Consider the following 461373-nt stretch of genomic DNA (forward strand, 5'->3'; position numbering starts at 1 on the left):
AGATGGAGTAACCTATAAATTAGACAAAGCAGAAGGAATGGAATACAAACTTGGAGATACAGTAGAAGGTTTTGCTTATATCTCAATGGATAAAGACTTTATGTTGACTCAAGATATACCTAAAGCTCAAGTTGGGTATTACGCATGGGGAACGGTTATAGACACACGTAAAGATCTAGGTGTATTTGTATATGTAGGCTTACCTGATAAAGAATTGGTTGTTTCACTTGACGAGTTGCCAACCATTAAACAACTGTGGCCTAAAAAAGGTGACCGTTTACTGATAACAATAAGAGTAGATGACAAAGACCGTATGTGGGGAGAACTAGCAAGTGATGAAGTCTATCAATCGCTAGCAAAAAAAGGAACAGAAGAATTGATTAATCAAAACATAAAAGGAACAGCTTACCGCCTGAAAATGATTGGAACTTTTATTTTGACTGAAGATAATCAAATTGGATTCATTCATCCTTCAGAACGTAAAGACGAACCTCGTTTAGGAGAAGTTGTATCTGGACGTGTCATTGGGGTTAGACCAGATGGTGTTATAAATGTATCCTTAATGCCGCGTGCTTATGAAGCTATCGGAGACGATGCTGCCATGTTGATGGCCATATTAGAAAGAACCAAAACTGGAAGCTTTCCTTATACTGACAAAAGTTCGCCAGAAGATATTTCTGATCGATTTGGAATCAGTAAAGGTCAATTTAAGCGTGCCATTGGCAATTTAATGAAACAACGTTTGATTGTACAAGAAGATGGCGAAACAAAACTCGTTGCCCCCTTAACTAAAGTAGAAAACGAAGAAGATCATATAGAACTAGATAATGAATAAACTAAAGAAGGCAGTTCACAACGTGTTCTTGCCTTCTTTTTGTGTTTCACTCGAGGTAGCATTTTTAATGAGATAGAGGTGAAGAAAATGAATGAAGATATAGAAGAATATATACGTTTTCTTACAATTGAGCGAGGTCTTTCAAAAAACACAATTGAAAGCTATAAAAGAGATATCAGACAATACTTGGTTTTTATTGAGCAAATCAAAGTAACCGAATGGAATCAAATTGATCGCTATACTGTATTGTCATTTTTACAGGATTTAAAAGAGAAAGAAAAATCAGCAGGTACGATTATTCGAATGATTTCTTGTTTAAGACAATTTCATCAGTTTTTAAAACAGGAAAAACTAGCCCAAAGTGACCCGATGTTACATATTGACACACCAAAGAAAGCACAAAAATTGCCAAAAGTATTGTCGATCAAAGAAGTAGAACGTTTAATAGAAAATCCAAATACAGGAGAGACGCTAGGATTAAGAGATCGGGCAATGCTTGAAGTAATGTATGCAACAGGATTGCGCGTTTCTGAGTTAACAGAATTAAAATTAGATGATTTGCATTTATCGCTTGGATTAATTCAAACAATCGGTAAAGGTGATAAAGAAAGAATCATTCCCTTAGGAGATCTAGCAATCACATGGATTGAAAAGTATTTGCGTTACAGTCGGACAAAGTTAGAAAAAGAAGGTCAGCGTTCACCGTATTTATTTCTAAACCACCATGGACGTAAATTAACCAGACAAGGCGTATGGAAAAATTTGAAAATAATCGTAAAAAAAGCTGGAATCGTAAAAGAAGTAACACCTCATACGTTGCGTCATTCTTTTGCGACACATTTATTAGAAAATGGGGCTGATTTAAGAGTGGTGCAAGAGTTATTAGGTCATTCAGATATCTCCACAACCCAAATATATACTCATATTACCAAACAAAGGATGTCGAGCGTTTACAAAACCTATCATCCCAGAGCTTGAAAAATATGTCCTCAGAGTTTTACTCGCTTTCTTATGTACTTTTTACTATAATGAAACTGTAGAAACCTATTATTAGGAGGATGAAGAAGGAATGTCATATAAAAGAGTGCATTTAATCGTCATGGATTCAGTTGGTATTGGTGAAGCGCCTGATGCTGATAAGTTTAATGATTTAGGAAGCGATACTTTAGGCCATATTGCGCAAGAAGCTGGCCTGACAATACCTCATCTAGAACAATTAGGGCTTGGAAATATTAAACCGCTAAAAGATGTTCGCAGTGTGGCAGATAGCCTAGGGTATTATACTAAATTAGAAGAAGTATCAGTAGGTAAAGATACAATGACTGGCCATTGGGAAATTATGGGACTGAATATTCAAACACCATTTCGTGTTTTTCCAGAAGGTTTTCCAGATGATTTATTAAAAAAAATTGAAGACTTTTCTGGCCGCAAAATTGTTGGAAACAAACCAGCAAGTGGGACAGCTATTCTTGATGAATATGGACAACACCAATTAGAAACAGGAGATTTAATTATCTATACTTCAGCAGATCCTGTGTTGCAAATTGCAGCTCATGAAAAGGTTATTCCTTTAGAAGAGCTATATCGTATTTGTCAATTTGTCAGAGATATTACGAAAGAAGATCCTTACATGATTGGTAGAATTATTGCTCGCCCATACATTGGGGAACCGGGTAATTTTTCAAGAACAAGTGGACGTCATGACTATGCATTAGATCCTTTTGGAAAAACCGTCTTAAATCATTTGAGCGAAGCCGGGAAAGAAGTCATCGCAATTGGTAAAATCAATGACATTTATAATGGAAAAGGTATTACTGATTCTGTACGTACGGAACACAATATGGATGGTGTAGACAAATTATTGACCGTTATGGGTAAAGATTTTGAAGGGCTTAGCTTCTTGAATCTTGTTGATTTTGATGCTAAGTTTGGGCATCGTCGTGATGTTGCAGGCTATGGTCAAGCAATAGATGAATTTGATGATCGAATAGATGAAATCGTTGGAAAATTAAAAGAAGACGATTTATTGCTGATTACAGCTGATCATGGAAATGATCCGACAGCTCCTGGAACAGATCATACAAGAGAATATGTTCCTTTACTAGCCTATTCCCCATCTATGAAAGGGCATGGCGAAATTCCTAAAGGACACTTCGCTGATATTGGAGCAACCATTGCAGAAAACTTCAATGTTCAAGATACAGGTTTTGGGAAAAGTTTCTTAAAAGAATTAAACTAAAAAAGAATTAATGGAGGACGGTTATGACTACCGCAATTTTAAATAAAATAAACGAAGCAAAAAATTATATTCTAGAAAAAGGCGTTCAAGATAGCGAAATCGGCTTGATTTTAGGATCAGGATTAGGTGAATTAGGCGACGAAGTTGAACATGCAATTGCAATTTCTTACAGTGAGATTCCGCATTTTCCTGTTTCAACTGTAGAAGGTCATGCTGGACAATTAGTCTATGGAACACTTGGCGGTAAAAAAGTACTCGCTATGCAAGGGCGTTTTCATTTTTATGAAGGCTATTCTTTAGAAGAAGTAACTTTCCCAATACGTGTAATGAAAGCCTTAGGTATTCATTCGGTAATCGTTACAAATGCAGCCGGTGGAATCAACGCTAACTTTACACCTGGGGAATTGATGATGATTATAGATCACATCAACTATACAGGCGTAAATCCTTTAATTGGACCAAATGATGCTTCTATGGGACCACGCTTTACGGATATGAGCCATGCTTACGATTTAGCTTATCAAGAAACTGTTCGTTCTGTAGCAAAAGATATGAATATCGACCTAAAAGAAGGCGTTTATGTTGGTTTTTCTGGACCTACTTATGAAACACCTGCAGAGATAAAAATGGTTCGTCTTTTCGGAGCAGATGCGGTAGGAATGTCAACCGTTCCGGAAGTGATAGTAGCAAAACATGCTGATATGAGAGTGATCGGTATTTCATGTATCACTAATTTAGCAGCCGGCATGCAAGCTCAATTAAATCATGAAGAAGTTGTTGAGACTACTCAACGGGTTAAACATACATTTAAAGCACTTGTAAAAAATATTCTTTCAGAAATGTAATCAAACAAATACAAAGAGAAACTGTAAAAAATTTATGGTTTATTAACCATAATTTTAATCAGTTTCTCTTTTCTTCATCTCTTGATTAAGTTGAAGAAGGAAGCAATATAAGATTATTCAAGGTATAGGCCTGCATTGAGAAATGCTTTTTTTTGTGTTAAAGTAAGTAAAGAAAAAAACAAGAGAAACTGAAATGAGGATAGTTGATTAATGGATGAAAGATTACTAACGGGCACAATGAGAATGAATAAGGCTAACCATTTAGAAATTGGTGGCGTAGACACAGTTTCATTGGTTGAAAAATATGGAACACCAGTCTACGTATACGATATTTCTCAAATAAAATACAAAGCACGTACATTTAAAATGACTTTTCAAAAACGTAATATCAAAGCTCAAGTTGCCTATGCCAGTAAAGCATTTTCTTGTTTAGCGATCTATCAATTAATGGCAAAGGAAGAGATGTCATTAGATGTTGTTTCTGGTGGAGAGTTATTCACAGCTATCCAAGCAGAATACCCAAATAAAAAAATCCATTTTCATGGAAACAATAAATCAGATTCAGAAATTATTGCAGCTTTGGATTATGACATTGGTTGTTTTGTTGTCGATAATTTTTATGAATTAAGTAAATTGAATGAATATACTAAACAGCGTCAACAAAAAGTGTCTATTCTATTACGGGTAACTCCTGGAGTCGAAGCTCACACTCATGAATACATTACTACTGGACAAACCGATTCTAAATTTGGATTTGATCTGGAAAACGGCCAAGCGCAGCAAGCTTTAGAAATGTCTTTGGAAATGCCGTATATCGATGTTATGGGTTTGCATTGTCATATCGGTTCACAGATTTTTGAAACAGACGGTTTTAGTCTAGCGATTGATAAACTAATGATACAATCAAAAGAATGGCAACTACTATTTGACTTTCAATTGCGTGTTTTAAACGTTGGTGGAGGTTTTGGTATCAGGTATATATCTGAAGATGAGCCGTTGCCAATTGAAGATTATGTAAATAACTTAATTGATGAAGTTCAGTCTGTTTCAGAAAAAATTCAATTGCCAATGCCTGAAATTTGGATTGAACCAGGTCGTAGTCTAGTAGGAGATGCAGGGATTACTTTATATCAAGTCGGTTCGCAAAAAAAGATACCAGATGTTCGAAACTATCTAGCCATTGATGGTGGTATGACGGATAACATCAGACCTGCCTTATACGATGCGAAATATACGGGAGTTTTGGCGAATCGTGTAGCAGATACAGTAGAAGAAACTTACTCTATAGCTGGGAAATGTTGTGAGTCTGGCGATATGCTAATTTGGGATTTGCCACTGCCAAAAGCAGATGCCACTGATATTTTAGCTGTTTTTAGTACTGGTGCTTATGGTTATGCAATGGCAAGCAATTATAACCGTATTCCAAGACCACCCGTAGTATTTGTTGAAAATGGAAAAGATTTTTTGGCTATTAAGCGAGAAAGTTATGCAGACTTAATGAGATTAGATTGCTCTCTTTATTAATAGATATGCGCTAATAGTTAGTATTGCATGCTTAAAGCGCTAGGAGGAAATTATGTTACTCGATTACAAAAATGATTATGAAAAAATTTCAATGGGATTGCTCTCATTCGTTCCAGATTTAAAAGACGTTTCTCGTTTGCAAGATGAAATGGATTGGTATCAAAGTAAAGAAAATCGTAAACTTTATTTATGGAAAAGTGAGGATACTCAGGATATCATAGGTGTAATAGGCGTAGAAATTGGGAATGACATGATACTGCTAAGGCATATTTCAATCAACCCTTCATTTAGAAACGAAGGCATTAGTTATAACATGTTAGAAGCTTTAGAACGTCGTTTCCTACAAAAAAAAATACTAGGAACATTAGAAACGTCCGCTTTGGTTGCTAAGTGGGAACAAGAAAAAAGCAAACAAAACCAACAGCAGATCTTAGTAACTGATGAAAAAGGCGAGGGTTAAATGTCATCTGATATAAATATAAAAACTGATGCATTTGAAGGGCCGCTAGACTTATTGTTGCACTTGATCAAACACTTAGAGATTGATATTTACGATATTCCAATTGCTGATGTAACATCACAATATTTGAATTACATTCGAGCAATGAAAGTATTGCAGCTAGATGTCGCGGGTGATTATTTAGTTATGGCTGCTACATTAATGGCTATTAAAAGCAAACTTCTGTTACCAAAACAGGAAATCGATGCAGCTCAAGATGATGAAGGGTTTTATGATTCTGGTGAAGACCCCCGAGATGCATTAGTAGGACAATTACTCGAATATCGAAAATTTAAATCAGCAGCCGCTTTATTGAAAGTAAAAGAAGAAGAGCGAAGTCACTACTTTTCTAAGGAGCCTGCTAATTTAGAGCTGTTACAAGAAAAGGTTCCTCTCGAACCTCTTCAAATCAGTACATTTGATTTAGTAGCTGCTTTTCAAGAAATGGTTAATAAGAAAATGAAAAAAGTTCCTTTGCAAACAAAAATTAAAGCTGAAGAGACCACGATTAATGAAAAAATGAATTTTATCATGGGAAAACTAAGAAATGTAAAAGCCAGTCAAGGGATTTTGTTTGCAGGTTTTTTTGAAGAGCCAACAAAAAATGAGATGGTAACGACCTTTATGGCTTTACTTGAACTCATCAAGGAAAAAGATATTTACATTTTACAAGAAATAACTTATGGAGATATTATTGTCTATCCATCAGAAACAGAAGAAATAGGTGACGAGTAGTATGGATGAATTAGCAGTAATTGAAGCACTTCTTTTTGTAGCTGGAGATGAGGGCATGACATTAGAAGAAATCTCAACTCTTTTAGAGTGTTCAACTCAACAAGTCTATCAATTTTTAATGCGACTTCAAAAAGAGTATGAAACGATGACTGCCAGAGGGTTGATGTTGCTGGAGGTAGGAAATCACTATCAACTTGCGACTAAAAAAGAGTATGCAGAGGTCATAAAAAAGTATGCTATTTCGCCTTTGACTACTAATCTTTCACAAGCAGCACTAGAAACACTTGCCATTATAGCCTATAAGCAGCCTTTGACTCGGATGGAGATTGATGAGATACGAGGAGTACAAACAAGCGGAGCACTGCAAAAACTCACGCTTAGAGGATTGATTGAACCAAAGGGTCGAGCAGAAGGTCCTGGAAGAGCTATTTTATATGGAACTTCGGGCTACTTTATGGATTATTTTGGTCTTAAAGATTTAAATGATCTACCAAAGATAACCGAATTAGAAACTGAGACTAGCGAAAAAGAGTCAGATTTATTTTTTGAACGTTTTAATCAGCAGTTTGAATAAGAATAAAAATAGAGTTGTATGAAGGAGAAATTATGGAAAGATTGCAAAAAGTTTTAGCTCATGCTGGAGTAGCCTCGCGTCGTAAATCAGAGGAACTTATTTCTAAAGGACATGTTAAAGTAAATGGAAAAGTTGTTAAGGAAATGGGCATTCAAATCGGGAATTCTGATGTAGTAGAAGTAGATGGCGTTCCGATTTATAGAGAAGAACCAGTCTATTTTTTATTGAATAAACCTAGAAATATGATCACAGCCGTTTCAGATGATAAGGGACGACCTGTAGTAACAGATTTGTTTGCTAATATCGAACAACGAATTTATCCAGTTGGACGATTAGACTACGACACAACAGGGGCATTGATGTTAACAAATGACGGAGAACTTTCTCAATTATTGATGCATCCTAAGTATCAAATAGATAAAACGTATGTGGCTAAAGTAAAAGGTCTAGTTGATAGAAAAGCACTGAATAAACTTGAAAAAGGTATCATAGTTGAAGGTAAAAAAACGGCACCAGCTAAAGCTAAAATCCTGTCATCTGATCGAGCAAAAGACATCACTATGGTCGAATTAACCATACATGAAGGTCGCAATAGACAAGTAAAAAATATGTTTCAAGCTATTGGTCATCCGGTAGAAAAATTAAAAAGAGAATCTTATGGTACATTGACATTAGATGGATTACAACCAGGGGAGTGGCGTGAATTAAAAACGTTTGAAATCTATCAATTGCGCAATTCAGCAACCCAAGAAGAAAATAATTAAACGAGTAAAGAGCTTGAATAAAAAATCAAGTTCTTTTTTTTATAAACAATAACGATTTAGCTGGTCATTTTTTAAAATAAGCCCTTTTTTTGAGAACGTTTTAATATTTTAACAAGGAATCATGTCAATTAGTTGAATCTTGTAACAAATGTTGTGTATACTAATATCAGACTAAATTTCTGTAAGTAAGTGCTAAAGGAAAATGATGAGGTGGAAATATAATGGAAAATGATGACATGCACCTATTAGTAGTAGATGACGAAGATCGTATTCGCCGACTATTAAAAATGTATTTAGAAAGAGAGAATTATGTCATTTTTGAAGCAGATAATGGTGAAGATGCCGTTAAGATGGCTTTAGAAAATGATTATGATTTAATTTTGCTAGATTTGATGCTTCCTAAAATGGATGGTATTGAAGTTGCTGAAAAAATACGAGAAACTAAAAATACTCCAATTATGATGTTGACCGCTAAAGGGGAGGAAGTTAGCCGTATAGAAGGATTTGAAGTAGGTGCAGACGATTATATAGTGAAACCATTCAGTCCCAGAGAAGTCGTTTTAAGAGTATCGGCTGTTCTAAAAAGAACCCAAAGCGGAAAACCAAAAGCAAAAGCAAATCCTGATTTAATCAAAATGCCTCATTTTGAAATAGATGATCAATCTCATCGTGTTTTGGCAGATGGCAGTGCTGTCAATCTGACTCCAAAAGAATATGATTTATTATTGTATCTAGCACAATCTCCAGATCAAATTTTTGGAAGAGAACAATTATTACGTGAAGTATGGAAGTATGAGTTCTTTGGCGATTTAAGAACGGTAGATACTCATATTAAACGCTTAAGAGAAAAATTAACGAAGCATTCTGAACCGGCCGCGAAAATGATTGTGACCGTATGGGGTCTAGGGTATAAATTTAATTCTTTTCCAGAAGAATCTGAAAAGTAGGTCGGAATATGTTTAAATTAAATAGCCTTGTAACCCGTACTTGGGTAGTAACAATGTTAGCTATAGGTTTTTGTTTTTTTACCTCAACTCAAGTATATGGAATGATTTATAAAAAAAATATTGAAGAAAACTATATAAAAGATTTTGAAAGTTCAATGGATGCTATTGCAACCATGTCTGAAGAAGATCCAAATTTTTTAATAGAAAATTTAGATAAAATAAGAGTTTTTAATTCATATCTTTTTTTGATCATCCAACAACAAGATGAACCTATTGTTTATTCGTCCATTATTGATTTGGATAAACAATTAAAATCTATTGAGAAAGTCAAAGCGACTAGTCAAGTGAGTGCTGCTTTAAGTAGTGGAGAAGACGCTTTGATTAAAGACGAAGTATCTTTTGATGGAGAATCAAAAATACCTTTTATCATGAAAATTCATCATTTTGATCTTAACAACCAAGCTAGTCAACTATACATCTATGGAGATTTATCTTTTTTAAATAAAACCCATAGTAGGATGGCGATGTGGTCAGTTGCGAGTTTGATTCTTTATATTGTGATAGGAATTTTATTGTTTTATTATTTCCAACGTAGGCTGGGTCATCCCTTAACTCAATTGAGAGATATTGCTTACGATTATGCTAAAAATGATTTTTCAAAACAAACTCAATCGAATTATAAAGATGAGTTAGCTCAATTAGCGCTTGCTATGAATAAAATGGGGAAATCATTGGAAGTAACAGGAGCAGCAACTAGACAAGAAAAAGAACTATTAGAAAACATTGTGACGTCGATATCAACAGGAGTGTTGTATTACAATCAAGATAAAACATTATTGATGTCTAACCCACTTGGAGATGAATATTTACAACACCTGTATCGATCAGATCAAGTAATGAAAACAGTTATACCTGAAGTGCTAGAATACAAAATCGATTCTGTTATCAAATTTCCCGAAAAAGTAAGTTATGAAAATAATATTGATGATTATTATTACAATATAACATTGATACCACTTTTTGATGAAAATTTAGAAAGTGTCCGTGGTGTTTTGGTTTCTATTCAAAATATTACTAAAGAAAAAAGGCTTGACATTATGAGGAATGATTTTATTAATAACATCTCTCATGAATTAAGAACACCTTTAGTGATGATTCAAGGCTACAGTGAAGCTATTTTGGATGATGTAGCCGAGACGCAAGAAGAGAAAAAAGAAATGGCTAAGATTATCGGTGAGGAATCTATTCGAATGAATCGTATGGTTAATGAAATGCTGGATAGTTCTAGAATGGAAGCTGGCTTTATCAATTTGATCAAGCTGGATGTTCAGTTAGACGACTTTTTCAATAAATTATTTACGCGATTTGCTACGATGTCTGAAAAAAATAATATTGAAATGAAATTGACGATTGATGCTAATTTAGATTCTTATTATATGGATGAAGATAAGATGAACCAAGTATTTGTAAATTTGATTAATAATGCGATTAGACATACTAGTTTGTCTGATAAAGAACATAAAAAAGTTGAAATTTGGGTTCATTTGGATAGAATCATGGATGAGGTTCTAATCGAAGTAAAGGATAACGGAACAGGAATTTCTGAAGAAGATGTCCCTTATGTTTTTGATCGTTTTTATAAAGCTGATAAATCACGTACTGTAATGAAAGGCAATAAAACAGGAACGGGTATCGGCTTGTCCATTGTTAAAAATATTATAGAAGCACATGGTGGCTTTGTCGAAGTGAAAAGTGTTGTGCATGAACACACTGCTTTTATTGTTCATTTACCCTATATTGATTAATTCGCGAATAAAAAGTAAGTAACCATTGATTTTTCTTTTATTATGGTATACAATCAAGATGTTAAAAAAATATAAAGATTCGTCTTCAGGGGCAGGGTGAAATTCCCGACCGGTGGTATAGTCCACGAGCTAAATAGCATTATTTAGTTGAACTGGTTTAATTCCAGTACCGACAGTAAAGTCTGAATAAAGAAGATGGAGTTTATTTGAATAGGTCTCATTGTTCAAGTGCTCTGTTTAGTTATCTGAAGATAATTAGGACGAGCATTTTTATATTGTTTTTATTTAAATAGACTCAGTAATGCCTATGCTGATGAATCCTTTTAGGAGGATTTTTATGCAAACTAGTAATACGAAAAAAATGGTGGGAATCTCCATGTTGGCTGCTTTTGCGACCATTTTGATTTCATTTGGTTTTCCAATAATTCCAGGAGTCACTTTTCTTAAAGTAGACTTTAGTGATATACCTGTTTTGATTGGAATGTTTTTATACGGTCCGGTTGGAGGCGTAATGGTGGCGTTTATACGCTCTTTACTTCATTATATCCAAACGGGCGGTGACGCAGGATATCCTATTGGGGATACTGCAAGCTTCATAGCTTCTGTCGCTTACACATTGCCAATTTATTTAATCATGAAGGCTAAAATTCATGATACGAAAAATATTGTGTTTGCAAATGTGATTGGAACTGCATCTTTAACGGTTGTTCTATCCGTTGTAAATTATTTATTTTTACTTCCTTTATACTTAAAAGTATTAAACTTTAGTGTAGGGCCTATTAGAGAGTATCTTTTAATGGGTGTTATACCATTTAATATAATAAAAGGAGCTATAGTAAGCACGGTATTTATCTTACTCTTTGCAAAATTAAAAACTTGGTTATTTCGTAACCAAATGACAAAAATCAGTGTTAAATAAAAAAAGAAACCGCAATTTTTGCGGTTTCTTTTTTTATTGCCTCTATACTTTTTAGTGTTGATAGCTTAGTTAAATTAATGTCACGAAAATTCTGGAGGAATAGGGTTTGCTTGTAGCTTGCATTGGATTCAATGCGAATTACAAAGCGTTAGCGCTTCAGCGATTACGTTTTATTTGAGGCTTGAAAGCTCTGAAGACTACAGGCTTCAGACGTTCCCTTGGCTCTCCATAAGCAAACCCGTCTATTCCAGAAGAAATTTTATTTTCTTCTATATCAACACCATTTTGACAAAGAGCTTTTTTATTTAACTTATAGAACATGCTCCTTATTTGTTATTTATTAAAATTTACAAAAGAATAGCCTAAAATTAGTTATTTTTGGTATATTAGATTTAACAATGTATCAGCGTTGCTGTTATGATTGTTAAAGTATCTGAAATGAGGGTGAATGTCTTGGAGCAATCGTTATACAGCCAGTTTTTCTGTCTCTCATTATATTCTAAAGATTACCCGATTAAACCTTCAACGTTGTACCATATTTTAATAGGAAAAAGAACCGCTTCGATTTTATTCAAAGCGCACACGTATCAAGTGATAAAGTTTTTTTCGATTTTTACTAATCTAAAACGAGAAGAGTACAATCAGATGATTCAACGTTTCATTGCTAAAGGTTGGATTAAAGCAAATAATACAAGTGAAGAGTTTTATCTTTCTGAACAAGGAAAGACAGAAGTAGAGTTCTATTTTTCTGAACATTTTTACCCTACAAATTTAAATCAATTGCTAAATGGAAAAGCTGTTAAGGAATTTTGGGGGAAAATGGTATTTTTGACCCAAGTTCTTTCAGAATTAAGGTACCAAAATAAGCATTATTTGCCTCTTAATAAAGAATGGAAAAACCAACTTTGGGTAAAAAATTGGTTGAAAAATAATCCACTAGATAAACAAGATCTCGCTCAATCTTTCGGAAAGGAATGGATTCAAGCGTTAACTAATTTGGATTCATTTTCTGCAGAAGTAGTAGTATCGCAATTGACTGGTCATGAAAAATTTGGAAAAACAATTACTCAATTAGCTTCGATGCATAAAATTGAAGCATTAGAAATAGCTTTTTTACTTCAAAATGCTATTATTCAAGTAATGGATCAAGTCGTTCGAAAAAAAGAAAACTATCCTTTGTTTTATTTGATTTATCAAGAATGTATCGGAGATCCTTACAGCAGTCTAAGCCAAAGTACAAGATTGACCGCATATTATTTAGATCAAGGACTTTCTATTGAAAATATTGCATCAAAGAGGAAATTAAAAGCCAATACTATTTCAGAACACGTTATTGAATTGGCTATTATTTTTCCGGATTTCGATGTTTCTAACGTGATACCGGATAGCAAATATCAACGTTTAATTACAGCATTTCAATCTAATGAAAATATTACCTATGAAGAACTAGAAAAAGATATGCCGCAAGTCCCTTTTTCATGGTATAGATTAATTCAAATTGAAAGGAGTCGTACTGATGACTAATAAAGAACTCATCAAACAAAATTTAGAGAACTATTTTGGGTACACTTCTTTTAGAAATGGTCAGGAAGAAGCCGTTTTAGCAGCTTTAGAGGGAAGACATACCTTAGTTATGCTGCCAACTGGCACAGGGAAATCAATTTGTTACCAATTAACAGGCTATTGCTTGAATGGACTTGTAGTAATCGTTTCACCTCTACTGTCATTAATGCAAGACCAAGTAGAACAGTTAAAGCTTAACGGTGAAAAAAGAGTTGCAGCTATCAATAGTTTGATGGATGTACAGGAAAAAGAATGGGTTTTAAAGCATTTATCGCAGTATAAATTTATTTTTCTTTCACCTGAGATGCTTCACCAAGAATATGTGATGGCGTACTTAACAAAAGTTCCGATTGGTCTTTTTGTCATTGACGAAGCTCATTGTATCTCTCAGTGGGGATTGGATTTCAGACCTGATTACTTAGATCTAGGATTGGTTCGTACACAATTAAACTTCCCATTAACCATGGCGTTAACCGCTACTGCTACAAAACGTGTACGAGAAGAAATTTTAGCGTCATTGTATATTGATGATAAAAATACAAAGGAAATTGTCTATTCAGTTGATCGTTCAAATATTGCTTTTTCTACTATTATCTGTGACCGAGATAAGAATCAACACCTGATGAATCAAATTGAGAAATTGAAAAAACCAGGAATTATCTATTTTTCTAGTAAGAAAACAGCCGATGAAATTGCTGAATTGATTCGATCTAAAACAACCATTGTTGCAGAAAGTTACCACTCTGATATAGAATCAGAAGATAAGATTAAAATACAACAGCAGTTTGTTCATGATGAAATTGATATTATTTGTGCGACAAGCGCATTTGGAATGGGTATCAATAAAAGCAATATTCGATTTGTTATTCATTATCATCTTCCTGGCAGTCCCGAAGCGTATTTGCAAGAAGTCGGAAGATGTGGCAGAGATGGAAAACCCAGTCTAGCTCTATTGCTATACGAAAAAGGAGACAGTATGATTCAATTTCGTTTGCAAGAAGATACATTACCGACAGTTGAGATGTTGGAATACGGGTATAAAAAAGGCGTGACTCCAGAAGGTAGTTGTAGTCCTTCCCAAAAGCAACTATTAGAAAACTATTTAAAATCTAATTTATCTATTGAAATAGCTAAGCAGCAAATAAAAAGTAGAATTGTATACAAACAGCAGCAATTGTATTACATGATCGATTATGCGGAAACTTCTAGTTGCAAACGACGTTTTCTCTTGCATTATTTTGAGGAAAAATTAGAGAGCAAACCAGATAGTTGTTGTTCTAATTGCAATCTTGAGATTGCTGATTATTATGGTGAATCTGATTTGAAACAAAAAATAAGTTCTCAAAATGAAAAAAACTGGGAAGAAACCTTGAATGCATTATTTTTAATTGGAAAATAATAGGACAATTCTATATAAAAATGATACAATAATAGCGAGTTTAGTTTAGGAGGAGTACTAAAAGATGAGTAAAAGAAATTCTAAAAATAACCCTAAAAAAGAAAATGCATGGAATCGTAAATTTGATGATGACGATAGTTTAGTGGATGATAAATATTCTAGAACAGCAAGGAAAAAATCGAAGAAAAGTGTACACCCTGTTATAACATCGTTGGTTATTTTCTTACTATTGATTATTATTTTACCGAGTGTTGCTTATCTTTGGTGGTCTAATGTAGACTCCGATAGTAGTAAAAAACAGAACGAAACGGAAGAAAGAATGACCATAACACAAAATAGCAGTAGTGAATCAAGTAGCTCAGAAGAATCGGTTTCTGAGTCGGAATCTGAATCAGAAATTACATCTGAAAGTATAGAAGAAGAGTCATCTGAAAGTGAAGTTGTACCACCAGAAGAGCCTGAATCGCAAGTGGCAGAACAGCCTGTAATTGAGGAGCCTGAAAGTGTAGAAGAACCAGAGTCTGAAGTGGTAGAAGAAACAACCAATACTTATACTGTACAACCTGGGGATAACCTTTACCGTATTGCTTTGAATCACAACATGACAACAGATGAACTGAAAGCATTAAATGGTATAGCTGGCGATTCAGTTAGTGTCGGAACGGTCTTGAAAGTTAAGTAAACGTTCTTTAGAGTTGGATTTTTTATAATTGACAGAAGGCTAGGGTTAACCTAGCCTTTTTAATATGAAAAGAAAGTAGGAAAAAAAATTGAAAAAAACAATACAAGTTGCCATTGACGGGCCGGCTTCCGCTGGAAAAAGCACAGTCGCTAAGATATTAGCGAAAGAATTAGGGTACATTTATTGCGATACTGGAGCAATGTATCGTGCTCTAACGTATCAAGCAATCAAAAATAACATCGAAGTAACAGATGAAAAACAATTAGTTCATTTGTTGAAAGAAATGATTATTTCTTTTGAACCAAACAAAGGTAATCAAAAAGTGTTTATTAATGGTGAGGAAGTAACCGATGCTATTCGTTTAACAGATGTAACAAATGCCGTTTCAGCTGTCTCAGCTCATGGTGAAGTTAGAAAAGAGCTAGTAAAAAGACAACAAGAAATAGCAGCACATGGTGGAGTAGTTATGGACGGACGTGATATAGGCACAGCCGTTTTACCAACAGCGGAAGTGAAAATTTTTCTTATTGCTAGTGTTGAAGAACGTGCAGAAAGACGCTACAAAGAAAATTTAAGTAAAGGTATACTTACTTCACTAGAAGTGTTAAAGCAAGAAATTGCAGATCGAGATTACAAAGATTCACATCGTGAGGTTTCTCCACTTACACAAGCCCAAGACGCTGTTCGTTTGGATACAACTAGCTTAACTATTGAACAAGTTGTGGAAAAAATCAGAGAATTAATCCAAATAAAACTTAATAATTAAGGATTCTTTTACTTTTTCAGTCGTTTTGGTGGCAATAATTTAAAGAATTGGTTAAAATATAGAGAGAAAGTATTTTATTGGCTAGTTATAGGAGGGCAAACATATGACGGAAAATGAAAAAAACCAAGAGGTCAACGAACAAGAGTCAATGATTGATGCAATGAATAGTGTTCAAGAAATTAATATTGGAGATAGTGTTAAAGGTGAAATTTTAGCGATTCAAGATAATAAGCAGGCTATAGTTGGTATTATTGGCGGTGGAGTTGAAGGTGTCATTCCGAACAATGAATTATCAGCTGCTCCATTTGAAAATGTTACAGATGTTGTAAATGTAGGAGATATCGTAGATCTAGTTGTTATTAAAGAAATTAAAGAAAAAGAAAACGGCAGTTATTTATTATCAAAACGCCGTATTGACGCTAAAAAAGTATGGGAAAAAGTTCAAAAAGAATTTGATGAAGGTGCCATTATTGAAGCACCTGTTAAAGAAGTAGTAAAAGGCGGTTTAGTTGTAGATGTAGGCGTCAGAGGATTTGTACCTGCTTCTATGGTAGATGTTCATTTTGTAGAAGATTTTTCTAGATACAAAGGACAGACATTGAAATTTAAAATCATTGAAATCGAACCTAGTGAAAATCGTTTAATTCTTTCTCATAAAGCTGTTGTTGAAGCAGAAAACGAAGAAAAGAAAAAAGGGTTGCTTAGTCATTTGGTTGAAGGCGATATTGTAAAAGGGAAAATCGCTCGTTTAACAAATTTTGGAGCGTTTATTGATCTTGGCGGTGTAGATGGACTTGTCCACATCTCGCAAATTGCTTATGAGCATGTAAAAGATCCTGCCGATGTCTTGACAGTCGGAGAAGAAGTTAACGTGAAGATTCTTTCTGTGAATGAAGAAGAGGGTCGTATTTCTCTTTCTATTAAAGAAACATTGCCTGGACCATGGGACGATATTGAAGAGCGTGCAGCTGTAGGTTCTGTTCTAGATGGCCTGGTTAAACGTTTAACAAGTTTTGGAGCATTTGTTGAAATCTTCCCAGGAGTTGAAGGACTTGTTCACATTTCGCAAATTTCGCACAACCACATAGCTACTCCGCATGAAGTTTTAAGTGAAGGTGCCGAAATTAAAGTGAAGGTATTAGAAGTTAATCCAACGGATCAGAGACTTTCTTTAAGTATCAAGGCATTAGAAGAGAAACCTAATCAACCGAAAGCAAGTCAAGCAGAAACCAATTACGATTTGCCTGAAGAAGATACTGGTTTTACTTTAGGTGATATTTTAGGCGATCAATTGTCTGACATTACAACAGATGAGGAGAACTAAAGACATCGTTAAAAAGGATATGTGAACATTTTTTTGTTCTCATGTTCTTTTTTTTTGCATTTATTGAGTAAAATGGAAGAAAAATCAAAGTATTTATGAGAGTTTGCCTTATTCCTTAAGCAAAAGCTTGCATGTTTTGTGGTATTTCTATAAACTTATAAGAGAATATAAAAAAGGAGGCAAAAACAATGGCAAAACCAGTTGTAGCCATCGTTGGTCGCCCTAACGTAGGAAAATCAACTATTTTTAATCGTATTGTTGGAGAACGTATCTCAATTGTAGAAGACGTATCAGGAGTAACCCGTGATCGTATTTATGCACCAGCAGAATGGCTAGGAAAAGAATTTAATGTGATTGATACAGGCGGGATCGATTTAGGTGATGAACCATTTTTAGAACAAATTAAACATCAAGCTGAAATAGCTATGGATGAAGCAGATGTGATTATTTTTATTACAAGTGTAAAAGAACACATAACAGATGCGGATGAAAATGTAGCAAAAATTCTTTATCGTACAAATAAACCAGTATTATTAGCTGTTAACAAAGTAGACAATCCTGAAATGCGTAACGATATTTTTGACTTTTATTCATTAGGATTAGGTGAACCTTTCCCAATTTCAGGAAGTCATGGTTTAGGAATCGGTGATTTGTTGGATGCAGCAATCAATCATTTCCCAGAAGAGCAAGAAGAAGATTACGATGATTCTGTTATAAAATTCAGCTTGATTGGTAGACCAAATGTAGGGAAATCATCACTTGTAAATGCTATATTAGGCGAAGATCGTGTGATTGTTTCGAGTATTGCAGGAACGACTCGTGATGCTATCGATACTGCTTTTATTGGCGAAGATGGAACTGAATTTGTTATGATTGATACTGCTGGAATGCGTAAAAAAGGGAAAGTTTATGAAAACACTGAAAGATATAGTGTTTTAAGAGCCTTAAGAGCAATCGAACGTTCTGATGTTGTTCTATGTGTATTGAATGCAGAAGAAGGTATTAGAGAGCAAGATAAAAAAGTTGCTGGATATGCCCATGAAGCCGGAAAAGGAATCATCATTGTTGTAAACAAATGGGATACTCTTGAAAAAGATAACCACACAATGAAAGCATTTGAAGAACAAATTAGAAGCGAATTTTTGTATCTAAGCTATGCGCCAATCATATTTGTTTCAGCTTTAACAAAACAACGATTAAATAAACTTCCTGAAATTATTGAGCGAGTAAGTATGAACCAAAACTTACGTATTCAATCTGCTACTTTGAATGAAGTCATATTAGATGCAGTAGCTATGAACCCAACTCCAACGGATAAGGGAAAAAGATTGCGCATTTATTATGCTACTCAAGTAGCTGTTAAACCGCCAACGTTTGTAGTATTTGTGAATGAACCCGAAATGATGCATTTCTCTTATGCTCGTTTCTTAGAAAATCGTATTCGTGATGCCTTTACTTTTGAAGGAACACCGATTCACCTTATAGTGAGAAGAAGAAAATAAGCATTTTAACACAACTCTTAAGGGGTTTCAAATAATTTGTTGAATATTTGAAAAATGCTTAAGAATATCTTCTAAAACAGTAAAATTCATTGCAGTATCAGTATTTATATGATATCTTTTTAAATGAAATGTCATTTAGAACTACTAATTTTACATTTCGCAATGATTCATTTTTGGGCCACTCAAAAATGTCTAAATGATGTTTATTTACTTAAAAATAAAGCATCAATTCTTCTTTCCGAGGGAGGTGAAATACACATGGCTAACAAAGCAGAATTAATTGAAAACGTTGCTACTTCAACAGGACTTACTAAAAAAGATGCAACTTCAGCAGTAGATGCTGTTTTTGAATCAATTCAAACTTCATTAAGTGAAGGTGAAAAAGTTCAAATTATTGGTTTTGGTAACTTTGAAGTTCGCGATCGTGCTGCACGTAAAGGTCGTAACCCTCAAACAGGGGAAGAAATCCAAATTGCTGCAAGCAAAGTACCTGCATTTAAACCAGGTAAAGCTCTTAAAGACGCAGTTAAATAATACAGTACTGAAAACCCCTGAGAAATCAGGGGTTTTTGCTGTTTATAGGGTGTTTTTACTTAGAAAAACAGCAATTGTTTATAAACCGCTAGCTTCAAGTTGGGCTATTATGTTTGTTTTCATCGAATTAGTGACATGAGTATAGATGTGATTTGTGATATCTGCATCCTCATGGCCAACTCTATCCATGATGGTTTTTAAAGGTACATTATTTTCAGCCAATAAGGAGATGTAAGAGTGTCTGAAGATGTGAGAGGATAAATACCTTGTCTTTCATTCCAACACGCTGTCCTGCTCCTTTTAGAGCTATATTAAAAGAGTTGTTTTGAATTGGCGTGCCAAATTTTGTTTCAAAAATATAAATTCTTTTTAAAAACTTATCACTATATATTTTGCTTCGAATCGTTTAGCATGTAAAAAACCTCATTTCGTAACCAATTTACGAAATGAGGTTTTATTTACATGATTATTTGGTTTCCTCCATTTTTAACGGCGGTTACTAATTTTTTAGATACATGATTAACTAACTCACTGATTGTTTCTTCTTTATTAAATTCGGATATACCAACACTTACACTTACATGTTTAGGAACATCGAAAAGGGTTTCTAAAACAGTTTGTCTTATTGTGTCAGCAAGAATATAAGCTTCTTCTTTTTGAGTATCATTTAATAAAATCAAAAAGACGGATTCTCTGTATCTACCAGCAATGTGATTGTTTTTTTGAATGGCTACTTGTATGATCTGACCAGTGACTTTTAGTATTTCTTCACTTAAGACCACTCCAAACAGCTCCTCATATTCGGAATATTTATCAATTTTCAAAAATATTACGGATAAAGGAAGGTCATATTTTTTTGACTGGTTTGCATGTTTTGCTAGCTCTACTGTAACAGCTGTTCTGTTATATAAAGAAGTGAGAGTATCCTTTTTCATTTGATTGGATAAATTTTGATTTCTGGCCATCAGTTGATTTCGTTCTTGTTCTTCCTGCGTAATGTCGAATACAATTCCCTTAAGAAATAGTGGAGCTCCTTGTTCGTCTCTCTCTGTTACTTTTCCGAAATCACGATACATTTTCCACGAACCATCTTTGGCTTGAATACGGTATTTTGTATTCCAAGCAGGTATGTCTCCCTTAAGATGGTCTGTCATTAGTTGCATCACTTCATCTTTGTCATCAGGGTGAATTTTATCTGTAAAAAAATGATAAGGAACTTTTTCCGGTAAGTCTTCTTTTAAGTATCCGATTGCTTCTGCTTTTAGTGGATTAAAGGTGACTTCATTCAATGTAAAATCCCAGAACCATTGCCCTAAATTTTGTGTCCATTCAAATTCTAGACGTTCTGTTTCTTGAAGAGCTACCAATAGTTCTTTATTCAATCTTTTTAAAGAAGTCATTTGTAAGATGAGCTCTTCATTAGTATATTCTTGCAAAGTACTATCCCCTTTGTTAAAAATGTAGTTGACTGAAAATATTAACCTTTTAAGCTTACTTTATATTAGAGTTGAGTTCAATAAGTTTTGTACACTTTAATAAATAGAAAAAGGGTAGGACCCTACTTGTTCTAATTTATGTTAAAATAGAAGATATAGAAGATTGTAAAATGAAAGAGGTTTTTGACATGTCATATGGACAAATGATGATCGACACGCTTCAAAATAATCAATTAGAAGAAGCGATGAATTATTTTGAACAAGCTTTAAAACAAGATACAGATGAAGAACTGTATAATCTTGCAGATTCTCTTTATCACCTTGGTTTTTTAAATGAAGTAAAAAAAATAAATCTGCACTTGCTAGAAAGTCATCCTGAAGACGATGAATTAAGAATAAGTTTAGCTGAAATAGCTATTGAAGCAAATGAATTAGATTCAGCAATGGATTGGCTTCTAGAAGTTACAGAAGACAGTGACGTTTATCCTCAAACGTTGCTTGTTTTAGCCGACTTATACCAAGTTCAAGGTCTTTATGAAGTCAGCGAGCAAAAACTCCTCACAGCTAAAAAAATCCTAACTGATGAACCTGTGATAGATTTCGCCTTAGCAGAACTGCATTTTTCTATGGGAAAATATGCTCAAGCGATTCATGGCTATGAAGAATTGATGAACCAAGGTCTATCCGATTTTTCAGGTATCAACCTGGCTGCTCGATGTGGCAGCTCATACAGTGCATTAGGTGATTTGGAGCAAGCTATACTATACCTAGAGCAAAGCTTGGAAGAAAAAGAAAACGTTGATACGTTATTTCAATTGGGCTTCTCATATTTACAAGACAAACAATACCGCCGTTCAATTGAAACCTTAAATAAATTAAAAGATTTAGATCCGAACTACACAACCTTATATCCTTATTTAGCTAAAGGACTTGAAGAAGAAAATGAACTGGATAAAGCTCTTGAAAATATTAAAGAAGGTTTAAGAGTGGATGAATACAATTATGAACTTTTCTATTATGGTGCTGATATAGCCATCAAGCTAGAAGACGAATCTTTAGCGGAAGATTATTATTTAAAGGCCGTTCAACTTGTTCCAGAAAATTCATCTGTGCAGTTAGCGTATACAAATTTATTGTTGAAACAAGAACGTTTCGATGAAACAGTCGAATGGATTCAAAAAATACTCGTACAAAATGAAGTTGATCCTCAGTTTTATTGGAATCTAGCTTTAGCCAATGAAGGTTTGGAAGAATATTCAGCAGCAAGTATTGCTTACCAAAAAGCTTACCTATCACTTGGTCAGAATAAAGATTTCTTGAAATCTTATATCTATTTTCTACGTGAAGAAGGAGAACGCACTATTATCAAGGATGTGATTAACGACTATTTGCTTCTTGTGCCAAGTGATGCAGAAATAATAGAAATACTAGAAGAAATAAATAGCAACTATTAATTGATTAAGTTATAATGAGAAAAAGGGTAAGATAGGGAGGTTTTTTACATGAACATCCAAATTTCTTTAGAAGCTAAAAAAAATTTTCTTGGATGGTTTTTAGACCGATACCAATTGAAGAGAAGAGAATCTATGTGGATCCTAAACTACTTACTAAATCATGATATAGTATTAAACAAAGTCCATTTTGTAGAAGCTGTAGATAAAACTCCACGGGGCATGATGATGTCTACAACGGAAACGAACAATGAAGCTTTTCTATTTTATAAAAATGGAACAGTGTTTAGCGATCCGGAACAAGCTTTCCATGAAGTTCGATTAAATTGGCAAGAAGAGATGTATATTGAGCTAGTTTTTTTAAATCCATGGAAGTCTGCCGAATACCTGACTATATTGGAAGATAATCCCTATTACAAGTGGAATGAAACTATTAGTATACAACTTGTTGAAGAAGTTGAACTTGCACTTGAGACGTTATCATTAACGGAACGAAAACAAAATACACTCCATCAGATTGACCTGTCTTTAGAAAAAGAAGATCGAGAAAGATTTATTCAATTGTCAAAACAATTAAAAGAAATTGAAGAAGATTTAAGGAATGAACAAAAAAAGCCAAACCATTAAGGTTTGGCTTTTTTTATGAAAATTGGTTGCTTTGGTTTAGGGTCGAATGAGAAACCTTCTCCTAGAACTTCATGTACCGTTAAAAGAGAATAAAAAGCTTTTGAATCAATTTCATGAATGATTCGTTTAGCCATGACAATTTCATGACTGCCTAAAACGCAATACAATACTTTTTTCTCTTCTTTTGAATAAGCACCCTCAGCTTTGAAGAACGTTACGCCTCGTTCCATTTCTGACATAATCGTTTCAGCGATACGTTCATGTTTCTCAGAAATAATAAGTAATCCTCTTGCTGCATAAGATCCATCTTGCATAAAGTCAACGATTTTAGAAAATACATAAGAAGCAAGCAACGTATACATCATATGAGGCAAGTCTATGTAAGTTAACGATAACGTTAAAATAAAAACATCAAAGACCAATAATGTTTTTCCCATTGAAATACCTTTTTTCTTTTCTAAAATGCGAGCAAGAATATCGCTGCCGCCAGTTGTTCCACCTGAACGATAGATCATACCGCTACCCACTCCACCACATAAGCCAGCTAAGATGCCAGCTATAAAAAGGTCGTTTTCTAAATCAATAGCAATTGAAGTTCGTTGCCATATATATAAGAAGAAGGACAACATAGCTGTTCCATATATGGTGTAAATTAATGAACGGTTGCCTAACATTTTCCATCCGATTAATATCGTTGGAATGTTTAGGAGTAATGTAGACAGAGCTGGATCAATGTGAAACCAGTAACGTAACAATAAAGAAACACCGGTCATTCCACCTTCAGCTAATTCGTTTGCAATATTGATGTACACTAGTCCAAATGCATAAAGTGCACAGCCGATTGTAATAATCAGTATATCTTTTACAGCTATTTTTTCGTTTAACATACATTCACTCCTGACTTGATTTATCTTATAAAGAATACATTTTTTTTGAAAAATAAGCAACAAGTCTTGCAACCTTCTCACTTTTTGGTAGACTTAAAGAATAATAGGCTATGAAATGAAGAGTGTTTTAGTCAGTTGTCATAGATAAAATAGATAACGTGAAAAAAGAAGTTACGGTGGAAAAGCCGATTGAAAGGGAAGAATAAAAATGATTAAAATTGTAGTTGCAGGTTTTAAAGGTAAAATGGGGTTAACAGCCACGAAAATGGTACTAGAAAATGAAAAGTTCTCTTTAGTAGGCGTACTTGATCCACATTCTTCTGAAAAAAGATTAAATGAGTTGAGCGAATTTTCAACTGTAGATGTACCTGTGTTTCAAGATAAAGAACTAATGGTGAAAGAAGTCCAAGCAGATGTGTGGATCGATTTTACAATTCCCACTGTTGCTTTCAAAAATACTTGTTTTGCTTTAGGAAAAGGAATCCGTCCAGTGGTTGGGACAACTGGTTTTACAGAAAGTGAAGTTAAAGAAGTTCAGCAACTAGCGAAAGATAAAAATCTTGGTGGATTAATTGCGCCTAATTTTGCTATTGGAGCGGTTTTAATGATGGAGTTTGCTGCTAAAGCTTCCAAGTATTTCCCAGATGTAGAAATAACTGAGATGCATCACGATAATAAATTAGATGCACCAAGCGGTACAGCAATTAAAACAGCTGAAATGATCTTTGCTGAGCGCGGACATCATGAACAAGGAAACCCTGAGGAAAAAGAACTGATCAAAGGAGCACGTGGAGCTGACTATAAAGGCATGAAAATTCACAGTGTGCGTTTACCCGGTCTGGTGGCTCATCAACAAGTGCAATTTGGAAGCGTTGGTGAAGGGTTAGTAATCCGCCATGATTCATTTGATCGTTCTTCGTTTATGACAGGTGTGGCTTTAGGCTGTGAAAAGGTAATGTCATTACATGAATTAGCCTATGGATTGGAAAATATTTTATGATTTTGTTCGATCATCAGTTTAAACAGGCGTTGCCAATTATTGATAAAATAGAAGAAGCTGGTTTTGAAGCTTATTTTGTGGGTGGAAGTGTCAGAGATACTCTTTTAAATAAGCCAATCAATGACGTGGATATCGCCACAAGTGCAAAACCAAATGAGATCAAAGAAATTTTCCCAAAAACGATTGACGTGGGCATTGAACATGGCACTGTAATGGTGTTATGGAAAGATGCTAGCTATGAAATCACTACATTCAGAACAGAGTCAACGTATCAAGATTTTAGACGTCCTGACACTGTTGAATTTGTTCGCTCTTTAAAGGAAGACTTAAAGCGTCGTGATTTCACAATCAATGCTTTAGCGATGGACCGAGATGGGAAAATTATTGACTATTTCAATGGTCAGAAAGATTTAGAAAATAACTTAATCAAGGCAGTTGGTATTCCTGAAGAACGTTTTTTTGAGGATGCTTTACGCATGATGCGTGGTGTAAGATTTGTTAGCCAACTAAATTTTAGCATGGATAGTGAAACAGAAGCAGCGATTCACAAAAATCATCCGTTACTTGAAAAAATAGCAGTTGAACGCATTCAAGTTGAATTTGTAAAGCTTCTTTTAGGAAGTGGAAGAAAACAAGGGCTTGAGTTATTTATCCGAACGAATCTCTTTTATTATTGTCCAGGACTGAAAGACTCTAAAAAAGAATTAGAAGAATTCGCTAAATTAGATTGTGTGATTGAGAACCGGATTGTTGCTTGGGTATTGTTGATTCATTATCTGAACAAAACGAGTGATGATGTTGAATTGTTTTTAAGAGCTTGGAAATGTTCAAAAAAAGAAATTAATCAGGTGAAATTAGCTATGATTGCTTTAGAGCATCGTTTGAAAAATAATTTTAACCGTCAAATCCTTTATCAAACTGGACTTCAAGTTTCTTTAGATGTTGAAACAGTTATGGAATGTTTAGGCTATCCAATTGATTTTGAGACTGTTCATAAGTTATACCAAGAGTTGCCAATTTATAGTAAAAATGACATGAAAATAGATGGCAATGATCTACAAGTAGTGTTAAATCGAAAACCTGGCAAATGGTTAGGAGATTTGATGACAGAAATAGAAGCCACTATTTTATCTGGCGAATTGCCAAATGAAAAACCAATCATAGTTGAATGGGTTTCAACTCATTATACTAAAGATGCTTGAAAAAGCTGATATACCGTTATTTAAATAAAAAGATAGTCATCAATTTATAAAGATGACTATCTTTTTACTTATTTTTTGTAACTAATTTAACAAATAGTAAGAAAAAGGTTTACGCACTAAAAATAAGTTGTTATACTAATAAAGTAAGTTAATTAAAGGAGGAATTTTAAATTATGGAAAACCAATTCACAAAATTATTAGAAGAACGTCGTTCAATTTATTCTCTAGGGAAAAATGTTTCATTATCTGAAACAGAAATCGTTGGATTAGTTCAAAAAGCGATTAAAGAAAGTCCATCTTCATTCAACTCACAAACTTCACGTGCAGTTGTATTATTTGGAAATGCTCACAACAAAGTTTGGGATATTACTGAAGAAGCTGTACTTAAAGCTATTCCAGACGGACAAGACGTTACTCCAACTAAAGAAAAATTAAATAGCTTCCGTGTAGCATTCGGAACAATTTTATTCTTTGAAGATACAAGTATCGTTAAAGCTTTACAAGAACAATTCGCATTATATGCAGATAACTTCCCTATCTGGTCTGAACAATCTACTGGGATTGCTCAACACTCTGTATGGACAGCATTAGCTGTTGAAAATATTGGCGGAAGTTTACAACATTACAACCCGTTAATTGATGATGCTGTTCAAAAAGAATGGAATCTTTCTGCAGACTGGAAATTAACTGGTCAAATGCCAATTGGTTCAATTGAAGCTCCAGCTGGTGAAAAAGAATACATGGATGATTCTGAAAGAGTTCTTGTATTTAACTAATCATTAATGAACTAAACGAATGGTCTATTAAGAAGTAAATGAAGGAATAGGAGTTTGGTGAACTTCCTATTTCTTTTTTTTGTTTCACCTTGTTAAAAAAATCACAATTTACAATCTTTTTTATTTACATATGTTAATTTTATGGTAGAATGAAACTAGTAAAAGAATCACAAACTTTTTAAATAGTAAAAAAAGGGAGCGAAAATAATGAAAAAAGAAGTTAAGGCATTAAAAATGACGTTTAAAAATGGAGAAACTTGGACAATCGATAAAGAATTTATTGGAGATCTATGGATTAAACACATTTCAAAAAGTTTTGGGCGCATTGGCAATAGCGAACTTCAAGAAATTTTCCCGTGTGAATCTTTAAAAATTGAAATTTTCCCAGAAGCTGATGAAGTGAATTCAAGCGACATTAATCTTGGCGGTTTAGAAATGGGTATGTTTGATCGTGCAGTGAAATATCCAGATATTGAAAAAATGGATATCCTGTATAGAGATAGTGAAAATTCAGATTCTGTAGAAATTATGGCTCAAGAGACCGTTTATTTCCCTTATGAAGCAATTGACTCTGATCGAATTGATAATGCATATCAAAGTTCATTTGTTTCTCAAGATAATGTGTTGTACATTGTCATTGATAAAGAAAAGACAGTAAAAGATATCTATAAAGATAAATTCTAAAAATAAATAGTTGGTACTTAAATGACTCAAGAGAAAATGGCTGGATGTCCATTTTTTCTTGAGCTTTTTTTGTTTTTTTTTTAGCTTCATAGTATGATGGTAAAGAAAATACTATGTCTAAAGAATTAGGTGAATAAATTGAACCATAAAGATACATATGCTGTAGTGGATATTGAAACAACAGGCGGTAATGTAGCCAGTGGGGACCGTATGATTCAATTTGGTTGTGTCTTAATAGAAGACGATAAAATTGTTCATCGTTTCGCAACAACAATCAACCCTCTAACCAGTATCCCAAAACAAATAGAGCATTTGACGGGCCTTTCAAATAAATCAGTTGCCTTAGCACCATATTTTGAAGATGTTGCAGCAACCATTTATAATTTATTGGAAGATTGCATTATCGTCGCACACAATATCCAATTTGATTATATTTTTCTTTCAGGAGAATTGCAGCGTTGTGGAATGCCAGCATTGAAGAATAAAGGAATAGACACCGTTGAATTAGCACAAATTCTATTACCTACTGAATCAAGTTACCGGCTAAATGATTTAGTCAGCAAATTTAATATTGAACACACTAATCCGCATCAAGCAGATAGCGATGCAGCAGTTACTGCAGAACTTTTTCTTGAATTGAAGAATAGATTAAAAGAGCTTCCTTTAGTTACTGTAGAAAAAATGGTTGAAATTTCTGAGCACCTTACTATGGAAACATCTTATTTCTTTGGAAAATTCTTAGCTGAAATGAAACAGGAGCGATTACCGCTCTCTGAATCTATTATGATTAAAAATGGTTTAGCAATAAAGATCAAGGAACCTATTTTTGAACAGAAAGCTTACCGCGAAGAGGTAAGTTACCCAACAACTGTAGCGAAGAAGGAACAGTTGTTTCAGACGAAGCTGACAACCAGAAACCAACAAATCAAAATGATGGATGCAGTGTTTGATTATTTTACGACTAATGAAAAGGGTCATTTTGCAATTGAAGCTGCTACAGGGGTTGGTAAGACACTGGGTTATTTAGTGCCGTTAGCTTATATTGCAACAGTTGAAGAACCAGTAGTCATCAGCACATATACTACCTTATTACAAAAGCAACTATTAGAAAAAGACATGGTTCAACTAAATACGATTTTGCCTTTTACTGTGCAAGCAGCCATATTAAAAAGTAAAAATCATTATATTCACTTAACGAAATTTCAAGAAGTATTAAGAGACCCGATAGAGCAAAAAGTAGAAGCCATTTATAAAATGAAGTTACTGACTTGGTTGACGGAGACGGAGACTGGAGACTTGGATGAGTTGAATTTAACCAATTACAACCATGTATTTTGGAGCAAAATTCGGCATCGTGGTTGGTTGACGAAACCGGAAGAAGATTTATGGCATAATGAAGATTTTTATTTGCATGCTCAACAAAAAGTCAACCATGCAAGTGTAATTATTACGAATCATTCTTTTTTATGTCATGATTTAAATCGTAAAGAAAAAGAGTTGCCAACGATGAGTAAATTGATAATTGATGAAGCCCAGCATTTACCTGACGTAGCAACAGAAGCTTCCAGCGAAACTTTTGGGTATTACAGTATGCAGCAACTAATAAAAACCATCGGCCGTACCTCAGACGAGAAAAGCTTTTTAGGTAGACTGAGTCAACTCACTCAACAGCTTCCTGAAATGGACCGTTCTCATATAGAAAATATGGAGTTGAACATACTTTCATTAGAGGATGAACTATCCGATTTTGTTCATCAATTACTGATGTATTGTAAAAATACTACAGCCAATAAGCTTTACGAACAAGAACAAATAGATATTCAATTTAACAGAGAAACCAGCTGGAATCTGGCATTAAAAAAGGCGTCAAAAAATGTTTTGACATTGATGAATGAAATCAATTATTTAGGGCTTGAATTAGTCAACCATGGATTAAATGAAAAACACCAATTAACCCAAAGAGAACGCTATTTACTTGAAGATTTTTTTGATGTATTGACGAAATTTGAAACTCAAAAAGATATTTTTTATGCTGTTTTTCAAAAAAATGAAGATAATGAAGTGACTTGGTTTTCTTATAAAGAGAAAAGTCCTAAAAATACCTTCACTATTAAGCGTTCAAAAGTAGACAGTAGTAAGTTTTTAAAAGAAAAATTGTTAGATCATACACCCTTTATTTTGTATACAGGGGCTACATTAGAAATTAGCGGTTCGTTCAGTTATTTTGAAGCACAGCTAGGAGAATCACAGTTAAGGGAATTAGTTATTGATTCGCCATATGATTATAAAAAACAAGCTAGACTGTGGATTCCTAAAGAGCTTAAACCCATTAAGGCATTATCAAAGAAAGATTATGTCCAAATGATCGTAGAACAAGTAGAAAATATTATTGAACATTCAAATGAAAATACAATGGTGTTATTTAATTCTTATGAGATGCTACAAGAAGTGTATTTTTCACTTCAACAAAAATCTTCCGTTTCTGGACGTGAGTTATTAGCACAAGGGTTTTCAGGTAGTCGGGAACGTATGTTGAAACGCTTCTTTAGATCTACAGGAGGTATTTTACTAGGAGCAGATAGTTTTTGGGAAGGCGTTGATTTGCCTGGAAAATCGTTAAGTGTGATCGTCATCACCCGATTGCCATTTGAATCTCCAGACAGACCCTTTGTTAAAGCAAAACATCGCTATTTGGAACAAAAACAGTTGAATCCATTTACAGTTGATTCGTTGCCGAAAGCAACCTTGCGTTTAAAGCAAGGTTTAGGAAGGCTCATTCGTTCTGAGAATGATAAAGGGATCATGATTGTATTGGATAATCGTTTGATCCAAACAAGTTATGGCAAACAGATTTTAGCTGCACTACCGAAAGAATTGCCAATAGAAGAAATACCAACTAAAAAAATCGGTGAAAAGTTGTCTCATTTTTTAACTATTGAAGAGAAGGAAATGAACTAAACGATTTAATTTTATAACGGAATGTTCAGTAAAAAGAAGGATTTTCTGTTATAATAGACTATTAAAAGCAACAGATGAAAGAAGAACAAAAGAATAAACTAAAAGTAGGGATACTTATGAAAAAAGGAATACTGATCACTTCAGCAATTGTCATGAGTGTGATACTTGTCTGCTCAATTACCCTTTTGTTGATTAGTCAAGACCCAATTAAAAAAGCAGAAAAAGAGACGATTGCCATTGCAAAAGAATCTGCTGGTCTAGTGAAAGCAACTGATTTTTATTGGTACAATCGCGATAAGACTTATTTTTCCGTTTCGGGAGTAAACGAATCTGATGAGGAAATTATGGTGATAGTAGCTAAAGATGGTGGAGCCACAACGGTTTTGAATCAAGATGAATTCATTACCGAACAACAGGCTAAAGCATTGACACGCGAAGATAAAGGAGCAGTTGATATTCTTGAAGCTCGTATCGGCCTTGATGGTGAAACACCTATTTGGGAGATTTCTTACAAACAAGAGAATGGAAGACTAGGTTATTATGTTTTGACCGCTAAATCCGGCAAATGGGTAAGTGATATTGAAAATATTTAAAGATTCTTAAAAAAGACCGTTATAGAGTCTGTTTTTCTTGTATAATAATCAAGGCAGTAAAAATAAGTGACCATCAAAATTTATTTAAAGGAGTTTTAACTGTGGAACATATTACAATTATAGAATCCAAAAATCATGTTGGAGAAGAAGTAGAGATCAGAGCTTGGGTAGCAAATAAACGCTCAAGTGGTAAAATTGCATTTTTACAATTACGTGATGGTTCTGGATTTTTTCAAGGAATCGTAGTAAAAAGTGAAGTTGAGGAAGAAGTTTTCCAATTAGCGAAATCGTTGAATCAAGAAACTTCTATTCTATTAACTGGTGTTATTCAAGAAGATGCACGTTCAAAATTCGGTTATGAAATTGCTGTGAAATCGATCAAAGTAATCGGTGAAAGTCATGATTATCCTATTACTCCAAAAGAACATGGGACAGAATTTTTAATGGATCACCGTCATTTATGGTTACGTTCTTCAAAACAACATGCAATTATGCGTATTCGTAATGAAATTATTCGTGCTACTTATAATTTCTTCAATGAAGAAGGATTCATCAAGGTTGATCCACCAATCTTAACAGCAAATGCTGCAGAAGATTCAACAGAATTATTCCACACAGAATACTTTGACCAAGAAGCTTTTCTTTCACAAAGTGGTCAATTATATATGGAAGCAGCTGCAATGGCATTTGGGAAAGTCTTTTCCTTTGGTCCGACTTTTAGAGCAGAAAAATCGAAAACTCGTCGTCATTTAATTGAATTTTGGATGATTGAACCTGAGATGGCGTTTATGGATCATGAGCAAAGTTTAGAAGTACAAGAAAAATATGTTGCTTATCTGATCCAAAGTGTTCTTGATAATTGTGATGATGCGTTAAACACATTAGAACGTGACAAAGAAACGTTGAAAAAATACACAGAATTGCCTTATCCAAGAATTTCATATGATGATGCAGTAACTTTATTGAATGAAAATGGGTTTGACGATATTACTTGGGGAGATGATTTTGGATCACCTCATGAAACCTTTATTGCAACTCAATACGACAAACCTGTATTTATTTTGAATTATCCTAAAGCTATAAAAGCTTTCTATATGAAGCCACATCCTGAAAGAGAAGACGTTGTGTTGTGTGCTGATTTAATTGCTCCTGAAGGGTATGGAGAAATAGTTGGTGGAAGTGAACGTGAAGTTGATTTTGATGCATTGTCTCAACGGATTAAAGACTTTGGCCTAAAAGAAGAAGACTATGCATGGTATATGGATTTACGTAAATACGGCAGTGTACCTCATTCAGGATTTGGATTAGGACTAGAACGTACAGTAACATGGATTAGTGGAACAGAGCATATTCGTGAATCTATTCCATTCCCGCGCTTGTTAAATCGTATTTACCCATAAAAAACGAGTACAGCAACTTGAGTCTTTCTAAGTTGCTGTTTTTTAATCGTATAAGACAACAAAAGACCCCTTTAATTGAGAACAATAAGGAGGATAGAACTCAATGAATAATCATTTATTACAAAAATGGCTGAAAGCAGGAAATACGACGATATCAAATGTCTTGTTAACCCATTATAAAAGTCTTGGTTTAAGTAATGAACAATTGATTTTAGTTTTGCAGTTAAAATCATTTATTGATGCTGGAAATGATTTTCCAGACACAGAAGTTATTTCAAAACGAATGCAAATTTCTTCTTCAGATGCCTTTCAAATGATTCATGAATTAATCAATAAAAAATTGATCATCATTGAAACAGAAAAAAATAATGAAGGAAAAACGCGTGACAGTTATCGGTTGGATTTATTATGGGATAAACTGGCAATGGTTATTTCCCAGCAAGAAAACCAACAGCGTTTTGAAAAACAGCATTTATCTGAACAAGACTTATTTCAATTATTTGAAGCTGAATTTGGTAGGCCTTTGTCGCCAATAGAAATACAGACGATAGGGATGTGGCTGGATGAAGATCATTATGCCATTGAATTAATTGAGTTAGCGTTAAGAGAAGCAGTTTTGAATCAAGTATACAGTTTGAAATATGTAGATCGTATCTTACTAAATTGGGAAAGAAAGAATATTCGAACCAAAGATCAAGTTGAAAAAGAAGCAAGTCGTCGCAGAAAAGCAGGCACTAAAACGCAAACTTATTCAGTATCTAAAGAACCGACTACTAAAGTACCTTTGCACAATTGGTTAAATAATAACGAAAATTCTTAACAAGAGGTGAAGAGATGCTACCTAAAGAGCAAACAATTCAAATGATTGAGGCAATGGGAAATTTGTTTCCTCATGCAACTTGCGAACTTGTTCATAAAAATGCTTTTGAATTATTGATCGCTGTTATGTTAAGTGCACAGACCACAGATGTTTCTGTAAATAAAATCACACCAGAATTATTTCGTAGGTATCCTACACCAGAAGCCTTTTTAGATGCACCTGTAGAAGATATTATGGAACAATTAAAGACGATTGGCTTATACCGTAATAAAGCAAAATTTATTAAAGGCTGTTGCCGCAAACTAATGGATGAGTTTAATGGAATGGTCCCAAATAAAAGAAGCGAATTAGAATCTTTACCCGGTGTCGGTAGGAAAACAGCAAACGTTGTTCTGAGTGTGGCATTTAATCTTCCAGCAATTGCTGTTGATACACATGTTGAACGGGTGACGAAGAGATTGGGGATTTGCCCTCCAGAAGCTACTGTTCGTGAAGTAGAAGAGATCTTGATGCAACAATTGCCAAAAGAACTTTGGAGTATTGCACATCATCGATTAATCTTTTTTGGACGTTATCAATGCACGGCTAGGAATCACGATCATGACATCTGTATTCAATTATTGAAAGAAAACAAGCCTATAAAAGTACAATAAAAAAGCAAGAAGAGACGTATCTAAAGCGATACATTTCTTCTTGCTTTTTTTGTAAAATTTAAGAATAGAAGGAACTTATTCTTCCGAAGCACTACTGCTAGGTTGAGAGCTACTGCTCGATGAAGAACTCTCATCTGGCACACTACTGCTTTCTTCAGAACTGCTACTCGATGAAGGAATTTCAGCTGGAGCACTACTGCTTTCTTCAGAACTGCTACTCGATGAAGGAATTTCAGCTGGAGCACTGCTGCTTTCTTCGGAGCTGCTGCTCGATGAAGAACTTTCGCTGCTTTCTTCCTCAGGTTCTTCCTCTTCAGGCTCTTCTTCCTCTTTTTTAGGAGGAATGAGAACACTTGTTGAGGCAGCAGGACCTGTTTGATCGCCAGACTGAACAGCAAGTGTAATAGAAGTTTCGCCTTCAGGAGGATTTTGTAAAATATAAGAAAGGTCATTGGTTGAATAAGAATCAGAATTTACCGTTAACAGATAAGATATATCTTTTTCAGAATAGGCATTCCATTTAATCGATAAGGCATCTGCTTCTTCATCATAGGTAGCTGTTAAGCCTTCCGGTGCATTTAATTCGATTTTTTCTTCTTCTTTGCTTTCTTCTTTAGAGCTGTCAACAGCTACTGCAGTTGGCTCAGTTCCTTTAACAAACAATTCTGTAACGACTTTGTTTGAAGGAGTTTTAGGTCCAGCCAGTTTTGCAGGCATTGAACCTTTTTCAACAGCTACTTCAACAACTGAACTTGGTTTTTCCCAATCACTTGATTCCACAGATTCTGAAACGTAGGACATCAAAGCTTGATAAATTTGTTGAGGCAGCAAGCGTTCGCTACCTACATTATCAATAGAGTCAAAGTAATCGTCTTTTCCGACCCAAACCGATAAGGCATAATTTGTTGTATAACCGGTATACCATTTATCAGGTACACCATTTTCTGGAATATTGTATTCAATTTTCTTTTCATCAGTATAGTTTGTTGTTCCGGTTTTTCCAGCTTGCGGAATGCCGTTCAATCCGACTCTAGAAGAATTATTTGAAGCGACATCTTTTAACATATCTGTGATCATATAAGCTGTTGATTCTTCCATAGCTTTATTTGATTCAGGTTTCAAGCTGATTTCTTCGCCATCAGCTAAAACAATTTTTGAAACCGTGTAAGGTTCGGTGTACGTTCCGCCATTTGCAAACGCAGCATATGCAGCTGATAAGTCAACTGGAGTAATATCTCCATTGAAAGCATTTGACTCAACTAAACCATCTTCACCGGTATTTAGAGTAGAGGTATCAATCCCAATATTTGTTAAAAATTCATCTACTTGACTTTTTGGTACGTCATTGTAAATCTTAGTAGTAGGCACATTACGTGAATCGACCAACCCTCTACGTAAACTAATTTGACCTTCATAATTTCCATCATAATTATTAACAGGAGAGCCATCTTTAAAATTGTAAGGTTCATCTACCACTTGTTCATAAGTAGAGTAATTTAAATATTCTATGGCGGGACCATAAGCTGACAAAGGTTTGATATTCGATCCCACGCTTCGTTTTAACTCCGTAGCATAATTGGTTCCTAATTGAACTTCTTGATCACGTGCGCCACCTAGAGCTTTTAACTGTCCTGTATTGACATCCACTAAAGAAATACCCGTTTGGATGTCTTCATCTTCAATAAGAACGTATTCATCGGAATTTACAATATCGTAAAGGCGTTGTTGTGCATCCATATCCAAATTCGTATAAATAGTCAATCCTGATGTATAAGGATCTAAATTAGTCTTTCTCTCAACTTCAGCAAGAACTTCTTTGACATATGGGTCGAACACAAGGTTATTTGTTTCTTCTCCAGAATGGTCGATTAAACCTTCTGAAACATCAACTGATTTAGCTTCTTGAGCCTCTGAAGAGGTAATAGCTTCATTTTCCACCATCATATCTAATACTAAGTTGCGTCGTTTTGTGGCATCTTCTGGATTGGTAAGCGGGTTATATGCATTTGGAGCTTGTGGCATTCCAGCAAGTAATGCTGCTTCTGGCAAAGTTAATTCGGCTAAAGGTTTACCAAAATAATAGTCACTAGCTATTCCCATTCCATATTGATTGTCTGACATATAGACTTTGTTGATATAAAAAGTTAAAATCTGTTCTTTTGAATATTTTTGTTCTAACTGAAGGGACAACCAAGCTTCTTGTGCTTTTCGTTTTAACGTTTGGTCTTCGGTGCCTGTTGAGAAAACAGAAAGCTTGATTAATTGTTGTGTAATTGTGCTTCCACCTTCTGAAGCAAAACCATCTGTGATATTCGCTACTACTGCTCCTGCAATACGGATAGGGTCAATACCAATATGGGTATAAAAACGTTGATCCTCAATAGCAATGATTGCATCTTTTAAAACTTGTGGAACGTCATTTTCTGATACAAGTTCGCGACTTTCTCCTTCAAGAGCCCAAAATTCGTTTCCATCTGAATCTAGTAATGTTGAAGAAACCGTATCGGTTAAATTATTTTCTGTGACATCAGGTGCAGAAGAAACGTAATAAGCAAATAATCCCATACCGCCAATCAACACTGCTGCTATTAAGGCTAGAATTCCAATAAGGATTTTTTTCCAAAGGGGAGAAGAGGATTTTTTGCTCTTGTTACCTTTTTTTGTATGTTTTGATTTTTGTGCTTGTTTTTTTGACACTCGTGACATTTCTTTTTTTTCTGACATGTTAGATCTACTCCTTAATTCTCTAATTTAATAAGAGAATAAACTATTTCTTTCTTGTATGAACGAATAGTTATTCTATTGCTAATGTGTCCACATGTTCTAGCTTAGCAATTAGCTGATCCACGACTTTTAGATAGGGAATGCGCGGCGAGAGTTCATAATACATTTCATATCCGCTCTTTTCAAGTTCTTTTAATTGAATCGATTTTCTCCCATCCTGTTGTTGATTGTTCCAATACTCAATCAAATGGACTGCTTCCAGTAAAAAAAGACGTTCACTTGTAGTAAAACGCATGATAACAAAACAAATAGCCTGTTGTTCGATACATTGCTGCATATGAACGATTTGATGGTCATGAAAATTTTTCAAAGGAAAAGAAAGTTTGTTTTTTGTTTCTTTAGCTTCAAAATCCAAATAATAACCTTCGTAAACCCCATTGTAGTCGGTCGTAGATGCCTGTCTAAAGTAAGCTTCTTTAATGACAGCAGCACTTCTTTTTGGGTAATCTACTTTAACGATTTGAATAGGGGTAGGCTTTTTATGAATAACAGCTTTTCCTTTTACTAAATAATACTGATTACTCGCGTTGATATCATCTTCTAAGGACATGCCTCGTTTACTGAACGAAGTCAACTGTTTGTTTAGTTGCTTTTTTGGTGGAACTTTGTCACTATGGATATAGGTTTTACCATTAGGATATCTTATAGCCAAATGAAATCACACTCCTAAAGTTCATTATATCAAAGAACGGCCTTTAAAGAAAAGGAGAATCAAATGAGTTTATGAGAAACTTATATATTAGCGGATATCGGACATTCGAACTTGGTGTATTTAAGGATGATGATCCGAAAATAGCAGTAATAAAAAAATGTTTAAAACAAGAAATTAGTCAGTTTATTGAAGAAGGAATTGAATGGGTTCTAACAAGTGCACAGTTTGGCACAGAACAATGGGCTATTGAAGTTGTGGATGAATTAAAAAAGGAGTATCCAACCATAAAAGTTGGCATTATTTTTCCGTTTTTAGAGTTTGGTTCAAATTGGAATGAAAAGAACCAAAGTAAATTGATGGAGTTGAAAAAAATAGCAGACTATGTTGAAGCAACTTCTCATAAAACATATCAAGATCCATCCCAACTAAAGAACCATCAAGCATTTCTATTAGATCATTGTCAAGCAGCGCTATTGGTATATGATCCTGAATTTGAAGGGAAAACTAAGTTTGTCTATCAAGCAATAAAAAAGAAACAAGAAACAACGGAATTTGAAATGCGATTAATAGATGTTGACCAATTACAAAATAGCAGTATTGAAGAAGAGTATTAATGGAGTGATTTATTTTTATGAAACGAAGTCTTTTTAGTAGTTTATTTTTGCAAGAGCAATATAAATGTAAAAATAAGTTTTTATTTCTCATAATCTTTGTTATAATGAGAAATAAGAACAATGTTTTGTTAGAAGATGAAACAAACAAAGAGGTGTAAACATGGCAAATAGATCATTAACAACAAAAGATATTCTTCAAAAAGAATTTAAAACAAATATGCGCGGTTACAGCCCAACTGAGGTAGATGAATACTTAGATGAAGTGATTCGTGATTATGAATCCTACAATAAAGAGATTACTCAATTAAAAGCTGAAAATGATCGTTTATTAAGTAAAATTGATGAGTTGACAAAGCAAGCTTCAATTGGTAAACCTAGCTATTCTTCTCAACCGAATAATACGGTGACTAATTTTGATATTCTAAAACGTCTATCTAATTTAGAACGTCATGTCTTTGGATCAAAATTAGATGAAACAGAAGATGAACTTTAATCAGTAAAGTGTTTAAATGAATCACAATGATGTAAAAGTAAAAAATATTTGTAAATTTCGGGTAATTGCGGTTTAGCTTGACTAAACTGAGGAAAGTCCATGCTCGCACAAGCTGCGATGCTTGTAGTGTTCGTGCCTGGCGAAATCATAAGCCAGGGCCTCTATTTAACGATAGAGAGACGGCAGAAAAAAGAGCTAAGGTTGTGAAACTATGCTTGAGTATTCTTGAAAGTGCCACAGTGACGAAGCAATACGGGAAACGGTATTGGTGGAACGCGGTAAACCCCTCGAGCGAGCAACCCAAACTTTGGTAGGGGCACTTTTCCTAGGGAATTGAACCGATGGAAGAGGCAGTAATTGCAGACAGATAATTACCTCCGGATAAAACAGACCTGACTTTTTATCTGAGACAGAACATGGCTTACAGAAATTTACAGATTCAGGTATAGAACCCTCCTTTTTGGAGGGTTTTATCTTTATGTAAAGAAATTGAGAAGAATTGGAGAAATTAATGATATGAAAAAATTTCAACTTGTTGCAACGGCAGCCAGCGGAATAGAAGCTTTGGTAGGAAAAGAAATTAAAGCATTAGGTTATGAGTGCCAAGTAGAGAACGGTAAAGTTTTTTTTGAAGGAACGCAAAAAGATATAGCTAAAACAAATCTTTGGTTAAGAACGGCTGATCGTGTTAAAATTATCGTTGGCGAATTTGATGCTTATGAATTTGATGAATTGTTTGAAAAAACAAAAGCATTGCCTTGGGAAGATTTATTGCCAATGGACGCCCATTTTCCTGTAGCTGGAAAATCTATAAAATCAAAGTTGTACAGTGTGTCGGATTGTCAAGCGATTGTAAAAAAAGCAATTGTTAACCGCTTGAGCGAAGTTTATCACCGTAATACTCGATTACCTGAAACGGGTGCTTTGTATCAACTTGAAGTAGCGTTATTGAAAGATAAAGTTACTCTAACACTAGATACAACAGGGCCAAGTTTATTCAAACGCGGATACCGTTCTGCTAAAGGTGGAGCACCATTAAAAGAAAATATGGCTGCTGCGCTGGTTCAATTGACTAATTGGCGTAAAGACCGTCCTTTCTATGATCCAGTATGTGGTTCAGGAACGATCGTGATTGAGGCAGCATTGATTGGACATAACATTGCACCTGGTTCTAATCGCTCATTTAGTTGTGAAGAGTGGGAATGGTTTGATCAAAGTGTTTTTGAAGAAGTTCGTACGGAAGCAGAAGCTGCAGTAGATCATGATATCGAATTAGATATTATGGGTTCAGATATCGACGGCACTATGATTGAAATTGCAAAAGAAAATGCGAATGAAGCTGGAGTAGGCAGCAGTATTACATTCAAACAAATGCAGGTAGCTGATTTTACGACAGAAAAAGAATACGGTGTGATTTTGGCTAATCCTCCATATGGAGAACGTTTAGGTGAAGAAAATGAAGTTCACTACTTGTACAAACAAATGGGTCAAGTCTATCGTCCATTAAAAACATGGAGCAAATACATTATTACAAGTGATTTAGCTTTTGAAACCTTCTATGGTGAAAGAGCTACTAAGAAGCGTAAATTGTATAATGGAGCTTTAAGAACGGACTTATTCCAATTTTGGGGCGAACGTCCTCCTAGAGCGCCACGTGCATAAGTAAAAATAAGAATAAAAAAGCTAACTCTTATAAGAAAAGTTTCTTTCTTATAAAGGGTTAGTTTTTTAAAAGTATTTTTTGTAAGGCTTGTCTTGCTAATTGATCTGCCCCTTTGTTTTGAGATTGTGGAATCCATTGAACAAAAAATAAAGGGAAGTGATGGAGTTTTTCTGTAATAGCGACAAGATAGGTTTTAAAGATATCTTTTTTTACGTAGTTTTTTTTAATTGCAGAAGCGACTAATTTACTATCTGTATACACCATTAACGTTTCAACGGTTAGTTGATGGTCAATTAAGTAATCAAGTCCTTTTATAAGTGCTTCAAATTCAGCTTCATGATTGCTCATTACTTTATCAAGTGGAATAGCTAATTGTTCATATCTGTTTTCAGCACTGATGACAATTCCAACACCGCTGGGACCAGGGTTATTTTTTGTAGAGGCGTCTGTATACAGTTTTATCATATTTCATTCATTTCCTTTCTTTTAAATGGGTTTTTAAGATGGGGTATGTTAGAATAACAGTACTTTCGTATAAGGAGCGCAACGTATTGGATGAGAATTCTCGAGTAAAATTTTCCCTTTCATTAGAACCAGCTTTTCAAGTTATTTATTGGTCAATTTGCTGGTTACTATTTTTTTCGCTACTTATTGTAGCTTTGGAAACACAAACGTTTAATTTAATACTGATTTTCTTGACGATTCTTGTTGGAATACTTGTATTTTATGGGCTAGGTTCTACTCTGCGAATAAAAAATAATAGCTTAAACCTTAGTTATTATAGAGGAATCCGCAACAAGTACATTCCATTAAATGAAGTAAAAAAAATAACGTTTTCTGCTAAAAGAGAAGTTAGTTTATGTTTAAATCAAGATAAAGTGGTTCATATTTACTTAAACATAAAAAACAAAAAGAAATTTTATGAGTATCTAAAAAAGAATGCACCTTTGATTTTTTTAGAGGAGAAAAATAAATGGGACGAGTTGTCTAAAATTGAATAAGAAAAAACGATACGCCTAAGGTGTATCGTTTTTTTTTGCTGCTTAAAAATTAATCTAGTTAAGAGGGTGTGGTTGGTCCAAAACAATAACTTTAGTTGCTTGAGGGCCTCTTGTACCTTCTAAAATTTCAAAAGAAACGTGTTGTCCGCTGCTTAACGATTTAAACTCTTCTCCATTAGCAATTCCTGTAAAGTGAATAAAAATGTCTTCGGTTTCGTTGTATTCAATGAATCCGTAACCTTTTTCATTACTGAACCATTTGACTGTTCCTTTTTCCATCTACGACACCCTCCCTAATAAGCTGTTCAAGTAGAATCGAGTCACTTTTCTTAATAGAATATAGGAAAGGACCTAATGTTATTATAGGAATAAACGCTACATTCGTCAATGATGTGTGGTTTAAAAATAGAATGCGCAAAATGATTCACTTGTTTAAATAAAATACGTTAAACTAACTGTAGGAGGTTGATAGATTTGGATACGGTGTTAACAAGCCATTTAGTTGAAATGGCTAAGAAACGGTCACAGGAGTTTAACGTTGAGGGTTTTGTTTACGGGCAAGGACCAAGTCATCCTAAATTTTTGTTAATAGGAGAAGCTCCAGGAGAGACGGAAGCAGTTAATGGTGTCCCTTTTTCTGGAAGGGCTGGTAAGGAATTGATGCTTTTTTTTGAATTATTGGAAGTTGACCGTACTGAAGTTTATATTTCAAGTGCTTTTAGAAGTCGGCCTTACCGCTATAAAGAAAAAATGGATCGAAAAACCAATCAACTTGTTTCTCGAAAATACAATCGCCCGCCTACTAAACAAGAATTGATTGCTCATGCGCCCTTATTAGATTATGAAGTAGAAACAGTCCAGACACCTTATATTTTGACGATGGGAAATGTTGGATTACAAAGGTTGCTTGGTCCAAAAATGAAAGTTTCTGAGCAACATGGAAAACTTTATCATGGGCCAGTATTGCGTTTAGCTTCTTCAAAAGATAATACGTATACTTGGACTGAAAAACACTATGCTGTATTTCCAACGTTTCATCCGGCGTCTATTTTTTACAATCGAAAATTGGTCGAAACCATTCATGAGGATTTAGCACAATTTAAAAAACTGATTAATAAAACTTAATTACTTCAACTTAAAGATATTATGAATAAAAAATGGTAGAATGTTAAAGATGAATGAAAATGTTTGATAGAGGAAAGTGGAGATAAAAAATGAAAGAATTAAAAGTACAGAATTTAACAAAAACCTACGGGGAAAAAGTATTATTCGATGACATCAGTTTTTCAATAATGGAAGGTGAAAGAATCGGCCTAATCGGTGTAAATGGTTCTGGTAAGACAAACTTACTGAATGTAATTACTGGAAATGACAGTGCTGAAAAAGGAAGTATTCAAAAACCAAAAGATTACACAATCAGTTATTTGATGCAAGAACCAGATTTGAACCCAGATAAATCTGTTTTTGATGCTGTTTTTGAGGGAGACACTCCTATTTTAGCTGCTGTTAGAAACTACGAAAGAGCTTTAGATTTATTAACAGCAGATCCAATGGATGAAAAAAGTCAAAACAGATATTCAAGAGCTGAACAAGCTATGAATGATGAAAATGCTTGGATAGCGGATACAAATGCAAAAATGATTTTGAACAAACTTGGAGTCATTGATTTAGAGCAATTGGTAGGAACGTTATCTGGTGGACAAAGGAAACGTGTGGGCTTAGCGCAAGTGTTGATTCAAGAACCAGATTTACTTGTTTTAGATGAACCTACAAACCATCTGGACTTTGAAACAATTACTTGGTTAGAAGGTTATTTAAGTTCGTATCGAGGAGCTTTACTGCTCGTAACCCATGACCGTTACTTCTTGGACCGTATCGTTAATCGAATGGTTGAATTGTTCCATGGAAATGCTACTTTTTATACAGGGAATTATGAACAATATGTAGTTGAAAGAGCTCAAAGACAAGAAGCAGCTGTAGTAGCAGATCATAAAAGAAAACAAATGTATACGAAAGAATTAGCGTGGATGCGTACTGGAGCAAAAGCACGTTCAACAAAACAACAAGCTAGGATTGGTCGATTTAAAGACTTAGAAGACAATTTAAATCAATCTAATGTAGACGAATCAGTTGAAATGAATTTAGAAGGTTCTCGTTTAGGGAAAAGAGTATTCGAGTTGAAAGATGCATCGCTTAATTTAGGCGGAAAAGTAATTTTAGATCACTTCAACATGTTGATTCAAACGAAAGACCGAATTGGGATCAGTGGTGAGAATGGGGCAGGAAAATCAACTTTTTTAAATACTTTAGCTGGTAGATTCCCATTAGATTCAGGAGACATAGTTGTCGGTGAAACAGTAAAAATCGCGTACTTTACGCAAGTAATTGAAGAAATGAATCCTAATAAACGTGTAATTTCTTATTTACAAGAAGTTGGGGAAGAAGTGGAAACAACCAATGGTGAACGAATCAGTGTGACCAATCTATTGGAACAATTTTTATTTGAACGTCATACACACGGAACATTGATTGGTAAATTATCAGGTGGAGAAAAAAGACGGTTGTATCTATTGAAGTTATTGATGCAGAAACCAAATGTCTTATTGCTTGACGAACCGACAAATGATCTAGATATTGCAACGTTAACGGTCTTAGAAGACTACATCGAAACCTTCCCAGGAGCCGTTATTTCCGTTTCCCATGATCGTTATTTCTTAGATAAAACAGTAGAGAAATTGCTAATATTTGATGGTAATGGAAAAATCAGACCCTTTTATGGCAGCATTACAGATTATATAGAAGAAGAACAAGAGAAAAAACAAGGCCGATCTGTTCAAAATAGCGCTTCAGTTGCAAAAGTTGTTTCAGAACCTGAACCGATTAAGGTTGATGAAAAAGAGAAATTAACATTTACAGAACAAAAAGAGTGGAGCACGATTGAAGAAGAGATGCTTGACCTTGAAAAGAGAATAGAAACGCTTAAAGAAGAGATGTTAAAAGCAGGCAGTAATTACGGTCTATTACAAGAACAACAAGAACAAGTAGCTGCTTTAGAAAAAGAGTTGGAAGAAAAAATGAATCGTTGGGAATATTTAAGCCAATATGCGAATGATTGATTTATAGGAGGTAAAATGGTGGAATCAGAATATTTAAATTTAGGAAAAAAAGTCTTGGAAGATGGTCATGTAAAGACGGATCGGACAGGAACAGGAACTAAAAGTCTTTTTGGTTATCAAATGAGATATGATTTACAAAAAGGTTTCCCATTATTAACAACGAAAAGAGTCCCCTTTGGTCTAATTAAAAGTGAATTGCTTTGGTTTATTAAAGGCAATACGAATATTCGTTATTTATTACAACACAATAACCATATTTGGGATGAATGGGCTTTTGAACGTTTTGTCAAAAGTGAAGAGTATGCGGGACCTGATATGACTGATTTCGGCAGAAGAGCCCTAGTTGACGAAGGATTTAAGGCTGTTTATGCTGTTGAAAAAGAAACCTTTTGTACACGTATTTTAGAAGATGACACATTTGCGGCTAAATACGGTGAGCTGGGAAATGTATATGGAGCTCAATGGAGAAAATGGAAAACGACCCAAGGAGAGACTATAGATCAGCTGAAAGATGTCATTCAACAAATCAAAACAACACCAGATTCAAGGCGTATGCTTGTTTCAGCATGGAATCCAGAAGACGTTCCTAATATGGCCTTGCCTCCTTGTCATACATTATTTCAATTTTATGTTGCTGATGGAAAATTAAGCTGCCAATTGTATCAACGAAGTGCAGACATCTTTTTAGGTGTGCCGTTTAATATTGCGAGCTATGCACTATTAACACATTTAATCGCTCATGAGGTTGGTTTAGAGGTTGGAGAATTTGTTCATACATTAGGTGACGCACATCTGTATTCAAATCATTTTGAACAAATGAAAAAACAATTAGCAAGAGAGCCTAGGGATTTTCCGACAATCACATTGAATAGATCAAAGACTAGTATCTTTGATTTTGAGATGGAGGACATACAAATTGAAGGATATGATCCTCATCCAGGAATAAAAGCTCCAATAGCTGTTTAATCTGAAGAGAAAGTAGGAAACGAAATGATTGCTTTTTTATGGGCTCAAGATAAAAATGGTGTAATAGGGTACAAAGGTACTTTGCCTTGGTATTTACCAAACGATTTAAAATTTTTCAAACAAATGACTATAAATAACGCTGTGGTGATGGGCAGAAAAACATTTGAAGGGATGAACAAACGTCCTTTACCAGATCGTATCAATATTATTTTAACTACTGATCCTAATTACCAGGCAGATGGGGTCAAAATCATGCACAGCCGAGAAGAAGTGCTGGATTTTGCAAAAGACTACTCTGGAGATACCTTGATTACTGGAGGAGCGAATGTATTTAGTTTCTTTATGGATGACGTTGATGTGTTGCACCGCACAATAATTGAAGGCGAGTTTGAAGGAGATACTTTTATTCCAGAAATAGATTGGACAAAATGGAAACTTGAAAAAACAGAAGAGGGTATCTTGGATGACCGCAATAAATATCCTCATATTTTTGAAACATTTGCACGAAAGAAGTAAACACATTCTTCCTTTACAGAAGGTATACGAAGAATAAAGAATCTGGTATACTATTTCCATATATTTACAGGTAAAGGAGTTTTTATCATGAAAAAAGGAAAATCAATTCTAAAAAGCTTCCTTTTTTTAATTATTGGAATTATTTTAGTGGTGGGTATTCTGACAGTCTTATTCCGAACTCGTTCGAATGATGATCAAGAGACAACAGAAATAAAGAAAGTACCGCTTCATATTGTAGCAATTGGTGATTCATTAACTGAAGGTGTTGGAGATTCTACTAACAGTGGAGGATATGTTTCGATTGTCGATGAATTACTAGAAGAAACTCAAATTTATCAAGAAGTGACCACTAGTAATTATGGAAAAAGTGGAGATCGAAGTGACCAAATATTAAAACGATTTTACGAAGATGAAACGATGCAAAAAGACATTCAAACTGCTGATATGGTGGTTTTAACTATTGGTGGAAATGATATTATTCAAACATTTAAAAAGGATTTTTTGACTATCGATGAGCAAAAATTTATTGCTCCAGAAAAAACGTACGAACAAAACTTGAAGAGTCTTTTAACGGAAATGAAAAAATTAAATCCTCAGATTGAAGTTTATGTTTTTGGTATCTATAATCCTTATTATGTTTATTTTCCTGAAATCACTGAAATGCAAATGATAGTAGATAAATGGAATGAAAAAACGCAATCAATTGTAAATGAAACAGATAATGCTGTTTTTCTTTCAATATCTAACTTATTTAATCAATCCTCAGAATCAGAAGGAAAAGAAAATCAGTTGTTGAATGACCAAAATAGTGATGCGACAAAAGTTGCTAATCCGTATTTGTACGAAGAAGACTTATTTCATCCTAATAGAGCCGGTTATAGATTGATGGGTGAGAAATTGTTTCAGGCTATCATAAATAATTAAAAAGAATTTTTTTTGAAAGTAAAAGGTGTGTTATGGAGAAAAAAAGAGATCAGCAAAAGAATAAAGTAAATGGTTGGAAATGGGCTTTTCTGGGATTGCTTTCAGTTGTAGTAGGCATAATCATCTGGGCCTTTACTCAAATGACTCCTATTATAATAGGAGAACCAAATCTTGAGACCATAGACGCCAAAGATGAAGTCATGTTTCAAGTGTCAACAAAAAAAGATGACGTTAATCAATTGGTAGCTTCTTATCTTAAAGATGAAAAAATTGTAAAAGGTCCCGTTAATTATCAATTCAGGTTGGAAGAGCAAGCACAATTAGTGGGTACTTTCCAATTGTTTGGTCATGATATCCAATTTCAGTTATTTTTAGAACCATTTGTTATGGAAAATGGAAATTTACAATTTAAGGCAACTGGTCTTTCAATTGGGAAATTTAACGTCCCGATTACCTTTGCAATGAATCAAATTGAAAATCAATTGAATATTCCGGATTGGGTAGCGATTGATAGTGAACAAGAAACGATTGTTTTTAATTTAAATGAATTCACTTTAGATAGCGGTATCCATTTTTCAGTGGATAAAATTAATTTAGCTGAAAATGATATTCGAGTGAACGTTTACGTTCCAGCTGATTAAAGTGAAAAGAAGTGGGAAAGGATGAGATAAGTGAAAGAGACGGCTATTTTTGCAGGAGGATGTTTTTGGTGTATGGTTTCGCCTTTTGATGAGCAACCTGGAATTGAAAAAGTTGTATCAGGCTACACTGGAGGTCATACCATTGATCCTACTTACGAAGAAGTATTGACCCAAAAAACTGGGCACACTGAAGCAGTTGAAATAACATTTGATCCTTCAGTTATTTCATATGAGGAATTGGTAGACATCTATTGGAATCAAACGGATCCCACAGATGCAATGGGTCAATTTCAAGATAGGGGAGACAACTACCGTCCCGTCATTTTTGTTCTGAATGAGAAACAAAAGACTATTGCGGAGAAATCCAGACAATTGTTAAGCGAGAGTGGGAAGTATAAAAATCCTATTGTAACAGTGATTGAAGAGGTTAAACCTTTTTATCCAGCTGAGGAACAACATCAAGAATTTTATCAAAAAAATCCAGAAAAATATGCTCAAGAAAAAGAAGAGCGTCTGCATTATCAGCAAAGTAAAGAAAGGAATTAGTTTAATGCAACGTCCGTTTTATCATTATTTAATGACTGAAAGAGATCCACATAAAAAAGATGCTGTCACCTTATTCGCAAACGCTGTATATTTAGATGACAGTTTTCCCAAACAATCAGAAGATTATCATGAAGTTAGTCTTTATCTAGAATTAAATGGCACATACTTAGAAGAAATGACAACTTTTGACACAGCTTGGGAAATTTATTTAGACAAAGATAACTAAACCAGACTACCATACAACTAGGAGGAAATAATCATGAGTGTACACATTGAAGCTAAAGAAGGTCAAATCGCAGAAACGGTATTGCTACCAGGAGATCCGTTAAGAGCAAAATACATCGCAGAAACCTTTTTAACAGATGTAGAACAATACAATCGAGTGAGAAACATGTTTGGTTATACAGGAACGTACAAAGGTCACCGCGTATCTGTTCAAGGAACTGGAATGGGAATTCCTTCTATGATGATTTATGCAGAAGAATTGATTACAGGATATAACGTAAAAAACTTAATACGTGTAGGAACTGCTGGTGGAATGCAAAAAGACGTTAAAGTGCGTGATGTGATTTTAGCTCAAGGTGCAACAACAGATTCTGCTGTTGTTAAAAATACATTTAATGATCAAGTTCAATTTGCTCCTATCGCTGATTTTGATTTACTAAGAACAGCTTATAGCATTGCTGTCGAACAAGGAATGGATGTAAAAGTAGGAAATATCTTGTCTGCTGACCGTTTTTACAATGAAGAACTAGACAAAAAGAAACTTGCTGATTATGGTGTATTGGCGACTGAAATGGAAGCAGCCGGTCTGTATACTCTTGCAGCTAAATACAATCGTCGCGCCTTGGCTATTTTAACCATAAGTGATCATCTAATTACTGGAGAAGAAACATCTTCAGATGAGCGTGAAACAACGTTTAATGATATGATGATCGTAGCCTTAGAAACAGCTTTAAAATTTAACTAAATAAGCAATAAATAAAAAAACTTCAGCAGTAAAATCAACTAACTGCATCCAATAATTAATTGAAACCAGAGAGGAAGCTTACACATGGAGAATGAACCAAACAAAGAAAAGAATAAAAAAGGCATTCAGCCTTGGGCGTATGGCGCTTCTCTCATAGTAGTTGCTGCACTTTCAATTGGTGGAACAATGGCTATTATAAATGCAAATGATGATGAGTCACCTGCTGAAAGTCAGTTAAATTCATCAGAAGTAAGCGTAGAAATGAGTGCAGATGAATTTGGGAAAATCCAAGAGGTATACGATGCGTTGATGTCGGATTACTATCAAGGTGTTGAAGGTGAAACGCTTATTGAAGGTGCTATCACCGGTATGACAGAATCTGTTGAAGACCCTTATACACAATACCTTGATGTAGAAGAATCTACTTCTTTAAATGAAAGTATCTCGGCGTCTTTTGAAGGAATTGGTGCTGAAGTAATGAAACAAGGAGATAACGTCATGATCGTGTCTCCAATTGCAGGTTCTCCAGCTGAAAAAGCAGGATTGCTGCCGAATGATATTATTTTAAAAGCAGACGACCAAGAACTAACAGGTTTAAACTTAAATGAAGCTGTTTCGCATATTCGAGGTGAAAAAGGGTCAGAAGTGGTGCTAACCATTAAACGTGGCGATGCTACTTTCGAAGTGACCGTTGTGCGGGATACTATTCCTGTTGAAACAGTCGTTTACCAAATGGATGAAGAAGATCCAACAATTGGTTCAATTGCGATCACAAGCTTTTCTTCACCAACTTATGATGACTTAGTGGCTGCGATTAAAGATTTAAGAGAACAAGGGGCTGAATCCTTTGTCTTTGATGTTCGTCAAAATCCTGGTGGGTTATTAAATGCCGGGTTGAGTATTTCTAACTTATTTTTAGAAAATGGCGATACCATTTTACAAACACAGGAAAAAGATCAAGAACCGATTCCAATCGTTTCTGATGATGCGACAATGGGTGACTTTAAAGTGACGGAACCTTCTGTTTTATTAGTAGATGAAGGAAGTGCCAGCGCCTCTGAAATATTAGCGGGTGCGGTTAGCGAATCTGGTAATGTCAAATTGATCGGTACTCAGACATTCGGAAAAGGAACGGTTCAAAATGTAGCTACATTTGATGATAATAGTGAATTGAAAATGACCGTTGCGAAATGGTTAACGCCAAGCGGCAAGTGGATTAATGAAGAAGGAATTAAACCTACTATTGAAGTACCTTTACCGGATTACGCCAATTTATTGATTATTGATAGTTCAAAAACATATCAATTAAAAGATGTTTCCACTGAGGTTGAAAACTTAGAAAAAGTATTAGAAGCGTTAAATTATCCTGTAGAATCAGTAGATGGATACTTTGATGAAGCCACTCAAGAAGCCGTCAAACAATTCCAAACAGAAAAAAAATTACCTGTTGATGGTATTGTAACAGGCGAAACGGCTATTCAACTCATTGAATCATTAAGAACTTTAATAGATGAAAATGATACTCAATATGAAGCAGCCATTAAAGAATTGCAATCTAATGCAACTGCTGAATAAACAGTGAGAGCTAGGAAAAATGAGTGTTAACAATTTGACGCCAAAAGAGAGATAGGAATTCGCTATCTCTCTTTTGGTTAAATCAATGTTTTAAATAAATAGTTATTTTTTTTGTTTTCTTGTATGATAGAATAAATAGATTGATTTGGAGCGAATGTAATGAAACAAAAGTCTTGGAAGGAATTTTCATGGGAATGGTTTAAGGCTTTCTTATTAGCTGGATCAATCACTGTTTTACTGCGAAATTTTATCTTTATTCCTATGACTATTGAAGGTTCTTCTATGATACCAACTTTTCAACAAGATGATCAGATCATAGTTAGAACCATCTATAATAATATAGAGAGATTTGATCTAGTTGTATTTCATGATTCGTCAAATCGAACACTTGTAAAAAGAGTCATTGGGTTACCGGGAGAGGAAATTCGCTACGAAAATGATCAATTGTATATAGATGATAAAAAAATAGCGGAAACATTTCTTGATAACAATTTAGTGAATCATGCTGGTGGGATATGGACTTCTGATTTCACTTTAGAAGAATTAACTGGAACTCAAGTAGTTCCAGAAAATGAGTATTTTGTATTGGGAGATAATCGCAGATCAAGTAACGATAGTCGCTATTTCGGTAGCATTCCACTAGATTCGATTATTGGCGAAACGTCTTTTACTTACTATCCATTTAATCGTATAAAGTTTATTCCATAAATAGTATAAGAAGGTAGGGAGATGCAATTGAGCAAAATTAACTTTTCTGATAATCAACACAAGAGTGAAAATACTTTCGAACCGAGAAACACGCGTCATCTTTCTCCAAGTCAAAAACGCAAAGAAAATAAAGGTCGTGGCAGTGAATTTCTAAGTACTGTACTGTATGGTGTTGTAGCACTAATTATTTTTTTACTCATTCGACATTTTCTTTTTGCTCCGGTAAGTGTAGACGGTGAATCAATGGAACCTACTTTAGAAGATCACGATCGTTTGATTTTAAATAAAATTGACAAAATAGATCGTTTTGATGTGGTTGTTTTCCCAGCTCCAAGTGAGCCGGATAAACAATATATCAAACGAATTATCGGTCTACCAGGAGATACGATTCGATATCAAGATGATGTATTGTATATCAATGAAAAACCGGTTGAAGAAGAGTATTTGGAAAAATCCATCGAAAGTATGACACCAGGAGATAATTTAACAGAAGACTTCTTATTAGCTGCTAAAACAGGTGAAGAAACTGTTCCCGAGGATACTTATTTTGTAATGGGGGATAATCGCCAAAATTCAAAAGACAGCCGATTTAGTGAAGTAGGGTTTATAGATGCGGACACTGTTAGTGGAACAACCAATCTTCGTATTTGGCCAATTGAAAAATTTGGTTCAATTGACGAGGATTAACAAATGAAATAAAAAAAAAGAATGCAACAATAAGTGGTTCTTTTTTTTGTGTAAATAGAAAGGTGAAAATTAAATGACCATTCAATGGTTTCCAGGGCATATGGCAAAAGCAAGACGTCAAGTAACAGAAAAAATAAAGCTAGTCGATATTGTTTTTGAACTAGTAGATGCAAGACTGCCTTTATCAAGTCGCAATCCAATATTAGATGAAATCATTGGAGAAAAACCAAGAATCATCATTTTAAATAAAAGTGATTTAGCGGATCCATTAGAAACAAAAAAATGGGTAGCGTACTTTAATGATCAAGGAATTGCTGCTGTTCCAATTGTTGCTCAAGAAGGAACAGGCATGAAACAATTGATGGGAAAAGCAAAAGAACTGTTGCAACCTAAATTTGATCGAAGAGCGGCTAAGGGCATAAAACCTCGTGCAATTCGAGCAATGAGTATTGGAATTCCTAACGTTGGAAAATCAACATTGATCAATCGTTTTGTCAAGAAAAATATTGCTCAAACAGGAAATAAACCGGGTGTAACAAAAGCACAACAGTGGTTGAAGTTAGGTAAAGAATTGGAATTACTGGATACGCCTGGGATTCTTTGGCCGAAGTTTGAAGATCCTGAAATTGGAAAAAAACTGGCTTTAACTGGAGCCATTAAAGATACAATTTTACAGTTAGATGAAATTGCTATGTATGGATTAGAAGAAATGAAAATTCGAAATCCGGAAATGCTTGCTAAACGATACAGATTAACAGAAGAAGAATTAAATCTTGAATCGCCAGACCTGCTGATGTTAATCAGTGAGCGAAAAGGGTATAAAGATGATTATACTCGCGCAGCTGAATTGATTGTTTTTGAAATTAGAAGCGGTAAAATCGGGAAGTATACATTAGATATAGCGCCGGTTTCTTTACCAAAAAGGCAGGATATAAAATGGGAAAACCGCTGACCATTAAAGATATAAAAGAACTATTAGCGACTGTCACTCACCCTGATGATGAACGGTTGGTTTTAATCAAGAGTGATTCTCGTAAAGGTGTATTAAATGCGTATAAATCTTGGGAAAACCAAATAAGAAAACAACAATTGATTCTCGAAAAACAACAAGAAATGCTGCAAATTGAGCAATTCTTTTGGGAAAAAGGGACACAATTTATTGCTGGAATCGATGAGGTAGGAAGAGGTCCATTGGCTGGCCCTGTTGTTGCAGCTGCGGTCATCTTGCCGCAAGACTTTAATGTCTTGGAAATCAATGACTCTAAACAATTATCAAGTGTAAAAAGAGAAATGTTATTTGACCAAATTCAAGAATCTGCATTAGCTATTGGAATTGGCATAAAAGACCATCAAGTAATTGATAAAGTTAATATTTATGAAGCAACTAAATTGGCTATGATTGAAGCGATTGAGCAACTGCCTCAATCGCCAGAACAATTGTTGATCGATGCAATGCATCTACCGGTCACTATTCCCCAAGAAAGCTTCATCAAGGGAGATTCAAAAAGTTTGTCTATAGCTGCTGCTAGTATTATTGCAAAAGTAACAAGAGATAGAATGATGGCCGAATACGATACAGTGTATCCGGGATACGGTTTTTCTAAAAACGTAGGTTATGGAACAAAAGTCCATTTAGAAGGTTTAGAAAAGCACGGAGTATGTCCTATTCACCGAAAAACTTTTGCGCCTGTTAAAAATTTATTAGGCTGAAGAAATTTTTAGCGCAATAATAAACTAAATTGTTGTACATTTAAAATGATAAAATAAAAAAACGAAGAACCGGGATAACCCCGTTCCTTCGTTTTTTTATTGAATATGACTACGATACAATCCAATTACTTTGCCTAAAATGGTTACTTCATTAAGTAGAATAGGACCCATAGTGTCATTTTCTGGTTCTAAGCGATAATGATCTTCTTCTTTATAAAATCTTTTACATGTTGCTTCATCTTCTACAGTCATAGCAATAACAATATCGCCATTATTTGCAGAGCTTTGTTTACGAATAATCACTTCATCACCATCAAAAATACCTGCATTGATCATACTTTCTCCACGTATGGTCAACATAAATAAAGAATCATTTTCAAATTGCAAGTTTGGCGGCAATGGGAAATAATCCGTCGCTTCTTCTACAGCTAAGATGGGTTCACCTGCTGTTACTGTTCCCAGTAAAGGGATTTTATCAAGAGCAATGCCTAATTTTGATAATCCTAGTTGAGTTAGTTCTATTGCTCTCGGTTTGCTAGGATCTCTTTGGAGGTAACCATTCTTTTCTAATCGAGAAAGGTGACCATGAACGGTTGAAGTAGAAGATAAAGAAACAGCCGTTCCGATTTCTCTTACAGTTGGAGGATAACCTTTCAATTTAACTTGATTATATATATATTGTAGAACTTCAACTTGTCTTGATTCGGGATTTTTACTCATAATATATATAAACACCTCGTTTCTATTATTTTATCACTTTAAGATTACCATATATGATAGAACAAATCAAACAAACGTTCGTAGATTCAGAGGATTAAAGAGTGTTTTTTTCAGAGAAATTTGTTATAGTTGACTAATAAATAAAAAAGTGGAGTGATTCGATGTTGCCAAAAGAGCAATTAGACAGAATAAATGAATTAGCAAAAAAATCAAAAAACAAAGGATTGACTATCCAAGAACAAGTTGAACAAAAGGAACTAAGAGATGCTTATATAACCGCTTTTCGTGGCGGAATGAGAAATACTATTGAAGGTGTAAAAATAGTAGATGAAGAAGGCACTGATGTTACACCCGATAAGTTGAAAGACATACAAAAAGATAAAGGTCTTCACGGAAGATAAAAGTGTTTGTTCAATGATGGGATAACCATGAAGTTCTCCCAGATAATAACATTCTAACCATGAAAGCGTTGCACTTGAATAGAAAGAATAGTAAACTAATAGAGTACTATAAGAGAGTCAAAATCGAAAGGATGATTTTTTTGTTTGATAACACAGACCAATTAGCAGTAAATACAATAAGAACACTAAGTATGGATGGTATACAAAAAGCCAACTCTGGGCACCCAGGATTACCTATGGGGGCTGCTCCAATGGCTTACACATTGTGGACTAAACAATTAAAAGTAAATCCAAAAAACTCGAAATGGTTCGACCGTGACCGTTTTGTATTATCAGCTGGACATGGATCGATGCTATTATACAGCTTGTTGCATTTAGCTGGATATGACGTTAAAATTGATGATTTAAAACAGTTCCGTCAATGGAACAGTAAAACTCCTGGACATCCAGAAGTGAACCATACTGATGGTGTAGAAGCAACAACTGGCCCACTAGGTCAAGGAATTGCAAATGCCGTTGGGATGGCAATGACAGAAGCTCATTTAGCTGCTGTTTATAATAAAGAAGGTCATACTATTGTAGATCACTTTACTTATTCTTTATGTGGAGACGGCGACTTAATGGAAGGTATCTCAGCTGAAGCAGCTAGTTTGGCAGCTCATTTGGAACTTGGAAAATTAGTTGTTCTTTATGATTCAAATGATATCTCTCTAGATGGACCGACATCTAAAGCTTTTACTGAAAATGTTGGACAGCGTTTTGAAGCTTATGGATGGCAACATATTCTTGTAAAAGATGGAAATGATTTAGAAGAAATTAATGCAGCAATTGAGACTGCAAAAGCTGAGACAAAAAAACCTACTTTAATTGAAGTGAAAACGATTATTGGATTTGGTGCTCCGAATGCTGGAACACATAAAGTCCATGGTGCACCACTTGGCGCAGAAGGAATTGAAGCAGCTAAGAAAGCATATGGCTGGGAAGGCGAAGACTTCTTTGTTCCTTCTGAAGTAGCAGAACGCTTTAAAGAAACAATGGTTGACCAAGGAGCTACAGTGGAAGAAGAATGGAAGGCATCATTTGAAGCTTACCGTACGGCATATCCAGAATTAGCAGAACAATTCGAGTTATCTTTAAAAAATGAATTGCCACAAAACTGGGATGCTGAATTACCAATATATGAAGTAGGAGACAATGCATTGGCTTCTCGTGTTACAAGTAGCCAAGTATTAAATGCTATTGCAAAAAAAGTTCCTTATTTATGGGGTGGTTCTGCGGATCTGTCTTCTTCTAATAACACGATGATAGCAGATGTAAAAGATTTCCAAGCTGGTCAATATGATGGAAGAAACATTTGGTATGGTGTTCGTGAATTTGCGATGACAGCTGCAATGAACGGAATCGTCTTGCACGGTGGAACCAGAACTTACGGCGGAACATTTTTTGTCTTCACAGATTACTTACGCGCGGCTGTTCGTTTAGCGGCTATATCTAAGTTACCGGTAACTTACGTGTTCACACATGATTCAGTAGCTGTTGGAGAAGATGGTCCAACACATGAACCTGTTGAACAATTATCTAGCTTACGTAGTATGCCTAACCTATCTATTCTTCGTCCAGCAGATGGAAATGAAGTTGTAGCTGCTTGGGAATTAGCGATCACTTCAGTTGATCACCCAACAATGTTGGTTTTATCTCGTCAAAACTTACCCGTATTGCCAGGAACTAAAGAAGGTGCGCGTACAAATGTTGCTAAAGGAGCTTATGTTATTTCTCCTCAAGCTGGTGAAAAACCAGAAGGAATTCTATTGGCATCAGGTTCTGAAGTAGCATTGGCTATTGAAGCTCAAAAAGCTTTGAAAGAAAGTGGACAAGATGTTTCCGTTGTTTCTGTTCCTAGTTTTGATTTATTTGAAAAACAAGATGCAGCATACAAAGAAACGGTCTTACCAAAAGAAGTACGCAAACGTGTATCTATTGAGATGGGTGCGACATTTGGTTGGGAACGTTATGTTGGTCTAGATGGTGCTTCAGTAGGTATAGATAAATACGGTGCAAGTGCCCCAGGAGCAACAGTTATTGAAAATTATGGCTTTACAGTTGAAAATGTTGTAAAAACATACAACAACTTATAAAAAATGGCCATGTAAGTTGAAAGTTTAACTTACATGGCTTTATTTTGTGAGTAATTAGGATGATTTGCGACTTTTTAGCGTAAGAAGTAGAAATTTTGTTTATTTTTCTACTAATATTTAGTACAATTAAGACTTAGAGGTTCGAAAGGAGTGAATCAAAAATGAATTTAGGTCTTGCTATCTTTTTAATTATTTTAGCCTTAGTTGGTGGAGCAGTCGCTGGTTTCTTTCTTGCTAGAAAATACATGATGGATTATTTCAAAAAAAATCCGCCAGTTGACGAAAATATGTTGCGTATGTTAATGATGCAAATGGGACAAAAACCATCAGAAAAGAAAATTAAACAAATGATGTCGTCAATGAAAACACAAACAACAAAAACGACTAAAAAGAAATAAGGACACATGCTGTCTTATTAATACTAACGTGCGAACAGATAGTTATCTGTTCGCGTTTTTTGGTTAACAGGATCATTAGTAAAGGGGTGAGGAAAGAAAATGGGAATTTATAAAAAATTAGGTTGGTTTTTTAAACAAGAAAAAAAAGCGTATATTACTGGTGTGTTATTTTTGTTTCTTGTAGCAATTATTCAATTAGTTCCTCCTAGGATAGTGGGAGTTATTGTAGATGAAGTTGGTCAAGGAACGTTAACGCTTAAAAGGTTGATCCAATGGTTAAGTATTTTAGTAATTGCAGCGATTGCAAGTTACCTATTTCGTTACATCTGGCGTGTAAATATTTGGGGAACATCTGCCAAATTGGAACGAATACTGAGAACACGATTATTTAACCACTTTACTGAAATGGACAATAGTTTTTTTCAAAAGTACCGTACAGGAGATTTAATGGCGCATGCAACGAATGATTTAACAGCAGTTCGAAATGTTGCTGGTGGCGGGATATTGACCTTAGCGGATTCAGTTATTACAGGAGGTACAACGATTATTGCCATGGCACTAGTGGTTGATTGGAGGTTAACGTTAATTGCATTGATACCACTCCCATTGCTTGCTATAGCCTCACGTGTTTTGGGTTCAAAACTCCATGAGCGTTTTAGAGGAGCGCAAGCGGCTTTTTCTAATATGAATGATAAAGCGCAAGAGAGTATATCAGGTATGAAAGTCTTAAAAACATTCGGGCAGGAAGATGAAGATGTTGAAGAATTCAGACAAAAAACTAAACAAGTAGTTGCTGAAAATCGAAAAGTGTATAAAATTGATTCGCTGTTCGACCCTACGATTACGTTTATCATGGGCATTTCTTATGTATTGACCATTATAATGGGTGGGAGATATATAAACTCAGGCACCATCACTATTGGTGAACTAATTTCCTTTATCAATTATATAGCTATGCTGGTTTGGCCGATGTTTGCTATTGGCCGATTATTTAATATTTTGGAACGTGGAAGTGCAAGTTACAATCGAGTTGAGAAATTACTTTTAGAACGCTCAAAAATCATTGAAAAACCTTCAGCATTAACGAAAAAAATAAGAGGAGATATTCAGTATTCCATTGAAAAATTTTCTTACCCTAAATCTGATGTTCCAACGTTAAAAGAGGTTCATTTTGAACTAAAACGTGGGCAAACGCTCGGCGTAGTAGGGAAAACAGGAGCTGGAAAAACCAGCATTTTCAAATTACTTTTAAGAGAATACGATCGTTATCGTGGACGTATTCTCTATGGGAATGAAGACATTAGAGACTACACGTTAGACGCCTTGCTGCAGCAAATCGGTTACGTACCACAAGATCAATTCTTATTTTCGACAAGTATCAAAGAAAATATTCGTTTTGCTAATCCAGAACTATCGCAAGAAGAGGTTGAAAAAGCAGCAGAGTTAACGGCCATTCATACCGATATCTTAGAAATGCCTAATGGGTATGACACAGTAGTCGGAGAACGAGGCGTTTCGTTATCGGGAGGCCAAAAACAACGGATCTCAATTGCTCGAGCGTTGATTATTAAACCTGAGCTGTTGATTCTAGATGATGCTCTATCTGCAGTAGATGCTAAAACTGAAGAGAGAATATTATCCGCTTTGAAAAAAGAGCGATCTGAACAAACAACGATTATAGCTGCTCATCGAATCAGCAGTGTTATGCATGCAGATGAAATTATCGTTATCGATAATGGTGAGGTTAGTGAACGAGGAACACATGCTGATTTACTCATTCAAAATGGATGGTATAAAGAGATGTTCGATAGTCAACAACTTGAACAGAAAATTGAAGGAGGTGCAGACTAATGGAACAAGAATCAACGTGGTCAAAATCATTTACTACTAAAGAACAAGTGACTATTTTAAGAAGAATCATTACGTTTGCTTCGCCTTTCAAAATTCAATTCGCAGCGGGTATCTTATTTGGTGTTTTGTTAGCTGTCACAAATATTATTTTGCCAAGAATCCTTCAAGTATTTATTGATAATTATTTATCAAAGGGAACGGCAACCAATCAGATCATCGGAATGTTTGCTTTGATTTATTTTGGCATGACGCTGGTAAAAATTATTTTTTGGTACCTTAACCTTTATTTATACAATATGGCTTCAGAACAAACAGTGGAAAATATTCGTAATGCAATTTTTAAAAAGTTGCACACTTTGGGTATGCGTTTCTTTGACCAAACTCCTGCGGGCTCAATCGTTACGAGAGTAACAAATGACACAGAAACCATTAAAGAGTTTTGGTCGGTATTTCTGACTATTATACAAGGGATGCTTGGTGTTATCACATCTCTTATTGCTATGATGCTGTTGAATGTCCAAATCTCTCTATGGATTGTTGCGTTGATTCCAGTATTAGGAGTGGTCATTTGGTATTATCAAAAGTTTAGTTCAAGATTGTACCGAAATATGAGAGAAAAATTAAGTTTGTTAAATTCAAAATTAGCTGAATCAGTTAATGGAATGAGTATCATCCAACAATTTCGTCAAGAAAAAAGATTGCAAAAAGAGTTTGATGAAACGAACATGGAGTATTACAAACTGCGTTATGCAATGGTAAAGACAAATTCAATTTTATTAAGTCCAGTCATTGATTTCCTATATACCCTTTCACTAATTCTTATTTTAGGTTTTTTTGGATATGATTCGTTAAACGGACCAATAAGTGTAGGGGTTATTTATGCATTCACATCCTATGCGCGCAATTTCTTTAATCCTATGACAAGCATGATGGACAGCTTGAGTATCTTTCAAGATGGTATTGTTTCAAGTAGTCGAGTGTTGAATGTACTAGATAATGATGAATATACACCGCAACAACACAAAACAGCAGACGCTGAAATTCAAGCTGCTAAAATTGAGTTTAAACATGTGAGTTTTTCTTATGATGGGAAACACAATGTATTAAATGATATCTCTTTTGTTGCTTTACCCGGACAAACGGTTGCCTTGGTAGGCCACACAGGGAGTGGTAAAAGTTCTATCATTAATGTTATGATGCGCTTTTATGAATTCTTTGAAGGCGAGATTTTGATTGATGATGTTCCTATTAAGAATTATCCGATAAAGGAATTAAGAAAAAAAATGGGGTTAGTTTTACAAGATTCCTTTTTATTTTACGGAACGATCAAAGACAATATCCGCTTGAAAAATCCAGCTATAACAGATTTTCAAATAGAAGAAGCTGCCCAATTTGTTCAAGCAGATACCTTCATTGAGAAATTAGCGAACCAATATGATTCTAAAGTCATCGAGCGGGGAGCTAGTTATTCAACAGGGCAAAAGCAATTGATTTCTTTTGCAAGTACAATAGTTACTGATCCTAAAATATTGATTTTGGATGAAGCAACGGCAAATATTGATACTGAAACCGAAACGCTTATTCAAGAAGGTCTCAGGAAAATGCGAAAAGGGCGTACAACGTTGGCTATTGCTCATCGTCTATCTACCATTCGTGATGCTGATTTAATTCTTGTCTTGGACCATGGAAGAATTGTCGAGCGTGGCAACCATGATGAGTTGATTCAACAAAATGGCATCTATTATGATATGTATCGCCTGCAAAATAGTGGTCTTCAAAATGAGGATAGTATGTCCGAAAACATTTAGGCTTTCATTAAATGCAAAAATTAGTGGAAGATGAACGCGATATTCTAATCTATAACGAAAAGAGGAGCTGGGACAAATTGTCCTAGCTCCTCTTTTTGCTATTTCTTATAGTCGTATTTAAATGAAGGGTCAATTTCATAATCCAATTGGTCAAAAGCTTGTTGGATTTGTTCGTCGATTGCCTTTAAATTTTCTTTTGAAAGCTTCACTGTACGGTCTATAGTGATTGGGTCTCCAAAACGCACGGTCACTTTTTTTCTTTTTAACAGGCCACTTAAAGTCATGGGTCCTTGATAAACTGCTGGAATAATTGGCACACCGCTCAGTTTAGCAATTGTAGCGGCGCCACCTTTTATTTCATTTGAGTGTCTTGTTCCTGTTGGAAAGATCATTAAACTTAAATTTCCTTTCTTAAGGATTTTTACAGGTGTTTTAATAGCACTTGGACCAGGATTAGCCCGATCGACCGGAAATGCATTTGCGTGTCTGATGACCCAACTAAGAATAGGATTTTTGAACAATTCTTTTTTTGCCATAAATGTAAATGGTTTAGGGCTAGCAGCTAGTGCTAAATAGACTGGATCAATCCAGGTTCTATGGGGTGCCACTAATATATAGGATGTATCTGTTGGAAGTTTGTCACGATTTTCATAATGGGCATTGCCATTTAAAATCGCTAACAAAAAGCGTAAAGTGCCGCGTAAAATTCTATAAAACAAAATGATTCAACCTCTCATTAATTCAATTTTCTAGTACATTTTTATACTAATAGTATGATTCATAACCCGTATTATAGCAAGTTATTTTTAATTTAACCATGGATAGTTAGAATCTATAAAATAGTTGCAGAATGAAAACGGCAGAACTCTACAAATTTAAAAGAAAAAATTTTCTTTTTTACCCATAATGACGTACAATAGAGAGATAGAAAAAAACGTGCTTGAAAAATAATTATTTTATAAAAAGCAAGAAAGTAGGGGAATGTTGAATGAAATGGAGTATACCAGAACGCGTGATTGAGCAAGGAAGACAATACGTTGCCGAAAAACGCGTCCTTTCAGTCAACTCAATATTAGATAAAAAAATATGGTCTGCTGAAGTCATGGGAAGCGATATATTTCATGTTGAATTAGATGGTTCAACAAAGGAAGATGATTTTTGTGAATGTCTTTATTGGAAAAATCACGGCTATTGCAAACATACAGTTGCTGTTGAACTGGAATTGAGAGATAGAAAAATAAGCCGAATAATGACAGCTGAAAATGCAAAAAAAGTCGCTATTGACTCACCCAATCCAGGACAAGAGTTAACGGAGTCTTTTACACGTATATTTTTAAATGAGAATAGAAAAATAACTGCTTCTACTAAACAAAAACAATCATTGAAATTGGAATATAAAGTTGAAGTAAAACCAATGACTACTGCACTTATAAGAACCTCATTTGATGTACTAGCCTTAAGTCTTAAAGCTGGAATAGATAAAATGTATATTATAAAAGATTTGCCATTATTTTTAGAATGCTTTATCAAAAAGGAAACAGTGGAGTTAAAAGCTGGTCAAGAAATAAATTTTAAGGATATTTCGATTAAAAAAGAAGACAATGAGATTTTAACGAATCTATACAAGCAACAGAAATCCATTCAACTGGTTTCTGGAGAAAATAAAGATGCAAAATCACTATTATCAAACAGTCGTTATTTGATATTGATGACTGCTTTAGCAGAAGAAACGCTTTTAGATATACAAGATAGTGGGAATTTACAGTTTGTTGCAGCAAACAACACTTATAAAACGATGATGTTTGTAGAAGATAAAATGCCCTTTTCTTTTGATATCTCCCAAAAGAATAATACGGTACTGTTATCCATTACAAGTCTAGCAGACAGCCATCTTAAAGAATACGATTGGTTTGTTGCGGACAATATTGTGTTCCAGCCAACATTAGAACAGATGCGTGCATATCGTCCATTACAACAGTTTTTACAACGGTACGATAGCGACAATATTACAATAGAACCAGCGGATATGCCAGATTTCACTGCCTATGTTATGCCATTACTTGTGAAAATAGGAAATGTTTCGATTGATGATCAATTGAAAGATTCTTTTGTTCAAGAACCTTTAGCAACATCCGTTTATTTTGAATACCAGAATGAGGCAGTACATGCGACAGTAGAGTTTAATTATAAACACATGATTTTATCTACTGATCCTTCTAAGAATCAATTACCAGAAGAAGGCGTACAAATTATTCGAGACAGTGAAAAAGAAATGAAAATTATCAATCAACTTATTGGATTTGATTACCACCGTACAGAAACAAATTATACGAAACGTATGGTTCGTGATGATGATTTTTATACCTTATTTACAAAGGAAATCCCAACACTTGAATTAGATGCTACTGTTTATGTAGATGATTTATTGGATAGTATGTTTTTGAACCAAATTGATCCTGAAACGATTATCGACTTGCAAAATGAAGGCTCCTTTCTTGACGTTCGTTTTGACATTAAAGGGATTACACCTGAAGAAGTTGATGATGTATTAAAAAGTTTAGTAGAAAAAAAAGCTTTTCACAAATTTGATAATGGAACCATCCTTTCACTAGAATCAGAAAGCTTTAAGCAAGTCAGTGATGTATTGAACGAATTACGCGTCACAAAGAAATTTCAAAATGGTGGGGTCCAACTACCAAGTTATCGTGGCTTAGAATTAAATGAAAAATTCTCGTTGGATGAAAAAACTAAAGGAACCGTATCAAAGAAATTCAAAAATTTGATACGCGATTTAAATTTCCCAGAGGAATTTGAGGTTGACGTTCCCAAGTCTTTAAAAGCAGAATTAAGACCTTATCAAAAAACAGGATTTCAGTGGCTGAAGATGTTGTCTCAATATGGGTTTGGTGGTATCTTAGCGGATGATATGGGACTTGGAAAAACGATTCAAGTCATCACTTATATTTTATCTGAAATTGAGGAAAAGGGACAAAATGATCCTTTCCTTATCGTTGCTCCAGCGTCGTTAATCTATAATTGGCATTTTGAAATCGAAAAATTCGCTCCTTCAGTTGAAAGTATTGTAATCTCTGGTACAGCTGAAGAAAGAATGCAGTTGATTGAAAATGTTAAGCCTAATCAAGTTTTGATCACATCCTATCCTAGTTTTAGGCAAGATGTTGTTCATTACAAGAAAATGGCATTCAGCACACTGATTTTAGACGAATCACAAATGGTGAAAAACCATAACACGAAAACGTCTCAAGCATTAAGAGACCTAACCATTAAAAAACGTTTTGCATTAAGTGGAACACCTATTGAAAATAAAATTGAAGAATTATGGGCTATTTTCCAATTAATTATGCCAGGATTTTTCCCTTCAATCAAAAAGTTCAAAACTCTTCCAAATGAGCAGATTGCTAAAATGATCCGTCCTTTTGTATTAAGACGAATCAAAAAAGATGTGCTGAAAGAGTTACCGGATAAAATTGAAACCAATTTGTACAGTCAAATGACAAAAGAACAAAAAACTGTCTACCTTGCGTATTTACAACGAATCCAAGAAAGTGTAAATAGCATGAATGGAGCAGAGTTTAAAAAGAATCGCATTGAGATTTTGGCAGGATTGACACGTCTAAGACAAATTTGTTGTGATCCTAAATTATTCATTGATGATTACGAAGGCAGTTCTGGAAAATTGGAGCAACTTAAAGAAACGATTCAAACTGCAAGAGAAAATGGAAGACGTATTTTAATCTTTTCTCAATTTACTTCTATGCTGGCCATTATTGAAAAGGAATTAGATGAGCAAGAAATTGAAACATTTTATTTAAGTGGTCAAACAAAACCTAAAGAACGAATTGAAATGGTGAATCAATTTAATGCTGGAGAAAAAGATGTATTCCTTATTTCTCTTAAAGCAGGTGGAACAGGATTGAATCTTACCGGTGCCGATATGGTTATTCTGTATGATCTATGGTGGAACCCAGCAGTTGAAGAACAGGCAGCCGGTCGTGCACATAGAATTGGACAGAAAAAAGTTGTCCAAGTGCTACGTCTAATTGCTGAAGGAACTATTGAGGAGAAAATTGACCAATTACAACAAGAGAAGAAAGCCTTGTTTGATCAAATAATTACAGAAGACGGAACAATTCAAAAAGAAGGAAGTCAGTTAAGTGAAGATGACATTCGTGAAATTTTGAGTATCGGGATGTAGCAAGAAATAAAAAACGACAGTTAGGCTTGATTTTTTTATCTTTATCCTATACAATTATTAACGGTGCTAAAAGCACTGAAAATTATTTCACACTTCAAAGGATGTAAAGGACGGTGCTTGATTAGTCAAGTCTCCTTACAGTTGAATTTGAAGGAGGAAAATAAAAAACCAATGGAGGAAATATATTATGGCAGTAATTTCAATGAAACAATTGCTTGAAGCAGGAGTTCATTTTGGTCACCAAACACGTCGTTGGAACCCTAAAATGAAACGTTATATCTTTACAGAAAGAAGTGGTATCTACATCATCGACTTACAAAAAACTGTTAAGTTAGCTGATGCAGCATACAACTACATGAAAGAAGTATCTGAAAATGGCGGAATCGCTTTATTCGTTGGTACTAAAAAACAAGCACAAGAAGCTATTAAAGACGAAGCAATTCGTTCTGGACAATACTTTGTAAACCACCGTTGGTTAGGTGGAACATTAACAAACTGGGATACTATACAAAAACGTATCAAACGTTTGAAAGCTATCAACAAAATGGAAGAAGACGGAACTTTTGATGTCCTTCCTAAAAAAGAAGTTGGGATCTTAATCAAACAACGTGACCGTCTTGAAAAATTCCTAGGTGGGATCCAAGATATGCCTAGAATTCCAGATGTAATGTTCGTTGTTGACCCTCGTAAAGAACGTATTGCGATTCAAGAAGCACACAAATTAAACATTCCAGTAGTAGCAATGGTTGATACTAACTGTGATCCAGATGAAATCGATGTTATCATCCCATCAAACGATGACGCTATCCGCGCTGTTAAATTGATTACTTCAAAAATGGCTGATGCTATGATTGAAGGAAACCAAGGTGAAGATGAAGTCGTTGAAGAAACTTTCACAGCTGAAGCACCAGAAGCTTCTGAAACTGCTTCAATTGAAGAAATCGTTGAAGTTGTTGAAGGAAATAACGCTGAATAATAACTAATTAAATTGATATAGGCTGTCTCGAGTAGGGAGAAGTGAGAAGCGACTTTTTACGAAGCGGCGTCATTTCTTTCATGACGAGACAGTCTTTTTTTATGAAAATTAATAAAAAACTAATACAACTCACTAGGAGGAAATATAGAATGGCAAAAGTAACAGCTCAACTAGTTAAAAAATTACGTGACATGACAGGCGTTGGAATGATGGACGCTAAAAAAGCATTGGTTGCTGTTGATGGAGACATCGACGCTGCAGTTGATCACTTAAGAGAAACAGGTATGGCAAAAGCAGCTAAAAAAGCTGACCGTATCGCTGCTGAAGGATTAGCTGGCGTATACGTTAACGGAAATGTTGGTTCTATTACAGAAATCAACTCTGAAACTGACTTTGTTTCTAAAAATCAACAATTTCAAAAATTAGTTAAAGATGTAACTGAAGCAATTGCTGAAGGAAATCCTGAAACTGTTGAAGCGGCTCAATCTCTTAAAGCAGGAGATGGAACTGTAGAAACTGAAATATTAGCAGCAGTAACTAAAATCGGTGAAAAAATCGAATTACGTCGTTTTGCGCGTGTTGAAAAAACTGATGCAGACGCTTTTGGAGCTTACTCTCACATGGGAGGACGTATTGCTGTATTAGTTGTTCTTGAAGGAACAACTGACGAAGATGTTGCTCGCGATATTGCTATGCATATTGCTGCTATCAATCCTAAATACGTTTCTCGCGACCAAGTTTCTCAAGAAGAAATCGATCACGAAACAAAAATATTGACTGAGCAAGCTTTAAACGAAGGCAAACCAGCTAATATTGTTGAAAAAATGATCCAAGGCCGTTTAAATAAATATTTAGCTGAAATTTCTTTAGTTGACCAACCTTTTGTTAAAGATCCTGATTTAACAGTTGGTAAATATATTGCATCTAAAGGTGCTGTAGTTAAATCATTTGTTCGCTTTGAAGTTGGCGAAGGAATTGAAAAACGTGAAGATAACTTTGCTGAAGAAGTTATGAATCAAGTGAATAAATAAATCGATTTTAGTTAAAAAAGGAGCGCAACAGTTGCGTTCCTTTTTTACTACAGTTTTTTGTTGACTCATTTGCTTTTGACCGAGCTAGTTAAGAGTGGCCATCTTGTTCGTTCTGTAAATATTTGATACATAGTGATCTCACTAAAGGAACCGGTACAAGGTCCATCTTTTAAATGAAGTTTCTGTCAGAGTATGGTAAAATAGTAAAAGTGAACGAGCCAATGGAGGGAAATATAAATGAATGAACCAAAGTACAAACGTGTTGTTTTAAAACTAAGCGGTGAAGCCTTAGCTGGTGATACAGGATTTGGAATAAAACCACCAACAATAAAAGAAATTTGTAAAGAAATTAAAGAAGTAAAAGAATTAGGCGTAGAAATTGCCATTGTTGTTGGAGGCGGAAATATTTGGCGCGGTCAAGTTGGTTCTGAAATGGGCATGGAGCGAGCACAAGCAGACTATATGGGAATGCTCGCTACAGTTATGAATGCATTAGCATTGCAAGATTGCCTTGAAAATGAAGGAGTTCCAACTCGTGTTCAAACATCTATCGAAATGCGCCAAATTGCTGAACCGTATATTCGTAGAAAAGCAGTGCGTCATTTAGAAAAGGGACGAGTTGTCATCTTTGCTGGTGGAACTGGAAATCCTTATTTCTCAACAGACACAACATCTGCTTTAAGAGCAGCAGAAATTGATGCTGACGTTATCTTGATGGCTAAAAATAACGTTGACGGTATTTATTCAGCGGATCCAAAATTAGATAAAACAGCTACAAAATTTGAAGAATTAACACATTTGGAAATCATTAATAAAGGTTTACAAGTAATGGATACAACTGCAAGTTCTTTGAGTATGGATAACAACATTCCATTGGTCGTATTTAATTTAAATGAAACTGGAAACATAAAACGTGTTGCATTAGGTGAAACTATTGGAACAACGGTTAGGGGGAAATAATTATGACAAACGCAATTTTAGAAACAATGAAAGAAAAAATGGTTAAAACAGAAGGTGCTTTACAACGTGAACTAGGAACAATTCGTGCAGGCCGTGCAAATGCAGGACTATTAGACAGAATTAATGTTGTCTATTATGGAGCACCAACACCTTTAAAACAATTGGCTCAAATTTCAGTACCAGAACCTCGTGTGTTAATGGTTACTCCATTTGATAAAACATCTATTTCTGATATTGAAAAAGCAATTATGCAAAGTGATCTTGGAATCAGTCCGGCAAATGACGGAAATGTTATTCGTTTGGTCATTCCGCAATTAACAGAAGAGCGCCGTAAAGAATTAGCAAAAAAAGTGGGTAAAGAAGCTGAAAATGCTAAAGTTTCCGTTCGTAACATTCGTCGTGAAGCAATTGATGAATTGAAAAAAGCAGAAAAAAATAACGAAATTACTCAAGATGATTTACGGACTTTTGAAGAAGACATCCAAAAAATTACAAATGATAGTGTTAAAAATATTGATGGTATCGCTGCAGATAAAGAAAAAGAATTATTAGACGTATAATTTTGGAACAAGTAAAAAGCACTACAGACCTTTACGTAAGGTTCTGTAGTGCTTTTATTTATGAAAAGCAGTTTAAATTAAGCTTTTCTTTTATCGTCACCCATTAACAAACTCGTTAACTTGGTTACTATAGCGGAAATAATTAAACCGACTATGAATTTTTTAATTCTTCTGTTCATTTTAGTGTCCTCCTTAAGTAACTAACTGAGTATAATTTATTATAGCATTATTCATTTTTTGAGCCCACTAAAAGGCTCTCATTGCTATCATTTAGTGAATAAATAAGAGGGTGTACGAATTTTATAAAAGAATCCAATGACATAACTATTGCTATTTCTTAAGGATTTACTAAAAAAATTGTTTATTATTAAATTTAATAGGATTTTACCCCCTTTTTTGCTACAATGAGTAATGGTGAATTACGAAGTGGAGGGAAACTCTTGAACTGGTTATTTAAGAAAAGAAATCAAAAAGAAAAAGAAATCACAGCTGTTTCTTTTAATGCTGATGAAAAAATTCCACAACATATTGCTATTATTATGGATGGAAACGGACGCTGGGCTCAAAATAAATTCATGCCTCGAATCGCTGGTCATAAAGAAGGAATGAATACTGTAAAAAAAGTAACCAAAAGAGCAAGTCAAATGGGTGTAAAGGTATTATCGCTTTACGCATTTTCAACTGAAAATTGGAAACGTCCTGATGATGAAGTAAGCTTTTTAATGCAATTACCGGTTGATTTTTTTGACACGTTTGTACCTGAATTAATGGAGCAAAACGTTCAAGTACAAGTTATGGGTTTTATAGAACAACTCCCTAAACATACTCGCAACGCTGTCGAAAAGGCCATAGCAGATACTAAAGAAAATACAGGTATGGTATTAAATTTTGCGCTCAACTATGGAGGACGCAGTGAATTGATTGAAGCTTCTAAAGCTATCGCTGAAAAAGTGAAAGCTGGAGAAATTGAGGTTGAAGATATTACAGAATCTTTATTTGAAGAATCTTTAATGACACATGCGTTAAAGGATTATCAAAATGTTGATTTCATGATTCGCACAAGTGGTGAAGAGCGAATCAGTAATTTTATGCTATGGCAAAATGCATATAGTGAATTTTACTTTTCTCAAGAGCTTTGGCCGGACTTTAATGAACAAGCATTAGAACAAGCTATCGGAGTTTATCAAAAACGACACCGACGTTTTGGGGGATTATAATTAAGTTAGGAGGAAACACAAGTGAAACAACGCATTATAACGGCAATTGTTGCTCTTATTCTTTTTGTTCCAGTCGTTTATATGGGTTCTTGGATTCTAGAATTTGTAGTTGCTGGTCTAGGGATAATTGGATTATTTGAACTATTTAGAATGAAGGGCAATAAGCTCTTTACAATTGAAGGCATTATTTCTATTTTGGCATTATTAGTATTATTATTTCCACATTATGTATCCATGTTTTTGCCAGAGTATATGAACTCACAAGTGATTTTGTATCTCTTTATCTTATTGTTATTAGTTTGTACCGTATTTTCAAAAAACAATTTTACATTTGATGACGTTGCGGTTTCAGTTCTAGGAATAATGTACATAGGGTATGGATTTAGATTCTTGTTGTTAACAAGGCATTCAGGGTTAGATTTATTGTTATTTGTTTTATTTGTAGTTTGGGCAACGGATATTGGAGCGTACTTGATTGGTAGAAAATTGGGTAAACACAAACTTGCTCCATCAATCAGCCCTAATAAAACAATTGAAGGTGCTTTAGGCGGAGTAGTTATGGCTTTAATCGTAGGGTTCATTTATTTGACTTTCTATCCACAAAACTACACTACTGGTTTGATGTTAGCTCTAACCGTTGTTCTTTCAGTAGCTGGACAACTTGGAGACTTAGTTGAATCTGCATTTAAGCGGTATTACAACGTAAAAGACTCTGGTAATTTGCTTCCTGGTCATGGCGGTATTTTAGATCGTTTTGACAGCTTGCTTTTTGTGTTGCCAATCCTTTATTTTTCAGGATTGATTTAATCTTCATATTGAAACGAGAAAGTAGTTGTCCTTTATTGTGATGGCTACTTTTCTCATATAGACAATAAATTGATAAGTCGATTGGTTATTACACTCAACTTATGATAGAATTAAACTTGTTTTGTATGCAGGTTTAATTAGAGAATCAGGAACAAATTTTTAATGAAGTGCTAAAGGAGAGAGTATATGATCACTACCATTATTACCTTTATTATAGTGTTTAGTATTTTAGTTATTTTTCACGAATTTGGACATTATTATTTTGCAAAAAAAGCAGGTATCTTAGTTAGAGAATTTGCTATTGGGTTTGGGCCTAAGATATTTTCTTATCGTAAAGGTGAAACAACGTTTACAATTCGCATCTTACCAGTAGGCGGATATGTTCGCATGGCTGGATACGAAGAAGAAACTGAAATAAAACCAGGTACACCGATTGGCTTAATAGTAAACGATAATAATGAAGTGACATTAATCAATAATTATAAGAAGAAGCAATTATTAGATGCTGTCCCAATGGAAGTAAGTGCTATTGATTTAGAAAAAGACTTATATGTAGAGGGTTACTTAGCCGGAGATGAAACGAACTTGGTCCGTTACCCAGTACTAAGGGATGCTATGATCATAGAAGAAGATGGTACAGAAGTTCAGATTGCACCACTTGACGTTCAGTTTCAAGCTGCTAGTTTGCCAAAAAGAATGATGACAAACTTTGCAGGTCCAATGAACAATTTTATTTTAGCTGCGGTTGCATTTATGGTGCTTGCTTTCATGCAAGGTGGAGTAGTCAGCCAAGAAAATATTTTAGGTACGGTGGTTCCAGATAGCCCGGCAGCAGAAGCTGGCTTAAAAGATGGCGACCGTATTGTTCAGATTGATGATGAAAAGATCACCAGCTGGACTGAAATGGTAGAAATTATACGAGTGAATCCTGATAAGGAATTGCTATTTCATATCGAATCAGCTGATGGAACTGAGAAAACAGTGCCACTAACACCAGCTGCTAATGAAACGGCTGATGGAACCGAAGTTGGTCAAATTGGTGTAGAAAATAGTTTAGATACATCATTTTGGGCGAAAATCAGTTTTGGTTTTACTGAAACGTGGTTTTGGATGACTCAATTGTTTACTGTGCTAGGTTCGATGTTTACAAAAGGGTTCTCAATTGACATGTTTGGTGGCCCGGTTGCTATTTATGCAACGACTGAAACAGTTGTTAGAACAGGATTAATTGGAATAGTCAATTGGCTAGCTGTTTTAAGTGTAAATTTAGGAATCGTGAATTTGTTGCCTATTCCAGGTCTTGATGGTGGGAAACTGCTATTAAACATTGTAGAAGGTGTACGAGGCAAACCATTAAGTGAAGAGAAGGAAGGCATGATCACATTGGTTGGTGTCGCCTTACTGCTGTTACTGATGGTGTTAGTTACATGGAACGATATCCAAACGTATTTTTTTAATTAAAGCCTAACAAAAATTTGATAAAGATGAATTTAACGTGTCAAAAAGGAGACAGCAAACGATGAAACAATCAAAATTATTTATTCCAACTTTAAGAGATGTACCCAATGAGGCAGAAGTTCTTAGCCATAAAATGTTGTTAAGGGCTGGATACATCAGACAACTATCAAGTGGTGTTTATAGCTACCTGCCATTGGCAACACGTGTATTAGAGAAATTGAAAAATATTATGCGTGAAGAATTTGAAAAAATCAATGCAGTTGAAATGTTGATGCCTTCATTATTGCCACGTGAATTATGGGAAGAATCTGGGCGTTATGAAACATATGGCGAAGACTTGATGAAATTAAAGGACCGTCATGGACGTGACTACCTTTTAGGACCTACTCATGAAGAAGCTTTTACAACTTTGATACGTGATGAAATTTCTTCATATAAACGGTTACCACTTTCTTTGTATCAAATTCAAACAAAGTTCCGTGATGAGAAACGTCCTCGTTCTGGTTTACTAAGAGGAAGAGAATTTATTATGAAAGATGCTTACTCTTTTCATGACAGTTTCGAGAGCTTAGATGCAACCTATCAAGACTTTGAAAAAGCTTATACAAGAATCTTTGAACGTTGCGGTCTGGATTTTAGAAGTATTATTGGTGACGCTGGTGCAATGGGAGGCAGCAATTCGAAAGAATTTATGGCTTTATCGGATATCGGCGAAGACACAATCGTTTATTCAGATTCAAGTGACTATTCTGCAAACTTAGAAATGGCTACAAGTTTCCATATGCATAAAAAATCGCTTGAGAATGAAAAAGCTTTAGAAAAAGTTGAAACACCAACTAGCAAAACGATTGCTGAGGTTTCTGAATTCTTGCAAGTAGCACCAGAAAAAATTATGAAGAGTCTATTATTCATTGCAGATGAAAAGCCTGTTTTAGTCATCATCCGTGGCGATCATGAAGTAAATGATGTTAAATTAAAAAACTATCTTGATGTTGCCTTTTTACAGTTAGCAACCGATGAAGAAACAGTTAACTATCTTGGTGTAAACGCTGGTTCGATTGGCCCAGTTGGCATTAGTGAAGATGTAAGAGTCCTTGCAGATGTGTATGTCCAAGACATGGTCAATGCTGTTGCTGGAGCGAATGAAAATGGCTATCATTATTTGAATGTTAATTTAAATCGTGATTCATCGATTGAAGACTACGTTGATTTACGCTTTGTTCAAGAAGGAGAATTATCGCCTGATGGACAAGGAGTATTGAAATTCACTAAAGGAATCGAAATAGGTCATATCTTTAAATTGGGTACTCGTTATTCAGAATCAATGAATGCTACGGTTTTAGATAATAATGGACGTTCTATACCAGTAGTGATGGGTTGTTACGGAATTGGTGTTAGTCGCTTACTTTCTGCTATTACCGAGCAACAATCGAGTGAGGAAGGTTTGAACTGGCCTAGACACTTAGCACCATATGAATTACATTTGATTCCTGTTAATATGAAAGCTGATGATCAAGTTAGCTTATCAAATGAGCTATACACGTCATTACAAAGTGCTGGTTTTTCAGTTTTATTAGACGACCGTAATGAACGTGTCGGTGTAAAATTCAAAGATTCAGATTTAATCGGAATGCCTATCCGAATTACAGTAGGTAAAAAAGCTCAAGAAAACATTGTTGAATTGAAACTTAGAAAAACTGGAGAAGCTTTAGAAGTACGTACCGAAGAACTAATCGATACATTAAACATTCTCCTAAGTTCTATTTAATCGCACGAAGACATTACTATTAAAGGAGTTCAAACAAGTACGCACATCCACTTGTCTGTACTCCTTTTACAATTGTACTTTGATTGTTCGTTTTGCTTCTTAGTACTACCCTTAGTAAGTGAAAGGAGTTTCTCATGAGTTTAAATCAAGAAGAATTATTTCAAAAATTACTAGAACAAATCGGTTTACATCATGAAGACCGTTACAAGATTCATTTTTCTCAAGCAAAAGTTTTAAAGGTAACGGTTCATAAATTATCCAAATGTTGGAACTTCCATTTGCAATTTCAAGATATTTTGCCGTTTGAAATTTATCAAAATCTGTCTGAAAAAATGCAGTTGGCTTTTAATCCAATAGCCAGTGTACAACTGACGATTGAAACGCTTCAACCAAAATTGACCATTGAAAAACTTGAACATTACTGGTCATCTGCAGTGAAATTAAGTGCAGTTTCTTCACCAATCTGTGATAAACCTTTTAGAGAACAATTTCCACTTTTGAATGGAAAAAAGATTCAATTTTATGTTGAAAATGAAGTTGTTAAAGGGCATTTAATGAATCAGTATTTGCCGCCAGTTGAAGAAGCATATGTTTCTTTAGGTTTTCCAAGATTTAAAATCGAACCGGTTATTGACGAGGAATCTCATCTGAAGAAAATAGCTGAATTCCAGGCGAAAAAAGAAGAATCGGAAACGTTGTTGGCTATTCGAGCCAATGAGAATATACAAAAAGCCGAACAAGAAAAGAAACACAATAAAAATCAAGTTCAAGCTCAAAAAGGTCCAATCGTTTTAGGCCGGAAAATTACGGCTAAAGAAGAAGTTAAACAGATGGATCAAATTGTTGAAGAAGAGCGTCGTGTTACAATTGAAGGATATGTTTTTGATGTTGAAGTACGGATATTACGATCTGAAAGACAATTACTTATACTAAAAATGACGGATTATACGTCTTCTTTTTCAGTAAAAAAATTCTCTAACTCTCCTGAAGATGAAGCAGCTTTTGCGGCTGTGAAAAAAGGAATGTGGATCCGAGTAAGAGGTAGTGTCCAAGAAGACAACTTTATGCGGGATCTTGTGTTGAATGCTCAAGATATTACGGAATGGGATCATGAGACGCGTAAAGATACTGCTCCTGAGGACAATAAACGTGTTGAATTGCATTTGCACAGCAATATGAGTCAAATGGATGCAACGAATACAGTTAGCGATCTAGTGGATCAAGCAGCTAAATGGGGACATAAAGCTGTTGCGCTAACAGATCATTTTGGCGCACAATCTTTTCCAGATGCTTTTCATGCGGGTCAAAAAAATGGCATTAAAATTCTTTATGGGATTGAAGCGAATATTGTGGATGATGGTGTACCGATTGCTTATAATCCTGAACATATTGAGTTATCTGAAGCGATTTATGTCGTCTTTGACGTGGAGACAACCGGGCTTTCGGCCGTGTACAATAGTATTATCGAGTTATCAGCCGTCAAAATGCACAAAGGCAATATTATTGAGTCTTTTGAACAATTTATTGATCCCGGTCATCCTTTGTCACAGACAACGATTAATTTAACAGGTATTACGGATGAAATGGTTCATGGCTCAAAGTCTGAGGAAGAAGTCTTAACGTTATTTAAAGAATTTGCGGGCGATCATATACTCGTTGCTCATAATGCTAGTTTTGATATGGGCTTTTTAAACACAAGTAACGCTAAACACAATATCCCAGATGCTACAAATCCTGTAATTGATACACTTGAATTGTCTCGTTTTTTACATCCACAATATAAGAGTCATCGGTTAAACACGTTAGCTAAAAAGTACGGAATTAATTTAGAACAACATCACCGTGCTATTTTTGACTCTGAAACGACTGGACAATTGTGTTGGCTTTTTCTAAAAGAGGCTAGAGAAGAACATGAGATGTTTTATCATGATCAATTAAACGAACACATTGGTGAAGGCGATGCTTATAAACGGGCTCGACCATTTCATGCAACCATTATCGCAACTTCTCAAGTCGGGTTAAAAAATCTCTTTAAATTGATTTCTTCATCTATGGTCAATTATTTTTTCCGGACGGCACGTTTGCCACGTTCTGAACTGAATAAGCTTAGAGAAGGATTGATTATTGGTACGGCTTGCAGTCAAGGAGAAGTTTTTGAAGCTATGATGCAAAAAGGATACGATGAAGCAAAAAATAAAGCAAAATTTTATGATTACATTGAAGTTATGCCTAAAGAAGTTTATGCTCCTTTAATCGAACAAGAGTTGGTTACAAATGAATCAGATTTAGAAGAAATTATTCGCAATCTTGTTAAAATAGGTGGAGAGCTAGATATTCCAGTAGTTGCAACTGGAAATGTACATTATTTAAACCCGGAAGACAGTATTTATCGTAAAATTTTAATCAATTCTCAAGGTGGAGCGAATGCATTGAATCGGGCAGAATTGCCAGAAGTTCATTTTAGAACAACAACGGAAATGTTAGAAACTTTTTCGTTTTTAGGAAAAGAAACCGCGCAACAAATTGTTGTTGAAAATACGAATAAGATTGCTGATATGGTGGATGATGATATTACACCGATCAAAACGGATTTATACACGCCAAAAATTGAAGGTTCAGAAGATGAAATACGTCAATTGAGTTATGATGAAGCGCATCGATTATATGGCAATCCTTTACCAGAAATCATTGAAAAGAGGATTGAAAAAGAACTGAATAGTATTATAGGAAATGGGTTCTCGGTTATCTATTTGATTTCACAAAAATTGGTTCACAAGAGTATGTCAGATGGTTATCTAGTTGGTTCAAGAGGTTCAGTTGGTTCTAGTTTTGTTGCAACAATGACCGGGATTACAGAAGTTAACCCAATGCCGCCACATTATACTTGCCCTAGTTGTCAGTTTTCTGAATTCTTTACAGATGGCTCTGTTGGTTCGGGATATGATCTACCAGATAAAAATTGTCCGAAATGTGAAGCACGTCTGCACAAAGATGGACACGATATTCCATTCGAAACATTCCTTGGTTTTTATGGAGACAAAGTACCAGATATTGACTTGAACTTCTCGGGCGATTATCAAGCAAAAGCGCATAATTACACAAAAGAACTCTTTGGTGAAGACTATGTGTTTCGTGCTGGAACGATTGGTACTGTTGCAGACAGAACAGCGTTTGGTTATGTAAAAGGATACGAACGGGACAACAATTTAACCTTACGTGCCGCAGAAATTGATCGATTGGCAAAAGGGTCAACTGGAGTCAAACGGACAACCGGACAACATCCAGGCGGAATTATTGTTATACCTGACTATATGGATGTCTATGATTTTACTCCTATTCAATTTCCAGCAGATGCTCAAGATTCAGAATGGAAAACAACACATTTTGATTTCCATTCTATCCATGACAATGTGTTAAAACTAGATATCTTAGGTCATGATGATCCAACCGTTATTAGAATGTTGCAAGATTTATCTGGGATTGATCCTAAAACCATTCCGACTGATGATCCAGAAGTTATGAAGATTTTTGGTGGGACTGAAGTTCTTGGCGTAACACCAGAACAAATTCAATCAAAAACAGGTACATTAGGGATACCAGAATTTGGTACACGTTTTGTAAGAGGGATGCTAGAAGAAACCATGCCAACAACTTTTGCTGAGTTGCTGCAAATATCTGGATTATCTCATGGGACAGATGTATGGTTAGGAAATGCAGAAGAATTGATTCGTATGAATAATATTCCTTTGTCAGAAGTAATTGGTTGTCGTGATGATATCATGGTTTATCTTATTCATAATGGTTTAGAAGATGGGATAGCTTTTAAAATCATGGAATCTGTTCGTAAAGGAAAAGGAATTCCTGATGATTGGCAAAAAGCGATGCGAGATCAAAAAATTCCTGAGTGGTATATTGAATCTTGTTTGAAAATCAAGTATATGTTTCCTAAAGCCCATGCTGCGGCATATGTATTAATGGCCTTACGAGTAGCTTACTATAAAGTACACTTTCCAATCCTTTATTATGCGGCCTATTTCTCTGTACGTGCCGATGATTTTGATTTAGTCGCTATGGCTAAAGGAAAAGAGAGCTTGAAATTAAAAATGAAAGAAATCACGGATAAAGGATTAGATGCTTCCACAAAAGAAAAAAATACACTGACTGTTTTAGAATTGTGTAATGAAATGGTTGAACGTGGATTTGAATTTAAAATGGTGGATCTAGAAAAATCCGATCCGACTAATTTTGTTATTGAAGGCAATTCGCTTATCGCACCATTTAGAGCTGTACCAAGTTTAGGAGCCAATGTGGCTAAACAAATTAAAGAAGCTAGAAATGACAAACCGTTCCTTTCTAAAGAAGATTTAGCTAAAAGAGGAAAAGTTTCTAAAACTGTTATTGAGTTTTTAAATGAAAATGGTGTTTTAAAAGGATTACCAGATGAAAACCAATTATCCTTATTTGATCTCTTTTAAAAATTCAACCGATTTAGATCAGTTGAATTCTTAAAGTGAAAGACAACTGAAAAGACTTATTTGATGGTGTTTTGTTGCTTATTACCTGAATTTATGGTACTATTTATTTGGATTTAGATATTCTGTTGAGAGTGAGCGGTGACGCTCACTCTTTTTCGGCAGTAAGTTAGAAAACTAACTATAAGGAGGCGAAAAAGTTGAGTAATGTGGTAGAAACAATAACTGAAATCGTGCAACCTATTGTTGAAAGAAATCAGTTTGAATTAGAAGACATTGAATTTATAAAAGAAGGCAAAAACTGGTTCTTGAGAGTTTACATTGATAAGCCAGAAGGTATTGATTTAGAGGATTGTGCATTGGTTAGCGAACAAATTAGCGAACACATGGATAAAATCAATCCAGATCCAATACCACAAGCATACTTCTTAGAGGTTTCATCTCCTGGAGCTGAAAGACCACTAAAAAAAGAAGAAGACTATGTTAATGCAGTAGGGGAATACATCCATATTTCTTTATACGAACCTGTAGATGGTGAAAAAATTTATGAAGGTACATTAAAAGAAGTAAACAATGAAACGTTGACATTGACTATTCGCATTAAAACTAGAGTGAAAGATATCGAATTCAGTCGAAAAACAATTGCGAAAGCTAGAAGAGCAATTCAATTTTAAATTAAATCATTGTTAGGGATAGGAGAGAAGTGAAAAATGAGCAAAGAAATGTTAAATGCTCTTGAGGCTTTGGAACAAGAAAAAGGAATTTCAAAAGAATTCGTTATCGAAGCTTTAGAAGTTGCTTTAGTTTCAGCGTACAAAAGAAACTATGGTCAAGCACAAAATGTTGAAGTTGAATTTGATTTAAAAAAAGGGAATATCCATGTTTACTCTGTTAAAGAAGTGGTAGATGTTGTTTATGATTCTCGTCTTGAAGTAGGCATAGAAGAAGCTTTAGAATTAAACAAAGCGTATGAATTAGGCGACAAAATTCGTTTTGAAGTAACCCCTAAAGATTTTGGAAGAATTGCTGCTCAAACAGCTAAACAAGTTATCATGCAACGTGTAAGAGAAGCGGAAAGAAACATAATCTACAATGAATTCATTGCATATGAAAATGATATTATGCAAGGAATTGTTGAAAGACAAGATCACCGCTACATCTACGTTAATTTAGGTAAAATTGAAGCTGTTTTATCTAAACAAGAACAAATTCCTAATGAAGTATACAAACCTCATGATCGTATCAAAGTTTACGTAACAAAAGTTGAAAACACATCAAAAGGACCACAAATTTTTGTTAGTCGTAGCCATCCTGATTTATTGAAACGTTTATTCGAACAAGAAGTTCCTGAGATCTATGATGGAGTGGTCGAAATCGTTTCAATCGCTAGAGAAGCGGGTGACCGTGCTAAGGTAGCCGTTCGTTCGAGAGAAGAACACATTGATCCAGTTGGAACATGTGTAGGACCTAAAGGACAACGTGTTCAAGCAATCGTAAATGAGTTAAAAGGCGAAAACATGGATATCGTTGAATGGGATGCAGATCCTGCAACTTATATCGGAAATGCTTTAAATCCTGCTCAAGTTGTCAGTGTGACATTCAATGAGTCTAACGGCAGCTGTTTAGTAGTCGTTCCTGATTACCAACTTTCTCTTGCAATTGGGAAACGCGGACAAAACGCTCGATTAGCGGCTAAATTAACAGGTTATAAAATCGATATCAAATCTGAAACAGACATGGAGGCTATCAATTTGGCTAAAGAAGAAACTGGTTTAGAAAAAGATATTAAATATGCTGAAGTAATTGAAACGATTGAAAGTCAAGAACAAGAAATGAATGAAGAAGAAATTATTGAATCGATTGAAGACCTAGATTCTGAATTTGATGAAATCACAATAGCTGATGACATTGGTGAAGGTAATTTAGATGCTGAGTCTGCAGAAGAATTGATTGAATTAGCTGAAGAACGGGATAACGTGGAAGACTAACAAGAGGTGAAAATGATGCCAAAACGTAAAATTCCTATGAGGAAATGTGTTATTTCCAACGAAATGAAACCTAAAAAAGAGATGCTTCGAATTGTGATCAATAAAGAAAATCAAGTATCTATCGATCCAAGCGGAAAATTGCCCGGACGAGGAGCTTATGTCTCAATTGAACCTGAAATCGTACAATCTGCATGGAAAAAACATGTGCTGGATAAAGTATTGGGTACAACATTGGACGATGCTTTTTACCAAGAACTTTTGGACTATGTTACGCATCAAAAAGCTAGGATGAGTTTATGATAGAAGAACAAAAAGTTTTAAATCTTTTAGGCATGGCAACACGAGCAGGGAAACTGACTACTGGTGAAGACTTAAGTTTAAAAGAAATCAGAAATCAGTCCGCTAAAATTGTGATTGTAGCGACAGATGCAAGTGAAAACACGAAGAAAAAAGTCTCGGATAAGTGTAGGTATTATGAAATTCCTTTTATAATTCACTTTACGAGAAGTGAATTAAGCCAAGCAATAGGAAGAGAGCGAACCATTTGCACCATCACGGATAATGGCTTTGGAAAAAAATTCCGAGAATTATTATCAATTTAATTGGAGGGTGATAACATGGCTAAAAAACGTGTATATGAATACGCTAAAGAATTAGATGTACCAACTAAAAGTGTTATTGATAAAGCAAAAGAACTTGGGATTGATTACAATAGCCATATGTCTTCAATGGAAGACAAGCAAGTTGAACAACTAAATCAAGTATTTGCTTCAAATAAAAAAGGCAATACAGCTCCTAACAAGAGTGTTCAAACAGAAACAACGAGTACTTCAAGTACAAAAAATCAAAAAGGTGGTAATACTATAACGAATCAGAAGAACCAATCCAATCAACCAAACCGTCCAGCAAAAGAAAATCAAGCTGGTACAAACAAGCCGAAAAATACAACAACTGTAAAACCGGCATCAACAAACAAACCAGCTGCTAGACCAGCTGCATCAACAAAACCCAAAACTCAAACAAGCGGTCAATCTGCTCAAACTGGAACTGGAAATCAAGCACCACAACGTGCAGCTGCTACTCCAGCAGGTAATAAAAGTAAACGTACGGGTAACAGACCGTTTAACCGCGGCAGTGTGGGAACACATGGCGGATTCAACAAACGTAAGAGAAAAGGTAAAAAAGGTGAAACTAAACCAGTAGCACCACCAGTAGCACGTAAATTCAAAGAGTTGCCAGAAGTGCTTGTGTATACAGACGGTATGACGGTAGCAGATATTTCTAAAAAGATTTACCGCGAACCAGCTGAAATTATCAAAAAATTATTCCTGCTTGGTATCGTAGCTACATTAAATCAAAGCTTAGGTAAAGAAACTATTGAATTATTGGCTGAGGAATATGGTATTGCAACGGAAGAAAAAGTTCAAGTAGATGTATCTGATTTAGATGTATACTTTGAGCAAGAATCTGCTGAAGAAAACCTTACTTCTCGTCCACCAGTAGTAACCATTATGGGACACGTTGACCATGGTAAAACAACTTTGTTAGACTCTCTTAGAAATACAAAAGTTAGTTTAGGCGAAGCCGGTGGAATTACACAACATATTGGAGCTTACCAAGTAGATGTTGATGGAAAAATCATTACCTTCCTTGATACTCCAGGACATGCTGCGTTTACAACGATGCGTGCTCGAGGTGCGGATGTAACGGACATTACGATTATTGTGGTAGCTGCAGACGACGGTGTTATGCCTCAAACAGTTGAAGCAATCAACCATGCTAAAGCTGCTGAAGTTCCAATTATTGTAGCAGTGAACAAAGTTGATAAACCAGATGCAAATCCTGAACGTGTTATGCAAGAATTAACTGAATATGGTTTAGTTCCTGAATCATGGGGTGGAGACACTATCTTTGTTGAAATTTCAGCTAAATTCGGACAAAACTTAGATGAATTATTAGAAATGGTCTTACTTGTAGCTGAAGTAGAAGATTTAAAAGCAGATCCTACTCGTTTAGCACTTGGTTCAGTTATTGAAGCTCGTTTAGATAAATCAAAAGGTCCAATTGCTACTTTACTTGTTCAACAAGGAACCTTAAATGTAGGAGATCCTATTGTAGTTGGGAATACTTACGGACGTGTTCGTGTAATGGTTAATGAAAATGGTCGACGTGTTAAACATGCTGGCCCTTCTGCTCCAGTGGAAATTACTGGTTTAAACAATGCGCCTCAAGCAGGAGATCAATTCGTTGTCTTTGAAGACGAAAAAACAGCTCGTACAGCTGGAGAAACCCGTGAGAAGAAAGCGATGGCTGAACAACGTTCGGTAACGAATCGTGTAACCATCGACAACTTATTCTCTAGTTTACAAGAAGGCGAATTAAAAGATGTGAATGTTATTATTAAAGCAGACGTACAAGGTTCTGCAGAAGCTTTATCATCAAGTTTACAAAAAATTGATGTAGAAGGCGTTCGTGTGAAAATGATTCATACAGCAGTAGGGGCAATCAACGAAAGTGATGTCACTTTGGCGGCCGCAAGTAATGCAATCATTATTGGATTTAACGTTCGTCCAACTCCACAAGCTAAGGTTCAAGCTGATCAAGAACAAGTTGATATTCGTTTACACCGTATCATCTATAACGCTATTGATGAAATTGAAACAGCTATGAAAGGTCTATTAGATCCTGAATACGAAGAAAAAGTAACTGGACAAGCAGTCGTTCGTGAAACATTCAAAGTATCTAAAGTTGGAACAATTGCTGGAGGATTTGTTACAGATGGTTACATCACTCGTAGCAGCAGTATCCGCTTGATTCGTGACAACATTGTTATCTTTGAAGGCGAATTAGCAAGTTTGAAACGTTTTAAAGACGATGCTAAAGAAGTTAAAAAAGGATTCGAATGTGGATTTATGATTAAAGATTACAACGAAGTTCAAGTGGATGATGTTATCGAAGCTTATGAAATGGTTGAAATTAAACGTAAGTAATACCTAAGAAAGAAGGGTTAAACATGGCAAATCATAGAATTGGTCGCGTTTCTCAAGAAATTCAAAGAGAAGTAAATGATATCTTGAAAAAACGTGTGAAAGATCCCCGTGTTGCTGATGTAAATATAACCGATGTACGTGTAACTGGTGATTTACAACAAGCAACGGTTTTCTACAGTATTTTATCTGATAAAGCTAGCGATCGTGAAAAAACACAACTAGGGCTAGATAAAGCTTCTGGTTTAGTTAGAAGTGAGTTAGGCCAACGTTTATCACTTTACAAGACACCAGAAATTAAATTTGAGCGTGATGAATCTGTTGAATATGGGAATCATATTGATGAATTATTGCGTAACTTAAATAAAGATTAAAAAGGTTCTTCATTTTCTGGCGTTGATAAGGAAATTTCCTCCGGATTACGGGATAGCTTGCGGAAAGCCATGGGACCATTTTGAACCGAAGAACGCGTCTCAAAACTTGCAAGCGTCAAACTTAACGTAGCGGCTAAAGCCGAACGTTAAGTAATTCTCAATGCATCCTCTTTCATGGCTGCAAGCTCCTCCTATTCCTCCGAAAATTTCTGGAATGTGTTAAAAGAAACTCAATTAATTACTGACCAACGTCAAATGTTGCAGAACCATTAAAAATAGTCTTGTTTCTAACCTTCAAAGGGTCAGCCTTTTGAAGGTTTTTTTGACTGAAAATTCAAAAATAGAATAGAAAAAAAACAAATAGTCGCCCTATAAAGCAGGCGATACTTTAATAAAAATTGCTAAAGCTCATAAGGTAACAGTCCAACAGCTAGTAGCTGCTAATCAATTATCAAATCCCAATATCCTAAAAATCGGACAAGTGCTAAAAATTCCTGCTAAATCAAGTACACCAACTATCCCAAGTCCAGTACCGAAGACAACTAACTATACCGTTAAATCAGGAGATACACTGTATAGTATTGCAAGAAAGCATGGCATTACAGTCCAGCAAATCGTGACAACTAACAAATTAACCAATGCTAATCTTATAAAGGTTGGCCAAGTACTAAAAATACCAACTAAATGATTTTTAAGTTCTAATGAATAACGGTTAACCCAAAAAATGGGTGGCGTGATGATTAAAATAAACTCCCCAAAGTAGAGGCCAGATGAAAACTCTAGCATATTATGTGTGGGGAGTTTTTTTCATCTGTCAAAAAGGGTTCAATAATTTTTAGTCACTTTTAATGGATGACGACATTTTAATAATTATGGTATACTAGGAGAGTTAAAAAAAGGAAGGTTGGGATTTAGCTATGGAAGGTATTCTCCCTTTATGGAAAGAACGTGGCATGACCAGCCATGATTGTGTATTTAAACTCAGAAAAATCTTAAAAACTAAAAAAATTGGGCACACAGGTACATTAGATCCAGATGTTGATGGTGTATTGCCTATTTGTGTGGGCAAAGCCACAAAAGTTGTTGAGTATATGATGGAAACGGGTAAAGGATACATAGGAGAAATCACACTTGGGTATTCCACTACAACAGAAGACCGCAGCGGAGAAATTGTTGAACAAGTTAGTGTCAAAATTGTTCCATCACTGGAAAGTATTGATGAAGCTATGTCTAACATGGTAGGGAAAATTACTCAGATTCCGCCAATGTATTCTGCTGTAAAAGTAAATGGAAAAAAATTGTATGAGTATGCTCGTGCTGGTGAAACGGTTGAGCGACCGGTTAGAATTGCTGACATAAAATCATTTAAGCGTACTTCAGATCTTTTGGTAGATGAAGAGCAAGGGACTGTTTCGTGGAAATTTGAAGTAGCTTGTGGAAAAGGGACTTATGTCCGTACTCTAGCAGTGGATCTAGGCGCAAATTTGGGTTACCCTGCGCATATGTCAGATTTAACACGTATCTTAAGCGGAACGTTTAAAGCCAGCGATTGTTTGACCTTAGCGCAAGTCGCTAAAAAAATGGAACAACAAGAAATAGAAGAAGCTTTATTTCCTTTGGAATTTGGCTTGAAAGAGTTGGGTTCTTTTGAAATCGATCAAGAACTTTGGGATAAAGTGAAAAATGGAACCGTACTTCCAATCACTACTGTTCCTAAAGAGTTATTGTCTAAACCGATCGTCTTTATGTATCTTCAAAAAGCTGTCAGTATTTATGCAATTCATCCGCAAAAAAAAGAATATTTAAAACCGATTAAAGTGTTACGAAATAATTTATAGAGGAGTTTTCACATTATGGAAATCATTAAATTACATCATCCATATGAGGAAGATGAAATCCCTAAAGATAATGTAGTATTAGCTTTAGGTTTTTTTGATGGCGTCCACAGAGGTCATCAAGAAGTAATCGGCAGAGCAAAAAAAATTGCCGAAAAAAATCAGTTGAAATTAGCAGTTATGACATTTAATCAACATCCATCAATTGTATTTAAAAAATTAAACCCGGATTATCATAAATACCTTTCCACTGTTTCTCGTAAAGAAGAATTAATGGAAAAAATTGGGGTTGATTTTCTTTATGAAGTAGACTTTACGTCTGCTTTTGCAGGATTGGCTCCTCAAGAGTTTGTAGAACAGTATATTATTGGTTTGCATGCTCAAACGGTTGTAGCCGGTTTTGATTATTCATTTGGAAAAAAAGAAGTGGCCTCTATGGAGCACTTGCCGCTATATGCTAAAGATCGTTTTGAAATTGTAGTGGTGGAAAAACAACTTTTAAAAGAAGATAAAATAAGTTCTACGCGTATTCGCTTAGCTCTAGAGATTGGAGATATGGATGCTGCAAATAATCTACTAGGTTATGTTTATGCTACGCCTGGAAGAGTCGTACATGGGGATGCAAGAGGAAGATTATTAGGATTTCCAACAGCGAATATCGAAGTTGAAAACTTCGTTAAATTGCCCCGCATAGGCGTATATGCTGTTGAAATTTTAGTAGGGGGTCAAGTTTATAAAGGAATGGCCTCTATCGGTCATAATGTAACCTTTGAGCCGAATCGTCCGCTGACGGTTGAAGTGTACATCCTTGATTTTAATGAAGATATTTATGGTGAAGAAGTGACGGTGTTCTGGTACGATTATTTACGCAATGAAGAGAAATTTGATTCGATTGATGCTTTAATCGCTCAGCTGAAACAAGATGAATTAGATACCGCACGTTTTTTTGAACACTATAAAGGATTGACTCATAAGAACTTTTTAAGTGAACACTAAACTAAGACAAAAAAAGGTTGTATGACAAATAGTGTGGTGCATCAAACTAAAATTTCTTCCGGAATGAACGGGTTTGCTTGTATAGAGCCATGAGACCGCCTGAAGCTTATCATCTTCAGGCTTTCAAGCCGTAATCGCTGAAGCGTCAACGCTCTGTAATTCGCATTGAATCCAATGCATGGCTACAAGCAACCCCTATTCCTCCAAAAATTTTGTATAATCAATTTTAGACATCTACCAACACTAAAAATTATAGACCCCAAAAAAGACGAGATATAGCTATCTTGTCTTTTTTTGCGTATGAAAATGAAAAATCTATGAGTTGATATTTTTTATTGCTTATTCGTTTATACATATTTTTTGAATAAATAGGAATTATATACATAATTTATTCTTCAATACGTTAAATAATACAAAAAAAGGTATAAAAAAACACTTTTAGCTTGTTTTAATCTTTTTGCCATGTTAGGATACTTTCATACAATAAAATTAATTGGATGAGGTGTTTTTTATGAATAAAGGAAAAGTTGTTTTAGCTTACTCAGGAGGATTGGATACGTCAGTCTCTATTAAATGGTTAATGGATGAAGGATATGATGTAATAGCTTGTTGTTTAGATGTTGGAGAAGGAAAGAACTTAGACTTTATTAAAGATAAAGCAATCGAAATTGGTGCGGTAGCTTCTTATACGATTGATGCTAAAGATGAATTCGCTAATGAATTTGCATTGATTGCATTACAAGCGCATACGTATTATGAAGGTAAGTACCCATTAATATCAGCGTTATCTCGTCCTTTAATTGCTAAAAAATTAGTTGAAGTAGCTATAAAAGAAGAAGCTGTAGCAGTAGCACATGGTTGTACAGGAAAAGGGAACGATCAAGTTCGTTTTGAAGTTGCTATTCATTCTTTAGCACCAGATTTAAATGTACTTGCACCAGTTCGTGACTGGACATGGTCAAGAGAAGAAGAAATCAACTATGCTATTGAACACTCTATCCCGGTTCCAATTGATTTAGACAATCCCTTCTCTATTGATCAAAACCTATGGGGAAGAAGCAACGAGTGTGGTGTGTTAGAAAATCCATGGATTGCTCCACCAGAAGTTGCCTATGATTTAACGGTTAGTTTAGAAAATACACCGGATATTCCTGAAAGGATTGAAATTGAATTTTTAGCAGGTGTACCCATAGCGATTGACGGTTCAAAATATGAATTGGCTGAGTTAATTCAACAGTTAAACAGCATTGCTGGGAAACATGGAGTCGGACGGATTGATCATATTGAAAACAGATTGATTGGAATTAAATCTCGTGAGGTTTATGAAGCGCCTGGAGCTGTAACCTTAATGACAGCACATAAAGAGCTAGAAGATCTTACCTTTGTTAAAGATATTGCACACTTTAAACCAATGATCGAACAAAAAATAACGGAGATGATCTATAATGGATTATGGTTCAATCCATTAACTGAAAGTTTGGTTGCTTTTTTGAAATCTACTCAAAAGTACGTTAACGGAACCGTTCGGGTAAAATTATTTAAAGGCCATGCCATTGTAGAAGGCAGAAAATCACCAAACTCATTGTATGATGAAAACTTGGCAACTTATACATCTGCAGATACATTTAACCAAGAATCATCTGTTGGCTTTATCAAATTGTGGGGATTGCCTACAAAAGTCCATGCGGAAGTAAATAAAGCAAAAGATACAATTAAAACGAAGTAAAAACGAAAAAAGTACATTTAATAAAAGATAGGATGACAAATATGAAAAAATTATGGGGCGGTCGTTTTGAAGGAGAAAACCAAAAATGGATTGATGAGTTTGGGGCTTCAATTGAAGTAGACCAAGTTTTAGCTGAAGAAGACATTTTGGGAAGTTTGGCACATGTTAAAATGTTGGCTAAAACAGCGATTATTCTTCAAGAAGAAGCAGATGACATCATCAAAGGGTTAGAAAGTCTTTTAGTAAAAGCCCGAAATAATGAGTTGGTATTTTCTATTGAAAATGAAGATATTCATTTGAATATTGAAACGCTTCTCCATAAAGAAATCGGTCCTGTTGCAGGTAAGTTGCACACAGCAAGAAGTCGGAACGATCAAGTGGCTACTGATATGCACCTGTATTTAAAGCGTCAAGTAGGTGAAATTTCCGTATCGCTTGAGGATCTGGAAAAAGTTATTTTAGTGAAAGCAGAAAAGCATATTGAAACAATCGTTCCAGGATATACACATTTGCAACATGCGCAACCCATTTCTTTTGCTCATCATTTATTGGCGTATTACAATATGTTTAAACGTGATTTAGAGCGGTATCAAGATAGTTTAAAACGAATCGATTGCTCTCCACTAGGAGCAGCTGCCTTGGCAGGAACAACATTTCCCATCGATCGTTTGTACACCGCTGAACAGTTAGGTTTCAGTTCTATCTATTCCAACAGTATGGACGCCGTGAGCGATCGAGATTTCATCTTAGAATTTCTATCTACAAGCAGTATACTGATGATGCATCTTTCGCGTTTTTGTGAAGAAATGATTCTTTGGACCAGTCATGAATATCAATTCGCTAGTTTAACGGATACTTTTTCGACGGGTAGTTCCATTATGCCGCAAAAGAAAAATCCAGATATGGCGGAATTGATTCGTGGAAAAACAGGCAGAGTGTACGGCAATTTATTTTCGTTGTTAACGACAATGAAAAGTTTGCCATTAGCCTATAACAAAGATTTGCAAGAAGACAAAGAAGGCATGTTTGATACAGTAAAAACGGTTAAAGATTGTTTGGAAATATTTGCTGGTATGTTGGAAGATATGATCGTGCATGAAGACAATATGAGTGAAGCAACAACGAAAGATTTTTCAAACGCGACTGAATTAGCGGATTATCTGGCTTCAAAAGGTATCCCATTTAGAGAAGCGCACGAAATTGTTGGGAAACTTGTGTTGAAGTGCTTGAAAAATGGCCATTACTTACAAGATATTCCTTTAACCGAATTTCAACATGCTGCTCCTATTATCGAAGAAGATGTTTATAGGTTATTGGAATCTCGTGTAGCTGTTGAACGTAGAAATTCATTAGGTGGCACTGGATTCGACCAGATTAGAAATGAAATTGAAAAAGCCAAACTAGAACTTAATCTGATATAAGAAGAATTAAAAGACAGTGTTGAAGATGGAACTTTCCATTTTTGACACTGTCTTTTTAGTAAAAGTAAGATAAATCAAGTGTTAAACCGGCTTTTTAGATAAACGTCAAAATTAGTCAAAAAATAAACAAAAATTATTGACAGATACAGTTATATTTGGTAAATTAATAAATGTATTAGCACTCAATAGTTTCAAGTGCTAAAAAAGAGGTGATGCAATATGTTAACTGAAAGGCAGATTTTAATTTTAAAATCTATCATTCGCTTATACACTTCATATGAGACACCCATAGGATCCAAAACCTTAATGAATGAAGCTGAAATCAGTTTTAGTTCAGCAACTATTCGTAATGAAATGGGGCGTCTTGAAGAATTAGGCTTCATTGAAAAAACGCATTCGTCATCCGGTCGTGTCCCATCTTTAAAAGGGTACCGTTTTTACGTAGACCATCTGGTGCATCCAGCAAAAATTCAAAAAAAAGATCTTGCGGTCATAAAAAATGCTTTAGGAAATCAGTTCAGGCAATTGGATGAGATTGTTTTTCAATCGGCTGAATTGCTTTCTCGGTTGACCAGTTACACAGCGATAACGTTAGGTCCTGAGATCAAAGAAAGTATTCTAACTGGTTTTCGATTGGTGCCATTAAATGATTATCAAGTTATGGCTATCTTAGTAACCGATAAGGGCCATGTAGAAAACCAAATAGTAACCATTCCGAGGTCAATGGATGTTAACGAGCTAGAAAAAATTGTTCGTATTTTTAATGAACAATTAGTTGGTCTTCCGCTAATGGAAGTATTTAAAAGACTGAAGACAGAAATTCCGATATTGTTGAATAAGTATGTTCGAACAAATGAAGGAATGCTGAATATCTTCGAAGATGTCTTCTTGAAAGCTGGACAAGATAGGATGCACGTAGGTGGAAGAATGAATATACTCGATTTCTCGAATGAATTAAATGTCGAAAAATTCAAGTCTATTTATTCCTTAATGGATGGTACTCATGACTTATCTTCTTTATTGGTTCCAAGTACTACCGGAATCAATGTGAAAATTGGGACGGAGTTAAACAATGAGCTTTTTAATGAGTTCAGTTTAATTACAGCAAGTTATGACATTGAAGGATATAGTTCAGGTGTTATTGCATTGTTAGGTCCAACAAATATGCCCTATTCTAAAATGATCGGTTTGGTGGATGTATTTCGAAATGAGCTTTCAAAAAAAATAATCGACTACTATCAATCTGTAGACGATTAATCAAAAGGAGCTGTTGTTGTGTCTAGAAATAAAGATAAAAAGCAAGAACAAGAAATGGTTGAAGAAACACCAACAGAATTGGTAGAAGAAACAACTGAATCTGTAGAAGTGGAACAACCAGAAATTGATGAACTTGCTAAAGTAAAAGCTGATTTAGAAGAAATGGAAAATAAATATTTGCGTGTACAAGCTGAAATGGCAAATATCCAAAAACGCAATGCAAAAGAACGTGAAGATGCTGCTAAATTCCGTGCTCAATCTTTAGCAACAGAATTACTTCCCGTTATTGATAATTTAGAACGAGCTCTAGCTATTGAAGTAACAGATGAGCAAGGGAAAAGTTTGAAAAAAGGCATTGAAATGGTTATGGAAACGTTCAAGACTGCATTGAAAAATGAAGGCATTGAAGTTATCGATCCTTTAAATGAACCATTTGACCCTAACTTCCATCAGGCGATTCAAACCGTTCCTGTTGAAGAAGGTCAAGCAAGCGAAACAGTTGTACAAGTTTTCCAAAAAGGTTATAATTTAAAGGGACGCGTATTACGTCCCGCAATGGTAATTGTTGCTCAATAAAATTTAGATAACTGTAAAAAAAAATAATAAAAAAATGAGGGATTTATTATGGGTAAAATGATTGGTATTGACTTAGGAACAACAAATTCAGCAGTTGCTGTATTAGAAGGCGGAGAAGCAAAAATTATTCCGAATCCAGAAGGTAACCGTACGACACCATCTGTTGTGGCATTTAAAAATGGAGAAATGCAAGTAGGGGAAGTAGCTAAACGCCAAGCTGTAACAAATCCTAACACAATTAGCTCAATCAAACGTCATATCGGAGAAGCTGGCTTTTCAGTTGAAGTTGATGGCAAAAAATATACTCCACAAGAAGTTTCTGCAACAATTCTTCAATACTTGAAAGGTTATGCTGAAAGCTATTTAGGCGAAACAGTTGATAAAGCTGTTATTACTGTTCCTGCTTACTTCAACGATGCACAACGACAAGCAACAAAAGATGCTGGTAAAATTGCCGGTCTTGAAGTGGAACGTATCGTTAATGAACCAACTGCTGCAGCATTAGCTTATGGTTTAGACAAAGTAGATAAAGATGAAAAAGTTTTAGTATTTGACCTTGGTGGTGGTACTTTTGACGTTTCAATCCTTGAATTAGGAGACGGCGTATTTGATGTATTAGCTACTGCAGGTGACAACAAATTAGGTGGAGATGATTTTGATAATAAAATCATGGAATACTTGGTAGCTGAATTCAAAAAAGAAAACGGCGTTGACTTATCTAAAGACAAAATGGCTGTACAACGTTTGAAAGACGCTGCTGAAAAAGCTAAAAAAGACTTATCAGGCGTAACTTCAACTCAAATCAGCTTGCCATTTATCACTGCTGGAGAAGCTGGACCATTACACTTGGAAATCAACTTAACTCGTGCTAAATTTGACGAATTAACTTATGACTTAGTAGAACGTACTAAAGGACCTGTTCGCCAAGCATTGAAAGATGCTGGATTATCAACATCTGAAATTGATGAAGTCATCTTAGTTGGTGGATCAACACGTATCCCTTCTGTTGTAGAAGCAGTACGCAAAGAAGCTGGAAAAGAACCAAACAAATCAGTTAACCCTGATGAAGTTGTAGCAATGGGTGCTGCAATCCAAGGTGGAGTTATCACTGGTGACGTTAAAGACATCGTATTGTTAGATGTTACTCCGTTATCATTAGGTATTGAAACAATGGGTGGCGTATTTACTAAACTGATCGAACGTAACACAACGATCCCAACAAGTAAATCACAAGTATTCTCTACTGCTGCTGACAACCAACCAGCTGTTGATGTACATGTAATGCAAGGGGAACGTCCAATGGCAGCCGACAACAAAACATTAGGTCGCTTCCAATTGACAGATATTCCTGCTGCACCACGTGGAATTCCTCAAATCGAAGTAACATTTGATATTGATAAAAACGGAATTGTTAACGTAAGTGCTAAAGACTTAGGAACTCAAAAAGAACAAACCATTACAATCAAATCTTCTTCAGGTTTAACAGACGAAGAAATCGAACGTATGGTTAAAGATGCAGAAGCTAACGCTGAAGCTGATAAAGCTCGTAAAGAAGAAGTAGAATTACGTAACGAAGTGGATCAATTATTATTCCAAGTAGATAAAACTATTGGTGAATTAGAAGGCAAAGTTGACGAAGCTGAAGTTAAAAAAGCTGAAGAAGCTCGTGATGAATTGAAAGCTGCTGTTGAAGCAAATGATCTTGAAGCAATGAAAACAAAACGCGATGAGTTAAATGAAATCGTACAAGCATTAACCGTTAAATTATATGAACAAGCTGCTCAAGCACAAGGTGAAGCAAATCCTGAAGGTGCAGAACAAGCACAAGATGGATCTGAAGATGTTGTAGATGCTGATTTTGAAGAAATTGACGATGACGCTAAATAATCTTTATCATTAGAGGATGGAAGGGAAAAGCCAGGGCAAATTGCTTTTGGCTTTTTCTTCTAGATATGCTATGCTCATTAAGGCGAATTTGAGGATACATTAATAAATTGTCAAGTGAGACGATGGAGGGAAATTATGGCTAAAAGAGATTTATATGAAGTGTTAGGAGTATCAAAAGGTGCTTCCGATGATGAAATAAAAAAGGCATACAGAAAATTATCAAAAAAGTTCCATCCGGATATTAATAAAGAAGCTGGATCTGAAGATAAGTTTAAAGAAGTTGCAGAAGCTTATGAAGTATTAAGCGATGCCAACAAACGCGCAGCTTATGATCAATATGGTCATGCAAGTACGGATCCAAACTTTGGAGCAGGTGGCGGCGGATACGGCGGCGGAGGCTTTGGTGGTTTCGGCGGCGGTGGTTTCGAAGATATCTTTGAATCATTCTTTGGAGGCGGCGGTCGATCTCAAAATCCAAATGCGCCTCGTCAAGGAGACGATTTACAATACACAATCAATCTTGAATTTGAAGAAGCTATTTTTGGAAAAGAAACCACAATTAGTTATAACCGTGAAGAAGAATGTAAAACGTGTCATGGTGATGGGGCAAAACCAGGTACTCACCCTGTGACGTGTTCTAAATGTCATGGTACAGGTTCATTGAACGTTGAGAGAAATACGCCACTTGGTCGAGTAATGACACGTCAAACATGTGATGTTTGTCATGGTACTGGTCAAGAAATTAAAGAAGCTTGTCCAACTTGTCATGGTTCTGGACATACGAAAGACAAACATACTGTTAAAGTTACTGTTCCTGCAGGTGTTGAAGATGGAAATCAAATGCGCTTAAATGGACAAGGGGAAGCCGGTAAAAATGGCGGACCTTATGGTGATCTTTATGTTGTTTTCCGTGTTAAAGCTAGCAACCAATTTGATCGAGATGGATCAGAAATTTATTACGAATTGCCAATTAATATCGTCCAAGCATCTTTAGGGGATGAAGTGGAAGTTCCAACCGTTCATGGTAAGGTTAAATTAAAAATACCTGCTGGAACACAAACTGGAACAAATTTCCGCTTGAGAGGCAAAGGAGCACCAAAATTGCGTGGTACTGGTACAGGAGACCAACACGTGAAAGTTAAATTAATGACTCCGAAAAACTTAACAAAAGAACAAACAGACTTGTTGAGACAGTTCGCTAAATCTAGCGGTATGGAAGTTGAAGAACAAGATGGTTCGATTTTTGATAAAGTAAAAGATGCATTTAAAGCAGATAAGAAAAAGAAATGAACCGATTTTTTTAAATAAGTAGATTGATTAAAAATGGTGTTGGTATTTCAAAAGAAATTTCTTTTGGAATGAACGGATTTGCTTGTAGAAAGCCATGGTACCGCCTGAAGCTTATAATCTTCAGGCTTTCAAGCCTCAAAAAAAGCTTAATCGCTGAAGCGCTAATGCTTTTTAATTCGCACTGAATACTTTACATGGCTACAAGCAAACCCTATTCCTCCAGAATTTTTGGTTGAGTGGTTGAATAAATCTACCAGCACCAAAAATTTATCTACCCAATTAATATGAACTTTGTTTATCATGTGAAATAAAACCTGAGCTAATGCTTAGGTTTTATTTTTGTCTTGGGAGCTAGTTTGCGCCAACGCATTGTAATTCAAGCTTTTCACTGGTATAATTTACAGTGACACTTTTTCGGAATAAATAAAGAAGGTAGGCACGACTAGATGAATAAACAGGAATTAAATGAAAGACAAAAACGCATTCGGAATTTTTCCATTATTGCCCATATTGACCATGGAAAATCAACATTAGCCGATCGTATCTTACAAATGACACATACGGTTGCTGACCGTGATATGCAAGCACAATTATTAGACTCGATGGATCTTGAACGTGAACGAGGTATCACAATCAAGTTAAACGCAATTGAATTGAATTATATTGCCAAAGATGGCGAAACATATACACTACACTTGATCGACACACCAGGACACGTTGATTTCACGTACGAAGTTTCAAGAAGTTTAGCAGCGTGTGAAGGGGCTATCCTAGTTGTTGATGCAGCACAAGGAATCGAAGCTCAAACACTGGCTAACGTTTATCTTGCTTTAGATAATGACCTTGAGATCATCCCGGTTATCAACAAAATCGATTTACCAGCTGCAGATCCAGAACGTGTTCGTGCTGAGATCGAAGATGTAATTGGAATCGATGCAAGCGATGCAGTTTTAGCGAGCGCTAAAGCCGGTATTGGAATCGAAGATATCTTAGAACAAATCGTTGAAAGAGTGCCAGCTCCAGTTGGTGATATAGATGATCCTTTAAGAGCGTTGATCTTTGATTCGGCTTACGATGCTTATCGAGGAGTTGTCTTAAACATCCGTGTGATGGAAGGTATGATCAAACCTGGCGATACGATGAAAATGATGAGTAATGGGAAAACGTTTGAAGTAGCTGAAGTTGGGATCTTTTCGCCTAAACCGATCAAACGCGAATTCCTAATGGTTGGAGACGTTGGGTATGTTACTGCAAATATCAAAACGGTCCAAGATACTCGAGTTGGAGATACCATTACATTAGCTGACAATCCAGCTGCAGAATCATTAGAAGGTTACCGCAAAATGACGCCAATGGTTTATTGTGGAATGTACCCAATTGATTCTTCTCGTTATGGCGATTTAAGAGATGCTCTAGACAAGTTACAATTAAACGATGCAGCACTTCAATTCGAAGCTGAAACTTCACAAGCGCTTGGATTTGGGTACCGTTGTGGGTTCTTAGGACTCTTACACATGGACGTTATCCAAGAACGCCTTGAACGTGAATTCAATTTAGATTTGATTACAACAGCTCCGTCTGTTATCTATCATGCAAACTTGACAGATGGCACGCAAAAAATCGTAGCGAATCCAGCTGAGATGCCTGAACCAGGTGTAATTGAATCGATTGAAGAGCCTTACGTTAAAGCAACGATCATGGTACCAAATGATTACGTCGGTGCAGTTATGGAAATTGCACAACGCAAACGTGGCGACTTCTTAACGATGGATTACATGGATGATAACCGTGTAAACGTGGTTTATGAAATTCCATTATCTGAAATCGTGTATGATTTCTTTGATAAATTAAAATCAAGTACTAAAGGCTATGCTTCTTTAGACTACGAAATGATCGGCTATAAGAAAAGTGCTTTATCTAAGATGGATATTCTATTAAACGGCGAAAAAGTAGATGCTTTAGGATTTATCGTTCATAAAGATTTTGCTTTCAACCGTGGAAAAGCGATCGTTGATCAATTGAAGACGATCATTCCAAGACACCAATTCGAAATCCCAGTTCAAGCAGCAATCGGACAAAAAATTGTTGCGCGTTCAAACATCAAAGCCCTACGTAAAGATGTTACAGCTAAACTCTATGGTGGTGACGTGACTCGTCGTCAAAAACTATTGAAGAAACAAAAAGCTGGTAAAAAACGGATGAAACAAGTCGGATCAGTTGAAGTTCCTCAGGAAGCGTTCATGTCCGTTCTTAAGATGGATGACGAGTAAAAGGTTGATATATTAGCGTTTTATCTGAATTCATACAACTGAAAAAAACATTTTGCCAACATTGACTTGAATTTTAAGTTGAATGTTGGCAATTTTTTGTTTTATAAGTAGGCAAACTGTAAATCTCTATTCAAATAGTTTTCAAATATAATTACTGTTTCTTTTTTTGTTTGCAATTAAATAACATTGAGTTACTAAGTGAATATTATCTCCTTTTAAAATAGTATCTAAATTAACAGATGGACTAAATAAAGAACAGGTGAAGCATAATTAAACGGTCCAGGAAGACCCACCGAATTTAAATCTCTTCTCATACTCGGAGAGCTACCCAATGCGGTGAGGCGTTCAAGGTAGGTGTATCATTATCCCATTTTACATATCAAGGCAGTTTCATGTTCCAAAGATGAAAGTAGTAAATCAAATCTAATCGCTCATTTAAATAGATTTATGCTGTATCAATCGAGCGAAAGCCAGCATCCAATGATTTTGAAACACATATTTCTCATTCTTGCTCTTCAATCTGATAAACACCGAATCCTAAATAGGCATTTTTACTTCACTGTTCAATGTAATATAATTAACCCTCCTAAAGTTTAACTTGATTTACAAATCAAGTGTAATCCTTTAGAGTAAATCTAAACCAAGAGAAAAAAATAAATTTTGAAGTGATTTGATGTTTTATACTGTTCAAGAAATGTCTACGATGTTAAGTATGAACGCTCATACAAATCGCTATTATACCAATCAAGAGTTGATTACTCATTTAAAAAGGGACGAAAATAGTTATCGCAAATTCGACGAAGAGTCGATTAATTGGTTGATTATTATCTATTACTTATGTCAGTACGGGATGACAATTGGACAAATTTGCGAATATATCTTGCACTATGTTTATAAGGTAATCCAACGATCGAAAAACGTTACCATATTGTTCAAAATTTAAGAGAGAACGAAACAATAAATTGCTGAGACCGAACTTAGCTTAAATTTCCTGAATGAAAAGTTGGAACAATACGATCAAATTTTAAGTGGGGAAATAATGGATGAATTAAATCCATTAAATTGGACCAATAAAAAAGACGAGTTTATTTCTGAGCAAAGGAAATGATTATTTATGAATGATATTAAAATAGTTCCACAAACCTTTTTCTCTGGTACTTCTGAGGAATTGAAAAGAAAATTTGATGATATGATATATTGCAATTATGATGAAACTACTTTTGCTAATACTGAAGCAGCAGTAACTTGGATTATTCGTGGATGTATTGACTACTTCTTTACATTAGACGAAGATTTTTTAGGCAGTGGGAACGAAAGTGGAATTCCAGATCCAAAAGCAGATCATTTTGCAAATAATATTTATAGGCTAACCAATGCAATCAGCTATTTAGCAGGATTATGGAAAATTAAAATAAATAAACCTGAAGGAATAAAGTTATTACTAGATATTCGTACACTGATAGTTCACTCTGGAGGGCCAGTTAACGATATAGCTTCGTTAAAATTAAAAGAATATAAAGATAACCAATTAGGACGTATCTTTAGTCGATACAAACGTAGTGAATTTTATTTTCATAATGAATTTTCTGAAATGGATTATTGTATTCAAATTTGGAACGATAAACATGATAAGAAAAAACAATATCATCAATCTGAAGTAGATTATCATGTAAGAAATGAGAGTTACCTAGATGTCTCAATATATTTGGAACACAACGACATAAGACACATCGTTTTATCTTACATTAATGAGTTTTTAAATCGAAAGTCAGAATCTCAAAAAACTAAAAATCCTAAAAAACTCCCTCCTAAAATCAAAAACAAAATTATTAACAAAGAAACCCATGAGATAGATTTTAACAAAATAGCTGATTTAATCGGGTATGGTACCAGAGGAGGGTATTTAATTGAAAATAAAATTGAACACTGGAACGGATTTGGATTAGAAAGATTATATATTTATGCAAAATCGAAAATTGACATACCTAGTAAGGCTCGTGAATCTATCATAGATACCATTGAAAATGCAATGGTATCTTTTTGGGACGATTATCAAAACAAAGAAATTCTAAATGAAGAAATTATTGATTTAGATATTAGAAAAGTTTTTGGAGAGTATACACCATCGTTTGAATTAAAAGGTTATCTAGAAGGACAAAAATTATTTATTAATATTGCTCCGTTCTTTAATACAAGAAATAGACATGATCAGACCGATATTGATTACCTAGTAAAATTCATTAATGAAGTAAATAATGTTTTAGAAAAAACTATAAATCTTGAGCAATCAGTAGATGGCCTAATATGTGACTACTTCGTTCAATCTATTTTGAAAAAAAATAGATAGTTGAGGAAAAGAAGTAAATAAAAAAGCCAACAAATCTGATTTATTATGTGTATATACTCAATCAGATTTATTGGCTTTATTTAACGTTATCATTATATTTAATTTATAAATATTTAGTAATCTTTTGATACAATGTTTTTAATCTGGGTTGACACCTATGGCCCAAAGCATCTAACCCTTTGTTTTCATGAACTATTCTTTCAGTATCCTCAAATAAAGCATGAAAATTATCGGTTTCACCGATATATACTGATTTATCATAATTAAAATAATTAGAATCAGCACTAAACTGATCTCCGGTAATGTCAATTATTATTTGATTTTCAGTTAATAGCCATGCATGAGTCTGAATATTCTCAAACAAATCCGGTCTAAATGTCCCAAAAACATAGTAAGTTTTTATTCCATACTCTAGTAAAAATTGAGCCAACAAGTCACTGGTATCTCCACAGCATCCTCTCGGAAATCTATAAAAAGAAAAATCATCATTAAACTCTCCATTATTTTTTGCCATTTCAATAGCATCTCTAAATCGGATAACTAAACTTGTGGTATGTTTCATCTTATTCTCCATAAAATTTATATTTAGTAGTAATATATCATTCTTTTTAAAAATTTTCTATAATGAATAAGAGTTTTAATTCATTATAACTGCCTTTTTTTGATTCTACAGAAGAGAAAAACGATAATGATTTTAAATCAGAACTTTTTCGGAACTAAATAGTAGGAGCGAGTGAAGGGAATTAACTAAATTAAAAGATAAACTATTTTAAAAATAAAATTGTCTTATACTTATTCTTGCATTGATTTTGAAGAAGTAATCCAGATTCATTATTTACAATTTATTGTGAGGATGTAAATTATAAATTTTAATATAACAACATGAAAGGAATGATCTTAAATCTGGAATATGTTTGGGTTGAAAAGGATAAAGATATTAAAAATATAGAAAATGAGAATCGGGCAATAACATGACAATGAATAAACTACAAATGAACCAAGCCATTTGACTAAAGGTAATAGGGAATGGGGGCTTAAAAACATTGATGGCATAAATGACTTTTTCAACTGCCCAAACACTAGTATAGTTTTTTAAATTTTTCAAAATATCACTTCCTTTGAAAATAAAAAAAGAATAATCAACCAAGATCGCTCGTAGATTTTGTATTATTTTTATTTCGTGTCCAGTTACTTATTATTAATTCGTCGGTATAATTCATATCTGGATCTTCTGAATAACAAAAACTTAAATTAGTATCTGATTTTAATTTTTCGTATAAATACTCTCTAAGAATTCTTGTTTTATTATCGTTGTAGGTTGAACGCTGACCTAAACTTCCATCTTTTCTTAAAGGGTTTCTTTTAACTTTATAACAATAGACACTATTTTCATTTTCAGACATAGATTTATTAATTGAATTTACCATCACAATCTTTTGAGCTGATGATTTCTTGGGAGTAACACAAGTAGGAATACGTTCAGCTAACTTTTGATAGAAAGTGGTAAATATTTCTTGTATATTTCCTTTTCCATTTGTTTCAATACCAAAGAAATCTATAAATTCAGTGACACTATCGAACATTACACGAGCAGAGTTGGCAGGGGCTTCTAGTTTTTTTGAAAAGTCGTTTTCGTAGAAAAATTCTAACTTTAACAATGCATATTCAGGTCTTTTTTCCGTTGTATTGTATAATTTTACTAATACAATGTAATTCTGCTTTTTGGATTCGAAGCAGAATGAGTCAATAACCCAATCGTCTATTTCCATGTTTCTTTTTAATTCTTTAAAATTTCCAAGAATAGGTGGCATATAATTCCTCTTTTCATGAATTTACTAAAAGTATATCATGATTTAAAGAACTATCAATTCAGGTTTTCAAATACACCATTACTTGTCACTAGAAAATTACTTTCCATATCATGGCCGAGGGCTTTATAATCAATGTAACTTTGAAGGTTGGAAGGTACTTCTCCCAATTATCCCATTTCTTCCACATAGTAGGTGGCCACATCTTCCATAGATTCATAATCGCTATGATAAATAATGTCGTCTCGATGCCTTAATAATTCTTCAAGATTATTGAACCATATGCTTTGGATTTCAGCTAGTTCGTCATAGTGAGGTGTCCCTTCAAGCTCTTCGACCATCGCACATAATCGATTGATTTCATGGATAGATGTATATTCATGAATGGTAAAAGGAACTTCATAATCATGAATGGCAGATTCTTCGTGTTCATCGTTTAGTCCAATCTTTTCTTTTACATCTTCCACACTGATTGGTGTGTGAAACCAAGCACCAACAAGTTCGTCTTCATTATATTTTCCTAAATTAGAAATATAGACTTGCATTTCCATAATCATACTTCCATGTCTTTATAAATAAAAAAATACAACAAAGATGTTGTGTTCACAGTTCCTTCGATTTAGCTAATATTAATTTTAGAGGCGCAAATATAGCTAATCCATAGGTAATAAGAAAGTCAATATTTGGTAATAATTCTTTTCTTTGTTCTAACCCTTCTTCTGAACTATGTCTAAAATATTGAATTCTTTTTTGATAGGAATTAATATCATTACTAGTTATATAGTTAAAGTAAAGAGTTTCAGTATCTAAAGACAAGAACCTATGCTTTTACTTCAAGATAAACTCAAGCATATTAGCTATTTCTTTTAATTTTTCTTCATCAGTCATTGTATGAAAATTGACGCCTCGTGTTGAAATAATTTTAAATGTTTCATTTAGTTGATCTTGTAAATAAAAACTATCAGATACTTTAAAACTTAATTGATTAATAAGATTTTTTCTTGATTGCCAAGGTACACCACTAGAACTTTCTCCCTTATTTTCAATTAGATAAGTTCTAACTTAGCCACACGCAAATTCTTCCAACGTTAAAGGAGTATTTAGTAATTCAGGAAATTCTTCAATAAAGTAATTATTTTGATATAAATAGAAACAAATGGAAATAAATTAAAATAAACTGACCGTTCAACTCAGTACCATATGAATTTGTTGGTTGACATAAATCTTTAAATTTTCGTATGGCTTCTTTAGGATGAACCACATGTAGTTTATTATAAGGAACATAAATGTTTTCAAGAATATCAAACCAACCTCATTCAATTTCACTTGCCCAAATGGGTGTTATACCATTTAATTCAGCAGCTAGGGGAAGACACCAATGCCATCAAAAAGACTTCTTAAGGTTAAAATACTTGAATTTTTGTTTTTAATTTGTATCATCTCCTTTAAAATAAAAAAGCATCTCTAATTGAGATGCCCTGTGTAATCATATTTTATCAACTTGTAACCGCTAAATTTTTTAATAATAATTGTTAATTACGTTAATAAGTCTGATATACTGAATTGGATAGTTAATAAATTTATGTTATTAATGTAATTTTTACATATTGGTTAGGTTACTAAAATTAAATTTTGAAAAAGGAGTATAAATAATAATGAATGAAATTTCTATTGATTTATCGACACAACCTTGTCCAACTTTTAATCTTCAACATAATTCAGAATTAATTATTCAGAATAAAAACTTTATATTTGGAAAAAATGGGTCAGGTAAATCAACACTGAGTTCAATAATTCTAAATCAGTTTCAACATGAATATGAAGTGCGCATTTTTACAGGTTTTGATAATATTTTAGTAGACAATAAGTTGAATGCAGTAGTTCTAGGTGAAGAAAATATAGAAATAAAAAAAGAAATAAAGAATTTAGACAAAGAGATTTCCTCACTTACAGAACAAGAAACTACATTATTGAGTGAATTTAGAAGTTTGAATTGGAAACCAGAATATGAAGAAAATGGTATCCTCAAAAATAATTTATACGTTAAAGCAATTGATGTAGAACAAAAATATAAAATTAAAAGTCGTGAAATAGATAAATTTTATCAAGATATTGCTAGAAAATTGAAGCAACGAACCAATCCACAAATCACAAAGACTACATACTACAAAAATGATTTTATTAAGGACGTTCCTAGAGCTAAAGAATTGAGTCCTGATGAATTGAAACGTTGTATTACTGTCCTTAGAGAACAGGCAAAACCGGAAGTTTCAGTACCAATTATTAATACCTTTGATCTAAAAAAAATTTTAGATAGAACAAATGAATTAATTCAATATCATTTAGAAGAAGCGGTCATCATTGATGAACTTAAGGATAATCCTGAAAGAAAAGCGTTTGCTGACCAAGGACGAAAAATTCATCATTCTGGTGAGAACTGTGCATTTTGTGGAAATACTTACACAGCAGAACGTTCTCAAAAATTAGAAGGTTATTTTTCTGGATCAGTAATCAGAGATTATCAAGAAACAATTAATAGCTTTGTATTGGAATTAAATGGAAAAATATCACATATTAATGATATGGAATTTCTTGATACCATTGATTTTTATAGTTCTTTTATCAATGAGGTTGAACAGTATAACAGTATATTGAAAGAAAAACAGCAAGAAATCAAAATTTTCTTGGAGACTTTACTTTCTTTGGTACAAGACAGACAAGTACATATTTTTGATACTAAGGATACTATATCAATCAGTATTCCTGATAATTTAGATACTCAAATGGAACTAATTAATCAACTAGTATTAAAAAATAACAAATTTACTGGAAATCTTGAAACAGAGCATCACAAAAACATGGAACAAGTTCGTTTGCATTATGTTTTTGTTAACCTAAATCTTAAAGAGGAATACAAAGTTAAATGGAAAGGATATGAAATTGAAATATTTGAGTTGGATAAACTAAAACAAGATTGTGTGACAGTACAAGATGAACTTGAAATTAAAAAACATTCTATTTTGGGCAATGAAATAAAACCTGAACTGGGAACTTTATATTATATAAAAGAACAACTTAGTACTAAGGAAAATGCAAAAGTTAAGTTACTTCAACAAACTAGAAATACAAGTAAGCTCGCTGAAAACATCAATACAAAATTGAGAGGGGTAGGTAAACATAATTTACAATTAGAACTACAAAAAGAATCAGATGAAATTGAGTACTACTTAGTAAAAGATTTAGAAAATGGAGTAAGGCCAATTGACCAAGTGTCTACTGGTGAAAAAAATATTATTGCCTTTTTATATTTTATTGAGAGTCTAAGTGTATCTAAACATCCTAGTAAAAAGATAATAATATTTGATGATCCAATGAATTCTAATGATGATACTATGCAATATCTTATAATTACTGAGCTACAAAAACTCTATCAAGGAAAAAATAGAGAAAAATTTAATCCTGTCAGCGATTACTTTATTTGTTTAACTCATAATGCACATTTTTATTTAAATGTTCAGCCTCAAGGATACTTTAAGGAAAAGAAAAAAGATCCTAATGATGAAACTAAGCTAATCGAAGTTTCTAAATATGATAAAAATAATTTTTTTTGGATAACAAATGGTAAGTTTCATAGAATCATGTCTGAGAAGGAAGATTTAACTACTCACTATGAAATTTTATGGATGGAACTCAAAAGCTTGTATGAGAGTGATTTGCTTAATTCAATGCTTAATTCAATGCGACGTATTATAGAAACCTATACAAAATTTAATAAGATTAATCCTCAAAAATTTTATAAAGATAAGGAAGAGCAGCAAAAACTTTTCAATGTTAACTCACACTCTATTGACGATTTGTCTGCTGAATTAGTTGGGAAGACAAAGGAAGAGACTTTGAATCTATTTTTGCAATTATTTATTGATAATGATGCAGAAGCTCATTTCAATAGCTATTGGAAGAAATAAGTAAAAAAGATAGTAGCAAAATACTTTAATAAATACAAAAAGGTGTAAATTTTGTTTTAGTATCTATGAAAGTTATTCTATTGTGGTTTTAAAGAAGGCAACTAATCAATGTCAGTTTTAAACAATGGTTGTCGCCAAACCACTAGTTAGGATTTTAAACAAATAATGGAGAGGTTAGCAATGTCGCCTCTTTTTTTTACAATGGTAAAGAAAGTCCTAGGGTACAAATTTTTTTTGATAATCTTTCTAATTCGATAAAATATCGGGATTAGTTTACTTAAATAAAGATTTCATCTGACAAAGAGATTACCTAAGATAAAAAAAATATCCCAAAATGAGATGTCTAGGATTTTCTCTTAAGTTAATCTCATTAGAAGTAAAACAAAAAAGAGACATACTTTAAATATGCCTCTCATAAAACTTAATATGAGTTAGGTAAAAAAACAAACGAAATATACTACCAATTTTAGAACCCAAAAATAGAACAAATTGGGTTCAAATCTAATCAAATCCATTCAATATAGAATAGATTTCTATAAAACGCTGTCATATCAAGTTTTTTCCTGCTTATTCAAAACGTCAAATATAAAACCAGGTCTTAAGAAAGTACGTAAAGATTCACCGTTCTCTAAGTGGTAATGTTCGCTTTATATCATCGTTTTAGGAACTTCTTTTTGATAATAGTCTGGATAATATTTCATTTTTTCAACGATTTTTGTTGATAAGAATTTAATTTACCGCTTTAGACAATGAGAGGTAAACGAGAAGAATGAAAAAATTATCGATTTCATGATAGATAATTGCGGAGTAAATTTCAGAGGCAATTTCAATTCGTTACTGTTCTTTATGAAAGTGAGTCATTTTTTATCGATTTTTTCGTTGGACTCATCTGTATCTGTATCTCGATCATAAAAAATAGTAAATAATGGCAGTAAAAAATGGAGGGGTTTGAATGAGCTATTTTTCAAGTAACTATATTTCAATGAAGTATCCTTTAAGTGATTACAGTTGTGATGGTCAGGGATTAAGAAATGCTCAAGTAGGAGCTATTCATGCTTTGGGAGCATACTTCACTACAAAAAAAGAGCCTGTTCTATTATCGATGCCAACTGGTACAGGTAAGACAGCAGTTATAATGATGGCGCCATATCTTTTAGGAGTTAGTAAAGTATTAGTGGTGACTCCCACGGTGTTAGTTCGTTCTCAAATTGCACAAAATTTTTCGAGTCTAAAAATTTTAAAGCAAATTGGAGTTTTTGAAAAAGAAGTAGGGCCACCCATAATTTGCGAACTAAAACATAAGTATACAGATGACTATAAAAAGAATATTGAAAGTGCTGATGTAGTTGTCGCGACTCCCGGTTGTGCTTTGTCTTTATCAGAAAATCAAGATACGAAAAAAATATTTGATTTAGTTATTATTGATGAAGCTCACCACGAACCCGCTAAAACATGGAGAGAAGTGTTATTAAATAACCCTGAAGCAAAACAAGTGCTATTTACTGCAACCCCTTTCAGAAGAGATAAAAAGGAAATAAAAGCAAATCATATTTACAATTATCCTTTATCTCGAGCATACAAAGATGGAGTTTTTGGCGCAATCAATTTTATTCCAGTTGAATTAAAAGAAGATGAAGATAAAGATATTATATTAGCGAAGAAAGGCGAAGAAATTTTTTTTAGAGACAAAGCTAATGGCTTAGAGCACGCGATGATGGTTAGATGCAAATCAAAAAAAGAGGCTACCCATTTATCTAATTTATATAAGAACCATACTTTATTAAAGTTAGAAATTGTTAATAGCTCGAAAAGCCGTCAAGAAGTTTTAAAAATTATTGATCAACTTTCGAATCAGGAAATCAATGGAGTTATTTGTGTAGACATGATGGCTGAAGGGTTCGATTTTCCTAATTTAAAAATTGCAGTTATACATGACCCTCATAAATCTTTGGCTACTACTTTACAATTCATAGGTCGATTTGCTCGTACCAATCAAGAAAGATTAATTGGCGAAGCAAGTTTTATAGCTGTAAATGATGAACAATTTGCTTTAGAGAATAAAAAGCTATTTTCAACGGATTCTATTTGGCAAGAAATAATAATTGACTTAAGTGAGGAAAGAATTAATCAAGATATAGAAAGTCAAGAATACTTTAAAAGCTATGACAATCAACTATTATCGACGAACAATCAAGAGTTCTCGCTACACAGTTTGTATACTAACTTTCATGCTAGAATTTATTATGCAAAATCTTTCAATCTTAATGCCAAATTCCCAGACTTACGGATGAAAATAGAAAATATTAATGTTAGTGAAGATGATCAAACAATTGTTGTGGTTACTTCAAGTAAGCAATTGCCAAGGTGGAGTACAGTGGATGGAATCTATTATAATTTAGAATATAATACTGTTCTTATCCATTATCAGAAAAAAAATAATTTACTATTTATAAATTCCCATTTAAAATCAGAAAGTATATATGATGCTATTGCAATTGCTTATTGTGGCGAAGATAATTATGAAAAAATTACATTGAGTAATATACATAAAGTGCTAAGTGGTGTAAAAAATCATGAAATCTTTAACTCAGGTTTAGCTAATCGATTGTCTGAGGGCGAAACATATAAAATTAGTGCGGGTTCTGATGTTAGTAAAGCTATTGATGTTGACAGTGGAAAAATGTATTCCCCAGGTCATGTATTTTGTAAAGCTGAGGAAGCAGATACTCAAATAACCATAGGGTATAGTAGTGGATCAAAAATTTGGAGTAGTAAATATGGAAGTATTCAAGAGATGGTTAAATGGTTTGATTTGAATGGTGACAAAATTTCAAATCAACAGGTTAAGGTGAAGACAAATACTAATTACGATAACCTTCCAATGCCAACTGAAATGAAAAAGTTCCCAAAAGATATTTTTATGTGGGATTTTAATGTCCAAAGCTATAGAAAGCCGCATAATTTACTGATTTCTGAAGGAGATATATCGACTTCTACAATTTTGGATGTTGATATTTCTATTGAATCAGTAAAAACATTAGAAATTTTGCTGAGGGTTAGCTTAGGTGGAAAAAGCTACAATATAGTAAGGAATATTAATGGCAAATATAAATGCTTTATAGAAGGGGAGTTTTTTATAATGGTTGGAAGAGAAGCAATGCCATTATCTGTTTATCTGAATCAATTCCCATTGTCATTTTATACAAGTTCGTTAGCTCTCATTTCAGGAAATGAAATTAGCAGATATGATTATAATTTGCCTGCGTTTGATATGAATAAGATTATTTCCATCGACTGGAAAAGTTACAATACAGATATTACTATGGAAATTAAGACTAATAAATATAAAGGAGATAAAAATTCTTTACAAGATACGATAGGTGAGAAGCTTATTGAGAATAATACCTATGATTATATAGTTTTTGATCATGGTTCTGGTGAAATTGCTGACTATATCTCGATAGAAATTTTGAAAACACAAATTATTGTTTCTTTCTATCATGCAAAAGCTAAAAGTTCAGTAAATTTTAATTCATCTGTTGGAGATGTGTACGAAGTTTTAGGTCAATCAATAAAGTCCTTGATTTGGTTAAAAAGTAAGTCTATATTTTTGGCTAAGCTCAGAGATAGGCAGAGAAGTGGACATAGTGTATTTATTAAAGGAGAAATTAAATATTTAGAACAAGCTTTGAAAGATAATATACCTATGCGTGGAAAAATTATTGCTTGTCAACCAGGTTTAACAAGCAATGAAAATTTACCAGACAAAATCGGGGAAGTATTAAGTGCTACAAATATGAAAATAAAAAATTCTGCCACAACTAAAGATTTCTATGTTTGGGGGAGTTAGCAGTATAATTTATATTGTTCTTTGAAAAAGTTAGATAAACTGGCGAGTATTATTAGCCTTCTCGAAAAAAATCTATCAACAATTTATGGGTTGTGTTAAAAACTAATTAAAGCGATTTCTGATTCATCAGAAATTACTAGAATTTCAATACTCACAATACAGTCTAAAAGCTGCTAGATATTGATGTTTGGTTTGAAAATATGCACTCAACTATGAAATGTTTCTTGATGTTCATATATATATTTTGGGTGATTTATATGAATGGGCAGGGCAGGTCAAATCAGAACGATAGATATCTATAAAGAAGAAGTTGTTATGGGTGATGTGTTTTTAAAATATGTAAAGGTTCCATTAATACAGATTCAAATTGAAACAATCATGGATGAATTGAATCAAGTAGAGTGGTCTGAAATTAGTGAGGAAGATATGATTCCGACATATGAGGAATAATCCCCTTACATTGCATTCTTGAAATTAAATATAATATATAGATTAGAGAATGTTATAAAATAGCATTCTTTTTTCGTATCACAACCGTTTAGAAACTCAGTACTATGCTGATTCTAAAGAAAAGGTAAGAATGATTGAAGAGGGTCAAGTGAATGGTGAAGATGTATACTGTATTAATACTAGTAAGGACTTCGTTATTGGGTGTGAAAACTCTATTGACGCAAGCAATATGAACCTGATTGCAGATGTTGCCCTAACTCTGGAATTCGTCAAATAGTATGTGTCAACTCATAAGAAACTAATATAGATTTCTAGCAGACTCTGTGTTATTGCTTGCGGGTGTTATATGACGTAAGAATATCTGTATTATTTTTAAGTTCTATCGAGAATCTTATAAATAACTATATGCAGTCTGATGAATATGAAGCCTACTATTTTAAAAGAGGAGATATTACTTTAGAAATCATTCAGGAAGAAATAAAGCAAGCAAAAAAGAAAAATTGCCATTTCTTATTGAGAATGACTCAGGAAATTTGATTGAAGAGTATTATCAACAGTATCTCCAAAGAATTATTTTGTTTAACAACTCAAAATTAATATTTGATCACGAAGAATATGTTGAAAAACAAATAAATAGCCTAAACATAGGAAAGAAAAATTTTATATTTGTAGAATCAAGTATTTTAAAAGCAAAAGAGAAAGCGGAATTCCTCGATGAAGAAACTCATAAACTTATTCAACTATCAGATATGGTTGTTGGAATAATGGGAATGTTTTTAAACTATATAAATAGTAATGATACAAGTTTTCTGAATGATATTTATGAAGCAACTAATTGGAATGAAAAACAATGCGAGGCATATGACAAATGGGTTGGCATTATAAATAATTCAATTCAAGAGAATAGTTTCTTCAAAACTGCAGTTACAGATGAATTTATAGAATATAAGTTTAACTTTTATACAGGAGAAAAGTTTAATAGAAGTATAAAAGGTAAAAAGAACAGATAATATAACTTATGTACTAGAAATTTCAATGTTTTCCCCGTAATCATTTATGATAGGAAGTAAGGAACTGCAGCAAAAAGTATAAACTAATTATAGATTTCTAATAGCCTCTCAATATGTATTGCCGGTCTATTTGCAAATGCTAAAGGTTTTCTGTTGAATTCCAAACTTTTACGTAATAATGCTAACTATTCAAGAAAGACATTGGTTTTATATTGTGTTGAAGAAGCACCTGAGAAAGAATACTTATTACAAATTATGACAGATGCAATCAATGATTTTTAACTCGTAATTTTCGTTATATTATACAAGCAGTCATGTTCTCGTATGCAGTTGATACTTTGATACGTTTTCAGGTACGATTGTGTAAAATCAGTTAAAATTCATTGATATAGCAATTTTTAAAAAGATTTAGTAAACCTTAGTATTACAACACATTTAAATATTTTGTGTTTTTTTATGCGAGGAACTAGGCCTTAAGAAAGCTCATGTAGCGTCTCAATACTAAAAACGATAATATAACGTTATATATTAAAAAAATTGTCTATATGGCAGTTCTTTTTTGTGAACGAAAACTAGCATACTCAATTTGATGCTGACATAAGAATATATTGATATTTTTGAAGATTAAAACATTCTAGAAGAATCTCTCTACCTATGGTGGTATACTTTAAAAAAGTAAAAGAGTCGATTTTATTTATAAAGGAGCGTTTATCATGGAAAACAATCCGAATAGTGGAAGGATTGACACTGTCTCAAAAGTAATTGATGCTTCGCCACAAACACTTTATCAAGCATTTATGGATTCGAATTCTTTAGTTAAATGGTTGCCTCCGGAAGGTATGAGAGGAGAAATAAGCCTGTTTGAACCAGTAGTAGGTGGGAGAGTTCAATTAACACTCACTTATGAGGATGAACATGCCACTCAAGGGAAAACAACTGAAAACTCAGATACTTTAGAAGGTACCTTTGTTGAATTGATACCCAATCAGAAAATCGTTGAGGCTGGTGTATTTGAGTCAGATGATTCTGCCTTTGCAGGGAATATGGTGATGACTTGGTACTTTGAAGAATTAGAACAAGGGGCGAAGGTAACGATTGTCGCTGAAAATGTCCCTAAAGGCATCAAAAAGGACGATCACATTGATGGGTTGAATTCCACACTAGAAAACCTGGAACGTTTTGCAAAGAAAAGTTAGATAACACTGTACTTGATGAAGGCTTACTGGTTTCATTGATGTGTATCCTATATGATGCATTGAATGTATTATAGGAACTTGGGTTATCGATAGAAGGAATAGTAGTCAAGAATTTGAGCATAGGCAGTGCTTTTTTTGCTTTTCGATCAGAAGTATAAAATAGATATAACGATAGCGTTTTTCTTTAACTAGTGTATTTGACCGTGATTCAAATTGGTTCGAAGTTCCTAGTGACCAACCTTTTTAATAAAGTAAATTACGTTACTCATTTTATTCGGATTTAGAGAAAGCTTATATAAATAAGTATACTAGTAATTTAAATTAGTAGGAATAATTTCCGATTACTTTACAGGCAGAGTCAACTCTAAAGCGGATAGCTTTAGGATTGATTCTGCCTGCTTTTCGTTCTAAATTGTAAAATAATAGTTGAACTGGAACGGTTAATTTGTTTAGTCGGATAAGTTTAGTTTTCCTTCATATAGATAGTAAATTTCTAAGGTATCATTATTTCCTGGTTCCCAATAATATTTTTTCTCAGCTACGCGGGATAGACCCTTGTGTTCATAGTATTGATAATCAGAAGAATTGTCGGTAAACAAATAGAAGTTTTCTGCTTGGTGTTGTTTAAGGTAATCATAAAAATGATTATACAACAGTCCACCAATACCCAATCCTTTAAATTCTTCTTTCACGATAAGCAAATTTAAACCGGCGTCATAATTTTTCTGGCTTTTTTCTAAAAGGAATTCATTGATTTCCAGCGTTTGAATGTATTTCAAAAAGATCGAATCAGGTTCAGTAATGCGTAATATTTTTTCCAATGAAGAAATATTCTTCCTAGTACTGATTTTCTGAATATTGGTTTGGTCTACTAATCCGGTTGCTACAATTCCTACTATGTCGTCACCTATTTGAGCAACAAAAACATCGTCTGATTCTAGTAATAGATCACTTAGAAAAAAATCGGCCATTGGGGCTACCAAATTGTTTGGGACCCATGACCGATAATCCCAAGTGTTAATCACTAAAACCAAAATAGAATCATAATCCTCAGGTATCATCTTTCTTAAGATAGTTTCTTGTTTCATTTCTATGCTCTCCTTGTTTGAAAGTATTTCTCTATGTGCAACTAACTACTGGAATCATTGATGTAAAACGACTTTTTCTATCTACTAAATGATTCTATCAGAACAGCCAAGTAATTAATACAACAGCCAATACGATTTGAAAGAAGCTGATCAGTAAACCGTACAACATAGTTCGAGGTCCTTCTTTTAAGATATCTGAGAACTTGACCTGTAAGCCAATTGCAGCTAAAGCAGTAATCTCAAATTGGTTGCTGATGACTTCCGAGCTGTGGATCATTAGGGAAGGCAAAGGCAGAAAGCTTCTAAGCATGAACAAAATGAAGAAGCCGATAATAAACCAAGGAACAGTCATTAGACTAGAATTCTTTTTCACTTCAGAAGTTGAGCTGGTAGTCGTTTTAGAAAATAGCGATTCTTCCTCTTTGGTATTCAATTTGCTGAAGCATAAGGCTACACCAACGATGAGGAGAACTCTCATGAGTTTAAAGACAATGGATAAATTAGTTACGTCCGTACTGACCAGCTTAGCTGAAGCAACGACTTGTCCGATAGATTGGACTGTTCCTCCGATCAGAGCAGATGTTTGAACGACTTCATTTTGATACAGAACAGAAGAGAGGATAGGCAATAAGACCATCAATAGCGTCCCCATAACATTGACTATAGTAATAGACATGGCTTTATCTTTCTTATCAGCTTCAATCACCGGAGAAACGGTTCCGATAGCAGAAGAGCCACATACTGCATTACCCGCACCCATCAATAAAGACATCTTTTTATTAAACTTCATAGTTCGACCAATCCAATAAGCAAATAATATCGTCAAGACCATTTGGAGAATCACAAAAATAAATCCGGCAGAACCAACTTGCTTGATGATTTGAAAATCTAAAATCATGCCGTTTAATACGATCGACCACTCTAAGAGTGTTTTTTCGGAAAATTTAGTTCCTCTTTTCAAATAAGGTTTGTTCAAAAAAGTATTTCCTAAAAGGATACCTAGAAAAATAGCAATCAGTGCTGCACCTAGATTCGGTATAAAGTTGGTCAAATACTGACTGATGAGTGAAATTAGGATGCTGATCATTAAACCAGGTAAGACGGAACGGTTATTTTTCATTTGAGTATACATATTAAATCTCCTTCAATCCTTTGTTTATATGTTTATCATATAAGGTAATTTGTATAAAATAAAATAATCATTTATTATATCTTTATAAGATAATATTATAAAGGAGTTGTATGAGATGTTAGATTACCGATACCAAACATTTCTTGCACTAACAGAAGAAATGAATTACACCGCAACAGCCAAAAGGCTGCACATTACTCAACCCGCTGTCACTCAACACATCCAGTATTTGCAGCAGGAATTAGGAGTCGAACTGATTCGCTATGAAAACAGACAACTGACCTTAACAGCTAAAGGCATACAACTGCAAAAAGATCTTTATTTGCTGCAAAGAGAAATCACTAAGGTGCAAAAACAATTAGCTTCTACTATAGAACACACTACTCTTACATTTGGAGCTTCATTGACGATTGGGGAATATATGATGCCGGACTTCATTGAGTCGTATTTAAATCAATACCCAACACATGATATTTCGATGGTAACAGACAATACTCGACATTTAATCGAACTATTGGAACATGGGAAAATCGATTTTGCACTTGTGGAAGGGGAATTCAATCAATCAATATTTGAGTTTCAAAAGATTGCTGAAGAACCGTTTATCGCTGTCTGTTCCGAGAAATGCTCTTTATGGAAACAGGATCAAAGCATTAATGACTTATTTTCTACGACGATTTTGGTGCGTGAAGAGGGATCTGGATCACGGCTTATTTTTGAAACAGCCATAAAAAATAAAGGAATCCATTTAGATAGCTTTTCAAAAGTTATGACGATTGGAAGTATTGGTGCAATAAAAAGACTGGTTGGAAAAAATGTAGGCATTACTTTTGTGTATCAGAAAGCTGTTGAAGAAGAACTGAAAAACGGCATCTTAAAAAAGATTCCGTTAAGTGATTTTAGTGTCATTCATCCGTTTTATTTGATTTATTTGAAAAGGATTCAGTTAAAAGAAATGGAAACAATAGAAAAATTTTTAAGGTTGATAGAATGAGCAGATTAAAATTGGGGAATTAATTTTCCAATCGGCGATATGCCAAAAAAACTTTAAACGAATCTAGGACGTGTTTTAAAACTCATTTATCACGAGAAAAACAGCTGCGATAGGCCGAATCAAAGTCGTTTTCCGTTTGAGCAGACGCAATAAGTCTTAGTAGTTTTCAAACACTGATTCCTAGAGCGTTATTTTCATTTTTAAGGATGCTTGATTTAAATCAAGTAGATAGTCAAAAAAATATATTACAATTAACTTATTGAACTTCTGCTTATCTATGTTTGTGTATTTTTGAACAAGGAAAGTAGATTAATATAAGGAGGTAAAATATGCTAAGTAAAACATTTTTTGAAGTAATCCAAAATGAGGGAGTTGTCTCCATAACTTCATGGGGAAGTGGGGATCAACCAAATGTCCGGTGTACTTGGAATTCATATCTACGTATTACAAAGGACGAACGAATTTTAGCTCCTATTGCAGGATTTACAAGTGTTCAAGGCGATGTTTCTAAAAATGATAGAGTGATGTTAACATTGGGAAGTCGTGAAGTAGAAGGGTTTAATAACTATCAAGGAACTGGTTTCTTAATAGAAGGCCGGGCGCGTTTCACGGATTGCGGTGCTGAATTTGAACAAATGCAAAAAGAATATCCTTTCATGAATAAATTACTTGAAATAACAGTTGAATCCGCTAAACAACTCCTTTAAATGATTTAACTGATAGTAACTTTATAAACAGTGTGAAATAACTTATATAATACTAATGAGACATATACGGAGCTTCATATTTAATTGTACGAGCATTAGTTTATGTGAGTATCTTTTATGAGCTAACTTTATATGTATGGAACCGTTTTCTGTTATAATAGGGTAATTAGAAGGGAGGGATAACAAATGGTGAACTATCGAGTTTTAACTGTTACGAGTAATCCCTTGGGAGAATTCGAAGGTCGTGAAACTGTACAAAATGATTTAGAAGTATTGTTAGGAGAAGTAAGTGAAAATGAAGGGGAAATTGTTTCTGTCAATCAAGTTTTGACTGAACCACATATTTTACTTACAACAGTTATTTACAAGGTGAAATAAATTTTAAGACTCCTTTTGGGGTCTTTTTTTGTATGGAATTATTATTAAAAAGGATAGGTACCATAAAAATAAGAAACTGTCCTACACATCATCTGCAGGACAGTCAATAAATCTATAAGTTAACTTAGCTAGGCTACTATTTCATAAGTACCATCTTTATAAACTTTATATATACCAGCAGCTCCAGAACCGCCTTGTTCTTGCAAAGATTTACTTACTAATTTTAGGGTGTAAGAGTCTTCATCGGATTCCAGAAGTTCATAAGCAATGTCAGTATTGTCAGTTTCTATTCCAGTTTCTTCTTTAATGAAATTAAAAGCTTCTTCCTCAGAATTGATAACATTTTCTGATGTGCTCGAAGTACTTTCTGCGGACTCTTCCATGCTGCTTGAATTCGATGTATCGCTTTGTTCTTCAGAATCGGTTGCACTTGACGTGCTTTCAGCAGACCCTTGAGAACTACTTGAACTTGATGCATCACTTTGTGAAGTGGAAGATTGAGTAGGAGCTTCTGCGGTTTCATTGTTGGTATTGCAACCAGTTAAAACAAATAAGCTCGACAACATAGTTAGTGCCACACTTAGTTTTTTCATTTTTTTCTCCTTTCATAATAGGAATAGCTTGAAAAAAGAAGGGGTCAACTATTCTATTAGTGTTATTTTTTGATTGGCTAATCTTTATCACCTAATCAAAGTATATCACTATCAAATTTATATTAAAAATATTAGGCTAATCAACGGTTCGAAATTGTTGACCTATTTAAATAATAAGAATAACCCTTAAAATAGGACCTTTTTGTGTGGCATTCGATGGCCTTTATAATCAAATACCTGCCCAAAGTAATTAGGTGGGCTTAATAGCTTGAACTTTTGTACGACTAATTGATTGCGATCGTTAATGACCGATTCAATTGTAATGGTTGAACCAAGTTCTACTTCATACACAAAACTAAAAGCTTTTTTACCAGCTATTAAACAATTAAACTTTCGACCATCCGAGAGCAGCGTAAACCTGCAGAAGGGTGTGCCGTTCTTGGTATTGATCACTTTAACATCTGAATCAACTTTTCCTGTAATGATAGCCGTATTCATATTTTTTCCTCCTTTTCCTTGTCATTGGTAAGATCAGTCCATTTTTTTAGACGGATAAATTGAATATTGCGAATCTCATCGAAATCAACTTTTGTATCGTTTACGTAAATACCTAATTCATCTCCACCAATAACTAGACCAACAATATCGTCCTTATAATGCCCGTTTTGGTCGACGGCTTCAATTTGAATTGCAATGGACTTATTCTTGAGGACAGCTTCATTGATTACGGATGTGATTTCTTGTGAGTCCATTTGTCTTTTCTGTGGATTGAATTTCTTTTTCTCATTCCTTAATTTTTCTTGAGTAGCAGTATGTTCGGATAAATAAAATCCTGCCCATTTTTTAATACCCCGATCACGGTATTCATCATTTAAGTCATTCATTTTATACCCTCCATTCCGCCAGCATGGCCACCAACAAGAGAACTACGGTCGATAGCTGTGGCACCATCCATAAGACTACTAGCATGTACCAATGATTGAAAACCATATTTCTCTCTTATTTTATCGACTAGCAAATCTAATTTTTCATTTGTAATTTGTTCAGTCGGATCTTCAAATAGATCCAATTGAATATCACTCGTATAGGATAATTTTGAATAAGTAATTCCGATGCGCCGGACGGCTTTGTCATCCTTGTAATATTTATTAAAGATTTCAAAGCAGGAGTCAACTAATTTTTTTGTATTAGAAGTACTGGGTATCTTTAATTGTCGCGAAAACCCAACTTGTTCCTCATATTTAGAATAACTAACAGAAAGACTGACACATCCAGTTTGACAATGATGCTTTCTAATTCGGGTAGCAACTTGTTCGGCCATTTCACGAATAACGATTTTAATTTCATGTTTTTTATAATAGTCCTTTTTGAGAATTTGAGAGTTGCCATAACTTTTTTCTAAAGGACGATAGGAGTCTCTAATGTCGCTGCGATCGATGCCCCAAGCATTTGCATATAATTGTTCACCAATCAAACCCATTGAATCTCTCAGCTGGTAAAAATTTGCGTGCGCTAGATCATAGACCGTTTTAATTCCTAGACTGTTTAATCGTCGTGCTGTCCGACTTCCAATACCCCACATGTCGGTTAATTTCTCTAATTTCCAAACCGTATTTGGAATGTCTTTATACCGCCATTCAGCAATAAAGTCGTCATTATATTTGGCTCCATTGTCTAAAGCTAGTTTAGCCATTAGCATATTATCGCCAATACCGATCGTTACGTATAATCCCGTCTTCTTAAAAATATGGTATTGAATCATTCTAGCTAGTTCATAGGCGTTTTTTCTTTTAAACAGTTTTAAGCTGGCTCGGACAGAAATAAACGATTCGTCGATACTATAAATATGTAGATCTTCATCAGAAACGTACTTACGAAAGATATCGTTGATTTCAGTATTCTTTTCGATATAATAGCTCATTCTAGGCGGTACGATAACCAAATCGGGGTGATAAGGGATTTCCCATTTCCTAGTAACGTTTCTAATACCTAATACTTTTTTAGCCATTGGTGAAGCAGCTAGCACGATGCCACCTGGTTTATCTGCGTTACTCATAACAACTAATAGAGCTTTTAGAGGATGTAAGCCACGTTCAACGCATTCCACAGACGCATAAAACGATTTAACGTCAATACAGAAAATATCATTACTTATTTCTTTAGCGTAATTGAATGACATAAGAAGCCCCTCCTTTCATTCTATTATACGAACGCATGTTCTATTTGTAAAGCGAACACTCATAAAAAAGTTCTATCCAAAAGAAAATAAAAGTTCTAAAATGAAACGCAAGCATTGAGTCTGCTGTACTAACTAGCTCATAAGTTACCTAAATGTATTTAAAACACTTTCGTATCAGTAGTGCTAGTATTATAATAGAATGAAGTATAGTTGAAATTTTATTGTTCGAGTCATTTGGTGTGGCATGAATAAAAGATTGAAAGAGTTGTTCTTAAGAAGAATAGTCTAAAAATTGTTAATTATTTTCAACAATAAAGAAAGGTGGTGCTTTTTTGTTAGATAAAACAATTCCATATGCGGAAATTTGGATGTATCGTTCAAAAAATCTTCCAGTTAATGAACCTATTTTACCTGAAGGTTTTTACTTTAAAAGTTATCAAGAGGGTGATGAAGTAGAATGGGCGGCTATCGAAACGGCTGTTTCAGAATTTGAGAATGAGAGATTAGCATTGGATTACTTCAAGGAAAAATTTGCGCCATACTCTAAAGATCTGAGAACGCGATTGTTATTTGTTCTAGATTCTTCAGGAGAAAAAGTTGGCACGTGCTCAGCTTGGTGGAAGGAATTACCTAATGGTGTGCGTTATCCATTAGTTCATTGGGTAGCTGTGAAGCCAGGTTATCAAGGTAAAGGGCTCGCAAAAGCAATGGTGAATCGAACTCTTAAACTACTGCAAGAACTTGAACAAAATTCTCCTATTTACCTGCATACTCAAACGTGGAGTTATGCAGCAATTCACTTGTATCAAAAACTAGGATTTGAGATCACGGATAAGAATTTAGATGGAAGCCCTAATGTAGATTATCAAAAAGCTATGAGTATTTTAGCTAGCATACGGAATTAAAAAAGGCGATTAGATTAATAGAAATGAATGGACCTCGTATCACCTTATCCGCTAAAATAGGTTCATTTCAAGATGATGATATTATGTACTATGTTGAAAATAGGACTGTCTTTTCAAATGACCACTCATAAGTGAATTCTTGGAGAAAAGGATACGTTGCCTAAAGATAGCAACAAAATTTATTGAGAGACCTTTAAATCATTGAACGGAAAAGAGCAGGAAACTTTAGTATAGCACTAAAGTTTCCTGCTCTTTTATTCTATATTTAAAGTGGGAAATAGATTGAACAAAAGGAGTAAACTTAACTTAATTGAACAATCGATGACTCTGTCAATTCAATTTTATAATCAATATAATCTAATGAACTTTGAATCCTCCTCATGAGATTCGCTGTCTCTTCTTTGTGTTGAAGCAATAAATCTAAACGAGCTTGTAAAGTCGTATCCCCTTGATCAATCAAATTGAAATAGTCCTTTATTTTTTCTAGAGACATATTTGAATCTTTCATGCAAAAAATAAATTCAAGACGTTTTAAATCCTGTTCGCAATACCAGCGACTGCCACTTACACGAGCAATCTCAGGCAATAGGTTGATTTCCTCATAATAGCGTAATGTAGCAGGAGATACTCCATATTTCTTAGTTACTTCATTTATTTTCAAGAACAACACCTCATTTTTTCAGGATATCAAAAGTATAACAATGGAACAAAGTAAAAGAAAGCTGTTTTTGCTTGACTTCAAGTTAACTTGAAGGTGTATCCTAATAATTATTAAAGGAAATTTTTAATGAACGATACTTTTTGATTAGGAGAAGCCGTTATGCTTTTGTAAAATGATCCACAGTAAGTAACTTAGTCAATAGTGAAGGAGTGAAAAGATGGAATACGCAAAATTAGGAAATGCAGGAATGGATGTTTCAAGAATCTGTCTTGGGGCGATGAGTTTTGGCGATCCAGAAAAATGGATTCATAAATGGGTGTTGAATGATGCTGAAAGTCGTCCAATCATTAAGCGAGCTTTGGAGCTTGGGATCAACTTTTTTGATACTGCTAATATTTACTCTATTGGAAAGAGTGAAGAAATTTTAGGGAAAGCCTTAAAAGACTATGCGAACCGAGATGAAATCGTGCTAGCAACGAAAGTTCATGGTCACATGTTTGACGGTCCAAATGGCGGAGGCCTTTCAAGAAAAGCTGTTCTTTCTCAAATCGACCAAAGTTTAAAGCGGTTGCAAACAGATTATGTTGATTTGTATATTACTCACCGTTGGGATTATGATACGCCAATCGAGGAAACGATGGAAGCTCTGCATGATATTGTGAAGTCTGGTAAGGCTAGGTATATCGGCGCTTCTTCAATGTATGCCTGGCAGTTTCAAAAAGCTCAAAACATTGCAGAAAGGAATGGATGGACCAAATTTATCTCGATGCAAGACCATCTGAATTTGATTTACCGAGAAGAAGAAAGAGAAATGATTCCTTACTGTTTATCTGAAAAAGTGGCTCTCACACCATATAGCCCTTTGGCTTCAGGTCGACTGACTAGAGATTTGTCAGTTCAAACGAAACGCACTGAAACAGATAAAATAGCTCGCTCTAAATATGATGAAACAGCGGATAAAGATCAAGCCATCATCGAAAGAGTTGCGCAGTTAGCTGAACGTTATGACGTCAGCAGAGTTCATGTAGCTTTAGCTTGGTTGTTGCAAAAAGAGGGAGTGGCTGCACCGATTATTGGAGCAACAAAACTTGAACATGTAGAAACAGCTGTTGCTGCAGTAGATTTTAAACTTACTCAAGAAGATGTTCAATTTCTAGAAGAACCCTATATCCCTCATCGCATTGTTGGTTTTTCATAGAAAAACAAATAAAAATAAAAACATGGAGGCCGTTTAAATGGAAACAGTTATGTTAGCGAATGGTATACAAATGCCAATTTTAGGTTATGGAGTGTATCAAGTAAATGATCTTGAAGAATGTGAACGTGTGGTAAGTGAAGCCATTGAGGTAGGGTATCGTTCGATTGATACCGCACAAGCCTACGGGAATGAATCCGCAGTTGGAAATGCTGTGAAGAAGAGTGGGATTCCTCGTGAAGACTTTTTTATCACAACAAAAGTTTGGATCTCAAATGCAGGATATGAAAAAGCAAAAGCTTCCATCGAAGAGTCTATGGAAAAATTGCAAACGGATTATTTGGATTTGGTTTTGATCCACCAACCGTTTAATGATTACTACGGAACTTATCGTGCGATGGAGGAATATTATAGAGAAGGAAAAATAAAAGCCATTGGAGTCAGCAATTTTTATCCGGACCGTTTTATTGATATTGCGGAGTTCAGCGAAATTCAGCCTATGGTAAATCAAGTCGAAACGCACGTATTTAACCAACAAGTAGAAGCTCAAAGTATTATGGAAGAATACAATACTCAAATTGAATCATGGGGACCATTCGCTGAAGGTAAAAATGACTTCTTTAACAATGAAACATTGAAAAAAATCGGTGAGAACTATGGCAAGTCTGTAGCACAAGTTGCTTTACGTTATTTGATTCAACGGAATATTGTGGTGATTCCTAAAACAGTAACAAAGGAACGTATGATCCAAAATTTTGATGTCTTTAACTTTTCATTGACGGATGAAGAGATGGCAACGATTCTAGGATTAAACCAAAAAGAAAGTTTGTTTTTCTCTCATTACGATCCAGAGACCGTTAAATTTTTAACAGGCTTAGGGAAAAGCAAATAAAGACTAAATAAAATTACTTTGAAAGAATAAGTAGATTTCACTATCTATTTATTCTTTTTTTTGCTAATATAGTTACCTGTAGTAATTATACTAGGTAAACTAATTAGAAAAGAGGGCTGAGCAATGGATAGTCAACTATCTGAAGAATATATCGATGCATGTTTGAGTGCGAAACACACGATGCGGTTTTTGCCTGAACCTCCTCCTGAAGTCCAACAAAGACACGTTTATATCATCAAAACATTATATAATTTATCAAAAGAGTTAACGGAGGTACGTATTAGTGACATCGCTGAGACACTCGGCGTAACGCTGCCAAGTATCACAAAAAACATAACCTCGTTAGAAGACTTGGGTTATATAAAAAAAGTAGCCAACATTGAGGATAAACGGGTAGTCAATATCAAATTGACCAAAAAAGGTCTAACGCTGCATCAAAAAATCGTCTATGAGTTTCATCACAAAAATAGTCAGATACTAAAAGATATTCCGGAAGAAGATATCCGGCTAACGATAAAAACGATTTACCGAATATATGATTTAATGGAGCAAGACCATTCGCTCAATTAAAAGGAGAGAAGCTAACAATGTATAAAACATTAATGAAATCATTGCGACAATACAAGAAACCGTCGTATTTAACTATGCTATTTATGGCATTAGAAGTTGCTACAGAAATTTTCATTCCATTTCTGATGGCAAAAATTATTGACAAAGGATTGATAGCAGGTGATTTAGATTATGTTTTTAAAATCGGATCACTCATGTTTCTGATGGCCTGTATGTCTATGTTATTTGGAGTACTAGGTGGGAAATTTTCTTCAGATGCCGCTGTAGGGCTTTCGACGAATCTGCGTCAAGATATCTACGAAAATATTCAAACCTTTGCCTTTGATAACATTGATAAATATTCTTCATCTAGTCTAATCACAAGACTGACAACGGATATTACCAATATCCAAATGGCCTTTCAAATGATTCTAAAAACCATTATTCGAGCACCATTTATGATTGCCTTTGCATTTGCAATGGCCTCTTATACGAATTTGAAATTATCTTTAACTATTTTAATTATTGTTCCGATTGCAGGTTTTATTTTAGTTGGACTAATCTATCGCGTGCATCCTTATTTTATACAAGTGTTTAAGAAATATGACCGATTGAATCAAACTGTGCAAGAAGATATCAATGGTGTGCGTGTGGTGAAATCTTTTGTTCGTGAAGAGAAAGAAATCGAAAAGTTCAAAATAGCATCTGAAGATATTAAAAATCTGTTTACAAAAGCAGAAAAAATCACAGCATTGAATGCTCCGGTAATGCAGATTGCTATTTATTCTTGTTTGCTTCTTGTTTATTGGTTTGGGGCGAAATACGTTGTAGGCGGAACAATGAGTACGGGTGAATTAACGAGTTTCATTACTTATATGATGCAGATTCTAAGCAGCATCATGATGATTTCGATGATTTTTATCATGATCGTCATCTCTGAAGCTTCAGTAGAGCGTGTAACGGAAGTCTTAAAAGAAAAAGCAACTTTAACAAATCCTGAAAACCCAATTACAACAATTGAAAATGGCGAAATTGAGTTTAGGAATGTTCAGTTTAAATACAATGAACTGTCAGAAGAACCAGATTTAACTCATATTAACTTTACGATCAAATCTGGTGAAACAATAGGGATCATCGGTGGAACAGGTAGTGGTAAAACTTCACTGATCCAATTGATTCCACGCCTATATGATGTAACTAAAGGTGAAGTATACGTTTCAGGGCATAACGTAAAGGAGTACGATTTAGTCACCTTGCGCGATCAAATTGCCATGGTATTGCAAAAAAATACGTTATTCTCAGGAACAATCATCGACAACTTACGTTGGGGAAATAAAGAAGCATCTGAAGAGGAAGTTCGCCGTGTTGCGAAATTATCCCAAGCAGATGATTTTATTCAAGACTTTCCAAATAAATATGAAACAATGCTGGATCAAGGTGGTTCAAACGTCTCCGGTGGTCAAAAGCAACGGTTAACCATTGCTCGTGCCTTATTGAAACAACCAAAGATTTTAATTTTGGATGATTCAACAAGTGCTGTAGATACAAAAACAGATGCTTATATTCGAAAAGCATTTAGTGAAGAAATTCCAAATACAACAAAAATTATTGTGTCACAACGTATTTCTTCCATTCAAGATGCTGACCGTATTATCGTCTTAGACGAAGGGGAAATCAGTGGAGTTGGTACACATGAAGAGTTATTGAAAAATAATGAGATCTATAAAGAAGTATTTGATTCTCAAGTAAAAGGGGGGACTATAGTTGAAGAATAATTCGATGATGAGACCAACTGTTAGTCCATTAAAAATATTCAAAAGAATTCTGTCTTACGCGACGAAGCAATATAAATTACGAATCATTGTCGTAGTTGTCAGTATTGTTATTAGTGCAGCAACCAATGCGATTGGGATCAGTTTTACAAAGACTTTGATTGATGAGTACATTGCGCCACTTCTTACTCAAACAACACCTGATTTTTCGAATCTTGCGCGTATGGTTGGATTGATGGCGCTGTTGTATTTGACCGGTGCTTTATTTACCTATATTTTTAATCGCACAATGGTTACAGTATCACAGGGAATTCTTAAAGATATTCGTGATGAAATGTTTACGCACATGGAATCTTTGCCAATTCGTTATTTCGACAGCAATGCAACAGGCGATATCATGAGCCACTATACGAATGATACGGATACGTTAAGACAGATGATCAGTCAATCCATTCCACAAATTTTTTCTTCGCTGATCATGATTTTATCGATTATTATTGCCATGTTTATTATTAATATCCCAATGACCTTAGTGGTTTTGTTTATGGTAGGGATCATGGTTGCTGTTATTCGTACGATTGGTGGGAAAAGTGGTCGTTACTTCTCGATTCAACAAGCCGCATTGGGTACGTTGAATGGTTATGTGGAAGAAATGATCGAAGGACAAAAAGTTGTGAAAGTATTCAATCATGAGGAAGAAGCAGTTGCTGACTTTAGCAAGTTAAATGAAGACTTAAGAGAGAATGCTACAAAAGCGAATACGTATGCAAATATTTTAATGCCGATTATGGGAAATATTGGGAACTTTATGTACTTGTTAACAGCTGTCATAGGAGCGACTCTCTCAATCACTGGATTAACGGCTTTAACGGTTGGCAGTATAGCATCTTTTGTTCAATTTACGAAAAGTATCACTATGCCTGTAGCGCAGATTTCACAACAGTTTAATGTGATTATTTTATCGCTTGCGGGTGCAGAACGTATCTTTAATTTATTGGATGAAAAACCTGAAGAAGACAGTGGAACGGTTGAGTTAGTAAATGTTACTAAACAAGCAGATGGAACACTTGTAGAATCTACACAACGGACAGGTGGTTGGGCATGGAAACAAACGATTGCTACCAATGAAGTTGTGTACAAAGAGTTAACTGGAGATGTGCGTTTTAAAGATGTGACCTTTGGCTATAATTCAGATAAAACGATTCTTCATAACATTAATTTATTTGCAAAACCAGGACAAAAACTTGCCTTTGTTGGAGCAACAGGTGCTGGGAAAACCACCATCACCAACTTGATCAATCGCTTTTATGATATACAAAAGGGAACCATTACTTACGATGGAATCGATGTTAAAAACATCAAGAAAGATGACTTAAGAAGATCGTTAGGAATCGTTCTACAAGACACACATTTATTCTCAGGAACGATTAAGGACAATATTCGTTACGGACGTTTAGATGCTACAGACGAAGAAATTGAAGCAGCGGCAAAATTAGTCAATGCGGATTTCTTCATCAGACAATTGCCACATGGGTACGATACAGAATTAACAGGAGATGGCGGTTCGCTTTCTCAAGGACAAAGACAATTGCTGGCAATTGCCAGAGCAGCTGTTGCGAATCCACCTGTCTTGATTCTTGATGAAGCAACGTCTAGTATCGATACACGTACGGAGACGGTCGTACAAAGCGGAATGGATGCTTTGATGAAGGGTAGAACAGTATTGGTAATCGCTCATCGCCTTTCAACTGTCCGCAACTCGGATGCAATCATGGTAATGGAACAAGGACGTATCATTGAAAGAGGGAACCATGAAGAGTTGATTTCTCAAGAAGGAGAATACTACCAACTTTATACTGGTGCTTTTGAAATGGATTAAATAAAGGTTGTATGACAAATAGTGTTGGTGCATCAAACTGAAATTTCTTCCGGAATGAACGGGTTTGCTTGTGGAGAGCCATGGGATCCCATACAAGCTACAAGCAAACCCTATTCCTCCAAAAATTTTGTATAATCAATTTTAGAAAGCTACCAACACTAAAAATTATAGATCCTAAATAAACAGACTAGAGGCACTTTCCAATTTGGAGAGTGCCTTTAATTATCAAAAACGATTGTATTAGTTGTCCAACAAGAGTAATAAATTGAATTAGCACTATATGACTAGTTTACTTCATAATAATCTTCCTGCATAATGAAAATAAAGCTAAAATATTCCAGAAGGGAGAGTAGCATGAAGTATTTAAACTCAATCACATTTCCTGATAAAGAGGTAGAATTTGATTTTTTTCTCGAAATTAAACGAACAGTCTATGATTCTTTTTATCCCTTTCAAGTTTTACCAAAACACAGTTTTGAAAGAATTGATTTTGAACCAATCACCATCCTTTATGGGGGAAATGGTTCTGGCAAAACTACAGCCTTAAATATCATTGCTGAAAAATTAGGATTAAAGCGAGATTCTAGTTTCAATACAACCAATTTTTTTGTGAATTATCTTTCTCTTTGTGCTATAGACAGTGTGGAAAAAATTCCTGTTCATAGCAGAATTATTACAAGTGATGATGTATTTGATTACATCTTAACTATTCGTGCATTGAATGAAGGTATTGATTTAAAGCGTGAAGCGCTATTTGAGGAATATTTAGAAGCAAAATATTCTAAATTTCAGATGCAGTCATTAGAAGATTCCGATCAATTGCGAAAAGTAACGGATGCTAGAAGTAAAAGTCAGTCACGTTATGTTAAAGATAAGTTGATGAATAATGTTCGAGAATACTCAAATGGTGAGAATGCCTTTCGTTATTTTACAAATAAAATCGAAGAAAATGGACTCTATGTATTAGATGAACCAGAAAATAGTCTTTCACCGATTCGTCAAATGGAGCTTATGCAATTTATCGAAGATTCTGCTCGGTTTTTTGGATGTCAATTTATTATTTCTACTCATTCACCATTCTTTTTAGCACTTCGCGAGGCAAAAATCTATGATTTAGATTCAGATCCGGTAGACGTGAAAAAATGGACAGAATTAGAAAATGTCCAAACTTATTATAATTTCTTCAAAGAGCATCAAGAAGAATTTCATTCATCTGAGAATAAAACTAAGGACTAAGAATGGAATAGCCAGATAGATGACTAACCTTTGAAGTGAACTATACATTATGGAGGTATCTTAGATGAAAGAACCATACCATTCAACAAGTAGAGTTATTCTTATGTGTGGAACAGCAGGATCAGGAAAGTCGACGTATGCTCAGATGCTGGAACAACAAGGATTCGTTCGTTTGTCTTATGATGTAGAGTCATTTAATAAAGGATACAAAATTCACCCGCTGCCAACTGATGTTTACGATGAAATCAAAACGTCTCTTGATCTAAAGTTAAAAATACTAATTAAAAAAAATAAAGATGTTGTTCTAGATTATTCTTTTTGGTCACGTAAAATGCGTGATGAATATAAAAATATGTTGCTTCCATTCGGTGTAAAACCAGAAATCATTGTAATCGTTACTCCTAAAGAAATTGTTTTACAAAGAATTCACGACCGAAAAGGAAAAAATCCTAATGATATTATATTAGACGAACAAACTGCAGCTCACTATTATGAAAATTTTCAGCCACCAACACTTGATGAAGGGGAGATAACCATCATTAATGGCTACTAATAGTCAAGTTAGAAAAAAATATTTTCATCAATTAAAGTTCAAGGTAATGTATTGAATTGTCAATCTTAGAAATGACTTTCTTTTTATCTAAGTGTTATTTTATTGTATAATAGTAAATGAAGAAACAATCACTAAAAATGTACTAAAACAAGAAAGAGGAATAAAATTGAATTTTTGGACAGATCATACTAAAACAACTGAAGAAATTGCTCAAGACTTATTGGGATGTTTAGTCATCAAAGAAACGGATGAAGGGGTGACATCTGGTTGGATCGTAGAAACAGAAGCTTATTTAGGTGAAATAGATGAAGCTGCTCATAGTTTTGGTTTGAAAGAAACTCCTCGTCTAGCATCTATGTATAAAGAACCGGGTACTATTTATATTTACAGTATGCACACTCATTTGATGCTGAATGTTGTTGTTCAAGAAAAAGGAATACCAGAAGCGATTCTGATACGGGCTATTGAACCATATAAAGGTATGGCTCTTATGTCTGATCGAAGAGGGAAAACTGGTTTTGTAGTAACAGATGGGCCTGGTAAATTAACGAAGGCAATGGACATTACTAAGTTGGATGACGGCACACTTGCTTGGGAACCACCTTTAAGAATTGATGTTGAAACTAGGAAAATACCTAAGAAAATCGAGGTATCTTCTAGAATAGGTATTCCAAATAAAGGAAAGTGGACGGATGCATTATTGCGGTATACTGTTGTGGGAAATCCATATGTATCAAGGAAAAAAGGGGAAATAGAAGCAGATTTCGGTTGGAATGAACCAATCAACTAATCAACTAATGGAGGCGGAAAATTATGGCACAAGAAACACTAATAGATTATTTAGGCGAAGCGTTAGAAGAAAGTGATTTTGAATTTGATTGGAAGTTGGAATGGAATAAAAAACAACACGCTATTGAAGTTTATTTTTCAATTTTTGCTGAACAAAAAGAAAACAATATTATTATTGAAGATATTGAAGGAACAGCTACACAAAATGAAATCATTCAATTTGAAGATGCAATTTGTTTCTTTGACCCTAAAAAATCAAAAATTCAAATGGATAATTATTTAAAAGCTTTTCCTTTTGATTTTAAAATGGGTATCGAAAAAGGATATATTGATGCCATACTTAAAACACTTCGGATAGTTGTAACAGAAGGACAATCTGATTTATTAGACTTTGCGTCTGACCCTGCAATTGAAGAATTTGAATTAAACTGGAATGATACGAATTTCGACGGAACAATCAAAACGTTGAAAGATATCAACCGTTATAGTGAAGAGAAACTTCTTTATCCAAAGTATTAACCTAATCGATATAAAATGAATTGTTAATTGGAGGCAAAGCGACAAGATGAAGTGGACTGAATTACAAATACAAACCTCAAATGAAGCGGTAGATGCTGTTTCGAATATCCTGATAGAATCAGGTTCACAAGGCGTGGCTATTGAGGATATACAAGATTTTTTTAATACGCCAGATGATGGATTTGGTGAAATTTGGGCATTAGATGAAGCTGACTTTTCTAAAGAAGGAGTTATTATTAAAGCCTATTTTCCAGACACACTTTTTTTGCCTGAATTAGTTCCTGGTATTCAACAAAGAATCAAAGCTTTAGAGACTTTTGGTTTAACGATAACGCCGAATACGTTGAAAATAGAAGAAGTAACGGAAGAGAACTGGGCAACAGCTTGGAAAAAATATTACCATCCTTTGCAAGTAACGCGATTTTTAACGGTCGTTCCAAGTTGGGAAGCGTATGAATTAAAACAGGCAGATGAGCGTGTGATTCGATTAGATCCGGGCTTAGCTTTCGGTACAGGAACTCATCCGACAACTATACTGTCCTTGCAAGCTCTTGAAACATATATTCGTGGAAATGAAACAATTTTAGATGTAGGAACAGGTTCAGGTGTATTAAGTATTGCCAGTAAAGCTCTAGGCGCCAAGCATGTTCATGCGTATGATTTAGATGACGTTGCAGTAAAAGCAGCAATGGATAATATTAGATTAAATGACTATGCTAAAGACGTTACTGTAAAAGCCAATGACTTGCTGAAAGGTGTAACAATCGAAGCAGATATTGTGGTAGCTAATATCTTATCAGAAATCATTGTACCGCTTATCCCAGAAGCTTATGCTGTTTTGAAGCCAGGTGGTCTATTTTTAACATCTGGAATTATTGAAGATAAAAAAGAACTCATTCTTTCTGAACAAAAGAAACAAGGTTTCACAATTATTCAAGTGCAACAAATGAAAGATTGGTGTAGTATTGTCGCTAAAAAACCGTTGGCGGAGGATGAATAAATGCAACGTTATTTTTTGAAAGAGGATTTAACAGATTACCAAAACCAACCCATTTCAATCAGCGGAGATGCTTTCCATCATATGGTAAAAGTTATGCGCATGAAAGTTGATCATCGTGTATACCTTGTCACAAAAGATCAAAAAGCTTTCATTGCTAGAATCACTGCCATAGAAGAGAAAGAAGTTCAGTTAAATTGGGTAGAAGATGACCTAAGGCAACAAGAAATGCCTATTGAAGTAACGATTGCAAGTGGACTTCCTAAAGGCGATAAATTGGATTTAATCATTCAAAAGGGAACAGAATTGGGTGCAAGTGCCTTTATTCCTTTTGCAGGTTCTTTTTCAATCACAAAATGGGACGCAAAAAAAGCGGCTAAAAAAATTGAACGGTTACAAAAAATTGCGCAAGAAGCAGCTGAACAATCTCATCGTACAAAAATCCCAACCATTGAGACGCTCTCTTCGGTAAAACAGTTGGTAGAAATGAAAGGAAATTTTGATGTTTGCTTAGTAGCTTATGAAGAAAGTGCTAAAGTGGGAGAAGACCAAAATTTCGTTAAAGGATTGAAACAGGTTCCGGTTGGTGGAAAGCTGTTGATAGTTTTTGGTCCAGAAGGTGGGTTGTCAAAAGAAGAAATCACTGTTTTTCTTCAACATGGTTTTTTACCTTGCGCATTAGGTCCTAGAATTTTAAGAACGGAAACTGCTCCGTTATATGCATTATCTGCTATCTCGTATCATTATGAATTGCTGCATAAATGAGAACTTTCTTTTTGTTCCAAAATAAAAAGTCAGGTATAATGGAAATGCTATCATTAGTATGAGAAAGAGGGATATAATATGACAATAGAATTAAACAAAACAATTGATCACACGATATTAAAACCAGAAGCAACGGAAACACAAATTATCACACTTTGTGAAGAAGCTGCAGAGTATAACTTTATGTCTGTATGTGTCAATCCAACATGGGTAAAAAAATCCGCTGAATTGCTTAAGGGTACAGATGTAAAAGTATGTACAGTTATTGGTTTTCCTTTAGGAGCTAACACACCGGAAGTTAAAGCTTTTGAAGCAGAAAATGCAATCCAAAATGGCGCAACAGAAGTAGATATGGTCATCAATATTGGCGCACTTAAAGGCGGAGATGACGCTTTAGTTCAACGTGATATTGAAAGTGTCGTAAATGTTTCAAAAGGAAAAGCTTTATCAAAAGTTATTATCGAAACAGCTCTATTGACAAATGAAGAAAAAGTACGTGCATGTGAACTTGCTAAAAAAGCAGGAGCTGATTTTGTTAAAACTTCTACTGGATTTTCAACGGGTGGAGCTACACTTGAAGACATTAAATTGATGCGTGCAACTGTAGGACCAGAAATGGGCGTTAAAGCAAGCGGTGGCGTTCGTACGACTGAAGATGCACACCAATTTATTGAAGCAGGAGCTACACGTTTAGGATCTTCAAATGGTTTAGCAATCGTAAAAGGATAGTCTGACAGCAGTTAGATGAATTAAAAAGTGAATAAACTATCTGATAGAATATGAGTCTCAAGTACGGCTCGTATTCTATTTTTCTGATTAAAAAAATAAAGACTGTTTTATTTGATTTTTGTGTTTATATTGAAATAAGGGTGTATTACGGGTATAATATACTGTAAATACATGTGGTAAAGCACTCATTTGGAGTGCTTATTTTGTATTAATCTTGTTGTATGAAAAGCAAGGTCAGTACTTATAAACTAGTGATAAACGAAAAGAAGGTGGCAAGATGCCCAAAAGTAAAGATTATACTGCACAAGAAGTAATTGCTTTAACGGTTACTTATATGAATAGCAATCATGTAGCTTTTGTCAAAAAGGCATGCGACTTTGCCACAAATGCTCATAAAGATCAGTATAGAAAATCTGGTGAGCCATATATTATTCATCCAATACAAGTTGCCGGGATTTTAGCAGAATTAAAAATGGATCCTGTAACAGTAGCGACTGGGTTTCTTCACGATGTTGTTGAAGATACTGAATATACTTTTGAAGATATTTCAAGAGAATTTACTCCTGAAGTGGCTATGCTTGTAGATGGTGTAACAAAATTAGGGAAAATAAAATACAAATCACATGAAGAACAACAAGCAGAAAATCACCGTAAAATGTTGCTGGCAATGGCAAAAGACTTAAGAGTTATCATGGTTAAGTTAGCTGACCGTTTGCACAATTTACGCACACTAAAGTTTCATAGGCCTGAAAAGCAAAGACGCATTGCAAATGAAACACTTGAAGTCTATGCTCCGCTAGCTCATCGATTAGGGATCAATTTAATTAAATGGGAATTAGAAGACACTTCTTTGCGTTACCTAAATCCTCAACAATATTATCGTATTGTTCATTTAATGAATTCTAAAAGAGAAGAACGAGAAAAATATATCACGGATTCTATTTCAAAAATTGAAGAGTCTGTAGAGGAATTAAATATATCTGCAGATATTACAGGCAGACCAAAACACATTTATTCCATTTACCGTAAAATGCGTGACCAGAAGAAACAATTTGATCAAATTTACGATCTATTAGCTATACGCGTTATTGTAGACTCGATTAAAGATTGTTATGCAGTGTTAGGTGCAATTCATACACGTTGGAAACCGATGCCGGGTAGATTTAAAGATTATATTGCCATGCCAAAATCGAACATGTATCAGTCCATCCATACTACCGTTATAGGGGAATTTGGCAAACCTATAGAAGTTCAAATCCGCACAAAAGAAATGCATGCAGTTGCAGAATATGGAGTTGCAGCTCACTGGGCATACAAAGAAGGCATTACCAGAAAAGTTGAAGATGATTCAGATGGTAATAAAATCTCTTGGTTTAGAGATATTATTGAATTACAAGATGAATCTAGTGATGCAAGCGACTTTATGGAAAGTGTCAAAGAAGATATTTTTAAAGATAAAGTTTACGTCTTTACGCCAAAAGGCGATGTAAGTGAATTGCCTTCTGGTGCTGGTCCGTTAGACTTTGCATTTAATATTCATACTGAAATAGGGAGTAAGACCACTGGTGCTAAAGTTAATGGAAAGATCGTTCCATTAAATTACAAATTAAAAACGGGCGACATTATTGAAATATTGACTTCTCCAAATTCTTATGGACCAAGTCGTGATTGGATTAATTTAGTATCAACCAGCAAAGCTAAAAATAAAATAAAACGTTTCTTTAAACTACAAGATCGTGAAGTTAATGTTATAAAAGGTCGCGAAATGGTTGAAAAACAGTTAACGGATATGCAGTTTCTGCCGAAAAATTTCTTGACGAAAAATAATATCAAAATGCTTTTAGAAAGATTTAATTTCACTTCAGAAGATGATTTATACGCTGCCGTAGGATATGGTGAATTAACAGCTCTTGTAGTAGCCAATCGCTTAACGGAAAAAGAGCGCAGAGAGCGAGATCTTGAAAAGAAAATACAAGATACTACGTCAATAGAAATGAAAACTAAAAAAGAGCCTGAAAAAATTAAAATAAAACATGAGGGCGGCATAGTCATTCAAGGAATAGATAATTTATTGATTCGTATCAGTCGATGTTGCAATCCTGTTCCGGGTGATGAAATTGTTGGGTATATTACGAAAGGTCGTGGCGTTTCGATTCATCGAAAAACGTGTCCGAATGTTTTAGCAGCAAAAGATGCTGAGAATCGATTAATTGATGTTGAGTGGGAAGATACGACATCTAAGAGTCAAGAATACAATGCAGAATTACAGATTATTGGCTATAACCGTTCCGGTTTGTTGAATGAAGTATTGCAAGTTGTAAACAGTATGACCAAAAATTTAAACAATGTGAATGGAAAAGTAGACAATAATAAAATGGCTACTATTACATTAACAGTGGGCATTCAAAATATTCAACAATTAGACAAAATTGTTGAAAAAATAAAATCGATTCCTGATGTATACAGTGTGAGAAGAATGTCTTCTTAATAGTAAATAAAGAAAGTAGAAATTACCTAGCTTATAGGATATTTCTGCTTTTTTATGGGTTCTTTTACAATTGTTGAGATGCCCTAAAGGATATTTCTTTTAGAATAGAAGTAATCTTATCTTTCAAATTAATACCAGGTCCGATACAATTATTAAACAAGAAGATAGACAAGTAAAAATTCTTAGAAAGTAAAAAGGTGGTCCAAGATGAGAGTTATCATACAAAGAACAAAGCAAGCAAGTGTCAGCATTGAAGAATCGACTGTAGGAGAGATCACTCACGGATTCGTTCTATTGGTTGGAATAGAAGAAGAGGATCAACAAGAGGATATCGACTACCTTGTACGTAAAATCAGCAAAATGCGTATTTTTGAAGATACACAAGGGAAAATGAATTTAAGTATAGAGGATGTTGGTGGAGAGATTCTTTCCATTTCTCAATTTACACTACATGCTGACACTAAAAAAGGGAATCGCCCAAGCTTTATTAAAGCAGCAAAACCAGACATAGCTATTCCAATATATGATGCATTCAATAATCAGTTAAGAGCGTCCGGTATAACGGTTCAAACAGGAACCTTTGGTGCAGACATGCAAGTTTCGCTTGTAAATGATGGTCCCGTAACTATAATCATAGATAGTAAACAACGTTAAAAAAAGGGTCTATAATTTTTAGTGTTGGTAGATTTCTAAAATTAATTATACAAAATTTTTGGAGGAATAGGGGTTGCTTGTAGCCGTGCATTGGATTCAATGCGAATTACAGAGCGTTGACGCTTCAGCGGTTACGCTTTGTTTGAGGCTTTAAAGCCTGAAGATTATAAGCTTCAGGCGGTCTCATGGCTCTATACAAGCAAACCCGTTCATTCCAGAAGAAATTTTAGTTTGATGCACCAACACTATTTGTCATACAACCTAAAAAAACTGACCATACAAGGAAATTTCCTTGTATGGTCAGTTTTTTATTTACGGAATAAAGTATTGATTCAATGATTGATAAAGTATCTCTGCAATAGAAGATTGATAAGATGCGGAGTTGACTGTATCTTGATCTACATCATTATTTAGATAGCCCAATTCAAGCAGGATAGCAGGTTGTGTATTTTCTCTTGTGACGTAGAAATTTCCAAATCGCACACCGTTGTTTGGCAATAAGCCATTTTGTTTCAAATTAGCATTTACGATTTCAGCTAACGGCATATCTTTGTCATGATAATAGTACGTTGTTGTACCACTGATTTCATTAGCGGTTTCAGTTGAATCGTAATGTAAACTAATGAATACATCTGCATTTGATTGATTACTGATAACCGTCCGCTCATCTAAACTGACAAATTCATCATCTGATCGCGTCAAGATAACATTTGCTCCAGCATCACGCAACCGATTAGCCACGAGCTTAGCTGTATCTAACGTAACCTCTTTTTCATAAAATGAATGTGCTAAGGCACCAGGATCATCTCCACCATGTCCGGCATCGATTACAATCGTTGCTTCAGCTAAGGAAGTAATATTGGCAGTTGGTGCAGGTGTTTGACTGCCAGATAAGTCTACCACCCAGTTTGCTACATAACCCGTTTCACCACTTGCTAACTCTATTTGATACCAGTCGCCTTTAGTAGAGAGATAGGTGAAACTTTCTCCTTTTTCAGCCGTTGCCACAACACTACTTTCAACAGAAGGGCTGGTACGAATATTCGTACCAGCACTACGAGTTGTAACGGTTTGTATAGGTGCTGAATTTTCTTCTGCTACTGCAACAGTGGTTGTTTCAGTAGATGATTCAGTGATATCAATTAACTCTGAACTGATCCAAGCAACTTGTCCATAGTATTGAACTTGTGTCCAGCCTTCTTGCTGGAACAGTACAGTTAGCTCTGTTCCATTGACTACTTTTCCCAGAATAGTAGAGTCCGCATTGCTTTCACTACGTATATTTACTTCGTCTCCAGTAACCACACCCATTTTATTGGTTGCAGCACTCACTTCGGTATTTTCAATAAGCCAGCTGGCAATCCAGCCGATCTGATCATTACTTAAACGCACTTTATACCATTCATTTTCCTCGGTTAACATGGTTACTTTTTCTCCACCAGTAACTTGTGTCATAATGTCGTAAGATAGTCCTGGACCCGTTCGGACATTGACAACACTTGCGTCTACTTTTATGGTTCCTTGATTAGCCAGAACGACAGTGGCGAAAGCAGTTAATCCGATAAACAATGCAATGATGAACAATGTAACAATCTTTTTTGGCTTTTTTAATGTCAATTTATTTTCCACTGATAGTTTCACTACTTTCTTAATGGCGGTAACGCAACCAACTATAGATTATATGTACTTTTCAATTATAGCAATGATGCGCTTTAATATGCAATTAAATCCTAATATTCTTTTGTTTTTTTTACAAATGAATAGAACAAGACCTTTTTGCATTCTAGTCTTGACATTATTTATCCTTTCTTGTAATCTTACATTATTGTATATAACACCCAATGAGAGAAAAAGTAAGTAGTTCTGACGTGTGAATAGAGAGAATTTCCTTGGCTGAAAGAAATTCCCGTAGAGTTAATTGAAAGACATTCTTGAGGGTTAGCAGTGAAAAGCTGTTACGTTACGAGCGTTAATCGTTGAGGAAAGCTTAGGCTTTCAAACAAAGGTGGTACCACGATAATAACTAATCATTCGTCCTTATTCTAATTAGAATAAGGACGTTTTTTTGTATTTTTTTAGAATAATTGTAAAAAATAAGGAGTGTTGATTAATGGCTATTCAAAAACCTAAAGGGACAGCAGATTTATTACCCGAAGATTCAAGGAAATGGCAATATGTTGAAGAAATTTTAAATATGGTCTTGGCTGATTATCAATTTGGAGAAATAAGAACTCCTATTTTTGAGAGCTATGATTTATTTTCTCGCGGTGTAGGAGAAACAAGCGATATCGTTTCAAAAGAAATGTATGATTTTTATGATAAAGGCAAACGTCATATGTCGCTTCGTCCAGAAGGAACAGCGCCAGTTGTTCGTGCATTTGTTGAAAACAAACTATTCGGACCTGAACACAATAAACCATACAAAGTTTATTATAAAGGTCCAATGTTCCGCTATGAACGTCCTCAAGGCGGTAGAATGAGACAATTCCACCAATTAGGTGTTGAAGTTTTTGGCAGTACGAACCCGGCAACAGATGTCGAGTCAATGGCTCTTGCTATGGCTTTGTTTGAAGAACTTGGGCTAGAAAAATTGACTTTAGTGATCAATTCACTAGGGGATTCCCAAAGTCGTGTAGCTTATAGAGAAGCTTTAATTGCTTATCTAGAACCTCATTTCGAAGAGTTAAGTGCCGATTCGCAAACACGTTTGCACAAAAATCCTTTACGTGTATTAGACAGTAAAGATAAAAAAGATAAAGCAATCGTCCAAAATGCTCCATCTATTCTAGATTATTTAAGCGAAGATTCAGCAAAACACTTTGAAGCCGTTAAAGAAATGTTAACAGCTTTAGAGATTCCTTTTGTGATCGATAGCAATATGGTTAGGGGATTAGACTACTATACACACACAATTTTTGAAGTGATGAGTGATGCTCCTGGATTTGGTGCAATCACAACAATTTGTGCCGGTGGCCGTTATGATGGATTAGTAGAAGAAGTCGGTGGTCCTGCCACTCCTGGTTTTGGTTTCGCGTTAGGATTAGAACGTTTAATGATGACATTAGAAGCAGAAGAAATTGATATACCGGATTTGCATGAAGTAGATGTCTATGTTATTGGTTTAGGAGAAGCAACAAATCTTGAATCACTTAAAATCGTTCAAGCTGCTCGAAAAGCGGGGTTGTCTGCTGAACGGGATTACATGAATCGTAAAATAAAAGGCCAGTTTAAAACAGCTTCAAAACTAAATGCCAAAGTGGTCATTACTTTAGGTGATGCAGAACTAGAACAAAAAGAAGTGAATTTTAAAGTCATGAAGACTGGAAATGAATCAAAAGTTCCGTTAAAAGAGGTCTACAAAGATTTTGAAAAATTATTTAATTTAAAAGTAGCAGATATGACAGCTTTCAATGACTTTTTCAATAAAGAAGATTAAATAGGAACAACTAGTGATAGGAGCTGGAGCAAATGGGAAAAAGAACGGAATATTGCGGGAAAATCTCGCGTGATTTATTAGGACAAGAAGTAATCTTAAAAGGATGGGTACAAAAAAGAAGAGATTTAGGGGATTTGATTTTTATTGATTTAAGAGACCGAGAAGGAATTGTTCAAATCGTTTTCAACCCGACATTTTCAAAAGAAGCATTAGCTATCGCTGAAGACGTACGTAGTGAATATGTCCTTGAAGTTAAAGGGAAAGTTGTTGAAAGAAAAGAAGCTGTTGTAAATAAGAAAATCTCAACAGGAGAATTAGAAGTCGAAGTATACGATGTGAAAGTTCTTAATGCTTCAAAAACAACACCGTTTTATATTGAAGATGGTGTAGCTGTATCAGATGATAAAAGAATGCAATACCGTTACCTTGATTTAAGACGTCCAGAGATGACTCAGAATATGATCTTACGTCACCAGATGACAAAATCGATTCGTCATTATTTAGATGATCATAATTTTATTGATACTGAAACACCTTATTTAACAAAATCAACTCCAGAAGGTGCACGAGACTATTTGGTGCCATCCCGAGTTCATCCAGGTCATTTTTATGCATTGCCTCAATCGCCACAATTATTCAAACAACTCTTAATGGGAGCTGGATTTGATCGCTATTATCAAATCGTGCGTTGTTTTAGAGATGAAGATTTACGTGGAGACCGTCAACCGGAGTTTACTCAAGTCGATATTGAGACCAGTTTTTTGGAACCTGAAGAGATTCAATCATTTACTGAAGAATTATTAGCTAAAGTATTAAAAGATACAAAAGACGTTGAATTGACGTTACCATTCCCGCGTATGGGATATGACGAAGCAATTAGTCGTTACGGTAGTGATAAACCAGATGTTCGTTTTGGATTAGAATTAGTAGATGTCAGTGATTTAGTGAAAGATTCTAGTTTCAAAGTCTTTAGTGGAGCTATTGAAAATGGTGGAGCTGTTAAAGCCATCAACGCTAAAGGAGCTGCCGGCAACTACTCTCGAAAAGAGATTGATGCTTTAGGCGAATTTGTTTCTGTCTATGGAGCTAAAGGTCTAGCGTGGTTAAAAGTTGAAGATGATGGTCTAAAAGGACCAATCGCTAAATTCTTTAAAGAAGATGCAGAAGCATTGATTGAAAAAATGGATGCTAAAACAGGCGATTTGTTGTTGTTTGTAGCGGATAAAAAATCCGTTGTCCATGATTCATTAGGTGCATTGCGTTCGAAATTAGGAAAAGAATTAGAATTGATTGATGAATCTATTTATGCTTTTATGTGGATCGTAGACTGGCCATTATTGGAGTACGATGAAGAAGCAGGACGCTACTCAGCGGCTCATCACCCGTTCACAATGCCAAAAGAGTCTGATATTGGTTTACTTGAAACAGATCCTGGAAAAGTTTACGCTCAAGCCTATGATATTGTCTTAAATGGCTACGAATTAGGTGGAGGTTCAATTAGAATTCATACTCGCGACTTACAAGAAAAAATGTTTGCAGCTTTAGGATTTTCAAAAGAAGAAGCAGAAGAACAATTTGGGTTCTTGTTAGAAGCACTTGACTATGGTTTCCCTCCACATGGTGGAATTGCCTTAGGACTTGACCGCTTTGCTATGCTGTTGGCCGGCAAAGAAAATATTCGTGAAGTGATTGCTTTCCCTAAAAATGGAAAAGCGACAGATCCATTAACTTCAGCACCTAGTTTAGTCAGTGAAGCGCAATTAGATGAATTATCAATTCACACAACAAAAATTGAAGATTAAATTGTAATCTTTTCTTTGACAGTAAAAAACGTGAGCAAACGAATATTGCTCACGTTTTTTTGTTCACTGAAAATAACTTAGCAGAAATGAATTAAGATTTAGCTTGTTATTCATAGTCAATTTTGTCAAAATAGATTAAGGAAACAAAATTTGGGAGGTTTATAGATGAATGCAAAAAGATGGAGTGCAATTGGTGTTGCACTAGGGATTTTTATTTTCTCACTATTTTTCAGTCATTATTTTTCTTATATTGTCGAAAAACAAGAAGCAACTGAATCATTAAGTGATAATTTATTAGGCTTTTTAGGTACTACTGTATTGGAAGAAAGTTTAGTAGAAGCTGGGGATGCTTCTAAACGAATCGTTTTGTTGTCGGTAGACGGAACAATTTTAGACGGTCAAACATCTGGCTTTACAGGAGATTCAGTGTACGATCATGACTTGTTTTTACAACAGTTGGAACAAGTATTAGTAGACGATACGATTAAAGCCATTGTTTTATCCGTCAATACTCCAGGCGGTGGTACATATGAAAGTGCTCAAATCAAAGACAAATTAGTAGAGATTCAAGAAACAACTGAAAAACCTATTTATGTTTCAATGGGAAGTATGGCTGCTAGCGGCGGGTACTATATCTCTGCTTCCGCAGAAAAAATATTTGCTTCTGAAGAGACTTTAACAGGATCAATTGGTGTCATTATGTCCGGAACGAATTTTAGCGACTTGCTTGAAAAGATCGGGGTTGATGATACAACTATCAAAAGTGGCGAGTTCAAGGATATTGGATCCTCAACTCGGACAATGACTGAAGAGGATGCAGAAATTTTACAAACGATGGTAAATACGTCGTTTGATCGTTTTGTAGACGTTATTGTTGAAGGGCGTGGAATGGATGAAGAAGTGGTCAGGGCAATAGCTGATGGACGTATTTACGATGGTGCACAAGCTGTTTCAAATGGTTTGGTCGATGAAATAGGTTATCAAGAAGATGTACTTGAGGCGATTAAAAAAGATTACGATTTAGAAGATGCAGAACTCTTTACCTATCAAGGTCCTTCCATGTCATTTTCTTCATTGTTTAGTTCTAAAGTCAGTAGTTTATTTCAATCAGGTGAGTCAATGAACTCAGATATCGATAAACTGATGACAGCAATTGGAACACCTGATTCTCCTAAGATGATGTATTACTATGGAGGTGAATAGAATGAGCACACCTTCCAATAATCATGAGCACGACCACTTGAAAGAATCGACCCAAGCAAAAAAAGGCGATACAAAAGAGCTGGATGTAAGTGCGTTAAAAAAAGCGTTAGCTAGTGAAGAAGCAGAACTTGAACGAGCAAAACGATTAAAACGTTTAGAACAACAGAAAGCAACGATCATTAAGGAAGATTCTGCTGTTAATCCAGTTTCACAAGAATTTCAAAATAAATCAACAGACAAAATGAGTTCACAAGATCTTCGAGATGCTAGACGAAAGTATTGGCAAGAAAAACAAAAACAAGAAGAGCGTATGCGCAAACCATTTCACAGTTATCCTGCATTTTTCTATACAGGATTTTGGTTCAGATTTTTTGCTTTTTTAGTTGATTTACTCGTCATCTCAAGTATCAATCGATTAATTGTTCAGCCGCTATTCTTGTTATTAAGGCATCCATTAAATGATGATGCATTCTCAGCGTTTTCGTTAAGTAAATTGGTTATCTACTTACTCTATTTTGTATTAGCAACAAAATTAACGAATGGACAAACAATTGGAAAAATTATTTTTGGGATTCGAGTAGTTAGTTTTAAAGAAGAAAAACTAAGCTGGGCAACAGTCATTATCCGAGAATGCTTTAGTCGCTATATTTTAAAAACATTTCCATTTATCTATCTTATGGTGTTGTTCACACAAGAAAAACAACATTTAGGTGATTTTTTCAGTGATACATCTGTTGTCTCTGAAAACTTAATTCGGGCAAACCAGATGTCATTTGAGAAGCAATAAAAATAGAAGAACAAGTTCAAGTTTGGTTGTTCTTTTGAAATAACTAGCTTAGAATAAAAGAAAATGCAGTTAATGTTAGGAGAAAAAAAGATGGTTTTATTAGGTTCACATGTTTCAATGAGTGGAAAAAAGATGTTGCTGGGTTCAGCTGAAGAAGCGAGCAGCTACAACGCTACAACGTTCATGATTTATACTGGAGCTCCACAAAACACGCGACGCAAAGCAATTGAAGATATGAATATTCCGATAGGCACTTCCTATATGGAAGAAAATAATCTGTCTAATATGGTTGTTCATGCGCCATATATTATTAATCTAGGAAATACCATTAAACCTGAAAATTTCACATTTGCGATTGAGTTTTTAAGAGCAGAAATTTTAAGGGCTGAAGCATTAGGAGCTAGACAAATTACTATGCATCCAGGCGCGCATGTAGGTGCTGGTTCAGAAGCGGGTATTGCTCAAATTATTAAAGGATTGAATGAAGTTTTGCATAAAGATCAGCTAGCACAGATTGCTTTAGAAACAATGGCTGGAAAAGGAACTGAAGTTGGACGTAATTTTGAAGAAATCGCTAAAATTATTGACGGTGTAACGTTAAACGACAAACTGTCTGTCACAATGGATACGTGTCATATAAATGATGCCGGATATAACGTGAAGGAGGACTTTGATGGTGTTTTAAATGAGTTTGATAAAATTGTAGGATTGGAACGTCTTAAAGTGGTACATGTGAATGATTCAAAAAATCCACAAGGCAGTCATAAAGACCGCCATGCAAATATTGGTTTTGGAACGATCGGATTTGACGCTTTAAACAAAGTGGTACACCATCCTCAATTGATTCATCTACCTAAAATATTGGAAACACCCTATGTGGGAGAAGACAAAAAAGATAAAAAAGCACCATATGGCTATGAAATCAAAATGCTAAAAGAACAGACTTTTAATCCTAATTTATTAGAGGACATTTTAAATCAAGTAGGTTATTAATCACGCAAGTAGTACTCTAAAGAGAAAAAGAAAGATTCCTTTCTTTTTCTCTTTTCTTAACTTTATTATTTCCTAAATAATGAAATTTATGACATAATTAATACGTTCATAACAGTATAGGGAAATAAAGGTTCCATGTCTCTCCACAATTAAAATCGTCTATTCCAGAAGAGATTTATTTTATACTGTCAACACTATTTGTTGGATTTGCGAAATAATTTGTTGTTTTAAGGTTAAATATAAGGCTTTCATCCTTAAGGCGGATGCATCAATCAAAAATTTACAGTATAATTAAATCGTTAGAACAATATTAAGAAAGAAGGATGACAAAATGAAAAATATGAAAAACGGCACAAAAATAATTATAGGAATTATCGTAGCTGTAGTGATTATAGCCATTCCGTTAATTAGTTCGTACAACGGATTGATCAAAGAAGAAAGTAACGTAGATCTTGCGTGGTCACAAGTTGAATCACAATTGCAACGTAGAAATGACTTGATTCCGAACTTGGTTAATTCCGTTCAAGGCGCAATGGATCAAGAAGAAGAAGTATTTACAGCCATAGCAGATGCACGTGCTTCATTAAGTGGAGCGGGTTCGATGGAAGAAGAAGTAGAAGCAAATAACGAAATGAATTCAGCTTTATCAAGATTATTAGTAGTAGTTGAAAGTTACCCAGAACTAAAATCTAATGAAAATGTAACAGCTTTAATGGATGAATTAGCAGGTACAGAAAATCGAATTGCCGTTGAAAGACAACGTTACAATGAGACAGTGCAAGGATACAACAATCGTGTGAAACGATTCCCGGGTTCAATTATTGCAAATATGACTGGCTTCTCAGAAAAACCATACTTTGAAGCAGTTGAAGGTGCAGAAATAGCTCCTGAAGTGAATTTTGATAATGATGAGGAATAATCATAAGGATTTATGTGTTAGGAGGAAATTTAGTGAGAAAAATTGACCGTTTTTCAATTTTAAGTTTTTTCTCGATTTCTTTCGGATTGTTGCTTATGTTTCTATTTCCTTTAACTGCTGAGGCGGCTGTTGATTATCCAGAACCTTCTACTGAATTTTATGTTTATGATGAAGCAAACTTACTTTCTGACGAAACAGAAAAATTTATTATAGATGTCAATAAACATTATGAAGATACCCAAGAGAAGCCGCAAATAATTGTAGCTACTGTAAACAGTTTGCAAGGTGTGACAATCGAAGAATACACGGTAGAACTGTTTGAAAAGTGGGGAATTGGTAATGCTGAGTCAGATAATGGAGTCTTGATTCTTTTATCTGCTGAGGAACGTGAAATCCGTTTTGAAATTGGCTATGGATTAGAAGGCGCTCTGACAGATAGTGGAACTGGAGCGATTTTAGATCGAAATCTTGAAGCTTTATCCAATGATGATTACAATACAGCACTGAAAAGTATTTTTACTGAAACAGCGATAAGAGTTAATGAAGAATATCAGTTTGATAATGATACGATTTTTTCTGGCTACGACGTCAATGCCGAAGATTATGAAGACGACTCAGGAGACTTTCCAGCTATTCTGATAGTGGTGCTTATCTTCTTTGTTATCAGCAGCTTTTTTGGCGGCGGCGGATCAGGTGGTGGAAGAGGAAGAGGAAGCAGCATGTGGCCTTTCTTACTTGGAATGTCCGGCGGAAGTCGTTACCGTGGAGGCGGTGGTGGTTTTGGCGGCGGCGGTTTCGGTGGTGGAGGCGGCTTTGGCGGCGGCGGATCATCCGGTGGTGGAGGATCAAGCCGAGGTTTCTAAAATATAGCCAAGCTCTTTGAACTAAATCAGTAGTAAAAAATCTTAAATGCCCCTATCGTATAGAGGGGCATAAATAAACAAGTAATTTAATAACAAGTACTGTTAATGTCTAATCTAATAAACAATTATAGGTCTAATAGAGAAGTAGACGACATGGAAATAGGGCAAAATCAGATGATTAAGAGGGATATAATGAGAAACATTAAAATGACGATTGAGTATGATGGCGGTAGGTATTTAGGCTGGCAAAGGCTCAGTGATTCAGACAAAACCATTCAAGGAAAAATAGAAAATATTTTGACCGCAATGACAGGAACAAAAACTGAAATAATCGGATCAGGGCGCACGGATGCCGGAGCTCATGCTAAAGGGCAGGTAGCCAATTTCAAAACAACATCTACCATGGAATTTCCAGCGATGTTGGATCATTTGAACCGTTATCTCCCACGTGATATTGTCGTGAAGAAACTTGAGGAAGTACCTGAAAGATTCCATGCAAGGTATAATGCTAGTGGGAAAAAATACAGCTATTATGTTTGGAATAATAGTGTCCCTTCTGTTTTTGAACGTAATTTCAGCTATGATTTTCCTGGAGAACTTGATTTTAAAAAAATGAACGAGGCTTGCAATAAGCTTGTTGGAACACATGATTTCATAGGTTTCTCTTCACTCAAAAAATCTAAAAAATCGACGGTTAGAACGATTGATGAAATCAAGATCCACAAAGAAGGAGATCTGCTTCACTTTACATTCACAGGTGAAGGCTTTCTATATAAAATGATTCGCATCATTATGGGAACGCTCTTGGAAATTGGGTCTGGTATGGCAGATCCATCATCTATAGATGCTGTCTTTAAGAATGGAATCAGAAGCGATGCCGGCATGACAGTACCTTCTCAAGGATTGTTCCTAGATGAAGTTTATTATGACTAATTAGACGATTTACCGGATTACCACTACTAACTTTAGCTAAAGCTTCTCTAGATAGTGGACTGGTCTTTCAAAATAGAAAGAATAAACCTAAAGAACTATAGCTTAAAAGCTTTAATTCTTTAGGTTTATTTTTTTGCGACAAATAGAAAGATTACATGGTCTATTCAGTTAGAACTAAGCTCCAATTAGTTTTGTTCGAATTTCTTATGTTCGATTTGTAAAGTATTGATAATGATTGCAGCTGTCTCTTCAATCGATTTTTTTGAAACATTGATCACCAAACATCCTAATTTATCATACAAGTCTTTTGCGAAAACGAGTTCTTTATCAATTCGGTCTAATTTAGAATATTCCGTATCTGGATTCATTCCATAAGTAATCATTCGTTCACGACGAATGGAGTTCAGCGCTTCACGATCACTAGTTAGTCCAACGATTTTTTTCGGATCTACTTCCCATATTTGTTCGGGTATATGTGCTTCAGGAATAAGAGGCAAGTTAGCCACTTTATAATTCTGATTAGCTAAAAACATACTTAAAGGTGTTTTTGATGTTCTAGAAATTCCCAGCAATACAATGTCAGCTTCTAAAAATCCTTTAGGATCACGACCATCATCAAATTTAACAGCAAATTCAATTGCCTTAATTCGATTAAAATAAGTTTCATCTAAAAGGTGTAAAGCTCCTGGTTTTTGTATAGGGGCCATTTCAGAACGTTTTTCAAGTTCACTTATGATTGGAGAAAGTGGATCAAAAAAAATCAATTCATGCGATTGACAAAACGTTTTAGCTGTTTCATTTAAAGCTTTATCTACCAATGTATGAAGAACGATTGCATTATCCATTTCTGCTTTTTCTAAAATAGATAAAAGAGTATCTGATCCGCGAATGAAAGGGTAGGCTGAAACTTTAATATCTGCATCAGGAAACTGAGTCATAGCAGCTTGTCCAAGTTGACTAGCTGTTCCGCCTACTGAATCGGAGATGATATAAACATTAATCGTTGAGTTTGAAGACATGTTATTCCTCCTTTTTATATCTGCTTACTTCATTAATAGTATACAAGAACCCTCAACTAAACAACAATAAATCACTTAAAAAATGATGAAATCAAGAACTTGATTAAGCTGTAGCAAATGCGTTATACTATGTGATGGTAATTGGATCATGTAAAGGAGGCGACCACTTATATGACAGCAGTTGAACAAGCAATTAAAACGTTGAAAGAACACGGATATAAATATACAGATAAACGTGAAAACATGTTATCCGTATTTGCAGCTGAAAATCGATATCTAACTGCAAAAGAAGTACAACTTGGTTTGAAAGAAAGATACCCTTCTATCAGTTACGATACGATTTATCGAAACATTTATACCTTTGTAGAATTAGAGGTACTTGAAGAAACTGAATTAAACGGAGAAAAAATGTTCCGTTTTGGGTGTAAACACACTGGACACCATCATCATTTTATTTGTACAAATTGTGGAAAAACAAAACAAATCGAAATGTGCCCAATGAATTTCTTTGAAACTCAACTAAACGGGTGCCAGATTGAATCCCATCGATTTGAAATTTTTGGAAAATGTGAAAATTGTTCTTAATAAATGGTATTAAAAGCAAAAAACTGCTTATTTTTTATTAAAATATGGAAATGTTGTATTGACGTAAAAAAATACATTCGATATAATAAGGAAGGACAGTGTTTAAGAATACAGTAATTTTATTAATGTGTTCTAAAATAACAGTTACTTTTTCAAGCACGGAGGGAGGGAATTTATATGTCAAAAACAGTTATTAAGAAAAATGAATCTCTTGATGATGCTCTTCGTCGCTTTAAACGTTCCGTTTCAAAAACAGGTACTTTACAAGAAGCTCGCAAACGCGAATTCTATGAAAAACCAAGTGTGAAACGTAAGAAAAAATCTGAAGCTGCTAGAAAACGTAAATTCTAGTAAAAAAAGCTTTTAGAATTGAGGGTGGGAAAGTCTTGTCACTTTTAGAAACCATTAATGACGACATTAAAACTGCGATGAAAGCCAAAGATAAAGAATCTTTAGCTGTTCTACGTATGTTAAAAGCTGCATTGCAAAATGATCAAATCAGCAAAGGTAATGAATTAAGTGAGGATGAAGAGTTAACAGTTCTTTCTCGCGAAATGAAACAACGTCGTGAATCTCTTGCGGAGTTTAAAGAAGCTGGTCGAGAAGACTTAGTGGAACAAACTGAAGCAGCTATGCACCTCGTTGGTAACTATTTACCTCAGCAACTTTCTATAAACGAACTTAAAGCGATTATTCAAGAAGCTATTACTAAAGTAGATGCTAAGTCTATGAAAGATTTTGGAAAAGTTATGGGAGTTGTTGTGCCTTTAACAAAAGGTAAAGCAGACGGTAACGAAGTCAATCGATTAGTAAAAGAACTTTTGAATGCATAAAGGATAAGCGATTATCCGTTAAAAAAGATAAAGTTAAGATAATTCTTAACTTTATCTTTTTTTTTGCTCTTAAGGTTTAAGATGTGAATTTTTAGCTCTTCGTTAAATATGGTGTTGATAGAATAAAATAAAATTTCTTCTGGAATAGACGGGTTTGCTTGTGGAGAGCCAAGGGAACGTCTGAAGCCAGTAGTCTTCAGAGCTTTCAAGCCTTAAACAAAGCGTAATCGCCAACGCGCTAACGCTTTGTAATTCGCATTGAATCCAATGCAAGCTACAAGCAAACCTTATTCCTCCAGAAATATCTTATAACTAAATTAACTGAGCTATCAATACTAAAAAAGTATACAGCTGAATCTTTATCTAAGAAGGAAAGCTTCATTTTAAACAAAAAATGTGCTATTCTTTAAATGATAGAAAGAAGAAGGAGAGTGTTGTTTGGTTGACTAACTTGACGAATGAAACACGTTTAGTAAATTTGAAAAATGAAAATGCTACAGCTATTCTATTTGGTACTCAAGATAAACATTTAACGTTATTAGAAGAATCAATGGAAGTTATCATTAACAGCCGTGGAAGCCATCTGGAAATTATTGGCTCTGAAGAAAACACAGCTATAGTTGAGGAAATTCTTAATCAATTAGAAGAGTTGATCAAACGCTCCATTCAAATTGGACCATCAGATGTGATTACTGCCATCAAGATGGCTAAAAAGAATACATTGCAGTTTTTTATCAGCATGTATGAAGAAGAAATTGGGAAAGATCATGGCGGCAAACCAATACGAGCAAAAACATTTGGTCAACGTCAATATATTCAATCCATTAAAAAAAATGATATTACTTTTGGTATCGGCCCAGCTGGGACAGGTAAAACTTATTTAGCTGTTGTCATGGCAGTTGCTGCTATGAAAAAAGGGGAAGTGAAAAAAATCGTTTTGACTCGTCCGGCTGTTGAAGCAGGCGAAAATCTTGGTTTTTTACCTGGAGACTTAAAGGAAAAAGTTGATCCGTATCTGCGCCCAATCTATGATGCATTATATAGTGTGTTTGGCTTGGAGCACACTACTCGTTTGATGGATCGCAATGTTATTGAAATTGCTCCATTAGCCTATATGAGAGGACGTACCTTGGAAGATTCTTTTGTTATATTAGATGAAGCACAAAATACGACAAAAGCTCAAATGAAAATGTTTTTGACTCGTCTTGGTTTTGGTTCTAAAATGATTGTAAATGGAGATGTTACTCAGATAGATTTGCCTAGAGGAGCTATCAGCGGATTGGTCCATGCTGAAAAAGTATTGCACAAAGTTAAAGGGATTGATTTTGTGCAATTTGATTCGAATGATGTCGTGCGTCATCCAGTAGTTGCAAGCATTATAAATGCTTATAGCGAAGAAAAAACAATGGGCGAAATCAAAAAAGATGAAACCGAAAAACTGAGTTCTGAAAAAAAGAATAGGAAGTGAATGAATGCGAAGAAACTTAATACGCCTTCAGAAAAAATTGGGCAAGCTATATATTCCTTCTATTCTTTTGCTTACTTCTGTGATTTTATTTTTTATCATGTACAGCACTGTTAAACCCACTGCTTTAGATATTGAGTTGTTTCAAGTGGCAGATGAGACCATACGTGCCAATGCAACTGTAGAAGATACAGAAAAGACAAAAGAAAATAAAGAAACTGTCGCATCAACAGTTTCTCCCGTATACACATATAACCCAGACTTGAAGGATATTCAAACATCAAAAGTAGAAATTTTATTTGCTACGATAGATGAAGTGATTCAAGAATCAGATAAAAAATATGATGCTGACCTAAAAGAAGCAAGAAAAAAAGCTACCGAAGGCGATCCTGAGATAAGTGCTGAGAAATTGTCAGAGATAAAGGTATCTGAATTATCAGAAGAAGAGATGCTGAGGTTATTTAAAGAAAAATTATCTAATTTAGACGATGCTACAAAAGAATTTATTGATATGCTTCCAGATTGGGCTGTTTCAGATTTGTTGTCTACGAATGAAGCAACCTTATCAGGTATGAGAGAATCAATTATTTCTGTGATATCACAATTCATGACTCACCCTATTAAAAGTGAAGAAGTAAGTGAAATTAAAGTAGAAGCCAATAACAGCTTGGATTATTCTGATTTAGACTCAAATAACCAACGCATCGCAAGCCTAATCATCGATAATGCCATTGTTGAAAATAATACCTATAATGCAAATGCTACCGAGCAAAAGAAAATTGAAGAAATGGCGAATGTTCCTCCTTCGCTAATTTTGCAAGGGCAGGTAATCGTTCAAGAAGGACATGTTGTTGACAGCAATGATATGCATCAGCTTGAATTATTAGGTGTTCTAGACAATTCTTTTTCAAAGCAATCTTTATATGGTTTGATCGTCTTGATCTTTACGCAAGCGTTGCTTTTATATTATTTAGGTAAATCTAGAAAAATTGACAGAATCGAACATGGACGTCAAATTACGTTTTATTCTATTATTATGATCGTTTCGTTAGTGCTGATGAAAAGCTTGCAGCTGCTTCAAAGTTCAGATATCGATTACATCGGTTTATTGTATCCAGCTGCTTTAGCTTCAACGTTATTGACGGCATTTGGGTCACGTCGTTTTGGAATATTGGCCAATGGATTTACAGCTGCATTTTCTATCTTTATTTTCAGCCCAGAATCAGGCACTAGTTTCAGCATCATATTAGTCCTGTTCTACCTATTGAGCGGTATGATGGGGACAATGATTACACGAACTAAAATTACCAACCAATTCTGGTCTAGTTTTATTTGGGTCACTGTATTCAATGCTTTGTTTATCAGTTCATTTATTTTATACTTAAATATGCACTTTTGGTCGCAACAAGTTTTTCTAATGATTTTCTATGCTCTCTTGAGTGGAGTCATTTCTTACTTACTAGCTGTACTTCTATCGCCGTATATTGAGGTTTTATTTGAAGAGAATGCCGTATTGACGTTAACTGAATTGTCTAATCCGAATAGCCCCTTGCTAAAAGAACTGCTGACAAAAGCTCCGGGGACCTATCATCATAGTTTGATGGTAGCGAACTTAAGCGCAAATGCAGTCGGGGCTATAGGAGGAGATTCCTTATTTGCTCGAGTAGCTTGTTACTATCATGATGTTGGCAAATTGCGTCATTCAATCTTTTTTGTGGAAAATTTGCCGCCTGGGATGGAAAATCCACACAATTTATTAACCCCTTTTGAAAGCAAAGAAATTATTTTTGGACATGTTAGTGAAGGAGTCAAAATGCTTAAAGCGGCTAAAATGCCTCAATCGATTATTGATATCTGTGCTCAGCATCATGGGACAACCCTTATGAAATATTTTTATGTTACGGCTAAAGAGAAAGATGAATCTGTACTTGAAAGTGACTTTAGGTATCCAGGACCAAAACCGCAAACAAAAGAAGCAGCTGTCATCAATATTGCAGATAGTGCTGAGGCAGCTGTAAGGTCTATGTCGCATCCGACTAAAGAATCGATTGAAAAGTTCGTTCATCATTTAATTAATGGAAGAATCACAGATGGTCAATTTGATGAATGTTCGATTTCTTTACGTGAATTGAAAGTAGTTGAAAAAGCGATTTGTGAAGGATTGAATGGTACGTTCCATTCGAGGATTGAATACCCTACATTGACTAAGTAATACCAGGTGAGGGGTACAATTGTGGGATAAAAAAGGAGTGAGATAGGACTTATGGAGTTAGATTTATATGATGAAACCAATAAAATTACTACTGAACAAAATGAATTAATCCAGTCGTTATTGGAATTTGCTGGAAATCATTTAGAATTGCCAAGGGATACTGAGATGTCAGTGACATTTGTTGATGATGAAAACAGTCAAAAAATCAATAAGACCTATCGTGGAAAAGATCAACCGACTGACGTCATCAGTTTTGCTATTGAAGATGAAGTAGAAGACGAATTAATGATCAACTTTGATACTTTAGAAGAGCCAATGCCAAGAAATATTGGCGATATTATTATTTCTGTTGATAAAACCGCAAGCCAAGCCGATGAATATGGACATTCTTTTGATCGAGAATTAGGATTTTTGGCCTTACATGGATTCTTGCATTTGAATGGGTACGATCACATGACCCCCGAAGATGAAAAAGAAATGTTTGGATTGCAGAAAGAGATATTGGAAGCCTATGGACTTAAAAGATAAACAGGAAGTAGTGAAAAACTCTAGATTTTTAGATTCCTTTAAATTTGCATTTAAAGGAGTTCTAACTGTATTTCAAGAAGAGCGGAATATGCGTTCTCATATTGTGATTGGTTCAATCGTCTTAGTGTTGTGCCTGTTCCTTAATTTAGCTGTCAATGAATGGTTATGGGTTATTTTTAGTATATCTCTAGTGATCATAATGGAAGTTTGGAATACAGTCATTGAAAATGTGGTTGATTTAGCTGCTGGAGAACGGTACCACCCTTTGGCAAAGAAAGCGAAAGACATGGCTGCAGCAGCTGTTCTGATGACAGCGGGATTTTCTGTTGTAGTAGCAGCTATTATTATATTACCTAAATTATGGCAAAAATTATTTTAAAGGAGATCAACATTTATGCACATTGAAGAACAAAAAGTCGAAGATTTAATTCAAAAAGCAACGGACATGTTAGACAAAGCTTATGTTCCTTATTCTAAATTTCCAGTTGGAGCAGCTCTTTTAACGAAAGAGGGAGAAGTATTTTCAGGATGTAATATTGAGAACGCCTCTTTTGGTTTAACCAATTGTGCTGAACGTACAGCGATTTTTAAAGCAGTTTCTGAAGGGAAAAAAGAGTTTGAATATTTGGTGGTTACCGGCGATACAGATGGACCTATCTCACCTTGTGGGGCTTGCAGACAAGTACTAGCAGAATTTTGTGGTCCCGATATGCCTGTCTTACTAACGAACAATAAAGGAAATAAACAGATAACAACGGTTAGCGAATTGCTACCCGGAGCTTTTAAATCGGAGGATATGGTTTAATGAAAAATACAAATGAGCACAAATCGGGTTTTGTTTCTATAGTGGGACGTCCAAATGTTGGTAAATCAACGTTGTTAAATAGAATAGTAGGACAAAAAATAGCAATCATGAGTGATAAAGCTCAAACAACAAGAAATAAAATTCAAGGGATCTACACGACTCCAGAATCGCAAATCGTATTTATTGATACTCCTGGTATTCATAAACCCAAACATCGTCTAGGGGATTTCATGGTAGATTCAGCTTTTAGTGCTTTTAGAGAAGTTGATGTGATTTTATTTATGGTGAATATTGCAGAAAAACGCGGTCCTGGAGATAACTTTATCATGGAAAAACTAAAAACAGTAAAAAGTCCCGTGTTTTTAGTTTTGAATAAAATTGATAAAATACATCCAGATCAATTACTGCCGATTATCGAAGATTACCGTTCATTAGTAGATTTTGCACAAGTTATTCCGATTTCAGCCTCTGAAGGAAACAATGTAGATACACTGTTAGAGGAAATTACAAAATATCTACCAACTGGACCTCAATTCTACCCGGAAGATCAAGTGACCGATCATCCCGAATACTTTATCGTTTCTGAATTGATTCGTGAGAAAGTTTTAGAGTTGACTAGAGAAGAAGTTCCTCATTCTGTGGCGGTAGTAGTAGAAAGTATGCAACGCAACGAACTGGGGAAAGTTCAAGTTCATGCAGCGATCATTGTAGAACGTTCAAGTCAAAAAGGGATTATTATTGGCAAAGGCGGAAAAATGCTGAAAGATATTGGCATCCGTGCGAGAAGAGATATCGAAGTATTGTTGGGAGACAAAATTTACCTTGATCTTTGGGTAAAAGTTCAAAAAGATTGGCGCGATCGTCAAACGAATTTACAAGACTATGGTTACCGCAAAGATGATTATTAAGTAGCATGAACCAACTAAAAAAACAAACCATATTTTTATGGTTTGTTTTTTTAAGCGGAGATTGTAACTCGTAGGAGGATTCTAAATGGCTCAAGTAGAAGAAGTAGAAGGCATTGTGTTATCTGTGCGAAATCATCGCGAAAATGATCAATTAGTTAAATTATTTACGAATCGCTTTGGCAAGAGAATGTTTTTTGTTAAAGGAACCAGGAAACAAAAGAACAAACTTAGAACCGCGGTATTGCCATTTACGAAAGCGACGTATATTGCGGATATTCGTGATACTGGACTTTGTTTTATAAGAGATGCAAAAGAAGTTGATCAGTATAAAAGTATGCAAACCGATATTTTTTTAAATGCTTATGCAACGTATATTTTAAATTTAGCTGATGCAGCTTTAGACGATGGAATTGTGGATAGTACGTTATTTCATAAAATAGACCGGTGTTTAACCGAAATTGATGAAGAAACGGATCCTGAAATCGTGGTAAATATATTTGAAATCCAAATTCTCCCATACTTTGGTGTTTCGCCTGAATTAAGAGGCTGCCGTGTATGCGGAAATACAGAGGGACCTTTTGATTACTCAGGCAGTTATGGTGGATTGTTATGCCAAAATCATTGGCATTTAGATCGCCATCGTTACCATGCAAGCAGAAGAGCAATTCATTTTGTTCGTTTGTTTTCAGTAGTCTCATTGGATCAACTAGGTACTATTACAGTTAAAGAAGAAACAAAACGAGAAATCAGAACGTTGATTGATCTTATCTATGAAGAGTCCGTTGGAATCAAGTTGAAAAGTAAAAAATTTATCGACCAAATGTATACCTGGGGTAACCTCCTAATAGATAAAAGAGTTCCTCCGAATGAAGCACCAGATAAGAATGAAAGTAATGATTGACAAAAGTTCTTATGACAAGCTATGATAGTAACAACTGAATAACCAGCGATGAAAGAAAAGAGTAAAAATTTTACCTCTATAAAAGCGAATTTGGGTTAGTGAAAGCCAAGTATAGAAAAAATTTTGAAAGGCCTTCTGGAGCTGTTTACTAAAAGAGATGCTAGTTTTATACAAACTAGAATTAGGGTGGAACCGCGATTGTACTATCGTCCCTATGCTGATCAATATCAGCATAGGGACTTTTTTTGTCTTATTTTTTAGGGCTCTATATTTTTTAGTGTTGATAGCTTAGTTAAATTAGTTGCAGGATATTTCTGGAGGAATAGGGTTTGGCTTGTAGCTTGCATTGGATTCCATAGCTCTCCACAAGCAAACCCGTCTATTCCAGAAGAAATGTTATTTTCTTCTATCAACACCATTTGACGAAGAGTATTTTTTAGTTACCCATTAGGATTTGAAATGAAAAGGAGAATGCGTAATGAAAGAAAACAGTTTAACGTTTCAAGAAATTATATTGACTTTACAAAACTATTGGTCTGATCAAGGGTGCCTGTTGCTCCAGTCCTATGATACAGAAAAAGGAGCAGGAACAATGAGTCCTTATACGTTTTTACGTGCTATTGGGCCTGAACCATGGAATGCAGCTTATGTAGAACCTTCAAGACGTCCAGCAGATGGTCGTTATGGTGAAAATCCAAACCGTTTATTCCAACACCACCAATTTCAAGTCGTTATGAAACCTTCACCAGATAACATCCAAGAACTTTATTTAGAAAGTCTTCGCTTACTAGGCATTGATCCTTTAGAACACGATATTCGTTTCGTGGAAGACAACTGGGAAAATCCTTCTATGGGCTGTGCAGGTCTAGGTTGGGAAGTTTGGTTAGATGGAATGGAAATCACTCAATTTACGTATTTCCAACAAGTTGGTGGGTTAGAATGCAATCCTGTAACCAGTGAGATCACATTTGGTTTAGAACGTTTAGCTTCTTACATTCAAGATGTCGACAGTGTGTATGATATTGAATGGACAAAAGGCGTAAAATATGGTGAAATTTTTATTCAGCCTGAATACGAACATTCAAAATACGCTTTTGAAAACAGCAATCAAGAGATGCTTTTAATGTTATTTAATGAATATGAAAAAGAAGCGACTACTCAAATTGAAGCCGGGTTGGTTCATCCAGCTTATGATTATGTTTTAAAATGTAGCCACACCTTTAATTTGTTAGACGCAAGAGGGGCCGTTTCGGTTACTGAACGTGCCGGATATCTGGCTCGTATTCGTAAAATGGCTCGTTCGATTGCAAAAGCTTTTGTTACCGAACGCGAAAAATTAGGATTCCCTTTGCTTCAAGGTCAATCTATCGAAAACAAGGAGGCAAAATAATATGACTAAAAATCTGTTATTAGAAATCGGTTTAGAAGAAGTACCCGCTCATATCGTTACCCCAAGCAGCAAACAATTAACACAAAAAGTAGCTGCCTTTTTAAAAGAAAATAGGTTAGCACATGGAGAAGTGATTCCTTTTTCAACGCCACGTCGTCTAGCGGTCATTGTGAAGGATATTGCTGAAAAACAAGAAGATATCGAAGAATCTGTAAAAGGCCCTGCAAAAAAAATAGCTCAAGATGCTGAGGGAAATTGGAGTAAAGCAGCTATAGGATTTGCGCGTGGTCAAGGAGCAACGACTGAGGATATTTATTTTAAATCAATTAAAGACGTTGAGTATGTTTATGTAGATAAATTTATTTCAGGTAAAACCGCTAAAGAAATTCTAGTTGGTTTAGATGAAGTGATCACGTCTATGACTTTCCCAGTAAGCATGCATTGGGGCAACCACTCTTTCAAATACATCCGCCCATTTCATTGGCTGACAGCACTATTAGATGATGAAGTGATTCCTTTTAAAATACTGGATATTCAAACATCAAATACCTCTCGCGGACACCGCTTTTTAGGACATGATGTTACGTTTACTCATGCATTAGACTATGAAAAAACGTTAGAAAATGTTTATGTGATTGCGGACAGTGCTAAACGTAAACAAATGATCGTGAATCAAATTGAAGAGTTGATGGAAGCAAATCAATGGTCTGTTACATTTGATGAAACATTACTAGAAGAAGTAAACAACTTGATTGAATACCCAACTGCTTTTTATGGTTCATTTGATAAAAAATACCTCGATTTACCAGAAGAAGTATTGATCACATCCATGAAAGACCATCAGCGTTATTTTGGAGTGAAAGATAGCGAGGGGAGTATTTTACCTTACTTTATCTCTGTTCGTAATGGAAATGCTGAACACATTGAGACAGTTGCAAAAGGAAATGAAAAAGTATTGACTGCCCGTTTAGATGATGGCCAATTCTTCTTTGAAGAAGACCAAAAATTAACGATTGCTTCTTGTGTCGATCGTTTAAAACAAGTGACATTTCATGAGAAAATCGGTTCAATCTATGAAAAAATGAACCGAGTACAAGCTATTGCTCAATTGATTGGGAAACAAGTTGGCTTAACGACGACTGAGTTAACAGATTTAAAACGTGCCTCTGAAATCTATAAATTTGATTTGGTAACCAATATGGTAGGAGAATTTCCTGAATTGCAAGGAATCATGGGTGAAAAGTATGCCTTGATGCAAGGTGAGAACCCAGCTGTAGCTGCAGCTATCAGAGAACACTATATGCCGATCTCAAGTGAGGGAGAACTTCCACAATCGTCTGTTGGAGCAGTATTAGCTATCGCCGATAAATTGGAAAGTGTCTTGAGTTTCTTCGCAGTCGGAAGGATTCCAACTGGATCTAATGATCCATATGCCTTGAGACGTCAGACATACGGTATTGTACGCATTATTGAATCAAAAAATTGGGTTTTCCCTATGGACTCACTTAAGGAAAGTATTTTAGCTGCTCCTGTGATTACACAGAGCGCTTTGGTAGAAGGTTACCAATCAAGCACTCCACAAGTCATTGATTTTATTAAAGCACGTGTACGTCAATTATTAATGGCAGAGAGCATTCGTCATGATGTTATTGATGCAGCTTTAAATTCTCGTCAAGATAATGTACTGAAATTGATCGAAGCTAGTCGAATCATTAATGGTCATTTATCAGATGCTGTTTTTAAACCAACCATCGAAGCGCTGACTCGTGTTTTAAATTTAGCTGCTAAAGGAGAAGAACTCCTTGCTCAAACACAAGCTTCAGTAAATCCTGCTTTATTTGAAACACCATCTGAACAAAACTTGTATGAATCATTTGCTACAATTGCAACAGAGTCTAGCCAAGAAAACAGCAGTCAGAGCTATGAAGCTTTTGAACAGCTACAACCATTGATTGAAGCCTTTTTCAATGAAAATATGGTTATGGCAGACAATGAAGCTGTTCGAAATAATCGTTTAGCGTTGTTGATGCAGATTTCTGATTTTGTGTTGTCTTTTGCAAGTGTAGATAAATTAGTTGTTAAATAGCCTTTAGCAAATAGGTTTACTTTATGCTCCATTAAGGATAAAATTTTCCTTAGTGGGGTTTTTATTTAATTGGATAAAGGAGTGGACAACTATGCTTAAACATCCCTTAACCATGAAACGAGTTTATGAAAAAGTAGAAAAAGAAGATGGCTACCGTATTTTAGTGGATCGACTGTGGCCAAGAGGAGTAGCAAAAGAAAAAGCCGATATAAAAGAATGGGCAAAAGAAATTGCTCCAACTCCAACGATTCGCCAAGCATTTAACCATCAACCACAAAAATTTAATGCGTTTAAACAAGCTTATTGGGCTGAATTAGAAGCCAATCCACACGCGGAAAAATTTAAACAACATATTTTTGAGCAATTGCAATACACTCCGGTGACGTTTATCTATGCTGCCAAAGATGAACAATACAATCATGTGGTCATCTTGATGGAGTACGTTCAAACTAAATAAGGTACATAAAAAATTTTTGTTCATTAAATTGGCTAAATCAGATTGGAGGATCCTATGTTAAAACGTTTTTTTAGTTATTATAAGCCGTATAAAAAATTATTTATTTTAGATTTTGGCTGTGCGATACTCGCAGCTGTTTTAGAATTGTCGTTTCCGTTGGTAGTAAATCAAGTTATTGATGACCTATTGCCTTCAGCAAATTGGTCATTGATTGTAACAGTTTCACTATCGTTATTGTTTTTGTATGTAGTCAACACTTATTTGCAGTATGTAGTCGTTTATTTTGGACACAAACTGGGGGTGAATATCGAAACAGATATGCGTCGTGAATTGTATGGCCACTTGCAAGAGCAGCCGTTCAGTTATTATGACAATCAAAAGACAGGGAAGTTAATGACGCGCTTGACAACGGACTTATTCGAAATATCGGAAGTTGCTCACCATGGTCCCGAAGATGTGTTTATCACCATCATTACTTTAGGTGGGGCATTTTTATTGATGTTGACTGTACACGTTCAATTAGCTTTGGCAACATTCGTGATGATTCCTTTTATTACTATTGCATTAGTATTTTTCAATAAACGCATGACCAAAATAAATACAAAAATCTTTAATGATTTAGGCGAATTTAGTGCAGGTATAGAGTCGTCTGTTAGTGGAATACGTGTGGTTCAAGCCTTTGCAAATGAAGAACACGAAGCCGGAAGATTTGAGTTACTGAATCAAGCTTACCGATCATCCAAAATTTTATTCTATAAGATGATGGCCATCAGCTCTTCCTATAATTATTTACTGATTCGTTTAATTAACTTATTTGCCTTATTTTTTGGAGCATATTATACAATCCAAGGTGAAATTAGTTATGGTGATTTTGTAGGATTTATCTTATTATCTAATGTATTTGTTCGTCCGATTGAAAAAGTGAACACGATGATTGAGAGTTACCCTAAAGGAATTGCAGGATTTAAGAGATTAACAGAAGAACTAGATAAAAAACCTACTATTCAAGATAAAGAACAGGCGATTGTAGTCGACCGTTTAAAAGGGGATATTGAATACAAACAAGTTTCTTTTTGGTACGACTCATCCAAAAAAGTGTTGGACAAAATTAATTTATCGATTCGTGCAGGTGAAACGGTAGCATTTGTTGGACCTAGTGGCGCAGGGAAGACGACTATCTGTAATTTGCTGCCTCGTTTTTATGAGGTCAGTGAAGGAGAAGTAACCATCGATGGAATCAACATTCAAGATATGACAATGCAGTCATTGCGGGATCAAGTTGGTGTTGTCCAACAAGATGTGTACCTTTTTCCAGGGAGCATCAGAGAAAACGTGGCCTATGGGAAACTAGATGCTAGTGAAGAAGAGATCCGTAAAGCAGTTCAATTAGCGCATTTGGAAAAAGTTGTTGATGAGATGCCAGAAGGATTGGATACGATTATTGGTGAGCGAGGCGTAAAATTATCAGGCGGACAAAAACAACGCTTATCGATTGCTCGTATGTTTTTAAAGAATCCTCCGATCTTGATTTTAGATGAAGCAACCTCTGCTTTGGACACTGAAACAGAACAAGTGATTCAAGAATCTTTAAACTCATTAGCCGAAGGTCGCACGACATTGATCATTGCGCATCGTTTAGCGACAATCAAGCATGCTACACGTATCATCGTGGTAAATGAAGAAGGGATTACGGAAGAAGGCAGTCACGAAGAATTATTAGCAAAAAATGGGCCATATAAAAGACTGTATGAGGCCCAATTTAGTCAATAACATAGATATAACTAAACCACTTATGAGGAAAGAAAAAGATTTCTCATAAGTGGTTTAGTTTATTTAGTGCGTTCAAGAGTGATTACTAACAAATGGGGTTTATTATTGATTCGAAATGGAAATAGGCTATTTCCGATTCCTCGACTTACGACTAATTTTTTTGAGGGGTCTACTTCACTAGTATAGATTCCTGTGGTGTATTTAGGAAAGAAGCCCTGACCAGGAGCGTACAACGGACCTATAAGAGGGAGTCTTATTTGGCCGCCATGAGCATGACCGCTAAATGTGATATCTGGTTCAATAAGAGGGTTAGAAGTTAGATAATCTTCAAAATATTCAGGATGATGAGCGAGTAACAATACAGGCATGTCTGTTATAAAATTTATCATAGGTACATCAATAGGATAATCTTCATCTTTAACACCTACTAAAGCTAACTGAGCGCCGTTGAAATCTATAGTGATCTGTTCATTGTTTAATAACGTAACTCCGCTTTGATTGATTTCTTGATCCCATTCATTTAATTGACCGCTGCTTGTTTCATGGTTTCCCGATACAGCGTAAGTTGGCGCAAGAGCGCTCAAGGAGTGGCCGAATTCTTCTAAAGGTATATTGCTTAAGTCGGCTGTGCGATCAATTAAATCTCCTGTTAAAAAAATCAGATCTGGTTGAGCTTGTTCTATTTCAGAAAGCAATGTTTCAATTGAGATGCGATTTCTTTCAAAATGGGTATCTGATACGTGGACGATTTTTAATTGATCTAGTTCTGAGGGTAGATCATCGAGTGTAATCGTTTGGTACTCAACATCTAACGAGCGATTTTGATAGTAACCATATAAACAAAAAGGGAGTATTAAACTGATCAAGATAAGTAAACTGAGTTTAAATAGTTTCATTGGAACCTCCTAACTGACATCGTTTTTTAAAGTATAGCATATTTAGAAATACTTCCTACACATAAGAAGTTTTGTTTAAAAGCTTCAAACGTGGTCAATTAAGGTATAATAAGATTAAAACGAGCGCAATAATGGAAAAGGACTGATTTTTATGGAGGCAACGAAAAGAAGGGACAGCATTATTTCAATTTTATCACAAGAAAATAGACCCATAAGTGCAAGAAATCTAGCTGCGCGATTAAATGTGAGTCGCCAAATAATTGTGGGCGACGTGGCTTTGTTAAGAGCGAGTGGAGTCGATGTCATTGCTACTCCAAAAGGATACGTATTGGAATCTGCTTCTATGACGAACAAATATCTTGGTCAACTAGCTAGTTCTCATAATGCAGCAGAAACAAAAACTGAATTGTATGCGGTAGTCGATAATGGGGGAGAAGTGGTTGATGTTATTGTTGAACACCCGATATACGGAGAATTAAAAGGACGTTTAATGATCTCTTCACGATATGATGCAGATCAATTTATGGAAGCAATCGAAAATAAACAAGCCAACTTACTATCTGAATTAACCGGTGGCGTTCATTTGCATACAATAGCGTGTCCAGACAAAAAAACATTTGATCGAATAAAAAAAGAACTGAATATCTTGGGGCTTTTATATAAAAATTAAAAGGTGTCTTGACATCTTTTCGAAAACACTTATAATTAAATTTGCTAGCGTGTCTTGACACGTGTAATTGCACATTTGAAGATAGGAGTTGTTGAAATGAAAACAAATAGAGTTCATAAATTAACGATTGCAGCTTTGTTGGTAGCTGTAGGTATTTTAATTCCAATGGTTTCACCAGTTAAATTAATGTTGGAACCAGCATCTTTTACACTAGCTAGTCATGTGGCGATTTTTATTGCGATGTTTATCTCGCCTATGATTGCAGTAACTGTGGCTTTGGGAACGGCTCTTGGATTTTTGCTTGGTGGTTTTCCAATTGTTATCGCCTTGAGAGCTTTGACTCATGTTGTTTTTGCGGGAGTCGGATCTTATATTCTGTTTAAAAAACCTGCTATCTTACAATCGACCGCTAAAACGCAACTCTTTTCATTTTTAATCGGCTTGTTACATGCCGTTTCTGAAGTTGCTGTAGTTTCTGTTTTTTATTTTGGTGGTGAGATGACTACTGCGTATTATACGCAAGGTTTCTTACAATCGGTTTTCTTATTGGTGGGAGCAGGTACGATTGTTCACAGCATGATTGATTTCACACTTGCACATATTGTATGGAAATCTTTAATGAGTCGCTCGACATTCTCGGCAACAGTAGCAAAATTAAAATAAAAAATCACTGAAGTGAACAATTAATTTGGAACAATGCGCTATGCACTGTTCCAAATTAATTGTTTTTATTTTACGTTTGTCTAGGATAAAAAAAGATGATGGTAAAGAAGGTTAGGATAAAATAAATAACTTTTATTATTATTTGCAATAAAACCTGCTTATAGGCAATACTGAACTATTTAGTTAACCAATTTAAAGATTTGTTTTCTTATAGAGAGTATGCTATTATAAATCATGTATAGTTCTGTCTGAGAATAGATTTCGAGAGTAAAGTCGCACTAGTATTTGAGTGCGACTTTTAGAGACTAAATGTAATTTCTGAATAGAACCTAACGTTCTTTATTTTTTTGATTAAGAGGTGAACAGCTTGGCGATAATGATTCCAGAAGAAACGGTCAATAAAGTACGACAAGAAACCAATATAGTGGATGTTGTCAGTCAGTATGTTCAATTAAAAAAGAAAGGAAAAAATCTTTTTGGTTTTTGTCCTTTTCATGAAGAGCGAACTCCGTCATTTTCTGTAACAGAAGAGAAACAAATTTTTCACTGTTTTAGTTGTGGACGTGGTGGGAATGTTTTTACTTTTTTAATGGAAGTCGATGGGTTAACTTTCCCAGAAGCCGTCATTAAAACAGCTGAATTGAGTCAATTTGAATTAGATGAATCCTTGGTACAAGACCTCGATCATAAAAACCAGCCAAATGACTCAGCTAAAGAAAAACTGATCCGTGTCCATGAAGAAAGTGCAGAATTATTTCATCATATTCTATTGAATACCACAATAGGAGAAGAAGCTTTAGAGTATTTAACGCAAAGAGGATTGACCCGTGAAGTAATTGATACGTTTAATATCGGGTTTGCTCCACGAGAACGAACCATGCTTCATCAATATTTAGTTGGAAAAAATTATGAGCAAGAATTATTAAAAAAAACGGGCTTGTTTGTTGAAAAGGATAGTGGGGAACTGCTTGATCGATTTTATAATCGAATTATCTTTCCCATTCGCAATCAACAAGGAAAAACCGTGGCTTTTTCAGGTCGGATCTTTCAGCAAGATGCTGATGATAGTGCACCAAAATATTTAAATAGTCCGGAGACCCAATTATTCAATAAACGAACCGTTCTGTTTAATTTTGATCTTGCACGTCCTTCGATTAGAAGAGAAAAAGAAGTTATTTTGTTTGAAGGATTTATGGATGTTATTGGAGCTTGGAAAGCCGGTATAACCAATGGAATTGCTTCAATGGGAACCAGTCTTACCAACGAACAAATACATTTGATTGACCGAACTACAGATCATGTCATAATTGCTTATGATGGAGATTCTGCTGGAATTGAAGCGACCAAACGAGCTAGTGATCTTTTAGCAGCAGAGACCAATTTTGATATTGATATTATTCGATTCGCTGAAGGTATGGACCCGGATGAATACATTAAAAAAAATGGTGCAGATGCTTTTAAAGAACTGATCGCTCATGGAAGAGAAACGCTTTTTGGGTTCAAGATGTCTTATTACCGTAAGTCGCTCAATTTATCAAATGAGAGTGAAAGACTTGGATACATTGAAAAGATATTATCCGAACTGCTTTCCGTCACTTCAGCTGTTGAACGTGAACTTTATTTTAAGCAATTAGCAACGGAATTTGACCTCTCAATCGATTCTTTAAAAGAACAGTTTCAACAGAAATTTCATGAGTCTCGTAATAAGCGAACAAAAGAAAAACAACAGCAAAGTCAGCAGAATCATCCTGCTGAAGCAAATTATTCACAAGTGCAGACCCAGAAAAGGAAACCGACTAATATTGAACACGCAGAGCGGTTGTTATTAAATCGGTTATTTCATTTTGAAGAAGCTTGGATTATTTTGAAGAATGCTGCAGATGATTTTCATTTTGTACACGATGAGTATCAAATGGTCTTTATTTTGTACGAAAGCTTCCGTGAACACACGGCTAATGAAGGTACAATTGATGCATTTATTGATTTTGTAAAAGAACCAGAACTGAAAAACTTAATTGTTGAAATTGAATTGTTATCGATAAGCAATGAGGTTTCAACAAGAGAAATAGAAGATTACTTAGATGTAATCTCTAGAAAATCTGGTCTTCAACTGCAATTGAAAGAAAAACAAGATGCTTTGAAAGAAGCATCCAGACGAGGCGATAAAGAGCAGCTTCGTGTGTTGATGATTGAAGTAGTTAATTTATCTCGTTTATTGAAAAATAAATAAAAATGATTCATAATGTGTACGAGTAAGATTGAAAGAGGAGGCTTTTTAATGGCTGAAAAAAAACTGACAACAAAAAAGGCGTATGATAGTGAAGTAAAGAGTTTGATCAAAGAGTATAAAGCAGCAGGAACTATTCATTACGATGTGTTAACAAATAAAATAGCAACTCCTTTTTCTTTAAATGCTGAAAAAATGGATCAATTGATCCAAACGGTTGAAGATGCAGGTGTTGGAGTAGTTGGAGACGATGGTGGTCCAACAGCTCGACAACTGAAACTCAAAGAAATGAAAGCTGAAAGAGAAGCAGAAAAACCAGAAGACTTAACGGCTCCTCCTGGAGTTAAAATCAACGATCCCGTTAGAATGTACTTGAAAGAAATTGGACGGGTGAATTTATTAACGGCAGCTGAAGAAGTCGAACTAGCGATAAAAATAGAAGAAGGCGACCAAGAAGCACGTCAACGTCTTGCAGAAGCTAACTTACGTTTAGTTGTTAGTATTGCCAAACGTTATGTTGGGCGTGGAATGCAGTTCTTAGATTTGATCCAAGAAGGAAACATGGGATTAATGAAAGCTGTTGAAAAATTCGACTATAAAAAAGGATTTAAATTCTCAACGTATGCGACTTGGTGGATTCGTCAAGCAATTACGCGTGCGATTGCCGACCAAGCACGTACAATTCGTATTCCGGTGCACATGGTTGAAACAATCAATAAATTGATTCGTATCCAACGTCAATTGCTGCAAGATTTAGGCCGCGAACCAACTCCTGAAGAAATTGGAGCAGAAATGGATCTTCCAACTGAAAAAGTTCGTGAGATTCTAAAAATTGCACAAGAGCCAGTTTCTTTAGAAACACCTATTGGAGAAGAAGATGATTCTCATTTAGGCGACTTTATTGAAGACCATGATGCGACAAGTCCAGCTGAAAACGCTGCTTATGAATTGTTAAAAGAACAATTAGAGGATGTACTAGATACACTTACAGATCGTGAAGAAAATGTACTCCGTTTGCGTTTCGGTTTAGATGATGGACGTAACCGTACTCTTGAAGATGTGGGTAAAGTATTTGGCGTAACACGCGAGCGTATTCGTCAAATCGAAGCTAAAGCACTTCGTAAATTACGTCACCCTAGCCGTTCAAAACAATTAAAAGACTTCTTAGAATAAAAGACTCTTCATCAAAATGGTGTGGATAGAAGAAAATAACATTTCTTCTGGAATAGACGGTTTTGCTTGTGGAGAGCCATGGGAACGTCTGAAGCTGCTCTATTCTAGAACTTGTTTTTAAAAGCAGCCCCGACGTCCACTTCACGAATAATGCTCGATGGTCGGTGACCATACTGCGCTTATTCGCTCCAGTGATTCGAGTCTAAACGCTTTTAGTCACACTCCCAATGAAGCGCTAACGCTTTATAATTCGCATTGAATCCAATGCATGGCTACAAGCAAACCCTATTCCTCTAGAAATTTAGTGTCATTCATGTATCTAAGCTATCAACACTAAAAGTATAGAGTAGAATAAAAATAGATGAAGGTCGTCCAAAATCAACATTATTTGGACGGCCTTCTTTCGTATTGTGAGATAAAATTCAACGAATGAAAGAAAAAACTGGTATAATAATAGACGATGTAGGAATGAAGGGATGAATGACATGTTATCATTTGAAGAAAAAAAGGCTATTTTTGATAGCTACGAAGAATTAACGGCAACAAAAGTATCAATGAATCGTTTGAATTACCATTTTAAAGATAGTGCAGTACCTAAAACAATGGCTGTGCGTTTCCTTCACCCGAATGGAAATGCTTTGATTTATGCAGGCTATTTGCCTAAAGAAGAAACAGATAAGGGCTACATTTCTGTAAGAGATGAAGATGAAGCAACGATTCGTTCTTTAGTGGATCAAGCGATTGCTCATTTAAAGAAAACAGCTGACGGATATGAAGAAGGCTATTCTGAATTATGGTTTGACAATAATGGCGACGTTTTGCGTTTAGTCTATGATAATCCGACATGGGTCGTTACCTTACCGAACGATCAAGTTGAAGGAGTTTTTCATTCAAAAGATGCTGCAGAAGGTTATTTAATGGATGAAGAGTTCTTCCAAGGCTAAACAAGAATCATGAAAAGAAAGAAGTGATGAGTATGGACGAAAGTCAATTATCGCTGCGTTTAAGCAGAGCGGCGTCTTATGTCGAACCGGGGGATCGTTTAGCCGATATCGGTTCTGACCACGCTTATTTACCTTGTGCTTTAGCGAGTAACAATCACATTACGTTTGCTATTGCAGGAGAAGTTGTCGAAGGCCCTTTCCAAGCAGCAAAAAACCAAGTGCGACGTCTTGGTTTAACAGACCAAATCAATGTACGTTTGGGGGATGGATTAGAAGTTGTATCTCCTGAAGATGATGTAACTGCGATTACTATATGCGGCATGGGAGGCTCCTTAATTGCTTCTATCTTGGACAATGGATTTAAAAAAGGCCATTTGACAGGCAAGGAACGCTTGATCTTGCAGCCGAACGTAGGAGAAAGAACCTTGCGTGAATGGTTGGTCGATCATGAGTACACGATTACAGCTGAAGAAATAATTGAAGAAAACAATAAAATTTATGAAATGATGGTGGCCGTGAAAGATCCTTTACTAAAACAAACTGTAACGGAATCTTACCTAATGTTTGGTTTTCATTTAAAAGAGGAACATTCTGCTATCTTTAAAAAGAAATGGCAAAAAGAACTTGAAAAAAACCGTTATATTTTAGATAGTTTAACGCATTCAAGTGCAGATCAAACAACTAAAATCCAAAAAATCCAAGCAGAAATTCAAAAAATAGAAGAGGTGCTAAAATGACTGAGACTTATGGAAGTGAATTTATCCAAAAATTTGAATCATTTGCTCCAAAATATTTAGCTGAAGCTGGAGACCCGGTTGGTTTAGCGGTTGGAACGTTAAAGAAGCCCATAAAAAAAATGATGGTGACGTTAGATGTTCGTCCAGAAGTGGTGCAAGAAGCCATTGAACAACACGTTGACTTTATCTTTGCACACCATCCTCCTATTTTTCGCCCGCTTAAAAATTTAGCCACAGATGATGCACAAACGAAAATGTATGCGGATCTTTTGAAAAATGATATAACTGTTTATGCTGCGCATACAAATTTAGATGTGGCTACAAATGGGATGAACACATGGTTAGCAGATGAGTTGAACTTAACAGAAACAGAGATTTTACATGTCACGAAAAGACTGGCCTATAAAAAGATTGCAGTCTTTGTTCCAAAAGAAAATGAAGAAGAAGTTCGAAAAGCGCTAACCGCTGCAGGAGCGGGCCAAATCGGTCCAAATTACAAAGATTGTACGTATACGTTTGAAGGCGTTGGGCGCTTCACGCCAATTAATCAGGCTAATCCGACCATTGGAGAAATTGATGAACCTGAACATGTAGCGGAAGTACGAATTGAAGTTGTTTTCCCAGAACACCTAACGCAAACAATTGAAAAAGCCTTATTTGAAGCTCATCCTTATGAAGAGCCGCCGTATGATTTGTATACAATTGAGAATTTTGTTGATGAATATGGTCTTGGAAGAATAGGGAATTTAGCTGAACCTATTTCTGTTCAGGAGTTTGCTCAAAAGGTTAAAGAAACTTTTGGAGTATCGGGCTTACGCTACGTAACGCCGGATAAAGATAAACTGATTCAACGTGTTGCCGTTTGTGGTGGGGATGCAGGGAGCTATTACCCTGATGCCTTAAACAAAAAAGCAGATGTGTTTATCACTGGAGATGTTTATTACCATACAGCTCATGATATGTTAGCTGACGGATTAAGCGTTATTGATCCTGGTCATCATATTGAAAGTATTTGTAAACCGAAGTTGGTTGAATTATTTACGGAGTGGAAATCTGATCTTGAATGGGATTTTGATATCATCCAATCAGAATTAAATACAGATCCATATAAATTTATCTAAAAAACGATGTTGAAAGGAAGTTATCTCTTATGTATGAAAATCTAGTCCCTCGTTTTATTCGTTATGTGAAAACAGAAACACGTTCTGATGAAAATAGTACCACTATTCCATCAACGCAAAGCCAAGTGGCGTTTGCTAAGACATTAATGAAAGAATTAGAAAATATTGGTTTAAGTGATATTTCTTATAATGAAAGCAATGGTTATGTGACAGCAACATTGCCAAGTAACACAGCTAAAAAAGTGCCAACTGTTGGGTTTATTGCTCATATGGATACAGCTGATTTTAATGCGAAAAATGTAAACCCGCAATTCCATGAGCAATACAATGGGGAAGTGCTCGTTCTAAACGAAGAACAACACGTAGTTTTAGATCCTAAAGAGTTTCCTAACCTGAAAAATTACATTGGCCAAACGTTGATTACAACGGATGGTACAACGTTATTAGGAGCTGACGATAAAGCAGGAATTGCCGAAATTATGACAGCTATGGAAATTTTGATCAATGATGATTCAATTGAACATGGCGATATTCGTGTTGGTTTCGGTCCAGATGAAGAAATCGGAATCGGAGCAGATCGTTTTGACGTTCCAGGATTCAAAGCCACATTTGCTTATACAATGGATGGTGGTCCTATTGGAGAATTAGAATTTGAAAGTTTTAATGCTGCTTCAGCGATCGTTAAGATTCAAGGAAAAAATGTTCACCCAGGTACTGCAAAAAATACAATGGTAAATGCAGTGAAAATTGGCATGGCTTTTGATGCATTATTGCCTCAAGATGAAGTTCCAGAAAAAACTGAAGGCCGTGAAGGATTCTACCATCTAGTTGGAATAACCGGTGAAGTAGATGAAGCAACGTTGACTTATATTATTCGAGACCATGACCGTGAAAAATTCGAAGCGCGTAAAGCCTTTATGCTAGAACAAGCTGCAAAATTAAATAAAGAATATGGCAGCGAACGAATCACAATTGATTTAAATGATTCTTACTACAATATGGGTGAGATCATTGAAAAAGATATGACTGTAGTGGATCTAGCTGAAGAAGCGATGAAAAATCTATCTATCGAACCAATCATTGAACCCATTCGTGGCGGTACAGATGGTTCTAAGATTTCCTTTATGGGACTGCCAACGCCCAATATTTTTGCTGGCGGAGAAAACTTCCATGGCCGGTATGAATTTGTAGCTGTTGAAAGCATGGAGAAAGCTACCGCAGTAATCGTAGAAATCGCACGCTTGAATGCTTTAAAAGGAGCTTAAGAATGATTTTTGTAATGAGTTATCTGCTTATATGCAATAGCCTTTTGTTTGTTCTAATGTATGTTGATAAACAAAAAGCCGTAAAAAGACAATGGAGAATTCCTGAAAAAACACTGTTATTTCTAGGTCTCATTGGTGGCGGCTTTGGTGGTTTGATAAGCATGAAAGCATTTCGACATAAAACGATGAAACGATCATTTAAGATGATTTATACTTTAGGAACGGTCTTTGCTATTTTCTTATTAGTATATGTTAATCGATAATAAATAGTGGGTTGGGACAGTTGTCTCAGCCTTTTTTCGTCTAGAAAAGTAGACTAGAGATGGTTAGTAATGATAAATTCGGCGACAAACAGTTTGTTCATGGAAGAGTGGAGCATAAAATTGGTGTCGCTCTTCCATGAAAAGTAAAAATGAATGTTGAAGTTAGGCTAAGTTTCTTCTCTCGTTATTTTTTTTCGTATGTTAAAATGAGAGGTAGAGAAGTTGAATGAGAGGATGTGCAAAATAAGATGGGATTGCAATTTGTATTAGGTCGTGCGAATCGTGACAAGCGTTCGGTACTATTGGATGAGATAGCAGAAAGCCTGACGAAAAAAACGGAAGAGTCTATTTTTTATTTAGTTCCAGACCATATTAAGTTTCAGGCTGAAATGACTGTTTTAGAAAACCTTAGCCATTATTCGCAGTTTGAAAAGAAGCCGATTATGGGCATGATGCATTTACAAGTATTCAGTTTTACACGATTAGCATGGTACTGGTTAAAAGATACCGCTATTTACGCTAAGCCACAATTAACCACAACTGGCTTATCGATGCTGATTCGCAAATTACTGATTGAACATGAAGAAGAGTTGACCATCTATCGTGGTGAAGTTCGAAAAGATGGCTTTGTTCAGCAAATGACAGATTTATTTTTAGAATTACGCAGCGGTCGGATTGCACAAACAGATTTAGATCATATGATGTTTAGTCTAGGTACTTCACCTAAGGAAGCCGATTTTAAATTGAAGTTACAGGATTTATCTTTGATTTATCAAGCTTTTGATGCAGCATTACTGAATAAATATATTGAGTCTGAGGATATTGTGTCCGCATTGATTCAAAAAGTGGAAGAGTTGGATTTATCTAAAACCACATTTTACATCGAAAGTTATTATCAATTTACAGCTCAAGAACAAGCGCTTATTTTAGCATTAATGAAAGCTGCAAAAAAAGTGACGATTGCGCTGACATCAGATAAAGCATACGCTGTTGAAAAACCGGAAATGCATAACTTGTTTCAGACATCTGGAGCAACTTATTATAAATTGTATCAACTGGCACGCCAAAATAATGTTCCAGTCTACAAAGACAAACTGATCCAAGAGATTGATGAGGCCTATTGTGGGGAATTAAATCAACTGGAAGAATTTTGGGTAGAAACGAGCCAAATCACCTCAACAAACAATGAGCTGTTAGACAATATTGATACGATGGGCAATTGCATCGAGATATGGGCAGCGGAAAATAAACAAGCAGAAATCACACATGTGGCTAAAGAAATTCGCAAATTGGTTGCCACTGGTGATTACCGTTATAAGGATATTTTAGTCTTGACTCGCAATATGGATGATTATTTAGCCATCATAGAGCCGTTATTTAGTAGTCACAAGATAGAGTTATTCGTTGATAGTGCAGAACTAATGAATCAACATCCGCTTATTGAAGTGATTGACTCTTTAGTCAGCATTTACAAACGCAATTGGCGATACGCAGATGTGATGCGGCTACTTAGAACGGAGTTAGTGATTCCAATAAGCGAAGGGGAAGAAGCTCTTTCAAAAGAACGCGCACAACGGGTGAATCAGCATGTGCAACGTGCACGACAGTTTAGAGAACGAGTGGATGTAACGGAAAATGTGTTATTGTCTTATGGTTATGAGGGGTATCAATGGATTAAATCAGATCCTTGGCACTACACGCGCTACTTCTATGAAGATGCCGAGTTTCAATCGGACAATGATCAACGGATTGAACAGATTGCCAATTCCATTAAAACGGATCTGACAGGACTGTTGATTCCATTTTTCAACCGATTAGAAAAAGCGCAAACCAGTAAAGATGCTGCAAAAGAACTGTATGTATTTATGGAAACTATTGGAGTTAAAGACCAAATAGGCTTTTGGAGAGATCAAGCGATTGAAGACAATGATCTTGAAGAAGCTCGCAAACACGAACAAACATGGCAAACATTTTTGCAGCTTTTAGATGAATATGTAGAAGTATTGGGAGAGGAACCGTTCAACTTGGATAGTTTCTATGCAATCTTAATGACTGGATTTGATAATGCGACTTACAGCATGGTTCCACCAAGTATTGATCAAGTAACGTTTTCAGGTATTGAAGGAACACGTATCGGAACAGCAAAAGTTACCTTTATGCTGGGAGTAACCGATGCCCATTTGCCGGCTAAAACAGAAAATAAAAGTATTTTAACTGAAGAAGACCGGGATTTCTTTTCACAATTCCTAGACGATACAAAATATTTAAAACCAACTGTTGAAGCGGTTATGGCTTCTGAACCGTTTATTGCTTATCAAGCCTTTTTAGATTCTTCTGAGAAATTGATTTTTAGTTACCCAACCAGTGATGAAACAAAGAATGGTCCGAAATTATCGCCTTATGTGGATAGAATAGCAAAAGCGTTTCATCTTCCAATCCAAGCCAAACTGATGGGTGTCACATCACTAGAAAATCCATCCGATAAAGAATTACTGGATTTTGTTGGAACGAAAAAAACGACGATCAGTCAGCTATTGATGATTTTACGCAAAGAGCAAGACCAAAAAGGTCAGTTAAGTGTATTTTGGCAAAACCTTTATAGTTTCTTTAAACGAGATAAACAAGTGGCGCGCGATTTTAACCATTTACTTGTTAGTTTAGTTAAGAAAAATCTGCCAGTACCCTTGAGAAGTACCATTGCAACAGACTTATATGGCAAAGATCTTTATTTATCTGTTTCTCGTTTAGAAGCTTTTTATGCAGATCATTATGGTCATTTCTTGACATATGGATTGAAATTACAAGAACGAGACGTTTTTGAGCTGTCTCCAGCCGGTACGGGAGAATTCTTTCATGATGCGCTGGATCACTTGTTCAAACAGGTTATTCAAAAGAACCTCAGCTTTGATCAATTAACGGAAGATATGCTGGAACAATTGACTGCAGAAGTTTTAACAGAACTTTACGGTAAGCCAAAATTCTCCATTTTAAGTGCATCGAATCGTATGAAGTATATTCGTGACCAACTAGGCCAAACGATTAAAAAAATGGTGTGGGTCATCGGCAATCAAAGCCGACGGACAAATATGAAAAATATTCAAACAGAAGTTTTATTTGGCCAAGTCGCAAATCAAACCGGCATTGAAGGATTATCTTTTCCACTTAATAATGGTGGAACCCTACATTTACGTGGGAAAATCGATCGAGTGGATGCTATGAACTTAGGTGACGATTATTACCTGAGTGTAGTGGATTACAAGTCAAGCGCACATAAATTCAATTACCAGGATGCTTATTATGGTCTAGCCATGCAAATGATCACGTACTTGGATACGGCTCTTCAAAATGCTGTTGGATTGATTGGACATGAAGCTAAACCTGCAGGCGCGTTTTATTTGCATGTATCCAATCCGTTTATGAAAAAAGGAACGTTTTTAGATGAAGATGCGTATATCAATGAGTTGTTAAAATCCTATAAAATGGATGGATTGTTGCTTGAAGATGAAGACATGCTCTTATCACTAGATCCAACGATTGAGCCGACAAAAGCTTCACTTGTGTATCCTTTTAATCAATTGAAAAGTGAAGCTTTAAAATCGAACAAATTTGTCACACTAGATGAAATGACTGCGTTACGCCAACACAATCAAAAACTGATTGTTGATGCTGGAAATAAAATCGTCGAAGGAGTAAATACATTAAATCCTTTCTATGAAAAAAGGCAATTTATTCCGACTGTTAATGGACCATTGCGTGCAGTTTCGCAATTTGATGCAATGTTGCCTGAAAACAATTATCGTCGGATGGAATCGTTAAAAAGAGAAGATATTCTTAAGAAAATGCAAGAAGAGGAGGAAGATGAAGAATGATGAACCCACTTCCGCTAAAACCCGAAAACAGTCATTTTACCGATGGACAATGGCAGGCGATCTATGAAGAAGGCCACAATATACTGGTGTCTGCTTCAGCAGGTTCAGGTAAAACAACAGTTCTTGTCCAACGTGTGATTGAAAAAATAAAATCTGGGACCAATGTTGATGAGATGCTGATCGTAACTTATACAGAAGCAGCCGCAAAAGAAATGAAAGCTCGAATCCAAGTTGCAATCCAAGAAGCCGTCACATCTGAAAGCAATATGGAATTAAAAAGACACCTTACTCGACAAGTAACTTTGATTCATCAAGCGTCAATCAGCACGCTACATGCTTTTTGCCTTCAAGTGATCCGTCGTTATTATTATTTGATCAACTTAGATCCTATTTTTAGACTATTGACGGATGAAACAGAGATTCTTTTACTTAAGGAAAGTGTCTGGGAAGAAGTAAGAGAAGAGTTATACGGAGAAGAAGACACCCTTTTTAAAGATTTGACCGCTTCGTATTCCAATGATCGTAGCGATGCGGGGTTAACAGACTTGGTTTTCTCTTTGTATGAATTTTCAAGAGCTAACCCTAGACCTGCTGTTTGGTTAGAACAATTATCTTATTTATACCAAGTAGAAGAAAATGATTTAACGACTGGTGTATTATTTAAAGAACTGTTAAAACCTCAGATTTTATCAGTATTAGACAGTCTGGTCGAGCTTTCTCAAGTGGCAGCTCAGCTAGGTGAAGGTACTGAAGAACTAAAAAATCAAACCGATTTGGTTCGCGGAGAATGGATTGCGTTGCAAGAAATTCAAACGTACATCAACGAACACAATTATCAAGCAGCGTATAATGGCTGTAAAAACTTTGAATTTGCTCGCTGGAAAGCAATCAAAAAGGGAACCGATGAAGCAATAAAAGAAACAGCTGAGGAAATGAAAGGGTTACGTGACCAGTATAAAGCTCGTTTTAAAGAACTAGCGAATGATTATTTCTCTGCTTCTCCTCAAGAACAAATTGATTTAATGTTAAGTGCTGCTCCCTTGGTTGAAGAAATGGCACGTGTGACACAACTTTTCACGGAAGCTTTTCGTCAACGCAAGGATGAACGAAACCTGTTAGATTTTAATGATTTAGAACATTTGACTCTCCAAATTCTGGCTCAGTTCAATGAAGAAGACTGGGTTCCAACTGAAGCTTCGATGCATTATCGAGACAAATTTAAAGAAGTCATGGTTGATGAATACCAAGACATCAACCAACTTCAAGAAAATATATTGCGTTGGTTAGCCCATGACCAATCAGATCAAGGAAACTTGTTCATGGTAGGGGATGTGAAGCAATCCATTTATTCATTTCGTTTAGCTGATCCAGGATTATTTTTAAAAAAGTATGAACAGTATGCACATCACGAATTAGGTGAACGAATTATACTGGCTGAAAATTTTCGTTCACGTGGTGAAGTGTTGCAATTCACTAATTTAGTCTTTGAACAACTAATGGATAAAGCAGTTGGACAAATGGATTATGATGAAGCAGCTAAACTCGTGCAAGGTTTTACAGGTTTTCCAGAATTGCAAAAACACCAACCGGAACTGTTGATTTATGAAAAAGGTACCAATGACACCGAAGATGAGGAAGAAGAAACAGAATCGGTTAATTGGGATATGCGGATTGAAGATAAAACGGAAGGCGAATTGTTGATGGTCGGCCAAAAAATCCAAGAGTTGATCCAAACGCAATTTCCAATTTATGATAAACGGGCTAAAACAACACGGCCAATCAATTATCGAGACATTGTTTTGTTGACACCCACTAAAAAAAATAACTTGGTATTAATGGAAATGTTCAAACGACTGGCTATTCCGCTTCAAGTAAATGATACACAGAATTACTTTCAAACGACTGAGATCACGATTATGATGTCTTTGCTGAAAGTCATTGATAACCCATATCAAGACATTCCTTTGGCTGCAGTGTTGCGTTCGCCACTTGTTGGATTAGATGAGAATGAATTGGCCTCAATTAGGATCAGCCAAAAAACAGGGGATTACTTTGATGCCTTAAAAACGTTTTATCAAACTTACCCAGGCGTAGAAAAAGCGAGCCGTTTTACATCACATTTATATGGAAAAGTCGACATGTTTTTAAAACGGTTGAATAAATGGCGTGAACTTGCTCGGCGAGACCATTTAGTCGCACTAATATGGATGATTTATGAGGATACAAGTTTTTTAGACTATGTTGGAGGAATGAGTTCGGGTAAACAGCGCAAAGCTAATTTGCATGCTTTATATGAACGTGCAGCCAGCTATGAAAAAACAAGTTTTAAAGGATTGTTTCAATTTGTACGATTCATTGAAAAAATGCAAGAGAAAGATAAAGATCTGGCAGAGCCTACAGCTATATCTGAAGATGAGAATGCTGTTCGAGTGATGACGATCCATGCAAGTAAAGGATTAGAGTTTCCGGTCGTTTTTGTATTAGACTTAACAAAAAAATTTAATTTGCAAGACATAAAAAAAAGCTATATTTTTAATGAACAATATGGAGTGGGGACGGACTTTAAAGATTTAGACCGTCGTATTCGATACCCGTCTTTACCGGAAATTGCTTTAAAAGTGGAAAAGAAAACGAAATTGTTATCTGAAGAAATGCGGAAATTATATGTAGCGTTGACACGTGCAGAAGAAAAATTATTTTTAGTGGGTTCATATAAAGATGAAGCAGCCGCATGGAAAGAATGGGGTGTCGTTAGTTCCCATAATCCGACTATTTTGCCAGCCGATATCCGGTTTACCGCTAGTAGTTTAATGAAGTGGATCGGGTTATCCCTTGTTCGTCATCCTTCAAGTCAAAATGAGGGAATTTCTGTCAGTGCCAGAAATGGTGCCATTACCAACCATTCTGCCCATTTTAGTATCCACTTTTATGATGAAAGTGCGATTCAAGAACAATTGGTATCAACGGATACTGGAACGGATGAAAATTGGTTAGAGAAGTTGAATCAGTTGCAAGATACACTCTCTGAGACTGAACCCAAACAACGCACCGTTCAAAAAGCGTTAGAATTGATGAATTACATTTACGAGCATGAAGGAGCTTCTCATACAACCAGTTATCAATCGGTTTCAGAAATCAAACGCCTATTTGAAGAGCCAGACAGCGATCAAATGGTTAAAATCGATATCAATCAACCGAGAAATCGAAATCGGTATGTTGAAGAAACCTTAGATCGACCACTGTTTATGGCTGAATTAACCGCTCCTTCAAATGCAGAAATAGGAACGGCCACGCATTCCGTGATGCAAGCTGTTGATTTAAGCACAGCTCCTACCATAGAAACACTTGAAGCTCTGATTGCTTCATTGATCAAAAATGGCGTTTTAAAAGAAGACGTTGCTGCAAAAGTTAATATCGAACAAGTGGTGGAGTTCTTTGCAACGTCGTTAGGGAAATTGATTATTGAATTTTCAAAAGAGGTTCATCGTGAAGAACCTTTCTCACTCTTATTAGAAGCTGAAAAACTGTTTACAGATATGAATGGTGATGCTGAAGATAAAATATTGATTCATGGTATTATTGACGGCTATATCGACTTCGAGGATCACATTGTTCTATTTGACTACAAAACAGATAGAGTCAGTCATTACGGACCACAATCAGGTGAGAAGATGTTAGAGAAATATAAAGGTCAAATGAATTTATACCGCTCTGCATTAGAATCTATTTTAGATAAAAAAGTTACTGAAACGTATCTGTGTCTACTAGATACAGGAGAAATCATATCTGTTCCATCATAAACAAGATTCAGATGACTCTCTATAAACAATAAAAAAAAGACTGATTCAAAAGTCGAGGAGTACTCGACCGGTGAATCAGTCTTTTTATCGTTATTCAAGACTAAAAATTAGACTCTTCGTTAAATGGTGTTGTATAGAAGAAACTAAAATTTCTTCTGGAATAGACGGGTTTGCTTGTGGAGAGCCATGAGACCGCCTGAAGCTGCTCTATTCTAGAACGTGTTTCAAAGCAGACCCGACGTCCACTTCACGAATAATGCTCGATGGTCGGTGACCATACTGCGCTTATTCGCTCCAGTGATTCGGGTCTAAACGCTTTTAGTCACACTCCCAATGAAGCACCAACGCTTTATAATTCGCATTGAATTCTATGCATGGCTACAAGCAAACCCTATTCCTTCAAAAATTTCGTGCCATTAATTTAACTAGGCTATCAGCCCTAAAAAGTATAGAGCCAAAAATTAAAGATTAGGTATCATGGTAGGGGGAGTTAGGGAAACTTTTTTTAAGTATATGAGGCTATTTCAACGACAACACCGAAGTGATCAGAAACGATGGGTTCATTGATGTCATTAAAAATAACTCGAGAAGAAACTGTTTTTACTGGTTGACTGGAAAAAATATAATCGATTCGTAATCCGCTTTTATTTTCAGCCCATCCATCGATAGCTTCTGCAACTGTAAAACCATTGTCTTTTTGTTCTGCCAAATAGTAGGTATCGAACCAATTTTTTGTGACTAGTTCATAACCTTCGTTTTTGATGTGAGCTGGGTTATTAAAATCACCCAGTAAAAAAATCGGTTCTTCTAAAGTATTGAAAAGTGCTGTACATTTTTCCCATTGATCTGAAAAAGGATCATGCCCATCTTGCCACCAACCCAAATGCATATTGAAAAACCACTGATCTGCTGTTTTGATTCCAATAACTTTTCGACTCTTATAGTCATCATAAGCCGTATTTTTTGAAGCAAAGAAAGAACGAGTTTCTTGGATTGGCTTCAAGCTTAAAATGGCCAAGCCTTCATCATAAGAGTTATAGCCAATATGAGAAGGTTCCCATGTCCAATAGTAGTTTATTCCTTTTTCCTGAAGTTTTTTTTGCAATAAGAAAGCAAAGTTGTCTTCTCTGACAGGGTATTCGTTGTTGGTAGAAGAAAAATCAACCAATAACGCTTGGTGTACTGTAGGAGCTGACATCAGCTGATTGACTTCTTGCAGTGCAATCACGTCAAATAAATGATGACTGATTGCACTGCATAAGTCTTCCAGTTTTGTTAAAGGATCATCTTCCATCCAACTGTGTGTGTTTAGCGTTAAAAACTTCAAAAATTACACTCCTAATACATCATTTATATCTGATTTTAACACATCTGCTTTTGGTCCGTAAATAGCTTGAATGCCTGTTCCTTTTTTTACTAAGCCTAAAGCACCCAATTTTTTCCAATCAGATTCGTCTTTAACTGCATCAGGATCTTTAACTGTTACACGCAAACGTGTCATACAAGCATCTACATCAGAAATATTCTCTTTTCCGCCTAAAGCAGAAATGATGCCATTGACTTGTGCATCAGCAGTACCGGTTGCTATAACAGGAGCTCCTTCAGTTGCAACACCATCTTCGGTAGCACTTTCTTCAATATAATTACCTAGGCGACCTGGAGTAGCAATTTTGAACTTGCCAATCATCCAATAAGAAACAAAGTAAGCCAAGAAGAAGAAGACCACACAAGAAATGATAAAGTTAACGACATCCCAAACTAGTCCAGCATTGATAGACATTGGGATACGTGTCAAGAATTCAAGGAAACCAAAAGAGTGAACACGTAAGGCAATGATATCTGCCAATGCAAATGAAATTCCTTGAAGAATTGCATAGACACCATATAAAGCAGGAGCAACAAACATAAACATAAATTCAAGCGGCTCAGTAACGCCTGTTAAGAAAACAGCTAAACCAGCAGAAAGAAACATCGATTTGTATTTAGAACGTTTGTCTTTATCCGTACGACGATACATTGCAAAGGCAATTCCCAATAATGTACCAGCAGCACCAATCATTTGCCCTACTTTGAAACGAGCAGGTGTAATTGTAGTCAATAAGTCATTATATGCAGCAGTATCGCCAGCGTTTTTCAAGTTCACTAAGTCACTGACCCAAGCCAACCACAATGGATCTTGTCCAAATACTTGTCCACCAGCACCAGAACCAGTTAAGACAGTGTAAGTACCGCCAAGAGCAGTATAGTTTATTGGAATCGTCAACATATGGTGTAAACCAAATGGAAGCAATAGACGTTCTAATGTTCCGTAAACAAATGGTGCGAATACGGGTGCAGTTTCGCTAGAAGTTGCGATCCATTGCCCAAAGTTGTTGATTCCTGTTTGAATGACCGGCCATACAAGAGCCAATCCTACTGAAATAATTACAGACCATAAAATAACTACGAAAGGTACAAAACGCTTTCCATTAAAAAAAGAAAGGGCTTCCGGTAATTTGCGGTAGTTATAATACTTGTTGAAAATAACCGCTCCCACAAATCCAGAAATAATTCCGACGAACACACCCATATTCAAAGCAGGCGCGCCTAGAACAGAAGTGAAGTAACCATCTACAGGGATTATTTGTCCGAATAAAGTGGCTGTTGTAGCGCCTTCAGTTACTAACATATCTGAAGTAACTCCGAAGATAGCACCTGAAGTCATATTAATTAAAATAAAAGCTAAAAGAGCAGCGAAAGCTCCACCGGCACGTTCTTTAGCCCACGAACCTCCAATAGCAACTGCAAATAAAATATGGAGGTTGTTAATAATAGCCCAACCTAAATTTTCCATAACACTACCAATGGTTAAGACGAGAGTGATATCTCCGCTGAACATGACAATCATTTTTCCAATACTAATCATTAATCCGGCGGCAGGCATAACAGCCACAACGACCATTAACGCTTTACCTAGTTTTTGCCAAAAATCAAATGAAAATAATTGTTTCATTTTAAATCCTCCTTATGAATACAAATTCGTTAATGCAAACGATTGCTTTAAATATACGGCTTGCTTTTAAAAAATGCAAGCGTTTTATGAATTCGAAAAGTTGTTATCGGTAACATTTTTTCGAAACTCCTTTATATCAAGCATATTTCCTATTTCAACTCTTAGAGAAATAAAAATAAATGGTTTCAAATTGACAATGCAATCGTTTGCGTTTAAACTTGCGGTAGCTACTAAAGAAAGCAGGGTTTGCACTAAGCTATTTTTAAGCAATTTCTGCGTCAGGAGGAAAAAAATGTCACATACACGATTATTTGAAATAGATGAATGGAAAGTTAAAACAACTAAACTGAACAAAGACGAGCGCCGATTACAAGAAAGCTTAACAAGTATTGGAAACGGTTATATGGGGATGCGTGGTAATTTTGAAGAAACTTATTCAGGAGATCACCATCAAGGAAGTTACATTGGAGGCGTCTGGTATCCAGACAAAACGCGTGTCGGTTGGTGGAAAAACGGTTACCCAGAATATTTTGGTAAAGTGATCAATACGATGAACTTTATTCAATTAGATTTATTGGTAGATGGAGAAAAAGTTGATTTATATAGAGACAAAGTATCTGATTTTGAAATGGAATTGGATATGCAGCACGGAATTTTGAAAAGAAGTTATGTAATAGAAAAAGCCGGTAAAGCAGTACAAGTTGTTGTAGAAAGATTTGTCAGTTTGGATCAAAAAGAACTGTGTGCCATCAAAATGGAAGTCACCAGTCTATCAGATGAAGTGAAAGTAGAATTAATCCCAGTTCTTGATGGAAATGTTACCAATGAAGATTCTAACTATGATGAAAAATTCTGGCTTCCTGTTTCTCAGGGAACGAATCGTTTAATAATCGAGACAAAACCAAATAATTTTGGAATTGACCAATTTACAGTCGGCGCAGTAATGTCGAATCACGTTACAAACGTTGAGAAAACCGCTGATGAAGTATCTGAGATGACAGTTTCAGAAACGTATACAGGAATCTTAGCAATTGGAGAAAAAGCAGTTATTGAAAAGCGGATTGTTTTGACGACTTCACGTGATTACAGCAAAACAGATGTGGAAAAGCAAAGTCAGACGATCAGTAAACAAGTTGATCAACTTTCATTTGAAGAATTACGCATGCGTCATGAATCTCTTTGGTTGGAACGCTGGAAAAAAGCGGATATTGAAATCGGAGGAGATCCTGCAGCTCAACAAGGAATTCGGTTTAACTTATTCCAATTGTTCTCTACTTATTATGGTGAGGATACCCGATTGAATATTGGGCCTAAAGGTTTTACGGGTGAAAAGTATGGTGGAGCAACCTATTGGGATACTGAGGCTTATGCCGTACCTTTGTATTTAGCATTAGCGGATCCAAAAGTAACAGAAAATTTATTGACGTATCGTCATGATCAATTGCCTCAAGCAGAGCACAACGCACGTCAACAAGGTTTAAAAGGTGCATTGTATCCAATGGTGACTTTTACAGGAGTGGAGTGTCATAATGAGTGGGAAATCACATTTGAAGAAATCCATCGGAACGGTGCGATGGCTTATGCCATTTACAACTATACGAACTACACGGGGGATGAAAGCTACCTGAAAGAAAAAGGATTAGATGTTTTAGTAGGCATCAGTCGTTTCTGGGCAGACCGCGTACATTACAATCGCAGAAAAGATCAATACATGATGCATGGTGTGACTGGACCGAATGAATATGAAAATAATGTAAACAACAACTGGTATACAAACAAGTTGGCTGTTTGGACATTGAAGTATACCTTAGAATCTTTACAGTTATCAGCAGACAAAAAAGATAGTTTACAAGTAACAGATCAAGAAACAGCAAAATGGCAAGATATCATGGAGAAAATGTACTACCCTTATGATGAAGAAGAGCAAGTTTTTGTTCAACACGATACATTCTTAGATAAAGAATTGCGCCCAGTTTCTGAATTGAATCCAGTTGATCTGCCATTGAACCAGAAATGGTCATGGGATAAAATCCTACGTTCGCCATTTATCAAACAAGCAGATGTCTTACAAGGAATCTATTTCTTTAAAGAAATGTATACTTTGGAAGAAATTGAACGCAACTTTGATTTTTACGAACCGATGACAGTACATGAATCTAGTCTGTCTCCAAGTATCCATGCGATTTTAGCAGCTGATATTGGTAAAATGGATAAAGCAGTAGAGTTTTATGCTCGCACAGCTCGTTTAGATCTGGACAACTACAATAATGATACAGAAGATGGATTGCATATCACATCCATGACAGGCAGCTGGTTGACGATTGTTCAAGGATTTGCCGGAATGCAGACCGTTAACGGACAGTTATCGTTTAGACCTTATTTGCCAAAGAACTGGACAAATTATGCTTTCCACATCAACTACCGCGGACGTTTACTGAAGATTTCTGTAACAAGTGAAGAAGTATCAATCGTGTTACTGGAAGGTGAAGTGTTAAAATTATCGGTATATGATGAATCAGTGGTATTAAATGACGTATACACTTCTGCCACCAAAACACCTAAAAAGGTTACTAACTAACAGAGAGGAAGATAAAATATGAAAGCAGTACTATTTGATTTAGATGGCGTCATCACAGATACAGCTGTTTACCATTATGAAGCATGGAAAGCATTAGGAACTAAGATTGGCATCGATATCGACGAAGAGTTCAATGAACAACTAAAAGGTGTTAGTCGTACGGACTCGCTGAATCTGATTTTAGAAAAAGGGAACAAACAAAACGCCTATACAGAAGCAGAAAAAACAGCGATGGCTACTGAAAAAAATGATCTATACAAAACATTGATTGAAAAAATGTCTCCAGCAGATTTGTTGCCAGGGATCAAAAACTTGCTAGATGAACTAAAAGCAAAGGATATCTTGATTGGGTTAGCTTCTGCTAGCCAAAACGGACCTGTAATCTTAGATAAATTACAAATTACTAATTACTTTAATGAAATTGTTGATCCCGCCAAATTAAAAGCGGGCAAACCAGATCCCGAAATTTTTGTGACTGGTGCTCAACAACTTGGTGTTAATGTTAGCGAATGTGTAGGCGTAGAAGATGCGGCTGCTGGCGTGGACTCTATCAATGCAGCAAATATGGTTTCTATTGGTGTTGGCGAAGCTAAGAATCTAGGCAAAGCTACAAAAGTTGTACCAAGTACTGCAGATTTGACAGCAGGATTATTAGAAGATGTATGGAGTGAAACGATTGGACGCGCGTAAACAACATTACGGTTGGTATGAAGAACAAGAAGTTTTTGAATACGTCCTTACCAATGATCGCCAAGCTGTTTTTCGTTGTATCGATTATGGAGCAGTAGTAACAGGGATTGAAGTACCTGATCAGTTTGGGAAAATAGAAAATGTCGTGCTCGGCTTTAAACAGTTTGAAGATTATGTAAATGATTCGCCTTATTTTGGTGCTGTTGTCGGAAGAGTAGCAGGGCGTATTGCTGACGGTGCATGGTCTGATTATCAACTAACTAAAAACGAAGGACAGCACCATATTCATGGGGGAAATCATACTTTCAGTCAACGTGTTTGGGAAAGTCGAGTGGTGAAAGAACAAGATAAAATCGGTGTTGCTTTTTCGCTTGTCAGTCCAGATGGAGACAATGGATACCCGGGAAACCTTCATGTGACAGTAACTTACTTCTGGACCAATGAGAACGTTTGGGAGATGTTGGTTACTGCGGAAACAGATCAAGTAACCATATTTAATCCAACCAATCATACGTATTTTAATTTGAGTGGGCATACAAAAAGAGACATATTGAACCACACTCTTCAAATGAATGCACGAAATTATGCGGAAATAAATGAGTCTAAATTGCCGACCGGGCGCTTACTGCCGGTTGCGAATACAGCTTTTGATTTTAGAAAGCCTAAAAAAATGAAAACAGCGATCAAAGAACGACCTAAAGGATTTGATACTCCTTTCAAATTATCTGGGGATAAAACGATTCAACTTCATGATCCAGATAGTGGTCGTACGTTAGTAATGGAAACAGATCGAGAAGCGGTAGTCGTTTTTTCGACAACAGGCATGGAAGAAGATTACTTAGTAGACGATGAAAAAATGAGCAGTCATCGAGGAATAGCATTGGAAACACAAGAGCTACCTGATGCAGTAAATCATTCTGAGTTCTGCTCCATTGTCATCGAACCTGAAAAGACCTATCGCTATTGGACAAAGTACCTATTTACAACTCAATAAGTATAGCTTAAGATGAAGATAGAAAGGATGTGCGCAGATGTCAGTCACAATCAAAGATGTAGCCAAAAAAGCTGGAGTAGCCACTTCAACTGTATCGCGTACCATTCAAGATTCTTCTAGTATAAGTGAGAAAACAAAACAAAATGTTCGACGTGTGATGAAAGAAATCGGATACCGTCCAAATTTGACGGCACGCGGGTTGGTTAAACAGACTACTCAAACAATTGGAGTCATTTTACCAGTATCTCAAGGGCAAGGTTTTCAAAACACCTTTTTCCTCAGTATGATTCGAGGAATTAGTAAAGCATGCAATGAAAAGAAATATATGGTGTCGCTTGCTTCTGGAACAACAGAGGCAGAGTTGCTGGAAAGTATCCAAACAATGGCTGAAGGTGGTCGTGTCGATGGTTTTATCGTCTTGTATTCCAAAAAAGACGACCCAATCATTGAATACCTGCATCAAGAAAAAGTACCTTATGCTATGATTGGAAAACCGTATAAATACGAAAATGAAATGCTCTACGTAGACAATGACAATGTCGTTGCTGGAAAAGATGCTGCAAATTATTTATTACAATTGGGACACAAAAAAATTGCATTCATTGGAGAAGATGCCAAACAAATGGTCATCCGAGAGCGGTTAAAAGGCTATACACAAGCTTTAGAAGATGCCGGAATCCAAATAGATGAAGAGTTGATTCTGGATGTCACACTCCCTGAAGCAGCTTATCAAAGAAAAATAAAGCAGCTTTTTGGGAACGGCGATTTTCCAACGGGTATCGTAGCCAGCGATGATTTGATTGCTTTGAATATGAGTTATTTACTTAGTGGATTCGGTTTGAAAATACCAACAGATGTTTCAATCATCGGATTCAATAATTCGATTTTTGCTGAAAAGTTCCGTCCTGAATTAACCTCGATTGATCTGCATACAGATTCATTGACTTCTCAGACCGTTTATCAATTGATCGAGTTGATGGTAGGAAAACAAACGCTAGCAGTCAAAATCATTTTGCCACATCAAATCATTGAACGACAATCCTGTATAAGAAACGACAACTAAAAAAATCTCCTAGACTCTATTTCAACAAAGGAGTGTGGGAGATTTTTTGTGCTTAATATAGGTAAGGAACCAAAGTTAAAGTGCTATAATATATGAAATAACTAACCAATTGCATTGAGAGGCGGACAAAATGAAAAAGAATAAAACAATATTTTTTACAAAAATTCTTTATGGTTTATTTCTATCGGCAACTACAATAGCTGTTTTTATTGTTTATAAAAATATAGACAACGCTATTTCTTTTAATTTTTTAATGGGGTATTTCTTTTTTTCTTTCTTCATGCTGATATATGTTTCTTTCATAACCATTGTAAATATAAAGAATTTTAAATGGGTTTATATAAGAAAAAGAATAGTTAAGTTTATTACCATTTTTATTTTATTCAGTACTTTGAACTACTTTTTTGGTTACATAATAAGACCTTCTAAAATAGATTTATTTAAAATTTTTACTAATAGTTTCGGTATCTCTTTTGGTATAGTTTTTTCTGAAATTATTTTTTTCAAGGGCAAAAACAAACTAAAGTAGGTAGTGAATTTTATGATAATGTTCACTAGTAACAAAGGCATAATGATGGTTTTATGATTTTTTTATAGACACATGGAATTATAATCCTGTCTAATTTTAAAGATATACACGGTTGGAGATCGAAGGTTGAAGGCGAATTTAAATCAAAACCTTAAGCAAGAAATGGTAACGATACTTATGGATTTATTGGAACATGTAGATTTTCCAGATGAGATAAAAAAAATTGAAATAAATGGTTTTAGTTCTTCAGATACAAAAATGATTTACTTTAAAAACGAGTAATAGTTATATGTCTTATAAATTCAGAATTGGACTCATTTACAATTTCTATATTAAACTATATCGATTTGTGAAATTCGATATGGAAAAATAAAATAAATTAGGCAACTAGATTATATACATCGTAAGTGGATTTACAAAGTGATACAATTAAATGAAATAATAACAGATGGAGGAATTTAAAATGAAGAAAAAATCAGTTTTAGTTTTAGGAGTCATGGGAATTCTTACATTATCGATGATAGGCTTTAAGAATGTATCAGCGAAAGAGCCCATTAATGTTAGTAATAGAGATGAAGTTACAGTTATAACTGCAGAAGAACAAAATAAAGTAGAAAATTCAACGAAATTATCAGGATTTATTCAACAAGAAAATGGATCAGGTTTCTTTTTTTCGAAAGTGAAGTAACCTGATACTAGTTCTCCCGATGATGATTATTGCTGCATTTTTAGAAACATATGTAGCAGACTTGTTGCTCAGCTTATTCGCGTAGAAGTTGAGTGGATTTTCTATGTTGAAATTTATTAAAAACGATGCGCGTTTGATAATATGTTATACATTATATCATTAAATTTGTGGGAGGTAATAATGGTTACTCGTTCAGATATACTAGGATACGCAGAAGAAAACTATAAAACTATTTCAGAGCATTTGTGGACTAGATATCCAAATTATGAAGTGTTGAGACATAAGCATAATAAAAAATGGTACGCTATTATCATGTCTGTGCCTAAAAATAAAGTTGGTTTAGAAGGTGATGAAGTTATTGACATATTAGACATAAAGTGTGAACCTGAGTTGGTTGTGCCCTTGTCATCACGAGAAGGATTTTCCCGTGCATACCATATGAATAAAGAACACTGGTTGACCATTATTTTAAATGGAACCGTTTCGGATAAAGAAATATATAGTTTGATTGATACAAGTTATGAAATGACAAAATAACCACCCAACTTCGTTAAAAACGATTTAAGATGTTTATACGATTTCTTTATCTCTTTTTCCAATAATAACTAACAACTTGAATTACTTCAATTATACATTTTTTTAAATGTATGCTTTTGTAAAGTCTTATATATTGACGTCAACAACAGTAGGTCAGTATATCTGAAGTTATCAGAATATTTGTGTATGAGCTCTTAGTTTGGAGGAAGTTATTTTGTCACAAATCATTTTTTCAGCACTCGCTGTTTATATTTCTACCAGCATTGATTATTTAGTTATCTTGCTAATTCTTTTTTCTCAAATTCATACAAAAAAGGGAATCTGTCAGGTTTATTTGGGTCAATACCTTGGAACTGGTCTCTTAGTAGCTGTAAGTTTATTTGCTGCATATGTGCTGAATTTCATTCCGCAAGATGGGATTATTGGGCTTCTTGGTCTAATTCCGATTGTTTTAGGAATCAGAGTGGCATTGATTGGTGAAGAGGACGAAGAAGAAGTCGTTGAAAAGCTTGAATCTAGAGGAATGAACCGCTTATTTTGGATAGTAGCCTTATTAACAATTGCTTCTGGTGGCGATAATTTAGGTATTTATATTCCATACTTTACCTTTTTAGCTGTTTCAGAAATTAGTATTGCTTTAATTTTATTCACGCTTTCTGTTGCTATTCTTTGCTCTATCAGTTACAAATTAGCCAAAATTTCCTTTGTTTCCGAAACGTTAGAAAAATATGAACGAATCATTGTTCCTATTGTATTTATTGGTTTAGGAATTTACATATTGATTGAAAATGGTACGATTCAAATGCTTTTAAATTTTATATAAACTACTACGGTAGTGAAGGTAAAAAAAGACAGCGAGTTAAAATCTCGCTGTCTTTTTTGAACTATTTAACGAAGAGTCTTTTGTTTTTATTTTTCTTGCTCTTGTTCTTCGATATGAGTTAAAACTTGTTCAAGAATACTAAAAATATGAAGATCATCAAGGCCATAAATCATATTTTTGCCAGCTCTTTTTGATTTTACTAATCTTGAAGACTTTAAAGTTTTTAACTGGTGAGAAATTGCTGATTGTTCCATACCTAAAGACTGCGCAATAGCTCCAACACTAAGTTCTTCTTTCTGTAAAAGAAATAAAATGGAAAGTCGTGTAGGGTCACTAATCATTTTAAATATCTTACTGACCTCTTGGATAGATTCATTTGTTAATGGAGAAGTCGATGATGGTTTCATAAAATTTTCTCTCCTTCATATGCGTGTTCGTTCATATTTAGATTATCACAAGAACTTTATAAAGCAAGTTTTTTTATATAAGAAGAGCTGCTGTATAGTCAGATGGCTTAACCAGGTAAATAAGGTAACATTTTTTTGACAATTCAGATAGAGTGGCATATAATGAACATATAAACATATGAATACTCATTCAAGTGTAATTCGTAAACGTTACGATTCCAAAAATAATAGTTTGATTAAGAAGGGTGATAGAAATGAAAGAGATTCAGTCAGAACACTTACACGAAAATCATAGTCACAATCATGATCATGGAAATAGGCCAATTACTTTGTACTTTATTGGTTTAGCATTGTCGCTTGTTGCGTTAGTTTTAACCGGAGAAAATAGCTTGTTCCAAAATAGTTTGTTTTCCCTGGCTTCAATTAGTGCTGGTTATCATGTTATTGTTATTGAAGGACTTGGAGAAACGATTGAGAATTCTCGTGTTCAACAAAAATTTACCCCTAATTCTCATATTTTAATGGGAGTAGCTGCAATAGGTGCTTCTCTGATAGGGAATTTTTGGGAAGGAACATTATTAATTCTTATATTTTCTGGAGCACACTTTCTTGAAGATTATGCTGAAGGAAGAAGTAAAAGAGAAATTACTAAGTTGCTAGAAATGAATCCAACAACGGCTCGTCTAATCATGCTAGATGGCAACACAAAAATTGTTGGTGTTAGTGAGTTGAAAATAGGAGATAAACTTCAAGTTTTAAATGGTGACCAAGTACCAATTGACGGAGTGATAGTATCTGGCTCTACGTCAATCGACGAGTCTTCTATCAATGGTGAGAGTATGCCTAAAGAGAAGTCAAAGGGAGACGGAGTTTTTGGAAGTACAATTAATGGAACTGGTACTTTTACTATGGAAGTTACAAAAGAAAATAATGATACTGTCTTTTCAAAGATTTTAAAACTAGTAAATCAAAATCAAGAGAATCAAACAAAAGCGTCTAGTATTATCCAAAAGTTTGAGCCTAAGTATGTTAAATTTGTTTTAATTGCAATCCCAATCGTCATTTTACTTGCTCCTATGGTTTTTAATTTGACGTGGTCACAAAGTATTTATAGAGGATTAGTCCTTTTAGTAGCAGCTTCTCCATGTGCTTTAGCAGCAGCTACCGTATCGGTAACGTTATCAGCCACTTCTAATTTAGCGAAAAAAGGCGTACTTTCAAAAGGAAGTGCCTATTTGTCACAATTAGCTGATATTCAAACCATTGCTTTTGATAAAACTGGGACATTAACGAAAGGGAAACCAGAAGTAACAAATTACTATTTTTCTGATTCTGTAAACGAAGAAAATATGATTGATATCGTTGTGGCTCTTGAAAAAGAATCGAATCATCCCTTAGCAACTGCTATTTTAGACAAATTTGAATCCCAAAATAAATTAATTATTGAAGTGGAAAATCAGATTGGAAAAGGGATAATAGGTGATTATAATGGAAAAACCTATCGTATAGGCAGACCAACTTCATTTGAAGCTGTGTCGGATGACTATACACGTTTGAATAAAGAATGGGCTTCAGAAGGTAATACAGTTGTGTACGTATCAGAAAATGAAAAAGTAATTGGTCTGATCGCATTAATGGATATTCCAAGTGAACATGCAAAGACAACAATAGAGTACTTTAAAAAGTGTGGTATCCATACCACTTTAATTACTGGGGACTCTGAAATGACAGGACGAGCTGTTGGTAAACAATTAGGAATAGACCAAATAATTGCTAATGTCATGCCAGAAGATAAATCTAACATTATTAATGATCAAAAGGAACTCTATGGTACAACCGCTATGGTGGGAGATGGTGTAAATGACGCGCCTGCTCTTGTAAAAGCAGATGTCGGAATTGCTATGGGAGATGGTACGGATGTTGCAGTAGATGTATCTGATTTAGTGTTAATGAAAAATGACTTATCAAAATTGGTAAAAGCTCACGAAATCTCTTTAAACATGAATCGAGTTATTTGGCAAAATATTATTTTCTCAATGATAGTCGCAGCTTTTCTAATTGTCGTAAGCTTAGTAGGATTAACGGATATAGCCATTAGTGTGATTGTTCATGAAGGAAGTACCTTGGTTGTCATACTAAATGGACTACGAATGTTAAAGACTAGCTAAGCGATAACTGTATCACTCTAATTAATTTGTAACTTACTAAATAAGGATTCTATCGCTTAAAGGCAGTAGAATCCTTATTTTATTAATATTCTTTACTCATCAGTGTACCTGAGACGACAAGTACATTTTCAATAATCGTTTACAAATTTATTTGGCTCTTCGGCGCTTACGCTTTGTTTAAGGCTTCAGACGATTCCATGGCTCTCCACAAATAAACCTGTCTATTCCAGAAGAAATGTTGTTTTCTTCTATTAAAAATTTGCTCACTTTTTTACTTTAAAAACAGACATTATGCTCAAACCAAATAAATAACCTAATGCAAAAAATGCCATATCAGTCTTAGTTATATACATCATTATCAACGTTTTTTTATTATGTAATCGTTCTCTGTATCATTTCAACACAATTATTGTTAAAGTAAACACATAAGGATAACATAGAATAAATGTGTACCAGGAGGAGATAAAATGTTGATACTACTTTTAGCTATCATTGGCTTATGTATTTTTGGATGGAGTTGGTCAAAAATGGGCGGTATAGCCGAATACTGGGTTAATCAAGGCGTGAAAGATGATAATGACACTGAAGACGACAAAAAATAAGTATCAAAATATCACTAGTGGTGAAATATGATTTATTATTTAAAAAAAGTTAGTTTTAATGAATTTGGGGAGTTGATTTAAAATGGTAAGAGAAGCTTTATTAATTGTTGATATGAGTAATGATTTTGTAGCTGATAATGGAACATTAACGGTTGGTAATCCAGCACAAGAAATAGTCCCTTATATTACTGCTTTGGCAACAAGATTTCTAGCAGAGAGAAACCTAGTTATCGTATCAATGGATGCACACCAAAAGAATGACTCACATTTTGAATTATGGCCACCACACAATATTGTGGAAACAGAAGGGCAACAATTGTATGGAGCTTTATATGATTGGTTTCAAGACAACAAGAACCATAAAAACTTGGTTTATAAATCTAAAACGAACTATAATGCATTTTTTCAAACGGATCTAGCTGAGACGTTAAAAAAATCAGAAATAAAAAAAGTTCATACTGTTGGCGTAACCACGGATATTTGTGTCTTTTTAACCGTTTCAGGAGCTGATGCAGAAGGTTTCAAAACAGCTATCCATAAACAAGGTATAGCAACGTTTACTGATCTTGGAGAAACGATGACTAATCATATGAAACGTTGTTTTCATACTGAAATCATAGAATAAAAACGAAACTAGTAAGGATGGTGAAAAAACATAATTGCCTCATTACCGAGAATCAATGAATTAGCAAAAAAAACAACGTGAAGAGGGTTTAACGATTGCTGAAAAAGAAGAGCAGCAATTACTTCGTGCAGAATGAGTGATAACCCTCAGTCATTAGGAACTCAACAAGAAAATGATGTTGCCTCAAAAAATCCCCGAATTGTCGAAAAAAATTGGAAAGATTGGAAAGACATGAATTTTGTATTTGAGTAGTTTTCAGGACTTGATCCAGGAATATATGAAAGACGTAAAGCTAAAGGATGATTTGCTTTCCAGTACCAATGGCGGTCATTTAGAAGCCAATACGGTCTATCAGATATTTCAAAAGGGTGCTAAGCTGTTAAGAAGAGATGATATCGGTAAGCATACGCTGCGTAAGATATTTGGCTATCGGCTCTATTACAAAAAAAATAAAGACGTGGCTACACTGATGGGAATATTTAGTTACAGCAGAGAGAAAATAACAAAACGTTGTATTGGTTGATTTAAAAGCTCTCTTTCGTTAGCATTAGGAACACTATGAAAGGACTGAAATAACGTGATAGATAGTTACTTAGAGCACTATAGAAGATTACTTTCAATAGCTGAAGCAGGGCTGTTTTATGGGGAAGATTTATTTGATAAAGAACGATATGAAGAATTACAAGAATTATCATTGAAGTTAATAAGCAATTTGAGCAATGAACCGATTAAAAAATTGAAAAATATTGTTGACTCTAATGAAGGATATCCTACTCCTAAAATAGATGTTAGAGGTTATATTAAAAAGAATGATAAAATATTACTTGTAGAAGATGCTAAGACAAAAAAGTGGGCTATGCCGGGTGGTTATGCCGAAGTAGGGTTATCTCCTAAAGAAAATGTTATAAAAGAAGTATTGGAAGAAACTGGTTTAATTGTTGAATCATGTGAGTTGATAGCGGTATTCGATACCAATTTGAGAAAAGATATTCCTCAAATGTTTCAGTATTATAAATTAGTTTTTAATTGTATTGTCAATGATGACGGATTATTCAAAGAAAATATAGAAACATCTGATATGGATTTTTTTACGTTAGATAACTTACCTTCGTTATCTTTAGATAGAACAACTAAAGAACAATTAATTAAATTGTCTACTAGTACAAAAGTATATTTTGATTAGTTATTCGTGTTCTTACTTTGAATTAAAAGATTTTCTAAACTAGCTATTAGAAGCTGTTTAAAGACGAGGGAAGAAAAGACCGAGGATTTTGGGGTTATCAGACTGGGGTCCTCTTTTTTCGTTTGAGGTTGCTTATTTTAATCTATGATTGAGTTCCATAAACTATTTATCTGCCACAATGGTAAGAATAGAAACAAACGTTGAAAAGTAATTGTAACTAAAATATAAACGGAGTATCTAAATAAGTTAGAGGTGAATTTATGTTTAAGAAATCTAAAGTGTTTACAGAAAAGCACCCGTATGCTTATGTCAGTTTAATAATGGTGATTACTAGTTTTATTGGTATTTCAATAGAGTATATAGTAAATCAAGACTTTATCGGTGGAGCATTATACACTGCTATAGCACTTACTATAATTGAACTTTTAAGAGTCAAAAAAAGAAATAAAACAAAACACTAATTTTTAATTATCATTTAAATTAATGTTACCGTAACTATAATCAATAAACAAAGAACCCCCTCTACAATAAGAGGAGGTTCTTTGTTTACCTATTCAAGAAAGATAGAAATCTGTCATTCATTTTATTCCATATTGTAATTAACGCCTTCAGTATAGGTGTTAGATGCATCCCATAGTAAAAATTCATTTACGCCAGCATCATGTAAAGCTCTAATTTGGTCTTCGACTTGTGGGGCACCATAGTTTTGGTAGTTTCCCGCGCCTAAGTATGAAGCTGTGAAATCTTGTATCCAAGGTCTAGATTGAGGAGGCGTATCTAAGCCTGCTAACAAGTTGTTTTCTACTTTCATGTATTCAGCCACTAATTTATAAGGTTCTAAATCAGGTTTGCTGATACCAAAGTAAGAATTCCAGTGACTTGGATAGATCATAGATGAAATGACATCAACATTTTCTGATATTTTAGCAAAGTTTTGCCCAATACCAGGAGCTTCGGGAACTGTAGCTGCATAACCAAAAATATCTACAGATACTTCAACGCCATACGGTTTTAACTCTTCGCGAGCGTATTCAACAAAATCAGTTACTGCTTCAACGCGTTGTTGAACATCGTCTAATTCACTTGTTTCATAATCTCCGCGTGTATAGGTCAATGAATCACTTTCATTTTCAAAACCTTCTGGGAAACGAACATAGTCGAATTGAATTTCCTTGAAACCCATTTTTGCAGCTTGCTTGGCCACTTCAACGTTATAGTCCCAAACGTCTTTAGAAAAAGGATTAACAAAAGCATCGCCATTGCCATTTTTCCAAACACTGCCATCCGCTTTTTTGAAAGAAAGTTCTGGTCTAGCTTCAGCTAATAAAGTGTCTTTAAAGACAACAACACGAGCGATAGGGTAAACTTTATTTTCTTCCAATTGTTTCATCATTGCTGCTGGATCAGTCACAAACTCTTCAGTACTTTTTTGGACAATCTCATTTTCAGATTGAAGATCCATTGTCATTTTTCCAACATCGTCTTTGACATCGATGACCATAGCATTTAGTCCATTGGTATTAACAAATTGAATCAAATCTTTCATTTTATCTGTTCCACCAGCTGAATAAGCTGTTACGTAAATTCCCTTTACGCCGTTCTCAGGATACTCAATAGTGATGCCACTATTGTAAGTGAACTGTGAAGGGAACTCAGCGGGTGTACTAAGGATAGGTTCTGGGTTGATTTCTAATAAACTTGATTCAGAATTTTCTTCGGCTGATGCTGCAAGAGGAGCGAAACCAATACTCGCCGTTGCTAGTAACCCAAGCCAAAATGATGCACTTTTTTTCATACTTTTTATTCCTCTCTTTCAGGTGATTCAATAAGATTAGGGTCAACTAGGGTATACCCTTTTTCGATTAAGCCTTCAGCAATAGAAATAACCGCTTCATTCGTCCATGAACGATCATGCATCAATAGGTTAGCTCCATTGTTTAGGTACTCCGTGTTTAACATAATATCGGATAAAGCTTCACTTGTTTGGTAATCTGCTTCCCAATCGTATCCATACGTCCAATTCATTGAAACCATATCTTCTTGGGCTATAACAGCATCAGATGTTTCCGTTGTTACACCATGAGGGGCACGAAAGAAACGTGGTTTTTCACCAGTTACTTCATAAATCAATTGATTGGTCTGTAAAATTTCTTCCCGTTGTTCTTCTGAACTGATGGTACTTAAGTTTGGGTGTGTTTGGGTATGATTTCCAATTTCAAATCCCATATCATAAATTTGTTTCAGTTTAGCTTTACCTTCATCTGATTCTATGTACATACCGTTAACAAAGAAGATGGCAGGTGCATTGATTGCTTTCAATTGCTCAGCTATTTCTACGGCATGTTGATCAGGAGAATCGTCAAAAGTCAAAAGAGCTACTTTAGAATCAGTGGCCTCATCGTTCGGTTCTACGACTGAGGTAGTTGGGTTGATATGATACCGAAATGCTTCTTGCTTATCAGAAGACTCTACTGAACTTTGAACTTCACTACTTTCTTCACTTGTAAAAGATTCTTCTGTACTACTCGATTGAGACTCGCTTGTGTTAGAAGCAAGCGAAGAAGTGCTTGAATTGTCAGCTGACGGATCAGAAGTTTGACAGCCGCTTAAAATAAGAGCACTCATAAGAGATACTCCTAAAAGAATTGTTTTCATTTTTATAGACTCCTTTATTATGTGCTTATTTAGATGATTCGTTTAATTCGTTAAGAGACGCTGTAGATTTAGCTTGAGCATCCTGTACGGCAACAAGTTGTTGATCAAGTTTAGTCAACAATGCTTTTGTTTCAGTATCAGAGTTATTAATAGTTTCTATACCTGCAGTAAGGGTTTCATATGTGGCATCTTCTTTTCCTAAATCTGAAAAATAGGTTTCCTGTTCGTCTAACACTGTTTTATAATGAGCGATGTACTTCTCTAAGTTAGCAGTCAGTTCTTCTATGTTTGTTGATAGAGCCGTTAGTTCTTCTTGCGGCAGTTTATCACTTGTTTCTTCTTCTAAGAGAACTTGTTTTTCTTTCATAGTAGAAATCGTTTCTTTTAGTTCGGAAAGAGAAGTGGAACGGGTCTCAATATTTTCAAAAACAGCAGAAGACTTATCTGCTAAAGTACTTAATGTGTCGTCTTCAGAAAGCGTCGTTTCAAACGTACTCTGTAAACCTTTTTCTTGTTCTGAAATGGCATTTAAGTCATTTACAATCTGTTCATTTTGAGTCTCAACAGATGTGGTGGTTTCCAATGCTTTTGCAACGTCATCGTTGCCGCAAGCTGTCAAAAATAATGAAACAGCAAACAAATTTGTGACTAAATATCTTTTTTTCATTGTACGAAAACTCCTTTTTAATTTAGACTATACTAAAGTAAAGAAAAAACAAACGAAAAAGCACATTTTTTTCATTTCCATTTAATCAATAACCCTAACTAGTATAGCAAACGCTTCCCACTTTCTAAAGCAATATGACCAGTTATTTAATATTAAACAGGAAAAAAGAAAAAACTATCTCTTAGGTATAGAATCATGTAAAATAGATAAGTAAGTGAAAAACAGAATGAAATAAAGAGAGGGCTAATATGTTCATATATTATATCTTGGCAGCCATCATTGTGGCCGTTGATCAGTTTACTAAATTTTTAACCGTGCAAAATATTGACTTATATGAAATTGTAGAAGTTGTTCCAAATGTCTTATCGTGGATGTACATTCAAAATGACGGAGCTGCTTGGAGTATTTTAGAAGGCCAAATGTGGTTCTTTTATATTATAACGATTATTGTGATTGGCGTGGTTGTTTATTATTTGCAAAAATATGGCAAACAAAGTCGGTTATTTTCAATTGCTTTAGCACTTATTTTAGCTGGTTCAATAGGGAATTTTATTGATCGTATTCGATTGGAATATGTTATCGACATGGTTCGATTGGAATTTATTAATTTTCCGATTTTCAATGTAGCCGATATGTCTTTAAGTATCGGAGTATTCTTAATGATTATTTTTGTTTTCATAGACGAAAGAAATGAAAAAAAGAAACACTAAAACATTAGTTAAAGATAAATTAAGGGTTTAAAGAAGGAGATCAATCATGTTACAAGAACACAACTTTATTATCAATGAAGAATCAGGTCGCTTAGATAAGGTCTTAACAGACTTATTGCCGTCTATTACACGTTCACACATCCAACAATGGATCAAAGAGGGAAATGTGTCTGTCAATGGAGAAAAATTGAAAGCCAATTACAAAGTACAACAAGGAGACGAGATTGCTATCATTGAACCAGAACTTGTTTCTTTAGAGGTACTTGCAGAAAATATTCCAATTGAAATCGTTTATCAAGATGAAGATGTTGTAGTCGTAAATAAACCACAAGGAATGGTCGTTCATCCTTCTGCTGGTCATCAAACAGGAACATTAGTAAACGCATTGATGTACCACATCACTGATTTGTCTGGTATCAACGGAACAATACGTCCTGGAATCGTTCATCGTATCGATAAGGATACTTCAGGTTTACTAATGGTTGCTAAAAATGATGCTGCACATGAAAAATTAGCTGCTCAATTAAAAGACAAAACGTCTTTAAGAGAATACATTGCTTTAGTTCATGGTGTGATTCCTCATGAAAAAGGAACAATCGATGCTCCACTTGGCCGTTCAAAACAAGACCGCAAAAAACAAGATATCATTGATGGAGGAAGATCAGCCGTAACACATTTTACTGTTCTTGAACGCTTTAAAGATTTTACATTGGTTTCATTAAAATTAGAAACGGGTAGAACACATCAAATTCGTGTGCACATGAAATATATTGGTTATCCTTTAGCAGGAGATCCAATATACGGACCAAGAAAAACACTAGAAGGCAAGGGTCAATTCTTGCATGCAACGACATTAGGTTTTAAACACCCAACGTCTGGTGAATTCCTTACTTTTGAAGCACCATTACCGAAGTTGTTTGAAGATACATTAAATAACTTAAGAAATATGTAATGTTTTTGTTTGACTTTTTTAAAGACATTCTATATAGTCATAAGTGACAGAAAAATAAACTTATCCTTTAATCCTAGTCCAGTGAGACTAAGAAGGAGCATAGTAAGAAAAGGCAAACGTACCTTCTCTTACACTTACTCAACAGTAATATGCCCTCTTTGACCATTAAAGGTTAGGAGGGCATTTTTTATTGGCCAATCCTATTAAAGCGATATGAAAAATTGGAGGGGAAGACATGTCAATCAAATCTGAAGTAGAAGTAGTCGATCAAGCTGCTGTCAAACGCGCGTTGACTCGAATCACTTATGAAATCATTGAAAGAAACAAAGGAATTGAAGATTTGGTTCTAATTGGAATCAAAACTCGCGGCATTTATCTTGCAAGACGAATTGCTGAACGCATGAAACAGTTGGAAAATGTGGAGATTCCAGTGGGTGAATTAGATATTTCACTTTATAGAGATGATGTCCATGAGGCGAACAGCAGTAATGAACCGATGATAAAAGGATCGAATATTCCAGTTTCAATCGAAGGCAAGCAAGTCATTTTAGTTGATGACGTATTGTTTACTGGCCGGACGATTCGGGCTGCGCTAGATGCGCTGATGGACATTGGTCGCCCGAGTAAAATCTCTGTAGCCGTATTAGTTGACAGAGGGCATAGAGAATTGCCAATTCGTGCCGATTTCGTTGGGAAAAATATTCCAACTTCCTTAGAGGAACAAATTAAAGTTGGTGTTCAAGAACTAGATGGCGAAGATCATGTGCTCATCCAAAAATAAACTAAATAAAACTAAGTGAAACTTTAAATTGGTCCTGTGAGACTAATAAGGTCACTACTATAATCGTACCTTGATTCCATACTGGAAGAACTGCTCAAGCAGAAGGGAGATTATTCTAGAACCTAAAGTTCTCCACAAAACTTTAGGTTCTTTTTTTATACGAATTTCTAACACACTAAACTTAAAAAAATGACAAGGAGGAAAAGACAATGCAAAAAATTGCTGCAACAATTGCTTTAGACCATTTTGTCTCAGTAGAAGATCTAACAAATGAAGAGGTTCTAACGTTGATTAAACGGGCCTCACAATTTAAAAAAGGAACGATCTCTGCTCAAGTGATGGAACCACTCTATGCGGTGAATTTATTCTTTGAGAATAGTACACGCACTCACAAAAGTTTTGAAATGGCTGAAAAAAAATTGGGCATCGAAATCATTGACTTTGAACCTTCTACAAGCAGCATCAAAAAAGGAGAGAGCCTTTACGACACGGTATTAACCATGTCAGCACTTGGAACGGAAATTGCCGTTATTCGTGACAGTAAAGAAGCTTTTTATACGGAACTGATCAATAGCCCATCCATTAAATGTTCCATTATTAACGGCGGAGACGGAACAGGACAACACCCTAGCCAATGTTTATTGGACTTAATGACCATTTACGAAGAATACGGCCATTTTGATGGCTTAAAAGTCGCTATCATTGGAGACTTAAAGCATTCCAGAGTAGCTAAATCAAACATGCATATGCTAAAACGATTGGGTGCTGAGGTTCTTTTCTCTGGTCCGACTGAATGGATGGATGATTCTTTTACAGAGTACGGCCGATATGCGGCATTGGATGACCTTGTTTATGAAGCCGACGTGATTATGCTCTTACGTGTACAACATGAACGTCATGAATCTTATAATGATGCTCTGATCACCAGCTACCTAGATCAATACGGCATTAATGAATTACGTGAAAAAAATATGAAACCTTCCGCAATTTTGATGCATCCTGCACCAGTCAATCGTGATGTAGAGTTACAAAGCTCACTGGTCGAGTGCGAACGATCAAGAATCGTGGCTCAAATGTCGAATGGTGTCTTCGCCAGAATGGCGATTTTAGAAGCCATCATAGCCGGAAGAACAAAAAATAAAACAACTTTATAAATTTACCTCAGGAGATGAAGCCATGACGATCTGGATTAAAAATGCCATTATATTAACTAAAAAAGAAGACTATCAACCCATTGAACTTCTAATCAATGGAGAACAAATCCAAGCTATCGGATCAGATTTAACACCGCTTATCCAAGATACGGATGAAGTCATCGATGCTCGCGGAGCATTAGTCGCTCCCGGCTTGATTGATGTACATGTTCATTTAAGAGAACCAGGATTTTCACATAAAGAAACCATTAAGACTGGAACGATGGCAGCCGCACGTGGCGGATTTACTACAGTTTGTGCTATGCCCAATGTTCAACCAGAACCGGATACAGCTGAGAAAATGCAAACTCTTCAAGCAAAGATTGCTCGAGATGCTGTGGTAAAAGTCAAACAGTATGCACCAATCACAATGGGTCTACGTAGTGAAACATTAACCAATCAAAAAGAGTTATTAGAAGCTGGAGCATTTGCATTTACCAATGATGGAGTGGGTGTGCAGACAGCCGGTACGATGTATCTAGCTATGAAAGAAGCCGCAAAAAATAACACTATCATTGTGGCACATACCGAAGATGATTCCTTACTATTTGGTGGTGTCATGCACGAAGGCACACGCAATCAAACATTAGGAATGCCAGGAATCTTAAATGTTGCTGAAGCGAGTCAAATTGCACGTGATGTATTGCTTAGTGAAGCAACCGGTGCTCATTACCACATCTGTCATGTCTCAACAAAAGAAAGCGTAAGAGTCATTCGTGATGCAAAACGTGCGGGTATTCATGTAACGGCTGAAGTTTCACCCCACCATTTATTATTGACAGAAGATGACATTCCAAATGACACTAGTATCTATAAAATGAATCCTCCATTAAGAGGGAAAGAAGACCGCCAAGCATTGCTCGACGGTTTGTTGGATGGCACGATCGATATAATCGCAACCGATCATGCTCCACATAGCAAAGAAGAAAAAGCTGGTGGAATGATGGATTCTCCGTTTGGAATAGTAGGAAGTGAAACAGCCTTTTCTTTACTCTACACACACCTGGTAGAAAAAGGAATCGTATCACTTACTCAACTCATTGAATGGATGGCCTATAAACCAGCAAGACTTTTTAACTTAGATGGAGGAACGATTGCAGTTGGTCAAAAAGCCGACTTAGCCTTTTTCGATCTCTCAACGCCTAAAGAGATAGTAGCTAAAGACTTTCATTCTTTGGCTACGAACACACCTTTTATAGGATGGCGTGTTAAAGGAACGACCACAATGACATTCGTTGATGGAAAATTAGTTTACCAGGAGGGTTCCGTACAATGAATCGATTATTGCTGCTAGAAGACGGAAGTATTTTCAAAGGAAGAGGATTTGGGGCTGCAAGTGACGCAACTGGAGAAGTCGTTTTTTCAACCGGAATGACCGGTTACCAAGAATCGATCACGGATCAGTCATATAATGGCCAAATGTTGGTCTTCACTTATCCATTGATTGGAAACGCAGGAATTAATCGTGATGATTATGAATCCATTGATCCCACTACAAAAGCAGTCATCGTTAAAGAATTTGCCCGCGTTCCTTCAAACTGGAGAAGCCAAATGAGTTTAGATGAATTTTTAAAAAATAAAAAAATTCCTGGTTTAGCTGGTGTAGATACAAGGAAGCTGACACGAATCATCCGAGAACACGGCACTATGCGCGGCATGATTATTGATGCAGAAGATGATCTTGGACATGCTTTTGATCAATTAAAAGCCACTGTGCTGCCCGTTAATCAAGTTGCTCAAGTCTCGACCACTCATTCTTATGTCAGCCCTGGAAAGGGGAAAAACGTCGTTGTCATCGATTTTGGACTGAAGCACAGTATATTGAACGAATTAAACCAACGGGATTGTCACGTAACGGTTTTACCATACAACACGAGTGCTGAAACTATAATAAGTTTACAACCAGATGGAGTCATGTTGACTAATGGACCAGGAGATCCTACATCATTGCCGCATGTATTGACCATGATTCAGGAAATTCAAAAAAAATTCCCGGTTTTCGGGATTTGTTTAGGTCACCAATTGATTGCTTTAGCAAATGGAGCCAGTACATTTAAAATGAAGTTTGGCCACCGTGGATTTAATCATCCGGTGAAAGAGATTGCAACAGGAAGAATTGATTTCACGTCACAAAATCATGGCTATGCTGTTGATGCAGCATCGATTGATAAAGAAAAACTACTTGTGACACATATCGAATTGAATGACGGAACAGTAGAAGGCGTCAAGCACCGCTATCATCCAGTCTTCAGTGTCCAATATCATCCAGATGCAGCACCTGGGCCACATGATGCAGCTCACTTATTTGATCAATTTATGGAATTAATGGATGCTTGGAAGGAGACAAAAAAGAATGCCTAAACGAATAGACTTAACTAAAATCATGGTTATTGGTTCCGGACCGATCGTTATTGGTCAAGCAGCTGAATTTGATTACGCAGGTACTCAAGCGTGTCTAGCATTAAAAGAAGAAGGTTACGAAGTTATATTGGTCAACTCAAATCCAGCAACCATTATGACGGATAAAGAAATTGCTGACAAAGTGTATATCGAACCCATCACATTAGAATTTGTTTCACAAATCCTGCGTAAGGAACGACCAGATGCCATTGTTCCAACATTAGGTGGTCAAACAGGACTGAATATGGCTATGGAGTTATCCAATTCTGGCATACTAGAAGAGTTGGGCATCGAATTGCTGGGAACAAAATTAAGTGCTATCGATCAAGCCGAAGACAGAGATTTGTTTCGGACATTGATGAAAGAATTGAATGAACCCGTTCCTGAAAGTGAGATTGTTCATACCGTTGCAGAAGCACTGACTTTCGCTGAACAAATCGGCTTCCCCTTAATCGTTCGTCCGGCATTTACAATGGGCGGAACAGGTGGAGGAATTTGTGATAACGAGGAAGAATTGAAAGAAATCGTTAAGAATGGCTTGAAATTATCGCCAGTAAACCAATGTCTAGTTGAGATTAGTATTGCGGGATACAAAGAAATCGAGTACGAAGTGATGCGAGATAAAAATGACAATGCAATCGTTGTCTGCAACATGGAAAACTTTGACCCTGTTGGGATTCATACAGGAGACTCCATCGTATTTGCTCCGACACAGACCTTAACCGATAAAGAGCACCAAATGTTGCGTGACTCCTCATTAAAAATCATTCGTGCTTTAGGTATTGAAGGAGGGTGCAATGTTCAACTAGCACTTGATCCAGATAGTTTTAACTACTACATCATTGAAGTAAATCCACGTGTCAGTCGTTCATCAGCTTTAGCGAGTAAAGCAACAGGCTACCCAATTGCTAAGCTGGCCGCAAAAATCGCTGTTGGTTTAACTCTGGATGAAATGAAAAACCCAGTGACCGGAACAACATATGCTGAATTCGAGCCAGCTTTAGATTACGTTGTCGCAAAAATTCCGCGTTGGCCATTTGATAAGTTCGAACAAGGTGACAGAAGATTAGGCACTCAAATGAAAGCTACAGGAGAGGTCATGGCAATTGGCCGGACAATTGAAGAAGCTTTATTAAAGGCGGTTCGTTCACTCGAAATAGGAGTCTCTCATATCTTGTTGGAAGAAGCTTCGTTAGCAACGGACGAAGTATTGATTGAAAAAACCATCAAAGCTGATGATGATCGCTTATTCTATTTAGCAGAAGGCATACGACGTGGGTACACAATTGAAGACTTGGCCAATTTAACTAAAATTGATTTGTTTTTCTTAGATAAAATGCTTCATATTGTGGAGTTGGAAAATGAACTAAAAGAAAATAAATACACTATTGATACTCTGTCTACAGCAAAAGAGTACGGTTTCTCAGATAAGGCTATCGCACAGTTATGGAATACAGATGAGCGTGAGGTAATGGAGTTGCGCTACGAAAACGACATCGTCCCTGTTTATAAAACAGTCGATACTTGTGCTGCAGAGTTCGATTCCAATACGCCTTATTTTTATAGTACTTATGAAGAAGAAAATGAAAGTATTGTTTCAGATAAAAAATCTGTTTTAGTACTAGGGTCAGGCCCCATTCGAATCGGGCAAGGAGTTGAATTTGATTATGCTACGGTCCATTCTGTTAAAGCCATTCAACAAGCAGGATATGAAGCGATTATCATGAACAGCAATCCAGAAACCGTTTCAACGGACTTCTCCATTTCAGACAAACTCTATTTTGAACCTTTGACACTAGAAGATGTTATGCATGTCATTCGTTTAGAGCAGCCGATAGGAGTTATTGTTCAATTCGGAGGCCAAACAGCTATTAATCTGGCAGAACCTCTAACGAAAATGGGGATTACATTGTTAGGAACGAGTGTAGAAGATTTAGATCGTGCAGAAAACAGAAATCTATTTGAACAAGCAATGAATGAACTACAAGTACCTCAGCCTCTGGGGGATACGGCTACAACCGAAAGTGAAGCAGTAGTCATTGCGGATCGGATTGGATATCCCGTTTTAGTTCGTCCAAGTTACGTTTTAGGCGGTCGAGGTATGCAAATTGTAGGTACTCAGCCAGATTTAGAAAATTATATGCGAAATGCGGTAAAAGCTTCTCCAGAACACCCAGTACTAATCGATCGCTACTTAGTAGGAAAAGAAGTTGAAGTAGATGCTATCTGTGATGGCGAATCTGTTCTTATCCCTGGAATCATGGAACACATCGAACGTTCAGGTGTCCACTCGGGAGATTCGATGGCGGTGTACCCTCCACAGTCCTTATCAAAAGAAATACAAGATACGATTGTGGATTACACCACTCGTTTGGCACTCGGTTTGAATTGTATTGGCATGATGAATGTTCAATTTGTCCTTCATGATACCACTGTTTACGTTATAGAAGTTAACCCTCGGGCAAGTCGGACTGTGCCATTTTTAAGTAAGGTCACAGGGATTCCAATGGCTCAAGTCGCAACTAAAGCTATTTTAGGTCAATCTCTTAAGGAACAAGGCTACACTAATGGGTTATATAAAGAGTCGGCTTTGATTCACGTGAAAGCTCCAGTGTTCTCGTTTACGAAACTGCAAAAAGTAGATGCCTTATTAGGGCCAGAGATGAAATCTACAGGAGAAGTCATGGGAAGTGATACAACGATGGAAAAGGCACTTTATAAGGCCTTTGAAGGAAGCTACATGCATCTGCATGATCACGGAACGGTATTATTTACGATTTCCGATGAAGACAAAGAAGAGTCTTTAATTTTAGCTAAGCGATTTTATGACATTGGCTATACGATTGTGACAACAGAAGGAACAGGACAGTTTTTTTCCGAACACCATCTGCCGGTTCAAATCGTGGCTAAGCTACAGCAAGATTCAGAAGAAACAGTGTTGGACCTCATTCAAGGTAACGTTATTCAAGTAGTGATCAATACGATGACTACCGGAATTGGAGTGGTCAACGATGGGGAAATCATTCGGAAAACAGCCATTGAACAAGGCATTCCCTTGCTGACGTCACTCGATACTGTATCGGCCATTCTTAATGTGCTTGAATCGCGTAATTTTATGACTAGTCCACTATAAAGTAAGCATTTTTTGAACAAGGATAAAAACAACTAAACGGGGGTTAGAAAATGAATCGCTTAGCAGTAAAACTACCAGGGTTAGATTTGAAAAACCCTATTATGCCGGCCAGTGGAACATTTGGGTTTGGGGACATCTATTTAGATCAATATGATTACACTGTATTAGGAGCCATTGTCATCAAGTCAACGACAGTTGATGCACGAGAAGGAAATGCGAATCCACGTTATCATCACTTGAAAAATGGCGTTTTAAATGCGGTAGGCTTAAAAAATCCAGGAGTGGATGTGATCGTAGCTGAGAAATTACCGCTGTTAGCTAAATTTGATACACCTGTGATTGCGAGTGTGGCCGGTACAACAATTGAAGAATATATTGAAGTTACAAAAAAACTATGTCAATCACCAATCGTTCGTGCACTTGAAATCAATGTATCCTGCCCCAATGTCAAGGAGGGTGGGTTAACATTTGGTTCTAAACCTGAATCAGTATATGACATCACAAAAGCAGTAAAAGCTGTTTCTACGGTTCCGGTTTATATTAAACTGACACCGAATGTAACTAACATTGTTGAAATCGCTCAAGCTGCCGAAAAAGGCGGAGCAGACGGCATCAGCATGATCAATACTTTATTGGGAATGAGCATTGATGTTGAGACAAAAAGACCGATTTTAGCAAATAAAACAGGCGGACTTTCCGGTCCAGCAGTAAAACCAATCGCTATCCGTATGGTGTATCAAGTATCTCGTGCAGTTTCCATTCCAATAATTGGAATGGGCGGTATTTCAACCGTTGATGACGTGCTTGAGATGTTTATGGCTGGTGCTAGCGCAGTTGCAATCGGTACAGCTAATTATGCTAATCCAATGATTTGCAAAGAACTGATTGAAGCGTTGCCTAAACGAATGGATGAACTCGGTATTGAATCGATTGAATCACTAATGAAAGAAGTAAAGGAGAGGCAAATAGATGGAAAGTAGACCAATCATTGCCTTAGATTTCTCGACTCTGTCTCAAGTAACTCGATTCTTAGACCAGTTTAAGGGTGAATCGTTATTTGTTAAAGTCGGTATGGAACTGTTTTACCAAAATGGTCCTGAAATTGTAACGAGTCTTAAACAATTAGACCATGATGTTTTTTTAGATCTAAAGCTGCACGATATTCCGAATACTGTTCAACGATCAATGAAAGGACTAGCAGCTATGGGTGTTGATATGATCAATGTCCATGCTGCTGGCGGAAAAAATATGATGGAAGCTGCAATAGAGGGTTTACTTTCTGGCACTCCAACAGGGCATCAACCGCCTAAAATGATTGCAGTCACTCAATTAACTTCTACAACACAAACTATGATGCAGCAAGACCAGTTAATTCCTGTATCCTTAATGGAAAGTGTTCTTCATTACGCTAAATTAACTCAGTCAGCTGGCTTAGACGGAGTGGTTTGTTCGGCACTAGAGGCAAAAAGTATCAAGGAAGTTACTGGAAACGAATTTTTATGTGTCACGCCTGGTATCCGTTTAGCTGGATCAACTGTTGGCGATCAAAAACGAATTGCTACGCCAGCGAGTGCTAGAGAAAGTGGTTCATCTATGATCGTTGTTGGCCGTCCTATTACACAAGCAGAGGACCCGGTTGCTGCCTATCATGTGATTAAAGAACAATGGCAAGGAGGCAATAAGAATCATGACTAGAGAAAAACGTATTGCTGAACAACTACTATCGATTGATGCAGTAAGCTTAAATCCAACAGATCCTTTTACCTGGGCTAGTGGACTGAAAAGTCCGATTTATTGTGACAATCGTATTACGATGAGTTATCCAGCCGTAAGACGAGAAATAGCGCAAGGATTAGCTGAAATGATTACTACCCATTATCCAGAAGTAGAAGTCATTGCCGGAACAGCTACTGCAGGCATTCCACATGCTGCATGGGTAGCTGACTTGCTTGATTTACCAATGGTGTACATTCGTAGTAAGGCAAAAGATCACGGTAAAGGAAATCAAATCGAAGGTCGACTATCAGGGAATCAAAAAATGGTTGTAATCGAAGATTTGATTTCTACCGGTGGAAGTGTCATCGAAGCTGCACAAGCAGCAACTAGTGAAGGAGCTCAAGTTTTAGGAGTTGCAGCCATCTTTAGTTATGAACTGCCACAAGGAAAATATAATTTTACCGAGAACAAGATAAAATTAACGACACTGACTAACTATTCTTCTTTGATTGAAATAGCATTAGAAAAAGGAATCATTGATGAATCAGAAAGAGACCTTTTAAAAGAATGGAAAAAGGATCCAGTGAATTGGTTGAATAAGTAATAAAGAGCTGTTTAACTAATAGCGTTTCTTCTTCAAAATAAAATTCATTCTGGAATTTTATTTTGAGTTGAACTAATGCACCTTTTTTCTCTTGGCGGCCTAGTTTTAAAACACATTCTAACACCTATAAACGAAAAGTTATAGGACAAAAAAAGTAACGCACGTCTAATATAAATTAGGCATGCGTTACTTTAGTATTATACTTTTAAGCGATTAACTAACTCTTTATCTGGGGTAACATAGACTGTACGTTGACCTTCATAAATCACAAATCCAGGTTTTGCTCCATTCGGTTTCCGAATTTTTTTCACGTCGACATAATCTACCGGAACAGATGCAGACAGCTGCGATTTTGAGAAGTAAGCAGCAATATTAGCCGCTTCTAAAATTGTTTCTTCGCTAGGATTAGCAGACTGAATAATCACATGCGAACCGGGAATGTTTTTTGTGTGCAACCAAACATCTGATTTCCGTGCAGTTTTAAGGGTTAATTGATCATTTTGCAAATTATTTTTTCCTACTAAAATTGGTGTGCCATCGGAAGAACGGTAAAGATCCGGTTGACTTAATTTAGCTTGTTTTTGTTTTTTCTTGGATTTCTTTTTCTTCATATAGCCTTGTTGGACCAATTCTTCTTTAATGTCCGCAATATCTTTTGGAGTAGCTAATTCTAGTTGTGTTGAGACAGACTCCAAATAATCGATTTCTTCTTTAGTTAAGCGCATCTGCTCATTGACATAGGCAATAGCATTTTTTAATTTTTGGTATTTCGAAAAATATTTTTGGGCATTTTGAGAAGGTGTTTTTCTAGTGTCAAGAGGAATAGTCATTGGGTTTTCCTCATCATAAAAATTGGTTAAGGTGACTTCTTTTTGTCCTTTAGTCATTGTATAAAGGTAAGCTGTTAGCAATTCGCCTCGAACTCTGTAATCATCGGCCAGTTCGGTTTCGTCCAATGTGTTTTTGAGTTTTTTCATCTTTTTCTTATTGCGTTGAAGCTCCGTTTGAATCAAATGAATAAGATCAGAACCTTGTTGTTTAACCCGGTCTCTGTCCGCTTTGCTCTCATAATACTTATCTAACAGTTCACTCAATGTAGGATAACCCACATGTTCTCCTTCGATACTTAAATAAGGAAGCGGAGTGAAGAATTCTTTTTTAGAACCGATTGTTAAGGTCGGAGAGATGGTTCCACTGCGCACAGTATCAATAAATGAATCAAATAAAACTGATAAATTTTCCACATTATTTTCACTACGGTAAAAGAGTTCTTTAGCCGTATCCGCACCAATCCCTTGGTAAACATGCTGCAATCTGTTTTCATACGGCGAATTAGGATCTTCAAAAGAAGTCAATAATTCAGTTAATTCAGAACTGCTTGTTTCAAATGGATTCAACTTATCTTGGTGAGGTGGAGATTGGTAAGTAGCACCAGGCATAATAAAACGATATGAATTTTGACTCGTTGGTACATGTTTAATCGTATCTAATATACGCTGTGTATCTTGCTCTATTAGAAGAATATTACTGTGCCGGCCCATCAATTCTACAATCAAGATAACATTTTGAACATCGCCAATTTCATCACGGCTCTTGAACCTGAAATGAATGACACGGTCATTGCTTACTTGTTGAATATCTTCTAGGATTGCACCTTCAAGATGTTTTCTCATAATCATACAAAAATTTGAAGGAGAGCTAGGATTCTCATAAGGAATCTCTGTTAGTTGAATACGCGCATAGCTTGGGTGAGCTGATAAGAGTAATTTGTGATTTTTCCCATTTGCTCGCATAACAACAATTATTTCGTTTGGATAAGGTTGATGGATTTTTGAAACTCGTCCGTTTTTTAATGCTTCGCTTAACTCATTTACCATCGCATGGGTAAAAATACCATCAAATGACATGTATTTCCCTTCTTTCTTTCATAATCAATTAGGTGAACTGATTCTATTTAACTTTATAAGTAAAGCAAACTTAATCGTGCTGTATTTATCAGTATACCATTTTTTTATTAAAAATGGTTAGTAGAAATTCGGATGCAAATAGTTGCATAGTAAGAATAAAAAAAGATACAATAACTATTGGAAACTCTAGGAGGGAAAACAAATGGAATGGAATTACCAAGGAGATAGAGGTCCAGACAATTGGAAAACCATTTGTTCGGCCTTTTATCAAGCAGAAACAGAAAGTTTGCAATCGCCAATCGCATTAGATGATAATCAAACAAACTTAACGAGCTCACAGCATTCACTGAGATTTGATTACAATAGAACGTTATTTGAATCGTCGTTTTTTAACCATACGGTTCATTTATCGCCAAAAACAAATGAAAAAGTAAACTTTGTTACCTTTAACCATAAAAAATATTTTTTAGAAGATTTACATTTCCATTTACCGAGTGAGCATGAAATCAATCAAGAATCTTTTCCATTAGAATTTCATTTGGTGCACCGTTCTGTGAAAAATGATCTTCTCGTTGTAGGAGTCACTGTACTGCCTTCAGAACGCCCGATGAATACTGTATTAGCAGTAATAGATGAGAAGGCTTTGCATCCGCGTATCGCAGAAAGAGGTTTGACCGTTCCAATCGAATTAAAACGTCTGTTGCCAGAAAAAAAACAGTTTTACCATTATACTGGATCATTAACTACGCCTCCAACGTCAGGTCCAGTAGAGTGGATCGTATTCCGGCACCAAACATATATGAGACAAGGTTTACTTCAAGCCTTTAAACGAAATGTTGGGAAAACAAATAGACCACTACAACCTAGATCAGGCCGACCAATTTACTTATCAGATTGTTAATGGTTCATGTAATTCTCATTTTATTGCTTGACACGTTAGAAGACAACTAGTAAGATTGTCATAATAGAAAAACAGCAAAGGAGTTCTCAAGATGCTAAATAACTTATCTTATAATGGACAATTGAATAGCAGTTGGCAAAGCCAAGATAGATAGGTTGATCCATGAGAACGCTCATAGATGCAACCTTCAGTGTACTGAATGTATGTATCTATGTTGGTTTATTTGAAGACAAGCTAGACTTCCAATCCACATAGAGAGAATATTTAATTCTATTTCTATGTGGATTTTGTTTTGCATAAAAACAGCTTCCACGAATTATTTGTGGCAGCTGTTTTTTTTATTTTGATTACTGGGGTGTGTACAATGGAAAAGAAACGATGGCGACTTTGTTGTAAGGCTAAATAAAATTTAATCACTATTGGGGGATGAAGGATATGAAAAAAATGTTTGGCTTCATTATATGTTTAGTAGCACTTTTAACTGTTGCCTTTTTTACTACTAAAACTGAGACAGTTACAAAAAAGGAAAAACCGATGGTTGGTATTCTACAACTGACAAGTCATCCAGCTCTTGACCTCATTTATAAAGGAATTGTAGATGAGCTAAATGATGCGGGTTATATTGACGGGGAAACAATGACATTGGATTTTCAAAATGCTCAAGGGGACCAAAGCAACTTAAATTCGATGAGTACTCGATTTGTTAGTAGAGGAGCTGATGTGATGGTCGGTATAGCAACTCCTTCAGCTCAAGCATTAGCGAACAGCTCTCAAGATATTCCTATCGTATTAGGTGCTGTTACAGATCCTGAGGGGTCTGGATTAGTTAAAAGCAATGAAGCTCCTGGTGGGAATATTACGGGGGTGAGTGACTTAACACCCATTAAAGAACAATTTTCTTTGATCAAAGAAATTTTACCAGAAGCTCAAACAATCGGTATTTTATATTCATCAAGTGAAGACAATTCCATTGTACAAGCTGATCAAGCCATTGAGATTGCTGAAGAAATGGGATTGGATACTCAAGTCATGACGGTTTCTTCAACGAACGATGTTGCTCAGGTAGCATCTACCTTAGCTGCACAAGTTGACGCTATATGGGTACCTACCGATAATACGATAGCTAGTGCAATGAACACATTAGTGTCCGCTGCAGATTCAAATCTGATCCCAGTTTTTCCAGCTGTAGATACTATGGTAGAAGAAGGCGGTTTAGCAACTGTTGGATTAGATCAATACGAATTAGGTCGTTTGACCGGTGAAATGGTAGTAGCTATTTTAAATGGTGATGCAGATCCTTCAACGACTCCTATTCGCTATCTCGATCAAGGGAATATCATTATCAATGAAGAAAAAGCTGAACAGCTTGGTATTACTATTCCAACTCAGGTATTGGAAAAAGCTAAAGAATAGCTTACTTAACTAGAATGGGGGAAATCAAATGGATTTAATTGTTACAGCAACAGCACAAGGATTATTGTGGGGCATGATGGCTTTAGGCATATTTATTACTTATCGTATTTTAGATTTACCAGATATGACAGCAGAGGGTTCCTTTCCTTTAGGAGCTGCAGTATGTGCTCAACTGATTATTTCAGGCGTTCATCCTTTAACTGCAACCGCCATTGCCTTCGTCATAGGAGCTTTGGCTGGTGCAGTTACCGGGTTTCTTATTACAAAAGCTCATATTCCTGGATTATTAGCAGGAATTTTAACGATGACTGGTTTATATTCTATTAATTTGCGTATTATGCAACGAGCTAACTTGAGTTTACTTGGAGAGGCTAGATTAACGGATTTCTTTACTAGATTTAATCTACCTAGCCAATTTGATACGATTTTCTTAGGAATCATTCTTGTTTGTATCGTGATTACATTATTGGTCTTATTTTTCAAAACAGAATTGGGTCAAGCTGTTATTGCAACCGGTGATAATGAAAAAATGGCACGTTCATTAGGAATTTCTACCAATCAAACTAAAATACTCGGACTTATGCTTTCAAATGGACTGGTTTCCGCTGCAGGAGCACTTATTGCTCAAGACAATGGCTATGCTGATATCAGTATGGGTATTGGGACTATCGTTATCGGTCTAGCATCAGTTATTATTGGTGAAGTGATCTTTGGAAACTTATCTTTTGTTAACCGTCTGATTTGTGTCATTTTAGGAGCGATTATTTATCGTTTTATCATCATGTTCGTCTTACTGGTCGGATTACAGCCAAATGATTTGAAACTTATTTCAGCAGTCATTTTAGCTTTCTGTTTAGCATTACCAAGTATACGTGCAAAATATAATTTGAATTTCTTCCAAAAAAAGGAGTTGTTGTAAGATGACTACTAGTACACCAGTTTTATCATTAAAAGGACTAACGAAACAATTCAATAAAGGAACGCCAAATCAAAATACCGTATTAAATGATTTAACCTTAGAAGTAAAAAAAGGTGATTTCATTACGATTATTGGTGGAAACGGAGCTGGGAAATCGACATTGCTAAACAGCATTGCTGGCAATTTTATGATCGATAAAGGTTCTATCCTGTTGGGAGAGAAAGATTTAACTCCTTTGAAAGAAGAAAAACGTGCGGGATCAATTGGTCGTGTCTTTCAAGACCCAGTTATGGGAACCGCTCCTCGAATGACTGTAGGTGAAAATTTAGCTATTGCCTATCGTAGAGGAAAGAAACGTTCTCTTCGAAAAGGAACATCGGATAAAGAGCGGGAGTACTTTAAACAGGTCTTAGCTGAATTAGGCTTAGGTTTAGAAAACCGTTTGGATAGCGAAATGGGATTGTTGTCTGGTGGTCAACGTCAATCTATTGCACTGTTAATGGCAACGATGAATAAACCAGAACTTTTATTATTAGATGAGCATACAGCAGCGTTAGATCCTAAAACAGCAAAAGTCGTTTTAGAACTGACTAAAAGACGAATTGAACAAGAAGAGTTGACAGCTCTGATGATCACACATAATATGAACGATGCGTTAAAATATGGCAATCGATTGATCATGCTCGATGGTGGAAAAGTGATTGTTGATTTATCTGGAGAAGAAAAGAAGAACTTAACAGTTCCAGATGTACTGGTTCTTTTTCAAACAGCCACAGACTCTAACAGTCAATTATCGGATGAGCTTTTATTAAGTCGTTAAACAATTGACACTACCAAAAATATAAGGATAACAAATAGTCCAAGACAATTGTCTTGGACTATTTTGTTTTATTGTACAAATTTAATCGATAGTTGTATAATACACATATATTAGTTGTATGATACAATTGACCCTAGATAGGAGCGTTTAGATGGATAATCATCCTGAAATACCGATACATTCGTTGATTCACCGTTTCACGGAATTTAGTCAAAATTATGTCAAATTAGAAAAACAATTACTTGCTAAACATAAGATAACTAAATCAGGATTCTTGATTATATCTTTTATAAAAGATGAAAAAATAACTTTAAATGAATTGACCAACCATTCTGAATTAGATAAATCAACTTTAAGTCGTCAAATTAAAGCATTAGAAAAAAAGGGGTTTATTTTAAAAGAACAAGGAACCGACAAAAGAGTTAGCCAACTCTCAGTAACTCCTGAAGCACGACAATTGCTTTTAATGGTTTCATTTGAACTTGAGAAAGCATACAGTACTATTTTTAAAAGTTGGCCTGATGATGAAAAACAACTCTTACTTGTTTTAATGGGCAGGGTCAATCGAAGCATTCAATCTTTCCAAGTAGAAAAGTAGAAGATTTTTGCAATTCACTCAAAAGCAGTTACAATTATGAATGAAGTATGAAACCAAAGGAGACGAATACATGGATCCAAAAACACTTAATGGTTTATCGAAAGATGAATTGATAGAACTTATCATCAGTCAGAGTGAAGAGCTGAAAGAGCAAGATATTCATTTAGAAGCCGAAGTAGAAGAAAATCGATTTATAAAAAGTTTAGGATTTGTAGATGGATACAAAAATTATCAAAATTATTTTATTCGCTTTTTTGAAGATGAAAGTGAAGGAACAGCTAAAAAAGGAAGCATCTTTTTAGGTATCTTAGAAGATTTTATCAACGATTATGGAAGCGAACCCGTTCGGGAATTAACGGAAGAGTTTATTGAAGATCAGATTTAAGTTATCCAAGATTTGCACTCCTTTAGTAGAATTGATAAACTAGTGCTAGTCATATATTGAATTGTTGAGGAGGAATAAAGAGATGTCTGTAGAAAACAAAAAGATTATTGCTTTAGTCAGTGATGATTTCGAAGATTTAGAATTATGGTATCCTGTCCTTCGTTTAAGAGAAGCTGGAGCCGTCGTTCATTTAGTAAGCGAGAATAAAGATACCGTTTATCATGGGAAGTATGGAGTGCCGGTAACGTCTGATTATAGTTTTGAAGAGATTATTAAAGAGGAATACGATGGCATTTTAGTTCCTGGAGGATGGTCGCCAGATAAATTAAGACGTTTTCCAAAAGTTATTGAATTTGTTCAATATTTTGATCAACAAAAGAAACCTATCGGACAAATTTGTCACGCTGGTTGGGTATTGATCTCAGCTGGAATTCTTAATGGAGTCAATGTTACGAGTACTCCTGGAATTAAAGACGATATGACCAATGCTGGAGCTATTTGGCATGATACACCAGCTATTACAGACGGACATATCGTTTCAAGTCGCAGACCACCAGATCTTCCTGACTACATGAAACAGTATATTGCATCATTTGAATAAACGAACTCAATAGAAAAAGGAACCTGACAAAGCGTCATGTTCCTTTTTCTATTGAGTTTTTTTAGTGCCCTAGATTATGTAATAATAAGAAAAACTGAATCCAATTTACTAAAGCATTAGTATTCTTTATTTACTCTACACTAAGCATTAGTACTTTAAAAAATATATAAAAACAATATTGTTTTTATTAAATCTTCTTTTAGAAAAACAAACTCCACAAAAACGCTCTGTTTCAAGTTTTACTAAATTATGTTTTTTTATCCATTTAAATAATTAATCCTTTTATTGCTTCTAATTTTAAAAAAAACTATACTAATTTTTGTGTGAAAGAACAGAATGCTACTTAAGTTCTCTAGTTTAACGAGATGAAATGACTCTTGCGCTAGTTATCTATCTTAATGAACAGGAACAATTTCATAACAATAGGAGGCGTTTCTGAATTGATTGAATTAAAAGGGGTCTCAAAAGGGTTCATTGGACAAAATGGTGCATTCAAAGCCGTTGATCAGGTGAGTTTGTCTATTGAAAAAAATGAACTTTTTGGTGTTATTGGAGAAAGCGGAGCAGGAAAGTCAACCCTATTGCGCTTTATTAATGCTCTAGAACAGCCGGACGAGGGACGGATAATTGTTGACAATGTAGATGTTCAGCAACTATCTAAAAAAGAATTGCGACTCTATCAAAAAAAAATTAGTATGATTTTTCAACAATTTAATTTACTCAGCAATAAAACGGTTGAAGAAAACATCCTGTTGCCGTTAGAATTATATGATTACAAACAGACTTTACCGATTGAAACCGTATTGGATTTTGTCGGATTGAATGATAAACGCACCAGTTACCCTGCTGAGCTTTCTGGTGGACAAAAGCAGCGTGTCGGTATCGCGCGTGCATTGATTACACGGCCGACAATCCTGCTTTGTGATGAACCAACTTCTGCTTTAGACCAGGGAACAACGAAGGAAATCGTCGATGTGCTAAAAAGAGCTCATCAAGAATTCGGAATGACTGTAGTAATTGTGACGCATGAGTTAGAAGTGATTAAAGAATTATGCTCACGTGCTGCAGTGATCGAAAAGGGACGATTGATTGATACTATTCAAGTAACCCGTAAAAATGAGCAGAAAATCTTTAAGTCATATCACCAACGGGCGTTGGAGGTGTTAGGTAATGTCTGATTCGTTGGAAATTTATTTTGAGCGCGTGATTGATCATGCTCCAAATTTGATAGAAAGCCTCTATGAAACCGCCATTATGATGGGATTTTCTATGGTTGCTGCTATTCTTTTAGGACTGCCTTTGGGAACCTTGCTCTTTTTAACGGCAAAAGGAAAACCAATGGAAAATAATTGGCTCTATCAATTAGCCAATATTTTTGTCAATATTATCCGTTCATTTCCCTTTTTATTATTAGTGATTGCCATGCAGCCAGCTATTCGTCACTTCTATGGACGTGCAACAGGAGATCCAATTGCTGCATCATTTCCAATGATGCTTATTGCAATCGTACTTTATGCACGTTTTGTTGAGCAGTCCCTGCTTGATGTGCCTAAAGGCGTAATAGAAACGGCTCAGTCTATGGGCGCAACTATCCCTCAACTGGTTTGGAAATTTTTATATGTAGAAGCACGGAGTTCATTATTGATTGGGTTCACTACAGCTTTTGTTAGTTTTATTTCCTATTCTACTATTATGGGAGTTGTTGGGGGAGGGGGAATTGGAGATTTTGCGATTCGCTATGGCTATCAACGATATGAAACCGATATTATGTATACAGCAATCATCATTATTATTATTTTTGTCGTCTTAGTGCAATGGTTAGGACTAAAAATTGCGCACAAGATCGATAAGAGGTAACAAAATTTATTTTCAAAAGGAGAGAGTTTAATGATAAAAAAAGGTTTATTTTTAAGTAGTTTGGCATTAGTTCTAGCAGCATGCGGTACAGGGAATTCAGATTCAAATAGTTCATCAGAGGTTGTTACTACTGATGGATCGGCTGAACAAGAAGAAATCGTCATTAAAGTAGCATCACATTTGCCACCGATGACAGACATTGTTGAAATAGCTGGAGAGGTTATTGCTGAACCCTATAAAGTGGATTTAGTCGAAGTATCCGATAATATCCAATACAATGAAGCTTTACTTAATGATGAGGTAGATGCCAACTTTGCACAGCATAAACCATTTATGGAAAAATTCAATACTGAACGTGAAGGAAATTTGGTGGCTCTTCAAACGATTTATAATCCAGTTGTAGGTTTTTATTCTCCTGTTTACGATACAATCGAAGAACTTGAAGATGGAGCTGAGGTAGCGATTCCTAGCGATGTTTCTAATGAAGCTAGAGCTTTGTCTATATTAGATCACTACGAAGTGATTACACTGGATCCTGAAATAGACAACCATGAAGCGACTGTAGAAGATATTACAGAAAATCCTAAGAATTTAACATTTACACACATTGATTTATTAAACTTAACAGGTGCATATGAAGATGGAGTAGAACTGGTCTTTAACTACCCAACTTACATTGACAGTATTGGATTGAAAACAGAAGATGCTGTTTTATTAGAAGATGATGATGAATATACCTTTGCGCTACAATTGATTGCACGTGAAGACAATCAAGATTCTGCTGAAATTCAAGCGTTGCTCGAAGCTTTTACATCTCAAGAAGTTTACGATTACTTGGATGAATTATCAAAAATCGGACATTTAGAGCCAGCATTTGAGCCAGCTAAGTAAATAAAAATAAAAAAATAATTTTTTAATAAAATGGGAAAAGTTCCTAGATTTATGCTTCAAAAATATAAGCAAATGCTTAATTTTGAAGCTCAATACATTAGGACTTTTCTCTTTTTGTATGCGCAAAGACATTGTTTGCTTAATAAAAGAGTAATATTAACGGCAGAAATGAATAGTTAAATCATACTCAGATAGGGAATAACTCATTCTTTAAATGAGTTGAAAACTAGAGAGATTTATAATGATATTATTTACCAAATAATGTAAAATAACAGTATATACACAGAATATCGGTTTTTCCAAAGAAAGAAGGGTTAAGATGTACCAAAAAAATAGGAGCGCTTATCGAACAGCTATCTTAGGTATTCTTACAGCTATTATTATTATTCAAAATTTTGTACCATTATTAGGATACATTCCTATTCCTCCCTTAAATCCTACAATCATTCATATTACGGTTATTGTAGTATCCATTACACTTGGAACAAAAGATGGAATGATTATTGGGTCTGTTTGGGGAATTACGCGTATGATTAAAGCCTTTACGATGCCAGCTTCACCGTTTGATTATTTTTTATGGAGGAATCCTATTATTGCGATCCTTCCGCGTATTCTTGTTGGTTTTGTAGCTGGGTACACGTATAATGTATTAAAAAAAAGAGTAGCTAAAGATTCAACAGCAATGATTATTTCTTCTATCTTAGCTTCATTAACAAATACAATAATGGTATTAGGATTGATTTATGTTATCTATGGTGAGACTTATGCTTCACTGTTAGAAGTAGACTATTCAAATTTGCTGGGAGTTTTAGGGACAGTTGTGTTAACAAATGGAGTAGGCGAAGCGATAGCTGCTGCTGTTATTGCACCTATTATCGCACGTCCTTTAAAGAAATTTAGTATGCAAAATTTAAAAAAACCGTAGAAGAGATAAAATCTTCTACGGTTTTTTTTCTATTAGAGTAATTCTTTTCTTAATTGTGCAGGAGATTTATCTGATAGGTAAGTCATTGGAACATCCAATACACTAAAAGCGCCCGTTTTTCCTTCTTGCTTAAACTTAACTGCGGCTCTTGCATAAGCCACCAAGATAGAAGAAGTAAATTCAGGGTTACTTTCTAATTCAAGTTGGAATTCAGCTTTTTGCTTACTTCCGGTCTCAGATTCTCCAGTTCGAATAACAAATCCACCATGAGGCATTTTTTGGTGGTCTTGTTCAAATTGTTCTTCGGTAATAAAATGGACAACTGTTTCGTAAGGTTCAAAATAATTTGGCATGGTTTTAATTGTATGCTCGATCTCTGATTGATTTGCTCCTTCGTCAGAAACGATGTAACAAATCCGCATATGTTTTTCTCGAGTGGTAAGTTCAGGATTTTCACCTTTACGGACTTCGTTTAAAGCTTGATCAAGAGGAACAGTATATTGAACCCCTTTATTTACTCCAGCAATACGACGAATAGCATCTGAATGTCCTTGACTAAGGCCTTTTCCCCAGAAAGTATACGTTTGTCCAACGGGTAGAACTGCTTCAAATAATGCACGGTTAAGCGAAAATAAACCTGGGTCCCAACCTACTGAAATAATGCTAATATTTTGACCGCTATTAGCAGCAAGATCTATTGCATCAAAATATGCTGGAATTTCCCCATGATTATCATAACTATCAATGGTCGAAAAATGTTTTGCCAGTTCTGGTCCTTGTTGCGGCAAGTCAGTGGCTGATCCGCCGCATAATAGTAAAACATCAATCGCATCTTTGTAATCTAAAATATCGTCTATACTTACTGTAGGCAAGTTTGAGTCTACATCTGCAGGATTACGTCTAGTAAAGACCGCAACACCTTCCATATCTTTAAATTGACTAATGGCTAGTTCAACCCCTCTACCAATATTGCCGTAGCCGACTAAACCAATTCGAATTTTTTGAGTCATGTCAGTTATCTCCAATCTATAGTTGAAATGTTGTCGTTCACTTTTTAGTATAATAGATATTAAACCATATTCCAATAAAGGAATTAAAAATATGAAGCACTGATGTTTGCATTAGCTATTGCAACTCTTGTTTTAAAAATCTCGTCAAACAAAAAAAGTAACCGTCTAAGCTTTAGCGAGTAGGACGATTACTTTTGTATGATGTTCTATAGTAGCTGCCGTCTTTAACGGTTCTATTCTAAAGAGGGGTATGTTGATGCATATCTCTCTTTTCATGTATAATTTAGCATGGTTTGTTGGCTTTTTCAAATGAAATCACTATTTTAACCTTATTACAAATAAATTAAAAATTACAAACGAAACAGAATAGTAATACTAGCTTAACGTATTTAATCCATTTCAATGGTATACTACTTAAGTAGTTTTCAAAAACGAAGACAAAGTAAATCATTTCAAAGATTGGGGAAATAAGTATGAAGGACTCTAAAGAAAACAAAAAAAATACTCGTTCAAATAAATACGATAAGGAAAGAAAGACGATAAAAATATTAACTTTTGCAGTTGTGATTGCTGCATTGGTAGTAGTATTACTAATCGTTATGTCACTTTTTAGTGGGGGAGATGAACCTCAAGAAAGTGCAACTGAAAGTTCCAGCTTAATAATTAAAGACAGCGTCGAATCAACCCAAAATGAATCTCAAAGTTCTGAGAGCAGTTCTGAAAGTAGCTCTGAATCAGAATCATCCGAAAGTGAATCGAGCGAGTCAGAAGAAAGTGAAGAATCTGATTCAGAGTCGGTTGAAACAAATGAAACAGAACCTTCAGACGATAATGTATCAGAAGCATACACAGGTGACTGGAAACCGGTAGCAACAGAACAACAAGGAGATCATACGACAGATTTTAGTAATGGTTCTCAAGATCGTATTGAAATCAAAAAAGCTGCTTCAGTTGCAACAGGTTTAAATGAATCAGATATGATTGAATGGTGGGTTGAAAATGGTGGGGCAGAGCAAGTAGTAGCGACTGTTTCAGATAGTAGCCAAACAAAAACGTACCGTGTTTACTTGAGTTGGGTAGATAATCAAGGATGGCAGCCAACAAAAGTAGAACAACTAAAACAAAATGATAAACAATAAATTTAAAAGCTGGTATTAAAGCGAATGATTGCTTAGTACCAGCTTTTTTTTCGTGTATTTTAATCTGATCTATTGAATAGGGATAATAAGAAGCTTAACAAGCGCTTTTTATTTCTGTTCTGAGTAGAAAAAATGATATGATAGTCTCAAGTATCGATAACTTAAATGTATGGGAGGAATGAGACTATGCGCTGGAAAGATAGAAGAAAAAGCAATCATGTAGAAGATCGTAGAGGAAAAAGTACTGGTGGTAAGACGTTAGTTGGGGGTGGAATAGGCGGGGTCCTTATTCTGTTGGCGTTCACATTTTTAAGCGGCGGAAATTTTGGTGATTTTTTAAATTCCGTTGTATCGGATCCTGGTGGAAATACAGCGACCATTTCCTATCAAGAAACCGAAACAGAATCTGAGCGAGCTGATTTTGTTTCGGTAGTCCTAGCAGATACAGAAGAGGTTTGGACGGATGTTTTTCAAGAGTATGGATATGAGTATCAAGAACCAACTTTAGTGCTTTTTTCTGGATCAGTTCAGTCAGCGTGTGGTGTCGCAGGTTCTTCAACCGGTCCGTTTTATTGTCCAGGAGATGCTAATTTGTATATTGATTTAAGCTTTTATGATGAATTAAGCCAACAGTTCAACGCTCCAGGAGATTTTGCAATGGCTTATGTCATTGCTCATGAAGTAGGTCATCATGTTCAAACGCAGTTAGGACTGACAGAGCAACTAAATATCTTACGAAACGAGTTAAGTGAAACAGAATTTAATAAATACCAAGTTCGTTTTGAGCTACAAGCAGATTATTTTGCAGGAGTTTGGTCAAACTATGCTCAAGGGTTAGGCTACCTAGAAGAAGGAGACTACGAAGAAGCTATTAACGCTGCAGGTGCAGTAGGAGATGATCGTCTTCAACAACAAGCACAAGGATACGTTGTTCCTGAAAGTTTTACTCATGGTACTTCTGAGCAAAGAATGTATTGGTTTGAACGCGGATTTGAATCTGGTAATTTAGAAGATGGAGATACATTTGACGGAAATGCTAAATTTAAACTTCCATAAAAAAATTCTAAATTTCAGTGTAAAGTCAAACTAGGGAGGTTAAGATGAAAAATTTAGATAAGAATTTTAATATGGTACAAGACATCTTAAATAAAACAGAAGAAGAATTAAAAAAAATGAACCCAGTCAATATTATGGTAGTAGGAAAGACTGGGGTAGGCAAGAGTACCTTAATCAATAATTTATTTAGAGAAAACCTTGCATTAACCGGTATCGGAAGACCGATTACGAAACACTTAAGGCGTATTTCTAAAGAAGGAGTCCCATTAGTGTTATATGATACTAGAGGACTGGAATTAAGTCTTGAAGTACAAAAAGAAATCAAAAGCGAGATATTTGACACGATTAAAGAAAATAAAAAACTAGGCATCCAAGGAGAAATACACCTTGCTTACTACTGTATAAATGCAAATTCTTCACGTATAGAATCAACAGAACTTGAATTAATCAGCGAATTGAGTGAAAAACTTCCAGTTGTCATTGTTTTAACACAATCAATTGGTGAACCGGCAGCAACATTTAAAACATATATTGAAAATCTTAATTTGCCGATTTATGGGGTAGTATCTCTTATGGCCGAAAATTTCAAATTAACGGAAGAAATGTCGATACCAGCATTTGGATTAAAAGAATTGCTTGAATTAAGTTTTGAAATCATACCAGAAGAAGCAAAAAAGGCTTTTAACAATGCCCAACAAGTAGATATTGCACGAAAAGCGAACTCTGCTCGCAGTTGGGCAACGAGATATATTGCTACTTCATTTGGAGTAGGATTTTTACCGATTCCTTTTTCTGACGCATCTGTTCTTGTACCTATGCAAGTAACATTATTGGCTCATATTACGGCTATCTTTGGTATTTCAATGGACAAAGCCACTATTGCAAGTCTTGTAGCAGCAATAGGAGGGACTGGGGGAGCTACTTTTGCTGGAAGGTACATCGTTTCAAATGTGATAAAATTGATTCCTGGAGCTGGTACAGTTGTTGGAGGACTCATTAGCGGTTCAACAGCAGCAATCATGACTACAGCTCTTTCTATGAGTTATATCGAGGTGTTAGCAATCATAGCTGCCGGAGAAAAAGATGGAAAATACCCAGATCTTAAAAATATTGAAAAATTAATGAAAGAAAAATTCCAAGCACGTCTTAAAAAAGGCGCTAAAATCAATAAAAACCTTGATTTAACAACTGATTTGTCAAAAGAAAACTTAGAATTAGGCGATGTAAAAAAAAATCATTTTTTAAGTAAATTTAAAAGGTTAACCAAGCGAAAAAAATCTTAAAATGATTCATAAATACATTTTGTCTTAAGTTAAAAAAATAGCAAAAATACTTTAAAACCAAAATAATTATTTTGGTTTTTTCTTTAATTATACTAATTCAGCGGTATATTGAACGGTATTTAAAATTTTCCAAAGCATTCTTACGCTTATTTAACGTAAACTCAGCATATATGTAGTTAACCATAATTTAATTATGTTAACTAAGTTGAATAATTTATCACTAATTAATAAAATCTACTCTAAAGATGCAGTCTTAGATGAATGTTATATAAAGATTCATTTTGAAGTGAATCTTATGGTATAATCAAAAAAAGAGGTGATTAGATGACCAGACAAACTGTGGGGACTCCATATGCAGCCATTATAGGAGATATTAAAGACTCTCGTAAAATTTCGAATCGAAAAGAAGTACAAGAACAATTTTATTCTATTTTACAAATAATAAATGAGAAATATGCAGAGGACATTGCTTCTAATTTCATTATTACTTTAGGAGACAGCTTCCAAGGATTACTAAAAAATAAACAAGTGATTTTAAGTATTATTTTTGAAATCGAATTGGCCATGGCTCCCATTGAATTACGATTTGGCATTGGCTTAGGCAATATCAGTACAATGATCCAACGAGATAATTCTATGGAGATGGATGGCACAGCCTACCACCGCGCAAGGCAAATGATTGAAACCATTGAGGGAAATGAAAATAAATATACCACAAGCGAGACCAATATGATGATTTGTTCCGGAGAAAGCTACCAACAAACAGATCAGCTATTGAATACTATTCTGTCACTGGCCACAGCATTGAAATCAAAGTGGTCTGCTAGACAAAAAGAAGTTATGTATGTTTATTTCACGCATGGAGAAAATCAATATAAGACAGCTGAAGAATTAGGGATTGGCCAATCTAGCGTTAACAAAGCTCTGAATACAGCGAAATACTATACCTATAAAACAGCTTTGATACACGCTAGCCACTTTTTAATACAGGATATTGAGGATGATGAGTAGTTGAATCAAGTCGTATGGATAGTATTATTTATCGGACATATCTTGGGAGACTTTTATTTCCAAACGTCTGCGTTAGCTAGAGAAAAGGAAGCATCTGGTAAGAAATTAGTGCTCCATTGTTTTATCTATTTGATCACTATGGTAGGGGTGATTATTCCTATTTTTAGTTGGCCTTTATTAAAAGTGGTCATAGGAATTTCAGTGCTGCATTTCATGATTGATGGTCTAAAATTTGTGATAACGAATTGCTTTTTCATTCATAATAATAAAGATACGATTATCTTTCTAGTAGACCAAGGGTTACACATCCTTGTGTTACTTGCGGCAGTTGTTTCTATCACAGTATCTTCTATAAAGATTGAATATATGCTAGGATTAGAAACCTTGTCGAGCAGTTTAGGTTTGGATATGAACACTATTTTATCCTGGATACTGATTCTATTGGTGATGATCCGGCCATGCAGCATCACAATAAAAAAAGTATTGAATCACTATCGTCCAACCAATGAAGAACAAGTAGATGAGGGAATCCCAAGTGCGGGAGCATTGATAGGTATTTTTGAACGTTTCTTTATTTTGCTGATGCTGTATGCTAATCAATTTACTGCTATTGGATTTGTTCTGACAGCGAAGTCTATTGCTCGGTACAATAAAATTTCAGAAAATCCTCAGTTTGCGGAATACTATTTACTGGGAACCTTATTGAGCACTTTGTTGATTATCGTCAGTTACTTTTTTATTTTCTGATGATGCAACTGTAAAGGAATTAATTGATGAGATTCGTTTGATGTTGAATTATTGGACTCTGGAATAGGTATTTAAATAATCAAGGTAGCTTTTGTTCCCTTATGTATTATAAACTATAAGGACAAGGTGTAGAATAAAGTTATTATGCATAAGGAAAAGGAGAATTCTATGGTATTTAAACAAATTGAGACACAAGAGTTACCGGATATTCAATCCGTGGGAACCATTTATGAACACGTTGAGACAGGAGCAAAGGTTCTTTATCTAGCAAATGACGATTCCAATAAGGCATTTACGATAGGGTTTAAGACACCTCCGTATAACGATAACGGAATTGCTCATATCATAGAGCATTCCGTTTTAAATGGATCTGAAAAATACCCTTCAAAAGAACCATTTGTTGAATTAGTCAAAGGGTCATTGAATACGTTCGTCAATGCAATGACTTTTTCAGATAAGACAATTTATCCAGTTGCTTCTACGAATAAAAAAGACTTTATGCATTTAATGAGTGTTTATTTAGATGCTGTGTTTAAGCCGAACTTTTACGATAATGCACAAATATTAGCGCAAGAAGGTTGGCATCATCATTTAGAGTCAGCAGAAGATGACCTGATTTATAAAGGCGTTGTTTACAATGAAATGAAAGGGGCGACAGCCTCTCCTGAAAGACAAGTTCAACAGCATTTGACTCATCAGTTGTACCCCAACAGTATTTATCGTCATGAATCTGGTGGAAGTCCAAAAGCCATCCCTAGTTTAACACAAGAGGAATTCGTTGCTTTCCATCAAACTTGTTACCACCCAAGTAATTCTCTGACTGTCTTATATGGAGACATTGAGGAAAAAGAAACTTTTGCTGCATTAGAGGACTATTTCAGTGGCGCAGGCAAACAGAGTGAAAAAGTCAACTTATCTTTTGAACCAACTGTTCCTGATGATGCTGTATTTGAAGATACTTACTCAATAACTGCAGGGGATAACCCTGAAGGAAAAGATTATTTGGCTTTAGGGTGGCATGTGTCTGAACCGAATGATGTACTGGATATGTATGGACTAGAGGTTTTGGAAAAGATTTTATTTGGCAATAATCAATCACCGCTTAAAAAAGCTTTGTTGGATGCGGATATAGGTGGGGACATAATAGGTGGCGTTGCTGATTTTGGTTATCCAACGGGATTTATGATTACTGCTAAATATTCTGATGCTTCTAAGATGACTCGATTCAAAGAAGTTGTTCAAGAGACTTTAAAACAGTTAATGACTGAAGGGATCGATGAAGGGCTGATTGATGCAGCGTTGAATAAAATAACTTTTCAAACGAAAGAAGCGGCTATTTCGGAAGACAACCCACGTGGAGTCATTTATGCCATCAATGCTTATCAATCTTGGTTGTATGACAAGAGTCCTTATGTGAACTTGCAATTCTCGGGCTATTTGAAAGAACTAGGAGAATTGGCAGGTAAGGGGTATTTTGAGCACCTGATCAAAGAAAAACTAGTAAACAATCCTTTGCGTACTGCAGTGATTTTAAAAGCTGAGCCGGGTAAAAGCGATCAATTGGAAGCAGAATCTCATCAGCAATTGCAAGAATATAAAGCTAATCTATCAAAAGAAGAAATCGACAAAATGGTAGCTCAAACACAAGAGTTGATCAAGCGTCAAGAAGCGCCGGATAAACCGGAAGATCTAGCAAAGATTCCAACACTGACGAAAGAAGATTTAAGCACACAGGTAGAAGAATATCCACTAACAGTAATTCCTTTTAATGAAGGAACTCATTTTTATCAGGCTGAACAATTCACTTCCGGCATTGACTACCTTAGCTTGTACATTGATTTGAAAGATGTTGCAGCTGAAGAATATCAATGGTTGAGTTTATTGAGTCATCTGCTGGGTAAGCTAGCCACTGAGAAATATGATGTCGCAACTTTGCAGCGTCAAAAAGATCTGTACACAGGCGGCATTTACGGAAAGATAGACATTTATGAAGATAAAGCAGGACAGTTGCAGCCTTATTTTATTTTACGTGGAAAATCTTTGGAATCTTCTTTTGAGGAGTTGGTTTCATTGCTGCATGAAATCGTGTGCCACACGCAATTTGATAATAAAGATGAGATTTTGAAAATCACTCAACAGCTGATTTCTAATTTCGAACGACGCATTAATTCCAGTTCCCATGCTTTAGCTGCAAATCGAGCATTGAGTCAAGTAAAATCTTCGGCCAAATTAAATGAACGGATCAGTGGAATGGATCAATTCCAATTTTTGAAAGACATTCGTGCTGATTTGCAATCCGATAAGTCAAAAGAGGTAACAGAGCGTATCATGCAGACAGTAAACGGTTTGCTGAATAAAAAGCGCTTGAACATTTTATACGTTGGTGAGAAAGATCGAGGAGTAGTGGTCAAAGAAAAATTACAAGCAGCATTTTCTGAGTTGACTAGTGCTGAATTAGGTGAACCAGCCGTTATTAAGCCGGGTGCAAAGCAACATGAAGCTTATGTCACTGCTCAAGACGTGAACTATGTAGCTGTTGCTTCAAATGCCAACGATAAATTTGACTACACTGGTGCGGCGAAAGTATTGGCAACAGCTATTCGTTACAGTTACTTGTGGAATGAGATCCGTGTCAAAGGTGGTGCTTATGGTTCGCTTTATAACCATCAACGAACTGGTCAATTTGCCTTGAGTTCTTATCGTGACCCCAATATCCGTAAAACGTTGGAAACATATAAAGGTTTGCCTAACTATGTAGCACAAATGGAGTTGTCTGACAGCGAGTTATTAAAATACATTATTGGCACGATCAGTCCCATGGAACAGCCGAAATCAGCTTTCAGCAAAGGTTTAACTGCATTCAATCGTCTAAAAACAGGCGTGACTCGTGAAGAGTTGGTTCATTTGAAGGAAGAGATTCTAGCAGTTGATTCAAATGCCTTACAGATGCTTAATAAGGGTCTAAACAGTGTGTTGGAAGAGAGCACGGTGGTCGTAATAGGGAATAAGGCCCAAATCGAAATTGAAAAAGACTTATTTGATAAGGTATACGAACTGTATTAATAAAAGAGTGTCTATTAGTTACTGAAATAAAAACAAGCATAAAAGTTAGATGAAAGTAAGGGGAGAGAGGAGAGAAGGCTATTTCTCCTCTCTTTTTACGTCGAATAATAGGCGAGAGCATCACTAATTAAGGAGTCTTATCGTTATTGTACAAACAGAAGACCGATTTTCAGATGTTCCATATCATTGTAGTAAAGTCGATCTTAATCATTTGGCTTTCCATACAAAATCACGGCTTTAGATCGATAAAATGACAAAAAACTGGAAGAAAAAGGCATAATAATTCTGTATCCTAAAAAACACCCATTTGCAGGAGGAACAAATTATTAGGCTGTTTTCCTTGAAGATCCAGATAGAATCAAATTAGAGTTGATAGTTCCTGAATAAAAAGCCATAAAGAAAGCTAAAAATAAATTGATATTTATAGCTTTTTATAACAGTTTAATCTAGATAAGCTTATCCAAAGAATAATTAGCCGTTTTACTATTTCTTGAAGTTCGTAAATCTATCAAAATTAATTTCAATACTAAAACGTAAACCTAAGTCAGCAAATTATAAAAAGATTTAAAACTACAGGAATCAGTCTGTAGCTAAATTGAAGTAAATTTAAAGCTGTCTAAAGTTTTAAGTAAAGAGAAAGTTGTTTGCAACATTTTTCTCGTTAGCATAAGTTTGTTTATCCAAGTATTATAAAAACCAAATTCATTTTTGGACTAATTTGAATTCGGTTTTTATAAAAAGGATTGTTTATGACTAAAAGAGAGAAGAACTAGAATAATTGGACTGCTAATCATTTTGCTAATTTTATCTTTTTTCTAGTTTACATAATATATATTATACAAAGTAGGTATTTGGTTTAAATTTAAGATTCAGCCTATTTCCGTGTCGATTTTGAGCACTTTTAAGACTCATTAGCATTCTTTTGTTGATTATTGTCCGTTAATTGCTTTTAAATGACTTTTAGTTCTTATTCTTTTAATACACAAACCGTTTAAGTATGTTTCTTCCTTTATAAAACGAAAAAAGCTAACTCATAACTAAATTAGTCATGAATTAGCTTTTCTTTTATTATTTTGTTAATGCTTCAGTTAATTGTGGCACAACTTGTTTTTTCCGTGAAACCACACCTTTTAATAAAGCACGATTATTTTCTAAAGAAATATTAAAAGCTTCTTCTACTGCATTGATTGGATTTCCTAATGCTAAGATTACTGAATCACTGTCTAAGATGTTTGTCACAACTAAAATAAATAAATCATAATTTTTAGCTTGATTTTCGTTTAACATCTCTTGTTCCAACTCTGATTGGATTGAAAGAACATCATTCACATCTACTACATTAATTTGTGCAATACGAACATTTTTATCAGCCATTGGGAAACTTTTAGCATCCATATCTAATAATTCTGCTGCTGACTTATCGCTTAAGTTTGTTCCAGCTTTCAACATTTCTAAGCCATATGTGTCAATGTCAACATCAGCAATAACTGCAAGTTCTTTTGCAATAGAAATATCTTCATCTGTACATGTTGGTGATTTGAATAGTAATGTATCTGAAACAATGGCAGATAACATTAATCCAGCAATGTCTTTAGGAATTGTGATGTCTTTTTCTTTAAATAATTTAGCAATGATTGTATTTGTACATCCTACAGGTTCTGCACGATAATACAATGGATTTGCTGTTTCGAAATTAGTAATACGATGATGATCGACGACAGATAAAACTTCCACATCTGCAATGTCATTTACACTTTGTTGAAATTCGTTGTGATCTACAAGCATAACTTTATCCGTTTCATTTGCAACTGTCTCTACAACACGTGGAGCGTCAACTTTAAAATAATCTAAAGCATATTGTGTCTCCTCACCTACTTCTCCTAATGCGACGGCTTCTATTTCAAAACCTAGTTGTTTTTGCAGGTAAGCAAATGAAATTGCAGATGTAATCGCATCTGTATCTGGATTTTTATGACCAAAAACTAAAACTTTACTCATATTATTATCTCTCCTTTAAACTATAACTAACATTAAAATTTTATCTCAAATGAGCGAGTTTAGCTAGTATTATGTTTATTTTCATAAAAAAATGAAAAAGAAGAAATAAAACTGAAAAGCATCAGCCTATTTCTTCTCTTTGTCTCTATAGTGTTTGATAGCCTGTATACTCGTGTACACGTAGTAGTCGATTCGCATTTTCTACACGTTCAAGAGTTGGTGGCTCAATATCTTTTAACTTATAAGGAATATTTAAAGCAGCATATTTATAAACACCAAGTTTATGGTAAGGCAATATTTCAACTTTATAGACATTTCCCAAAGAACAAATAAAATCGCTTAAACGGATCAAGTCATCATCATCATCTGAACGCTCAGGAACCAATACATGACGGATCCAAACGGGTTTATTTATTTTTGATAAATAACTAGACATATTTAAAATATTTTCATTACCGTGCATCGTTAAACGTTTATGTTTTTCATTGTCAATGTGTTTGATATCAAATAAAAGCAGATCAGTATATTTCATGAGTTCTTCAAAACGGCTAAAAAAAGGTTCGTCATAGGTGAACGGTTGTCCGCAAGTATCTAAAGTTGTGTGTATCCCCTCTTCTTTGGCTTTTCTAAAGTACTCAATAAGAAAATCGATATGCAAGAGCGGCTCTCCGCCACTTACTGTAATACCACCCTTTTTGCCCCAATAATCTTTATAGGATAATGCTTCTTCTAATAATTGATCTGCTGTATAAGGTGTTCCGCCTCCCATGTTCCATGTATCAGGATTATGGCAAAACTCGCACCTCATACGACATCCTTGCATAAAGGTTACAAAACGAATACCTGGTCCATCAACCGATCCAAAACTTTCAGTTGAATGGACGTACCCAATTACTGGCTCAGTCATATCGATGACTCCTTCTTTCATTTTTAAACGTTACATGCTATCGTGCATGGTACGATTAATAACATCTAATTGTTGTTCACGTGTTAATTTAATGAAGTTAACGGCATAGCCTGATACACGGATCGTTAATTGCGGATAATTTTCCGGATGATCCATCGCGTCAACTAAAGTTTCGCGGTTAAAGACATTAACATTTAAATGGTGACCGCCTTTTTTAGCATAACCATCTAATAGACTAGCTAAATTTTCTTGTTGAATGTTGTCTTCTTTGCCCAATGCTTTAGGAATAATAGAGAACGTATTTGAAATACCGTCTAATGAATATTTATAAGGGATCTTAGCAACAGAAGTTAAGCTTGCTAAAGCTCCATGTGTATCTCTGCCATGCATTGGATTCGCACCAGGTGCAAATGGTTCTCCAGAACGACGTCCATCTGGTGTATTTCCTGTCTTTTTACCATAAACTACATTAGATGTAATCGTTAAAATTGAAGTAGTATGAACAGCATTACGGTATGCTGGATGTTTTTTCACTTTTGACATAAATGTTTTTAACAACCAGATTCCAATATCATCTACACGGTCATCATTGTTCCCAAATTTAGGATAATCGCCTTCAATTTCATAATCGACTACCAATCCATTTTCATCACGAATCGTTTTTACTTTTGCGTGTTTGATTGCAGATAACGAGTCGGCTGCTACGGAGAATCCTGCAATACCTGTAGCCATTGTTCTCATGATATCACTATCGTGTAATGCCATTTCAATGCGTTCATATGAATATTTATCATGCATAAAGTGAATGATATTTAAAGTATTTAAATATAATCCGGCAATCCATTCTAATAATACATCGTATTTTTCCATTACTTCGTCATAATCTAAGTATTCTGAAGTAATAGGTTGGTATTTTGGAGCAACTTGATCCTTCGTTTTTTCATCTACTCCACCGTTGATTGCATACAAGAGCGTTTTAGCTAAATTAGCACGTGCTCCAAAGAACTGCATTTGTTTCCCAATACGCATAGCTGAAACACAACAAGCAATCCCGTAATCATCGCCCCATTCTAAGCGCATGATATCATCATTTTCATATTGAATTGCACTTGACGCAATAGAAGCTTTTGCACAAAACTTTTTAAAGTTCTCTGGAAGTCTTGTAGACCATAATACCGTTAAGTTCGGTTCTGGAGCAGGACCTAAGTTAGAGAGAGTGTGTAAGAAACGGTAACTATTTTTTGTTACCAAATGCCTTCCATCGTCACCTACTCCTGCAATGGCTTCTGTTACCCATGTAGGGTCACCAGAGAATAAATCATTGTATTCTGGAGTACGTGCAAATTTTACTAAACGTAATTTCATAATAAAATGGTCTGTGATCTCTTGTGCTTCAGCTTCTGTAAGGATGCCTTGTGCTAGATCACGTTCAATGTAGATATCTAAAAATGTAGAAGTACGTCCTAAAGACATAGCAGCCCCATTTTGTTCTTTAACTGCAGCTAAATAACCAAGATACAACCATTGGAAGGCTTCTTGTGCCGTTTGAGCTGGTCGTGAAATATCAAATCCGTAAATCCTTCCTAACTCATTCAATTCATTCAAAGCGCGTGTCTGTTCATTTAATTCTTCACGATCGCGTATGATATCCTCACTCATAGTACCGTAACCTTTATTGGCTAAATCTTTTTTCTTTTCTTCAATCAAACGATTGACACCATATAAAGCAACGCGTCTATAATCACCAATGATACGTCCACGTCCATAAGCATCTGGCAATCCAGTAATGACACCACTACGTCTTGCGGCACGGATTTCAGGTGTGTAAGCATCGAATACACCTTGATTATGTGTTTTACGGTACTCTCTAAAAATATGAGAAACTTCCGGATCGATTTCATATCCATATGATTCTGCTGCTAGCTCGCTCATTCGGATACCGCCAAAAGGTTGTAGCCCACGTTTAAATGGTTTATCAGTTTGGAATCCAGTAATACGTTCTAATTCTTTATTTAAGTAAGCGGATTCATGAGAAGTTATAGTGGAAACAACTTTAGTATCCATATCTAATACTCCGCCTGCATCACGTTCTTTAGTATTCAATTCCATTACTTGTTTCCATAATAATTCAGTAGCTTCTGTAGGATCTTCTAAAAATTCATCTGTCCCCTCATAAGGTTTGTAATTCTGTTGAATAAAGTCACGTACATTGATTTCTTCTTGCCACACTCTTCCTTTAAAGCCTTTCCATTGTTCCATAGTCAATTTTCCTCCTTTTTATCTGTTAGATCAATCTAACAGATTCTTCATGCTCATTATAACACGAACTTAAAACAAATCAATTAATTTCGGTGATTAAAATTATATTTAATCCAGATGAAACATTAATTTAAAGAGGTTTAAAATTTTAAAATATATTTCATTATCTGTGAATTATTATACAAATTTAAATAAAACACAAACTGTACTACTAATTTATAAAACAGACAAAAAAAGGCGTAGCTGTTAAGCTACACCTTTACTCTATTTCGGTTCATTAATTAATAAATCTTTTTTGATTTCGATAGGTGTTCCATCTGCCACTTCATCTAAAATAAATGATCCGTTTGAATAACGGTCACTTATAGCGTAAGAAGTACTAGATAGTGGTATTTCTTTCCCTTTCGAAGTTAAGATAACAAAATGGTCTTCTTTAGTCGCTTCAAAAGAAAAAGCTACACGATGAGGATTTTTCTTTAATTCTCTTAAGAGTAATAACCCTCGTTTAGCTCTGCCTAATGATTCAAAATCAAGAATGTTCATTTTTTTTATCGATCCACGATGCGTTAAAATCATTAGTTCTTTTTTAGCAGCTTCAACATCTATTAAAACGCCATTTACAACGTAGTCGCCTTCTTTAAGATTGATTGATTTTACACCTGCTGCTTTTGAACCGACAACCGGAACTTCTTCTAAAGAATAACGTAAACCAAATCCTCTATGAGTGACTAAAAAGACATCTTTTAACACTGGATTTTCTGTATAAATAATGTTTATCAGTTCATCGGTACTTGTTTTAAGTTTGATCGCTGAAAATGATTTATTCTTATAGTTGCGTCCAATAACGTACTCTGAAACAGCTGTCTGTTTAATGTACCCTTCTTTAGTAATGAAGGTAAAGGTCGCTTGAGGTAATTGCTGTGTAATACCAAAAACATTCACAACTGTTTCATCGCCAGAAAAAGCAATATTTTGTGATAAATGCTCTCCCATGTCCTTCCATCTCAAATCAGAAATTTCATTAACTGGACGATAAATGATATTCCCTTTGCTGGTAAAGATCAAAAGATAATTCAATGTATTCAGCTGTTGAATGTAGAGTGGATAATCGCCTTCTTTAATTCCTATTTCATTAGGTTTAGAAGCACCGTATGAACGTAGGCTGGTTCTCTTAATGTATCCTTCTTTTGTAACAGAAACCATAACCTCTTCAGATGCAATCAGAACTTCAGTATCAATTTTCAATTCTTCAATTTGATCCTGAATAATGGTCAATCGAGGTGAAGCATAATTTTTCTTCACTTCGGCTAATTCTTTTTTCATCACTTTATCTAGTTCTTTAGAACTGGATAAAATTTTGTTATAAGATGCGATTGCTTTATCTAAAGCAGCGGCTTCATTTTCTAATGCTGTAATATCCGTATTCGTTAATCGATACAGTTGCAAAGAAACAATCGCTTCAGCTTGGATTTCAGTGAAATCAAACCGTTCAATCAGATTTTCTTTTGCATTTTTCTTATCTTTACTGCTACGAATAGCATCAATTACTTGATCTAGAATAGATAAAGCTTTAATTAAACCAGCAACGATGTGTTGTCTACTTTCAGCTTTACGAAGATTGTAATTTGTTCTTCTGGTAAGCACTTCTCGTTTATGCTCTAAATAAGCCTCAAGCATTCTATTGATTCCAGATTGTTTAGGTCTTTGTTTATCAATCGCAACCATATTAAAATTGTAAGCAACTTGTAAATCAGTATTTTTCAATAAATAATTTAAAATTCCTTTTGCGTTTGCTTCTTTTTTTAATTCAATGACAATTTGAAGACCGTTACGATCAGATTCATCACGGACTTCAGCAATGCCGTCGACTTTTTTATTCAACCGAATCTCATCCATTTTACGAACTAAAACAGCTTTATTTACTTCATATGGAATTTCATTGATTACGATTTGTTCTTTACCGCCTCTAACTTCCTCGATTCGGGTTTTAGAACGGACAACGATTTTTCCTTTTCCAGTTTCATAAGCTTGTTTTATTCCAGCTACACCTTGTAGAATAGCTCCAGTTGGAAAATCAGGTCCTTTAATGTGCTGCATTAAATCTGTTACAGATGCATCTGGATGATCAATTAAGTGAATCGTCGCATCAATCACCTCTCCTAAATTATGAGGAGGGATATCTGTTGCGTAACCCGCAGAGATTCCTGTAGCCCCATTTACAAGTAAATTAGGGTAGCTAGCTGGAAACACGGTTGGTTCTTCATCTGTATCATCAAAGTTTAGAACAAAATCAACGGTTTCTTTGTCGATATCTCTTACTAACTCAGCAGATATTTTTGACAAACGTGCTTCAGTATACCGCATAGCTGCTGGTGGATCTCCATCCATACTCCCATTATTTCCGTGCATTTCAATCAAAACTTCTCGTTGTTTCCAATCTTGACTTAATCGAACCATCGCCTCATAAACACTGCTGTCCCCATGTGGGTGATAATTCCCGATTACATTTCCGACTGTCTTAGCCGACTTTCTAAAGCCTTTGTCTGCCGTATTGCCTTCTACGTTCATGGCATATAAAATACGGCGTTGAACTGGTTTTAAACCATCCCGAATATCTGGTAAAGCTCGTTCTTGAATAATATATTTTGAATAGCGTCCAAAACGATCTCCCATTACTTCTTCCAGGGTCAACTCCTGAATATCCGCTCTATTCTCCATCTTCGACACTTCCTTCATCTACTGTTTCAATTTGATCCATAATTTGACTGTTTTCTAAAATGCTGCCGCCTTCTTCGAACGTAAACTCTACATGAGATTCGATCCACTTACGTCTAGGTTCAACTTTATCTCCCATTAAGACAGAGACACGTTTTTCAGCTTGGGCAGCATCATCGATTTTCACTCGAATCAATGTGCGCGTATCTGGGTTCATTGTTGTATCCCACAGTTGGTCTGCATTCATTTCACCCAGCCCTTTGTAGCGTTGCAAAATATAATTTTTGCCAAAGTCTTTTGTGACTTGAACCAATTCGTCATCTGTCCATGCATAAGCAATCTTTTCTTTTTTCCCAATACCCCTAGATAATTTGTATAATGGCGGTAAAGCTAAATAAACTTTTCCCGCTTCAAAAAGAGGTTTCATGTATCGATAAAAGAACGTTAGCAATAGTGTTTGAATATGCGCTCCATCGGTATCCGCATCCGTCATGATGATGATTTTATCGTAGTTGCAGTCTGCAATATCAAATTCTGGCCCAACACCGGCACCAATCGTATAGATCATCGTGCTGATTTCTTCATTTTTCATCACGTCTTGTAATTTAGCTTTTTCCGTGTTGATTACTTTTCCACGAAGAGGTAGGATGGCTTGAAATTTACGGTCTCGTCCTTGCTTTGCCGAACCACCAGCTGAATCTCCCTCTACCAAGTACAATTCATTCCGTTTTGCATTTTTACTTTGAGCTGGTGTTAATTTACCAGACAAGAGGGTGTCATTTTTTTTGCGTTTTTTTCCATTACGACTTTCTTCACGCGCTTTTCTAGCCGCATCACGCGCTTCTCTTGCTTTTAAAGCCTTACGGATCAATTGTTGGCTAAGATCGCCATTTTCAATCAAATAAAAGCCTAATTGATCACTGACAACTGTCTCTACAGCAGATCTTGCTTGCGGAGTACCCAATTTACTTTTCGTTTGACCTTCAAATTGCAAAAGATTCTCTGGTATACGAATGGAAATAACGGCTGCTAATCCTTCTCTAAAATCTGTACCCTCTAAGTTTTTATCTTTTTCTTTCAGTAAATTAACTTTACGCGCATAATCATTAAACGTCTTCGTGATGGCTGTCTTCATACCCGCTTCATGGGTACCACCATCTTTTGTCCGTACGTTATTAACAAAAGATAAAATCGTTTCAGAATAACCGTCATTGTATTGAAAAGAAAACTCAACTTCAATCTCGTTATTTTCACCTTCAAAATAAGCTACAGGAGTTAGATTGTCTTTGTCTTCATTCAAATAACTGACAAATTCTTTAATCCCTTCTTCGTAATAAAAAACTTCTGCTTGTTCGCTTCGTTCATCAGTTAAGGTTATACGCAACCCCTTTAATAAGAAAGCTGATTCTCGTAAACGTTCTGCTAACACATCGTACGATAAATTTGTCGTGGTAAAAATCGTAGGATCAGGTTTGAAATGGACAATGGTGCCATTTTTTTCATTATTGGTTTTGATTTTCTTTAGCGATCCTTTAGCTTTTCCACCTTCAACAAATTTTTGTTGGTAATGGATGCCTTCACGAATAATGGTAACCGTAAGCCATTCAGATAGTGCATTAACCACACTTGCTCCCACACCATGCAGGCCTCCTGAAGTCTTATAACCGCCTTGACCAAATTTACCACCTGCATGCAATACTGTAAAAATAACTTGGACAGTAGGGATTCCAGATGAATGCATTCCAATTGGCATACCGCGTCCATTGTCTTTGACACTGATGCTGTTGTCTTTGTGTAAAGTGACATCTATCTCAGTTCCAAAACCGGATAGCGCTTCATCAACTGAATTATCCACTATCTCGTAAACTAAATGGTGTAACCCACGAGCATCCGTAGACCCGATATACATACCTGGTCTTTTTCGTACCGCTTCTAATCCTTCTAATACTTGGATCGAATCATCATTGTAATCTTTATTCAACTCTTTTGGCATTCTAAAACTCCTTAAGGCTTTAAACATAAAGTGATTCCTACTTATCTGTTCAACAAAAAAATGGGTCTTATTTTTAACTGGACACAAGTAGTTTCCTGCTTTAGCTTAAAGTTTTCTCTAATCTCTTTTTATTTCTCTAGCAAGGTTAATCCATGCCAGCATCAATCAACTGCTTCATTTTAATGAAGCACCTTTTTAATCATACTCTATATTTTAAGGAATAGAAAGCACTAAACAGTAGTTTCTTTTATAAAAACCGAAAATACGTTCGCCTTAAAACAAGAAGAATTCTCTTCTCATTAAACTATTTTTTTTTTTGAATTGCAAGTTAACGAAGAAATAAGAAAATTTAACAACTAGTGCTGACAGAATAAAATAAATTTCTTCTGGAATGGACGATTTTGCTTGTGGAAAGCCATGAAACCAGAAATAATCCTTGGTTAGTCTTGGTTGGGGTTTGTGAATAAAACGGTTTTATCTAGCCTTCTAATACGATAAATGGTAAAATAATGAATGCATTATTCTAACGATGTATACTGCACTTCAAGGAGAGAAATTTGTTGATTAAAATCACACTCATGTTTATTATTGCTTATTTATTAGGCTCAATCCCTTCAGGTGTTTGGGTCGGGAAAAAGATTTACGGAAAAGATATCCGTCAGTTCGGTAGTGGAAACTCTGGAACAACGAATACATTTAGAGTACTAGGAAAAACTGCCGGCACGGTGGTATTGTTGGCTGATGTATTAAAAGGAACACTGGCTGCTTGTTTGCCTTTATTGTTTCAAGTGCCAATCAACCCAATGGTTATCGGTTTAGGAGCTATACTGGGCCATACTTACCCTCTATTTGCTCAATTTAAGGGTGGAAAGGCCGTTGCTACAAGTGCAGGTGTTTTGTTAGCTTACAACCCACCATTCTTTATTTATAGTGTCTGTTTATTCTTAGTCTTGTTATTCTTAACCAGAATGGTAAGTCTGTCCAGTATGATTTCATTACCACTTATTACCCTTTCGAGTTTATTTATTGGGGATTGGATTTTAACAACCATTGCGTTTATCTTAACCCTCTTTATTATTTATAGACACCGAGAAAATATTAAACGGATTCGGAACGGTACAGAAAGTAAAGTTCCATTTGGTTTAGGGTATAAAAAAGACGATAAAGATTCTTTTTAATCGCACATAACATCAAAGGAACTGAGACAGTATATCTCAGTTCCTTTTTGTCTGCATTTAAGTTAGAGAAATCGTATAGTTTGCAGAAAAGGACTCTGTGCCCTCTAGTTGTTGTATACCAAGTTTGTCATTCAACTCTCCTGTAAACTCACTCGAATCTGCAATCCCATACCAAGGTTCAATACAAACAAAAGGAGCCTCTTTTTTAGGAGGAGACCAGATACCTGTATAAGGGAAACCTTCAAAAGCGATTGATACGGAACGAGTCGTTTTTTCAGAATGGATTGAAAAAGTATTTTTCCCTTTTGTTTCATAAATCAGAGCATCATTATCAAATAAGGATCTTTTTAAGTCGATCTCTGTATTGGTTTGAGCTAAAGTGGTGCTTTCTAAATCTAAGTATGAACCGACTAATGGAATTTGACGACGAGATCGTCTAGGTAAGAACGTTAAATAGTAATCTTCAAACGTGGTATCACTGGCAAGTGGAACATTGAAACCAGGATGGCCTCCAATAGAAAAATACATTGTTTCAGTTTCATGTGTATTTTTTACAAAATAGCTGACAGTAACCGTGTTTTTTTCTAGTGTATACGTTAACGACAATTGAAAATCAAATGGGTAGTGTTCTTTTGTCTGCAATGAAGATGTGGTCGTTAACCGCACAGTTGTCTCTGTTTGTTCTTCGACGTGAAAGTCGCTATCTCTTGCAAATCCATGTTGATTTAATGGGTATGTCTTTCCATTGTACCGGTATTCATCATTTTTTAACCGCCCAACGATTGGAAATAAAACAGGCGCTTTTCTACCCCAAAAAGTTGGATCACCTTGCCATAAGTATTCTAATCCTTCATCTGTACGTTTGATACTTTGAAGTTCAGCACCTTTTGGAGAAATCGATACCGTTAACAGATCATTTTTTAATGTAATCACTTTTGTTTGCCTCCTCATTTGCAACTCAATCTATTTTTACGAAATATACGGATGTAAAAAAGCAATCCTTTACTAATGGTAAGCTAAAGGATTACTTAGTAGAGGTTAAAATCATCAATAAATCGATTCTTTCTCCAATGCATCAATAAATTTTTCATTTTGTATTTTAATGTAGGTGCCTTTCATTCCTAATGATCTGGATTCGATAATGCCGCCAGATTCTAACTTCCGCAAGGCATTAACAATGACCGAACGGGTGATACCGACTTTATCCGCTACATTAGAAGCTGTTATGCGACCTTCAGTTCCATCTAATTCTTCAAAAATGGCCTTGATAGCCTTTAGTTCACTATAAGACAGCGTCTTGATTGCCATCTGCACAGTTGCCGTATTACGAGCAGATTCAGCGATTTGAGTCGATTTCTTAAACAAAATCTCTATTCCAACAACCGTTGCCGCATGCTCACCTAAGATTAAATCAGTATCGTCAAACACGGGCTGCAAACGTGCGAGTAAAAGTGTCCCTAATCGCTGCCCTGCTACAAAAACAGGAATGACAGTTGTCAAGCCTTCTACAAACATGTCTCTTGTTTCAATTGGGAAGACGGTATAATCACTTTCAATATCAATATTGGCTCTTGTTTCATAAATTTCTAACATGCTGCGAGTGTATTTTTCGGGAAACATTTCATCCACTAACATTTGTTTCACACGTTCGTTATTGATTTCATGCTTTTCATGATAGCCGAGTAAGTTTCCAGCATCATCAATCAAATACGTGTTTGCATTCAGAATATCGCCTAATACAATCGCCATATCAGTGAAAGCTAATTCTCCATCCGGTGAAGAATCCGTCTTTACTACGCCACCCTTTGTTTGTAATAGGTAATTAATTTTTCGCATTTTTTGCAGTAAATCATTCATGAGAAGCCTCCATCATTTTTTTATAAAATGTAGCGACTTAAATCTTTGTCCTCTACAATGTGTTCAATTTTTTCATTGACATAATTTTCAGTAATGGTAATGTCTCCCATTTGCATATCCGGGGCTTCAAATAATAGATCTTCTAATAATTTTTCTAAAATCGTATGCAACCGTCTGGCTCCGATGTTATCCGTTTCATGATTGACTTGATACGCAATTGCGGCTAAGCGTTCAATCGATTCATACGTAAAAGTGATATTGACATTTTCAGTTCCTAACATTGCAATATATTGTTTGAGTAACGCATTATTGGGTTCTGTTAGAATTTTTACAAAATCTTCCTTGGTTAAATCATCTAACTCTACACGAATAGGAAATCTTCCTTGTAATTCTGGAATCAAATCACTTGGTTTGGAAACATGAAATGCTCCAGAAGCAATAAATAAGATATGGTCAGTTTGAATTGGACCATATTTCGTGCTAACTTGCGATCCCTCAACGATTGGCAATATGTCTCGTTGGACACCTTCTCGAGAGACAGTTCCACTATTTTCATTTTTAGAGGTAATTTTATCAAACTCGTCTATGAAGATAATACCGGCATTTTGTGCAAGATCTACAGCCATCGATTGGATGTCTTCTTGATTGACTAATTTAGCCGATTCTTCTTGCGTAAACAATTCAATCGCTTTCTTTACAGTAACCGTTCGTTTAACTTTAGATTTCGGACGTAAAGCACCTAATGTTTCATTTAAATCAATTCCCATTTGTTCCAATCCGGCACCCATAGGAGAATTCATTGATTTTTTTTGACTTTCTACTTGTATCGTCAATTCTCTTTCATCTAAAAGCCCATTACGAATTTGTTGTTTCATTTTTTTTCGGTCTGTTGAAATGGCTTCCGTTATTTCTTCTTCCTCTTCTTCAGCTTGTGGAGCTAATTGATTGGGATCTACACCCATGTTTTTAAACATCGATTCAAAAGGGTTGCTACTTGTACTTTGTCGATTTTCTTTTTTTATTCCCGGTATCAATAGTTTTACAACACGCTCAATGGCATTTTTTTCCGCTCGAGAATAGACTTGTGAGTACTGTTGTTTTTCTACAATTTGAATCGACGCTTCTACTAAATCGCGCACCATAGATTCAACATCTCGTCCAATATATCCGACTTCTGTAAATTTAGTGGCTTCCACTTTTACAAATGGCGCTTGAACAATGGTAGCTAAACGTCGCGCAATCTCTGTTTTACCAACCCCAGTTGCACCAATCATTAACAAATTTTTAGGTGTGATTTCTTTTTGCATAGCTTCATCTAATTTCAAACGTCTTTGTCGGTTGCGTAAGGCAACAGCCACAGACTTTTTAGCCATTGTTTGTCCAATAATGTATTTATCTAACTCAGCGACGATCTCTCTGGGAGTCATATCTTCTTTAGTCATCATCTTGTTCACTCCTTATAGTTCTTCAACAATAATATTGTGATTTGTAAATACGCAGATGTCTGCAGCAGTTGTTAAGCTTTCTTGGGCAATTTGAGCTGCTGTTAAATCTTTCCCAAGTTTTTTTAATGCTCGTCCAGCAGCAAGAGCAAAGTTCCCACCCGAACCAATAGCTAAGATGCCATCATCTGGTTGGATAACTTCCCCTCCACCCGATACCATCAACATCTCTTCTTTGTTCATTACAATCAGCAATGCTTCAAGTTTTTGCATAGCACGATCTGAACGCCATTCTTGAGCCAATTCTACAGCTGCACGAGTTAGATTTCCTTTGTACTCATGTAATTTAGCTTCAAATTTTTCTTCCAGAGTAAAAGCATCTGCCACACTTCCAGCAAATCCGACCAACACTTCATCGTTGTAAATACGTCGAACTTTACGAGCAGTACCTTTCATGATGACTTGTTCACCCATCGTTACTTGACCATCTCCGGCCATGGCACATTTCCCATTATGCTGAATAGCAAAAATCGTTGTTGCATGAAATTCTGTCATTTTTTTTTCCTCCAGTCAATTATCCAAACTTAAGCTCTTGGATGAAATTGGCGATAATTTTTTTGTAATAAATCCTTAGTTACATGAGCATATATCTGAGTTGAAGATAAACTCGCATGACCCAATAGTTCTTGCACAGTCCGCATGTCAGCCCCATTATTCAGTAAATGAGTCGCAAAGGAATGACGTAACATATGTGGATGGATATCGGACGTTAAGCTGCTTTTTTTTATGACTTGGTTTAATACATATTCGATTCCAGTAGCTGTAATAGGGTCACCGTGATGATTAACAAATAAATAATCATGAATTCGTTTGTGTTTTTTCATTAAAGGGGTACGACTTTTTTCCATATAATCGCGGATAGCAATAGCGGCATAATGGCCAAATGGAACATACCGCTCTTTATTGCCCTTACCGTGAATCAATAAGACACTTAATTCAAAATCAATGTCTTTTAGCCTAATTCCACTACATTCGCTCACTCGTATACCAGTACCATACAATACCTCGAGTATAGCTTCATTGCGGAAATCTAGTGGTCTTTCTCCTTTTACTGCTTCAAATAAAGCATCCATTTCTTTTTCATAAAAAAACTTAGGCAAACGAAGCGTTTTCTTTTTGAGATGCACATAAGAAAACGGATTATCTTTAACCAACTGATTTTTTAATAAGAATTGATAAAATGCACGTAAGCTCGAAATTTTTCTTGAAACACTGTTCCGACTTAGTCCTTGTTCATTTAATTCACCTAAATAGATACGTACATCTTGAAGAGTGACATTATTAAAATCTGTATCCCCTGTTTGATCTAAAAATAATTCAAAGTGAGTAATATCTTCTTGATACGCTTTTTTAGTCAGCTCAGAATAATGTCTTTCAGTGATCAAATACTGTAAGAAAGTCTTTTTAATCGTTTGATCTACCAAGAATAATCCCTCCACTCCTACAACAAAGTTACTTTATCATACAACTATTTAGATTACAATCGATTAAGATTTAAATTAATTGAATTTTAAAACAATTCAACTATTTCTAAACAACCGTTATTAAATTTGGCTGAATTTATGAAAGACTCTTGACTTAGATGCAAAAATACTAGTTAAGCGAGAGCCGTTTCTTCTCGAACTTAACTAGTATTTATTTTAGTTAGCGTATTATTTTTGCACTTCTTCTTTATAATCACAATTGCTGCAGATGACTTGCTTGCTGCCTTTTGCTTTTTTCTCTACTAAATAATGTTCGCATTTCGGACAGTTGCGTCCAACTGGTTTATCCCATGATACAAATTCACACGTAGGGTAACGATCACAACCATAAAAAATACGATTTTTTTTCGATTTTCGTTCAATGACATGTCCTTCACCACACACAGGGCAAGCAACACCGATTTCTTTTACAATTGGTTTGGTATTTCGGCAATCCGGAAAATTGCTACATGCATAGAATTTTCCATAGCGACCCAACTTGATCACCATTGGATGTCCGCAAAGCTCACAGTCAAATCCAGCTGGTTCGTCTTTGATTTGAATTTTTTCCATATTCTCTTCCGCTTTTTCGACTTCTACAGCAAATGGTTGATAGAATTGATCGATAACTTTTTCCCATTCTTTATTGCCTTCTTCCACTTCATCCAGATTTTTTTCCATATCTGCAGTAAAGTGAACGTCTACGATCTGAGGGAAAAACTCATTGATGAGTCCATTCACAATTGCCCCTAGTTCAGTTACTTCAAAACGTTTGTTTTGGAGTTTAACGTAATACCTACGTTGAATGGTTTCCAAAGTTGGAGCATACGTAGAAGGACGACCTACACCGTTATCTTCCAACACACGAATCAATGTCGATTCAGAGAAACGAGCAGGTGGTTGAGTGAAATGTTGTTTTGGTTCGATATCGATTGACGTAACTTTATCGCCTTTTTCCATTTCGGGCAATACATTTTCTTTTTCTTCTTTACCTTCATCATTGCCTTCAATATAAACTTTTTGGTAACCAGGGAATTTCACTTTAGAGCCATTTGCTCTAAAATAAATATCTTTTTGAGCAATATCGACCTTCATTGTATCGAATACAGCAGGAGTCATTTGACTGGCTACCAATCGTGACCAGATCAGATTGTATAATTTATACTGGTCTTTTGTCAGGTACTTTTCAACTTCTTTTGGAGTTCGTAACACACTGGAAGGACGAATCCCTTCATGAGCATCTTGGTCGCCTTCAGCTTTTTTCCCTATTCGAGGTTTAGAAGCTGCGTATTCTGGTCCAAATTCTTTGATAATGTATTCCGCGGCTTCATTTTTAGCTGAAAGAGCAATCCTGGTGGAATCCGTACGCATATACGTAATCAAACCGACAGCCCCGCCACGACCCAATGAGATTCCTTCATAAAGCTGTTGCGCAACCATCATGGTTTTACGTGTTCTGAAATTTAGTTTTCTTGCGGCTTCTTGTTGTAGACTACTTGTCTTAAATGGAAGGGCCGGATTTCTTAACCGTTCTTTTTTCGTAACAGACAGGACTTCAAATTGATCGCCATCTAGTTCTTTAATAATTTTTTGGACATCTTCAGCATTACCCAAAGCTTGTTTCTTTCCTTTTATACCATAAAAATTAGCTTTAAATTTCTTTTTGTCTTTTTTGAAATTAGCACCGATCGACCAATACTCTTCCGGTTCAAATCGATTGATTTCATCTTCTCGCTCACAAATCAGCTTTAACGCTACAGATTGTACTCTTCCTGCACTTAAGCCTTTTTTAACTTTTTTCCACAAAATTGGACTAATGGTATATCCAACAAGTCGGTCTAGTATTCTTCGAGCTTGTTGTGAATTCACCAAATCCATATTAATGGAACGTGGTTCTTTAAAGGCGTTCTTTACAGCGTCTTTTGTAATTTCATTAAAAACCACACGATTTTTATCCGTTACATCAAGTCCTAATAAAAAGCTTAGATGCCATGCAATTGCTTCTCCTTCTCTATCCGGGTCAGCTGCGAGAAAAACTTTTTCAGCTTTTTTTGCATATCTTTTTAGTTCCTTGATTAAAGGACCTTTGCCTCGTATAGAAATGTACTCAGGCTGGTAATTATTTTCAACATCGACTGCCATACGACTTTTTGGAAGATCACGAATATGTCCTAGGCTAGCAACAACTTTATAATTTCGACCTAAATATTTTTCAATTGTTTTTGCTTTAGCAGGTGATTCTACAATCACCAGATATTTATATGCCAATGAAATGCTCCTCTCAAATGTGCGTAATTTTTTACTAGTTCAGTCGTTCTCTAATCTATAATTGAAATCGTTAATCATCTTATGCTATCTTTAGGCACTTTGTCAACCATCCTTATTTATATTTGTGAAAATAGATAGTATATAATAGAAGAAAAAAACAGTTTTCTCCCTTTGAAAACCTTTCCTTTTTATCATTTCACACTTTTATTCTTAGTATTAAAAAAACTTCAAAAAAACAGATGCGCTGTTTTTTTGAAGCCTTTTTTTATCTATTTAGTTCTTCTAAAATATGCTGTGGCGATAAGACACATTTTGCGCCATGTAGGATTAGATCATTGGTACCTTCTGAATAAGGATTTGTAATATTTCCAGGTACAGCAAAAACTTCACGCCCTTCTTGCAGGGCTAGATTAGCTGTAATCAAACTACCGCTGCGATATTTAGCTTCAATGACCAAAGTACCTAATGAAAGGCCCGCAATAATTCGATTGCGCATAGGAAAATGGTGTTTCAACGGTTTAGTTCCTAAGGGGTATTCAGAAATTAGCAAGTGGTTCCTAGCAATATCTCTTTGTAAAGATTCATTTTCAAATGGATAGAAATAATCCAACCCCGTCCCTATAATGCCAATCGTCCGTCCGCCTAGTTCAATAGTTTTCTGATGAACTTCTTTATCTATTCCTTTAGCTAACCCGCTTACCGTTGCAATCTCATGACTAATCAACTCAGGCAATAAAAGTGTTAAAGCTTTCTCGCCATATGAACTGGTCAAACGCGATCCAACAATGGCAAGCAATTGTTGATTGAACAATGAAAGATCTCCTTGGTAGAATAACAACGCCGGTGGATTATAGATGTGCTTTAAGTATTCAGGGTAGGTTTTATCCAAAATAGAAATCCATTTAATTTGCTTACTATCGTACTCGTTCAAGCTCTTTTCTAAATCAACAGAAACAAAACTATCCATAAATAATCTTGTATTGGTTGAATTCAATTGAGCATATCTAGCTAGCTCATAAGCGGTTAGATTGGGGTTATCTATTAAGGCTGAGAGCATACGAATCCGGCTCGTTGCACCGATCCCTTTACATAAAGTTAAATGAAATAGCATCTGGTTTAGATTTGTTGTTTGCATGTCACACTCTCCTTATTCATTGCAAAACGCTGATACTCTTTAGGTAACTTCCGCATTGAAAAGAGAATAACTTTTTTTAAGGCTCTGTTAAAGTTTAATGTTGATATTATATAAAAAATTAGAACTTCCAAATATATGGAAGTTCTATTGCGTAATATAGTCTTCTTCTTCTTCAACTAAAGCACCATATAGTTTAAGAGTATAGCTTATTAAAGTATCTTTAGTTTCGAATCCAGCTTTCCTATATACGTGATTTGCTTGGCTGTTCGTATTTTCTACCGTTAATTTTATTTCTTTAATTTGTGGATATGAAAACATCTCTGTAAGTGCTTCTTTCATCATTATTGTACCTAACCCTTGATTTCGAGCTTTTGAGGAAACACCAATATATTCTAGTGAGGCATCTGATATTTCAGTATCTATTTCAAAATATACATAGCCTAGCAATTCATTAGTTTCGGTTTTAATAACTCTTAGATTATTTCCATTTCCAAGTCTCTCTGTAATCGTTCTAGCATCATAGTAAGTGTTTGGAAAGGTTTCGTTATGTAATTTTTCAAAAGCATTAAAATCACTTTGTATAAATGGAACACTTTTCAACTTACCACTAACTCTCTCAAAATCTTGTTCTTTAATTTCTAGGATAAGGTGTTCACCAGTATTTTTTGCCTTTATTTCATCCATAAACGTTCGTTGCTGTATGTTCTCTTTATTGATAAAGAAATAAAAGGTTTGAACTGCTGGATTCTCATTCACTAACTGTTCCCATAATTGATATTGTAACTTAACAGAAGATGTTTTATTAAAGGGCCCCCATACTTCCGCACTCGTTTCATCTATGTCAAACCCAATTCCTGCTATAATTTCCCCTGTACTATTTCTTGCAATAATAAATTTTATATCACTATCACTGGCAACAAAATCTTCCTTTAATGATTGATGGATTCCCTCTGCCTTTTCACCACAATAACCTATATGTGATCTTTTACGTTTGTTTACTTCAGATAAAAAAGCACTTAATTCATCAAGGTCTTTTGCTTTTTCTATTGTCACGTTCATATAGGTTCCCCCACAATTCTGTAAATTCTTATCCAACTAAACTCTCCGTTTAGTAAATTCAACAACAAAGGATGTTTATCCTTCTCTTACCTTATTCAACCAACCTGCCCCGTTAGTTGAATAAGATATGTTATATCGCAAATTTAGTTATTCTAATTGTATCATAAGTTTCCGAATTTTGTATTAGATTACCCCGAATAATTAAGTCGTTCATAGTTACTTCATTTCTTTGATGTTGAATGCTTTCTAACACCTGAAACCAAGCAAGATAATTGTTCAGATACTTAGTGGCAACACCATTAAATCGTTGAATCCACGCTTTAAGTCTACGATGGTAATTGTTAACGTTCTGAATGTGGTATAGCCCTTTCGTTCGAACCATTCCATCTGATTTAAATTGGTAAATATCCATACCCTTTTCGGCAGCATAGGTCTTAAAGGCACGCCAAGAATCAGTACATAATATATTATCACTTGATAGTTTATGACCGATTGCTTTATCCAGTTGCTCTTTTGTTAATCTTCCCATTCCTAATACTTGCGAGAAAGTCATCTTGTCACGGTCCCTTGCAACTAATACACATACTTGTTCATTGCTGATACCACGTTTCTTGGCAGAACCACCACGCTTACGTGATTTTCTATCTTTTATCTTTCTTTGCCCTTTTTCAGAGTATAGGAAATAGGTCTCGTCCATTTCAACGATACCTTCGAAGTTTGGGATTTCTATCTGTTTTAATGATGCTAAGAGCTTGTTTCTCCAGTAGAACAGAGTGACGTGAGTAACATTACCAACTAATTCAGCAGATTTTCGCAAAGAATAGCCCTCTATCATACACTCGATAAATTTTATCCATTGGTTGAGACGACGTGTTCGATATAGAGCTGTATTTGTAAGGTCAGTAAATGTCTTTTTACACGCTTTACAGCGATAGCGTTGCTTTTTCACTTCTTCTCCTTCAACAATAGTCGAATATGTTCCGAAACGGACGATATGCTCCGATTCACAATCTGGACATCGATAACCATTCTTATTTTTACGCTCAGATATTTCTTGAAGAACAGTTCCTGTCGAAGAAGATGCAGTAAGTGCATCAATTAAATACTCTCGTAGTCGATGTTTCTCTGCTGGATTTAGTTTTTGGATGGCTTTTAGTATATCGGTTGCTCTCACGGTCATCACCAACTTCTATAATGATACACCCATTATAGAACATCCGTTCCGTTTGGTCAAATTATCAACAACTACCTTTAACAGAGCCTTTTTTAAAAAAATGGCACAAAAAAAGAGAGTGGGAGAAAAAGCGTTTAGACCCGAATCACTGGAACGAATAAGCGCAGTATGGTCATCGACCATCGAGCATTAAACAGAAGCACTGTAGGCTTGTACCTAAGTGTATCATGTCTGTACGTAGCTAAAGCAACTACATCCATGACAAAGTGGACGTCGGGTTTGCTTTGGAGCATGTTTTAGAATAAATAGTCGTATAAAAAGAAGAGGCTGGAATTTTTATCCCAACCTCTTCTTTTTATTAAATAGCATTAATACTCCATTAAAGCTAAAATATCGTACCCTTTGATTTTGTCACGACCATTCAAGTCTTTTAATTCAACTAGAAAAGCAGTCCCAACAACTATTCCACCAAGTTTTTCAATCAACTCGATTGTTGCAGCAATTGTTCCACCAGTAGCTAATAAATCGTCACAGACAAGAACTTTTTGCCCAGGTTTGATGGCATCTTGATGAATCTGTAAGGTATCTTTTCCGTATTCTAAACCATACGTAACTTCAATCGTTTCACGAGGTAACTTCCCTTTTTTGCGTGCAGGAGCGAAGCCGATTCCCATTTCATAAGCTACTGGGCAACCCACAATAAAGCCACGCGCTTCAGGTCCAACAATCATTTCAACGCCTTTGTCTTTTGCGTATGTCACAATTTCGTTCGTAGCAAAGCGGTAAGCTTCCCCATCCGCCATTAAAGGGGAAATGTCGCGAAAAACAATTCCCTTTTCAGGAAAATCAGGGACATCTGCAATATATTTTTTTAAATCCATTGAAACTTTTCCTCCATTCAATTTTAAGGTGTTGCTTTTATTTGTTGTTTCATCCAATTCTCCAACTCAGAAAAATGACTGTAAACAAAAAAGTTTTCAGATTGAATTTGTTTTAGTCGTTTTTGATAAGCTGCTGCTTGCTCTAATTCTTTTTTCTGAACGTCTTTAACGACATTCATAACACCATTTGTTATTGTAACAAATCCTATCTCTAAAAACACTGAAATAATAAAAATTAAATTATTTTCCTTTATTTTTAAATGAGCAGCTAATAATTTCAGTTTGTTCCGAACATCAATATCGACATGTGTTGCCGTATACTTAAAGACTTGTCCAAATTGACTTCGATTTGGCATCCCATTTAAATACAAATCTTCTCGACTATAAAAACAAGCAATAATTTTTTCGGGACTTGATTGAGCTAAGAGCTCTTTGACCGAATCAATATCAGAAGGGCAATCGACAAAAATCAATTGAGTCGTTCTCATTTCAAATTGCGAAAAAGAATCAGGAGTCGTTAATACATGACGATAGCTATTCTCTGATAAAAGATGTGCATACTGTTCACTATTTTGTTGATCAAAAAAGACAAAGTCTGCTTCTTCAATTTTCCATAACGATGAAGGTATCTGAGTACTTCTAGAATCAAAGACTTGTACGCCTTCAATAGCTAAATCTTCTAACATCAATTGTGTTTTGCGTGAACCATTCCATTCATTGATAGCTAACTTCCCAACTACAGAAACAGTTGAGTGTAATCCTATTTCTTCCGCAACAGGTCCAAATTGAAAACCAATCACATCTAGAAAAACGTTTCCTTCTGCCAGTTTCATTTTTAGATGAGCTTGGTCTCCGCCAATTTGACGAACATCTTGAGACTCAAGATGTTTAAAAAGGAAAGTCGGTTTAAGATTGTCTGTACCAAATGGAGCTAAACGGTTCAATTCTTCCACTACTTCCACAGTTGCTTCTTCGATGGTCAACTGGCTGTCTATTTGTGTTTCTTCACCCAATTCTTGTGCTGCACCATTTTCAACAGCATATTGATTGAGTTCATTTTGGATACGTTCGATATTTTCTAAAGGAACAGTTAAACCAGCGGCCATATGATGCCCACCAAATGTAGTAGTAAATTCTCGAACAGCATCTAACGCATTATACAGATTAAATGCCGGTATACTCCTACCAGAACCTTTAGCCAAACCTTTAGCTGGATCAATGTTCATCACTAAAGCTGGTTTTCCAGTTTTGCCTACAATTTTACTAGCTACGATACCTAAGACACCTTCATGCCAGTCTTCTTTTGCTAGAACATAAACATCTGAATCTACATCACTTTTTTCAATCATATCAAATGCTTCATTCGTTATCGTTGAAACATAAGCTTGACGTTCAGTATTTTTTTCTTGGACCAACTGTGCTAAAGAAGCTGCTTCTTCATCATCAAAAGTCGTCAACAATTCGACGGCTGGAGAGGCATCTCCTAATCGTCCAACAGCATTCAGACGCGGTCCTATAATAAATCCAACAGTTTCTTCATCAATTTCTTCCCTTTTTATTTTTGCTAATTGAAATAAAGCGGATAAACCGACGCGTTGGGTATTTTGTAATACAGCCAATCCTTGCATCACTAAAGCACGATTTTCATTCGTTAACGAAACTAGATCGGCTATCGTTCCTAAAGCAACCAAATCTAACAACTCTACCGGTATTTCTCCTAATAATGCCGTTGCTAATTTAAAAGCAACTCCCACTCCAGATAACTCTCCAAACGGGTACGAACCTTTTGGGTGTCTGGGATGAATGACAGCATAAGCCGAGGGCAATGTACTTGGTAATTCATGGTGATCCGTAACAATGACATCTATTCCTAACGCTTTTGCTCGATTAATGGCATCATGTCCAGCAACACCATTGTCACAAGTGACAATCAATTGTGTACCTTGTTCGATTAAACGTTCGAAAGCTGCTACATTGGGTCCATATCCATCAGTAAATCGATTTGGAATATAGTAGTTGACTTCTCCACCAATCATTTCAATCGTTTCTTTTAAAACGGCTGTACTTGTGACGCCATATAGTGATAGGTAACCTCTTGAATCATTCTCCAGGTTTTCCCCCACTCCACACCGTGCGTGAGACTTTCACCTCACACGGCGTTCCATCGTTCTAGACCATCCCGACTTAAAGTTGCCTATAGCAAATTAAATAAAAAGTATCATTGCTTTATGCTTATGGTTAGAAAAAAATTTATCTAATCACTGTGCAACTCTAGTTTATTAAAATAATCTAAATCGATTCGAGCCCCTCCCTCCACTATTTGTTATCATAGCTTCATCGGTACTATGGCTCTACTTTCACTTAGACAAATTAGCTTATTTTTCTCTTACGAGATTTTCGTCTAAACTGCTTCGTTTGCTGGTAAAAGCATCCACATCCTAAGCTTCATACGTTCCAATCCAATTATCTTGTTCTATATATCCTTAGGTTTCTTCTATGGGCCGTTGCACTTGATTATCCCTTTAAGATAATATGGTATTTCATAACGTCAGATTTTTACTCTACCACATGCAATAAGATTGACTCAAGGCGCAATCCTAGCGCTGCATTTCTACATCGCTTACGTATCGACTCGTACATTCAAAGATTCGTCAGTTTCTTTTAAGAAACATTCTAACCATAGATAATTTCTAAGACCCCCAGCCTATCAAAAACAAAATCCACCTCTGGATTTTTTTCGTGTAAGGAACATACCCTACTTACGGCTTTTTTCAGCTGACTTCACCGAGCTTTATACTTTCGAGTTTTTTACCTGCCCAAAAGCATATCGGAGGATTAGGGGAGTCGTTTCAAGACGTTACTCTCTCATTCCAACTCTCATTAGATCAGTTCTCCATATCTTAGTACAACTAAAGACATGTGCACAAACTTTTCACTTGTGAACGTATCGCACCTGCATCATAGTCGCCATAAATCGTTATCTGTTCTCCTTGTTCAACCGCATTTGTGATCCTAGAAACTGCACTTTCCATGTCATACATCAAATAAGGGTCATAAATCCATGATTCATCAGGTTTGATAAATCGTTCTATTTTTTCTCTAGAATCTAGGCCTCTTTGTAAACACAATTCAATAAACAAAGAAGATAAGTTTAATGTTTTACTTAAATCTGCTGCAATTTCAGTATTCGTGTTTCCTTCTTTTAATTTCCATTTTGTACGAGACTTCAACAAATTACCTCACTCCTAACTGCACCATTATATCAAAAATAATAGGTATAGATATAGTATTTCTTCCTTTTAAAATGAATGAATTGTCATTCAAAAAACTTAACTTAGCCCAACTACCTGATGAATCATTACTGGAACAACAAAAAAAGATCGGACAGGTTGTCACGATCTCTTAATGGCTCTATACTTTTTAGTGTTGATAGCTTAGTTAAATTGGTTACAGGATATTTCTGGAAGAATAGGGTTTGCTTGTAGCCATGCATTGGATTCAATGCGAATGATAAAGCGTTAGCGCTTCAGCGATTATGCTTTATTTGAAGCTTGAAAGCTCTGAAGAATACAGGCTTCAGACGTTCCCATGGCTCTTCTCACAAGCAAAACCGTCTATTCCAGAAGAAATGTTATTTTCTTCTATCAACATCATTTGACGAATAGTCTTTTTAATTGACTCATCTAACTCGTTGTTAATCTTCTATAATATGAACACCGATTCCAATTAATCCTGGACCCGTATGCACTCCTAGAGCTGGACTGATTTGATCTTCAAATATGGTAACAAAGTTTGGCAATTTCTTTTTAAGTTCTAGTCGAATGTCATCAACTTGGACCTCAGCTGTCTTGCCACCATAAGCGATTGCTAAATGATATTTTTTTGCATCCCCTGCAAATTCAGTAGCTAAATCAATAGCTCTTTGGATACTCTTTTTATTTCCGCGCACTTTAGCAACCGTATAATAGATTCCATTATCATTACAAGAAATAACTGGTTTTAAATTTAAAACATTCCCTAAAATAGAAGATACTAATCCGATGCGTCCACCTTTTTGCAAATAGTCTAAAGTTGGCACATGGAAGAATATTTTAGATTTTTTTACGTCCTGCTTTAATCTTTCTTTAATAACTTCCCATTTCAGTTCTTTTTCAACATACTCTGCAGCCTGAATAGCCAAAAAACCACTACCGATTCCAATATTCTTAGTGTCTAGAGTAAAGACATCTAAACCTTCAATATTTTCAGCCATTAAACGAACCATGTTATTTGTACCACTTAGTCCGCTTGAAATGGTAACGGCAATAACTTTTTCATAACCTTCATTTTTAAATTCTTGTAACATTTCACTAATCACTTCACCACTGGGTAAAGAAGTTTTTGGTATTTCTTGTTCTAAACGATCGTATACATCTTGCGCATGAATATTTACCTTATCAGTATATTCTTTATCTTTATAGATAATTTTTAAAGGAATGACTTTCATATCGGCTTTATTGACAACCTCTATAGGAACATCCGAACCTGAATCAACTAAGAACCCTATTTTTTGTTTGTTCATGTTTATTCCTCCAACTTTTTGGTTTTATTTTTCTTCTTCTCACTCTCTTCTTGCTGTATATGAGCTAAATAGAGAACTTTTTCAGTGACAATTTTTGTAGCAACAGCTATTGTGGCTGTTCGAACGATTAGAGTAGTATTATCTGTACTATCTGGCAATAACGGTTTCTTATCCGTTTGCTTGATATGAGAAGCAACAGCTCTTAATGCATACTCTTGCTCGGTACAAAATAAATCATACGCTTCTCTGATCCCGCTTATGGATGCTTGATATAAGATTCCTTCTTTTACATCTGGAATCGTGACCACTTGTTTTAAAATCGAAATAGCAATTAAATAGGCTAAATGTTTTTTTGTGTATCGTTTCTTTACTGGAGGAGGAATCAACCCTAATTTAACATAATTATTAATCATTGATGAAGTAATAATTTGTTTTTGGTCACTCACTTTAAAAATAGCTAGATAGCGTTCAATTAGATTTAACACTTGGTCCATATAAAGATCAAAATCAGGTAATTCTTCCCATCTTGGAAAAGTATATTGGCTTATTTCATTTGACCACTCTAATAAATCTTCCTCAATTTTCTGCATATAATCACCTTTTTATCTCATTTCTGTTAGTAATAGTTTAACACAATTGTTTTCACTAGACAAACTAGTTTCCCATACTAGATTGCTGAGTTAAAAAATAAATTCAGCACAAAAAAAATAAACACTAAAGTTTATTTTTTTTTCGAAATAATTTTATTTTTATTATTTTGGTACTGAATCAATTGGTCCGTTTGAAGAGGTAACTGTAGATTGGGTCATTCGATTGACCAATTCTCTTTCTAAACTGCTGATTTTATTTGTTTTCTCACTAATAATAAAATCTTTTTGAGTTAGTTTATCTTCATATTCTGCTCTGACTCGAGCAACAGCTTCTTCTTTTTTGTTTTCTGCATTCTCTAATTCTTTTTTGTTATTCTTCAACTCTTTTTTGTTTCTATAGGCTGTACTTGTAGAAATTAGAACAGTTGTTAAAGCTCCGATAAATAAGGAACCTAAAATAATCATAATCAAAGGCCAAGTTACTTCTGTAAAGCCAAAATTAACTGGAACTGACTCGACATTTAAAACAGCAAATAACGCTACAATTACAATAAGTATAAGTGCTACAATTGTTCCCCATTGCTTTTTCATAGAGTGTATATCCCCTTTCAAATAGATTCATTCGTTCTATTGTATGGTGTTATTTTAGCACAATAGCTCATAAAAACACTACGAAAAGGCTTGCGCTCTTTATTTATTGTTAAACAAATCGCCAGCTAAGTAATCTCCAATACGTGGAAAGAGAGTATAGAATTTTCCAGCAATTTCTAATAGTGCAGGCATGTTTAGTTCTCTTCTAGGTGTACCCATCAAAGAAACTATACGGCCAGCAACAACTTCAGCATTTAATACCATATGTCCCACTTTTTCTAAATAAGTTCCACTTTCATCTGCAATATCAAAAAAGTTTGTTTCAATAGGACCTGGGTTGACTGTTGTCACAAAAATATTTAATGGTTTTAATTCTAGACGCAATGCATTAGAATAACCAATAACTGCAAATTTACTTGCCGAATAAATAGTTGATTTAGGTGTAGCCATTTTTCCAGCTTGAGAAGCAATATTAATAATGTGACCTTGGTGTCTTTCAGCCATTTCAATTGCAACTAATTGAGTTACATACATCAGACCTAAAACATTTACACGAAACATTCTTTCTGCTACGTCCATATCAAAAGTTAAGGCTTCTTCAAAGTGACCAAATCCTGCGTTATTGACCAGAACATCTACTGTTCCTACGGTCTGATAAATTTCAGTAATAACTTTTTTTACTTGTTCGGGATCTGAAACATCTAACCCAAAAGCAAAAGCTGGTTTACTGGATAGTTGTTCACATTTTTCCTTAACTTGTAAAAGCAAGTCTTCTCTTCTAGCACTAACAACCACAATAGCCCCTTTTTTTGCAGCTTCATAAGCGATTTTTTCGCCTAATCCAGTTGAAGCGCCTGTAATAAAAACAACTTTATTTTTAAGTGTATCGGTCTTTTTTCTCATCATAAGCTCCTTTTCATGTCTATTTATCTGTTCTAATAGGTGGGATATCAATTTCATCAAAATCATTCGCAACTTGAGTATTAGGAAATACTTTTCGGGCTTCCTTTTCTAGTAAATAAAGGTCTCTACCTAAATAGCGAGCGCTAATGTGAGTCAACACTAATTTAGCGACATGTGCTTCTTTAGCAACTTCTGCAGCATCTAAATTTGTAGAATGGTTATAGTCTCTTGCCATTTTACGACTTGCCCCGTCAAATGTGCTTTCATGAACCAGAACAGAGGCGTTTTCAGCGAGCAATACGTTATTTTTTGTTTTTTTAGTATCGCCTAAAATGGTCACAATACGACCCTTTTGAGTTTCACCGATGAAATCCTTCCCGTTAAATGTCCGACCATTTACTAAAGTGACTGTTTCACCTTGTTTTAACTTTCCGTACATTGGACCAAAAGGAATACCGGCTTCTTTTACCTTATCTGCTTGTAACATTCCCGGATGATCTGCCTCTTCAATGCGATAGCCAAAAGACTGGATGCCATGTTTTAATTTGCGGCAAATGACTTTGAATTTCTGATCTTCAAAAATCACTCCTTCTTCGGTAATTTCATGAATATGCAGCGGGTACTTCAAAATAGTTCCTGAAGTTTTTAAGCACACTTGGACATAATTTTTAATTCCTACAGGACCATAAATAGTTAATGGGCCATCTCCTCCTTGAAAAGAACGACTGCTTAAAAAACCAGGAAGTCCAAAAATATGGTCTCCATGTAAATGTGTAATAAAAATCTTATCGACTTTCCGCGGCTTTAAAGTGGTGTGTAAAATTTGTTGCTGTGTTGCTTCTCCACAATCAAAAAGCCAAATTGAGTTTCGTTCTTCTAATAATTTCAGTGCAATACTAGTAACATTTCGTTGCTTTGCGGGTACACCTGCACCGGTACCTAAAAATAATAATTCCATTTCATCCTATCCTAACCATTAAAGTATCGTTCATTTAACCTCAAAATTGTACTTGACCGTTCGACATATTTTACCAAACTTTTCTTAAATAAGCGATAATGAGGTGAAAAGAAACGACCAAGCAATCAACTTGTTGATTGCTTGGTCGTTTCAGTTTGATTTTTATTCAACAAATTCAAATTCGTATTTCAGGATACGGACTAAGTCTCCATCTTTTGCTCCACGTTCGCGCATCTCTTCATCAATTCCCATCGTTCTTAACTGACGAGCAAATCGTAAAACAGAAGCATCGTGATCAAAATTGGTCATCTTGAATAATTTTTCAAGTTTGTCTCCGCTTAATACCCATGTAGCATCAGGGTCTCTTGTAATAGCATAACCTTTTTCTTCAGGAGTATGTTTATACATAACGGTATCTTCTTCTTGATCCAATTCATATAAAGGAAATTCTGGTGTTACATCTAATATATCAGCTGTTGCGTTTAGTAAGTTTTGTGTTCCTTTATGCGTAATAGCTGAAATAGCAAATACTTGAAGATCTTCTTCATATTCATCTTTCTTAAGAGCTTTAATTTTTTCTTTAAATTCAATTAAATGTTCTTCTGCTCCAGGCATATCCATTTTATTAGCAACAATAATCTGTGGACGCTCCATTAAACGTAGATTATGTGTTTCTAATTCTTTGTTAATGGCAACGTAATCGTCGTAAGGATCACGGCCTTCACTACCACTCATATCGATAACATGTAAAATAACACGAGTCCGTTCTATATGGCGCAAGAATTGTGTTCCTAAACCAATTCCTTGAGAAGCTCCTTCAATTAATCCTGGTAAATCTGCCATAACAAAACTACGTCCGTCTGGCGTTTGAACCATTCCTAAGTTGGGCACTAAAGTCGTGAAATGGTAAGCACCAATCTTAGGACGAGCAGCTGAAACAACGGATAGCAGTGTTGATTTTCCAACAGAAGGGAAACCAACTAATCCTACATCAGCTAAAACCTTTAATTCCATTTCAATTTTATACTCTTCTCCGGGTTCACCGTTTTCAGCGATTTCAGGAGCTGGGTTTCTAGGAGTAGCAAAACGGCTGTTCCCACGTCCACCACGTCCACCTTTAGCTACCACAAGTTTGTGTCCATGGTGAACTAGATCGCCTAAAATTTTGCCTGTTTCTGCTTCTTTAACTGTTGTACCAGGTGGAACTTTGATGACATTGTCTCCTGCTCCACGACCATGCATGTTTTTACTCATACCATTTTCGCCATCTTCTGCTTTAAAATGACGGTTAAATCGGAAATCCATTAATGTACGTAAACCTTCGTCTACAATAAAAACGACATCCCCACCTTTACCACCATCTCCACCAGCTGGGCCTCCATCGGGCACAAATTTTTCACGGCGGAAAGCTACCATTCCATTTCCGCCATTTCCGGCTTTTACGTTAATTGTTACTTGATCTAAAAACATTGACATTTTTATTTTCCTCCTCATTTTTAAGTGTATGAGATTTAGTTATTTTCTAGGTTACACAATGGATCTGGCGCTGCATCTTAATATTACATTTGTTCCAAGATGTAAACAAGAAAGCCAATTATCACATATCCTCTAAAAATGAAATACGTTCAGTATACCCAATTTTAGTCCATTATCTATTGTACGTCTATTTGATGATTTTGTCTATTTTTAAATGAGGATACTGCCAGATTTACTTCTATATAACTCAAACTGAAATTATTCATTTTTATATTCACTCATTATACCATCATTTTATTTTAACTATTTAATTATTCTCTCATTTGTAGTATGATTCATTAGGACGTTTTCTATCTGAATACTTATTTAGACAGAAAAGTGAATTCTTACTATTAAGCGAAACGGCTTAAAGACTAAAAGGACGTGCACCATGAAAAGAAAAAAAAGTTTCATTATCGGATCCACTTTATTTATCATTGCAATAGGTTTGATGATTTTTGGGACTCATACGTTATCAAAGAGTACTGGAGCAAGTTTCACAACTATGTTTAATCCTGAAAGCTCTCTTAGTCAATCCACCTCTTCTAATGACCATCCATTAGACTTGCCACAACTGACAAATGATGTAAGTGAAAATGAGATTGAAGTTCATATCACTACCTCTCTTGGTCTGATTAAGGTTAAACTATTTCCGGATTTGGCACCAAAAGCAGTGGAAAATTTCATTACACACAGTAATGAAGGTTACTATGATGAGACAACCTTCCACCGAGTTTTAGCTAACTTTATGATTCAAGGCGGAGACCCTAAAGGCGACGGTACTGGTGGAAAGAGTATCTGGGGCGAACCGTTCGAAACGGAAATATCCCCTCAGTTATTCCATATTCGTGGAGCTTTAGCAATGGCAAAAACAAATGCTCCCGTTTCAATAGGCAGTCAATTTTACATTGTTCAAAATCCGGTAGATGTGAGTGCGTCGGTTGACCTTGCTACAACACCTGATGATATAGTAGAAGCCTATACTTCAGGAGGCTATCCTTCCCTTGATCAACATTACACCGTTTTTGGTCAAGTAATTGAAGGTATGGATGTAATTGACGCCATAAGCGAAGTTGAAACGGATTCACTTGATAAGCCTTTGCAAGAGGTTAAAATTGAATCTATTGAGGTAATAGACTGAAAATTAGAGGATTAGTCGTTATCCTAATTAAACAGTCATTAAATTAGGAAAGAAATCTAAATGATTTCTTTTTTTTTGCGCTCAAGTTTTACATACCGTTATTTTTTTAGTTAATTTTGATTATGTTGAACTGGTATACAAGCTACTATTTTAAAAAACACTCAGCTTTTACTTTTATTGCTCTGTTTGGTATATGCTGCTTGTATCTGTTTTTGGCATTATCTTGTTTGTAAAGCAATTAAAAAATGATGAAATCGGTTTATTTTTGATTGCTTTTGACTGTTTTTGGTGGTAAAGTAGCGCTATTGGAGGGATATAATGCTTACTGAAGAACGTTACAACTTCATATTAGAAAAATTAAACCAGTATGGAGTGATTAAGTCCCAAGAACTGATGGTAGAAATGGATTGTTCAGAGTCCACTATACGACGTGACCTCGCTTCACTTGAAGAACACGGTAAACTTGTACGTGTGCACGGCGGCGCGAAAAGAGTTTACATGATTGAACAAGAGCAGTCTCTTACTGAGAAATCAGTCAAAAACATTCGCAGTAAAGAAAAAATTGCTGAATTAGCCGCTTCTTTGGTTGAAGATGGAGATACTATTTTCTTAGACGCAGGATCTACTACTTTTTTTATGGTTCCTTTTTTAAAAGAAAAAAATATACGTATTGTAACTAACGCTGTCCAACATGCTCTGTTGCTTGCAGATCAAAATAATGATGTTTTACTTATCGGCGGAAAGCTGAAAAATACTACCCAAGCGATTGTTGGAACTACTAGCGTTGAACAATTATCTCGTTATCGCTTTAATAAGTCTTTCTTGGGAATGAATGGTATCGATAAAGATTATGGCTTTACCACTCCTGATCCAGAAGAAGCTAACGTTAAACAGCAAGCATTTATGAATAGTTCAAAAACGTATATTCTTGCTGATGAAACAAAATTTAATAAAGTTACTTTCGTAAAGGTATGTACTATTGATGACGCACTAATTATTACAGATCACTTATCTCCTAAGAATTATGAAAGTTATTTTAATACAACAATATTGGAGGCAAAATTATGATTTATACAGTAACACTAAATCCATCAATCGACTATATTGTACATGTCCCTTCCGTACAATTAGGTGAATTGAATCGTATGGATAAGGATATAAAACTTCCTGGTGGCAAAGGAATCAATGTTTCTCGTGTGTTAAATCACATTGATCAACACTCAACGGCTTTAGGTTTTTTAGGCGGCTTCACAGGTGGTTTCATTGCTGATTGGCTAGAAAAAGAAGGTGTCCACACGCAGTTTGTTTCTATTAAAGGCGATACACGTATCAACGTTAAATTGAAGTCTGATACTGAGACAGAATTAAATGCTCCAGGTCCGGTTATTACCCAAGCAGAATCAGATCAATTGATCAGCCAAATTGATTTAATAACAGCTGAGGATATCATTATTCTTTCAGGAAACAAGCCCCCTTCTCTACCTGAGGATTTTTATCAAAACTTAATTGCAAAAGTTGTTTTAAAACAAGCAGATTTTGTAATTGATACAACAGGTTCTGAATTATTAAACGCTTTAGTTCATAAACCGCTGTTAGTTAAACCAAACCATCATGAGTTAGCCGAGTTGTTTGGTACTTCATTCCACTCATTAGAAGATATTATCGTTCATGGAAAAAAACTAATTGACTTAGGTGCCCAATATGCCTTAGTTTCTATGGCTGGTGATGGAGCTTTATTCTTTACAAATGAACGTGTTTACCAAGCGACGGTCCCTAAAGGAATTGTAAAAAATTCTGTAGGAGCTGGAGACTCTATGATTGCTGGATTTGTTGGGGCATTAGTTGATACAAAAGATCCGTTAAAAGCTTTTCAAAAAAGTGTGGCTACTGGAAGTGCTACAGCATTTTCAGATGACCTAGCAACTAAAAAGGAAATAGAAGCTTTATTAGCTAAGGTTACAATTACAGAACTAACTTTATAAAATTGATTTGGGAGGAAAACAACTATGAATATCAACGATTTATTGATTAAAGATGTTATGATAATGGATTTACAATCAACAACTAAAGAAGGCGTTATAGATGAGATGATTGCAAGCTTAAAAGCAAACAATCGTATCAATGATGCTGATTTATTTAAGAAAGGAATCATGCACCGTGAATCTCTAACCTCTACAGGTTTAGGAGATGGAATTGCTATGCCTCACGCTAAAACAACTGCTGTAAATGACGCGACTGTAGTATTCGCTAAAAGTGTAAATGGTGTTGACTACGATTCATTAGATGGCCAACCTGCTCATTTGTTCTTTATGATCGCAGCTCCAGAAGGCGCGAATGATACTCATTTGCAAGCATTAGCAAATCTTTCTCGTTTATTGATCCACCCAGACTTTGTTCTATCTTTAAAAGAAGCAAAATCTGCTGAAGAAGTTCGTTCTCTTTTCGCAGCTGCTCAAGACGTACAAGAAAAAGAAGCTGCAGCTGAAATTGAAGAAACTAAAGCTCCAAAAGTAGCTCCAGATGCTAAAAAACCTTTTGTTATAGCTGTAACAGCTTGTCCAACTGGAATTGCACACACCTATATGGCTGAAGATGCATTGAAGAAAAAAGCCGCTGAAATGGGCGTTGAAATTAAAGTTGAAACAAACGGTTCTGACGGAATCAAAAATAAATTAACTGCTGAAGATATTAAAAGAGCTGATGGTGTAATTATTGCCGCAGATAAAAAAGTTGAATTAGCTCGTTTTGATGGAAAACCTATGCTGCAACGTCCTGTTAGTGATGGAATTCGTAAATCAGAAGAACTAATTACAAAAGCAATGAACAAACAAGCACCTATTTTTTCTTCTAACGGAGAAAAAGATGAATCTACTGGTGATGAAGGATCAGGAACATGGGTCAATCGTGTCTACAAAGATTTAATGAATGGAATATCTACGATGTTGCCATTTGTTATCGGTGGCGGAATATTGATGGCCATCTCTTTCTTAGTTGAAAGCTTTTTAGGTGATACAAATGCTCTTTTCTTATTCTTAAACACTGTTGGATCTAATGCCTTTAATTTCTTAATTCCTATTTTAGCTGGTTACATTGCTTTAAGCATTGCAGATCGTCCTGGTTTAATGCCTGGTATGGTTGGTGGGTTACTTGCTGTCAATAGTAATGCTGGTTTCCTAGGCGGTCTTGCTGCTGGTTTCTTAGCTGGTTATACGATTTTAGCTTTGAAAAAAGCATTTAATGGATTACCAAAATCTCTTAACGGTTTGAAAGCAATTCTTTTCTACCCTATTCTTGGATTGCTGATTACTGGTGCTCTTATGTTCTTTATTGTTGGACCTATCTTTGCTACAATTAATCTTGCAATGATTACTTTCTTAGAAAACTTAGGTACGGCTAACGCAGTTCTTTTAGGTGCGTTATTAGGTGGAATGATGGCTATCGATATGGGTGGTCCCTTCAATAAAGCTGCTTATGCTTTTTCAATTGGAATCTTTACTGATACTGGAGACGGAAGCTTAATGGCTGCAGTTATGGCCGGTGGGATGGTACCACCTCTAGCAATCGCCTTAGCAAGCACTATCTTTAAAAACAAATTTAACGACGATGAAAAAAAATCTGCCCTTACAAACTACGTAATGGGATTATCATTTATTACTGAAGGAGCTATTCCTTTTGCAGCAGCTGATCCACTTCGTACAATCGGATCTTCGGTTGTGGGAGCAGCAATTGCTGGTGGATTAACTCAATTATGGAACATTACTATTCCCGCACCACATGGTGGAATATTCGTTGTAGCTCTTTCAAATCACTGGTTCTTATTCTTAGTAGCTTTAATTATTGGAACAATCATTTCGGCAGTTATTCTTGGTCTTTGGAGAAAGCCTGTTACAGCTGAAGGATTGCTTAAATAAAATGACTTTTTGAAAGTTACATTGAAAAAATGATTACACTTGCTGAGGCTGGGACAAAAATCCCAGCCTCTTCTCTATATACGACTATTCACTTTAAAACGTGCTCCGAAAAGCAGACCCGACGTCCACTTCACGAATAATGCTCGATGGTCGATGACCATACTGCGCTTATTCGTTCCAGTGATTCGGGTCTAAACGCTTTTTGTCCCACTCTTTTTTTGTCCAAACAAAAACTAATTGCTATTCATCTTAACTTTAGGTAAACTAAACGCTATTACTTAATTTCATTTTGAAAGGACGTCGAACGTTTTGACGATGATAAAAGATCGTTATGAGGAATTAAAACTTGCTGAACGTGGAGCGGTACTGAGCATTGTGACTTACCTTTTTATTGCTATACTAAAATTAATTATCGCGAAGTATTCTGGTTCAAGTGCATTAAGAGCCGATGGTTTAAACAATACGACTGACACAATAGCCTCGATTGCTGTTTTGATCGGTTTAAGGCTGGCTAGACGACCTCCAGATGATAATCATCCTTATGGGCATTGGAAAGCTGAAACTGTTGCAAGCATGGTTACTTCGTTTATAATGCTAGCTGTAGGGTTAGAGGTCCTTATTTCTGCAGTAAAACATCTTTTTGTGCCAGTAAGAAATTCACCTGATTTAATTGCAGGGTATGCAGGTCTCTTTTCAAGCGTTGTCTTGATGGCCATTTATTTATATAACAACAAACTCGCTAAAAAACAAAAAAGTAAATCTTTACAAGCTGCATCTAAAGATACTTTCAATGATAGTTTAATCAGTTTATCAACTGCTATAGCTATTTTTGCTTCTAATTTTAATATGGCTTGGTTGGATAGTGTTATGGCTATTATTGTTTCGCTGATCATATTAAAGACAGCATTTGAAATCTTTAGAGAAAGTGCGTTTGAACTATCCGATGGATTCAATGAAAATGATTTAAAGGAATTCAAACAAACAATACTCACGTTGTCTGAAGTTTTGGAAGTAGAATCTATTAAAGGCAGAACCTATGGAACTATTATTCATGTAGATGTTATTATAAAAACGAACCCCGAAATGACTGTTAAAAGAAGCCATGAATTAACAGAACAGGTCGAACAGTTATTAGCAGATGAGTTTGGTGTCTTTGATACAAAAGTTCATGTTGAGCCAATTGAATAAAATAATAGTCTACTCAAAAAGGAACCTACGATATACTTATCGTAAGTTCCTTTTTGTTTAGTTTTAATTAATAACTACAGTTCCATATAGTTACAATATTTTAGCTAAAAAATCTTGTGTTCTTTGATGTTGTGGATAATTAAACACTTGATCAGGTTTGCCATCTTCCACAATATAACCGCCATCCATAAAGATTACACGGTCTGCCATTTCTTTAGCGAAGCCCATTTCATGTGTTACAACAACCATCGTCATACCCATTTCAACTAAGTCTTGCATGACTTTAAGTACTTCACCAACCATTTCAGGATCTAATGCTGAAGTTGGTTCATCAAAAAGCATCACATCTGGATCCATCGCTAAAGCTCGTGCAATAGCTACCCTTTGCTGTTGTCCACCCGATAAACTTGATGGGTAAGCATCAGCTTTATCTGATAAACCAACTTGTTCCAATAATCGAATAGCATGTTTTTGAGCTTCTGCATCAGGGACACCTTTAACTTTTACTGGTGCTACTTTTAAGTTTTCTAAGACCGTCATATGAGGGAAAAGATTAAAACTTTGAAAAACCATTCCCATTTTTTCACGCAGTTGATTTAATTTTGTTTCATTTAGACCTGTTAAAGCAGTTCCTTCAAAAATAATTTCACCGCTGGTCGGCTTTTCTAATAAATTTAAGCAACGAAGCAATGTGCTCTTACCTGATCCAGAAGGACCTATGATGACCACGACTTCCCCTTTTTTTACTTCTTGGTTGATATCTTTCAAGACTTCATTGTTCCCAAAGACTTTTTTCAAATGATCTATCTTAATCATGGTTCATCTTCCCTTCATAGTGATTTAATAACTTAGTCAAACTAAATGTTAAGATAAAGTAGATGATCATGGTAACCACTAATGGCGCGATTCCTCTGTATGAAACGGATGTTACAACTTTTGTCTGGAAGATCAAATCACTTACACCGATAATTGATACAATAGAACTTTCTTTAATAACAGTTATAAACTCATTCCCCAATGCTGGCCAAATGTTCTTAAGCGCTTGTGGGAAAATAATTTGACGCATGGAAATATTTTTACTCATGCCTAAACTTCTTGCAGCTTCAGCTTGCCCTTTAGGAACAGAGTTTAGACCAGAACGGATAATTTCACAAATATAGGCTGCGCTGTTTAAAGAAACGGCTATAATCCCAGAAGCTAATGCTGGAATATTGATAAGGTAACCTACCGCAAAATAGATAAACATTACTTGAATCATCATGGGTGTTCCACGAACAAATTCGACATAGGCTGTTGCTGAAAAATGCATAATTTTATTTTCACTCATTCTCATGAAGGATAAACCAATTCCTAATATTGAACCAAAAAAGACACTTACTACTGAAATAAGGATCGTATATCCAGTCCCTTTTAAAAAGTACTGCCAATAATTAAAAATACTGTTACTGCTCTCTTCATCACCATTCGTTCCTTGTTGAGCAGATTGAAGATAAGTACCAGCTTCTTCTAGATAACCAGAAATTAAATCTTGATTACTGATTTCTGTTAAGGATGTATTTACAGCTTCCACTAAAGATTGTGCACCTTTTTTAAAAGCGATTGCCGAACCTTGCTCACCATCTTCTAAAAGAAAACCTCCATCAAAAGTAACTAATTGATCATCATTTCCTATATAAGCTTCCGCACTAGGTTTTTCCATTAAAATAGCTTCGATTTTGTTTGTTTTTAACGCTAGAATCAGGTCAGTGGTTTTTGTTAAACTCAACATTTCTGAATCAGGCATTTGTTCTTTAGCAAGTATCTCCTGTAGAGAACCTGTTTGAACACCAACTTTCATTCCTGTTAAATCATCAGCGCTCGTATAAATCTCCTTATCCGCTTCTCTTACAACAATATTTTGTCCTCCTGTATAGTAAACATTGGAGAAATCAACGCTTTGTTTACGCTCATCGGTAGGACTCATACCTGAAATGACCATATCGACTTTTTCTGATTCTAATGCTGGTAGTAAGCTATCGAAACCAATGTCTTCAATCTTTAGCTCTACACCAAGATCCTCTGCAATTTTTTGAGCAATAGAAATATCCATTCCTACGATTGTGTCTTTCCCATCGATTGTACTATGAAATTCATAAGGTGGAAAATCAGCACTCGTTCCGATGACTAAGGTTCCTTTTTCTTGAATTTTATCTAAGGCGTTATCTGCTGCTGATACTGTTTCAACTGGTACGAATAGGCTAATTACAGTTAGTAAACTAAGTATAATTAAATGAAATGTATTCTTTTTCATATCTCTTCCTCTTTTCTAATAATCTCTTCTTATTTTGACTTATAAATTATCATAACAGATTAAGAATATTTATACAATATTTTTTACAAATATTTACTTTTATAGTCTTTTAGTCTAATTATATACATTTAAAATGTATATATGAATTTCTAAAATGATTTTTCTAAGAAAGAGTTGTTTTATTTGCAGATTGGGTCTACTATAGGATTACAGAAAAAGGAGGTTTATTATGGGACAAATTCATAAAAATGAAACGAGTTTAGATGATTTATTCAGTAAATTTGCGATTGATCCTGAAGACGAACTTGTTTTTCCAGCACCTGAAAAGGAACAATTGATAGATGATGAAAAGAAAAAAAGTTCATTAGATAAAAAAAATAGAAACGCTGAATAGCACATGTGCTTTCAGCATTTCTATTTTTTTATTCAATTCGATTGCGACTTCGCTCTGTAGAAAATCCATCTGGATAACGGCGTTTTAATTTTTCTATATTTTGTACTGCTGCTTCTTCAAAAGGAATATCAGCCCACTCCGCAATTTGAGATAAATACCACAAAACGTCTCCTAGTTCTTTGGTTAATTCTTTTTTATCTAAATCATGACCATGAAAGGTATACTTTTTAACTAAATCGACTAATTCACCAGCTTCACTGGCTACACCTAAAGCACAATTAGTTAAGACCTGTTCATTTCCATATAAAGTCCGACTGGCTAATTTTTGATATTCATTAAATTCCATCTTGAAATAACTCCTTTAATCTTTCTATTTTCTGCTTTTCAATGCTTTAAAACTCGCTTCCATAGCATCTAAAGTTCGTTCGATATCTTCTAGAGTATGAGTAGTGGATAAAAAGATTCCTTCAAATTGAGAAGGAGGCAACAATATTCCACGATTAATCATTTCTTTATAATAGTCAGCAAAAAAGAGTGTGTCACTTGCCTTACTTTGCGCATAGTTAGTCACTGGCCCTTCATTAAAGAATAGCCCTATCATACTCCCTGCACGATTGATCGTAACCGGTACATCATATAAGGCACTTAATGAAAGAATTCCTTTTTCAAGTGCATCCCCTAAAGTCTCAAAGTAACGATAATCTTTTTCTGTTAATTGAGACAATGTAGCTACTCCAGCAGACATTGCGATTGGATTTCCAGATAAGGTACCCGCTTGATAAACGCTACCTGCTGGAGCGATATGTTCCATGATGTCTTTTCTTCCACCATAAGCTCCTACAGGTACACCGCCGCCAATCACTTTCCCTAAACAAGTTAAATCTGGTAATACATTATAGTAACCTTGAGCACTATAGTAGCCTACTCTAAATCCGCTCATGACTTCATCAAAAATCAACAACGCTCCGTCGTCTTTTGTGAGTGTACGTAGTCCTTCTAAAAATCCTTTTAAGGGTGGAATAACGCCCATATTTCCCGCTACAGGTTCAACGATCACAGCCGCAATCTCACCAGGATAAGTTTGAAACAACGCTTTAATCGCTTCTAAATCGTTATAGGGAGCAACTAAAGTGTTTGATATCGTACTTTTTGGAACTCCGGGTGAATCTGGTAAGCCTAGTGTTGCAACTCCAGAACCTACTTTTACTAATAGAGCATCATCATGACCGTGATAACTTCCTTCTAGTTTGACTATCTTATCTCTGCTTGTAAAACCCCTTGCTAAACGTAATGCACTCATTGTCGCTTCAGTTCCTGAGTTTACAAAACGAACCATTTCTACAGAAGGTACGCGTTGAATGACCAATTCCGCTAATTGATTTTCTAAAAGAGTCGGCATTCCAAAACTAGTTCCAAAACTTGCTGTACGTTGGATTTCGCTTATTACATGATCATTTGCGTGACCTAAAATCAATGGGCCCCATCCTAAAACATAATCAATGTATTCATTGCCATCTATATCGTGGAGGTGACTCCCCTTACCTTTTTGAATAAATACAGGAGGAACGTCAACCGATTTAAATGCTCTGACTGGACTGTTAACTCCTCCTGGCATTAAATGGACGGCTTTTTCAAAAGCCTCCTCAGATCGTTTAGTTATTCTCAACGCCGTTCTCCTCGCTTTCTGCTGTAAGAACTTCAGTTGTGTCTTCTGCATTTTCAGATTCAACCGAAAAGCCTAATGATTTAGCAAAAAAACTTAATTCCTTTGTTGAATCTCTTGAAGATTTTTTTCGCGCCAAATCTTTTAATGATTCGATTGGTTTGCGTTTCATTTGATTAATGATGCTTTGAACGTGCTTATCGATTAGAAGTATCTGGTGTTCTGTTAAGTCAGGTAATTTTCTTTCTAAGCTAGAGAGTGCTTTTTCTTTTATCTCTATCACCTGGTCGTGGAGCTCGCGTAAATAGGGAACTGCTTGTCTTTCTTGATACCAGTGTTCAAAGGCTATTACTTCTTCAACTAAATCGGAAGTTATTTTTTTCACAATTTTATCTTTATCTAAATCAACCTCATCTAACCGAAAACTAATTTGATCCATATCAAAAACTTGGATGCCTTCAATATATTGAAGACTAGGTTCGATATTTCGCGGAACGGCTAAATCCATGAAAAGTTGTTTTTTCTTTGTTAAACGAATCATAGCCATTTCTTCCATCGTTTTTTCTGTAACTAGATAACGTTGCGATTTGGTAGCAACGATAACTCCGTCAGCAACAGCTAATGACATTGGCAGATGGTTGAAGTCTGCGGTATAGAAACAACGGTTCAGTATACCCGTGTGGCACTTCGTTTTAGCCCATTCATTCATTTCATGGGCCAAACCATTCACTTTCTGTTCATTTCGACCAGTTAGCGTTATATGAGTAGCGCCTTGGTAAAATAACATTTTTGCTGCTAATCGAATCATTTTTCCTGATCCAATTAGCAAAAAACGTTTATCTCCTATACTTTCCCACTCTTCTTTAAAGAGTTTAACTGCAGCTGATCCCGGGTTATAAGATAGTTGATCTAAATTTGTTTTAGTATGCATCTTTTTTGAAAAAGAAATAGACTTATGAAATAAAGAATTTAAAATTGGACCAGACGTGCCCTGTTCAATGGCTGTTGCAAGAGCCTGTTTTACTTGACTAAGAATTTGAGTCTCTCCAATGATCAATGAATCAAGTCCCGTTGCTACAGTAAAAAGATGTTTCGCAGCATCTAGATTTGATTTTCCATAACTTGTTGAAATGACTTCAGCTATTTCATATCCTGTATGATTTGAAAGATAACGAAGCATATCCCCATGCATAAATTCATTTTGGTCAATGTAAAGATAATATTCTGTTCGATTGCATGTTGAAAGAATGACAGCTTCTTTAACTCCTGGAAAAGAGAGTACATTAGTAAGTTGTTCCGGTATTTTATTTTCTTCAATTGTGTAGTGCTCTCTAATTTCTATTGGCGTTGTTCTATGACTAACCCCGTATAATAAGATTTTCAATAGTACCATCCTCTTATTCTTCATCGTTCTAACTGATAATAAATGAAAAGATAGAACTAAACTACCTTCCTATCCCTTCTATGATTCACTTATCACTTAAATTATTTTCATCTGTCAAAAATGTTAAATTTTAAGGTAGCTTTCGATCAAACTCCAAGCTTTGTCTTTTCCTTCTCCTGTTTCAGATGAAAAAAGAACAAACTCGTCTTCTTCTCTTAAGTTCAATGTATCTTTAACAATTTTAATGTGTTTGTTCCATTTGCTTCTTGGAATCTTATCAGCTTTTGTAGCAATGACAATCACAGGGATAGAGTGATATTTTAAAAACTCATACATTTGCACATCATCTTCTGTTGGCGGGTGTCTTAAGTCTACAACAGAAAGAGCTGCTTTCAATGTATCTCTTTGAGTAAAATAAGTTTCTAGCATTTGTCCCCATTTGGCACGTTCTGTTTTAGATACCTTAGCGTAACCATATCCTGGAACGTCAACAAAATAGAAAGCATCTTCTATTATGTAGTAATTCAGTGTTTGTGTTTTTCCGGGTTTTCCTGAAGTTCTGGCCAAACCTTTTCGGTTGATCATCGTATTGATAAAAGAAGATTTCCCAACGTTTGAACGTCCAGCTAATGCAATTTCAGGAAGTCCAGTATTTGGATATTGAGCAGGCGAAACCGCACTTATGACAATATCAGCTTTATTTACTTTCATGATTTAATCTCCATCTCTAATTATAAATTCTTTTACTATTCTAACATATTAAAGCACCCAATGACATTCCAAATTTGAATCCTTCTTGACTTTATCCCTAGAGTCTAATGGTATTCTTAAAATAGAACACAAATTTAAAAAAATAAACGAAGCTAGGATCGATGCCCAACTTCGTCTATAACTTTTAACGGATTCGAAACAATTATTGATTAAAATTAGCTGATTTTTTCGCCTTCAATACTAAAGAAATCTGGATTTCCTGAACCACTTACTGTATCTTTTGTGATTACGCATTTAACAATTTCCGGACGACTTGGCAAATCAAACATAATTTCTAGCATGATTGATTCAATGATCGAACGTAAACCACGCGCACCAGTATTGCGTTCAATAGCTTTTTTAGCGATTTCGGTTAAAGAATCTTCTTCAAATTCTAGTTCAACTTCATCTAAAGCTAACAACTTCTTATATTGTTTTACAAGAGCATTTTTGGGTTTTGTTAAAATATGAACCAAATCATCTTCAGTCAATTTTTCTAACGCAGCCATTACTGGCAAACGTCCGATAAATTCTGGAATCAAACCAAATTTCAATAAATCTTCTGGGATAATTTGTTGCATAACGCTTTGGCTTTCATCTAATTTTTTCTTAGCAGAACCAAAACCAATTACTTTTTCTCCCATACGATTTTTAACGATCGTTTCAATTCCATCAAAAGCACCACCTACAATAAATAAGATATTGCTTGTGTCTAATTGAATGAATTCTTGATGAGGATGTTTTCTTCCACCTTGTGGAGGAACATTAGCTACGGTTCCTTCTAGGATCTTAAGCAAAGCTTGTTGAACGCCTTCACCACTTACATCACGTGTTATTGATACATTTTCGCCTTTACGCGCAATTTTATCAATCTCGTCGATATAAATAATTCCTTTTTGAGCTCGTTCTACATCATAATCAGCTGCCTGCATTAGTTTTAGAAGAATATTTTCAACATCTTCTCCAACATAGCCAGCTTCCGTTAAGCTTGTAGCATCTGCTATCGCAAATGGAACATTTAAAATTCGAGCCAAACTTTGAGCAAGGAAAGTTTTCCCAGAACCAGTTGGTCCAATCAAACAAATGTTACTTTTTTGCAATTCGATACCGTCTTTTTCTTCGCCACCCATTTGATTTACACGTTTATAGTGATTGTATACTGCTACCGATAGCGATTTTTTCGCTTGTTCTTGTCCAATAACATAATCATTTAATATTCCTCTGATTTCATGAGGTTTAGGCACTTCTAAAAACTCACCATAGCCTGCATCATTGAACTCTTCGTCAATAATCTCTTTACACAAATCAATGCACTCGTTACAAATATATACACCTGGACCAGCAACAATTTTTTTTACTTGGTCTTGTGATTTGCCACAAAATGAGCAACTCACAGGTCCTTTTGCTTCTTCATCATTAAACATTCGTGTCCACCTCTATTCTCATTCATACCACTTATAATAGTAGCAGATTTGTCACTCATATTACAATGAGAATCGTTCAAATCTTAAATAGCATAGCATAATATTTCCTTTAATGCCAGAATTTAAACTGTTTCTCTTTCATACAAAAAGAAGGAGCTTCAAAAGATGTTCCTTTTTGAAGTCCTTCCTTTTTATCAGTACTATTAACCATTAAGGGAACAGCGATTATTTTTCTTCAGCTGTTTCAGTAATTAGATCAATAGCTTTTTTCATTGCAATATCGTGTTTTAACATTTCTGGAGTCAATGCAGCACGGACAGCTTTTTCATCCATACCGTATTGTTCGCCCAAGTTTTTAATTTCTTCATTTACTTCTTCTTCAGTCGTTTCAAAAGCTTCTGCTTCAACAATTGCTTCAAGAACTAAGTTAGTACGAGTTCTTAAATCAGCGTCAGCTTCCATTTGTTTGTGTAAATCTTGTTCTGTAGTACCAGTGATTTGGTAATACATTTCAGGTGAAACACCTTGACGTTGCATATCATTTAAGAAGACATCCATTTGACGGTGAACTTCATCATGGACCATTGCCCATGGAAGATCTTCAATTTTAGCATTGTCTACAGCTTGACGAATAGCTGATTCTTCAACTGCTTCATCAGCACCTGCATTTTTAGCTTCTGTTAATTGTGTTTTAATTTTTTCTTTTAGTTCTGCTAATGTTTCAACTTCTTCATCAACATCTTTAGCAAATTCGTCATCTAAAGCTGGTAATTCTTTTGCCTTAACTTCGTGTACTTTAACTTTAAACGTTACAGCAGCACCTTTTAAATCTTCAGCATGGTAGTCTTCAGGGAAAGTTAAGTCAACATCTAATTCATCTTCAGCTTTAACGCCTACAAGTTTTTCTTCAAAACCTGGAATGAACGAGTTTGAACCTAATTCTAATGAATGATTTTCGCCTTTTCCGCCTTCGAAAGCAACGCCATCTTTAAATCCTTCATAATCGATAACAACAGTATCGCCTTCAACTGCAGCATCTTCTTTCAATACTAATTCAGCTTGTGCAGCACGTTTTTCTTCGATATTTTTTTCAACGTCTTCATCTGTTACTTCACGATCTTGTTTTTCAACAGTTAAGCCTTTGTATTCCCCTAATTCAACTTCAGGTTTTACAGTAACTTCAGCTTCAATAACCCAAGCTTCGCCTTTTTCCATAGATTTAACATCGATTTTTGGTTGTGCAACTGGATCAAGACCAGCTTCTGCTACTGCAGCATCATATGCTTCAGGTAATACAGCATTTAGTGCATCTTCATACAAAGCTTCTTCTCCATATTGTTTATTAAAGATTGTACGAGGAACTTTCCCTTTACGGAATCCTGGAACACTTAAAGTAGATTTCACTTTGTTGAAAGCTGTATTTAAACCTTCTTTAATTTTTTCTTCTGAAATTTCAAATGTTAAGACACCATCATTCGTGCCTTTTTTTTCCCATTTTGCAGTCATATTATATTTCCCTCCGAAACACTCTATTTTTCGCAATAAAAAAGCAATTGCATACTCATTAATAGTACACTAAAGGCTGAAATTTGTAAATAAAAACAACGAATTAAAGATAAATCTGATTGCAGACTGTTTAAGGCCGCGTTCAATTAATAAACGACTAGTTAAACTAAATCCATTAATTCTTGGTCAATCCTCTGCATCCATTCTTCCATCCTTTTACTGTTCAAACTAGGTTCAGTCGTTTCTACAAAAGAATTGTCATAGCGCTTTTGATACAGTTCAACCCATTCTACTGGTGAAGTGATTACGTCATCAATAAAAGGATACAGCACAAAGAAATGAAGCGATACTTCTTGAACCATAGCTTGATAAAGAGTTGGATCATATTGCTCAACACGTTCAGATAATAGGGACAACACTTCTTGAACAATCGCATGATTTTTGATAGAGGTTAATAAATCTGGTCGGACAACTTTTTTTTCTTTCATCCAGTAAATATCAAATTCCCCTGCTACTTTTTCAATAGCTAAACGTTCGATTGCAGTCGCCTTAATAATACCATTCACGTACGGATTAGATAATAATGGTTTTACAGCTTTGAGAAAAGGTTCTATTGGAATCTCTTCTAATTCTTTCATAATAGCAGATTGTTCTGTAAAAGATTTATTTCCTAGAGAGTAAGATTCTTTTAGCAAATAATCGATTTTTTTTTGTTTCTCAAGTTCAATTTTTGTTTGTTCTTCTTCTAACAATTCTTGAACAGCTGACCAATTTTCTTCAGAAGTATCTGTTAACGGAAATTTCTTCTTTCGAAATACAATAGCTTGTTCGGCTTGGAGAAACAAATGACATTTTATTAAAATGGCTGTATAAAAAAGAGCCAACGACTCTTCCTGTTCATAAAAAGAATATTTATCATCTGCTATCTCTTTGGCTTTTTGATACTCTCCAACTTGATATAACGCAGTTGTATAATTTGTATTTAATAATTCATCTTGTTCTAACCGGTAAGCTTCCTCGAAAAATGGGATAGCTTCTTCCATTCTTCCTGATAAAAAATAGTCCATCGCTTCTTTTTTATACCAGTCGTAATTCTTTGGAAAGGGTACTGTTTCTCCCATATTGTCACTCTCCCGCATTCATCTCATTCAATAAAAAGAAGGTCATTTTTGTTTTTTTACTCAGACTTTATTTTAGCATACATTTGTTCGTTAAAGTGGATTATGTGGAAGACAGTAATGAATTTTAATTCACTAATCTTCTCTTACATCGTGCTCACAAATTATGTCCTTAATTTCAAAATTTTATGTACTGCACGATCTAAAATATGGTAAACTATTTTTTGTGCGCTAATATAAAAAACAAATAAAACTTGTAAGGAGGATCCTTCAATGAACCAAGGTTTTGTAAAAGATCTCACTAGTGAAGAACAAACTGAGTTACAATCTCTAGCAAATATTATTTTTGTGGAAACGATTGCAAAAGGTTTTTATGAATTGAAAAAAGTGACCGTCACATTACCGGAGGGGTTTCCGTTAGGACGAATTTATTCGAGAGAAATGCTTGGTAAATTACTTTTAGACGAGCATCGTTACAGTATTTTGATTGAGACAAATGATAGCAAATATCTATATCAATCTTCTACAGTAAAAATACCAAAAATCGATCTCCCACACCTAGAAAAAGAGCAAATCAGTTGATATGAACTGATTCGCTCTTTTTTTAGGTGTTTTTTAAATAGCACTCAATACTTCCTGAATCTTTTGTACCGTTCTTCAATAAGTTGATCCGGTGTTTTTGCAGAAAGCTCTTTTATTGTCGAACCTATATTTTCTTTCAGATTTTTCAAAATTTGCTCTTGGGACAATGGACCTTCCGCGTTTGTTTCTGACAATATAAAGTCAATGATATCAAGTCCAAATAAATCTTGCGCAGTTAGCTTCATCAATTCAGCGGCTTCCTTCGATCTTGTTGCGTCTTTCCATAAAATAGAAGAAAACCCTTCAGGTGAAAGTACAGAATACATCGTATGTTCCATCATCCATACTTGATTCCCCATAGCTAAAGCTAAAGCTCCTCCACTACCGCCTTCACCAATAATAATAGAAAGAATCGGCACTTTTAATTTACTCATTTCGATTAGATTACGTGCAATAGCTTCACCTTGTCCTCTATTTTCAGCCTCAACGCCACAATAAGCACCAGCTGTATTCACAAAGGTGATCACGGGTCTATTAAATTTTTCAGCTTGTTTCATTAGACGTAATGCTTTTCGATAGCCTTCTGGATGTGGTGATCCAAAATTGCGCATAATATTTTCTTTTACTTCATGACCTTTTTGATTGCCTATCACCGTTACAGGTTGTCCATTTAAGGTTGCTATGCCCCCAACAATGGCTTTATCATCATGAAAAGAACGATCGCCATGAAATTCAATAAAATCATCAAAAACAGATTCCATTATTTCTATAGCCGTTAATCGTGAAGTTTTTCTTGATAAAGCAACGATTTCCATAGCTTCTTTCAACTCGTTCACCTTCTTTATAAAATACTTGCCTGTCTATTTTTACTGATGCATGCGTAAGATATCGCTTAGAAGCTGTTTCATTTCTTTTCTTGGCACGATCTTATCAATAAACCCATTTTCTAAAACCGATTCAGCAAGTTGAAAATCATCAGGAAGTTCTTCATTTATCGTTTGCTCAATCACACGTCTGCCAGCAAACCCAACTAGTGCTTGAGGTTCAGATAAAATGATATCACCCTGCATGGCAAAACTAGCTGTTACGCCACCAGTAGTCGGGTCGGTCAAGACCGTTACGTATAGTAAACCTGCATCACTGTGACGAGCTACCGCTCCACTAATTTTAGCCATCTGCATAAGAGACAAAATGCTTTCTTGCATACGAGCTCCACCTGAGGCAGTAAAAATAATGACAGGTAGTTTTTCTTCTATTGCTTTTTCAAATGTTCTGGTTATTTTTTCACCAACTATTTTCCCCATGCTTCCCATAATAAAATGAGAATCCATCACACAAATGGCTGTTTCGATTCCATTGATCGTTCCTTTTCCAGTTAAAACAGCTTCATGAAGAGCTGTCTTTTTTTGAGCCTGTTCTATTTTTTTATCATAGTCCGGGAAATTCAAAGGATTTTCAAATGGGATATCGTGATACCATTCTTCAAAACTAGCTTCATCAAGTGTTAATTCAATTCGTTTTTGTGCCCGTATTCTAAAAGTATAGCTACATTCAGGACAGATTTTTTCTGCGCCTAAATCTTTTGTATAGATGGCTTTCTTACAACTTGGACATTGTGCGAACATGCCATCCGGCACCATAGGGTTATCTGTTTCTTCACTGATTTGCGAGTGTTTTGTAATTGGGATATAAGCTCTTTTTTTAAATAACTGCACGTTGTCACCTCTTTTATTTACTGCATTTTTAGTAAGATGGTTTTGTTAATTCAAAACAAACTTATTCAATACGAGGTTTCCATTCTTTAAGAAAGACATCTTGTAAAAAGCTTGTATCATACTCGCCATTAACAAAGCGTTTATCCATTAATAAATCTTCTTGGAAAAACTGGTTGCTAATAATTCCGTCGATAACCATCTCACCTAAAGCACGTTGCATTTTAGCAATGGCTTCAGCACGATTGGTACCTTTCGTAATGATTTTTGCGATCATTGCATCATAATAAGGTGGAATATCTGCTCCAGCAAACATGGCACTATCAACTCTCAATCCATTTCCGCCACTGGGCATCATCAAGTATTGAATCGTTCCAGGAGAAGGTGCAAAGTTAAAAGCAGGATTCTCAGCATTGATTCGACATTCAATCGTGTGTCCAGTTAAACGAACATCACTTTGTTGGATCGATAACTCTGCTCCACTTGCAATCAACAATTGTTCTTTCACAATATCAAATTCTGTAGCCATTTCAGTTACTGGATGTTCAACTTGAATACGCGTATTCATTTCCATGAAATAAAATTCGCCGTTTTGGTCTAATAAAAATTCAATTGTGCCTGCATTTTTATATCCAACATATTTTGCAGCACGAACAGCTATTTCTCCAAGACTTTTTCGTTGCTGCTCATTGATTGCAACAGAAGGCGACTCTTCAATAACTTTTTGATTATTGCGTTGCAAAGAACAATCACGTTCTCCCAAATGGATCACATTTCCATGATGATCGCCTAGTAATTGTACTTCAATATGTCGTGCATGTTCAATGATTTTTTCCATATACATTTGGTCGTCACCAAAAGCTGCTTTGGCTTCGTTTTTGGCGCTGTTGAAAGCAGCAGCTAAATCTTCGGTTCTTAGGACTTTACGCATCCCTTTACCACCACCGCCAGCTGCGGCTTTGACCATTACTGGATAACCTAATTCATCTGCCAGTTGTTTAGCTTCATTAGTATCGGTAATGAAACCTTCACTTCCTGGAATGACTGGTACATTTGCTTCAATCATAAGAGCACGCGCATTCGCTTTGTTTCCCATTTGATCAATAGTAGCTGCATCTGGACCAATGAATGTAACGTTCATTTCCTTACACATGGTCGCAAATGTACTATTTTCAGATAAGAACCCAAAACCTGGGTGAATCGCTTGAGCATTCGTCACAACCGCTGCACTTAAAATACTTTGCATATTCAAATAAGAATCTGCAGCTTTGGCTGGGCCAATACAAATCGCTTCATCTGCTAATTGCATATGCAAAGCATCTCGATCCGCTTCAGAATAAACAGCAACTGTTTTGATTCCCATTTCACGACAAGCTCGAATAATGCGAACAGCAATTTCTCCTCGATTGGCAATTAATATTTTTTTAAACATAGGCTTATCTACCAATGATGAAAGTTAATTCAGCTTCACAAACTTTTTTTCCATCTACGTATGCTACACCTTTTCCGATACCAGCGTAATCTTTCAATTTAACAATGTCAACTTGTAACATCAATTGATCACCAGGAACAACTTTTTTTCGGAATTTCACTTTGTTCATTCCACCTAAGTAAGCTGTTTGTCCTTTAAAGCGGTCTAGCGTCAATAGAGGAATCGATCCTGCTTGAGCTAGTGCTTCTAAAATATATACTCCTGGCAATACGGGTTCACCTGGAAAGTGACCTTGGAACACTTCTTCATTGATTGTTACATTTTTAAGAGCTACAACATGTTCACCTGGAATCATTTCGTCTACACGGTCAATAAAGTAAATTGGGTAACGGTTCGGAATCAATTCTTGGATTTCTTTAATATTCATTTTTGTCATTGGTATTTCCTCCTAGGCAATTCTGAACAAAGGTTGATTGAATTCAACAACTTGTTCATCTTCTATTAGTATTTCAGTAATCGTTCCATCTACTTCACTTTTAATTTCATTCATTAATTTCATTGCTTCAACAATACAAAGTGTTTCCCCAACGGTTACTTTATCTCCCACTTTTTTGAAAGCTGGTTGATCAGGTGAAGGAGAAGTGTAAATTACTCCAACGATTGGAGAATGAACTAGTGCGCCATCGGCAACAGGCTCAGCAATTGGAGCAGATTTGGATACTTCTTCGAAAATAGGAGAAGAAGTTTGTATATTCTCTTTACGAACGGGTTCGTTAAATCTTGTCTCTGAATCAGTAAGAACAGTTTGATTGCTGATTTTTTGGCTAGATGTATTTTTACTCATACGTAAAGTCACGTTATCCATTTGCAAATCAAATTCGGTTAATTCTGATTGATTGACTAGATCAAGAATTTCTTTCACTTGACCAAAATCCATTTTATTGCCCCTCCCATTTCTTAAAGCATGTTACGGCATTGTGTCCGCCAAAACCTAAAGAATTGTTTAGTGTGTATTTAATATCTGCTTCACGTCCAACGTTAGGAATGTAATCCAAATCGCACGCTTCATCAGGCACTTGAAGTCCGATAGTCGGAGGTAAGAAACCATCTTGAAGAGCTTTCACACATGCTACTGCTTCAATTGCTCCAGCAGCACCTAATAAATGTCCTGTCATACTTTTCGTACTTGAAATCGCAACATTTTTAGCCTCATCGCCAAATGCGTATTTAATAGCCATTGTTTCAGCAGAATCGTTTGCTCCAGTACTCGTTCCATGAGCATTGATATAACCCACATCAGCAGGTGTTATACCGGCTTCAGCCATTGCGTCTTGCATTGCACGACCTGCGCCACTTCCGTCTGGTGTTGGTGCAGTCATATGATACCCATCACCTGTAGAACCGTAACCAACAACTTCAGCGTAGATTGTTGCTCCACGTTCTAAAGCATGATCTAGACTTTCAAGCATCAATACAGCTGCGCCTTCCCCCATAACAAAACCCGTACGTTCTTTGTCGAAAGGAATTGAAGCACGATCAGGATCTGTACTTGTTGATAGAGCTGTTAATGCAGCAAAACCAGAAATACCGATCTCGTTGATCGTCCCTTCTGCTCCTCCAGCAAGAATCACGTCTGAGTAACCATGCTTAATATTACGGTAAGCTTCTCCAATTGAATTATTTCCAGAAGCACAAGCGGTTACGATAGACGTATTGATTCCTTTAGTCCCAATAGCGATCGAAATATTTCCAGCGGCCATATTTCCGATTGCCATCGGTACAAAGAAAGGGGCTACACGTTGAGGTCCTTTTGTATTCATCTTAATGATTTGCTCTTGCATAGCGTTCAATCCGCCGATACCAGAACCAACAATGACACCAAAACGATTCATATCTGTTTTTTCACGATCAATGCCGCTTTCTTCTACAGCTTGTACAGCTGCTGCGACACCATATCTTGAAAATTCGTCCATACGTTTTGAAATTTTACGTTGCATATAATTTGTTGCATCAAAGTCTTTCAATTCACCAGCAACAGTAATACCTGTCTCTGTTGCATCAAATTTGGTGATAGGAGCAATCCCGTTTTTTCCAGCTTTAAGCCCATTCCAAAATTCATCAACCGTATTTCCTAAAGGTGTCACAGCACCCATTCCAGTAATTACTACACGATTCGTCATTATTTTTCCTCCTTGTTAACCATTCATAACCATTCCGCCATCTACATTGATGACTTGACCTGTAATGTATTTATTTTCACTTAAGAACACTGCTGTTCTCGCAACATCTTCTACGTTGCCTAAATGTTTCAAAGGTATCTGACTAACCGCTTGTTCCTTCATCTTATCAGATAATACATCGGTCATTTCCGTGTCAATAAAACCTGGAGCGATAGCATTTACGGTAATTCCTCTAGCAGCTAATTCTCTTGCAGCAGATTTTGTTAACCCTACAACACCAGCTTTACTTGCAGCATAGTTTGCTTGTCCAACGTTTCCAACAAGTCCAACTACGCTTGCCATGTTAATAATCGTTCCGCTTTTTTGTTTTAACATAACTTTTGATGCATGACGAATCGTATTAAATGTTCCTTTTAAGTTAACAGAAATCGTTTGGTCAAAGTCTTCTTCTGACATTCTCATTAAAAGCATATCGTTTGTGATACCAGCATTGTTTACTAAGATATCAACGCTTCCAAAAACTTCTTTTGCTTCTTCAATCAGTTGTTTAGCAAAATCAAAATCACTGACGTCACCTAAAATAGTATGCGTTTTAACACCGTAACCTTCAATTTCGCTAATCAATTCTTCAGAGATAGGTTTGCGTCCATTTAATACAACGTTTGCTCCAGCCTTTGCAAATTCTATAGCCACAGCTTTTCCAATACCTCTTGAACTACCTGTAACAATAACGGTTTGATTTTTTAAAGTCATGTGCTCATTCCTTTTAATATACTAGGCTGGAGCGTTCAGCTCAGCCAGTTTAGCTAGCGTTTTTTCTAAAGAGTTTTCGTTTTCAACGTTTAAAATAGTCACTGTTTTATCGATTTTCTTAATAAAGCTACTTAATGTCTTACCAGGTCCTATTTCAATAAAGGTATCAACGCCCATATCAATCATCGTTCTTATACTGTCTTCCCAGTAAACAGGAGACATCACTTGTTTCACCATCATTGTTTTTATTTGCTCTTTATCTTCAAAAACTTTAGCAATGGTGTTGCTAATGACAGGCAGTACAGAATCATGAATCGAAACGGATTTAAGCGCTTCTTCCAACTGAATCGAGGCAGGCTCTAATAGCTGTGTATGAAAAGGTCCACTGACTTGTAAAGGAACCACTCGTTTCGCTCCTCTTTCAAGAAGAAGTTCTCCTGCCTTTTCTACAGCTGCTTTAAGACCAGCAATAGCGATCTGTCCAGGCATATTATAGTTAGCAGGAGAAACAATACCAAGCACACTCGCTTCATTACAAGATTCAAGAATAGTTTGTCGATCCGATCCCATGATGGCACTCATCGCACCTTTACCGAGTGGAACAGCATCAGTCATGTATTGCCCTCTTTTTTTAACCAACTTAACGGCATCTTCAAAAGATAGGACATTTGCTTTTACAAACGCGCTGTACTCTCCTAGACTTAAACCAGCTACAACATCAGGATGGATTCCTTTTTCTTTTAACAATGCATCAATAGCCAAACTTACAGTAAGGATAGCAGGTTGAGTATAAGTTGTTTGATTCAGCAAGTCATTTTCTTTAAAGCACAGCTCAGCCATATCGATATTTAAAGATTGTTCAGCTTGATCAAAAACTTCTCGAACGACACTATACTTTTCATACAAGTCTTGCCCCATACCAAAGTATTGAGCGCCTTGTCCACTATACACAAAGGCAGTTTTCATAAGGTCTCTTCTCCTTTAATACTGTAATTTGTCTATAAAAAAATCATCCATGCCACATACATTCAATCAATAAGAGAAATAATCAAAAAAAAACTAGAAAAACTATCTGAAGCGAAAAGACCTCCTTTTAGCTTTCTAGTTATTTTTTTACCTAAGTTCACCTTATTTTAAAATGAGGTTGGCTTGTTCTTTTATTACTTCTTGATATTCATGCATTAATTCTTGGATGATTTCATGACTACTTTGTTCTTTATTAACTAATCCAGCACTTTGACCAGACATAAATGATCCAGTTTCCTTATCGCCATCTATGACAGCTCGTTTCAAAGCACCTTTTCCAAGTTCTTCTAAACGATTGAAATCTGGTTTTTCATCACTTGTGATGTCTTTTTCAACTTTTAAGTATTGACGAGTTAATTTGTTGCGTAGGACACGTACTGGATGACCAGTGATTTGACCAGTAACTACAGTATCAATATCTTTTGCTTTTAATATGGCATCTTTAAAGTTTTGATGAACAGTACTTTCATATGCAACAACAAAACGTGTTCCTAATTGGACAGCTGAAGCGCCTAACATAAATGCAGCTGCAACACCTCGTCCATCAGCAATACCTCCTGCTGCAATAACTGGTACAGAGACACTGTCAACCACTTGTGGTACTAAGTTCATGGTCGTCGTTTTACCAATATGACCACCAGCTTCCATACCTTCACAAATAATTGCATCTGCTCCTTCATTTACCATGCGTCGTGCTAAAGCAACTGAAGCAACTACTGGAATAACTACTGTACCCGCATCTTTAAATTGATTCATATATCTTCCAGGGCTACCAGCACCAGTCGTTACAACTTTTATGTGTTCTTCACAAACAACTTTTACAACATCATCTACGTTAGGTGATGTTAATAGTACGTTGATACCGAAAGGTTTGTCTGTTAAACTTTTTGTTTCTCTAATCAGTTCTCGCACAATTTCACCTGAAGCATATCCACAAGCCAATATTCCTAGACCGCCAGCATTTGAAACTGCACTCACTAAACTAGGATTAGCAACCCAAGACATTGCGCCTTGTATAATAGGGTATTTAATTCCAAGTTTTTCAATTAATTCAGACTGCATACAGTACCTGCTTTCTTATGGGTGTTTATTTTTTAGCTAATTCAACTTCAACAAAAGTTACGATATCTTGAACAGTTGTTAAACCTTCTTCAGATTCAATTTTAATATCAAATTCGTCTTCAATATCATTGATAATTTGGAATAAGTCTAAGCTGTCTGCTTCTAAATCTTCACGGAAGTTTGTTTCTAATTGTACTTCTTCTTCCTCTTTGTCTAATTGGTCCACGATGATTGCTTGAATTTTTTCGAATGTCATTTTGTAATTCCTCCATTATAGTTGTTTTTATTTTTGCTTATTTTTTTAAGCCTATGCGGGCTAGTATAACCTCTTTAAAGTTGAATAAGCATGGAGCCCCATGTGAGTCCTCCACCAAATCCAGTAAGAACGATTTTTTTCTTGCTTCCCAAAACCAAATCTCCATTTGTCAAAAGTTCATCTAACAAGATTGGAATACTTGCAGCAGAAGTATTGCCATATTTAGCAATATTTGTTGCGAATAGTTCAACTGGTATTTTTAGTTTTTTTGCAATAGCTTGTAAAATACGGTAATTTGCTTGATGAGCAACAATACAGTCTACCTCTCCAAGAGTATAATTGGAAGATTCTACAACCGTTCGAATACTTTCAGGAACACTTCGAATAGCAAAATCGAAAATTGATCTTCCGTCCATTTGAAGAAATCTATTTTCAAGATTTTCTTTTGTATGGAAATTTGTAACCAAGTGACTGCCAGCTGTAAGAGACTCACCACGACTTCCGTCTGAATGGATATCTTCTCCTAAAAAGCTGTTTTCTGTTTCCGTTGCGCTTAGCAATATGCCTCCAGCACCATCACCGAACAGAACTGCTGTACTTCGATCCTGCCAATCAATAATTTTTGACATGACTTCTCCGCCAAGAATTAATCCATATTGGAAAGTACCGCTTTGAATCAACTTCTCACCGATCGATAAAGCATAAATGAAACCAGAACATGCTGCATTCACGTCAAAAGCCATGATAGGTTTTGCGCCTATATAATCTTGTACTAAACAAGCAGTTGAAGGACTTAACCCATCTGGGGTCATTGTCGCTACAATAATAAAATCTATTTCTTTAGCAGAAATACCTGTTTTTTCAAGAATGTCCATTGCGGCTTTACCACAAAGTACTGAAGTATTTTCACCCTCACTAATGTGACGCGTTTCTATGCCTGTACGAGTTCTAATCCATTCATCATTGGTATCCATCATTTTTTCTAGCATCGCATTTGAAACTACTTTATGTGGAACATAACTTCCAGCACCCATAATTTTTGCCTTCATTAGAATTCAACTCTGTTCTTATAAATTATTTTTTGTGCGGTCTAAGAAAATATGAAGATTCTCTAAGCCTTTGATCAACATTTCTGCATCTTCTCGGTTCAAGCCTTCTAACGTTTCTTTAACCATATCTCGATGAAACTTGTCATGAAGTCGATAAAGCAATCGACCTTTTTTCGTTAAGCCCAATTTAACGACTCTGCGATCATTATCATTTCGTATGCGTTCAACGTATCCTTTTTTCACTAAGTTATTAACAGAAACGGTTAATGTCCCTACAGTAACCGAAAGTTTTTTTGAAACTTCCGTTGTCGTATGAACACCATACATGCCAATAGCTTCAATCGTATGCATTTCTTTTATTGAGATATCTTTAAATGTGCTGCTTTGAAGAGCACCTTCTTCAATTATCAGAATTTCATTAAATATTGTTACCAAGTAAGAATTAATTTCAGGAATTAATTCGTCCACACCAACTCCTCCGTTCTTCCAAATTAGCAATTAACTTAATTACTTTGAACATCAAATTGTTTGACCATCAAACTATATTATTTTTTAGTGAATGTGTCAAGATTAATTATAGTATTATTTTTGTCTTATCGATTAAAACCTTTTAATACCAATGTTTATAAGCGTTAATTTTATTTTGATTATCAAAGTAATTCTCCAAAAAAACAAAAAAAACCTCTTTTAAGAAATCATAGAAAATCTTTATTATTAAATCATCTCAAAAGAATTCAAAACAAAAAGGCTCTATACTTTTTAGTGTTGATAGCTTAGTTAAATTAAGAACACGAAATTTCTGGAGGAATAGGGTTTGCTTGTAGCCATGAAAAGAATTCAATGCGAATTACAAAGCGTTGACGCTTCAGCGCTTACGCTTTGTTTAAGGCTTGAAAGTCTGAAGACTATGAACTTTAGGCTTCAGGCGGTTCCATGGCTCTCCACAAGCAAACCCGTCTATTCCAGAAGAAATTTTATTTTCTTCTATCAACACTATTTCCTAGGTGTAGTCAACAAAAAAAGAGTTGAGACACGTTGTCTCAACTCTTTTTTTGCTTTTGTTATTCTATTTCACTAGATACAAATTCTTCGATATCTTTAAAGTTAACAATGGTTTTGCTTTCCATTATGTCCTTCATTTTATGAGAAGAATTATCCCAATAGATTTCTACAACGGCACTATTATTTAATAATTTAATAATTGTTCCGGCCATTTTTTCATCTCGGAATGAAAAGATAATTCTATCTCCTACATCTGGTCTAAATGAAGCTTTTATTTCGTCAATTATAACGATTGCTTCGTCATATGGTACGCCTAAAAGGGTGGCAATTCTTGATTTGCTGGCACCTTTTCGAAGTTCAACTTCAACTAAAGATTGAATTTCTTCGGTAATAACTTTCCCCATGTAAATCCCCTCATTTCTTTGGTTCTTAATTTGAGCGTATTCCAGTAAATTGTTCTGCTAAAAATGATTATACCATATTTCAGCAATAAAATGAAGCACTAGTACGCAAGAGTCTTTACATTTGATAGTACCCCTTGAAAATTCTATTCTAGTTTTGCGTTAGTAACCTGCTATTTTTATTTAAATGAACTAGCATGGTATCCTACTTTTTTTAATAATTCAGTTAAAGTAGTTAGTTCTTCTTCATTGAGCACATCAAACATACTAGAAATCAACTCTTCGTGTTTTGGAAAAGCATTTTCCATAAAAGCAGTTCCTTTTTCAGATATGGCAATGTTTGTTACACGTCGATCTTTGGCTGAAGGACAGCGTTGTATAAAACCTTTATTTTCTAACTTGTCTACAACATACGTAATACTACTACTGGCTAATAATATTTTTTTTCCAATATATTGAATTGGCTGATCTCCTTTACTATAAAGAAGCTCCAAAACTGAAAATTCGGTCGGATTTAATCCATATTTTATCATATCTTTTTTTATAACATCTAGAACACTTGAAGAAGATTTTAACAATACGGTTAACGCTTTTAGTGCTTTAGTTGAGTCTTCCATTTTATCGGATCACCTTCCATTTTGAACTTATCTTTAAATACTTTTATTAGGACTAGAATTATCTTTAATTCGAGATAAATATACCATTAAAAATATGGGATTGTCAATCTATATAGCTACACGTTGAGGGGTAGTTGGATAAAGGATTAAATACGACTAACAAAACGTTAACGTTTTGTTAGAGGCTTGAACGTCTGAAGACTATGGCTCTCCACAAGCACTTCCGTCTACTCCAGAAGAAATTTTATTTTATCCACCAACATCATTGGTTAAAGAACGTAAAAAAGAAGAACATCCTAGAAATCAGGACGTCCTTCTTAAATCTTATAGCATGGTTCTAGTGAATCTCTGATATCAACTTCTACAAAGGTTGATCGTTTCAATTCATTTAAACTAGAACTACATGCTGATTATATTAGCGCTCATTCATCTAGTATTTCTGATTGGTTTTCATTTAGAAAGGTCATACATTAGCAATCAACTAAATAAATGAGCTTGGACAAGATAGCTTTACTCGACTATTTGTCCTCGAAGCTACTTTCACTAGCTTCTATAAAGAGTGGCATGCTCTCTTTATATACATGTCTCTCTTTACATATTGAATATACCATGTAAACGCTAACATGTCAATTGATGAAGCCTAAAATTTAGGCAATAAAAAGAGCCTCTTATTAGAGACTCTCTTTTCATTTTGTAGCTAGTTCCCATCTTTGCTTCTATTTTTCTATACTTTAACTATTAAATTGTATTGTGCACATGAACTCTACTTCCTTCATGTGGGGTTTGGATACTTCAGTCTTGACTTATTCTATTTCAGGAACTTAGCCACTCTATGAAGTTGAGTTAATAGCAGTGAATCTACTATTAACTTTAGAGTCGATAATTCATTGACTCTAATAAAGAAGACATTGTACCTTGTCCTTCTTTACACCATTATATTAACAAGAAAACGCTTTAATTTCAACTTTAAAGATTGGAAATTTACTATTTAAAAAGTATGAATTTGGACTCGGATTTAGGCCTTATTTCTTAAAGGTTGTAGCGCTGTTGACCATGCAACAACTTGGTCTAATAAAGTGTTTACTGAAGCTACATGCAAATCAGCTGGTTTGAATTCATTCATATTTACAAAATCAGTGAATAAAGACATTGCTGGGTGTGTACGAACGCTTGCAACTTGTAGTTCAGCTAAAACAACTCGTAAAGCCTCAGCAGCTCTTACTCCACCAGATGAACCATAACTAACGATTCCTGCCGCTTTATTGTTCCATTCAGGATAAAGATAATCAATTGCATTTTTTAACGCCGATGTAATACCGTGATTGTATTCAGGAGTAATAAAGACATAACCATCTAACTCAGCTATTTTTTTAGACCATGGAATGGCTTCTGGTGTAACATAGTTTTGACTATATGCTGCAGAAATCGGTTCATTGTATAAAGGCAGATTGTATTCTGCAATGTCTACAATTTCATATTCTGCATCTCCGCGTTTGTCAGCTAATTCTTTTACCCATTGAGCGACTTGCAAGCTATTCCGTCCTGGACGCGTACTACCTGTAATGATTCCAATTTTTGTCATTTACTTCTTCCTCCTTGTTTTTTAGCTTAGCAGCTTACTTAGCAATAAATCAATACAATTACTTTACTAACTTAAAGTGACTATAGTACAAACTGTTTTATTCGGCAACTAATTTGATTTAATCGAAATCATTTTAGATGAATTATTTTCTTCTTAATCCCTAAAGAACTATTATAAATCTGAAGGAGTAATAATACCTAAAGGAGATTCTGATACTTTACCGTTTTCTGTTATAAGTAAAGCATCCAAACGTCGATCATTTTTTAATAGATCTGCCGCAATCTCAACAGACATATTTTTTTTGATAAATAAATAATTATTTTTTCTTGTATCTTCTAAAACAATCTCTTCCACCATCGTTTTTTTCAAATAAATCGTTTCGTCTTCTAATTGATTCGCTAGCCACAATGTAATTCCTTTTCCGTTAATAAACCAATCAATTTCTTGTCTTTATACACCGGAAAATGAGTGAATTTTCTTTCACTAATGGTTTTTAACACTTGTGTAAATAAATTATCGAAATTAAACTGAACGACATCACGTTTAAATAATGGATAAACTTTTTCAGGACTTTTTATTTCATCTTCAATTTGTTCAATGTGTTTGACTACTTTATCTGTCGGTTGAGCAATATAACTATTTGGAATTAATTTTTTGTGTACCATAACATTTCTAAGATCGGCAAAAATTTGTAGATCATTCTTATATTTTTTTACGGCAGGATTGCGGTATTCATTTTCATCTAATAAACGGTAAAAAGGCTTTTTATATTCTTTTTCATTATCTGAAAAGCTTAAGAAATTATGGATACGATTAAAACTCGCAATAAAGCGTTCTGCATTATTCATTTTGTACTCCTCTCAGGATTTACTTACACGTTAAATTTACTTTGAACTTTTTTGATACATGGTAAAGAATTCACGCCCATATAAGACAAATGAGAGTGTTAAGAAAAAACCAGTAATCAACATTAAGCTATTTGCAGTCGTTGCTTGGATACTAGGAAATGCCACTAAAAATGTCATACACGCATAGAATACTGCAGTAGATACTTTCCCAAACCATTTAGCACCATCAAGTTTCTTACCTTGTCGATAAAGTAAAAAATCATTTACAGCCATAAATAATTCTTTTGCTACAAACAAGGCAATAATGATCCACATTTTTTTATAGTGAACGAATAAACAAATAATGACGGCTATTTGAGTAAGCTTATCAGCAATCGGGTCGAGTAATTTTCCTAATTCTGTGATTTGATTAAATTTTCGAGCAATGTATCCATCTAGTAAGTCCGTCAATCCTGAAAAAACAATGATTATTCCAGCAATATAATAATCGCCTATACCTGTAGCTGTCAAGTACTGCACCATAAAGACTGGGATGAGCAATAGACGAACATACGATAAAATGTTGGGAAGAGTGAGAAAGTCTTTTGTTTGTAGTTTCATTTAACATCACCTCTCGCATAGCATAACTGCTTATGTATTATGTTAATCCTACCACTTTTATTGCTGCTTAGACCACTTTTATGAATGGTTTCAAAAAAAATTCTAGTCAATAAAAATAAGAGCCTGATGAAATGCTCTATTTTTGCATTTCATCGGGCTCTTTTGGTTTAAAAGCAGTATACTATTTTTCTTCGAAATCAAACTTGTCAATTGTGTAAACTAAATTATTGATATCAGAAGTACTGAAAAATGCATCTTCATTTTCAGGTGGAATATCTAAGTAAATCGGCATCGCAGTATCCGGTTCTAATACTCCAAAAGATTCTTCTGTTAGATAGAAAGGTGCTTTATCTAATATAACAGCGCCATCGACTGTACTAAAACTTATCGTGATATTGATATTTGTCATGGCTACATCCATTCTGTTAACGATAATAAATATAGCTTGCATCCCTCCAGTTTCATCTAAATACATACCAGTGAAATGTATGGCTACATCATTTTCAATACCAATATCTTCTGATTCTGCCATTCTCATTTCTATTTCTTGTAATACAGAATCACTTTCAAGCGTTAAACCTTGGTCTAACTCCATTTTTTGAGGTACAAGTGGAATAGACATATCTGTAGTTGTTTCACCTGTTGCACTAGAATCTACCATAGATTCTTTTGTAGTAATAATACTTGATTGAGAACTAGCAACTGCCGAAGACTCTGAGGACATTTCGGAACTCATCATACTTTCACTCGTTGCTATCGAACTTGCTTCACTAGAAGATGTTGTTTCGCTACCTCCCCCAATAAAATCACAACCTGCCAACAAAACAACTGCTCCAAAAAGCGTTATTATTTTTTTCATTTTAATCATCCTTCCCCTTTTTTAACCCTACTACCCTATAGTACTAATTATTTCGAACTCTTTTACTCTTCAAAATTAAATTCATCCAACTTAATTGAAAGATTCTCATTTGTAATAGAAAAAAATAAATCTGTTTTCCCCTTTGGAACTGTCATCGTTAAAGGGAGAACGGTATTTGGTTTTAGCGGACCAAATATATCTTCTCTCAAAATAACAGCTTCTTTATCCCAAACCATTTCCCCATCTTTATTTCCGTAACTCAGTTGATAACGGATATTTTTCATCTCAATATCCGTTTTATTAATAACAAAAAAGTAAGCCGCTGTGTCTCCTTCAGTATTATCATACAATCCAGAATACATAACTGTCACATCATTATTAAATCCCATATCCGGATGTTCCGTTACGAGTTGTTGAAATTCAGCCATCAAGGGATTATTATCAAACGTTTGACCATTGTCAGTGTTTTGTTTCGGAATGACAAGACTCAATTCATCTTTGCTTGTTTCAACAGCTGATTCCTCAGATTGGGTTGATTGATCTGACTTACCAGCATGTGTATAATCAAATACGTGTATTTCTTCTACCAATTGACTTGTGTTCATCCCTTTTAAGAGTGCTTCCTTAGAGGAATCAATCATTAGATACATTGGCATAACAGTGTTCGGTTCTAGCGTACCAAAACTATCTCCCTTTAATGTAAACGACTGCTTATCAAAAATCAATTCACTATCTGATTTACCAAATGTGTACGTAAAATGAATATCTTTCATAGCGCTAGTTGTTCGATTGATAATAAAAAATATTCCTGCAAGATTGGGTGATTCCCCATATGTTTCTCCTGTATAGATAATAGTTACGTCATTTTCATAACCCATATTCGGATTTTCTTTTACATAATCCTCTAACATACCTAATGTAGCATCTGTTTCAACAGTTAACCCTTTACTGATTTCAGCATCTTGCGGAACTAAGGTTAATCCAATCGAACTCTTTTTATCCGTTGAATCTGATGAGGTTTGCTCGGACAGAAACTCTTCATTGTCTTCAACAGAGCTTTCAATTACAGCTGAATTTCCTCCACTAGAAGCAGTTGATTGAGTGCTTTCACTGCTTACAGAATTAGACATAATTTCTTCTGTTAATTTATCTGCCAATTGACCAACATCGCATCCAACCAAAACAACAACTAAAATGAGTAGAAATCCCAACTTTTTCATTTTTTCTCTACTCCTTTCTTAAGTACCGAGTAGCATCAAGAAATGATTTTTAGCTAATTAACCTTTTCCTCCATTCTTTTTAAATTTTAAAGCTAACAGATGTGTATTTTTTATAAATACCTCTTTGTAGACTTTTATGCTTAATTTTATTGTATCCTATCTTTCTTTGATAACAAAAAGATATACTCCTAAATAGCATGATTATTTTCAGACTATTCAAACATTTTACTATTGAGCAAAAAAGACTAGCAAAGAAATGACTGTTCACAACATTCATTCCTTGCTAGTCTTTTAAATTTATCTTCAGGATGTTCTATTTAAAATAAACCTGTTTAGTTAAGATTCTTTTAAAAGTCGACATCATCTAATTGTTTGCCTTCATAATCCTCATTATACTGATTGTCACCTTTTTTGCGTTCAGTATTGTACACATCGCTATCCGTTAACGAGCGATAAAAGACCTGTTGAGAAGTAACTCTATACGGTTCGATGAAAAAAGAAATTAGAATAACAAATAGCAAGATAGCTAAAAATGCCAGAAGGAAACCTAAAATAACAAAGATTCCCTCATTAGGACTTGCTTCCAGTCTTGCTGTGATTGTTTGAATACTTCCTAATGTAAATAAACCAAAAAGAACAAACGGTACAATGTACCACAAAAGGAATGAAAGTTGTAATAAGAAAAATTTCCATTTATTTCCTTTCATCATTTCTCGACTTTGATCTAATGCCTCCATAATACTAATAGAAGGATTATCTTTCATTAAGTTCAACGCTTGGCTGTAGCTATAACTTTTAATAATACCTGGTATGATAAATAATAATGACCATAGCATAATCAAAATAGTGGTTACAATAATCAAACCGGTTGTTTTAAAGATACGTTCTTTTTTAAATGTTTGAAACATACCTTCGATAGTCAATTTTGCTCCATCCACCATATCTAAAATATTCCAAGCATAACCAGCATTCAACAATCCAGAAACGAAGCTGACTAATATACTAACAAGTGACGTTAATAAACTAGCTGTAATAGTAGGTTCAACAGCCATTGTTGAATTATCTAAATTACCTTGCATGACAGAATCAATCATTGTAAAAGAGCTTCCAGAACCAATCAAAGTAAAAATACCTTGGCTGATGGCGCCTGTCAAAACAGAAATAATAATTAAATTTAAAATAGCAACTTTCCAATTTCCTTTTAATAATTTCTTTGCGGTTCTTTTTATTTCACGTCTTTCCATTATTTTTCCTCCTTTTTACCTATGTAATAACAATCTTATCATAACTGAAACTTTATTTCTTCACAATTATTAACCTTTAGATAATTGTCTTTATTCATTTCCAGAGAGTGAGATAAAAAGCGTTTAAACCTGAATCGCTGGAGCGAATAGTCGTAAATAAAGAAGAGGCTGGGATAAAAACCCAGCCTCTTCTTTATTTACATCTGTTCATTACAAAAATTCTAAATAAAAACTTATACTATTCTTAAAGAGTCCATTTTTCGTAGTCTTCAGTCTCCATTGACTCAACCATGCCAAGCAGATATCCATTCCCGACTTGTGAGAAAAAGTCATGGTTAGATGTACCCGTAGAAATCCCGTTCATAATAACTGGATCTACATCGTTAGCTGTATCCGGAAATAACGGATCAAATCCAAGATTTTGCAATGCTTTATTTGCATTGTATCTAAGAAAGACTTTCACACGTTCTGTCCATCCAATTTCATCATACAAATATTCTGCATACTTCACTTCATTTTGATACAGTTTAAAAAGCAATTCATATGTCCAATTTTTTATTTCTTCTTTTTCATCATCAGGCAACTGATTAAATGCAATTTGGAATTTATATCCAATATACGTTCCATGAACGGATTCATCTCGTAAGATCAATTTAATGATTTCTGCTACATTTGGCAGCTTGTTATTTCCTAAATAATGCAGCGGAGCAAAAAAACCTGAATAAAATAAGAAAGATTCCAACATGACACTAGCAACTTTTCGTTGCAAATCTGTTCCATTATGGTAAATATCATTAATGGTGGATGCTTTTAATTGCAATAACTCATCTGTGTTTGTCCATTGAAAAATTTCATCAATTTCAAATTTGCTATTTAACGTACTAAAAATCGCACTGTAGCTTTTCGCATGCATGGATTCCATAAATTGAATATTGTTATACACCGCTTCTTCATGTTGAGTACGGATGGATTGTTTTAACGACTGAACACCATCTTGTGATTGAAGAGTATCCAATAAGGTTAATCCGCCAAATACTTTACCAACCATGTCTTTTTCGATTTTAGGAAGTCGTGCCCAATCGTCTAAATCATTCGATAATGGGATACGTGTATCCGTCCAAAATTGTTCTACTAATTTTTCCCATGTTAACTTATCAATCATGTCTTCAATATTGTTCCAGTTAATGGCTGTATAATTTGTTGTCATTCTAGTTCTCTCCTTTTAAATGGTGCAGCTCTCACAAGCATTCGAACCAATTTCTTCTGAATTTTCAGTAAATGTACGAACGTAGTAAATAGATTTCACACCTTTTTTCCAAGCATAATGACGTAAAATATTTAAATCACGAGTCGTTTGTTTGGTTGTGCGTCCATTTTTCCACTCATACAACCCTTCAGGAATTTCAGAACGTAAGAAGAGCGTTAAGCTCATCCCTTGATCAATGTGTTTTTGGGCTGCTGCATAAACATCAATCACTTGACGCATATCCATGTCATAAGCGGACTTATAATAAGGCATTGTGTCATTTGATAAGAAAGGTGCTGGGTAGTAAGTTTTCCCCGTCTTTTTCTCTTGACGTTCTTCAATCAAACGTGTGATTGGATGTAAACTAGATGATGTTTCGTTTACGTAACTAATTGAACCTGTTGGTGCTACAGCTAAACGGTTTTGGTGATATAAACCATCTTTCATTACCGCTTCTTTTAAAGCTGCCCAATCTTCTATAGTAGGCACTTGGATCCCATCGAACAAGTGTTGAACTTTTTCGCTTGAAAAAACAAAGTTTTCGTTGATGTACTTATCAAAATAAGTACCATTCGCATACGTAGATTTTTCAAAATTATAAAAAGTCGTACCTCTTTCTTTCGCTATTTTATTACTGGATACTAACGTATAGTAATTTAACAATTTAAAGTACACATCCGTAAATTCAACGGATTCTGGTGAACCATAGTGAATTTGATTCAACGCTAAATACGTGTGCAGTCCCATTGCCCCAAGACCAATCGTATGGTACTTATCATTCCCATTTTCAATTGACGGTACCGCATCAATACTTGATTGATCGGTAACCATCGTTAAAGCCCGAACCATCGTGTCGATTGAAGTTCCAAAATCAGACGACTTCATCAAGTTTACAATATTAGTTGAACCAAGATTACAACTGATATCTGTTCCTAAATGCTCATACGTTTGATCGTTATTGATCATTGAAGGTTCTTGAATCTGTAAAATCTCACTACACAAGTTACTCATTGTAATCGTTCCATAAACTGGGTTTTCACGATTTGCTGTATCGACGTTAATAATATAAGGGTACCCAGATTCTTGTTGCAGTTTAGAAATTTCATTTTCTAATTCACGGGCACTAATTTTAGATTTGCGTATTTCTTCATTGTTCACCATGTTGTCGTATTCTTTAGTAATATCGATATAAGCAAATGGTTCTCCATAGATACGTTCAACATCATATGGACTAAACAAATACATCTGTTCGTCGTGTGCTGCTAATTCATAGAATTTATCCGGTACAACTAGTCCAAGAGAAAGAGTTTTTACACGAATTTTTTCATCCGCATTCTCTTTTTTTGTTGAAAGAAATGAAACAATATCTGGATGGAAGACATTTAAATAAACAGCCCCTGCTCCATTACGTTGGCCAAGTTGATTAGAATAACTGAAACTATCTTCTAGTAATTTCATTACTGGAACAACACCACTTGAAGCATTATCGATTTTTTTGATTGGATCACCAGAAGCACGTAAATTAGATAAATTCACTCCTACTCCGCCTCCAATACGAGACAATTGCAATGCACTATTCACAACACGACCAATACTGTTCATGTCATCTGTTGCTTGGATTAAGAAGCAAGAAACCAATTCTCCACGTCTTTTGCGTCCAGCATTTAGGAAGGTTGGTGTAGCTGGTTGGTATCGTTGGTTTACGATCTCATCCGCAAGCCTGCTCGCCAGTTCTGTGTCTCCATCTGCTAAATATAACGCATTGAAAACGATTCGATCTTCGTAGCGTTCTAAGAAACGTTCTCCGTCATTTGTTTTAAGGGCATATTGAGTATAAAATTTAAATGCGGACATAAATGAACGAAATCTAAATTTACGGCTATAGATATCATCAAACAATGCACGCACAAATGCTCTGTCATACTTTAATAAAAATTCTTCTTCTATATAGTCTTCTTCAATTAAATAATTTAATTTTTCATCTAGAGTGTAAAAGAATACTGTATTTGGATTCACGTGTTCTAAAAAATAAGCTCGTACAGCCTCACGGTCCTTATTCAAAGGGATTTTTCCATCTACAGGTCTATTCAGTTCATTGTTTAACTTAAAATACGTAATTTCTTTTGGCTTTGATGCTAATTTAGGTTTATCCAATTTCATTCACCGCTTTCTTTAGTTGTGCAACGTCTTCTTCGTTACCTTGAAATTCAAAGGTATGTAGTAGCGGAACTTGATAATCATGGGCTAGATCTTTGGCTGTAAAAGCGAAAAGCTTACCAAAATTCAAATTCCCACCACCTGCTACTCCTTTAAAGTAGTCTTTATTATCAGCTGTTTCAATAAAATCATTTAATAGGTCTGTTGCTTCTTTATCATAGGTAGGAGTGATAATAATAAATGGTTCATTTAAAGCAAGATATGGATTCGTTGGCGTTAATTCCAGCGAATCCATATCTAATTTTTTAACAAACTTTCTTGTTTGGCCTGTCAAACTAATGTAAACAACTTTCATACTAATTGATCAAGGAGATCTGGGCGAAATCCATTAAAAGCATCCTGTCCTTCAACTGAAATAACCGGAACAGAGCTGAACCCAAGTTCTTTGACTTCATTTAACGCTTCTTCTGATTCAAAGATATCTTTTACTTCGTAAGATACACCTTTATCTTCTAAATATTTTTTAGTGAAATTACATTGCATACAATTTGGTTTAGAATAAACAATAATCGTTTTTTGAGTCATCATACATTCTCCTTTAGGTTTCTTTTTTAATGATCTTTCTTCTATTTCTCTAGTTGTATTCTACACTTATTTCTCTCTACTGGCAAATAAATAAACCACTATATATAGTGGTTTTCCTATTGACATATTCATTTTTTTCTATATATAGTGTTCTAAAATATTGCTTGTGAATATTAAAGCGAGAAGAACCTTGAGTAGATTTGTATCCAAAAACAGTTTCGTATACTTTTCACATTAAAAAAAAAGTGAAGAAAAAATAAAAGGAGAAATTTTTTTTTTTGGCTGTACATTAATCTACCAATTTCAAAAAAATATAGAATATTTTTACATTTTTCTGAATAATTCTTTTAAACCGTTTTAGAAGTGCCTAGATGAAAGTAGCGATTATTTAGTGAATAATTTAAAAGACCTAATTTTTTATTTCTACATGAAAAAAAGTTAGAAAAGCTGACTATTCAACTTTTCTAACTTTTCATTTGATGTCTCAGGAGAGATTCGAACTCCCGACCGTCCGCTTAGAAGGCGGATGCTCTATCCAACTGAGCTACTGAGACATGTACTAGCAACAAAATTAATTATAGGTAATAATGAATAAAAAGTCAACACTTTTTACGAATTAATTTAATTTTTAACAAAGAACGTTATTTTAATCAGTTGTATTTATAAAAAACTCGGTTTACAATGAGTTAATAGAAAAAGACAAGGAGGGTTTTTCATGGGATTAATTGGTGGCCTTTTAGGAAATGCTGGAAATATCAGTGAGAATGAAGCTAGAAAAAAATCAGATGGCATTATTTTAGAGTCTGAAGAAATTGATTTAGCTTTTAAGCTAGTCCGTGATTTGATCATATTTACAAACAAACGGCTAATCATTATTAATAAACAAGGAGTTACGGGTAAAAAAACAACTTATCATTCCTTACCTTATAAATCGATCAGTCGATTTTTAGTCGAAACAACCGGACACTTTGATTTAGATGCTGAATTAAAAATTTTTATTTCTAGCGCCATCGAACCAGCTATCACATTACAATTTACAAATGATAAACACATTACCACCATTCAACAAGCTTTGGCTGTCGCTGTCCTCTAGAGTATTGTCATAAAGCGTTTAGACCCATATAGGCAAAAGGAGCTAGGAAAAATTTCCTAGCTCCTTTTGCCTATTCTATTTTAATACATTTTTAAGTACTGATCTCTTTCCCATTCAGTGACTTGCTCACGGAATGCAGACCACTCAATTTTCTTCGCATTCATGAAGTTTTCATAGATGTGTCCACCTAATCCATCTTTTATAATGCTGTCATTTGCCAAATAGCCTAATGCATCCTGCAATGTTCCCGGAAGATCATGGATGCCATTTTCATGACGATCTTTTTCACTCATTGCATAGATATTACGGTTGACAGGTTCTGGTGCTTTCATTTCCTTTTTGATGCCGTCTAATCCTGCTTTTAATAGAACAGCCATAGCTAGATATGGGTTTGCACTAGGATCAACACTGCGCAATTCCACACGTGTAGACATCCCTCTTGATTGTGGCACACGAATTAGTGGCGAACGATTGCGACCGCTCCAAGCGATATAGACTGGTGCTTCATAGCCTGGTACAAGACGTTTATATGAATTCACTGTAGGATTCACAATTGCTGTAAAGGCTCTAGCATGATCTAAAATTCCAGCTAAGAATTGACGTGCTGTCTCGCTTAGTTCCATGTCTCCATCTTTGTCATAAAATGCATTTCCATCTTTAGTGAATAGTGACAGATTAAAGTGCATTCCTGATCCGTTAACACCATATAGTGGCTTAGGCATAAAAGTAGCATGTAATCCATGTTTACGCGCAACTGTTTTGACAATCAATTTAAACGTTTGAATATTATCACACGCCTCTATTGCACTAGCATATTTCCAATCGATTTCATGTTGTCCTGGTGCAACTTCATGATGACTCGCTTCGATTTCAAAACCTAAATCTTCTAATTGCAATACGATATCGCGACGACAATTTTCACCTAAATCTGTTGGAGCTAAATCAAAATAGCCACCAGCATCATTCAACTCTAGAGTCGGTTCATCTTTTTCATCTAATTTAAAAAGGAAAAATTCAGGTTCAGGTCCTAAGTTAAAATCTGTGAACCCTAATTCCTTCATTTCTTTTAGTGTACGCTTTAAGTTAGAACGAGGGTCTCCGGCAAAAGGAGTACCATCCGGATTGTAGACATCACAGATCAATCGAGCGATTTTACCAGACCCTTCAGTTGTTTCCCATGGAAATATCAACCAAGTATCTAAATCGGGTCTTAAGTACATATCGCTTTCTTCGATTCGTACAAATCCTTCAATTGAAGAGCCATCAAACATCAATTCATTATCCAATACTTTTTTTAATTGACTAATGGGTACCTCAACATTTTTAATAACTCCTAAAATATCAGTAAACATCAGTCTCAAGAAACGGACATTTTCTTTCTTTGATGTTTCTTCTACTTCTTTTCTCGTGAACTTAGCCATAGACTTTTTCTCTCCTTTTGATTAGCGTTTCCGCTATCTTATTTTATCCTATTCGATTTTGATCTAGAAATGAATGTGCTGTCTTAACACCCAAACCACTTACAGCTAAAAACTCATCATGCAGTATTTTACGAACATCATCATCTGTCATCACTTTAGTTATTTCTTGCTCTCTGGCTTTTTCTTTGTTTTGTTGCAATTCATATATTCGCTTGATGCCTGCCATATTGATTCCATCAGATAAATAATCTTTAATTTCAAGAAGAACATCAATGTCATTCAAAGAATACATTCGACGATTTCCTTCATTACGTAATGGATGAATCAAATCTTGCTCTTCGTAATAACGTATCTGTCGGGCAGATAAATCAGTCAGCTTCATAACTGTACCAATCGGAAATACCGATCGTGAACGCCGTAGTTCTTTCTCACTCATCCTAGACCTCCTTTCGATTACTTTTATAGAATATCAGTCTTTTTTTTCGATGTCAACAAAAAAATGCACCAAATGTTAGAAAACCTAACACGTTATACCGAACAATTAATTTAAATAAAAATAATTCGTTCCGATTAAAATCCAACAATTGAACTATACCAATTTTAAAAAACTAAAAAAAGAACCTGTGAATAGCTTATTCACAGGTTCTTTTCGTATTTTTAGTAAAGAGGTCAATACAATGTTAGGTACTTATCTTTTTCCCATTCAGACACTTGTTCACGGTATGCAGCCCATTCTATATGTTTGGCACTGACAAAACTTTTATAAATGTGATCTCCTAATGCATTTTGCACGACTTTATCTTCTTGCAAGTATTTTACAGCATTGTGCAACGTAGACGGAAGATCTTTGATGCCTTTTTTATATCTTTCTTCTGAAGACATACGGTAAATATTACGGTCGATTGGTTGAGGAACTTTGCTTTCTTTCTTCACACCATCTAATCCCGATTGCAATAATACTGCTACTGCTAAATAAGGATTTGCACTAGGATCTACGCTTCGTAACTCTATTCTTGTAGAGATCCCTCTTGAACTTGGAATACGCACTAGAGGTGAACGATTGCGAGCACTCCATGCAATGTATACAGGCGCTTCGTATCCAGGAATCAATCGCTTATAAGAATTTACAGTAGGGTTACAAATCGCTGTATAGCCTAAAGCATGATCCAAGATACCTGCTAAGAAATGATAAGCTGTTTTACTTAAACCAAGTTCATCCGATTCATCACATAAAGCATTTCCTTCTTTGTTAAACAAAGACATATTAAAATGCATTCCAGAACCACTTACTCCAAATAAAGGTTTTGGCATAAAGGTAGCATGTAGCCCATGTTTACGAGCAACAGTTTTAACAATCAACTTAAAGGTTTGGATATTGTCACAAGCTTCTACTGCACTCGCGTATTTCCAATCGATCTCATGTTGACCTGGAGCCGTTTCATGATGGCTAGCTTCAATTTCAAACCCTAATTCTTCAAGTTGTAAGACAATGTCACGACGACAATTTTCACCTAAATCTGTTGGCGCAAAATCGAAGTAGCCACCATTATCATTTAACTCAGTTGTTGGTTTTCCATTCTCATCTAATTTAAACAAGAAAAATTCCGGTTCAGGTCCTAAATTAAATTCTGTATAACCTTCTTCTTCCATTTCTTTTAGAACGCGTTTTAGATTATTTCTAGGATCTCCCGAGAAAGGCGTGCCATCTGGATTATAAATATCACAAATCAAACGAGCAACTTTTCCATTTACTTCTTCCCATGGGAAAATCAACCATGTAGATAGATCAGGGCGTAAAATCATATCACTTTCTTCAATTCTTACGAATCCATCAATGGAAGAACCATCAAACATCATTTTATTTTCCATAACTTTTTCCAATTGACTAATGGGAACCTCAACATTCTTGATGGTTCCGTCAATATCTGTAAACATCAATCTTAAATAACGAACATTTTGTTCCTTGGCACTAGTTTCTATTTCTTTGCGCGTAAAATTCTTCATTTTGTTTATCTTTACTCCCTTTTATAATAATTTTTTTATTTTTTCACTATGAAAAACTAAAAGAAGCGTGAAGGACCTTTGGGGTTCATTCCGCGTAGAGCTAAAAATTCATCTTGTAGAATTCGACGAACGTCTTCATCCGTTAAAACAGATTGCTCTTCGTTTTCAACTTCTTTTTCTTTTAATTCATAAATACGTTTTATTCCTGCCATATTGATGCCATCTGCTAAGTAGTCTTTGATTTCTAGAAGAACATCTATATCATTTAAAGAATACATCCTTCTGTTCCCCTCATTACGTTCAGGAGAAATCAATTCTTGTTCTTCGTAATAACGAATTTGACGCGCAGATAAGTCCGTCAATGTCATGACTGTCCCAATTGGAAATACAGACATGGAACGCCTTAGCTCTTTCTCCTTCATGAGAATCCTCCCATCTAGCCTATTACTACATTAACAATCTCTTTTAAAAATGTCAAAAAAAATTTACATTATCAAACTCATTTTCAAAAATATTCAACATTTAGCTCATTTTTAGATTAAAAAAACAGTTCTTCTACAGCAGAACTAACGGCTAACTTGACATGCTCATAGGTCAAACCACCTTGGACATATAGAGTATACGGCGCTCGAATAGGACCGTCAGCTGTTAATTCCATGCTTGAGCCCTGGATAAAGGTACCCGCCGCCATAATGACATCATCTTCATAACCAGGCATGTAAGCACCAATTGGAGAAACATGGGCATTAATAGGAGAATATTTTTGAATCGTCTGTGCAAATTTAACCATTTTTTCTTTGTCATTCAACGAAATCATTTGAATTAAATCCGTCCGCTTGTCATTCCATTTTGGCGTACTTTCAATACCACAAGTATCTAAAAGGGCAGCTGTATAGACAGCGCCTTTTATCGCTTCACCCACTGTATGAGGAGCCATAAAAAAGCCTTGATACATTTCCTGCAAACTGTATAAAGAAGCCCCAGCTTCTCTACCAATGCCAGGAGTAGTCAAGCGATACCCGCAAGCATCAATCAGTTCTGTTCTTCCAACAATGTATCCACCTGTTTTAGCTAAACCTCCACCTGGATTCTTGATTAATGATCCAGCCATCAAGTCTGCTCCAACTTGGATTGGTTCTTGTTCTTCCACGAATTCTCCATAACAATTATCCACAAAAACAACAATTTCTGGATTGATTCCTTTAACAAATTGAATCATTTCTTCAATCTGGCTTATCGTAAATGACGGTCTGCTTGCATACCCCCTAGAACGTTGGATAGCAACCATTTTTGTTTTCGTATTTATTTTTTCTTTTATTGTTTCAAAATCCACTGCTCCATCTGACAATAAATCTACCTGATCAAATCCCATTTGGTATTCTTTAAATGATCCAATGCCATTTCCAGTAACCCCCACGATTTCAAGCAGTGTATCATAAGGTGTCCCAGTGATATACAACAAATCATCTCCTGGGCGCATCACACCAAATAAAGCCGTTGAGATAGCATGTGTCCCAGAAATAATCTGTGGTCGAACTAAACCCGCTTCAGCTCCAAAGACTTCAGCATAAACTTCTTCTAAAGCGTCTCTGCCATAATCATCGTACCCATATCCTGTGGTGGGAGTAAAGTGTTGTTCTGTAATTTTTTTATTTCTAAAACTTTGCAAAACTTTATTTTGATTAAACATTGCTATTTCATGGATCTGATCATGGATAGGCTTGATTTTTTCTTCTACTGTTTCAATTTTTTTTATTAATTCGGGGGCATAGTGTTTGTTCCAACTCATGACGTTTGATTCTCTCCATTCCATTTTGACTCTGCTTTCGCATAGCCTTTTACTACATAAATATTTTTTTCTTCGTCGTATTCTTCGGAATCAACCAACGTTTCTCTTTTTAATCGAACCAACTGCTCTCCACGACTAACGTCAACTTCAATTCGGTAAGGGACCATCAATTCTTTCATTTTGTTCATGATTTCAGATAGCAATTGATCAATATCTTCAGGATTATTCGCTGAGATAAAGACATTAGGGAAAAGCGATGGATAAAATGCATCCTCAACGAGATCTTTTTTGTTGTATACAGTGATCATTGGAATAGATTCCATACCTAATTCTTTCAACAACTGAACTACTGTCTGTTCATGTCCCGCCATATTTTCAGCAGAAGCATCTACTACATGCAGCAACAGGTCAACACCCTTCGTTTCTTCTAACGTTGATTTAAAGGATTCAATCAATTGGGTTGGCAAATCTTGAATAAAACCAACGGTATCTGTTAAGGTCACCGTCATTCCACTTGGCAATAACAATTGACGGGTTAATGGATCTAAGGTCGCGAACAATTGATTTTCTTCGTACGTATCTGCTTGAGTCAATTTATTTAACAACGTAGATTTTCCGGCATTTGTATACCCCATTAAACCAATTTGGAAAGTTCCACTCTCCTTACGTTGTTCACGCGTACGACTACGGTGCTTCTCAGTTTCAGAAAGGTCTCGTTTGATATCAGTAATTTGATCACGAATATGACGACGATCCGTTTCTAATTTTGTTTCCCCCGGACCACGTGTTCCAATTCCTCCACCTAACCGTGATAAGTTGATTCCTTGACCAGCTAATCGTGGCAACAAGTATTGCAATTGAGCTAACTCAACTTGTAATTTCCCTTCTTTACTTTTAGCGCGCATAGCAAAGATATCTAAGATCAATTGAATACGGTCAATCACTTTCACATCATCCAAAAGAAGCTTTTGAATATTTCTTGTTTGTCCAGGTGTTAGACCTTGATTAAAGATAACAGTGTCTACTTCTAGTTCATCCACTAAAGAGATCAACTCTTCCATTTTCCCTTTGCCTAAAAAAGTACGTGAATCGACTCGATCTCTTTTTTGGGTAAGTTCCCCCACTACTTCTCCAAGAGCTGTTTCTGTTAATTGTGCCAATTCTGTCAACGAATAACGGAAATCTTGGTCACTTTCTCTTGTTTGTACCCCTACAAGGATGACGCGTTCTACTGTTTCAGCTGTTTCTTTTGTTTCCATTCCGCTCACCTTCTATTCTAGTATTTTAATGAAATGCCTAAACTTAATCTCTTAAAAATCTTTTTACTTCTTTTTTGATGTGTTCTTCTTTTTCAGGAGAAGCCAATAGGTCAAACCATACTACGTTTTCTAATCGATTTTTAAACCACGTAAGCTGACGTTTAGCATATCTTCTTGAGTTCTGTTGGATGGCTTCTTTTGCTTCTTGCAAAGTAGCCTTTTTTTCAAAATAGGGAACCAATTCTTTGTACCCGATTCCTCTTGAAGCTTGGGCATCTGGTAATTGTCTTTGATAAAGCCAATCAGCTTCTTGAATCAACCCTTTTTCAAACATCTGATCTACACGAAGATTGATTCGCTGATATAATTCTTCTCGATCAGTCGTTAACCCAATAATTTTAGCATCATAGAGCAGTTCTTTCTCTTTGCGCTCACTTTGATAACTAGAAAAGGGTTGACCAGTTACATGATACACTTCAAGAGCACGAATGACACGCCGACGATTATTAAAATGGATATTTTCAGCAGCACTAGCGTCCACTTTGATTAACTGTTCCCATAAATAGTGATTCCCTTTTTCTATAGCTATGGCTTCTTGTGCTTCACGAAAAGCTGGATCATTCTCGCCACTTCCGCCAAAGGTTACATCATATAGTAACGATTCAATATATAACCCCGTACCACCCACAATAATTGGCACTTTCCCTCTTGCAGAGATTTCCTCAATCAAAAACCGTGCTCGTTTTTGAAAGTCAGATACTGCATAACTCGTTTCGACGTCTACTTCGTCAATCAAGTAATGCGGAATTTCTTGTTGCTCTTCTTTGGAAACTTTAGCTGTTCCAATAGTTAAGTTGCGGTAAATCTGCATAGAATCGCCACTAATGATTTCACCATTGACAGCTTTAGCTAACGAAAGGCTTAAACTTGTTTTTCCAACAGCCGTTGATCCTACAATGATAATGATTTTTTTCTTTTTCACGCTATTCTCCTTCATACTACCACTTATTTCTGATCTCAAGAGCCTTCTGAGGGTAATCAGTAATGATACCTGCTACTTGCTTGCTTAAACAAAATTGGATGTCTTCACTTTTATTGACGGTCCAGACACGTACTGGAATCTCAAAAGTTCCAAAAAGACTCTCTTTTTTGAACCAACTCAATTTAGGATGCCACATCTTGACTGGGATATCTGGATCTAAAAAAGTGAGGTTTTCACCATTATTTTCAAATAATAGTGCGATTTTACAAGAAGGATCTACTTCTTTTAGTCGAATCAATGTTTGATAATTAAAACTAGCATACTCTATAGTAAAGGGCCAACTATTTTCAGCTACAAAAGCGAGTACTTTTTCCTCAATACCAGGATATGAATAACGATCCGTTTTGAGCTCAATATTAACTAATCCTTTGTAATCAACTTCTGCAAGAAAATTAAAAACTTCCTTTAAAGTGGGGATACAACAATTGCTGTATTCAGGATCAAGCCAACTGCCTGCATCCAATTTTTTTAGTTCTGTTAACGTTAAATCTTGAACTCTGCCTTTTCCATTTGTTGTCCGATCAACCGTCTCATCATGGATAACGATTATTTCCTTATCTAAACTTAAATGCACATCTATTTCAATGCCGTCGCTTCCTACTCGAACAGCTTCTTCGATTGCTTCTAATGTATTTTCTGGATGCGTTCCTCTACTTCCACGATGAGCAATAATTTCCGTATGGTTCATAACGTACGATCCCTCCATTGCTTACATTCTTAATAATTATAGCATATTTCTATTCTATGCCCTATAGATAGCTCTATTTCATCGCATGAAACAGTCGTCTTTTTCTCTAAAGTAACGTACAATAGAGTCTGTCAAAAGGAGGAATTAAGATGTATTTAACGATTGAAGAAACCGCAGAATATTTAGATCTGTCCATCACCGATATTACACGTCTTATTCGTGAGAAACAGATTCGCACTTTATCAGATGGCGAAACCACTTTAATTTATAAAGAACAATTTAATTTATATTTACAGGAGATTGAAAAATACAAAAAAGACTTACAAGATTATTTAAACGAACCTATTCCTGAAGACATTGATATAAAAGACGAAGATTAAGCACAAAAAACTTCCGCTAATACCTATTAACGGAAGTTTTTTGACTATTAAGTTCAATCGTTTTCTTATACTTTAGTGTGTTGCTTTCGTTTTTCCTGTCCAATCACGATAACCGCCTTTAAGATGGTGAATGTCCGTGTGACCTTCTTTGCGCAAACGAACAGCTGCTCGTAAACTAACAGCTTTATTATGATCATAAAGATAAACAGGTTGGTCTTTTCTTATTTCAACGATGCGTGTTTTTAAAGTTGAATAAGGAATATTTCTAGCTCCTAAGATATGTCCAGCATCATAATCTTTTTTCTCACGAACATCAATTAACTGAACTTTTCGCATATCTTTTTTAAACTCTTCCTCTGTCAATTCTACTGAAGCATTTTTGCGTCTGAAATAACTATAAATTTCGTAACCTGCCCATACAATAATGATGATCCATAAAACGATATTAATCAATTGACCTATATCCAATTCTCACTTGCCCCTTTCAACTCGTTATACAGGAGTAATTGTACACAAGAATGGGGTCTTTTACTAGCTTTTTTTTATTACCAGCGTTTTTTACAGACTTTATTTAGCACTTAATGAGGCATACTGATCAATGAGTAGATCTTTTGCGCTTCTATATCTATAATACTTTCAAAACGCCATCCATATAAGCTATACTTGCCATTTTTCGACACAGCAATCGGAGCGTTATCCGGCAAATCTAGGATGGGTTTAACCGCCTTTTCATCAAAATCCAATTGCCCAAATTCAAAATCTCCTGTTTCAAGTTCTAATTTCACCGCTTTTTTAGCAAAAACTCCATAAACGGGGGTATTTCTTGTAGCCTGACTTAAATAAGGAAAAACAAGACGCTCGTTCATGGTTACTTTAGGAATTTCCATAAATGACTGATCTACCATAAAAGGGTATTGGTAATTCAATAGCAATTCATCATCTGAAAAATCAGAAGGTGTATAGGTAATAAAAGTGTCATCATGAACAAAAAAACTAGAAACTTGACTCTTTAATCGTAAAGATTCGTTCGTTCGAGTATCTCCCATATAAAGATCACCCGTTTCAAGAGAAAAATCATCTTTGTTATCTACATATAAATACAAATTAGAAGAATACCAGGCAGGAGTCAGCGAAGTAGAAGGAACGGGAACAACTTCATTTGTTTCAACGTTCCAATTGCCAACAACCATTTCTGGCTCTGACTGATAATAAGAAATGAATACCTGATTTTGATTTGCTGGGTTCCAGTTTACGTTAACAATCCCTTTAGTTACTAATGGTAATTTTTGTATAACCGTTCCATTTAAGTCAACTATTCTTAACTCTCCACCATCTTCACCAACAACTTGAAGCAACACTTGTTGCTGATCTTCTGAAATAACAGAAGTTAAAATAATACCCTCTGCTTCATAAACAGGATTGATCTCACCTGTAAAAATATTAAAAATAGATAAGCTGTCATTATTTATTTCACCAGTGTGAAGCAAAACCTCTTCATCTGACATCCATCCAATTACTTTTCTAAAACTTTCATACTCTATTGGAATTTCCTTATATGATAAAGGATTTATTTCTGGGTCAGGAGCTTCAGTTGGTTGTTTTTTAGTGCAACTTATTAAAAATAAGGTCGCGGAAAAAAGTAAAATAACTAAGCTGAAAATATTAGGCTTTTTCTTTTTTCTTTTCATTCTAATCACCTTATTTTTGATTTTTTAGGATTCTCCCTCACGAAAGTATTCTTACCATCTCACTTGATTATAACATACGACATATGTTTAAACACATATTATCCTTTATATAACAGCATCAATGAATGTATCCCATACAAAAACGCACTGATAGCGGAACAAAAAAAGACAACATCAGTACTTTACCGATGTCGTCTTTTTTATTCCGCATAACTTTACTTTTTTAACAGCTAAAGAGATGATTAAATTAAAGCGTTCCATTTAAATGTTCTTTGATTAGAGAACTAGCTCCCACTACTCCTGCATTGTTTCCTAATTGAGCTAATCTAATTTTTGTCGTTTCACGAATGGTTGGATAAGTAAACTGATCAAAATACATTTTGATTTGATCAACTAGAAATACTCCAGCATTCGAAACACCTCCGCCAATTACAATGGTAGATGGATTTAACGTATTTGCAACACTCGCACATGCTAAACCTAAAAAGTAAGCTACTTTTTCTACCACTCGAACAGCTAATTTATCATTTTCTTTTGCAAAATCAAAAACGTCTTTGGCAGTTATTAATTGACCATCGTCAATATTGTATTTCAACTGTGATTCGCCAGCATAATCTTCTGAAAAATCTCTAGCTAAACGTACAACTCCTGTAGCACTTGCTACGGTCTCTAGACAACCTTTCTTTCCACAAGTACAGTCGTACCCATCTGGATCAACTGTAATGTGTCCAAGTTCTCCTGCTGCCCCAGCAACACCATGAATCAAACGGCCGCCAGCAATAATTCCACCACCAACACCAGTTCCTAAAGTGATAAAGACAACATCTTCTTCATTCGCTCCAGCACCCTTCCAGCGTTCTCCAAGAGCCGCTACATTTGCATCATTATCGATAGCAAAAGAAATTCCAGTGCCTTCTTCGATCATTTTTTTAACAGGTTGGATTGTTTTCCAATTCAAGTTGTACGCACCAATAACGGTTCCAGCTTTGCGATCGACCGTTCCAGGCGATCCCATTCCAATACCAATGAAGTCATTTGGAGTTAATTGATATTTTTCAAGCTGTTCATTGATAGATTCAACAATTGCTGGAACAATTTTTGATCCATTTTCCCTTGCGTCTGTTACTAGACTCCATTTCTGTTGAATATCCCCTTCACTTGTTAGAATTGCAAACTTTACAGTTGTTCCACCTAAATCGATTCCAATGATTTTTTTTGTCATAATACTTCTTCCTCCACATTCAACTTATTATTTTTTTGATTGTTCTTCTTCTTTACGATGCTCTTGCTTCAAAATCAGTAAAGCGGGCAAATATTCATCATTTTCTATTAGCCCGTTTTCATGCAATTTTTTTAACTCGACCATCATTAATTCAATATCCCACATTCGTTTTCCAATATACACATAAATCCCAAAACGTTTCAACAATTGCTGTACATCATATAATGTTCTCATTGCTTCACTCCTCAAAGTCCAAATAAAGAGACAGCGGTACTTCGGTAACCAATATAAGCTAGAATAATAACCAATAATAGAAACAGTCCACCATATATCAAGCGCTCATTTCGCCATATTTTAAGCGGGTTAGGCACACTGATTGCTGTGGCAAGTAAGAAACCGCCTAACAATCCCCCAAGATGTCCTGCCATATCAATTGAGGAACTAAATATTCCAAATACGATATTAATAATAATCAACATACTAAAACTTTTTGCCATTTGCTGGATTGCTGGATTGTGTTTAAACGTCTGCCCCAGCATAATAGTCGACCCAAATAAGCCAAATAAAGCAGTGCTCGCACCAGCGGATAATGCGTCACTAAATGCAAAACTCGCAAGATTTCCAGCTATACCGCTAAGCAAGTAAATTCCAGCAAATCGTAAATGACCAAACATCCCTTCTAATTGTTCGCCTAAGTAATACAGAATCACCGAATTCATTAATAAATGAATAAATCCAATATGCAAGAACATGGGTGTAATTAATCTCCACCATTCTCCTAAAACAATATACGGATTAAACTTTGCTCCATATTTTACTAATGTAGCAACGTTAGTACTTCCACCATCTAACGTCATTAAAACAAACGCTAAAATTTGAATAGTCAAAAGAGCATAAGTTACGACTGGCTTCCTAAAAAAACGCTTTAATTTCATTTGGGTACTGTATTCCAAATCATCAACTCCATTCTATAACTAAATAAACCGGTTAAAAATCAGACTGATCAAATAACCTCTACTATTTATTATAGCATAAAGCTGCTTATTCTTAACACTAATACTGAATTTCCTTTTATCAATTTACACATAAAAATACTGTTGAAATTTAGCTAATCAACTAAAATTCAACAGTATTTTTTTCAATAAACACATCAACAAATGAGTTTACTCCATATTTCCAATATCTTTGCTTAGATTGCTAATAGCATCTAAGTTTTCTTTTGTATGTTTACCTTTTGAATCTTGATGTTTCTCATTCTTATTGGGTTTAAGAACTGAAATAGTAACGATTTGACTTGGATTTAAATAGCACGAAACACCTTTATCATCTTCTAATAAGACAAAACTTTCTAATAATTCTCCATCTTCATCAGTTACCTTATTTAGCAGTTGTTCAGCAGAACTATTGAAAATTACTGTTTTTCCATTACTTAAATGTACTTCACTTTTATCCATCTTCAAAACCACCTCTTCATTTATTGCTTTTAGTATAGCAAATAGAAGTCGGTGAACCTAATGCTATGCTCTTCGAATTCATTTTCTCCAAATAAAAAAAGCTGAAAGAAAATCTTTCAGCTTTATCTATATAGATTTCATTTTTTGCGAATTGAAATAACAAAAATGTTATTTTGTTTCACGATGTAAAGTTACAACACGTTCGCGCGGGCAGTATTTTTTGAATTCAACACGGTCCGGACTGTTACGTTTGTTTTTCTTTGAGATGTAATTACGTTCTTTACATTCTGTACATTCCAATGTGATGTTTACACGCATGATTTTCCCTCCAAGCATTAAACAGTATTTGAAGACATAGTTGTTGTCTTCTGACTTAAATATCATATCACTTTTTGTATAAACATGCTAGCATTTTTTTAGAGGATGTAAAGTTTTTTTACTTTACGCTCTTTATTTCAAACTAATTATTATCCATCAATACACTGGCTAATTCATTATAATCCATCTCACTTGATACTTCATAAGAGCCCGGACGAATAAGCGCAGCATAACTATTCTCTTCTAAAAATTCATCAAAGTCAAAAGCATCTTCAATTAATCCTTGCTCTTGTAGTTGCTTACTAGCAACACTGCTTGGATCTCCTTCATTGATAATAAGTGTGATTTTTTTCTCGCTAGGTTCAGACGATTCTGACTCGGCACTCTCCGCTGATTCACTTGTTGCTTCTTCTTTAACGTCGGCAGATTCACTTGTTTCCGTTTCTTTTTCTAAATCAGCAACTTCTTTATCAGCTAACAAAGCTTCATACTTTTCTTTGTAGGATATTTCTTCTTTAGTTGGGACAGTTTCTTCAATTTTCTCATTTTCAGAGGCGATTGGTTGAACATCATAAAGGAAAAGTCTATATCCTGCAAGAACAATAGCAGAAACTAAAAATCCTAATGCTAAGTAGCGTAATGCCGGTTTACTCATGTTCTTATTCTCCTTTATTAGGGATTAATTATTTTTAACATATTCATCGATAACAACTTTTACAGTTGCTTCAGATAAACGTGTTTGCATAACAATATCTTCAACTGCTACACCTTGTGTATATAAACTAACGACATGCTTCTTCAAAACATCATGAATCTTAGCTGATGTTGGTGTTTCTGTTACTTGGATATTCATCTCTTCCTCTAATACTGAAACACGTTTTTTCAAACTATAAATGTCTTGTAGCAATTGCAGAGACAATTCTTCAAATTCTTCTTTAATTTTCTCGCCATTATCTTTTTTATAAAATGACCAGCCAATTAACGCAACCGCAATGACTAATAAGATAATCACAATTATCCATAAGTCCATCAAATTCACCTCTTCTTTTTAATCTCAAATTCAAGTTTAACATACCTTAGTTAAAAAAAATACTTTGTAAAATAAACTTAATAATTTAATGAGTTAGCAATGTATATTAGCGAATTAGGAAAAACAGCATTTAAATTCAAAAATTATTAAGTACACTCCTGATCGCTATAAAAAAAAGACTTTACCAAAAAAATCAGGCAAAATCTTTTTATTCTAACACTTATTCTTCTGTGTCTTCATTATGTTCTTCAGCAATTTCTCCCGAAAGATTTTTGTAGTCGCCAACTTGGAAGTAAGCATCTAAAACTTTCCGAGCAACAATTGTATTTTCATGATTGGTATTCGTATTTGGCAGATAAGGAACAATAACAAATACCGCTATTTCAGGATTATCATAAGGAGCATAACCAACAAAAGTTCGGTTGGTGGTAAGCTCTCCTATCCTGTCAGTTTGATCTCCGTAGTATGGCGCTTCGGCAGTTCCGGTTTTACCGGCAACTGTATATTCAGCACCTCTAAAGTAACTTGTGGCTGAACCATTCGCCCCATTCGTTACTTGGTACATCCCCTGTTGGACACGACCCATTTCTGTTTCACCAACGTCAATAATATTCAAAACTTCTGTTTCTAACTGCGTTTGAACAGCGCCCAAATTTCCATTTGCATCTGTTGATCTGATTTCATCTATCAAACGAGGTGCAATCCGTTTTCCACCATTTGCAATCGTGGATACATATTGCAACAATTGGATTGGAGTATACGTATCATACTGACCAAATGAAAATTGCAAAGCCAAACCAGGATTATCTGCTGTTCCTAAAAATCCAGAACCTTCACCTGGCAAGTCAATTCCTGTCTTCACACCTAATCCAAATTGAGCATAATAATTCCTCATTTTTTTTATAACTGCTTTGTAATCGATGTCTAAAGCCATATTTTTATAGTAATCGTACTCTCCACCCATGCGCAAGGCAATTTTTGACATATACACGTTAGAAGAACGTTCCAATGCAGTAATGTCATTAAGCGCAATGCTACCGGAGCGGTTGAATACTGAACTGATAGGCTTAGCACCTGCGAGCTGTAATGGTTCATCAACTAACGTATTGTCTGCCAGTGTGATAGCCCCATCCATATATCCAGCCAGTACAGTTGCCGGTTTGACTACGGAACCCATTTGGAAACTTGAATTAATAATATCTAATGTGGCATCCTCAATTTCTCCAGTTTTTGCATTTCGTTTTTGACCGGTCATCGCTAATATTTCACCATTGTTTGGATCAGCTGCCACAACATATATACTGTTATTCAGCCCTTCACTTTCAGTTGCTACAGATTGCTTTGCAATATCTTGAACGATCTTTTGATAGTCCATATCTATTGTTAAAACGAGGTTATCGCCTTTTTCGCCTGCATAACTTTGGATCGTGTTGACGATATCACCATTTTGATTCGTTTCAGTTTCTGATTTTGACTTTGAACCACTTAAAACTTCTTCATATTGCAATTCCAAGTCACTTTTTCCGACTCGATCGTTACGAGCGTAACCTTGTGCTAGATAAGTTGCTGCCTTATTCTCAGGCAGACCTTCAGATTCACTTGTAACATTCCCTAAAATACTTTTAAGCATATCTTTTTCAGGATAAGTTCTGACCCAATCCGTACCCGTATCGATTCCTGGTAATGCCAAGAGATTTTCACTTACTTTTGCGATTTCGTCATTCGTCACATTTTCGCTTTTAATGTTGATTGTTGATAAAGCATAACCGCCATTCATTCGTTTAAAAATAGCTGCCGCTTCTTGTTCTTCTACTGTAAATTGAATGTCTTCATCAGTCACACTATCAACTTGAAGTTGATAAAGTTCTGTACCGCTTAAAGTTTCCTTTTGTTTCTCGCTTATGCGTTTATTCACTTTTTTTTTCGTCCAGAGCAATCCAGAAATCTTTTAAGTCTCGTTTTGACAAATCAAAACCACTCTCTTGTTCAAATTCCGTAACATTCGGCATCTCGATGTACTTCGCTAGATTTAAAGCAATTTTAGCCATATCTTCACTAGAAACACTTCGGCCTCTTGTATAAGTAATCGCTTGAAGAGCTTCATTTCCGACTAATTTACGATGCTGACTATCGTAAATTTCACCTCGAGGAACGGTTCCAGTTGCCAAGGTAGTCTCAGTTCGCTGAACTTCTGTTTCAAATTCTTCACCTTTAACAATTTGCAAATAACCCAATCTAAGAATTAACATAGCAAATAGTAGAAAGACCGTGAAGAATAAAAAATTCAACCGAAAAGGAATATGTGATTTTTTCTTCTTATTATTTTTAGTTGTTTTCAAAAAAGACACCTTCCTGTTCAAATTACTGGTCCCATTGTATCAAATTTGTTTTGAATTAACTACTGATTAAAGAAAACTTTAATTATTTCATCTCATTCTATGCTATTCTAGTACTTGGAAGAATTACTAGTTCGTTAATGGAGTTGAAACTTATGCAAAAAACAATGCAGACCTTTATTCAGAAACAATGGCCCTTGTTGTTGGCTTTTTTTGTTCCTTTCTTTACGATGGCGCTTATTTATATTTTTCAAGGCGTTTATCCTTTTGGAAATGATTCTCTACTAACAGTCGACTTAGGACAACAATACATTGATTTTTATTCCTATTATCGACAAACCTTTTTTGATGATCCAACTACATTTTTTTATTCTTTTTCTAAAGCTATCGGCGGAGATATGATGGGGTTATGGGCCTATTACTTGACCAGTCCTTTTAATTTATTATTTTTACTCTTTCCGCATACTCAAATCGTGTTAGCAGTAACTTGCTTGACTCTTTTAAAAATTAGTTTAGCAGGGTTGAGTTTTGGCTATTTATTAAAAAAATCATTCAGTGGAACAGGCTTTATCTTAGCTGCCTTTTCAATTAGTTACGCTTTAATGGGGTACACGATTGTTAACCAATTAAACATCATGTGGTTAGACAGCCTTATTTTTCTGCCGCTTATTGTGATGGGGCTTGAACAATTGATTGCTGAAAAAAAAGGATTGCTTTACTCTATTTTTCTTGGACTAATGTTGTTCGCAAATTATTACATTGCTTATATGATCTGTCTTTTTCTAGTAGGTTATTTCATCTTTCGTTTGACCGGTGTTTCTTATCCAAAGGGAATTCGATGGAAAACCAAATTTACAAACATACTCACTTCAATTGGATTATTCATCTGGCATTCTCTATTAGGAGCAGGATTAGCAGGGGTTTTACTGCTGCCAACGTTTCATTCTCTTATGGAAAGTAAAGCCAGTTACACAAAATTTGAATTTGACTGGGAATTAGCCTATCCGTTTCCAGAAATGGTATCCAAATTATTTGTTGGTGCTTTTAATTTCGACCAAATGCCTTCTGGTTATCCTAATTTATTTATTGGCAGCTTAGCACTGGTTTCGTTTCTTTGTTACTTCTTTAACCGTTACTTTTCAAAAAAAGAGCGATTGACCGCCTTAGTACTGATGATTCTATTTATTGTTTCAATGAATTTAGAAGCCTTCAATAAAATCTGGCATGCTATGCAGTATCCTATCTGGTACCCTTATCGTTTTTCGTTTGTGGTTTGCTTCTTTATGTTAATCAACGGATTTAGAAGTTTTATGCATTATGAAGGTATGAGACCAATTAGTACACTTGTCAGTATGTTACTGACAGCCTTAGTAAGTTTTTACGTTTACACTGAGAAATTTGATTTTATCTATACTGAACAAATCATATTAACAGTTCTTTTTACCTGTATGATCATCTTTTTCTTCATTATCAAACCACAACAATACACTTGGCTGCCTATTGCACTCTTTCTTCTCACTGCAGTAGAAATGGGTGTAAATGCTCAGATTGATTTATCCCGTTTGAGTTATGTTGATCAAGACAGCTTCACGGTTTACCAAACTGGAATGGATGCTAGCATTGATGCGATTCAAGACATGGATGATGATTTTTATCGTGTCGAAAAAACATTTTTACGAACAAAAAATGATAGTTTTCAAGCGAACTACCCTAGCGTAACTCATTTCAGTTCGACTTTTGAGCGAACCATACCTGCATTATTTGGCAGTCTTGGTTTTCCTGTAGGAGATGGTTTTCTTGCCTATTCTAACGGAACCCTGTTAACAGATGCTTTATTTGATATTCAATATTACATGAGCGAAAAAAATGATTTCTATCTTGAGGAAACCAACCAACCTTTAGGCGTCAAAAGTACCCGATTGAAAGAATCTTTTAGCCGGACGCAACAAGTACCATCATTAATAGATTCTTTACTGATCCCTTCTGTTTCAAATGCTAAAAAAAAGGAATTCGAACTTAATGACATGCAGACAAAACCCGATTTACGCTCTTACACACAAATTGGCGAAACGGATAAGACGTTTATTTACGAAAATCCAAATGCTTTACCAATTGCTTTCGGAAGTTCTGATTCTATCCTAAACGTTTCTTTAATAGAGGATCAACCGATTCAGTTACAAGAAGCGATTTTACAAGCTTTGACCGATAATCGAGTTACAGAGCAGTTCTTTGTGCCTAGCGATTTTGACAGTACCGTATACCAAAATGTGACCCTTTCTGATGCTCTTAACGAGAAGATTTACCGGAAACAAGTTTTGAATAACGATGCATCCGTGAGTTTTCAATTTACACCGGAAACGAATGATTCCTACTATTTAACGCTTAGCCCTAATATTAAAGAAGAAGATGTTAACTTATTTTTAAATGGAGAACCGTTCACTCAATATGAGACATATAGAGATCAATTAGTTTTAAATATTGCCAGTCAAAATAAAGAAGATACACTTACGTTTAAAATTGAATTAGAAGAATCTACGATACGCTTAAAAGACTTTCAACTGTACCGTTTGAATTCAACCGTATTTGAGTCAGCTATCCAAACTTTAAAAGCTGGTGGCATAGCCATTGAGGAATATGGTAATACATCTTTTAAAGGCACAGTAGACATTCAACAAAACCAAGAAGTCTTAATGACTACTATTCCGTATAATGAAGGTTGGTCTGTTAAAGTAGATGGTGTTCCTACTCAAACAAAGAAAGCTTTAGACAGTTTGTTAGTTATTCCTATTGCTGAAGGTAAACACGTTGTTGAATTTAATTATACGACACCTTTATTTTTTGAAGGAACCATTTTAACAATCCTTTCGGCAATGCTAATTTTCGTTACAAGTCTTTTCTTCAAAAAAACTTTAAAGGTGGAAACCAATGAATGCATCAATAAAAATAGTTCAACCTAGAATACCTGGCAACCTAACAGCTTCGCATTTTGATGAGATTGATGACGAGTCTTATTACACTAATTGTCAATTTCATAACTGTACCCTATCTAGTAAACAGCTAGAAAATGTCTGCTTCCAGCATGTTTCTTTTGTTAATGTGACCTTTGAAGATTGCCAATTTACTCGTTTTGAATGTTTAGATGTTACATTTGAAGGATGCAACATTAGTAACAACGAATGGATTGGTGCTATCTTCCATCGTACAACTTTCAAAGATACGAAATTTCTGGGTACCAATTTTGCTGAATCGTCTATCGTTGACGCTCAATTTGACCATTGCATCGGGAATTACAGTTCTTTCAATTATGCTTCAATGAAGCAAGTTCGTTTTCAAGACTGTTCACTAGTCGAAAGTGAGTTTTTTGAAGTGACTTGGAAAAAATTAGATTTTGTACGGTGTCAATTGAATCAATTATCTATAATGCAAACAAACCTTAATGGATTAAATTTTAGCGATTCTGAATTTGAAAACTTATCTGTATCCATTGATTTAGTAAAAGGCTGCAAATTAAATGCTAACCAGGCTCTGGTTATTGCCAATATGTTGGGTATTTTAATTGTATAATCTTAAACTTGCTTCAAGCTAACCTTTTCTTATGATTAATGATTTTTGAGTAATACAAACGGACAATATGAAGAAAAAGTGGTTGTTTAACAAATGATGTTGGTGCGATACAGTATAATTTTTTCTGAAATAGACTGGGTTGCCTGTGAAGAGCTATGGGACCTTCACAAGCCTGAGACCCATAGTCTTGTCTTCAGACTTTTAAGCCTCAAACAAAACGGAATCACTGAAGAGTTAGCGTTTTGTACTTCGCATTGAATCCTTTACACATTAACTGATTTATCAACACAATAAAATATTTAGCCAAAGAAGACCCTATTCCTAAAAACGGAACAGGGTCTTCTTTTATAATCGAATACATTTTTTGAAAACATTAAAATTTTTCATCGTCTGGTTGTACCATCATCTGAATCCGGTGCAAACCATGGTTGATTATTATACGAGCCATTATATCGTGGACTACTGATATTGCTATTTGCTGACCCCGAGTTGATAAAATCTGATTGATGATTAAACTCTTTATTTCCTTTGATGTCTGTGATGGGTTGACCTAGTCGTTTTTTTGGATACCAATAATCCTTATCTGAATTCTCACCTAACAACAAAACATACGTTAAATCAGACATTGCTTGGTTATATTGGTCTTGTTCTTCTTTAATAGATAGTCCATATTTTTCTAATGAGAAAATATCATCAGATTCTGTGTTGTGAACCAGCCAAGTTGTCTTTTCTAACAGAATTGGGCGATTTTCGTAAAGTGGAACAATCATTTGGAATTCATGTAAAATGTCTTCTGTGTCTTTGTTCGTAACAAGTGTCATTTGATTAATCGCGCGCCCCTCACCTAAAAGTTGATTTACTTTTTTTATCAATAACTCTATAGACGGATAGACACCAATGAACCGTTTATTCACTTCATCACTCCTCACTAATTAAGGTGTTCCTGTTTTCACATCTTAATTTTACCACAAATGGAATCGATTACAAAAAATCGCAACGTAATACTCTATAAAGAAAAAAAGACAAACACATGAGTGCTTGTCTTTTTAAATTTAACTATTTATTTAGCTGCTTCGTAACGTTTTGCTACTTCATTCCAGTTAACAACATTCCATACCGCTTTTAAATAAGCAGGGCGTTTGTTTTGGTAATTTAAGTAGTATGCATGTTCCCAAACATCTACTCCGAAAAGTGGAGTTTTTCCATCGGTTAATGGAGAATCTTGATTAGCTGTTGAAGTTACTTCTAATTTTCCGTTATTAAGAACTAACCAAGCCCAACCTGAACCAAATTGGCCAGCTCCAGCAGTTTCAATTGCTTCTTTGAATTTATCAAAGCTTCCAAAAGTTGCTTCAATATCTTCTTTTAACGCTCCAGTTGGTTCTCCGCCACCATTTGGTGAAAGAATTTCCCAGAAGAAGCTGTGGTTAGCATGTCCGCCACCATTGTTACGGATAGCTGTGCGGATTTCTTCAGGAACTGAATTTAAATCTGCTACTAATTCTTCAATTGATTTTTCAGCTAACTCTGGGTATTTTTCAAGAGCAGCATTTGTTTTTTCAACATAGGTTGCATGATGTTTATCATGATGAAACTCCATAGTTGCTTGATCGATATGTGGTTCTAATGCATCATATGCATAAGGTAAATTTGGTAATTCGTATGTCATAATCAATTCCTCCATTTATCTTTTTTTAGGCGTTCCCTAATAAATGTAACACCTTTCAATAAAAAACACAAAGTATTCAGATAGTTATTTTTAGAAAAAATAACACAATTACTTTTTAGTACCTGTAGGCTATTGAGTTTAGTAAAATTAACCGCTACAATAAAATTAAGCACTATTTAGTATGTAATAGAAAAATCATTCGTTTTATCAAGTCAGGAGAGATTACTATTCAATTCATAACTTTAATAAAAGATTCAATGATTCATCCAGAAAAGTTAGCACAAGCAATCACATTAAAAAAAGGAAAAGTTGTTCTTTATTTTTTAATTATTGCTTTTATCGCAACTATTCCAACTTGGATCCAAAGCAATCAAATAATCAATGATTTTAGTCGAGATGGACAAATTATTGCGGAAAGTATTCCACCTTTTGAAATAGAAAATGATCAAATCGTTACAACTGAACCTGTAAAAAGTTATATCTATCAAACGAATTCGATTATCTTCACCTTTGATCCAAACGGAGAAAGAACCATTGAAGATGTAGAACAAGATTTAGTTGCGAACTTATTAGGAATTGCTTTTTTAGAAGACAGTCTTTATTTTGTTCTTCCAGATTACCCTATTCAATTGCCGTATACTCAGTTAAACGGCTTAACAAGTGAAACGTTTATTGATCTTATTTTAAATGTTCAAGCATTTGGTATTAATTTGCCACTTATTACATTTATTCTAGTATGGGTATCTACTCTTTTTATTACATTTTTGTATACTTTACTATATACATTATTTGCAAATATTCTCTCTATCCTTACCGGAAGAAAATTGAATTTTGGTGACAATTGGAAAATCGTATTGGTTGCTTCTACATTACCAACACTATTCATGGCTCTATTAAATAGTGTTAATTTAATACCTGCTTTTCAATTGGAAATCAAAACACTTGTAACTTTATTCATCTATTATTTAGCTATTCGAGTACTACCTAAAACGAAACGTTTGCCTTAAAAATAAAAAAAAAAGGAGTTGAGAATCGTTCTCAACTCCTTTTTTTTTTATTTTTTCTTGTTTGCTTTTTTAATAGCATTAGCTTGACTACGACGTTCAACACGACGTTTTTTGTCGCTGCTTTCTTTAATCGCACGTGACATTTTTTTCTTGTAGCCTGGTTTTACTTTTTTCTTTGTTTGACTGATCATACTTTTGAGTCTAGGATCAACGGTATCAGTAGCCGTATTTTCACGAGTTGTACGACGTTTGCGGTCATACGTATCTACTATTTCACCTTTTTGAATCATTTTTGGTTCAAAAGGAATCCCTAATTTTTCAATATCTACAATTAAATTTTCATCGCTTGGAGCATATAGTGTGATGGCTGTTCCTTTAAGATTGTTTCTTCCAGTTCTACCAACACGGTGAATAAAGAAGCTAAGGTCTCTTGGAATCTCAGCATTGATCACATGTGAAACACCTTCAATGTCAATACCACGTGCAGCTAAATCAGTTGCAACAACAAATTGATATTCAAGATTTTGTACTTGTTTCATTACACGTTTTCTTTCACGCGGAGGAATATCTCCATGAATCTTAGCTACTTTGATTCCTCTAGATTTAAGTCCATCCGCTAATTCATCAACTTTAGTTTTCGTATTTGCAAAAATCATGACCAAATATGGTTGTCCTATTGTCAATAATTCATAAATAACATCAATTCTGTCTTTCCCTTTTGTAGAAATAAGCCAATTTTCAATCGTTGGCGAAATAATTTCTTTAGGCTGAATTTGTTCAAATAATGGATTAGACATATACTTTTTCAAAAACGGTTGCAGTTTAATTGGGATAGTTGCTGAGAATACAAGCATTTGCAACTTTTCTGGTAACTTACTTGCGATTTGATCAACATCTGTTAAGAATCCCATATCTAACGTCATATCTGCTTCGTCAATAACCAAAACTGGAGATGTATAAATCAATAAAGCTTTTTCAGATACTAAATCTAAAATTCTTCCTGGTGTTCCAATTACAACATGTGGTTGAACTCCAGCTAATTTAGTCATTTGTCGTTTTTTATCTGTTCCACCTACAAAATTTTGTACAATAATTTTAGTAGGAGCTTTTTCAACTAATTGAAGTGCTGCTTGATAAATTTGTTCTGCTAATTCTCTACTAGGAGAAGTGATCACCACTTGCACTTCTTTGCGTGATGGATCAATTTTGTTTAGTAATGGAAGTAAAAATGTATGAGTTTTTCCTGACCCCGTTTGTGATTGACCAATAACACTTTTCCCACTTTTAATAGCTGGTATAAGTTTTTCTTGTACTTCAGTCGGTTTTTTAAAACCAATTTCATTTATTGCGTCAATTAAAAAAGGTTGTAACCCAAACTTTTCAAAGGTATGTTCCATTTTATCGCCTCATTTCTCTTGATACTCTTTTGCATCTTTTGTATTATACCATAAATATGAAGGATTCGTTACTTAAATATATTTTAGCTGGCAATGTGTCTCATTATTTTACTGTTTAAGAAGAACTTTCCTACCATTTTAAACCAGTAATTCGTCATTTTTTGTGTACTATTGTATACTATTGATTGAACCAATTAAATTTTCTAGGTAGAACTCTTACTTTTTAAAAGAAAGAATCAACGAATGATTGATTCTAAAAGCGGAAACCAGTACAATAGTTTTAGAAAAGATGAACGTCTTTGTTCTAGAAGAGGGGTATAAAGATAGATGACAACTGAACAGAATGTTTTATTTACAATCTTTGGAGGAACCGGAGATTTAGCAAAGAGAAAATTGTATCCATCTCTTTATCGCTTATATAAAAAAGGATTTTTGAAAGAACATTTTGCTGTGATTGGAACCGCTAGAAGAGAATGGACAAATGATTATTATCGAGAAATTATCAAAGAAACGATAAGTGACCTAGTTATTTCCGAAGAAACTGCAACTGAGTTTGCCAGCCACTTCTACTATCAGTCACATAATGTTAATGATGCGGAACATTACGTTAACTTAAAAAAATTAGCCGAAGAATTAGATGACAGTTATCAAATCAATGGCAATCGTTTATTTTATTTAGCTATGTCTCCTAACTTTTTTGGCACGATCACTCAACAATTAAACCAACAAGGATTGGTATCAACTAATGGATTCAATCGTTTGATTATTGAAAAACCGTTTGGTCATGACTATGAGAGTGCTTCTATTTTAAATGAACAACTCCGAGAGGTATTTGATGAAAATCAAATTTTCCGTATAGATCATTATCTTGGCAAAGAAATGGTACAAAATATATCTACTGTACGCTTTGCAAATAACATGATTGAGTCTATGTGGAATAATCGCTACATCGATAATATTCAAATCACGTTAAGCGAATCTTTAGGCGTTGAAGAACGTGGTGGTTATTATGATAAAAGCGGTGCTTTAAGAGATATGGTACAAAATCATATCTTGCAAATTGTCTCTCTTTTGGCAATGGAGCCCCCTGCAAAACTTACAGACATAGATATTCGCAATGAAAAAATTAAAGCGTTACGAGCTGTTCGCCTTTTCAACCCTGAAGAAGTGAAAGAAAATTTTGTTCGTGCTCAATATGATGTTGGCACGAACAACGATAGTTTATTGAATAAGTACCAAAATGAATTGAATGTTGCAGAAGACTCTCAAACAGAAACATTTGTTGCAGGTAAAGTTCTGATTGATACATTCCGTTGGAAAGGTGTTCCCTTCTATATTCGAACAGGTAAACGAATGGCCGAAAAAGGTACCCAAATCAATGTTGTCTTTAAAAATGTTCCTTTAAACTTGTTTAGTGAAGATGTTGAAGAAGAATTGCCACCAAATGTACTGACCATTTTCATTCAACCAACTGAAGGTTTCTCTCTTCAATTAAATACTAAAAAGGCTGGTATTGGTTTAGAAACAGAAACCTTTGATCTTAAACATATCCATTCAGCTGAAACAGTTGCAAATAGTCCTGAAGCTTATGAAAAGCTGCTTTTTGATTGTTTAAATGGAGACGCAACGAACTTTACGCACTGGGATGAAGTAGCTTCTTCTTGGAAATTCGTTGATGTTATTCGTAATGAATGGGATCAAAATAAAACGGACCTTACAAGTTACCCAAGCGGTTCTATGGGTCCGACAGAAAGTGATGACCTGTTAGCAAAAGACGGCTTTAGCTGGTATTGGAATCCGGAAATACCTAAATAATCCTATCAACATAAGTAAAAAATAGACGAAAGCAGATTTTGCTTTCGTCTATTTTTAGGTTCAATAATTTTTAATGTAGCTAACTTAGCTACATTAATGATACGAAATTTCTAAAGGAATAAATTTTGCTTGTAGCCATGCATTGAATTCAATGCGAATTACAAGGTGTTGGAGCTTCATTGGGAGTGTGGCTAAAAGCGTTTAGACCTGAAACTTCTAACGCATACCTTATCTCTAAGCGACTAAAGCCGCGAGAGCTAGGGCAACTGGAGCGAATAAGCGCAGTATGTTCACTGACCATCGAGCATTAAATAGAAGCACTGTAGGCTTGCGCCTAAGTGTATCATGTCTGTACGTAGCTAAAGCAACTACAGCCATGACAAAGCGGACGTCAGGTTTGCTTTTTGAAACACGTTCTAAAATAGAGCAACTTCAGACGGTTCCATGGCTCTCCACAAGCAAAATCGTCCATTCCAGAAGAAATTTATTTTATTCAATCAATACTATTTGTTGAATTTCCATTTTTTATTATACTGGTCTAACGGATGTTTCTAACAATCTTTCTTGGTCATCAGGATCACTGCCATATCTTATTCCAGTTTCCAATGACTTAATTTGTTCCATCTCTTCAGTTGTTAAAGAAAAGTTGAATACATTACTATTTTCTAAAATACGATTGTCATGAACTGATTTTGGAATAACAACTTCTCCACGTTCTAAATGCCAGCGGATAATCACCTGTGCAGGAGTCTTGAAATATTTTTGACCGATTTCCAATAGGATTGGATGGTTTAGTAGGTCAGATTTCCCTTGGCCTAAAGGACCCCATGCTTCATGAATGATGCCATTTGCCTTCATGTATTCATGCAATTCATTCTGTGGAAATTCAGGATGTGTTTCAATTTGGTTGATCATTGGTTGCATCAACCCTTGATTTTTAAGTTCTTCGAGGTGATGAATTTGGAAGTTAGATACTCCAATAGCTTTGATTTTTCCTTCTTCATACAATTCAACAATGGCTTTCCAGGTTTCAACATATTTTGGAGCAGCCCAGTGAATTAAATACAAATCTAAATAATCAGTGTCTAAACGATCTAGACTTTCTTGAAATGCTGCTTTTGTTTGTTCATAACCTTGATCGTAATTCCATACTTTAGAAGTAATAAAAACCTCTTCTCTGTTGATCCCAGCTTCTTTTAATCCGCGAGCTAAATATTTTTCGTTGCCGTAAATTTTAGCTGTATCAAAATGACGGTAGCCTACTTCTACGGCGTATTTAACAGCATCTACTAATTCAGCTTCATTTTTCATTAAAAATAATCCTAAACCCAATTTAGGAATTTTAACTCCATTGTATAATTCAATACTTTCTACTAACGGTTCACCCATTTACTACACTTCCTTCGCTATCATTTTTACATTAATAAGTTTAAACCATTTTGAATGGAATTTACAAGCGAGACGAATCTAAGTCAACTTGTTCATAAAAAAAGTCTTTCATTTTTTCTCTTAACTTTTTAATGGCTCCAGCTTGATCGCTCTCTAAATTCAAAACTAGTAAAGGTTCATGCAAACTCATACGCAATAACATCCACCCAGCACCATACTGTCCAGAAGTGTTTACACGTACACCTTCTAAATTGGCAGGTTCAATTGACAGATCAGTTTCTTTCTCAATAAAACGACTGAAATCTTCCATAATCTTCTTACCAGTCACATGGATATCTTCTGGCAAAATTTTAAACCGTACTTCATCCGTTTCAACAGGTTGTTTTAAAGTTGTGATTAAATCTGAGAAGTCTTTTCCTTCTTTTTTCAAATTCGCATCGGCCATTAATATTTTTGCAACTAAGTATGCACCATCATCTAGAAAATAGTTTTCTTGAAGTGCTGCATGCCCGCTTGTCTCAATAGCCAAGCTGGTTTGGACGCCTTCTTTATTCAACTGAATCGCACGATTGATGACATTCCGATATCCTGTAATGTACCGATCTTGCTTGCCCCCTAGAGACGTGATAAACGTTTTCAGGTGTTCAGAAGTAGCTGAACTTGTCACAATTGTCGTATTTGGGTTTTCTCTTATTAAAATAGCTGAAATAACAGCAATTAAATTGTTACGGTTCAACGTGTCGCCTTTACGGTCCACTAAGGCTGAACGGTCAACATCTGTATCAAAAATAACACCCATATCTGCATTGTGTTGCAAAACAGCTGCTTGAATACTCTTCATCGCTTCTTTATTATCAGGATTTGGAATATGATTAGGAAAATGGCCATCTGGATCTAAATATTGGCTGCCACTGATATCAGCACCTAAGGGAATTAATACTTTTTCAGCAAAAAAACCTCCAGCTCCATTTCCTGCATCAACAACAATGTGGCGACCGGTTAACGGTTTTTCATAATGATTGCTATCATTAATTCCAATTCGAATTTTAGTTACCAAGTCTTTCGCATAATCATTCAGCAAAGGAGCTTTTGAAACTTTTCCTTGATTATTTTCCCAAGTAACATTTTCCCAGTTGGACTGTTGCAGAATAAAGTCGATATCTTCGTGTTCCGCACCGCCATCTTTTGTGAAAAATTTTAATCCATTATACTCAAATGGCAAATGACTAGCGGTTATCATAACAGCACCATCACATTTATATGAGTCATATTGTGTAGACATAAACATTGCAGGTGTGGTAGAAAGTCCTACATCTACAACATCTATTCCTGCATTATTCAATCCTTCTATGAAGACTGCTTTAATCCGTCCAGCTGATAATCGGCTGTCATGTCCTACAGAAACGATTACTGGCTTCTTTTCATCTTCTATAGCTAATTGCTTTACTTCTTTTAGCCATACAGCATATCCATAAGCAATTTTCTCAATGCTTTCATCTGTTAAGGTTATATCATGGTCTGACGTTTTCAAGGCTATCCCACGAATGTCAGATCCATTTTGTAGCGAAGCTAAATTAAATTCAGAATTCATGATTAATCCACTCCCTATAACATTTTAAAAATCACGCTTCGATCCATCTTTTTAAATACTCATGCATTTTTTTAGCATCTTCTTCATCTTTTGAAATAATTAAACAAGTGTCATTACCGCCTACAGTACCAACCATTTCTGGAAAATCAATGGCATCTAACAATGCAGCCACCACGTGCGCATTACCCGGTATAGTCATCAATACATTCGTAAACTGTACTTGGGTCAATCGAATCACAACATCTCCTAATGTAGATTGTAGCTTTTCCTCATTAGACATACGATTGTTTTGGAATATCGTATATTTAACGTTACCATTGGATGATGTTGTTTTAACTAAATGCATTTCTTTGATATCTCTTGAAATGGTTGCTTGTGTAGCCTCAACCCCTTCTTGTTTGAGATAATGCAACAACTCTTCTTGTGTAGCAATGTCGTGATTTGTGATAATTTGTTTGATTGCTAATTGTCGATTTGATTTTTTCATACTGCAAGGCCTCCTTCTAATTTAACGATTCTTCTTTTGTAGTATACCAAACAAATGATGTATACGCTTATATTTTGTGATATTTTTACAAAAAGGTGAATAAAAATTCTATTAACTAAAAAGAATGGTATTCTCTTAGACAATTTGCTATAATAAATAAAGTTCAACTATATCTGCTCTATGATGAAGAAAGTACTGTTAAGAAACATTTCAAGCGAGTTGGGATGGTGCAAGCCAACAATGTAAACTTTCAGGAAACGCACTTCGGAGGGAATAAAGCTGGTTTAAAATACAGTTCACTTGTATTCATCAGCTCATTCGGTTTTGTTTGCCGTTATCTAAAAACAAGTGGTTTCGTCATTGGACGAAGCAACAAGAGTGGTACCGCGGGAAAGCCTCGTCTCTTTTTTGATTAGCATAGAATCAAAATTGGGCGTTTTTTTTATGTCTAAAATACTAAATTCTGATCGTCAAAAGACGTTCACTTAGGAGGAAAAAAATGGATTATAAATTAGGTGTTGCACAAGCTTTAAAAGAACAAATTGGTGATGCATTACCAATTAAAAAAATCGTCGGTTTATTAGAAAATCCAAAATCTGCAGAACATGGTGATATTGCTTTCCCTGCCTTTGCTTTAGCAAAAGCTTTTCGCAAGGCACCTCAACAAATTGCAACTGAATTAGGGGAAACAGTTCATTCACCTATTGTTGAAAAAATTGAGGTTGTTGGACCTTATCTAAACTTCTTTTTAAATAAAAAGGAAGTTAGTGCTGCCGTATTAAAAGAGATCCTTGAAAAAGGCCCACACTACGGAGATGCTGATATCGGTGGAAACAGAAATGTTCCTATTGATATGTCCTCACCCAATATTGCCAAACCCATTTCAATGGGCCACTTACGCTCAACTGTTATCGGAAATGCGTTAGCAAATATTCTAACAAAAGTAGGTTTCAATCCTATTAAAATCAATCACCTTGGGGACTGGGGAACTCAATTTGGAAAATTGATCGTTGGTTACAAACTTTGGGGCAGCGAAGAAGCTGTAAAAAAAGATCCGATTGTCGAACTTTTACGCTTATATGTAAAATTCCATGAAGAAGCAGAAGAAAAACCTGAATTAGATGACGAAGCTCGTGAATGGTTTAAAAAATTAGAAGATGGCGATCAAGAAGCTCAGCAACTATGGAAATGGTTCCGTGAAGAATCTCTTAAAGAATTTAATCATGTCTACGAACGTTTAAACATTACTTTTGATTCTTTTAATGGTGAAGCTTTCTATAACGACAAAATGCAAGAAGTTATGGAATTACTAGAAGAAAAAAATGTATTGACCGTGAATGACGGTGCTACTATCGTCGATTTAGAAAAATACAACTTAAATCCAGCATTGATTAAAAAATCTGATGGCGCAACTTTGTACATCACGCGTGATTTAGCTGCAGCCATTTATCGTAAACGGACGTATGATTTTGCAATGTCTTTATATGTTGTTGGTAATGAACAAAGCAACCATTTCAAACAATTAAAAGCTGTATTAAAAGAAATGAGTTATGACTGGTCGGATAATATGCACCACATCCCATTCGGACTGATCACACAAGGCGGTAAAAAATTATCTACTCGTAAAGGAAAAATCGTTTTACTTGAGGAAGTTTTAGATGATGCTGTTGCTTCTGCACTCGAACAAATTGAAGAAAAAAATACAGATCTGCCAAATAAAGAAGTCATTGCTGACCAAGTTGGGATTGGTGCTGTTGTCTTCCATGATCTAAAAAATGATCGTTTAAATAATTTTGACTTTACTATCGAAGAAGTTGTTCGTTTTGAAGGAGAAACCGGTCCTTATGTGCAATACACAAGAGCCCGTGCAATGAGTATCTTAAGAAAGTCTGGGATTGCTGGAATCGATACAACTGTTGACTATCCTTTAGATGATGCTTATAGCTGGGAAATTATCAAATTACTAGAAAGCTACCCAGATGATGTTCAACGTGCTTATGAAAAATTTGAGCCTTCTGTTATTGCTAAACATGCTATCCATTTAGCTCAAGCATTCAATAAATACTATGCAAACAGTAAAGTACTTGCTGATGATGCTCAAAAACCTGCTCGTTTAGCTCTTGTTCAATCTGTTGCAACAATTTTGAAAGAAGATTTAAGATTATTAGGTGTTCAAGCACCCGATCAAATGTAATAGATACCAAAAAAGGCTCTATACTTTTTAGTTTTGATAGCTTAGTTAAATTAATGGCACGAAAATTCTGGAGGAATAGGGTTTGCTTGTAGCCATGCATTGAATTCAATGCGAATTATATAGCGTTAATGCTTTAGCAGTTATGCTATATTTGAGGCTTGAAAGCTCTGAAGACTATGAACTTTAGGCTTCAGGCGATTCCATGGCTTTCCACAAGCAAACCCGTCTATTCCAGAAGAATTTTTATTTTGTTCTATCCACACCATTTTGACGAAGAATCACAAAAAGGGATTAAGACAAAACGTCTTAATCCCTTTTTGTTGTTTATTTTTTTAGTCTTCATCCATCCAAGAGTTCGTTAATGTAATCTTTTGAGCAAATTGTTTATTGAATTCTCTTTTAATAAAGCGGTTTTTATTCCGCTCTTCGTATCCATTGCAGATAAACGATTCTTCTTCTGTCTCAGGTTCGATCAAAGGTACGATGGCTTTACTTTTATCGGTTTTAAAGGCTACAAATGTTAAAAAAGCTGTGACCGCTAAATATTGCTCTCCAGTAAGCAAATTCTCTCCGATAACTTTACAAAAAACTTCTACAGATGATTTTCCAACACCTGAAACAAAAGCTTCAATAGTAATCGCATCATTTCGTTGAATGGGATGCAAAAAATCTACTGAATCCGTTGAAGCTGTTACAGATTGCGATCGAGCGTGTCTGGTCACGGCTATCGAAGCTGCAACATCCAACATACTCATAAGTTCTCCTCCAAATAATGTTCCGTGATTGTTCAATTGATTTGGGAAGATCCTATGCGTTTGAACCACTAATGATTCGCGACATCTTTTAACAGGTCTTTTTTCATTCATTTTTAAACAGATCCATTCTCTAATAATAAAGCGATTCCTTGACCGCCACCAATACAAGCTGATGCAATGGCATATTTTTTTTCAGGGTGATTTTTAAATTCATAACAAACTGACGTAATGATACGAGCCCCTGACATTCCTAAAGGATGACCTAATGCTACAGCTCCACCATTTGGATTCAAGCGTTTATACATTTTTGAACCAGGTTCAATGCCTAATTCTTTCATACAACCCAGTATTTGAGCGGAAAAAGCTTCATTGATTTCTAAAATATCAATATCTTCAAGTGTTAAATTAGACTGTGCCAAAACTTTATTGATCGCATAAACGGGGCCCAATCCCATTACATTTGGATCACACCCAGCTATTGCAAAATCAACAATTTTAGCCATTACATCTAGTCCACGCTCTTTTGCAACAGAAGTTTTAGTAAAAATCTCAAAAGCTGCCCCGTCATTCAACCCAGAAGCGTTTCCAGCAGTGATCGTACCTTTACCATCTTTACGAAAAGCCGGTTTTAATCGAGCTAAGCTTTCCATATTTGTTCCTGGTCTAGGGTGTTCATCTGCATCAATGACAGTTATACTTCCTTTGCGCCCTTTTACTTCAATCGGAACAATTTCTTGAGCAAGCCGCCCATTGTCACTGGCTTGGGCAGCTTTTCGTTGGCTATCCATTGCATAAGCATCTTGTTCTTCTCTAGTAATTGTATATTTTTCAGCAATTTTTTCTGCAGTGTCTCCCATGTGATGAACTTCAGGGTATTGTGCATTGGGTTGAGCATGCTGATGAAGTGCTAAGTTTGCATCAATAACAGTAAAATTTCCGGCTTTAAAGCCTTCCCATCTCGATTCAAGAGGTAAATAATACTCTGAACGAGACAGACTTTCCACTCCACCAGCAGCAATGAAATTGACATCCATTGTCATCAATTCTTGCACCGCTGAAATAGCCGATTGAATACCTGAACCACAAATCCTATTTACTGTCATGCCCGTCGATTGCTGTCTCAAGCCAGCCTTCAATCCGATAACTCGTCCAATATTGCTTTCCTCTTGTGTTCCCATTGCTTGACCAGCTATGACTTCATCTATCTCTTCATTCGTTAACCCAGCTCGTTTAATAGCCTCTTTGAGCGCAACCGCTCCTAGTTCTCCAGTAGGAATAGTTTTTAACCCACCTAAATAAGCACCAATTGGTGTACGCGCTGCTCCAACAATAACAATGGGATCTTCAGTTTTTAATCTTGGCATAAATTAAACCTCTCCTTAACTTATAGGGATGCATTCTTATTCATTATAATTCTTGCAAAAAAGATTATCAAACCTCATTGCCCTATTTAAGCAATATTAAGAAAAGCTTTACCTTTAAGATAACATTTGTCATTATTAAACAAATAAGAATCAAATAAATTTGATTCTTAAGGTTAGCATTAATCCAGTTTGTCGTTATCGTAATGATGGGCTAATTCCATACCTTCAAAACCTTGTTGACGAAGAGCCTCATAAATTAAAATAGCCGCTGTATTGGATAAATTCAATGACCGTACATGCTCGTCATTCATTGGTATACGCAAACAATCCTCTTCGTGTTCGCGCATAAATTCTTCTGGCAAACCAGTCGTTTCTTTGCCAAATAGAAAATAATGATCGCCTTCAGTTGCGGCATAATTAACATCACTATAGACGCGATGACCAAATTTTGTGATCAAATGCAATTGACCATTTTGAGCGACTTCCATAAATGCTGCTAGATTTTTATGATACGTGATATGGACTTCATTCCAATAATCCAATCCGGCTCTTTTTAAATGTTTATCATCCGTTTGAAATCCTAAAGGTTCGATCAAATGCAACTGTGTATTTGTAGCTGCACACGTTCGAGCTATATTTCCAGTATTTGCAGGTATTTGCGGTTCAAATAAAGCAATGTGGTTTGTCATGTTAATCAAGTTCCTCCTAAAATAACGCTTAAATGAATTATCTTTTTTCCTCTTTTTTACTTTTAATCGTTTCAATCGCCTGTTGTATTTCATAATAGGCTTCTTTGTCTTCTTCTTTTGTTAATGCCTCTTCTAGAAACTCAATGACCAATTCATCTCTAGCAGAAACGATTTTTGCTATTGACCAAGCCGCTGTTCCTCTGATTACAGGACGAATATCTTCTTCAATACAGCGGAATAAATCTGGTAAAGCTGATTTGTCTCGGTAGTTGCCTAATGCAATAATAGCATTACGTTGCAGTGGTTTTTTCCCACGCCAAGAACCGGACATATGGCCAAATTGTTCTTTAAAATCTCGATTGCTAATCGTCAGCAATGGTTTGAGCTTTGGCATAACACTCTCAGGATCTGGTTCCATCTCAGGATGGAAATGAACATTTTTCCCTTTATTGTATGGACAAACAATTTGACAAATGTCACATCCGTAAATAACATGTCCCATCTTCCGTCTGAATTGTTCTTCCATCATCCCTTTTGTCTGGGTTTGGTAGGAGAGACATTGTTTGGCATTGATCCGTCCATCCCCAAGTAACGCTCCGGTAGGACAAGCATCCACACAACGCGTACAATCTCCGCACCCAAAAGGGACAAGAGTATCTGATGAAAAATCAAGATTTGTAATAATTTCTGCTAAATAAACATAGGAACCAAATTCTTCCGTGATCAGTAAGCCATTTCTTCCGATAAAACCTAACCCTGCACGCTGCGCAACTACTACATCCACCAGTTCTCCGGTATCTACCATAGGTTTATACGTAACAGTTTCTCCCGCTTCACGACGGATATATGCAATCAATTGATTCATTTTATCTCGTAAGATATCATGATAGTCGGTTCCCCAAGAAGCTCGTGCAAATTCACCACGACGTTCTCCCTTCACTCGAGGCGGGGGAGCATCCATTTTCGTAGGATAAGCTAAAGCAATCGAAATAATCGAACGAGGACTTTTAAATATCAACTCGGGGTAAATCCGTTCTTTAATGACTTTATGTTCAAAACCAGAATGATGCCCCAGTTCTTGCTGCTTCTCTAATTTTTCTTCTAAATCATCAAATGGATCGGCTGTTGTAAATCCAATTTTATCTATTCCGATTCGTTTACTTTCTTCAATAATTTTTTCTTTTAATGAAGTTGCTTCTTCAACCATAAGATTCACTCCCATAAACTCAATCTTCTCGTCTATTTTAGCGTATTTTCACTTTAAAGACAAAAATTCTTTCGTAAAAATACAACTACACTAAAAGATAGGCTCTATACTTTTTAGTGTTGATAGCTTAGTTAAATTAATGGCACGAAATTTCTTGAAGAATAAGGTTTGTTTGTAATCATGCAAAGGATTCCATGGCTCTCCACAAGCAAACCCGTCTATTCCAGAAGAAATGTTATTTTCTTCTATCAACACCATTTGACGAAGAGACAAAAGATAGACCAACAAGCTAAAAAAACACAAAAAAACGCATCGCTTCGGTGTCCAGCACTGCGAAACGATACGTTAGTTAAGCCTGTTACAATTCATTAACTTTTATCAAAATCTGATGGATTCCTGATAAAAACGAATGACGTTTAAGAACTTATAGGTAATATAACATCGCTGTGGCATTGTTGCAAGTGTCTATAGCTGAGATTATTCATGAAACCGGTATATATTAGCAAAAAAGTTCACAATTCGTTCACAAAGCACCTTGTTTTTGTCCAATTAAGACACAAACATCAATAGTGATTTTTTTTAGTGGATGTTCTATGGCATATTCTTTGGCTTCTGGACTGGCACCCCAACTTAAAGGAGTCATCTTCATTAAGTCTGCAAATAATGATGGCGTTAAATCGAATGAATACTTGATTTTTTCAATTTTCATCAACGGAAAATGTTCTTTAAATTTCGCAATCACGACTTCATTTGAATAAGTTTGCTTTTCTTCTTGATCACGGTAAAATAATTGTCTTAACTCAATCAAATACTCTTTCTCAGGAACCACTTTAATGACTTGTCCCCCTTTTTTTAAAAGACGATTAAATTCTTTGTAATTTGAAGGTGAAAAAATATTTAATATCGTATCGTATTGTTGTGTAGCAAACGGTGATTGCGCTAAATCCGCAACACACCAAAAAGCACTCGAAAAATGAGCTGCTGCTAATTGAATAGCATCTTTAGAGATATCAAAACCAATTTTTTGACCCTTTAACCCTAACTCTGTTAAATAATCTAGTTGAGAACCTTCTCCGCAGCCAACATCTAAAGTATGCCCATTTTCTTTTTCAGCAATGCTTGGATACAGATCATCTAATAAGGGATGAAATAAGCCTGCAGTTGCAATGTTAAATCGTGAAGATAACATTTCCTTATCATACTCATTTTTTGTCCCTTTTAATAAGAAATAAAGGGTGCCTTTTTTTGAAATATCAAAAAGATGTCCATTTACACAACTCAAACTATTTCCGTCTGTCTTGCTAAATACTGCTTCACAAACTGGACACTGAAACAACTCACTATTTTCTTTCATAAACAATGCTGCTGCTTCTATTTTCTTCATATATAGCCTTCTTCCATGTAAGATAGTATTTACTTTCTTATGCAGTACATTGTTTAAATACCCATCTAATAATATACCATTTTTAACCGATTATTTCATAGTTACTATAAAAATAATCAGACAATCCTTTTATTTGTTTGATTACATGAAGAATGGTATAACAGACTTAAATAAACATTTAAAAGGAGGCTAATAATTATGCCATGGGATATGAACGACTACCCTGCTTCATTAAAGAATTTTGACCCACTATTACGAAAGAAAACAATTGAAATTGCTAATGCTCTTTTAGCTAATGGGTATGAAGATGACCGTGCGATTCCAATTGCGATCTCGCAAGCTAAATCGTGGATGGAAGATGCTTCTAGAGATGAAAAAGACGCTTTTGATAAAGAAAAGAACCCTAAAAAAAAGGATCAGCACGATACTTCAAGTGCTAATCCCAAGTTACTAGACAATCCTGTTGAAGTCTTTTATGAAGACGATCATTGGTCGGTCAAAACAAAAGAAGCCAAACGAGCTAGCGATACATTTGATAAAAAAAATGATGCCATAAGTCGTGCTAATGAAATTGCTGCAAATAAAGACTCTGAAGTCATCATCTATAAAAAAGATGGTACTAGACAACATTAAAATAAGGCACTTGCGATGAAGTTTCTCATCGCAAGTGCCTTATTATTTTGGTTCAATAATTTTCAGTGTGGATAGCTTGTTTACATTAATTATACGAAATTTCTAGAGGAATAGATATTGCTTGTAGCCATGAATTGAATTCAATGCGAACTATAAAGCGTTAGCGCTTCAGCGATTACGCTTTGTTTGAGGCTTGAAAGTCTGAAGACGTCCTTGGCTTCAGATGGTTCCATGGCTCTCCATAAGCAAAATCGTCCATTCCAGAAGAAATTTATTTTATTCTGTCAACACTAGTTGTTGATTTTCCATTTTTCTAACAATCCCTTAAAATGTATCAACTGGATTATTTTCTGCTTTGGTTTCATTAATTTCCATTTTTGCTTCATCCACAACCGCTTTTGAAATATCTTTTGCTTCTGAAGTTGTTTGACTGACTTGATCTTTCAAACTTACAGCAGTATATTTTGCTTCATTTACGGCCTCACTTAAATTAGCTTTTAACGTTTCTTTGCTTCCAGGTACGCCATCCTTAACGTCTTTCAAATCTGCTTTTAGAATTTGAGAGTCCATTTTAAGTTGTTCTGTTAATTGTTTTGAGGCTAATTGCATATCTGTTTTCAAGCCAACTGCTGCATCTGTTGCAATAGCTTTAAAATCTCCGCCACGTTCTTTAGCAATCGACATATAATCGCTAGATGTTTCTTTAAGCATTTCTGCTTTATCTCTTAGTTCTAATTGATACTCTTCTCCAGATTTAGGTGTAAATAAGTAAGCTGCTACATATGCTGCCGCTCCTCCTATTGCTGCTCCAAATAAAAATGTTCCTTTTGACATTTGTCATCTTCCTTTCTATGATAAATCTAAAAATGAAGTTTCCCATAAAAAAACTTTAGACTTCAATTACTTCTACTATCATTCTACATTTTTAGATTCAATATAACAAAAGTTACCCTTTATTGTTTTACAATGATCATTCTTTTTTCAAACTAATAAATTCAATACATAAACAAATGGCGTCCATTGCTGCATCTAAATCCTCTAGTGATACTGGAGTTGGTGCTAAACGTATACTGTTATCTTTAGGATTATCACCGTATGGATAAGTTGCACCTGCTTCTGTTATGGCTACGCCAATTTCAGCTAATGCATGAACAATATCGGTTGCACATCCATTTTTGGTCGTCAAATGAACAAAATAACCGCCTTTTGGTTCTGTCCACTCCACATAATCTTTATCTGCAAAATAATCGGTTAATTTCTGATTGATCAAATCAAATTTTGGTTTTAAAATACGTGCATGGTCGTCCATATGTTGAGCAATGTGATTTTTATTTTTTAAAAACTTCACATGGCGCATTTGATTGATTTTATCAAATCCAATCGTTTGAAAAGAAAGTTCTTTTGCTACTAAGTCAATATTACGTTTACTTGCTCCTAAAGCTGATACACCGGCACCCGGAAAAGTGATTTTTGATGTTGAACAGAACATCCATGCGCGGTCTGGATTCCCAGCAGCCTTACAAGCACTTAATAAATTTTTAGCTGCATGCTTATCGTTCGTCAAATGATGCACAAGATAGGCATTATCCCAAAGAACCATAAAATCCTCTGACATTGTCTTCATATTGGCTAAGCGATCAACTACTTCATCTGAGTAAGTTATGCCTGTTGGATTACTATACGTAGGAACACACCAAATTCCTTTTATAGCTGCATCATCTTTTACAAGTCTTTCTACTTCATCCATATCAGGACCATCTTCTTTTAATTCAATCGAGATCATCTCAATGCCTAAGTTTTCTGTCATTGAAAAGTGGCGATCATATCCTGGGCTGGGGCATAAAAACTTAATGGTTTCGTTAGAAAGAGTGCCTTTATTTCTGGAAAATAGATTAGATACGATGGCTAAGTGCATTAAACTTAAACTGGAGTTTCCACCAATCAGAATCTCATCTAAATTGGTTTCTAAAAGTTCAGAAAACAACTTTTTAGCTTCATAAATACCCGTTAATTCTCCATAATTGCGAATATCTACGTTACCTTGACTCATAAAATCTGACGAGGAAGAAAATACATCTAACATAGGTTCTGATAATTGTAATTGTTCCTTACTCGGTATACCTCTTTTTATATTTAACTTCAACGGTTGTTCTACAAATTTGTCATAGCTTACTTTTAAATGATCATAATATTTTTTTAACTCTTCTGCTGATTGTTTCATTTCTTTGTCTCCTTTCGCTTTTACTCTTCTAAAAAAGTATAGCGAAGAACAATTAAGAAAGCAAAACAAAGTTCAAGATGAACTCTGTTTTACTTTCCTTAATTCTTCTTGGACAACCATTTGACTAAACCCGTACAAGCTAAGAAAAGAAGCCCCAAAACCATAAAAATACCAACCATTCCATACCCCATTAATTCCAAACCTTGATGTAAGGCTGTATAGTCAATATCAAACATCTTTTCACCACTTTCTTCTTAATAATATCATGAAAAGTATCCTAGTAATAAACCGCCGGCGATTACTGAAGCTATCTGTCCTGAAACATTTGCTCCTGCCGCATGCATCAAGACAAAATTCTCTTTGTCTTCTTCTTGAGCCAATTTTTGGATAACTCGAGCAGACATCGGAAATGCAGAAATGCCCGCCGCACCAATCATAGGATTAATTTTTTCTTTACGAAATAGATTAATAAATTTGGCAAATATTACCCCAGCAACGGTATCCATAATAAATGCAATCAATCCAAACCCAATAATTAATAAAGAATCTATAGTTAAAAATAATTCTGCCGTCATTTTAACTGAAATGGTTAACCCTAGTAAAATACTAACAATGTTTACTAACTCATTTTGAGCAGTATGGCTTAATCGATCTAAGACCCCACATTCTCTTAGCAAGTTCCCAAACATCAAAAAACCAACTAATGGTAGCGAAACTGGTGCTATAAATCCGGATACAATGATAACAACGATGGGGAAAAGGATACGAACAGTTTTAGAGATAGATGATGAGGTATAATGCATCCTTATCAAACGTTCTTTCTTTGTCGTTACAGCCTTGATTGCTAGTGGTTGGATAATCGGTACTAAAGCCATATAGGAATAAGCGGCTACAGTAATAGGCCCTAATAGTTGTGGGGCTAACTGCAACGCCACAAAAATAGAGGTAGGTCCATCTGCCGCACCGATAATGCCGATCGAAGCAGCTTCTAAAATATCAAAACCAAAAATAACCGCAACTAAGATCGTAAAAAAGATCCCAAATTGAGCAGAAGCTCCAAATAGTAATAAAATCGGTTTTTGCAGCAATGGTCCAAAATCGATCATCGCTCCAATCCCAATAAAAATCAACAGCGGAAATAATTCTGTCGCAATACCAAAATCAAACAAAACATCGAATATGCCTTCTTGTTCTTGATTATTTACTAGTTGAGTAATTAACCCAGATTGCGGAAAATTAACCAACAGTGTTCCAATGCCCATAGGAACCAGCAAAGTCGGTTCAAATTTTTTCTTAATGCCTAGGTACATTAAGCATGCCCCAATGGCCATCATAATGATTTGTCCAATTGAAATGGATAATAAGCCAGAAAAAAAAGTACTCAAAAAATCTCCTCCCTCACTAGGAATTTGAATCGGAAATAATTTCTCCTTAATTTGGAGTAATTAAGAGCAAAACTTCGCCAGCTTCTACCGCTTGATTAGAGTGAACCTTTATTTGCGAGACGACACCATCAACCGACGCTACAATTTCATTCTCCATCTTCATTGCTTCTAATAGACAGACCGTTTCTCCAGCATTTACGGTTTGATTTTCTTGTACCTTAACAGACAAAATTCTTCCTGGCATAGGAGCTGAAATCGTTACTTCATCCGACTGATTCTCGTTGCTTTTAGCAGAGCTTGTGGGCTCCTTTTCTTTATTTTTGTTCAGTTCCCCTGCAATTTCCTTTATTGAAACCTGATATACTTTACCATTTACTGTTATCTCATAATTTTTCATCAGCGCACTCCCTTTATCGAATTCGCTCAATCTTTGTTACTTGATAGCTCTTATCTTGCTGATCCTCATTGGCTAAAATCAATGCCATTAAAACTGCAATTAGTTTAGTTTCTTCATCTTCATCCTGAACAAGCGCTGGAAAATCTTGGTTTGTTTGGTCAGTCGTCTCTGTTTGATGATTGACTTTATGTTGATTCGATTGCAATTGAATCAACTGACGGAACAATTGCCACACAATAAGCAGTACAAATAAGACTAACAACCCAACCACAGCAATCACCACTATATCCAAATAAGAAAAACGTTCCATTTTTTCACCTCATTTTTTATAGATAGGCAGATATTCTAATGGTTTGTTCCTCATCTATTGCCTCTCTTTTTTGTTCAACCTTTTGAGCCGAGTATTTTTTGATTAAAAATTCTTTTCCAACTTGAGGGAATAAGGCATACGTTAATACATCTTCATCCGTTCTTGCACTATTTCCTATCTCTTTTTTCAAACGTTCAAACTCTGGTTGAAGGTGATCAGCTGGTCGATTTGTAATAACTGATTCATTATGAATAATCTTCTTTCTGAAATCGTCGCTGATTGGCATTGGGGAACGTCCATAGGAACCCTTTAAATACTCTTTGATTTCATTTGGAACCATCTTGTAACGCTCTCCAGCTAGAACGTTAAAGACTGCTTGTGTACCAACCATTTGACTCATAGGAGTTACCAATGGTGGATAACCTAAATCCTTGCGAACTTGCGGGACTTCCTTCAAGACAGCTTCATACTTTTCAGTTGCATTGGCTTGTTTTAATTGTGAGTACAGATTGGATAACATCCCTCCAGGAACTTGGTACAATAGTGCTTTCGGATCCACAGCCATCATTTTTGGATCTAACTGCTGATTAGCTAGATACTTATCTCGAATAGGTTTAAAATAATCAGCAATTTCTTCCAATAACTGGAGATTTAACTTTGTTGTTGCAAACCCCTCATTTAATGCAATAGCCATTGATTCAGTAGGTGGTTGACTGGTTCCCTCTGAAAAAGGAGAAATAGCAGTGTCAATCCTATCTACACCAGCTTCAACAGCCATTAAATACGTCATTTGCGAAATACCACTCGTAGCATGAGTGTGCAAACTAAGTGGTACAGTAAGAACGCTTTTCAGTGAACGCACAAGTTCTTTTGCCACAAATGGTGTTAATATACCCGCCATATCTTTTATACAAATTGAATCTGCACCCATTTTTTCCAGTTCTTTAGCTAGTTGAGTATAGTACTCTATTTTGTGTACTTCACTTATGGTATAGCAAATAGTCAACTGAGCCTGTTTTCCATATTTTTTTACTGCTTTTAAAGAAGCTTCCAAATTTCTAGAATCATTTAAGGCATCAAAAATTCTGAAAATATCTATACCATTTTCACTAGCTTTTTCAATAAATTTGTCTACAATATCATCAGCGTAATGCCGATAACCCAATAAATTCTGACCTCTTAACAACATTTGTAATTTTGTGTGTGGCGCTCTTTTTTTTATGGCTCTTAACCTTTCCCAAGGATCTTCATTTAGAAAACGAATCGCAGCATCGAAAGTAGCTCCTCCCCAACATTCCAGTGAATAGTACCCAACTTGGTCCATTTTTTCAATAATAGGCAGCATTTCTTGCGTCGACATTCTTGTAGCCATCAAACTCTGATGAGCATCTCTCAAAACGGTTTCCGTAATTTCAACCGTGTGTTCTTTCATTTTTTTATACTCCTTTCTCGTAAATGAAAAGGATGAGTTGAAATAATTGACCTTTAATGCAAGTACTATCTTTTTATTCAATCAATGCTTGCATGGCTTCTAATGCTTCGTCTGGTAAAACATTCAGTTGATTTTTTTCCTTTTGTTCTTGAATATAAGCTACACGCATGTTTAAACGTTCTTGAACCAACTGATGATACTCTTGATTGTCAAACTCGGGCTCATATCCATCAACCACTAGGTAACTCAAGTCATTTAGGGTTCCAAAAGGTTTAAATTCTGCTGTTTCTTCAACGATTGATTCAATACTGCTTAGAGTAATAGCAGCAGTAACTTTTTTATCTCCAAAAAATCCTGTATTTAAAATATAACAATTGATCTTTTGATCCGTAAACAATGCTTTAAAATGATGATAGTCTTCATCAAGTGGATAAATACGGAATGGATTTGCATACGGCTCAATCACAAGTTTATTGACATCGATCCCTTTTTTCAATCGTTCAGCTGTAGAACGTTTTGTAGCTAGAGTAGCTCCAAATGTTGCAGCAAGTATCGGGTCATTTATCTTCATTACGGGTGGCAAACTTTCATCTTTCATAATCCAATAGATTGCATCTATGGGTTCATCGAATTTATCTACACGATTTGAAGTAGAGTAACGTGACTTTATAGTTCTACCATTACCATTACGTAAATCTTCTGTCAGTAAAACTTTATCGCCATTTTCATCTAGCGTGACCGCTACATTTTGTACCGTCACAAAATAATCAACTTCTACATGATCTGAAGGGTAATCTTGTGTTTTATCAAAATAAGCAGGTTCTAGTGCAATAGATAAACCATTCTTTAAGGAAATAATGAAGGCATCATCATGCAAAACTTCCACTTTATATTTATGTTCATGTTTCGCATGTGTTAATGTAGACTTCCCTGATCCGGATAGTCCAAAAAATGCTGACACATAGTTTTTTCCATTCGTTAAAGTGAATTTTTTTTGACCACCATGACATGCAACGTACCCTAAACGGTGAGCTGTGCCCCAAGCAAGTGTTAACGTTGCTTTCTTTAACTCTCCAAAATAATTCATACCTAAAATGACTGCTGTGTTATGCTCTGAATCAAAATAAGCCAGACCCATTGGATAATCCGGATGATGCCATTCTGGATCTTGATAAATAAAGATATCGCCTTCATTTATTGGTCTTGATTCTAGATACATTTCGTCATACAATTCATTACAAATTTGGAAATTTAATAACCAAGAGTATAAGTTATTTTCTTGGCCAACAGGCACACTCAAATGAGCTTTCACCATAAATTCAGGATCTAAACCAACGTAAGCCGTTCCTTTATAGCGCTTGTTATTTTCACCTTGATAAATAGCTTCCCGAATGATTGGAGCCAATTTAGCATCTTCTTCAGAATTTTCTCCCAAAATACGTTTTGCTGCTGCAGTACGACCTACCACTGCTCCACCATTTTCAACCAGAACTTTTGCTCCAAATGGCAAGCCTAATTTTTCTGGATGCTTAACTAATAAATCAGTGACGACAGTATGCATTGATTCTTTAGCCAGTAAGTATGCTTCTTCAATCGTTTCTATTTCATTAATATTATTCCCATACATCGTTGTCTCTACTACCGCACGCAATGGCGAAAATAGAGGGTTGTTTTTTCTAATTTCAGCTTTTGAGAAAGTAGATCTTGTTGACATATTATCCTCTCCTTTTAGGCAATAAATTTGAACGAACATCTACATAAAATCAATAGAATATACTTAAATTAGTAAGCGGTTACATATAAAGAAAACATTTGATATTTACACCACCATCATAACAGATAGCACAAAAATAATGAATAAAGTATCCTTATATTACAAAAATAGGTTGAATCTCCATACCTTCAAAAGTATTAGGGATATTGAATTTGGGCTCTATACTTTTTAATATTGATAGCTTAGTTAAATTAATGGCACGAAATTATTGGTGGAATAGATTTGCTTGTAGCCATGCAAATGATTCCATGGCTACAAGCAAGCTGACGAAGAGTCTATTCAAACAGAAAAAGAGCCCCAAGAACAAGATGTTCTTGGGGCTCTTTAGTATACCGGCGGCCGGAATCGAACCGGCACGCCCTCGCGGGCACAGGATTTTGAGTCCAGCGCGTCTACCAGTTCCGCCACGCCGGCATATGGACTGCTCTTTTTCATCTTTTCTGATGTAAGGCGGTAACCGGATTTGAACCGGTGATGAAGGTTTTGCAGACCTCTGCCTTACCACTTGGCTATACCGCCATCTTTTTAGTTGAATACTATTCAATTAAACTGGGCTAGCTGGATTCGAACCAACGCATGAGGGAGTCAAAGTCCCTTGCCTTACCGCTTGGCTATAGCCCATAAAAAAAAGGCGACTGATGGGGTTCGAACCCACGCATGCCGGAACCACAATCCGGTGTGTTAACCACTTCACCACAATCGCCATGGTAATAATCCTATTCTTTTTTGCCAATCTTATTCTAAAAATGGCAGGGGTAGTAGGAATTGAACCCACACTGATGGTTTTGGAGACCATAGTTCTACCTTTAAACTATACCCCTATCGGATAAAAGGGTGTTGATTTTAAAAAAATGGTGGAGGGGGGCAGATTCGAACTGCCGAACCCGAAGGAGCGGATTTACAGTCCGCCGCGTTTAGCCACTTCGCTACCCCTCCATATAATGGTGGCCTGGGACAGAATCGAACTGCCGACACCTTGAGCTTCAATCAAGTGCTCTACCAACTGAGCTACCAGGCCATCTTAAAGATGGTTTATTTTATTCGTAAACCAACGGTCTCGACGGGAATCGAACCCGCGATCTTCTGCGTGACAGGCAGACATGTTAACCCCTACACCACGAGACCTTTTTGTAACAATGGAGGTTGACGGGATCGAACCGCCGACCCTCTGCTTGTAAGGCAGATGCTCTCCCAGCTGAGCTAAACCTCCGAGTGTGAATCCTTACTGCATTCCTTAACCAGTAACGATGTTACTGATGACCCGTACGGGAATCGAACCCGTGATACCGCCGTGAAAGGGCGGTGTCTTAACCGCTTGACCAACGGGCCGTTTTTTGAACGGAGAGTAAGGGATTCGAACCCTTGAGACAGCGTTCACCGCCTACATGATTTCCAATCATGCTCCTTCGGCCGCTCGGACAACTCTCCAGATTCGGTTCACCAAAACTATTCACGTTTTAGTTACATAGTTTGACTATGGAACTCCGCAAGTAGGACTCGAACCTACGACATCATGATTAACAGTCATGCGCTACTACCAACTGAGCTATTGCGGAATAATTGATTCTGCGTGGCAACGTCCTACTCTCACAAAGGGAAACCCTTCACTACCATCGGCGCTAAGAAGCTTAACTTCTGTGTTCGGCATGGGAACAGGTGTGACCTTCTTGCCCTCATCACCACACAATGTCAATCGAAAGTCCGTTGGACTCTCAAAACTGGATAAAGTCTAAAGTGTCTTTCGTTTGCTTACCTTCGTACACCGGGTATTGCTTTGGTTAAGTCCTCGACCGATTAGTATTGGTCCGCTCCGTATATCGCTATACTTCCACTTCCAACCTATCTACCTGATCATCTCTCAGGGGTCTTACTCACTTACGTGATGGGAAATCTCATCTTGAGGGGGGCTTCACGCTTAGATGCTTTCAGCGTTTATCCCGTCCACACATAGCTACCCAGCAATGCCCTTGGCAGAACAACTGGTACACCAGAGGTGTGTCCATCCCGGTCCTCTCGTACTAAGGACAGCTCCTCTCAAATTTCCTACGCCCGCGACGGATAGGGACCGAACTGTCTCACGACGTTCTGAACCCAGCTCGCGTACCGCTTTAATGGGCGAACAGCCCAACCCTTGGGACCGACTACAGCCCCAGGATGCGATGAGCCGACATCGAGGTGCCAAACCTCCCCGTCGATGTGGACTCTTGGGGGAGATAAGCCTGTTATCCCCAGGGTAGCTTTTATCCGTTGAGCGATGGCCCTTCCATGCGGAACCACCGGATCACTAAGCCCGACTTTCGTCCCTGCTCGACTTGTAGGTCTCGCAGTCAAGCTCCCTTATGCCTTTACACTCTGCGAATGATTTCCAACCATTCTGAGGGAACCTTTGGGCGCCTCCGTTACACTTTAGGAGGCGACCGCCCCAGTCAAACTGCCCGTCAGACACTGTCTCCCAGCCCGATAAGGGCTGTGGGTTAGAGTGGTCATACAGCAAGGGTAGTATCCCACCAACGCCTCCACCAAGACTGGCGTCCTGGCTTCAATGGCTCCTACCTATCCTGTACAAGCTGTACAAACACTCAATATCAAACTGCAGTAAAGCTCCATGGGGTCTTTCCGTCCTGTCGCGGGTAACCTGCATCTTCACAGGTACTATAATTTCACCGAGTCTCTCGTTGAGACAGTGCCCAGATCGTTACGCCTTTCGTGCGGGTCGGAACTTACCCGACAAGGAATTTCGCTACCTTAGGACCGTTATAGTTACGGCCGCCGTTTACTGGGGCTTCAATTCTGAGCTTCGCCCGAGAGCTAACCCATCCTCTTAACCTTCCAGCACCGGGCAGGCGTCAGCCCCTATACGTCATCTTACGATTTTGCAGAGACCTGTGTTTTTGATAAACAGTCGCCTGGGCCTATTCACTGCGGCTGACCAATTGGTCAGCACCCCTTCTCCCGAAGTTACGGGGTCATTTTGCCGAGTTCCTTAACGAGAGTTCTCTCGCACACCTTAGGATTCTCTCCTCGACTACCTGTGTCGGTTTGCGGTACGGGCAGTTGGTTTCTAACTAGAAGCTTTTCTTGACAGTGTGACATCGGGAACTTCGGTACTTAATTTCCCTCCCCATCACAACTTGTTCTTAAAGAAGCAAGCATTTGACTCACTTCAAAACTTGTTGCTTGGACGCGCATATCCAACAGCGCGTATTCCTTAGCCTACTGTGTCCCTCCATTGTTCAAACAAAACCAACTGGTACAGGAATCTCAACCTGTTGTCCATCGTCTACGCCATTCGGCCTCGACTTAGGCCCCGACTAACCCTGGGAGGACGAGCCTTCCCCAGGAAACCTTAGTCATTCGGTGGACGGGATTCTCACCCGTCTTTCGCTACTCATACCGGCATTCTCACTTCTAAGCGCTCCACTAGTCCTCACGATCTAGCTTCAACGCCCTTAGAACGCTCTCCTACCATAGAACCAATGGTTCTATCCACAGCTTCGGTGTTATGTTTAGCCCCGGTAAATTTTCGGCGCAGGGTCACTCGACTAGTGAGCTATTACGCACTCTTTAAATGATGGCTGCTTCTGAGCCAACATCCTAGTTGTCTAAGCAACTCCACATCCTTTTCCACTTAACATAAACTTTGGGACCTTAGCTGGTGGTCTGGGCTGTTTCCCTTTCGACTACGGATCTTATCACTCGCAGTCTGACTCCCGGATATAAATCAATGGCATTCGGAGTTTATCTGAATTCGGTAACCCGAGAAGGGCCCCTAGTCCAAACAGTTGCTCTACCTCCATGATTCTAATTCCGAGGCTAGCCCTAAAGCTATTTCGGAGAGAACCAGCTATCTCCAAGTTCGATTGGAATTTCTCCGCTACCCACACCTCATCCCCGCATTTTTCAACATACGTGGGTTCGGTCCTCCAGTGCGTATTACCGCACCTTCAACCTGGACATGGGTAGATCACTTGGTTTCGGGTCTACGACCACATACTCATTCGCCCTATTCAGACTCGCTTTCGCTGCGGCTCCGTCTCATCAACTTAACCTCGCATGGGATCGTAACTCGCCGGTTCATTCTACAAAAGGCACGCTATCACCCATTAACGGGCTTTAACTATTTGTAGGCACACGGTTTCAGGGGCTATTTCACTCCTCTTCCGAGGTTCTTTTCACCTTTCCCTCACGGTACTGGTTCACTATCGGTCACTAGGGAGTATTTAGCCTTGGGAGATGGTCCTCCCGGATTCCGACGGAATTTCTCGTGTTCCGCCGTACTCAGGATACTGATCAGAGTGAAATTGGTTTCGATTACAGGGCTTTTACCTTCTTCGGCAGACCTTTCCAGGTCGCTTCTTCTACCAATCTCATTTATGACTCTATGTGTTCAGTCCTACAACCCCAGAAAGCAAGCTTTCTGGTTTGGGCTATTCCCGTTTCGCTCGCCGCTACTCAGGGAATCGATTTTTCTTTCTCTTCCTGCAGGTACTTAGATGTTTCAGTTCTCTGCGTCTACCTCTACTGACCTATGTATTCAGTCAGCAGTAACATCCTATCAAAGATGCTGGGTTCCCCCATTCGGAAATCTTTGGATCAAAGCTCACTTACAGCTCCCCAAAGCATATCGGCGTTAGTCCCGTCCTTCATCGGCTCCTAGTGCCAAGGCATTCACCGTGCGCCCTTATTAACTTAACCTATGGTTAACAGTTAATTTTTAAACCTCATCTTTCGATGAGAACCTTAAAAAAACTCATTTTTAAAACTTTTCGGTGTGTTTCTGGTTTGTTACTTGATTACACTTTTTAACTTTATCCAGTTTTCAAAGAACAACGTCTTGCCGCAACCAAAGTTGCGTTTTTTTGAGAAGATTAGACCTCTCAAAACTAAACAAAGTAAAGACGAATGTGTGGGTTTCCGTTAAATTCCTTAGAAAGGAGGTGATCCAGCCGCACCTTCCGATACGGCTACCTTGTTACGACTTCACCCCAATTATCTGTCCCACCTTAGGCGGCTGGCTCCCAAAAGGGTTACCTCACCGACTTCGGGTGTTACAAACTCTCGTGGTGTGACGGGCGGTGTGTACAAGACCCGGGAACGTATTCACCGCGGCGTGCTGATCCGCGATTACTAGCGATTCCGGCTTCATGTAGGCGAGTTGCAGCCTACAATCCGAACTGAGAATGGCTTTAAGAGATTAGCTTGGCCTCGCGACCTTGCGACTCGTTGTACCATCCATTGTAGCACGTGTGTAGCCCAGGTCATAAGGGGCATGATGATTTGACGTCATCCCCACCTTCCTCCGGTTTATCACCGGCAGTCTCACTAGAGTGCCCAACTGAATGCTGGCAACTAATAATAGGGGTTGCGCTCGTTGCGGGACTTAACCCAACATCTCACGACACGAGCTGACGACAACCATGCACCACCTGTCACTTTGTCCCCGAAGGGAAAGCTCTATCTCTAGAGTGGTCAAAGGATGTCAAGACCTGGTAAGGTTCTTCGCGTTGCTTCGAATTAAACCACATGCTCCACCGCTTGTGCGGGTCCCCGTCAATTCCTTTGAGTTTCAACCTTGCGGTCGTACTCCCCAGGCGGAGTGCTTAATGCGTTAGCTGCAGCACTGAAGGGCGGAAACCCTCCAACACTTAGCACTCATCGTTTACGGCGTGGACTACCAGGGTATCTAATCCTGTTTGCTCCCCACGCTTTCGAGCCTCAGCGTCAGTTACAGACCAGAGAGTCGCCTTCGCCACTGGTGTTCCTCCACATATCTACGCATTTCACCGCTACACGTGGAATTCCACTCTCCTCTTCTGCACTCAAGTTCTCCAGTTTCCAATGACCCTCCCCGGTTGAGCCGGGGGCTTTCACATCAGACTTAAAGAACCGCCTGCGCTCGCTTTACGCCCAATAAATCCGGACAACGCTTGCCACCTACGTATTACCGCGGCTGCTGGCACGTAGTTAGCCGTGGCTTTCTGGTTAGATACCGTCAGGGGATGAGCAGTTACTCTCATCCTTGTTCTTCTCTAACAACAGAGTTTTACGATCCGAAAACCTTCTTCACTCACGCGGCATTGCTCCGTCAGACTTTCGTCCATTGCGGAAGATTCCCTACTGCTGCCTCCCGTAGGAGTCTGGGCCGTGTCTCAGTCCCAGTGTGGCCGATCACCCTCTCAGGTCGGCTACGTATCATCGCCTTGGTGAGCCATTACCTCACCAACTAGCTAATACGCCGCGGGTCCATCCATAAGCGGTAGCCGAAGCCACCTTTTTTCCATTCGCCAGGAGGCGATTAGAAGTATGCGGTATTAGCATCCGTTTCCGAATGTTATCCCCCTCTTATGGGCAGGTTACCCACGTGTTACTCACCCGTCCGCCACTCTTTGACTTCGGCGGGTGCAAGCACCCGGTGAAATCAAAGCGTTCGACTTGCATGTATTAGGCATGCCGCCAGCGTTCGTCCTGAGCCAGGATCAAACTCTCATATAAAATGATGCTTGAAGCTCATATTGATTGCTAGCGAATAATTATTCACTAATTTTGTTACTGTTGACTTAGCACTGCTGAGTCACCCTCACATTTGGTTCGTCTTACTTTGTTTAGTTTTCAAAGGTCTAAAGCGTGTTGTCGCGTTTCTGACAACTTCTAAATAATACAATAGTTTTTTAAATTCGTCAAGCTTTTTTATTTTATTTTTGAATAATTATCCAAAAACATTTTTTTTGCATTTAGCTTAGCGACATTTATCAGGTTACCACAATCTGTAACAGACTGTCAAATGAAATATTGATTTATTTAAGAATATTTTTTTCTTTATTGCCAGTGTTAAACTACTTGCAACATCAATTACTATAACAAGTCTAGCCCAGATGGTCAACCATAAAGTTTACATTCTTTACAAAAAAAATACAAAAGCGAACATTTATTTATTTGCAATTCGTGAAAAGACGTATATATATTCAAAACACTTTTCACATCGGAACTATTGCAAATAAAAAAAGATTTTTGTTCGCTTTTTATTTTTAGTTGCGTTAGTGACTTTTCTTTAACTTATAAACAACCGATTCAAATGGTCGTAATTCTAACTTATCTATCTTTTTACTACTATCCATATAATTACTGATTACAATAGTCTCAACTTTCCGGTCATCATCTTTATATATAGTTGGTTTCTCATAAAAATTAATAATGATTAGCCATGTTTCACCTTGATAACTTCTTTCATAAACAAAAAGTTGGGGATCATTTGGCAACAATTCTTTATAATCACCCCATACAATCAGTTCGTTTTCTTTTCTTAAATGAATTACCTTTTTATAGTAGTTAAAAATGGATTCTTCGTTTTGTTGATCTTTTTTAACATTCAAATCTTGATAGTTAGGGTTGAGCGCCAACCAAGGAGTCTCAGTGCTGAATCCTCCATTTAAAGACTCATCCCATGGAATCGGACGCCTAGCATTATCTCGCCCTTTTTTATTGATAGCATGAATAATCTCTTCTTTATTGTAACCTTGCTGCATTCGTTCATTGTACATATTAATACTTTCTATATCATTTACTTCTTCTATAGAAGAGATTGGTGTATTTGTTAACCCTATTTCTTCACCTTGGTAGATATAAGGCGTTCCTTTAAGAAAATGTAAGAAAGTTGCAAACATTTTGGCGGAAACGACACGATATTGTGGAGAATCATTGCCCCAACTAGATACAATGCGTGGAATATCATGATTGTTCCAAAATAAACTATTCCAGCCGTCTCCATCTAACGCTAACTGCCACTTTGTAAAAACTTGTTTTAATTTAATAAAGTCCAAGGGTCTTGTATCCCATTTAGGTTTACCAGGTTGTTCGTCTAAGCCAATATGTTCAAATTGAAAGACCATCGATAATTCATTGCGCTCAGGTGCGGAATATAATTTTGCATCTTCAGTCGTTACTCCCCAAGTCTCGCCTACTGTTAAAACGTCTAGCTTACCAAATGTTTTCTGATGCATTTCTTGAAGGTATGTATGCAACATTGGACCATTACCAGTAATGAGTTCATCTGGAATTTTTCCAATCAGATCAATGACATCCATTCGAAATCCACCGATCCCTTTATCCAACCAAAAATTCATCATTTGCCAAATTTCATTGCGAACTTTTGGATTCTCCCAATTTAAATCCGGCTGTTTCTTACTATATAAGTGCAAATAATATTGATTGGTTTGTTTATCCAACTCCCATGCCGATCCACTGAAGATGGACGTTAACTCATTAGGCGGCATATCATTGGGTTGTCCATCCCGCCAAATATAATAGTCTCGATATCCATTGTCTTTATTTTTTCGTGATTCTATAAACCAAGAATGCTCATCAGAAGTATGATTGACAACTAGATCCATAACAATCCGAATTCCGTATTCATTAGCCTTTTGAATGAGCTCATCCATATCATCCATTGTTCCGAATTCTGGAGAAATTGCTTGATAATCGCTAATGTCGTATCCATTATCATCATTAGGAGATTGATAAACTGGACTTAACCAGATAGCATCTATCCCTAAATCAGCTAAATAGCTTAAGCGTTGAATAATACCTTGAATATCGCCTATTCCATCTCCATTGCTATCTTGAAAACTTCTAGGATAGATTTGATATACAACAGAACTATGCCACCATTTTTTTTCCACTATCGATCACTCCTTAGTTAGTTGCTTTTTTTAAAATGTCACTTAATTTCAACTCACTTGTATCTGACACAGCATAATCAGCGTTTTTCATCATCTCTTTTGTACCTACACCTACAGAAAAAATCCCGGCCGCATTAATTGATTCAATGCCAGCTTGAGCATCTTCCACGCCTACACATTCTTCTGTCTTTAACTGTAATTGTTCTGCACCTTTAATAAAAATTTCCGGATCCGGTTTTCCATTAGCTAATGATGCAGGATCAACTACCGTATCAAATAAATCTGCTATTCCAAGTTTCTCCATTATGACTGGTCCATTTTTACTGGCAGATGCTAACGCTAATCGAATGTTTTCTTTTTTTAGATCTGCTAGTAAATCTGCTATTCCGGGCAATAAATCATTAGGTGTAACACTTAAGATCAACTTTTTGTAATCTTCATTTTTTTCATTTGCTAATTGTTCTTTTTCTTCAACAGAATACTTTTCCGTTTGATTGCCTATTGCTAAGATGCGCTCTAGAGAATCCATTCGACTGATCCCTTTTAGTTGCTCATTCATTTCACGGTCAAGCGGAATACCTAATTTATTTGCCATTCTTTTCCAAGCTTGGTAATGATACTCAGCAGTATCTGTCAAAACACCATCCAAATCAAAAATAAATCCTTTAATCATTTGCTAACTGCTCCTTTTTAACAATAATAAAAGCTATCAAACGAATTTATCAATTTGATAGCTTTCCATTGATCGCTTTTTTAAATTCAAAACTTTTTCATTTAATTGTCTGAGAAAACAGAATTGGACTCTCTACTACATCTGACAACACCATTTCTTGATCATATAAAGTAAGGTCAAGTGGCTCGCCTTCTTCTAAACGGACGCTCACGGTTTCTTGTGTCACCGAGATATGAAGCAAACGTCCGCGGTACTTGATCATAAAGTTATATTCTGTCCAGTTTTCCGGACAAAAAGGTTTGAAAATCAGTTTACCATTGAATGTACGCATACCGGCAAATCCTTGAACAATAGCCAACCATCCGCCACTCATTGAAGTAATGTGCAGTCCATCTTCAGTATCATTGTTGTAGTTATCTAAATCTAAACGAGCTGTACGTGCATACAATTCAACCGCTTTTTCTTTTTTGTCAAGTTCTGCTGCTAAAATAGCGTGGATGGATGCAGAAAGTGAAGACTCATGAACCGTCATTGGCTCATAGAAATTAAAGTTGGCTTCTTTTTCTTCTAAAGTAAACTCGTCGTTCAAATAATAAATACCTTGTAAGACATCCGCTTGCTTGATAAAACAAGAGCGTAAAATTTTATCCCATGACCAATGTTGATTGATGGGTCTTTCAGTAGGATCAAGGTCAGTAGTTGTCAGCAAATCTTTGTCTAAAAAGGTATCGTGTTGCACGAAGACATTTAACTCATCATCATGAGGGTAATACATCTTTTCAATAATGTCTTCCCATTTAGACGTTTCTTCATCCTTTAAATGCAATTCATTTACTACAATTGGAGAAACTTTTTTTAGACTTTCCAATGTATAGCGTAGCGTCCAAGCTGCCATCGTATTTGTGTACCAATTATTGTTAATATTGTTTTCATATTCGTTTGGACCTGTAACGCCATGAATCATGTAGTGATTATTTCGTTTAGAGAAATGCACACGGTCAGCCCAGAAACGTGAGATTGCAACCAACATTTCAATCCCTTCGGTTGTTAAGAAAGTTTCATCACCAGTATAATTCGTGTAATTATAGATAGCATACGCAATCGTGCTGTTTCGATGAATCTCTTCAAAAGTAATTTCCCATTCATTATGACTCTCAATACCATTAAATGTCACCATTGGATACAAAGCTCCTTGCAAGCCTTGTTGTTTAGCATTATGAAACGCACCTGGTAGTTGATTGTGTCGATAAGTAAGCAATTGTTCTGAAACCTTTTCATCAGCTACTGATAAGTACATAGGCAAAATGAAAGCTTCCGTATCCCAATAAGTAGCTCCGCCATATTTTTCGCCCGTGAAACCTTTTGGACCAATATTCAAACGGTTATCTTCACCATAATAAGTAGAAAACAATTGGAATATGCTAAATCGAATTCCTTGCTGACTTTCAGCATCTCCTTCAATCACTACATCGGCTTTGTGCCAACGTTCTTCCCAGATTGCTATGTGCTCTGCTTCTACTGCTTCTACACCTAATGCGAGAGCTTGATCCAAGATTTCTGCAGCTACTGCCTCTTGATTTTCAGGTTGCACATCACGGCTTGTCAACACACTGACATATTTCGTCACTTTGGCTTTCTCACCAGCAACTAATTTATAAGTGATTTTTTCTTCCACTTGCATAAATCCTTCAGAAAATTCTCTTCTTTCATAATTTTCTGCACTACTTTCCATCATAGTTGTTACAGTAAATTGTTCTACTCCAAAAGGATTTTCAATCGTTTTAGTCGTTAGACTGCTTTTTTCACCTGAAACACGTTTCATTTCCAACCAAAAATTTTCTTCATAGTTGCTGTCTTCATTTTTAACATTGCCGTCCATCTTCGGTATGAAAATGATTGTTGCATCGCCTTTTAAGACTTCAGCTGTAACTTCAACAACTGCTAATTCTTTTGTCGCCACACTCACAAAACGCTTAAAGGTAAAACGGATTTCTTTTTCTCCTTCAACCCATGTATATGAGCGATACAAAATGCCTTTTTTCATGTCTAAATCTATTTCATAGTCTTTTACTTCATCGATCGCCAAATCAACTTTGCGGTCGTTTACCATTAATTCGACAGGAATGAAATTTGTGGCATTGATCACTTTTCCAAAATACTCTGGGTAACCGTTTTTCCACCAGCCGACTCTCGTTTTATCCGGAAACCAGACACCTGCAAGGTACGTTCCTAAATGAGAATCACCTGAATAACCTTCTTCAAAGTTTCCCCGCATCCCCATGTACCCATTTCCAATGGATGTTAAACTTTCTTGTAGTCTTTTATCTGTTCTATCTAAGTTTGTTGACTTTATTCTCCATGGGTCAACATCAAATAAACGCTTAGTCATGTACTTTTACCTCCAAATGCTTTTTTAGATTTTTCTCATTCGTTGCATCATTAAATTTTGTTTGGTAAAAAACAAACAGAAGCATAATCACTAATCCTACCGATTGAATCATTAGCAGAATAATGATGTCAAATTGAATCAACCCGATCAACAGCCCTATGAATGATGGCAATCCAATACAATTAATTAAAAGATTGACCGATTCTTTATAGGTATTAATAGAAGAAAATTGACTTTTTCTTGTCAAATACAAAAAGATAGCTGATCCAAACGTTAGAAAGAACGTACTAATCAATGTAATGGTGAATACAAGAAACATTAATGTTGCTATAGTATATCCTTTGTTTTTGATAAACCATTGTCGCGAAAGGGCATCTTTTAATTCATTCCCATTCGTGACTTTTGTTAGATCGAAATCTTTTGTATATGGAATAGTTGAGACATCCTGATTGCCTTCTTTAATCAGGAATTCGTTCTTTTGAAAAATCAGTGCATTTTCAGACTTTAGTACTTCTGTCATCTCGTCTTCTGTCAACAAACCACTAACCGTACCATTTTCAGATGAAAGCATAAATGATTCTGGTAACGTTAATGTTCCATTCTTATATTGACCTTCTTGTAGTTTTAAAACGACTGCTTCATCTATTAAGCCAAATGAACCAGGTAACGTTCCTTCAACTGGAAAAGTATCCATTTTCATATAATTTAATGATACTGGAATCATCAATAAACTATTAACAAAAAGCAACACAACAAAAATTTGAAACCAATTTAGTTGATGCCGATTTTTAAATACTTTTCTAGGAGACCAAATACTTTTAAAATAATTTAACGGGAACGCATCAGTTTTCATTGTTTCACTTCTTTTCTTTTTAAAGTTCATATATTGAGATGATTATCCTTTTGTTCCTCCAGTAGTCAGACCAGAAACAAAATTCTTTTGTAGTAAGAAGAACAATACAGATATTGGAACAGCAATCAAAATCGCACCAGCTGCAAATAAAGCTACTTTTTGGTCTTGCGGGTTGCTAATAAACGTTTGTAATCCTACTGCGACTGTAATTTTCTCTGGACTTCTTAGCAAGAATCTAGCCAGCATGTAATCACCAAATGGAGTCATAAATGCCCAAAGTGCTTGCACAGCAATCATGGGACGTACAAGCGGAAGTACGATTTGCCAAAAAATCCTAAAATGTCCAGCTCCGTCTAGCTTAGCTGACTCATCTAAATCTTTTGGAACGGTATCAAAATACCCTTTCATTAACCACGTATTCATCGGTATTCCTCCACCAATGTATAACATAGTTAAGAACCAAAATTGATCCAATGCTCCTAAAAGTAATGCCATAACATAAAAGGCAGTTAATGCAGCCATTGTTGGCACCATTTGAATAACAAGGAAAAACATCAAACTTTTTTTCCTTCCCAAAAAGTTGTAACGGCTATAGGCATATCCAGCAATCGTAACCAATGCTACTTGAATGACCATAGTGGAAACAGCTACCATCAAAGTATTTTTATACCATGTGCCGTACAGCGTATCTTGAAATAAACGGGTGAAGTTAGCTAACGTCCATTCTGAATTTAGATCTAATGAGAACGCCGTTATATTACCAGATTTAAATGCTGAACTAGCTGTAATCAGTAACGGATAGATGATAATGATCGCCAAAGCGATCATATAGACGTAAGTGAAAAATTGACTAAGGAAACGAGAAGTCTTTTGAGATTTAACTAATTTCTTCATATTATGCATCCTCCATATTAAATGCATTTGTTTTCTTGAAGACTAACAAGGAAACAGTGATAACTAAAGCTGAAATGATCAAGGTGATCGCAGCTGCCATTGAATATTGCGGTGAAGTTCCGGTCGTTAATTTATAGATCCAGGATATCAAGATATCTGTAGCACCTGCACCACCACCGACACTTCCTGGCCCACCATTATTAAAGAGATAGATCATTGAAAAATTATTGAAGTTTCCAGTGTATTGTGTAATAAACGTTGGAGCAGCTACCATGAACACCATCGGCATTGTAATTTCTCTGAAACGCTGAAACGCGCTAGCTCCATCTATTTTGGCAGCTTCGTATAAATCTTCTGGAATAGATTGCAATATACTTGTTGTCATAACATAAATATACGGGAACCCTAACCAGCCTTGAATCATGATAATAGCCATCTTAGACCAAAATGCATTTGTTTTCCAAGCGATTCTTCCTATTTCTACGAAGGGCAAATTATTTATTAACGGAATAACTTGAGTATTGATTGCTCCGATACTATCGTTAAAAATGTTTGAAAAAGATAAAATTGTGATAAAAGCAGGTACCGCCCACGGGAGTAAGAAGATAACACCAAAGAATCGTTTCCCTTTAATAAAGGATTGATTGGCTATAACTGCTGTGAAAATTCCGATAACAATTTGTAAGGTTGTCGCACTGAATGTCCAAATGATCGTCCAACTGAAAACAGACGTAAATGCATCCCTATAGGTACTTAGGAAGAAAATGTTTACGAAGTTTTTCAAACCGATCCAGTCAATCAAAGACGCTGGTGGAATATGGTAAAAATCATAGTTTGTAAATGCCATAAATAATGTAACCAATACAGGGAATATAATCGTAAAAGCCATCATTAAGTAAGCAGGTATGATCAATAAGTAAGGGAAACCCGCATTATAGACATTCCACAAGACTTCTTTAGCGGTCACGTTAACTTTTTGACCGTTATTCCATATACTAGCTACTCGTTTAGCATCATATATATTTAATGCGTAAAAAGCTAAGAAGATAATGGTTATGATAAGTTGAAGTGTTCCTTCTATCATAATAAACAATGAATGATCTTCCATTGGAATACTACCTAAAGTAATAAGTCCGTTAAATGCATCGATACCAAAAACAATCATCTCGACAATAAATGCGACAAAAATAGCCAAAAACACAATTCCTTTAAATCGTTGACCGTTATAAAATTGCCCTAAACCTGGTATTACAGAGTATAACATTGCTTTTTTTTCGTTTTTTCCATTTTGAGGTTTTGTCTGAGAAGACATTTTAAACTCCTCCTTTTTCTTTTAACATTTTTCGGCAGAGAATAATTGCATCCTCTGCCGAAACCTGTTAGATTTTAGTGATAAATTAATTTGTGTATTTTTGTTCGATTGATTCTTTGATTAATTTAGCAGAATCATCTGCTGACTCTTGAGGTGTTTTGTTTCCTGAAGCTGCATCAAACAACATGTTTTCAGCACCTGTCCAAACTTCAGCCATTTCAGGAATGTTTGGCATTGGTTGTGCATCTTTGTATTGGTTGATTACAGCTGTTGTTAATTCATCATTTTTTCCTGTAACGTAAACACGTGATTCTTGATTTGCAGGTACTTCATTTGTTGCATCATAGAATTTATTTTGATTTTCAGTATTTGTCACATAGTCTAGCCATTCTTGACCAAGATCTTTGTTTTCGGAATAGTTGCTGACAACCCATCCTTTTCCGCCTCCAAATGCTTCATAAGCTTCATCGTTGTTTAATGTTGGGATAGTAGAAACACCATAGTTAACACCAGCATCTTTTAAGTCAGCAGCTTGCCAAGGTCCACCAATAAATGCGCCAACCTTACCATTTAAGTATTGATCTGTAATAAAAGCATCCGCACTTGTTACATCTTGCATACCTTGTGGCCATGTATTTTGGAACCAGTCAGTAGCATATTCGATTGCTTCAACAGCACCTTCATTGTTCAACCCTATATCTGTTGGATCTGTTCCATCTTCACCAAAAATATATCCGCCATAACCAGCAACTAAACCATAGGTAAAGTAAAAGTCAGTCCACTTAGCTAAAAACCCTGTATTTTTTCCTTTTTCTCCATCAAAAGCAAATTGATCATCTTTTGATAATGCTTCTAAATCTGCAAATGTTTGAGGTGCTTCATCTAATAAATCTGTATTGTAGTATAATACCAATGTTTCAATTACAGAAGGTGCACCATAAATTTTTCCATCTAATGTAACTTGAGCTCTATCTGTATCATCATATTGATCGTCATTTCCTAAAGTTACTTCTGCAATATGACCTTGTTGTCCTAAAGATCCCATGCGGTCATAAGCAGCCATCATAATATCCGGTGCATTTCCAGCAGGACCATCAAGAGGTAACGCTTCCAATTGTTCAAACATATCGCGCTCCGTTACTTCAATAGTAACCCCATGTTCTTCTTCAAAAGCGCCTTTAATATCTTCAACATAATCTACATATCCTTGGTCGACAGAAATTTGTAGCGTTGTATCTTCCCCTGCATCTTTTCCTCCAGTTGACGAACTCGTTTCCGTGGCTTCTTCCCCACTCCCACATGCTGCAAGTACTAATGCACTAGCAGATACTAAACCTAAAACATATTTTTTCCAACCTGTCTTTTTCATCTTTGTATATCCCCCTCATGTATGAGTTTTTTTGTTTACATCCTTATTATCAGGTATCCAAACACTTTCTGCAACCGTTTTCTCACTGTTACCGGTAACAGTATTCATTTACGTGTTGCAACTACCAAAAAAAAGGACAATGCTGTCCAAAGAGCTGCTGCTCTAAAAAAAGCATTGTCTTTTATCGTTTAATTTTGGTATTTCTGTGTGATATTCTCTTCAATCAATTGAACTGCATCATCTGCAGCTTGTTTCGGAGATTCATTTCCAGACGCAGCATCAAAAATCATTGTCTCAGCACCAGTCCACACTTCGCTCATTTCAGGGATGTTAGGCATCGGTACGGCTGTATTAAATTGCTCAATAACCGCTTTTGTTAATTCATTTCCTGATTCACTGACAACAGTTCTCGCTTCTTGATTTGCTGGAATTTCTGAAGTCAACTCATACAACGTTTCACTATTTTCTTTATTCGTAACATAATCTAACCACTCTTGGGCTAATTCAGGATTTTTCGAGTATTTGCTGGCCACCCACGCTACGCCCCCTGCAAAAGGTTCATACTCTTCTCCATTCGGTAATGTCGGAATGGTTGAAACGCCATAATTCACACCTGCTTCGTCATAGCCGCTTGCACCCCAAGGTCCATTGATTACAGCAGCCGTTTTACCGCTAGTAAATAATTCATTCATAAAATTTTCTGAACTGGTAGCATCTAACATTCCTTGAGGCCAGACATTTTGATACCAGTTTGTTATATAAGTGATACCTTCAACAGATTCAGGTGAGTTTAATCCAATATCTGTTGGATCCGTTCCCTCTTCCCCAAAGACATAACCACCATATCCAGAAAGTAAACCAATGTATTGATATGGAGTTGTCCAATTGGCTAAAAAGGCTGTGCTCGTACCCTCTTCATTTTCAAAAGCATATTGATCATCTTTTGACAAAGCTTCTAAATCCTCAAACGTTTCAGGTGCTTGGTCAATTAAGTCTTTATTGTAATACATGACTAATGATTCAATAACAAATGGTGCCCCATAGACTTTTTCGTCAAGTGTAACTTGTCTCTGATCTAATTCATCGTAACGTCCATCATCGGGTAAAGTAACCTCTGCTATATGTCCTTGTTGACCTAATATACCCACTCGATCATATGGAGCAATCAAAATATCAGATCCAATTTCAGCAGGTCCATCCAGTGGTAAAGCTTCAAGTCCATCGAACATATCTCGTTCAGAAATTTCAATCGTTACATTGTGTTCTTCTTCGAAAGCAGGAATAATTTCATTAACATAATCAATGTATCGTGGATCAACATCTATTTTTAAAGTTGAAGCTTCTCCATCTCCTCCCGTCGACGAATCTGTTCCAGTTGTCTCTTCCCCACTGCCGCATGCACCCAAGACTAATGCACTAACCAACACAAAACCTAACAGTCCATTTTTCCAAACCCTTTTCTTCACTGTAATCTCCTCCTTTTCAGTTAACTTTATTATCTTACTTCCATCATTAATTTGCAAACGTTACCATTTAAACAAAAAAACAGAACTAAGCCTCATGCCTAGTTCCGTCTTTTTATGCTTTATAAATAACAAAGCCATTCTTTTTGACTGACAATAATTTATTGTCTACAAAAGCCAAGTTCCGTAGTAAAGTCTCCGGTGTTCTTTCTAACGTAATCTCTAAATCTTGTTCACCTTGATTAAAGTAGCAAATCAGTTCTTCATCACCATTGGTCCTTTTCATTCCAACAACTTTTTCATCATCACGAATGTCAAACCATTCTATTGCTCCATAACTTAACAACTCTTGGTTGTTTTTTCTAAAAGCAATCATTTCTTTAGTGAAAGCAAACATATCACTGTCTTGTTCTTCTTCATTCCAAATCATACATTTACGACAATCAGGATCATTAAACCCATCCATACCGATTTCAGTTCCATAATAAATACATGGCGATCCATGTTGTGCAAACATAAAGGCTAGTCCTGACTTAGCTAATTCTTTGTTATTTTTGCTGACCGTCAACAGTCGAGCAGTATCATGAGAATCTAGCATATTAAACATAACTTCATTTGTTTGATTGCGGTACAACATCAATTGTTCATTTAATCCAGCTACCATTTTACTTGCTGTAATATCTTTTTTCATAAAGAAATTTTCAATCGTTTGTGTATAAGCATAATTCATCACAGCATGGAATTCATCGCCTTGAAGCCAACTTTGTGAAGAATGCCAAATCTCTCCTAAGATATAAAAGTCTTCTTTTATATCTATCGAAGCTTGGTAAAATTTCTTCCAAAAATGATGATCGACTTCATTCGCAACATCTAAACGCCAAGCATCAATGTCAAACTCTTTGATCCAATACGTAGTCACATCTAATAAAAATTCTTGAACTTCTGGATTGCAGGTATTTAACTTGGGCATATGTCCTGTAAATGCAAAAGTATCATAACTTAATTCGCCAACGTTTTCGAGTTCTTCAACTGATAAGTCAGCCAGTGATTCGACTGGAAACTGATTGATATGGAACCAATCTATATAACGAGAGTGTTCTTGATGTTCAAGAACATCTTGCCATTGCATCGAATCCATTCCTAAATGATTAAAAACAGCATCCAACATGACTCGAATACCACGTTTGTGTGCTTCTTGAACGACCTGTTTAAACAATTCTTTATCCCCAAAATCAGGATCGATTTCATAATAATCAATTGTGTCATATTTATGGTTCGATTTAGCTTTAAACAACGGACAAAAGTAAATACCGTTAACTCCCAAATCAACCAGATAATCCAAATGGTCTATAACACCTTGCAAGTCTCCTCCATAGAAATCATCTCGCCCAGGATTTTTTTTGCTGCCCCACGGTAGAGTTCCTTTTGGATCATTTGATGGATCTCCATTAGCAAACCGTTCTGGAAAAATTTGATACCATACGGTTTCTTTTACCCATTTCGGTGTCTTTACTCTGTCGACTTCATGTAAATAAGGCATTCTAAAAAAGGTATTGGCATCTTCTAAGTAGTGATCTGTAAATGGAAATACACCACGATCTCCGTAAAGGACTTCTATACCATCCGTCCCTTCAACGTGAAAACAATAAGCGATGCGTTTTGTTTTTACGTAGGTTTCAATCATCCAATAATCATGGACATCCGTACTTAAAATCAATTTCATTGGTTTATTTACTTCATACCATTTCTCGGTTCCATGAGCGTAAGGATCTCCACTGATCAAATCTACTTTTCTCACATCTCCTTTTTTTGTTCTTAGACGGATATGAAACTGTTCGGGTTTATATAAGTACGCGTATTCACTGTCTGGTCTGTGGTAAATTGCTGCTGTTTCCATCGTTATTTCCTCATTTCTTTTTTTATTTAGTGTCGAATAAACTGATTTTTATAAGTCAATTAAAATAACTACAGCGCCATATGGACTCAATTTTAATTGGCTTTCTTGCAAAGTATTTCCTTCGTTGGACAATGCAACTGTGTAAGGCTGTACTGTTAACTCATCAATTGTAATTGTTTGTTCGTTCTCTGACATATTGCAACACACAATTGCTTTGCTGGATTTCCAGATTCGCTCATAACAATACATTTCCAAATTGGTTTCCACCAACTTAAATTCACCTTCGATAAATACAGCCTTCTGCTTTAATTTTAATACTGCTCTGTAGTAATGCAATATGCTATTCGGATCTGACTCTTGATCCATTACAGTATACTTTTCTTCATGGTTCACGCCACTCCAAGGACGATGCGTTGAAAATCCAGCATAATTCGAGTCATCCCATTGCATTACCCCACGGCTGACATCTTTGCTTCGAGCATTTAATTGTTCTAAGGCAAATTCTTTTGGATACCCCAAATCAAGTGCTTGTTGATAAAAAAGATCCGCCCCAGGTAATGAAAACTGTTCGATACTTTTGATTTCTAAATTTTTCATTCCAATTTCTTCACCATTCAATAAAAATGGAATACCTTTTTGCAGATACATTAAGGTTGCCAACATTTTACTACTGTTGTCGCGATACTGTTCAACCTCACCAAAACGTGATACTGCTCTTGCCATATCATGATTATTCCAATACAAAACTGGCCCACCAATTGCAGCTAATCCTCTTTGCCATTCGGACATGGTTTGTTTAAATTTTTTGAGGTCCAATTTTCCATGTTGCATACTTAATGGAAGTCGTTCATCTTTTGACTCTTCTATTTCTGGAAAATAGCGGAAGGTTATCACACTATCACACACTTCATCTGTCGGATCTGTGTATTTTTTTGCTAACTCAAGACTTGCTGAAGCCGCTTCACCGACTAAAAAAACATCGGGATGATTTTTTCGAATGCGTTGACTAAACTCTTTCATGTAGTCGATTACTGTTGGTAGATTAGCATAATAATTTTCTGCCAATACAATTTCATCTTTACTCGCAGTGTCAACATCAGGAAATCCATTTTCTTTGTCTACATGAATAAATGCATCTAATCTTAAAGCATCGATTCCTTTATCTAGCCAGAATTCAGCACAATCAGCCATTGCTAAGCGCACTTCAGGATTTTCCCAATTCAAATCAGGCATCTCTTTTGCGAATAAATGAAAGTAAAACGAGCTTCCGTTAGTTTCTTTTTCCCAAACAGAACCGCCAAAAAATGAGCCCCAGTTGTTTGGTACAGATCGTTGTTCTATTGGATCATGCCAAATATAATAATCGCGGTATATGTTTTCTGGCCCTTTTAAAGCTTCTTGAAACCAAGGGTGTTGATCAGATGTATGATTTAACACAAAATCAAGCATAACCTTTATACCTCGTTTGTGCGCTTCATCAATCAATTTCTCTATATCTGCCATGGTACCAAAATGATCATCAATTGCGTAATAATTTGCAACATCATATCCATTATCAACTTGGGGAGAAACAAAAATAGGATTCAGCCAAATCATATTCACTCCTAACGACTGGATGTAATTCAATCGTTGAATGATTCCCTTTAAATCCCCTATTCCATCACCATCTGTATCTTGAAAACTTTTAGGGTAAATTTGGTACACCACTGTATTTTTCCACCATTTATCCTGCATGAAGCACATACCACCTTTGACTTTGCTAAATTCCTTTTCCAATTATTAGCTTACCTAATTCAGAAAGCACTTACAATAAAAAGTACATTGTTACCGTTAACAACTTCTTAGTTGGAATTCATTCTTTTTCTGCAGTTTCATCAGCTACTAGATTCTCACACATAAAAACAATCGTCCCATATGGAGCAAAAGTGACGGAATCTTTATCAATTGTATTGCCTTCATTTTGTAAGATGACTTCCCACCCAGATGTTGAGATTCCATCTTCTTGTATGTGTTCTTGCGTATCAGATAGATTACAGCAAACAATTGCACGCTGACCTTCATAGTTTCTTTCATAAACATACAACGTATCTTTTGTGTCTTGCAGTATAAAAGTACCTTTCGTAAAGACCGGTAATTTCTTTAAAAGTAATACTTTTTTGTAGTATGCCAAGATGCTGTTTGGGTCTTTTTCTTGATCCGCCACATTATAATTTTTTTCAACGTTAACCCCGCTCCATGGGGAAACTTTTGAAAATCCGGCGAACTCTGAACTGTCCCATTGCATGGCACCTCGGCTTACATCTCGACCCGCGTGATTTAGCTCTTTTAAGATATGTTTTTCAGAGTACCCTAATTGTTTGGCTTTTTCATAAAAAGGAACAGCTCCTGGTGTGTCAAAATGTGCACGATCACTGTAATGCAAATTGCGCATCCCAATCTCTTCTCCATTGAATATAAATGGTATTCCTTTTTGAAGGTACATTAAGGTTGCCAACATTTTACTACTATTGTCTCTATATTGTTCTACATTGCCAAAGCGCGAAACCACTCTAGCCATATCATGATTATTCCAGTACAAAACGGGTCCACCAAATGGGTCCATTTTATCTTGCCATTCTGTCATTACTTCTTTGAACGCTTTTTTATTTAAGCGACTGGATTGCATATTAAACGGCAATCTTGGATCTTTCATTGACTCATCTTCTGGAAAAATCATAAAAGAAATAATGGCATTGCACATCTCATTTTCGGGATGAGTGTATTTAAAAGCTAAGTCAACATTTGCTGAAGCCGCTTCTCCTAAAATAAATACATCTTCTTTAACTTTACGTAGATCCATCGACAATTTTTGTACATAATTTTTGATATTCGGTAAATAGGCGTTGATTTTTTGAGCAGATACTAATTCTTGGCCATTTTCCATTTCTACTTGAAAAAAGTCATCTGCTTTATCCATATGAATAAACGCATCTAAACGGAACCCATCTACTCCATGGTCCAGCCAAAATTTGCCTACATCTAAAATTGCTTTTTCGACCTCTGGATTATCCCAATTTAAATCCGGCATTTCTTTTTTAAATAAGTGAAAATAATACTGATCTCCAACGGGTTCCTTTTCCCAGACAGATCCGCCGAAAACAGAAACCCAATTATTTGGCAGATGCCCACCTTTTTTTGCATCTTCCCAAATATAGAAATTACGATAAGGATTTTCTGGTCCTTTTAAAGCTTCTTTAAACCAGATATGCTGATCAGAAGTATGATTCACAACCAAATCAAAAATAACTTTCAAATTACGCTTATGAGCTTCTTTGATTAATTCCACCGCATCAGCAATTGTTCCAAATATTGGATCAATCGTATAATAATCAGATACATCATATCCATTGTCTACTTGTGGTGAAGTAAAAATCGGATTGAGCCAGATGGCAGTAACACCTAATTGCTGAATATAGTCTAAACGACTAATAATCCCTTTAAGATCTCCAATACCATCTTCATTTGTATCTTTGAAACTTCTTGGATAAACTTGATAGACAATAGCTTCTTTCCACCAGTCCATTTTTTTCATAACCCACACTCCCTTATAACTTTTTAACAGATGATTTGTAATTAGTGTATGTAAACCAGTAAAAGATTGCTACTTATGTGATTGCTATTTTAGTATCAACTTAACTTTTTTAACAAAACTTAATAAATTCAATTTCGAAGGCTGTCTTATTCTAATAAACACTTTACAAATTGGAATTATTATTTAATTACAATAAGTTTAATTGCCTAGTAGAAAGAGGTTGGATAATGACATATATAAGTATTGCAGGCAAAATTCCAGAAGCTTTTTACTTCTGGAATTTTTTAAATCATATCTTTTTTGTTTAAGAATATTAAATGACAATGTCGGTTAAAGCTCTCACTAGTTCTAGTGCAAAGCAAATGGCCTTATACTATTTGGTGAATAGATTTCTCACTCCAAATAGTATAAGACCATTATTAATTACTACACAAAACCATCAATGAATGCGGGACTGCTTCAAGTTCAAGCGGGAATGTCATCCCCTTATCGCCATCAACCGTACATTTAATCTCTTTGTCTTCTAACAAACGAATCGTTGCTTTTTTAAACGAGCGGTGTTCCAATTGATTTTTTGTGTAATCTGTATTTTGAAACAATTCTGGCATTAAACTTAATTTTTCTTTCATCGTTGTCTCTTTCAAAGTTACTAAATGGAGAGATCCATCATCAACCTCTGCTTCAGGAATAACGGTACCTATTCCTCCAACAAAATTGCTCATGGCAATCAAAAGCATACTATAGTCAGCTGTCCATTTTTCTCCTTCAATATCTAGTTCGAAGGTATACGTTTCATCATTTTTCAATGCCTTTATTCCTTCAATCAAATAAGCAAAAATGCCGAATTTTGTTTTCATCTCTATATCTACTTCTTGAACCGATTCAGGTATAGGACCAACCGAAGTCGAACTGATAAAATAGCGATTATTTACTTTTCCTACATCGATTTTCTTAACGTTCAACTGTTTTAGTGAGTCAATAGCTACATCAGGATTCGTTGAAATTCCCAAAGCTCTAGCAACATTATTAACTGTTCCAAGCGGTATGATTCCTAATATCGTTTGAGCTTGGTGCAACATCAATCCATTAACGGCTTCACTAACAGTTCCATCACCGCCCAATACAAAAACAACTTCATACTTTTCCAGGGCTGCATCTTCACAAAAAGTTGTTGCATCTCCCGCCTTTTTTGTTTTCTTAATGATAAGTTCAGAAAAATCAGGCTCAAGTTGTTTTTTTAATTTTTCCATATATGTTTCTGCTTTTTCTCCACCCGAAGAAGGATTTACAATAATCATAGCTTTAGTCATATTTATTCTTCTTTCTAAAATAAGTGTTTAACATTTTGAGAAGATTTTTTTTGTATAGTTGTTCCTCTAACAATTAATTCTGGAGTAAAAAAAAGTTCTCCTTGAGATGCATTTTTTTGTTCGATCTTATTTAACACCATTTTAGCACAAGCTTCTCCCATTTGAATAACGGGTTGTTTTACTGTAGTCAGTTGAGGAAAGGCAATCTGATCTAGAAAAACGCCATCATATCCAATAATACCAAAATCAGTTGGTATGCTTCCACCCATATTGATAATGCCTCTTTGGATCCCAATTGCTAAGCGATCTGAGCTGCAAATAAAGAGTGTGTTGGGTTTGAATTTATTCCAATTTTCTTTAATAAACTCTGCAGCATAACGCGAACGATTTTCAAAACGATGAATTTCTGATACACGCTTATTTTTTTGAAGAGTAATTATGTACCCACTTTCACGTGAATATTCAAAAGGTTCTTTTACATCCATCCCAATAAAAATGATGTTCTCATACCCTAAATCAATGCCGTATTGTGTTGCTTTCGCAATTCCTTCTTTGTTGTTTGAATCAACAAAATCATATCCATGCCGATTTTCACCAAATAAAACGACCGGTTTTGTAGCACCACTTATCCAATCGTAATCACTCTCACGCATGCCGCAAATAATGTATCCATCACATGCCCCGATATCAAAATTGTTTTTAGTAACCAATTGTAAAGAATAATGACGATTGTCTAATTCTCGTGCGATACCAGTTAACAAATGCATGTAGTAAGGTTCTGTAGTGTCCATTTCTTCAAGGATAAACAATTTTATGATTTGTGTACGGTTATTGACCAATGCTTTCGCAGCAACATTTGGACGGTAGTTAAGTTCTTCCATTGCTTCAAAAACCAGTTTTTTTAATTCATCAGTTACTTGTTCAGGATGATTAATCACTCTGGACACAGTCATTTTTGATACATTCGCTTTTTTCGCAACATCATTAAGTGTAGTCATACTGTCTCCCTTTCCTTATCTAGTCTTATCTCTAGCTATATATTTTATCTGTAACTTCCATTGTAAAACTCATAGTAAAGAGAATTTATTTTTGTGTCAATGTTCCGTAAAATTAATCTCATTTAATTTTACGGAAAATAAAGAAGCACCTATAAAAGGTACTTTTTTTATCCAGCTCTATAACTCTTAGTACCTATCTCCTGTTTGTTCCTCTAATTTCAATTGACATTCGGGACAGATTCCGTAAATTTCTAATCGATGTCGCTTAACCTTAAAGCCAGTCAGAGTAGTCGTGACTTCACCAATATCCTCTAATCCTGGATAATAAAGGTCTTCAATTCTTCCACACTCTTCACAAATAGCATGGTAATGCTGTGCAGAAGTAAAATCAAATCGACTTGAAGCATCTCCATAATTCATCTCATCTACAAAACCTACTTTTGTAAACAGTCGTAAATTATTATAAACGGTTGCCACACTCATATTTGGAAATCTACCTGACAAAGCTTGATAAATTTCATCCGCTGTCGGATGGTTGTCATTCTCAATTAAATATTCTAAAATGCCATAGCGCTGCGGAGTAATACGTATATGCGCACGTTTTAATTTCTCAATCGAATGAGCAACTAAATGGTGTGAGGTCATCTCTTTCTTCCTTTCAATTTCAACTAGTAAACACTTTTTTAAATTTATCATTTCTCAGATATCACTTAATAGTGATTATCATTTTATAATAAATATCCTATACGTTAATGATAACTTTTCTATCTTAACTTTGCAAATAAATCCTTTTATCCACTGACGAGGGAAATATTGCACTTCTACGGTAGGAGCATTACAATAGAAATGATTTTACTTTTAAGGAGGCAATTATATTATGTTGAACCATACTCAAAGCGATCGGTTGGCCCACGAAGCGAACCAAGTTATTGTTGGAGGAGTGAATAGTCCGAGCCGCTCATTTAAAGGCGTTGGCGGAGGTAATCCGGTTACCATGGCGCGTGGAGATGGAGCCTACTTATATGATGTTGATGGCAATCGATATATTGACTATTTAGCAGCTTTTGGACCGATTATAACGGGATTCAACCATCCTCATATTGCAAAAGCAATAAAAAGAGCTGCAGATACAGGTGTGTTATTTGGTACGCCATCTGAACATGAAGTGACTTTTGCAAAGATGTTAACCTCAGCTATTCCTTCAATGGATAAAGTACGTTTTACAAATTCGGGAACTGAAGCTGTTATGACAACCGTTCGTGTTGCTCGCGCGTACACAAATCGTGAATTGATTGTTAAGTTTACTGGCCAATACCATGGTCATTTTGACCTTGTTCTCGTTGAAGCCGGCAGCGGTCCTTCTACACTAGGTACGACAGATTCTGGTGGAGTCACAGTAGGTACATCAAAAGAAGTGATTACTGTACCTTACAATGATAGTGAATCTTACAAAGCAGTTATGGAAAAATTTGGAGACAAAGTTGCGGCTGTTTTAGTGGAACCAATCGTCGGAAACTTTGGTATGGTAGGCCCTAAACCTGGATTTCTGGAAGCAGTCAATGAAATCACTCATAAGTATGGAGCTTTGGTCATCTATGACGAAGTAATCACTAACTTCCGTTTCCATTACGGTGCCGCTCAAGATATGTTAGGAGTCATTCCTGATTTAACAGCATTTGGAAAATCCATTGGTGGAGGATTACCGATTGGTGCATATGGTGGTCCAGCACATATTATGGATACTGTAGCTCCTCTTGGACCTGCTTATCAAGCTGGTACAATGTCTGGAAATCCACTTTCTATGCAAGCTGGAATTGCTTGTTTAGAAGTTTTACAAGAACCTGGAATCTATGAAAGAATGGCTGACTTTGCTAGTCAATTAAAAGATACTCTTCTTGCGGCTGGTAAAAAATATAATATTCCAACAGTTGTGAACCAAATTGGTGGATCACTGACCGTCTATTTCTCAGATCATCCAATTGAAGATTATGCAGATGCAAAAAATACAGATTCCGAAAGATTTGGAAGATTTTTTAAAGCCATGTTGGACGAAGGCATCAATCTTGCCCCAAGTAAATATGAAGCTTGGTTTTTAACTATCATGCATACACAAAAAGATATTGATGAAACCAAAAAAGCGATTGATAAAGCTTTTTCTAAACTTTCTTGAAATCACAGCTATTTGTTTTAATATTATCTTAACTTTCAAACTATTCACTATAAATTCTTTGCTTATTGTCTCTGAGTAGCCTATCATACAAGTATAACTATCAATAAAACGGAGTGATACTATTTTATGAGAATTGGAGCACGAACGCTCAAAACTGGAATTTCTGTTGCGCTCGCATTAGCTATTCCTGCATTATTAAATTTCCCCTCAGGCAGTGTGTTAGCTGCTATATCAGCTATCTTTGCATTACAGCCTTCAGTCAAAAGATCCATCAATACACTAAAAGATCGCATCATTGCTAACTTAATTGGCGCTTTTGTTGCTATATGCATCACATTAACTTTAGGCAATCACTATATCATTGTCGGGTTAGCTGCTTGTCTGTTGATTGCTATCTTGAATCAATTAAATCTTAGCAGTGTGATTGGTTTAGCTACTGTAACGTTAATTGTGATTATGGAAACTACCGAAGATAATTTTATTCTTTATGCTTCTATACGAGTTGGAGCTACCATTATGGGGGTTTTTATTGCTTTCTTGGTGAATACAATTTTGTTCCCTCCAAAATATGAGGAAAAATTGTATCACGTTACCGACTATTCAACAACTGAAATTATGAAATTTTTACGTGCAAGTGTGCGAAAAAACAGTCAATATCCTATTCTAAAAAAAGATTTAAAATGGATCAAATCAGAGCTCAATCGAATGGATGTCTACCTTTCATTATTTAAAGATGAAGGAGTGACTACAAGAAAAAAAGATCGTATTCAAAAATTGCGTAAAGTCGTTGTTTATAGACAAATTATTGCAACAACAAGAGAAGCCTATAACTTATCTTACACGTTTCATAAATACGAGAACTCTTTTAATCATTTCCCAAAAGAGTTACGTATCTTGATACGTGAACGTCTGGAAACGTTACTCACAGCTCATGAACAAATCTTATTAAAATTTAACGGCCGTGTTTCACCAGATAGCGTAAACTTTATTGCGTATAAAGCCCCGCTGAGAAGAGAATTCATGCAGTCTTTCTTTGACGAAGCGAGTTTGGAAGAATACATGCATGATGATTACGGCCAAAGTAATGCAGTTATTCATATCATGTCCAGTATTTTAAAATATGAAGAATATCTAGAGCATTTAAATATCCTAGTTAGTAGTTATAAAGGAAACGACTGGAACCCAGATACAGACATTTCTAACATCGAACACATTGAACAATAAAAAGCAGTTGAGCTTATTCGCTCAACTGCTTTTTGAATACATTAATTAAATTCCACTAGTAGTATCTCTTTTTTGATTTAATGCTTCTTCGAATAAAGTACTGTACACAGCAGTTCCTTCACTGTTCATTGATTTACCATTCTCTGTTAAAGTACTTTCCAACGAAATTCCGTCAGCCTCAAGTTTTTCAAGGTAGCTGTCGTGAAGATTAAATCCAATCCATTCATTAGACTCGACGGTTGATATCATCTCATTTAAATAAGACGTATAGTCAAGTGTTCTTGAATTTGTGTCTCCTTTTTCACTGCTGCTTGGATTAGGAGAAACGAAGACAATCAATGCTTCTGGCAAGACATCTTTTATTGCAGCATAATTCATTTCTAAGTAATCGCTTGAATCAGCTAAAGCGATGTCTAATTCTTGATCAGCATAAGGAGTCAATTGAAAAAATACAACATCTGGATTTGTTTGAGCAAGATCCGTTACTTTATTTTCACTAATTAATTGATAAGTATTATAATCGGTATAAGGCAAACGATTGACTTTCATTGTGCTGCCAATCTGATCTTTTATGTATGTATCTATTTCAGAAACCCATTGCTCTTCTTGGGCGATGTCCCCATAAAAACTGATTGAAACCTCATCTTTTAATAAGCTGACATACTTTAAATAGTCTATTATCGAAAGTTCGCCACGATTTTCTTCATATCCAGCAATCTGTGCAGTTACGTCTTCTTTTGTTACTTCTTCTACTTTTTGGTCTGTTTGTTCAGCAACTGTCATTAATTGTTCTCGCTGTTTTTTTGAGTAGCTCATTCCAAAAAAAACAACTCCACCAGCTAAAATGACTAGTAAAAAAATAATAAACCCGCTTTTTTTAGACATTTTTTTCACTCCTTATCGGTACTTTAATTTTTTCTCGAATAATTTCATTTGTTATTGAACCCTTAATTATTTTACCATACATTTATTCAAAATCACTATACTTTTCGCTAAAATAGTAAAGAGGCTCCAATATTTTGGAACCTCTTTACTATTTTTCTATCTATCTTAGAGAAATTACTGTCATCTTATCCAGTAAAAGGTCATTGCTTATGTGATAACTGTTGATAGCGTTTATACCATATGTCAACATAATCTTGTGAAAAGGGACCTTTTTCTTCATTGATCCAATCTACTAGAATTTTCACGTTTTCTTTTAAAATATGGTCAATATCATCAGGATAATTCCACTTTATGCTATGATCTTCATACTCATCTACATCCAATAAGCGTTTTTCGCCATCTGGAAAGACTTTGATATCTAAATCATAATCAATATACTTCAGGCCTTCTTCATCTAATGCATAAGGCGAAGCGAGATTGCAATAGTAAGAAACGCCATTATCTCTTATCATTGCAATGATATTGAACCAATAATGCTTATGAAAATAAACAATTGCTGGTTCTCGCGTTAGCCATCTTCGGCCATCCGATTCCGTTACAAGAGTATGATCATTCACTCCTATTAACGATTGATCACTTGTTTTAAGTACCATAGTATCTCTCCAAGTGCGATGCAAACTGCCATCATGTTTATAGCTTTGGATTGTGATGTATTCTCCTTCTTTTGGAATATGCATCCCTAACCCAACTTTCTTTTTCTCACATAAAGATCGTAAGAACTTAGTAAATAATAAACCAGAGAGTGAATGAACACTCGACTCGTACTTATTATATCACAACTCTTAATCTTTATAGTATAAAACCAAATAAATAATGAAAAAAAAATGAGAAACATCTCTTAAACGAAATTTTGAAAAAATGGGTTTATAATTTTTAGTGTTGGTAGATTTCTAAAATTGATTATACAAAATTTTTGGAGGAATAGGGGCTGCTTGTAGCCATGTATTGGATTCAATGCGAATTACAGAGCGTTGACGCTTCAGCGGTTACGCTCTGTTTGAGGCTTGAAAGCCTGAAGATGATAAGCTTCAGGCGGTCTCATGGCTCTATACAAGCAAACCCGTTCATTCCAGAAGAAATTTTAGTTTGATGCACTAATACTATTTGTCAGACAACCAAAAAAATAAAAAAAAGACCACTTCTTTCAATTGCTACTGAAAAAAGTGTCTTTGATTTATTCTTGTCAGATTAATGATCAAATTTTGTCAAATAACTCTGCCACATTTTAGTTTGAGGGCCCGGAAATACATATTGATCAAAGTCAGAAGGCATCACCCAATAACAGTTTTCAGGAATATCAATAAATTCCTCTGCTCGTAATTGTCCATAATAAACAGCGATGAACCATTTTAAGTGACTGAAAATATGCTGAACTTCAGCAAAGGGTGCTTCCATTAAAGTTGGCTTAATTTTGTAGTTCTTTTCCAGTTCAGCCATGACTTTTTTTACCACTTGTTCTGTTTGCTCTTCGTCGTCTATCTGAGTCAATGTTCCGTGTGCAATTCCCGTCTCTTGAATCACTATTTCTTCCTCAATCATTGGAAAAGTCCACATATTAGCCAGCAAGCCATTTTCAGGGCGCTTTTCTAGTAAAAAAGCACCACTTGAATTTTTAATAATCGCTCCTATATAATAAACCGGTTTTGCTTTCTTCTTTTTACTTTTTACCGGGTATTTCTCCCATGTGCCATTTTGATAAGACTGATTAAATTCTTTGACAGGGCTTAGTTCCGGATGATAATTTTTAGGCGTACAGATACTTGAACCCAGATCCATAAACGCTTGATTAAAGTCTCCTGGTTTATAGGGGTCAATCAATTCTCGCATGATAGCCTCAAAAATTTTGCGATTGCCCGGCTTAGCAATATCCGCATCAATTTCAAACAACCGGCTCAACACACGCATTACATTCCCATCTACAGCTGGTTCAGGAAGTCCAAAAGCCATACTTGAAATCGCACCAGTTGTATACGGTCCTATTCCTTTAAGTTTGCTGATTTCTTTAGGATCTGTTGGCATTTCTCCATTGTAATCGTTCATAATTTGCTGAGCTGCAAATTGCAGATTGCGAACTCGTGAGTAATACCCCAATCCTTCCCAAGCTTTTAACAATATATCTTCATGTGCTTGTGCTAATGCTTCTATCGTGGGGAAAGTATTCATAAAATTTAAATAATACGGAATAACGGTATCTACTCTTGTTTGCTGCAACATAATTTCAGAGACCCAAATACGATACGGATCATTATTTTTTCTCCATGGTAGATCCCGCTTTTCTAAATCATACCAACTTAAAAGAGTTTCTCTGAATCGATCGATTTTTTCTTGAGACCACATAGGAATACCATAAATATCATTTTTGTTCGCTGCATCTAAATTTGATTCACTTAATGTCATTCTTCCTCTTCTTCCATTTCTTTTTCGTTGATGTATTGCGTAATTAAATCGCCAGAAAATCCTTTTTGAAATAATCCGCTTTTAACTTTTTGAATTTTTTTAGCTCCGGTTAACTTCGTTTGCTTGCGCCAAATTTTATCACCTTGTGTTTTTAATGCTTCGTACTCATCATCTACTTCTTTTTCTGTATTAATTTCTTCCAATACTTGTGTGATAACATCAGACTGAAATCCCTTTTGCATTAAGTTTTGACGAATTTTGTTGTTAGTCTCTCTGGATGAATGTTGCGAAGAACGGCGCATAACTTTTTCTGCTAAGGCAACACCATTTTCAACCATCTGATCGAACGGATATTGTTCCATTGCTTCTTCAATCGTTTCATCTTTAACTCCACGTTTTTTCAACTCTCTTTTTATCACGTAAGGCCCCTTTCCGCTAACATTTGCAGCGGTTCTTGTGTAACTTTCAGCATACATTAAATCGTTTAAGTAACCTTGTTCTTTTAATTGTTCAACAACTTGATCAGCAGTTTCACTAGTAAATTCATGAGCGATTAAATCATCTTTTACTTCTTTTATTGAACGCAAAGAATAGTTCAAATAAACAAGCGCTCTCGTATAAGCTTTGCGGTAACCATCTTCTATCTCTAATTCTTGACGAAAGGTTTTTGAAATCTCCATTCCTTTATGCAAAATGTGCTTAATTAAAATAGTTTCATCAACAGGAAAAGCATATTCTCCATCTAAATAAATATTGTAGCGACCTTTTCGTTTCTGCGCTTCAATTTTTGTGATTTTAGGTAATGCAGATGTCGAAGAGTCCTTATCTCCACTATTGAGTTTATAAATCATAGCTTCACCCTCCTACTTCAGTTCCATTATTATAACATAAAACAACAACAAACACACGTTCGGAAATCCAGCATTACATAAGTAGGTGCATAACAAAAGCGGCACTGACCTAAGTCGGAGCCGCTTCTTTTTTTATTTTTTAATTTGGAAAATCTCTTTTTGGATCATTTCTTGGCTGGCCAGATAATGTGCTGCCATCAAAATTAGGTAAATCTAACTCTTCTTGGTTTTGTGAACTTGGCCCAGATGGTTCATCTTTTGGTACTGAACCTGTTGGAGGCCTTCCTTGTAATGGGTTGTCATTAGGATCGTACTCTTGATGATTTAATGGATCAATAGGAGGAGTCACCACGTCTCTAGTATCGTCCCTTCGATCTTGATCTTTACTAAATGCACCATTCGTTGATTCGTTATCTTGATTATCTTGTAATCTAGGTTTGTTCTCTTGTCTAATCGAATCTGCCATAACATCATCCTCCTCGATTGTTTCAGGAACTGTGGTGTCGGTTAAATCAGTTTTCACACTGCTGCTTTCATCAAATTCATCTTGTTCTGTGAACTGATTCGTTAACGGAACTTCTGCATTGTTTAAATAGTCATTTCCATCATTTGCATAACTCACTTCATCGGTCGGTTGTGAAGCATTCCTGACTTCTCGCACACCTTGCCCTGCCTGACCAACAGTTCTAGAAGTTTCTTTAGTTAAATTGGTTTTTGTATTTGCTACTTTATCCGCAAGTACAATGAATTCACCTTTTTCCAAAGACGTATTGTATTGTTCTGCACTAGCTTCGTCTACACCAAAATTTTCTAACGCTGAATCCTCATCTGAATCAGCAAATGACTGTTTAAATTTATTCCAGAAAGATTCTTTTTCTTCCACTGAAACTTTATCGATTTCTACACCTGTCTGACCTTGAATCGTTGCAGGATTTTGATTAGTCGTTACAATTTTAATACTGTCTGTTGAATGGCCTTCTGCAATCAATTGCTCTACACAAGCCGTTGTTTCTTGTACATTTGAAAATGAACCAATAACTACTTTATTCATCCTTTACACGCTCCTCTTCTTTGTATCCTCTTTACGGTTTAGCTAAACAAATTGCTAAACAATCAAGAGGACTAAAATCAAACATTTCATTTCTATAATTAACTGTACCAAATGAAAAACGTGATTTCAAAATAGACGACTTGTCATTAGATTAAAAGTGCATTTAGTTGTAATTCTTTAAAAATCAAGAAACTATTTTAGCCGTTTATGACCACTCCACCATTAACATGTAACACTTGACCAGAAACATAACTAGAGTCTGTGCTTGCTAAATAGACATACGTCGGTGCTAATTCAAAAGCTTGACCAGCTCTTTCTATTGCTCCGCCTTTACCCCAGTCCTTTAATTGTTCTTCTGTAAAAGTAGCTGGTATAAGCGGAGTCCATATTGGACCCGGAGCCACACCATTTACGCGAATCTTTTTATCAATCACTTCACTATTTTGAGAAAGTGATCTTGTAAAAGCCGTAATGGCACCTTTAGTAGCTGAGTAATCTAACAAGTGCTCACTCCCACGATAAGCTGTAATCGATGTTGTATTAATAATTGATGCCCCTTCTGATAAATGAGGCATCGCAGCTTTCACAAAGTAAAATTGACTAAAGATATTGGTTCTAAATGTTCGATCCAATTGTTCTGCGGTTATATCACCAATTTTCTCTTGGACATGCTGCTCACCGGCATTATTGACTAAAATGTCTAGGTGGCCCCATTCCTCGATTACTTTTGACACTACCTCTTTAGCATAAGACTCTTGTCCTACATCACCTTTAAATACTAAAGCTTTTTGACCAATTTTTTCAATTCGATTTTTTGTATAGGTTGCATCATCTTCTGACTCTAGATAGCCAATAGCAACATCTGCGCCTTCTTTTGCAAATGCAATCGCTACAGCTTGTCCGATTCCACTATCTCCGCCAGTAATGATAGCTGTCTTACCTTTAAGTTTACCTGCTGCTTTGTAATTTGGATCTTCGGTTTGTGGCTCTGGATTAATATTTTTGCTGTCATCATTAATCAAATAATTTTTCTTTGGTTTTTGAGTTTCTTTATCAGAATTTGTCATTTCTCATTCCTCCTAAATTTTCTCTACAAATTAAGCATAGCAACTTAGGAAAATGAATACAAATATGAAGACTTGTCCAAAAGAAAATTCTTTTGAAACACCAACACCATTTATCATACACCCTTTAATAGCGTGAACTGTAAAACGTTTATACAAAAAAGGATCAAGATTTTTACGTCTCGATCCTTTTTTGTATAATTTTTTGAAACATTAACGCTACTTGTTATTTATCTTCGTCATCTTTTCGAATCGTTTTTCCGCCAGCTTCTTCGTAACTATTACTATAATACGCATCACTTTCGGGTTGTGTTGAGTTCAGTTCAGGCTTAGATTCTGATGTTTTTTCAATTCCCTTGCTGTGAGAAGAATCTCCTCCATCCACAACACCTTTACTGATATTGTCAGGATATACATGACCTTCATTTTCTGATGACAGTATCTTGTCATCTTGTTTTTGATTCGTCGTAATCGGACTAATAGACACATCTGAATTTGAACTTTGTTTATCTGGAGCTGTTACAGGATTTCCTTCGATATCTTCTCTAGACGATTGTGCTTTAGAAGGATCGAATTGTTCTCCCTCTCCAGGTATAGCATCCGTTTTTTCTTTTGTAGGAGCTTTAACTGGATCTTTCGCTACTTGTTCAGCGTGACCATTTAGTACTTCTTCATTTACTTGAGACAACTGTTGTGTTTTTGATGGACCAGCACTATTGACTAGAATAACAATCTCTCCGCTTTCTAAAGCTTCTGTATAATGTTCGCCAATATCTTCTTCCACACCATATTCTTCAAAAGGATTAGAAACTTCATCCGAATTGTATCGCCCAAAACTGAAAGATTCCTTTAATTTTTCCCAAAGAGACAATCCTTCAGTAGGATTTACAGCATCAACCTCTACCAGGGTCAAATCTTCTAATTCTTTTTCATGTTTTTCATTGGTCACAATAATAATTTCATCTGAAGCATATCCTTCATTAATGAGTCTTTCTACTGCACTTACCGTTTCTTCTTTTGATGTATATGTTCCTTCAACTCTTCTATCCATTTGAACTCACACTCCATTTCGTATAGTAACGCTGAATAGTTTTACATTTTGCTACGTAGTGACAATTTTCACTTTGTTTAGTCACCCTTAATTTATAATCATGATAGCAAAAAATCATATCACTAGCAAAGAAGATGCCTTTACTAGAGGCATGATTTAAATTTAAACTACTAAGTATGATTCAAAATCTTAATCATTCTCATACAATTCCTTTTGCTTCGTAGTATCCAACGTGATAATGATTTCATCTTTCTGTTCTTCTAAGTAAACTTTGTTGCTAATAAATTCAGCAACTTTAACAACGACTTTCTGACTATAAAAATCCACAGCTAACGCTACTAGTTTTGCTTCCTTTAACTGATATTTATTCATAAAATGTGTCAACACAAAGCTATATTGAACGTTATCTCCATTTATCAAATCATTTTTTATTAAATCCAATATTTGCAAATACCGATAATTTTCACGGGTCACCGTTGTTGAAGGGTTGACCAACTTAAACTCCATGTCTGTTGTTTCAATATTGCCATTTCTTTTTGCATTGGTTGCAATAATTATTTTGTGCGGAGACTTTTCGATAAGCCCTAATTTATGTAAAAAAGCTGCTCCTGTAAGATATCCAAATACATTCCCTCTTTTATCTTCTATGTAAGTTCTCCTAATCAGTTCAATACTGTCAATTCCAGTTTCTTCTCCTTGGTCAATATCATCCCGATAATAGATTCCAGTTCCAAAACGTTTTAAATAGTTCCCATCTTTTACCATTCTCATTAAAATAACATTCACATTTTTTCTTATTTGTTGACTCATTTTTTGATCATCAGCAAATTGTTCTATGTAATGCATAATATCTGAAATAAAAATTGGACTCCCAATAGTCTGATTCAAGATATATGTTTGGACAAGTTTCGTTAAATTCATGTTACCCTCCTTATTCGTCTGGCTTAAAAGTGTTTTAGTAGTCTAGTATAATTAAAAAACGCTATTTATTTTTAAGTTTATAAAATTAAAAACTGTTTCGCAAGTAAAAGCATTCCCTTTTGATAATTCACTTATTATCCATCAAATCAAAGGATTTGTAAACGCTTAAATCGTTTTTTCTAAATTAGAAAACGATTGTTTTTCTGTCGAAATTTTGTTTAGTATACTACTTTCTATAAACAGAAGAAATAGCTTAATTCTTTACTAAGTAACACACTCTTCTTTCAAAACGTTATTAAGGATGTAAGATGTCATGACAAAAACTTACACAACAACTTATTTTATAAGGAGGAAAAGATTATGCAAAAAGAATGGACAAAAGGGGCAATTGAAGTACATTTTGAGGATGCTGCAAATGAAAAAACAGTAAAACGCAGCTATTCTAACACGGTCAACTCTGTTACAGATGAACAAGTGGAAGGATTTTCTGCAGCTTTAGAATCTTTAACAAGTCTGCCTTATGTACAGTCAGTCATGGTTGAAGAATACACATTTACACGCTAAATAATAGAAAGAACAGTCACTTAAATCAGGTTACCCACTAAGGAGGAAATAAAAATGGCAAAATCATTGGAATTAAGATTCGTAACTAGTTTAGGAAAGTCAAAAACACTGAGTGTAAAAGATCCTATTCTTAATTTAACTACAGAAAAAGCTCAGCAAGCAATGAATTCAATTATCTCATTAAACATGTTTCAAATTGAAGGCGCAAATCCTTACGCTACTGTAGCAGGAGCTCGCTATGTCGAACGCGTAGTAAATGATATCTTTGAAGTAGAATAACAACACATTATGGTGAAGCACTATCAAGTCTAGTTTAATTAGCTCTTCATCAAATAGTGTTGATAGAACAACTCAAAATTTCTTCTGGAATAGACGGTTTTGCTTGTGGAGAGCCATGGGAACGTCTGAAGATGCTCTATTCTAGAACGTGTTTCAAAAAGCAGACCTGACGTCCACTTCACAAATAATGCTCGATGGTCGGTGACCATACTGCGCTTATTCGCTCCAGTGATTCAGGTCTAAACGCTTTTAGCCACACTCCCAATGAAGCGCTAACGCTTTATAATTCACATTGAATCCAATGCATGGCTACAAGCAAACCTATTCCTCCAGAAATATGCTGTAACCAATTTAACTAAGCTATCAACACTCAAAAATATAGAGGCGTTTAATTGATTATTTGAAAAGGGTGGGACAGTAGTCTCGCCCTTTTTGATGATTATAGGAGGAATAAAAATGACTTATATCATTGAACAACAGCTTTTAACAATCACTCAGAAAAACTTAATTAGTAAAAGTTTTGTTATTGCCCATGAATCGGGGAACGCAAACAATACAGGAGCACTTTCTCTAGAAAATGAAATTGCTTATATGAAACGAATGGCACAGAAAAATGGTGCCTTCACAAGTCATTGGGTTGGTGGAGGTGGAAGAATCGTCCAGATCGCTCAAACAGGAAAAGTACAATATGGCGCTGGAAAAAATGCCAATCCTCATGCATATGCTCAAGTAGAATTAGCACGCACATCGAATCCAGCTTTATTTAAAAAAGACTATTTAGCTTATGTATGGTTATTAAAAAAACTTGCTGTGGAAGCCGGAATCCTTACTTCATTAAATACGGGTACGACTCTTGCATCAAAAGGCATTAAAACGCATCATTGGATTTCCAACAATATAGGTGGTACTAATCATTCCGATCCCGATGCTTATCTAATGCAACACGGTATTTCTCTTACACAATTTGCTCATGACTTATCCTCAACTACTCAAAAGGATTTTTTATCGCCATCTTCACCTACAAAACCAAATCATTTGTACCATATTGTAGTGAAAGGCGATTCTTTATGGAGCATAGCTAAAAAGTACCATACTACTATTACTTGGTTGAAAACAATCAATCTCCTATCTTCTGAAACTATCTTAGTCGGTCAAAAATTAATCATTTCAACAAATTCTTCAAATCCAGCTCCCCTTTCCCAATTTGCGATTATAAAGACTATTCAAAAAACTCTTGGTATCAAACAAGACGGTCTTTTTGGCCCAGTGACCAAACAAAGCTTAATCCGCCTTGTTCAAAAAACAATTGGTTCCAAACCAGATGGCTATTGGGGGCCTGAATCTGCTTCAAAAATGAGAATTTTAAAAACTGGACTTTCAGGCTGGGATGTTTATGTAGTTCAAGCTTTCTTAACAGGTAACTATCAGTTAAACCTAGGAACGCCCGATAACCACTATGGCCCAAAAACAACAGCGGCCGTCAGACAGTTCCAACATAATTTTGGCCTTTTAGCTGATGGCATCACTGGACCAAAAACATGTCAGAAATTATTTAGTTGAATCAGTTCCATCCTCCATCATTCTAAAATTACCTGAACAGTTCCTTTAATATATGGTATACTAACATACGCAAAAGAATGAAGAAGACATCGGTCTTTGATAGGAGTGTGACCGTTATATGAAGGGAGACAACAAAGCTGTGATTGTTTTAGCTGGTATGATTGGTGCTGGTAAAAGTACCTACACAAAATTCATTTCAGAAGCATTAGGAAGCGAGGCTTTCTATGAAAGTGTGGATGATAATCGGATTTTGGAAAATTTTTATGAAAATCCTGAAAGATGGGCTTTCTCATTACAAATTTATTTTTTAAATACTCGTTTTAGAAGCATTAAAGCTGCCTTCAAACATGAAAATAATGTATTAGATCGTTCGATTTACGAAGATGCCTTGTTTACTCGAATCAATTATGAAGAAGGAAATATGAGCGATGCTGAGATGGAAACCTATTTAGATTTATTGGATAACATGATGGAAGAACTAGACAGTATGCCTAAAAAATCTCCTGATCTACTCATTTACTTACGCGGTTCTTTGGATACTGTTTTGAATAGAATTGAAAAACGTGGTCGTTCATTTGAGCAAATTGAAGACAATAGTGGTCTGCTAGACTATTATACTCATCTTCATAGTCAATACGATAGTTGGTTTAACGCTTACGATAAAAGTGCTACTCTGATAATTGATATTAATCAGTATGATTTAGAAAAGTTAGAAGATGCTGAAAAAGTTCTCAATATGGTCACAGAAAAATTAGAAGCGGTTAGAAATGAACATTCCGTTGGATAAAAAAACAATTGAGCATATTTTGCTCAATTGTTTTTTTGTTTAATAAATGATAGTTGTGTTGTAAAAGAAATTACTTCTGGAATAAACGGATTTGCTTGTATAGAGCCATGGTACCACCTCCTAAAAGTTAGAGTTCTTATTATTCAGCTGTTTTGCAGACTTGAGCTTGAGTTCACGATTTGACTATACTTAAGCCAACCAATTTTTCTCTTGAACGCACTCGATTGTATTATTCAATATATTCTTCGTTTCTTGAATTTTTCTTAAATTATTCCTACACTTTTTGTATTCGCTTACAACATAGTAGTGTAGTGATATTGTCCATCACCAAACTGATATAGACCAATATACCACTTTCCAAAATTGTGTTGACTTTATTTTTTTAATCCTTTACTATTAACCTGCTTGACAGATTAGTATTTTTTTTAGTGTATATACCAATTAAATATTACGTATTAAAAATTACAATTATACGTACTTTATCACAAAAAGACCAAGAAGTTAATTTCAATATGAATCTCTTTATTATAGAAAAGAAAGTAGGAATTTAAAAATGTGTGGAATCGTAGGATATATCGGAAGACAAGATGCAAAAGATATTTTATTACAAGGACTTGAAATGTTAGAATACCGTGGTTACGACTCAGCTGGTATTTACGTAATGGATGAACAAGACAACGGACATTTATTTAAAGAAAAAGGACGTATTGCTGCTTTAAGAGAAAAAGTAGACCATAATGTTCCTGCAAAAACCGGTATTGGGCATACTCGTTGGGCAACTCATGGTGTACCAAGTGTTGAAAATGCTCATCCTCACCAATCAAATAGTGGTCGTTTTAATCTTGTTCATAATGGAGTAATTGAAAATTACAAAGCAGTAAGAGATGCTTTCCTTACAGAAACAATGTTGCATAGTGATACAGATACTGAAATCATCGTTCAATTGATTGCATGGTATGTTGAAGAAGAAGGCTTAGAAACAATCGATGCCTTCAAAAAAGCAATCGTAGCTTTAAAAGGGTCTTATGCTTTAGCTTTGATCGATAATGAAAATCCTGATGTTGTTTATGCAGCAAAAAATAAAAGTCCTCTTTTATTAGGTAGAGGTGACGGCTTTAATGTTATTTGTAGCGATGCCATGGCAATGATTCAAGAAACGAATCAATTTGTCGAACTGATGGATGGTGAAATTGCTACATTAACAGTAGATGACATCAAAATCGAGACATTATCTGGTGACGTGATCACTCGTGCTTCATATACTGCACTATTAGACGCAAATGATTTAAGTAAAGGTACTTACCCTCACTACATGGCAAAAGAAATTGATGAACAGCCTGCAGTTATGCGTAAAATTGTCCAAAATTATCAAAATGAGAATGGTGAATTAGAAATTGATTCAGCTATTCTTGAAGAAATGACAGCAAGTGACCGCATCTACATCATCGCTTGTGGTACAAGTAACAATGCGGGTTGGGTTGGCAAACAAATTATTGAAAACTTGGCAAATATTCCTACAGAAGTTCACTTATCTAGTGAATTTGGTTACAACATGCCTTTATTGACTGAAAAACCATTCTTCATTTTCTTGTCTCAAAGTGGCGAAACAGCCGACAGTCGTCAAGTATTGGTAAAAATTAATGATTTGAACTTCCCTTCTTTAACATTAACAAATGTACCAGGTTCTACTCTTTCTAGAGAAGCAAAATATACTTTATTATTACATGCTGGTCCAGAAATCGCTGTAGCTTCAACAAAAGCTTATACAGCTCAAATCGCTGTTCTTGCCATTCTCGGAGAGCTTGCTGGCCGCAAAAAAGGATTAGAACTAGATGTAGATATGGCACATGAACTCGGTATCGCTGCTACAGCAATCGAATCGATTATCGATGAAAAAGAAGTTTTCGAACAATTATCTGTTACTCATTTAAGTATCAGTCGTAACGCATTTTATATTGGACGCAGCATTGATTACTACGTTGTTATGGAAGCTGCTCTTAAATTAAAAGAAGTTTCTTACGTACAAACAGAAGGCTTTGCAGCTGGTGAATTGAAACACGGAACTATTGCATTGATTGAAGAAGGTACGCCTGTTATTTCAATTATTACGGATGAAGCAACTGCTGGACACACACGTGGTAATGCACAAGAAGTTATTTCTCGTGGCGCTCATAGCATGATTATCGCTATGGATGGTCTAGATCAATCAGGCGATGCATACGTATTGCCAAAAGTGCACAACTTGTTAACTCCATTAGTTAGTGTTATTCCAACGCAACTAATTGCTTACTACACAAGCTTACACCGTGGTAACGACGTTGATAAACCAAGAAACTTAGCTAAAAGCGTAACTGTTGAGTAAATCTATAAATTTTGGCTCTATACTTTTTAGTGTTGATAGCTTAATTAAATAAATTGCACGAAATTTCTCAAGCAATTCTGTCTATTCCAGAAGAAATTTTGGTTTGCTCTATCAACACCATTTTGACGAAGAATCTAAATTTTATTCTTAATTAGTCTAAAACCCCGGTAATTCTGAATTTCACTTTCAGAATCACCGGGGTTTTATCTCTACTTGTCGTTTAATTCGGTTCTATCCATACACAACCTATTGTTTGTGAAGCTGGCAAAATTGCCGTATATCTTCCATGATTATCGTATGCTTTAAAAAATAATTTCCCTTCTTGATTGTAACCATATGCATAAACCACTACCCAATGATTTTTATAAGGACTACCAAATAAAGTTGCCGTACCCACTGCTACTGGAATCGGATTCTTCCTATTTAATAGTGAAATGACTTTACGCTCAGGAACAAAATGTATTTTAACAGAAAAATCGGCGTTATCTTTTAATACCCAATCCAATCCGTGCCAAACATCCCAAGGAAAGGTTCCTTTATATGGAAAGGTATCGTCAATAACTGTCTTTAATCCAGTAATCAATTTCTCTTTTTCTAAATCAATCCCATAACTTTGGTTGAAAACATCGTGCAAAATCACGGCTGCAACATATGTTCCACATATCCCAGGTTTAACAGCATTTATCCATGTTTTGTATTTTCGGAAACGCGCTGGACTAAGCCCAACCCAATTGCTCGGAAAAGCGTTCTTTAGTTTTTCTGACATTTTAATCCCCCTTGTCTTGTTAACCATTTCTCCTTACCGTAATTTAAATACAAAAAAGCTTGTAAGTAAAGGAAATCCTTTACTTACAAGCTTTTAATTTGTCGACTTACATGTGGATTGGTAATCCTAATGCTAGTTCAGCTGTATCCATTACTGATTCTGCAAGTGACGGATGAGCATGGATGGTTAATGAAATATCTTCAGCAACCATACCTAACTCAATCGCCAATGCTAATTCAGCAATAACGTCTCCCGCGCTTACTCCAATAACTTGAGCTCCTACGATTTTATTTGTTTTTTTCTCAGTAATCATACGGACAAATCCTTCAGTCGCATCTAATGATAATGCACGTCCATTACCTGCTAACGAGAATTTGCTGACTTTGTATTCTTTATTGCCTTTTACTTCATCGGCTGACATACCTACTGAAGCTATTTCAGGTTCTGTATAAGCAGCAATCGGCATCGTACTGTAGTTCACAACAACTTCTTTACCAGAAATAACTTCTGCTACAATTTTTGCGTCATGACTTGCTTTGTGCGCAAATGCTGGTCCTGGAGTAATATCTCCAATTGCATAAACGCCTTCAACACCAGTTCTCAATGATTCGTCTACATCGATTCTGCCATTTTCTAATAATTTAACGCCAACAGCTTCTAAATTCAATTTAGATGTATTTGGCACTCGACCTACAGAAACCAACACATAATCTGATTCAATCGTTTCTTCTTTGCCATTTTTTTCATAAGTGACTGTTACTACCTCATCTGTTTGTGAAGATTTAGTTATATTTACACCTTCAATAACATCTACACCTTTATCAGCGTAACTTTTCTTGACCAATTTTACCATATCTTTATCAAAGAAGTTGATAATGCTATCTTCTTTTTCAAGAATGGTTACTTTAGAGCCGAAGTTATTAAAAGCAAAAGCTAATTGAGTAGCAACATAACCACCACCTACGATTACTAACCGTTTTGGAAGCTCTTTAATGTTTAAACCGCCTGTTGTGTCCACAACACGTCCTCCAAATGGTACTTCTGAAACTGCTAATGGTGAACTACCTGTAGCAATAACAACATTTTTAAATTCAAGATTTTTAGATCCATCTTTAGTTTCAACCGTTAAGTGATTTTTATCCGTAAATACGGCTGTTCCACGAATAATTTCTACTTTGTTTTTTTTCAATAACCCTTCAACACCGCGTGTTAGCATGCTTACTACTTTTGTATCTTTCCAGTTCTGCATTTTTGTAATATCTAGCGTTACATTAGAAGTTGTGATTCCAAAAACTTCAGAATGTTGTGCATTGTGAAAATGATGTCCAGCAGTTATCAAGGCTTTAGAAGGAATACAACCGACGTTTAAACAAACCCCACCGATGTATTCTTTTTCAATAATTGTAACCTTTTGTCCTAGTTGCGCTGCTCGAATTGCTGCAACATAACCTCCTGGTCCAGCTCCAATAATAATCGTTTCTTTTTGATTAGTTGCCATGAAAGGTCAACTCCTTCTCATTTTTTACCTATCATCTTCAAAAAAAAGATAATAAATAGATTCACATCCCATTCTACTTGAAAATCCAAAATATACAAGTAAAATAGATTGAGTATGTGAAAAAAATTCAAATATAATGTATTCTCACATCTATCTCTTTGAAGGGACTGTGAAACGATACAACACTTCCAAACTAATCTAATGTTTTCTTTCTCATTTTCCAAAAATTATAATAAATCATCGTCATTTTTTTGGCCATTATACAAGACATTTTAACATCTTGGCTGTTAAGTTCATTTATAGAAAATCGATATAAATTTTGCCTCACTTCTTCGATTTGATGGTAATCTTGATTCTCTTCATTTAGAAGTTGCATCAATAATTGAATCGAATAGCTGACATAAATATCTTTTACTGTTGAAACATTAAAGTTATCTAGTTTCTTTGTTAATTCAATGACTTTCATTAGTGCTTTAGGACCAGAAAGTCTTTCTTGTGTAAGACCATTAAAGAAAGGGATATGCTTATAGGCTATATAATGGTAATGCAAGTTAGGATCATAGATAATCTTAGAGCTTTTTAAAATGCATTGTACACACATCAATAAATCTCCAAAAATATCTAATGTCGAATCAAATTCCAGCACCGGGTCAATTCTGAATAAATCAACGGAAAAAAGCTTATTGCATAAAAAACTTTTTAATCTAAAATGATCAACAATCATATTTAGAGCTGTCTCTTTAGTCCAATTAACTGTACTTGAGAGCTCCATCAATTCTTTTTCATCTTGATTTAACTCTTCTCCATAATTAGCTATAACGATATCTGCTTCATTTTTAATAATCGTTAATAGTAAATTTTCAAACATCAAACCGTCTATCCGATCGATTGGATCAACAAAACTGATATACTCACCTTTAGCTGAAAGTAATCCAGTATTCAAAGCTTCAGAATGCCCTTTTATGGTTTTATGAAGTACTTTAAACCGAGAATCTACTCGCGCAAAACGATCACATATAGCGCCACTCATATCGGTAGATCCTTCATTGATTAAAATAATTTCAATGTTTCGATAAGACTGAAATCTTAAGCTGTTTAAACAATGTTTTAAAACACTTTCTACATTATATACCGGAACAATGATGGACAACATAACTGCTCCTCCTTTCTGCACAACATTATGAATAGTCAGCCTAGTCTATGTTCCCTTCTCTAACGTATCAGATTCGAAAAAATATTATGCTGCTGCTTGATGTGTTTTAGCAAAGTAAATTAATCGTTCTTTTAATGAACCTTCGCTACACCCCTCTAATGTTTTCAAAAATGACATCACTTCTTCTAGTGAACGTCTTACAGCTTTCCCAACAAATATTTTATCGTATACTTTCTCTCCGGTATTTTCACTAGCTATCAATAATTCTTCATATAATTTCTCTCCTGGTCGAATTCCAGTTTCAACTACGGGGATTTCATCATCACTAAATCCACTCAGTTTGATTACTTTCTTAGCTAAATCAACAATTTTAACCGGTTGTCCCATATCCAAGACGAATATTTCTCCGCCTTTTGCCAAAGTTCCTGCTTGGATTACCAGACGACTAGCTTCTGGAATCGTCATAAAATAACGTGTCATTCTAAAGTCTGTTACCGTTACAGGTCCACCTGCTTTTATTTGTTCTTTAAATAACGGAACTACACTACCACGACTGCCCAATACATTTCCAAAGCGGACAGCTGCAAAATTAGTTTTCCCTTCTTCATTTAAGCTCGTTACAATCATTTCAGCAATCCGTTTTGTTGCTCCCATAACATTCGGCGGGTTAACAGCTTTGTCAGTAGAAATCATGATAAAAGTTCCTACACTAGCTGCTTTGGCTGCTTCAGCTATATTTTTTGTCCCATACACATTGTTTCTTAATGCCTCAAATGTATTTGATTCCATCATAGGAACATGTTTATGGGCAGCAGCATGATACACAACATCAGGTTTATACATTTCCATAATATCAAACATTCTTTGTCGGTTTTGAACATCTGCTATAACCGGAGTAATCTCAATCTTACCAACAAATTTTTTATTCAATTCACGATGGATTTGGTAAATTGAATTTTCACCATGTCCCAATAAAATAATTTTTTTAGGAGAAAAAGTAGCTATGATGCGACAAATCTCTGAACCAATAGAGCCGCCAGCACCACTAACTAAAATTGTTTTACCATATAGATCCTCTGAAATCTGTTTTGTATCTAACGTTACTTCGTCTCTTCCTAATAAATCGACTACATCGATTTCTCTAAAGCGGCTCACCATTAATTTCCCATTCATAACATCTTCAATCGACGGCATTAAGTTGACGGGCAGATTAATTTCGTTACAAATTTCTAAAATCTTTTCAAGTTGGTTTGGTTTCAATGAAGGAATGGCAATCGTGATTTGTTCGACACCTAATTTTTTTGTAACGATTGGGATGTCGGAAATATTCCCTAAAATAGGAATACTGTATAACCGCATACCCTGTTTTCCATCATCATCATCAACAATACCGACTACTTTTATATCTGTTGAATTTTTTTGGATACTCTTGATAAATAAATTCCCACCATCACCTGCACCAACTACTAGCGTACGAATTTTTTTAGCTTTTTGATTCTCGGGAGAAGCACTTGTTTTGTACTCATGGAAAATTCTAAAAACAATGTGTCCTCCGCTAACGAGTAATAAAGAAATGAGATAGATCAATAAAATATACCGAAAACTCATTTCTTCCAACAGCAAAATGGCAAACGTTGTTGTTAGTCCAAATGAAAGCGTAATCGAAATGAAGATAATTAACATATCTTTAATACTTGTGTAGCGATATAGGGTAGCGCATATTCCTGAGTATCCTGCTAGAATACTATACCCTCCTATTCCTAATGTAATCATAAATAAATACGACGCCATAGGAAGTGCTACATAAGGATTTAAAAAGAAATAGGCGATCACGCCGGCTAATAGGATTACGGAACTATCCAACAGTAAATAAAGCTTTTTCTTATTTAGAATTGTTCGAATCATTTTAATCACTCCTATTATTTTTCAACTCTACTAATAGTTGATTTTATTTTCTCAAGAATCTCTTAACCGACAGTATCTAGTTCTTTTTCTTTAGCATAATAACCACCATTTAAACCTTTTACTCGTTCTTTACTATTAAATACAGCTCCTAAAACATTCGCTTGTACTAAGTTCAATAACTCTTTAGCTTTTAAAATCTCACTTAAATCTGCAACTTCTTTTCGAATCACAAAAACTGTTCCGTCGGCTTTATTTCCCATTACTTGAGCATCTGTAACCACATTGACTGGTGGCATATCAAAAACAATTAAATCATACTCTTGTTTTACTGCCTCAATAAATTGAGCCATTCTTTGAGAAGCTAGTAATTCTGACGGATTCGGTGGTAAAATTCCGCTAGTCAATAAGTTTAGATTTTCTTGACTCGTTTCGTGTAAAAGGCTGCGTAGTTGTCTATTTTTAGTTGTTAGAATACTTGTCAATCCTTGTTGATTTCGCACTTTGAATAGTTTGTGAAGTGATGGGTTGCGCATATCTGCATCTACAAGCAATACCTTTTTTCCTTGGGAAGCAAAGACAACTGCTAGATTAGCAGCAATTGTAGATTTTCCTTCTCCTTGTTTTGAAGAAGTGACCATTAATGTTTTCAATTCTTTATCTATCATAGAAAATTGAATATTCGTTCTAAGTGTCCGAAACTCTTCTGAAATAATCGAAGTGGGATCGATGAGTGTAATAAGATTTTTTTCCTCATATTTTTTCTCGCTTATTCTCTTTTTAAACATACTCAATCTCCTCCTAAAGCTTTTTTAACATGATTTGATGAGACAGTAAAACCAGCTTTTTTTTCTTCACTGACTGTTTCTGATTTGGTCATTTCACTAATATTTCCTAAGTGGATCCACCCTAACTTCTCAGTAATGACTTTTTCATCGTGTACTTTCTTATCCATTGTTTCTAAAATAATAGATAAAATCATCCCTAACAGAAAGCCAACTAATAAACCAACTACTTGATTTAATGGTAAATTAGGAGAAATGGGAACAGCATTTACTTTAGCTTTTGAAAGAATGGCTACATTTTCAACATTGATAATTCCATCTATATTGTCTTGAAATGTAGCAGCCATTAGATTGGCAATCTTCGCTGCACGATTTGGATTCGTATCTATTACTTTTATTCCGAAAATTTGTGAATCATCCTGAGTAATCACATCAACCTTTTGTTGTAACTCAACATCAGACATCGTATTTCCCAATTCATTGATTACTTTGTCAATTACAACAGGATCTTCTATGATATCTCGGTAAGTATTGATCATTTGAATATTGGTTTCGATTTCTCCCAATTCTATCGATTTCGTATTCATACCTTGTCCGCTAACTAAAAGTTGCGTTGTAGAACTGTATCTAGGGGTAAGCACATAATTTGTTAAGGCTGTAGTAAGTGCGACACCCATCAAACTTAACAATAGTATTACCCACCAACGTTTCTTCAACATTTTAAATAGGTCTACCATTCCAATCGTATTCATCATCCTATATTCCTCCTAATAAATCTTGTTTTTAAAAACAACAAGGTAGGTAATCTATATTGGCCCACCAAATCATTCAGACTAGTTTTTGACTTTATATCTTTTTGACTGATATAGCTTTCCTTTTAACACCACGAATAAATCTTTTAAAAAAGGAACCTTCAAAGCCGTTGAGCAACCTGCATAAGATATGACGCCAACAACAATTTGAACCAGTGTGGTTACAAAAGTTGCATTCATACCATTCGTAGTAACGACAATCATGAGTACCATTACTGTAGCTGAAGCAACTATTCTTAAAATTAGATTTTTATCAAATGTAAACTGGGTCTTTTTGTTCAAATAGATTAAACGAAACACGGTAACAAAAGTTTCTACGATTAAACTTGTTAATACAGAACCTACAACGCCTATAATAGGAATAAGAGTAAAATTAAGCACTATACTAATTGCAGCTCCGCCAAATGTAGAAATGGCATAAATTCTTGTATTTCCACTTGGAAGTAAGTACTGATTACTGATTGCGATTCCAATCGGCATAATGATGATAACGGGAGCGATGATTGGTATAAAAATCTTTAATGCCTCAAAGTCATTACCAAAAAACCAGGGAACCAATGTTGCAGCTAATGCACTTACCCCAAAGGCTGCCGGTATAGAAATAAACAATTGAGCATGTATTAGGCTGTGTAACGTCTTGTTTATTTCATCTATCTTATTTTTTGAAAATAAATTACTCATTTTGGGAAGCATCACTAAATTAATTGTCGAAATCATGGTAATGATAATGGTGCTTAGATTAAGTGTATTTGTATAGATTCCAACGGATGTTTGACTATCCAATACACCCAAGATCGTTTTACTTAATGTGGTATAAAAGATAACCGCAATTTGTGGAAAGAAATAGGCAATCATCGGGAACAAATGTCTTATCATTTTTTTTATAGGTACAAAGTGGAATGAAATCTTTTTATAAATAAACACCCACATAACAACCTGAGAAAAAAGATTACCTAACGCTTGTAAGAGTAAATAGAGTGGTAAATCATTGTAATCTTTAATAAAAAATACTATCCCAAAAAATACAACTGTTTGAACAGCTAAGTTGCTTAAGCTAACTTTTTTAAAATCTTCTATCCCCATAAAAAACCATGAAATATCAAATAATACAGCAATAATGTGCAGCGATTGAATAATGTAATACAAGAAATCTCTGTGGAGAAAAACCAAAACGACAACTGAATACAGAATGAATGAAACAGCTGTTGTCATTAACTTTAAGCTAACTAATTCAGAAAATGTTTGATCCAGTTTTTTCTTATCTTCTCTCACCATTGCAATTTCACGATTTCCATATAAAGTGATTCCTAAACCGGATAGTAAAATAAAATACTCTGCTATTGAATTGGTAAACGAATAGATTCCAATTCCGTGTGCCCCTAATGCCTTTGAGATAATTGGAATTGTAACAATAGGCATTAAAATTTTGATCCCTTGAAACAATGATTGGTAAAACAAATTTTTCCCAACACTTGCTGTCATTTTTAAGCACCTCAATTTTATTGACTTAGTCCTATGGAATAAAGACCCCTTTCACTACTAAATAGAGGAACTAACTCAGTCTGTCTAAGTTCCCGTTATTTTTTTTAATGTACTGAATGCATAGTGGTATTTTTTGCTCATTTGTATTTTTGCTCTCATAACTCTTAAAGCAAGTGAATATTTATTTTTCTTTAATAGAAGAGTTAGTAATTTGATGTGGTATTTTTTTTCTAAACTAGAATTGGGGGAAAATAATGTTTGTTGGATTTTTGGATGATGTAAAACAGAGGATATTTGTTGTACTTTTTGGTTTTCGTTAAGAGGACAATCCTCCAAAACTAAATTATTTAGTTCTACATAAAGAGTTCTCCAATAAGCTAAACTAATTAAATCTTGGTACATTTGTTCATAGCGCCAGGTAATGATTAATTTTTCAAAATGTTCAGCAATGTTATACTCTAAAAGAAAGCGGTCTGGATGGTAACGATTAACAGCAGATCCAACTCGAGAAACATAATGGTAATAAGGGAATTGATTAAAATAAATCGCTTCTAAATTCCGGTAGACTAAATGATTGAACAAAGCATCTTGTCCTACTCGTTGATCAGTAAAACGACAGTTGTTTTCAAATAAATAAAGATGCTTGTAGAGTTTATTCCATAATATATTAGAATCTAAGTCTTGGAATGCTCTGAAATTCTTTCTGAAATCCTCTTTTGTATTCAAGACGGATAAATTGGGAAGTTGAACCGTCATTATCCTCTTTCCTCTTGCATTTATTTCTTCGACATAATACCCAAAAACAACAACATTCGCTTCGTTTTCTAAAGCAATTTTCAAATTGTCTTCAATTAATTCTGCTTCTACATAATCATCTGGATCTGTGAAGTAAATGTAGTCACCTGTTGCCCAATCAAGGCCTGCATTTCGAGCCATTCCCGAACCTGCATTCTCTTGATGGATAACTCGTATTCGACTGTCCTTTCTTTGGAACTCATCACAAATCTGACCAGAACCATCCGTCGATCCATCGTTGACTAATATTAATTCGAAATCCTTGTACGTTTGATTCAATAAACATTGAATCGATTTTTTTAATCCACCTACAACATTGTAAATTGGCATAATGACAGATACAGCAACCATAATAACTCTCCTTTCAAGATAGCATTTTTCAAACAGTTGGGTGAGTTGTTTCATCAAGAAGAGTGCTATCAAGCTCTTGATGTCGGAGATGTGTTAAAATTTTTTGAGGAATCAGTCCAACAATTAATGGTTTGAGTACATAAATCAGACCTAACGGCATAAGTTTCATTAGTTTAAAACCGTTATATCTCACCTTAGCTTCTCCAAATCTGTATTTATACACTCTCTTTTTAAATGTTGCAGAATCTTCTCGATAGTTGAGCAAAATATCTTGCATATTGTATCCCTTAAATCCAGCAGCATATAACCGCATAAACAAATCATAATCTTCTGCCCTTAGAGTCGCTTTTGAAACCGTGTAGTTTCCGATTTGGTTGAGAACCTCTTTTTTAATAATAATGGTAGGATGAATGAACTGTGATCCAAAGAGAAAATCTTTTTTTAATGGATCATTTTTTGTTTTTCGCACTCCCCAAATGCCGCCATCATTAAAAAGAAAAACTTGACTCCCAACTAAAGCATATTCTGGATGAGTTTCTAAGTAATGCATTTGTTTTTCCAGCCTATTTTTGTACGAAATATCATCTGCATCCATTCGTGCAATGTATTCGCCTTTCGAAATCTCAATACACCTGTTCAGTGAGTAGGCTAATCCTTTATTAGTTGTGTTTTGAATTAATCGTACCTTTTGAGGATAGTTCTTAACATACTCTTTTGCTACCTTTAACGTATTATCCTTCGAACCATCTTCACATAAAATAATTTCAAAAGATTCATAGGTTTGATTTAAAAGAGAATCTAGGCTTTCCTTTAACGTTTTTTCGCAGTTATAAATGCCCATTACAACGGATACTTTCATGCTAATCTACTCCTTTTTGCGACTCATTTAATGAGCGAGTGTCTTTTGTTTGAAAAACACTCATTCCTAGGACTAACCAGAAAATTCGGGCATTATTTAATGAAATAGATACAGAGGCGATTAAGAAAATAATTAAGACATCTCGAATGATTTGCCTGTTTTGACTTTCCAGCTTGCTTTCCAATAAACTTGATTCAGCATTAATCAGTGTGGAGCCAACATATATAAAGAACAAAACGGTTGATACAATACCCCATTCTGCTGAAAGTTGAAGATACGTATTATGAGCAACATTGGGGTTGTAAACAAATTGTTCAGCAATTGGAATATAATTTCCAAGTCCAATACCCATAAATGGTGCAGAGTTGATGATATGCATTGCTGTTTCCCAGACCTGTGCTCTTCCTGATCCACCATCAGAAACAGCTGAAGAAAAATCAGTAAACAATAACTCTACCCTAGAAAAGATTGGGAATCGGTTTACGATTATGGCCATTAAGTCATCCGCGTAAGTCAAAACATTTGGTACAATCGCAAACAATCCTAATATAAAAGTAATAAAACCAGCAGCTCTCAAAGGTGTTGTGCCTTTCATTTTTACAACTTTCATTACTAAAAAGTAACCACTATATAGAAAAACCAATATGACGGCTGATTTTGAACCTGAACTAATAATGGATAGAAGTATAACACCAATTGCTCCAAGTCGAATGACTGAATTTAAAGGCTTCATTCTTAAAAGAATGCTTAATGCACAACATTGGATGACGGCGAAAAAATTGGGATCATTCATAAAGCCGATCAACCGACTTTCACCAAATAACATGATTGAAGAAAAATAAGGGATTGGAACAAATGAAATCAGAATGCCAATAAAACCAATTCCAACGGCTCCTATTACAAATCCTTTTAGAAAAACAGTTGTTAATTTTAAGCGGGAAAGGTTAAAACCTATGGTGTAATAGAGGAAAACAACGAGTAGTTTCGTGTAATCAATTAGAGTAGCTAATGGATTAGCTGCAATCATATATTGATTGGGGATGATGAACAGAGAATAAAATAAAATAACAATTGAAAAGGTACTAAAAACCAGAATATGTGTGAGCGGCAGCTCTAATTCCTGCTTCATAATCAAACTGATCAATACTCCTACAACTATAAAGTCTGATAAAGATAAATTGATCCCAAATAACACATTGGATTGATTTAAAAAGAAAGACATGACGAACACCATAATTATTAAAAATGATGCATCTTGCTTTCTCTCTAAGGGTAAAGAATTCGTGGCCATATTTTCCACCTCCAATAAGACCCGTTTTTAAATAAAACTCATTTTATAAAAGCCTTTGTTGCTTTTCTTTCGCCGATAAGCGCTGGATCATCCTGAGCATATTTTACAAAACGATAAATTTGTGTCATTTGGCTCATTACGGCTTGAACAGAATAGGTATCAAGATATTCTAAACTTCTCAAACCAAAATCCTCTCTCAAACTATTTGAATGATAAAGGGTGTCAATGTATCCTGCCAACCGTTCATTTTCTTCTAAACCTACCAAGTAACCATTCTCACCATGATGAATCAAGTCCCGATTGCCCCTGCAGTCCGTAGCGATTATTGGAAGACCCGTTCCCATTGCCTCTAAAAGATTCACCGGTAAACCTTCTTGCGTTGAAGTAGAAATAACGATATCTGCTATACTCATTAACTGATCAACATCCGTTCGGTAACCTAATAAAAACACATTTTCTTCTAACTGCAAATCTTTGATTTGTTGAGCATACTGTTCTTTTAATTCGCCATCTCCAACTAACAACAATTTAGCTTGGGGTATAGTCTTAATGACGGTTTTCATCATAGTGATAGCCAGATGCTGGTTTTTTCTTTTACTTAGTTCTCCAACGTAAATCAAGAGAAATTCTTCTTTTTTATATCCTGATAAACTTCTTCTTAAATCTTTTAATTCTGAATCGATTGGCTTAAATTTATTTTTATTGATGCCTACTCCACTAATTTTTTCAATTCTCTTCGCCTTAAATTGTTTAGTAAGAGCTGTACGATAGTCTTCTTCATTAATGGTGATCAAACAATCCGTATACCTAGACAGCCATTTTTCTACTGTATAGTACATTAACCAATTTTTTGTTGGTGCACCTTTGAAAAAATGAAACCCGTGCGCGGTATATACAACTTTAGTCTGACGTTTGCGAGCTTCTCTAGCTGCGAGCCTGGACAACACGCCTCCGATTGGAGAATGGCAATGAATAAACGCATACTCTTCACGGTCAATAATTTGTTTGATTTCTTTATAAGCTGAGTAATTTATAACTTTAAATGGATTTCGGTTAATGGCTACATCGAAGACTGTTACTCTTTGTTGTTCTAGTTGCTTTCTAAATCGATGATTTCTTTCATTCGCTGCTGTATCTTCATCTTTAAAATTTGCTAAAACATGGACTTCATACCCCTCATCTTGCAGTAAGTGTATATTTGGCACATTGAAGCCTTCTATCATTGGAGCAATTGATGCTAAAATTAATACTTTATCCATAATAGTACCCTCCAAAGTTGGTATTTATACAAAATGATCAACCGTTAGTCGACCAATAGTGGACTAACTTGAACTTTTTTCCATAGCAGCTGGACTTGACTTTCAGGAACAAGGATTCTTTTCATTTCATCGATGACTCTAAATTGTTCTTCTTCAGTCATGTTGGAACCTGAAGGAATGCATATTCCCATCTTAAAGAGCATTTCTGACACAGCTGTTGTTCTTTCATTATGTTTATAAAATTTAGTGTGTTTAAAAAGCGGTTGCATTTGAAGGGGTTTCCATAATAGACGTGTCTCAATGTTTGCTTGATTCATTTTATCCATAAATTCGAATGGGGTCACTTTTGTCATAAATGGGTCAATAACTAATGTGGTCAACCAACGATTAGATTTCGACTGTTCGATTTCAGGCATAAAATGAATTTCCTCAATTGAATTTAATTCTTGATAGTATTTCTGGAATATCGCTCTTCTTTTATCGACTCGCTCATCCAACACTTCGAGTTGAGCTCTTCCAATTCCAGCAAGAACATTGCTCATTCTGTAATTGTAGCCAACAAGTGAATGTTGGTAATAGGGAGCGGCATCTTTTGCTTGAGTAGCCAAGAAAAAAGCTTTAGCCAACAATTCTTCATCGTCACTTACTAATGCTCCTCCACCAGAAGTTGTGATAATTTTATTTCCATTAAAGGAATAGATACCAATTTTTCCAAATGTCCCACTTTTTTTATTCTTGTATTCTGCTCCTAAAGATTCCGCAGCATCTTCAATAATTGGAATACCGAATAGATCTGCAATGGCTAATAGTGCATCCATATCTGCACTTTGTCCATAAAGGTTCACCACAATAATCGCTTTTGGCAATCGTGTTTCTAAACTGGCATCAAATAGTGCTCGTTCTAAGGCTTGCGGTGACATATTCCAACTGTTAGGTTCAGAATCTATAAAGGTTAATTCAGCTCCTAAATACAATGCTGGATTAGCGCTAGCAACAAATGTAAAGCTTGAACAAAATACACTGTCTCCTTTTTCTACCCCTAGACATGCTAAGGCTAGATGGATAGCAGCTGTACCTGAACTTGTTACTGAAGCACCTTTATTGTTTGTATATTGAGCTAACTCTTTTTCAAAATGAGTGACATTTGAACCTAAGGGAGCAATCCAATTTGAATCAAATGCCTCTTGAATGTATTTTTGTTCATTTCCTGACATATGTGGTGAAGACAGTAAAATCCGCTCACTGTTTGCCATAGATTTCCCTTCTTTCTCTATCGCTTATTCCCATCAGATTTCGTTTGAATCAGCGATGACTATTTTTTTGTTTACTGCATTTCAGATTTCCTGTTTTGTACTAATGAACCCGAGTCAAAGGAAACCGCCTGAGTAAATAAAGGCGTGACATTGTTCGTTACTTTTTCTTGTTCCCATTGTCTTTTGCGATATTCATCAAATGCAAGGATGTAATCGACTTCTTTTTCAACGATATCCGCTTTCATTAAAACTTTTTGGATTGTCATTAGTGTAATTTTTATATCAAGTAAAACTGAACATTTTTCAACATATTCCACATCCAACGCAAAACGTTCTTCCCAACTTAAGTGATTGCGTCCATTTACTTGTGCCCATCCACTAATACCAGGCTTTACATCGTGCCGACGCAATTCTTTCTTGTTGTAACAAGGTAAGTATTCAACTAATAAAGGCCTAGGACCAATGAAACTCATATCTCCTTTTAATATATTGATCATTTGAGGCAGTTCATCAAGACTTAATTTACGAATAACTTGACCAACCTTTAACATACGATCATCGTGAGACAACTCTTGCTCATTGATTATCACTGGGTTTCTCATGCTGCGTAGTTTATACATGTTAAATAGTTTATTGTCTTTCCCGACACGTTCTTGAATAAAGAAGACAGGACCAGAAGGATCTTCAATTTTTATCAAAATCCCTACAATTAATAAGATTGGTAAAACTATTAGGAATAACATAGCGGCAAAAATCCATTCAATCATTGATTTAATAGGATAATACTTTGTCATAAAGTTCTCTCCTTTATCTTTTACATTTCTGTTAACTATTTATCAATAAGAGAGGCTTCAAAATTGGATTGCTAGAGAGCATTTATTAAATAGGGGTGTAACTAATGTGGGGAATTTAGAGGTTTAGATTTCATTAAGAAGAAAATAAGGGGGATTAAGTTAAAAATTAACAACTTACGATTAAAAAGAGTTTTTTTATAATGAGGTTGAAGCAATTGAAGAGGAATTTTGTGGGATATTGATGACCGTAGTAGATTTAAATCGCTTGAAAGCAGACAATTGATATCCGCAAAATTGGTAGCCCTGATGATAGTACATATGGTTAGCTTTAGTTTCTTTATCTACAACTAATAACACTTTTTTGTCTTTTGCTAATGCCATAATGAATCTTTGTATTTGTGTTCCAATCCCTTTGTTTTGAAAATTCGGTGCTACTTCAAAGTGATCAATTTCAATATATTTTGAAGATATAATAATATTAACCGTTCCTACAACTTGTCCATTTAAATAGGCATTGATTTGCTGAATTTCCGGGGAGATAAAGCGATCTAGATAAAATTTTTGTTTTTTGTGAGCGTATGACATTCCATTCTTTAAATTCAGTTGATACATAAACTCTAAGTACTCTTTTAATTGCTCGTTATTTTCTACTAAACTTACCTTGATTTCTTCATTTTGATGAGTAAAGTAAAAATCCTTTGGGTCAATAACGAGCAGTTCTTCAGCAGAGACCGTATAGTTTTCTGTTGCAAGATACTCTTCTATCTCTTTAGAGAAAGGTTCATTTTCTGGTCCATATAAATAAATAAAATCTTGTTGCGTTTTTCTTTGAAAATCCGTCAGATTCTTTTCAGCTAAACAAAATTCTTCCAGGGTAGGATTTCGTTTAAATCTTAATCTATTACAAGAATATAAAAAGGGCAGTTTTTTATTTTGATAATGGTAATAATAGTCTGTTTCTTCTATCTGCGTGTATTCGTGATAGGTCTCGCTGAACGATATCATTCTCCTCACTCCTTTTGAAGTAAACTACTATAATGTTGTCTATGTTCTAGTTTAATTTAAGTTCGATACTTTGGAAAAAAAGTAGTTTCCTTATCAAAATTACCTAGTGTTTTACGCATCTGAACTAATTTTTCATAAATAATTGGATCATGTATTTTTTTTCCTACATAAAATGGATGATCTCCACTTCTAGCATAGCCTTTTTTATGTAGGTATATTCCGTCTTCGCCTTTATGACCACCACCTAGAATGTATTTCTTTAACCCTTTCTCTTTTAGCCACTGGATAGTCGTCAATTCTACCAAAGCTTCTGGATGGTAGCAGTAGTAATCCTCAAGTGTTCCCGCTAAAAACCCAAATGATCTTTCTTTACCAATTAATACTAGTGCTGAAGAAATAGTTTTTCCATCCATTAAAGCATGGAGATAAAGAAATTGACCCTTCATTGTTTCGTGGATTTGTTCAAAAAAAGATTTGTTAAAGTAATAATAACTTTCTGCACCGGTACGTTTCATTGTTGAATAATAAACCGTTAAAAAATCATCAATATACTCCCCGGTCTCATCCAGAACAATTTTTATCCCGCTATTTTTAGCCTTTTCTGCATTTCGCAAAATAGTCTTACGAACATCTTTTCTTACTGGCAGATTTAAATCCCTAACGATATTGTTTCCAATCAATGATACATCCCCGTAAAATGAGTCCCGTACTTGTGTGTTTTCGAATAGATCAAAGCGTATAAATTCTGTTATAATGTTATTTTTTTGACAATAATTTGAAAAGGCTTCAAAATAACCTGCTAATAATTTTTTTTCATCTGTGGTTTCTTGAATAACTGGCCCACCATAACCGTATGGGGTTACAATATCAAAAAATTCTTTGTTTTCTAGATTAAACGGAATTCCCCTTTTAATAAACATATTTTTTATTTTCCCATACTCGCTTTCGAAATTAAAAACTGTTAATTCTCCTTCTTCAATCGACTCATACAACTTTCCATAAGGCTCGGTAAAATTAATTTCCATTTAGCATTTCTCCCTTGCAATTTTTTATAAAAATTTATAAAAAGACAACCTAAATAAGCTTACGTTACATGATTTTTTCTAAAATAGCTTCTGACTTACGGTAAAAAAGATAGATGGGGTAGTTCAAAATTATGAAGTATTCATTGTGGCGTGTGGGGTGAAAAAGAGTAAACTAAATAAGGGTTTGTGATGTATTTCTTGAAACGAATCTAAAAACATAAAGTGTATGAGCGGTCAGGATGACCTAGGATAAAACTGAGGGGTACTGCTTTAAAGAGGTTAAAAATAAGTATTCAATAATAGCAAAAGTTTTGGGGCATTTGCTATCGATTTGATACACTAAGTATAGCAAGTACTATTTGAAAGAGCTATCGTTTTATAATTAAACTCTAATTATCGGCCTCGACTTGTGACGAAAATATGTACAGCTCTATCCCAAACGCCTATTCTTAGGCATTTAGAGCTGTACATGTTTAGTAAGAATATTAAATTAAACATTGATTATGCGTAACTTCTACATAGTTCTGCGCATTCTAAACAAACTTTTGCGCATCTTTGACAGTGATCATGCTCATGCTTTTCACATTCTTTTCCGCAAGCCTGACAGATAGTCGCACATAAAGCGATTAGGTCAGTTGATAAGGCACTTTCACGAGTTATTGCTGTTGAAGCAAATGCACATATATCTGCACATTCTCTGTCTAAACGTATACATTCTGCCATCATTTGAACGTGGTCTTCTTTTAGACAAGCATCAAAACATTCATTACAAACACGTTGACACTCAAACATTTTTTCCGAGATTTTTACTAATTGTTCTTGCATAATATCCCTCCTACTATTTTTTTACACTTTTAGTATAAGTCTTTTAGAGAGGGCTATCAAATGATACAGTTTTTATTTCCCATTAGAATTTTTTATAACCTTCTAACAAATTTAATTAAAATAACAAAGAGCCCTAAACCAAAGTTTTACCTTTGATTTAGAGCTCTTCTATTATAAATGGCTCTTCGTCAAAAATGGTGTTGAATAAAACAAAAAAAATTTCTTCTGGAATAAACGGTTTTGCTTGTGGAGAGCCACGGGAACGTCTGAAGCCTGTAGTCTTCAGAGCTTTCAAGCCTCAAATAAAGCGTAATCGCTGAAGCGCTAATGCTTTATAATTCGCATTGAATCCTTTTCATGGCTACAAGCAAACCCTATTCCTCCAGAAATTTAGTGTCATTCATTTATCTAAGCTATCAACACTAAAGAGTTAAAGTCTTTAAAGCTCTTCGTCAAAAATGGTGTTGAATAAAACAAAAAAATTTCTTCTGGAATAGACGGTTTTGCTTGTGGAGAGCCATGGGAACGTCTGAAGCTGCTCTATTTTAGAACGTGTTTCAAAAAGCAGACCTGACGTCCACTTCACAAATAATACTCGATGGTCGGTGACCATACTGCGCTTATTCGCTCCAGTTGCCCTAGCTCTTGCGGCTTTAGTCGCTTAGAGATAAGGTATGCGTTAGAAGTTTCAGGTCTAAACGCTTTTAGCCACACTCCCAATGAAGCGCTAATGCTTTATAATTCGCATTGAATCCAATGCATGGCTACAAGCAAACCCTATTCCTCCAGAAATTTAGTGTCATTCATTTATCTAAGCTATCAACACTAAACGTGATTAATTTTGTATTGCCCACTCATAAATTGCATGGGCCACACCATCTTCTTGATTAGATTTAGTTTCATGTTTAGCAACTTGTTTAATGGAGTCTACCGCATTGCCCATAGCAACGCTTGTACCGGCTACTTTCATCATGTCTAAATCGTTCTCTCCATCACCAATTGCCATTACTTCATCCATAGAAAAACCAAGTTTAGTTGCCAAACCTGTCAATGCTTCACCTTTATTCGCATTTTTCGGCAATAATTCTAAAACATACGATAAGCTTCGTATAGGATAAAAGTACTCAACGATAAAAGATGGCAAAGAAGAAGCTAGGCGGTCAAGTTCCGTTTCTGATGCTACATACATTGCTTTAAAAACAGTCAGATCATGCGGTAATTTTTCTAATGGCAAATGGACTTTTTCCATACCTAATAGATCAGCATCAAATTGCAGCATTTCCGTTGGTGCGCCTGTGTAATAGTATTCCTTTTCATCAAAATAAGTAAAGTTCATCTCAAAAGGTTCAATCAATCGTTCCGCTTGCTTTAAATGATCATGATTTAATTCATGTGAATACACAATTTCCCATGTCGTAGTCTTTTGTACGACTGTACCGTTTAATGAAATAACATAATCTTCTTCATCCTGAGGCAATTCTAATTCTTTTAGGTACTCATAAACCGCTTGAACAGGTCTTCCTGTACATAAAACAATTCTAATACCTGCTTCACTTGCTTTGGTTATCGCCTTTTTAACTTTATCTGTAACCAAATGCTGCTCATTTAATAATGTTCCATCCATATCGATTGCAATTAACTTAATCAATTTATTCTCCTCCATCTAACTATTCCTTTAAAATAGTAGGTTACTAATACTCTGCGTATTCGTAGTCTACTCCTTTTAACGCTTGTTTCACCCATTGATTATGAGTGGTTTCTTGTTTTTGTGTAGCTAAATTTTCAATAGATTTTTCAATATCCAAACAAGCTTGAAAGAATTGTAGTGCATCTTCTTCCATTTTGAATTGAAACTCTTGAGCAAGCTCTATTGTGTTTGCATAATGCAAAACAACTTCTTTTTCATTTAGATAAATGCTAAAATAAGTTGAAATTTTTCTTTCCTTCACTGTAAGCCACTCCTCATCTAGTTAAATTATTGAAAAACTACTTACAAATATCATACCACTAATTCGGAAGAATCAGTAGAACGATTGCTTTGCAATAAAAATTCTCACTCCATATGTCTAGAGTAAAAAGGTTTGATTCTCAAGCCTTAATCGGCTGAGTCACATTCCATAAGTACAGCCATTAGACAAATCTTTACACTAATCTATCCCTATAGAAAAACACCTGAAACTAAAAGCTGTTACTCAGCTACTTTAGTTTCAAGTGTTTTTTGGTTTAATGCTTTTTTAGAGATAAATTTGACAAAAGTTAGTTGCAAAAGAATGCCCAATCCTGCTCCATAGCTATCAATGACCACATCGCTTAATTGACCACCTCGACCGGGTACCACCAACTGATGGATCTCATCTGAAAAAGCATAAGCTACACATATGAGCAAACTAATCGTTACCGATTTGAATTCCGATACTCCAGTACTGTTTAATGCGTATTTCACTAAAACTCCTAGAATCAGGTAGATGAAAAAATGAGCATTTTTCCGGATAAAATGATGCAAATCTGGCGGAACAAGAGCCTGTCTTACTCCAATAGACAAACTATACACAAAATAACCTACAAGGAAAATCAATAATAGTTCTTTTATTCCAATCGTTACTCCGCGTTTTTTTAATTTAACTATAGCAAAGCCAGCTAAACCAATCACTACAATTACTTGAGTTACCTTAATAACTTGTATACTGATGCCTAAAACCGTATGACTTAAATCCCAAGATTGTTGTTGAACTTGATGTGAAAAATAAAAAATCAAACTCATCCAACCTAGAACGATTAGCCACGGAAAAATTTTTGTTGGTCTTCTATTTTCAACTTTCATTTTCACACACCCTTTAAATTCAAACTTTATTTACTATTTTTTCGTTTAATCTGATTTTTCTAGTATACAGATATTATCTCGACTATTCAAATAACTATCGCTAATTTTACACTAGTATCAAAACCGAATCTATAAATATCATGTCTATCTCTATATCTTTTTTTTAAATTTACGGGTAAACTATGAATATCAAGTTTTCTGAATAGGTTTACATTTCTTTATTTGTGTATTCACTCAGCCATTAAAAATTCCAAGAAAATGAGGGATCAGTATGCGTGAAGTGTTAGATGCAAGTGAACGTAGAAAATTAGAAGTCGTCGAGTATCTTTATTTTACTGGAGGCTGGGTGACTCTAAAGGAACTTGCCCAAAAAACAGTCGGTTCTGAAAGAATTTTAAAACAGGATATGCTTCAACTGCGTGACTACTTTTCTAAAGAAGTGTTGCAAACTTCTCATCTTGGGGTTCGTCTGGTTCTACCTTCGCATAAAGATTGCGATGATCTTTACCGATATTTTTTATCAAACAGCTTAGCGTTTAAATTTGTAGAAATGCTTATTTATGATGAAACGAAAACCGTATTTGAATTAGCTGAAGAATTATATATCAGTTCATCTACATTATTTCGTCTCATAAAAAAATTAAACCTATCTTTAGCAGATTATTACGTTCAAGTGCAGACAAACCCTTGCAAGCTGATCAGTGAAAACGAAGAAAGTATCCGTTATTTTTATATCAGTTATTTTTCGGAACGATACAATAATCTAGAATGGCCATTTAAAACCATTAATCAAACTATTTTTGAACAATTGCTGACTTTTATTGCAAAAAAAAACAATATCCCATTAAATTTTGCTGATTTTAAACGTTTGAAACTTTGGACAGCTATCCCTTACTTACGGGTTAAACAAGGTCATCATGTAGCTATAAAGTCTTCTAATTATTCCAAAATGATTCCAGATTTTTCAAAATTTCAACCTTTAACAGGAATAATCGAAAAAAAATTAGCTATTACACTTAATAACGAATTCATTGAACAAGTTTTTTCAATTTTTATTAACAATAATTTCAAATTCAGCTACGAATCTTTAATTGAGGATACTAAAACCGATCCTACTGTTAAAGAACGAGTCTCTCATCATGCCACTTTGCTGCATAATTTATCAAATCAAATTGGAATACCCATACTTAATTATCAACACTTATTGACAGAGATGTTTAATATTTCGCATTTTGTATTCAAGTCAAAAGAAGGACAATTCCCGCCTCCTTATATTTTATTTAATTCAAAAAAAGATTTTGTTCAATCGATGGAAGAAAAGTTTCCTGATTTTATAACACTAGCTTTTTCAAATTTAAAAGAATATGAAAAAAAGACACATGAAAAATATAGTGAAACTGCTAGATATGAAATCATCTATACTTTACTCATACATTGGGATCACTTGATACCAGAACTTTATAACCAAAAAGATAAAGTCCGATTATTGATTGTAAGTGATTTCGATATTGAGCATGCTAAAATGGTTCAAGATTTATTGCATCGTTTTTTCAAAAATGAAATTATTACTACTCTCTATACCAATCCTACATTTTCATTGAAACAGCTTAATAACCATGCTTACGATATTTTAATTACCACTTTTACACTTCCCTTTGATGATAAAACAATTGAGCAAAGTTGTATTTGCATCCGAAATGTTCCAACAAAGCGCAACTTAACAGATATCGCTCTAGCAATTGAACAGCAATACAAACTTAAAAAGCACCCTTTTAAAAGTAAAGTGCAAAAATTCATTCAGTTCTAACCGTAATCTAAAAAAGGAATAGGTTGAATACAAAAAAGGATTTGAGACAATTGACATGTCTCGAATCCTTTTTTGTCTAATTTTTACTTATCGCTTATATTCATTTATCTGTTCATATACCTCAAAATAATGATTCCATTATCTACAATATATTCTTCCAATTTCAACTCAATTGGTGGATGTCCGCTGTAAAATAATGGACGGCCAGCCCCTAGAATCACTGGAATTAGCCCAATAATATACTCATCAATACAATCTGCTTTTAAAAAGGTATTAATAAGCTGGCCACCACCAAATAACATAATGTCTTTACCTGGCTTTAATTGCTCTTCTTTGATGACCTCGATGATATCTTCGCCACAAAATTTAATATTATCATAATCAGTGATCGTCGAATGAGTAGCCACATAAATGGTTTTCGCTTTGAATTCCAGGTGCATATCTTGTTCATAACACCTATTCCCCATCACAACAATATCAATATCTTCTAACAATGTTTCATAATTGTATTGATTATCTGTATTTAATGTATCGTCTTCGTACCCTTTGATCCATTCAAAGCTGCCATCTTCATTAGCGATAAAGCCATCTAAACTCATTGCTAAGTTCATAATGATCCGTCTCATCCTACCATCTCCTTTAACAAAAACTCCAATCTTTTAAAAAGTTTGGAGTTTCAATTTTACCCTTCATACGCTTTTTTCAATTCGGCAATATTCATTTTTTTCATTGGAAGAAAGGCTTGTGTCACACGATCTAATTGCACACGGTTTTTTGTATTCATCATGTCATTCATGATCGTAGGCGAAACTTGCCATGAGAATCCGAACTTATCTTTCAACCAGCCACATTGCTCAGCTTCAGGCACAAAAGAGAGTTTTTCCCAATAGTAATCAATTTCTTCTTGCGTATCACAGTTGACTAGAAAAGAAATGGCTTCAGAAAATTCAAATCCATGTGCAACGGCACTATCCATCGCTACAAAATTTTGTCCTTCCAAATTAAACGCTCCATACATCAATTTTCCACCTTGTCCTTGTTCATCATTCTCACCATAATAACTCAACCCGTCAATGGCCGCATTAGTAAAGACTGACGTGTAAAATTCGATTGCCTCTTTTGCTTTGCCATACTGTTTATCTGTAAATAACAGAGTTGGCGTGATTTTTTGCGCAATCAATTGATCGGGCAAATACATAATTTGCCAAGAGAGACCATACTTATCTTCTGTCCAGCCATATTTTTCGCTAAATGGATAAGCATCAAGCGGCATCATTATGGAACCTCCTTTGGATAGTTGTTTCCATAAATGATCTACTTCTGCTAAAGTTTTACAAACGACTTGCAAAGAAACAGATGGATTCAACTTAAATATTGGACCAGCTGAAATGGACATAAAACTTTGGCCAGCTAAAGTGAACACGATGCTCTCTGCCGATCCAGAAGGAGTATCATTAAGAGTTACCACACTGTCAATAGAAGAATGATCAAATAAATTTGTGTAAAATTCTGCTGCTTCAAGAGCCTCTTTATCAAACCAAAGATGCGTAACAATTTTTTGCATGAGTGTACCTCCTCATCTATTTAATTCAGTATACCCTTGAAAAAAATATTTGTAAAAGCATCTTGACTGTCATTTCCTTATTGTTAAAACATGCTACTTTTATTAATCATTTTAGCAAATTAAGATACGATTGACCGACTTAAAGTGGAATCTCATTTGAGTAAGCACACTGAATCTTAGTTCGACTAACTCAGAATCACTTTCCGTTTGAGTTGATGCAATGAGCCTTAGTTCGACTAACTCAGATTCATTTCTCATTTGAGTTGATGCAACGAGCCTTAATTCGACCAACTCAAATCCATTTCTCGTTTGAGTCGATGCAACGAGCCTTAGTTCGATTAACTCAAATCCATTTCTCGTTTGAGTTGAGGCAATAAGCCTTAATTCGATTAACTCAAATCTATTTCTCATTTGAGTTGTTACAATGAGCCTTAGTTCGATTAACTCAAATCCATTTCTCTTTTGAGTTGATGCAATGAGCCTTAATTCGATTAACTCAGAATCGCAATCCAAATGAATTACCAAAATTTAAGTGGGAATGCCAAAGAAACTAGTTTTTACCATGAGGGAACAAGAGCCCCTTTAAATTCCTCTTCAATAAACTGCTTGATTTCGTCTGATGTATAGTATTCAACAAATTGTGCAATGGCTTCGTCATCTTTATCCTCTGTACGGGAAACAATGTAATTGGCTTGTTCTAAGTTATCGATATTCTCCATAAATATTCCGGATTCTTTTGGATTCAGTCCAGCATCTAAAGCAAAATTTGAATTGATACCTGCAGCACCCAGATCTTGCAATTGAGCTGGCAACTGTGCGGCCTCAGATGCAATGAAATCTAACTTCAATGAATTTTCTACGATATCGCTAATGGTGACTTCTTGCCCAGAGCCTTCTGGTAAAGTAATCAACCCAGCTTCTTCAAATAATTGCAGTGCACGTCCTTCTTGGGTCGGCGAGTTCGGGATGCCAATCGTATCTCCTTCTTTAATTTCACTTACATCATCATAAACTTCTGAGTAAATCCCCATTGGAATAGAAATCGTTGGTTCTATTTTTGCCAAATCATATCCACTTTCTTCTACCACAGTATCTAGAAAGGTACCTGTTTGGAAAGAGTTGATATCTAATTCGCCTTCCACTAGTGCTGTATTAGGTTGAACAAAGTCCGAAAATGAAATGACCTTAATTTCAAGTCCTTCTTCTGCTGCTAATTTTTTGACTTCATTTACGATATCTTCATGTGGGCCAGCTGTTACACCAACTGCTAATACGCCATCACTCAACAATCCTTCTTCTGCTGAATCAGCCTTATTTCCACTGCATCCTGCTAAAATTGCTCCAATAGCTACTGTTGTTAATAATCCCGCTTTTAATTTCATCCTATTTTCCCCCTATTAATGACTAACTAATTTTTCTGTCCTTAGAACGTTAAATGGCGCTAATCGAGCGATTCTTTTTGCAGCTTCTAAGATTCGATCATCCGATTGCGACAATCCTATTCGAACATATCCTTCACCTAGCGAACCAAAACCATTTCCAGGAGCCACGATCACATGCGCTTCATTCAACAAGACATCAAAAAATGTTTCTGACGTGAATCCTTTTGGCACTTTGATCCATACATAAAATGATCCTTGTGGTTTATGTATTTCCAATCCTGTATCTTTCAATTCAAAAAGAAATCGATCTCTACGGCTTTCGTAAATGGACACCAATTCTTTTACAGAAGATTGATCACTGCTTAAAGCCTTGGCTGCTGCCTTTTGGATACCACCATATAAACTGACACTTGTATGATCCTGCATGACATTTAAACTTTCGATAACGGATGGATTCCCCACTGCAAATCCAATGCGCCAACCTGCCATATTGTGTGATTTCGATAACGTGAAGAATTCAACTCCTACATCTTTTGCTCCTGGAGTCTGCAAAAAACTTAACGGCTTTTTACCATCAAATACAAGCGCACCATACGCAGCATCATGGGCTACACAAATCTGATTCTTTTGAGCAAATGCAACTGTGTCTGAAAAAAATTCTGGTGTTGCAATTGCTGCGGTTGGGTTATTTGGATAATTCAAAAAAAGCAATTTTGCTTCAGCAGCAACACTTTGATCAACCAAATCATACTCAGGTAAAAAATTGTTGCTGGCCAATAAAGGTAATGAAGCTACTTTTGCATTTGCCAAAGCAATTCCTGATAAGTAATCTGGATAAGAAGGATTCGGTAGCAAAACTGTATCCCCTTCATTCAGTAAACACTGGCTAATTTCAACAATTCCAGCTTTGGATCCATGTAAGACCGCTACTTCAGTATCTGGATCCACATATACACCGTATTCTCGTAAGTAATAATCTGCAACAGCCTTTCTTAAATAATCGTACCCTCTATAAGGACCATACTGATCATTTTTTGAATCATCCGCTGCAACTTTCAATTCTTCTATTATAAATTTAGGCGTTGGCAAATCAGGATTTCCAATTCCTAAATCAATCACATCATACCCTTGTTCAATGAGTTTAGTAGCTTTTGCTCGCAAATGAGAAAAGAACTGCTTCGGAAGCCGTTTGAGTGTTGCTGATGGCTCAAATGTTGTCATAACAATTCCTCCCAACTATTTTTTATACGGTTGTTGCTAAGTAATTTTCAAGCGAACGCATACCGCCTTGGATCACTTCTTTGGATACTCGATATTGCGATTGCAAAAGAATAGGGTCTACTGCTACTTTAGCGGCTACTTCACCCAGCTGTTCCTCAGTCAGATCACTCAAATTCAAATCAGCTAAAGTTTTTGGTAGGTTCAACGATTCATAAAAGACAGCTAATCGATCGATTTCAGCCCAATTCTCCTCAATAGCAAGTTGAACCATTATGCCATAACCGACTTTTTCTCCATGTAGAAAGGTGTGTGTTTCTGGAAAAGCCGTCAGTTTATCATGAACCGCATGTGCGACTGTTGAACGTGAATACCCATCCCCTAAACCACCTACCAATCCGCTGACCGCGATAATGGTCTCACTCACTTGAATAAAAGCGGGAGTCAGTGTTTGGTTTTGGATATCTTTCACTGCTTGCAAACCATAGTTGACAATGCTGTCTCGGCAATTTAAAGCTGCTGCACGGGACAATAAAAGTAACGCATTCGTTTGATATTCTGGTCTGGATAAGACAACATCCGATTCGTACCATTTGGCTAATGTATCGGCAATTCCTGCAACAAAATAATCAACTGGAGCATCCAACAATAGGTTGGGCTCAATAACTAATAGATTGACTTGTTTCGTATGGATAACAAAACCGAGACACACACCTTCAGCAGTATACATCACGCTTAGAGGGGTCCATGGAGCACAATTGCTGGCTAGTGTTGGAATGAGAACTGATTCAACACCAGATGACTTATCTGCTGCAAATTTAACAGCATCCATCAGTTTTCCGCCACCTACCCCAATGACCGCCTCTGCTTGCGTTTGACTTATTAATCCCACAATACGGTCAACTTCTTCATGGGTGCATTCACCGTTAAATAGTGCAAATTCTAAAGTGATGTCACTATCCATAAGCTGAGTTAAATAATTTTTCGCTTTATCCCACGAATCTGTTCCATGAATGATCAGCACTTTCGTGATACCACGTACCCTCAATTTTTCCGTTAAAGAATCCAATACCCCTACTCTGCATTCATATTCTTGTGGACCTGTTCTGGCAATTAATGACATAGGCTATTCCTCCATTTTTAGTTTTATCAATACAAAAAAACCGTCCTTGCACAAAAAATCTTTGTGCAAGGACGGAAAGATTCTCTCTCACGTGTTACCACCTTGTTTTATAAAAGCTTTACAGCCCCTACCTTAACCAGTACCTATAGTTCCCAGGGAACCTCTTTATACTGTGACAGGCTAACGGGTGCGACCGTATTAATCTAAAATTAAACAACCCTCGATTAATCCACTCCAAGACCATCTTCCATTTTACTTCTACTGCCTTTTTTCACCATTAGAGGCTCTCTATAAGTTTCGCATAAAATGTACTCTTCTCTTCGTTGTGTTTATTAACAGAAATTCTAATCATTTTGCAATCAAAATGTAATTTTATTCACTATAACAGTCTGTTATTTTTTTGTCAACACTCTCTTTTCAATTAATTGATTTATCCCTTAGCAATTAAAATTAATTACCATTTTCCCTTAAACATTTAGAGTTACTTAAACTAATTCTCAAAAGGTTAAGGAGAAATTAATTAAAGAACAGTTATAATTTAATTAAAATCATTAACTATCTAATGCCGCATCAATTGTTAACGTTTACAATTAAGTCATGTTACGTTTTTAACAAATTGACACATGAAATGGGGCCAGCAGGATGAAAGAAGATTTTGACTGTAATCATCACAAGGAATATTATAATAATTTGAGAACGACTTATTATCAATTTAATAAAAAAATAGCAACACCTAATTATACGCCTCTTCAAAACGAAAATAGCGACTCACATTACTATTATGAAACGTCATTTACTCGAATACCGATCAAACCTTTGTTGATTACAGACAAGACTCTTTCCGCCTTGCTAGCCATAAGTTTTGAACACTCCCACATTTTATTGAACGAGAACACCTATTACATAAAGGATATTCGTGATGTCAAAGATACTTTATTTAATACCATTGTTTTCCAGTTAGGAACTCCACCTTTAAAAACAAAGGAAAATTCTCGTACCATTATGAACCGTTACTTCAGCAAACGTCCGCTAAATTACCAAACCATTCAATCGATTGGTAAAAGTTTAGGATTTCATCACCGCTGTCCGTTTGTCTCAGGCTATCAAATATTTGTACCTGAGAAAGGCTCATCCAACGACTCTACCAGCTGGTATGGGCTTCATCATGTGCTTGATGCTGTGGAAGATAAAAAAGAAAATAGTATGCACGTCTACTTCCGGGATGGCCATGAATTGAAGCTTTTTATTTCAGCTCGCAGCTTTAACGAACAAGTAGAACGTTCTGCAAAACTTTCTTTTCTTCAGCAAAATGTAATTGATGACATTATTGGACTTTTGCATTTTACTCACACACCTCATTTTACGGATGAGCTGAATATCGTGCAAAGACGTGTAAAAGCTTCAACTTTCCTATCCGTGCTTTCTCCAATAGAAACACTCATCAATTATCTAACCATTTATCGTGCAAATGAATCCCTTGAAACGATTCTCGGAGAAGGGAACCCGTATATTGATGAGATCAGAGAAGATTTTTCTTTAAGTTTAAAGTTCAAGCCAACTTATTTCCACGACTAACAAGAACAGCTTATGCGATTATTTTTGATCCGCATAGGCTGTTCTTATGGTTTAAAGTTCTATTAGTCTTTCAAAATAAGTAAAAAATGATTCAACTTTACAGCCACTTTCTTTTTCCATTGATAGACTGTTTTCCGACTTACTCCTTGCTTTTTAGCAATTTCTGTAACCGATAAACCAGTGACCACAGTGTCTAATAAATAAGATTGTTCGTTTTTAGTCAGCAATGGCAGCATTTCTTTCAATAAATCCATCTCTTGATAGGCTTGTTCGAATGGCAAATGTGTATCTGGCTGCTGCTTAACCAAATCTTCTGGCCAAGGCATTTCACTTTCCCATTTTCGTTGTTGTCTCCTTAACAAATCCAACATTTTCCAGCGAACCTTAGTGTATGCAAAACCAGTAAATTGATACAGATATTCTGCCTGCTCTAAATCTTTTGGGAACGTTTCGTATGCTTCCACCAATTTCAGCAAACCTTGTTGCACAAAATCATCGTAGTCTGAATGATTCCGGCTCACACCTAATTTCTTCAATACCCCATGGACGACTCCTGAATGCTGATCAAAAAATGCTTTTTCCATTTCTTCACTTAGTTTCCTTATCATTTGGTTCAAATCCTTTGCACTAGTGTTACAAGGCCTTGTACTCTTAGAGCATAAAGCTTACTCGCAAAATCAACAAGAAACCAAACTAGACAAAAATGCCTCCAAAATCTCTTATTAAAGAGACTTTGAAAGCCATTGCTGTTTTTTTAAAAATTTAAAAATAAATCCATCATTAATGATGAAGAAATCACTCAATCGCCATTAAATTATTGGTGACAGAAGCCAATTCTCCTTCATAGGCCTTTGTTGTTTCATTAAATGTTAAAGACAGTAACAACTGTTGTTCTATTGATTCACCCTCTTTAGGCAACGAACGATAAACAACTGTTACATTTGTCAACTGTTCATTTCCCATTGAATGCAACCTAAACTGAAGCTTTTCGCTCACTTTAACTGCTTTTGGTTCAACTTTAATTCTTCCGGCAACGTCAGTCTGAATGATCGTTGCTCACTAGAACGAGCTAGTTTAACGCAATCCACCAGTTAATCAATCGTTTTAGAGCAATTGACACCAAATAGACAAAAAAACTGAGCTCTGCCTCTCAGTTTAACTTTTACTAATGTATTCAATTTTTTGATTTTCTTAGCAATAAACTTTGAATAATTATTAAACATCATCTTTACGTAATCTTATTTTCTAATAAATCAAACAGGCTTTTACTGGCTTTGTCATAATTTGTTCATTACTAAAAAAAATTTAATTCAATTTTTTTGATTTTTAATCTTTTCCAATAGCGTTTATGCTAAAATAATTTGAATTCGTTTAAAGATTCACATTTAAATGAATCGTTTGAAGGATTTGTTCAACATTATTCTTAACAACAAAAAAATGGATTTCCTTAGCTATCCAACTGTTTAAATCATCAAACGTATAGTTGTTCTTACGCAGGACTGTATCGATTGGACAATCTATATCACCATCAGCATTTATTAAAACATCGTCAGCATCGACGGTTAGCCATATGGTTTCATGTCTTCCCTTTATGACATAAAAGTAGTCTGTTTGTTGAGTACTGTTTGGTTTAATTAGTTGCTCTTTGTTCGTAATAACTTATCCCTACTTTCTATGTACAACTCGTGTAATGTTTTTTAATATGAGTTTGATTGATCTATCTAAACTTGAATCAACTCTATAATTAGTATAACGGGTATTAACAGCTACACGACCAAACGTTACAATAATAACTGGACTTATTTCTAGGAGGCTGTCAAATGACTGACACAAATGTTCCCATTGGTTCTACATTAAAGAAAATCAGAGAAAATAAAGGCTATACACAAAAAGAAGTTTCAGATCATACTATGGCTCGTTCAACGTATACAAAGTTTGAAAATGATGATATCACTCCTACACTTTCCAAATATCTCGCTATTTTGGATCATATGGATATGTCTCACGAAGAATTCATCTATTTATTAAACGACTTTGAATTAGGACAGAAAGAAACGATTCTTTATTTGTTTAAACAATTAGATAAAAATCCAACACTTGAATTAATTTATGAAATCATTGAAAAAGGCGAACTATTGGTGCAAGACCGCTACGATCAATTGACCCTTGACATTTTAAATGCTTGTCGTGGATATGCGGTTTTATTTGAGGAACAAAATTTAGCTAAAGCTAAAGATTATGCTCAAGAAGTGTGGAATAGAATGGAAACATTGGATAAATGGTACCTAGCTGAATTGCACATTATCAATAGCATTTTGTACTTATTCGACAGTGACACTGCTGCTCTATTTACAGAAAGAGCCCTTGAAACATTAACTCAATACCAGCATCTTGATGAAGCGAGGAATTTAAAAATTAGTTTCTTACTGCATTTAACCAATCTCCTGATGATGGACCAAAAATACGAACAAGCCTTGTTTTACATCAAGCAAATGGAGACTGAAAGTGCTCGGATGGATTATGCGGTTATGCTTGCGACTGCCTTGGTTCGTAAAGAAGTCTGTATGAAAAAAGTCGATGATACATCTGAACCTGGACTCATTGATCGAGCTGTTCGTATTTTTGACAGTTTAGATAAACAAAACTTAAAAGAATCAGTATTAAAAGACCCCGAAAACTTTTTGAATCTTTATTCGCAATACCCCGCTGATGAAATAAAAGATGAACTTATAACAAACTAAACAATTAACTTAGAAACAAAAAAACTGCCGATTGAAAAATCTTTCGGCAGTTTTTTTACCCATTTTTTAAAAATTCCTAACTCGATTAATCTTTTACCTCAATAATGTAGTGAAATCTTGTTCTCCTGATTTTAAATCAATCTTAGAATGATACTCCTGTAAACATCTTATTAAATAATCAACATCTGAAAAATGATGTCGCATAAATTTTTCAGTTTTTACATTTTTTATGTTCATCACTTGTTTACAATAATCACTTGGCTTTTGGTATCCTTTACTCGACTGTCGTTTAAATCTATCGTATTGACCCATTCCTATAATAACTAAAATTTCTATTTCGGGTCTTGTAATAATGGGTACAACTTCACTTACCTGCTCTTCATATGGTGCAGATATTTTAAAACCTTCATTTTTTTTATCGATTACGCGGATAACCTTTATCTTTTTTTCATAATCTTGATTTAAATAGTTAGATTGAAACTGCTTTGGTTTGATTCTCTTAATTAGTTCTTCATTTAAAAGATCTTCTTTGTTAAAAATCAATTTATTTGCATCCAACAAGATTTCAATTATTACTTTTTCAGCTGTTCCTTCATATATACAGGCAATAATTTCTCCCATTAATTTTTACCATTTTTAACAGTTTCTTCATTCGCTAATCCTTTGATATACTTTTTCAGTTCCATTGTTGCTCTATATTGGGGAGCTGTCCCCTTAATATAATTTGAAAGATAGACTTCGCTTTTTTTCAAATCGTTTCTTTTTACTTTATCAGAATAATTGACAAGCTCATTTTGGCTCTGATTATTACGATCTTTTAAGGTAATGTATATATTATCTTTTCGGTTGAATTCATCTAAAAGCTCACTATAATGTGTTGAAAAAATCAAAGTAGCTCCATTAGGATTTAGTTTTTCATCTTTAAATAAATTAAAAATCGTTGTTATAATTGTTTTATTAAAGTGATTTTCAATTTCATCTATTAAAACATATCCTCCATTTTCTATAGATGAAATAATTAGACTAAAAACATTAATTCCTTTTATCGTTCCTGATGATAAATATTTTTCTAATTCTAGAATGCTGCTGATAAAAATTTCTTGTTGATGATAGAATTTTAAATAGGTTCCGCCATTATGAGCATTTCGTACATATTCAATACTTGAATCAAAAAATTTGATGACTTCTTGAGGAACATTCCAATTGGGCATATAAAAATTATAGTTTGTTAAATTTAAAGAATTCCCAACATACATCGGATTGTTTTTTGTTTGAACAACATTAATACTGATATCTTTAGCTAAATACTTTTGATCAAGATCTGATCGTATAACTAACAGTTCTTTATCATGAAATACATACAATTCTTTCTTAGATGTCACTTTTTTGCTATCTTTAACTCTGATTGTTTCTTCAACAAACTCATATTCATTAGTTTCATTAAGTTTAACTGTTGAATCTAATTTAAATATATGATTGTTATCATAATAAAAAACTGTAAATTGAATCCTATCTCCAAGCAAATACTTCCCGTCAACTTCATTTAACTGTTTATTTCTAAAAAATACATCGAAAATAATGGATAGATAGTTTAAAACGGTTGTTTTACCAGATGCATTAATACCAGCAATTGCAAAACTATTTTGAGAATAGATGTTGGAAAATAAATGATTTAGATTTTCTTTATCGATAACTTTATCTTGAGCGGTAAAATCAAATTCAATTATCCCATCTTTAAAGATATTGTTTCCTTCTACAATTATTTTAAGCAATTTCATCTCATTCACCTCTTTCATATAGTATATCATTCATCATTTTTATTACAAACGAAATATACGTTTAAACATCTAACTTTTTGATATTTAATTGAGTTTTTAACATTTTTAAACAACTTAATCGTTTATTAAAATTATTCAAATAAAAACGACCTAACTCTTTTATTAGAGCTAAAGTCGTTTTATAGTGTCATTCTTCAATGTGGTACGTGAGGTGTGGAAAAGCAATTTAGTCAGCACAAATGGCTATAAACGGTTAACTATATATTAATACGAATTTAACTTCTCTTGTTCTGTCATCACTAGCAATTGTTCCTCTACCGTTTGCGTGAACTCTTTAAAATTCATTAATATTGATACCCTTTCATCAACTCTTTTTGTTCTGGTACATAAAATGGTTTGGTTCGTTGATTACGTAACACTTCGTCGAAAATGCCTTCTTCAAGAACTGATTCATGAACAGCATAGTCACTATGAAAATAAATAAATAATTTCCCCAGTTCTTTTTCATTTTCTCGAATTGTTATTTTTGCTTTTTCAAGTTTTAATTGTGTCTTATTTTGCTGATTGTAAATCTTATTCTATTAATGAACAGTTAATAGTTATTTCAACTTTAGTGTAACAAAAAATATCTCCACATCCAGTCATTAAAATAAGCTATTCCTTACTCTCTTTTTCCCTACCATGAATATGATTGAGTTTCTGAGACATCTATGCTAAACTAGCAGCGTTAAAGAAAGCGTTTTCTTACGTTTCTTTGTTCATTTATACACAAAAAAATCAAGGAGGACAACAGTATGTCAAGTTTTGTGGAATGGGATTTTTTGACTGAGTTTGTTGAAAAAGCTTTTATGGCTTATGGGATTCCAGAAGCCGATGCAAAAATTTGTACCGATGTTCTATTGCAATCTGATAAAAAAGGGATTGAAAGTCATGGAGTCAATCGCTTTAAACCAATTTATATTGATCGAATCAAAGATGGGATTCAAAATCCAATCACGGAATTCGAAATCGTACGCGAAACTCCAACAACTGCTGTAGTTGATGGCCATGATGGCATGGGACAAGTGATTGCTCACCGTTCGATGCAAATGGCAATTGATAAAGCTAAACAATATGGTATGGGTATGGTCGCAGTGAGAAACTCGACACACTTTGGCATTGCCGGTTACTACACTGATATGGCAGCAAACGCTGGTTGTATTGGGATGACAGGAACAAATGCCCGCCCTTCTATTGCGCCAACGTTTAGTGTGCAAAATAAACTGGGTACCAATCCCTTGACGGTAAGCTTTCCTACAGATGAGGAATTTCCATTCTCACTTGACTGCGCCACTTCTATTATTCAACGAGGAAAAATTGAACTTTATGAACGTGAAGGAAAAGATACTCCAGCTGGCACCGTAATTGGACATGATGGATCTGCACTGACCGATTCGCCTACTATTTTGAAGGCACTTCAATCTGGCGAAGCTGCTCTTGCTCCATTGGGAGGCATTGGAGAAAACCTTTCTGGTTATAAAGGATACGGTTATGCCACCATCGTTGAAGTGCTTTCTTCTGCTTTACAACAAGGGAATTTCTTAAGCTTATTATCTGGCATTGGAGAACACGGAGAAAAAATAAAATTCCATTTAGGCCACTTCTTCATTGCCATTGATACTGAAGCCTTTATGGGACTAGACAGTTTCAAAAAAACAGCCGGTGATATCATGCGTGAATTGCGCGCTGCAGAAAAAGCTCCAGGTGCAGAACGAATCTATACTGCTGGTGAAAAAGAATATTTGATTTGGCAAGAGCGCAAAAAAACAGGTTTACCTGTTAGCGAACCGGTTCAAAAAGAACTGATTGCGATTCGCGATGATGCTGGATTAACGGATTACCGCTTCCCATTTGAACAGTAAGGGAGATTACTATGGATAATAAAAAAGAAGCCTTAGCGAAACATTATGAATGGAATGGAAAATTTGAAATCAATAGCCGAGTACCGTTAATTACTCGTGAAGACCTCGCACTTGCTTATACTCCAGGCGTAGCGGAAGCTTGCTTGACCATTGAAGAAAACCCGGATAAAGCTTATGAACTGACACGTAAAAACAACTTGGTTGCAGTCATTACGAATGGAACTGCAGTGCTTGGTTTAGGTTCTATCGGCCCCACAGCATCTATGCCAGTCATGGAAGGCAAATGTGTGTTGTTTAAAGCTTTTGCAGATATTGATGCTTTTCCTATCACTATTCAATCAAAAGAGGTAGACATCATTGTACAAACTATCGAGCAGATCGGGAACAGTTTTGGTGGAATTAATCTTGAAGATATCGCAGCTCCTGAATGTTTTGAAGTTGAGCGTCGCTTGAAAGCTTCATTGGATATCCCAGTGTTTCATGATGATCAACACGGAACCGCTATCGTCGTTGCAGCCGGATTGATTAATGCATTAAAATTAGTTCATAAATCTTTTGAAACGATCAAAGTCGTTGTTAATGGAGCAGGATCAGCCGGTATCGCTGTCGCAAAACACCTCTTAAACTTCGGTGTACGCAATTTAATTTTAACCGATAAAGCTGGTATTTTAGCAAATGATACTCCTAACTTAAACAATGAACAACAGCACATGACCACCGTTACCAATTTAACGAACCAGCATGGCAACTTGAGTCACGCGTTACAAGACGCGGATGTTTTTATCGGCGTATCTGTCGCAAACATCTTAACACTAGAGATGATTCAGAACATGAAGCCAGATCCGATTGTTTTTGCTATGGCAAATCCTGTACCGGAGATTATGCCTGATTTGGCAACTGAATCTGGTGTTGCTGTTATAGGGACTGGGCGCAGCGATTTTCCTAACCAAATCAATAATGTCTTAGCTTTCCCTGGAATTTTTAAAGGTGCACTCAGTGTTCGAGCTTCCGATATCAACGAGGCTATGAAAGTCGCAGCCTCTCATGCGATCGCTTCCCTTATTGCCACTGATGAATTAAGAGCAGATTACGTCATTCCTGGTGCTTTAGACCCACGAGTCTGTCCTGCCGTTACTAAAGCCGTTAAAGAAGCTGCTATTAAGACAAGAGTTAATCGAATTTAAGATCTCTTACTCTACAAAAAAAGTCTATTAACTACCATTTACTAAATTGGTGGTTAATAGACTTTTTTCTTTTAATATCAAATTTATTAAACTCTGCTCTTATAACGAAGAAAGCTTTTGTACATATTAATTTTTAATACATATCACTTAACCAATTATTTGCCTTATAAGCATTCACCATGTTTTGATTATGTTCATCTGTCGCATAGTTCATTTCTATCGGTCTTAAATGGATAGCAACAGTCTGTTCTGCTTCATTTTTATCTACTGAAATTACCTCAATTTCATCGGGATCCACAAACATAGAATCTTTGATAAAATCTCCTTCTTGAGGAATACTAGAAGACTCAAAAGGTTTTTGCAATGTAATTACTTTCTCATCAGGGGTTTTTACATGAATCGTACGATATAGTGTCATTTCCATTGTGTTTCCTCCAAAAGTTCTGTCTTTAAGTAAATCATAACATACCTTTGGAAACTGGACGAGTAGAACACTCATATTTCAGACAGGTTTAAAATCATTTGCTAATTCGAGTGCTAGTCTATTTAAAGACTAGCTAGTGTTTTTAAAACAGCATCGGTCACATTTTTTGCTGATAAGGCTAAATTATCATTGAAAGCTTCATCTGCTGAAGCACCAGCACTATCCGAAATTGATTTTATAGAAAGTAATTCATAGTCTCGATAAGAAATCGTTTGTGCAATTGCAGCAGCTTCCATATCTAGAATCACAGCTTCAGGAAAGTGCTGTTTCACTTCTTTGATTTTATGGTCATCAGCATAAAATGAATCTGACGTGATAAGGTGACCGATTTTCACCTTATATGCTGTTTCTACGTCAATGACATATTTTGATACATCAGCTGAGTACGACGCTGGCATCTGAGGAATTTGACCTTTTACATAACCAAATATCGTTGCATCCGCATCATGATAAGTAAAGTTGTCAACGTATAATACGTCACCAATTGTTAGTGTATCTGATAATGAACCAACTACGCCATAGTTTATAAATAAATCTACTTGATAATTCTCAAGTAAAATAGATGCCCCAATAGAAGCATTCACTTTACCAATTCCGCAACGCACGATAATTAATTCATGCTGTTTATAAGAGCCGTTTCTTACTTCAATTTTTTTGCGACTATCTACTAACTCAGTATTTAGTTGTTCTAATAATGGTGCCAATTCTTCTTCCATGGCAACAATGATTCCAATTTTCATTTTCCACCTCTTTTTATTTATCGATGCGTCACCTCATCAATTTTCAATTTCAAACTATTATCTGTTTATGTGTCTACGCTTCTTCTCCCCAAATTTCTTCAGCAACTGATTTAACAAATTCAACTTTTTTCCATTGTTGTTCTTCTGTAAGAATATTGCCTTCTTCCGTTGAGGCAAAACCGCATTGTGTACTTAAGCATAAGCGATCAAGCGTAACATACTTAGCCGCTTCCTTGACGCGAGCAATAACCGCTTGGCGATCTTCTAATTCGCCGCTTTTAGACGTTACAAGTCCTAAAACAACTAATTTATTGTCAGAGACTTTTGCTAAAGGTTCAAATCCACCAGAACGATCCGTATCATATTCCAAATAATAAGCTTGAACATTTTCTTGATCAAACAATGGTGTTGCTACGGTATCATAAGCTCCTGTTGCAACCCAAGTTGAATGAAAATTGCCGCGACAAACATGCGTATTTACCGTTAAATCATCAGGAAAACCAGCTATTGCTGCATTATTGACTTCAAGATACAAGGCCTTAAGTGTTTCTCTAACTTCATCGCTATTTGTTGCATCTGTGCCTGGCAGCTCCCTCGCTACCAACATACCCCAAGTACAATCATCCAGTTGTATCGTACGGGCTCCTGCTTTGTATAAATCGTGAATGACTTGTTGATAAGCATTCGCAACTGCTTCGACAAGCTGTTTATCTGTCGGATAGAATTGACGTGTTGCTTCAACGTTTCCCGGACTTAATAATTCTTTTATGCATTGTGCTGGCGCAGGAATAGTTTGTTTGACTTCAATGTTTTCTGAAGTATGCTCGCGAGTAAATTTGAAGTCTTCAACAAATGGGTGCTTTTCTCCTGAAATAAGTCCGGTCACTTTTGCTGTTTCTGCTCTTGTATGCTCATCAGCAAACTGATAACCTCCTTCTTCAAATTTACTAATGCCATTAAATCCCCAAAAGAAATCTAGATGCCACCAGCTGCGACGAAATTCTCCATCTGTTACAGCTTTTAATCCTGCTGCTTCTTGTTTTTTGATCAAGTCAATGATTTCACGATCTTCTACTGCTTTGAGCTCTTCAGCTGTAATTTGATTGTTTTGAAAAGCTGCTCGTGCTTCTTTTAATGTTTTAGGTCTTAAATAACTTCCTACAATATCGTAACGAAATGGTGACGTTGTTCTGCCTTTTGTTTTAATTTTTTCTGTCATGATTCATTCCTCCAATAATTTTTTATTTGTCTAATGAACAGATATTTTTCCATAAAAAAATACCCATCCCTTTGCTTATCAACTATTGATAAACAAAGGGACGGATATTTCCGTGTTACCACCCTAATTCGTGACAGTCTCTTAACTATCACCTCAGCAGTTCCGCCTGTTAAGGCTGAAACCCGACAATGTAACGGTTGCGACCGTTTGAGCAGCGTGAACCACACAAATTCTCAGAGTTCATCTTCACCGCTTCAATCTCGTGCCCTTTCTCACCATCCGGGCTCTCTTTAACAGATTTAATCAGTTACTCTTCTCTTCATAGACTATTTTTCTAATTGATTTCAATTTAATTAAAATAAGATTACTAATTCACATAAATTTATCATCATTTCTTCATAATGTCAAGCGTAAAATAAATGAGGATCATATGGAGTACTGGAAAACTGGATGTCATCATGAGTAGCGACAGTCAGTCTCGAATAGTTTGCTATTCCTGAATTAGGATTCCCTACAAAGCTCAAAACCTCAACACCATTTTCATAAGATTGTTTGACGAGTTCTTTTAAACGGGAAGTTTCACCCGATTCAGTGACAACTATAATTAACGTTTCACCAGCATATTCTTTTCGGATCAATTCTAAATGGGAATTCGTAATACTTCGAAAGCCATTAAGAATGAGCGATTCGTTGATATAATTCGCGATGATTTGAGAAAATCCAGAACCCAATATCATGATTGTTTTATCCTTATAATCATTTAAAATCTGCTCAAATTCACTAAAATAACGATCAGACAACTTTTGATAAAAAGGTAAATCCGTAACTTCAGCCAAATTAGCATCATTTTCTATTAATTTGTTTTCTTTCATTTTAAATACAGGTTCACTATAGCCAGAAAAATTCATTTTTTTAGCCAGATTCACAATCGTAGCTGGCGAAGTATAACATTGCTTAGCAACACCACGAATTCCTAATTCTTTTATGTCTTTAGCATGATGTTCAATAAATAAAAGGATATTTTTTTCTGTTTCATTTAAATTAAATTTATTTGCTAAGTTTTGAATATTCAATTTTTTCACCTCTTAAGTACCATCATATCACAAGAAAAAGGAATGGAGATAATTCAAATGGAAAAAAAATATATTGCCGACCCTTGGGCTAGAACGACAACTAGAAATAATCTAATCGGAGATGAAGTGATTTCTGGTTTACAAAAATGCATTCGACGTGGTTTAACTAAAGAAGCATGTGAATTCGCATATGAAATGTATATTACTTCACCACAATTTGAAGAAAAATTATGGCGTAGATTACTTGCCATCTCAGTAGAAGACATTGGAATGGGAAATCCTAACGCAGCGGTTATGGTGAACAACTTTAATCAAATGCGCAAAGAATTCCCTTATAATGAATCCGATCGCGCAATGTTTTTCTTTCATGCTATTCGCGTCTTAACTGAATCCGAAAAAGATCGTTCTACTGATTTATTAAAAAATATCGTCATTAAAAGTTTTGCTATGGGATACGTTCCAGAGATTCCTGATTTCGCTCTAGACAAACACACTACCCGTGGAATGGAAATGGGTCGTGATTCATTTCATTTCTTAAATGAAGCCAGCAAAGTTATCCCACAAATGGAAGTAACAAACCATTATAAAGAAGATTATGAAGAAATTTTAAAAAAATATGATCCAAATAACGTTACACCCAACGCATTTATCTTTAATAGCTGGCAAATTTAAAAAACAAGGAGAATAGCCATGAAAAAGAATGATACTTTTCTAGAAAAATTAGACCAAGTTTTAAGTCCAATAGGAGCTAAACTGGGTAATCAAATCCATTTAAAAGCTATATCTACAGGGATGATGTTCGGATTGCCTTTCATTGTGGTTGGTTCTTTGTTCTTAATTTTTGCCAACCCTCCAATCAATCTAGATTTATACAATCCAGAAACAGCAAACTTTTTCATGCGATTTTTAGCAAGTTGGAAAGAATTTGCCGTTGCCAATTATGACCTTCTAACTGCACCATATAATATGACGATGGGTATTTTTGGTTTAATTTGTGCTTTTGGTATTGCCTATTCGCTGGCTAGTGACTATCAATTAAATGCAGCAATGAATGGGATGATGTCTGTTTCGATTTTCATGCTAGTAGCTGCTAATAGTGTTGATGGACAAATTTCAACTGAGTTTCTTGGCACTAACGGCTTATTCGTTGCTATTATCATTGGTTTAGTGGTTGTGGAAGTTACCCGAATGGTAGAACGGCTTAATTGGAAAATTACTATGCCCGATTCTATTCCTCCTGCAGTTACGGCTTTTGTCAATTCATTATTTCCCTTACTGTTAAATATCATCCTTATTTATGGAGCAAATTTAATCATTATTGCTTTAACTGGTAGTACTTTCCCAGAATTTATTATGTTGATTCTAACACCTGCTTTAGGCTTTGCTGGAAACTTATGGGGCTTTATTGCTATCGTCACGTTTGGTAATTTTTTATGGTTGTTCGGTATCAACGGCTCTTCTATCATTTTTCCGATTCTTTTCTCAATTGGAATTGCCAATACCGGTATCAATAGCGAATTAGTTGCTAATGGGCAACAACCAGATGTTGCTATGAACCTACAAATGTTCCGGATTTCTGTTTTAGGCGGTGCTGGTGGAACATTGGGCTTGATTATTTTAATGATGCGCAGCAAATTGACTCATCTTAAAACCTTAAGTAAAATTTCGATTGTCCCAGGAATCTGCGGAATCAACGAGCCAATTATCTTTGGATTACCTATTGTATTTAATCCCATCTTGGCTATTCCCTTTTTAATCACTCCAATCATTAACTTAGTCTTGACCTATTATGCTCAACTAAGCGGTATTATTTCAATGGGGTATATTATTGATCCTTCTTTCACTCCACTTTTTGCACAAGCTTACTTGGCAACAATGGACTTCAGAAACATTCTCTTTTATTGCGCTTTGATTATCTTAAGTATCTTCATCTACTACCCGTTCTTTAAAATTTACGAAAGTAACTTGAGTAAAGAAGAACTAATACAAGAATAAAAGAGAATAACCATCAGTTGTCTTTAAAAAGACAACTGATGGTTATTCTTTTAATTTTTAAAGAAACAGACATTATACCAGTATCTATACATAGAAATTATAAGTTCTATTTTGCGTACCTTATTTAAGAGGGGGTGGAAATTATAATAGTAGTCAAAAAAAGGAACAAATCGAATTATTTACTTACCTTGGAAGCTCTAGATAAACGGATGGTACTTTCTGATGAGGAAAGGATTCATTTGTTGAATATGCAAAAAGGATTTGAAGGAGAGATCTTGTTTGATTCGCTGTTGGAAGAATATTTAGATGGGGACGCATTAGTATTGAATGATTTATTGTTTACAGAAAAAGGCAGCACATTTCAGGTTGATGCATTGATTCTGATAAGCGGCAAAATCTTGTTGTTTGAAGTAAAAAATTATGAAGGAAATTTTAAATTCAACTCACATCAATTCTTAACATTTTCTGGCAAAGAAATCGTTAACCCATTGAATAAATTGGACGAAACTTCTATCAAAATGCGGCAATTGTTGAATATGTGGAATATTAATCTCCAACTTGATTCTGTCCTCATTTTTGTAAATTCGGCTTTCACACTGTATAACGCACCAATCGATAGTCCAATTATTTTCCCCACACAAATTCGAGAGCACTTTTCCAAAATGAATAGAAGTGCTTTATTATTATCGGAAAAACATCACTACCTTGCGGATAAAATAATGAAAGAGCATCAAAATGAATCAGCTTTTCAGCATAAGTTTCCGAATTATACGTATGATTCCCTCAAAAAAGGATTATGGTGTATCAAATGCGGCTCTCCAGATGTAGTAATTACTCAACGAACCAGCTTCTGTAAAGCGTGCGGTCATCGAGTAGCAGTCGAAGAAATAGCATTGCGTCAAGTAGAAGATTTCAAATTATTGTTTCCTGATTCGAAAGTAACTACTCCTATTATATATGATTGGCTTGGTTCCACTATTCCAATGGCAAGAATCCAAAAAATATTAGTAAAAAATTACAAAATTTGTGGAGTCACATATGGTTCCTATTACGAATAAAAAACCCTTATAAAAGACGTAGATACTCGTCACCAGACGAGTATCCTCCGATTAAGTACTTTCTATCAAGTTCATTTTGGCATTATCACTTAGATAGTGCCATTTTAAGCGTGTATTCTGCTCTAAGTTATTCGAACCGAAGCTCGTTACGTCAACTCAAACAAAAATCGGACTTGAGTTAATCAAACTAAAGCTCGTTATGTTAACTCAAACGGAAATCGGACTTGAGTTAATCGAACCGAAGCTCGTTACCTTAACTCAAACAGAAATTGACTTTGAGTTAATCGAACTAAAGCTCGTTACGTCATCTCAAACAGAAATCGACTTTGAGTTAATCGAACTAAAGCTCGTTACGTTAACTCAAACGGAAATCGGTCTTGAGTTAATCGAACTAAAGCTCGTTACGTTAACTCAAACAAAAATCGGACTTGAGTTAATCGAACTAAGACTCGTTACGTCAACTCAAACGGAAATCGGACTTGAGTTAATCGAACTGAAGCTCGTTACGTTAACTCAAACAGAAATTGACTTTGAGTTAATCGAACTAAAGCTCGTTACGTCATCTCAAACAGAAATCGACTTTGAGTTAATCGAACTAAAGCTCGTTACGTTAACTCAAACGGAAATCGGTCTTGAGTTAATCGAACTAAAGCTCGTTACGTTAACTCAAACGGAAATCGACTTTGAGATGATAAAACTAAGACTCGTTACGTCAACTCAAACGGAAATCGACTTTGAGATGATAAAACTAAGACTCGTTACGTCAACTCAAACGGAAATCGGCTTTGAGATGATAAAACTAAGGCTCAAATAATCCATACAAAACAAGAGAGTCTCAAGAATAGGAATTCTTGAGACTCTCTTGTTTATTAGTGCAACATCTTCACTGGCACGGTAATCCGTTCATTCAATAACTCGAACCACAAACCATAACCTACTCCATTTGGATGGACATCATCTGCTAAAACTTCCTCAATCGTTAGATTTTTATCTTCCATTTTAGCTTGCATCAAGTGATAGGTATCAATAAAAGGCCATTGCTGCGCGGTTACAAATTCAGCGATTTCATTATTGTATTGTTCGTAAGTCACTTTACCCTCTTCTAGAAATACATCATTAAAAAGAGTAGGATTTGCGGTTTGCAAAATGACCAATGTATCTGGCAACTCCTCTTTGAAACGATCCATGATCCATTGAATATCTAATTTTGTTTGATCGACATTATTTTGCGGGTAGCGATTATTATTGATTAAACACAATTCAAAAAGTATAATGTCCGGTTTGTCTTTGACAACTGCCTCAATTTTTTCTCTTGAAATCAGATCAGCTGTACTATAGCCATTGTAACCGTGATTGATTACTCTTGCCTCAACACTATCTCGCTCATTCAAATTATTTTCAAGTAACTTACCCCACACAGGTTGTGCTTCATTCGCACCTTTTCCAAAGGTTACACTGCTGCCTAAGACCACAATAGTCACTTCGCCATCTCGTTCTGTTACAAATTTTGAACGATCTAACAAGCTTTCTTGCATATATGTATCAGACAATCGATAGTTTTCAGTCAATTTAGCTAACGTTTTATTTTTTTGAGTAGCAGTAAAAGAAATGATAAATACTCCTATTAATAAAACACCTAAACCAATTTTTATTTTATGTTGTTTCATATAAAATACCCCTCCAACTATTAGTCCATGCAGTATACCACGTTTTACAGCAGTAAAATAAGGCAAAATTCCGACTTTTTGAATAGTGCTTTTCTTTAAATATACAAAAAAACGCTCATCACATCGAATGCAATAAACGCTCTTTTGAATTGCTATAATACTTTTACTCTATTCTCTAACCTTCTCTTTAAAACAACCCAAAAACTTTAACTTTTTTTACTGATTGAGGGGTTGCAGTATGAATGAGTTCACCATTGATTAAATCTTTAGTAACTTGATGGTACTCTGCTACCTTTTCAGAACCGAATTCTTTTTCTAATTTTTGATATGCTTCTTTCATGTGAAACGAACGTGACCTAATATTGTGTGCATCCGAAGCGATAAAATGGACTAAATTAGCTTCGATCAATTGCTTGCTAACTTTTTGGATCTCTTTACCGAACCCTCCAGTGTAACTAGCAGCTGTTACTTGCGCCAAAGCTCCTTTTTCAACAAATGACAACAATTTATTAGGATCTTTCAATATCGCATGATTCCGTTCTGGATGAACGATGATAGGTGTGATACCTTCTCTTTGCATTTCAAAAAAAAGTGTTTCAGCATATTGAGGAATTGTTGGTGTCGGAAACTCAATTAAAACATACTGATTTCCTTCATCAATAAATTGAATCTTATTTTCTTCAATATCTTCAAAAAATTCTCCGTTGATGCGAACTTCTTGTCCAGGGAAAATCGTTAGTGGAATACCTCTGGCATCAAGTTCTAGCTGCACTTCATCGACTAAGCTCAAAATATCTTGTTTTTCATTATCCCAATGTCCATTTTTATAATGGGGTGACGCTAAAATATGTGTGATTCCTTCGGCTACAGCTTCGCGCGCCATATCCATAGAATCTTCTATATCTTTTGCCCCATCATCTATACCTGGTAAAATATGGCAATGTAAATCAATCATGTATTTTTCTCCTTTAGTTTTGCTCACTTAAATTATAGCTCATTATAAATCAAACCTATAAAAAAAGCTAGATGGTCAGGTTCTTCTTATTTTTTTCTTAACTTGGTTACAATATATTTCTGGAGGAATAGGGTTTGCTTGTAGCCATGCAAAGGATTCAATGCGAATTATATAGCGTTAATGCTTCAGCGATTACGCTATATTTGAGGCTTGAAAGCTCTGAAGACTATGAACTTTAGGCTTCAGACGTTCCCATGGCTCTCCACAAGCAAACCCGCCTATTCCAGAAGAAATTTTATTTTATTCTAAACAACACCATTGATGAAGAGCTTTTCTTAATTGTTTCAAAAAAAAAAGCCTCACATTACTACAAGTTAATTGTAGAAACGTAAGACTTCTTATTGATTATAATTTAAGTAATGACTATATAAAGTAATGCAGCGATAGCTCCACCAATCATTGGTGCTACTACTGGAATCCAAGAGTAACCCCAATCTGAATTTCCTTTGTTTGCGATCGGTAATAATTGATGAGCAATACGTGGACCTAAGTCACGTGCAGGGTTGATTGCGTACCCTGTTGATCCTCCAAGAGAAAGACCAATTGAAAGAATTAATACACCTACTACTAATGGGTTTAATCCATCAGTAAATGTATTTTTTCCAAACATCATAAGTGCAAATACTAATACGAACGTACCAATTACTTCTGACATAATATTGCCAACAGTGTTGCGAATAGCTGGACCTGTTGCAAAAGTTCCTAAAATACTCGCTTGATCTTTTGTTTCTTTAAAGTGTGGTAAGTAAGTCAACCAAACTAGAACAGCTCCCAAAATTCCTCCAAGTACTTGTGCAATAATAAACGGCAATACTAATGCCCAATCAAAATTACCAATAATAGCCATACCAAGTGTTACAGCTGGGTTTAAATGTGCTGGCCCCATAGATCCTGCAACATATACTGCGATCGTTACGGCTGCTCCCCATCCAAGTGCAATGACAACCCATCCTGATGCTTCAGCTTTACTTTTTTTCAAGTTAACGGCCGCACATACTCCATCCCCAAGCAACACTAGCATCATTGTTCCTAAGAACTCACTGAAAATTTGTAACATATCTCCACTCATCTATTTCCATCTCCTTTTAATTTTTTTAAATCAGACTCTGCAATTGCAGTTTCTAATTCTTTTTTATAATTAGTGCTTGTTTCAGTGGTCCAGCCATAGTAGCGAGCCATTTCCGCAATCACTGGTTCTATTATACCATCTAATGTGTCGCGCATAAACAACATATGGTTTGTACGGCGAATTAAAAAGTCCGCTGGTGTTAACGCCATCTCTTCAGCCATAGCATACCGTAAACTTACCGTATCTGCTAATGTTAATCCTTTGATTTGTTCGATTTCATCAATTAAAGCAAATACTTTCGGCGCGTTTGACCCGTATAAGTGAGCAAGGTAAGTTGCTTCAGATTCAATCAAGCCTTTTTCAATACCCATTTGGGCAAATTTTGCAGTTTCTTCATCCACTTCTTGCGGGTTGATTTCTCCACCAGATACTGGATATTTAGCAGAATCAATCAATTCATATGAGATGTTGAAGCTATTTTCTAAGATTTCAATCACAGCTTTCATCGCGCCGATTGCCATCTTACGGTAGTCTGTCAACTTCCCACCAGCTACTGTAATCAAGCCATCTTCATCAAGATCCAACGCACTTCCACGAGAAATCGCTGAAGGGTTGTCTTCTGATTCTGAATTGCCTGTTTCGATATTTTTCAATACGTCTTCTACGGTATAACGGTCAACTTCACCTTTTTGGAATTGCTCGATCGTAGAAATCACTTTATCAAAACTTTCGTCTTTGATTGGTTTGCTGTTTCCACCGTTGTAGTCAGAACCGCCATTTGACGAAATCAATGGACGCAACCCTGCCCAACTTGATTCGATATCATTAATCGTGATATCAGCTGAAGGGTAACGATTATTGACTATTTCCAATAAATAATCAACGTCTTCTTGGTCAACGGTTGGATGTGCAAAGTCGCCTTTGTAATCTGTATCGGTTGTTCCAAAGTACGTTTTTTCCTCACGAGGAATCACAAATACCATACGGCCATCGTTTTTACCTGTGTCGAAATAAGTCGGTTGTGGAACATGTAATTTCTTGCGGTCCACTACCAAATGAACTCCTTTAGTTGGGCGCATTTGCGGAACAGTGTCAAGTTTAGTATCCATTTGACGAATCGTGTCAGACCAAGGACCCGTTGAGTTCAAGACAACACGAGCTTTAATATCAAATGTTTCACCCGTTAACAAGTCTTCTACTGTTGCACCATTTGCTTTGTCATTTTCATCATGTAGAATTCCAACAACTTTCATACGGCTGACCATATGACCGCCATCTGCGGCTGCACGTTTGATGTTCTCAATTACCAAACGAGCATCATTGTTCCGGTAGTCCAAGTAAACTCCTGCACCTAATAAGCCTTCACTTTTCAGTTGTGGAACCCGTTTAAGGACTTCCTCTTTTGTTAACGTATAGTTTGCGTATTTCGTTCCGGTAACACTAGCTAGTTGATCGTATAGATCCATCGCTACTTTTAGAGAGAACATAGAAAAAGTTGAACCGGGTTCGTCATAGATTGGCAAAATCATTGGGTCAGCTTTAGGAATGTGTGGTGCGATACCTTGCACGACAGCACGTTCTTGAACCGTATCCGCTACAACTTCAACATCGAAGTTTTTCAAATAGCGTAATCCGCCATGAACTAATTTCGTTGAGCGTGAAGAGGTTCCTTCAGCAAAGTCCTGCATTTCAACAAGCCCTGTTTTAAGACCAGAAGCGCTGGCTTGCAAAGCAGTCCCAGCACCTGTAATCCCTCCACCAATAATTAAAACGTCCAATGTTTCTTCTTTTAATGCTTTGATATCTTGTTTTCTTCGTTCAATTGAAAAAACCATAAATCGTTTCCTCCTTTTATGCTTCAGGCTTAAATACTTGTGTAGCTTTGACTGCTAGTTTCCAGTTTTTGTATAGTTTTTCGCGCTCTGCATCTCCCATTTGTGGTTCGAAGATACCGCCTTCTTCATACATGTCTTTGATTTCGTCCATGCTTTCCCAGAATCCAACAGCTAGACCAGCTAAGTAAGCTGCACCTAAAGCAGTCGTTTCTAAGTTGTGTGCACGTTGAACGTTAGTTCCTAAGATATCTGCTTGGAATTGTAGTAACCAATCGTTATTTGCTGCTCCGCCATCTACTTTCAATAATGGAATATCAATGCCTGCATCTTTGTTCATTGTATCAATAACATCGCGTGATTGGTAAGCAATAGCTTGTAAAGTTGCTTTAACAAAATCTTCTTTAGTCGTTCCACGGTTCAATCCAAAGACAGATCCACGTGCATCTGAATCCCAATATGGTGCTCCAAGTCCTGTGAAGGCTGGTACCACAAATACTTCGTTGTCGTTTTTAGACGCTTTAGCAAGTGCTTCTGAGTCCGCTGAATTTTCAATCATTTTTAATCCGTCACGCAACCATTGGATTGAAGAACCGGATACAAAAATACTTCCTTCTAACGCATAGTAAATTTTTCCATTGATTCCATAACCAATTGTGGTTAACAAATTATTTTCTGATAATTGTGGTTTTTCACCTGTATTCATTACGATAAATGAACCAGTTCCGTAAGTGTTTTTCACCATTCCAGGTTCAAATGCCATTTGACCGAATAAAGCAGCTTGTTGGTCTCCTGCCATTCCTGAAATTGGTGTATTTGCACCGTAAAAATGATAGTTCGTTGTGTGTCCGTAAACCTCTGAGTTGGATTTCACTTCTGGCATCATAACACTTGGAATATTCAACAGGTCTAAGATTTCTTGATCCCATTCCAATTTATGAATGTTGAACAACATTGTACGGCTGGCATTTGAATAGTCCGTAACGAATGAATCTCCACCCGTTAATTTCCATACTAACCATGTGTCCACCGTTCCGAATAACAACTCACCTTTTTCAGCGCGTTCTTGTGCGCCTTCTACGTGGTCAAGGATCCAGCGAATTTTAGTAGCTGAGAAATAAGAATCAATGATCAATCCTGTTTTTTCATGAATCATTTTAGAATGTCCATCTTCATTTAATTTAGAAGCAATAGGTGCGGATTGGCGTGATTGCCAAACAATCGCATTGTAAATCGGACGTCCTGTTTTTTTATCCCAGATAATCGTTGTTTCACGTTGGTTCGTAATTCCGATTGCAGCAATCTCTGCTGGTTTGACACCGGATTCAATAAACGCCCCAGCAATAACCGATTGTACTGAATTCCAGATTTCATTCGGGTTGTGTTCTACCCAACCACTTTGTGGAAAAATTTGAGTAAACTCTTTTTGTGAGCTCCCAATCGTATTTGTTTTTTTATCATAAATAATTGCTCTTGAACTCGTTGTTCCTTGATCGATAGCCATAATGTATTTTTTCTCTGTCATGTTAAATTTCCTCCTAAGCTTTTGCAAGCGATTTCTTAATAAACTTATTGTAACCGTTTTTCTCCGAAAGAAAACGTCATCTTTTTTTAGTTTTTGAAATTTTTTGAGAGGTTTTGTCTTTTTTTGGTTTTTAGTCGCTGGATTAAAGCTGTTATGGACTATACAAACGTAGCAATAACAGCCATATGGTACTTAAAATCCTTTTGCCTGCTGTATCGGTTAAATAAAATAAAGCATATAGTCCTTAAGAGCATTCTGCCTACCATATGAGCTTGATAAAACAGAGCATACAGTACACAAGAACACTTTACCTACCATATGGTCTTACTTAAATAAACCATATAGTCCTTAAGAACACTCTACCTACCATATGGTCTTACTTAAATAAACTATACGGTACGCAAGAGCACTTTACCTACTATATGGCCTTAATCAAATAAAGCATACAGCACACAAGAACACTTTACCTACTATATGGTCTTAAACAACTAAATCATATAGTCCGCAAATCACTTTTAAGTACTGCAAACACTATAAATCGCTACCTCTACGGTACACAATACAAGTAAATACTAAATAAATTTGCATTTCTAAAAACAAGAAGCTACTATTTTGCGTACTTTACTCTAAAAGGAGTGTGCAAAATGCTGTATAAAAAACGTGAAAAATCTTGCAAATTGCTTATAATGGAGTCTTTGATCAGTCGGACTGACTATTCCAAGGAGGACTACGATGAGTACCAAAAACAAGTAAAAGGTTATGAGGGTGAATGTTACTTCGACATACTGATTGCGGGATTGACTTGTGACTGTCTTGTATTAAATGATTTACTATTAGAGATTCATGGTACTGAATTTCAAATTGACGCGTTAGTGATCACTGCACGAGAGATTTTACTTTATGAAGTAAAAAATTATGGCGGGGAATACCTACATAAAGAGGGATTTCTAGTATCTATCCCTTCAGGCAATTCCTTCCACAGCCCCACAGAAAGAATCAACCGACATACATCCTTATTGCAAAGCTTATTAGAAATACACCATCTAAAAATGCCTATCGAACCTTTTGTAGCGTTTGTCCATCCTGAATTTATGCTGTATGACACATCAACTATACAAAAAGTATTGATGCGAGCAACTTTTCCAAAACATTTCAGAAAGTTGAATACACAATCCGATTCTCTTTCTAAAAGACACTACCTGCTCGCAGATAAATTATGCGAACTATCTTCTCAAACGAATAGGTATTTAAAAGGTGTGCCTGAATATACTTATGAAACCTGCAAAAAAGGAATCATTTGCTCAGAATGCAGACAATTCATTCCAAAAATTGCACCTAAAAGTAAAACTTGCACATGCTTAGTATGTGGGAATATAGAACGTGTTTCAGCTGCCATTTCAAGGCATATTTTAGAATACAAACGATTGTTTCCAGAGAGAAAAGTTACGGTATCCAATATCTATGATTGGTGCGGCGGAGTTTGCCCAGTGAGAAGGATTCGATCCGTCCTACAAAAAGAATACAAGCCAGCAAGTGTAGGGCGAGCACTGCATTACGTATAAAAAAAACCAACTACCTAAAACGACTCTTTTAGGTGGTTGGATTGCGTTGCGTACGATATGTCTTAATAAAAGTTAACGTTAAGGTACTCAAAACGGGTTTACCTACCATAAGCTCACCAAATTTTTGAGGGATACGGTAGGCAAACCTAGTTTAAGGACCGTATCCCTTTTTATAAAAAACGCACATGGTAGGTAAACGTCTCTTAACTACCGTATGAACACAAAAATCCCCACTCTATGGTTGTTAATTGGAGAAATCCTGTCAGGAGGTTAACTGTTGCACGATTGTTTGAATATTCTTCATGTCGAAAGAAGACATAATTTCAGACAGGACATACACTCTGGCACTGCCGTAATCCCCCTTAGCAGCTGGTTGCTCATTAGTCAGAATGAGATCATATACCTTACCCGGCTGACAAGCTTCGACATGGATGCCATTGATATGCCTCATATTCAGTATAAGCAGCTGATTCAGTGTCTCCGTAAAAATAGCTTCCATTTTCAGATCAATTCCCACTTGTAAAATGGTGGTCATCTTCAACGTAACAATCGCCAGTAAGCTAATGTATTTCAGCAACCCCAGCTTCAACAAACTATTGTCTTCAACTTCTTTGATGCCAAATTTAGTTGTACTGATGGCAATCAATGTCTCAGCAAATGTAACCAAGTCTCTGCCGGTAAATTGTTTTTCTTTAGCCAACATTCCCTCATAATCATAAATTTCCATCTCTCCTTGGAAGAAGTACAATTTTGTGTGAATATGCGAAAGATGGTAATGCATGTCACGTTCCAACATGTAAGGCAATCTGCGGAATTTATATTGGATAATAATGGTTTCCACAATGTACGCATCCATCGTCGCAATAGGTGCACGGCGATCACGCTCCAACGTGTACTCATGGTAATCGTGTTCACTCAGGATTGGAAAAGCTAGCAAAAACGCAAAGTGCAGCATAGCTTCCTCTTCATCGACTTCAATCGAATAACGACTAAAGTAGCGCAAAACCATCATTCGAATTTTTTGGTACAGTGGATCCTTTAAGTAAGGCTGCATAAGTTTGCGCAAATGTGTATACTTCTTCTCTTTGCTAGCGACACGATTTTTACTAATGAGCAGCCACATATTGAGACGCTGTTTGTTTTCTGGTTCAATCGTAGCGTGCAAGGAGCTTTCCATAGCTTGCATCATTTGAGTGACTTGCTTATCGTTATGCGAAATGACAAGGGATTCTTGGTCTTCGATATAGCTATAAAATTGAAAATAGAAATATCGAATCTGCAGTTCTTCCCCGTGTAACTGTCCATTACGAATTTTGATGCCAAACTCTTTCAAGTAGCTGTTCAGCTCTTTGATTTTGCGAAATAAAGACGAATCGCTGATCATCAATTTTTGTGTCAGTTGAGTAATCGAGAACTCTTGATGCTTAAATAAAAATCGTATCAATTCAACTTTAATTGATTGATTCAAATACAGCTGATGAATTTGCGGCAAAGAAAATTCATCACTCATAATCAAGGTAATGAACTGTCCGTCATAATTAACTTGTACTTGATCTTCAAGAGATCGAATTCGAAAAGAAATGGATTCCAAATCCTTATCAAGGGAAGCTCTAGCAACAGATAGATAGTCTAACATATCCGTATATGAGAGCCTCCCACCGTTCAGCACGAGTTGTTTAAAAATCGTGACTTCTCTGATTTCATTTTTCTCCAAGAAGTGTTCAATCTTCATTTCCGTCATCCCTCACTTCTGGCCACGAAACAAAGTTGGTAGCCGAAATCATTTGGGTAAACGAGGGGTGGAAGAAATAATCTTTTTGCTGCAAATCTTCCAACGTTTGTTTCGTTTGAATAGCTAACGCCAAAGTATTGATTTTTTCTAAAACATCCGAAGTTGAAATCATTTGCGCACCAAGTAAAATATGACTTGTTGCATCATAAACCCATTTAATCGTTACAGTAGCGCTAGTTGGTAGACTCGTTAATCGCACTTCTTGACGATAAGTTTTCACCTTTTGACCCGTAAATACACTCTCAGCTTCTGTCATACCGGTACTCGCAATATAATACCCGAATATGAAGGTCCCAATCGTACGCAAAGAGCCTTTGAAAGCCATTTTTGGTTGGTTAAGATTAGCAGCAGCCACGATTCCTGTCCGGACTGCATTATTTACAAGCGGAATATACACTGTTTCTTCTTCTTCTCCATAAGCTAGCTGTATACAATCCCCCACAGCAAAAACATCTTCAACCGATGTACGCATATAGCGATCAACTGCAATCGTATGGTCCATATGAAGCTTGATATGTTCATCTAAAAAGTGCAAGTCCGGTCTCACGTTCACGCCTAAAATAACCGCCTCACTCGTAACCCTTTCATTTCCAAATCGAACCGTTGCCGTTTGATCCGCTTCAGCTTCAATCGCAGAGACCGTTTGATTCAAGCGCAAATCAATTCCTTGTTCAAGCATTTTTCGTTGCAAGGGCTGGATCATTTCTTTATCAAAATATTTGAATAATACATAATCCATATTTTCAATCAACGTAACTTTTTTCTCTTTTTTGCTTAACAAATCGGCTGCTTCTACTCCGACTTGACCAGCTCCAATAATCGTTACACTTTTACTAGCATCAACTTTAGCTAAAGCCTCTTCTGCTTCAGAGTGCCGTTTGTATTTCAAGACATTCTCGCCATCGCTGCCACTAATTTTTTGCGACAACTGGCTTGAACCTGTTGCAATAATTAACTTATCATAAGTGATCGACGCTTCTTGCTCATGAAACAGATAGTTGACTGTTTTTTGAACTGTGTCGATTTTTTCAACAGCTGCTTCTAAGCAACACTGGATATTTTGCTTTTCCAATTGCTCTTTCGTAATGAAGTAAGCTGCATCTAAATCAGCAATTCTATTTTCCCAGTATAAATGCAGCCCATTCGGAATGTAACCTAAAGTAGACTGCTTTTCCAGCAAAATAATTTCTGCATCAGACTGTTTTTTTCGTACTTCCAAAGCTGCTGCTACCCCAGCAAAAGAAGCTCCTATAATCACTACTTTCATGCTATTACTCCTCGTCAATGTATTTTTAATTCTTTTTTTCTTTAACAAAACTCTACTGTTAGTCAATTCAGTATATCATTAATTGAGTCTATTAAATAAGATCAAATTCTAGCCGACTAAATGATTTGACTTCAGCGCTAATTTGTTTAAAATTACACTACTAATAAATAGTTTAAATAATCCTTCGCCCTTCTAAAAGTGCTCCATAAAAAAACTGTTCTAATTCTATTTGTATTTTTCCAGCATCCTTAAATGTACAAAAAAGAACCCCAATCTTCTAAGGTTAGGCGTATAAACCTAACCAACGAAAGGGATTCTTTCTATAATAACTTTACATAAAAGTCACTTGCTTTTTTATTCAAACATTACGGTATCTCAATCTGATGATGATTTATCCTCAGATTTCGGACTGATACTAGTAAAAATATTTATACATACATTTAGTTTTAGCCAAATTCTTAATAATAGTCAACACTTGCAATGGTAGTCACTTTTAATAAGAAATTTAAAAAAATGATCATTATCCTATAAATACAAAATAAAATAGATGAATTTTAAAAATTAGTAATTTATGAAAAGTGTGAATCATTCAGGATATGTTGTACTATATTCAATAATGATTGATCTTTTTGAATCACATAATCTGGTTTCCAGCTTGTGTCGGTTTGATAATGATTTCTTCGGTTACTCCAAATAGCTTTCCATCCTGCTTTCTTCGCCCCTATCATATCATTTTCATATGAATCTCCAATATAGTAAGTGCTCTCAGGGAGAATATTTAAATTGTTTTGTACATATTTAAATATTCTAACATCTGGTTTAGCTATTTTTAATTCATCCGATATAAAAATATTTTGTTTAGGAACCCATTTTTCTAAATTTAATTGTTTTATTTTTGATCTTTGATGTTCAGATGGACCATTTGAAATGATTCCTAATACGACATTTTGTTCTTTACAATAATCTAATGTTTTTCTAATATCTTCGAGTAATCCAATGTTTTTTTGAAAATTTTGATAATCATTTTGAAATTTTGCAGCTTGTTCTTGTGTTATCTGTATATCAAACATCTCGAAAGCTTTTATAATTCGATAACTTTGCATATCCTCGAGTTTTACTTCTCCTTTTTCTGTCTTATCAAATAACGCATCACTAAATTTCCGACTAAACAAATATATTTTAGTTATAGGGATACTTGAATATCTTTGGAAATTTTTATCAAATGCTTGTCTGAACGGCTTGAGTTGATCGTATACAGTATCATCTATATCAAAAATAAAATTATACATAGCTTTTTCCCTCTTCTTTTATTCCTATCTTATTTATATGTCCTATCCTTTGGTCTATGATTGCTACCATACTAATATTAATAACTCTTTTTATTTTACAACAAGATAGCCTCTGAAAGATTTATCAATTATATGAATGATTCAGACTTTTCATTCTATCTTTTTTATTAATTATAGCTGGTATTATAGAAGTTTATTAAAGGCACTCACAATATCATTTAGAGTAAATCCATAATTTTTAATGATTTTTTCTCCAGGTGCACTTGCTCCAAAACAATCAATTCCATAAGCAAAACCGTCTAAGCCAACATAACGTTCCCATCCAAATGTCGCTCCCATTTCGATGGACATTCTGATACGTACGTCCGAAGGCAGTACACTTTCTTTGTATTCATCATCTTGTTTCTCAAACAAATCAAAACTTGGCATTGAAACTACAGAAACGTCTTTTCCTTGTTTTTTCAATTCTTCTTGAGCTTTTAGAGCTAATTGAACTTCTGATCCAGTTGCAATTAAAATTCCTTCGGGCCTTTTACCTTCTTGAGGAGATATTACATAAGCTCCTTTTAAGACAGAAGAACGTGCCATTTCTTTTGTGTTCGGTAATATTGGTAAATCTTGACGTGTCAAAACTAGAACCGTTGGATGATCACTAGAATTCAATGCTAGTTCCCATGCAGCAACAACTTCATTTCCATCAGCCGGACGGATAACTGATAAGTTTGGCATTCCACGTAAGCTGGACAATTGTTCAACTGGTTCGTGAGTCGGACCGTCTTCTCCTACTGCAACCGAATCATGTGTAAATACATAGGTTACAGGTAAGTGAGAGAGAGCTGCAAGTCGGATAGCTGCCCTTAAGTAGTCTGTGAAAACAAAAAATGTACCCACATAAGTTTTCAATCCTCCGTGCAAATAAATTCCGTTTGCTATTGCTGCCATTGCAAATTCACGTACACCATACCAAATGTTCCGTCCTTCATATTGATCAGGTCGGAAATCTTTTTCTCCATTGATCATCGTATTATTGGAAGATGACAAGTCAGCTGATCCACCCCATAAGTTTGGAACTTTTTTAGCAATTATATTTAATATTTCACCGCCTGTTTTGCGAGAAGCAGCCGCTTTATCCATTATATCAAAAGTTGGTAATTCACTGTCCCAGTCAACTGGCAGTTTTCCAGATAAAGCTGTTTCAAATTGATCAGCTAAATCTACATACTCTTTACGGTACCACTCTAACGTCTCTTTCCATTCTTTTTCTGCTTTTTCACCTGTTTTCTCAATTGTTTGGTGGAATCGTATAGCAACCTCATCTGGAACGAAGAAATCTTCATTTTTCCAACTATAAGCTTTTTTAGAAGCTGCTATTCCTTCAACACCAAGAGGTGCACCATGAACTTTATGTGTACCCGCATTTGGAGCTCCAAAACCAATGACTGTTTTCACTTCAATCAAAGTTGGTTGTTTTGTATTTTTCTTTGCTTTTTCAATAGCTTGGTTAATTTCATCTAAATTATTACCGTCTTTAACTAAAATATATTCCCAATCGTATGCTTCAAAACGTTTTCCTACATTCTCTGTAAAGGCTTTAGAGGTTGGCCCATCTAATGAGATATCATTTGAATCATATAAAACAACTAACTTACCAAGTTTCAAGTGGCCAGCTAAACTAGCTGCTTCAGCTGAAACACCTTCCATTAAGTCCCCATCTCCACAGAGAGCATATGTATAATGGTCGATAACTTTATGATTTTGCTTATTGTAGGTTGCGGCTAAATGAACTTCTGACATTGCCATTCCAACACTATTTGCAATTCCTTGGCCTAGAGGTCCTGTCGTAGCTTCTACACCCTCTGTATGACGCACCTCTGGATGTCCGGGTGTTTTGCTTCCCCACTGACGAAATTGTTTCAAATCTTCTATAGACACATCATAGCCTGATAAATGCAATATGCTGTATAGCAGCATAGAACCATGACCAGCTGATAAAACAAAACGATCGCGATCGAACCATTGTGCATTTTTCGGATTCACTTTTAGATGTCTTGACCATAATACATAAGCCATTGGAGCGGCTCCCATTGGCAGTCCAGGATGTCCAGAATTTGCTTTTTGAATCCCTTCAATACTTAATGTACGAATTGTATTAACCGCTAGTTCATCTATTTTATCAAACATTATTTTTCCTCCTAAAAAGAAAAGCTAATCAATGTTGATTAGCTTTTTCCTAATTTTTATTTTAGAATATTACTAATTCTTGATGTAGCATTCTTAAGGTTATAGCATTCTGAATAATCTCGAATAGGGCGTTTAATATGATCAATTACGTAACGTTGCCCATCAATATTATGTTCTTTTAAATTTTTATACATTACGTTTATTTCGTGTTTCACTTCTTCATCATTAAAAGTATAATGTCCAGCGATATCTAAAATATCTTTTGATAAATTTTCATCATTCATTATCTCATCTACAGTTAGTTTTGTTTGTTCACCAACCATCCATTTTCTCCAACGTTCACTTTTAATTGCATGTAGCAAAAGTTTTTCTCGCGTGTTTGAAGATTTTTTAATCAAACCATTCTCCACTAATTTTGCTTCTACATCTGAAAGATTTAAATAGGCTCTTGTCTCTTCAGTACCATATTGTGGAGCAATATTGGTTGCTGTAATCGCTGAAGGAATGTGTTCTAATAATGACACATCATCTAAATAGTCACCATTATGTTCTTTCAATCCAACTCCATATTCTTTTGCCATTTGAGCTAAAGAGTAGGCATTTTTAAAGTTAAATTTACCAGCTTGTTCTGTCTTTCTAACTAATGTTCCAGTTTGCCCTACAATAAATGTTGGCATTGGTAAATCTCGTTTTTCTAGTTCAATTTTCAATTTTTGGATAAAGGTTTCATACGTTTCAGTAGATGTTAACCCTCCGTTGGTTTCTTCAGTACCAACTTCATAGCCTATTTCAGGTAAATTTCTTTTTTTACGTTCTACTTCACAAAATTCAATTAATTCGACTGTTCTATCTAATACCGTATCAAGAGGAATGACTTTACCTATTTCAAATGGGTCTTTAGTAGGATCAATCATCAAAAGATCAAAACCTGCTTCTATATCAGCCAAGTAAGATTTTTTACCTAAATCCATTGCTTCTTCAAAAGCTAAGTGATCATTACGTTCTTTATCCCGTTGCCATGGACCACCATGATCGCGACAAAGGTAGTACAAATTATCATAGTTAATTTCTTTGGCTACGTCTTCTACTGCTTTTGCAAAACGAGTCTGATTCCATCCGTTTACATAACCCCCACCTAGTTCATCCATATCAACTTGGTTACGACTTGCAATAAACATAACCGGATAATTATCTTCTTTTGATAATTCTAAAGTAGCTTGTACACAGTTCTTAGACATTGGCCCTACCCCAAGTAAAGTTGCACTTTCTCCTGTTTCTTGTAATTTTAATAATCCTTGTACCACTTTTTTAATTGCTAATTTTTCCATATTCTTCCATCTCCTATCGTTTATTTAACTAACTTTACATCTTGATTTTTTTTAGTATCTTCTTTAACGGTATCTTGAACAAGATTTGGCTTAGTAAAGTGTAATATTGCTACTGAAATGAACACACCTATAAACATTGAAAGTACATACCATAATTTCCCGTTAACTACTGGCAGAATGATTAATCCTCCATGAGGAACTAGAGCTTCCACGTTATTTATCATCCCTAGTGCACCACCTATAGCACTACCTATCGTTATTGCGGGCAACACTCGTTTTATATCTTTTACAGCAAATGGAATGGCACCTTCAGTAATGCCTATTAATCCCATAAATAATGCTGAGAAACCTAAATCCCTATCTTCAGATTCATATTTTTTACGATCGATGAATGTAGAAATGGCCATAGCTAATGGCGGAATTGCTACTGCAATTCTATGTGCGCCATTTGGAGAATAGATACCTTCAGCCATCAAAGCCAATGTAAATGCAGTTGCTGTCTTATTGATTGGACCACCCATATCGATAGCAGTCATCGCTCCAATAAGTAATCCGAGTAAAATAGCATTTGCACCTTGTAAATTACCTAGAACGCTAATTAACCATGTCATTGCTGCGCCGATTGGAACCGCAATAATATAGATATAAATTATACCTAGAACAAAAACTGTAAAAATAGGCACAATTAGAATTGGCATAATAGTTCTAATTGTTGCAGGAACTTTCCATGTTTTGCACCATTTTACAAGGTAACCAGTAGCGACCCCCATGATCATGGCTCCCAAAAAACCAGTTTGGACTTGTGATTCTCCAATTGGGTTGTTTGCAACAAATCCTAAAATCATAGCTGGTGCGATCCCTGGTTTACCAGCTAAAGAATAAGCAATGTAACCCGCCAACAATGGTATCATCATTGCAAAACCCGCAACTCCCAAGTCATTTAAATTTTGCATGAAAGGATTTGTTATCTCTAAACCAGTATCAGTGGCTGTACCTGTAGATAATGCGACTGCTAAAAAAACCCCTCCAACAACAACTGCTGGCAACATGTAAGAAACTCCTGTATTAAAAGCTTTTTGTAAATCCTTTAATATATTATTTTTCTTCGCCATTATTGTTCCTCCATATTTTTATTTTATAATGTTTCTGCTTTATCAAGGGTCTCTGATGGGTGTTTTATTGCTTCACCTGGATCAATTTGAAGCACTTTTCCTTCACTAAGTTTTTCATCAAATCTTTCTTCTCCATCAATACCAATTCCTACAGCTAAAATTACTACATCGGCTTCATCAATGGTCTCTTGATCTAACTCATTATCGATTCCCATACCACCTTGAGTTTCTACTTGGTATTCATATCCTCTTTTTTTACATTCTCTTTCTATTGCTTCCTGTGCCATATAAGTATGTGCTACACCTGTTGGGCACGCTGTAACTGCGACAATTTTCATCTTTATTCCTCCTATTGTTTTTTTATATAGAGCTTAGAATTTCATATGCTTCATTTTGATTTTTAACTTGAATTAACTTTTCTCTAAAAGTATCATCTAATAATTTTTTACTTAATTGAGAAATAAACTTTAAGTGGATATTATTGCTATTTTCGGCTGGTACACCAATAAGAAAAACTAACTTTACTGATTCCTCATAGTCTTCTGTCCACAAGAATTCGCTTTCAGTTTGTAAAAAGCTAATAAAAGGAGTATTAACAACTGAACTTTTCCCATGAGGAATAGCTATTTTATAGCCTATAGCAGTTGGGACTTCAGCTTCTCTATTCATAATAGCTTCAAAAAATGGTGCTTTCTTAGTTATTAAGTCATTCTCCTTGGACTTATCTACTAAAAACTCTAAAATATCTTCTTTTTTTGTTAATTTACTCTGTAGAAAAATCATTTCTTTTCTAATAACATCTCCTGAGATATCATTCATTATTTTCAGCTCCAATCATTCTAAAAAATTCTTCTTTCTCTTTTATCCTATTTATTTGATTTAATTTCTCTTTTGATTCTACTAAATAATAAATATCTGATAAAATATTTTTTATCTCTTTAGAATCTTTTGCAGCAATACAAACATAAAAAATGATTTTCACCGGATAATCATTCCATTTGAAATAATTTTTGTTTTTAATAACCGCGATTACTGTCTTATTTACAAACTTAGGGTTGCCGTGGGGAATTGCTGCTCCAGTCGGCAAATCTGTTCCTCCAACTGATTCTCTTGATAGCATACTGTCTATAAATTCTTTTTCAATATACTTTTCAGAAAAAAGTTTTTCGCCAATATTCTCAATTAACTCTTCCTTATTTGTAAAATCAACATCGAAAAAAACAAATTCTGGATTCACATAGTTATTTAGATAGGGTAATTCATCAATTTGATTATTTGATGGTTCGATTATTTTTTTTTCATTTGCTCCAAGTTTAGAGATATTCTTAATATCTTGACTGTTTAAGAACGGAGAAACCAAAACAACTTTTTTATCTGGAATATTAAGCTGAACCGTGGATATTATAAAATCTACATTACTTAAATCTATAAATTCTATTTCTGCCTTTGAAGCTGCTTCTAAAGTATCAAAAGAAGGGAATATATTCTTCACTCTGTTGATAAGTAATTCAGATGTAGCTACTCCCATTTGACAAACAACAAGAATTTTTTTATTTAATTTAGCTTGTTCAATCGTTGCTTGGAAATAAATAGTTAGAAATCCAATCTCATCATCATTAAAAGTAATATTGAGTTTGTCTTCGTATTCACTCATTATGACCCAAATAGTATTAAACGTTAGACAAAAATCGTTTCTGATTTGCGATATAAAAGGATTTTCAATTTTTATTCCTTGTTTAAGCCGATAAATCATTGGTGGTATATGATTTTTTAACTGTTTTTCTAGTTCTTTATCTTCTATAAAATTTACATTTAATGATTTCGATACTTTAGAAATTATTTCTTGCACAACGGATAAATGAGTTTCTTCAATCGGAAATGGTTCGAATCTATTTGAGATAAGATGTTTTGAAAAGTATTCAACATCTGAATCCTCATAATCAATGTTCAGTCTTAAAGATATTTTTCCAAGAATGTAATCAGCAATCCTTACAAAGGTTGCATCTTTTTCTTGCTTTTTATTCAGTTTATTACGACTATTCAACTGCTTCTTAATTGATAATCTGTAAACTAAAATAATCATGACATTTAAAATATTAAAAATATAATGTTCAGCTATTACTGTTGTTTCTTCTTTAACATAATCATATAAGACTCTCGAACATACTTTAACCACATTCTCTCCATAATAAGGAATTAGTAAATTGATTTTTTGTAGTTCGTCATCCTCAAACGAAAAACTATTCTCTCCAAATAGGTAACGGTTAAATTCAAGATATCCTTTTTGAAAATTTTCTTCATTTCCACTAAGCCTGGTTCCGTAAGCATCACTCTTCAAAATTAAACTGTTTCCATTTGAAAGTTTCTTTATGATAAAATCAAAATCTTTTTTTATAGATGTTTTGCTTACCATAAATAATTCTGATAACTCATTAAATGTTAAAAAACTTTGATTAAATAAAAGTAATGCCATTATTTTTTTTCTTCTACCCCAAGTAGAAAAATCAATACCTTCATTTTCTGTAACTATAGTTAGTTTTTCTTTTTCTTTAATCGCTCTTATTCCAACACCTGGTTTTTTCTCAATCCTGATATTTCTTTGCATAAAGTGTTTTTCAATTAATTTGATATCCGAGTGTATCGTTCTTTCTGATACACCCAACTTATCAGCATAAGTCTTCACAATTTCATACCCGTTCTGTCTCAATAAAAAATCAACTAATTCCTTTTGCCTCTTATTTAGATTAATGCTGATCCCGTCCTTTCTTTATCTTACCTCCATCCATAACTCTATTATCTCTTGCTATGGATTTATTATATAACCCAATGTAAGCGTTGTATATCACATATAGCTTCAGGATGTTTATGTTTTCTTTTAATACTTGTTGCAATTTTTTTCTACAACATAAAAAAATAAATACTTTGATTTTGAATTCTGTTAATATAATATACAAAAAATAGATTCTATAGATGGACATTTTTTAATGTCCATTCTATAGGATCTATTTTATTATTCTGCAACTGTTTCTTATCTTCTGGTAGACCATTAAAAAATACCTCATGATGGTAAATTTTAAACTTCCGTTATGTCACTGCTACTATTCGTGACAATATACGTTTACAGGTTTAAAGATATTTTGGAGCTGTCAAATATCCTTTGGAAATCTAGTAATTATCTTTTTAAAGAAAAGACTATCTCCTTTAGCTTTTTTATAGACGCTTTACCCCGCGTACTTATCATAAGCTTTCTTGTCATAGAATAGCGTCAAACTATAGGGCTTTTCTTCTTCATCGCCCCATATGGTTCCTTTTATGGTTAGATTTGCACCTAATCCTTGGTCGTTATAATATTCCGTAGAGTAAAAATCCCCATAAGTTGGATCTTTCAATTCACCTTCGAAAGACAAAACTTCTTCAAAATCATAAACAGATACTTCCATTTGTGTACCAAAATAATCACTAAAAAATTCTGTCGTTTCTTCTCCACTTTCAAGATTATACGTGGCTTTTTTCACTGATTGATTCCCTTTCAAAAGGGAGATGTGGATATCATCAATCAATTCTATATTACACCTGTAGCTATTAGACTGACAAAACCAGCAATATAATATTTACGTAAATGAACTCCTAATATATTCGTAGTAAATTCAGGAAATTCTGATTTTAAAATTGATAACCTTACTGAATTATCTGTTACAGAAACAATATCCATAATAGAAATAATATAGATATCTACGTCAACTTTATCTTCCATATATAGTTTTATAGATCTAATAAAATCGCGAATTTGATTAGAATCGTTAGAAGTCGTTGAAAAAAATGAATCTGGGAGATTAATTTTTACATCTTTATTATTTTCTCGAGGATCTATTACATGTAATACTGGGAATTGATTTTCATTTAATTCAATTGAAACTAATTTTGCTATAGATCGTCTTTGCTTACCTATATCTCCGTATGTTAAATTATGTATTTCTTTTTTCCTGATTTTTAGTGTACCTGACCTTCCAAAGCTAGAAGAACTATCATCTACATTATCCAATGTGGTTGGTCTTTGTTGGCCATTATCTATATTGACCACAGAACGTCTCCTCTCTCTATTGGTAGGTGTTGTAGGTCTTCTAAGAGGCGGATCACTTGGAGCTCCAAATAAGCTTTTCAATATGCTACTATTTGATTTTGAATTACTATTTCTAGTTTGACTACCATTGATTTGTTGATTTGGATAATATTTAGAACCATCTGGTCTTCTTAAAAAAAAGTGAGTACATGTTTGTATATGATTTTTATTTTTAAAAGTTTTAAATAGTGGTTGAAATTCTACAGTTTCTCTAGGTTCAGCAAAAGTGATTGAGCATCCACATTCGGGGGTTGGACAGTATAAGCTTTCTTTAATAATAATTTTTTCATTTTCAGTATAATTCATTAATTCGTAAGGCGTTATTTCTTTTATTTCTCCACTACTCTCAATTTCGTATAATGCAGATTCAATTGTCATTTATTAGCCTCCAGTTTATTAACATTCTTTTAGTACTTTTAGATATCTGTAGAGTTTTGCATAATTATTTTAAAATATAATTTTTCAACTTATATAAGTTCTAAAGAAAAAACAATACAGTTAAATGCGTTCTAAATGCTCATCCACTTACTTTTATGCGCTTTCATTTTAACATACTTATGTATTTTTATAAATACAACGTATAATAAAAATGAAAAAAATTTAATAACTTTAAATATATATATAGAGAATTAAGTTTCGCTAATTTACAATCGAACACACAGTCGATTAATGATAACTATTGAATTTTTAGCTATTTCTATCAGAACGATATGGAAGTTTTTACGAATTTCGAACATTTTATTGTAAAAGACATTATCAATGACTTTCTCTTTAAGCAATTTCTACAAACCTTCAATCAGATTCAGATTTAGACGGTATAGCAGAAGAAACAGGAGTTCAATTTGAGGTTTATTTTCTTCGATAAAAGGTTGAATTAACTTAGAGTGATGGATTCGTGCATTATTGAGAACAAGAACAATCTTTCCGGGATAACGCACTAATAAGTGCTTCAGAAAAGTGAGAAACTTTTTTGCATCATAGGCTTCATGTTCCTCACAATAGATATCCCCAGATACATATAATTTATTTCCTGCTCTCGCTCAATAGGGGTTTCTTCATTTTCTATGACATATTTCTCAACCTCATTAAGCCCTACTTTGTATCAGTCTTTATATTTCGTTTGTCACATCAAGTTAGACAAACGAAATAATATAAAATCTTTTATAACATCGATGCAAATGAAATTGCTGGTTTTCTAGTACAATAACTTTATCTTCGCAGAACACTCTTCCATTAATTCTTGTGGTGCTTTTTCCACAAAACTAAATTCCCTTGTCTCCAGATCAATCATACGATGGTGTTCGAGTAAAACTTCACCTTTAGTCGTTAAATGTTCAGGCAAGGGAATATGAAGTGGAAATCTTTTGGATGTAGAAGTTATAGGTGCTACCCCATACATATAATTTAAATAACTCATCTTTTTTGTTAATACAATGCATGGACGGTGCCCTCTTTGTTCATGTCCTTTTGTAGGATTAAGACTGACAAAAATAATATCGCCTTGTTCTAGCTCTTGATAACCTATTTTCTTCGTGGCCAACTAGAGTAGCTCCCTTCCTACTGACTCTCCCCAGTCAAATTTATCTTCAGAATCTAATGGGCTTCCGTCATAATCAGCAAATAGTTCTTCAAGAGTATCAGGATACTTCTTTTTGGGAGTTAAAATGATTTGTCCTTTATCTACCGTCATGGTGAAAACAATCTCTTCATCTGTGTAACCTAATTCTCTTAATTCCTCTTTTCCTATCCTGATGCCTTGAGAGTTTCCCCACTTTTTCAACTGAATTTCTTTTATGAACATTACTACACCCCTTTCGTATCTTCTTAACTAAAGTGTATACTTGTATATACTTGCTGTCAATTATTTCATTCCTATTTAATGAACCGTGTAACTCTCACTATATTGGGTGTTCACAAATCAAAAACGTTCTTTTGCTTGTTACTCGCAAATCGGAACATTTAGCCAACAGCAGAAATGTTTAACAGCATTAATTTGATTTACGTACCATATGGATAGAAATTTTTGGTTCATCTGGTCCTCAAAAGGGAGTTGCGTACCATATCGTTATTTATATTTATCACATACGGTACGCAAAGTTGTTTTTCCTACCATATGGCTGTCTCTTTATATTCATATGGCACTCAAAAGTCTTTATCCGCATAAGTCTCCAGTCATTTCGATCAGAGTTTGCAACATACATGAGCCCGTTATTTTTGAATTGCCGATTATCCTAAGTATTTTCATTTATTATACTTTCTTTAAAGGGAACATGAATGATTCAAGTCATAAGATATTTATAATTCTGTAATAGTTAATACTTGTGAAACTAGTAATTTTCGAGGGATTACTAGACAGCTATATCTCTATACGTTCAAATCAATATATTTCTCGCATTTCATTTATTCTATTTTTTCCGATAAACGTATGTAAGTTCTCATTCCTAGCAACTTTTCAATTTTCTTTTTCCGATTTTTTATTTGATCTAGCATTATGTTGTTAGTCTCTGGAGATATTTCATCAAATTTGTATTGAGAACGCTTTACATACTCTATAAAATTAGTTCTTTTTATACCATGCTCTTCCTTAAAGCCCTTATCTGTAAAAAGACTGTAAATAAGGTCTCTATGGGGGATTTTTACCATCTTTGGAATTTTATTTTTTCTATTATTCAGTTTCAGCTTATATTCCATACCGTTAATGAATTTCTTCATTTTACGGTAAAATCTTTCAATACTTCTTTGTCGAATGCTTACATTTATTCCATCATAGACAAACCCAAGATAATCTATACGACTTTCTTTATACGAATCTATTTCATCTAGTTCATATATCTTATTATCTTCTCTTTTGTAAATATGCGTTTTCTCAGTGGCAATTTCCAATTCATTTTTCTCTGCATACTGATAAATTTTTTTTATTAAGCCCTGGAATTGTTTGAATGTATCTTCTTTTTCTCCAACAACTTTAGGAATCACAAGAATAAAATCATCTGAGTATCGGCGATAAAGTCCTCCAAGTATGGTCACTAAATGATTAATAGATTCGTCAAACTCTATAGCGTAAATATTTGCCATTACTGCACTAATAGGAACTCCTTGTGGAACCCCTTTTCCAGTTTTATTAGATTGAATTTTATACATCTTACGAAAATCTGATACTGAATTATTTTTCGATGTAAAAGACTTATAGTTTTTTTGTCTGAGATTGTCTTCTTCGCCAAAGAATTCTTCCACAGTCTTTTTTTCTATATATCCAAACTTTGTAACGGAATTAAAAACATTGAACCAGTCATCGCTTAGACGATCACACGCAAGTACTTTGCATATTCTTTCTTTCAATAATTGATGATTTAATGATTCAAAATAACTTTTAAAGTCTCCAACCAAAACATATGCTTCATTTGTCTTGTGTAGAAAATCTATAACCTCAGCAGCAAAATCAATATTAGATTTTCCTTTTTTATTAGTTCGATAAGCAACTGAACAGTCATCTATTTTATGTTCTCCTACCCATTTGTTATAAATGAGATTTAATTCATTAGCATAATATTTATAAATATATCCATCCAAATGTCCAGCATATTTTATTGGTCTAGGCTTTTTATAAAATGGACGTCCATCAGTATACTTTTCTAAATCCGTTGTGTGTTTTTCCATTTCCTGATTGTATGAAATTAATGGAAAAAAGCTATGTTCAGCAATCGCATTGCGATTTTGAACATAGCTCTCCACCTTAGAAATATGTATAGGATAATCAAAATGAAAATAGCCTTTTATTGGATAATGCTCTTGATTAAGTTTATGCATAACTTTTCTCCTTAAGTTAGTCAGAATTAGGATTAGCCATGGCTACTAAAAGCTCCCTTTCTGACAACAGCCATACTGCTTACAATTATTGGCTATTAAACATGAAAACAGGCCACGTATTTACAACTATGTTATATTATAGTAGAAGCCTCAATAAGTCACAGAAAGGAGAACAACATGATGGAAACTGCTGTACAGGTCATTCTGTTCACATATAGCGTGGTAGAAACAATACATGCCATTAGCATGGCGTCAAACGTACGTTCCGTCCTTGTGGAAGTCTTCAAACTAAATTTACTACCAACTTAATTGATAGACACTGTTATTATACCACAATTTTTATGCAGAACATCTTTTTAATTTTTCCGATAAACTTCAACTTTCCCTCCTCCCTCATTTTTTTGATGTTACTTGAGTTAAATTGCTATAAGCATCATTTCTACTTATGCTACAGTTTTAGTTAGTCTTTATAAACAATTTTTCAGAATTTTATTTAATTGTATGCGAAATATTGTTCTTCCATATCTCCTGAACAATCTCTTTGGGAGACATCGCCGTATTATTCCCGTACATATTCATAGTCATCTTTAGTCTTAATTGCTTCTTCTCATCAATATGATGCATTATTATCTCGTTTGCTGAGTTTGCTGAGATACTCATATGATTACCATAAGCTAAATTAATTGTACTGCCACCAAACATACTGCCATACCATATTTTAATCGTATTCACATTCATACCCTTAACATATAATTTGAAAATTGTTTCATAATTACTAAAATCAACTTTATCGTAATCAAATTCAACATTAGTAGCTTTTATTTGATTAAATAATGAATTGAATAAATTTGTAATTTCTTTAAAACTTCCTTTTAGAAAACTATCAATATCTTGATCTGTTATACGTTTTAAATTTGGTAAGTCTATATCAAATAAATCTACTTCAGAAGTAAAGTTATTTGATATATCTTTATTTTGTTTTTCAGATGTATTTTTAGAAGGTACTCTAGGTTTAAACTCTGGGATTTCACCTAAAGGCTCTTGGAAATGTATAGGTTGTCCATAGATACGGTATACTAATTCATCAATTTTTTTTCAAACTCTGCTACTTCCAATCCAAAATAAGACTCTGTATCTTCTGCGGCGGTAAAGAAGCGCCAATAAACCGATTATCATCACTAATACAATTAGTATAGGAACAATACTATTATAAGCGATATTGACAACTTTTCTGACTAATTGAAATTGTGGAATGTCCACTACATTTTTCAAATTGAATAGCGTAACTCTATTTTCTGTGATTTCAGTTGCTGATTCGACCACTGCAGTCGTTCTTGCTTGAAACTCTTCATCAAAAGGAATATTATTTTCATTTGCATAAGTTTCTACATATGTAGTTACTGGCTCTAAAAAGATTGTTTTATCCATTATGACCGCAGACTTGTCTGTTTCGTAAGTCATATAGTCGACCATTAAATTCACATTTTCTCTTGTTAACTTCTGTACCTCATAATCTTCAAGAACAGCTGACATAAAAACTTCATCTGGTATAGAAGACTCTAAACTAAGTGTTGCATATTTAGTATTTAAGTTTTCCGTTAATTGTGAATAATAGTCTCGATCTTCAAGCTTATCTCCAATATAATTTCCATTTAGTAAAACAAAACGAATAAATATAGAAGCGATACAAAAGATAACTCCAAACATCAATAAAAAACTTAACACCATTCTTAATGCTTTTTTTACTTTCTTCAATTATTATCGCTCCTTTTTAAAAATCAACTTCGGATAGTGGTGTACCCTCCACTAGTTTTGCAATTACAGAATACCTATCCGGGCTATGACCAATATAATCAAAAGGATAACAAGTATAAACTGTTAATATCGATTCATCAGTTTATGCAAGAATAGATTGATCTGTACCAGTTGTAATTTTAGTTTCAATGATTTCATATACATAGTCACCATAAGTGGTTTCCATTCTAATTTCATCGCCAATTTTAGCTTGTCCAAGCGTTTTAAAAACAGAATTTCGATGCCCAACTAAAACGGTATTGCCTTTTTCTCCCGGAAAAACAGATCCATAATACTGCCCTGTTCCTTGCAATAAAATTTCTTCGCTGTCTCCAACATAGATTGGGGATACAATTCCCGCCGAGTCAATTTTAAGTTCTGCATATTTATCGCCATATTTAGGAAAAGTATTGCCCTCTCCCGATCCATCGAGTGAAGATTCACCAGAGATGTCTGCAGCGTCTACAACTACATCTTGAGTTATAAATAACTGTGATATGTAATAAGCATGTTTTAAGGTATCAAAAAATGCTAGTGAAATTAATACAAACCCTAGCACAAACATACCGATTGGAAATACAACCAGAAATGTTTTTTTAGAACGATGTTTTTTTATTTTTTCATCTCTCTTTTTTTTCATAAAATCTCCTTTTCTAACATTCATGTATTGTCAAAAAAATTCCTCTTAAAGTATCCATTTATGCTTTATTTACACCAATTTTGACTTTTTAGCTACAAAATCACTTCCATAGCTAGTAATATAGCAGACTCTTAATAAATTAGGTTTGCCCTCGGTTTACAGTAGCACAACCGAGGGCAAACCTAATTTATTCCTTTTTGTGCAACGCGCTATTAAATATGTAGAACTATGACAA

The 461373-nt window shown here is 35.4% G+C and carries 415 protein-coding genes, 13 tRNA genes, 3 rRNA genes, 1 other RNA gene, 4 pseudogenes, 1 riboswitch and 5 other annotated features (1 of these 442 only partly in view); of the genes and pseudogenes, 215 read left to right on the forward strand and 221 right to left on the reverse strand.

Annotated elements, in window-relative coordinates:
* From BLT48_RS02300 to BLT48_RS02355, 12 genes are all read left to right on the forward strand, one after another.
* A protein-coding gene (locus tag BLT48_RS02300; RefSeq protein WP_089974855.1) for a CvfB family protein crosses the window boundary here: on the forward strand, positions 1–835 show its 3' portion. 74 nt of this gene lie to the left of the window's left edge; 835 of the gene's 909 nt are visible here — the last part of the coding sequence; its start codon lies beyond the left edge, outside the window; the stop codon is at positions 833–835.
* 87 nt (positions 836–922) lie between these two features.
* Positions 923–1813 carry a site-specific tyrosine recombinase XerD gene (xerD, locus tag BLT48_RS02305; RefSeq protein WP_089974858.1) on the forward strand — a complete coding sequence of 297 codons (891 nt, stop codon included), beginning with the start codon at positions 923–925 and terminating at the stop codon, positions 1811–1813.
* Positions 1814–1904: 91 nt separating this feature from the next.
* On the forward strand, positions 1905–3074 hold the full coding sequence (gene deoB / locus BLT48_RS02310; protein WP_089974860.1) for a phosphopentomutase: 1170 nt from the start codon (positions 1905–1907) through the stop codon (positions 3072–3074).
* 23 nt (positions 3075–3097) lie between these two features.
* The gene (locus tag BLT48_RS02315; RefSeq protein WP_089974863.1) at positions 3098–3919 is read left to right on the forward strand and encodes a purine-nucleoside phosphorylase; all 822 of its coding nucleotides are present in this window, start codon (positions 3098–3100) and stop codon (positions 3917–3919) included.
* Positions 3920–4129: 210 nt separating this feature from the next.
* Positions 4130–5443 carry a diaminopimelate decarboxylase gene (lysA, locus tag BLT48_RS02320; RefSeq protein ID WP_089974866.1) on the forward strand — a complete coding sequence of 438 codons (1314 nt, stop codon included), beginning with the start codon at positions 4130–4132 and terminating at the stop codon, positions 5441–5443.
* A gap of 52 nt (positions 5444–5495) precedes the next feature.
* Positions 5496–5903 carry a GNAT family N-acetyltransferase gene (locus BLT48_RS02325; protein ID WP_035022629.1) on the forward strand — a complete coding sequence of 136 codons (408 nt, stop codon included), beginning with the start codon at positions 5496–5498 and terminating at the stop codon, positions 5901–5903.
* Complete coding sequence (locus tag BLT48_RS02330; protein WP_035022632.1) at positions 5904–6677, forward strand: segregation/condensation protein A; 774 nt, start codon at positions 5904–5906, stop codon at positions 6675–6677. It begins immediately after the preceding gene.
* 1 nt (position 6678) lies between these two features.
* On the forward strand, positions 6679–7251 hold the full coding sequence (scpB, locus tag BLT48_RS02335) for an SMC-Scp complex subunit ScpB (protein ID WP_035022634.1): 573 nt from the start codon (positions 6679–6681) through the stop codon (positions 7249–7251).
* A 32-nt stretch (positions 7252–7283) separates the two neighbouring features.
* Positions 7284–8015: a pseudouridine synthase gene (locus BLT48_RS02340; RefSeq protein WP_035022636.1), complete on the forward strand. Its 732-nt coding sequence runs from the start codon at positions 7284–7286 to the stop codon at positions 8013–8015.
* 221 nt (positions 8016–8236) lie between these two features.
* Positions 8237–8962 (forward strand): response regulator transcription factor, encoded by a 726-nt coding sequence (locus tag BLT48_RS02345; RefSeq protein ID WP_089974870.1) that lies wholly within the window; start codon positions 8237–8239, stop codon positions 8960–8962.
* Positions 8963–8970: 8 nt separating this feature from the next.
* The gene (locus tag BLT48_RS02350; RefSeq protein WP_089974873.1) at positions 8971–10767 is read left to right on the forward strand and encodes a sensor histidine kinase; all 1797 of its coding nucleotides are present in this window, start codon (positions 8971–8973) and stop codon (positions 10765–10767) included.
* A gap of 77 nt (positions 10768–10844) precedes the next feature.
* Positions 10845–10968, forward strand: a riboswitch (FMN riboswitch).
* Between the two features lie 136 nt (positions 10969–11104).
* Positions 11105–11686: an ECF transporter S component gene (locus BLT48_RS02355; RefSeq protein WP_089974876.1), complete on the forward strand. Its 582-nt coding sequence runs from the start codon at positions 11105–11107 to the stop codon at positions 11684–11686.
* A 156-nt stretch (positions 11687–11842) separates the two neighbouring features.
* Here BLT48_RS02355 and BLT48_RS14040 read toward each other — a convergent pair whose 3' ends face one another.
* Positions 11843–12007, reverse strand: a complete 165-nt coding sequence (locus BLT48_RS14040) for a hypothetical protein (protein ID WP_218123352.1) — start codon at positions 12005–12007, stop codon at positions 11843–11845.
* 132 nt (positions 12008–12139) lie between these two features.
* Here BLT48_RS14040 and BLT48_RS02360 point away from each other — a divergent pair, with 132 nt between their 5' ends.
* From BLT48_RS02360 to hbs, 7 genes are all read left to right on the forward strand, one after another.
* Entirely contained in the window at positions 12140–13210 is a 1071-nt protein-coding gene (locus BLT48_RS02360) for a YpbB family protein (RefSeq protein ID WP_218123353.1), read from the forward strand.
* On the forward strand, positions 13203–14648 hold the full coding sequence (locus BLT48_RS02365; protein ID WP_089974884.1) for a RecQ family ATP-dependent DNA helicase: 1446 nt from the start codon (positions 13203–13205) through the stop codon (positions 14646–14648). Before BLT48_RS02360 ends, BLT48_RS02365 begins: the two co-directional genes overlap by 8 nt.
* A 64-nt stretch (positions 14649–14712) precedes the next feature.
* Entirely contained in the window at positions 14713–15330 is a 618-nt protein-coding gene (locus tag BLT48_RS02370; protein WP_089974887.1) for a LysM peptidoglycan-binding domain-containing protein, read from the forward strand.
* Between the two features lie 88 nt (positions 15331–15418).
* Positions 15419–16096: a (d)CMP kinase gene (gene cmk / locus BLT48_RS02375; RefSeq protein WP_035022657.1), complete on the forward strand. Its 678-nt coding sequence runs from the start codon at positions 15419–15421 to the stop codon at positions 16094–16096.
* A gap of 103 nt (positions 16097–16199) precedes the next feature.
* Positions 16200–17420 (forward strand): 30S ribosomal protein S1, encoded by a 1221-nt coding sequence (gene rpsA / locus BLT48_RS02380; protein WP_089974889.1) that lies wholly within the window; start codon positions 16200–16202, stop codon positions 17418–17420.
* Positions 17421–17608: 188 nt separating this feature from the next.
* Positions 17609–18922 carry a ribosome biogenesis GTPase Der gene (gene der / locus BLT48_RS02385; protein ID WP_035022663.1) on the forward strand — a complete coding sequence of 438 codons (1314 nt, stop codon included), beginning with the start codon at positions 17609–17611 and terminating at the stop codon, positions 18920–18922.
* 258 nt (positions 18923–19180) lie between these two features.
* Complete coding sequence (gene hbs / locus BLT48_RS02390) at positions 19181–19456, forward strand: non-specific DNA-binding protein Hbs (protein ID WP_013710665.1); 276 nt, start codon at positions 19181–19183, stop codon at positions 19454–19456.
* 78 nt (positions 19457–19534) lie between these two features.
* Here hbs and BLT48_RS14575 read toward each other — a convergent pair whose 3' ends face one another.
* Positions 19535–19678 (reverse strand): integrase, encoded by a 144-nt coding sequence (locus BLT48_RS14575; protein ID WP_244885793.1) that lies wholly within the window; start codon positions 19676–19678, stop codon positions 19535–19537.
* A 236-nt stretch (positions 19679–19914) separates the two neighbouring features.
* Positions 19915–20892 carry a sensor domain-containing diguanylate cyclase gene (locus BLT48_RS02400; protein WP_089974897.1) on the reverse strand — a complete coding sequence of 326 codons (978 nt, stop codon included), beginning with the start codon at positions 20890–20892 and terminating at the stop codon, positions 19915–19917.
* A gap of 188 nt (positions 20893–21080) precedes the next feature.
* Here BLT48_RS02400 and BLT48_RS02405 point away from each other — a divergent pair, with 188 nt between their 5' ends.
* Both BLT48_RS02405 and BLT48_RS02410 read left to right on the forward strand, forming a co-directional pair.
* Positions 21081–22346, forward strand: a complete 1266-nt coding sequence (locus BLT48_RS02405) for a tetratricopeptide repeat protein (protein WP_089974900.1) — start codon at positions 21081–21083, stop codon at positions 22344–22346.
* Positions 22347–22394: 48 nt separating this feature from the next.
* Positions 22395–22970, forward strand: coding sequence for a ReoY family proteolytic degradation factor (locus tag BLT48_RS02410; protein WP_089974903.1), 576 nt, complete (start codon positions 22395–22397; stop codon positions 22968–22970).
* Here BLT48_RS02410 and BLT48_RS02415 read toward each other — a convergent pair.
* Positions 22967–23857, reverse strand: coding sequence for a YitT family protein (locus tag BLT48_RS02415; RefSeq protein ID WP_089974906.1), 891 nt, complete (start codon positions 23855–23857; stop codon positions 22967–22969). The genes BLT48_RS02410 and BLT48_RS02415 overlap by 4 nt on opposite strands.
* 208 nt (positions 23858–24065) lie before the next feature.
* Here BLT48_RS02415 and dapB point away from each other — a divergent pair, with 208 nt between their 5' ends.
* From dapB to nth, 9 genes are all read left to right on the forward strand, one after another.
* The gene (gene dapB / locus BLT48_RS02420) at positions 24066–24857 is read left to right on the forward strand and encodes a 4-hydroxy-tetrahydrodipicolinate reductase (protein WP_089974909.1); all 792 of its coding nucleotides are present in this window, start codon (positions 24066–24068) and stop codon (positions 24855–24857) included.
* Entirely contained in the window at positions 24854–26059 is a 1206-nt protein-coding gene (locus BLT48_RS02425; protein ID WP_089974911.1) for a CCA tRNA nucleotidyltransferase, read from the forward strand. Before dapB ends, BLT48_RS02425 begins: the two co-directional genes overlap by 4 nt.
* A gap of 173 nt (positions 26060–26232) precedes the next feature.
* Positions 26233–26835: a nitroreductase family protein gene (locus tag BLT48_RS02430; RefSeq protein WP_089974914.1), complete on the forward strand. Its 603-nt coding sequence runs from the start codon at positions 26233–26235 to the stop codon at positions 26833–26835.
* Between the two features lie 207 nt (positions 26836–27042).
* Positions 27043–27519: a hypothetical protein gene (locus BLT48_RS02435; protein ID WP_089974917.1), complete on the forward strand. Its 477-nt coding sequence runs from the start codon at positions 27043–27045 to the stop codon at positions 27517–27519.
* 129 nt (positions 27520–27648) lie between these two features.
* Positions 27649–30477, forward strand: coding sequence for an ATP-dependent DNA helicase DinG (dinG, locus tag BLT48_RS02440; protein ID WP_226776662.1), 2829 nt, complete (start codon positions 27649–27651; stop codon positions 30475–30477).
* Positions 30478–30551: 74 nt separating this feature from the next.
* The gene (locus tag BLT48_RS02445; protein WP_051923384.1) at positions 30552–31070 is read left to right on the forward strand and encodes a cell wall elongation regulator TseB-like domain-containing protein; all 519 of its coding nucleotides are present in this window, start codon (positions 30552–30554) and stop codon (positions 31068–31070) included.
* 101 nt (positions 31071–31171) lie between these two features.
* Positions 31172–32470 carry an asparagine--tRNA ligase gene (gene asnS / locus BLT48_RS02450; RefSeq protein ID WP_089974921.1) on the forward strand — a complete coding sequence of 433 codons (1299 nt, stop codon included), beginning with the start codon at positions 31172–31174 and terminating at the stop codon, positions 32468–32470.
* A 103-nt stretch (positions 32471–32573) separates the two neighbouring features.
* Positions 32574–33290: a DnaD domain-containing protein gene (locus BLT48_RS02455; RefSeq protein WP_089974925.1), complete on the forward strand. Its 717-nt coding sequence runs from the start codon at positions 32574–32576 to the stop codon at positions 33288–33290.
* Positions 33291–33304: 14 nt separating this feature from the next.
* Entirely contained in the window at positions 33305–33943 is a 639-nt protein-coding gene (nth, locus tag BLT48_RS02460; protein ID WP_089974927.1) for an endonuclease III, read from the forward strand.
* 75 nt (positions 33944–34018) lie between these two features.
* Here nth and BLT48_RS02465 read toward each other — a convergent pair whose 3' ends face one another.
* The gene (locus tag BLT48_RS02465; RefSeq protein ID WP_089974930.1) at positions 34019–36667 is read right to left on the reverse strand and encodes a PBP1A family penicillin-binding protein; all 2649 of its coding nucleotides are present in this window, start codon (positions 36665–36667) and stop codon (positions 34019–34021) included.
* 70 nt (positions 36668–36737) lie between these two features.
* Entirely contained in the window at positions 36738–37379 is a 642-nt protein-coding gene (gene recU, locus BLT48_RS02470; RefSeq protein ID WP_089974932.1) for a Holliday junction resolvase RecU, read from the reverse strand.
* A gap of 71 nt (positions 37380–37450) precedes the next feature.
* Here recU and BLT48_RS02475 point away from each other — a divergent pair, with 71 nt between their 5' ends.
* The 4 genes from BLT48_RS02475 (at position 37451) to BLT48_RS02490 (ending at position 40148) form a co-directional block, all read left to right on the forward strand.
* Positions 37451–37993 carry an SLOG family protein gene (locus BLT48_RS02475; RefSeq protein WP_089974935.1) on the forward strand — a complete coding sequence of 181 codons (543 nt, stop codon included), beginning with the start codon at positions 37451–37453 and terminating at the stop codon, positions 37991–37993.
* 160 nt (positions 37994–38153) lie between these two features.
* The gene (gpsB, locus tag BLT48_RS02480) at positions 38154–38486 is read left to right on the forward strand and encodes a cell division regulator GpsB (RefSeq protein WP_089974938.1); all 333 of its coding nucleotides are present in this window, start codon (positions 38154–38156) and stop codon (positions 38484–38486) included.
* 53 nt (positions 38487–38539) lie between these two features.
* Positions 38540–38915, forward strand: an RNA gene (gene rnpB / locus BLT48_RS02485) — RNase P RNA component class B.
* Positions 38916–39002: 87 nt separating this feature from the next.
* Entirely contained in the window at positions 39003–40148 is a 1146-nt protein-coding gene (locus BLT48_RS02490) for a THUMP domain-containing class I SAM-dependent RNA methyltransferase (protein ID WP_411155650.1), read from the forward strand.
* 58 nt (positions 40149–40206) lie between these two features.
* Here the strand turns inward: BLT48_RS02490 and BLT48_RS02495 are convergent, their stop codons facing one another.
* Positions 40207–40614: a ribonuclease HI family protein gene (locus BLT48_RS02495; protein WP_089974940.1), complete on the reverse strand. Its 408-nt coding sequence runs from the start codon at positions 40612–40614 to the stop codon at positions 40207–40209.
* An 86-nt stretch (positions 40615–40700) separates the two neighbouring features.
* Here BLT48_RS02495 and BLT48_RS02500 point away from each other — a divergent pair, with 86 nt between their 5' ends.
* Positions 40701–41150 (forward strand): EbsA family protein, encoded by a 450-nt coding sequence (locus BLT48_RS02500; RefSeq protein WP_089974942.1) that lies wholly within the window; start codon positions 40701–40703, stop codon positions 41148–41150.
* Between the two features lie 54 nt (positions 41151–41204).
* On the opposite strand, the gene BLT48_RS02505 is transcribed toward BLT48_RS02500, so the two are convergent.
* Positions 41205–41429 carry a cold-shock protein gene (locus BLT48_RS02505; RefSeq protein WP_089974944.1) on the reverse strand — a complete coding sequence of 75 codons (225 nt, stop codon included), beginning with the start codon at positions 41427–41429 and terminating at the stop codon, positions 41205–41207.
* A gap of 204 nt (positions 41430–41633) precedes the next feature.
* Between BLT48_RS02505 and BLT48_RS02510 the strand changes: the two genes are divergently transcribed.
* The 14 genes from BLT48_RS02510 (at position 41634) to rnhB (ending at position 53509) form a co-directional block, all read left to right on the forward strand.
* Positions 41634–42275 carry a uracil-DNA glycosylase gene (locus tag BLT48_RS02510; RefSeq protein WP_089978619.1) on the forward strand — a complete coding sequence of 214 codons (642 nt, stop codon included), beginning with the start codon at positions 41634–41636 and terminating at the stop codon, positions 42273–42275.
* 89 nt (positions 42276–42364) lie between these two features.
* Positions 42365–44266: an ABC-F family ATP-binding cassette domain-containing protein gene (locus tag BLT48_RS02515; RefSeq protein ID WP_089974946.1), complete on the forward strand. Its 1902-nt coding sequence runs from the start codon at positions 42365–42367 to the stop codon at positions 44264–44266.
* An 18-nt stretch (positions 44267–44284) separates the two neighbouring features.
* Positions 44285–45232 carry a thymidylate synthase gene (locus BLT48_RS02520; RefSeq protein ID WP_089974949.1) on the forward strand — a complete coding sequence of 316 codons (948 nt, stop codon included), beginning with the start codon at positions 44285–44287 and terminating at the stop codon, positions 45230–45232.
* Positions 45233–45256: 24 nt separating this feature from the next.
* Positions 45257–45748, forward strand: a complete 492-nt coding sequence (locus tag BLT48_RS02525; RefSeq protein ID WP_089974952.1) for a dihydrofolate reductase — start codon at positions 45257–45259, stop codon at positions 45746–45748.
* Between the two features lie 87 nt (positions 45749–45835).
* On the forward strand, positions 45836–46672 hold the full coding sequence (locus BLT48_RS02530) for an SGNH/GDSL hydrolase family protein (RefSeq protein WP_089974954.1): 837 nt from the start codon (positions 45836–45838) through the stop codon (positions 46670–46672).
* A 32-nt stretch (positions 46673–46704) separates the two neighbouring features.
* Positions 46705–47313, forward strand: a complete 609-nt coding sequence (locus BLT48_RS02535; protein ID WP_089974958.1) for a YpmS family protein — start codon at positions 46705–46707, stop codon at positions 47311–47313.
* Between the two features lie 30 nt (positions 47314–47343).
* Entirely contained in the window at positions 47344–47859 is a 516-nt protein-coding gene (msrA, locus tag BLT48_RS02540; RefSeq protein WP_089974961.1) for a peptide-methionine (S)-S-oxide reductase MsrA, read from the forward strand.
* Positions 47860–47863: 4 nt separating this feature from the next.
* Positions 47864–48085: a YozE family protein gene (locus BLT48_RS02545; protein WP_035022738.1), complete on the forward strand. Its 222-nt coding sequence runs from the start codon at positions 47864–47866 to the stop codon at positions 48083–48085.
* Between the two features lie 33 nt (positions 48086–48118).
* Positions 48119–48829 (forward strand): purine-nucleoside phosphorylase, encoded by a 711-nt coding sequence (gene deoD / locus BLT48_RS02550; RefSeq protein WP_035022741.1) that lies wholly within the window; start codon positions 48119–48121, stop codon positions 48827–48829.
* A gap of 84 nt (positions 48830–48913) precedes the next feature.
* Positions 48914–50404 carry a S41 family peptidase gene (locus BLT48_RS02555; protein WP_089974964.1) on the forward strand — a complete coding sequence of 497 codons (1491 nt, stop codon included), beginning with the start codon at positions 48914–48916 and terminating at the stop codon, positions 50402–50404.
* Positions 50405–50563: 159 nt separating this feature from the next.
* Positions 50564–51112, forward strand: coding sequence for a signal peptidase I (lepB, locus tag BLT48_RS02560; protein ID WP_089974967.1), 549 nt, complete (start codon positions 50564–50566; stop codon positions 51110–51112).
* Positions 51113–51133: 21 nt separating this feature from the next.
* Positions 51134–51799, forward strand: coding sequence for a signal peptidase I (lepB, locus tag BLT48_RS02565; protein ID WP_089974970.1), 666 nt, complete (start codon positions 51134–51136; stop codon positions 51797–51799).
* A gap of 73 nt (positions 51800–51872) precedes the next feature.
* A complete protein-coding gene (gene ylqF / locus BLT48_RS02570) occupies positions 51873–52751 on the forward strand; it encodes a ribosome biogenesis GTPase YlqF (protein WP_089974973.1) in 879 nt (292 codons plus the stop codon).
* Positions 52736–53509, forward strand: a complete 774-nt coding sequence (gene rnhB / locus BLT48_RS02575; RefSeq protein WP_089974976.1) for a ribonuclease HII — start codon at positions 52736–52738, stop codon at positions 53507–53509. Before ylqF ends, rnhB begins: the two co-directional genes overlap by 16 nt.
* Positions 53510–53605: 96 nt before the next feature.
* Here rnhB and lexA read toward each other — a convergent pair whose 3' ends face one another.
* A complete protein-coding gene (gene lexA, locus BLT48_RS02580) occupies positions 53606–54229 on the reverse strand; it encodes a transcriptional repressor LexA (RefSeq protein WP_089974979.1) in 624 nt (207 codons plus the stop codon).
* Positions 54230–54390: 161 nt separating this feature from the next.
* Here lexA and BLT48_RS02585 point away from each other — a divergent pair, with 161 nt between their 5' ends.
* The 5 genes from BLT48_RS02585 to BLT48_RS02605 all read left to right on the forward strand — a co-directional run bounded on the left by BLT48_RS02585 (position 54391) and on the right by BLT48_RS02605 (position 60822).
* Complete coding sequence (locus BLT48_RS02585; RefSeq protein ID WP_035022753.1) at positions 54391–54630, forward strand: DUF896 family protein; 240 nt, start codon at positions 54391–54393, stop codon at positions 54628–54630.
* Positions 54631–54761: 131 nt separating this feature from the next.
* Entirely contained in the window at positions 54762–56765 is a 2004-nt protein-coding gene (gene tkt / locus BLT48_RS02590; RefSeq protein WP_176944051.1) for a transketolase, read from the forward strand.
* A 161-nt stretch (positions 56766–56926) separates the two neighbouring features.
* Positions 56927–57163, forward strand: coding sequence for a YneF family protein (locus BLT48_RS02595; RefSeq protein ID WP_035022758.1), 237 nt, complete (start codon positions 56927–56929; stop codon positions 57161–57163).
* Between the two features lie 99 nt (positions 57164–57262).
* Positions 57263–59014 carry an ABC transporter ATP-binding protein gene (locus BLT48_RS02600; RefSeq protein ID WP_035022761.1) on the forward strand — a complete coding sequence of 584 codons (1752 nt, stop codon included), beginning with the start codon at positions 57263–57265 and terminating at the stop codon, positions 59012–59014.
* Complete coding sequence (locus BLT48_RS02605) at positions 59014–60822, forward strand: ABC transporter ATP-binding protein (RefSeq protein ID WP_089974982.1); 1809 nt, start codon at positions 59014–59016, stop codon at positions 60820–60822. The genes BLT48_RS02600 and BLT48_RS02605 overlap by 1 nt, the downstream gene beginning before the upstream one ends.
* Positions 60823–60920: 98 nt before the next feature.
* On the opposite strand, the gene BLT48_RS02610 is transcribed toward BLT48_RS02605, so the two are convergent.
* Positions 60921–61541 carry a lysophospholipid acyltransferase family protein gene (locus BLT48_RS02610; protein WP_035022767.1) on the reverse strand — a complete coding sequence of 207 codons (621 nt, stop codon included), beginning with the start codon at positions 61539–61541 and terminating at the stop codon, positions 60921–60923.
* Between the two features lie 269 nt (positions 61542–61810).
* Between BLT48_RS02610 and BLT48_RS02615 the strand changes: the two genes are divergently transcribed.
* The 28 genes from BLT48_RS02615 (at position 61811) to BLT48_RS02750 (ending at position 99241) form a co-directional block, all read left to right on the forward strand.
* Complete coding sequence (locus BLT48_RS02615; protein WP_089974985.1) at positions 61811–65038, forward strand: DEAD/DEAH box helicase; 3228 nt, start codon at positions 61811–61813, stop codon at positions 65036–65038.
* Positions 65039–65225: 187 nt separating this feature from the next.
* Complete coding sequence (gene rpsB, locus BLT48_RS02620; RefSeq protein ID WP_089974988.1) at positions 65226–66014, forward strand: 30S ribosomal protein S2; 789 nt, start codon at positions 65226–65228, stop codon at positions 66012–66014.
* Positions 66015–66163: 149 nt separating this feature from the next.
* Positions 66164–67045: a translation elongation factor Ts gene (tsf, locus tag BLT48_RS02625; RefSeq protein ID WP_089974991.1), complete on the forward strand. Its 882-nt coding sequence runs from the start codon at positions 66164–66166 to the stop codon at positions 67043–67045.
* Positions 67046–67282: 237 nt separating this feature from the next.
* Complete coding sequence (pyrH, locus tag BLT48_RS02630; RefSeq protein ID WP_013710712.1) at positions 67283–68005, forward strand: UMP kinase; 723 nt, start codon at positions 67283–67285, stop codon at positions 68003–68005.
* A 2-nt stretch (positions 68006–68007) separates the two neighbouring features.
* Positions 68008–68565, forward strand: coding sequence for a ribosome recycling factor (gene frr, locus BLT48_RS02635; RefSeq protein ID WP_035022782.1), 558 nt, complete (start codon positions 68008–68010; stop codon positions 68563–68565).
* Positions 68566–68969: 404 nt separating this feature from the next.
* Positions 68970–69782, forward strand: a complete 813-nt coding sequence (gene uppS / locus BLT48_RS02640) for an undecaprenyl pyrophosphate synthase (protein ID WP_411155649.1) — start codon at positions 68970–68972, stop codon at positions 69780–69782.
* A gap of 21 nt (positions 69783–69803) precedes the next feature.
* On the forward strand, positions 69804–70589 hold the full coding sequence (locus BLT48_RS02645; RefSeq protein WP_089974997.1) for a phosphatidate cytidylyltransferase: 786 nt from the start codon (positions 69804–69806) through the stop codon (positions 70587–70589).
* Between the two features lie 186 nt (positions 70590–70775).
* Positions 70776–72050: an RIP metalloprotease RseP gene (rseP, locus tag BLT48_RS02650; RefSeq protein ID WP_089975000.1), complete on the forward strand. Its 1275-nt coding sequence runs from the start codon at positions 70776–70778 to the stop codon at positions 72048–72050.
* Between the two features lie 58 nt (positions 72051–72108).
* Entirely contained in the window at positions 72109–73815 is a 1707-nt protein-coding gene (locus BLT48_RS02655) for a proline--tRNA ligase (protein ID WP_089975003.1), read from the forward strand.
* Between the two features lie 134 nt (positions 73816–73949).
* Complete coding sequence (locus BLT48_RS02660) at positions 73950–78290, forward strand: PolC-type DNA polymerase III (protein ID WP_089975006.1); 4341 nt, start codon at positions 73950–73952, stop codon at positions 78288–78290.
* Positions 78291–78487: 197 nt separating this feature from the next.
* A complete protein-coding gene (rimP, locus tag BLT48_RS02665; protein WP_089975009.1) occupies positions 78488–78961 on the forward strand; it encodes a ribosome maturation factor RimP in 474 nt (157 codons plus the stop codon).
* Between the two features lie 36 nt (positions 78962–78997).
* Positions 78998–80275, forward strand: coding sequence for a transcription termination factor NusA (nusA, locus tag BLT48_RS02670; RefSeq protein WP_089975012.1), 1278 nt, complete (start codon positions 78998–79000; stop codon positions 80273–80275).
* A 15-nt stretch (positions 80276–80290) separates the two neighbouring features.
* Positions 80291–80575, forward strand: a complete 285-nt coding sequence (gene rnpM, locus BLT48_RS02675; protein ID WP_089975015.1) for an RNase P modulator RnpM — start codon at positions 80291–80293, stop codon at positions 80573–80575.
* The gene (locus BLT48_RS02680) at positions 80572–80877 is read left to right on the forward strand and encodes a YlxQ-related RNA-binding protein (RefSeq protein WP_035022808.1); all 306 of its coding nucleotides are present in this window, start codon (positions 80572–80574) and stop codon (positions 80875–80877) included. Before rnpM ends, BLT48_RS02680 begins: the two co-directional genes overlap by 4 nt.
* Before the next feature lie 15 nt (positions 80878–80892).
* Positions 80893–83265, forward strand: coding sequence for a translation initiation factor IF-2 (gene infB, locus BLT48_RS02685; protein ID WP_089975018.1), 2373 nt, complete (start codon positions 80893–80895; stop codon positions 83263–83265).
* 23 nt (positions 83266–83288) lie between these two features.
* Entirely contained in the window at positions 83289–83636 is a 348-nt protein-coding gene (gene rbfA, locus BLT48_RS02690; protein ID WP_013710724.1) for a 30S ribosome-binding factor RbfA, read from the forward strand.
* A gap of 481 nt (positions 83637–84117) precedes the next feature.
* On the forward strand, positions 84118–84324 hold the full coding sequence (locus BLT48_RS02695) for a LysM peptidoglycan-binding domain-containing protein (protein ID WP_244885794.1): 207 nt from the start codon (positions 84118–84120) through the stop codon (positions 84322–84324).
* Positions 84325–84553: 229 nt separating this feature from the next.
* Positions 84554–85474, forward strand: coding sequence for a tRNA pseudouridine(55) synthase TruB (truB, locus tag BLT48_RS02700; protein WP_089975020.1), 921 nt, complete (start codon positions 84554–84556; stop codon positions 85472–85474).
* A gap of 15 nt (positions 85475–85489) precedes the next feature.
* Entirely contained in the window at positions 85490–86467 is a 978-nt protein-coding gene (gene ribF / locus BLT48_RS02705) for a riboflavin biosynthesis protein RibF (RefSeq protein ID WP_089975023.1), read from the forward strand.
* Between the two features lie 511 nt (positions 86468–86978).
* Positions 86979–88193: an argininosuccinate synthase gene (locus tag BLT48_RS02710; RefSeq protein WP_035022825.1), complete on the forward strand. Its 1215-nt coding sequence runs from the start codon at positions 86979–86981 to the stop codon at positions 88191–88193.
* A 41-nt stretch (positions 88194–88234) separates the two neighbouring features.
* Positions 88235–89614, forward strand: coding sequence for an argininosuccinate lyase (gene argH, locus BLT48_RS02715; protein ID WP_035022828.1), 1380 nt, complete (start codon positions 88235–88237; stop codon positions 89612–89614).
* Positions 89615–89833: 219 nt separating this feature from the next.
* Positions 89834–90871 carry a heat-inducible transcriptional repressor HrcA gene (gene hrcA, locus BLT48_RS02720; protein ID WP_089975026.1) on the forward strand — a complete coding sequence of 346 codons (1038 nt, stop codon included), beginning with the start codon at positions 89834–89836 and terminating at the stop codon, positions 90869–90871.
* 18 nt (positions 90872–90889) lie between these two features.
* Positions 90890–91447 (forward strand): nucleotide exchange factor GrpE, encoded by a 558-nt coding sequence (gene grpE / locus BLT48_RS02725; RefSeq protein ID WP_089975028.1) that lies wholly within the window; start codon positions 90890–90892, stop codon positions 91445–91447.
* A 48-nt stretch (positions 91448–91495) separates the two neighbouring features.
* Entirely contained in the window at positions 91496–93334 is a 1839-nt protein-coding gene (gene dnaK, locus BLT48_RS02730; protein ID WP_035022834.1) for a molecular chaperone DnaK, read from the forward strand.
* 132 nt (positions 93335–93466) lie between these two features.
* Entirely contained in the window at positions 93467–94624 is a 1158-nt protein-coding gene (dnaJ, locus tag BLT48_RS02735; RefSeq protein ID WP_089978622.1) for a molecular chaperone DnaJ, read from the forward strand.
* A 446-nt stretch (positions 94625–95070) separates the two neighbouring features.
* Positions 95071–96894 carry a translation elongation factor 4 gene (lepA, locus tag BLT48_RS02740; RefSeq protein ID WP_089975030.1) on the forward strand — a complete coding sequence of 608 codons (1824 nt, stop codon included), beginning with the start codon at positions 95071–95073 and terminating at the stop codon, positions 96892–96894.
* Positions 96895–97567: 673 nt separating this feature from the next.
* Positions 97568–97837: a MerR family transcriptional regulator gene (locus BLT48_RS02745; RefSeq protein WP_226776658.1), complete on the forward strand. Its 270-nt coding sequence runs from the start codon at positions 97568–97570 to the stop codon at positions 97835–97837.
* Between the two features lie 171 nt (positions 97838–98008).
* Positions 98009–99241 (forward strand): hypothetical protein, encoded by a 1233-nt coding sequence (locus BLT48_RS02750; protein ID WP_089975033.1) that lies wholly within the window; start codon positions 98009–98011, stop codon positions 99239–99241.
* A 103-nt stretch (positions 99242–99344) separates the two neighbouring features.
* On the opposite strand, the gene BLT48_RS02755 is transcribed toward BLT48_RS02750, so the two are convergent.
* The 4 genes and pseudogenes from BLT48_RS02755 to BLT48_RS02770 form a co-directional block, all read right to left on the reverse strand.
* Positions 99345–99803: a hypothetical protein gene (locus tag BLT48_RS02755; protein WP_089975036.1), complete on the reverse strand. Its 459-nt coding sequence runs from the start codon at positions 99801–99803 to the stop codon at positions 99345–99347.
* A gap of 405 nt (positions 99804–100208) precedes the next feature.
* Positions 100209–100346 (reverse strand): annotated as a pseudogene (locus tag BLT48_RS02760) (TcpE family conjugal transfer membrane protein); the annotation flags it as partial.
* Positions 100347–100380: 34 nt separating this feature from the next.
* The gene (locus BLT48_RS02765; protein WP_176944052.1) at positions 100381–101052 is read right to left on the reverse strand and encodes a DUF6037 family protein; all 672 of its coding nucleotides are present in this window, start codon (positions 101050–101052) and stop codon (positions 100381–100383) included.
* A 53-nt stretch (positions 101053–101105) separates the two neighbouring features.
* A pseudogene (locus BLT48_RS02770) lies at positions 101106–101603 on the reverse strand (antirestriction protein ArdA).
* A gap of 1101 nt (positions 101604–102704) precedes the next feature.
* Here BLT48_RS02770 and BLT48_RS02780 point away from each other — a divergent pair.
* The 6 genes from BLT48_RS02780 (at position 102705) to BLT48_RS02800 (ending at position 111520) form a co-directional block, all read left to right on the forward strand.
* Positions 102705–105014, forward strand: a complete 2310-nt coding sequence (locus BLT48_RS02780; protein WP_089975045.1) for an AAA family ATPase — start codon at positions 102705–102707, stop codon at positions 105012–105014.
* Positions 105015–105966: 952 nt separating this feature from the next.
* Positions 105967–108864: a DEAD/DEAH box helicase gene (locus BLT48_RS02785; RefSeq protein WP_089975048.1), complete on the forward strand. Its 2898-nt coding sequence runs from the start codon at positions 105967–105969 to the stop codon at positions 108862–108864.
* A gap of 261 nt (positions 108865–109125) precedes the next feature.
* A complete protein-coding gene (locus BLT48_RS02790) occupies positions 109126–109314 on the forward strand; it encodes a hypothetical protein (protein WP_089975052.1) in 189 nt (62 codons plus the stop codon).
* 500 nt (positions 109315–109814) lie between these two features.
* The gene (locus tag BLT48_RS02795) at positions 109815–110324 is read left to right on the forward strand and encodes a hypothetical protein (RefSeq protein ID WP_089975055.1); all 510 of its coding nucleotides are present in this window, start codon (positions 109815–109817) and stop codon (positions 110322–110324) included.
* Between the two features lie 153 nt (positions 110325–110477).
* Positions 110478–110606, forward strand: a complete 129-nt coding sequence (locus tag BLT48_RS14290; RefSeq protein ID WP_267462129.1) for a hypothetical protein — start codon at positions 110478–110480, stop codon at positions 110604–110606.
* Positions 110607–111037: 431 nt separating this feature from the next.
* On the forward strand, positions 111038–111520 hold the full coding sequence (locus BLT48_RS02800; RefSeq protein ID WP_089975057.1) for an SRPBCC domain-containing protein: 483 nt from the start codon (positions 111038–111040) through the stop codon (positions 111518–111520).
* 449 nt (positions 111521–111969) lie between these two features.
* Here BLT48_RS02800 and BLT48_RS02805 read toward each other — a convergent pair whose 3' ends face one another.
* Together BLT48_RS02805 and BLT48_RS02810 are read right to left on the reverse strand one after the other, a co-directional pair.
* The gene (locus BLT48_RS02805; protein WP_089975060.1) at positions 111970–112608 is read right to left on the reverse strand and encodes a GNAT family N-acetyltransferase; all 639 of its coding nucleotides are present in this window, start codon (positions 112606–112608) and stop codon (positions 111970–111972) included.
* A gap of 97 nt (positions 112609–112705) precedes the next feature.
* On the reverse strand, positions 112706–113740 hold the full coding sequence (locus BLT48_RS02810; RefSeq protein ID WP_089975063.1) for a YeiH family protein: 1035 nt from the start codon (positions 113738–113740) through the stop codon (positions 112706–112708).
* 115 nt (positions 113741–113855) lie between these two features.
* Here BLT48_RS02810 and BLT48_RS02815 point away from each other — a divergent pair, with 115 nt between their 5' ends.
* From BLT48_RS02815 to BLT48_RS02825, 3 genes are all read left to right on the forward strand, one after another.
* Positions 113856–114734 (forward strand): LysR family transcriptional regulator, encoded by an 879-nt coding sequence (locus BLT48_RS02815; RefSeq protein ID WP_226776654.1) that lies wholly within the window; start codon positions 113856–113858, stop codon positions 114732–114734.
* A gap of 329 nt (positions 114735–115063) precedes the next feature.
* Positions 115064–115441, forward strand: coding sequence for a pyridoxamine 5'-phosphate oxidase family protein (locus tag BLT48_RS02820; RefSeq protein ID WP_035022854.1), 378 nt, complete (start codon positions 115064–115066; stop codon positions 115439–115441).
* Between the two features lie 186 nt (positions 115442–115627).
* Complete coding sequence (locus BLT48_RS02825) at positions 115628–115819, forward strand: hypothetical protein (protein ID WP_023177840.1); 192 nt, start codon at positions 115628–115630, stop codon at positions 115817–115819.
* 128 nt (positions 115820–115947) lie between these two features.
* Here the strand turns inward: BLT48_RS02825 and BLT48_RS02830 are convergent, their stop codons facing one another.
* From BLT48_RS02830 to BLT48_RS02845, 4 genes are all read right to left on the reverse strand, one after another.
* A complete protein-coding gene (locus tag BLT48_RS02830; RefSeq protein ID WP_089975069.1) occupies positions 115948–116412 on the reverse strand; it encodes a hypothetical protein in 465 nt (154 codons plus the stop codon).
* 186 nt (positions 116413–116598) lie between these two features.
* Positions 116599–116910, reverse strand: coding sequence for a single stranded DNA-binding domain-containing protein (locus BLT48_RS02835; protein ID WP_035022858.1), 312 nt, complete (start codon positions 116908–116910; stop codon positions 116599–116601).
* On the reverse strand, positions 116907–117296 hold the full coding sequence (locus BLT48_RS02840; protein ID WP_089975072.1) for a hypothetical protein: 390 nt from the start codon (positions 117294–117296) through the stop codon (positions 116907–116909). Before BLT48_RS02840 ends, BLT48_RS02835 begins: the two co-directional genes overlap by 4 nt.
* The gene (locus BLT48_RS02845) at positions 117293–118591 is read right to left on the reverse strand and encodes a Y-family DNA polymerase (protein ID WP_089975075.1); all 1299 of its coding nucleotides are present in this window, start codon (positions 118589–118591) and stop codon (positions 117293–117295) included. Before BLT48_RS02845 ends, BLT48_RS02840 begins: the two co-directional genes overlap by 4 nt.
* 332 nt (positions 118592–118923) lie before the next feature.
* Between BLT48_RS02845 and BLT48_RS02850 the strand changes: the two genes are divergently transcribed.
* Positions 118924–119496, forward strand: a complete 573-nt coding sequence (locus BLT48_RS02850) for a GNAT family N-acetyltransferase (RefSeq protein WP_035022860.1) — start codon at positions 118924–118926, stop codon at positions 119494–119496.
* A gap of 8 nt (positions 119497–119504) precedes the next feature.
* Complete coding sequence (locus BLT48_RS14550; RefSeq protein ID WP_226776746.1) at positions 119505–119627, forward strand: aminoglycoside 6-adenylyltransferase; 123 nt, start codon at positions 119505–119507, stop codon at positions 119625–119627.
* Positions 119628–119797: 170 nt separating this feature from the next.
* Here the strand turns inward: BLT48_RS14550 and BLT48_RS02855 are convergent, their stop codons facing one another.
* Positions 119798–120157, reverse strand: a complete 360-nt coding sequence (locus BLT48_RS02855; protein WP_023177850.1) for a MerR family transcriptional regulator — start codon at positions 120155–120157, stop codon at positions 119798–119800.
* 217 nt (positions 120158–120374) lie between these two features.
* On the opposite strand from BLT48_RS02855, the gene BLT48_RS02860 reads away from it, so the two are divergent.
* From BLT48_RS02860 to dtd, 14 genes are all read left to right on the forward strand, one after another.
* Positions 120375–121355: an aldo/keto reductase gene (locus BLT48_RS02860; protein ID WP_089975077.1), complete on the forward strand. Its 981-nt coding sequence runs from the start codon at positions 120375–120377 to the stop codon at positions 121353–121355.
* Between the two features lie 37 nt (positions 121356–121392).
* Positions 121393–122244 carry an aldo/keto reductase gene (locus BLT48_RS02865; RefSeq protein WP_089975080.1) on the forward strand — a complete coding sequence of 284 codons (852 nt, stop codon included), beginning with the start codon at positions 121393–121395 and terminating at the stop codon, positions 122242–122244.
* 123 nt (positions 122245–122367) lie between these two features.
* Positions 122368–122814, forward strand: a complete 447-nt coding sequence (locus tag BLT48_RS02870) for a MarR family winged helix-turn-helix transcriptional regulator (protein ID WP_035022866.1) — start codon at positions 122368–122370, stop codon at positions 122812–122814.
* 17 nt (positions 122815–122831) lie between these two features.
* Positions 122832–124568 (forward strand): ABC transporter ATP-binding protein, encoded by a 1737-nt coding sequence (locus tag BLT48_RS02875; protein ID WP_035022868.1) that lies wholly within the window; start codon positions 122832–122834, stop codon positions 124566–124568.
* Between the two features lie 4 nt (positions 124569–124572).
* Positions 124573–126444 (forward strand): ABC transporter ATP-binding protein, encoded by a 1872-nt coding sequence (locus tag BLT48_RS02880; RefSeq protein WP_176944147.1) that lies wholly within the window; start codon positions 124573–124575, stop codon positions 126442–126444.
* Positions 126445–126798: 354 nt separating this feature from the next.
* Positions 126799–127680: an AAA family ATPase gene (locus BLT48_RS02885; protein ID WP_089975086.1), complete on the forward strand. Its 882-nt coding sequence runs from the start codon at positions 126799–126801 to the stop codon at positions 127678–127680.
* Between the two features lie 64 nt (positions 127681–127744).
* On the forward strand, positions 127745–128233 hold the full coding sequence (locus BLT48_RS02890) for a P-loop nucleotide/nucleoside kinase family protein (protein ID WP_089975088.1): 489 nt from the start codon (positions 127745–127747) through the stop codon (positions 128231–128233).
* A 166-nt stretch (positions 128234–128399) separates the two neighbouring features.
* The gene (locus BLT48_RS02895) at positions 128400–129023 is read left to right on the forward strand and encodes a DNA-3-methyladenine glycosylase (RefSeq protein ID WP_089975091.1); all 624 of its coding nucleotides are present in this window, start codon (positions 128400–128402) and stop codon (positions 129021–129023) included.
* A gap of 23 nt (positions 129024–129046) precedes the next feature.
* Positions 129047–129541, forward strand: coding sequence for a DUF3013 family protein (locus BLT48_RS02900; RefSeq protein ID WP_035022878.1), 495 nt, complete (start codon positions 129047–129049; stop codon positions 129539–129541).
* A gap of 46 nt (positions 129542–129587) precedes the next feature.
* A complete protein-coding gene (prmA, locus tag BLT48_RS02905) occupies positions 129588–130541 on the forward strand; it encodes a 50S ribosomal protein L11 methyltransferase (RefSeq protein WP_089975094.1) in 954 nt (317 codons plus the stop codon).
* Positions 130542–131303 (forward strand): 16S rRNA (uracil(1498)-N(3))-methyltransferase, encoded by a 762-nt coding sequence (locus BLT48_RS02910; protein ID WP_089975097.1) that lies wholly within the window; start codon positions 130542–130544, stop codon positions 131301–131303. It begins immediately after the preceding gene.
* 84 nt (positions 131304–131387) lie between these two features.
* Complete coding sequence (gene deoC, locus BLT48_RS02915; RefSeq protein WP_197050328.1) at positions 131388–132032, forward strand: deoxyribose-phosphate aldolase; 645 nt, start codon at positions 131388–131390, stop codon at positions 132030–132032.
* A gap of 277 nt (positions 132033–132309) precedes the next feature.
* The gene (locus tag BLT48_RS02920) at positions 132310–134520 is read left to right on the forward strand and encodes a RelA/SpoT family protein (RefSeq protein WP_089975100.1); all 2211 of its coding nucleotides are present in this window, start codon (positions 132310–132312) and stop codon (positions 134518–134520) included.
* Between the two features lie 207 nt (positions 134521–134727).
* Positions 134728–135174: a D-aminoacyl-tRNA deacylase gene (gene dtd / locus BLT48_RS02925; RefSeq protein WP_035022887.1), complete on the forward strand. Its 447-nt coding sequence runs from the start codon at positions 134728–134730 to the stop codon at positions 135172–135174.
* Between the two features lie 312 nt (positions 135175–135486).
* Here dtd and BLT48_RS02930 read toward each other — a convergent pair whose 3' ends face one another.
* Complete coding sequence (locus BLT48_RS02930; protein ID WP_089975103.1) at positions 135487–136803, reverse strand: N-acetylmuramoyl-L-alanine amidase family protein; 1317 nt, start codon at positions 136801–136803, stop codon at positions 135487–135489.
* 203 nt (positions 136804–137006) lie between these two features.
* Positions 137007–137216: a binding site (T-box leader), on the forward strand.
* A 68-nt stretch (positions 137217–137284) separates the two neighbouring features.
* On the opposite strand from BLT48_RS02930, the gene hisS reads away from it, so the two are divergent.
* From hisS to truA, 8 genes are all read left to right on the forward strand, one after another.
* Positions 137285–138610: a histidine--tRNA ligase gene (gene hisS / locus BLT48_RS02935; protein ID WP_089975106.1), complete on the forward strand. Its 1326-nt coding sequence runs from the start codon at positions 137285–137287 to the stop codon at positions 138608–138610.
* 32 nt (positions 138611–138642) lie between these two features.
* Positions 138643–140412, forward strand: coding sequence for an aspartate--tRNA ligase (aspS, locus tag BLT48_RS02940; protein ID WP_089975108.1), 1770 nt, complete (start codon positions 138643–138645; stop codon positions 140410–140412).
* A 165-nt stretch (positions 140413–140577) separates the two neighbouring features.
* Complete coding sequence (gene sppA, locus BLT48_RS02945) at positions 140578–141615, forward strand: signal peptide peptidase SppA (RefSeq protein WP_035022899.1); 1038 nt, start codon at positions 140578–140580, stop codon at positions 141613–141615.
* Position 141616: 1 nt separating this feature from the next.
* The gene (locus BLT48_RS02950; RefSeq protein WP_081896495.1) at positions 141617–142402 is read left to right on the forward strand and encodes an RDD family protein; all 786 of its coding nucleotides are present in this window, start codon (positions 141617–141619) and stop codon (positions 142400–142402) included.
* A 90-nt stretch (positions 142403–142492) separates the two neighbouring features.
* Positions 142493–143395: a deoxyribonuclease IV gene (locus BLT48_RS02955; protein WP_035022902.1), complete on the forward strand. Its 903-nt coding sequence runs from the start codon at positions 142493–142495 to the stop codon at positions 143393–143395.
* Between the two features lie 331 nt (positions 143396–143726).
* Positions 143727–144314 (forward strand): LemA family protein, encoded by a 588-nt coding sequence (locus BLT48_RS02960; protein WP_197050299.1) that lies wholly within the window; start codon positions 143727–143729, stop codon positions 144312–144314.
* A gap of 32 nt (positions 144315–144346) precedes the next feature.
* Positions 144347–145177 carry a TPM domain-containing protein gene (locus BLT48_RS02965; protein WP_089975110.1) on the forward strand — a complete coding sequence of 277 codons (831 nt, stop codon included), beginning with the start codon at positions 144347–144349 and terminating at the stop codon, positions 145175–145177.
* Positions 145178–145369: 192 nt separating this feature from the next.
* Entirely contained in the window at positions 145370–146110 is a 741-nt protein-coding gene (gene truA / locus BLT48_RS02970) for a tRNA pseudouridine(38-40) synthase TruA (RefSeq protein WP_089975113.1), read from the forward strand.
* Between the two features lie 185 nt (positions 146111–146295).
* Here the strand turns inward: truA and BLT48_RS02975 are convergent, their stop codons facing one another.
* Complete coding sequence (locus BLT48_RS02975) at positions 146296–147129, reverse strand: pyruvate, water dikinase regulatory protein (RefSeq protein WP_089975115.1); 834 nt, start codon at positions 147127–147129, stop codon at positions 146296–146298.
* 171 nt (positions 147130–147300) lie between these two features.
* Here BLT48_RS02975 and BLT48_RS02980 point away from each other — a divergent pair, with 171 nt between their 5' ends.
* The 14 genes from BLT48_RS02980 (at position 147301) to BLT48_RS03045 (ending at position 161069) form a co-directional block, all read left to right on the forward strand.
* The gene (locus BLT48_RS02980) at positions 147301–147714 is read left to right on the forward strand and encodes a Fur family transcriptional regulator (protein WP_035022910.1); all 414 of its coding nucleotides are present in this window, start codon (positions 147301–147303) and stop codon (positions 147712–147714) included.
* 177 nt (positions 147715–147891) lie between these two features.
* A complete protein-coding gene (gene rpsU / locus BLT48_RS02985) occupies positions 147892–148065 on the forward strand; it encodes a 30S ribosomal protein S21 (RefSeq protein WP_007725241.1) in 174 nt (57 codons plus the stop codon).
* A 35-nt stretch (positions 148066–148100) separates the two neighbouring features.
* Positions 148101–148547, forward strand: coding sequence for a GatB/YqeY domain-containing protein (locus BLT48_RS02990; RefSeq protein WP_035022913.1), 447 nt, complete (start codon positions 148101–148103; stop codon positions 148545–148547).
* A 451-nt stretch (positions 148548–148998) separates the two neighbouring features.
* Complete coding sequence (locus tag BLT48_RS02995) at positions 148999–150015, forward strand: PhoH family protein (protein ID WP_089978626.1); 1017 nt, start codon at positions 148999–149001, stop codon at positions 150013–150015.
* Between the two features lie 4 nt (positions 150016–150019).
* Positions 150020–152224 carry an HD family phosphohydrolase gene (locus BLT48_RS03000; protein ID WP_089975118.1) on the forward strand — a complete coding sequence of 735 codons (2205 nt, stop codon included), beginning with the start codon at positions 150020–150022 and terminating at the stop codon, positions 152222–152224.
* Positions 152225–152275: 51 nt separating this feature from the next.
* Positions 152276–152752 carry an rRNA maturation RNase YbeY gene (gene ybeY, locus BLT48_RS03005; RefSeq protein ID WP_035022917.1) on the forward strand — a complete coding sequence of 159 codons (477 nt, stop codon included), beginning with the start codon at positions 152276–152278 and terminating at the stop codon, positions 152750–152752.
* Positions 152736–153131, forward strand: a complete 396-nt coding sequence (locus tag BLT48_RS03010) for a diacylglycerol kinase family protein (RefSeq protein WP_035022919.1) — start codon at positions 152736–152738, stop codon at positions 153129–153131. The genes ybeY and BLT48_RS03010 overlap by 17 nt, the downstream gene beginning before the upstream one ends.
* A 15-nt stretch (positions 153132–153146) precedes the next feature.
* Complete coding sequence (locus BLT48_RS03015) at positions 153147–153557, forward strand: cytidine deaminase (RefSeq protein ID WP_035022922.1); 411 nt, start codon at positions 153147–153149, stop codon at positions 153555–153557.
* Positions 153557–154465 carry a GTPase Era gene (gene era / locus BLT48_RS03020; protein WP_035022924.1) on the forward strand — a complete coding sequence of 303 codons (909 nt, stop codon included), beginning with the start codon at positions 153557–153559 and terminating at the stop codon, positions 154463–154465. The genes BLT48_RS03015 and era overlap by 1 nt, the downstream gene beginning before the upstream one ends.
* Positions 154466–154550: 85 nt before the next feature.
* Positions 154551–155366, forward strand: coding sequence for a DNA repair protein RecO (gene recO, locus BLT48_RS03025; RefSeq protein WP_035022927.1), 816 nt, complete (start codon positions 154551–154553; stop codon positions 155364–155366).
* A 39-nt stretch (positions 155367–155405) separates the two neighbouring features.
* Positions 155406–155583 (forward strand) — a binding site (T-box leader).
* 261 nt (positions 155584–155844) lie between these two features.
* Positions 155845–156756, forward strand: a complete 912-nt coding sequence (gene glyQ, locus BLT48_RS03030; protein ID WP_035022930.1) for a glycine--tRNA ligase subunit alpha — start codon at positions 155845–155847, stop codon at positions 156754–156756.
* Position 156757: 1 nt separating this feature from the next.
* Positions 156758–158842: a glycine--tRNA ligase subunit beta gene (glyS, locus tag BLT48_RS03035; RefSeq protein WP_089975121.1), complete on the forward strand. Its 2085-nt coding sequence runs from the start codon at positions 156758–156760 to the stop codon at positions 158840–158842.
* A 91-nt stretch (positions 158843–158933) separates the two neighbouring features.
* Positions 158934–159299 (forward strand): DUF488 domain-containing protein, encoded by a 366-nt coding sequence (locus tag BLT48_RS03040; RefSeq protein ID WP_226776652.1) that lies wholly within the window; start codon positions 158934–158936, stop codon positions 159297–159299.
* Positions 159300–159353: 54 nt separating this feature from the next.
* Positions 159354–161069 carry an ABC transporter ATP-binding protein gene (locus BLT48_RS03045; protein WP_089975124.1) on the forward strand — a complete coding sequence of 572 codons (1716 nt, stop codon included), beginning with the start codon at positions 159354–159356 and terminating at the stop codon, positions 161067–161069.
* A gap of 59 nt (positions 161070–161128) precedes the next feature.
* Here BLT48_RS03045 and BLT48_RS03050 read toward each other — a convergent pair whose 3' ends face one another.
* On the reverse strand, positions 161129–161965 hold the full coding sequence (locus BLT48_RS03050; RefSeq protein ID WP_089975127.1) for a metallophosphoesterase: 837 nt from the start codon (positions 161963–161965) through the stop codon (positions 161129–161131).
* A 151-nt stretch (positions 161966–162116) separates the two neighbouring features.
* On the opposite strand from BLT48_RS03050, the gene BLT48_RS03055 reads away from it, so the two are divergent.
* The 11 genes from BLT48_RS03055 to addA all read left to right on the forward strand — a co-directional run bounded on the left by BLT48_RS03055 (position 162117) and on the right by addA (position 178697).
* Positions 162117–162635, forward strand: a complete 519-nt coding sequence (locus tag BLT48_RS03055; RefSeq protein ID WP_035022946.1) for a transcription repressor NadR — start codon at positions 162117–162119, stop codon at positions 162633–162635.
* Positions 162636–162731: 96 nt separating this feature from the next.
* Entirely contained in the window at positions 162732–163298 is a 567-nt protein-coding gene (locus tag BLT48_RS03060) for a hypothetical protein (RefSeq protein WP_035022949.1), read from the forward strand.
* A gap of 376 nt (positions 163299–163674) precedes the next feature.
* Complete coding sequence (gene dnaG, locus BLT48_RS03065) at positions 163675–165528, forward strand: DNA primase (protein WP_226776744.1); 1854 nt, start codon at positions 163675–163677, stop codon at positions 165526–165528.
* A 48-nt stretch (positions 165529–165576) separates the two neighbouring features.
* Positions 165577–166698, forward strand: coding sequence for an RNA polymerase sigma factor RpoD (gene rpoD / locus BLT48_RS03070; protein ID WP_035022953.1), 1122 nt, complete (start codon positions 165577–165579; stop codon positions 166696–166698).
* A gap of 476 nt (positions 166699–167174) precedes the next feature.
* Entirely contained in the window at positions 167175–167642 is a 468-nt protein-coding gene (locus BLT48_RS03075) for a hypothetical protein (RefSeq protein ID WP_226776651.1), read from the forward strand.
* Between the two features lie 32 nt (positions 167643–167674).
* The gene (locus BLT48_RS03080) at positions 167675–168379 is read left to right on the forward strand and encodes a tRNA (adenine(22)-N(1))-methyltransferase (RefSeq protein WP_089975130.1); all 705 of its coding nucleotides are present in this window, start codon (positions 167675–167677) and stop codon (positions 168377–168379) included.
* Positions 168376–169500 carry a Nif3-like dinuclear metal center hexameric protein gene (locus BLT48_RS03085; RefSeq protein ID WP_089975133.1) on the forward strand — a complete coding sequence of 375 codons (1125 nt, stop codon included), beginning with the start codon at positions 168376–168378 and terminating at the stop codon, positions 169498–169500. The genes BLT48_RS03080 and BLT48_RS03085 overlap by 4 nt, the downstream gene beginning before the upstream one ends.
* A gap of 29 nt (positions 169501–169529) precedes the next feature.
* The gene (gene pepT, locus BLT48_RS03090; RefSeq protein WP_089975136.1) at positions 169530–170765 is read left to right on the forward strand and encodes a peptidase T; all 1236 of its coding nucleotides are present in this window, start codon (positions 169530–169532) and stop codon (positions 170763–170765) included.
* A gap of 2 nt (positions 170766–170767) precedes the next feature.
* Positions 170768–171028, forward strand: coding sequence for a DUF1294 domain-containing protein (locus BLT48_RS03095; RefSeq protein WP_089975139.1), 261 nt, complete (start codon positions 170768–170770; stop codon positions 171026–171028).
* A gap of 248 nt (positions 171029–171276) precedes the next feature.
* The gene (locus tag BLT48_RS03100; protein ID WP_089975142.1) at positions 171277–174897 is read left to right on the forward strand and encodes a PD-(D/E)XK nuclease family protein; all 3621 of its coding nucleotides are present in this window, start codon (positions 171277–171279) and stop codon (positions 174895–174897) included.
* The gene (gene addA, locus BLT48_RS03105) at positions 174894–178697 is read left to right on the forward strand and encodes a helicase-exonuclease AddAB subunit AddA (RefSeq protein ID WP_176944053.1); all 3804 of its coding nucleotides are present in this window, start codon (positions 174894–174896) and stop codon (positions 178695–178697) included. Before BLT48_RS03100 ends, addA begins: the two co-directional genes overlap by 4 nt.
* Before the next feature lie 505 nt (positions 178698–179202).
* Here the strand turns inward: addA and BLT48_RS03110 are convergent.
* Entirely contained in the window at positions 179203–180024 is an 822-nt protein-coding gene (locus tag BLT48_RS03110) for an endonuclease/exonuclease/phosphatase family protein (protein WP_089975145.1), read from the reverse strand.
* Between the two features lie 12 nt (positions 180025–180036).
* A pseudogene (locus tag BLT48_RS03115) lies at positions 180037–181689 on the reverse strand (PTS transporter subunit IIBC); the annotation flags it as partial.
* A gap of 196 nt (positions 181690–181885) precedes the next feature.
* Here BLT48_RS03115 and BLT48_RS03120 point away from each other — a divergent pair.
* From BLT48_RS03120 to BLT48_RS03155, 9 genes are all read left to right on the forward strand, one after another.
* A complete protein-coding gene (locus BLT48_RS03120; RefSeq protein ID WP_411155656.1) occupies positions 181886–184267 on the forward strand; it encodes a glycoside hydrolase family 65 protein in 2382 nt (793 codons plus the stop codon).
* An 18-nt stretch (positions 184268–184285) separates the two neighbouring features.
* Complete coding sequence (gene pgmB / locus BLT48_RS03125; protein ID WP_089975155.1) at positions 184286–184957, forward strand: beta-phosphoglucomutase; 672 nt, start codon at positions 184286–184288, stop codon at positions 184955–184957.
* A complete protein-coding gene (locus BLT48_RS03130; RefSeq protein WP_035022980.1) occupies positions 184944–185951 on the forward strand; it encodes an aldose epimerase family protein in 1008 nt (335 codons plus the stop codon). Before pgmB (BLT48_RS03125) ends, BLT48_RS03130 begins: the two co-directional genes overlap by 14 nt.
* 37 nt (positions 185952–185988) lie before the next feature.
* On the forward strand, positions 185989–187014 hold the full coding sequence (locus tag BLT48_RS03135; RefSeq protein WP_089975158.1) for a LacI family DNA-binding transcriptional regulator: 1026 nt from the start codon (positions 185989–185991) through the stop codon (positions 187012–187014).
* Between the two features lie 130 nt (positions 187015–187144).
* Positions 187145–187543 (forward strand): hypothetical protein, encoded by a 399-nt coding sequence (locus BLT48_RS03140; protein ID WP_089975162.1) that lies wholly within the window; start codon positions 187145–187147, stop codon positions 187541–187543.
* 126 nt (positions 187544–187669) lie between these two features.
* Entirely contained in the window at positions 187670–187825 is a 156-nt protein-coding gene (locus BLT48_RS13795; RefSeq protein WP_176944054.1) for a hypothetical protein, read from the forward strand.
* A 181-nt stretch (positions 187826–188006) separates the two neighbouring features.
* Positions 188007–188231: a hypothetical protein gene (locus BLT48_RS03145; RefSeq protein WP_089975165.1), complete on the forward strand. Its 225-nt coding sequence runs from the start codon at positions 188007–188009 to the stop codon at positions 188229–188231.
* Between the two features lie 180 nt (positions 188232–188411).
* Positions 188412–188768, forward strand: a complete 357-nt coding sequence (locus BLT48_RS03150) for an MmcQ/YjbR family DNA-binding protein (RefSeq protein WP_089975169.1) — start codon at positions 188412–188414, stop codon at positions 188766–188768.
* 214 nt (positions 188769–188982) lie between these two features.
* Positions 188983–189591 carry a CadD family cadmium resistance transporter gene (locus BLT48_RS03155; RefSeq protein ID WP_089975172.1) on the forward strand — a complete coding sequence of 203 codons (609 nt, stop codon included), beginning with the start codon at positions 188983–188985 and terminating at the stop codon, positions 189589–189591.
* Between the two features lie 86 nt (positions 189592–189677).
* On the opposite strand, the gene BLT48_RS03160 is transcribed toward BLT48_RS03155, so the two are convergent.
* A complete protein-coding gene (locus tag BLT48_RS03160) occupies positions 189678–189998 on the reverse strand; it encodes an ArsR/SmtB family transcription factor (protein WP_089975175.1) in 321 nt (106 codons plus the stop codon).
* Positions 189999–190252: 254 nt separating this feature from the next.
* Between BLT48_RS03160 and BLT48_RS03165 the strand changes: the two genes are divergently transcribed.
* The 6 genes and pseudogenes from BLT48_RS03165 to BLT48_RS03185 all read left to right on the forward strand — a co-directional run bounded on the left by BLT48_RS03165 (position 190253) and on the right by BLT48_RS03185 (position 195037).
* Positions 190253–192166 carry a heavy metal translocating P-type ATPase gene (locus BLT48_RS03165; RefSeq protein ID WP_089975179.1) on the forward strand — a complete coding sequence of 638 codons (1914 nt, stop codon included), beginning with the start codon at positions 190253–190255 and terminating at the stop codon, positions 192164–192166.
* 467 nt (positions 192167–192633) lie between these two features.
* Positions 192634–192768 (forward strand): hypothetical protein, encoded by a 135-nt coding sequence (locus BLT48_RS14295; protein ID WP_267462128.1) that lies wholly within the window; start codon positions 192634–192636, stop codon positions 192766–192768.
* 82 nt (positions 192769–192850) lie between these two features.
* Positions 192851–193393, forward strand: coding sequence for a cysteine hydrolase family protein (locus tag BLT48_RS03170; RefSeq protein ID WP_035022995.1), 543 nt, complete (start codon positions 192851–192853; stop codon positions 193391–193393).
* A 129-nt stretch (positions 193394–193522) separates the two neighbouring features.
* Positions 193523–193916 (forward strand): annotated as a pseudogene (locus tag BLT48_RS03175) (site-specific integrase); the annotation flags it as partial.
* 57 nt (positions 193917–193973) lie between these two features.
* The gene (locus BLT48_RS03180; RefSeq protein ID WP_089978632.1) at positions 193974–194576 is read left to right on the forward strand and encodes an NUDIX hydrolase; all 603 of its coding nucleotides are present in this window, start codon (positions 193974–193976) and stop codon (positions 194574–194576) included.
* 260 nt (positions 194577–194836) lie between these two features.
* The gene (locus BLT48_RS03185; RefSeq protein WP_089975182.1) at positions 194837–195037 is read left to right on the forward strand and encodes a hypothetical protein; all 201 of its coding nucleotides are present in this window, start codon (positions 194837–194839) and stop codon (positions 195035–195037) included.
* 122 nt (positions 195038–195159) lie between these two features.
* Here the strand turns inward: BLT48_RS03185 and BLT48_RS03190 are convergent, their stop codons facing one another.
* The 3 genes from BLT48_RS03190 to BLT48_RS03200 are packed head-to-tail and all read right to left on the reverse strand — an operon-like array spanning position 195160 to position 197898.
* Positions 195160–196371 (reverse strand): putative glycoside hydrolase, encoded by a 1212-nt coding sequence (locus tag BLT48_RS03190; protein WP_089975185.1) that lies wholly within the window; start codon positions 196369–196371, stop codon positions 195160–195162.
* 5 nt (positions 196372–196376) lie between these two features.
* Complete coding sequence (locus tag BLT48_RS03195; protein ID WP_035023002.1) at positions 196377–197231, reverse strand: polysaccharide deacetylase family protein; 855 nt, start codon at positions 197229–197231, stop codon at positions 196377–196379.
* Positions 197232–197256: 25 nt separating this feature from the next.
* The gene (locus BLT48_RS03200) at positions 197257–197898 is read right to left on the reverse strand and encodes a YkyA family protein (RefSeq protein ID WP_035023004.1); all 642 of its coding nucleotides are present in this window, start codon (positions 197896–197898) and stop codon (positions 197257–197259) included.
* A 248-nt stretch (positions 197899–198146) separates the two neighbouring features.
* On the opposite strand from BLT48_RS03200, the gene lspA reads away from it, so the two are divergent.
* From lspA to pyrE, 10 genes are all read left to right on the forward strand, one after another.
* Positions 198147–198608 (forward strand): signal peptidase II, encoded by a 462-nt coding sequence (lspA, locus tag BLT48_RS03205; RefSeq protein WP_035023006.1) that lies wholly within the window; start codon positions 198147–198149, stop codon positions 198606–198608.
* Between the two features lie 46 nt (positions 198609–198654).
* Entirely contained in the window at positions 198655–199560 is a 906-nt protein-coding gene (locus BLT48_RS03210) for an RluA family pseudouridine synthase (RefSeq protein ID WP_089975188.1), read from the forward strand.
* Between the two features lie 235 nt (positions 199561–199795).
* Positions 199796–200341, forward strand: a complete 546-nt coding sequence (gene pyrR / locus BLT48_RS03215; protein ID WP_089975193.1) for a bifunctional pyr operon transcriptional regulator/uracil phosphoribosyltransferase PyrR — start codon at positions 199796–199798, stop codon at positions 200339–200341.
* Between the two features lie 209 nt (positions 200342–200550).
* A complete protein-coding gene (locus BLT48_RS03220) occupies positions 200551–201495 on the forward strand; it encodes an aspartate carbamoyltransferase catalytic subunit (protein WP_089975196.1) in 945 nt (314 codons plus the stop codon).
* A gap of 22 nt (positions 201496–201517) precedes the next feature.
* The gene (pyrC, locus tag BLT48_RS03225; protein ID WP_035023013.1) at positions 201518–202810 is read left to right on the forward strand and encodes a dihydroorotase; all 1293 of its coding nucleotides are present in this window, start codon (positions 201518–201520) and stop codon (positions 202808–202810) included.
* Positions 202807–203895 carry a carbamoyl phosphate synthase small subunit gene (locus tag BLT48_RS03230; protein WP_035023016.1) on the forward strand — a complete coding sequence of 363 codons (1089 nt, stop codon included), beginning with the start codon at positions 202807–202809 and terminating at the stop codon, positions 203893–203895. The genes pyrC and BLT48_RS03230 overlap by 4 nt, the downstream gene beginning before the upstream one ends.
* Entirely contained in the window at positions 203888–207067 is a 3180-nt protein-coding gene (gene carB / locus BLT48_RS03235; RefSeq protein WP_089975200.1) for a carbamoyl-phosphate synthase large subunit, read from the forward strand. Before BLT48_RS03230 ends, carB begins: the two co-directional genes overlap by 8 nt.
* A gap of 50 nt (positions 207068–207117) precedes the next feature.
* The gene (locus BLT48_RS03240) at positions 207118–208047 is read left to right on the forward strand and encodes a dihydroorotate dehydrogenase (protein WP_035023020.1); all 930 of its coding nucleotides are present in this window, start codon (positions 207118–207120) and stop codon (positions 208045–208047) included.
* A complete protein-coding gene (gene pyrF / locus BLT48_RS03245; RefSeq protein ID WP_089975203.1) occupies positions 208037–208762 on the forward strand; it encodes an orotidine-5'-phosphate decarboxylase in 726 nt (241 codons plus the stop codon). The genes BLT48_RS03240 and pyrF overlap by 11 nt, the downstream gene beginning before the upstream one ends.
* Positions 208755–209387 carry an orotate phosphoribosyltransferase gene (gene pyrE / locus BLT48_RS03250; RefSeq protein ID WP_089975207.1) on the forward strand — a complete coding sequence of 211 codons (633 nt, stop codon included), beginning with the start codon at positions 208755–208757 and terminating at the stop codon, positions 209385–209387. The genes pyrF and pyrE overlap by 8 nt, the downstream gene beginning before the upstream one ends.
* A 197-nt stretch (positions 209388–209584) precedes the next feature.
* Here the strand turns inward: pyrE and BLT48_RS03255 are convergent, their stop codons facing one another.
* Positions 209585–211294, reverse strand: coding sequence for an NFACT RNA binding domain-containing protein (locus BLT48_RS03255; protein ID WP_089975210.1), 1710 nt, complete (start codon positions 211292–211294; stop codon positions 209585–209587).
* 202 nt (positions 211295–211496) lie between these two features.
* Here BLT48_RS03255 and BLT48_RS03260 point away from each other — a divergent pair, with 202 nt between their 5' ends.
* From BLT48_RS03260 to BLT48_RS03310, 11 genes are all read left to right on the forward strand, one after another.
* Positions 211497–212195, forward strand: coding sequence for a carbonic anhydrase family protein (locus BLT48_RS03260; RefSeq protein ID WP_089975213.1), 699 nt, complete (start codon positions 211497–211499; stop codon positions 212193–212195).
* Between the two features lie 435 nt (positions 212196–212630).
* Positions 212631–213608: a tryptophan ABC transporter substrate-binding protein gene (gene trpX / locus BLT48_RS03265; RefSeq protein WP_035023032.1), complete on the forward strand. Its 978-nt coding sequence runs from the start codon at positions 212631–212633 to the stop codon at positions 213606–213608.
* Positions 213609–213636: 28 nt separating this feature from the next.
* Positions 213637–214527 (forward strand): ABC transporter permease, encoded by an 891-nt coding sequence (locus tag BLT48_RS03270; protein WP_035023035.1) that lies wholly within the window; start codon positions 213637–213639, stop codon positions 214525–214527.
* A 1-nt stretch (position 214528) separates the two neighbouring features.
* Entirely contained in the window at positions 214529–215347 is an 819-nt protein-coding gene (locus BLT48_RS03275; RefSeq protein ID WP_035023036.1) for an ABC transporter ATP-binding protein, read from the forward strand.
* Positions 215348–215498: 151 nt separating this feature from the next.
* A complete protein-coding gene (locus tag BLT48_RS03280; RefSeq protein ID WP_089975216.1) occupies positions 215499–215945 on the forward strand; it encodes a MarR family winged helix-turn-helix transcriptional regulator in 447 nt (148 codons plus the stop codon).
* A 70-nt stretch (positions 215946–216015) separates the two neighbouring features.
* Complete coding sequence (locus BLT48_RS03285; protein WP_035023040.1) at positions 216016–216330, forward strand: hypothetical protein; 315 nt, start codon at positions 216016–216018, stop codon at positions 216328–216330.
* Between the two features lie 82 nt (positions 216331–216412).
* Positions 216413–216931 carry a type 1 glutamine amidotransferase domain-containing protein gene (locus tag BLT48_RS03290; protein ID WP_035023042.1) on the forward strand — a complete coding sequence of 173 codons (519 nt, stop codon included), beginning with the start codon at positions 216413–216415 and terminating at the stop codon, positions 216929–216931.
* 440 nt (positions 216932–217371) lie between these two features.
* Complete coding sequence (locus BLT48_RS03295; RefSeq protein ID WP_089975221.1) at positions 217372–218109, forward strand: methionine ABC transporter ATP-binding protein; 738 nt, start codon at positions 217372–217374, stop codon at positions 218107–218109.
* Entirely contained in the window at positions 218102–218788 is a 687-nt protein-coding gene (locus BLT48_RS03300; RefSeq protein WP_089975225.1) for a methionine ABC transporter permease, read from the forward strand. Before BLT48_RS03295 ends, BLT48_RS03300 begins: the two co-directional genes overlap by 8 nt.
* Before the next feature lie 30 nt (positions 218789–218818).
* Complete coding sequence (locus BLT48_RS03305) at positions 218819–219679, forward strand: MetQ/NlpA family ABC transporter substrate-binding protein (protein WP_176944055.1); 861 nt, start codon at positions 218819–218821, stop codon at positions 219677–219679.
* A gap of 319 nt (positions 219680–219998) precedes the next feature.
* Positions 219999–220604 carry an ECF transporter S component gene (locus tag BLT48_RS03310; protein WP_035023048.1) on the forward strand — a complete coding sequence of 202 codons (606 nt, stop codon included), beginning with the start codon at positions 219999–220001 and terminating at the stop codon, positions 220602–220604.
* A gap of 32 nt (positions 220605–220636) precedes the next feature.
* On the opposite strand, the gene BLT48_RS03315 is transcribed toward BLT48_RS03310, so the two are convergent.
* Positions 220637–221614 carry a diaminopimelate dehydrogenase gene (locus BLT48_RS03315; RefSeq protein WP_089975228.1) on the reverse strand — a complete coding sequence of 326 codons (978 nt, stop codon included), beginning with the start codon at positions 221612–221614 and terminating at the stop codon, positions 220637–220639.
* A 473-nt stretch (positions 221615–222087) separates the two neighbouring features.
* On the opposite strand from BLT48_RS03315, the gene BLT48_RS03320 reads away from it, so the two are divergent.
* From BLT48_RS03320 to BLT48_RS03345, 6 genes are all read left to right on the forward strand, one after another.
* On the forward strand, positions 222088–222753 hold the full coding sequence (locus tag BLT48_RS03320; RefSeq protein ID WP_035023053.1) for a YrrS family protein: 666 nt from the start codon (positions 222088–222090) through the stop codon (positions 222751–222753).
* Positions 222754–222939: 186 nt separating this feature from the next.
* Positions 222940–223809, forward strand: a complete 870-nt coding sequence (gene ypfJ, locus BLT48_RS03325; RefSeq protein ID WP_089975232.1) for a KPN_02809 family neutral zinc metallopeptidase — start codon at positions 222940–222942, stop codon at positions 223807–223809.
* Between the two features lie 44 nt (positions 223810–223853).
* Positions 223854–225092, forward strand: a complete 1239-nt coding sequence (locus tag BLT48_RS03330; RefSeq protein WP_089975235.1) for a GTPase — start codon at positions 223854–223856, stop codon at positions 225090–225092.
* A 324-nt stretch (positions 225093–225416) separates the two neighbouring features.
* Positions 225417–226103, forward strand: coding sequence for a SatD family protein (locus tag BLT48_RS03335; protein ID WP_089975239.1), 687 nt, complete (start codon positions 225417–225419; stop codon positions 226101–226103).
* The gene (locus tag BLT48_RS03340; protein ID WP_089975241.1) at positions 226104–226850 is read left to right on the forward strand and encodes a DUF3307 domain-containing protein; all 747 of its coding nucleotides are present in this window, start codon (positions 226104–226106) and stop codon (positions 226848–226850) included.
* Between the two features lie 168 nt (positions 226851–227018).
* The gene (locus BLT48_RS03345; protein WP_089975244.1) at positions 227019–229913 is read left to right on the forward strand and encodes an insulinase family protein; all 2895 of its coding nucleotides are present in this window, start codon (positions 227019–227021) and stop codon (positions 229911–229913) included.
* Positions 229914–230981: 1068 nt separating this feature from the next.
* On the opposite strand, the gene BLT48_RS03355 is transcribed toward BLT48_RS03345, so the two are convergent.
* The 5 genes from BLT48_RS03355 to parE all read right to left on the reverse strand — a co-directional run bounded on the left by BLT48_RS03355 (position 230982) and on the right by parE (position 239785).
* Entirely contained in the window at positions 230982–231911 is a 930-nt protein-coding gene (locus tag BLT48_RS03355) for a manganese-dependent inorganic pyrophosphatase (protein ID WP_035023067.1), read from the reverse strand.
* A 145-nt stretch (positions 231912–232056) separates the two neighbouring features.
* Complete coding sequence (gene pflA, locus BLT48_RS03360; protein ID WP_089975247.1) at positions 232057–232818, reverse strand: pyruvate formate-lyase-activating protein; 762 nt, start codon at positions 232816–232818, stop codon at positions 232057–232059.
* A gap of 30 nt (positions 232819–232848) precedes the next feature.
* Positions 232849–235077, reverse strand: a complete 2229-nt coding sequence (gene pflB, locus BLT48_RS03365; protein ID WP_035023072.1) for a formate C-acetyltransferase — start codon at positions 235075–235077, stop codon at positions 232849–232851.
* 264 nt (positions 235078–235341) lie between these two features.
* Positions 235342–237795, reverse strand: coding sequence for a DNA topoisomerase IV subunit A (gene parC / locus BLT48_RS03370; RefSeq protein WP_089975250.1), 2454 nt, complete (start codon positions 237793–237795; stop codon positions 235342–235344).
* A complete protein-coding gene (gene parE / locus BLT48_RS03375) occupies positions 237785–239785 on the reverse strand; it encodes a DNA topoisomerase IV subunit B (RefSeq protein ID WP_035023078.1) in 2001 nt (666 codons plus the stop codon). The genes parC and parE overlap by 11 nt, the downstream gene beginning before the upstream one ends.
* 563 nt (positions 239786–240348) lie before the next feature.
* Here parE and plsY point away from each other — a divergent pair.
* Positions 240349–240963: a glycerol-3-phosphate 1-O-acyltransferase PlsY gene (plsY, locus tag BLT48_RS03380; RefSeq protein WP_035024170.1), complete on the forward strand. Its 615-nt coding sequence runs from the start codon at positions 240349–240351 to the stop codon at positions 240961–240963.
* Positions 240964–241020: 57 nt separating this feature from the next.
* Here plsY and BLT48_RS03385 read toward each other — a convergent pair whose 3' ends face one another.
* The 18 genes from BLT48_RS03385 to obgE all read right to left on the reverse strand — a co-directional run bounded on the left by BLT48_RS03385 (position 241021) and on the right by obgE (position 261375).
* Complete coding sequence (locus BLT48_RS03385) at positions 241021–241914, reverse strand: aldose 1-epimerase family protein (RefSeq protein WP_035023081.1); 894 nt, start codon at positions 241912–241914, stop codon at positions 241021–241023.
* Between the two features lie 96 nt (positions 241915–242010).
* Positions 242011–242820: a GTP-sensing pleiotropic transcriptional regulator CodY gene (gene codY, locus BLT48_RS03390; RefSeq protein WP_035023084.1), complete on the reverse strand. Its 810-nt coding sequence runs from the start codon at positions 242818–242820 to the stop codon at positions 242011–242013.
* A gap of 20 nt (positions 242821–242840) precedes the next feature.
* The gene (gene hslU / locus BLT48_RS03395) at positions 242841–244262 is read right to left on the reverse strand and encodes an ATP-dependent protease ATPase subunit HslU (RefSeq protein ID WP_035024171.1); all 1422 of its coding nucleotides are present in this window, start codon (positions 244260–244262) and stop codon (positions 242841–242843) included.
* A gap of 15 nt (positions 244263–244277) precedes the next feature.
* The gene (gene hslV, locus BLT48_RS03400; RefSeq protein WP_013710884.1) at positions 244278–244817 is read right to left on the reverse strand and encodes an ATP-dependent protease subunit HslV; all 540 of its coding nucleotides are present in this window, start codon (positions 244815–244817) and stop codon (positions 244278–244280) included.
* 29 nt (positions 244818–244846) lie between these two features.
* Positions 244847–245746, reverse strand: a complete 900-nt coding sequence (gene xerC / locus BLT48_RS03405) for a tyrosine recombinase XerC (protein WP_089975256.1) — start codon at positions 245744–245746, stop codon at positions 244847–244849.
* A 228-nt stretch (positions 245747–245974) separates the two neighbouring features.
* On the reverse strand, positions 245975–248053 hold the full coding sequence (topA, locus tag BLT48_RS03410; RefSeq protein ID WP_089975258.1) for a type I DNA topoisomerase: 2079 nt from the start codon (positions 248051–248053) through the stop codon (positions 245975–245977).
* Between the two features lie 265 nt (positions 248054–248318).
* Entirely contained in the window at positions 248319–249188 is an 870-nt protein-coding gene (gene dprA, locus BLT48_RS03415) for a DNA-processing protein DprA (RefSeq protein ID WP_089975261.1), read from the reverse strand.
* Between the two features lie 144 nt (positions 249189–249332).
* A complete protein-coding gene (locus BLT48_RS03420) occupies positions 249333–250283 on the reverse strand; it encodes a GNAT family N-acetyltransferase (protein WP_143019097.1) in 951 nt (316 codons plus the stop codon).
* Between the two features lie 94 nt (positions 250284–250377).
* A complete protein-coding gene (locus BLT48_RS03425) occupies positions 250378–251427 on the reverse strand; it encodes an IS1595 family transposase (protein WP_143019098.1) in 1050 nt (349 codons plus the stop codon).
* Between the two features lie 362 nt (positions 251428–251789).
* Positions 251790–252302 (reverse strand): adenine phosphoribosyltransferase, encoded by a 513-nt coding sequence (locus BLT48_RS03430; RefSeq protein ID WP_035024172.1) that lies wholly within the window; start codon positions 252300–252302, stop codon positions 251790–251792.
* 23 nt (positions 252303–252325) lie between these two features.
* Entirely contained in the window at positions 252326–254425 is a 2100-nt protein-coding gene (gene recJ / locus BLT48_RS03435) for a single-stranded-DNA-specific exonuclease RecJ (protein ID WP_089975266.1), read from the reverse strand.
* A 786-nt stretch (positions 254426–255211) separates the two neighbouring features.
* On the reverse strand, positions 255212–255535 hold the full coding sequence (locus tag BLT48_RS03440; protein WP_035023102.1) for a hypothetical protein: 324 nt from the start codon (positions 255533–255535) through the stop codon (positions 255212–255214).
* A gap of 461 nt (positions 255536–255996) precedes the next feature.
* Positions 255997–256863 carry a DegV family protein gene (locus BLT48_RS03445; protein WP_089975268.1) on the reverse strand — a complete coding sequence of 289 codons (867 nt, stop codon included), beginning with the start codon at positions 256861–256863 and terminating at the stop codon, positions 255997–255999.
* Positions 256864–256865: 2 nt separating this feature from the next.
* Positions 256866–257453 carry a DUF1836 domain-containing protein gene (locus BLT48_RS03450; RefSeq protein WP_035023108.1) on the reverse strand — a complete coding sequence of 196 codons (588 nt, stop codon included), beginning with the start codon at positions 257451–257453 and terminating at the stop codon, positions 256866–256868.
* Positions 257454–257615: 162 nt separating this feature from the next.
* Entirely contained in the window at positions 257616–258044 is a 429-nt protein-coding gene (locus BLT48_RS03455) for a LapA family protein (protein ID WP_089975270.1), read from the reverse strand.
* A 99-nt stretch (positions 258045–258143) separates the two neighbouring features.
* Positions 258144–258950 carry an SDR family NAD(P)-dependent oxidoreductase gene (locus BLT48_RS03460; protein ID WP_089978639.1) on the reverse strand — a complete coding sequence of 269 codons (807 nt, stop codon included), beginning with the start codon at positions 258948–258950 and terminating at the stop codon, positions 258144–258146.
* 16 nt (positions 258951–258966) lie between these two features.
* Entirely contained in the window at positions 258967–259905 is a 939-nt protein-coding gene (rnz, locus tag BLT48_RS03465) for a ribonuclease Z (RefSeq protein WP_089975273.1), read from the reverse strand.
* Between the two features lie 162 nt (positions 259906–260067).
* Positions 260068–261375, reverse strand: a complete 1308-nt coding sequence (gene obgE, locus BLT48_RS03470; RefSeq protein ID WP_035024174.1) for a GTPase ObgE — start codon at positions 261373–261375, stop codon at positions 260068–260070.
* A 436-nt stretch (positions 261376–261811) separates the two neighbouring features.
* Here obgE and BLT48_RS03475 point away from each other — a divergent pair, with 436 nt between their 5' ends.
* From BLT48_RS03475 to BLT48_RS03495, 5 genes are all read left to right on the forward strand, one after another.
* Positions 261812–262561 carry a peptidylprolyl isomerase gene (locus tag BLT48_RS03475; RefSeq protein ID WP_089975276.1) on the forward strand — a complete coding sequence of 250 codons (750 nt, stop codon included), beginning with the start codon at positions 261812–261814 and terminating at the stop codon, positions 262559–262561.
* Between the two features lie 318 nt (positions 262562–262879).
* Positions 262880–263629, forward strand: a complete 750-nt coding sequence (locus BLT48_RS03480) for a DeoR/GlpR family DNA-binding transcription regulator (protein WP_089975278.1) — start codon at positions 262880–262882, stop codon at positions 263627–263629.
* Complete coding sequence (gene pfkB, locus BLT48_RS03485; RefSeq protein WP_035023121.1) at positions 263626–264543, forward strand: 1-phosphofructokinase; 918 nt, start codon at positions 263626–263628, stop codon at positions 264541–264543. The genes BLT48_RS03480 and pfkB overlap by 4 nt, the downstream gene beginning before the upstream one ends.
* A 24-nt stretch (positions 264544–264567) precedes the next feature.
* Positions 264568–266472, forward strand: coding sequence for a PTS fructose transporter subunit IIABC (locus BLT48_RS03490; protein ID WP_089975281.1), 1905 nt, complete (start codon positions 264568–264570; stop codon positions 266470–266472).
* A 315-nt stretch (positions 266473–266787) separates the two neighbouring features.
* Positions 266788–267660 carry a cation diffusion facilitator family transporter gene (locus BLT48_RS03495; RefSeq protein ID WP_089978641.1) on the forward strand — a complete coding sequence of 291 codons (873 nt, stop codon included), beginning with the start codon at positions 266788–266790 and terminating at the stop codon, positions 267658–267660.
* Between the two features lie 90 nt (positions 267661–267750).
* On the opposite strand, the gene BLT48_RS03500 is transcribed toward BLT48_RS03495, so the two are convergent.
* Both BLT48_RS03500 and BLT48_RS03505 read right to left on the reverse strand, forming a co-directional pair.
* On the reverse strand, positions 267751–268476 hold the full coding sequence (locus BLT48_RS03500) for an amino acid ABC transporter ATP-binding protein (RefSeq protein ID WP_035023127.1): 726 nt from the start codon (positions 268474–268476) through the stop codon (positions 267751–267753).
* Positions 268469–269950 carry an ABC transporter substrate-binding protein/permease gene (locus BLT48_RS03505; RefSeq protein ID WP_089975284.1) on the reverse strand — a complete coding sequence of 494 codons (1482 nt, stop codon included), beginning with the start codon at positions 269948–269950 and terminating at the stop codon, positions 268469–268471. Before BLT48_RS03505 ends, BLT48_RS03500 begins: the two co-directional genes overlap by 8 nt.
* A 229-nt stretch (positions 269951–270179) precedes the next feature.
* On the opposite strand from BLT48_RS03505, the gene BLT48_RS13800 reads away from it, so the two are divergent.
* On the forward strand, positions 270180–270344 hold the full coding sequence (locus BLT48_RS13800; protein WP_176944056.1) for an SPJ_0845 family protein: 165 nt from the start codon (positions 270180–270182) through the stop codon (positions 270342–270344).
* Between the two features lie 28 nt (positions 270345–270372).
* Here the strand turns inward: BLT48_RS13800 and BLT48_RS03510 are convergent, their stop codons facing one another.
* The 7 genes from BLT48_RS03510 to BLT48_RS03540 all read right to left on the reverse strand — a co-directional run bounded on the left by BLT48_RS03510 (position 270373) and on the right by BLT48_RS03540 (position 278192).
* Complete coding sequence (locus BLT48_RS03510; RefSeq protein WP_035023133.1) at positions 270373–270690, reverse strand: nucleoside triphosphate pyrophosphohydrolase family protein; 318 nt, start codon at positions 270688–270690, stop codon at positions 270373–270375.
* Positions 270691–270714: 24 nt separating this feature from the next.
* Positions 270715–272010, reverse strand: coding sequence for a glutamate-1-semialdehyde 2,1-aminomutase (hemL, locus tag BLT48_RS03515; protein ID WP_089975287.1), 1296 nt, complete (start codon positions 272008–272010; stop codon positions 270715–270717).
* Positions 271997–273400 (reverse strand): glutamyl-tRNA reductase, encoded by a 1404-nt coding sequence (gene hemA, locus BLT48_RS03520; RefSeq protein ID WP_089975290.1) that lies wholly within the window; start codon positions 273398–273400, stop codon positions 271997–271999. Before hemA ends, hemL begins: the two co-directional genes overlap by 14 nt.
* 114 nt (positions 273401–273514) lie before the next feature.
* Positions 273515–274102 carry a ribosome biogenesis GTP-binding protein YihA/YsxC gene (yihA, locus tag BLT48_RS03525; RefSeq protein ID WP_035023139.1) on the reverse strand — a complete coding sequence of 196 codons (588 nt, stop codon included), beginning with the start codon at positions 274100–274102 and terminating at the stop codon, positions 273515–273517.
* A 215-nt stretch (positions 274103–274317) separates the two neighbouring features.
* On the reverse strand, positions 274318–275565 hold the full coding sequence (gene clpX, locus BLT48_RS03530) for an ATP-dependent protease ATP-binding subunit ClpX (RefSeq protein WP_035023142.1): 1248 nt from the start codon (positions 275563–275565) through the stop codon (positions 274318–274320).
* A gap of 225 nt (positions 275566–275790) precedes the next feature.
* Entirely contained in the window at positions 275791–277071 is a 1281-nt protein-coding gene (tig, locus tag BLT48_RS03535) for a trigger factor (RefSeq protein ID WP_035023145.1), read from the reverse strand.
* A 161-nt stretch (positions 277072–277232) separates the two neighbouring features.
* Positions 277233–278192: a tetratricopeptide repeat protein gene (locus tag BLT48_RS03540; protein WP_035023148.1), complete on the reverse strand. Its 960-nt coding sequence runs from the start codon at positions 278190–278192 to the stop codon at positions 277233–277235.
* A gap of 270 nt (positions 278193–278462) precedes the next feature.
* On the opposite strand from BLT48_RS03540, the gene BLT48_RS03545 reads away from it, so the two are divergent.
* Positions 278463–278771 (forward strand): hypothetical protein, encoded by a 309-nt coding sequence (locus tag BLT48_RS03545; RefSeq protein ID WP_035023150.1) that lies wholly within the window; start codon positions 278463–278465, stop codon positions 278769–278771.
* Between the two features lie 44 nt (positions 278772–278815).
* Here BLT48_RS03545 and BLT48_RS03550 read toward each other — a convergent pair whose 3' ends face one another.
* The 26 genes from BLT48_RS03550 to BLT48_RS03675 form a co-directional block, all read right to left on the reverse strand.
* A complete protein-coding gene (locus BLT48_RS03550) occupies positions 278816–279586 on the reverse strand; it encodes an acetyl-CoA carboxylase carboxyl transferase subunit alpha (protein ID WP_035024177.1) in 771 nt (256 codons plus the stop codon).
* A 51-nt stretch (positions 279587–279637) separates the two neighbouring features.
* Positions 279638–280486 (reverse strand): acetyl-CoA carboxylase, carboxyltransferase subunit beta, encoded by an 849-nt coding sequence (gene accD, locus BLT48_RS03555; RefSeq protein ID WP_035023153.1) that lies wholly within the window; start codon positions 280484–280486, stop codon positions 279638–279640.
* A gap of 61 nt (positions 280487–280547) precedes the next feature.
* Complete coding sequence (locus BLT48_RS03560; RefSeq protein WP_035023156.1) at positions 280548–281915, reverse strand: acetyl-CoA carboxylase biotin carboxylase subunit; 1368 nt, start codon at positions 281913–281915, stop codon at positions 280548–280550.
* Between the two features lie 4 nt (positions 281916–281919).
* Positions 281920–282342 (reverse strand): 3-hydroxyacyl-ACP dehydratase FabZ, encoded by a 423-nt coding sequence (gene fabZ, locus BLT48_RS03565; protein WP_176944148.1) that lies wholly within the window; start codon positions 282340–282342, stop codon positions 281920–281922.
* 21 nt (positions 282343–282363) lie between these two features.
* Positions 282364–282852 (reverse strand): acetyl-CoA carboxylase biotin carboxyl carrier protein, encoded by a 489-nt coding sequence (accB, locus tag BLT48_RS03570; protein WP_035023159.1) that lies wholly within the window; start codon positions 282850–282852, stop codon positions 282364–282366.
* A 1-nt stretch (position 282853) separates the two neighbouring features.
* Positions 282854–284095, reverse strand: coding sequence for a beta-ketoacyl-ACP synthase II (fabF, locus tag BLT48_RS03575; protein WP_035023162.1), 1242 nt, complete (start codon positions 284093–284095; stop codon positions 282854–282856).
* A 15-nt stretch (positions 284096–284110) separates the two neighbouring features.
* Entirely contained in the window at positions 284111–284848 is a 738-nt protein-coding gene (gene fabG / locus BLT48_RS03580) for a 3-oxoacyl-[acyl-carrier-protein] reductase (RefSeq protein WP_035023165.1), read from the reverse strand.
* Positions 284849–284869: 21 nt separating this feature from the next.
* Positions 284870–285814: an ACP S-malonyltransferase gene (fabD, locus tag BLT48_RS03585; protein ID WP_089975293.1), complete on the reverse strand. Its 945-nt coding sequence runs from the start codon at positions 285812–285814 to the stop codon at positions 284870–284872.
* A 162-nt stretch (positions 285815–285976) separates the two neighbouring features.
* Positions 285977–286936, reverse strand: a complete 960-nt coding sequence (fabK, locus tag BLT48_RS03590) for an enoyl-[acyl-carrier-protein] reductase FabK (RefSeq protein WP_089975296.1) — start codon at positions 286934–286936, stop codon at positions 285977–285979.
* Between the two features lie 25 nt (positions 286937–286961).
* The gene (locus tag BLT48_RS03595) at positions 286962–287192 is read right to left on the reverse strand and encodes an acyl carrier protein (protein ID WP_013710924.1); all 231 of its coding nucleotides are present in this window, start codon (positions 287190–287192) and stop codon (positions 286962–286964) included.
* Positions 287193–287266: 74 nt separating this feature from the next.
* The gene (locus BLT48_RS03600) at positions 287267–288241 is read right to left on the reverse strand and encodes a beta-ketoacyl-ACP synthase III (RefSeq protein ID WP_089975298.1); all 975 of its coding nucleotides are present in this window, start codon (positions 288239–288241) and stop codon (positions 287267–287269) included.
* 18 nt (positions 288242–288259) lie between these two features.
* Entirely contained in the window at positions 288260–288709 is a 450-nt protein-coding gene (gene fabT, locus BLT48_RS03605) for a fatty acid biosynthesis transcriptional regulator FabT (RefSeq protein WP_013710926.1), read from the reverse strand.
* Positions 288710–289302: 593 nt separating this feature from the next.
* A complete protein-coding gene (locus tag BLT48_RS03615; protein ID WP_035023180.1) occupies positions 289303–289647 on the reverse strand; it encodes a DUF2187 family protein in 345 nt (114 codons plus the stop codon).
* Between the two features lie 176 nt (positions 289648–289823).
* Positions 289824–290261: a MarR family winged helix-turn-helix transcriptional regulator gene (locus BLT48_RS03620; protein ID WP_035023183.1), complete on the reverse strand. Its 438-nt coding sequence runs from the start codon at positions 290259–290261 to the stop codon at positions 289824–289826.
* A gap of 1015 nt (positions 290262–291276) precedes the next feature.
* Complete coding sequence (locus tag BLT48_RS03625) at positions 291277–291843, reverse strand: NADPH-dependent FMN reductase (RefSeq protein ID WP_035023186.1); 567 nt, start codon at positions 291841–291843, stop codon at positions 291277–291279.
* Between the two features lie 171 nt (positions 291844–292014).
* Entirely contained in the window at positions 292015–292251 is a 237-nt protein-coding gene (locus tag BLT48_RS14160) for a CBS domain-containing protein (RefSeq protein WP_244885796.1), read from the reverse strand.
* Entirely contained in the window at positions 292242–292691 is a 450-nt protein-coding gene (locus tag BLT48_RS03630; RefSeq protein ID WP_226776646.1) for a CBS domain-containing protein, read from the reverse strand. The genes BLT48_RS14160 and BLT48_RS03630 overlap by 10 nt, the downstream gene beginning before the upstream one ends.
* A gap of 36 nt (positions 292692–292727) precedes the next feature.
* The gene (locus BLT48_RS03635; protein ID WP_089975301.1) at positions 292728–293291 is read right to left on the reverse strand and encodes a CDP-alcohol phosphatidyltransferase family protein; all 564 of its coding nucleotides are present in this window, start codon (positions 293289–293291) and stop codon (positions 292728–292730) included.
* A gap of 181 nt (positions 293292–293472) precedes the next feature.
* Positions 293473–294150 carry a lipoprotein gene (locus BLT48_RS03640; RefSeq protein ID WP_226776645.1) on the reverse strand — a complete coding sequence of 226 codons (678 nt, stop codon included), beginning with the start codon at positions 294148–294150 and terminating at the stop codon, positions 293473–293475.
* Positions 294151–294212: 62 nt separating this feature from the next.
* Positions 294213–295370, reverse strand: a complete 1158-nt coding sequence (locus BLT48_RS03645; RefSeq protein ID WP_089975306.1) for a hypothetical protein — start codon at positions 295368–295370, stop codon at positions 294213–294215.
* Between the two features lie 347 nt (positions 295371–295717).
* A complete protein-coding gene (locus BLT48_RS03650; RefSeq protein ID WP_035023202.1) occupies positions 295718–296614 on the reverse strand; it encodes a DUF975 family protein in 897 nt (298 codons plus the stop codon).
* Between the two features lie 244 nt (positions 296615–296858).
* Positions 296859–297821 (reverse strand): class 1b ribonucleoside-diphosphate reductase subunit beta, encoded by a 963-nt coding sequence (nrdF, locus tag BLT48_RS03655; RefSeq protein WP_035023205.1) that lies wholly within the window; start codon positions 297819–297821, stop codon positions 296859–296861.
* Between the two features lie 15 nt (positions 297822–297836).
* Positions 297837–300020, reverse strand: coding sequence for a class 1b ribonucleoside-diphosphate reductase subunit alpha (gene nrdE, locus BLT48_RS03660; protein WP_089975309.1), 2184 nt, complete (start codon positions 300018–300020; stop codon positions 297837–297839).
* On the reverse strand, positions 300007–300372 hold the full coding sequence (gene nrdI / locus BLT48_RS03665) for a class Ib ribonucleoside-diphosphate reductase assembly flavoprotein NrdI (RefSeq protein WP_035023208.1): 366 nt from the start codon (positions 300370–300372) through the stop codon (positions 300007–300009). Before nrdI ends, nrdE begins: the two co-directional genes overlap by 14 nt.
* Positions 300369–300602: a glutaredoxin-like protein NrdH gene (gene nrdH, locus BLT48_RS03670; protein WP_035023211.1), complete on the reverse strand. Its 234-nt coding sequence runs from the start codon at positions 300600–300602 to the stop codon at positions 300369–300371. The genes nrdI and nrdH overlap by 4 nt, the downstream gene beginning before the upstream one ends.
* Before the next feature lie 480 nt (positions 300603–301082).
* A tRNA-Arg gene (locus BLT48_RS03675) sits at positions 301083–301156 on the reverse strand.
* Between the two features lie 161 nt (positions 301157–301317).
* Between BLT48_RS03675 and BLT48_RS03680 the strand changes: the two genes are divergently transcribed.
* Positions 301318–301695 carry a PH domain-containing protein gene (locus BLT48_RS03680; RefSeq protein ID WP_035023214.1) on the forward strand — a complete coding sequence of 126 codons (378 nt, stop codon included), beginning with the start codon at positions 301318–301320 and terminating at the stop codon, positions 301693–301695.
* Positions 301696–301775: 80 nt separating this feature from the next.
* Here the strand turns inward: BLT48_RS03680 and glnA (BLT48_RS03685) are convergent, their stop codons facing one another.
* From glnA (BLT48_RS03685) to BLT48_RS03720, 8 genes are all read right to left on the reverse strand, one after another.
* Positions 301776–303116: a type I glutamate--ammonia ligase gene (gene glnA, locus BLT48_RS03685; protein WP_089975313.1), complete on the reverse strand. Its 1341-nt coding sequence runs from the start codon at positions 303114–303116 to the stop codon at positions 301776–301778.
* Between the two features lie 43 nt (positions 303117–303159).
* Positions 303160–303552 (reverse strand): MerR family transcriptional regulator, encoded by a 393-nt coding sequence (locus BLT48_RS03690; protein ID WP_035023220.1) that lies wholly within the window; start codon positions 303550–303552, stop codon positions 303160–303162.
* 233 nt (positions 303553–303785) lie between these two features.
* A complete protein-coding gene (glnA, locus tag BLT48_RS03695; RefSeq protein ID WP_089975316.1) occupies positions 303786–305120 on the reverse strand; it encodes a type I glutamate--ammonia ligase in 1335 nt (444 codons plus the stop codon).
* Between the two features lie 56 nt (positions 305121–305176).
* Positions 305177–305542: a MerR family transcriptional regulator gene (locus BLT48_RS03700; RefSeq protein WP_035023226.1), complete on the reverse strand. Its 366-nt coding sequence runs from the start codon at positions 305540–305542 to the stop codon at positions 305177–305179.
* 116 nt (positions 305543–305658) lie between these two features.
* Positions 305659–306909, reverse strand: coding sequence for a methionine gamma-lyase family protein (locus BLT48_RS03705; protein WP_035023229.1), 1251 nt, complete (start codon positions 306907–306909; stop codon positions 305659–305661).
* Positions 306906–308168, reverse strand: a complete 1263-nt coding sequence (gene hflX, locus BLT48_RS03710; protein ID WP_089975318.1) for a GTPase HflX — start codon at positions 308166–308168, stop codon at positions 306906–306908. Before hflX ends, BLT48_RS03705 begins: the two co-directional genes overlap by 4 nt.
* Positions 308169–308211: 43 nt before the next feature.
* The gene (gene miaA, locus BLT48_RS03715; RefSeq protein WP_089975321.1) at positions 308212–309165 is read right to left on the reverse strand and encodes a tRNA (adenosine(37)-N6)-dimethylallyltransferase MiaA; all 954 of its coding nucleotides are present in this window, start codon (positions 309163–309165) and stop codon (positions 308212–308214) included.
* A 1-nt stretch (position 309166) separates the two neighbouring features.
* Positions 309167–309898: a glycerophosphodiester phosphodiesterase gene (locus BLT48_RS03720; protein WP_226776644.1), complete on the reverse strand. Its 732-nt coding sequence runs from the start codon at positions 309896–309898 to the stop codon at positions 309167–309169.
* 149 nt (positions 309899–310047) lie between these two features.
* Here BLT48_RS03720 and BLT48_RS03725 point away from each other — a divergent pair, with 149 nt between their 5' ends.
* Positions 310048–310278, forward strand: coding sequence for an excisionase family DNA-binding protein (locus BLT48_RS03725; protein ID WP_089975326.1), 231 nt, complete (start codon positions 310048–310050; stop codon positions 310276–310278).
* Between the two features lie 72 nt (positions 310279–310350).
* Here the strand turns inward: BLT48_RS03725 and BLT48_RS03730 are convergent, their stop codons facing one another.
* The 11 genes from BLT48_RS03730 to BLT48_RS14165 all read right to left on the reverse strand — a co-directional run bounded on the left by BLT48_RS03730 (position 310351) and on the right by BLT48_RS14165 (position 318329).
* A complete protein-coding gene (locus BLT48_RS03730; RefSeq protein ID WP_411155655.1) occupies positions 310351–310701 on the reverse strand; it encodes a rhodanese-like domain-containing protein in 351 nt (116 codons plus the stop codon).
* Positions 310702–310856: 155 nt separating this feature from the next.
* Positions 310857–311966 (reverse strand): YqgU-like beta propeller domain-containing protein, encoded by a 1110-nt coding sequence (locus tag BLT48_RS03735; RefSeq protein WP_089975332.1) that lies wholly within the window; start codon positions 311964–311966, stop codon positions 310857–310859.
* 247 nt (positions 311967–312213) lie between these two features.
* Positions 312214–313188, reverse strand: coding sequence for an ROK family glucokinase (locus BLT48_RS03740; protein WP_089975336.1), 975 nt, complete (start codon positions 313186–313188; stop codon positions 312214–312216).
* Between the two features lie 27 nt (positions 313189–313215).
* Complete coding sequence (locus BLT48_RS03745) at positions 313216–313422, reverse strand: YqgQ family protein (protein ID WP_089975339.1); 207 nt, start codon at positions 313420–313422, stop codon at positions 313216–313218.
* Between the two features lie 11 nt (positions 313423–313433).
* Positions 313434–314123 (reverse strand): rhomboid family intramembrane serine protease, encoded by a 690-nt coding sequence (locus tag BLT48_RS03750; RefSeq protein WP_035024180.1) that lies wholly within the window; start codon positions 314121–314123, stop codon positions 313434–313436.
* Between the two features lie 228 nt (positions 314124–314351).
* Positions 314352–314642, reverse strand: a complete 291-nt coding sequence (locus tag BLT48_RS03755) for a hypothetical protein (RefSeq protein WP_035023251.1) — start codon at positions 314640–314642, stop codon at positions 314352–314354.
* 168 nt (positions 314643–314810) lie between these two features.
* On the reverse strand, positions 314811–314960 hold the full coding sequence (gene rpmG / locus BLT48_RS03760; RefSeq protein WP_007724164.1) for a 50S ribosomal protein L33: 150 nt from the start codon (positions 314958–314960) through the stop codon (positions 314811–314813).
* A 142-nt stretch (positions 314961–315102) separates the two neighbouring features.
* Positions 315103–315615 carry a hypothetical protein gene (locus BLT48_RS03765; RefSeq protein WP_035023254.1) on the reverse strand — a complete coding sequence of 171 codons (513 nt, stop codon included), beginning with the start codon at positions 315613–315615 and terminating at the stop codon, positions 315103–315105.
* A gap of 24 nt (positions 315616–315639) precedes the next feature.
* On the reverse strand, positions 315640–315990 hold the full coding sequence (locus BLT48_RS03770; RefSeq protein ID WP_035023258.1) for a hypothetical protein: 351 nt from the start codon (positions 315988–315990) through the stop codon (positions 315640–315642).
* Positions 315991–316210: 220 nt separating this feature from the next.
* Positions 316211–317905 (reverse strand): peptidoglycan D,D-transpeptidase FtsI family protein, encoded by a 1695-nt coding sequence (locus tag BLT48_RS03775; RefSeq protein WP_226776643.1) that lies wholly within the window; start codon positions 317903–317905, stop codon positions 316211–316213.
* Positions 317898–318329, reverse strand: a complete 432-nt coding sequence (locus BLT48_RS14165) for a hypothetical protein (protein WP_244885797.1) — start codon at positions 318327–318329, stop codon at positions 317898–317900. Before BLT48_RS14165 ends, BLT48_RS03775 begins: the two co-directional genes overlap by 8 nt.
* A 152-nt stretch (positions 318330–318481) precedes the next feature.
* Between BLT48_RS14165 and BLT48_RS03780 the strand changes: the two genes are divergently transcribed.
* Both BLT48_RS03780 and BLT48_RS03785 read left to right on the forward strand, forming a co-directional pair.
* Positions 318482–321283, forward strand: coding sequence for a YfhO family protein (locus BLT48_RS03780; protein ID WP_244885798.1), 2802 nt, complete (start codon positions 318482–318484; stop codon positions 321281–321283).
* A complete protein-coding gene (locus tag BLT48_RS03785) occupies positions 321252–321890 on the forward strand; it encodes a pentapeptide repeat-containing protein (protein ID WP_035023265.1) in 639 nt (212 codons plus the stop codon). Before BLT48_RS03780 ends, BLT48_RS03785 begins: the two co-directional genes overlap by 32 nt.
* Before the next feature lie 383 nt (positions 321891–322273).
* On the opposite strand, the gene BLT48_RS03790 is transcribed toward BLT48_RS03785, so the two are convergent.
* A complete protein-coding gene (locus BLT48_RS03790; protein WP_226776640.1) occupies positions 322274–322804 on the reverse strand; it encodes a hypothetical protein in 531 nt (176 codons plus the stop codon).
* A 146-nt stretch (positions 322805–322950) separates the two neighbouring features.
* Positions 322951–323559 carry a superoxide dismutase gene (locus tag BLT48_RS03795; RefSeq protein WP_035023270.1) on the reverse strand — a complete coding sequence of 203 codons (609 nt, stop codon included), beginning with the start codon at positions 323557–323559 and terminating at the stop codon, positions 322951–322953.
* 257 nt (positions 323560–323816) lie between these two features.
* Between BLT48_RS03795 and BLT48_RS03800 the strand changes: the two genes are divergently transcribed.
* Complete coding sequence (locus BLT48_RS03800) at positions 323817–324566, forward strand: DUF1189 domain-containing protein (RefSeq protein WP_089975349.1); 750 nt, start codon at positions 323817–323819, stop codon at positions 324564–324566.
* Between the two features lie 47 nt (positions 324567–324613).
* On the opposite strand, the gene BLT48_RS03805 is transcribed toward BLT48_RS03800, so the two are convergent.
* Positions 324614–325963, reverse strand: coding sequence for a DEAD/DEAH box helicase (locus BLT48_RS03805; RefSeq protein ID WP_035023276.1), 1350 nt, complete (start codon positions 325961–325963; stop codon positions 324614–324616).
* 327 nt (positions 325964–326290) lie between these two features.
* Here BLT48_RS03805 and zwf point away from each other — a divergent pair, with 327 nt between their 5' ends.
* A complete protein-coding gene (gene zwf, locus BLT48_RS03810; RefSeq protein ID WP_035023279.1) occupies positions 326291–327778 on the forward strand; it encodes a glucose-6-phosphate dehydrogenase in 1488 nt (495 codons plus the stop codon).
* Between the two features lie 528 nt (positions 327779–328306).
* Here the strand turns inward: zwf and BLT48_RS03815 are convergent.
* The 3 genes from BLT48_RS03815 to argR form a co-directional block, all read right to left on the reverse strand.
* The gene (locus tag BLT48_RS03815) at positions 328307–329167 is read right to left on the reverse strand and encodes an aldo/keto reductase (protein ID WP_089975352.1); all 861 of its coding nucleotides are present in this window, start codon (positions 329165–329167) and stop codon (positions 328307–328309) included.
* A 61-nt stretch (positions 329168–329228) separates the two neighbouring features.
* On the reverse strand, positions 329229–330758 hold the full coding sequence (locus BLT48_RS03820) for a phosphohexomutase domain-containing protein (protein ID WP_089975355.1): 1530 nt from the start codon (positions 330756–330758) through the stop codon (positions 329229–329231).
* Positions 330759–330789: 31 nt separating this feature from the next.
* On the reverse strand, positions 330790–331245 hold the full coding sequence (argR, locus tag BLT48_RS03825) for an arginine repressor (protein ID WP_089975358.1): 456 nt from the start codon (positions 331243–331245) through the stop codon (positions 330790–330792).
* Positions 331246–331416: 171 nt separating this feature from the next.
* Positions 331417–331653: a binding site (T-box leader), on the forward strand.
* Positions 331654–331744: 91 nt separating this feature from the next.
* Here argR and argS point away from each other — a divergent pair.
* Positions 331745–333439, forward strand: coding sequence for an arginine--tRNA ligase (gene argS / locus BLT48_RS03830; protein WP_089975361.1), 1695 nt, complete (start codon positions 331745–331747; stop codon positions 333437–333439).
* 332 nt (positions 333440–333771) lie between these two features.
* Here the strand turns inward: argS and BLT48_RS03835 are convergent, their stop codons facing one another.
* The 5 genes from BLT48_RS03835 to BLT48_RS03855 all read right to left on the reverse strand — a co-directional run bounded on the left by BLT48_RS03835 (position 333772) and on the right by BLT48_RS03855 (position 338838).
* Positions 333772–334305: an acyl-CoA thioesterase gene (locus BLT48_RS03835; protein WP_035023292.1), complete on the reverse strand. Its 534-nt coding sequence runs from the start codon at positions 334303–334305 to the stop codon at positions 333772–333774.
* A 2-nt stretch (positions 334306–334307) separates the two neighbouring features.
* Positions 334308–335558 carry a thiolase family protein gene (locus tag BLT48_RS03840; protein WP_089975364.1) on the reverse strand — a complete coding sequence of 417 codons (1251 nt, stop codon included), beginning with the start codon at positions 335556–335558 and terminating at the stop codon, positions 334308–334310.
* A 179-nt stretch (positions 335559–335737) separates the two neighbouring features.
* Positions 335738–336247, reverse strand: a complete 510-nt coding sequence (gene trmL / locus BLT48_RS03845; RefSeq protein WP_035023298.1) for a tRNA (uridine(34)/cytosine(34)/5-carboxymethylaminomethyluridine(34)-2'-O)-methyltransferase TrmL — start codon at positions 336245–336247, stop codon at positions 335738–335740.
* Between the two features lie 37 nt (positions 336248–336284).
* Positions 336285–337454, reverse strand: coding sequence for a tRNA epoxyqueuosine(34) reductase QueG (queG, locus tag BLT48_RS03850; RefSeq protein ID WP_035023301.1), 1170 nt, complete (start codon positions 337452–337454; stop codon positions 336285–336287).
* Between the two features lie 523 nt (positions 337455–337977).
* A complete protein-coding gene (locus BLT48_RS03855) occupies positions 337978–338838 on the reverse strand; it encodes a methyltransferase domain-containing protein (protein WP_035023304.1) in 861 nt (286 codons plus the stop codon).
* Between the two features lie 198 nt (positions 338839–339036).
* On the opposite strand from BLT48_RS03855, the gene BLT48_RS03860 reads away from it, so the two are divergent.
* Positions 339037–339471: a DUF2188 domain-containing protein gene (locus BLT48_RS03860; protein WP_089975368.1), complete on the forward strand. Its 435-nt coding sequence runs from the start codon at positions 339037–339039 to the stop codon at positions 339469–339471.
* A 324-nt stretch (positions 339472–339795) separates the two neighbouring features.
* Here the strand turns inward: BLT48_RS03860 and BLT48_RS03865 are convergent, their stop codons facing one another.
* From BLT48_RS03865 to BLT48_RS04040, 37 genes are all read right to left on the reverse strand, one after another.
* Positions 339796–340305 (reverse strand): YtxH domain-containing protein, encoded by a 510-nt coding sequence (locus BLT48_RS03865; RefSeq protein WP_035023310.1) that lies wholly within the window; start codon positions 340303–340305, stop codon positions 339796–339798.
* 136 nt (positions 340306–340441) lie between these two features.
* A complete protein-coding gene (locus BLT48_RS03870) occupies positions 340442–341692 on the reverse strand; it encodes an aspartate aminotransferase type Ic (RefSeq protein WP_089975371.1) in 1251 nt (416 codons plus the stop codon).
* Between the two features lie 98 nt (positions 341693–341790).
* Positions 341791–341928: an OadG-related small transporter subunit gene (locus BLT48_RS13810; protein ID WP_176944059.1), complete on the reverse strand. Its 138-nt coding sequence runs from the start codon at positions 341926–341928 to the stop codon at positions 341791–341793.
* A gap of 27 nt (positions 341929–341955) precedes the next feature.
* Positions 341956–343077, reverse strand: a complete 1122-nt coding sequence (locus BLT48_RS03875) for a sodium ion-translocating decarboxylase subunit beta (protein ID WP_089975374.1) — start codon at positions 343075–343077, stop codon at positions 341956–341958.
* Between the two features lie 46 nt (positions 343078–343123).
* The gene (locus tag BLT48_RS03880) at positions 343124–343474 is read right to left on the reverse strand and encodes a biotin/lipoyl-containing protein (RefSeq protein WP_089975378.1); all 351 of its coding nucleotides are present in this window, start codon (positions 343472–343474) and stop codon (positions 343124–343126) included.
* 13 nt (positions 343475–343487) lie between these two features.
* On the reverse strand, positions 343488–343784 hold the full coding sequence (locus tag BLT48_RS03885) for a hypothetical protein (protein ID WP_035023322.1): 297 nt from the start codon (positions 343782–343784) through the stop codon (positions 343488–343490).
* Between the two features lie 16 nt (positions 343785–343800).
* Positions 343801–345216, reverse strand: a complete 1416-nt coding sequence (locus BLT48_RS03890; protein ID WP_089975381.1) for an oxaloacetate decarboxylase subunit alpha — start codon at positions 345214–345216, stop codon at positions 343801–343803.
* 73 nt (positions 345217–345289) lie between these two features.
* Positions 345290–346930, reverse strand: coding sequence for a phosphoenolpyruvate carboxykinase (ATP) (locus tag BLT48_RS03895; protein ID WP_176944060.1), 1641 nt, complete (start codon positions 346928–346930; stop codon positions 345290–345292).
* 390 nt (positions 346931–347320) lie between these two features.
* Positions 347321–347404 (reverse strand) — tRNA-Leu (locus BLT48_RS03900).
* Positions 347405–347438: 34 nt separating this feature from the next.
* A tRNA-Cys gene (locus BLT48_RS03905) sits at positions 347439–347509 on the reverse strand.
* Positions 347510–347539: 30 nt separating this feature from the next.
* A tRNA-Gln gene (locus BLT48_RS03910) sits at positions 347540–347611 on the reverse strand.
* Positions 347612–347620: 9 nt separating this feature from the next.
* A tRNA-His gene (locus BLT48_RS03915) sits at positions 347621–347693 on the reverse strand.
* 44 nt (positions 347694–347737) lie between these two features.
* Positions 347738–347811 (reverse strand) — tRNA-Trp (locus BLT48_RS03920).
* A gap of 31 nt (positions 347812–347842) precedes the next feature.
* A tRNA-Tyr gene (locus BLT48_RS03925) sits at positions 347843–347926 on the reverse strand.
* 6 nt (positions 347927–347932) lie between these two features.
* Positions 347933–348008, reverse strand: a tRNA-Phe gene (locus BLT48_RS03930).
* 34 nt (positions 348009–348042) lie between these two features.
* Positions 348043–348115 (reverse strand) — tRNA-Asp (locus tag BLT48_RS03935).
* Positions 348116–348127: 12 nt separating this feature from the next.
* A tRNA-Val gene (locus tag BLT48_RS03940) sits at positions 348128–348200 on the reverse strand.
* A gap of 47 nt (positions 348201–348247) precedes the next feature.
* Positions 348248–348319 (reverse strand) — tRNA-Glu (locus BLT48_RS03945).
* A gap of 10 nt (positions 348320–348329) precedes the next feature.
* Positions 348330–348418: transfer RNA gene (locus BLT48_RS03950), tRNA-Ser, on the reverse strand.
* Between the two features lie 54 nt (positions 348419–348472).
* Positions 348473–348546 (reverse strand) — tRNA-Asn (locus tag BLT48_RS03955).
* A gap of 12 nt (positions 348547–348558) precedes the next feature.
* Positions 348559–348674 (reverse strand): 5S ribosomal RNA (gene rrf / locus BLT48_RS03960).
* A gap of 90 nt (positions 348675–348764) precedes the next feature.
* Positions 348765–351685: ribosomal RNA gene (locus tag BLT48_RS03965) — 23S ribosomal RNA — on the reverse strand.
* 235 nt (positions 351686–351920) lie between these two features.
* Positions 351921–353482, reverse strand: a 16S ribosomal RNA gene (locus tag BLT48_RS03970).
* The 16S, 23S and 5S rRNA genes sit together here with 12 tRNA genes alongside, the layout of an rRNA operon.
* Positions 353483–354024: 542 nt before the next feature.
* A complete protein-coding gene (locus BLT48_RS03975; RefSeq protein WP_035023335.1) occupies positions 354025–355665 on the reverse strand; it encodes a glycoside hydrolase family 13 protein in 1641 nt (546 codons plus the stop codon).
* Positions 355666–355678: 13 nt separating this feature from the next.
* Positions 355679–356338: a beta-phosphoglucomutase gene (pgmB, locus tag BLT48_RS03980; protein ID WP_035023337.1), complete on the reverse strand. Its 660-nt coding sequence runs from the start codon at positions 356336–356338 to the stop codon at positions 355679–355681.
* A 97-nt stretch (positions 356339–356435) separates the two neighbouring features.
* Positions 356436–358727 (reverse strand): glycoside hydrolase family 65 protein, encoded by a 2292-nt coding sequence (locus BLT48_RS03985; protein ID WP_089975385.1) that lies wholly within the window; start codon positions 358725–358727, stop codon positions 356436–356438.
* A complete protein-coding gene (locus BLT48_RS03990) occupies positions 358720–359580 on the reverse strand; it encodes a DUF1189 family protein (RefSeq protein ID WP_089978645.1) in 861 nt (286 codons plus the stop codon). Before BLT48_RS03990 ends, BLT48_RS03985 begins: the two co-directional genes overlap by 8 nt.
* A gap of 42 nt (positions 359581–359622) precedes the next feature.
* Complete coding sequence (locus BLT48_RS03995) at positions 359623–360474, reverse strand: sugar ABC transporter permease (protein WP_089975389.1); 852 nt, start codon at positions 360472–360474, stop codon at positions 359623–359625.
* Position 360475: 1 nt separating this feature from the next.
* Positions 360476–361786: a sugar ABC transporter permease gene (locus BLT48_RS04000; protein WP_089975392.1), complete on the reverse strand. Its 1311-nt coding sequence runs from the start codon at positions 361784–361786 to the stop codon at positions 360476–360478.
* 85 nt (positions 361787–361871) lie between these two features.
* Positions 361872–363155, reverse strand: a complete 1284-nt coding sequence (locus BLT48_RS04005; protein ID WP_089975395.1) for an extracellular solute-binding protein — start codon at positions 363153–363155, stop codon at positions 361872–361874.
* 188 nt (positions 363156–363343) lie between these two features.
* Positions 363344–364621, reverse strand: a complete 1278-nt coding sequence (locus BLT48_RS04010) for an extracellular solute-binding protein (RefSeq protein ID WP_218123354.1) — start codon at positions 364619–364621, stop codon at positions 363344–363346.
* Between the two features lie 112 nt (positions 364622–364733).
* Complete coding sequence (locus BLT48_RS04015; RefSeq protein WP_035023354.1) at positions 364734–366515, reverse strand: glycoside hydrolase family 13 protein; 1782 nt, start codon at positions 366513–366515, stop codon at positions 364734–364736.
* A 48-nt stretch (positions 366516–366563) separates the two neighbouring features.
* On the reverse strand, positions 366564–368249 hold the full coding sequence (locus BLT48_RS04020; protein WP_089975398.1) for an alpha-glucosidase: 1686 nt from the start codon (positions 368247–368249) through the stop codon (positions 366564–366566).
* Between the two features lie 118 nt (positions 368250–368367).
* Positions 368368–370086 carry an alpha-glucosidase gene (locus tag BLT48_RS04025; protein ID WP_089975400.1) on the reverse strand — a complete coding sequence of 573 codons (1719 nt, stop codon included), beginning with the start codon at positions 370084–370086 and terminating at the stop codon, positions 368368–368370.
* A gap of 419 nt (positions 370087–370505) precedes the next feature.
* Positions 370506–371396 carry a diacylglycerol/lipid kinase family protein gene (locus BLT48_RS04030; RefSeq protein ID WP_035023363.1) on the reverse strand — a complete coding sequence of 297 codons (891 nt, stop codon included), beginning with the start codon at positions 371394–371396 and terminating at the stop codon, positions 370506–370508.
* A 14-nt stretch (positions 371397–371410) separates the two neighbouring features.
* Complete coding sequence (locus tag BLT48_RS04035) at positions 371411–372394, reverse strand: LacI family DNA-binding transcriptional regulator (RefSeq protein ID WP_035023366.1); 984 nt, start codon at positions 372392–372394, stop codon at positions 371411–371413.
* A 186-nt stretch (positions 372395–372580) separates the two neighbouring features.
* Positions 372581–373039: a Fur family transcriptional regulator gene (locus BLT48_RS04040; protein ID WP_035023368.1), complete on the reverse strand. Its 459-nt coding sequence runs from the start codon at positions 373037–373039 to the stop codon at positions 372581–372583.
* A 232-nt stretch (positions 373040–373271) separates the two neighbouring features.
* On the opposite strand from BLT48_RS04040, the gene BLT48_RS04045 reads away from it, so the two are divergent.
* Together BLT48_RS04045 and BLT48_RS04050 are read left to right on the forward strand one after the other, a co-directional pair.
* Positions 373272–374564 (forward strand): glutamate-1-semialdehyde 2,1-aminomutase, encoded by a 1293-nt coding sequence (locus tag BLT48_RS04045; RefSeq protein ID WP_089975403.1) that lies wholly within the window; start codon positions 373272–373274, stop codon positions 374562–374564.
* Between the two features lie 126 nt (positions 374565–374690).
* Positions 374691–375788 (forward strand): FUSC family protein, encoded by a 1098-nt coding sequence (locus BLT48_RS04050; RefSeq protein WP_035023373.1) that lies wholly within the window; start codon positions 374691–374693, stop codon positions 375786–375788.
* A gap of 45 nt (positions 375789–375833) precedes the next feature.
* Here BLT48_RS04050 and BLT48_RS04055 read toward each other — a convergent pair whose 3' ends face one another.
* From BLT48_RS04055 to BLT48_RS04090, 8 genes are all read right to left on the reverse strand, one after another.
* Positions 375834–376673 (reverse strand): hypothetical protein, encoded by an 840-nt coding sequence (locus BLT48_RS04055; RefSeq protein WP_035023375.1) that lies wholly within the window; start codon positions 376671–376673, stop codon positions 375834–375836.
* A 200-nt stretch (positions 376674–376873) separates the two neighbouring features.
* Positions 376874–377410, reverse strand: a complete 537-nt coding sequence (gene ntdP / locus BLT48_RS04060) for a nucleoside tri-diphosphate phosphatase (protein WP_013711011.1) — start codon at positions 377408–377410, stop codon at positions 376874–376876.
* Positions 377411–377921: 511 nt separating this feature from the next.
* On the reverse strand, positions 377922–379130 hold the full coding sequence (mutY, locus tag BLT48_RS04065; protein ID WP_051923394.1) for an A/G-specific adenine glycosylase: 1209 nt from the start codon (positions 379128–379130) through the stop codon (positions 377922–377924).
* Entirely contained in the window at positions 379127–379981 is an 855-nt protein-coding gene (gene recX, locus BLT48_RS04070; RefSeq protein WP_089975406.1) for a recombination regulator RecX, read from the reverse strand. Before recX ends, mutY begins: the two co-directional genes overlap by 4 nt.
* Positions 379982–380120: 139 nt before the next feature.
* Positions 380121–381032, reverse strand: a complete 912-nt coding sequence (locus tag BLT48_RS04075; RefSeq protein ID WP_089975409.1) for a general stress protein — start codon at positions 381030–381032, stop codon at positions 380121–380123.
* Between the two features lie 197 nt (positions 381033–381229).
* A complete protein-coding gene (locus BLT48_RS04080) occupies positions 381230–382099 on the reverse strand; it encodes an SDR family oxidoreductase (RefSeq protein WP_089975411.1) in 870 nt (289 codons plus the stop codon).
* A gap of 223 nt (positions 382100–382322) precedes the next feature.
* Positions 382323–383147, reverse strand: a complete 825-nt coding sequence (locus tag BLT48_RS04085) for a YflT domain-containing protein (RefSeq protein WP_089975414.1) — start codon at positions 383145–383147, stop codon at positions 382323–382325.
* A gap of 189 nt (positions 383148–383336) precedes the next feature.
* The gene (locus BLT48_RS04090) at positions 383337–384068 is read right to left on the reverse strand and encodes a DUF6088 family protein (RefSeq protein ID WP_089975417.1); all 732 of its coding nucleotides are present in this window, start codon (positions 384066–384068) and stop codon (positions 383337–383339) included.
* A gap of 360 nt (positions 384069–384428) precedes the next feature.
* Between BLT48_RS04090 and BLT48_RS04095 the strand changes: the two genes are divergently transcribed.
* The 5 genes from BLT48_RS04095 (at position 384429) to glmS (ending at position 389620) form a co-directional block, all read left to right on the forward strand.
* Positions 384429–384632, forward strand: coding sequence for a DUF1659 domain-containing protein (locus BLT48_RS04095; RefSeq protein WP_035023387.1), 204 nt, complete (start codon positions 384429–384431; stop codon positions 384630–384632).
* 54 nt (positions 384633–384686) lie between these two features.
* The gene (locus BLT48_RS04100) at positions 384687–384911 is read left to right on the forward strand and encodes a DUF2922 domain-containing protein (RefSeq protein WP_089975420.1); all 225 of its coding nucleotides are present in this window, start codon (positions 384687–384689) and stop codon (positions 384909–384911) included.
* 456 nt (positions 384912–385367) lie between these two features.
* Complete coding sequence (locus tag BLT48_RS14300) at positions 385368–386471, forward strand: peptidoglycan-binding protein (RefSeq protein ID WP_089975424.1); 1104 nt, start codon at positions 385368–385370, stop codon at positions 386469–386471.
* Between the two features lie 118 nt (positions 386472–386589).
* Complete coding sequence (locus tag BLT48_RS04110) at positions 386590–387258, forward strand: deoxynucleoside kinase (RefSeq protein ID WP_035023395.1); 669 nt, start codon at positions 386590–386592, stop codon at positions 387256–387258.
* A 553-nt stretch (positions 387259–387811) separates the two neighbouring features.
* Complete coding sequence (glmS, locus tag BLT48_RS04115; protein ID WP_089975428.1) at positions 387812–389620, forward strand: glutamine--fructose-6-phosphate transaminase (isomerizing); 1809 nt, start codon at positions 387812–387814, stop codon at positions 389618–389620.
* A 220-nt stretch (positions 389621–389840) separates the two neighbouring features.
* On the opposite strand, the gene BLT48_RS04120 is transcribed toward glmS, so the two are convergent.
* The 19 genes from BLT48_RS04120 to BLT48_RS04210 all read right to left on the reverse strand — a co-directional run bounded on the left by BLT48_RS04120 (position 389841) and on the right by BLT48_RS04210 (position 410296).
* Positions 389841–390386 (reverse strand): dihydrolipoamide dehydrogenase, encoded by a 546-nt coding sequence (locus BLT48_RS04120; protein WP_089975430.1) that lies wholly within the window; start codon positions 390384–390386, stop codon positions 389841–389843.
* A 106-nt stretch (positions 390387–390492) separates the two neighbouring features.
* The gene (lpdA, locus tag BLT48_RS04125; protein WP_089975433.1) at positions 390493–391884 is read right to left on the reverse strand and encodes a dihydrolipoyl dehydrogenase; all 1392 of its coding nucleotides are present in this window, start codon (positions 391882–391884) and stop codon (positions 390493–390495) included.
* Positions 391885–392077: 193 nt separating this feature from the next.
* Positions 392078–393037 (reverse strand): glycosyltransferase family 2 protein, encoded by a 960-nt coding sequence (locus BLT48_RS04130; RefSeq protein ID WP_176944061.1) that lies wholly within the window; start codon positions 393035–393037, stop codon positions 392078–392080.
* A gap of 84 nt (positions 393038–393121) precedes the next feature.
* Positions 393122–394942: a polysaccharide biosynthesis protein gene (locus BLT48_RS04135; protein ID WP_089975440.1), complete on the reverse strand. Its 1821-nt coding sequence runs from the start codon at positions 394940–394942 to the stop codon at positions 393122–393124.
* Between the two features lie 62 nt (positions 394943–395004).
* A complete protein-coding gene (locus tag BLT48_RS04140; RefSeq protein WP_035023412.1) occupies positions 395005–395727 on the reverse strand; it encodes a CpsD/CapB family tyrosine-protein kinase in 723 nt (240 codons plus the stop codon).
* A 2-nt stretch (positions 395728–395729) separates the two neighbouring features.
* Complete coding sequence (locus tag BLT48_RS04145) at positions 395730–396479, reverse strand: YveK family protein (RefSeq protein WP_089975444.1); 750 nt, start codon at positions 396477–396479, stop codon at positions 395730–395732.
* 78 nt (positions 396480–396557) lie between these two features.
* A complete protein-coding gene (locus BLT48_RS04150) occupies positions 396558–398018 on the reverse strand; it encodes an oligosaccharide flippase family protein (protein WP_023178266.1) in 1461 nt (486 codons plus the stop codon).
* A gap of 84 nt (positions 398019–398102) precedes the next feature.
* Positions 398103–399164: a glycosyltransferase family 2 protein gene (locus BLT48_RS04155; RefSeq protein ID WP_089975447.1), complete on the reverse strand. Its 1062-nt coding sequence runs from the start codon at positions 399162–399164 to the stop codon at positions 398103–398105.
* A gap of 28 nt (positions 399165–399192) precedes the next feature.
* Positions 399193–400023 (reverse strand): glycosyltransferase family 2 protein, encoded by an 831-nt coding sequence (locus tag BLT48_RS04160; RefSeq protein ID WP_023178271.1) that lies wholly within the window; start codon positions 400021–400023, stop codon positions 399193–399195.
* Position 400024: 1 nt separating this feature from the next.
* Positions 400025–401314, reverse strand: coding sequence for an O-antigen ligase family protein (locus BLT48_RS04165; RefSeq protein WP_226776634.1), 1290 nt, complete (start codon positions 401312–401314; stop codon positions 400025–400027).
* A 38-nt stretch (positions 401315–401352) separates the two neighbouring features.
* Positions 401353–402573 carry a glycosyltransferase family 4 protein gene (locus BLT48_RS04170; protein ID WP_089975450.1) on the reverse strand — a complete coding sequence of 407 codons (1221 nt, stop codon included), beginning with the start codon at positions 402571–402573 and terminating at the stop codon, positions 401353–401355.
* 44 nt (positions 402574–402617) lie between these two features.
* A complete protein-coding gene (locus BLT48_RS04175) occupies positions 402618–403826 on the reverse strand; it encodes a DegT/DnrJ/EryC1/StrS family aminotransferase (protein WP_023178276.1) in 1209 nt (402 codons plus the stop codon).
* A 71-nt stretch (positions 403827–403897) separates the two neighbouring features.
* Positions 403898–404620: a sugar transferase gene (locus BLT48_RS04180; protein ID WP_089975452.1), complete on the reverse strand. Its 723-nt coding sequence runs from the start codon at positions 404618–404620 to the stop codon at positions 403898–403900.
* A gap of 195 nt (positions 404621–404815) precedes the next feature.
* Positions 404816–405625 (reverse strand): GNAT family N-acetyltransferase, encoded by an 810-nt coding sequence (locus BLT48_RS04185; RefSeq protein ID WP_089975455.1) that lies wholly within the window; start codon positions 405623–405625, stop codon positions 404816–404818.
* A 56-nt stretch (positions 405626–405681) separates the two neighbouring features.
* On the reverse strand, positions 405682–406650 hold the full coding sequence (locus tag BLT48_RS04190; RefSeq protein ID WP_023178281.1) for a GNAT family N-acetyltransferase: 969 nt from the start codon (positions 406648–406650) through the stop codon (positions 405682–405684).
* 501 nt (positions 406651–407151) lie between these two features.
* Positions 407152–407475, reverse strand: coding sequence for a four-helix bundle copper-binding protein (locus BLT48_RS04195; RefSeq protein ID WP_035023426.1), 324 nt, complete (start codon positions 407473–407475; stop codon positions 407152–407154).
* Between the two features lie 835 nt (positions 407476–408310).
* Complete coding sequence (locus BLT48_RS04200) at positions 408311–409123, reverse strand: Cof-type HAD-IIB family hydrolase (protein WP_226776633.1); 813 nt, start codon at positions 409121–409123, stop codon at positions 408311–408313.
* Positions 409124–409166: 43 nt separating this feature from the next.
* A complete protein-coding gene (locus BLT48_RS04205; protein ID WP_089975460.1) occupies positions 409167–409424 on the reverse strand; it encodes a hypothetical protein in 258 nt (85 codons plus the stop codon).
* Positions 409425–409663: 239 nt separating this feature from the next.
* Positions 409664–410296 (reverse strand): VanZ family protein, encoded by a 633-nt coding sequence (locus BLT48_RS04210; RefSeq protein ID WP_089975463.1) that lies wholly within the window; start codon positions 410294–410296, stop codon positions 409664–409666.
* Positions 410297–410567: 271 nt separating this feature from the next.
* Between BLT48_RS04210 and BLT48_RS04215 the strand changes: the two genes are divergently transcribed.
* On the forward strand, positions 410568–412103 hold the full coding sequence (locus BLT48_RS04215) for an AcpB/EbpR/MafR family transcriptional regulator (RefSeq protein ID WP_089975465.1): 1536 nt from the start codon (positions 410568–410570) through the stop codon (positions 412101–412103).
* 104 nt (positions 412104–412207) lie between these two features.
* Here BLT48_RS04215 and BLT48_RS04220 read toward each other — a convergent pair whose 3' ends face one another.
* The 6 genes from BLT48_RS04220 to BLT48_RS04245 all read right to left on the reverse strand — a co-directional run bounded on the left by BLT48_RS04220 (position 412208) and on the right by BLT48_RS04245 (position 417390).
* The gene (locus tag BLT48_RS04220) at positions 412208–412729 is read right to left on the reverse strand and encodes a dihydrofolate reductase family protein (protein WP_089975468.1); all 522 of its coding nucleotides are present in this window, start codon (positions 412727–412729) and stop codon (positions 412208–412210) included.
* Between the two features lie 56 nt (positions 412730–412785).
* Positions 412786–413667, reverse strand: coding sequence for a VOC family protein (locus BLT48_RS04225; RefSeq protein WP_089975471.1), 882 nt, complete (start codon positions 413665–413667; stop codon positions 412786–412788).
* Between the two features lie 111 nt (positions 413668–413778).
* Complete coding sequence (locus BLT48_RS04230; RefSeq protein ID WP_176944062.1) at positions 413779–414192, reverse strand: hypothetical protein; 414 nt, start codon at positions 414190–414192, stop codon at positions 413779–413781.
* A gap of 32 nt (positions 414193–414224) precedes the next feature.
* Complete coding sequence (locus BLT48_RS04235) at positions 414225–415049, reverse strand: MetQ/NlpA family ABC transporter substrate-binding protein (protein ID WP_089975476.1); 825 nt, start codon at positions 415047–415049, stop codon at positions 414225–414227.
* A 15-nt stretch (positions 415050–415064) separates the two neighbouring features.
* Complete coding sequence (locus BLT48_RS04240; protein WP_089975479.1) at positions 415065–416270, reverse strand: pyridoxal phosphate-dependent aminotransferase; 1206 nt, start codon at positions 416268–416270, stop codon at positions 415065–415067.
* A gap of 22 nt (positions 416271–416292) precedes the next feature.
* The gene (locus BLT48_RS04245; protein ID WP_035023444.1) at positions 416293–417390 is read right to left on the reverse strand and encodes an iron-containing alcohol dehydrogenase family protein; all 1098 of its coding nucleotides are present in this window, start codon (positions 417388–417390) and stop codon (positions 416293–416295) included.
* Between the two features lie 64 nt (positions 417391–417454).
* Positions 417455–417723 (reverse strand) — a binding site (T-box leader).
* Between the two features lie 309 nt (positions 417724–418032).
* Between BLT48_RS04245 and BLT48_RS04250 the strand changes: the two genes are divergently transcribed.
* Positions 418033–418965, forward strand: coding sequence for a competence protein ComK (locus BLT48_RS04250; RefSeq protein ID WP_089975482.1), 933 nt, complete (start codon positions 418033–418035; stop codon positions 418963–418965).
* A 62-nt stretch (positions 418966–419027) separates the two neighbouring features.
* Here BLT48_RS04250 and BLT48_RS04255 read toward each other — a convergent pair whose 3' ends face one another.
* Both BLT48_RS04255 and BLT48_RS13815 read right to left on the reverse strand, forming a co-directional pair.
* Positions 419028–419573 (reverse strand): sigma-70 family RNA polymerase sigma factor, encoded by a 546-nt coding sequence (locus BLT48_RS04255; RefSeq protein WP_089975484.1) that lies wholly within the window; start codon positions 419571–419573, stop codon positions 419028–419030.
* 187 nt (positions 419574–419760) lie between these two features.
* Positions 419761–419928, reverse strand: coding sequence for a hypothetical protein (locus tag BLT48_RS13815; protein ID WP_176944063.1), 168 nt, complete (start codon positions 419926–419928; stop codon positions 419761–419763).
* Between the two features lie 857 nt (positions 419929–420785).
* Between BLT48_RS13815 and BLT48_RS04260 the strand changes: the two genes are divergently transcribed.
* Entirely contained in the window at positions 420786–421706 is a 921-nt protein-coding gene (locus BLT48_RS04260) for a helix-turn-helix domain-containing protein (RefSeq protein ID WP_089975487.1), read from the forward strand.
* Positions 421707–421799: 93 nt separating this feature from the next.
* Here the strand turns inward: BLT48_RS04260 and BLT48_RS04265 are convergent, their stop codons facing one another.
* Positions 421800–422327 carry a hypothetical protein gene (locus BLT48_RS04265; protein WP_035023453.1) on the reverse strand — a complete coding sequence of 176 codons (528 nt, stop codon included), beginning with the start codon at positions 422325–422327 and terminating at the stop codon, positions 421800–421802.
* Entirely contained in the window at positions 422327–423502 is a 1176-nt protein-coding gene (locus tag BLT48_RS04270; protein WP_176944064.1) for an AAA family ATPase, read from the reverse strand. Before BLT48_RS04270 ends, BLT48_RS04265 begins: the two co-directional genes overlap by 1 nt.
* Positions 423503–424278: 776 nt before the next feature.
* Between BLT48_RS04270 and BLT48_RS04275 the strand changes: the two genes are divergently transcribed.
* Complete coding sequence (locus BLT48_RS04275; RefSeq protein ID WP_089975492.1) at positions 424279–425385, forward strand: Ldh family oxidoreductase; 1107 nt, start codon at positions 424279–424281, stop codon at positions 425383–425385.
* Between the two features lie 11 nt (positions 425386–425396).
* Positions 425397–426569 (forward strand): NAD(P)-dependent malic enzyme, encoded by a 1173-nt coding sequence (locus tag BLT48_RS04280; protein ID WP_089975493.1) that lies wholly within the window; start codon positions 425397–425399, stop codon positions 426567–426569.
* 133 nt (positions 426570–426702) lie between these two features.
* Here the strand turns inward: BLT48_RS04280 and BLT48_RS04285 are convergent, their stop codons facing one another.
* From BLT48_RS04285 to BLT48_RS04300, 4 genes are all read right to left on the reverse strand, one after another.
* Positions 426703–426993 (reverse strand): hypothetical protein, encoded by a 291-nt coding sequence (locus BLT48_RS04285; protein WP_089975496.1) that lies wholly within the window; start codon positions 426991–426993, stop codon positions 426703–426705.
* 122 nt (positions 426994–427115) lie between these two features.
* Positions 427116–427793, reverse strand: coding sequence for a 5'-methylthioadenosine/adenosylhomocysteine nucleosidase (locus tag BLT48_RS04290; protein WP_089975498.1), 678 nt, complete (start codon positions 427791–427793; stop codon positions 427116–427118).
* A 73-nt stretch (positions 427794–427866) separates the two neighbouring features.
* A complete protein-coding gene (locus tag BLT48_RS04295) occupies positions 427867–429012 on the reverse strand; it encodes a 5-methyltetrahydropteroyltriglutamate--homocysteine S-methyltransferase (RefSeq protein ID WP_089975501.1) in 1146 nt (381 codons plus the stop codon).
* A 93-nt stretch (positions 429013–429105) separates the two neighbouring features.
* Positions 429106–429344, reverse strand: a binding site (T-box leader).
* 72 nt (positions 429345–429416) lie between these two features.
* The gene (locus tag BLT48_RS04300) at positions 429417–430085 is read right to left on the reverse strand and encodes a MurR/RpiR family transcriptional regulator (protein WP_176944065.1); all 669 of its coding nucleotides are present in this window, start codon (positions 430083–430085) and stop codon (positions 429417–429419) included.
* Between the two features lie 57 nt (positions 430086–430142).
* On the opposite strand from BLT48_RS04300, the gene BLT48_RS04305 reads away from it, so the two are divergent.
* From BLT48_RS04305 to BLT48_RS04320, 4 genes are all read left to right on the forward strand, one after another.
* Positions 430143–430757, forward strand: a complete 615-nt coding sequence (locus BLT48_RS04305; protein WP_089975506.1) for an AAA family ATPase — start codon at positions 430143–430145, stop codon at positions 430755–430757.
* A gap of 18 nt (positions 430758–430775) precedes the next feature.
* Positions 430776–432080: a PTS sugar transporter subunit IIC gene (locus tag BLT48_RS04310; protein ID WP_089975509.1), complete on the forward strand. Its 1305-nt coding sequence runs from the start codon at positions 430776–430778 to the stop codon at positions 432078–432080.
* 134 nt (positions 432081–432214) lie between these two features.
* The gene (locus BLT48_RS04315; protein ID WP_226776631.1) at positions 432215–433138 is read left to right on the forward strand and encodes a nuclease-related domain-containing protein; all 924 of its coding nucleotides are present in this window, start codon (positions 432215–432217) and stop codon (positions 433136–433138) included.
* Between the two features lie 199 nt (positions 433139–433337).
* Positions 433338–433952: a hypothetical protein gene (locus tag BLT48_RS04320; RefSeq protein ID WP_089975513.1), complete on the forward strand. Its 615-nt coding sequence runs from the start codon at positions 433338–433340 to the stop codon at positions 433950–433952.
* Positions 433953–434007: 55 nt separating this feature from the next.
* On the opposite strand, the gene BLT48_RS04325 is transcribed toward BLT48_RS04320, so the two are convergent.
* From BLT48_RS04325 to glpK, 5 genes are all read right to left on the reverse strand, one after another.
* Positions 434008–434805 (reverse strand): SGNH/GDSL hydrolase family protein, encoded by a 798-nt coding sequence (locus BLT48_RS04325; RefSeq protein WP_089975515.1) that lies wholly within the window; start codon positions 434803–434805, stop codon positions 434008–434010.
* Between the two features lie 187 nt (positions 434806–434992).
* Complete coding sequence (locus tag BLT48_RS04330; RefSeq protein ID WP_089975518.1) at positions 434993–435760, reverse strand: tyrosine-protein phosphatase; 768 nt, start codon at positions 435758–435760, stop codon at positions 434993–434995.
* A 412-nt stretch (positions 435761–436172) separates the two neighbouring features.
* Positions 436173–436889: an MIP/aquaporin family protein gene (locus tag BLT48_RS04335; RefSeq protein WP_089975520.1), complete on the reverse strand. Its 717-nt coding sequence runs from the start codon at positions 436887–436889 to the stop codon at positions 436173–436175.
* Positions 436886–438724 carry a type 1 glycerol-3-phosphate oxidase gene (glpO, locus tag BLT48_RS04340; protein WP_089975523.1) on the reverse strand — a complete coding sequence of 613 codons (1839 nt, stop codon included), beginning with the start codon at positions 438722–438724 and terminating at the stop codon, positions 436886–436888. Before glpO ends, BLT48_RS04335 begins: the two co-directional genes overlap by 4 nt.
* A gap of 16 nt (positions 438725–438740) precedes the next feature.
* Entirely contained in the window at positions 438741–440246 is a 1506-nt protein-coding gene (gene glpK / locus BLT48_RS04345) for a glycerol kinase GlpK (protein WP_089975525.1), read from the reverse strand.
* Between the two features lie 644 nt (positions 440247–440890).
* Between glpK and BLT48_RS04350 the strand changes: the two genes are divergently transcribed.
* The gene (locus BLT48_RS04350; RefSeq protein WP_089975528.1) at positions 440891–441808 is read left to right on the forward strand and encodes a nuclease-related domain-containing protein; all 918 of its coding nucleotides are present in this window, start codon (positions 440891–440893) and stop codon (positions 441806–441808) included.
* Between the two features lie 262 nt (positions 441809–442070).
* Here BLT48_RS04350 and BLT48_RS04355 read toward each other — a convergent pair whose 3' ends face one another.
* The 18 genes from BLT48_RS04355 to BLT48_RS04440 form a co-directional block, all read right to left on the reverse strand.
* Positions 442071–443549, reverse strand: a complete 1479-nt coding sequence (locus tag BLT48_RS04355) for an AcpB/EbpR/MafR family transcriptional regulator (RefSeq protein ID WP_244885799.1) — start codon at positions 443547–443549, stop codon at positions 442071–442073.
* The gene (locus BLT48_RS04360; protein WP_089975533.1) at positions 443530–444867 is read right to left on the reverse strand and encodes an FAD-dependent oxidoreductase; all 1338 of its coding nucleotides are present in this window, start codon (positions 444865–444867) and stop codon (positions 443530–443532) included. Before BLT48_RS04360 ends, BLT48_RS04355 begins: the two co-directional genes overlap by 20 nt.
* A gap of 569 nt (positions 444868–445436) precedes the next feature.
* Entirely contained in the window at positions 445437–446156 is a 720-nt protein-coding gene (locus tag BLT48_RS04365; protein WP_089975535.1) for an HAD family hydrolase, read from the reverse strand.
* A 183-nt stretch (positions 446157–446339) separates the two neighbouring features.
* Positions 446340–448337: a transketolase gene (gene tkt / locus BLT48_RS04370; RefSeq protein ID WP_089975537.1), complete on the reverse strand. Its 1998-nt coding sequence runs from the start codon at positions 448335–448337 to the stop codon at positions 446340–446342.
* 56 nt (positions 448338–448393) lie between these two features.
* Positions 448394–449665, reverse strand: coding sequence for a class II D-tagatose-bisphosphate aldolase non-catalytic subunit (locus BLT48_RS04375; RefSeq protein WP_089975540.1), 1272 nt, complete (start codon positions 449663–449665; stop codon positions 448394–448396).
* 20 nt (positions 449666–449685) lie between these two features.
* The gene (locus BLT48_RS04380; RefSeq protein WP_089975542.1) at positions 449686–450777 is read right to left on the reverse strand and encodes a PTS fructose transporter subunit IIC; all 1092 of its coding nucleotides are present in this window, start codon (positions 450775–450777) and stop codon (positions 449686–449688) included.
* A gap of 23 nt (positions 450778–450800) precedes the next feature.
* Positions 450801–451115, reverse strand: coding sequence for a PTS fructose transporter subunit IIB (locus tag BLT48_RS04385; RefSeq protein ID WP_089975545.1), 315 nt, complete (start codon positions 451113–451115; stop codon positions 450801–450803).
* A gap of 22 nt (positions 451116–451137) precedes the next feature.
* On the reverse strand, positions 451138–451596 hold the full coding sequence (locus BLT48_RS04390; RefSeq protein WP_089975547.1) for a PTS sugar transporter subunit IIA: 459 nt from the start codon (positions 451594–451596) through the stop codon (positions 451138–451140).
* Entirely contained in the window at positions 451589–453532 is a 1944-nt protein-coding gene (locus BLT48_RS04395; protein WP_342341807.1) for a BglG family transcription antiterminator, read from the reverse strand. The genes BLT48_RS04390 and BLT48_RS04395 overlap by 8 nt, the downstream gene beginning before the upstream one ends.
* Positions 453533–453998: 466 nt before the next feature.
* Positions 453999–454337: a hypothetical protein gene (locus BLT48_RS04400; protein ID WP_089975553.1), complete on the reverse strand. Its 339-nt coding sequence runs from the start codon at positions 454335–454337 to the stop codon at positions 453999–454001.
* A 2-nt stretch (positions 454338–454339) separates the two neighbouring features.
* Positions 454340–455275 carry a hypothetical protein gene (locus BLT48_RS04405; RefSeq protein ID WP_089975556.1) on the reverse strand — a complete coding sequence of 312 codons (936 nt, stop codon included), beginning with the start codon at positions 455273–455275 and terminating at the stop codon, positions 454340–454342.
* Positions 455276–455679: 404 nt separating this feature from the next.
* The gene (locus BLT48_RS14555; protein WP_089975558.1) at positions 455680–455901 is read right to left on the reverse strand and encodes a transposase; all 222 of its coding nucleotides are present in this window, start codon (positions 455899–455901) and stop codon (positions 455680–455682) included.
* 191 nt (positions 455902–456092) lie between these two features.
* Complete coding sequence (locus BLT48_RS04415; RefSeq protein ID WP_226776625.1) at positions 456093–456437, reverse strand: type II toxin-antitoxin system PemK/MazF family toxin; 345 nt, start codon at positions 456435–456437, stop codon at positions 456093–456095.
* Complete coding sequence (locus BLT48_RS04420) at positions 456438–456698, reverse strand: AbrB/MazE/SpoVT family DNA-binding domain-containing protein (RefSeq protein ID WP_089975561.1); 261 nt, start codon at positions 456696–456698, stop codon at positions 456438–456440.
* A gap of 599 nt (positions 456699–457297) precedes the next feature.
* Entirely contained in the window at positions 457298–458704 is a 1407-nt protein-coding gene (locus tag BLT48_RS04425; RefSeq protein ID WP_089975564.1) for a reverse transcriptase/maturase family protein, read from the reverse strand.
* Between the two features lie 489 nt (positions 458705–459193).
* Positions 459194–459793, reverse strand: coding sequence for a hypothetical protein (locus BLT48_RS14595; RefSeq protein ID WP_500681060.1), 600 nt, complete (start codon positions 459791–459793; stop codon positions 459194–459196).
* A 6-nt stretch (positions 459794–459799) separates the two neighbouring features.
* Positions 459800–460459, reverse strand: coding sequence for a hypothetical protein (locus BLT48_RS04435; protein ID WP_089975570.1), 660 nt, complete (start codon positions 460457–460459; stop codon positions 459800–459802).
* A gap of 142 nt (positions 460460–460601) precedes the next feature.
* On the reverse strand, positions 460602–461162 hold the full coding sequence (locus BLT48_RS04440) for a class D sortase (RefSeq protein WP_089975573.1): 561 nt from the start codon (positions 461160–461162) through the stop codon (positions 460602–460604).
* Positions 461163–461373 lie beyond the last annotated feature (211 nt).

The sequence above is a fragment of the Carnobacterium viridans genome (assembly GCF_900102725.1).
Taxonomy (GTDB): Bacteria; Bacillota; Bacilli; order Lactobacillales; family Carnobacteriaceae; genus Carnobacterium_B; species Carnobacterium_B viridans.

Excerpts from the sequence above, each read along its gene's own strand:
- BLT48_RS04160 (WP_023178271.1), bottom strand. The coding sequence starts at position 400,023 with ATGAAAGTATCCGTTGTAATGGGCATTTATAACTGCGAAAAAACGTTA.
- BLT48_RS03075 (WP_226776651.1), top strand. The coding sequence starts at position 167,175 with ATGAATGACATGTTATCATTTGAAGAAAAAAAGGCTATTTTTGATAGC.
- BLT48_RS02800 (WP_089975057.1), top strand. The coding sequence starts at position 111,038 with ATGGAAAACAATCCGAATAGTGGAAGGATTGACACTGTCTCAAAAGTA.
- hisS (WP_089975106.1), top strand. The coding sequence starts at position 137,285 with ATGGCTATTCAAAAACCTAAAGGGACAGCAGATTTATTACCCGAAGAT.
- zwf (WP_035023279.1), top strand. The coding sequence starts at position 326,291 with ATGACAACTGAACAGAATGTTTTATTTACAATCTTTGGAGGAACCGGA.
- BLT48_RS14300 (WP_089975424.1), top strand. The coding sequence starts at position 385,368 with ATGACTTATATCATTGAACAACAGCTTTTAACAATCACTCAGAAAAAC.
- BLT48_RS02955 (WP_035022902.1), top strand. The coding sequence starts at position 142,493 with ATGGTTTTATTAGGTTCACATGTTTCAATGAGTGGAAAAAAGATGTTG.
- lepB (WP_089974970.1), top strand. The coding sequence starts at position 51,134 with ATGCAATTGAGCAAAATTAACTTTTCTGATAATCAACACAAGAGTGAA.
- BLT48_RS03995 (WP_089975389.1), bottom strand. The coding sequence starts at position 360,474 with ATGAAGAAATTAGTTAAATCTCAAAAGACTTCTCGTTTCCTTAGTCAA.
- BLT48_RS04145 (WP_089975444.1), bottom strand. The coding sequence starts at position 396,479 with ATGATGAATACGATTGGAATGGTAGACCTATTTAAAATGTTGAAGAAA.
- BLT48_RS03080 (WP_089975130.1), top strand. The coding sequence starts at position 167,675 with ATGGACGAAAGTCAATTATCGCTGCGTTTAAGCAGAGCGGCGTCTTAT.
- BLT48_RS03445 (WP_089975268.1), bottom strand. The coding sequence starts at position 256,863 with ATGAACAAACAAAAAATAGGGTTCTTAGTTGATTCAGGTTCGGATGTT.
- BLT48_RS04440 (WP_089975573.1), bottom strand. The coding sequence starts at position 461,162 with ATGAATGTTAGAAAAGGAGATTTTATGAAAAAAAAGAGAGATGAAAAA.
- BLT48_RS04235 (WP_089975476.1), bottom strand. The coding sequence starts at position 415,049 with ATGAAATTAAAAGCGGGATTATTAACAACAGTAGCTATTGGAGCAATT.
- BLT48_RS02825 (WP_023177840.1), top strand. The coding sequence starts at position 115,628 with ATGGTGAACTATCGAGTTTTAACTGTTACGAGTAATCCCTTGGGAGAA.
- BLT48_RS03785 (WP_035023265.1), top strand. The coding sequence starts at position 321,252 with ATGAATGCATCAATAAAAATAGTTCAACCTAGAATACCTGGCAACCTA.
- pyrR (WP_089975193.1), top strand. The coding sequence starts at position 199,796 with ATGTCAATCAAATCTGAAGTAGAAGTAGTCGATCAAGCTGCTGTCAAA.
- BLT48_RS04245 (WP_035023444.1), bottom strand. The coding sequence starts at position 417,390 with ATGTCATTAATTGCCAGAACAGGTCCACAAGAATATGAATGCAGAGTA.
- BLT48_RS03045 (WP_089975124.1), top strand. The coding sequence starts at position 159,354 with ATGTTAAAACGTTTTTTTAGTTATTATAAGCCGTATAAAAAATTATTT.
- uppS (WP_411155649.1), top strand. The coding sequence starts at position 68,970 with ATGAGTAATGGTGAATTACGAAGTGGAGGGAAACTCTTGAACTGGTTA.
- BLT48_RS02950 (WP_081896495.1), top strand. The coding sequence starts at position 141,617 with ATGAGCACACCTTCCAATAATCATGAGCACGACCACTTGAAAGAATCG.
- BLT48_RS03335 (WP_089975239.1), top strand. The coding sequence starts at position 225,417 with ATGACCAGACAAACTGTGGGGACTCCATATGCAGCCATTATAGGAGAT.
- BLT48_RS03600 (WP_089975298.1), bottom strand. The coding sequence starts at position 288,241 with ATGAAGGCAAAAATTATGGGTGCTGGAAGTTATGTTCCACATAAAGTA.
- fabG (WP_035023165.1), bottom strand. The coding sequence starts at position 284,848 with ATGACTTTAAAAAATCAAACCGTTATTGTTACAGGTAGTTCAAGAGGT.
- BLT48_RS04365 (WP_089975535.1), bottom strand. The coding sequence starts at position 446,156 with ATGTATAATTTTATTTTTGATATAGATGATACTGTATACGATCAACTC.
- BLT48_RS14295 (WP_267462128.1), top strand. The coding sequence starts at position 192,634 with ATGTTGATACTACTTTTAGCTATCATTGGCTTATGTATTTTTGGATGG.
- BLT48_RS02865 (WP_089975080.1), top strand. The coding sequence starts at position 121,393 with ATGGAAACAGTTATGTTAGCGAATGGTATACAAATGCCAATTTTAGGT.
- BLT48_RS02920 (WP_089975100.1), top strand. The coding sequence starts at position 132,310 with ATGCCCAAAAGTAAAGATTATACTGCACAAGAAGTAATTGCTTTAACG.
- BLT48_RS03550 (WP_035024177.1), bottom strand. The coding sequence starts at position 279,586 with ATGGAAATCGTTGCTTTATCAAGAAAAACTTCACGATTAACGGCTATA.
- hslU (WP_035024171.1), bottom strand. The coding sequence starts at position 244,262 with ATGACTAAAGAAGATATGACTCCCAGAGAGATCGTCGCTGAGTTAGAT.
- BLT48_RS04290 (WP_089975498.1), bottom strand. The coding sequence starts at position 427,793 with ATGAAAATTGGAATCATTGTTGCCATGGAAGAAGAATTGGCACCATTA.
- BLT48_RS04090 (WP_089975417.1), bottom strand. The coding sequence starts at position 384,068 with ATGAATTTAACGAAACTTGTCCAAACATATATCTTGAATCAGACTATT.
- BLT48_RS04030 (WP_035023363.1), bottom strand. The coding sequence starts at position 371,396 with ATGACTAAAGCTATGATTATTGTAAATCCTTCTTCGGGTGGAGAAAAA.
- BLT48_RS02980 (WP_035022910.1), top strand. The coding sequence starts at position 147,301 with ATGACAGCAGTTGAACAAGCAATTAAAACGTTGAAAGAACACGGATAT.
- codY (WP_035023084.1), bottom strand. The coding sequence starts at position 242,820 with ATGAATGATTTACTGCAAAAAATGCGAAAAATTAATTACCTATTACAA.
- tkt (WP_176944051.1), top strand. The coding sequence starts at position 54,762 with ATGATTTTTTTGTTTGATAACACAGACCAATTAGCAGTAAATACAATA.
- fabZ (WP_176944148.1), bottom strand. The coding sequence starts at position 282,342 with ATGAATATTAAAGAAATCCAAGAATTGATTCCGAACCGTTACCCAATT.
- BLT48_RS04185 (WP_089975455.1), bottom strand. The coding sequence starts at position 405,625 with ATGATATCGTTCAGCGAGACCTATCACGAATACACGCAGATAGAAGAA.
- recO (WP_035022927.1), top strand. The coding sequence starts at position 154,551 with ATGGCTCAAGTAGAAGAAGTAGAAGGCATTGTGTTATCTGTGCGAAAT.
- BLT48_RS02445 (WP_051923384.1), top strand. The coding sequence starts at position 30,552 with ATGAAAGAAGAACAAAAGAATAAACTAAAAGTAGGGATACTTATGAAA.
- BLT48_RS04260 (WP_089975487.1), top strand. The coding sequence starts at position 420,786 with ATGACTGACACAAATGTTCCCATTGGTTCTACATTAAAGAAAATCAGA.
- BLT48_RS03640 (WP_226776645.1), bottom strand. The coding sequence starts at position 294,150 with ATGAAAAAAATAATAACGCTTTTTGGAGCAGTTGTTTTGTTGGCAGGT.
- BLT48_RS02465 (WP_089974930.1), bottom strand. The coding sequence starts at position 36,667 with ATGTCAGAAAAAAAAGAAATGTCACGAGTGTCAAAAAAACAAGCACAA.
- ypfJ (WP_089975232.1), top strand. The coding sequence starts at position 222,940 with ATGCGCTGGAAAGATAGAAGAAAAAGCAATCATGTAGAAGATCGTAGA.
- BLT48_RS02765 (WP_176944052.1), bottom strand. The coding sequence starts at position 101,052 with ATGCCACCTATTCTTGGAAATTTTAAAGAATTAAAAAGAAACATGGAA.
- BLT48_RS03425 (WP_143019098.1), bottom strand. The coding sequence starts at position 251,427 with ATGACCGTGAGAGCAACCGATATACTAAAAGCCATCCAAAAACTAAAT.
- BLT48_RS03780 (WP_244885798.1), top strand. The coding sequence starts at position 318,482 with ATGCAAAAAACAATGCAGACCTTTATTCAGAAACAATGGCCCTTGTTG.
- parC (WP_089975250.1), bottom strand. The coding sequence starts at position 237,795 with ATGGAGAATAGAGCGGATATTCAGGAGTTGACCCTGGAAGAAGTAATG.
- BLT48_RS02605 (WP_089974982.1), top strand. The coding sequence starts at position 59,014 with ATGGAACAAGAATCAACGTGGTCAAAATCATTTACTACTAAAGAACAA.
- hslV (WP_013710884.1), bottom strand. The coding sequence starts at position 244,817 with ATGACAGAATTTCATGCAACAACGATTTTTGCTATTCAGCATAATGGG.
- BLT48_RS03720 (WP_226776644.1), bottom strand. The coding sequence starts at position 309,898 with ATGAACCATACGGAAATTATTGCTCATCGTGGAAGTAGAGGAACGCAT.
- BLT48_RS03750 (WP_035024180.1), bottom strand. The coding sequence starts at position 314,123 with ATGAAATTAAAGCGTTTTTTTAGGAAGCCAGTCGTAACTTATGCTCTT.
- BLT48_RS03185 (WP_089975182.1), top strand. The coding sequence starts at position 194,837 with ATGTTTAAGAAATCTAAAGTGTTTACAGAAAAGCACCCGTATGCTTAT.
- gpsB (WP_089974938.1), top strand. The coding sequence starts at position 38,154 with ATGGCAAATAGATCATTAACAACAAAAGATATTCTTCAAAAAGAATTT.
- BLT48_RS03270 (WP_035023035.1), top strand. The coding sequence starts at position 213,637 with ATGGATTTAATTGTTACAGCAACAGCACAAGGATTATTGTGGGGCATG.
- tig (WP_035023145.1), bottom strand. The coding sequence starts at position 277,071 with ATGACTGCAAAATGGGAAAAAAAAGGCACGAATGATGGTGTCTTAACA.
- BLT48_RS02415 (WP_089974906.1), bottom strand. The coding sequence starts at position 23,857 with ATGTTAAACGAAAAAATAGCTGTAAAAGATATACTGATTATTACAATC.
- BLT48_RS03010 (WP_035022919.1), top strand. The coding sequence starts at position 152,736 with ATGGACTTAAAAGATAAACAGGAAGTAGTGAAAAACTCTAGATTTTTA.
- BLT48_RS03170 (WP_035022995.1), top strand. The coding sequence starts at position 192,851 with ATGGTAAGAGAAGCTTTATTAATTGTTGATATGAGTAATGATTTTGTA.
- rnpM (WP_089975015.1), top strand. The coding sequence starts at position 80,291 with ATGCCAAAACGTAAAATTCCTATGAGGAAATGTGTTATTTCCAACGAA.
- BLT48_RS04225 (WP_089975471.1), bottom strand. The coding sequence starts at position 413,667 with ATGCAAAAAATTGTTACGCATCTTTGGTTTGATAAAGAGGCTCTTGAA.
- BLT48_RS03160 (WP_089975175.1), bottom strand. The coding sequence starts at position 189,998 with ATGAAACCATCATCGACTTCTCCATTAACAAATGAATCTATCCAAGAG.
- BLT48_RS04005 (WP_089975395.1), bottom strand. The coding sequence starts at position 363,155 with ATGAAAAAGACAGGTTGGAAAAAATATGTTTTAGGTTTAGTATCTGCT.
- lysA (WP_089974866.1), top strand. The coding sequence starts at position 4,130 with ATGGATGAAAGATTACTAACGGGCACAATGAGAATGAATAAGGCTAAC.
- BLT48_RS03305 (WP_176944055.1), top strand. The coding sequence starts at position 218,819 with ATGATAAAAAAAGGTTTATTTTTAAGTAGTTTGGCATTAGTTCTAGCA.
- deoD (WP_035022741.1), top strand. The coding sequence starts at position 48,119 with ATGAGTGTACACATTGAAGCTAAAGAAGGTCAAATCGCAGAAACGGTA.
- BLT48_RS02475 (WP_089974935.1), top strand. The coding sequence starts at position 37,451 with ATGAGAAACTTATATATTAGCGGATATCGGACATTCGAACTTGGTGTA.
- BLT48_RS04380 (WP_089975542.1), bottom strand. The coding sequence starts at position 450,777 with ATGGCGAAGAAAAATAATATATTAAAGGATTTACAAAAAGCTTTTAAT.
- BLT48_RS04150 (WP_023178266.1), bottom strand. The coding sequence starts at position 398,018 with ATGACAGCAAGTGTTGGGAAAAATTTGTTTTACCAATCATTGTTTCAA.
- BLT48_RS04220 (WP_089975468.1), bottom strand. The coding sequence starts at position 412,729 with ATGAGACGGATCATTATGAACTTAGCAATGAGTTTAGATGGCTTTATC.
- BLT48_RS04330 (WP_089975518.1), bottom strand. The coding sequence starts at position 435,760 with ATGATTGATTTACATTGCCATATTTTACCAGGTATAGATGATGGGGCA.
- BLT48_RS04270 (WP_176944064.1), bottom strand. The coding sequence starts at position 423,502 with ATGAAAGAGGTGAATGAGATGAAATTGCTTAAAATAATTGTAGAAGGA.
- BLT48_RS04195 (WP_035023426.1), bottom strand. The coding sequence starts at position 407,475 with ATGCAAGAACAATTAGTAAAAATCTCGGAAAAAATGTTTGAGTGTCAA.
- BLT48_RS04375 (WP_089975540.1), bottom strand. The coding sequence starts at position 449,665 with ATGGAAAAATTAGCAATTAAAAAAGTGGTACAAGGATTATTAAAATTA.
- pgmB (WP_089975155.1), top strand. The coding sequence starts at position 184,286 with ATGAAAGCAGTACTATTTGATTTAGATGGCGTCATCACAGATACAGCT.
- BLT48_RS03300 (WP_089975225.1), top strand. The coding sequence starts at position 218,102 with ATGTCTGATTCGTTGGAAATTTATTTTGAGCGCGTGATTGATCATGCT.
- clpX (WP_035023142.1), bottom strand. The coding sequence starts at position 275,565 with ATGTTTAATGATGAAGAAGCAAAAGGACCTGTGAGTTGCTCATTTTGT.
- BLT48_RS03625 (WP_035023186.1), bottom strand. The coding sequence starts at position 291,843 with ATGACAAAAATTGGAATCATTACAGGTAGTACGCGTCCAGGACGGAAT.
- BLT48_RS03795 (WP_035023270.1), bottom strand. The coding sequence starts at position 323,559 with ATGACATACGAATTACCAAATTTACCTTATGCATATGATGCATTAGAA.
- lpdA (WP_089975433.1), bottom strand. The coding sequence starts at position 391,884 with ATGGCAACTAATCAAAAAGAAACGATTATTATTGGAGCTGGACCAGGA.
- BLT48_RS03990 (WP_089978645.1), bottom strand. The coding sequence starts at position 359,580 with ATGAAAACTGATGCGTTCCCGTTAAATTATTTTAAAAGTATTTGGTCT.
- pgmB (WP_035023337.1), bottom strand. The coding sequence starts at position 356,338 with ATGATTAAAGGATTTATTTTTGATTTGGATGGTGTTTTGACAGATACT.
- BLT48_RS02660 (WP_089975006.1), top strand. The coding sequence starts at position 73,950 with ATGAGTTTAAATCAAGAAGAATTATTTCAAAAATTACTAGAACAAATC.
- rbfA (WP_013710724.1), top strand. The coding sequence starts at position 83,289 with ATGGCAAATCATAGAATTGGTCGCGTTTCTCAAGAAATTCAAAGAGAA.
- BLT48_RS04035 (WP_035023366.1), bottom strand. The coding sequence starts at position 372,394 with ATGACTACACTTAATGATGTTGCGAAAAAAGCGAATGTATCAAAAATG.
- nth (WP_089974927.1), top strand. The coding sequence starts at position 33,305 with ATGCTACCTAAAGAGCAAACAATTCAAATGATTGAGGCAATGGGAAAT.
- BLT48_RS04175 (WP_023178276.1), bottom strand. The coding sequence starts at position 403,826 with ATGGCAAACAGTGAGCGGATTTTACTGTCTTCACCACATATGTCAGGA.
- BLT48_RS04295 (WP_089975501.1), bottom strand. The coding sequence starts at position 429,012 with ATGACAGAAAAAATTAAAACAAAAGGCAGAACAACGTCACCATTTCGT.
- BLT48_RS04215 (WP_089975465.1), top strand. The coding sequence starts at position 410,568 with ATGCGTGAAGTGTTAGATGCAAGTGAACGTAGAAAATTAGAAGTCGTC.
- pflB (WP_035023072.1), bottom strand. The coding sequence starts at position 235,077 with ATGGAACAATGGAAAGGCTTTAAAGGAAGAGTGTGGCAAGAAGAAATC.
- BLT48_RS03755 (WP_035023251.1), bottom strand. The coding sequence starts at position 314,642 with ATGGATAAAAGTGAAGTACATTTAAGTAATGGAAAAACAGTAATTTTC.
- nrdF (WP_035023205.1), bottom strand. The coding sequence starts at position 297,821 with ATGACAACAAATTATACAGCCATTAACTGGAACAATATTGAAGACATG.
- lexA (WP_089974979.1), bottom strand. The coding sequence starts at position 54,229 with ATGAGTAAAAATCCCGAATCAAGACAAGTTGAAGTTCTACAATATATA.
- BLT48_RS03985 (WP_089975385.1), bottom strand. The coding sequence starts at position 358,727 with ATGACTAAGCGTTTATTTGATGTTGACCCATGGAGAATAAAGTCAACA.
- yihA (WP_035023139.1), bottom strand. The coding sequence starts at position 274,102 with ATGAAAGTAAATAAAGCTGATATTGTCATAAGTGCGGTTTCGCCTGCT.
- ribF (WP_089975023.1), top strand. The coding sequence starts at position 85,490 with ATGGAAATCATTAAATTACATCATCCATATGAGGAAGATGAAATCCCT.
- sppA (WP_035022899.1), top strand. The coding sequence starts at position 140,578 with ATGAATGCAAAAAGATGGAGTGCAATTGGTGTTGCACTAGGGATTTTT.
- glnA (WP_089975313.1), bottom strand. The coding sequence starts at position 303,116 with ATGGCTAAGTTCACGAGAAAAGAAGTAGAAGAAACATCAAAGAAAGAA.
- BLT48_RS03615 (WP_035023180.1), bottom strand. The coding sequence starts at position 289,647 with ATGGGGAAAGTTATTACCGAAGAAATTCAATCTTTAGTTGAAGTTGAA.
- BLT48_RS04040 (WP_035023368.1), bottom strand. The coding sequence starts at position 373,039 with ATGACCTCACACCATTTAGTTGCTCATTCGATTGAGAAATTAAAACGT.
- BLT48_RS04050 (WP_035023373.1), top strand. The coding sequence starts at position 374,691 with ATGAGAATTGGAGCACGAACGCTCAAAACTGGAATTTCTGTTGCGCTC.
- BLT48_RS03635 (WP_089975301.1), bottom strand. The coding sequence starts at position 293,291 with ATGAAACTACAAACAAAAGACTTTCTCACTCTTCCCAACATTTTATCG.
- BLT48_RS03275 (WP_035023036.1), top strand. The coding sequence starts at position 214,529 with ATGACTACTAGTACACCAGTTTTATCATTAAAAGGACTAACGAAACAA.
- tkt (WP_089975537.1), bottom strand. The coding sequence starts at position 448,337 with ATGTTTGATAAAATAGATGAACTAGCGGTTAATACAATTCGTACATTA.
- BLT48_RS03290 (WP_035023042.1), top strand. The coding sequence starts at position 216,413 with ATGTCTGTAGAAAACAAAAAGATTATTGCTTTAGTCAGTGATGATTTC.
- mutY (WP_051923394.1), bottom strand. The coding sequence starts at position 379,130 with ATGACATTAAGTGAATCAAATTTAGATGCAGCGAACAAAAATGATATT.
- carB (WP_089975200.1), top strand. The coding sequence starts at position 203,888 with ATGCCTAAACGAATAGACTTAACTAAAATCATGGTTATTGGTTCCGGA.
- glyS (WP_089975121.1), top strand. The coding sequence starts at position 156,758 with ATGACTAAAAATCTGTTATTAGAAATCGGTTTAGAAGAAGTACCCGCT.
- BLT48_RS03355 (WP_035023067.1), bottom strand. The coding sequence starts at position 231,911 with ATGAGTAAAGTTTTAGTTTTTGGTCATAAAAATCCAGATACAGATGCG.
- BLT48_RS04210 (WP_089975463.1), bottom strand. The coding sequence starts at position 410,296 with ATGAAAGTTGAAAATAGAAGACCAACAAAAATTTTTCCGTGGCTAATC.
- BLT48_RS04425 (WP_089975564.1), bottom strand. The coding sequence starts at position 458,704 with ATGCATAAACTTAATCAAGAGCATTATCCAATAAAAGGCTATTTTCAT.
- BLT48_RS02780 (WP_089975045.1), top strand. The coding sequence starts at position 102,705 with ATGAATGAAATTTCTATTGATTTATCGACACAACCTTGTCCAACTTTT.
- BLT48_RS03285 (WP_035023040.1), top strand. The coding sequence starts at position 216,016 with ATGGATCCAAAAACACTTAATGGTTTATCGAAAGATGAATTGATAGAA.
- BLT48_RS13810 (WP_176944059.1), bottom strand. The coding sequence starts at position 341,928 with ATGTTTGATATTGACTATACAGCCTTACATCAAGGTTTGGAATTAATG.
- pflA (WP_089975247.1), bottom strand. The coding sequence starts at position 232,818 with ATGACTGAGCCAGTAATTGGGTACGTCCATTCAACTGAAAGTTTTGGA.
- BLT48_RS02585 (WP_035022753.1), top strand. The coding sequence starts at position 54,391 with ATGTTGCCAAAAGAGCAATTAGACAGAATAAATGAATTAGCAAAAAAA.
- BLT48_RS04135 (WP_089975440.1), bottom strand. The coding sequence starts at position 394,942 with ATGATTCGAACAATTCTAAATAAGAAAAAGCTTTATTTACTGTTGGAT.
- BLT48_RS03890 (WP_089975381.1), bottom strand. The coding sequence starts at position 345,216 with ATGAAAGAACACACGGTTGAAATTACGGAAACCGTTTTGAGAGATGCT.
- BLT48_RS04320 (WP_089975513.1), top strand. The coding sequence starts at position 433,338 with ATGTTAACTCAAACGGAAATCGGACTTGAGTTAATCGAACCGAAGCTC.
- BLT48_RS02525 (WP_089974952.1), top strand. The coding sequence starts at position 45,257 with ATGATTGCTTTTTTATGGGCTCAAGATAAAAATGGTGTAATAGGGTAC.
- BLT48_RS04020 (WP_089975398.1), bottom strand. The coding sequence starts at position 368,249 with ATGCAGGATAAATGGTGGAAAAATACAGTGGTGTACCAAATTTACCCT.
- BLT48_RS03100 (WP_089975142.1), top strand. The coding sequence starts at position 171,277 with ATGGGATTGCAATTTGTATTAGGTCGTGCGAATCGTGACAAGCGTTCG.
- BLT48_RS03240 (WP_035023020.1), top strand. The coding sequence starts at position 207,118 with ATGAATCGCTTAGCAGTAAAACTACCAGGGTTAGATTTGAAAAACCCT.
- BLT48_RS03630 (WP_226776646.1), bottom strand. The coding sequence starts at position 292,691 with ATGAATAATGCAGAACGCTTTATTGCGAGTTTTAATCGTATCCATAAT.
- BLT48_RS04095 (WP_035023387.1), top strand. The coding sequence starts at position 384,429 with ATGCAAAAAGAATGGACAAAAGGGGCAATTGAAGTACATTTTGAGGAT.
- pyrH (WP_013710712.1), top strand. The coding sequence starts at position 67,283 with ATGAATGAACCAAAGTACAAACGTGTTGTTTTAAAACTAAGCGGTGAA.
- BLT48_RS03140 (WP_089975162.1), top strand. The coding sequence starts at position 187,145 with ATGAAAAAGAATAAAACAATATTTTTTACAAAAATTCTTTATGGTTTA.
- BLT48_RS03475 (WP_089975276.1), top strand. The coding sequence starts at position 261,812 with ATGAAAAGAAAAAAAAGTTTCATTATCGGATCCACTTTATTTATCATT.
- BLT48_RS04075 (WP_089975409.1), bottom strand. The coding sequence starts at position 381,032 with ATGAATAAAGTAGTTATTGGTTCATTTTCAAATGTACAAGAAACAACG.
- BLT48_RS03060 (WP_035022949.1), top strand. The coding sequence starts at position 162,732 with ATGAAAACAAATAGAGTTCATAAATTAACGATTGCAGCTTTGTTGGTA.
- BLT48_RS03705 (WP_035023229.1), bottom strand. The coding sequence starts at position 306,909 with ATGAGTTGGAACAAACACTATGCCCCCGAATTAATAAAAAAAATTGAA.
- BLT48_RS03055 (WP_035022946.1), top strand. The coding sequence starts at position 162,117 with ATGGAGGCAACGAAAAGAAGGGACAGCATTATTTCAATTTTATCACAA.
- BLT48_RS03800 (WP_089975349.1), top strand. The coding sequence starts at position 323,817 with ATGATTCATCCAGAAAAGTTAGCACAAGCAATCACATTAAAAAAAGGA.
- BLT48_RS03860 (WP_089975368.1), top strand. The coding sequence starts at position 339,037 with ATGCCATGGGATATGAACGACTACCCTGCTTCATTAAAGAATTTTGAC.
- BLT48_RS02830 (WP_089975069.1), bottom strand. The coding sequence starts at position 116,412 with ATGAAAAAACTAAGTGTGGCACTAACTATGTTGTCGAGCTTATTTGTT.
- BLT48_RS03220 (WP_089975196.1), top strand. The coding sequence starts at position 200,551 with ATGCAAAAAATTGCTGCAACAATTGCTTTAGACCATTTTGTCTCAGTA.
- lepB (WP_089974967.1), top strand. The coding sequence starts at position 50,564 with ATGAAACAAAAGTCTTGGAAGGAATTTTCATGGGAATGGTTTAAGGCT.
- BLT48_RS02785 (WP_089975048.1), top strand. The coding sequence starts at position 105,967 with ATGAGCTATTTTTCAAGTAACTATATTTCAATGAAGTATCCTTTAAGT.
- glmS (WP_089975428.1), top strand. The coding sequence starts at position 387,812 with ATGTGTGGAATCGTAGGATATATCGGAAGACAAGATGCAAAAGATATT.
- BLT48_RS02815 (WP_226776654.1), top strand. The coding sequence starts at position 113,856 with ATGTTAGATTACCGATACCAAACATTTCTTGCACTAACAGAAGAAATG.
- nrdI (WP_035023208.1), bottom strand. The coding sequence starts at position 300,372 with ATGAAAGTTGTTTACATTAGTTTGACAGGCCAAACAAGAAAGTTTGTT.
- BLT48_RS03770 (WP_035023258.1), bottom strand. The coding sequence starts at position 315,990 with ATGGACTTATGGATAATTGTGATTATCTTATTAGTCATTGCGGTTGCG.
- BLT48_RS02755 (WP_089975036.1), bottom strand. The coding sequence starts at position 99,803 with ATGAAACATACCACAAGTTTAGTTATCCGATTTAGAGATGCTATTGAA.
- BLT48_RS04275 (WP_089975492.1), top strand. The coding sequence starts at position 424,279 with ATGTCAAGTTTTGTGGAATGGGATTTTTTGACTGAGTTTGTTGAAAAA.
- BLT48_RS03805 (WP_035023276.1), bottom strand. The coding sequence starts at position 325,963 with ATGGAACATACCTTTGAAAAGTTTGGGTTACAACCTTTTTTAATTGAC.
- BLT48_RS04055 (WP_035023375.1), bottom strand. The coding sequence starts at position 376,673 with ATGTCTAAAAAAAGCGGGTTTATTATTTTTTTACTAGTCATTTTAGCT.
- BLT48_RS02330 (WP_035022632.1), top strand. The coding sequence starts at position 5,904 with ATGTCATCTGATATAAATATAAAAACTGATGCATTTGAAGGGCCGCTA.
- BLT48_RS04250 (WP_089975482.1), top strand. The coding sequence starts at position 418,033 with ATGAAAGAAGATTTTGACTGTAATCATCACAAGGAATATTATAATAAT.
- prmA (WP_089975094.1), top strand. The coding sequence starts at position 129,588 with ATGAAGTGGACTGAATTACAAATACAAACCTCAAATGAAGCGGTAGAT.
- BLT48_RS03190 (WP_089975185.1), bottom strand. The coding sequence starts at position 196,371 with ATGAAAAAAAGTGCATCATTTTGGCTTGGGTTACTAGCAACGGCGAGT.
- BLT48_RS03480 (WP_089975278.1), top strand. The coding sequence starts at position 262,880 with ATGCTTACTGAAGAACGTTACAACTTCATATTAGAAAAATTAAACCAG.
- BLT48_RS03150 (WP_089975169.1), top strand. The coding sequence starts at position 188,412 with ATGGTTACTCGTTCAGATATACTAGGATACGCAGAAGAAAACTATAAA.
- BLT48_RS02840 (WP_089975072.1), bottom strand. The coding sequence starts at position 117,296 with ATGAATGACTTAAATGATGAATACCGTGATCGGGGTATTAAAAAATGG.
- BLT48_RS04305 (WP_089975506.1), top strand. The coding sequence starts at position 430,143 with ATGGAAAAAAAATATATTGCCGACCCTTGGGCTAGAACGACAACTAGA.
- hemA (WP_089975290.1), bottom strand. The coding sequence starts at position 273,400 with ATGGTACTATTGAAAATCTTATTATACGGGGTTAGTCATAGAACAACG.
- BLT48_RS02505 (WP_089974944.1), bottom strand. The coding sequence starts at position 41,429 with ATGGAAAAAGGAACAGTCAAATGGTTCAGTAATGAAAAAGGTTACGGA.
- BLT48_RS02370 (WP_089974887.1), top strand. The coding sequence starts at position 14,713 with ATGAGTAAAAGAAATTCTAAAAATAACCCTAAAAAAGAAAATGCATGG.
- BLT48_RS03145 (WP_089975165.1), top strand. The coding sequence starts at position 188,007 with ATGAAGAAAAAATCAGTTTTAGTTTTAGGAGTCATGGGAATTCTTACA.
- glnA (WP_089975316.1), bottom strand. The coding sequence starts at position 305,120 with ATGAAGAATTTTACGCGCAAAGAAATAGAAACTAGTGCCAAGGAACAA.
- BLT48_RS03595 (WP_013710924.1), bottom strand. The coding sequence starts at position 287,192 with ATGACATTCGAAAAAATTCAAGCAATCATCGTGGACCAATTAGACAAA.
- BLT48_RS04170 (WP_089975450.1), bottom strand. The coding sequence starts at position 402,573 with ATGGATAAAGTATTAATTTTAGCATCAATTGCTCCAATGATAGAAGGC.
- BLT48_RS03840 (WP_089975364.1), bottom strand. The coding sequence starts at position 335,558 with ATGCCAAGATTAAAAACTGAAGATCCCATTGTTATTGTTGGAGCAGCG.
- BLT48_RS02745 (WP_226776658.1), top strand. The coding sequence starts at position 97,568 with ATGTTTTATACTGTTCAAGAAATGTCTACGATGTTAAGTATGAACGCT.
- BLT48_RS04390 (WP_089975547.1), bottom strand. The coding sequence starts at position 451,596 with ATGAATGATATCTCAGGAGATGTTATTAGAAAAGAAATGATTTTTCTA.
- BLT48_RS14040 (WP_218123352.1), bottom strand. The coding sequence starts at position 12,007 with ATGTTCTATAAGTTAAATAAAAAAGCTCTTTGTCAAAATGGTGTTGAT.
- BLT48_RS04350 (WP_089975528.1), top strand. The coding sequence starts at position 440,891 with ATGCTGTATAAAAAACGTGAAAAATCTTGCAAATTGCTTATAATGGAG.
- BLT48_RS03050 (WP_089975127.1), bottom strand. The coding sequence starts at position 161,965 with ATGAAACTATTTAAACTCAGTTTACTTATCTTGATCAGTTTAATACTC.
- frr (WP_035022782.1), top strand. The coding sequence starts at position 68,008 with ATGACAAACGCAATTTTAGAAACAATGAAAGAAAAAATGGTTAAAACA.
- BLT48_RS02805 (WP_089975060.1), bottom strand. The coding sequence starts at position 112,608 with ATGAAACAAGAAACTATCTTAAGAAAGATGATACCTGAGGATTATGAT.
- addA (WP_176944053.1), top strand. The coding sequence starts at position 174,894 with ATGATGAACCCACTTCCGCTAAAACCCGAAAACAGTCATTTTACCGAT.
- BLT48_RS03495 (WP_089978641.1), top strand. The coding sequence starts at position 266,788 with ATGATAAAAGATCGTTATGAGGAATTAAAACTTGCTGAACGTGGAGCG.
- BLT48_RS13800 (WP_176944056.1), top strand. The coding sequence starts at position 270,180 with ATGGGACAAATTCATAAAAATGAAACGAGTTTAGATGATTTATTCAGT.
- BLT48_RS04085 (WP_089975414.1), bottom strand. The coding sequence starts at position 383,147 with ATGGATAGAAGAGTTGAAGGAACATATACATCAAAAGAAGAAACGGTA.
- BLT48_RS02880 (WP_176944147.1), top strand. The coding sequence starts at position 124,573 with ATGATGAGACCAACTGTTAGTCCATTAAAAATATTCAAAAGAATTCTG.
- BLT48_RS03765 (WP_035023254.1), bottom strand. The coding sequence starts at position 315,615 with ATGAGTAAACCGGCATTACGCTACTTAGCATTAGGATTTTTAGTTTCT.
- BLT48_RS03510 (WP_035023133.1), bottom strand. The coding sequence starts at position 270,690 with ATGGAATTTAATGAATATCAAAAATTAGCCAGTCGGACTTTATATGGA.
- BLT48_RS04360 (WP_089975533.1), bottom strand. The coding sequence starts at position 444,867 with ATGAAAGTAGTGATTATAGGAGCTTCTTTTGCTGGGGTAGCAGCAGCT.
- BLT48_RS03200 (WP_035023004.1), bottom strand. The coding sequence starts at position 197,898 with ATGAAAAAAAGATATTTAGTCACAAATTTGTTTGCTGTTTCATTATTT.
- BLT48_RS03505 (WP_089975284.1), bottom strand. The coding sequence starts at position 269,950 with ATGAAAAAGAATACATTTCATTTAATTATACTTAGTTTACTAACTGTA.
- parE (WP_035023078.1), bottom strand. The coding sequence starts at position 239,785 with ATGCCAAAAGAGTTGAATAAAGATTACAATGATGATTCGATCCAAGTA.
- BLT48_RS03165 (WP_089975179.1), top strand. The coding sequence starts at position 190,253 with ATGAAAGAGATTCAGTCAGAACACTTACACGAAAATCATAGTCACAAT.
- BLT48_RS02405 (WP_089974900.1), top strand. The coding sequence starts at position 21,081 with ATGTCATATGGACAAATGATGATCGACACGCTTCAAAATAATCAATTA.
- BLT48_RS04140 (WP_035023412.1), bottom strand. The coding sequence starts at position 395,727 with ATGTTTAAAAAGAGAATAAGCGAGAAAAAATATGAGGAAAAAAATCTT.
- BLT48_RS02530 (WP_089974954.1), top strand. The coding sequence starts at position 45,836 with ATGAAAAAAGGAAAATCAATTCTAAAAAGCTTCCTTTTTTTAATTATT.
- BLT48_RS02900 (WP_035022878.1), top strand. The coding sequence starts at position 129,047 with ATGGCACAAGAAACACTAATAGATTATTTAGGCGAAGCGTTAGAAGAA.
- BLT48_RS02535 (WP_089974958.1), top strand. The coding sequence starts at position 46,705 with ATGGAGAAAAAAAGAGATCAGCAAAAGAATAAAGTAAATGGTTGGAAA.
- BLT48_RS02910 (WP_089975097.1), top strand. The coding sequence starts at position 130,542 with ATGCAACGTTATTTTTTGAAAGAGGATTTAACAGATTACCAAAACCAA.
- BLT48_RS04310 (WP_089975509.1), top strand. The coding sequence starts at position 430,776 with ATGAAAAAGAATGATACTTTTCTAGAAAAATTAGACCAAGTTTTAAGT.
- trpX (WP_035023032.1), top strand. The coding sequence starts at position 212,631 with ATGAAAAAAATGTTTGGCTTCATTATATGTTTAGTAGCACTTTTAACT.
- obgE (WP_035024174.1), bottom strand. The coding sequence starts at position 261,375 with ATGTTTTTAGATCAAGTAACAATTAACGTAAAAGCCGGAAATGGCGGA.
- BLT48_RS03690 (WP_035023220.1), bottom strand. The coding sequence starts at position 303,552 with ATGAGTGAGAAAGAACTACGGCGTTCACGATCGGTATTTCCGATTGGT.
- BLT48_RS04100 (WP_089975420.1), top strand. The coding sequence starts at position 384,687 with ATGGCAAAATCATTGGAATTAAGATTCGTAACTAGTTTAGGAAAGTCA.
- rpmG (WP_007724164.1), bottom strand. The coding sequence starts at position 314,960 with ATGCGTGTAAACATCACATTGGAATGTACAGAATGTAAAGAACGTAAT.
- BLT48_RS03880 (WP_089975378.1), bottom strand. The coding sequence starts at position 343,474 with ATGAAAAATTATGAGATAACAGTAAATGGTAAAGTATATCAGGTTTCA.
- dnaG (WP_226776744.1), top strand. The coding sequence starts at position 163,675 with ATGATTCCAGAAGAAACGGTCAATAAAGTACGACAAGAAACCAATATA.
- rpoD (WP_035022953.1), top strand. The coding sequence starts at position 165,577 with ATGGCTGAAAAAAAACTGACAACAAAAAAGGCGTATGATAGTGAAGTA.
- BLT48_RS02960 (WP_197050299.1), top strand. The coding sequence starts at position 143,727 with ATGAAAAATATGAAAAACGGCACAAAAATAATTATAGGAATTATCGTA.
- hbs (WP_013710665.1), top strand. The coding sequence starts at position 19,181 with ATGGCTAACAAAGCAGAATTAATTGAAAACGTTGCTACTTCAACAGGA.
- BLT48_RS02595 (WP_035022758.1), top strand. The coding sequence starts at position 56,927 with ATGAATTTAGGTCTTGCTATCTTTTTAATTATTTTAGCCTTAGTTGGT.
- BLT48_RS04015 (WP_035023354.1), bottom strand. The coding sequence starts at position 366,515 with ATGGAAACAGCAGCAATTTACCACAGACCAGACAGTGAATACGCGTAC.
- BLT48_RS03195 (WP_035023002.1), bottom strand. The coding sequence starts at position 197,231 with ATGAAAACAATTCTTTTAGGAGTATCTCTTATGAGTGCTCTTATTTTA.
- BLT48_RS02890 (WP_089975088.1), top strand. The coding sequence starts at position 127,745 with ATGAAAGAACCATACCATTCAACAAGTAGAGTTATTCTTATGTGTGGA.
- BLT48_RS03120 (WP_411155656.1), top strand. The coding sequence starts at position 181,886 with ATGCAATCGTTTGCGTTTAAACTTGCGGTAGCTACTAAAGAAAGCAGG.
- aspS (WP_089975108.1), top strand. The coding sequence starts at position 138,643 with ATGGGAAAAAGAACGGAATATTGCGGGAAAATCTCGCGTGATTTATTA.
- BLT48_RS03135 (WP_089975158.1), top strand. The coding sequence starts at position 185,989 with ATGTCAGTCACAATCAAAGATGTAGCCAAAAAAGCTGGAGTAGCCACT.
- BLT48_RS04190 (WP_023178281.1), bottom strand. The coding sequence starts at position 406,650 with ATGGAAATTAATTTTACCGAGCCTTATGGAAAGTTGTATGAGTCGATT.
- dapB (WP_089974909.1), top strand. The coding sequence starts at position 24,066 with ATGATTAAAATTGTAGTTGCAGGTTTTAAAGGTAAAATGGGGTTAACA.
- BLT48_RS03450 (WP_035023108.1), bottom strand. The coding sequence starts at position 257,453 with ATGCAGAAAATTGAGGAAGATTTATTAGAGTGGTCAAATGAAATAAGC.
- infB (WP_089975018.1), top strand. The coding sequence starts at position 80,893 with ATGGCTAAAAAACGTGTATATGAATACGCTAAAGAATTAGATGTACCA.
- BLT48_RS02545 (WP_035022738.1), top strand. The coding sequence starts at position 47,864 with ATGCAACGTCCGTTTTATCATTATTTAATGACTGAAAGAGATCCACAT.
- BLT48_RS03255 (WP_089975210.1), bottom strand. The coding sequence starts at position 211,294 with ATGTCATTTGATGGTATTTTTACCCATGCGATGGTAAATGAGTTAAGC.
- hrcA (WP_089975026.1), top strand. The coding sequence starts at position 89,834 with ATGTTAACTGAAAGGCAGATTTTAATTTTAAAATCTATCATTCGCTTA.
- BLT48_RS03455 (WP_089975270.1), bottom strand. The coding sequence starts at position 258,044 with ATGAAAAAGCAATGGGGAACAATTGTAGCACTTATACTTATTGTAATT.
- BLT48_RS04180 (WP_089975452.1), bottom strand. The coding sequence starts at position 404,620 with ATGACAAAGTATTATCCTATTAAATCAATGATTGAATGGATTTTTGCC.
- rpsU (WP_007725241.1), top strand. The coding sequence starts at position 147,892 with ATGTCAAAAACAGTTATTAAGAAAAATGAATCTCTTGATGATGCTCTT.
- BLT48_RS04385 (WP_089975545.1), bottom strand. The coding sequence starts at position 451,115 with ATGAAAATTGTCGCAGTTACAGCGTGCCCAACAGGTGTAGCACATACT.
- BLT48_RS03745 (WP_089975339.1), bottom strand. The coding sequence starts at position 313,422 with ATGAGAACATTATATGATGTACAGCAATTGTTGAAACGTTTTGGGATT.
- BLT48_RS04325 (WP_089975515.1), bottom strand. The coding sequence starts at position 434,805 with ATGAAACAACATAAAATAAAAATTGGTTTAGGTGTTTTATTAATAGGA.
- BLT48_RS03040 (WP_226776652.1), top strand. The coding sequence starts at position 158,934 with ATGCTTAAACATCCCTTAACCATGAAACGAGTTTATGAAAAAGTAGAA.
- BLT48_RS02410 (WP_089974903.1), top strand. The coding sequence starts at position 22,395 with ATGAACATCCAAATTTCTTTAGAAGCTAAAAAAAATTTTCTTGGATGG.
- BLT48_RS03545 (WP_035023150.1), top strand. The coding sequence starts at position 278,463 with ATGAACCAAGGTTTTGTAAAAGATCTCACTAGTGAAGAACAAACTGAG.
- BLT48_RS04110 (WP_035023395.1), top strand. The coding sequence starts at position 386,590 with ATGAAGGGAGACAACAAAGCTGTGATTGTTTTAGCTGGTATGATTGGT.
- nrdE (WP_089975309.1), bottom strand. The coding sequence starts at position 300,020 with ATGAAATTGGATAAACCTAAATTAGCATCAAAGCCAAAAGAAATTACG.
- BLT48_RS03210 (WP_089975188.1), top strand. The coding sequence starts at position 198,655 with ATGTTACAAGAACACAACTTTATTATCAATGAAGAATCAGGTCGCTTA.
- BLT48_RS03000 (WP_089975118.1), top strand. The coding sequence starts at position 150,020 with ATGCGAAGAAACTTAATACGCCTTCAGAAAAAATTGGGCAAGCTATAT.
- BLT48_RS02790 (WP_089975052.1), top strand. The coding sequence starts at position 109,126 with ATGGGCAGGGCAGGTCAAATCAGAACGATAGATATCTATAAAGAAGAA.
- BLT48_RS02365 (WP_089974884.1), top strand. The coding sequence starts at position 13,203 with ATGACTAATAAAGAACTCATCAAACAAAATTTAGAGAACTATTTTGGG.
- BLT48_RS03015 (WP_035022922.1), top strand. The coding sequence starts at position 153,147 with ATGCACATTGAAGAACAAAAAGTCGAAGATTTAATTCAAAAAGCAACG.
- lspA (WP_035023006.1), top strand. The coding sequence starts at position 198,147 with ATGTTCATATATTATATCTTGGCAGCCATCATTGTGGCCGTTGATCAG.
- fabK (WP_089975296.1), bottom strand. The coding sequence starts at position 286,936 with ATGCAGTCTGAATTAATTGAAAAACTTGGAATTAAATACCCTATTATA.
- BLT48_RS03315 (WP_089975228.1), bottom strand. The coding sequence starts at position 221,614 with ATGACTCAAAAAATTCGAATTGGTTTAGTCGGCTACGGCAATATTGGT.
- argS (WP_089975361.1), top strand. The coding sequence starts at position 331,745 with ATGGATTATAAATTAGGTGTTGCACAAGCTTTAAAAGAACAAATTGGT.
- BLT48_RS03885 (WP_035023322.1), bottom strand. The coding sequence starts at position 343,784 with ATGGAACGTTTTTCTTATTTGGATATAGTGGTGATTGCTGTGGTTGGG.
- BLT48_RS04265 (WP_035023453.1), bottom strand. The coding sequence starts at position 422,327 with ATGGGAGAAATTATTGCCTGTATATATGAAGGAACAGCTGAAAAAGTA.
- era (WP_035022924.1), top strand. The coding sequence starts at position 153,557 with ATGAAAAATACAAATGAGCACAAATCGGGTTTTGTTTCTATAGTGGGA.
- BLT48_RS04045 (WP_089975403.1), top strand. The coding sequence starts at position 373,272 with ATGTTGAACCATACTCAAAGCGATCGGTTGGCCCACGAAGCGAACCAA.
- nrdH (WP_035023211.1), bottom strand. The coding sequence starts at position 300,602 with ATGACTCAAAAAACGATTATTGTTTATTCTAAACCAAATTGTATGCAA.
- BLT48_RS04280 (WP_089975493.1), top strand. The coding sequence starts at position 425,397 with ATGGATAATAAAAAAGAAGCCTTAGCGAAACATTATGAATGGAATGGA.
- truB (WP_089975020.1), top strand. The coding sequence starts at position 84,554 with ATGGAAGGTATTCTCCCTTTATGGAAAGAACGTGGCATGACCAGCCAT.
- BLT48_RS02490 (WP_411155650.1), top strand. The coding sequence starts at position 39,003 with ATGAAAAAATTTCAACTTGTTGCAACGGCAGCCAGCGGAATAGAAGCT.
- argH (WP_035022828.1), top strand. The coding sequence starts at position 88,235 with ATGAAAAAATTATGGGGCGGTCGTTTTGAAGGAGAAAACCAAAAATGG.
- BLT48_RS03725 (WP_089975326.1), top strand. The coding sequence starts at position 310,048 with ATGTATTTAACGATTGAAGAAACCGCAGAATATTTAGATCTGTCCATC.
- glpK (WP_089975525.1), bottom strand. The coding sequence starts at position 440,246 with ATGACAGAGAAAAAATACATTATGGCTATCGATCAAGGAACAACGAGT.
- rnhB (WP_089974976.1), top strand. The coding sequence starts at position 52,736 with ATGGGAAAACCGCTGACCATTAAAGATATAAAAGAACTATTAGCGACT.
- trmL (WP_035023298.1), bottom strand. The coding sequence starts at position 336,247 with ATGACAAACCACATTGCTTTATTTGAACCGCAAATACCTGCAAATACT.
- BLT48_RS03650 (WP_035023202.1), bottom strand. The coding sequence starts at position 296,614 with ATGGAAAGACGTGAAATAAAAAGAACCGCAAAGAAATTATTAAAAGGA.
- BLT48_RS02555 (WP_089974964.1), top strand. The coding sequence starts at position 48,914 with ATGGAGAATGAACCAAACAAAGAAAAGAATAAAAAAGGCATTCAGCCT.
- BLT48_RS02345 (WP_089974870.1), top strand. The coding sequence starts at position 8,237 with ATGGAAAATGATGACATGCACCTATTAGTAGTAGATGACGAAGATCGT.
- pyrE (WP_089975207.1), top strand. The coding sequence starts at position 208,755 with ATGACTAGAGAAAAACGTATTGCTGAACAACTACTATCGATTGATGCA.
- BLT48_RS04355 (WP_244885799.1), bottom strand. The coding sequence starts at position 443,549 with ATGACGGAAATGAAGATTGAACACTTCTTGGAGAAAAATGAAATCAGA.
- fabF (WP_035023162.1), bottom strand. The coding sequence starts at position 284,095 with ATGACGAATCGTGTAGTAATTACTGGAATGGGTGCTGTGACACCTTTA.
- BLT48_RS02875 (WP_035022868.1), top strand. The coding sequence starts at position 122,832 with ATGTATAAAACATTAATGAAATCATTGCGACAATACAAGAAACCGTCG.
- BLT48_RS03815 (WP_089975352.1), bottom strand. The coding sequence starts at position 329,167 with ATGGGTGAACCGTTAGTAGAAAGTATTGAATTATACAATGGAGTTAAA.
- miaA (WP_089975321.1), bottom strand. The coding sequence starts at position 309,165 with ATGAAGGAGAATAGCGTGAAAAAGAAAAAAATCATTATCATTGTAGGA.
- BLT48_RS04155 (WP_089975447.1), bottom strand. The coding sequence starts at position 399,164 with ATGGTTGCTGTATCTGTCATTATGCCAATTTACAATGTTGTAGGTGGA.
- BLT48_RS03835 (WP_035023292.1), bottom strand. The coding sequence starts at position 334,305 with ATGAATGAAAAAAGACCTGTTAAAAGATGTCGCGAATCATTAGTGGTT.
- rseP (WP_089975000.1), top strand. The coding sequence starts at position 70,776 with ATGATCACTACCATTATTACCTTTATTATAGTGTTTAGTATTTTAGTT.
- BLT48_RS04000 (WP_089975392.1), bottom strand. The coding sequence starts at position 361,786 with ATGTCTTCTCAGACAAAACCTCAAAATGGAAAAAACGAAAAAAAAGCA.
- fabD (WP_089975293.1), bottom strand. The coding sequence starts at position 285,814 with ATGAAAACTGCCTTTGTGTATAGTGGACAAGGCGCTCAATACTTTGGT.
- BLT48_RS02600 (WP_035022761.1), top strand. The coding sequence starts at position 57,263 with ATGGGAATTTATAAAAAATTAGGTTGGTTTTTTAAACAAGAAAAAAAA.
- dtd (WP_035022887.1), top strand. The coding sequence starts at position 134,728 with ATGAGAGTTATCATACAAAGAACAAAGCAAGCAAGTGTCAGCATTGAA.
- BLT48_RS02455 (WP_089974925.1), top strand. The coding sequence starts at position 32,574 with ATGAATAATCATTTATTACAAAAATGGCTGAAAGCAGGAAATACGACG.
- scpB (WP_035022634.1), top strand. The coding sequence starts at position 6,679 with ATGGATGAATTAGCAGTAATTGAAGCACTTCTTTTTGTAGCTGGAGAT.
- der (WP_035022663.1), top strand. The coding sequence starts at position 17,609 with ATGGCAAAACCAGTTGTAGCCATCGTTGGTCGCCCTAACGTAGGAAAA.
- BLT48_RS03430 (WP_035024172.1), bottom strand. The coding sequence starts at position 252,302 with ATGGATTTAAAAAAATATATTGCAGATGTCCCTGATTTTCCTGAAAAG.
- BLT48_RS03320 (WP_035023053.1), top strand. The coding sequence starts at position 222,088 with ATGAAGGACTCTAAAGAAAACAAAAAAAATACTCGTTCAAATAAATAC.
- deoB (WP_089974860.1), top strand. The coding sequence starts at position 1,905 with ATGTCATATAAAAGAGTGCATTTAATCGTCATGGATTCAGTTGGTATT.
- BLT48_RS03230 (WP_035023016.1), top strand. The coding sequence starts at position 202,807 with ATGAATCGATTATTGCTGCTAGAAGACGGAAGTATTTTCAAAGGAAGA.
- BLT48_RS02750 (WP_089975033.1), top strand. The coding sequence starts at position 98,009 with ATGAATGATATTAAAATAGTTCCACAAACCTTTTTCTCTGGTACTTCT.
- BLT48_RS03895 (WP_176944060.1), bottom strand. The coding sequence starts at position 346,930 with ATGTCAACAAGATCTACTTTCTCAAAAGCTGAAATTAGAAAAAACAAC.
- BLT48_RS02615 (WP_089974985.1), top strand. The coding sequence starts at position 61,811 with ATGAAATGGAGTATACCAGAACGCGTGATTGAGCAAGGAAGACAATAC.
- BLT48_RS03085 (WP_089975133.1), top strand. The coding sequence starts at position 168,376 with ATGACTGAGACTTATGGAAGTGAATTTATCCAAAAATTTGAATCATTT.
- BLT48_RS03865 (WP_035023310.1), bottom strand. The coding sequence starts at position 340,305 with ATGTCAAAAGGAACATTTTTATTTGGAGCAGCAATAGGAGGAGCGGCA.
- pepT (WP_089975136.1), top strand. The coding sequence starts at position 169,530 with ATGTATGAAAATCTAGTCCCTCGTTTTATTCGTTATGTGAAAACAGAA.
- truA (WP_089975113.1), top strand. The coding sequence starts at position 145,370 with ATGAGAAACATTAAAATGACGATTGAGTATGATGGCGGTAGGTATTTA.
- BLT48_RS03855 (WP_035023304.1), bottom strand. The coding sequence starts at position 338,838 with ATGAAGAAAATAGAAGCAGCAGCATTGTTTATGAAAGAAAATAGTGAG.
- BLT48_RS04025 (WP_089975400.1), bottom strand. The coding sequence starts at position 370,086 with ATGAAAAAAATGGACTGGTGGAAAGAAGCTATTGTCTATCAAGTTTAT.
- BLT48_RS02845 (WP_089975075.1), bottom strand. The coding sequence starts at position 118,591 with ATGTCATTCAATTACGCTAAAGAAATAAGTAATGATATTTTCTGTATT.
- BLT48_RS02820 (WP_035022854.1), top strand. The coding sequence starts at position 115,064 with ATGCTAAGTAAAACATTTTTTGAAGTAATCCAAAATGAGGGAGTTGTC.
- BLT48_RS02710 (WP_035022825.1), top strand. The coding sequence starts at position 86,979 with ATGAATAAAGGAAAAGTTGTTTTAGCTTACTCAGGAGGATTGGATACG.
- BLT48_RS03645 (WP_089975306.1), bottom strand. The coding sequence starts at position 295,370 with ATGAAAAAGTTGGGATTTCTACTCATTTTAGTTGTTGTTTTGGTTGGA.
- BLT48_RS04420 (WP_089975561.1), bottom strand. The coding sequence starts at position 456,698 with ATGTTCATAAAAGAAATTCAGTTGAAAAAGTGGGGAAACTCTCAAGGC.
- hflX (WP_089975318.1), bottom strand. The coding sequence starts at position 308,168 with ATGGAAACAAAAGAAACAGCTGAAACAGTAGAACGCGTCATCCTTGTA.
- BLT48_RS02860 (WP_089975077.1), top strand. The coding sequence starts at position 120,375 with ATGGAATACGCAAAATTAGGAAATGCAGGAATGGATGTTTCAAGAATC.
- pyrF (WP_089975203.1), top strand. The coding sequence starts at position 208,037 with ATGGAAAGTAGACCAATCATTGCCTTAGATTTCTCGACTCTGTCTCAA.
- BLT48_RS02870 (WP_035022866.1), top strand. The coding sequence starts at position 122,368 with ATGGATAGTCAACTATCTGAAGAATATATCGATGCATGTTTGAGTGCG.
- rpsB (WP_089974988.1), top strand. The coding sequence starts at position 65,226 with ATGGCAGTAATTTCAATGAAACAATTGCTTGAAGCAGGAGTTCATTTT.
- BLT48_RS02315 (WP_089974863.1), top strand. The coding sequence starts at position 3,098 with ATGACTACCGCAATTTTAAATAAAATAAACGAAGCAAAAAATTATATT.
- BLT48_RS03280 (WP_089975216.1), top strand. The coding sequence starts at position 215,499 with ATGGATAATCATCCTGAAATACCGATACATTCGTTGATTCACCGTTTC.
- BLT48_RS03870 (WP_089975371.1), bottom strand. The coding sequence starts at position 341,692 with ATGAAACAATCAGCAGAAGAGTTAAAAAAATATTATGATCATTTAAAA.
- BLT48_RS03540 (WP_035023148.1), bottom strand. The coding sequence starts at position 278,192 with ATGGGAGAAACAGTACCCTTTCCAAAGAATTACGACTGGTATAAAAAA.
- rpsA (WP_089974889.1), top strand. The coding sequence starts at position 16,200 with ATGACGGAAAATGAAAAAAACCAAGAGGTCAACGAACAAGAGTCAATG.
- BLT48_RS03500 (WP_035023127.1), bottom strand. The coding sequence starts at position 268,476 with ATGATTAAGATAGATCATTTGAAAAAAGTCTTTGGGAACAATGAAGTC.
- BLT48_RS04120 (WP_089975430.1), bottom strand. The coding sequence starts at position 390,386 with ATGTCAGAAAAACTAAAGAACGCTTTTCCGAGCAATTGGGTTGGGCTT.
- BLT48_RS03385 (WP_035023081.1), bottom strand. The coding sequence starts at position 241,914 with ATGAGGAGGCAAACAAAAGTGATTACATTAAAAAATGATCTGTTAACG.
- BLT48_RS02655 (WP_089975003.1), top strand. The coding sequence starts at position 72,109 with ATGAAACAATCAAAATTATTTATTCCAACTTTAAGAGATGTACCCAAT.
- BLT48_RS03460 (WP_089978639.1), bottom strand. The coding sequence starts at position 258,950 with ATGATGAGAAAAAAGACCGATACACTTAAAAATAAAGTTGTTTTTATT.
- BLT48_RS03490 (WP_089975281.1), top strand. The coding sequence starts at position 264,568 with ATGAATATCAACGATTTATTGATTAAAGATGTTATGATAATGGATTTA.
- ntdP (WP_013711011.1), bottom strand. The coding sequence starts at position 377,410 with ATGCATATTCCAAAAGAAGGAGAATACATCACAATCCAAAGCTATAAA.
- argR (WP_089975358.1), bottom strand. The coding sequence starts at position 331,245 with ATGAAAAAATCAAATCGACAATTAGCAATCAAACAAATTATCACAAAT.
- BLT48_RS03330 (WP_089975235.1), top strand. The coding sequence starts at position 223,854 with ATGAAAAATTTAGATAAGAATTTTAATATGGTACAAGACATCTTAAAT.
- BLT48_RS02350 (WP_089974873.1), top strand. The coding sequence starts at position 8,971 with ATGTTTAAATTAAATAGCCTTGTAACCCGTACTTGGGTAGTAACAATG.
- recX (WP_089975406.1), bottom strand. The coding sequence starts at position 379,981 with ATGATTTATAAACTCAATAGTGGAGATAAGGACTCTTCGACATCTGCA.
- BLT48_RS03735 (WP_089975332.1), bottom strand. The coding sequence starts at position 311,966 with ATGAAAAGAAAAAAGAAAAAGCCTAATATTTTCAGCTTAGTTATTTTA.
- BLT48_RS02425 (WP_089974911.1), top strand. The coding sequence starts at position 24,854 with ATGATTTTGTTCGATCATCAGTTTAAACAGGCGTTGCCAATTATTGAT.
- BLT48_RS03310 (WP_035023048.1), top strand. The coding sequence starts at position 219,999 with ATGTACCAAAAAAATAGGAGCGCTTATCGAACAGCTATCTTAGGTATT.
- nusA (WP_089975012.1), top strand. The coding sequence starts at position 78,998 with ATGAGCAAAGAAATGTTAAATGCTCTTGAGGCTTTGGAACAAGAAAAA.
- BLT48_RS03095 (WP_089975139.1), top strand. The coding sequence starts at position 170,768 with ATGATTTTTGTAATGAGTTATCTGCTTATATGCAATAGCCTTTTGTTT.
- BLT48_RS04080 (WP_089975411.1), bottom strand. The coding sequence starts at position 382,099 with ATGACAAATTCTGATAAAGAAACTCAAAAACCAAAGAAAAATTATTTG.
- BLT48_RS04255 (WP_089975484.1), bottom strand. The coding sequence starts at position 419,573 with ATGATAAGGAAACTAAGTGAAGAAATGGAAAAAGCATTTTTTGATCAG.
- dnaK (WP_035022834.1), top strand. The coding sequence starts at position 91,496 with ATGGGTAAAATGATTGGTATTGACTTAGGAACAACAAATTCAGCAGTT.
- BLT48_RS04240 (WP_089975479.1), bottom strand. The coding sequence starts at position 416,270 with ATGACAACATTTGAGCCATCAGCAACACTCAAACGGCTTCCGAAGCAG.
- BLT48_RS02810 (WP_089975063.1), bottom strand. The coding sequence starts at position 113,740 with ATGTATACTCAAATGAAAAATAACCGTTCCGTCTTACCTGGTTTAATG.
- BLT48_RS02680 (WP_035022808.1), top strand. The coding sequence starts at position 80,572 with ATGATAGAAGAACAAAAAGTTTTAAATCTTTTAGGCATGGCAACACGA.
- BLT48_RS02835 (WP_035022858.1), bottom strand. The coding sequence starts at position 116,910 with ATGAATACGGCTATCATTACAGGAAAAGTTGATTCAGATGTTAAAGTG.
- pfkB (WP_035023121.1), top strand. The coding sequence starts at position 263,626 with ATGATTTATACAGTAACACTAAATCCATCAATCGACTATATTGTACAT.
- glpO (WP_089975523.1), bottom strand. The coding sequence starts at position 438,724 with ATGGTTTTTTCAATTGAACGAAGAAAACAAGATATCAAAGCATTAAAA.
- accB (WP_035023159.1), bottom strand. The coding sequence starts at position 282,852 with ATGGATTTTGGTCAAGTGAAAGAAATTCTTGATCTAGTCAATCAATCA.
- BLT48_RS02495 (WP_089974940.1), bottom strand. The coding sequence starts at position 40,614 with ATGATAAAACTGTATACAGACGCCTCTACAAAAAATAACCCTGGTCCC.
- glyQ (WP_035022930.1), top strand. The coding sequence starts at position 155,845 with ATGAAAGAAAACAGTTTAACGTTTCAAGAAATTATATTGACTTTACAA.
- BLT48_RS02885 (WP_089975086.1), top strand. The coding sequence starts at position 126,799 with ATGAAGTATTTAAACTCAATCACATTTCCTGATAAAGAGGTAGAATTT.
- BLT48_RS03740 (WP_089975336.1), bottom strand. The coding sequence starts at position 313,188 with ATGACAAAAAAAATCATTGGAATCGATTTAGGTGGAACAACTGTAAAG.
- BLT48_RS03820 (WP_089975355.1), bottom strand. The coding sequence starts at position 330,758 with ATGAATTCTGAATTTAATTTAGCTTCGCTACAAAATGGATCTGACATT.
- xerD (WP_089974858.1), top strand. The coding sequence starts at position 923 with ATGAATGAAGATATAGAAGAATATATACGTTTTCTTACAATTGAGCGA.
- lepA (WP_089975030.1), top strand. The coding sequence starts at position 95,071 with ATGAATAAACAGGAATTAAATGAAAGACAAAAACGCATTCGGAATTTT.
- dprA (WP_089975261.1), bottom strand. The coding sequence starts at position 249,188 with ATGCAAACAACAAATCTAAACCAGATGCTATTTCATTTAACTTTATGT.
- BLT48_RS04285 (WP_089975496.1), bottom strand. The coding sequence starts at position 426,993 with ATGGAAATGACACTATATCGTACGATTCATGTAAAAACCCCTGATGAG.
- BLT48_RS03700 (WP_035023226.1), bottom strand. The coding sequence starts at position 305,542 with ATGAAGGAGAAAGAGCTAAGGCGTTCCATGTCTGTATTTCCAATTGGG.
- BLT48_RS02430 (WP_089974914.1), top strand. The coding sequence starts at position 26,233 with ATGGAAAACCAATTCACAAAATTATTAGAAGAACGTCGTTCAATTTAT.
- BLT48_RS02515 (WP_089974946.1), top strand. The coding sequence starts at position 42,365 with ATGAAAGAATTAAAAGTACAGAATTTAACAAAAACCTACGGGGAAAAA.
- BLT48_RS02325 (WP_035022629.1), top strand. The coding sequence starts at position 5,496 with ATGTTACTCGATTACAAAAATGATTATGAAAAAATTTCAATGGGATTG.
- BLT48_RS04165 (WP_226776634.1), bottom strand. The coding sequence starts at position 401,314 with ATGGCCACGAATTCTTTACCCTTAGAGAGAAAGCAAGATGCATCATTT.
- ybeY (WP_035022917.1), top strand. The coding sequence starts at position 152,276 with ATGGAGTTAGATTTATATGATGAAACCAATAAAATTACTACTGAACAA.
- tsf (WP_089974991.1), top strand. The coding sequence starts at position 66,164 with ATGGCAAAAGTAACAGCTCAACTAGTTAAAAAATTACGTGACATGACA.
- rnz (WP_089975273.1), bottom strand. The coding sequence starts at position 259,905 with ATGGAATTATTATTTTTAGGTACCGGTGCAGGTGTACCCGCAAAGCAA.
- pyrC (WP_035023013.1), top strand. The coding sequence starts at position 201,518 with ATGACGATCTGGATTAAAAATGCCATTATATTAACTAAAAAAGAAGAC.
- ylqF (WP_089974973.1), top strand. The coding sequence starts at position 51,873 with ATGACCATTCAATGGTTTCCAGGGCATATGGCAAAAGCAAGACGTCAA.
- BLT48_RS03620 (WP_035023183.1), bottom strand. The coding sequence starts at position 290,261 with ATGGAAGACTCAACTAAAGCACTAAAAGCGTTAACCGTATTGTTAAAA.
- BLT48_RS04335 (WP_089975520.1), bottom strand. The coding sequence starts at position 436,889 with ATGAGTGGAGATATGTTACAAATTTTCAGTGAGTTCTTAGGAACAATG.
- BLT48_RS02355 (WP_089974876.1), top strand. The coding sequence starts at position 11,105 with ATGCAAACTAGTAATACGAAAAAAATGGTGGGAATCTCCATGTTGGCT.
- BLT48_RS13815 (WP_176944063.1), bottom strand. The coding sequence starts at position 419,928 with ATGGGAAATGAACAGTTGACAAATGTAACAGTTGTTTATCGTTCGTTG.
- BLT48_RS03560 (WP_035023156.1), bottom strand. The coding sequence starts at position 281,915 with ATGTTTAAAAAAATATTAATTGCCAATCGAGGAGAAATTGCTGTTCGC.
- BLT48_RS03345 (WP_089975244.1), top strand. The coding sequence starts at position 227,019 with ATGGTATTTAAACAAATTGAGACACAAGAGTTACCGGATATTCAATCC.
- BLT48_RS03680 (WP_035023214.1), top strand. The coding sequence starts at position 301,318 with ATGGGATTAATTGGTGGCCTTTTAGGAAATGCTGGAAATATCAGTGAG.
- queG (WP_035023301.1), bottom strand. The coding sequence starts at position 337,454 with ATGGTTGAAGAAGCAACTTCATTAAAAGAAAAAATTATTGAAGAAAGT.
- BLT48_RS04405 (WP_089975556.1), bottom strand. The coding sequence starts at position 455,275 with ATGACAATTGAATCTGCATTATACGAAATTGAGAGTAGTGGAGAAATA.
- BLT48_RS02975 (WP_089975115.1), bottom strand. The coding sequence starts at position 147,129 with ATGTCTTCAAACTCAACGATTAATGTTTATATCATCTCCGATTCAGTA.
- BLT48_RS04130 (WP_176944061.1), bottom strand. The coding sequence starts at position 393,037 with ATGTTGTCCATCATTGTTCCGGTATATAATGTAGAAAGTGTTTTAAAA.
- BLT48_RS03260 (WP_089975213.1), top strand. The coding sequence starts at position 211,497 with ATGGAATGGAATTACCAAGGAGATAGAGGTCCAGACAATTGGAAAACC.
- BLT48_RS02435 (WP_089974917.1), top strand. The coding sequence starts at position 27,043 with ATGAAAAAAGAAGTTAAGGCATTAAAAATGACGTTTAAAAATGGAGAA.
- BLT48_RS02340 (WP_035022636.1), top strand. The coding sequence starts at position 7,284 with ATGGAAAGATTGCAAAAAGTTTTAGCTCATGCTGGAGTAGCCTCGCGT.